Source organism: Kitasatospora cineracea, from assembly GCF_003751605.1.
In the GTDB taxonomy this organism is placed as follows: Bacteria; Actinomycetota; Actinomycetes; order Streptomycetales; family Streptomycetaceae; genus Kitasatospora; species Kitasatospora cineracea.
Genome location: NZ_RJVJ01000001.1, coordinates 2,835,226 through 3,292,959, shown reverse-complemented (window position 1 = coordinate 3,292,959; position 457,734 = coordinate 2,835,226). Strand labels below are relative to the sequence as shown.

Genomic DNA, 457,734 nt, shown 5'->3' with positions numbered 1-457,734 from the left:
CTGGATCGCGGTGACGTGCGGGTCCGGGGTGCGGAACTCCCCGGACGCGACGCCGTCGCGCAGCAGTGCCGTCAGTGCGTCCCGCCAGAGCGCCTCCTGCCGGCCGACCCGTTCCCGCAGGGCGGGTCGGAACCGGCTGAGGTGGCGGGCGTTCAGCCACAGCCGGCTCAGCTCGTCGTAGCGCGGCCCCCCGGTGCGCTCGAGGAAGCGGGCCAGGCGCCGGACCGCCGGGAGGGCGGCGTCGGCGTCGGGCAGCAGCTCGGCCAGTTCCCCGGACGCGGCGGCACCGAAGGCTTCGGCGACCAGTTCCTCGGCGACCGGGAAGTAGTGGCTGATCAGTCCGGGACGGACGTCCAGCTCCTCGGCGACCCGCCGCATCGTGATGCACTCCAGGCCCTCGGCGAGGGCGATCCGGGCCGCGGTGGCCACGATCTCCGCCCGCCTGGCCTCGGGGTTCTTGCGCACCCGTTTCGGTCGGCCGCTTGACGACATGCCCCGCACGCTATTGGATGTGCGACCAATAGACAAGCCGCCTTCCGCATCGGCCGCTCCCGCACCGCCGACCGCACCGGCACCCGCACTCGAAACCTCGGAGGACTCCATGGAATCCACGATTCCAGACCCCCACACGGAGCTCCCCACGCCCCCACCGGCGGCCGACCGGGCCGGACGGATCGAGGCGCACGGCATCGACCACATCCCCGACGCCGAGCGCCACGGCCGCCCCCGCGACCTGTTCGCCGTCTGGGCCGCCCCCAACGTCAGCTACCTCAACCTGGTGGTCGGCGGCACCCTGGTGCTGATCGGGCTCGACCTGTGGCAGTCGCTGGCCGTCATCGCGGCCGGCAACCTGCTCTGGGCCGGCGTCGGCCTGCTCGCCGTCAGCGGCCCGGCCGCGGGCGCCCCCAGCGAGGTCATCATGCGGGCCATGTTCGGCGTCCGCGGCAACCGGGTGAACATCGCCGTCACCGGCTGGCTGGTCTCGGTCTGCTACCTCGCCCTCAACTGGGCCGCCGCCTCGCTCGCCGCGTTCGGCCTCGCCGAACGGGCCGGGATCACCCCGGGCACCCCGCTCAAGGTCCTGGTCATCGTGCTGATCGCGGCCGCCACGCTGGCCATCTCGGTCTACGGCCACGCCACCATCGTCCGCCTGTACGGGCCGTTCACCCTGGTCCTGACCGCGGTCTTCCTGCTGCTCACCGGCTACCTGCTGACCGGCGGCCACACCGACTGGCACTACCGCCCCGCCGACCCCCTGCACGGCACCGCCCTGGTCGCCGCGCTGGCCGGCGGCACCGCGCTGATCGCCTCCGCCCCGCTGTCGTACTCCACCAGCGCCGACTTCTCCCGCTACCTGCCCCGCACCACCCCGCCCCGCGCGGTGGCCGGCTGGACGGCGCTGGGCGCCTTCGTCCCCAGCGTGCTGTTCACCGCCCTCGGCAGCCTCGCCGCCACCACCCTCGACATGACGGACCCGCAGTCCGCCCTCACCGCCGTCCTGCCCGGCTGGTTCCGGCCGTTCTTCCTGCTCGCCATCGTCCTCAGCGCGATCGCCAACAACGCCATGACCGCCTACTCCTCCGGCCTCGCCCTGCAGGCCGTCGGCCTGCGCATCCGCCGCTCCCGCAGCGTCGCCCTGGACGGCGCGCTGGGCGTCGCGCTCACCCTGTACGCGCTGCTGGTCTCCAACTTCCTCGACACCGTCAACAACATGCTGGAGCTGATGGTCGCCCTCACCGGCCCGGTGATGGCCGTCTACGCCACCGACATCCTCTGGCGCCGCAACCGCTACCGCGGCCCCGACCTCATCGACGAGACCCCCGCCTCCCCCTACTGGTACTCCCACGGCGTCAACTGGGCCGGCGCGGCCGCCCTCGTCCTCGGCACCGCCGCCGCCACCCTCTGCCTCTCCACCCGGCTCTTCACCGGCTGGGTTGCGGAAGCCCTCGGCGGCACCGACCTCTCCCTGCCCGCCGGCATGCTCACCGCCGCCGCGGCCTACTGGTTCCTGATGCCCCGCCACCGCACCGCCTGACCCCGTCGGCGAACGGCGAGGTCCGCCCGGCCGGAGCCCACGGCTCCCCGGGCGGACCTCGCCGCACGTCACCGGCCAGCGGCCCGCACCGCCCCCGTCGAAGCGGAGACCGAGGCCGAAGCCGAACCGCTCGCACCCGCGCTCGTGCTCGCGCCCGCCGACGGGCCGGGCGTCGCGTTCACCCCCGTCTCGGGCGCCGCCGTGCTGACCGGCTTGCCCAGCGCGCTGTGCTTCACGTACTCGTCGAAGCCCACGTTCCAGTCACCGAACCCGTTGCCGAACGGCTCCATGTCGTGGCCCTTGCTGTTGACCACCTGCACGATGTCGCCGACCCGGGTGTTGTCGAAGAACCACTTCGCCTCGTCGGTGCTCATGCCGGTGCAGCCGTGGCTGACGTTCTCCTTGCCCTGCGCCCACACCGACCACGGCGCCGCGTGCACGTACTCGCCGCTCCAGGTCACCCGGGTCGCCCACTTCACGTCCAGGTCGTAGGACTCGCTGCTGCCCGCCGCGATGCCGATCGTCTCGCTGCTCATCCGGACGTCGGACTCCTGGCCGAGCACCACCTTGACGCCGTTGCGGGTGTCGAAGCCGGGCTTGCCGGTGGTGACCGGGATGGTCTTCACCACCTCGCCGTTGCGCTTGTACGTCAGCTGGTCGGTGCCCGCGTCGACCACCGCCTCGATCCGGTCACCGGTGCGCAGCGCGAGGCTCTGCTCCTCGCCGCCGTAGACGCCGTCGGATATCCGGATGCCGGGCAGGTCGTAGGCGAGCTTGACGGTGGTGTTCGCGGGCCAGTACTCCTGCGGCCGGAAGTGCAGGTTCTCGTCGTCGACCCAGTACCAGGCGCCGGTGACGGCGGGCTGCGAGGTGACGGTCAGTCCGCGTTCGATCTGCTGCCGGGCCGCCGGGTCGGTGACCGCCTCGGAGAGCTTGACGGTGAGCGGCTGGCCGACGCCGTAGACGCCGCTGCCCGCGCTGTCGGGGCCGAGTTCGGCGGTGACGACGTGCTGCGCGTCGGCGGTGGTGAAGGCGGAGTCGGCCTCGCCGTGGCCGCCCTTGCCGTCCTCGGCCGCGACCTTGACGGTGTACGCGGCGCCGGCCCGGAGCGGGTCGGTGGTCTGCCAGTGCTGCTGGTCGGCGGCGAGCTGACCGGCCACCGGCTTCCCGTCGGGACCGGTGACGGTGACGGTGCCGAGCTTGGCGGTGCCGTCCGCGGTGACGCTGAACGCCTTCGCCGGGTCGGCCTTCTCCCCGGCGGCCGAGGTGTGGATCAGCGGGGCGACGTCGATCTGACGGGCCGAATCCTTCTCGGCGGACCCGCCGCCGGAGGAACAGGCCGCGGCCGGGGCCAGTACCAGCATGGCGGCCAGCGCGGTCCGGGAACTGCCAACTATCCGAGAGCCCTTCAACGGAACCTCCCAGGGGTATGAACCTGCCTCAGAGCGTAGGAAGGCGTCACCCGAGCGGCACTCCGGGTAACCCGGTCGGGGGACAACCCCCGGGGTTCCCGGGGAAACGACGGGGCCGGGCACCCCCCGAGGGGAGTACCCGGCCCGCCGTACGGCTTGCGCGATCCGGAACCTACTGGTTCTGGTTCTCGCCGCGGTAGAACTCGAACACCCAGCCGAACAGGCCGATGAGGATGATCGGGATCGACCAGAACAGCAGCCACCAGCCGAAGATGACGCCCAGGAAGGCCAGCGCGCCACCGATCGCCAGGGAGAGCGGCTGCCAGCTGTGCGGGGCGAAGAAGCCCACCTCGCCGGCGTCGTCCGAGACCTGGGCCTCGGGGTTGTCACCCGCGCCGGTGTCCACCCGCTTGGCGGTGAACGCCAGGTAGAAGCCGATGAAGGCGCACAGGCCGAAGGCCAGGAACAGCGCGGTGGTGCCGGCGGCCTCCAGGCCGTGGTCCGACTTCATGGTCCACACCATGTAGGTGATGGCGATCGCCAGCACGAACACGGCGAGACCCGCGAAGATCTTTCCCTGTTCCTTCATCGGGCGTCACCCTCATTCTTGCCCTTGCCCAGCGACGGACGGTCGTACTGCGCGGGGGTCACGCCCTCGAAGTGCTTGGCCGCCTCGCCGTGGTTCTCCAGGTAGTCCAGCGCGGCGATCTCCGGGTGGTGGAGGTCGAAGGCCGGGGACTCGGAGCGGATCCGGGGCAGGGTGGTGAAGTTGTGCCGCGGCGGCGGGCAGGAGGTCGCCCACTCCAGCGAGCGGCCGTAGCCCCACGGGTCGTCGACCACGACCTTCTCGCCGTACTTGGCGGTCTTCCAGACGTTGTAGAGGAACGGCAGGATCGACAGGCCGAGCAGGAACGAGCCGATGGTCGAGATGGTGTTCAGCGTGGTGAAGCCGTCGCTCGCCAGGTAGTCGGCGTACCGGCGCGGCATGCCCTCGGCGCCCAGCCAGTGCTGGACCAGGAAGGTGGTGTGGAAGCCGATGAACAGCGTCCAGAAGGTGATCTTGCCGAGGCGCTCGTCCAGCATCTTGCCGGTCATCTTCGGCCACCAGAAGTGGAAGCCGGCGAACATGGCGAAGACGACGGTGCCGAACACCACGTAGTGGAAGTGCGCGACGACGAAGTACGAGTCCGAGACGTGGAAGTCGATCGGCGGGGAGGCCAGCAGGACGCCGGTCAGGCCGCCGAACAGGAAGGTGACCAGGAAGCCGACCGTCCAGAGCATCGGGGTCTCGAAGCTCAGCGAGCCCTTCCACATGGTGCCGACCCAGTTGAAGAACTTCACACCGGTCGGGACCGCGATCAGGAAGGTCATGAACGAGAAGAAGGGCAGCAGGACCTGCCCGGTCACGTACATGTGGTGCGCCCACACCGTCACCGAGAGGCCGGCGATGGCGATGGTCGCGGCGATCAGGCCGGAGTAGCCGAACATCGGCTTGCGGCTGAAGACCGGGATGATCTCGGAGACGATGCCGAAGAACGGCAGCGCGATGATGTACACCTCGGGGTGGCCGAAGAACCAGAACAGGTGCTGCCAGAGCAGCGCTCCACCGTTCGACGGGTCGAAGACGTGCGCCCCGAACTTCCGGTCCGCCTCCAGGGCGAACAGCGCGGCCGCGAGGACCGGGAAGGCCAGCAGGACCAGCACGGCGGTCAGCAGGACGTTCCAGACGAAGATCGACATCCGGAACATCGTCATGCCGGGCGCGCGCATGCAGATGATCGTGGTGATGAAGTTGACCGCGCCGAGGATGGTGCCGAAGCCGGAGAAGGCCAGACCCATGATCCACATGTCGGCGCCGATGCCCGGCGAGCGGACCGCGTCGGACAGCGGCGAGTAGGCGAACCAGCCGAAGTCGGCCGCGCCCTGCGGGGTCAGGAAGCCCGCCACCGCGATGATCGAGCCGAACAGGTACAGCCAGTAGGCGAACATGTTCAGTCGCGGGAAGGCGACGTCGGGGGCGCCGATCTGGAGCGGCATGATCCAGTTGGCGAAGCCCGCGAACAGCGGGGTGGCGAACATCAGCAGCATGATCGTGCCATGCATGGTGAACGCCTGGTTGAACTGCTCGTTCGACAGGATCTGGGTGCCCGGGCGGGCCAGCTCGGCACGCATGACCAGGGCGAGCACGCCACCGATCAGGAAGAAGGCGAACGAGGTCGCCAGGTACATCGTGCCGATCGTCTTGTGGTCGGTGGTGGTGAGCCACTTGATGATCGCGTTGCCCGGCTTGCGCACCCGCGGAGTCCCCGAGGTGACGGCCCCGGCTCCCCCACCGGCCGCGGCGGGCTCGTTGAGGATGGTCACTTCTCTTCACTACTTCCCGTGGTGGGGAGGATGCCTGCGGGAACCGCGCCGGCCTGGCCCTTGTCGCGGAGGTCCTTGAGGTGCTGCTGGTACTCGTCGGCCGTGACGACCTTGACGTTGAACAGCATCCGGGAGTGGTCGACACCGCAGAGCTCGGCGCACTTGCCGCGGTAGGTGCCGAGCGCGGTCGGAGTGACCTGGAACTCGTTGACCACACCGGGCACGACGTCCATCTTCATCATGAAGTTGACGGGCCAGAAGTCGTGGATGACGTCGTTGGAGGTCAGCCGGAACTTCACGGTCTCGTTGATCGGCAGGTAGAGCGTCGGAGGCTCCTTGGTGCTGCCGACCTCGTACGCGGCGGTGGTGCTCGCCGGGTCCGGGATCTCGGAGTTCTCGTAGTTGAACGCCCAACTCCACTGGAAGCCCACCACGTTGATGGTGTGCTGGGGCTTCGCGTCAACCTTCGTCAGGGTGGCCTCGTCGCGGGCGACGAAGTAGAAGAGCACCGAGACGATGACGAGGGGGACCGCGGTGTACAGCGCCTCGATGGGCACGTTGTACCGGGTCTGAGCGGGGACCTCCACCTTGGTGCGGCTGCGCCGGTGGAAGATCACGCTCCAGATGATCAGACCCCACATCAATGCACCAACAACCAGAGCCGCGATCCACGAGCCCTGCCACATGTGAAGGACCAGCGGGCCTTCCTTCGTGACGGGACTGGGGAGGCCAAGCCTGGGCAGGTCGTTGGCCGAGCAGCCGGTGGCGGTCGCGATGACGAGGCCCAGTGCCAGCGCCTGAGGCAGCTTCCGCCGCATCGTGCGCCGCGGCGAGCGGTCGGAGCCGTTGGGACTCACGTAGCGCCTTCCCGAAGTCTCGCCCGGGAACGCACCACCGTCCGGAGTCCGTTGTCAGGTCTCCTCGGTGATCCGGCCACGGGCACGGTTTGAATGCTTATGCGGGCCAAACGCTACTCCATCCTTATGCGGCACTCACGGGCAGCCCCCGGTAACGCGCCGCCCGGCTACCCGATCAGCCCCCGGGGGGTGAAGCACCTCTGAACGACGGGTGGAGTCGCAGGTCATGGCGGACATCCGAGCCTCTCACGGCCGAACGGGCGACCTTGCTGCGACACGCGGGTGACGGGGCGTCGGACGGCTGACGGGACGGGAGGAATCACCCCGTATGGGGCGTCGTCTACGGTGGCCGGGTGCCCTACTTCGACGCCGCCTCCACCGCCCCTCCGCACCCCGTCGCCCGGCAGGCCCTGCTCGCCGCCCTCGACGAGGGCTGGGCCGACCCGGCCCGGCTGCACCGGTCCGCCCGGCAGGCCCGGATGCTGCTGGACGCCGCCCGGGAGACCGTCGCCGAGGTGCTCGGCACCCGGGCCGACGAGATCTCCTTCACCGCATCCGGCACCCAGGCCCTCCAGTTGGGCGTCCTCGGCACCCTGCGCGGCCACCGCCGGCGCGGCGCCCACCTGGTGCACTCCGCCGTCGAGCACTCCGCCGTGCTGCACACCGCCGAACGCTGGGAGGCCGACGGCGGCAGCGCCACCGCCGTCCCGGTCGACCGCCACGGCCGGGTGTCCGCCGAGGAGTTCGCCACCGCGGTGCGCCCCGACACCGCGCTCGCCGTGCTGCAGTCCGCCAACCACGAGGTCGGCACCCTGCAGCCGGTCACCGAGACCGCCGCTCTGCTCGGCGACGTCCCGCTGCTGGTCGACGCCGCGCAGAGCGCCGGGCGGCTGCCGGTCCCGGCCGGCTGGTCGGTGCTCGCCGCGAGCGCGCACAAGTGGGGCGGCCCGGCCGGCGTCGGCGTGCTCGCCGTCCGCAAGGGCGTCCGCTACTCCTCGCCGCTGCCGGCCGACGACCGGGAGGGCGGGCGGGTGCCCGGCTTCACCAACGTCCCGGCGATCGTGGCCGCGGCGGCCTCGCTGCGCGCCGTCCGGGCCGAGGCAGAGGCCGAGAACGCCCGGCTGCGGGCCCTCGTCGACCTGGTCCGCCGTCGGGTCCCGGAGCTGGTCCCCGCCGTCGAGGTGGTCGGCCACCCCGAGCTGCGGCTCCCCCACCTGGTGACCTTCTCCTGCCTCTACGTCGACGGCGAGGTGCTGCTCACCGAGCTCGACCGGGCCGGCTTCGCGGTCAGCTCCGGCTCCTCCTGCACCTCCAGCACCCTGACGCCCAGCCACGTGCTGGCCGCCATGGGCGTCCTCACCGAGGGCAACCTGCGGATCTCGCTGCCGGCCGGCACCACCCGCCCCGAAGTCGACGCCTTCCTCGAGGTCCTGCCCCGCGTCGTCGCCGAGGTCCGCGCTCCGCTCGGCCTCGACCTGCCCCCGACCGGCAGCGCCGACGCCCTGGTCCTCGACACCCTCGGCAAGCGCTGCCCGATCCCGGTCATCGAACTCGCCAAGCACGTCGGCGAGGTCGCCCCCGGCGGCCGGATCGCCGTCCTCTCCGACGACGAGGCGGCCCGGCACGACATCCCGGCCTGGTGCGAGATGTGCGGCCACGACTACGCGGGCGAGGCCCCCGCCGCGGAGTACGGCGGGGACCGCGGCACGGCCTACCTGGTCACGGTGCGGTCGGACCGGGGGCGGTGACCGGGCGGCCAGGTGACTAGAGGCTGAGCTTGCCGCGCAGCTCGGCCGCGGCCTCGGGGCCGTAGGCCGTCTCGAAGCGCTGCAGGAAGTGGCCGCCGCGCAGCTCGTACTCCTGGGTGCCGACGGTCTCGATCACCAGGGTGGCGAGCATGCAGCCGATCTGGGCGGCGCGCTCCAGGCCGAGGTCCCAGGAGACGCCGGCCAGGAAGCCGGCCCGGAAGGCGTCGCCGACGCCGGTCGGGTCGGCCTTGCGCTCCTCGGCGGCGCAGCCGACCAGGATGTCGGGCTCGCCGAGGCGCTGGATCCGGACGCCCTTGGGGCCGAGGGTGGTGACCCGGGTGCCGACCCGCCGGAGGATCTCGTCCGTGGACCAGCCGGTCTTGGACTCGATCAGCGCCGCCTCGTACTCGTTGGTGAAGAGGTAGGCCGCGCCGTCGACGATCTCCCGGATGTCCTCGCCCTCGAGGCGGGCCAGCTGCTGGGAGGGGTCGGCCGCGAAGGCGTAGCCGCGGGTGCGGCACTCCTGGGTGTGCCGGACCATCGCGGCCGGGTCGTCCGCCCCGATCAGCACCAGGTCGAGGCCGCCGACCCGGTCGGCGATCGGCTGGAGCTCGATGTTGCGGGCCTCGGCCATCGCGCCGGTGTAGAAGGACGCGATCTGGTTGTGCTCCTGGTCGGTGGTGCACATGAAGCGGGCGGTGTGCCGGGTCTCCGAGATGTGCACGGAGAGGGTGTCGACGCCGTGCCGGTCCAGCCAGCTGCGGTACTCGGCGAAGTCGCCGCCGGCCGCGCCGACCAGGACGGGGTTCAGGCCGAGGACGCCCATGCCGAAGGCGATGTTCGGGCCCACCCCGCCGCGGCGGATGTCCAGGGTGTCGACCAGGAAGGACAGTGACACCGTGTGCAGCTGCTCGGGCACCAGCTGGTCGGCGAAACGCCCGGGGAAGGTCGTCAGGTGGTCGGTGGCGATCGAGCCGGCGACGGCGATGCGCACGGGGTCTCCTCTGGCGGCCCGGCAGTGGCCGGAGCTGGGGGCAACAACCCACCCACGGTACCGGCCCGACCGGGTACTACCGAGCGGTAGGGCTGTCTTCCCGCCCGGGGGCGGCCTAGGGTCACGAGTACGGGGGCCGGACGCGGCCCCCGTCCAGTCCGCGGCACCGTGGCCGCGGCACGGCGATCGGAGCTGGTGTACCGCATGGTGATCGATCACTCCTCCGGGTGGCTGTCGGCCCGCCGCTCCGACGAATCCGAGGCCGAGACGCTGGCCGAACTGCTGGACTCCTCGCGCCGGTTGGGCCGTTTCTGGCCGGTCGCCGGGCCGGTCCCGGCGGTGTCCGCGCCGGCCGCGACGGGGGTGCGGGTGCCGGTGGAGGCGCGCCGACTGGTGGCGGCCATGCCGGAGTACGGCGGGTAGCGGAACCGGTTTCCTCCGGGGCACGTCGAACCGGCGCGGCGCCGCTCACCGCGGCGCCGCACGACCCTCGGGAGGAACGCAGATCATGGACGACAGCACCGCAGCCGTCTCCACCAAGGCCCCGTACGCGCGCCGGGCCGCCACCGCGCTGGCCGGCGCGGCCCTCGCGGCCGGCCTGCTGACCGCGTGCGGCAGTTCGGGTTCGCCCGCCACGGCCACCGCCAGCGCCTCGCCGTCCGCGAGCCCGTCCGCCAGCGCCAGCCCCGACCCGGGCACCGGCGCGCACCCCAGCCCCGGCACCGGCGGGACGGCCTCGGCCCCGGCCGAGGCGAGCCCGCAGCCCTCGGCCGGTCAGCCGACCACGCCCGGGATAGCCGTCGGCGAGCGCCCGCCGACCGCGGTGAAGATCCCCGCGACCGGCTACCGGCAGGACAGCCCGACCCAGCTGACGGTGTTCTTCACCGCCGGGATCTGCGACAAGTACGGGGTCCGGCTGGAGGAGGACGCCCCGCCGGTGGTGAAGCTGCGGCTGGTGGTCACCAAGACCGCCGAGCCGGGCAAGGCCTGCCCGCAGTTGATCAAGGAGCAGGAGGCGACCGTCACGCTGCCCACGCCGATGTCCGGCGGCGGCGTGGTGGACACCGCGACCGGCCAGCAGCTGCCCGTGCAGAGCGGCATCGCGGGCGGCGACCCGCGCTGACCCGCCGTCCCGGAACGCCGCGAGGGCGGCTCCCCCGTGCTGGGGGAGCCGCCCTCGGCGTGCCGGGCCTCGGAGCGGGGCCTAGCTGAACGAGTCGCCGCAGGCGCAGGAGCCCGTGGCGTTCGGGTTGTCGATGGTGAAGCCCTGCTTCTCGATGGTGTCCACGAAGTCGACCGTGGCACCGCCCAGGTAGGGGGCGCTCATCCGGTCGGTGACGACCTTGACGCCGTTGAAGTCCTTGACGACGTCGCCGTCCAGCGAACGCTCGTCGAAGAACAGCTGGTAGCGCAGGCCCGAGCAGCCGCCGGGCTGCACGGCGACGCGCAGCGAGAGGTCGTCGCGGCCTTCCTGCTCCAGCAGGCCCTTGACCTTGGCCGCAGCGGCCTCGGTGAGGAGGATGCCACTCTCGACGGTGGTCTCGTCCTGGACGGTCATGCTTACTCCCGGTCTGTGACGACTGTGATCCGCCAGTGCCAACCAGCGGCCCCCCGGATTCATTTCCGGGAGGTGGTGCGTTCGGGGGACATTTTTCGTCGCCCACTCCCCCACGTACCCCATGCTCGCACACCGGGCCCGACGGGTCACCGCCCGCTTCGGCAAACCGCTACCGCCCGCGCGGCGGGCGCAGCAGGATGTGACGGGTGATCATTCGTCAGCTCAAGGACACCGCCGAGGACGCCGAGGCGGTCCAGCGGGTCTCCCGCGCCGCGTTCCGCGACCTGGACGGCCGGCCCCGGGACGACCCCGACCGGCCCGGCGACGAGGTCCACCGGATCAGGGCGCTGGCCCGGGCCCGGCACCTCGCGGTGACGGACCCGGGCGGGTGCTGGATCGCGGAGCAGGACGGCGAGGCCGTCGGGGTGGCGCTGTCGCTGCGCCGCGAGGGCGTCTGGGTGCTGCCGCTGTTCGTCGTGCTGCCCGCCGCGCAGGGCCGGGGGGTGGGCCGGCTGCTGCTGGAGCGGGCCGCCGGGTACGGGCGGGGCTGCCTGCGCGGGATGCTGTGCGCCTCGCCGTCCCCGGCGGCGGCGCGGCGCTACCGGGCGGCCGGGTTCACGCTGCACCCCGCGATGCGGCTGGCCGGGCAGGTGGACCGGGAGCGGCTGCTGGACCCGGGCGACATCCCGGTGCACGCGGGCAACGCGACGCACCTGCACCTGCTGGACTCGGTCGACCGCCGGGTGCGGGGCGCGGCGCACGGGCCGGACCACCCGTTCATGCTGGCGCACTTCGAGGAGCTGCTGGTCGCGGACACCCTGGCGGGCACCGGCTACTGCTACCGGGACGGCGGCACCGTGCAGCTGCTGGCCGCGACCTCCAAGCGGATCGCCGCCCGCCTGCTGCGCGAGGCGCTCGCCCGGGTGCCGGTGGGCACCGAGGCGGGCGTCTCCTTCCTGACCGCCGAGCAGGAGTGGGCCGTGGACGTCGGCCTCGACCTGGGGCTGTCCCTGTCCACCCGCGGCTACCTGGCCCTGCGCGGGATGCGCCCGCCGGCGCCGTACGTCCCCAACGGCGGGTACCTGTAGGGCCTACGCCATGGTGTCGAGGATCTCCCGGACCATCTCCATGGTGGTGCCCGGGTGCAGGAAGGCGAAGCGGGCGACGGTCTCGCCGTCCCAGCCGGTGGGGGTGACGAAGCCGATCTGGTCGGCGAGCAGCTGCCGGGACCAGCGGTAGTAGTCGTCGTGGGTCCAGCCGGTGCGGCGGAAGCAGACGGCGGAGAGCTGCGGGTCGTGGAGCAGTTCGAGGTGCTCGGTGTCGCGGATCAGCTGCGCGGTGTCCCGGGCCAGGCGCAGGCCGGTCTCGATGGCGTCGGTGTAGGCCTGGACGCCGTGCACGGCGAGGGAGAACCAGAGCGGGAGGCCGCGGGCCCGGCGGGTGAGGTGGTAGGCGTAGTCGGTGGGGTTCCACTCGTCGCCCTCGGTGTGCAGGACGTCCAGGTAGGAGGCGTCCTGGGTGTGCACGGCGCGGGCCAGCCGCGGTTCGCGGTAGAGCAGGGCGGCGCAGTCGAACGGGGCGAACAGCCACTTGTGCGGGTCGACGACGAAGCTGTCGGCGTGCTCGATGCCGTCGTAGCGGTGGCGGACGGAGGGGGCGAACAGGCCCGCGCCGCCGTAGGCGCCGTCGACGTGGAACCAGAGGTCGTGCGCGCGGGCGACCTCGGCGATGCCGGCCAGGTCGTCGACGATGCCCTCGTTGGTGGTGCCGGCGGTGCCGACGACGGCGATGACCGTCTCGGGGTGCGGGTCGGCGGCGAGGGCGGCGCGCAGGGCGGCGCCGGTGAGGCGGCGGTCGACGGCGGGGACGAGGAAGGGCTCGACGCCGATGATGTTGAAGGTGTTCTTGACCGAGGAGTGCACCTGGTCGGCGACGGCGATCCGCAGCCGGGCCTCGGGGCCGACGCCCAGGCGGCGCCGGGCGGTGTCGCGGGCGACGACGAGCGCGGAGAGGTTGCCGGCCGAGCCGCCGGAGACGAAGGTGCCGCCGGCGCTCGCGGGGAGGCCGGCCCGGTCCGCTATCAGCCGGAGCACCTGGTTCTCGGCGGCGATCGCGCCGGCCGCCTCCAGCCAGGAGATGCCCTGCAGGGAGGCGCAGGAGACGACCATGTCGAAGAGCAGCGCGGCCTTGGTGGGGGCGCAGGGGATGAAGGAGAGGTAGCGCGGGCTGTCGGCGGAGATGACGGCGCGGGAGAGCTCGTGGTCGTAGAGCTTGAGCACGTCGGCGGGGTTGTTGCCGTGGTCGTTGAGCAGCCCGGCGAGGGCCTCGCGCAGGTGGGCGCCGTCGCCGGGGTGGTCGAGCGGGACGGGGTCGTACTGCAGCCGTTCGCGCATGTAGTCGAAGACGAGGTCGACCAGCTCGTTGTCCGGCTTGTGCATGCGGTCGGGGGCTGCGTACACGGGTGTCCTCTTCGCTGCGGGCGGGGCTGGGGGCGTGATCAGCGTAGGCAGCGGGGGTGGGCGGGCGCGCGTCGGAACGCGGCCGTCGGGGGCCGGTTTCCTGCGTGTTCGGGCGCGGTCGCGCAGGAAAGCTGCGTCGGGTGGGTCAGATGAGTTGGGAGAGGACCACGGAGGAGCGGCTGCGCTGGACGCCGGGCTCCTTGCGGATGCGTTCGATGACGGCTTCGAGGTGCCGGGTGTCGGCGGCCCGCAGGTGGACGAGGGCGTCGGGGTCGCCGGTGACCGTCCAGGCGGCGGCGACCTCGGGGAACTGGCGCAGCGAGGCGAGCAGTTCCTCGGGCGAGGTGCGGGCGCGGCAGTAGACCTCGACGAAGGCTTCGGTGCGCCAGCCGAGCAGGGCGGGGTCGAGGACGACGGTGAAGCCGCGGACCACGCCGCGCGCCCGCAGCCGGTCGATCCGGCGGCGGACGGCGGTGGCGGAGAGGTTGGTGAGCAGCCCGATCTCGGCGTAGGAGGCGCGGCCGTCGCGGCTGAGGTGTTCGAGCAGCAGGCGGTCGGTGTCGTCGAGCGCCGCCTGGCCGAGGTCGGGCGGCCTGGGGGTGCTCATGCGACCCGCCTCGCTTCGCTCGGCAGGCGCTTCGCACACGCGCGCTTCTCGATGATGCGCTCGCTGCGCTCGCTCATGGCGGGGCTCCACGGTGGTGCGGGTGAGGGTGGTGAGCCGTGGGAGGAACGACTCTGCGGGCCCCATTGTTGCGGACGGCCGCAGTCCGGTCAGTCCACCAGCAGGACGATCTTGCCGCGGGTGCGCCCCTCGGCGTTGAGGGCCTGGGCGGAGGCGGCCTGGCTGAGCGGGAAGGTGGAGGCGACGGGGACGGTGAGCAGGCCGTCCTCGGCGAGCCGGGCGACGGTGGCGAGGTCCTCGGGGTCGGGGCGGGTGAAGACGTAGCGGCCGCCGCGGGCGGTGACGGTGTAGTCGACCACCGAGGCGATCCGGGCGGGGTCCTTGAGCAGGCCGAGGGAGACCTCGACGGCCTCGCCGCCGACCAGGTCGAGCGCGGCGTCGATACCGTCGGGGGCCAGCGCGCGGACCCGGTCGGCCAGGCCGGGGCCGTACTGGACGGGTTCGACGCCCAGGCCGCGCAGGAAGGTGTGGTTGTGCTCGCCGGCGGTGCCGATGACCCGGGCGCCGAGGGCGGTGGCGACCTGGCAGGCGACCGAGCCGACGCCGCCGGCCGCGGCGTGGATCAGCACGGTCTCGCCGCGGCGCAGTCCGAGCGCCCCGACCAGGGCCTGCTGGGCGGTGAGTCCGGCGGTGGGCAGCCCGCCGGCCTCGGCCCAGTCGAGCGCGGCGGGCTTGCGGGCCAGGGTGCGGACGGGGGCGGCGACGAGTTCGGCGTAGGTGCCGCTCTCGATGACGTCCTTGCGGACGTAGCCGATCACCTCGTCGCCGGGGGCGTACTCGGTGACGGCGCCGCCGACGGCCTGGACGACGCCGGCCAGGTCGAAGCCCATGACCAGCGGGAAGTGGGAGTCGAGGACGCCGTCGAGGTGTCCTTCGCGGATCTTCCAGTCGACGGGGTTGACGCCGACCGCGCGGGTGCGGACGAGTACGGTGTCGGGGCCGACCTTCGGGTCGGGGAGTTCGGTGTACTCGACCACGTCGGGGCCGCCGTAGCGGTTGATCACGATTGCCTTCATGGGTCCAGCCAACCGGACGGGGCGGCGGGTCCTCGCGTCGGAAGCATCCATCCCGGTGAGCGGTTCTCGTCACATCGACAGAACGGCCATCGTCAGACTGACGACAACCGGTTATCATAGATAGCGTCAGATAGACGAGAAGGCTGGTGTCAATCCGGCCGCACCAGGAGGGCAGCCGCCCGTGACCACCACCACCGAGACCTACGGCACCGACCCCGCGCCCTCGCCGCTCGCCCTGCTGCTGCTCGGCCGGGAGGCCGACCCGAACAGCGAGCGCGGCGTGGAGTGCCCCGGCGACCTGCCCGCCGCCTCCGACCCCGACCTGGTGGCGCGCGCCCGCGCCGCGAAGGAGAAGCTCGGCGACCGGGTCTTCATCCTGGGCCACCACTACCAGCGCGACGAGGTCATCGAGTTCGCCGACGTCACCGGCGACTCCTTCAAGCTGGCCCGGGACGCGGCGGCCCGCCCGGAGGCCGAGTACATCGTGTTCTGCGGCGTGCACTTCATGGCCGAGTCCGCGGACATCCTCACCTCCGAGCGCCAGCAGGTCGTCCTGCCGGACCTGGCGGCCGGCTGCTCGATGGCCGACATGGCCACCGCCGAGCAGGTCGCCGAGTGCTGGGACGTGCTGACCGAGGCGGGCGTCGCGGACGCCACCGTGCCGGTGTCGTACATGAACTCCTCGGCCGACATCAAGGCGTTCACCGGCAAGCACGGCGGCACCATCTGCACCTCGTCCAACGCCAAGCGCGCCCTGGAGTGGGCCTTCGAGCAGGGGCAGAAGGTGCTGTTCCTCCCGGACCAGCACCTGGGGCGCAACACCGCGGTGCTGGAGATGGGCATCTCCCTGGGCGAGTGCGTGCTCTACAACCCGCACAAGCCCAACGGCGGGCTGACCGCCGAGCAGCTGCGGAACGCGAAGATGATCCTGTGGCGCGGGCACTGCTCGGTGCACGGCCGGTTCAGCGTGGAGTCGGTGAACGAGGTCCGCGAGCGGATCCCGGGCGTGACCGTGCTGGTGCACCCGGAGTGCAGGCACGAGGTGGTCACCGCCGCCGACCTGGTGGGCTCGACCGAGTACATCATCAAGGCGCTGGACGCCGCCGAGCCCGGCTCGAAGTGGGCGATCGGCACCGAGCTGAACCTGGTCCGCCGGCTGGCCAAGGCGCACCCGGACAAGGAGGTCGTCTTCCTCGACCGCACCGTGTGCTTCTGCTCGACCATGAACCGGATCGACCTGCCGCACCTGGTGTGGGCGCTGGAGTCGCTGGTCGAGGGCCGGGTGCCGAACGTGATCACGGTGGACGCCGAGACCGAGAAGCACGCCAAGGCGGCGCTGGACCGGATGCTGGCCCTGCCGTAACGATTCGCCCCGCGCCCGCGGGGTCGGGCGCCACACGTGACGAGAGGGCGGGCACCCCGGAAGGGGTGCCCGCCCTCTCGTCACGTGTGGCGCCCGAACTACTCCGGGAGGCCGGGGATCAGGCCGTCGCCCTCGTCCCGCAGCAGCTCGCGGACCTGCTCCAAGGACGCCTCGGCGTCCGGGAGGATCAGGTCCGACGGCTCCAGCGACTCTGGCGGAAGCGGCGTGCCGACCTCACGGACCGCCGCGAGCAGGCTGCCGAGCGCGGCCCGGAAGGCCGCCTCGTCCCCTGCCTCGACGGCCTGGAGCAGCTCGTCGTCCAGCTGGTTCAGCCGGTTCAGGTCGTCCTCGGCGACCTCGAACTGCCCCTCACCCAAGACCCGCATGATCATGCTGGTGCGTCTCCCCTGCTGCCGGGCTTACTTGTTGTAGTTGATGGTCGGCGGCGGGGTGTCGTTCTTCCCCTGCTCGATCGCCTGCGGCTGGGAGGCGGGGGTGCCGCCGGTCAGCTCGGCCTTCATCCGGGCCAGCTCCAGCTCGACGTCGCTGCCGCCGGCCACCCGCTCCAGCTCGGCCTCGATGTCGTCCTTGCGGCCGAGGCCGCTGGCGTCGTCGAGCGCGCCGGAGGCCAGCAGCTCGTCGATCGCGCCCGCGCGGGCCTGCATCTGCGCGGTCTTGTCCTCCGCGCGCTGGATCGCCAGGCCGACGTCGCCCATCTCCTCGGAGATGCCGGAGAAGGACTCCGCGATCCGGGTCTGCGCCTGGGCCGCGGTGTAGGTGGCCTTGATGGTCTCCTTCTTGGTGCGGAAGGCGTCCACCTTGGCCTGGAGGCGCTGGGAGGCGAGCGTGAGCTTCTCCTCCTCGCCCTGCAGGGCCTGGTACTGCGTCTCCAGGTCGGTGATCTGGGACTGCAGGTTGGCCTTGCGGCTGAGCGCCTCGCGGGCCAGGTCCTCGCGGCCGAGGGACAGCGCCTTGCGGCCCTGGTCCTCGTACTTGGAGGACTGCTGCTGGAGCTGGGTCAGCTGGAGCTCCAGGCGCTTGCGGGAGGTGGCCACGTCGGCGACGCCCCTGCGCACCTTCTGCAGCAGTTCCAGCTGCTTCTGGTAGGAGTAGTCGAGCGTTTCGCGCGGGTCCTCCGCCCGGTCCAAGGCCTTGTTCGCCTTGGAGCGGAAGATCAGCCCCATACGCTTCATGATTCCGTCGCTCATGGGCCTCGATAGCCCCCTTCTTCGGGCCTGGGTTTGCGTCTCGTGACAGGTCGAGTGTATGCGCGGCGGGGTCCCCGGCGCAGTGCACCAGCCTGCAACAATGCTGCTACGGCGGACGGCCGTTCGGCATCGTCCTCAGGATCGATATCGGTTCGCGTCCGGGGGCGCGCCGGAAAGCCGCCGGTCAACCCGTACGCTGGGAGTGTGTTTCGACGCCGCTCTGATGAATCCGCCGCCTCCTCCTCCACCGTCACGCTGACGAAGGAGGCCGAGAAGCAGGCCCGCGACCCGCAGGCTCCCAAGGGCCGGCCCACGCCCAAGCGCAGTGAGGCCGAGGCCCACCGGAAGACCCGGGTCTCCGTCCCGAAGGACCGCAAGGAGGCCGCCAAGCAGGCCCGCGAGCGGATGCGCGCGGAGCGCGAGAAGCAGCGCACCGCGCTGCTGGAGGGCGACGAGCGCGCCCTGCCGCCGCGCGACAAGGGCCCGGTGCGGCGCTACGTCCGCGACTTCATCGACTCCCGCTGGGCCGCGGCCGAGTTCTTCCTGCCGTACGCGGTGGTGGTGCTGGTGCTCAGCATCACCAAGGTCAACTACCTGCAGCTGCTCTCCACGCTGCTGTTCATGGTCTTCTTCGTGGTGGTCATCCTGGACTTCGTCCGGATCGGCCTCCAGCTGCGCAAGGGCCTGGCCACCCGCTTCCCGAACGAGAACACCCGCGGCGCGGTCATGTACGGCCTGATGCGCACCCTGCAGATGCGCCGGCTGCGGCTGCCCAAGCCGATGGTCAAGCGGGGCGAGCGGCCCTGACCGCGGAAGCCGTCCCGCCGTACTGGGCCCCGCCCGCGCAGCAGCCGGTCGGGGCCCTCGGCGCACCGGGCGTACCGGCCCAGCACGGGTACGGGGCGCCGCGGGGGCGGCACGGACGGCTGCCGGCCCGGGGCGGGCCGTACCACAGCGGGGCGGGCGAGTGGCTGGAGCGGCACGGCGGGCTGCACAACCTGGTCCGCCACGAGCTGGTGACCCGCCAGCTCGCCGAGCAGCTCACCCGCGGCATCGCGCTGCGGGTGCTGGACGTGGGCTGCGCCGAGGGCACCCAGGCGCTGCGGCTGGCCCGGGCCGGGCACTTCGTCACCGGCATCGACCCGGACCCGGCCACCCTGGGCCTGGCCCAGCAGGCGCTGTCCGCCGAGCCGCCGGAGGTGCGCGAGCGCGTCCAGCTGCTCACCGGCGACGGCCACCAGGTCGGGCGCTGGTTCGGGCCGCGCAGCTTCGACCTGGTGCTCTGCCACGGCACCCTGATGTACCTGCCGGACCCGGACCCGATGCTGGCCTCGGTGGCCAGGATCCTGGCCCCCGGCGGGCTGCTCTCGCTGCTGGTCCGCAACGGCGACGCGCTGGCCATGCGGACCGGGCTGATGGGCGACTGGCGGGCCTGCCAGGAGGCCTTCGACTCCACCCGCTACACCAACCGCCTGGGCCTGCCCGCCCGCGCCGACCGGCTCGCCGAGCTCTCCGGGACGCTGGCCGGCTTCGCCGTCCCGGTCCGGCACTGGTACGGGGTGCGGGTGTTCACCGACACGATGCCGGACGAGGCCGCCCCGGTCGACGGCCGGCAGCTCGCCCAGCTGCTGGACGCCGAGGAGCGGGCCGGCCGGCAGGACCCGTACCGGCAGGTCGCCGCGCTGCTGCACGTCGTCGCCGAGAAGTGACGCCGGGGGCGGAGCGCTGACGGGGCGTCAGCCCTCGTGCAGGCTCATCGGGTAGACGTCCCGCCCGTCCTCGACCAGGACCACCCGGTCGACCCCGTCCTCCAGCAGCGCCTTCCACTCCTCGCCGATCCAGGACTCGGCGTCCCCCTGGCTGGAGAACTCCTCGGCGCCGTTCGCCGGCTCCACCACGGTGCCGTCGCTCTTCTCGTACCGCCAGGTCCACACCATGCCGGGCTCCTCCGCGAATCGTGCCACTGGGATCGTGACGGTAGCGTGCCCACCCCGCGAGGGGGCGAAGCTCCGTCCGGCAGGATGATCGCATGGCACTCCCCCGCACCCTGCTCCTCGGCGGCGCCCGCTCCGGCAAGTCCACCCATGCCGAGCGGCTGCTCGCCGACCGTTCCGACGTGCTGTACGTGGCCACCTCCGGGCGGCGGGACGGCGACGCCGACTGGGCCCGGCGGGTCGACCTGCACCGGGCCCGGCGGCCGGAGACCTGGCGGACCGCCGAGACCTGCGAGCTGGAGGCGGTGCTGGCCGACGAGCGCGACCGGGCGCCGGTGCTGATCGACTGCCTGGCGCTGTGGCTGACCGCGGTCATGGACGAGCACCGGGCCTGGGAGGACGAGGTCTGGCTGGACGGCGGGCAGCGGGCGGTCGAGGAGCGCTGCGCGGCCCTGGCCGCGGCCTGGGCCGGGACCGCCCGGGAGGTGGTCGCGGTCTCCAACGAGGTCGGGATGGGCGTGGTGCCCGCCACCGCCGCCGGACGGCGCTTCCGGGACACCCTCGGGCGGCTGAACATGGCGGTGGCCGACGCCTCCGAGCAGGTGCTGCTGGTGGTCGCCGGACAGGTGCTGACCATCAAAGCGGTGTCCGTGTAGATTGCCGACCGATGGACACCACCGTGGATCTCGACACTTTCTCCTCGCTCGTCGAGCGGCCCGACGAGGGTGCGCGACGCGGCGCCGAGGAACGCTGGCAGCAACTGGCCATGCCGCGCGGCGGCCTGGGCCGGCTCCAGGAGCTGGGGGCCTGGCTGGCGTCCGCCCAGGGCGAGGCGCCGATCCGCCCGCTGACCGGCGCCCGGGTGCTGCTGTTCGCCGCCGACCACGGCGTCGCCTCGCTCGGCATCTCCACCCTGCAGCCCCGCGGCGGCACCGCCGACCGGGTCCGCGCCGTGCTCGACGGCACCGCGCCGGTGGCCGTGCTGGCCCGCCGCTACGGGGCGGACGTCCGGGTGGTCGACATCGCCGTGGACGCCGCCCCCGACGAGTTCCCCGAAGAGGTCGTCCGGCACCGGGTCCGCCGCGGCTCCGGACGGATCGACGTCGAGGACGCGCTGACCGCCGAGGAGGCCGCCCGCGCCTTCCGGGCCGGCATGGCCGTCGCCGACGAGGAGGCCGACGCCGGCACCGACCTGGTGCTGCTCGGCGACCTGGGCGTCGGCTCCACCACGGTGGCCGCCGTGCTGATCGGCGCGCTGTGCGGCACCGACGCCGCCGCCGTCACCGGCCGCGGCTCGGGCGTCGACGACCGGACCTGGATGGTCAAGTGCGCCACCATCCGCGACGCGCTGCGCCGGGCCCGCCCGGTGCTCGGCGACCAGCTCGCGCTGCTCGCCGCGTCCGGCGGCGCCGACTTCGCCGCGATCACCGGCTTCCTGCTGCAGGCCGCCGTCCGCAAGCTGCCCGTCGTGCTGGACGGGGTGGTCTCGGCGGCCTGCGCGCTGGTCGCCCAGCGGATCGCCTTCCGGGCCCCCGAGTGGTGGCGCGCCTCCGCGCTGACCGGCGAGCCCGCCCAGGCCAAGGCGTACGACCGGCTGACCCTGGCACCGCTGCACGAGGCGGGCGTCACCATGGGCGAGGGCGTCTCCGCGGTGCTGGCCCTGCCGCTGCTCCAGGCCGCGGGCGACACCCTCGCCGAGCCGGCCGCCGTCCCGAGCGCCAAGCCGCTCCCGCCGCGGGCCCCGGCCAAGCTGCCGACGGCGGCGGACCTGCTCGACCGCTACTGACCCCGGTGGGCGGCGAACACGCACCGCAGGGGACGGGGCGGGAGGCGGCGGGCGCTGCGTCTTCGCCTGCCGGTTCGGCTCAGTTCCCCGCGGCCCTGACGGGGCGTGAAGCGGGGCCCGGGGCAGGCGACGAGCACGCACAGCAGGGAATGGGACAGGAGTCGGGGGGTGCTGCGCCTTCGCCGGCCGGTTCGGCGCAGGTTGCCGCGTCCCTGACGGGGCGTCCGGTCGGGGACGGGCTCAGGTTCGCGTTCGGGACGTTGACGGTGTTCCGGGTGCGGGTGGAGCGGTGGGACCGGGGGGCCGGCGGGGTGGCGATGGTGCTCGCGCCGTTGGTCGGGCTGGTGGTGGGGGTGCTGGCGGGGGCGCGGGGGCGCTGGTCGCGTGGCGGGGCGGGGCGTTGCTCGGCGGGGTGGCGGTGGTCGCGGTGGGTGCGGTGCTGACCCGGGGGCTGCACCTGGACGGGGTGGCGGACGTCGCGGACGGGCTGGGCAGCGGGAAGCCGGCCGGGGACGCGTTGCGGATCATGAAGCAGTCGGACATCGGCCCGTTCGGCGTGCTGACGCTGCTGTTGCTGATGCTCGCCCAGGTCGCGGCGCTGGCCGGGCAGTTCGCGGTGTCGCCGGGGCGCGGTGCGCTGGCGGCGGTGGTGGCCGCGGTGGCGGGGCGGGCGGCGTTGGCGTGGGGGTGCCTGCGGTCGGTGCCGGCGGCCCGGCCGGGCGGGCTGGGGGCGATGGTGGCGGCCACCGTGCGGCCGGCGGTGGCGGTGGCGGTGACGGTGCTGGTGGCCGCGGTGGCGGCGGCGGTGCGCTGGCAGTCGGGGGTCGCGGTGCTGTGCGGGGTGCTCGCCGCGGGGGCCCTGCTGCGGCGGTGCGTGCGGCGGTTCGGCGGGGTGACCGGGGACGTGCTGGGTGCGCTGGTGGAGACCTCGGCGACCGCGGCGCTGGTGGCGGTCGCGCTGGTGTGAGCGGGCGTCCACCCTGCTCCCGCACACGAACTCACGCACCGTCACGGTTCGCGGCGGTTCGTGCACGGGGCAGGCGGGGCGGCGCGATCCCAATATGCGGACTACCATGCGGTGAGCACCCTGGCCCTGCGCCCCGTTTCGCCGCGGAGTCTGCCTGGGTTTTGCCGGTCGGCAACGGAGCCGCCACCGGCTGTGGACCGCGAAAAGAACAGGACGCATTTGTCGTGACTGCACTGTCTGTGAGCACCTCCTCCGCCGTGAGCCTGCGTGCGGATGCCCTGGTGATCGGTGTGGCGAAGGGGCCCAAGGGCCTGGTCGTCGCTCCGGGCGCCGAGGCGGTCGTCGAGGCGTTCGAGGGCAAGCTGGCCGAGGTCCTCACCACCCTGGGCGCCACCGGTGCCGAGGGTGAGGCGGTCAAGCTTCCCGCTCCGGCCGGCGCCAAGGCGCCGCTGGTGCTGGCCGTGGGCCTGGGCGCGGCCGCCGAGGGCGCGTACGGCGCCGAGGAGCTGCGCAAGGCCGCCGGCACCGCCGCCCGCACGCTGGCCGGTTCGAAGAAGGTCGCGCTGGCGCTGCCGGCGGTCTCGGCCGACGAGGTCGAGGCGGTCGCGCTGGGCGGCCTGCTCGGCACGTACTCCTTCGGCAGCTACAAGGCCGAGGTCGCCAAGGCCCCGGTCGCCGAGCTGGTGCTGCTGGTGGAGCGCAAGGGCTCGAAGGACGCCAAGGTCGCGGTGGAGCGCGCCGCGGCGATCGGCGAGGAGATGAACCGGGCCCGCGACCTGGTCAACACCGCCCCGAACGACCTGAACCCGAAGTCCTTCGCCGCGATCGCCCAGGCGGCCGGCAAGGAGCACGGCCTCAAGGTCGAGGTGCTGGACGAGAAGGCGCTGGCCAAGGGCGGCTTCGGCGGCATCCTGGGCGTGGGCGTCGGCTCGGCGAACCCGCCGCGGCTGGTGAAGGTGGCGTACACCCACCCGAAGGCGAAGGCCTCGCTGGCCTTCGTCGGCAAGGGCATCACCTACGACTCGGGCGGCATCTCGCTGAAGCCGGCCGGCCACAACGAGACCATGAAGTGCGACATGGCGGGCGCCGCCGCGGTGTTCGCCGCCGTGGTCGCCGCCAAGCGGCTGGGCCTGCAGGTCAACGTGACGGCGTGGCTGGCGCTGGCGGAGAACATGCCGTCCGGCTCGGCGACCCGTCCGGGCGACGTGCTGCGGATGTACGGCGGCAAGACCGTCGAGGTGCTGAACACCGACGCCGAGGGCCGGCTGGTGCTGGCCGACGCGATCGTCCGGGCCGGCGAGGAGCAGCCCGACGTGATCGTCGACGTGGCGACCCTGACCGGCGCGATGGTGCTGGCGCTGGGCACCCGCACCTTCGGCGTGATGGCCAACGACGAGGCGCTGCGCACCCGCCTGCACGAGACCGCGGGCGCGGTGGGCGAGGCGTCCTGGCCGATGCCGCTGCCGGCCGACCTGCGCAAGGGCATGGTCGAGTCGACCGTCGCGGACCTGGCGAACATGGGCGAGCGGATGGGCGGCGGCCTGGTGGCCGGCCTGTTCCTGCAGGAGTTCGTCGCCGAGGGCACCGCCTGGGCGCACCTGGACATCGCCGGCCCGGCGTTCAACGAGGGCGGCGCGTCCGGCTACACCCCGAAGGGCGGCACCGCGAGCGCGGTGCGCACCCTGGTCCGCTTCGCGGAGGACACCGCCGCGGGCAAGTGATCCGACGCGTGGGGCCCGGCACCGGTGGGTGCCGGGCCCCACGCGCATTACCAGCCGGTAGCACTCGATACCAATTCGAGCCGGTGTTCGCCTCCGGCGAAAATTGATTCCGCAGGGCGGAACCAGCCTGGCGAAGACCCCCGGACGGAGTACCTCCGCTTGCCGTTTTCCCGGCCGTGAGCTGCGACGATACCTCCGAGAACGGGTCATACCGCCGACGCGCGGGCCGCACCGGGGACGCCCCGGGGCACCCGCCGACGCCACCTGCCGCCAACAAGTGCAAAGATGTATTTCCGGCACGACTGGGCGCCTTACGAGGGCACTCACCCACCGGACCGCGACCGGCCCGGCGATCCGCACCTTTTGCATGGAGGACGTGACGTGGCGAACGACGCCAGCACCGTTTTCGACGTAGTCATTCTCGGAGGCGGAAGCGGCGGTTACGCCGCGGCGCTCCGTGGCGCCCAGCTCGGCCTGAGCGTCGCGCTGATCGAGAAGGGCGAGCTGGGCGGCACCTGCCTGCACCGCGGCTGCATCCCGACCAAGGCGCTGCTGCACGCCGCCGAGGTCGCGGACGAGACCAAGGAAGCCGCCGAGTTCGGTGTCCTCGCCACCTTCCAGGGCATCGACATCAACGGCGTCCACAAGTACAAGGACGACGTCGTCGCCGGCCTGTACAAGGGCCTGCAGGGCCTGGTCGCCTCGCGCAAGGTCACCTTCATCCAGGGCGAGGGCAAGCTCTCCTCGCAGACCTCGGTGGACGTCAACGGCCAGCGCATCGAGGGCCGCCACATCGTCCTGGCCACCGGCTCGGTGCCGCGCTCGATCCCGGGCCTGGACATCGACGGCAACCGGATCATCTCCTCCGACCACGCGCTGAAGCTCGACTACATCCCGAAGTCGGCGATCATCCTCGGCGGCGGCGTGATCGGCTGCGAGTTCGCCTCGGTCTGGAAGTCCTTCGGCGTCGACGTCACCATCGTCGAGGGCCTCCCCCACCTGGTGCCGCTGGAGGACGAGAACTCCTCCAAGCTGCTGGAGCGCGCCTTCCGCAAGCGCGGCATCAAGTTCGAGCTGAAGTCCCGCTTCTCCGGCGTGGAGTACACCGCCGACGGCGTCCGGGTCTCCACCGAGAACGGCAAGTCCATCGAGGCCGACGTGCTGCTGGTCGCGATCGGCCGCGGTCCGGTCTCGGCCGGCCTGGGCTACGAGGAGCAGGGCGTCGCGATGGACCGCGGCTACGTCCTGGTCGACGAGTACCTGCGCACCAACGTGCCGACCATCTCCGCCGTCGGCGACCTGGTCCCGACCCTGCAGCTGGCCCACGTCGGCTTCGCCGAGGGCATCCTGGTGGCCGAGCGGATCGCCGGCCTGAAGGTCGTCCCGATCGACTACGACGGCATCCCGCGGGTGACGTACTCCAACCCGGAGGTCGCCTCCGTCGGCCTGACCGAGGCCAAGGCCGTCGAGCAGTACGGCAAGGAGAAGGTCGTCACGCTCAAGTACAACCTCGCCGGCAACGGCAAGAGCAAGATCCTCAAGACTGCCGGCGAGATCAAGCTGGTCCAGGTCAAGGACGGCGCCGTCGTGGGTGTCCACATGGTCGGCGCCCGCATGGGCGAGCAGGTCGGCGAGGCCCAGTTGATCTACAACTGGGAGGCCCTGCCCGCCGAGGTCGCGCAGCTCATCCACGCGCACCCGAGCCAGTCCGAGGCCCTCGGCGAGGCCCACCTCGCGCTGGCCGGCAAGCCGCTGCACGCGCACGACTGATCGCGCCCCCGTCCCCGTTCATTCCTGTACGCAAGACTTGATAGGAGTCGCTGGAACCATGGCGGTCTCAGTAACACTGCCCGCGCTGGGCGAGAGCGTGACCGAAGGCACCGTCACCCGTTGGCTGAAGGCCGAGGGTGAGCGCGTGGAGATCGACGAGCCGCTGCTCGAAGTCTCCACCGACAAGGTCGACACCGAGATCCCGGCGCCGGCCTCCGGCATCCTGGCCTCGATCAAGGTCGGCGAGGACGAGACCGTCGAGGTGGGCGCCGAGCTGGCGATCATCGACGACGGCTCCGGCGCCCCCGCCGCCGCCCCGGCGCCCGCCGCCGAGGCTGCTCCGGCTCCGGCCGCCGCCCCGGTCGCGGAGGCCCCCGCGGCCCCGCCCCGGCCGCCGAGGCCCCGGCCGCCGAGGCCCCGGCCGCGGCTCCGGCCGCCGCCGCTCCGGCCGGCGACGCCACCCCGGTGCTGCTGCCCGCGCTGGGCGAGTCGGTCACCGAGGGCACCGTCACCCGCTGGCTGAAGGCCGAGGGCGACACCGTCGAGGTCGACGAGCCGCTGCTGGAGGTCTCCACCGACAAGGTCGACACCGAGATCCCCTCCCCCGTGGCGGGCACCCTGGTGAAGATCCTGGTCGGCGAGGACGAGACCGCCGAGGTCGGCGGCCAGCTCGCGCTGATCGGCGCCGCGGGCTCGGCTCCGGCCGCTCCGGCCCCGGCCGCCGCTCCGGCTGCTCCCGCCGCCCCGGCCCCGGCCCCGGCCCCGGCTCCCGCTGCCCCGGCCGCCCCGGCCCCGGCTCCGGCCGCCCCGGCTGCTCCGGCGCCCGCTGCCGCCGCTCCGGCCCCGGTGGCCGCTCCGGCCCCGGCCGCCCCCGCTGCGCCGGCCGCTCCGGCCCCGGTGGCCGCTCCGGCCCCGGCCGCCCCCGCTGCGCCGGCCGCTCCGGCCCCGGTGGCTGCTCCGGCCGCGCCGGTCGCCGCCGCTCCGGCCGCGGACGCCGGTGACGCCTACGTCACCCCGCTGGTGCGCAAGCTCGCCGCCGAGCACGGTGTCGCGCTCGCCTCCGTCGCCGGCACCGGCGTCGGCGGCCGCATCCGCAAGCAGGACGTGATCGCCGCCGCCGAGGCCGCCAAGGCCGCGCCGGCCCCGGTCGCCGCCCCCGCTGCCGCCGCCCCGGCGAAGGCCGCCGCCGCGCCGTCCGCGCTGCGCGGCCAGACCGTCAAGATGACCCGCATGCGCAAGGTCATCGGCGACAACATGCTGAAGGCCCTGCACGAGCAGGCCCAGCTGACCAGCGTGGTCGAGGTGGACGTCACCCGGATCATGTCGCTGCGCGCGAAGGCGAAGGACTCCTTCCTGGCCCGCGAGGGCGTGAAGCTGTCCCCGATGCCGTTCTTCGTGAAGGCCGCCGCCCAGGCGCTGAAGGCCCACGCGGTCATCAACGCCCGGATCAACGAGGCCGAGGGCACCGTCACCTACTTCGACTCCGAGAACATCGGTATCGCGGTGGACTCCGAGAAGGGTCTGATGACCCCGGTCATCAAGGGTGCGGGCGACCTCAACATCGCGGGCATCTCGAAGAAGACCGCGGAGCTGGCCTCGAAGGTCCGCGACAGCAAGATCACCCCGGACGAGCTGTCCGGCGCGACCTTCACCATCTCCAACACCGGTTCGCGCGGCGCGCTGTTCGACACCGTCATCGTCCCGCCGAACCAGGTCGCCATCCTGGGCATCGGCGCGACCGTGAAGCGCCCGGTGGTCATCGAGTCCGACGGCGGCACCGCCATCGGCATCCGCGACATGACCTACCTGTCGCTCTCCTACGACCACCGCCTGGTGGACGGCGCGGACGCCGCCCGCTACCTGGTCGCGGTCAAGGAGATCCTGGAGGCCGGCGAGTTCGAGGTCGAGCTCGGCCTGTAAGGCCCCGTGCTGCGAAGCACTCCGCGGGAGCCCCGCACCGTCCCCGGACGGTGCGGGGCTCCCGCGCGTTCCGGGCCGGTCGGCGGCCCGGTCGGCGGGACCGATCGGGTGCGGGCCGCGCGGCGATCGTGGAGGCTGGAGCGGTGATGGACGAGACGGCATTCTGGCAACTGGTCGACGACGCCCGGGACGCGGCCGAGGGCGACCCGGACGAGCAGGCCGAGGCGCTGGTCGAGCAACTGCTGCGGCTCACCCCGGACGACGTGCTGGACTTCGCCCGGCAGTTCGAGGCGCGCTTCCAGCGGGCGTACACGGTGGAGCTGTGGGGCGCCGCCCACCTGCTGCTCGGCGGGGCCTCCGAGGACGGCTTCGACTACTTCCGGTGCTGGCTGATCGGCCAGGGCCGGGAGGTCTTCGAGGGCGCGGTGCACGAGCCGGACGCGCTGGCCGAGCTGGTGCCGGACTTCGACGAGGCCGAGGACGGCGACGCGGAGGATCTCGGCTACGCCGCCGACGAGGCGTACGAGCGGCTGACCGGGCTGCCGCTGCCGGAGCTGGGGGTGCGTCAGCCGCCGGCCGCCGAGGGCGTCTTCTTCGACTTCGCGGACGGGGCGGTGATGGCCGCCCGCTACCCGCGGCTGTGGGAGCTGTACGGGGACTGAGGGGGCCGGGGCGGGGGCCGGGGCGGGGGCCGGGCCTTTCGGGTGGCGGCCGTCCGGGTGCTGTGCGGGGCGGCGCCCCGGACGGGGCGTCAGGTCCGGTGGCCGGCCCCGTCCGGGCGGGGCGGGCCGGGTCAGGTGAGGGTGCGGCCCATCCAGACGTCGTCGACGTAGCTGTCCTCCAGGAGGAAGTGCTCGGGGAGGACGCCGAGGACCTGGAAGCCGTTGCGCTCGTAGAGGCGGCGGGCCGGGGTGTTGTGGCCGAGCACGCGCAGGGTCATCCGGCGGGCCCCGGCGGCGCGGGCGGCTTCGCAGGCCGCGGTGAGCAGGGCGTCGCCGATGCGGCGGCCGCGGGCCTCGGGGAGGACGCCGAGGCCCTGGATCTGGCGGACGTGGGCGTTGGAGGGGAGCGGGATCTCCCGGATCTGGCGGACGTAGCCGACCACGCGGCCGCCGAGTTCGGCCAGCAGGTACTGGTCGGGGCGGTGGTCCCCGTCGAAGACCGGCGCGTCCTCGGGGCCGCGCGGGGCGACCTCGCTGAGCGGGGACCAGATGGCGTGGTCGACGGCGCGGATCGCGCGCTCGTCCTCGTCCCGCGCCGGCCTGATGATCACATCGTTGGAGGGCATGGCGGTCATGTTAGGCCCTCGTCCGAAGGCCCCGGCCGTCGAGGAGCGGTGGGTGGGCCGCCCCGGGACGGGGTTTCTGAACGGGTGGGCGGGGGCGGGCTGCGAGGATGGCCGGTATGCGAATCGCGGTGACAGGTTCCACGGGGTTGATCGGGTCCGCGCTGGTGGACTCCCTGCTGGCGGACGGGCACGAGGTGCTGCGGCTGGTGCGGCGGCGCTCGCGCACCGGGCCGCAGCCGGACGGGACGGTCGGGGTCGGCTGGAACCCGCAGCTGATGCAGATCGACGCGGCCGCGCTGGAGGGCGTGCGGGCCGTGGTGCACCTGGCCGGGGCGGGCGTCGGCGACCGGCGCTGGACGGACGCCTACCGGCGGGAGATCCGGGACAGCCGGGTGCTCGGCACCGAGACGCTGGCCGCCGCGCTGTCCCGGCTGGAGGAGCCGCCGCAGGTGCTGGTCAGCGCCTCCGCGGTCGGCTACTACGGGCAGACCGGCGACCGGGTGATCGACGAGGACGCGCCGGCCGGCGACGACTTCCTGGCCGGGGTCTGCGAGGAGTGGGAGCGCGCCGCGCGGCCCGCCGCGGACGCCGGGATCCGAGTGGTGCACCCGCGCACCGGGCTGGTGCTCGACCCGAAGGGCGGCGCCGGGGCGCGGCTGCTGCCGCTGTTCCGGCTCGCGCTGGGCGGGCGGCTGGGCAGCGGCGGGCAGTACTGGTCGGTGATCTCGCTGGCCGACGAGGTCGCCGCGCTGCGCTTCCTGATCGAGCGCCAGGACCTCTCCGGGCCGGTCAACCTGGTCGGGCCCGACCCCGTCACCAACCGCGAGCTGACCGCGGAGCTGTCCCGGCAGCTCGGGCGGCCGGCGGTGTTCGCGGTGCCGGAGTGGGCACTGCGCGCCGCGCTCGGGGAGATGGCGGTGGAGGTGGTGGGCAGTCACCGGGTGGTGCCGAAGGCGCTGCTGGACGCCGGGTTCGAGTTCCGCGACCCCGACGCGGGGGCGGTCGTGGCGGCGGCGCTCGGGCTGCGGTAGGGGCGCTGCGGCGGGAACGGTGCGGCGGGCGGGCGCGGTCGGCGGGCGCTGCGGCGCGAACGGTGCGGCGGCGGGCGGGCGCGGTCGGCGGGCGCTGCGGGCGGCTCCGGGGGTCAGCGCGGGTGGCTCGGCGGGTGAGCGCGGGGGCGGTGCGGCCTAAGGGAGTTGACGGGGCGTCGGCGGGGGGCGCACGGGTGCAAGCGGGCGGCGCGCGGGGTGTGGGCGGTGACGGTGCGCGCCCGCTCCCACCCCCCGCACCCCGTTTGGCGCACGGTGGGTAACCGTCCGGACCCGCTGCGTGCCCATGCCCGGTGTGATGACCCGATTGGGTGGAACCCGCCGGTCTGGACCCGCGGATGACGGGGCATCACCAGTGCGGACCACGTCCGCCCCCCACTGCCCGCCCCGGCACCCGCCCGCTCGCCCGCGGGCCCTGCCGCGCGCGGCGGCCGCCGGGGGGCTCCGCCAGGGAGGGAGCACCCACTCGTGCCCGCACAGGACTTCATCGGCCGCGCCCGGCACGGCCGGTCCGGCGACCCCGACGCGATCGTCGTCGGCGCCGGCATAGCCGGACTGACCGCCGCCGACGCGCTCGCCGCCCAGGGCCTGGACGTCCAGGTCCTGGAAGCCACCGAACGCATCGGCGGCCGGGCGGCCGCCCGCGAACTCGACGGTTTCCGGCTCGACCACGGCAGCCACCTGCTCAACACCGCCTACCCCGAACTCGCCCGCCGTCTCGACCTCGACCGGCTGCAGCTGCGTCCGCTCGCCCCCGGCGTCCTGGTGCACAGCGGCGGCCGCACCTACCGGACCGGCGACCCGCAGCTCACCCCCGCCCGGCAGGCCGCCGCCCGCGGACCGCTCGGCACCCCGCTCGAGAAGGCCCGGCTGGCCGCTGCCCTGGCCCGGCTCGCCGCGACGCCCCCGGCCCGGATCCACGCCCGCCCCGAGACCACCGCCGCCCGGGCCCTGGCCGAGCGCGGCCTGCCCGCCCGCACCGTCGACGGCTTCCTGCGCCCGCTGCTCGGCGCGCTGCTGTCCGACCCCGCGCTGGGCACCTCCAGCCGGGTCGCCGACCTGGTGCTGCGCGCGTACGCCCGGGGTCGGCTCTGCGTCCCGGCGGCGGGCATCGGGGCGGTCCCCGAGCAGCTCGCCGCCCGGCTCCCCGAGCACGGGCTGCGGCTCGGCGTCGAGGTCACCTCGGTCGGGACGGACGGCGTCGAGACCGCCCGGCACGGCCGGATCGGGGCCCGCGCCGTGGTCGTGGCCACCGACGCCGCGACGGCCGCCGCCCTGCTGCCGGGCCTGCGCCAGCCCGGTTTCCACCCCGTCACCACCTACTACCACGCGGCGGAGCGCTCGCCGCTGGGCGAGGCCGTGCTGCTGCTGGACGCCGAACGCTCCGGGATCTCGCACTCGCTGGTGCTCAGCGACGCCGACCCCTCGTACGCCGCCGACGGGCGGGCGCTGATCGCCACCACGGTGCTCGGCCGCCGCGCCTTCGACTCCGGCGGGCCGGCCGGCGACGAGGGCGCCGTGCGGCGGCGGCTGGCGGAGCTGTACGGGACCTCCACCGCGGGGTGGGAGTTCCTGACCGTCCGCCACGCCTCCGACGCGGTCGTCTCGATGCCGCCGCCGCACCACTTCCGCCGTTCCGTCCGGCTGCTCGCCGGGCTGTACGTCTGCGGCGACCACCGGGACACCGGGACGGTCCAGGGCGCGCTGGTCTCCGGCCGGCGGGCCGCGGAGGCGGTGCTGCGCGACCTCGGGGTGCGGGCCGGGGCGGAGGTCGCGGAGGCGGCGTAGGGCGGGAACCGGGGGACGGCGGGATTCGGTCCTGCGGGGGTGCCGGTCGAGGCCCTCGGCAGCCCGGGGCTTTCGACGGGCTCCGACCGGCAGCAGCATCGGCCCGCCGTTCCCGGGCCCCTGACCGGGCCCTGACCGGGCCCTGACCGGGCCTTGGCGGGGCCTTCGGCGAGGGTCAGATCACCCCCGCTTGGCGGGAGGCTTCTTCGAAGGCGCGGGCGGCGGGGGTGGTGCGGTAGGGGGTGAGGCGGCGGTGGAAGTCGCGGAGGTACTCGACGGTGCGGGCGGAGCGCATCTCCCCGGCGGCGCGGAGGGAGTCGGTGGCCATCGAGCAGGCTTCGTCGACGTCGCCCATGCCGAGGCGGGCGGAGGCGAGGACGAGTCGGCAGAGGATGCGGCTGCGGGCGTAGGCGGGCGCGCGCAGCCGGAGGGACTTCTCGGCGTGCTGGGCGGCGGGGCGCCACTGCTGGAGGTCGCGGTAGCAGTGGGCGAACTCGTCGGCGAGCTGGGCGTCGTCGAAGTAGCGGGCCCAGGACGGGACTTCGTCGGCGCTGCGGGCGGTGGCCAGGGCGCGTTCGCAGCGGACCAGGGCGGTGGTGCAGGCGCGGACGTCGCCGGCCAGGGCGTGGCCGCGGGCCTCGGCGGCGTGCATGAGGGCCTGGACGACGGGGGCGGCGGCGGTGCCGACGCCCTGCTGGGCGACCCGGGCGAGCTGGATGGCTTCGCGGGCGTGGCCGAGGTGGACGGCCTGCTGGCTCATGGTGGTGAGGATGAAGCCGCCGAGGACGCGGTCGCCGGCGGCCTGGGAGAGCCGCAGGGCCTGGACGAAGTAGCGCTGGGCGAGGCCGTGCGCGGCGATGTCGAAGGAGGTCCAGCCGGCCAGCCGGGTCAGGTCGGAGACGGCGCCGAACAGGGCGCGGCCGATCTGTTCGCCGTACCGGCCGCGGAGCATGGGTTCGGCTTCGCTCTCCAGGTAGCGGACCAGGGCCTGCCGGGCGTGGCCGCCGCCGTAGGCGTGGTCGAGGGCGCGGAACAGGTCGCCGACGGCACGGATCGCGGCGATGTCGCCGCGGCCGACCCGGACCGGGGGCCTGGTCTCCCGGTGTTCGGCGGCGGGTTCGGTCCCGGCGGGGCGGCGCGGGCCCTGCGGGGGGACGCGGGCGCCCTGCGGGGGCGTGCGGAGCTCCTCGGGGGTGAGGGTGGTGCCGTCGCGGGCGACGCGTTCGTCGGTGCGGCCGATCAGCCAGTCGCGGCTGGGGACGACGAGTCCGGCGGGGGTGAAGGCGATCTTGCGGAGTTCGGCGTAGGGGCCGTTGTCCTTGCGCCACATGGAGGCGACGATGTCGACGGCCTCCTGCGGGGTCTCGGCGAACTCGAGCCCGGCGTAGACCGGGGCGCAGGCGTCGAGGCCGACGTCCTGGGCGGTGAGGCGGCGGCCGAGGCGGCGGGTGAAGACCTCGGCGATCAGCGCGGGGGTCGCGCCGCGGGGTTGCTGGCCGCGCAACCAGCGGGTGACCGAGGTCTTGTCGTAGCGCAGGTCGAGGCCGTGTTCCAGGCCGAGTTGGTCGACCCGGCGGGCGAGGCCGGCGTGCGAGAAGCCGGACTCCTCGATGAGCGCGGCGAGTTGCGGGTTCTGGGCGCGCCCGGCCGCGGGGGCCGGTGGCTCGGGTTGCTCGGGCGCGCGCGGAGGAGTCTCGGCCGCTCCGGTCGGGCGCGGGTCGAGCGGGTCGAGCGGTCGGTACGCGGGGCTGTCGATCACTGGCCGTTGGGGCATAGCAGTCCACACCTCTCAGGCGCCGTTCCGGCCCCTCCTGCCCGGGACGGCGCCCCCTGATCGGGAATCGGCGCGAATGTAGCGAGCATTGGGACGCTATGGGTGGATTCGGGCCGCCCATCCTCCGAACGGGTGAACCAGCCCCGCCCGTTGTGAGGAAGCACGGGCGTCGCGTGTTTGAGTTCGGGAGCCGCTGCCCGCGTTCCGGGCTCATGGTGCCGGGAACCATGGGGGCGGGCCGTGCTGTGGTGTCCGCCCACATCGTTGCGGGGCGCGCGGATTCCTACCGTTCTCGGCCATGGACACCACTTCTGCCCCGCCCGCCGAACCCCCGCTGCTCGGCCGCACCGCCCTGGTCACCGGGGCCGCCTCCGGCATCGGCCGGGCCTGCGCGGAGGCGTTCGCCGCGGCGGGCGCGCACGTGTACGTCGTCGACCTGGCGGCCGGCCCCGCCGAGGAGCTGGCGGCCCGGATCGGCGGGACCGCGCACGTCGCGGACCTGTCGGACCCGGACGCGGTGGAGGCGCTGCCGGCGGACGCGGACATCGTGGTCAACAACGCGGGCCTGCAGCACGTCGCGCCGGTGCACGAGTTCCCGGTGGAGCGGTTCACGCTGATCCAGCGGGTCATGGTGGAGGCCCCGTTCCGGATCCTGCGCCGCACCCTGCCGCACATGTACGAGCGCGAGTGGGGCCGGGTGGTCAACATCTCCTCGGTGCACGGCCTGCGGGCGAGCGCCTTCAAGTCGGCGTACGTGACGGCCAAGCACGCCCTGGAGGGCCTGAGCAAGACGGTGGCCCTGGAGGGCGCCCCGTACGGGGTGACCAGCAACTGCGTGAACCCGGCGTACGTGCGGACCGCGCTGGTGGAGAAGCAGATCGCCGCGCAGGCGCTGGCGCACGGCATCCACGAGGACGAGGTGGTGGAGCAGATCATGCTCGACCGCACCGCCGTGAAGCGGCTGATCGAGCCGGACGAAGTGGCGCAGCTGGCCGTGTGGCTGTGCTCGCCGGGTGCCTCGTACATCACCGGGGCGAGCCTGCCGGTGGACGGCGGCTGGACCGCGCACTGAGTTCCTGACCTTCCCCCCGACCCCCCTCACCTGCAAGGGAACCCGCCATGGCTGCCCCCTCCGTCCCCGCCCCCGCCTCCTCCCCTGAAGATCCGAGACCCGCCTCCCTGCCCAGGGTGGTCGCCGCCTCGCTGATCGGTACGACCATCGAGTGGTACGACTACTTCCTGTACGGATCGGCGGCGGCGCTGGTCTTCGGGCACGTGTTCTTCCCGAAGGCCGACCCGCTGACCGGCACCCTGCTGTCCTTCCTGACCTACGCGATCGGGTTCGCCGCCCGGCCGCTGGGCGCGCTGGTGTTCGGGCACTTCGGCGACCGGATCGGCCGCAAGAAGCTGCTGGTGCTGAGCCTGCTGCTGATGGGCGGGGCGACCACGCTGATCGGCTGCCTGCCCACCTACGACCAGGTCGGCGTGGCGGCGCCGGTCCTGCTGACCGTCCTGCGGCTGGTGCAGGGCTTCGCGCTGGGCGGCGAGTGGGGCGGGGCGGTGCTGCTGGTCTCCGAGCACGGCGACCGCCGGCGGCGCGGCTTCTGGGCGTCCTGGCCGCAGGGCGGCGCGCCGGCCGGCAACCTGCTGGCGGCGGGCGTGCTCTCGCTGATGACGGCCGTCCAGTCCGACGCGGCGTTCCTGTCCTGGGGCTGGCGGGTGCCGTTCCTGCTCTCCGCGGTGCTGGTGATGGTCGGCCTGTGGATCCGGCTCGCGGTGGACGAGTCGCCGCTGTTCAAGGCCGCGCTGGCGGCCGCCGAGCAGCGCACCGAGCCGGAGCGGCCGCCGCTGGTGGCGGTGCTGCGCGACCACTGGCGGGACGTGCTGGTGGCGATGGGCGCCCGGATGGCGGAGAACATCTCGTACTACGTGCTGACCACCTTCGTGCTGGCGTACGCCGTCACCCAGACCCACCTGCCCAAGCAGACCGCGCTGAACGCCGTACTGATCGGCTCGGCGGTGCAGTTCGCGCTGATCCCGGCCTTCGGGGCGCTCTCCGACCGGGTCGGCCGCAAGCCGGTCTACCTGGTCGGCGCGGTCGGCGTCGGCGTCTGGGCGTTCGTGTTCTTCCGGATGGCCGACACCGGGAGCTTCGCCCAGCTGACCGTCGCCGTCACCGTCGGCCTGTTCTTCCACAGCATGATGTACGCCCCGCAGGCGGCGTTCTTCTCCGAGCTGTTCGCCACCCGCACCCGCTACTCGGGGGCCTCGATCGGCGCCCAGTTCTCCTCGGTGGCGGCCGGCGCGCCCGCCCCGCTGATCGCCACCGCGCTGCTGAAGGACTACGGCAGCGCCACCCCGATCGCGGTGTACGTGGCGATCGCCGCGGTGATCACCGTGGTGGCCGTGCTGTGCGGCCGGGAGACCCGCGGCACCGACCTGGAGGACACCGGGGCGGACGCTCGGGGGGACTCCGTGAAGGCGCCCGCTAGCCTCTGAGCACTTCGGCAGGATCAGGGCCGCGCCACCGGGCACCCGGCGGCGCGGCCCCGGCCCGTTCTCCAGCGGCGGGCCGGGGGCACGGGGGCCACGGGGGCACGAGCGACAAGGGAAGACCGCATGGACCGCCACACCACCGCCGCGCCGGCGCTGCGCAGACTCCTCGACCTGCTGGCCACCGGGGCCGCCACCGAGGACTTCGGCGAGGTGCTCGCCGACGCCCGCCGCCGGGGCGCGCCCGCCGAGGTGCTGAGCGAGATCGACGACGCCACCTGGCAGGCCCTGCGGGTGCACCGCACGATGCGCCAGCACCGCAGACGCGAGGCCGAGCTGACCGCGCTGTTCGACACCGCGGGCGACCTGGCCGCCTCCCGGGACCTGGACGCGGTGCTGCAGGCCATCGTCCGGCGGGCCCGGATGCTGCTGGGCACCGACACCGCGTACCTGACCCTCCCCGACGAGCGGGCCGGCGACACGTACATGCGGGTCACCGACGGCTCGGTCTCGCCGATCTTCCAGACCCTGCGGCTCAGCCTGGGCGACGGCCTGGGCGGCCTGGTCGCGCAGACCGCCCGCCCCTACGCCAGCCACGACTACCGGGTCGACGAGCGCTTCCGGCACACCGGGCAGATCGACGCGGGCGTGCTGGACGAGGGCCTGGTGGCGATCATCGGGGTGCCGCTGCTGCTCGGCGGCACCGTGATCGGCGTGCTGTTCGCCGCCGACCGCTCGCCGCGGGCCTTCTCCCCCGACGAGGTCGCGCTGCTGTGCACGCTGGCCGCGCACGCCGCGATCGCCCTGGACACCGCCAAGTCGCTGGCCGACACCCGGGCCGCGCTCGCCGACCTGGCCGCCGCCAACGCCGTCATCCGGGCCCACGCCGCGGCCGTCCAGCGCGCCGAGCAGGCCCACGACCGGCTCACCGACCTGGTGCTGCGCGGCGCGGAGGTGGCCGACGTGGCCGCCGAGGTGGCCGCGCTGCTGGACGGCGGGGCCTCCGTGCACGACGCCGAGGGCGCCCCGCTCACCGGCCCCGGCGGCGCCCCCGACGGCCTGGCCGACGCGGTGGCCGCCTCCCGCGCCGAGGGCCACGCGGTGCGGCACGGCGCCGAGTGGGTGTGCGCGGTGCTGGCCGGGCAGGAACTGCTGGGCGCGCTGGTGCTGCACGGGCGGCCCGAACTGGACGACGCCGACCGGCGGGTGTTCGAGCGCGCGAGCATCGTCACCGCGCTGCTGCTCCTGCTGCGCCGCTCGGTCGCCGAGACCGAGAACCGGGTCCGCGGCGAACTGCTGGCCGACCTGCTCACCGCGCCCGGCCGCGACCCGGCCGGCCTGACCGCGCGCGGCCGCCGCCTGGGCGTCGACCTGAACCGGCCGCACCTGGTCCTGGTCGCCGTCGCCGAGGACGCCGTCGCCCGGGACCGGCTGGCCGGGGCCGCGGCCCGCTACCTGTTCGGCTCCCGGGGCATCAGCGCCGAGTTCGGCGAGGGCGCGGTGCTGCTCGTCCCGCACGAGGGCGGCGGCGACGGCGCGGTGGCCGCGCTCGCCGCGGAACGGCTGGCCCGGCTGGCGGGCGGCCCGGTCACGGTCGGCACCGGGCGCGCCGCCAGCGGCCCGGTCGCGCTGGCCGCCACGTACGCGGAGGGGGTGCGCTGCGTGCGCGCCCTGCGGGTGCTGGGCCGGGACGGGGACGGGGCGTGCGCGGCCGACCTGGGCTTCCTGGGCGTGCTGCTGGGCGACGGGCACGACGTGGACGGCTTCGTCCGGGCCACCCTCGGCCCGCTGCTCGACTACGACGCCAAGCGCGGCACCGAGCTGGTGCGCACCCTGCGCGCCTACTTCGACTGCGGCGGCGGCCTGACCCGGGCCAAGGACCTGCTGCACGTCCACGTGAACACGGTGGTGCAGCGCCTGGACCGGGTGGAGGTGCTGCTGGGCCGCGACTGGAACCAGCCGGAGCGGGCGCTGGAGCTGCAACTCGCGCTGCGGCTGCAGCTGCTGGCGGGCGGCTGAGGAACTGCCGGAGCGGCTCCGCGGCTCGGGCCGGCGGACGGCTGAGGCGGCCCTGCGGCTCGTGCCCGCGGCGGGCGTACAGTGGCGAGGTTGGGCTGGTCGGCCGGCAGGGAGTGGCGTGGTGAGCGAGAACGTGCGGTTCGTGCGGATGGGGATCGGCGAGCGGACCGTCCCCTACCAGGAGGCGTGGGCGGAGCAGCAGCGGCTGCACGCGCTGCGGGTCGCGGACGAGATACCGGACACCGTGCTGCTGCTGGAGCACGACCCGGTGTACACGATGGGCAAGCGCACCAACCCCGAGGACCTGCCGCTGGACGGCACCCCGGTGGTCGAGGTCAACCGCGGCGGCGAGATCACCTGGCACGGCCCCGGCCAGCTGGTCGGCTACCCGATCGTGAAGCTGCCCGACCCGATCGACGTGGTCGCGTACGTGCGGCGGCTGGAGGAGGCGCTGATCCGGGCCTGCGTCGGGTTCGGGGTGGACACCACCCGGATCGAGGGCCGCAGCGGGGTGTGGAAGCTGGGCGCGGACATCCCCGGCGCGGTGGTCGACCCCTCCCAGGTGGTGGAGATCGGCAAGCTGACCCTGCGGATGGGCCTGCCGCTCGGCATCGACCCGCGGCTGGCCGGCCCCGAGTACGCGCCGTCCAACGCGGGCCAGCGCGGCGACGACCGCAAGCTCGCCGCGATCGGCGTGCGGGTGGCCCGCGGCGTGACCATGCACGGCTTCGCGCTGAACTGCGACCCCGACATGACGTACTTCGACAAGATCGTCCCGTGCGGCATCCGGGACGCCGGGGTGGCCTCGCTCAGCGGCGAGCTGGGCCGGCCGTTCGCGGTGCCGGACGCGGTGGACGCGGTGGAGCGGAAGCTGGCCGAGGTGTTCGCCGAACTGCCCGAGCCGGTCGCCGCCGTCCGGTAGCGGAATCGGCGCGGCACACCGAGCGTTGCCTTTCGAAGGCAAGCCCGGGGCCGGTCGAAGGCCATTGAAGTGCAGGCGTACCCTGAGGGGTACCCCGTCTAGTTCTAGGAGTCGCACGTGTCCGCTGTCGCACCCGACGGCAGGAAGCTCCTCCGGCTGGAGGTCCGCAACAGCGAGACCCCCATCGAGCGGAAGCCCGAGTGGATCAAGACCAGGGCGAAGATGGGGCCGGAGTACAACGCCCTGCAGTCCCTGGTGAAGAAGGAAGGGCTGCACACGGTCTGCCAGGAGGCCGGGTGTCCCAACATCTTCGAGTGCTGGGAGGACCGCGAGGCGACCTTCCTGATCGGCGGCGACCAGTGCACCCGCCGCTGCGACTTCTGCCAGATCGACACCGGCAAGCCCGCCGAGTTCGACCGGGACGAGCCGCGCCGGGTCGCCGAGTCCATCGTCACGATGGACCTCAACTACGCCACCATCACCGGCGTCGCCCGTGACGACCTGGAGGACGGCGGCTCCTGGCTGTACGCCGAGACCGTCCGCCAGGTGCACGCGATGACCGCGGCCCGCGAGGCCGGGCGGACGGGCGTCGAGCTGCTGATCCCGGACTTCAACGCCGTCCCGGAGCAGCTCGCCGAGGTCTTCTCCTCCCGCCCCGAGGTGCTGGCGCACAACGTCGAGACGGTGCCGCGGATCTTCAAGCGGATCCGTCCGGCCTTCCGCTACGAGCGCTCGCTCGACGTGATCACCCAGGCCCGGGCGGCCGGGCTGGTCACCAAGTCCAACCTGATCCTGGGCATGGGCGAGACCCGCGAGGAGGTCAGCGAGGCGCTGGCCGACCTGGTGGACGCCGGGTGCGAGCTGATCACCATCACCCAGTACCTGCGGCCCTCGCTGCGCCACCACCCGGTGGAGCGCTGGGTGAAGCCGCAGGAGTTCGTCGAGCTCCAGCAGGAGGCCGAGGAGCTGGGCTTCGCCGGGGTGATGTCCGGTCCGCTGGTGCGCTCCTCGTACCGGGCCGGGCGGCTGTACCGGCAGGCGCTGGAGCACCGGGAGCGGGCGGCGGCGGTCTGAGCCCGGGGCGGGACCGCTGCTGCGGTGGGGGCGGGTCCCGTACGGGCCCGCCCTTCCGCGTGCCGGGGGCGGGGCGGGGCGCGCGGGGCTGTCCGGGCTAGGCGTCGACGTTTCACGTGGCATTGACGGCCGGGTCACCGTACGGTAACGGACGTCCGGGACGCTGGAGCGGTACCCGGGTCGAGGAGTTGGTGGGGTCATGCGTACCGGAATCCGGACCGCGCTTCGGCGGGCCGAGCAGTTGTTGTTGATCCGCGGCGCGCGCCGCAACGCGTGGGCGGCGGTGTGCGAGAACCGGCGGCTGGCGGGCGAACGCGAGCAGGCCGTGCAGGTGTTCGGGCGCAGCGCCTGAGCCCCTGGTGGGGGCCGGGCCCGCGGCGGGGACCCCTCGGGGAAAGACCAGGGTCACGAACCGGCACCGCCTTGGATGATCGCGTGTGCCGCCACGTACCATGAGCGGTATGGCGAGGCAAAAATCCGATACCCCTGGGCGGCTCGCACAGATCCGCCAGGCATATGTCATGACCAAGCAGGTCGACACCAAGATCGGCCTGATCATCGCCGGCGTCGGCCTGCTGACCTTCGGCGTGTTCCTCGCCATCGGCTTCGCACTGGACCACCCGGTCTACCTGGGCATCCTCGGTTTCGTGGTGGCCGTGCTGGCGGTCGCGATCGTGTTCGGCCGCCGGGCCGAGCGGGCCGCGTTCGGGCAGATGGAGGGCCAGCCGGGCGCGGTCGCGGCGGTGCTGGGCAACATCCGGCGCGGCTGGAGCTCGAACCAGACCCCGGTCGCGGTCACCCGCAGCCAGGACGCGGTCTACCGGGCGGTCGGCCGGGCCGGCATCGCGCTGATCGGCGAGGGCAACCCGAACCGGGTGCGGCCGCTGCTGGCGTCCGAGAAGAAGAAGATGGCCCGGGTCGTCGGCGACATCCCGGTGCACGACATCATGGTCGGCAACGGCGAGGGCGAGATCCCGCTCAAGAAGCTGCAGATCCACCTGATGCGCCTGCCCCGGGCGATCAGCGCCGCCCAGGTCACCGAGACCAACGACCGGCTGCGCGCGCTCGGCGACCTGCTCTCCAAGGCGCCGATCCCCAAGGGCCCGATGCCGAAGGGCGCCCGGATGCCCAAGGGCGGCATGCGCTGAGGCGCGACTCCCCCACACCACACCACGGCCCCGCCCGCGAGGTTTCCCTCCGCGAGCGGGGCCGTTCGACGTCTCCGGGGTGCTGCCGGGCGCTTCTCCCGTCGGGCGCCCTCCCGGGCGGGTCTGATCCGGACGGGCGGGTCGGATCCGGACGGGCGGGTCGGATCCGGACGGGTGGGTCAGATCCGGACCTCGACGGTGCCGACGGCCTTGTCGTGCAAGCCGCGGGTGTCGCGGTCCCAGACGGCGGCCGGGATGACCAGGCAGAGCAGCAGGGTGCGCAGCAGCACCTGCGGGATGGTGGCGCGGGTGCCGTCCAGCCGGACCACCCGCAGGCCGAACAGGCGCTTGCCGACGGTGGTGCCGGTGGTGGCCAGGAACAGGACCGTCACCGCGTAGAACAGCGGGGTGGTCCACAGGTTCGCGGAGCTCTGCTCGCCGCGCGCCAGCAGGCCGTACGCGACCAGGCTGACCAGCCAGCCGTCGACGAACAGCGCGCCGATCCGGCGGCCGGGGCCGGCCATCGAGCCGGGACCGGTCTGCGGGAGGCCGAGGCGCTCGCCGCGGTAGCCGAATTCGGCGCCCATCTTCTCGGCGGCCGCCTTCGGGCCGTCGATCCACGATCCGAGTGCTTCTCTGGTGTCCACGAATCCACCCTAACCGGGCTTACGGCCGGGCCCGGGGGCGGCCCCGGCGGCGGCGCGCCGCCCGGGTTTCCCGTCGGGGTGAACCCCGTTCGGCCGGCTGCCGCAAGTGGTCTGGACCAGTGGCGGATCAGTGGCGCGGCGGGGCCGGGAATTTGCCCGGAAGCGTACCGCTTTGCCGTCCGTTCGAATGGCCCGGTTAACATGTGGGAAACAAGCGAGTCACGAGCCGGAAACGGGCCGTTCCTATCGTGAGCCCCCTGCACCGGGGCTCCAGTCGTCCCTGACGGAGACTCAGACCGTGCACGCCGAGGAGGAGTACGGATGTTCACCAACGCCGACGAGGTGAAGCAGTACATCGCGGACAACGACATCAAGTTCGTCGACGTCCGGTTCTGCGACCTGCCGGGCGTGCTGCAGCACTTCGCGGTTCCGGCCGACACCTTCGACCCGTCCGAGACCCTGATGTTCGACGGCTCCTCGATCCGCGGCTTCCAGGCCATCCACGAGTCCGACATGGCCCTGGTGCCCGACCTCGCCACCGCCCGGCTGGACCCGTTCCGGACCGAGAAGCACCTCAACATCAACTTCTTCATCCAGGACCCGATCACCGGCGAGGCCTACAGCCGCGACCCGCGCAACGTCGCCCGCAAGGCCGAGGCCTACCTGGCCTCCTCCGGCATCGCCGAGACCGCCTACTTCGGGCCCGAGGCCGAGTTCTACGTCTTCGACTCGGTGCGCTTCGAGACCTCCGCCAACGCCTCCTACTACCACATCGACTCGGTGGCCGGCGCCTGGAACAGCGGCTCCGCCGAGGGCGACGCGCGCGGCTACAAGGTCAAGTACAAGGGCGGCTACTTCCCCGTCCCGCCCGTCGACCACTTCGCCGACCTGCGCGCCGAGATGTCCCTCGAACTCGCCAAGGCCGGGCTGGAGGTGGAGCGCCAGCACCACGAGGTCGGCACCGCCGGACAGGCCGAGATCAACTACAAGTTCAACACCCTGCTGCACGCCGCCGACGACCTGATGCTGTTCAAGTACATCATCAAGAACGTCGCCTGGCGGGCCGGCAAGACCGCCACCTTCATGCCCAAGCCGATCTTCGGCGACAACGGCTCCGGCATGCACGTCCACCAGTCGCTGTGGACCGGCGGCTCCCCGCTCTTCTACGACGAGCAGGGCTACGCGGGCCTGTCCGACACCGCCCGCTACTACATCGGCGGCATCCTCAAGCACGCCCCCTCGCTGCTCGCCTTCACCAACCCCTCGGTCAACTCCTACCACCGCCTGGTGCCCGGCTTCGAGGCCCCGGTCAACCTGGTCTACTCGCAGCGCAACCGCTCCGCCGCGATCCGCATCCCGATCACCGGCTCCAACGCCAAGGCCAAGCGCATCGAGTTCCGCGCCCCCGACCCGGCCTCCAACCCCTACCTCGCCTTCGCCGCCATGCTGATGGCCGGCCTCGACGGCATCAAGAACAAGATCGAGCCGCTCGAGCCCGTCGACAAGGACCTCTACGAGCTCGCCCCCGACGAGCACGCCGCCGTCCCCCAGGTCCCCGCGTCCCTCGGCGCCGTCCTCGACGCCCTGGAGGCCGACCACGAGTACCTCCTCGCGGGCGGCGTCTTCACCACCGACCTGATCGAGACCTGGATCGACTACAAGCGCACGAACGAGATCGCCCCGATCGCGCTGCGGCCGCACCCGCACGAGTTCGAGCTGTACTACGACCTCTGAATCGGCCCTCATGGGCCACCTGGCCAGGAGGCCGTTTTAGGGGCTCTGACCTGCGAAAACGTCTCTCATGAGCTCTCGCCGTTACTCGGCCCTCCTCGCCCTCATGTGAAATGAGTGTGAAATGGCGGCGCCGAAAGTTGACGGCTAGTCAGCTAAGCCGGGGGCCGTTGCACCCGTAACCGAGTGTGACGGTCCCCGTTTCTGTGCCCCGGATGTCCCGGGTGGCCACTCGGGCATACCCGGTGCGCTCCCAGAGCCACCAGCCGCCAGCCGGGCACCTCTCCGCCGGGGATGGCGACCGACCTCCGCCTCCTACGGGCACCGCCCTGGCCGGGCCGCCACTACGCCGGATACTGGCGACCCTGCGCCCTTCCGACTCACTTCCCCTCATAGCTGCGCCCGGCCAGGAAATAGCCAAGGGGCAAGGCCGCTGCCCGCATTCCGTGGAATTGACATGCTGACTCGCAACCTGTCAGGGTGATCCTCTATTCGCAGCCTCGTAAAACCCGGCAGCACTAAATGCAGGCCCATAGGCCCCTCACGGGCATTGACCAGGGCTGGAACTCGCCGCATTGCCACCGATGCAGGCACCCCTGAATCAAAGAAATGCCATACAACGTGACCGAAGGAGCCGGCCTTGCGCCTCGACACCATCACCTCTCGGCGACTCTCCGAGCTGCTCGCTGACTCAAGTATTCCGCCCACACACCGAGCGCTCTGGGCACTGCTCGCGCAAGGCGAGTTCGGCCTCGTGGACTTCCTGTCCCTCGATGTCCGCGATGTCACCGGCAGGAAGCTCCGAGCCGCAGGTCCCTCGCGGTACGGGCTGACGGAGATGCTAGTTCCGGAAAGGGCCTCCGCGTTGCTTCGTGAAATAATCGGCGACCGCAGCGAAGGTGCCGTATTCACCGAGGGCGGGCGGGCAATGTCTCGGGAGAGCGCGAGCGCGGCGGCGCGCCAGCACGCCGGGTGCTCGATCCACGCATTCCGGAACTCAATCTTCCGGCACTCCGCCGTCGAATAGAATTCAACGCGGAGTTCCCGTCGTCGCGACGGGAACTCCGCCGCCGTGCTCTCAGGAACGCTTCAGTGCCATCGTCACCACCCGGTGCCCGATGCCGCCATTTCTCAGGAATCGTCCAACCACCCGTCCTGCGGGAAACTGGACAGGCAGGAGGTGCGCGATGGCTGACAAGGACACGGGCGAGTCTCGGATGGTTCAAGCCGAAGGTGAGGCGATCACCCCCAGCGAATCGGCTCTCGTGATCAAAATGACCGAGACCGGCGAAATCACTGGGCTGAGCACAGCGCGGGACGGCCGGGAGGCCGGAGTCGACGTGACACCAGACGGCAGGGTGATCGCCCGTACTGCCGGTGCGTGGCCCCTGAAGGCCGAGCGCGAGCAACGAACGGGGCAGAGTCTCACCAACCACCTCAACAGGCAGGGCGCCAGCTGGGGGCCAGCGGAGCTCACGGAAGGCGGCAAGCAGGAGGACGGTGTGGACTGCATCGCCGTCGATACCGAGGACGACACGGTGAAGCTGCTGATCCAGACGACGGTGGTCGACCGCACGGACACTTGGAAGCAACTCGCTCAGTCCCAGACCGCCGCTCACCCGGAGATGACGATCGAGCAGATCGTGGAGGCGATTAAGACCGCGATCGAGAGTAAGCAGACACGGCCGAAGAAGGGCATCCACCTCGCGCTCGATGCCACCGACAGCATCAACGCCACACTGCCGCCGGCCACCAATGCCTTCCGCGCCGCGTACGGCTCCTGGACTGCTGGCCTCGGCTACGAAGGCGTCTACCTGGTCGGGCCGGAGACGCTGGTTTCACGGCTCGATGCTCCGGACTAGCCCAGCTTCTGGAGCTGGAAGAACCGCAACTCCGCCTTCGTCACCATCGGCCGACCCGATTACCAGATCGCCGCCGAGCGCGCCTGGGTGCCACGGATCTGGTGGAAGCAGCTCAAGCAGCGCCCGATGGTCTCCGTGCACATCACCGCTGGCGTACCGGAGATCAAGAGCTACGCCGACGTCGCCCAGACCCTCCGCGACTCGACGGCGCACCGATCAACCTCCTGGCCGCGTGGTTCAGGCTTCCCTGTCACCCGTCTCAGGTTCGGGGCCATCTGGGCAGCCGTAGTTGCCCCACTGAATCCAGCCTTGGGCCCGGTTCACCTGCACGGTGCCGTGATTGAGCAAGTAGGGCGGCCGGCCGGTCGAGGCGGTCGCATCCACAACCTGCGCGAGACCGCCGAGCACCACGTTCATGTCGACCACCTCCTTCCGCGCCTTGGCGAGAAGACGTTGGTCCACGAAGGCACCGTAGATCCTCTCAGCACCCGGGAGGCGGTCGAGGGCGGCACGAGCCTCCACAATCACCTCCTCGGTGATCTCCCCAGCCTCCTGTCGGTCGTGACAGCCAGTTCGGTGGTCGTAGTCGCGGCACAGCCGCAACATGTTCCAGGGGTTGTGGAACATGTTGGTGGCGATCTGCGGGCGACCAGCCCGGTGCGGATGGCGTTCAACCCGCTGCCGGATCTCGGGCCAACCGATGATGTGGGCGATCTGCAACGTCCTGGCGGTAGTGCCACAGAGGGAGCACTCGGGGCTGAGCTGCTTGATCAAGTCTTCGACGTGCCGCGGGAGCGGAGGTCGGCCCATCGAGTCCCATGCCGTGTCGTACTCGGTAGTCCGGGCGCGGATGATTCCCCGCGGGGCCATGTGAATCCGGACGTCGACTCCTGGGTACGCCTGACGCAATTCCTTCGACAGGCGCAGGCCGGCTGTACGACGTCGCCCTCCAGGTCCGGGAGCACCCCGTCGAAGGGAATCAGGTCATCCCACCAGCCAGCCACCGAACGCCGTTCGCTGAGGTTGACCAGTCGGCGCCCGGTATCGGAGCCGTCCATCTCTGCCGCCTCCGCCGCAGTGACGGCGTAGAGGACCAGCAGATCGCCCCGGCGCCGCGGCCGGGGCAGGTCCGGAGTTCGTGCTACATCCATGAGGCCAGGATGGGGCACGGCTCGGACAGATCAGACGGCGAACACAACGTTTCATTCGACCCGGTGACGGCGGTGGCCGAGCGGAGTGCCCTGCTCTCTTGCGCCGACGGGCCTAACCAGATTCCGGTTCCCATCCACCGGTGAGCATGCCGCCTTGTCCTCGTGACATGAAAATGGTGTCATAGGGACATGCTGTTCAAGACGCCAGGCACCGATGCCACAGACGACCGGGTCCTCTCGGAGATCGTCGCCATGCGCGAGGATCTGCGCATCCACCTGCGGCCCACCTCTCGCTGGACCAAGCAGCTGCGCCGAAACCTCACCGCTCGCGCCATCGCCGGCTCGAACAGCATCGAGGGTTACGACGCGAAGGTGGACGACGTCGAGGCGATGATCCAGGGCGAACAGCCCCTCGACACCGAGGAGACCAGCCGCAAGGCTCTGGAGGGCTACCAGCGGGCCATGTCCTACATCCAGGACCTGTCCGACGCCGGTTCCTGGTTCCGGTACGACCATGGCCTCCTCAACGGTCTACACCGGATGATCAACGAGCACGATCCGTCGAAGCGCCCAGGTCGATACCGCGAGGGACCGGTGTACATCACCGACCCGGACGACCCGACGGTGCACGTCTACGAAGGCCCCGAGAAGGACGAGGCCCAGGCGCTGATGGGTGAGCTGATCGACTGGCTCAACGAGGGCGACCTGGACGCACCCACCCACATCCGTGCGTCGATGGCACACCTCAATCTCGTGAAGATCCACCCGTGGAAAGACGGGAACGGGCGCATGTCCCGTTCGCTGTCGACCCTCGTCTTCTCCCGCGAGGCCCTTGTCCCAGCCGAGTTCTCCTCGATCGAGGAGTGGCTGGGACGAGGAGTGAACACCTACGCCTACTACCAGATCCTAGAGCGAGTCGGCGGCCACCAGTGGAGCCCCCAACGCGACGCACACCCATGGATCAAGTTCTGCCTCGGTGCCCATCACATGCAGGCTCAGCAGGCGAAGCGCCGCATTGACGTCCAAGGTCGCGTGTGGATTCGCCTCGCGGAGGAGATGGAGGCAGCTGGGCTCGACGAACGCATGGTCGCCGCCCTCTCCCCGGTCTACTTCCACACCCGGCTGCGCCGCACGATGTACCAACAGGATGCCGAGCTGAACGAGCGCACGTCGAAGCGGGACATCCAGACCCTCGTTGACCTCGGGTGGCTGGAGTCTCAGGGGCAGGCGCGAGGCCGGTATTACACAGCTGGCCCTCGCATGGAGCCGGTTCGAAAGGACATCCGGATGTCGACGGAGCCGCTGAAGAACCCGTACAGCCGTCGCCGCGGCTGACTAGGGCTTGGCAGGTAGAACCGTCGGTGTGACGCGACACCAGCTGAGCGCCAGTGAGTGAGGGCTGATCGAGCCGCTTCTGCCGGTCGGACAGTACGGCCCGTACCCGCAGCCGGTGCACGAGCAGTTCGAGGACGTAGTGTGCCGGTTCCGGGCCGGTAGCCAGTGGCGGAAGACGCCGCGGGGGGAGTTCGGAGCCTGGCAGAGGGTCCACGAGCGCTTCGCCTACTCGGCCATAGTGTCGACTCTGGCAGAGCGCAGGGCACTATGCTCCTTCCATGTGGAGTGAGTCGAACAACTATGGGTTCGAGAACGAGCTGGACTACCTCCGGTCGATCAAGAAGGACGACGGCTATACGTTCACGTATCCGTTCGAGTACATCGCCAAGAACCACGGGAACGACACCTACGACATCGGTACAGCGGACATGGTGGTCCGGGTCCAGTGGTCAGACGCGGAGGCCGGGTACAAGGTGGCCTACGACGTCCCCGAGATGTACAAGATCGACCCCGCTGAGGGGAACGGCGATGCAGAGAGCTTCTACGAGAGCGACGTTTACTGGAGGCTCGGAAGCGACCTCGATGGGATGGGGATCGGCGTCGAGCTTCGTGCCTTCTAGGACCTGTGTGAGGTTGTGTCGGCGTCGTGGCTGATGAGCCGGCCGCCCCTGCTGCCCTTTTCTGCCTGGCGGCGGCCTGGTCCCGCTTCTCCGGGATGCCCTCCTTGCGTTGCCACGATTGCGCGCGTGCGCTGAGGAACATGTAGTCGCATCGGCTGCACAATGCCCATGTGACCGAAATGCAGCGCCAGTTGATCGACAAGTACAAGGCCCTCAGGGGCATGGAACAGGACCAGCGGGCGAAGGCAGCCCGTGGCCGTGCCTTCAACCAGTTCCTCGTGGACGTCCTGATGGCCGGAGGCACGGAGGCTCGTGCGGACAACCGCGGTGTGGACGGCCGTGACGATATTGACGTCGCCTTCGAGATCAGCGGCGTCCACTACATCGCCGAAGCGAAGTGGGAAGAAGACCCGGTCAACAGCGACCCCTTGGTGAAGCTCCGTGGCCGCCTAGAAACCCGTCCTCCCGGCGTCCGGGCCGTATTCGTCTCGATGTCCGGGTACCTGCCGATGATCATCCAGGATGCCAAGAAGGACGCCCGTGTGCTGTTGCTCGACCGGACACACATCGAGGCACTGGTGGCCGGCTTGCTCACGCCCTTCCAGTTGTTCAAACGCTTGAACGACATCACCACCCGCCGCGGTGGCTCGCACGTCACGATCACCGAGGTGCTCACCCCTGAGCAACCACGTCTCAGCCCTGCCTGGCTGCCAGCGAGCCACGACATCGTTTTGCCGGGGGCCACGCTCGCCGACGGCCTGACAGTGGAGCCGCTGCTGGCGACAACCGCCCTTCACGAGCCAACCGGCCTGACCCCGGCGGGCAAAGGTCAGCTGTTGGTGACAGACCACAATGGCGTCCACGGACTTCACGGTGAGACCGGTAAGAGGATGCCGAAGCACGATCTGAGCCTCAATGGACATCTGTGCGAGAGCAGGGTGCAGAGGCGCCCCGACGGTGAACTCCTGGTGCTGACCTCGGGTGTCGTCGTGTCCAAGCTGGAGGGCCGACTGGCACCTGTGGCCGGCGGGATTGACGGTGCTCGGCAGCTGCTCACGCACCCCGATGGCAGCGTGTGGGCGTTCTCCAGCACGGGCCCGACAGGCCCCGTGTACAACGGTTCCCACACCTTGCTCAGGCTCGGAAAGCAGCTGGGCGACGAAGAGCGGTATGCCATCACGTTCAGCGGCCAAGTCAATGAGGTCGTGTTCACTCAGGACGGTCGGCTCTTCGTCGTCGGTGGCAGTAAGTGCGGACATCTGGATCTCGGTGACGACATGGTGCTCGACGAACGCAACTGGCTTGCCGGTCCGCCCGTACGTGTGACCGCGTTGCTTGCTCTGGACTCTCGCACGGTGCTCAGTGCCGGCCCCGATTCTGGGGGTGCCGCGATCATGCTGTATCGGACGGATCTGGTCACATACGAGCACTCATTGGTCTGTCACTTGCCGGGTCTCAACAGAGCGACGAGCCTCATCTCCACTGACACCAACCGTGTCTTGCTGCTGGCCGACAACCGGGGCAACGAGCAGACCCCTCACCCGGTCTTGCTGGAGCTGAGCTTGTCGGCAGTGTAGGGCGTCACGGGTCGGGTCCGACCGCTAGGCCGCGGAGGGCGCCGCTGGCTCGGGAGGTTCAACTTCGCGTTGTCCTCCTCCCGAGCTGACCGTCGCAACCCCCGGAGGCAAGCCGTTCTGAGCTCGGATCACCTCCGCTTGCGCGCGGATCAACTCAGCCTGCGCAGTCATGACGTCCGCGCTGGCCTTGCCCTTGGCAGTAACCAGCTTGGCGAAGACCCCGACGATACTGGCGATCACGCAGCCCACAACACCGGTGATGCTGACTACGGCAGTTACGACGGGGCCTGCGTCGCCGGGGCCGAGCTGGCCGTGAGTGTTCCAGTGCTCGATCAACACCGCGATGCTGCACCAGGCGAGAGCTGTGCAGACCCCCACCAAGAAGATGATCAAACCGATCAGGGCAACCCGTGGGCCACGCCGAAGGTCTCGCTCATAACGCTGGCGGCCACCATCAGGCTCGGACCGGAGCCGGACTACCAGCCTTCCGCGCCAGCCGGTCGGGCGCCCACTCGACAGCTTGTTGAGTGCCCACCGGGCTGCCAGATAGTCACTCAGTCCGATCAGGGCAGCAATCGTCCCTCCGAGCACAGCTAAGACCGTGGCCAGCATCACCAAGGAGTTCATGCGCATGCCGTCGATCAAAGCAGTCCGACGCTCGGGTTGTCGGGCGAACTGCCCGACTCGGTGACGGTGGCCGTCGCTCAGCGCAGTCGCGGTCCCTGTTGGTCCTGCTGGATCTGCTGCGGGCGCGGTTGGAGCGGCTGCCGCTGCTCGGCCGGGCGCTGGGCCGGGGCCTGGCGCTGGTCGATGGGCTCGACTCGGCGGTTCGGCGCGGGTCGGGCAGTGCGGGTGCCGGGCTGTCCGCCGCGTTGCTGGAGCTGGTCGCGGTGGGCCTGGCGCTCGGCCTGGCGGCCGGCTCGGCGGCGCTCGGCGAGGGTCGGCTGGCGTCGGTCCTCGATCTCCTGCTGCACGGGCTGGGCGGCCTCCGCGGTGAGCTGGCGGCGTTCGGCGAGCACCATGCTGACGGACTCGGCGACGTGCTGCTGGGCCAGGGCGGCCTCGTCCAGGCGCGGGCGGCCGACAAGCCAGGACGCGCCAGTCCGGACGGCAACGGCACGCAGGACCTCGGCCTGCTCCGCCTCGGGCAGCGTGCGGTAGACGTCGGCGGCGAGTCGGCGGAGGGCCCGCTGGTCGCTGTCCGCGGTGGCCGCCGCCGGAGTGCTCGGGGCGGTGGCGATGCGGCGGGCGGCGATGGCTGCTTCGGCGGCCTGCCAGTAGGCGTGGTGGCCCGTGCGGCTCTCCTCGATGTACGGGCCAGCCGGCTGGGCGGCGTTGTCGTCGGTGACCCGGTACTGGTCGCGGTAGGCGGCGACGACGGCCAGCTGCTTCTCCCACTGAGTCCGCAGGGTGGGGTCGGTCGGGGCTTCGCCGAGGGTTCGGCTCCACTCCGGCCGGTTCTCCACGGTGCGGTCGCCGAGCACCGAGACGCGGTTGGCGATCAGTGTGGTGCTCTCGCTGAGGTAGTCGTGGTGGCGTGGGTTGGCGGCGATGGAGAGCGGCACCGGGCTGATCCAGGCCGGGAGGTCGGCGCGGCCGGAGGCGGCGCGGGTGTGGGCGAGGGCCTGCTGCTGGGCGTGCTGGAGAAGTTCGGGCAGCGAGGTGCGGCCGGTCGCCTCGGTCAGGGTGGTCTCCGCGGTGGTGCCGGTGCTCTCGATCGCCTTGAGGGTCCAGGCGAGGGTGCGCCACAGCTCCGTTTCGGCGCGGTCGTTCTGCTGGGCGGCGGTGGCCGGGGTGTTGGCGGCGAGGTGGCGGCCGATGCGCCAGGCGAGGACCTGGCTGAGGCTGTCGGCGCCGGTGAGCGGGCGCTGTTCGGCGACCTGGCGCAGCAGTACGGCGGGTTCGTGGCCTGCGGTCTCGGCGCGGCGCAGGGCGGCGGTGAGGGCGGGCCAGGTGTTCTCGCCAAGGGCGCGGGTGGCGTGCTCGTTGCCGAGGACGGTGGCGGCGAGGGCCTGGTGGCGGAGGGCTTCGGGGGCCTGCTGGTGGTGTTCGGGGATGCCGTCGGTGGCCAGGTGGGTGCGGGCGGCGCGGGTCAGGGCGGTGACCGGGTCGCTGCCGCTGGTGGTCTGGGTGGCGGCGGTGGTGAGCAGGGTGGTGGTGTCGCGGCCGGTGCGCTCGGCGGCGGCCAGGGCGCCGGCGAGGTGGGGCCACTGCGGGTGGGCGGTGATCTTGTCGGTGGTGGTGTTGAGCGTGCTGGCGGCGGTGGTGGCGTAGCGGTTGAGGGTGTCGGTGGAGACGTGCGGGTGCGCGTCGGCGGCCTGGGCGGCGGCGGGCGCGATGCGCAGGGCAGCCGGTTCAGTGGTCGCGGTCTCGGGGACGAGGCGGTGGGCGGGCAGGCCGGTGAGCTGCGCGACCAGGGCGGCGTAGCGGGTGGTGTCGGCGGTGGTGGGTGCGTTGAGGTGGGCGGGTGCGGGGCGGTCTTCGGTGATGGTGTTCAGGCGCCAGGCGAGAGCCTGGGCCGGGGAGTCGGCGGTGTTGAGGTCGCCGCGCCAGGTGGCGGCGGCGAGCAGGCGCTCGGGCTGCCAGCCGTCAGCTTCGGCAGTGCGCAGGGCGCGGGTGACGGCGGTCATGGCGTCGTCGGTGGTGATCTGCTCGGCGAGGGCGGGGCCGAGGAGTCGGTGGATGAGCTGGTGGTAGTAGGGGGCGGTGAGGGTCTCGACGGCGTGCTGGTGGCGGGGCGCGAGGGTGGCCAGGGAGACGGCGTCCTCCTGGGCGCCTCGGATGGTCTCGGTGGCGGAGAGCTGGGCGCCTTCGCGGCCCAGGACGCGCTCCAGCACCTCGCGGGCGGCGAAGGAGTTGGGGTCGTTCTTGGGCTGGTCGAGTTGCTCGTCGGTGTCGAACGGGAGGAGGTCGTGGGTGGCGGTGTAGAGGGTGGTGGTGTGGCGGGCGCGGCTGAGCTGGACGTACAGCTCCTCGCGGGTGGTGTCGTCGGTGACCAGGGGGTGGGCGGTGTCGACGGTGCCGCCCTGGGAGCGGGTGATGGTGGAGGCGTAGAGCAGCTGGACGTTGGCGGCGACGTACTCGGCGGGCAGGGTGAGGCGTCCGCGGTGCTCCAGGTGGCGGACCTTGAGCGAGCCGTCCTCGTACCGCTTGAGGACCTGCCAGGCGTCGCCGTTCTTGACGAAGTCCGCGCCCCGGTTGGTGGTGATCTTGCGGTTGTTCTCGCGGGTGACGATCCAGTCGCCGCGGCCTGCGCGGTTGCCGTCGCGCAGCAGGACGCCGTCGGTCTCGACCTGGCCGGCGGCCACGCGGTCCTCGCGGGCGCGGGCGGACAGGGCGGTGACGTCGGTGCCGGTGCGGGCGCTGATCAGGGTGGTGCGGCCGGCGAGCATATCGGCCTTCCAGCCGTCGTAGGCGGCTTCGACCATGGCGGTGCGCGAGCCGCTGACTACCCGCTGGTTGGCGAAGTAGAAGTCCAGCCCGGCGGCGTCGCCGGTGCGGATCTTGAGGGTGGCGGTGGCCTCGTCCTGGTTGCTGAACCGGTGGAGGGTGGTGAGTTCGACGGCGCCGGCTTCGGCGGCGATCAGCCGCAGCGCTCCGCCCGCTTCGACGCTGCCGAGCTGGCGGTAGTCGCCGAGCAGGCGCACGCTCGCGCCGTGCTCGGCGGCGATGCGGGTGAGGCGGTCCAGGTTGAGGGTGCCCGCCATCCCGGCCTCGTCCACCAGGACGACGTCGCCCGGGTTCAGCACGAAGCCCGCCCGGTTCGACGGCACGTTCTGGCCGCTGCTGAGCTGGGCGGCGTAGGTGCCGCCGGTGTGCTCCCAGAGGAACTTGTGGAGGTTCTCGGCGGGCTGGCCCAGGTCGCGGGCGAGGACGGCGGCGGAGGCCGCGGAGGTGGCGAGCGGGACGACGCGCTGACCGGCCTGGTTGGCGACGTGGACGTACGCCTGCATCGCGGTGGTCTTGCCGGAGCCGGCCGGGCCGAGGCCGAGGGAGACCAGCCGGGTGTCGGTGGCGAACGCGGTGACGAGGGCGCGCTGGCCCTCATCGAGCGCGCGGTTGCGGGCCTCGAAGCCGTCGATCGCGGCGCCGACGAAGGCCGGGTTCAGCCCCTCGTTGACGGGGGTGAGGGCGGCGTCCACCAGGCGGCGCTCGGCGTCCAGGATGGCGGTGCTGGTGTAGCGGGTGGAGGCGTGCCGGACGAACACGGAGTCGCCGTTGGCGCGGCGCAGTTCCTCGGGCTCGTCGAGCAGCGCGGGGGCGTCGACGCGGATGCTGTGGGCCGGGGAGACGGCCTCGGTGACGATCGCCTCGACCAGCTGCCGGTGCTCGGTGGTGCTGGTGGTGGGGTGCTCGGAGCGGGCCAGGCGCTCGGCGTGGGCGCGCAGGTTCCACACCGTCCACACCGCGCGCTCCTCGCCGACGGCGGTGATCACGGCGGCGGCCAGGGTGGGGATCTCGACCGGCTTCGGCTCCTCCTGCCGGGCAGTGGCCGGGGTGCTCTCGGGCGCGGGGACGGCCGCCATCACGCGCTGGACGATGTCCTGGCCGTGGGCGGTGGTGACGGTGTGGGTCCAGTCGGCGCGCATCTCCTCCAGGGAGCGGGCGGCCTTCTTGCCCTCGCGGGTGTCGAGGTTGGCCTGGCGGGCGAGCTGGTGGGTCATGCCGCGGGAGGGGTCGTGCCCGTGGTCGCGCCGGTACTCCCGAAGGAGCTGCTCGTAGCGGGCTTCGATCTCGGTGCGGCGTGAGGAGAAGTGGGTGAGCGCCTCGGTGGGGACGCCGGCGATCTCGCGCACCGGCTGGCGCTTGGTGGCGGAGTCCTCGCGGGCCTCGAAGGTGACGCCGAGCCGGGCGGTCAGCTCGGTCTCGAAGCGGGAGTTGTAGAACTCGCTGGTGGCGACGGTCATCGCCAGCAGGCCGCGGGCGTCCAGCGAGCGCCACTTCCCGTCGGCGCCCTGGATCTTGTTGGCGATGACGACGTGGGTGTGCAGGTTGGGGTCGCCGGCCCGGGAGTCGTAGTGGTCGAAGGCGACGGCGACCAGGCCCTTGGTGTCGATCTGGGCCTGTCCGGTGCTGCCGGTGCGGGTGTGCGCGGCGTGCTCCTCCAGCAGCTCCAGCGCGGCGTCGCGGGCGGCCTCGTGGGCCTCGCGGACGGCGGCGCGGACCTCCGGTCGCTCGTCCAGCGCCCACAACACTGCGGCGGACTTCACCGGGGCGAAGACCAGGTCGAAGCCCGCGACGGCGGCGCGCTGGCGGCGCGACTCCTCCTGCTGGACCTTCTTGACCTCGGCGCTGGTGGGGGTGCGCCGGGTCTCCTTCTCGATGACGGCCAGGCGCCGCTCGACGCGCTCGGCGAACGGATCGAGGGGCTCGTACTCGGGGTACTTGCGGCCGAGGGTCGCGGCCTTGATCGCGGCGGCCTGGACGGCCTTCAGCTGGTCCTCGTCCATGTCGGCACGCACGTTGGCGGCCAGGTGCTCGGCGATGATCCGTTCGGCGTCCGGGTGCTGGCCGAGGCCGAACAGGTGCTTCATCTGCTGCTCGGTGACGGTGGTCCCGTCGAGTCCGAGCAGGGGCGCGCCGCGGCCGAGCCAGACGCCAGCCGGGTTGCCCTTCTGGGTGTAGTACTCCTCGGCGGACTGCCCCCGCTGACGCTGCACGTCGCCGCCCGCGACCTGGCGCGTCAGGTAGGTGTAGCCGTTGCCGGCGGTGAGCTTGTGGATGGTCATCAACGCGACCACCCCCAGCTTTCCGATACCCGGATGAGGGTAGGCGCGGCAGCTATTCGAGCCGCCGTTTCACCTGCCTCACCAAATGCCATGTGAGCACTTTAGCCCCGCGCAGCGGACCATGCTCAGAATATCTGCAAGAGGTGTCTGGATGGCTTCGTGATGCTGGCAGATTGCCTGATCAGAGCGCTCACGGGAGCGGACGTGTGACGTGCGCCTCGATTTCCTTCTCGGATTCTCTCGATGTTTATCGACGCTTATCAAGAGGGATTCAAAGGGGTTTGCAGACTAGGCTTTTCCGGTTATGTTCGGTGCATGAGTGGACGAATTTCGGCGTCGCGGGCCAGTGCGGTCCGAGCGGCGCAGCAGGCGAAGGCAGCGCGGGACGCGGTGCGTCTCAAGCGCGAGCGGCAGGTGGAGTCGGCGCTGGCCGACTTCTACGAGCAGACGGGCAGGGCGGAGCATCTGCGGGCGACCGCACGGGCTCGGGCGGAGAAGATCCTGGCGGAGGCGGAGACGGCGGCGTTGGAGCCAGAGCGGCTGGCGCGCGAGGCGGTCGGGAAGCTCGCCGATCTGGGTGAGCCGCGCGATCAGATCGCGGAGCTGACGGGGCTGTCGCTGCCGGAGGTGCGGACGGTCCTGGCAGAGGTTGCGGAGGCCGGGAGGCCGGGCAGCGGCGACCGCCGGGACACCGATGCGATCGCGACCGCGGGGCCAGATCCGGGAGGTGCGACAACCGGCTGCGGCGACGCTGCGGGCGGCGAACCTGCGCAGGGATGATGGGTCGGTGCCGGTGATGCTCACACCGCCTCGACCGCCAACGGCGTGAGAAGATGCGACGGTATTCGAACTACTGCCTGGGGCGTGCCACTGATGATCCAGAACCTTGATCAGTGGGTCCAGTGGAGCGGCCTGCTGCTGGGCACTCTGATCGCACTGGGCTCAATGGTCCGGTCCGCCTTGAACAACTTGATGGCTCGGCACGGTCCATCCCCGGTCCTCGGTGTCGTCGCAGGGGTGGGTGTCGCCGCGTTCCCGTCGCTGTTGCTGAAGGTGGCACCGGCCATCTGGGGCTCGGTGGCCGGCTCGCCGACGGCCGAGCCGGTGGAGACAGACAGCGGCTTCGAAGTGCCCTGGGGCGTCCTCGGTTCTGTGGCGGTCGGCGTTGCGGCGGTGGCCGGGGTGGCCCTCGCCGCCGTGGCGGTGCGGAGGCGCCGGGCGGTCGGCCGGGCCGCGCGACTGCGGCGTCAGCAGATCGAGGATCGACACGATCTCGTGTTGGAGCAGTACGGCGCGTTCTGCTCCGACATCCTCGCGGTGCTGGAGCGTCCGCTGCTGACCGACGTCTCCGTGCGCGAGACCGCCGAGCTGGTGCACGCGCTCGCTGCGGCAGCCGACGCCCGAGCCGCCGGGGCGGAGAGCCCTGCAGAGTACGGGCGGGCGGTAACAGCGCTTGAGATCGCTTGGCAGGTCGCTGATCGCCATGCTCTCAAGGTCGGTACTGGTCAGCTGCCGGAGCGGGAGCGCGCGGCGGTCGCGCGGGCACAGCGCCTGCTGCGCACCGCGCTGGGTGAGGGGGCCTCCGACGCCGAGCGTCAGACCGCCTACCGCCGGGCCGTGGAGCTTCTAGAGGGGATCGTCGTCATCCCTCGGGAGGTCACTTCGGCGATCGAGGGACGGGCGCGGCACCGCATGCTCCTCAAGTCCTACCCGGAGCCGGCGGGTGCGGGCAGCAAAGACGCCGTGCGGCGCTAGTCGAGGTGATCCTGCGCGCTGGCGGGGCTGGGGAGAGACGAAGGCGCTGCCGACCGAGCTGGTCGGCAGCGCCTTCCTGTTGTTCTGCGGTCGCTACTCGGCGGCCGGGGGGTTCCAGAAGGCGTCGAAGACCTTCGGGTCGTAGCGCTTCCCGTCCTCGGTGTCGATCGGGCTCGGCACGGGCTGGCCGGCTTCCTGAGCGCGGGCGATGCGCTTGCTGATCGCGCTGAGGCTGACGCCGTAGTACTTGGCCAGCTCGGTCGCGGTGCGGTGGGGTCCTCGGAGCCAGGCACGGTGTTCGACGCTGCCCTGCTCGTCGTAGCCGAACTCCCGGAGCACGGCGCGCTGCTCAGCGGTCGGCTTCCCCGCGGTGGGCAGGTAGCCGAGCTCGACCAAGACGGCGCGCTGCTCGCTGCCGAGCGGCCCGGAGGCTGGCAGGTAGCCGAGCTGCCACAGCAGCGGCAGCAGGGTGTCAGCGGGCCACACCCGCAGTCGGCCGACCTTGGTGCTGAGCGCGGCGATCTCGGGCTTGCGCACCAGGGTCTTCACGGCCTGCGTCCCCTTGCCGGTCAGGCGCTCGATCATGGCGGTGGTGACCTTGTCGAGCACCGGCTGAGTGGTGGGCTCGGCGGCGGGAGCGGGGGGCTGGACCGTGCCGCGGGGGCCGGTGCGGCTGGACCGCCGGCCGAGCCAGGCTTTGACCTCGCCCCAGCTGTAAGTGCCGAGCGGGTCGGCGGCGGGGAACGGGTCCGCGCTGTTGCGGTAGGCGGAGGGCATGCGGCTGACGGTCTCGCGCAGTCGGCCGGTCCGGCTGGCGATCTCGGTGAGGGTGACGCGGTCGTCGTCGGTGCCGGGCAGTTCATCCGGGTTGACGCGGGTGGCCTGGTTGTCGCGCATCCAGCCGGCGACGGCCTCACGCGGGTACCGCTGCTCGCGGTGGTCGCCGGGTTCCTCGGTGGGCCACCCGGGCTCCTTGGCCAGGCGGCGGACGGTGGACTCGGACAGGCCGGTCGTGGTCGCGATGTCGGCGACGCTGAGGCTGTCCGAGGGGGCCGCGTCCAGGCGTTCGGCGAGCGTCGGGGCGGGGGCCATCGGCTGGTCTCCTTGGGGTGGTTGTTGGGGGGAGAAACCCTCCCCGGCTCGACATGGACTAATCTACCGGCGCGGAGTCGTGGTCTTTCGGGATCGGTCTTCGTGGGAGGGGGCCAGCGGCTTGCCCAGCCGGATCATCGAGTCCGGCACGGCTTCGGCCGTGCTGCTGGCCCCCGTCTTCCGTTCACGCCGCGAGCGCGACCGGGGGCACGAGATCGGCCTGGTGGTGCAGTCGGTCCCACCACGCCGCGAAGGCGGGGCGCTCCTTGTCTGCGACACCTGCCGGTGCCAGGGCCAGGGCCATCTCGATCGCGGGGAACCCGCTGGTGCGGGGGATGATCTCGGCCCTGCTGATCCCGTAGCGGTCGGTGGCGGCTCGGCCTGCGGCGATGGCCGCCAGCGTGGCGGTGGCATCGGTCCGGCTGCCGCTGAACACCGTGCGCACACTTCGCCAAGCGGCGCCCTTGGCGGTGGGGTTCTGCCGTCGGGGGTGGATGATCCGCCGGACCTCGTAGACGCTCCAGCGCTGCCGCCGAAGGTGCTCTTCGAACGCGGCGAGGACGTCGGCCAGGCCGTGAGTGCGGGCGAGGTCCTGGGCGGCCACGGTGCCGTAGAGCTTCGAGCGTGGGTTGAGGGCCATCGCGGTGTACTCCAGCGCGAGGGCCTGGGCGCCGATGGCCGGCTCCGCCCGCCAGCGCTCGACCAGCTCGGCTCTCCCGCGCCGCCCGGCGGAGAACGGGCAGTACCCGCAGGCGGACCGCGTCCACGGTTCTCCGAAGCGGTCGAGCAGGTACTGCTCGCACCGGTGGCGGTCCCACCCCCAGCCGTCGATCAGCGGGTACTCGGGGATGCGGCCGATGGCGGTGAAGCCCTCGTCCCTCTCTGCTCGACGGATTTCTTCGCTGGCGAAGCCGAGCACGTGCCGGAACGGGGCGCCGCGGAACTCGTCGCCCAGCCAGCCGTCGAGCACGTCTCCCTTCGCGTGCAAGCTGCACAGGCGCCGCTTGGCGGCGATCTGGGGAACGGTGCCGCTGGCGCGGAGTTCGTCCGACAGCCGCCACGGTCCGCGGGTGATCAGCCGGCGCGGGCTGCGGGAGTCGTCCAGCACGGTGTAGCCGCCGCGCTGGCTGGTCCTGCTGAGCTGGACGAATCGCACGCCGTTGTCGCGCATCAGCGGCAGAAGGTGCTGCTCGACCAGCTGCCGGGTGATGTCCGGCTCGTCGCCCGTCATCGCGGTCAGCACGGTCAGCCGGTCGAGCGGGAAGTCCCGGCTGGCCGGCTCGGTGAACCACCGGGCGGCGACAGCGGCACTGTCGACTCCCATGCCGAAACTGAGCACGACCGGCAGGGCCTCGGAGGCGGTACGGGTCATGCGGCGCACGCCCCCGTGCCGTGCGGGGGCGTGCGGAGTGCAGCCCCGTACGGGCGGGCGGCCCGTACGGGGCCGGGTTCCTCACGCCCGGCGGCGGTGATGATCTCGGCCATAGACAGGTCGCGGCGGAATGGCACACCGATCTCGTCTTCGACCAGGGCGTAGTCGAGTGCGGTGTCCGGGGCCATCCGTGCGGCGGTGATGAGGGAGCGGCGGCCGGCGAACGGACACAGCTTGCAGGACAGGCGGTCGAGCTGCTGGTAGACGGGGTGGGGCGGGATGCCGCTGGCCCGTACGGTCTTCCACACGGCGTCGGTGCCGAGCTGGTGGATAGGCAGCCAGGTGGTGACCTGGCGCCGGCCGGAGCTGGCTCCGCGGTCCAGGGCGACGGCGGGCCGGCGGGCGCGGACGGAGCTCTCGGCAGCGCGGAGCCCGAGTTCGGTGACGATGTGGGCGGGCCGGCCGGTGACGCCAAGCCGACCGGTCAGCTCGGTGTAGAACTTCCGGGCCACGTCGCGCTTGAGGTAGCTGCGGCAGAACGGGGTGCTGGGCCCAGGCCAGCGGCCTCGTTCGCGGACCAGGTCGAGCAGGTGGCCCCGCTCGCGGCGGCGGACCTCGTAGGGCAGTCCGTACGCGGCTGCCTGCTGGGCGGCGAGTGCGGGGACGCCGGGCCACTCCGCCGTACCGAGGTCGAGGTGGAGGACGACGGTGCGTTCCAGCATCTCGTCGGTGGCGTTGGTGGCCCAGAGGTGGAGCATCGCGGCGCTGTCTTTGCCTGCGCTGTTGTTCAGCACGTAGGCGTCGGCGTTACGCAGCTGCGGCGGTATGTGGAGGGTGGTGCTCATGTGCGGGTTCCTCGTACGGGTTCGGTGCGGGTCGGGAGGTGAGCGGGAGGGGCTGGTCGTCGGCCCCCTCAGCCGTGCGGAGCGGGGTGCGGGGCCGCGGGTCTCCCGTGTGGACGGGGGGCTCCTGCACGGAGCCGGGCTCCGTACGGCCGTTGAGCGTGCGGGCGTCGGCCACCCGCTTCTCGCACCACGACCGGCTGTAGCCGGTGCTGGTGGTCAACTCGTCGTAGTCGGGGCGCCAGTCGGGGTCGGCGCGCATCGCGGCGAGCAGGTCGGTGATGACGCGCAGCTTGCTCGGCCGCTCCGTCGGCCGGGCGGTGGCCAGCTGCTCGCCGGGGTCCTCGGCTTCTGCTTCGCCGGCCTCTTCGGGAAGGTCCTCGGTCTGGGGCCGGTCGTCCGGCTCCGCCAAGGGCAGAGCCGGCGGCGGTGGGTCTGCGGCGACGTCCTGGTGCTCGCTGGTGACCACGGTGGTGAGCGGTGGGGGCGCGTGGTCGGTCCGCTGGCCGGTGGGACGGGACTCTACGATCCCGGCGGCGGCGAGGAACGCCAGGCTGGGCCAGGCTGCCATCACGTATCCCCACGGGGTGGGCCGGGCGACGGCGAGGTTGGCGGCGAGGCTCATCGCCACGCCGAGCACGAGGACTCCGCGCGGCCAGCGGGCTGGCTGTCGGGCGCGCTTGCGGCGGCGGATCTCGGAGACGGCTCCGAGCGCCATCAGCTCGACTGAGACGGCGATGGCGTAGGCCACCCATCCGCTCTGGCCTGCCTCGGTGGCGGTCTGCACGACGTGCGTGAAGGAGACGGCGAACGCGCAGACGCCGAGTATGCCGACGGTGAGGTCCGCGGTGAGCGCGTCCCTGTCGGTGGGGGTCGGAGTCACGATCTTGTTCTCTCGGGTTTCGTGGGCAGGTGCGGTCCGGTTGCCCTCCGGACTGCACCCGTTGATCGGTTGGGGTTGAGCGAGTCGTCAGTGCGCGGTGCTGATGTGCTGTCGACGCGCGTCGTCCACGTAGCCCTTGCCGGTGTGCTTGATCGACCATTCGCCGCAGCTGCATTCGGCCCTGGAGTAGGCGCGTCCGGGACACCCCGAGGTGAGTGGCTTGCCGGAGGTGGTGTGCCTGTGCTCGGGCGGGCATGCGGTGCCGTCGGCGTGGTGGTCGGTGCGCGGTGCGCGGAACCGAGCGGCGGCGGTCTTCTTCGCCGGCCTGGCGGGGAACGGGATGGTCACCCGTCCGAGGTCTTCGCGGCTGGAGGCTTCCTGCTGGGCGTCCCACTCGGCCTCGGTGTGGGCGTCGCCGACGCACAGCGGCTCGGTGTGGTCGAACCAGGTCTTCCGGTCGCTGGCGACGATGCGTTCCGCCTCTGCCTTGGCGGCGTCGGCGGTCGGGGCCAGGACGGGCACCACGTGGACGGTGATGACGTCGATGGGGACGATGAACTTGGGCATGCTGGTGTCTCTTCTGTGGGTGATCAGGGCGGTGAGGTCTGGCTGGGTCTCGGCGCGGTCCAGGCGTCCGGGGCGCACCGGCGCGGGTCAGGTCGCGGGGGTGCTGGCCAGGTGCTCCCAGGAGGTGCCGTTCCAGAACTGGGTCACGGCACCGATGGTGAGCGGCAGCCGGAGGGCAGTGTGCGCGCGGCGGCGGTCGTCCGCGGTGGCGGGCATCGGGATGGTGCCGCTGATGGTGGCGGTGCCGTCAGGGCCGACCTCGCGGAGCAGGGTGCGGCCCTGGAGTGCCTGAGCGCGCAGTGAGCGGCCGACGTTGAACTCCTCGATCAGCAGATCGAGCAGCAGGGAGAGGTTGACGGGCTGGCCGTCGAGTCGGCAGGCGTCGGCGAAGCGGGCAAAGTCGGCCACGTCGAAGTCGCTGTGGGGCACGAACTCCGTGGCGTCCCCGTCGCCGTAGTTTTGAGCACTGCCGATCTTGCGGCTGCCGTGGCTGAGGACGGCCAGGAACGGAGTTGCCCGGAGCAGCGTCAGCTCCTGGCAGCTGGTGACCTCGTAGCGGGGCTGCTCTGGGGTCTGGAGCCCGGTGTGGGGCAGGGTCGGCACGTGGTTCTCCTGGTGGTGCGGGAAGCGGTGAAGGTGGGCAGCAGGCGGCGCCGCGCGGGGTTGGGCCGTGGTGCGGGGTCGATCCCCGCAGCTCGGCGCTCCCGGCCGGGGGCCGCCCGGGTGCGGGCGGCAGGGGCCGGCGGGCGGTGCGGCGGGCTGGTGCTCGGTGGGTGGGCTGCGGGAGGGGTTGGGCCGTGGTGCGGGGTCGATCCCCGCAGCTCGGCGCTCCCGGCCGGGGGCCGCCCAGCTTCGCGCTGGGCGGCCGGTGGTTCGGTCAGCCGGGCTGGTCCGCCTCGGCGACGGTGTCGGTCAGCTCGCGGGCGACGGCTTCGATGCCGATGGTCACCCGGTGGAGCTGGTCGCGGGCCTCGGCCGCGCGGTCGGCGCAGAGCGTGTAGTAGTCCTCCTCCTCGTCGGGGTCGACGGGGAAGTCTGCGCGGTTCGGGTCGTAGGACGGCAGCGCCGTACGGAGCTTGTCCTCCCACTCCTCTTCGAAGGTGGTGACGTCGGCTACGAGGTTGCGAAGGCGTTCAACGGCGGTGTTCAACGGGCGTCCCGGTTCTCGTGGTGCGCTGGTGGCGTTCTGTGGCGGGCCGCCCGGCCCTGGTGGGCCGGGCGGCGGGGCGGTCACAGGGAGGCGGCCAGCTCCATGGCGCGGATGCCGTGGGCTTCGAACTCGTGGGCGTCGTCGGCGTCGGGGAGGGTCTGGGCGACGGAGGTGACGGCGTGCATCACGCCACCGGCGGAGAGGTCTCCGCCCTGGATGAAGTGGGCGAAGATGTCGGCCCGGCGCTCCTCGGTGAACTTGAGCCGCTGGGCGACGGTGGTGATGGTGGCCTCCGGGTTCTTCACCCGGGTCGCGGCGGTCTCCTGGATGGACCGCAGCTGTCGGACGACGTAGTCGTGGTCAAGGAATGTGCTGACGGCGTCGGTGGTCTGGGAGGCGATGACTTCGAGCGTGCGGGCCTGGGTGGTGTCGCTCCACCGGATCACTCCGTCCTGCTGCTTGCCGCCGATGTGCACGGAGCGCATGACGTCCTTGGTGATCACCATTCCGTTGTCGCAGACCTGGACCACCAGTCGGGGCACGATGGTGAATGCCCCGCACCCGGTTTCGCTGTTGCTGATCTCGAACCCGGCGAAGACGGTCGGGTTGTCGGCCCCACGCGCGCCGCTGAACGGGCTCCGGTAGTCCTTCAGGAGCTCCGGCGCGTAGGCGCTGACCTGCGGGGCGGTGATCTTGACGTACATCTTCCGGTCGGTGAGGTCGCACTTGTCCAGCCGGACCTCGACACCGGCGTCCCGCACGCCCTGGAGCGCGGCGGTCAGGATGTCCAGATTGTCAATGATCCGGTAGCTGGGGCTGAGGAACGCGCGAGCGGTGCCGGTGTCCTCACCCTGGGCCGGGGTCAGCGTGCGGACCATGAACGACTTGTCGGCGCGGCTGTGGTGGCTGAGCCACCCGTTGACGTTCGCGTCCCACAGGTGCGGGGCCTCGGTCCGGGTCTTCCGCAGGTAGCCGACCGGAATGCCGAGCTTCTCCGCGACGCCGGATTCGCACACGTCGGTGAGCCGGTACTCCGCCTGCTTCCTGGTGACTCCGTCCGGGGTGAGGTCGTAGTCCGCACCCTCGATGATCAGTCGGCCGCCCGCCGCGTGGATGTTCTGGACGGGGGCGACGACGTCGGTCTTGCGGGGGTGCTGCTCGCGCAGAATGCCCACGATCTCGGAAAGGCTCGCGTTGCGGGTGGAGGTCCTGGCCAGGGTGATGGTCATGTATGAAGTCCTTCGCGCGTGTTCGTCTGTCGTGGGTGCCGACCGGGGTTGCCCTCCCCGCCCAACAAGTACAAGTATGCCTCACTGAGGGTTTCTTGTCAACTTCAGGGGCATGGGTTCACCATGTCATGGCGTTCACCTCGTCCGACATTGCACGGAAGTGCGGCACGGTGACGGCGACTGCCCAGCGGCGGGCGCGGGCAACGGTTGCGCCGCTGGCCGCACCCCAAGCGGCGGCGGCGGGCAGGCCCGGCCGGACGGGCAGTTCGGGGCTGATCACGTAGTGCGCGCCGGAAAGGTAGGCGTCATGCCAGGCATGGCCGATGGTGTGGAGCGCCAGCACGAACGACCAGCGCAGTTGCCGCCGGGGGGTGAATCCGCTTTCGGAGAGAGCAGCGGCCACGCGGGCGTGCGTGTCCGCCAGGAAGGCATCGAGCCCGACCAGCGCGCGGCAAGCCTGCTGCCAGTCTTCGACGGAGAGGGTCGGCATCGGCGGGAGCGTGGCCGACTCGGCAGGGGCGACCTCCCGGACGACGACGGCAGCGGCGTCGAACTTCTCGCCGATGTCGCGGAGGATCGCCAGCACCTCGCGGGAGCGGGCCGGACGGGCGACTTCGGAATCATGGTGGACGTCGATGATCTTCAAGGGGCACCTCCTGGGAGTACGGGCCCCGGCCCGGCGGATCGCCGGGCCGGGGGTGGGCAGTGGATCACCGGAGGCCGGCCGCCCACAGCAGACCCGCGAAGCTGCGGGCGAGGTCGGCGATGTCGTCCCGCCCCCTGGTCCACGTCGGAACCTGGTCGCTGCGGACCTGGGCGTCGGGGTCAGACCACATCGCCCCCTGGAACAGGACATACTCCTCACCCGGCGCGGGGATGCGCAGTTCCCACGTGCCGAGTTCCTCGCACATGACCTGGACTGCGTAGGTGCGGGCTTCGCGGACGATCACGACGGTGCGGGGCGCGCGGGGGATGCCGAGTTCGGTGAGCCGGTGATCGAGATCGACCGCGACGGCGAGGCGCTCGGCGTAGGGGAGTTCGGCGATGGCGTCGGGGGTGAGCCAGCACCAGGCGCAGCCCGACCCGCCGCTGTGGCCGCATTCGGCCTGCTTGGCCGCGTTGATCTCTTCGAGCCGAGCGCGGTCGAGGGTGATCGTCATGCGATGACGCCTTTCGTTCGATCCATCGTGGGTGTCGGTCGGGGTTGCCCTCCCCTCCCAACAAGGACAATATTACCTCATTGGGGGTTTCCGGTCAAGCTCGAAGGCGCAGTTCGGCACGCCGGTCCGACGGCTGACGGACCGTCAGATCAACGGGCGCACCTCCCCCGTCCCCCCGACAGCTGCCTGGGGTCCGGGGCAAAGAGGCCGTCCGGGTCAAGGGCCGGCCGCAGGCCGGTGGCGCAGCCACGCGACCAACGGGAGCGCCCTTGAAGCGGGCGGCCGGCTCCGGATACTGGGCCGCGGAGGGGGGCCGGGGGAACCGCGCAGCGGGGCGCCCGGACCAGAAGAACGCCGCGCCGAAGGCGCGACCGCATCCGCCGCCGCAGGCGGCCGGCGGCGACAGCCGCCCAACAACACCGCCGCGCCGAAGGCGCGACCACTCCCCCCGCCCCCGGCCCCGGCGATTGCCGGGGCCGGGGAGTCGGCCTCAGTAGGATTCGGCGAGCCGCTCGTACGCGGCCTCTTCGCGGTAGCGGCGGTACGCCTGGTGAACGAACTCTTCGCGGTCGCCCGTGACGCCGACGGCGTCGGCCAGGTGGAGCGCGGAGGTGATCAGGTCGGCGATGATCGTGGCCGTGCCTTCGGCGTCAACGGGCTCGTACCGGTACGCGGCGGGGTCGGCCGCGATGAAGGCGCGGAGGGCGACCAGCGCGGCGTCGGCGGAGTCGTCGGCGAGGCGCTCGATGGTGAGGGCGGTCATGTTCGGCTCCCTGTTGCTGCGGGTGGATGGGCGGCTCGGGGTGCCGTTCTACGAGGCCATGGCTGGAATGTCGGCCGCGCGGGTGGGGGTGAAGTCGAGGTCCCTCTCGACCAGGATCGGCAGGCTCAGGGCTCCCGGGCGCGGAGCGGGGGTCAGGTAGAGCTCCTCCAGCTCCACCAGGTGGATGTAACCCCACTCGCCCTCGGGGTAGTTGACCCTGGCCCAGCCGAAGGCCAGGCCGCTGGCCGGGTCCACCTCGGCGATGTACCAGTCCGAGCCGCCGGTGAAGTAATGGATGTGGAGGGTCTTCTCCTCGAAGGACTGCCCGTCGGTCGCGTAGAGCGCGGGGATCTTCTCCAGGTCGGCGAAGGGCGGGTAGAACTCGTGCCCGCGCACATGGCGGTTCTGCTCGGGCATCGCTCCCCAGGCCCAGCTCGCCGGTTCGACGTTCGCGCTGTGCAGTTCGGTCATGTTCGGCCTCTCGGTTCGCGCTTCGTGGGTGTCGGTCGGGGTTGCCCTCCCCTCCCAACAAGGACAATATTACCTCGTTGGGGGTTTCTGGTCAAGCTCGAAGGCGCAGTTCGGCACGCCGGTTCGACGGCTGACGGACCGTCAGATCAACGGGCGCACCTCCCCCGTCCCCCCGACAGCTGCCTGGGGTCCGGGGCAAAGAGGCCGTCCGGGTCAAGGGCCGGCCGCAGGCCGGTGGCGCAGCCACGCGACCAACGGGAGCGCCCTTGAAGCGGGCGGCCGGCTCCGGATACTGGGCCGCGGAGGGGGGCCGGGGGAACCGCGCAGCGGGGCGCCCGGACCAGAAGAACGCCGCGCCGAAGGCGCGACCGCATCCGCCACCGCAGGCGGCCGGCGGCGACAGCCGCCCAACAACACCGCCGCGCCGAAGGCGCGACCCAACCCGGTTGGGCACCGCGACCGGGGTGGCCGGTGGCGGTGCCCAACCGGGGCTAGCGGGGTGCTTCCTCGTCTTCCCGAGGGGGAGCCATCGGAGCGAGGGTGGGATGGACTTCGGCGATGCGGCGGAGGCGGCAACGGGCGTCGGCTCGGGCGGCCTTGCTCGGTGACTCCTGGCTGGCCTCGGTGAGGATGCGCGCGAAGCTGGCGAGGGCGGCGGCGGTGGGCAGCATCGTGCGGCGGGATTGGAAGATCGCCGCACGATCGCCAAGTCGGCGGGCGGCGGCCCAGGAGCGGTAGACCTCGTGGTCGGCGGAGGTGAGTGGCTGGCGGCCGGCCAACCGGGCGTCGATCCAGTCGGCCAGGTGGCCTCCGACTTCGACGGTCGTGGTGCTCGTCCCCGGGTGGCGGAGCCGGGTCCAGCGGTCGATCTGGGTCTCCAGCACGCCTAGCCTGTCGACGGCTGGGCGGAGTTCGTCCGCCTCGCGGGTGGCCCGTGCCAGCTGGCGGTCGGCTGCCGACCGGAGGTAGCGGGTGTGCTGTGCATGGCGGTGGCGGTCCAACCGGTACTCGTTGATGATCTTTTGTCCGACCTCCTTGGCGCGGGCGCGGGTCTTCTCGGTGGCCAGTTCGTAGGTGCTGCGGTGGAGTCGGTCCCACGGGTCACGGTCGATGGGTGTGCCGGGCTCGGGGAGCGTGATGCCGTCGTAGATCCAGGAGTTGTAGACGGCGAGTCGATCGGTGTAGGTGCTGGGGCCCTCGTCCGGGTCGTACCGGCCGGAGACGAACCGCAGCCGGGTGTAGGCGTCGGGGTTGTCGGCCGCGCCGGGGGTGGCCTCGGGGTGCAGCGTGATGGTGCCGGTGACGTGGGGCGCGCGGACGGTGTAGTAAGTGAGGCCGGTCTCTGCGTGCTCGACCTCGTAACGGAGCAGCAGGCGGGTGGAGGTGTAGGTGGTGATCAAGAGTTCTCCGGGTGGCAGGCCGGGCCCGGGTGGCCCGACCTGCCGGGTTGGGTCAGCTTCGGGCGGCGGTGCCGGGCAGCAAGGGCGGCCCGCCGTGCTGCTCGGCGGCCTGGTTGATGGCCTTGGGCAGGCGGAGCACCACGACGGACTGGAGCCAAAGCAGACCGGCCACGACCGCGAGCAGCGGGTAGGTGATGAGGAGTTGGTCCCGCAGAGCGGAGGCGGCGGTGGCGGCGATGACCACCAGGACGGCGGCGAACATGCCGCGTTGAATGGTGTTGATGGTGCGGGTCAGCTCGCTCGGGGGCGGGACCGTGGGCATGGTGGAACCTTTCGTCGCTGCTGTTCGGCTGGTGGAACAGGGTGTCGGGTGGGCCTTGGGCTGCGTGGACGGCTCACCCTCCCATGGGGACGGTGCCGTGGTAGAAGCGGGGAAGGATGGTCAGCAGCGGCAGGGGGCTGCCGGGGTGGACGTCCTCGGGTCGGTAGTCGTCGCGCGGCATGGCCACGCTGATGAGGAGACAGTCCTGGCCGAGGAAGTCGCGCCCGATCCACCGCGAGGCGTAGACGGTCTGGGGTAGCCACGAGTGCTCCGCACTGCGCCGGATCGGTGCCAGCATGGACTCCGTCAGCTCCTCGACCGTGGGCGGTAGCGCGTCCGGCTCGCGCCAGCGCCAGACCGGCGGTTCGTCGCCTGCCACTGCCGAGGGGATCGGGTTGTTCCGCATGGCCCACCGCACGAACGGCAGGGTGGGGCCGTGGCTGAACTTTCCAGGGCCTCGTCCTTCGGAGAAGTAGCGTTCGTACCGCAGGCCCCTGCCCTGGTAGCGCCAGACCAGCCGGAACTCGCCGCGCCCGCGCGCGGTGTCGGCCGACGTCTTCACCACCCATCCGTCACCGGTGTTGGTCTCGTCCGCCGGGGACCACGCGGCATGGGCGTTCCAGCCGTGGCGACGGGCGTAGGCAACGACGGCGGCGACGCTGGCCGGTGTCTTCCTGGGGGCCGGGCCACCCGGCACGGCGGCGGTGCTGACGGGTTCTGAGTAGAGGGTGGTGGTGCTCAAGCTGTCCTTTCGTGGGCGGGGCTGGCCAGGGCCGGGCGGAGGGCTCCGCCCGGCCTGCGGGAGGTCAGCCGACCATGGCCGGAGTCGGCCAGGAGCCGACAGTGGGCGGGACCGCCGGGGCGGGCGGGACCTGGACGGGCGGCCAAGTCGCCTCGAACGCGCCGGTCGCGGGCGGGGCGGTGGCGGCTCCCTGCTGGGCGGGTCGGCTCCCGGCCTTGGTGACCTCGACGGTGGCGAAGCGGAGGCACGCCCCAACCTCGTCAATCTGGAGCTCGGTGTAGACCTGGCGAGGTCCGTCGGCCGGCTGGTGGGTGCGCTGCTTGAGAACGCCGGTCACGACGACGCGCGACCCCTTGGCCAGGCTCGCCGCGATGTTCTCCGCGTACTGTCGCCAGGCGACGCACGGCATCGAGATGGAGTCGCCGTCGCGGTAGTTGCGGGTGGAGCTGTCCCACACTCGTTCGTTGGAGATGACGGTGAAGGTGGCCCGCGCGGCTCCGCTGTCGCTGTACTTGAGCGTCGGGTTGTCCGCGAGGTTTCCGACAATAGTGATCTTGGTTTCGCCTGCCATGGTTCCTGCTCCTCTTAGCGTTCGATGTGGGCGCCGCCGCGCGGGCCCAGGGTGATCCGGAGATCCGGACCGCCACCGAACGGCACTCCCACCCCGGCCATCTCCTCCGCTTCCGCGAGCATCTGCCCGTCGGTGATGAGGTAGAGGTCGGCGAACGACTGCTCGGTGCAGCCGGTTCGGGGGTCGCGGGCTCGGGTCCGCAGCCGGTCCGCCGCTTGGCGGATCGACTCGACGGGCTCGGGATTGCCGCTACCGGAGAACGGATTGGTGAAGTAGGCGATGTAGCGCGGGCTCACGTCCGGCCTCCGATCGTGCCGTGGTCTCTGTCTGTTGGTCGGGGGTGCCATCCCCTCCCAACAAGGACAATATTACCTCGTTGGGGGTTTCTGGTCAAGCTCGAAGGCGCAGTTCGGCACGCCGGTCCGACGGCTGACGGACCGTCAGATCAACGGGCGCACCTCCCCCGTCCCCCCGACAGCTGCCTGGGGTCCGGGGCAAAGAGGCCGTCCGGGTCAAGGGCCGGCCGCAGGCCGGTGGCGCAGCCACGCGACCAACGGGAGCGCCCTTGAAGCGGGCGGCCGGCTCCGGATACTGGGCCGCGGAGGGGGGCCGGGGGAACCGCGCAGCGGGGCGCCCGGACCAGAAGAACGCCGCGCCGAAGGCGCGACCGCATCCGCCACCGCAGGCGGCCGGCGGCGACAGCCGCCCAACAACACCGCCGCGCCGAAGGCGCGACCCAAGCCGAACGCAGCCCCAACCTCCATGTATTCTTCGGAGTTGGGCGTACATTGCGAACGGGGCTCAGTACAAGCGAGCAGCGGTCTGCTGCTCGCTTGTACTGAGCCCCGTTCGCAATGGCGGTCTTTGGTTGGATCACTTCACAGGTGGTCGGGCTGAGGCTGCTTGCCTGCGGTTCGATCGCTGGAAAGGCCATCGAACGACGTGGACTGGAACGCCCTGACCCTCTTCCTGCTGGCCGCCTTCGGCGTCCTCGGCCTGGTCGTCACGCAGTTGACCGCATTGGTCAAGCAGTTGCCCGAACTTGTCGATGCGCTCCGGAAGCTCCGCGAGTCGTTCAGGGGACGCGGAGGCGGCACTGCGTGATGTTGTCGCCTGAGCCCTCCGGTCCTCTACTCTAGAGTTCCGCTGCTCTCCGTTCGCGGGGTGCTGTGGTCTCTGGCCGGTGGATACGTGCCAACGCCCTTCGGGGTACCCGCTCGCGGGTGTGTCCACCGGCCTTCTGCATATTCAGCGGTCAGGGACGGATGGTCGGCGGGCTGGCCTGCTGGACCGGCGGCGGCTGGATCAGCTGCGCCGGGGCCGTGGTCCTGGTGGTCGGCGTGGTCCTGGTGGTGGCCGGCTGCTCGATGGTGAGGTCGGCGAGCATCGCGCGGACGGGCCCTGTGTTGCCGTTGAACGAGGCGATAGACGCCAATGTGTTGCGCTCTGGGTCGAGTCGGGTCCAGTCGATCGGGTGTCCTGCGTCGGCGGCGAGCTGGCCGAGAAAGGCTCTCTGCGCCCGTCCGTTGCCCTCGCGGAACGGGTGCAGCGCGTTGACGTCGCCGTACAGGTCGGCCAGGCCGGTGAGGAACTGGTCGCGGTCGAGGCCGCGGAGGTGGTCCCGGCGGCGGGCGAGGCGGCCGAACACGTCATCGGCGAAGCCAGGGATCATCCGGACGAGACAGAACTGGGTGTTGCCTTTGGCGATCTCGATGGAGCGGACTTCGCCGGCCCACGGGTAGATGCTGCCGAAGACCTCGCGGTGGAAGCTCTGGAGGTGGGCGAGGTCGTAGCGGCCGGGGACGGGCTTCTCCGCGATCCTGGTGAGGCGGGCGGCGGTGATGTCGGCTTCGGCGGCGGCGAGCTGCTGCTGGTCGGTGATGCCGAGCCGGTTGCGCAGGACGCCGCTGTCCGGATCAGCGTAGGGGTCGGCCATGCTCAGTGAGCCGTCTGCTCTACGCCCGGTGCGCGGTGGCGGGCCTCGGCACGCTGGACCAGTTCGTCGGCGGTGATCACCCCGGCCGCGTACTCCTCTGCGTCGGTGAGGTACTCCGCGCTGGGGGTGAGACCCTCGGCTCGAACCGAGCCGGTGGCGGAGGAGACCGCTCTGCGGCGGTCCTCCGGGGTGGGGGCGGGGCGGTGCATCGGGTTGACTCCTCGGGTTCGCGCCGGGTGGACGCGGATTCTCTCATCAGCGTACGTGGCCTCTGGGAGTGGCTGCTGGTGCTCGGACGGTCGGCGGGTCGGGCGCGGCAGGCGGCCGACTTCGGACGGCGGAGGCGGGCGCGGGGGTGGGGGCTCGATGCCCCCTCCCCCGCGGTGCCGGCCGCTCGGCCGCCCAACCCGCGCGGCGGATCGGGCGGCCGGTGTCAGGCAGCGAGCTGCTGGTGCTCCTCCGGCGGAGCAGGCAGGGCCTGCGGTTCCGCCCGGCTGGCCGCCCGCTCGATCACCGCAGCCTGGACGGCCGCCCAGGTTCTCTCCTGCGTGATCTTCTCGCGGAGCGTGGCTGCCTCCGTCTCCAGCTCGTCAATGACCTTCTGGTGGTGGCGGTGCCGGGCGGGGGCGTGCTGTTCGTCGTGGGCGCGGCGCAGCTCGGCCGCCCACGGGCGGGAGAGCATGTGCCGGGTGATCGCGTGGACGATGGCGGCGGTCCTGCGCTGGGTGCCCTCCGGTGCACTGGGGCAGTAGGTTCCCCCGATGTCGCGCCGGACCACCAGCCACCGGTGGCTGGTGGGGTCCATCTGCTCGGGGTGGAAGACAGCCCGCTCGGCGAGCCGGACACCGTAGACGGTCGGCGCGTCCGGGTAGTTGGTGGTGAAGGGGTTTCGGTCGGGCTTGCCGTAGGTGATCTGGATCGCGTTCCCGTCGCAGCACCGGGTGTAGTAGTGGCCGGACTCCCACCCGACGGTGATGGTTCCGCCCAGCTCCGGGATTCGGTAGAGGGCGGCCCCGATCTCCCAGTCCAGGGTGATCGTGGCATGTATCCGGTAGCCGCCTTCGGTGACCAGGGTGACGTACTGCGGGCCAGTGGGCCGGGTGCTACTCACGCAGCCGCCTTGGCGAGCACCGGAGCCGTGACGTCGCCGAAGCGGGGCAGCGCTCCGGCGGCAAGCTCCTCGGCGGAGGGGAGGTTGGCCCATCGGCGGGCGGCGTGGCGGTAGGCGGTGGTCCAGAGGTTGAGCTGGCTGGTGAACGCAGCCTTGTCGGTGACAACGGTCAGCAGGCCCCCCACACTGACACGCAGCTGCGGCGCGCGGGTCGGGCTCAGCTTCGCGGGCAGCGTCTCCACGACTGCCGGGGGTACCGGGCGGTCAAGGCGAAGGTGCCCGGACACCGCCCCCTCGGGCGCGGGTACCGTGCCGGACTCCGTCCCGGCGAACACGCGGTCGGCGTGGTCTGCCACACCGGTCCACGCCTTGTACGCCTCGTACGCGGGCTGCGGGTGGGCCAGGCGGACGCGGACAGACGGCATGGTCAGCAGGATCGTGCGAGCGATCAGCACCGCGTGGGCTTCGTGATTCCCCGCGAGATGGACAGCAAGATCGGCTCGGACAGTGGGCGGTCGGTGGTCGGTGGTGGCGAGGTGCAGGTGCACTGGGTCCTCCGGCGGAGTGGTGGTGTGTGGTCAGCAAGCCGGGGGTGCCCGGTGCCATCAGACACCCCCGGCTCGTTCAGGCTGGGACTCTCGCCCCCTCGGGCCTAGGCGGCAATCGGCTCGTTGATCTCGGGGTACATCGCCTCCCAGTCCTTCCCCGAGTCATCCGGGCCGGTCCCCGCGATGATCGCCAGATGCCGGCTCAGCTCGTCTTCGGCCTCCTCCGGCTCCTCCTCGGCGGTCAGCTCCGGCTCGCCCGACTCCTCCTCGGCCTCCTCGCTCTCCGAGTCCTCGTCGTACTCGTCCGCGTCGGCCTGTCGGGCAGCCTCCGCCGCTGCCTTCGCTGCGGCCCGTGCTTCGGACTCCGCGATCTTTGCCCGGAGTTCGGCCACCAACTCAATCTCAGGGTCCGTCAGCGGGTAGCCGTGGGCGGTCAGGAAGTCGAACCACTCCAGTGCGGCCCACTTGTCTCCGTAGCCAGAGAGTGCCTGTCGGACCGCGCGCTCAGCCCGCACCGCAACAGCGGCGAGCAGTACCAGCGGCAGCCGGGCCTCGGCCATCCGTCGGGTGAAGCGCTCGAACCGATCGGTACGGTCGTCGTCACCCGGCGCGTTGAGGTACACCAGCACCTCGGGGCTGGTCTCGTCCGCTCCCAACGTGTAGAGCAGCCGAAGAACCTTCTTCGTCATCCCCTTGGGCACCTTCTTGGAGCGGCAGAGTTCCTGGATGTACTCCACTCGCACCTCCTGGGAGATGGCCAGTGCCTCCCGGCGCTCGCGCGCGGCCTGCTCCGCCGCCGCCTTCGCGGCCTGCTCCTCGTCGCTGAGGAAGTTGTAGGAGCCGGAGACGTGGTGCCCGTACTGGTGGGGGTCACGGCAGAGGAACGTGGCCTTGAGGTCTCCCGCCTGGTGCTCGTTGAAGAACGCCGCATGCCCGGGGCAAGCTGCGTGCGTCTCGGGCGTCAGGACCACGCCGTCAGCATCGGCGAGACGGTCAACCTTCACCTCGCGCGATCCACCCCAGCTGAAAGCCTGCGGTTCGCCGACCATCCGGACGTTGATGGCAGCGAGCGCCTGGGCGGTCTCCGCTCGCAGCGCGGCCCGTTCCGCCTTCCGCCGCTCGTCCTTGATGGCCCAGCTCAGACCGTGCCCGTTCTCGATCTTGGCAAGGAGTCGCTTGTACGCCTTCGGGTCGCCCTCGAACTCGGCGAGAGCCTCGGCCTCCTCGAAAGTCAGCGCGCCCTTGTCGACGGCGGCGCGGGCAGTCTTCGGCATTCCGGCCAACGCGATCGACGCCCGGACCTTCTTCGGGTCCTGCGCGACCCGGGTAGCGATTTCCTCGGCGTCAAGGCCCAGCTCGATCGACAGCTGCGCGTAGGCGTCGCCGATCTCGCTCTGCTTCATGTCCTCCCGGTGCATGTTCTCGATCAGCTGCGCGATGATGCGCGCCTGTTCGGTGGTGAGGTCGTTGCGAACGACGACGTCAACGAGTCGGCCGGCCTCGATCGCGCCCTTGGCTCGACGGTTGCCGAGGATGATCGCGATTCCGTCCTCATGGGGCGTGGCGATGATGGGCTGCACCAAGCCGTTCTCCCTGATGGACGCGACGAACTCGGTGTCCAACTCGGCCTTTCGGACGTTGCGAGTGAACGTCAGCTCGTTCGGGTCGACGTCTTCGAGAAGCACCTTCCCCGCGTTATCGGGCTGACCAGTGGGGCCGTCGGGGCTTTCGCTCGACTCGGCATCGGGGGCGACGGTCAACTCGTCCAGCTCCAGCGAGGCCAGCTCATCGGTCAGCAGCTCGACGGGGGCGAATGCGGTGGTCACGAATCCTCCAACAGGTGCATGGTCTCTGTCTGTTGGTCGGGGGTGCCATCCCCTCCCAACAAGGACAATATTACCTCGTTGGGGGTTTCTGGTCAAGCTCGAAGGCGCAGTTCGGCACGCCGGTCCGACGGCTGACGGACCGTCAGATCAACGGGCGCACCTCCCCCGTCCCCCCGACAGCTGCCTGGGGTCCGGGGCAAAGAGGCCGTCCGGGTCAAGGGCCGGCCGCAGGCCGGTGGCGCAGCCACGCGACCAACGGGAGCGCCCTTGAAGCGGGCGGCCGGCTCCGGATACTGGGCCGCGGAGGGGGGCCGGGGGAACCGCGCAGCGGGGCGCCCGGACCAGAAGAACGCCGCGCCGAAGGCGCGACCGCTACTGCCCGCCACCACGACGAGTGCCGGGGGCGGGCAGCGAGGCCGCTCTGCGGAGGCCGGGGACCTTCTCAGAAGGGGCGAACTCTCTCGCCAGCTAGTGCGGCGACCTGCCCGGCGGCGGCACTCACCTCGCGCACGGGGCGGTGGAGGACGTGTTCAGCCGCTGCTGTGGAAGGGTGACCACGTCACGGCTACGCCTGGTGAGGGCGGCGTTGACCAGGGCCAGGTGAGACAGCCCAAGGGGGGTGTTGCCGAGGTGTTGCCGAGTGGCCGGGTCGACTTCCTCAGCGAGAACGCCGACGTCCGAGCGCAGGTCTAGCAGAACGTCCATACGCTCCGTGGCCTCGTCGCTGCGACCGATGAGGTCGAGGGCGGAGACGAGCCAGAACGAGCACGCGACGAACGCACCCTCGTGGCCGCGGAGGCCGTCCACGTTGGCACTGGCGTCCTGGTGAGTGCGGTAGCGCAGCACGAGCCCGTCGTAGGTGGCGAGGTCGCGCTGCACGGCTTCGATGGTGCCGATGACCCGCTTGTCGTCCGCCGGCAGAAAGCCGAGCAACGGCAGCAGCAGCAGGGAGGCGTCCAGCTCCTGGCCGCCGTAGTACTGGACGAAGGAGTTCTTCTCCCGGTCGTACCCGTTGGCGAGGACGTCCGCGTGGATGCGGGCGGCCAGCTCGCGCAGCCGGGCCAGAGCGGGCGAATCCGCGTCCGAACGCCGCTCCAGTAGCGCAACGGTGCGGTCGAGCGCCACCCACGCCAGCACCTTGGAGGAGGTGAAGTGCCGTTCCGGGCCACGGATTTCCCAGATGCCTCGGTCGGGGCGGTGCCAGTTGGCGGCGACAACCTCGGCGAGGCCGAGCAGCAGCGCGTCGGCGGCGGGATCGGGTTCGAGACCGGCTTCCTCGGCAGTGAGCAGGGCGTCCGCAACGTAGCCGAAGACATCGAGTTGGAGTTGATCGGCTGCTCCGTTCCCGATGCGAACGGGGAGGGAGCCTTGGTAGCCGGGCAGGTGGTCCAGCGTGGTCTCGGTCAGGTCGGTGGTGCCGTCGAGCCGGTACATGATCTTCACGGTGGCCGGGTCGCCGATCGTGTCGACCAGCCAGCGGCGCCAGGCCCGTACCTCGGGCAGGTAGTGGCCGGCGCGGAGCAGCTCCCGGACAATGAGCGCGGAGTCCCGGAGCCAGGTGTACCGGTAGCAGTAGTTCCGCTCCCCGCCGATCTCCTCGGGCAGGGAGGTGGTGGGGGCGGCGATGATCCCGCCGGTCGGGGAGTGGATGAGCGAGGCGAGGATGGCCAGGGAACTGAGGACGGCGTCGCGGTACGGGCCGGTGTAGGTGCAGCGCGAGGTCCAGCCGTCCCACTCGCGCAGCGTTTCGGCCAGGGCGGCCTTCCCGTCGGGGACGGCGACTGCCGGTTCGTCGGGCTGCTGCCAGGACAGGGCGTAGGTCACTTGCTGCCCGGCCACCAGGGCGGTGTCGGCAGCGGCGGTGCCGCCGCGGGCGATCCGGTGCGGGGTGCCGTCGCTGTCCAGCCACAGGGTGGCGTCCTGGTACTCGGCGGCGAGGCGGTGCACGCCGCCGGTGCCGATGGTCGCCCCGAGGCGTGCGACCGTGCGGCCGTAGTCGGGGGCGATCAGGATGCGGGAGGAGACGGTGACCTGACCGCGCAGGCACGTCGCGGTCCGGATCACCTGCGCGGGCCGGTCGTCGGTGGTGGCGGGCATGAAGTCGGTGATCTGCAAGGCCGAACCGTCCGGCATCTCCCAAACCTGGTCCAGGACCAGGGAGCCGGCGCGGTAGGCCCGGCGGGTGGCCGGGACCGGCTTTGGGGATGCGGGGCCGAGCGACCAGGAGCCGTGGCGGCGGCTGCCGACCAGGGAGGCGAAGACCGAGGGCGAGTCGGGCTCGGGCAGGCACAGCCACGGGATCGAGCCGGTGCGGTCGACGAGGGCGGTCGAGCGGCCGTTGCCAACGGGGGCGAGGTCGATGAGGGGCGGTTGGTGGAGCGGCGCGGGCATGGGGTCGTCCTGACGGGTCAGTGGTTGGAGTTAGAGGTCAGCGGCTTCGGCGGGTACGGGAGTTGACTCGGGTGATGGCTGCTTCGGCGGTGCTGGCGAGGGTGGAGTGCACGATCAGGGTCGGAACGTCCACGGCGAGGCAGTGCCGGGTGGCTACCTGCCACTCGACATTGGGAGGGCAGCCGACGACGACCGGCGGACGTAGGCGGTCGGCGAGGTAGGCGCGGTGGGCACGGGCGACCGCCCACGGGCCGAGTGGTCGCCAGGCCAACAGAACGTCGGCCACTCCTTCGGCTCGGTTCAACCAGCCAGTGCGCCAGGGAAGTTCGGTGTCGCCGGGTACGTACGGGTCGAGCACGGTTCCGGTGAACCCGCACTCGGCGAGCAGACGTACGGCCCGGTGTTGCCAGTTCGGCTGTCCCGTGACCGCCCCGGCGAGCAGGACGATCGGCCCGCTGCCCGGCGCGGGGAGGTGGGGTGCTTGGACGCGCTGCAGAACGCCGGCCGCGGTGGCGGGTCTCACCGGTTCGTGGGTGCGGGTGCGGACGCACTCCCGGCTCCCGGACGGGCGCGGGGATGCGGGCGGCCGGCCGGGAGCCGGTGCGGTGGGACGCTGGGGGGGGTGCGGCGCGGTGGGTCGGATGGCGGACTCCCGGTCGGTGGTGGTTGGAGGAAGCGGCGGAGTGACCGCGCCGGTGATCAGGGCGACCGCCACGGCATGGACGCGGCTGCGGCGCGAAGACAGCGCCTGGACGGCGCAGGCTTCGGCGGCGTGGGCCTCGCGCCAGGTGAGACCGGCCGCCCTCACCCGCTCCGGGGTGAGCGAGCCCGCGCACAGCAGGGCGAGCACGGCGCGCTCGGCCTGGTCGAGCTCGGTCGGGCGGTCAGGTAGTTCGGCGCGCAGGTGCCGGGTGTCGAGCAGCTCGGCGGACAGCATTCGGGCGATGAGCTGGGTGTCGTCCGCCGCCGCGAAGCGGTGTCGCAGCGCGGCTAGTTCGGCGCTGACCAGGTGTTCACCGGTGGCGAGCCGCTCCGCGATGTGCGCGGTGTCGTAGCCCCGGGCGGTCAGTTCGGCCACGTGCTGCTCGCGCGAGGTGAGCGCGGGCGGCGGTCGGCGGGGCACCGGCCGGGTACGCGCGAGGGTGCTCGCCGTGGTGAGTACCTGCCCGGGGCCGGCCTGCGCGGCAACCGGGGCCTGGTCTCCGGTGCAGACCACCACGCACTCTGCGGGGAGCGTGCCGAGTTGGTGGGCGGCTGCCGCGTACGCGGTGGACGGATTGGCGGCGCCCTGGCGGACGGCGCTCGACCACGCGCACGCCAGGCCCGCCGCGGACACGGCCGAGACCGGGTTCGTCGCGCCGGGCGGGATCACCAGAACGCACGGCACCCGCAGGGCGAGCGCCTGGTGGACCAGCCGCACCACGGCCGGAGTCCTGTCCAACGGCGGACGACCGAGCAGGATCTCCGGCAGCGCCGGGGTGGGCGGCAGCCCGGCCAAGGCTCCCAGGTGGACGATCAGCCCCGAGGCGGAGCGCAGGACCTCCTCGAAGCGACTCGCCGCGCTGAGGCCCGGTCGGACTACAGGGGGAACGGTGCGAGTGGTGGCATCGTTCGTCTCCTCATCATGGAGTTGGTGGGTGCGACCCTGGCCCGAGTCGGTCGCCGTGGGTGTGGTGCACAGGTCGGCGAGGCTCTCGCCGACCGGGTTGATCAGTCGGTGCTCAAGGGCACCGCGGACGGCGACCGCCCGGTGGCGAGTGCCGAGCGCGGCGAGGACGCCCCGCTCGCGGCGGCTCGCGGTGTTCTTGGAGACGTTCAGCACGGTGGCGACGTGGGACCGGCTGCCGCCGGCCGCCCAGATCCGCAGGATCAGGAGCTGCTCGTCGCTCAGCAGAGGAGCGTCCGTCACCGGTTGGGCGTGCGGGAGATCACCGGACTGCCAGGCCCGGGCGAAGGCCGCCACACGGTCCTCCACCCCCAGGCACTCAAACGCCTGCGCCAAGTACCGCTTGACGGTGTCAGGCGCGAGGGAGAGGGCCGCGGCGATCTCGCTGTTGCTCAGCCCCGTGCCGACACGGTCCAGGACGGCGGTCTGCTGCGCGGTCAGCTTCCCCCGCGCACCGTCGGCGCTCACCGGCCCGGTTCCGGAGCGCGACCACCGCCGAGCAAGCGGGCGGCCAGCAGCAAGACCACGCCGGTGGCGTAGGTGGCGGCGGCCAGCACCGCCGGTCCGCGGACGGAGTGTCCGTACCGAAGTGCCGCCGTGGTCGCCGCTCCGGTCGCCAGCGCCAGCAGCAGGCAGGCCGACCCGCCGAGCAGCAGCGCCCAGACCCGGGTGCTGGACATCAGCTCGCCCCGGCCGACTGCTCGGTGTCGACGTCGGCCGCGCCGAGGGTGGTGTCCGGCCAGCCGTCGCCCAGGGCGCTAAGGGGCGCGATGCCCGTGAGCAGAGCCCTGGCCGCCGCCTGCTGCCGGGAGCGAGCACCAAGGGCGGCGAGGATCTTCTGCACGTAGTTGCGCACGGTGCCCTCGGTCAGGCCGAGTCGCGTCGCCGTCTCCTTCGGCTCCTCCCCTGCGACCAGGCCGGTGAGGACCGCCTTCTGCTGGGCGGGCAGCGTGATGCCGGTGGGGTGGCTCACGGGCACGTCCTGCTCACGCACCCATCCCCAGCCGACGCCGAGGGCGGCGGCGCGGTGGCGGTGCGCCGTGCCGAGCTTGGCCGTCAGCGCGGTGATGGCAGCGGTGACCTCCTTCTCGGGGATGCCGGTGGCACGGCTGACCGCGGCGTTCAGGTGTCCGCCGGCCACCTGCCGCAGCAGGACGATTTCGGCAGCGGACAGGTCGGGCCGCTGGGGCAGGGTTTCGGGCATGGCGAAACTCCTCGTGGCGAGTACGAGCGGAAGGTGGGTGGTGCGGGCGTGGCTATTCGGCGGGCTGGGGCCGGTCGAGCGCGGCCAGCAGCCGAGGGCCGCTGCGGCGGGCGGCCTCGGGGCCGATGGTCAGGATCAGGTCGCCGGGGTGGACGAGGGAGACGGCCAGGTCTTCGGCACTCATCTGGCACGGTCCGGGCTCGGGGATCACGAGAGCGCCCCGAACGTCCGCTTGGGCCAGGGCCTCGGTGCCGTCGGTGCGGCGCTGGGACCGGCCCGGGGTGGAGAGGACGGGCAGCAGCACCGTGTGGTTGGTCTCCGCCAGGGCCTCGGCGATCCGTTCGGCGAGCGCGACGGTGCGCAGGTGGCCGACCGGCTCGAACACCGCGATCACGGAGCCTTCGGTGAGCATCCGTGCTCCTTGGAGGTCGGCCGCGATCTCCTCCGGGTGCTGCGCGATGGACTCCATCACGGTGATCTCACCGACCGTGCCCAGGCGGGTCAGCGACCGCTCGACCCCGGGGAACGCCCCGAGTCCGTCTGTGAGGTCGGCACCGGACACGCCGAGCGCGAAGCCAGCCGCGAACGCCGCCGCGACGCCGAGCGCGGCCGTGGTGCTGACGACGGGCACGGTGACGGTGAACCGCTCGCCGCCAGCCTCGACGGTGAGCCGGTGGTCCACACCGCTCCACAACAGCCCGAGGACCGCGACGTCCGGATCTTCACCTCGGCCGACCGTCACCACCCGCGGGCCCGGCTGCCGGTGAAGTCGCTCCAGCAGCTCCGTGCAGCCCGGCTGGCCGGACCACACCACCACGCTCCCGCTGCGGCGGGCCAGCGCCTCGATGTCGTCCAGCGCCTGCTTGCGGGTGGCAAACGCCGGGGGTGCCGCGTCCACGGCGGTGACCAGGGTGACCGCCGGGTTCACACCCGCTCCGAGGGGCCGGTGCTGCTGGTCCGGAGGGGCGGCCTCGTGCAGGGCCGGGTCGATGCCCAGGTCCATCACCAGGACCTCCCCGCCGCCGTCGTAGCCGGGCGTGTCGCCGGCCGGTGCGGTGTTGAGAATCCAGCCCGGGTCACGAACGGTTAGCGCGCACGTCAGCGCGGCGGCGGCCGTCGCGGTGGAATGGCTGCCGACGACCGCCACGACAGCGGACGCCGAGCCGGCCAGCAGCTCCACCGCACGGGAATGCCCCAGCGTTGGCAGGCCCTGGCCCGTCGCCAGCTCCAGGATCTCCGGCACCGCCGCGTCGTCCCCACCCCACACGAGCGAGGTCGTCGTGCCCGGCACCACGGGGTGCAACATGGCCCCCGCACGCTCCAGCCGCCCGAGCAACTCGGTGCGGCGGCCGTCCGGACCGGTCGAGACAGTGACCCTGGCCCCGCGCCGAGCGAGGTAGCAGACGAGCCCGGCCATCCCGGGGCTGCTCGGGTCGGGGAAGTGCGGGGCCAGCAGGACATCGGGCAGCAGGATCGGGCACGTCGTACGCCGTGCCGGTGTCGCGTTCACGCCGCCACCGGCGCCGGGAGGCCCTGGTCGGCGAGTTCGATCATCTGGCCTGCGATCTCGCCCAGGTCCGCGCCCTTGGACCCGACCACAGCGAGCATCGACTGATCGGGCACGCCCACCAGGGTGAGGGTCTGGCCGTGACGGTCTTCGATCACGCTGTGGCCCCACGGGTGCGTGCTGGAGGCGAGTTCGCCGGCGATGCTGATGCTGCGGGCGCTCACGGACCCCAGCGCCGACATCAGCGCGGCCCACCTGTCGGCCTGGTCGCGGTCAACCCCGGGCGAGGTACCCAGGACAAGACCTTCCGGGCTGACGTGGACGGCAGCGACAGCGCCGGAAGTCCCGGTCACCAGGCGATCGAGGAAGGGCGGCTGCGGGTGTGGCTGCACGGTTACTCCTTGGCCAGAAAGTGAGGGGGCGGTGGGGGCGGAGGGAGAATCGGCCGGGCGCGGTACGTGCGCGGGTCACGGACTGCCGAGGCCGGGCGCGGGCTTGGGGTAGGGACCACTCCCGCCCGGCGCACGGCGCGTTCCAGAGCGACGGCTGGCGGGCAGCTGGCCCGGTGCGCCCCGGCTGTAGAGGGACTGGCCGGGGGTATCGAGCGCCCCGGCCACCAGGAACCAGCCCAATTCGCCGACGAGCACAGCCTGGTGCTCCCACGCCTGGGCGTCGTTGGCCACCATCGAACGGGTCCACGTCACCACGCCCCGCGCGGTACCGGCCGCGAGGACGCCTTGCACCGAGCGCCAACCCGGCCGTGCGTCTAGAGCAGGCAGCTGGCCAGCGTCGGTGAACACATCGACCACCACCCACTCGCGGGATTCCGCGAACAGTCGGCAGTGGTTCTCCAGCACGCCGCCCGGGTCTCCGCCCGGGGAAGCGAGGTAGATCGCTACGGGGACACGGCCCGGCGATCGAGGTACGTCCGATGGCATGCCACTACTGTCACGCCATCGTCGCTCTCAGCGAACCTGCGCTCCGTACGACTTCCGAAGATCGCCGGAGGGTGAACTCGTACGGTACGTACGAGTTCACCCTGCACCAACCCTGCCGACCCCCGTCAGGAGCACGCCACCGGGCTCGGCTCGACCGGGTCCAGGTCCAGCAGCCTGGCTACCCGGGAGGCGGTGCCGAGTCCGTCGGCGAACACCGCAGTGATGCCCAGCGCCTCGGCGGGCAGCAGGTTCGGCCGGTGGTCGTCCACGAACACGCACTCGGAGCCGGCCAGCCCCATCCGCTCCAGCGTCCGTCGGTAGATGGCCGGGTCCGGCTTCGCCAGGCCCTCCACCCCGCTGATGACCCGTACGTCGAACAGATCCCAGACCCCCGTCTCCACATAGGGGTTGTACGGCGCGAAGCCGTACGAGTTCGACAGCAGGGCGACGACGATCCCGGCGGAGCGGGCGCGTCGCGTCAGCTCCACCATCTCCGCCACGGCCCGCACCCCGCTGTGGGCCCGGCCCATCAGGTTGTCGCCCGGGACGCCCATGAGCTGCGCCGTCCGCCGGTTCCACTCGGTCTGCTCCATGCGACCCAGCTCCAGCTCCACGTACAGAGCGCGGCCCGCGGGATCGTCCTCCAGCGTGCGCCGCCAGGCGTCCGCCGGCAGCCCCTCGCTGGCACACCACGCCCGCGAGGACTGGCCGATCGGAGTGGTCATCACTCCCGCGAAGTCGAGTATCAGGCCGCGGTAGGACAACGGGCTCTCCCAGGCTCAGGAATCGGACCAGCGCCTCACCGGACGGCCGGTGAGGTCCCCAGGATCTCAGACAGCTTGCGAATCCTGGAGTTCCCGGCGCGACCGGCCCGCTGGATGATCACGCCAGGGATGGCCTGGTGCTTGGCCCACTCCGGGTGTGCCGAGCAGACCTCCAGCAGAGTGTCCAGGGAGGTGTCCCACTGCCGCGAGTCGGCCTGCGCCAACGCGATGTCCAACTGCATCCGGTTCAGCGCAGCCTGGGTCAGGCCGGACGGATCGAACCTGCGGGACAGGTCAAGCGCCTTCCCCGCGTTCCCGAGTGTGACGTTGACGCCCACGGCCTGGGCGCCGGCGTAGGACGGCCCGAACTGCATCCCGTTGCCGAAGACATCGCGCCCCAGCCGCGCCGCCACCGCGTGGGCCTGCGAGAGCAGGTCCGCCGATCGGTCGGCGTCGCCGAGCCTGCTCGCCGCGACGGCCGCGAAGACGATGTTTTTCCCGTACGCGGCCAGCAACCCCGCGCCCTGCTCGGAGAACCGTGGCTCAGCACGGGCCGCCGCTCCCTCGGCCTCGCGCAGCGCCTGCTCCACCCGCCCGTCCCGCAAGAGCACCCGTGCTCGCGCGGACCCCAGCATCGAGATCCTCACCGGATCGGCCGCCAGCTCCGCGTGCCGGAGGGCGTGGCCGACCGAGGCGTACGCCAGGTCCCGCGCGCCAAGGAAGTTGCTGATGAGCCCCGCCGCCCGGTAGGCGTCGGACAGCAGACCATTCGCAGCCGCCTGCTGGTCGGCCGGTGCTGCCTGTGCGAACAGGGCGACCGACCGCAGGAAGGGCGCGACCAGCGAGCCGGCCTCGGCGTACGCCCCGCGCCAGTACACCCGCCACATCCGCTCGGCCGCCTCCGCGAGATCAGCCTGGCCCGGAGCCGCACCCTCGACAGGGTCCGCCACGATGCCCGCAGCGGTGTCGTGGACCGTCCGCGACAGCTCCCGCAGCATCGAGCGATCATCGCTTCCCATCCCGCGCCGGGGAGCCTGCTGCCCAAGAACCACCGACACGTCGGAGTGCAACGCCTCCGCAAGACGCAGGAGTGTCGGCAACGACAGCGGCCCCTTGTCCTGTTCCGCCTTCTGGACCGTCGGCAGCGACAGCCCGCTGCGCTCAGCCAGTCCCGCTTGGGTCAGGTCCTTCCCCCGGAGCATCTTGATCCGCTCACCGGTGGTGAAGTCCCCCCACTGACTCACAGCTTTCCCCCTTCATGAACTTCTGCCTTTGGACCGTACCCGTCAGGACTGCCCACCGCATGACGTTCTGACTGAAACTGTCCGGCTGGCCTTGAAGAAGCCGCCGTCGAGGCGTCAACTTCCGTGCCAGCAAACAACTCACGCGAGCGATAGGCATCGACCTACCCGCCCCCTACCGTGGTTGAACACCTTCGAGGAGTCGCATTGGACCACAGCTTCTCCCTCGGCCTTGATGATCACGAGGACCGGGGCGTGACACAGTCCTCACCGCTTCATGCTCTGATGTCCTCGCCTCCAGACGGGTGCGTTCCGGCGGTCGACGGGCTGCCCTTCTTGGAGTGCAGCCGAGAAGCGGACACCCTCCTTGAAGGCATCGCGAACGTCGTGGGCGAGGCGAGGGCACGCCACGGGATTCTCCTGAACGACTTGGGCGTAGAGAAGATCCAAGAGTGGTCTCGCGACGGCCTGAACGGGTTCGGGGCGGAGACGGTAGCTCAGCATCTACTCCTGGCGATCTACCGAGGCGGCCTCTTGGGGTACGCGCCGGAGGACCTCGTGCGGTTCATCCGGACGGCCACGGGCTCGCCCTCCCCAGCGGACTCCGGCGGTGGGGAACATCACCAGCCCAACGGCTGTCGCTCGTAGAAGAGTCCACCGGTGGGCCCGTCATCGGGGAGGGTGGCGAGCCAGACGGGTGTGTCGGCGGCGTCCTCCGGGGTACGGTCGGTCTCGCCGTAGGCCATGCGGGTCGCCATGCGTCCAGGAGACACGGCGTTGACCAGGATTCCAGTCCCGTGGAGTTCGGCGGCGAGGATCTGGGTGAGGGCGTTGAGGCCGGCCTTGGAGACCCGGTAACTCACGTTGCCCGTACCCATGTTGCTCTGTGAGCCGAGGTGGCTGGTGATGTTGACGATGCGGCCATAGCCGTTCTTTCGCATCTCCTGAGCAGCTGCGGCGGCAAGCCGCCAGGCACCGAGCAGGTTGGTGTCCAGGGTGGCCCGGACGCGCTCGAAGTCCGGCGCGGCAGCGGCCTGGCCGCGGTCGACGGCAACTGCGGCGTTGTTGACCAGCACGTCCAGGCGTCCGAGCGGAGCGGCAACGTCGGCGATGCAGCGGGCGACGCTGGCCGGGTCGGTGACGTCCAGTTCGTGCGAGTGGACGAACAGCCGCTTGCGGCCGAGGGCTTCTTCCGCCTCCCGGCCGGCGAGGCGGTCGCGCACGCCGAGGACGACCTGCATGCCCTGTTCGGCGAGGCGGGTGGCGACGGCGAGGCCCAAGCCGCGGTTTCCGCCGGAGACGAGCGCGACGCGGGAGACGGGTTGTGTGGTCATGCGACCAGTGTGGCGAGCAGTTGATCGAGGCGCTGGACTTTCGGGTCCTTGGCGGTGAGCGGAAGTTCGGCGCGGGCGGCGGCAGCGCGGGCGGCGTTTCGATGAGATGGTGCAGCGGTGATCATCGGGATGGCCGTCTCCAGGAGGTGGACAGCGTGGTCGGCATCGCCGAGCGCGGTGTGCGTCCGGGCGTTCTGGATGGTGTAGGTGGCCAGGTCGCGGCGCTTGGCGGCTGGCATGAGAGCCACCGCGGTGCCGTAGTGGCGCTGGGCGAGTCGCGGGCGGCGGAGGTCGGCGTGGCAGGTGGCGGTCTGGGCGTGGAACTCCGCAGCGTCGAAGTAGTTGGTCCAGTCAGGATCGTCGTCGCTGCTGTCGGCGCGGGCCATCTGTGTCTCGGCTGCGGACAGCAGGCGGTCGCACTCGGCATGGTCTCCGCAGGCCGCTGCCGCGCGGGCTTGCCGCAGCAGCAGCATGGCCAAGGTCCGGGGGGTGACCTCGCCGGCTCCCTCGACGGCAGCCTCCGCGAGCCAGAGCGAGTCAGCGTAGAGGCCGTGGTCGTAGCACTGGAGGCTGAGCGACTTGATGATATTGGCGCCCAGCGCGCGGTCGGCGGCAGTGTGGGCGGCGCGCAAGCCGGTGGCCCAGTACCGCTGTGCTGCGGCGTGGAGTCCGGCGTCGAAGGAGGACCACCCGGCGAGGCGGGCAAGCTCGGCGCCGAGGCGGAGCAGCCGCTGGCCGACCTTATCGGAGTAGGACGCTTCCTTGAGGATGCCGGTGACCGTGTCGAGTTCGGCGTCCAGGAGCTGGCGGGTGCGCGGTCCCCCGAGGCGGGCCTCCAAACGTCGGAGCCGGGGAAGGCCGTCCTCCAGGTCCGCGACGAGCTGGATGTCGATGCGGCCTCCGGCTAGCGCTGCGGCCACCGGCTCGGGGGCTCGGGTGAGCCATTGGCCGGCGAGCGCGGTCAGGGCCTCGCCGCCGAGCTTCATGAATCCGCGTCGGTCGAACATGGCGTGCTCCAAGGTGTCGTCCAACGACTGGAGCGTCCCCGCACGGGTCCAGGGGAAACCGGTGCGGACCGGGCCGCCGTCCGGCAGCCAGCCTGGCCAGCCGAGCCGGTGCACCTCCCTCATCGGAACGCCGAGTTCGGCGGCGAGGGCTGCTTGGCTCTCCGCGTCCGGCTCGACGCTCCAGTGCTCCCACTTCCACGCCTTGCGCCGGTCGGCCGACCGACGGGTGGCCTTGGCGACGATGTCGACAACGTCCTGGTAGGTCCAGCCCTTTTCCTCCCGCACCACGCTCAGCGGATGAACCAGCCGAACTGGTGCGCGTAAGCCGGTCGACCGGCCCATTCCCAACCCCCGATGTATTCACCGGACCGTAGTCGGCCCACCACTGTGCGCTGATGGTACCTCCGAGGCGGCTGGGGCCAGAAGACGACAGGAAGACGACAAACCCGCTCTGTTCAGCAGCAGTTGATCGGGGGTTAGCTAGTGCTCCCCCCGACGGGTGCCCGGCTGGCTGAACTGCGGCCGGGTGCCCTGGGGGCCGACCGGGGACCACCAGGGACCTGACGCTGACCCGGCCGCACGACGAGACGACGTCCACCGACGGACGGACCGCTCGCACTGATCACCGGGGCGCGACAAGCCGGCCGCGCCCGCACCCGTTCACCGCGTACGCCGCTCCAGTCCGCCGTGCCCTCGTGCCGCCGGGCGGGTCGGGCGTGCCCGAGCCTGGAGGAGTCCCATGCCCCGAAGGACCGCTGTTGTGACCGGTGGAGCCGGATTCATCGGCTCCCACCTGTGCGACGCGCTGATCCGCGACGGCCTCGCCGTGGTCTGCGTGGACAACTTCCTGACCGGCAGCCGCGACAACATCGCGCACCTGCTCGGCACCGAGCACTTCGAGCTGGTCGAGCAGGACGTCAACGACAAGCTCGCCGTCACGGGCGAGGTGGACGTGGTGTTCCACCTGGCCTCGCCGGCCTCCCCGGCGGACTACCTGCGCCACCCCCTTCCGACGTTGTCGGTCGGCTCCATCGGCACGCTGAACGTGCTGGAGTTGGCGAAGGAGCGCGGGGCCCGGTTCGTCCTGGCCTCGACCTCGGAGGTGTACGGCGACCCGCACCAGCACCCGCAGACCGAGGCGTACTGGGGCAACGTCAACCCGATCGGACCGCGCAGCGTCTACGACGAGGCCAAGCGCTTCTCGGAGGCGAGCACCGCCGCGTACCGCCGCGAGTTCGGCACCAACACCGCGATCGTGCGGATCTTCAACACCTTCGGCCCGCGGATGCGCACCGACGACGGCCGCGCGGTGCCGGCCTTCATCACCCGGGCGCTCGCCGGGCAACCCCTCCGAGTCGCAGGGGACGGTGGCCAGAGCCGCTCGCTGTGCTTCGTGGAGGACACGGTGGCCGGACTGCTGGCCGTCGCCGCGAGCGACCACCCGGGCCCGGTCAACCTGGGCACCGAGGACGAGCGGACGGTGCTGGCCCTCGCCCACCTGGTCCTCGACCTCACCGGCTCCGCCGCGGAGGTGGAGTTCACCGCCCTGCCCGAGGACGACCCGGTACGCCGCAGGCCCGACACCACCCTGGCCCGCGAGCAGTTCGAGTGGTCGCCGCGGACGGCGATCGAGGACGGCCTGGCCGCCACCATCGCCTGGTTCACCGAGCAGCTCGCCGCCGGGGCCACCCGGTGAGCGCGCCGACCGCCGAAGCCCTCGGCCGACTCTGGGCGGACGGATACACGGTCGTCCCGGCCGTGGTCACCGGCTCGCTGCTGGAGCGGCTGCGCACCGAGGCCGACGCCATGGTGACCGCGTTCGAGGACGGCCACCGCAGCGAGGACTTCTGGCACTTCACCCGCGAGGGCGAGAGCGCGCCGGTGCTCTTCCGCATCCACAACCTTGAGCAGCAGCCGGGCGCCCCGCTCGCGGCCGGGCTGTTCGCCACCGGCCCGCTGCACCACCTCGCCGAGACCATCCTGGGCGGTCCGGCGCGGGCCCGGGTCATCGCCATGATCGTCAAGATGCCGCAGGTGGCCGCCGCCGTCCCCTGGCACCGCGACCGCACCGACGCCGAACCCGGCCGCGCCATCAACCTGAGCCTGTTCCTGGACGACTCCGATGCCTCTAACGGGGCCCTGGAGTTCGTGCCCGGCAGCCACCTGCTGGCCGACGACGCGGAAGTGGAGAAGGTCCGCACCGCCGGGCCCGTGCTGACGATCGGCGCGGTGGCCGGCGACGTGGCCGTGCACGACGTGCGGACCGTCCACGCCTCGCGCCCCAACACCACCCCGCGCCCCCGCCGCAGCCTCGTCATCGAGTTCGTCCCCGACACCACGGAGGCACCGTGACCAGCACCGCACCCGCCCGCCGCCCGAAGGTCGCCACCGTCACGGTCGGCACCAACGAAGCGCGCTGGCTGCCCGCCTGCCTGTCCACCCTCCTCGCCAGCCACACCCCCGACCTCGACCTCACCGTCTACTACGTCGACAACGCCTCCACCGACGGCAGCACCGAGATGATCCGCGAGACCTTCCCCACGGTGCAGATCATCCAGAACGACACCAACCTCGGCTTCTCCCGCGCCAACAACGTCGGCATGCGCGCCGCCCTGACCGCCGGCGCCGACTACGTGTTCCTCGTCAACCCCGACACCCGCACCCCCGCCGACCTCGTCCACCAGCTGACCGACTTCATGGAGCAGTGGCCCACCTACGGCATCTGCGGCCCCATGCAGTACGTCTACACCGACGCCGACGGCGGCACCGTCGCGCTGGACGAGCACAACGACTGGTCGCGCCTCGCGCTGAAGCTCGGCGAGGCCGACGGCTTCGTGGGCGACCGCCCGAACCGGCCCTCCCCGGCCGGCCCCGAGCACGGTCGCGCCCCCGCCACCCTGGAGCACGCCTACGTCCAGGGCGCCGCCCTGTTCGTCCGGGCTGAGGTCCTGCGCACGCTCGGGCTGTTCGACCGGGTCTTCCACACCTACTACGAGGAGACCGACCTGTGCCGCCGAGCCCGCTGGGCGGGCTGGCGGGTCGCCCTCGTCCTGGACCTGGGCATCCAGCACTACGGCGGTGGTGGAACCGGCGCGAGCACCTACCGGCGGGTGCAGATGCGCCGCAACCGGTACTACTTCCTGCTCACCGACGTCACCTGGACGTGGCCCGCGATCCTCTCCCTGGCCGGGCGGTGGCTGGGCCAGGACCTGGCCGGCCGCTCGGTCGGCGGGAACACCACCGTGGTCCGCGGGTGGACGGAGACGGCCACCGCCGCCTGGTGGCTGCTGCGGCTCACCCCGACCATCGCCCGGCGCCGCCGAGCCCACCGCCGCCTGCGCACCGCCGGGGGTGCGCGGTGACCAGGGTGCTGTTCGCCGGGGACTTCCACTGGCAGGCCGGATCGGCGCACATGATCAGCGAGTACGTTCGCGCCGCCCCGGCACTGGACTGCGAAGTCGCCCTCGCCGGGCCGCTGTGCCGCCTGGACGACCAGGTCCCCGGCCTGCTGCCGGTCGTCGACGACCTCGCCTGGGGCACCCACCTGGTCCTGGTCTTCGAGGGCCGTCAGTTCCTGGACGAGCGGCGGCTGGAGCTGTGCGAGCGCTTCCCGCGGAGCCGCCGGATCGTCCTGGACCCGGACGCCCACTGGGGCGAGCACACCGTCCTCGGAGACGACGACTCCGCCGGACCCTACGGCCACCAGCAGTGGCAGCAGCTCTACCGGCTGCTGAGCGACGTCATCCTCCAGCCGCGTCTCGGCAAGCTCCCCGACGGCGCGCAGTTCTTCCCGTACTTCGGGATGCCCAAGCCGGTGCACCGGCCGGAGCGGACACCGGCCGCGACCTACGACCTCCAGTACGTCGGTGCGAACTGGTGGCGCTGGGACGCACTCGCAGACCTGGTCGAAGCCGCCCGGTCCGCCAAGCCGCCGCTGACCCGCCTGCGGGTGGCCGGCCGCTGGTGGTCCGGCGACCCCCATCCCGAGCACCTCACCGCCACCGCCAACCGGCCCGGCTGGCTTGCCGAGCACGGCGTCAAGGTCACCGGCCCCGTCCCGTTCGGCCAGGTCCTCACCCAGATGGCGAAGGCCGAGATCACCCCGATCCTGGCCCGCCCCCTGCTCGCCCACCAACAGCTGCTCACCCCACGCATGTTCGAGACCGTCGCGGCCGGCACCATGCCCGCCCTGCCGCCCGAACTCGCCTACACCACCGCCCTCTACGGCGAGGAGATCGCCCCGTTCCTGCTCGGCGGCGACCCGGCCGAAGACCTCGCACGGCTCCTGCGCGACAGCCCTGCCAACCGCCAGCAGCTCGGCCACGTCCAGGACAAACTCCGCCGCAGCTTCAACTACCGGCGCGTCCTGGGCGACCTCCTCGCCTTCACCCACTAGCCCAGGAGTCCCCCGTGCCCGCGAACATCCTGATCACCGGCATCACCAGCTGCGAGAGCCGAGGAGTCGAGGCCCTCGCCCGCTCCCTGGCCACCTCGCTGACCGCCGCTCCCGATACCACGGTCACCGTTCTCACCCAGACCCCCGACCTCGACAGCGAAGCGCTCGCCGGCAGCGGCGCCGACTGCACCGCGGACCCGTTCGTCGTCTCCCGCTCCTGGGCCACGATGCGGCCGGTCGAAACCGAGCAGCACCGCCGCGAACGCGCCTCCCGCCTCGTCAAGCAGGCGGACCTGGTCCTCGCCACTGGCGGTGACCTGCACACCTCCGATTACGGCGTCTCCACCTCATACCTCGCCGTGCTCGACCGGGCCCAAAAGCTCGGCATCCCCACCGCGATGGTCGGCCAGTCCGTCGGCTTCACCGACCCCGCCGAGCAGGCCGCGTTCACCGCCACCGCCCAGCGCCTCGACCTGTTGACCGTCCGCGAGAGCACCACCCTGGCCTACCTCACCGGCCCCCTCGCCTTACCCGAGGACCGGGTAGTGCTCGCCGCCGACCCTGCCTTCCTCCTCCAGCCGTCCAGCCCCGACCGCACCGCGCAGCTGCTCTCCGCAGCTGGCCTCGACGCCGCCCAGGAGTACGTGTGCCTGGCGCCGAGCCGGGGCGTCACCCGCTACAGCCCGATCAGCGACGCCCAGCACCTGGACGCGCTGACCCGACTCGCCGACACCCTGTGGCGCGTTCGCTGCCGCCCGCTGGTCCTCGTGCCGCACTGCCACGACTCCCGCGAGCACAACGACGACCGCCTCCTGGCCCGGCAGATCGCGACCCGCCTCCCGAACGTGCCGGTGCACGTCCTGGACGCCGACGGCACCGGGGCCGGCGACTACAAGGCCGTCCTCGGAGGGGCGGAGCTGGTGGTCTCAGAGCGCTTGCACGCCTCGATCGGCGCCCTCTCCAGCGGTACCCCCGCCGTCGCCCTCGGCCACAGCCCGAAGTTCCACGGCGTCCTCGCCGACACCTACGGCCCCGACGTCCCGCCCGGCGACGTCCACCGTGACATCGCCGCATTCACCGCCGACCCGGGCGCCGCCGAACACCTCGCCCACCTCGACACCGAGAAGCTCCGCGACCACCTCGCCACCCGGCTCCCCACTCAGGCCGCACTCGCCGCCGCGGACATCGCCCGGGTGCGGGCGCTCCTCAACTCCTGACTCTCCCAGCCCGATCGGAGCACAGCATGGCCCTTCACCTGGTGACCGGCGGAGCCGGATTCATCGGCTCCCACCTCGCCGACCGGCTCCTGGCCGCCGGACACGAGGTCGTCGTCCTCGACAACCTCGACGGCGGCAAGAAGGAGAACGTCCCCGACGGCGCGCGGCTCGTTGTCGGCTCGATCGCCGACCGGGGCACCGTGGACGACCTCTTCGCCGACCACACCTTCGACAGCGTCTTCCACCTGGGAGCCTTCGCCGCCGAGGGCATCAGCCACGCCGTCAAGGCCCACAACTACGAGGTCAACGTCCTCGGCAGCATCCACCTGATCAACGCCGCCCTGCGCACCCGCGTCCGGTACTTCTCCTACGCCTCCTCCGTCGCCGTCTACGGCACCGGCCGCGTCCCGATGTGCGAGGACGACCACCCCCAGCCCGTCGACAGCTACGGCAACGCCAAGCTCACCATCGAACGCGAACTCGCCATCACCGCGCACATGCAGGGCCTGCCGTTCACCGCGCTGCGGATGCACAACGTCTATGGCGAGCGCCAGAACATGGGCGACCCCCTGCGCAACGCCGTGGCGATCTTCCTCAACCAGATCCTGCGGGGCGAGCCGATCACCGTCTACGGCGACGGCAGCCAGCGCCGCTCCTTCACCTACGTCCACGACATCGTCGGCTGCTTCCTCGACGCCGCCGACAACTCCCAGCACTGGAACCGGGTAATCAACGTCGGCAGCCAGCAGCCCTGCACCGTCCTGGAGATGGCCCACGCGGTCCGCGAGGCGATGGGCGTGCCGGACCACCCGATCCGACACCTGGAGACCCGCGAAGAGGTCCACGCCGCCTACACCAGCAGCGAACTCGCCCGGATGCTGCTCGGCGACTGGAAGGACACCCCGCTGGCCGCCGGCCTCGCCGCCACCGCCGCCTGGGCCAAGGGCCACGGCCCCGTCACCCCGCGCAGCACGCTCACCCTCGAAACCGGCTCCGACACCCAGCCCGAGTGGTACACCACCGCCACCTCCCGGACGGACACCCCGTGACCAAGCCCGCCAAGCCCGCCGCCCCGGCCGTCGAGACCATCGCCACCGACGTCGGCGGCGTCCTCTACTACGACGAGCCCTTCGAACTCGCCTGGCTCCAAGGCGTCCTGGAGCTGGCCGGCGAGGCCGACCCGACTCTGACCATCGAGCGGTTCACCGCCGAGATGCGCCGCTTCTACCTCCAGCGGGCCAGCGCCACCGCCAGCCCCGGTCTCTACAGCCCGGCCGGCGCGCACGCCTGGACCAGCGTCCGCCGCCGCTGGTCCGACCTCGCGCAGCTGGTCCCCGACGCCGTCACCGCCCTCGCCACCCTCGCCGAGCACCGGCCGGTGTGCGTGGTCGCCAACCAGCCCCCCGAATGCGAGGAGGTCCTGCGCGCCAGCGGCGCCACAGAGCACCTGGCCCTCGTCGCCCTCGACACCACCGTTGGCATCGCCAAGCCCGACCCCGGCCTGCTCGGCTGGGCGATCGAGCAGCTCGGCTGGAACCCGGCCACCACCCTGATGGTCGGCGACCGGCCAGACCACGACGCCGCCCCCGCCCAGCGCCTCGGTGCCCACGCCGCGCTCGTCACCCCGCCCACCGGCTGGAGCGCCCCGCCCGGCACCGACCCGGCGCTGGTCGCCGCCTACCGGGAGGTGCGGGCCGAACGCATGGAGGTCCGCCGGCACCCCGCCGCCGACCACAGCCTGCACGCCCTCGACCTCGCCGACCTGACCACCCGGTTCGCCGACCGCGTTTCGGCCCGGCACCGCACGGTGGTGGTCCGATGACTGTCCCGCTCACGGTGGCGGTGTGCAGCAACCGGCCCGACCTGCTGCTGGCCGCCCTCGACCGGCTCCCCGGCGTACTCGGCACGGACGACCACCTCGTGGTCGTCGTGGACACCGCCGCGGACGCCGCCACCCAGCGGCGGCTCACCGTGCCCGCCGACCGGCGCACCGTCCTCTTCAACGGGGCCACCATCGGCCTGTCGTACAGCCGCAACCTAGCGCTGAAGGAGGCCCCCACCCGACACGTCGTGTTCGTGGACGACGACATCGTGCCCACCACCGACGCCGTAGAGGACTTGCGCGCCGCCCTGGCCGACGGGGCGCACGTGGCCGGCACCCGGATCACCGCCGATCTCCAGGGCCGCCGAACCCCGTGGTGGCTGACCACCGGGCAGCTGCACTACCTCGGTTCCCACCACCCGGACCTGCCCGCCAGCATCTGGGGCGGGTGCTTCGCCCTCGACCGCGACCACGCCCGGCTGCTCGGCCTCGACTTCGACAGTCGTCTGGGCCGCGTGGGCACCAACCTGGCCTCCGCCGAGGACACCACGCTCGTGCGCGAACTCACCGCCCTCGGCGCGACCACCGCTGTTCTCCACGACACGCAGGTGCGCCACCTGATCCCTGCCCACCGGCTCCGCCCCGGCTACCTCCTGCGCCGTGCCTACTGGCAGGGCCGCAGCGAGGTCCGCCGCGGCACCGCCCGCGCCGGCCTGCACAAGGAGTGGAGACGCAACCGCTCCAGCGGCCCCGGCGCTCGCCCCGCCGTGCTCGCCGTCCTCTACACGGCCGCCGTGCTGACCGGCATCGGCCGCGAACTCCTCGATCCCGCTCGGAGGCGCTCGTGAAGATCGCCATGCTCAACCCGCCCCACCGCTTCGGGCAGGACACCACCCGGTGGATCACCGTCCCGCCGCAGGGCTACGGCGGCATCCAGTGGGTGGTCGCCACCCTCATCGACGGACTCCTCGCCGCCGGACACGAGATCCTCCTGGTCGGCGCTCCCGGCAGCACCCCCCAGCCGGGCCTCACCGTCTCCGACGCCACTACCTACGACACCTCTCGGGACGCGCTGAGCGCGTTCGGCCCGGACGTGGTGCACGACCACACCAACGGCCAGCTGCTGCCCGCCGAACCCGGCTGGCCCGCCGTCCGCACTCACCACCTCAACGGCGTGCCCGAGCACACGGCGAACGGCATCTACCTCTCTCACGCCCAGCGCCGCGCCGCCGGGTCCGCGGAGGCACCGGTCATCCGGTTGCCGGTCAACCCCGACCGCTACACCTACCGGGAGGAGAAGGAGGACTTCCTGCTGTTCCTCGGCCGAGTCTCCGTCCACAAGGGCGCAAGGGACGCCGCCGCCTTCGCCCAGGCCGCCGGCCTCCCACTGAAGCTCGCCGGACCCGCCTGGGAGCCGGACTACCTGCACGGCATCCTCACCGACTACCCCGGCACCGCCGAGTACGTCGGCGAGGTCGGAGGCAGCCGGCGCACCGAGCTGCTCGCCGCCGCCCGCGCCCTGCTCGTCCTCTCCCAGCCGTTCGGCGGACCCTTCGGAGGCGAGTGGACCGAGCCCGGGGCCACCGTCGTCGCCGAGGCCGCCGTCAGCGGTACCCCGGTCATCGCCAGCAACAACGGCTGTCTCGCCGAGATTGCCCCGCACGTCGGCACTGTCCTGCCGGTCGAGCGGACGCCCACCCCGGAGGAGGCCGCCAAGATCCTGGCCGGCCTCCCCGTCCCGGAGCACCTGCGCGTCACCGCGATCGAGCATTGGGGCCACGACGTGATCGCCTCGAAGTACCTGGAGGTCTACCGCCGCGCCGCCGCGGGCGGCATCTGGGCCTGAGCTACGGTCAGCGCGAGCGCTGCCCGGCCGCGATCCGCTGCCGGGCAGCCTCATACAGAACTGCGGTCGTAGCGTTCGCCGCGTTCAACGAACTGGCCGCCCCGGTCATCGGGATGCTCACCGTGAAGTCGCACAGCTCCCGCCACGTGCTGGACAGCCCGGTCGTCTCGTTGCCCACCAGCAGCAGCACCGGCTGAGTCAGGTCGAAGTCGAAGACATCGGCGTCGCCCTTCTCGTCCGTGCCCACCAGGACCAGCGGACGACCGGCGGCCCGCTGTTGCTCCACCCAGGCCATCACCTCGTTCGGCCCCGGCACACGGACGGACGGCAGCGAGAAGAGGCTGCCCGTGGTCGCCCGCACAGCCTTCGAGTCGTAGACATCGGCGGCGTGGCCCGAAACGATCATCCCGTGTGCGCCGAAGGCATCCGCGGACCGGATGATGCTCCCGATGTTGCCCGGCGTGGTCGGCCGGTCGAAGAGGACGCCGAGGAAGTCCGGCCCTACCTCGATCCGGTTGAGGTCGTCCGCCGGCATGCCGACCACCGCGATGACCTCGGGCACGCCCTCGGTCTTCTCACCCAGCTCGGCCAGCAGCTCCGGCGCCATCACGATCCGCTCAGCCCGGGTCGTCCGCAGCAACTCCTGCGCCCACCCGGACAACTTCCGCCGGTCGTCGTAGAGCAGCGCGTGGATCGGCCAGCCGTACTCCACCGCCAGCGAGATCGGCCGAACCCCCTGCACCAGGAACTCACCGAGCTGGTTGCGCTTCTTCCGGTTGGTGAGCAGCGCCTCCCACTGCTGGAACCGGGCGTTGCGGGAGGTGATCCTCTGGATCGCTGGCACCTGTCCTCCAAGATGAGCCGACTACTTCGATGCGTTCCGACCACGGCGGAGTCCGCACCAGCGCAGCTAGAAACCCTACACCGGCGACCCTTCGCTGTAGGTCTCGAAGCACCCGAGCCGCCTCTTAGGGTCAGCAGCGAAGCGCCACCGACCCGGGCGACCGCATCGTCAGCATCGAGTTGCGCGGCACCCTGGCGCTACCCGATTTGCGAGGCCGACTAGCTGCTACTCCTCCGTACTGCCTGATCCGCCAGACGCATGTTCTGGGCCATGAGGTCCAGCCCTGCGGCCACATCCGCCCTGGTCACCTGCCACCAGCCAGCCCGGTCGTAGATCCACCAGCTGGACCGGAACCACGCGAAGTCAGCGATCGTCTCGCTCAGGTACTGGGCCGTTCCGTCCGCGAGGGCAGCGTCCATCGCGGCGTGGCTGAGGTCGGCCTTGACGCCCGCTTCGGAACTGATCATCTTGTCCACCCTCACGGCCGGACGTTCGGCTGGACGACGTGGGCCTGCTGTGCCGGAGGCGGTTGGAGAAGTGGGGCGGGCTCCACTTGGGGAGCAGGCCCGGTCACCCTGACGTCCGGGCTCGGCTTCGGCTCTGCGCCCGGGCCGCGAGCGGTCACGTCAATGCTGCCGAAATCGTTCGCCAGCGTTGCCCGAATGTCCTCCGCCATGATCTCCCCACCCAGTTCAACAGCAGCGCCGACAACAACGGCTGTGGTGGCGAGCCTCGCGAGGTAGTCGGGACGTTCCTCCACGATGACCTCGACCTTGACTTCGTAGCGCTCAGGGTCCTGCCGGTCCACCTCCCACTCGACGGTGAGCGTGTCGACGGGGTCGCCGCGCTCAGCGAGCACGACGATGGCCTCATAGACCTCCCGTCGTGGCCCCGCTTCGAAAGCCTCGGGGTAGAGCCAGGCACTCACCTCCCGGATGTGCTCCGGGTTCTGGAGGAGATCCGCGAGGACAGTGTCCTGGCGCTCAAGCCGGAGGTCGAGCCGAACCTCCTGGCTGTTGGCCGGCAGGGGTCTCGGCTGGTACGGCTCGGGAGCCGGCTCGCTGAACTTGGCCGTCAACGGGGCCTGTTCGAGCCGCTGGGTAAGCCGGTCGAGAGCTGGTTCCGGCCCGCGCTGACCAGCGCTGGGCGCGCGAAGTCGGTCGAGATGGAGTGCAAGGTCGCGTCGGACCGCGGCTTCCTGTACGAGCCGGGCGTAGCTCGCGATAGCCCGGGGCTGTGGTGCCGCGTCGGCAAGCCGCCGGAGGTAGTCCGCGCCGACTCCCCGGACGGCGGCCTTCTGGGCGACCAGTTCCGGCATTCGGGTAGCGGGAGCCGCGGGGTTGCTGGTCCGCGACTCGATCAGGGCGCCCAACAGGGCCCGGTTGGTCGGGTGGGCCATGCGGTCGGGCGTCAAGTAGGCGATTTGGTCGAGCTGTTGGGGATCGCGCAGGGCGGCACCGATGACGGCCTGCTCGGCGCGCAGCGCGAGGTCGGGGTTGGTCATCAGTTCGTCCTTGACTTAGATCCGGTGGTGGCTTCCCGGTAGCGGCGAGCCGCGTCGTCAGCGGCTGCCATCCGGGCAGCCGCCTGATCGAGCCGTTCCAGTAGCTCCTCGTTGGCGACCCGCAGCCACTCACCTCCGAGTTCGACCGCCCACCAGGCATCGGCGAATCGCAGGTACTCGGGGATGCCGGGGCTGATCGGCGTGGCGAGGCCGCGGGAGCGGGCGTCATCCATCTGGGCGGCGGTGAGACGGTCGGGGCTGCCGGCTTCGGCGGTGTCCGCGTGGGCGGCGAGCAGCTTGCCCGGAATCCCGGCCCAAGCATCGGCTTCGGTCCACCGTTTCTGGAGGTCCGGGGAATCGGCGGCTCGGAGCTCGGGAGCCCGGTGGCCAGTTCGGCAGGCCGTGGCGTAGACGCCGGTGGCGTTGGCCACCACCGCGCGGAGCTCAGCGTGCCAGTAGCGGGCTGCTTGTCCTACCTGCTGGTCTGCGCCCGCCCCGTAGATCTCCTCCCGCCAGACCTTGAGTGCCCAGAGCTCCTCAATCAGCCCAGGGTGCTCGGCCCAGCACTGCGGCAGCCGCGACTCCACGGCCAGCTCGTAGCGGTCGTGCAGCCAGGTCACCCAGTCGCAGAGACCGGCCCACGCCACGACCCGCTCGGGACCGGTCATGGTGTGCCACTCGACCAGGCGGGTACGCGGGCTCGCGCCTGCCGAGTCGGTCTTGCTGACGCTGGTGGCCGTGTTGTCGGTTCGGCGTCGGCGTATCCGGGCGTGCGGGCGGTGCTTGACCCGGCCGATCGGCGTGATCGCGGATTCGGTCATGTCTGGTCCTGGAGCTGAGCGGGCAGGGTGCGGGTGTTCCCGGAGGAGTTCGGCTGCGCGGTGGTGGCGACGGCCTTCCAGTCGGTCATGACCAGGTGCACGGCAGCGTCGAGCGCCTCGACCGACGTGCTGGGGGTGAGCAGCAGTCGGCGGAGGTAGGAGGCGGTGTCCATCGTGCTGGTGACCAGAGCGGCCAGGCGCGGGGACAGTGCCGTGATGCTCAGGCGGACGCGGGCCTCGATGGCTTCGGTGGTCACCGCAGCGGCCTCGGTGTGGAGTGCCAGCATCGCCTCGTAGATCCCGTACCGGACGTGTGTGGTGAAGACGTCCACCGGCACCCAGGTTCCGAGGTCGGCGAGTTCACGCGGGCGCTGGGCGAGGTATGCGAGGACAAGGTCCTCGTAGTCGGCTCGGGTAGGGCGCCAGGTGCTGAGCGGGTGGAATGGGCCGTCGGAGTCGGCTCGGTGGGTGGTCCAGTCGTCGGTCGGCCACAAAGCGGGGACGGTCTCCTGGTAGCCGGGGCTGAACACCGTCACGACGGGAGCGCCGGTGTGATCGGTGCCGGCGTGGTACAGCGCGCCGTCGATACCTCGCACCGGTCCGCTCCACCGGAGGGTGCAGTCGGTCGGGGCATCGGGGCGGCGGAGCAGTCCCTGGTGGTGCCGCCGGTCGAAGCGGGACTCCCAGCGGTGGTCGGCATCGGTGCTCGCCTCGCGATCACCTGTGCTCCAAGCGGGTCGGGGTGTCACGCGGCCACCACCTCGGTCGGGTCGAGTTCCCCGGCTCGGTATCGGCGTGCCCACTGAACGCTCTCCTCGTACGCCTTCCGGTCCGGGCCTTCGTAGTGGCGCAGCATCCGGACCTTGGCGAGGGGTGTGGTGGCGTGGATGACCAGCGCCTCGCGCTTCTCCTCGTCCAAGGTGCGGATCTCGTCCGGGGTGACGGTCTTACGGTCCTGGAGGGTGGTCTGCATCGTGGTGCCGTGGCTGCCGCTCTGGTAGGTGGTCAGGGACTCGCGGTAGATGCCGGCCAGCTTCGAGAATTCTTCGAGTTCGGCACCGCCCAGGCCGCCGAGGGCGATCTTGATGGTGGAGCTGCCCCAGAGCATCTCGGCGCCGTCGTGTCCCCAGATGGTGCGGGCCTGGGCCATGTTCTGAAGGACGGCCAGGACGTAGATGCCCGAGCCGCCCGCGAAGGACATCAGGTCGGGGAGGTTCGGCAGCGGGGTGACGTTGGCGACCTCGTCCAGCAGAGCACCCAGCGGGGGGTCGAGCCGGCCGCCCGGCGAGCGGTCCGCGATTCGCTTGGCCGTGCCGAAGACCTCGGAGACAAACGCCGAGATCAGCGGCGCGAGCGCCTTGGAGTCCTCCTTGTCGACCAGCAAGTAGATGGTCCCGTTGCTCCGCAACCACGCCTCGATGTCGATGCTGTTGCCGGTCTTTGGGACGAAGGTGCGGCGGGCCAGCGGCGAGAACAGCGGGGTCAGCGCGGTCTGGACCGTGCTGAAGAGGTTCGCACGGGTCTCTCCGGGCTGCCGGTACAGCGCGTCGAGCATCTCGGCGACGCCGGGTTCCGCCCGGCGGGACTCCGCGAGCAGCTTGATCGGCTCCTCCACATGGGGGTTGAACGCCCAGCGGAGAACGTCCTCCATGGAGTTGTCGGTGATCTCGGCGGCGTGCAGCCAGGCCGCCAGCAGGCTGGTCGCGGTGGCGCCGAAGAAACCCGCGCCGCTGGAGTCGGACGTCTCGCTCTTGCCGATCCTGACCATCAGGTCGGCCCGCTGCATCGCCTTGCCGAAGTCGGCGCATCCGCTGGCCGGCGACCACTGGACCTGGTCCGGCCACTCGACCATGCCGGTCGGCGTCATCGCCAGGGTGGGGCCGAGCTTCCGCCGGATCAGCGCGGTCGCGTCGAGCAGGTCGCCGCGGACACTGGTGACCAGCATCGGCCCCCGCCATGCCTTGATCCACGGGATGATCACCTGGGAGGTCTTGCCCTGGCGAGGAGCTGCGAGCATCAGCACCGACGACTCGATGCAGGCCCACAGCAGCATCCCCGCCATGGTTCGGCCGAGCTGCACGGCGACGTCGGCGGCCTTGATCCGGCTCCCCTTGAGGGAGGGCCGCACGATCGGTCCGCGTCGGACCACCGCCGCAGCGGACATCGTCTTCGCCAGCTGGGCCGGGGAGGCGTAGCCGCGCACGGACCGGTTGCGCCGCAGCCGGCGAAGGGCGAAGCCTCCTGCCGTGATCATCATGCAGACGACGATGGCGGTGGCGACGGCGAAGCCGACCGGACCGGGCAGGTCGGCCCTGGCCTGCTCAGGCCAGGCCAACTTCGGGTCGTCCAGGTGCTGGGGGATCTGCTTGGCGACGGCGAATGCTTCACCGAACGGGACGGCGGGCCACGCGGCGTGGGTGATCAGGCCCGCAATCTGGCCGGTGGCCCAGGTACCGACGGTGACGGTGACGACGACGATGATCAGCGCCACGATCAGGTAGTCCGCTGGACCGTCCAGCACTGGCCGCCGGGCGACGGTCGAGTTCGAGGCGGCGGCCATCACACGGCCATTCGCTCGTTGGTGTAGTAGAGCTGCCGCTCGATCGGGCTGAGGATGGTCTGGACCACATGGGAGCTGGTCCGGCCGATCTTCCAGATCGCGCGGCCGATCTGCTCACCCGACCAACTGGCGATGTGCGCGCACTCGGTGTCGGTGAGGCCGATGGCGTCCCTCGTCATGGCGAGCGGCGCGGTGTCCTGGCGCAGGCAGATCCGCACGTCACAGGACGCGATGAGGTTGCGGGCGATGCTGACCTCTTCGCTGCCCTGGGCGCCGACGGCCTCGAAGTCGGCAAGCCGGTGCGTGCTGAGGACCTGGATGGTGCCCTGCGCGCGGGAGAGCCGGAGGTCGGAGTCGAGCTTGCGGATCATCGCGGGAACGCGCATCGCGCGCCACAGCTCGTCGCGGACGACCAGGCGGACGGGGCCGCCGGGCTCGTCGATCGCGGCCTGGCCCCAACTGCTGACGCAGGCCAGGGTCATGGCAACGGTCTCGTCACCGCGGCCGTCGATCCGGGAGAGGTCGACGGTCTGGATCGGTGCGGCGAAGTCGGGACGGACGGTGGTCGGTCCGTCGAACAGACCGCTGAGGCTTCCGCGGACCATGTTGCCGAGGGCGTCGGCGGCCGGCCGGATCATCTCCCTCAGCTCGCTCACGTCGGCGTCACGGACGCGGAGGTCCTCCGCCATCTCGGGTAGCGGGTCGCGCAGCAGGGCCCACACCTGCGGGATCGTCGGGTCCTGGAGGTGGCTGGCGCCGGTGGCCTGGCCGGAGGCGTGCTTGATCGCCAGGGAGAGTGCGGCTTCCTCTGTGGGCGTGAGGTTGCGGCCGAGCCGCATGACCAGCAGAGAGGACAGCAGGGTGATTCGGCGCCGGTGGACTTCGTCCAGGCGCTCGCGCAGCTCCTCCGGGTCGGCCGGCAGGTTCGCGCCCAACGGCCCGGCGTCCAGCGGGTTCAACCTGTTACGCAAGCCGGGGCCAAGCTCGACGGGCTCGACACCGAACGCCCTGGCCAGCGGTGCGTACTCGTTCTTGATGTCGCCGAGCACGAAGGTGCGTACACCGTAGGCGGCGAGCCTGGTGGCGAGGACCTTGACCGTCGCCGACTTGCCGGTGCCGGGCACGCCGGTCACCAGCAGGTTCGGGTTGGTGATCAGTCCGCGGTGCAGCCACTCGATCGGATGGCAGGAGAAAGCGCCTCCGGCCAAGCAGTCGACGCCGATGTAGGCCCCGGCGGGGGGCATCGAGGCCCCGTACAGCCAGGGGTAGAGACCCTGGACCTGGCCGGTGCTGCCTCGGAAGACCGGGATTTCCGGCATCCGGGGGGACCGGCCGGCGAAGGGCCGGGCGTAGCCGCGCCGGGGCGCGACCGGCTCGCGGCGCTGCTTGGGCGCCTTCTGTTTGGCGGGCTTCGGGGCGACCGGGGTCGGCCGGCCGAGCACGTCGGTCAGGTCGAGGACGGGGAGGTCGGTCGAACGTTGGCGGAACATCAGGCCACCCGCTTCCGGGGCAGGCCCATGCCGACGGGCAGCGCGCCGAGGGCGAATCCGATGTCCTGGGCCATCCACATCCGCTGGACTTCGATCCGGCCCTGGTTGGCGTCGGCCTCCAGCGCGGCGCAGGCGTCTTCGAGGTCAGCCGGGTTGGTGACGGTGACGGTGCAGTAGGCGGTGTAGCGGACAAGGCCGTGGCCGGCTGCGCGCTCCTGGTCCTGGGCTTCGGCGTGCCGCAGTGCCTGCTTCTCGTGCTCCGGGATGATCTGGCCGGTCTTGTGCCGCATGCTGACGGCAACCTCGCGGGCAGTGCGTTCCTGCATGACCTCGCGCTCGGCGGCGCGCGGTCCGCGGGGTTCGATGTGAAGGTTGAACGCCCTGCGGTACTTGCCTTCGCCCAGCAGCGGGGAGAGCGCTGTGGAGTAGATCTTGTTCTTGGGCCAGTTCCGGACGGCGTAGGTGACGGAGAGCGCGCCGTCGTGCTCGTACCGGCCGCGCCAACTCTCGGCGGCGGAGGGGCCCGCCGCGACCGGGTCGACGCCCGGTTCGAAGGGCACGTCCTGGCCTCGGAAGGCGGCGGCCGCGGCGGCGGCCCGGCGTTCGGCGAGCATTCGGCTGGAGTGCGGGTCGAACGCGGTCCGCAGGACCTCGGCGAGTTCGCGCGGGTTCAGCCAGCTCTCCACCTGGAGGTCCGCGGAGGCGATACCGGAGGTGAGGGCCCGCAGGTGGCGGATCAGGACGGTGGCGGCTCCGGCGGTGCCGCCACCGGCCGCCTTGATGGGGCCGGCCGCCCGGGCGGCGTCCATGGTGATCGCCAGGTACGCCTCGCGCTGGCTGGTCGCCAGGGTGGCGGTGGAGAGCAGTGACTTGGTGATGTCCACCGCGACGCCGGGGGCCTCGTCGGAGACGTGGTCGGCGTGCCAGCGCTGGAGCGCGGCGCCGGACTCGGGGACCAGGCGCTGGAGCGCCTGGATGCGGATGATCGGATTTCCTTCCGTGCACTGCGAGTTGAGCAGCTCGCCCCAGCTGGCCACACGCTGGTCGCGCCGCTGGGAGTCGACCAGTCCGATGCCGGGGAAGCGCACCCGGGCGACGGCGGTGAAGGTCCGGTCGAGCTGGTGGTGGATCACCGCGATCGGGTCGCCGCTGCCGCCGTCCGCTTCGAGGATCGACAGCGGCGCGAGGATGCCCGGCAGGTCCATCTTCGGCTCGTCCGTGGTGGCCTTGCGCGGCGAGAAGGCACCGGCGAGGAAACGATTCTGCCCACGGAACTTGAGGATTTCGAAGGACACGAAGGACACCGCCCATTCGTCAACGGTGCGGCCGGCGATCCGGACGAACGCAAGTAGGAAGAGGACAAAGGCAACGGGCCACGTCACGAGGCCCGCCCGGACGTACGAGATTGCGAACGGCCAGATCGTCGCCAGGACCGCGCCGCCGAGCATGGCCGCCCGCTGGACGCTCAGGCCGAAGAGGAAGGCGACCTTCTCCTGCTGCCAGCCGAAGTAGGTGCGGTTGGGAGCGGTTTGAGTGCTCACGTCTGGTCGCCTCCTTCGGGCTGGTCAGCGGGGGTGGAAGTCGCAGGCGGCGCGGCCTGGGGCGGGTCGGCGGGACGCTCGGTGGGGGCGACCTCGGGACTCACCGAGCCGGGATTGGCGGCTGGCGGCCGGGCCGGCATGCGGTCCGCCTGCCCCGGGGTCGCCGTAGTCTGCACGGCGGGAGCTGGCCGACTGGTGTTCAAGGGAGCCGCCGCGGCGGCGGTCGGCGACCCTGCGGCGGCCGGCGCCTGCGCCTCGGCGGGGGGAGCCGCCGACGTGCCGGGAGCGCTGGCCGTCGGTCCCGGGCTGCCGGGATGCGATGCCCCGAGGGGGGAGGCCGAACCGCTGCCACCCTGCGGCACGGGGCCGGGCAGCGGCGCGGCACTGGCTGCCGCTGAGCCAGCAGGCGGCCCAGCGGGAACCGGGGGCATCTCGATCGTCGGGGGGTCGGAGCGCGGTGCGCTGGCGACCGGCAAGTCCGGGGTCGAGTCCTGGAGTGCCTGCTGGTGGTCGGCCTGCTGGGCGGCCGGCTCGGCGGGTTCGGGCTGTTGCTCCTGCTGCCCGGACCAGTCCGGCTTCGGCTGGTCCGGCAGGTATCCGCTGGTGGGAAGCTGAGCCCCCGCGTGACGGTTGACGTAGCCCGCTGGCTGAGCTGCGTAGGGGTTCGCTCCTTGCGCTCCCGCGTGGCCAGCCATCTTCTCCATCCCCTGGGCGAGGCTGTTGACGGCCTGCTGAGCGAGTCGCACACCGGCCGCGGCGGCCATGCCGATCGGGCCCGCAGCGGCACCGGCGCCACCCGCCGCAGCCCCCGCTCCCCCGGCACCACCGGTAGCAGCGCCTCCGGCAGCACCTCCGCCCTTGCTGGCGAAGTTCGTCATCGTCCGGGTAGCGCTGTCCTGCCCGAAGGTATCCGGGGAGGCGCCGGTCGGCGGGCCGCCGGCTGTGCTGAGACGGCCTCCAGCGAAGCCGAGCAGCGCGGCGAGTCCTGCGCCGCCCCCGACCTGGACTGAGGCGAAGGTGAAGAAGCGGGCGACGGCCGGCCAGGCGAGCGCAGCCAGCAGCAGGACGAGCATCCCGGACAGCGTGCTGTTCAAGTCCTGGCTGTCACCTGCGAGGTTGAACCCCAGGGCGAAGACGAGCGCGATGATCGGTTTCAAGATGATCAGCTGGATCGTCATCGAGACGAGCTTCGACCACCACGTCTTGGTGGAGTCCGAGACCTGGCCAGCCGCGCTGATCGGCGAGGTCGCGATGAGCGCCGCGATGGCCGCGCCCCGCAGCAGCATCTCGAACCAGAGCACCAAGGTCAGCAGGATGCCGATGATCGCCAGGATCAGCAGCAGGGAGACCGAGTTGCCGGGGTTCCACGCCACGAGCTTGGCGATCTTGTCGCTGAACGCCTGCTGACCGCCGAGCGTGCTGTCCACGATGTACTTGGTCAGCTCGTCGCTGGCCACCAACGTGGTGGACGCGACGATCAGGGTGAGCATGAAGGCGAGCACCGCCTTGCCGAGGCCCACCGCCGCGGTCGCAAGGGGCCGGCCGTCGTGGGTGACGGCGGTACGGACCACCTGTCCGATGACCAGCAGGCAGGCCACCAGAGCAGCCACGCCCAGGGATATGGCGTAGACGCTCCGCACTCCGTTGGACGCGAGGTCGGGGCCGGGCATCTTCACGAAGGCGCCGGAGAAGGTCTTCAACAACTCGACCATCGCGTCGGCGAAGGACTTGCAGATCGACTCCCACGCGGAGGTCGCCATCTTGCCGACGGCGTCGCCCGCCAGGCCGCCGAGGACGGTGTCGGTGACGCAGCCGACAGGGTCGGTCAGGCCGCAGGGCATGCCGGCCTCCTGGTGCTCGTGGTGCTGGCCATGATGGTTATCGCTTCAATTCGTTCCAGCCCTTGGCCGACGCCTGGGCGCTGCCCGGCTCGGCGACAAGGCTGGTGTAGTCGGTGGTGGACGTCCCGGAGGGTGCGGGAATGCGCCAGTCGCCGCCGGACCAGACGAGGTCGAGCGGGTAGACACCCATGCGGGTCTGCATTCCGGTGCCCGGCACGCTGGTCGTGTAGGTCGACAGGAGCAGCACCTGGATGCTGTCGGCGCCGACGGAGCGGACCTGGTACTCGACCGGGTTCAACGTGACGGACGTGCCGGGGTCGAGCTGACCGCTCGCCGGTAGCCGGAGCGCCTTCCGCGTGGCGGCCGGCCCCTTGGCAAGGGTGTCCGGCGCGTCGGACCAGTCGGCGTCGGCGACAACCCGGGCGACTGCTGCGGCCCGGTCCGGTTCCAGGGTGGAGCCGAGTTGACGCCAGTACTCGACCGCCGCCGACACCGCGCCTACGCTGGAGTGTGGGTAGCCCACCGCGACGCCGTTGACCAGGCGTGCTCCGCGAATGAGCTGGAGCGGCCCGGCAAGGGCGGGTGAAGTGGACTCGGCGTTGGGGTCGATGCCGGTGACCGAACCCGGAGCCGGGATCGCGGCTGGCGGCGAGTAGGTCTTGGGCCCACGCGGCCCGTTGTCCGACTCGATCGCGACTCCTACGCCGATGGCGGCCAGGAAGACGAAGATGCCGAGGAGCAGGAGCGGAAGAATCCGCCGACGCGGACGGCGGTCGAGGAACTGGTTCATGGCGTTCCTGGTCCTAGGCCGCGGCGCCGAAGACCGTGTTGACCACCGGGATGGCGCACGCGGTCACGATCACGCCGCCCAAGCTCCACACGAGGGAGCGCTTGCCCTTCTCCGCCGAGTCGGGCCGGTTGCTCAGGTGGCCGATTCCCATGAGGCCACCGGACACGACGGCCGCGACGGCACAGGCTATGAGCGCCCCCCACTTGGCGTACGACAGAAGCAAGTTCGCGCCTTTGGAGCCGTTGGTCGGATCGGCCGGCGCGGGGTTCTGGATGTCGGCGAGGAACTGGACGACATGCGCAGTAGTGGACATGGAGGCTCCCAGAATTACGGACGCGCCAGCCGCCTCAACGGCCTGCTGGCTACGAGGAGCCACCCCGACTCGATTGGCGGGGAGGCAGGAAGCCCTGGCTTCGGATTCAGCACGTCAAGTCGGTGCGATTCACTCTGGCTAATGGGCTGTGGCCAAACGATAGGCAGGAGTGAAGTAGTTCCGTCAACCAAAGTGAATGTGAGGAGGCTCACCCCAACACTCTCTGTTTTCTCTGGCTAATGGGCGTCACTGTGCGCAACGATGAGGCCCGGTCAGCCGAGAGGAGTGCTACGCGCGTCATGTCTGACGAGAACCCCGCCGAGGGCGGTGTGGTCGCCGAGCGACTCACCCACCTGTTCAGCACCGTCCACCCCGCCGGCCGGAAGCCCTACAGCACCACCGAGGTCGCAAAGGCGATCAACGAGAAGGCCGGGGAGCAGATCCTCAGCCCCACCTACTTGTGGCAGCTGAAGACCGGCAAGCGGACGGACCCAACCCACAGCCGCCTCACGGCACTTGCCGACTTCTTCGGCGTCCCGGTGGCCTACTTCTACGAGGACGACACGGCCCGGCGGACCGACGAGCAACTGGAACTCGCAGCCGCCCTGACGAACCCCCTCGTTCGACAGTTGGCGCTCACCGCAAACGGGCTCTCCGACAACAGCCTGCACGCCATGTTGACCATGATCCAATCCGCCCGTCGGATCGAGGGGCTGGACCCCGCCGACGGCGATGGCGAGTGACGCACGCCACCATCACCGGATCATCACAACTTCATACACCCGCCACACTCTCGGCAATCGTTCGCATACGCTTCTGCGAGTCGGGGGCGGGTGACCGGATGACTACGTCACCTCACAGCAAGTGCCTCCCGACCAGGGAGGCACTTCCATGAGCGCGATCCGCTGCGAGGCCCGACAGGGAGGGCCGCACCCGACGTCGGCACAGGTCGTTCTTCGCGTCGTCGCCAGTCGTCGCGAAGCCGCCTCGGTGCGGCCGGCTTCGATCGCCGACAGGTCGGCCACCCTCGACCCCCACCCCTCGGCCACCATGCCGACCGCGCTCGTCCCGGCCGCACTGGCCGCCGCCTTCCCCGACCTCGCCCCCGCAGCCCTCCAGCACATCCTCGGCCACTGATCGACGTCGGCAGACCGCGCCGCGCCATCGGCCTGCCGCCACCACGACGCCCGCATCTTTCACATCAGCTAAGAAGTGTCGATCATCACGTTTACTTTGGTTGACCAATGGCAGACGCATCAGCCTATGGTTTGACACCAATCCATTAGCTGATGTGAAAAGGCCGCGTGCGAAGCGCGCCGGCTCCGAGGTGGCTCGTGAAGAAGGCAGCTCAGATAGCCATCGTGTCGGTCCTCGCGCCATGCGGTGTGGTGCTCGGCGTGACACTGACCGGCGGGACCGCGTCGGCGACGACCCCTGCGATCGCTGCGGGGAGCGGCATCGGAGGAATCGGCTGCTTCAAGCCGGTGGCGCCCGGCGAAGCGGTCGCCGACGGCCAGCAGCTGACCACCGAGCAGATCAACAACGCCCAGATCATCTACCAGGTGTCGGTCCAGCTCCAGCTCCCTGCCCATGCCGCGGTGGTGGCCATCGCAACGGCGATGCAGGAGAGCACCTTGACCAATCTGGCCTGGGGTGACCGCGACAGTTTGGGCTTGTTCCAGCAGCGGCCGAGCCAGGGGTGGGGCACCCCTGCGCAGATCATGGACCCGGTCTACTCCTCCAAGGCGTTCTACGCCCAGTTGGTGAAGGTCTCCTTGTGGGAGGCACTGCCGGTCACCGTCGCTGCGCAGAAGGTTCAGCAGAGCGCCTATCCCGATGCCTACGCAAAGTGGGAGGGCCTGGCGCAGCAGCTGGTCGCAACGTTCGGAGGCTCGGCCACCAACTGCTCTCTCGGCAACGGCGCGGGCTCCGGGGAGGCGATCACCGAGGCGGTCAACCTGCCCGCGGGCTTCTCTCTCCCGGCCGGCACTCCGGTCCAGGTGGTCACCGCGATCACCTTCGGCATCTCGAAGCTCGGCATGCCGTACCAGTGGGGAGGGACGGGGAATCCGAGCTACGACTGCTCCGGCCTGCTGATGCGCGCCTACGAGGCCGCCGGGATCAACATCAGCAGGACCACCTTCGAGCAGGTCTACAACGGAACCCCGGTCTACAGCGCCAACCAGCTCAAACCGGGCGACTTGATCTTCCTCGCCGGGTCCGACGGAACCCCTTCGTCGCCCGGCCACGTCGGCATGTACCTGGGCTCGAACTTGGTCCTCGACGCGCCGCGCACCGGGAAGAACATCCAGATCACCACCTTCACCGGCGGGTACTGGGACGCGGAGGCCGTGGCGTTCCGCCGCATCGTCCCGTCATGACCACCTGCCGGCTGAGGACGGCAGACTTGCCCTTATCACGTGCGAACCGAGGAACGAAGGTCCATGCAGAACACTCCTATGTCCGAGAAGGCGCGTCTCGCTCTCGGGCTCGTCGCGGGTGCGGGAACATTGGCCTCGTTCGCCGCAATCACCGGCTCACATGCACTGGTGATCTTGGCAGTCGGCACCGTGCTAAGTGCAGTGGTGGCTGCCTTTCAGGCTGACCGCCGCAATGTGTGGGCCGCGTGGGCGGGCGGGGCCGCGGTGGCGGCCCTCCTCGCCTGGATCGTTCCGGACCTGAGGTCCATCCTGCTCCTCGTAAGCGCCGTTGAGGGTGCAGGGGCTCTGCTGCTTGCCCTGGCGAGGTACCGACGCTCCCGCTGAATCAGCGACGCTGGCGATTGGCGCGACCAGTTCGGCGATCCTTCCCGCCCAGCCGCCGTAACGACAGAAGGCGGAGGCCCACACCATTCGGTGTGGGCCTCCGCCTTCTGTCGTATCTACTCCCGGGCGAGGGTTCCTCGGTCTCTGGAGGTCCACTGCTCAGTGGCTGCCTCCCCTCCGGATGCCGGCCACTCAACGAGCACGGCGCCGGGGCGGACATCGAGGATCAGGCCGCGCAGGTAACCGCCGGAGCCGTCGCGGGTGGTAGAGAGCCAGTGGCGACCGACCCAACTGGAGGGCGGCTGCTCGGCGTAACGGTCGTGGGTGAAGTTCTGCATGGTGTCTCCAGCGAGAGCGGGGGTTGGTGTCGGCATCCGGGTCGAGCGGCCCGCGTTCGGGCCGCACCCGATCAGGGCGGCCTCGACGGTCGTGGGAAACACGAGGCCGCAGTGCTGTACGTCGACCGGGAGGTGGAGCCGCCTGCCGACTGTCCGCGAGTCATCGGGCCTCTCCGTTCCAGCCACGGTGGTCGCGGATCAGGCCGGTCGAAGCCCAGAGCCGGACGTCAGCCGGCCGGTAGCGGCGAGCGCCGCCGGTGTCCTGGCTGTACCTGGGGCCGACGCCGGCCGCACCGACCTCCCGCAGATCGAAGATCGTGATCCCGAGGAAGTTCGCCGCCTCGTCAACGGACCACCACGGTCGGCGCTGGCTTGCCTGCATCTGTCGCTTCATCGCGCGTCCTCCGCATCGGAGGAGCGAGCCTTGAGCCAAGTGCGCACGTCAACGGGGTCGTAGCGCCTGTGCCGGCCCACCTTGTAGCTGCGCGGCCCGGTGCCTCGCCAATTCATCTGATACACCGTCTGCTTCGGGACCTTCAGGAAGTCCGCGAGCTCCTGCAAGGTCCACATCGTGTCCGTGCCGTCGATGCCCATGAGCACTCACATCCATCTCGTTCGTCGTTTCGACAACTTGAGCTGTCGTTCGAACAACCGAGATGAGCATCCGCCAGGGCACACGAACTTGTCAATGCGACTTCTAAATTTGTCGTATCGACAAACCATGTAGACGGCTCGCGGAGTGGGGGCCAATCAGCGCGTCGCAAGTGTCGAAACGACAGCCGAAGAGGTCGATTGCGCGATCGAGAAGTGATGGGTAGAGTTGCCGATACGACGAGCAAGGAGGCCAGATGTCCAGCGGCTCACCACCGACCCTGTCGGTGAGCGACGCGGCAGCACTCCGGCTGAAGCAGGCCCGGAACAGGCGCGGGTGGACCGTCAAGGATCTGGCAACCCGGTGCGCCGAAGCAGGGGCGGAGAAGCTGACCGCCGCCGCATTGGCGAACATCGAGACCGGACGCCGAGACGACAACGGGGTTCGGCGGCGGGAGCTGTCGGTGGACGAGGTCGTACTTCTGGCCGCCGTGCTGGACGTGGCCCCCATCCACCTCCTGGGGTTGCCCGACAATGCCGAGCCGGGGACTCAACTACAGCTGACTCCCCAACTGGCGCTCAGCGACGGCAGCTTGATCCTGGCCTGGTTCTGCGGACAACAGGCGCTTCCCGGAAGCGACGCCCGCCAGTTCTACTCCGCGGCTCTCCAGCGGCTGCCGGCCGCTGACAGCCAGCAGTCCGTCGCCGACCTCACAAGGTCGGTGCTCGAAGAACGGGCGGCCGTGCTGACCGAGGCGTTCAACTCCAACATGGCAGCGACCATGGAGAAGCTGACCACCGCCGTCGAGGCCGGCGCCTCCCCCGAGGAACTCGCCGCCCTGCTCCGGCCGGGCGACTCCAGCTCCGCATAGCTCCACGCCCCACCCCCGCGTCCGGCAGCGCCGCGACGCGAGTTCAGCGAACCCGAATGCGGCCGACCGGCCCGCACCCGCACGGGCAGAGAAGAGGGAGACACATGTCATATACACATCAAATAAGGAAGCGAACCGATGATCCACGCACGAATCGAGGACCGCGCTAACCACGCGGACTACCAGCTGGCCGTCGCCCGTGCCCGCGCGGCCCGCCGCACCCCACCCTCCCGCTACCGCGTCCGCTGGCGTGACGAAGCAGGAGTCCTCCGCAGCGTGAGCCTGCCGAGCTGGCCGCTCGCGAGGGCTGCGCAGGCCAACATCGTGCATGAACGGCCGCCGCTGACCCTCGACCGCTTGGTGGACCAGTGGGCAGCGACCCCTCTAGACCGCGGCCGGCCCGGTCAACCGCAGCTCCCGAGTCGCCGAACGCTCGACTTGCACGTGCTCCCGAGCCTCGGAGCCCGGCGTGCCGCCACGATCACCCGGGCGGACATCGAGCAGCTGAGGTACAGGCTCTACGCCGAGGGGCGCCTGGGCGTCAGCACGATCAACCGAGTCCTCGCGACATTGAAGCGAGTCTTCGAGTTTGGTGTCCACGAAGGTCTCTTGCCCTACCACCCCGCGCTCGGCATCCGCCCGATTCCCGGGCAAGCGTCACGCCCCTCCCAATCGCTTTAACGTCTGCCGCGACACCTCAGCTTGACAAATTTTCCTCGGCGGCAGGCACCACGGAATATTAGGCAACCCGATCCAGGCTCACGGGCCAAGAACTCAACGGGCAGAAAGAAGGAGTTATGGGAATGAACCGAATCGCAATGAAGCACGGTGGATACAAGTGTCTGAACCTTACGACCGCTGGCACAAGTCGCGCCCGACCCCCGGGGAAAAGAAGTGCACCGCCCACAAGAAGGTGCCGTCGAGCAGCCACGGATTGGGGAAGCGCTGGCTCGCCCGATGGCGGGACCATGACGGGCAGCAGCTAAGCGAAAGCTTCGAAAAGTATGAGGACGCCAAGAGGCACTTGGCGAAGATTGAAACGAGCGTTACCGAGGGCACCTACATCGCCAAAGACAAGGGCGATACCCTCATAAAGAAGCTGGCGGAGCAATGGCTCGCCGACCTCATCTTCAAGAACCCTCGCACTGAGCCGCAGTACCACGCTCGCGTAAAGCGCTACATCATCGAGCCGCTGGGGCATATAAAGATCAAAGATTTGATCCCCTCGCGGATCGTCTCCTGGATCAAGGGCATGCTCCGCACCATCGGCGAGACCTACGCTGGCCTGATTTTCAGCCACTTCAACTCCATCGTCATGATGGCCGTTGATGATGGACTGATCCTCAAGAATCCGTGTGCCTCTCGCTCGGTTCAGCGAGTTAAGCCGCGCCGCCAGCGCAAGACATCCAAGGAACTCCCTGTTAGCTGGGAAGATTCCGAAGGAATCAAGCAGAACATGCCAGACCGATACAAGGCTACTGTCGACTGCGGTCGCGCCATCGGAATGCGACAGGGTGAGATATTCGCATTCAGCCCTGATGACATTAACTGGCTCCAGAAGGATAAGGTGGTGCACATCCGCCGCCAGATTGCGCACGACCGCGGCGTGATGGTGTTCGCTCCACCAAAGGGCGGAAGCAAGGATGATCCGAAGGATAGGTACGTCCCGATCGGCGAGGACCTGGCTTTCATTCTGGCCGAACATATCCGACAGTTTCCCTCGGTGGAAATCACACTTCCCTGGATTGAAAAGGACGGCCCTCCCGTCACGGTCAAGCTGTTCTTCACGTCGCGCGAACGGAAGCCGATCAACAAGAACTACTTTAACTGGCTCTGGAAGGCAGCCCTTGAAGAAATTGGGCTCATCCAGGCACTGAACGACAAGCCGGTGGGCCGTGGCCGGCTGTGGGAGAAGTGCCGAGACAAGATGATGCACTCCCTCCGGCACCTGTTCGCTTCTGAGGCGTTGAACGAAGGGGTCGACATCTATACGCTCGCCGATCTCCTCGGCCACGAAGACCCGGCCTTCACCCTCCGCCGGTACGTGCACCGCGTGGCCCAGTCGTTCGAGAAGGCCCGGAAGGCGCTCGGCCGGCGCTACCGACTGGCCGCCTGAGCGAGGACGGACACCCGCTCTCGTGCCGTCCCTGTCGGTTGCACCTCGTAGCAGCCGGCAGGGGCGGCGCGGACGACCTGCTCGGCACCGCTCAGCGCTTCTCGGTGCATCTCATCGTCAAGGGCCTCGCGTGTGCACTGGTTGTGAAATGATCTTGCCAGAAGGGGGTGTTTCCGCAGGTCAGAGGCATGTTCGATCAGTACTACGACTGCTAGGGGTACCTCTGACCTGCGGAAACGTGATTCGATCTCTCATCGTTTCCGCAGGTCGGCAACGCCCTGACCTGCGGAAACGTCGGACCGCCCACTTGCCCGGAGTGCTCTCGGGCTCGCGATGTGAAATGAGAGTGCACTGAGTTCGATCTCGCAGTGAGTACTGTGCAGCACCCCTCACGCCTGGCTCCACGCCCGCGGCGACACAGGGGAGTCCGTCACCATGATCGGATTGCCTGCGGAAGGTCGGTCCGGGACTGGGCAAAGGAGGTACGCCGCTGGCGTACCAGGAGGTAGGCTGTCGGCATACCTTTGTGACCTCAGCGCCACACTTCCTGGAGTCGACGATGCGGGACAGCGCGGGCCCGTTCGAATACGACGGGCCAGTCGCCGGCGACCAGTTGGTCGGCAGGTGCCGAGAAGTCGAGATGATCAAGGCGTGGGCCCGCGAGGGCCAGCTGATGGCACTGGTGGCACCGAGGCGTTTTGGCAAGACGAGCCTGATTCACAAGATCTCGGCCGAGGGGCAGCGGGATGGCCTGACTGTGGTCACTGCCGATCTGTTCGGCGTCGCCAGCCCCTCTGACCTGGTGCTTCGTCTTGAGCGGGCCTGGGCGTCATCTGCACCCGAGGTGGTGCGTCCGGCAGTGAGCAAGATCTTGGCCGCCTCGCAGACTGGAGTGTCGATCACGGGGTCCGGATTCGCTTCGGCCATGGACAGTCGGCCCGCAGCCGACCCGTCGGCGGCATTGAACGCTCTGCTGGAGCTTCCCTCCCTGTTGGCTCAGCGTGAGGGCGGGCGGACTCTGATCGTGCTCGATGAGTACCAATCTGTTGCTAGCGTGCCGGGAGCAGAGGCGTTGATCCGGCAGCATGCCTACCGGCAGCGGACGGCCGTCTCCTACCTGCTCTCCGGGAGCAGGCCAGACATGCTGTCCACAGGGTCTGCCGACGGGGAGCCAGTGGCCGCGCTCCGCCTTGGCCGGCTGCCCAAAGCGGAACTCCGCGCATCGATCCAAGAGCGGTTCACTACCGCAGGGGACCGCGACGTGACTGGCGTGCTGGACGAGCTACTGGCTGCGGGTGAGGGACATCCCCAGCGGACCATGCTGTTGGCTCACCTGCTGTGGCAAGAGGTCCCCGCAGGAAAGCCAGCCACCAGTGATCATCTCGATGCGGCGATTGCTACGGCTCTGCGGCAGATCGACCCTGAATCGCGAGCAACGATGAGCGGGCTCAGCGTAGGCCAGCGCAAGGTTCTTCGGGCGGTGGCTGAGTACGGCGCCCCGATGGCCGCGCGGGCCGCGCGGACGCTGGGCCTACCTAAGACGACAGCTCAAAAGGCTGCACCGCATTTGGTCGCTGCCGGGCTCATCGAAGACACGAGTCGAGGGTGGCGTGTGATCGATCCACTGCTAGCCCGCTGGATCCAGACGAACTATGGGACACGCGCATGAGCAATCAGCCGCAGGACGAGGTGTCGTTCGAGCGCGGGCAACGAGTGAGGGTCCGGGCCAGCGGAGTGCCTGAATTCGCCACTGTCCGGTTTGCCCTGCCCGGCGATGCCCCGGGTTCGTGGGACCTCATCCTTGTTGACGACCAGGACAGACGGCACGAGGTGAACCTGGCGGCCGGAGACACCCAGACCGTGCGCCCTCTGGTCAGCGACGGTAGGGCCGACTCGGCGCGGGTGCTGGCAGCCATGTGGACCCAGTGGATGTACGCCGCCGCCACCAACGCCGAATCCAGCGCCATGGCAGCCACCCCGTTGAAGCCGTACGCGCACCAGACCACGGCCGTCTACGGCGCGATGCTGCCGCAGCCGCTGCTGCGCTTCCTGCTCGCGGACGAGCCTGGTACGGGCAAGACGATCATGGCTGGCCTGTATCTCCGCGAGATGCAGCGACTGGGCCTGGTCAAGCGTGCGATCATCGTCTGCCCCGCGAATCTGGCCACGAAGTGGGTCGACGACTTTGAGCGTCTGCTCGGCGGAGGACTGCGCCAGCTCACCTCGGCGACGGTGCGTGAGAACGCGCTGAACTCCAACGACCTGTGGGTAGTCTCGCTTGAGCTGGCATCCGTCAACCCGGCCGTGCAGGACGCCATTCGGCCGGACAAGGCCGGCTGGGACCTGGTCGTCTTCGATGAGGCGCACCGGCTGACCCCTACCGCCGCCGGGTTCCACCAAGTCGGCCGCCTCCTGGCCAAGAATACCCCGCGGGCACTGTTGATGACCGCAACCCCACACCGAGGCAAGGAGTGGCTCTTCCGGCACCTGCTGCACCTCGTGGACCCGGCGATCTACCCGGATCCTGGCAGCGACCCGAATGTGGCGCTGCGTGCGCTTCGCCCGGGTCCGATCCATTTCCTGCGGCGGATGAAGGAAGACCTGGTCGACTACGACGGCAGGACACGTCTGTTCAAAGGCCGTGCCGCGCACAACCACAGTGTTCCGCTGTCGCAGGTCGAATACGGGTATTACCAGGCTGCCCTGGACATGGTCGACAGGTATTTCCCACCCGCCGCGCAGCCGCTTGCCCGCATGGTGTACGCGAAGCGGGCCGCTTCGAGTTTGTACGCACTTGCGGAGACACTCCGCCGGCGCCACGACCACATGGGGGTGATGAGTGAGGCCGAGGCCGCACTCATCGCTGAGGGCGACGGGCAAGGTGACGAGGCGGAGGTCGATGAGGCGAAGGTCGTCCACACGAGCTCGACAGCCAGCCGGGCTGAGCGGGCAGCGATCAAGAGCCTCGCGGATCAGATCAACGCCACGATCCGTGATCAGGCTTGGAAGCCGTCGAAGTGGAAACGGCTCACTGAAGACTGCCTTGCCCCGCACGGGATCCTCCCCGGCAACGGAGAGCAAGCTGTGGTGTTCACCGAGTACGCCGACTCGGCCCAGTGGGTCGCACAACGCCTCGAAGCCGAAGGGTTCACCGCCAAGCTTTACTCGGGTCGGCAGAACAAGGCTGAGCGCGACGAGGTGCGCCGAGCCTTCATGCGAGGCGAGTTCCAGGTCATCGTCACCACCGACGCCGGCAACGAAGGCATCGACCTTCAGGCCGCGCACGTGTTGGTCAACTACGACATCCCATGGTCCCTCGTACGCCTTGAGCAGCGAATGGGACGTATCCACCGCGTCGGTCAGTTGCGTGATGTCCACCTGTACAACTTGGTCGCCACTGACACGCGAGAGGGTGAGACCCTCCTCAGGCTGCTGGACCACTTCGTCACTGCGGCGAATGAGCTGCGTGGCCAGATGTTCGACAGCCTGTCAGCGGTCGCCGAGATCACCGGCGTTGACTACGACAAGTGGCTCTCCGATCTATACGGCAACGACGAAAGTAGGAAGCAACAGGCGATCGACGCCGCCAAGGCCGTCCAGTCCCAGGAGCTCACCCGGGCTGCCAGACAGGTGCGGGACAATGAACGACGTCTCGCCAGCCAGGTGGACGCCGTCGCCGCACTGACCCTGCTTCAGCGTGATCTGTTCGCGCGGATCAACCCCGCGATCGTCGAGGCGTACCTCGACCGGCTCACCGCTGCCCGAGTGCTGCGGTCTTCCCCGACGGCTGCCGGTGCCGGATTCCGCCGACTGTCGCTGGAGGGTGCGGCAAAGTTCCCCGTCACCCTCGGCGGCACTGGCGAGGTACACATCGCCACCAGCGGCGATGCGGTACGTGAGGCCGCGGAGAGCATCGACGTCGGCGACACCATCACGCTCGGTCCAGGCGAGCCTGGGTTCACCGATCTGATCGGCATGGCGGAACACTCTCTCGCCGAGGACCTGCACCAGTCCGGCGCCGCTGCCGACCCCACAAGTCTCACCCCGTACGACCTGTACGCGTACACGGCGACATTGACGGAAAGCGACGGGAAGCGCGCGAGCATCTGGGCGAGCCTGGTCAAGGTCGACGACAGCGGCAACGCCCGGCCGGTGCGGTGGGAGACGCTGGCCAACCTCGTGCCCACTGGTCAGTACGGCACCGCACCTCATCCCGCCCGAGAGGGGCTAGCGCTCTCGACTGCACAGGTGGTGGCTGATGAGACTGTCGCCGAACACCGACGCGTGCGCGCTGACTGGTTCGCCCAGGCCCGCAAGGATCTGACCAACCTGCCGCTGAGCCTGACCGAGAACATCGACGACCGCGCGGCCCGAGTCGAGCTGCGACGCCGGCTCCAGGCCCAGACCGCGCAACGCCTCGACGAGCTTGAGCGTCTCGCGGACGTGCAGTTGACCGCGCCAAAGCTGATCGGCCGTATCCGTGTCCTGGCAGCTGCCGACATCACGGTCCAAGCGGAGATAGACGCCGAGCTGGTCTCCATGCGCCACGTCCAGCAACTCCTCGCGGATGACGGGTGGGCTGTGGAGGACGTGCACACGGAGGGCCGTGGCTACGATCTGGAAGCGCGTCGAAACAGCCAGGTCCGGCATGTCGAGGTCAAGGGCCTGCTGGGCAACGCGGCCAGCGACGGCATCCGGATGACCGGCAACGAGGTCCTGATCGCCACCCAACACCGCAAGGAGTACTGGCTCTACGTCGTCGACCAGTGTGCTGACGGCCGCGGCCGTTTCTTCGGGGCCTACCAGGACCCCGCTACCCTCTTCGCCAATGTCATGACCGGGAACGCAATCTTCCGCGTCCCCGGTAGCAGTCTCAAGAACGCCCCGGGGAGCAACACATGAGCCGGATGATCGAACGATGGTTTCCCAGCGCCGAGGTGTCTGCCAACAGCGACAAGGGCTGGGGGTCAGGGAACAGTGAGATCTCCCTGTTCATGTGGTTCGCCAAGCGACCCACTGCCCAGGCCAAGGCCGCCACGATCTGCTCCCTGCTGCCATGGCCCGACGAGGTCGGCGAGCAGACCCGGTTGCAGAACCTCGTCCGGGAGGCCATGACGGGGCGCTACGGGGCGTGGAGCGAGCTGCAGGCCGAGATCGCCAAGGCCAACCCGCAGGGCGCAGCCACCCTTGATCCGTTCTCGGGACGCGGCATGATCCCACTGGAGTCGGCACGCCTGGGCGTCCAGGCGTCTGCCGTCGACTACAGCCCGGTCGCAGTGCTGGCCAGCCACCTGCTTACCTCGGCCCCGTTCGAGGACTGGAGCCGGGAGCCTGACCTTCCGTTCGGCGACCTCGGCCATTTGCTGACCTCCCGCACGGACCGGCTGCTCGGCGACCTTGAGACGCTGTTCGCCGAAATCCAGGCCAGGCACACCGCTGCGATGAGCGACTTCTACCCTCGCAGCAACGGCGCGTTTCCATGGGGGTACCTGTGGGCCGTCGAGATCCCCTGCCAGGAGTGCGGGCACGCGTTCCCACTCATCGGTTCCTACGAGTTGATGCCCGCTCGCGGCTCTCGCGAGGCGGTGGCGTTCTACATTGCGGCGGACCGGGCCTCCGGAACGTGGGAAGCGGTCGTGACGCCGGGCAAGCCCACCCGGGCGCCCACGCTGACCAATGCCGTGGAGAACGGCAAGAAGGTTCCGGGTAAGAGCGCGATCTGTGTGTTCTGCAGCCACGTCCACTCGCTGGCTGTCCACCGGCGGCTTTTGCAGGAACGTCAGGGCCGAGACGCTCTCGTCCTGGCAGCAGATATCGACGCGAAGAGCCAGAAGACCTTCCGCCAGCCCACCGACGAGGAGCGGAAGGCTGCCGCTGCGGCCACCACTGCGCTGGGCTTCGAGCCGGCTTTCAGCCCCTTCCTCCCGGCGGTCCCGGACGAGGGGATCGCGCCTGGCAACAACAACATCATCGGGCCGAGCATCTATGGAGCGAAAACCTACGGCGACTTCATGGTCGACCGCCAGACCCTCTCGTACGTGCGCCTGGCACGCATCATCAACGAGCTCGGCGACGAGCTCACCGCAGCCGGGCTGTCGCGCGATTACGTGAGGGCCCTGTGCGGCTACGCAACCGCGGTCGTGGTGAAGAAGCTGCGGCGTTCAACCCGCGGCGCCCGGTTCCAAAGCAAGGGCGGTGCTCAGGTCGGGGACCTGTTCGTCAATGAAGGGTCCATCACGTTCTCCCACGACTTCTTCGAGTCCGGCATCGGCGACGGCCCCGGAACGTGGAAATCGATCTCGGACAACGTGCTGGCCGCCTGCCGCAACCTGTTCTCCGACCTGCGCGGGGTTCCCGCCTCGGTGCAGCGCGGAAGTGCGACCGCGCTGTCCTACCCGCCCAAGACGTTCAGTGCGGTGGTCACAGACCCGCCGTACGACCAGATGATCGCCTACGCGGACGCTTCGGATCTCTTCTACACCTGGGTCAAGCGGTGCCTGCACAACACCTGGCCGGAGCTTGCTGTCACCGCCGACCCGCACGGCTGCCAGGACAAGAGCCAGGAGATCATCGTCAAGCGGGTACGCGGTGAGGCCCCGGACGAGCACCGCACCCGCGAGCACTACGACAACCTCATCGCGGACGCCTTCGCGCAGATGCGCCTGGCCGTCCGCGACGACGGCGTCGTCACAATCGTCTTCGGCCACGGTGAGCCCGAGGTGTGGCAGCGGCTGCTGCACTCCATCGAGAAGGCGGGGCTGGTGATGACCGGCTCGTGGCCGGCCAACACTGAATCCGGCGGGCAGCAGGGCAAGGCGAATATCGAGACCACGCTGACCATGGCCTGCCGTCCTGCCCCGGCCGGACGGCCAGCCGGCCGTAAGGGTGCCGTCGAGGCAGAGATCAAGGCGGAGATCAAGCGCCGCTACCCCGACTGGGAGCGGTGGGGCCTGGCACCCGCCGACATGCTGATGGCGGCGGCCGGCCCCGCGATGGAGGTTGTGGGCCGCTACAGCGAGGTCCTCGATGCCAAGGGCGGACCGGTCGACATCCACACGTTCCTGCCGCTGGCTCGCGCCGCGGTCCAGGAAGCCATGGCCGTCGAGGTCAACAACCAGCCGCTCTCGGCCTTCGACGCCCGCACCCGGTTCGCCCTCTGGTGGATTCGACTCTATGGCCGACAGGTCCAGGCAAAGTCCGAGCTGCGCTGGCAGGCCCTCGCTTCTTCCCTCGACCTCGCCGCCGTACGCGATCTTGTGAATGACGCCGACAAGGGGGTCCGCTTCATCACCTCGCGTGAGTACTACGGCAAGGTCGACAGCGACTCCGCCGCGGTCGACGTCGCACTCGCGCTCGCCGCGGCGTCCGATGAGGGCTTGCAGGCCATGGGTGAGGTTCTGGCGGCATCGGAGCGCGGTGTCGACGACACCTACCTCTGGTCGGCCATCCAGTTCCTCGCTGACCGGCTTCCCGACAACGACCCCGACTCCATCGCGTTCACCCGAGTCCTGCGCACCCGGGCCGGGATCGGCAGCGCCGCCGAGGCGGTCACCGCCAGCGCCTTCGAACGTGCGCGCCGCCAGGGCGCCCAGCTGAAGCTGATGTGATGACGAGCACACCACGAGCACCTATGCTCACCAGCCCAGGAGATAAGTAGTGACGACGAGCGTGACCCCGTGGTGGAAGGCGTTGAGGATCCGTGAGGAGATCCTCAACGCCTCCGGCCAGATCGACGATGTGCAAATGTCGCTGTTCCGCGCCGTCCACGGCACCGCCACGGACCGGCCGCCATATGCGGACGCGGCCTACTACGGTGACATCACCCACCCCACCGAGCGGCTGATCGACCTCCTCACCGAGATCGCGGTCCGCGTCGGAGGCGGTGACGACTACCTGAAGGCCCGGGCCGTCACCCGGCTCGACCAGGGTATGGGTGGCGGTAAGTCGCACGCCTGCATCGGAGCCTTCCACCTGGCTGCCAATCCCGCGGCGTTGCTGTCCACCGAACTGGGCGAGAAGGTCACCGAACGGGCGAAGGCTAAGATGGGCCGAGAGCTTGCCCGGGACCTCGGGGGGCCGCATGTGGTCGTCCTGCCGTGCGACAACATGACCGCTGGTGCTGGCGTACAGGAGCTCGACGGGCCGGCGGTCAGCCTCTACGAGCGGTTCCTGTGGCGGCTGTTCTCCAAGGACTACTCGCTCTACGAGCGCTACCTGCCCTTCTGGAGCGACAAGCACAAGATCGCCGAGGCCATCCGCGCCGTGAACAGGCCAGTGTTGATCATCATCGACGAGGTCCTGGACTACATCGGCAACGGTCTCGACGGCACCAACAAGCCCGATCTTGCAGCCCAGGACATGGCATTCCTGCGTGCCCTTCTCGACGTCGTCAACGACGTCCCTCACGTGGCGATGCTCGTCGTGATGATCGCTTCCGACGCAGACAAGACCGCGCTCTCGCCGGCTGGCAAGGAACGCCGCGACGACCTCAACACCCTGCTCGAACGCAACGGCCTGCCGGCCACGGTCACCGAGGTCAGCGATTTCGCCGACATCCTGCGGCGGCGACTCTTCGACACCGAGCCGGCCACCGAGGTCCTCGCCGCGACGGCCCGCCTCTACGAGCCGGTCCTAAGCGACAACGGCTGGACCAAGCACGTCTGGGAGCAGATCGGTGCTGACTGGCGGCGCAACTGGTCGGACGAGGTTGCTGCCTGCTACCCCTTCCACCCCATGCTTGTGAGTCTGGCGAAGGACGAGTGGAGTCGAGTCACCGGATTCCAGCGTGTCCGATCCACCATTCGGATCTTCGCTGCCACGGTGTTCGCCCTGCAACAGCGAGGCAAGGCGGGAGAGTGGGTGCCGGCACTCATCGGCCCCGGCGACCTTCCCCTGTCGGAGAGCACTGTCCGCGAGGCGCTCCTGGGCAGCGGCCTGGTGGAGGATGACCGCACGATCGCGAACTACCGAAGCCTCGCCGAAATCGAGGTCATCAACCACGAGGGCTCGTCAGGAACAGCGCGCCGCCAGGACCTTGAACGCCCCGAAGTGCCGTGGCATGGGGATAATCCGCGAGCCGCTGAGCGCGCTGCCACCTTCATCTTCCTCGTAAGCATCGTCGGCACCCTCCGCCCCGGTCGAGGGCGCGGTGCCAGCGCACCCGAGGTCAAGGCAGCCACCAGTGTCCCGGCCACCAGCTACACCATCACCGATGCCGACATCGTCGTCGAAGAGGTTGTCAACCAGGAACGGGGCATAAGCGCTCTCGACATCGCCAGAGGTCAGGGCAACAACAAACCCGCTCGCTACTTCATGTCCACCCGCCTCACTCACCAGATGCTCGTCAAGGACATCCGGCGCACAATCACCGAATCCGAGCGGGACCAGGTCATCGCCGACTTTGCTCAGAAGCTCGCCAACAGCGGCCCGTTCCGTGAACTCAAGTTCATTCCCGCCGATGCCCAACGCACCGCGGCCGATGTCATGGCCACCAGCGGCTTGGACATGGCTTACACAAACCGGCTTGTTGTGCTCGACCCTGCGCAGTTCAGCCTCCGCAACGGTATGGAGAAGCTGACCATGGAGGCGCTGACCGTGGCGATGGGCCTCGGGCAAGGTGTCCACCAGCTCCCCGTCCAATGGGCCAGCAGCGCGGTCTACGCGGTGGCGAACACTCAGCGGCGCAGCCTGGTGCGCGGCCTGGCAGTGGAGTACTTGGCGCGGCAACGAGCCCTTGCCGCTCCCGAGGTGCAGAACGACAGCGAACTCAAGGCGATCGGCACCAAGGAACTTGCCACGGCAAAAGAACAGCTGGAGAAGACCCTGAAGCGGGCCTATCAGCACGTCGTATTCCTCGCGCAGCCTGACCCGGACGGAGAACGCTACCTCGACGAACTGACCTACGACGATGACAACTTCACCGCTCTGAACGGCACTGCGGTCTGGAAGGCACTAGCCGCGCGGGACAAGGTCTTCGACGTCGGGGAGTTCACTCCCCGGGCCCTGCACCACAACCTCCGTGACCAGGACTACGGGAAGACGCTCTCCGATATCCGCGCCGCGTTCTACAGCGCGCCGAGACTCCCGCTGCTCTACGGCGGGGATCGCGATCTTCAGCAAGCGATTCACGACGCCGTGGACCAGGGCCTGGTGAGCATCGTCGACGGTAACGGAACCGAGGTCGCTGTCACCGGGCCCGCGCAAGTCAACCTGGCGAGCACGAGCCTGCGGCTCTCGAAGCCGCAGCCTCAGCTCTGCCCGACCTGCGGCGAACCTTCCCATGACGGCGCCTGCGCCGATTCCAGCGAGCCCGCAGTTCCGAATGACACCGCCCAGGGCGGGGCAGGGGCAGCCAGCGCTGCCCAGGCGAACGGGGCAGCCAGCCAAAACACCGGAGCAGACGGTTCAAGCAACGGGGCCCCTCAGGATTCCGTCGGCAAGGACCAGAAGGCAGTGTTCTCGTTCACCTGCAACCTCCTTGCCGACGATGACGCCGCTGATGGACTCGCCGCATTGTTCCGTTCGTTCTTCATGGCTCTGGATGAGAGGCAGATCAGCTACCTTCAAAGCACATTCCAGGTCGTACTGAGTGCCGAGGGAGCCGAGCAGATCCGACAGCGACTCGACGAGCTGGGGATCTCGGCGACGTTCAAGGAGATCTAGGCACTTGTCACACCGGTCGATATATCGACCAGGAGGCATTGGAGTTGGGCGCCCTGAAGACCCGGACGCATGCGGGCGCCCAACTCGCCGCCATTGGCCCAAGAGTGAAGTGTGCGGACGTTCTCTCCGCCGGGACGTGGTCCGCCTGTGTCACAGGAAACCAAGGAGCCGCAGGAAGGTGGAGCTTTCAGGTAAGGGAGGGAGATGGGTGCCCGGCTCACACGGCCGGTCCCTGTTCGGCGGTTGCCCGGAACCACGCTCTTACCGTTACCTGGGCACATGACCGAGACCGCGTTTTCTCCGTCCGCGCTGGCGAGGTACATCGAGCGGCGCGGCCTTGGCACGGCCGAGCTGGCGAGGGCCGTCGGCGTCTCCGAGCGGGCCGTGCAGTACTGGCTGGCGGGGCGGAGCGCTCCTGGGGATCGGTCGTTCGGGCGTTTGCTGGCCGTTCTGCGATGCGACGCGCAGGAGTTGTGCGGCCGGCTCCGCGGAACGGAGACGCTTTCGGATCTTCGCCGGGACGCGGGGCTGGAGGTAGGTCAGGCCGCCGCTGCAGTGGCCGAGAGGCCATGGGCTCGGGACTTGGGCTTCGACGTCGGGAAGCTCCGGGCGCTGGAGCTCGGACGGGCCGTAGCGGGGTGGGATGGAGAATCCCCGGAGATGGCCGGGAGAGTCGCACGTGCCCTCGCTCGGGTGTACGGCGTACCTGAGCGGGTGCTACTGGATGCCTGGCGTCGCAGTCGGCCGGTGGACGGGGCTGTGCCAATCCTTCCTAGGAGGGAGCCTGGCAGTGGAGAGGCATCCGGGCCGCTGGCAGTGTGGGAAGAGCTGAACGAGCGCCAGCGCATCTACCTGGCCTGTCTCTTCTGGCAGGACCAAGAGGAGGAACTACTGCAACAGCGGAGCCACGCGAGGGGCGGCGTCCGCAGTGCTGCGCGGGAGTGGCGAAGAATGCCCCTCGCGCTTGACGCGCCCAAGGAATTGGTCGGGCTAACTAGGCTTCAGGAGCGGCTACGGCACGAGGGTGTGCGCGATCCAGGAGTGGGCTCGTCGGTCGCCGCGTTGCGGCGACGCGGCCTGGTCACCACCTACCGGGACCGCGTGTACATCGACGGTGTCGGTGAGGTCGCTCGCACTCTGGTTGAGGTGACACGCCGCGGACGAAGCGTCGCGCGAGCGGCCCTGAAGGTACCCAACAGCAAAGGGACGCCGGCACCGCTGCTGTCCCGCTGGCTGTGGAGTGTCCTCGTGCGCGTCGCCCGCGCCGGCGGAGTCGGGCTGGACGGATCACTGGCGGGGCGAGCCCCGCACGCCCTGGCTGTCGGGCGAAGCCCGGACGGCCACAACCCCAGCCGAGGATTCATCGTTCTGCGTCATCCGGACGGCGTGGACAGCGGCCCGTACTTCTGGTTCCTGACCGACAGCGGCCGACAGCACGTGAAGGACTACCTTGGCTTATACCAGGAGCTGTACCCGGAGGTTGGGACTTCCGATCTAAACAGCGCGATCGAGTGAATGTCTCCAAGGGACGGGGCTGTTCGCTCGTCACGGCCACGTAGCGTTCTGACGTGGATAGCGAAGAGGCAAGCGGCACGGAGCAGTTCCGCCAGACGGAGGCGTTGCTCAGCGCGGCGATGGCCTTCGCGGTGTGCGGGGATGCTCTCACGCGAGAGGACTTGAGCGGCCCCGGCCGGCTGGAGCGCCTCATGGAAGCTCAAGGTGCGCTGATGGCCGCCGCCGGTCCGGGGCACCGTGTCAGGTTCACCGATCTGTTGGAAAGGCTGACCGGTTCAGAAGCGGGTTCCATGACGGGCCTGATGCCCGAGTGGGCGGACCCGGGCAGCCTGGACGGGCTTCGGTTCCTCGATGTGGACGGGGTCGCGCCGGGGGATGCTTTCGACTTTCGGCTGGAGGCCGAGCGGGTCATCCGGGCCGCAAAGAAGGTGGGCAGGTTCGCCGGGCGGGTGACGTTCACGGCGCTCGACGACGAGCACAGCCAGGAGTCGGTGTTCAGTGCCATTAAGGGCCCCTACTACGAGAGGCACCGCACGAACCTGATCGAGCACCCCGTGGTGCTGGAGAGGGAGACGGCCACCGCCGTCAGCGACCGACCTGTCCTTGCTGACCTGGAGTTCCCGACCCGGGCGATCGACTTCTACCGGCCGGTTCCTCAGCACGCGCGCTACCGCGGGTGGTGGTTTCCCTGCCCGGCGTGCAGGTGGCCGATGAAAGTCTCGGTAGCCCGAGTCGACGGGCGGGAGCAGGGCAAGGCCTGGTGCCTGTATCGCTGGCATGAGCAGACCGGCGCGAGCTACCTGTTCCAGCCGACCGAGGCAGAACCTCCCGTGCTGCATCCCGCATTCGAGTGCCACGTTCCGCGGGGACGACAGGGTGAGCTGTGGACAGGCTGTGTGCCCGAGGTCCCACAGGCTCAGCCGGTCGAGGGCCACAAGGCGCTGGTGAGGTCGGTGTGGCGGAGTACTTGTGTGCCCGGTCTGCCAGAACTGAGGCTTCACCGTGTCCTGAACCATCATCTCAAGGGCACAGGTTGGCGGGCTGAGCTGTGGGTCGACGGCGACCGCATCGACCTGCACGTCATCAATGACAACGGTCCGAGGCGAAAGATCGCGTTCCCGGCGGACTTCAAGGACTACACCTTCGTCAACCACCTGGTCGACAAACTGGACATGGATGCGGGCGACAAGGGCGACGCCAAGTGGCTGGTGGTGCCCGACCACCGGGACGCACAGGTGCCGACGCTCGATCCGGTGTGCCGCCGCTACGGAATGCGGGCGATCACCGCGAGCGGCTTCGTGGACGAGGTGCTGGCGGCAATCCGGGAAGGACGGGCGTGAACGGGGAACTGACCGGTGCGGAGGCGGGCCTGATCGGGGCCCTCGCCCTGGCCTCTCACTGCATGAGGCGCAAGGACGCCGATGGCAACGTCGTGGCCTCCTTCAGGGACGCGGCGTTCTTCGCCGCGCGCAAGCCGCAGGCGTGGGACCAGTGGCCGATGCTGACGCTCGCCGAGCGACGCGTGGTCCGCCAGGTGGGGCAGCTGATGCCGGCCGAGTGGTGCAACCCCAAGGCGTTCAAGTCAGCCGTGCTGGCATTCGTGGGCAAGCTCGCTCCGGAGGGCGACGGATATGACAAGTCAGGTGGCACCGTCGCCCTGGTCGAAGGCGATCCTTTCGCGGCAGAGGCCGCGCTACTGAAGATCGGGGGCGACTTCCTCGGCCACGCCGAACGCCTGACCGGGCGGTTCTTCACCCCGGGGAAGCGGCCCAAGGCCACTGAGTTCGCCGGACCGGGCGTGTGGAAGACCAGGACCACCTACCTGGGCAAGGAGCACGGGGTCACCAACCGGGAGATCGAGTTCCCTGCTACCCCACTGTTCGAGAAGGCGCCCGGGCATGAAGCACTTCCACGGCTGACGACCGCGCCGGCCTGCGAGCGGATCGCGGCGCCCGTACACGAACTGTTGGAAGTTGCGCAGTGGCTGTCCGAACGCAACGAGTCGGTGGCATACCTGCACCCGGTGCTGAAGAAGTTCCTCAGCGCCCTCAAGAGCAGCGCCGGTGGTGAACTGTCCGAGCTGGACCTGCTGTCCGGTTTACTGCAGGTGCTCAACGCGCCGACCGGCAGCGGCAAGACGGTCCTCGTACGCGTCTTGGCCTCCTGGGCGGTCCTCCAGGGGTACCGGTTGGCCATCGCGCTCACCGATGTGCGCGCCACCCTCAACATGGCCTGGGACATCAACAACGACCTCGGCTGGCTCTACGAACTCGGCAAGCTCGACAACTTGGCCACCTGCGTGCCGCTGATGTCGGCCACCAGCATGCACAAGCGGGCCATGGACTACGCCGCGCTGACCCCCTCAGCCAAGATCACCCAGTGGGACCTGCGAGGACAGCGTGACATCGCCCACCTTGCCTACGGGTGCGCACAGCGCGTCCTCATGGACCCACCAGACCTCTATCCGCCCGGGGAGGAGAACTGCCTGACGCTCATCGCACCAACGGCCGACAGCGCCAAGCGGCACGCCTGTCCCTACCTCCCGGTGTGCGACAAGTTCCGCCCCGTCTACGAGGCAGCAGAGGCGAACATCGTGGTCACCAACCACGCCAACCTCCTGGACGGAGCTCTGCGGGTCGGAGCCGTCATCGACGGGCAGGAGTGGCGAAGCCAGGCCCGCGGCACCGCCGGGGTGAGCGCACTGGAGCTGGCACTGCGCTCGTTCGACGCGCTGGTCGTCGACGAAGTCGACGCGTTCCAGAAGACCACGATCGGCCGCTGCACGTCCTCCGTCGTGCTGGCCTCCCGTAAGCGGGACAGCGCCCTGCGGGAGATCGACCAGGACGCCAAGCGGCTGCCGAGCGAGAACCAGGAACAGATCCTGTCCCCAGTCAGCCATGCCCGCTTGATGGCCGAGTTCCTGCTGCTGTGGCTCTGTTCCCGCGCGCTGAAGCTCAACCCAGGGAACGAGGCCGAGGGGTGGGGCGCCGCAGGGCGTGACAACGAGGGGTGGCGCCTGACGCATTCCCGCGACCGCGAGATCCTCCAGCTGCTCTTCCCTGACCTGGTGCCCAGCCCCGATGCCGTTCCCCCGCAGCTCTTCCACTTCCTCGAAGAGATCATGCCCGAGCGGTGGAACGCGCCCGAACCGTCCGACCACATCGACGACCCTGCCTCGGCGGACTGGGACGCTCTGCGACGAGCCTTGGCCGCCCTGACCTCACCCCGTAGTGAGAACTTCCTCTCCCTCGTCCAGCAGGAACTCCACGGTCTGCTGAGCGAAGCCGTCCCCGCCGCCAACAAGCGGGCCGCGGTGGTGAACCTCCTCGCCACCCGCACCATCCTGCGTGACCTCGACGTCAGCATGGCCAACCTCCGCCGCCAGGCAACTTCGCTGAGCCACCTCGACCTGGCCTCCGTGCGCAAGATCCTCGACGGCCTACACAAGAGCACGGTGACCGTCCTATATCCGCTCTCCGCGCTCGGCCGCTCCATCAGCGGCTACCAGATCCGCGGCCTTGAGGCCAAGGAGAGCGAAGCCGAACTGCTCTCCCGCTGTTTCGAAGGCGATCCCCACACCTTCGTCTCCGAACTCGGCGGGCTGACCGCCCTCATGGTCGCCGGCATCCAACGCCCGGTGCTCGGGCTGTCTGCCACCGCCTACTTCCCCCAGGCCGTCCAGGAGCACGTTCATGCCCCGGTGAAGTGGTGGCTGCCCGACACCCGGCCACGTTCGATCGTCACCCGCGCCACCCCCGTGATCGATCCGAACTCCGGCGATGAACGCGAGGCTCTGCGCGTAGGCGGCATCTGGGCGGAGAAGAAGCCCGCGGTTCTGCGTGACCTCGGCCGGCTGCTGTACGAGCAGCACCTGGACCGACGGCTGCGGCGCCTGGAAGAGCGGAACGCAAAGCGGGACGAGAACCGGGCGCGGGTCATCCTGACCGCCAACTCCTACGAACAGTGCGCTTATCTCGCTCACGGACTCGCGCAGGCCGTGGGCCTGCGCCACCGCATCTGCCTGCTGGTCAAGGACTTCCACCAACGGGACTACGAGCAGCACCTGCCCTCCCACGTCCGCCGTATGGTGCGCGAGGAACTTGAGGCCTTCCCCGACCACGGCGAGATCCTCATCGCCCCCCTGGCCGTGATCGCCCGGGGCCTGAACATCGTCGTCGGCACCCGCTCCGCCGTCAGCGAGATCTTCCTGTGTGTGCGACCGGTCCTGAGCATCGAGGACACCGAGTGGATCCACGGCTCGGTCAACGCGGCCGGCATCAATGCCCTTCTATCGGGCGGACACACCGATCCCCTTCTGGCGGTCGAAAAGGCCCGCGACGCCTCGTGGCGTCAGCTGCAGCGCATCCTGCACTCACCGTCGCGGTTCTCGCAGATGGCCCACGAGCTGCAGGAGGAACTGATTGCGGGCATGCTCGTCCAACTCGTGCAGCTCGCCGGCCGGGCGCGCCGAGGCGAGACGGACATGACCCTCCACATCGTCGACCACTCCCTGCACGACACGAAGTTCAGCTCCGACCTGGCCAGCATCATCTGGCGGATCCACGGCACCTGGACACGGGAGCAGAAGCGGATGATGAACGAGCTCTACGGCCAGGCCCTGCAAGCGTTCCTGGCCTACGCAGGCGTGCCCGACACCGACCTGTAGCACCACCACCCCAGTAGCCAACCCGTCCAGGACGATGAGAGAGAAGGGGACCGCGGAATGGGGCGACGTGCCGCCGAGCGGGATCTGACCGCGCACACCACGGCGATCCACTGCACCACCGACCTCCTGAAGGGCATGGAGGCGTTCGTCTGGGGGTTCGACGACGCCACGCGCAGCGAATGGCGCAGCCTGCAGAAGACAGCCCGCGCGAACGCCAAGGCGGTCCGTGATCAGCGCGAGGAGGACGTCTTCCTCGTCCCCTACTCCATCGTCGTGACCGTGCTGCAACAGCTCACCGACGGCTACATCCACGTCGACAAGTACCTGCGGTACATGGTGAGCCTCACCGAGATCACGCCCAAGACCCTGACGAAGGTCTTCAATTTCCTGGCAGGGATCGTTCGGAAGATCCCGCTCGACGAGGTCCCCTTCCAGGTCGAGTCGCGGCTCGCCGCGCTGATCGCCGCCACCACCGCGCGCCGCCTCCCACTTGCCGAGCACATCCTCGTCACCGGGGATGAGGGCGTGGTCAACCCTCCCAGCTGGGCCTACGACGCGGTGAAGTGGCACATCGCGAAGCGCCTTGCCGCCGTCCCTCTGATCGACCAGAGGATGGAGGGTGTCACGGAGGAGTACGTCGACAAGAAGGGCAACACCAAGGAGCGGATCGTCGACTGGCAGGCAGCCACGGGCGAGGGCACCCGGGCCGAGGTGTACTACCGGCCCGCCACCGACGGAAGCCTCGTCGCCTGGGACCACCCCATCGGCCTGACCTTCGCCGGCCGCGGCCATCCCATCAAGGCCGAAGACATCACCCGGGACTGGCCCACTGACGAAAGCTCCAGCAGGCTCCAGTACGCCATGTCCAGGATGACCGTGAAGATGGCCACCTACACCGCGGTCGACCACCCGATCATCAACACCGACGCCCACGTGCGGCGCGTCAACAACGCCCTGATCTTCTCCCGCACCGCCCTCGTCGACCAAGGAGCTGGCCGGCCGCTGCTGAAGGTGAGTCTGGACGGCCGGGGCCTGCGACAGGCCAACACCTACGCGATGGAAATCCTGGCGAAGCTGGACGCCGACCGGACCGCTCTCAACGCGGTGGAGAGCCGGGTCCAGCGGGAGCGGGAGCTGTGGAACACCCGCGAAGAGAACGGGAAACGCCCCACGCTCCTCACCCCAGCCCCGGGAGTCGTCCGCCCCGTCGTACCCACTCCCCCGAAGTGGTTCGCCGTCGGCACCGGCGCCGGCCTATACCACCTAGAGCTGCTCCGCGGCCAGATCGAACGCGCCTTCGGCGGCACCGCCCGCCTGCTGGAACTCAAGTCCAAGGGCAGCGTCTTCTCGCCGCGCCCCTTCGAGACCCTCTCGGCCGCGGAAAAGGCCGCCCGCAAGAAGGACAACCGGTACATCGACCTCGTCGGCCTGCCGAACCCCGCCGGCATCCAGCGCTCGATCGAAGCAGCCGGGTACAAAACCCTGCGGATCCTCTGCCTGTACTACGAGGCACCCACCCGGATGCGCATGCTCCACGGACTGGCGCACTCCTACGGCCTCGACCCGTCCGACATCGACCGCAGCATCGACGGCGACCGCATCGCGCTGGCACCCGGCGTGGAAGCGGTCTTCCACTACACCAAGGACCTTCTGGCCCACGGCCCGGCCACGACCCGGGCCGCCGACACCCGCGCCGTGATCGACGCCTACAGCGAACCCGGCATCATGCTGGCCGCCTGGTGCGAGACCGAAAAGCCCATCGCCGGCGAGGAACACAAGCAGCTGAAGTCCTCCGAAGTGGAGAGGGCTTTGGAGGACAGCGACGCGAAATTCCAGAGCAGGCGCGCCCTCGCAGCCACCCTCACTCCCAGCCAGTACCTCGTCGGCCGCCAACGTGACGGCGCCAACGGTGACCAGGTCCTCACCGTCCCCAAGAAGCCCTACGACGACCACCGCGTCTATATGGGACTCCTCGACCTCTACCGCTCCTGCGGCATCATCGACGCCCGCTTCGAGGAAGCGCTCTACAGCCCGGACGACTCCTACGCGATCCCCCGCATCGCCTGGTGCGGCGTCCACATCCGCAAGCAGGCCACCGACCGAAGGTTCCGCGGCGAGCCCAAGCGGATCGTCACCGCCAGCGTGCTCATCCCACCGGACACCCCTGACGGCACCTGGCGGATGCTCGGCTGGAGCAACCTCAACCCGGTTTGGGAGCACTACCCCACCGCCCAGGCCCGCTTCCACGCCGCCAACTACCCACTCCACCGAGCCGACGGCAACAACGAGATCCAGCGCTGGACCCAGGCCGGACACGACGTCAAACTCGCCCTCCAGGACCTCGCCGACGAACTCGACGACCTCCCCTACGCCCTCATCATCGACGGCAGCGCCTGCCGCAGAATGTGGCCGGGACTCAACAACAACAAGCAAGGCAAGCAACCCGACCCCACCGACTCGCGCCCGTGGCTCCCCAGCACCGGACTGCCGGCCCACGCCGCACCGGTGAGCGTCATCCGACTCAACTGCAACCAGGAGGAGATGCCCCGTCTCGCCTACATCACGGAGAAACTGAAGAACGGCACGGAGAAGACCCTCAAAACCTCCAGCGACCTCTACTTCCCGGCCGAACGCACCGAAGGCCACCCTTGGTTCCTCTACACCGAACCGCGCAACTACGGCAAGAAACGCCACGGCCAGTACAAGACCCGCTGGCGCGCCGAACCGGGCAACGCCTCCGAGAACGCCGACGAGCGCAAGGAAAACGAGCTAAACGCACCCTGGTACGCCATGAGCACCCGCGAAATCACGCCCATGTGCACCCACTCGGGCTACCAGCGCGAACACCTCGCCGTGGCCGCCGCCCGCCTCAGTCACCAAGCCTTGGCCTGGTCCGACCGCACCCGGTACGCGGCCCCGCTGCACGCAGCACTCCAGATGGACCTCGACCACCCGCAATACCGTCGCTCCGCACCGATGGACCCCGAGTCACAGAAGATCATCGCAGACGCGATGGATGGCAATGACACCGTCGGCTGATATTGCACGGGGCTGGGCCCTTCGATCTTTCGCTCCGTGAATTCCGGACCCGTGAACCAAGCTAGCTAGATTTCGCCCCGGGCAACGCCATCAACAATGACGTCATTGTCGTGAAGAGCGGCAATTTATACGTCCAGCATGACCGCCCCCTGCCAGCATCCGGCCTCACCTAGGGTGGTCTGATCGACTGGCGAACCCGTGACCTTCACCGAAAACACAGCAGACGAGACTGTCGGAAAATCTACTTACAGGAGGCTCTGGGCTTTGCTGCACCACCGACCCGAATCAACCTGAAGCGATCACCGCGAAAGGCTCCTCTTCCAGATCTATTGCCGACACTATCCGATCAACAAGACCGGAGCCGCCTATCCCTCCCCCAAGGTCCACCTACACCTCGGCCCTCGACCCCGCTCAGAGCGCGGGGACAAGGAGAGTGTCCTGGGCTGTGAGCGCATGGACTTCCTGCTCCTTCTCCCGGGGGCCGAGCGAATTGTCCTGGAGGTCGACAGCAAGCAGCACTACGCCGAGGGCAACGTTGCCTCTCCACGCCTTTACTCGAAGATGGTCGCGGAGGACCGCGCCCTACGGCTCAAGGGATACCAGGTGTACCGATTCGGCGGCCACGAACTCGGACAGACAACAGCTCCAACCCATGCTTCGAGGCTTCTTCGCCGCCATGCTCGCCCCACCAAGCCGCCGAGTGGAACGACGCCACACCGCCACGATCAGTAGCCCCGCACCGCGACCCATGGCTAGGAGCAAGCTCAACGTCGTGGTCTCCGCTCAGCGTCTCTCGCCGCCGCTCATCGTCATCACCGCCGCGTGTGCACTGGTTGTGAAATGATCTTCCCCGGGGCCCACGTTTCCGCAGGTCAGAGGCATGTTCGATCAGAACTACGACCTGTAGGACCCCTCCGAAGAGGAAACCCTCCGGCCTGTCGGGGCGCGCCGCCGGTGCGTCTCGGCGGGCCGGTTTCGTGGGGGGTCGGTTTCGTGGGGGGTCCGGTTTCGTGGGGGTCCGGTCTCCGTGGGTGCGGGACCGCCCCTGGCCGCCGGGGGAGGCCGGCGGGCAGGGGCGGGGGTTCCCCGTGGGGCTGCGGGGTTCGGTTCCGGGGGTCAGACGGTGCCGAGGATCTGGCCCAGGTCGGTCCAGCCGGGGGTGGCGAAGTCGTCGCCGCCGTTGCTGAGCCAGGCGTTGGTGGTGCCGTTGAGGAGCAGGTAGTCGCCGCGGCCGTCGCCGTCCAGGTCGGTGAAGTAGACCTGGCCCTGGGTGGTGGTGTGGCCGGCGGAGACGGTGGGCCGGAGGACCCAGCCGCTGCCGGTGTCGCCGCCGTGGTTGATGTAGGAGGTGATGCTGCCGTCGGCGTTGACGACGGTGTAGTCGGCCCGGCCGTCGCCGTCGAGGTCGGCCCAGCGGATGCGGGTGATGTCGCCGGTGGTGCCGGTGGCGACCTGGCCGAGGTCCTGCCAGCCGCCGTGGCCGTCGCCGCCCTTGTTGAGGAAGACGCCCACCGCGCCGCTGGGTTGGGTGAGGATGTAGTCGGCCTTGCCGTCGCCGTCGAAGTCCGCGAAGCGGACCTGGTCGGGGTTGCCGGTGGAACCGGTGGTGATCTGTCCGTAGTAGATCCAGCCGCCGCGGCCGTCGCCGCCGACGTTCAGCCACAGGTTGACCGCGCCGCCGTTGAAGACGAGGTAGTCGGCCTTGCCGTCGCCGTCGAAGTCCGCGAAGCGGACCTTGGTGCGGTCGGTGGTGACGCCGCCGGTGACCTGGCCGAGGTCGGCCCAGCCGCCGTGGCCGTCGCCGCCGGCGTTCAGCTTGACGCTGACGGCGCCGTTGTCGGCGATGGTGATCGCGTCGGCGCGGCCGTCGCCGTCGAAGTCGGCGTAACGGAGCTTGCCGGTGCCGCCGGACTCGTTGGTGGCGGCGGTGTCGCGCAGGCCGTGGCTGTAGGTGTTGGAGGACCAGATGGGGGTCCCGTCGGCCTTGTAGATGACGAGGTTGCCGTCGGGCTGGAAGAACATCACGTCGCCCGGCGAGTTGTTGGTGGAGGTCCCCCACAGTGCGGTGCCGGTGGTGTGGGCCGCCTGCGGGTAGGCGACGAGGTTGCCGTCCGCCTGCAGGGACATGACGGAGGTGGAGGCGCCGGCGGTGCCGTAGGTCCAGGTGCCGTAGCCGGGGTTGCTGATGGTCAGGACACCGCTGCGGAAGGACATGGTGGCGTGCCCGGCGGTCCAGGTGGTGCCGCTGGGGTAGTTGGTGTCGTCGCTGGGGAACATGACGTAGCCGGGGACGCCGGACAGCAGCGCGACCTGGGTGGGGGTGAGCGCGGTGCCGTTCCAGGTCTGGAGGTTGGCGACGGCGCCCCGGTAGAAGGACTGGTGGGTGCCGTTGGCGAGCACGTCGCCCACCCGCAGGCCCTTGGTGAAGCCGGCGACCGCGGTGTGGGCGGCGGTGTTGGCGACGATGCCGTTGGCGTACAGCGCGAGCTTGTTGGTGCTCTGGTTGTAGGTCGCGGTCAGGTGCGTCCAGGCGCCGAGCCGGACGGCCGCACCGGTGCCGGCGCAGTCCCACGACGGGTTGGCGCTGTCGGCCGTGGCCAGGCAGAACACCCAGTGCTTGGACGCGTCGATGTAGAGCTTGAAGCCCGCGCCGGTGTTGCCGTCCTGCGAGAGCAGCGTGCCGTCCATGGCGTCCGGCTTGGTCCACACCGAGACGGTGAAGCTGCCGGCCGTGTTGACCGCCGCCGTACTGGTGCTCAGGACGCCGGTGCCGTTGCTGGACGGGGTTCCGTCGACGCCGGTGTTCAGCAGCACGTCCGGGGAGAAGACGTCACCGGTGTGCCACTGCGCCCCGCTGGTGCCGGTGAGGCCGAGGGAGCCGACGGTGTCGGCGGTGGCGCTCAGGGGGCTGCCGGGCTGGTGGTCGGCGATGTCCTGGAACATCCACGCGTGGTTGGGCTGCGTCATGGACGTGGCCGTGGCCTTGAGCGCGGGGGTGTTGGCGAGGGCGGCCGGCACGTAGCTGGTGCTGGTCCCGCCGGCGGTGTCGGTGGCCCACAGGCCGGGGATGCCGCTGCCGGTGAGGTCGGCGGCGCGGAGGGTGAGGTTCTTGCCGGTGTTCCAGCCGGAGGCGGCGATGGTGTAGGTGCCGGTGGTGGTGAGGGTGGTGCCGTCGGTGGTGGCCTTGAGGCCGGTCCAGAGGTGGAGTGCGCCGGTGGCGGGGTTCCAGAGGTAGGCGGCGGTGCCGTCGGCGAGCTGGGTGGTGGCGATGCGCCAGTTGTTCCAGTCGTGCGTGCCGTCGGGGGAGTTGAGGCCGCTCAGGACGGTGCAGTTGCCGAGGCAGGTGCTGCCCCAGTCGGGGTCGGTGTTGCTGTAGCCGTTGGAGGTGGTGGACCAGTGCAGGACGAGGTCGCCGCCGGTGACGGCGAGCAGGTCGGGGTGGCCGGTGCTCCGGCTGCTGGTGTTGCCGGCGGTCACCACCTGGGTGGCCGGGCTCCGGTCGGTGCCGAACAGCGATCCGCCCGCGATGCGCAGGGGCGCGGTGCTGTTGCCGAGGGTGGCGTGCAGGGGGTCGGTGCTGCCGTCGCTGCACATGACGGTGCCGCCGCCGGCGTTGGCGCCGGTGGGGAAGTAGGCGAGGACGTCCTGGGCGCCGTTGCCGCAGAAGTTGCCGGTGACGGTCTGCGCGCCGTTCCAGTCGGTGGGGCCGGTCGAGGAGTCGAACTGCAGGCCGTTGACACCGATGTTGACGGCGTTCTGGGTGACGGCGCCGTTCGGGCGGCCGGTGGCGAGCCAGAGCCCGGGCGTGAACGCGCCGGTGCCGCTGCCGGGGACGATCAGGTCGGGGGTGCCGTCGAGGTTGAGGTCACCGTCCTTGGCCGGCGGGTCGATCTTCGAGCCGTCGTACCAGACGGTGGTCTGCGAACCGAGGTTGCCGCCCGCGGACAGCGCCCTGACGTTCAGGGTGTTGACGAGCGCGGCGACCGGGACGGTGATGGTGGCGCCGCCGGTCGCGCTGACCGTGACCGGCGGGTTCTGGTTGACCTGGTACTGGTACGCCGCAACGGCACCGTTCATGGGCGGGGCCAGCGTGAACGCGCAGCTGGTGCCGATCTGCGGCAGCGCCCCGCTCCCGCCCACCACGGGGCAGCTCGCGGAGCCGGCCGGCGGCTGGGCGGTGGGGGTGACGGTCGGTGCGCCGGGTCGGGTCGGGTCCCAGGTGAAGGTGCAGGGGCTCGACCAGTCGGAGGTGAGTGTGTTGTCGGTGGTGACGGCCTGCCAGGTGAAGGAGGTGGAGGCCCCGCCGGAGGCCGTCTTGAACAGGCTCTCCGGGACGGGCATGACCGCGGGCTGGCCGGACGCTCCGTTGTAGGAGGCGGAGTTGATGCCGTTGGCGGGGGTCAGCAGGTTGGTGTGGCTGCCGTCACCGGACTTGTAGAGGGTGAAGCCGGTGGTGAGGGAGCTGCCGGTGGGGGTGGAGACGGGGGCGTAGAGCGTCACCGAGGTGTCGCCCAGGACCGTCGAGGAGCAGTTGGTGGCGGGGGAGGTGTAGAGGCCGGACGGGGTGTCGGGCTTCTTGTCGTAGGTGATGGTGAGGTTGGCGGTGCTGGCCTGGAACTCCTTGAACGCGTAGTTGTCGGAGTGGTCGTCGGCGCGCAGGGCGACGGTCTGGGTCCACTTCCAGTCGTTGACGGCCTGGTTGATGGGACCGGTGATGTCGTAGGCGTTGATCGGGCCGGCCGGGCAGTTGGAGTTGTAGCCCTTGGCGAAGTTCTGGTCGCCGACGCGGCTGCCGAGGTTGCCGGACCAGTAGTTCCAGGTGGCGTTGGTGCTGTCCAGGGTCGCGCCGGGGACGTAGACGCCGACGGACTGGTTGTGGCCGGAGGTCAGGCAGGCCCAGGAGTGGGTCTCGGTGATGCCGAAGTAGGCGCCGTAGACGACCGCGCCGTGCAGCAGGTTCTGGTCGATGGGGAAGTTGAAGATGCTCAGCGCTTCGCCGCCGTAGCCGCCGTTGCCGATCTGGGTGATGCCCGAGGTCGGGTCGACGGTGCTGTTCCAGTACTTCGTGCCCGGGTAGGCGGCGGAGGGGCTGGAGTAGGCGCTCTTGCCCCAGTTGGGGGAGTACGTCGGGTCGAGGAAGACCGGGTAGGTCGTGTCCGCGGCGTCCAGCAGATCGGCGGGGGCGGCGAGTTCGATCGACCGGTCCTTGACCGTCGGCTTCAGCTTCGCCCGGTGGGCGGCCTGGCCCGCGCCGGCGGTGGCCTTCTTCGGCTGGACGGCCTGGAGGTTCTCCACCGCACCGCGCACCGGGGTGGAGTCCCAGGCGGTGGGGGCGGGGGCGGTCAGGACGGGGCGGCCGTGCCGGTCGGTGACGGCGAGGTTGCCGTCGGCGTCGGCCTCGGCCTTGAGGCCGGCGGTGGTGTCGGTCCTGGCGTTGAGCAGGTCCTTCAGGCGGGGGTCGTGCGCGGCCCGCTTGTCCTTGACGGTCAGCACGTCGCTGACGGAGCCGTCCTCGTGGACGGTGACGGTCAGGTCGACGCCCGGGACGACCTCGGGGTAGAGGGCGCTGTTGCCGTCGAGGACCGGCTTGGGCAGGGCGAGCGGCAGGGTCAGGGCCATGCCCTGGCCGCCGGTGTGCAGCGAGGCCAGCGGGCCGCTGCCGCCACCCGACAGCACCACGCTGTCGACGCTCACGGCGGGCGAGAGGGTGCCGTCCGGGTTGGCCTTCAGCGTCGCGTCCAGGCCCCTCCAGGCACCGTCGCGGAAAGCCCGCACGGGGACGGCGGACTGGGTGAGGGTCAGCGTCCCGTCGGGGTTGGCGGTGGTCTGCGCCGTCTCCGTGGTCAGCGCGTCCGCCACCACCGGCTTGCCGGTCCGCTTCGCCTGCGCCGAAGCCTCCCGCTCCGTCGCCCCTTTCCCGGGACCGGTGGGTGTCGGAGCGCTCTTGGGTGCGGCAGCGGGAGCCGCGAAAGCGGGGACACCGGACAGCGTGATCGCGGCCAGCGCGCCGGCCAACAGCACGGCTCCGCTCCTGCCTGCCAAGCCGGAGCTTCGTCTTATGCGCATTTTCTCGATTTCGTCCTCGTGAGGCGGTTCGCCGCAGAAACCAACGGCTCGGAAGGGTACTTATCACGAAGGACGAGCAGGGCGCGACGGTGAAACCCGAGCGGTTCTCGGGTGCCGCGGCCGCGCGCCAGGTAATAGAATGGCAAAATCATCGGCGAAACTGATACGAACCGCCTGAACCCGTGTCAAATCGATTGATACAGCAGGTCAACGGCCCACTCCGTGAGCGAGTACCCCACACCGGGTCAAGTCTCGGAAAACTGACACGGCCGACTCGTGGGGCAGGTGGAAATGATTCGCCAAAGGTCTGCGATTCCGGATCCGGCGGTTGATTCCGCACCTGCCCGACGGAAACGCCGCCGAATTCCACGCGCGGCGCATTCCCACCGGGCACGCCATCCCGCGGATCCGTTCGCCGACGCAACGGTTTTCACGCCCCGCGCCCGCCCCGTGCCCGCCCCGTGCCCGCCCCGCGCCCGCTCACCCGCACCCGCTCGCCCGCTCACCCGCCGCCCGGGGACCCGGCCGCGACCAGACCGGACTCGTAGGCGGCGATGACGGCCTGGGCCCGGTCCCGGACGTCGAGCTTCGCGAAGAGGGAGGTGATGTGGTTCTTGACGGTGGAACGGCTGAGGTCGAGGGCGGCGGCGATGGCGTCGTTGTCGAGACCGGTGGCGATCAGGCGCCACACCTCGGTCTCCCGGGGGGTCAGCTCGGCCGCGACCGGGCGCGGGGCGGCGGGAGCCTGCGGGGCGGTGGTGCGGACGTAGGCGGAGATCAGGCGGGTGAGCAGGCGCGGCGCGACCACCGCCTCGCCGGTGTGGACGGTGCGGATCGCGGCGGCGAGCTCCTCCGGCGAGACGTCCTTGGGGAGGAAGCCGCAGGCGCCGGCCCGGAGCGCGGCGACCACGTACTCGTCGAGGTCGAAGGTGCTGAGTGCGAGGACCCGGCAGTCGGGGACGGTCCGGGCGAGTTCGCGGGTCGCGTCGACGCCGTCGAGGACCGGCATCCGGATGTCCATCACCACCACGTCGGGGCGCAGCCGGCGGGCGAGTTCGACCGCGGCGGCGCCGTTCTCGGCCTCGCCGACCACCTCGAAGGCCGGGTCGGGCGAGAGGATGAGGCAGAGACCGCGGCGCACCAGCGGCTGGTCGTCGGCGACCAGGATCCGGATCGGGGTCATCGGCGGGCCTCCGTGGGGAGCGCGGCGGACTCGCGGGCGGCGGGGGCCGACTTGGCGAACTCGCGGGCGGGGCTGGCGGGTTGGGCGAACTCGGCGGGCTCGGCGGGCTCGGCGGGCCGAGTGGCGGACTCGCCGACAGGGGAGGGCGGTTCGGCGGAGGGGAAGGCGGGATCGCCGACGGGGGAAGGGAGTTCGGCGGCCTCGGTGGTCGGTTCCTCGGCGGGGAGCGGCAGTTCGGCGTGGACGGCGAAGCCGCCGTCGGGGTGGGGGGTGGCGGTGAGGGTGCCGCCGTGGAGGGCGGCGCGTTCGCGCATGCCGATCAGGCCGTGGCCGCTGGGTTCGGCCGATGAGCGGGCGAAACCGGAGCCGGGGCCGGAGCCGGGGCCGTGGTCGCGGACGTGGACGGTGAGCAGGTCCGGGCCGTAGGTCAGGCGGACGGTGGCGCGGGTCGGGCCGGCGTGCTTGCGGGTGTTGGTCAGGGCTTCCTGGACGATCCGGAACACGGCCAGGCCGAGGGCGGGCGGCAGCGGGCGGACCTCGCCGTGCACGGTGAGGTCCGCGGGCAGGCCGGCCCGGCGGGACTCCTCCAGCAGGCGGGGCAGGTCGTCGGTGCCGGGCTGCGGGGCGGGCGGGACGGCGTCCGGTTCGTCGCCGGCCCGCAGCACGTCGAGGAGTTGGCGCATCTCGCGCAGTGCGAGGCGGCCGGAGGACTCCAGGGTGACCAGGGCGTCCCGGACCACCTCGGGGTCGGCGAGGTTGGCACGGGCGCCGCCGGCCATCAGCTGCATGGTGGTGATGTGGTGGGCGACGACGTCGTGCAGCTCCCGGGCGATCCGGCGGCGTTCCTCGGCGACCGCGCGGTCGGCGAGCAGCTGCCGGTTGGCCGTCACCTCGCGCTGCCAGCGGGCGACCGCGAGGCCGGCCCCGGCGACCAGCAGCGCGGAGCACGGGGCGGACAGCACCGCGGCCAGGGTCGGCGTCCGGAAGTGGCTCTGGCCGAGGACGGTCGTCACCGAGGCGGCCAGGGCGGCCGCGGCGGTCGTGGCGAGGGTGCTCGCCCGGGCCACCGAGTACAGCGCGACCACCAGGACCGCCCCGAAGTGCGGGGCGCCCGACCTGGCCAGGTCGGCGGCGATGCCGAGCGCGAGTACCGCGGCGAGCGCCGGTACCGGGCGGTCGCGCCGGAATAGCAGCGGCAGGGCGGCCAGCAGCGCGAGCAGGAAGCCGGGCAGGCCCGGCCCCCGGTCGCCGTCCAGCGCGGCGAACAGCAGCGAGCCGAGCGCGTCGAACAGGCCCGCGGCCACGGCGACCAGGGCGTCGGTGTGGGTCCACGGCGCGCCGTCCGGCGCCGCCTCGGTGCCCGGGTGCTGCTGCGGTCGTCCCATGTCCGTCCCCCGTGTTCCGCCGGTGTCCCGCTCGTCTCGCGTTCCGGGCCGCGCTGCCGCTGACCAGCCCCGATGCCCCATTCTGGCACCGGCCCGGCGGGGCGGACGTCGTCTCCGGGGGCGAGCGGTCCTGGGAGCCAGGTCCCGGGTGCGGGGGCGGTGCGGGCCCGCGGGCCCCGGTGCGGATCGTCCGTCGCCCCGACGCCCAGGGGGCACCCGGACTGATGGGCTGTTCATCGGACGGCGACCGTCGTCCGACCAGCAGCAACACAGACGGAGGGCGACCGTGATCCGCGCACTGACCGGATTCTCCACCAGACACGCCTGGAAGGTGATCGCCGTGTGGGCGGTCCTCGGGGTCGCGCTGACCGGGGTGGCGCCGGTGCTGTTCGCCAAGGTCACCGGGAGCAACACCGCGGACTTCCTGCCCGCCCGCTACGACTCGGCGGCGGCGCTGCGGATCGCCGAGGACCACTTCGGGCTGCGGCCCGACGCCACCACCGTCACGGTGCTGGTGGCCCGCGCCGACGGCGCCCCGCTCACGGACGCCGACCGGCGGCGGATCGACGCCGAGGCGGACCGGCTCGGACGGCAGCGGGTGGTGATGCCGCGCAAGGCCGACGACCCGTCCTTCCTGGTGACCGACCGCTCGCAGACGCCGAAGGTGGCGCCCGCGATGGTCGCCCCGGACGGCGGCTTCGAACTGCTGGCCGTCGAACTGGCCGGCAACGTCGCCGACGAGGGCGTGCAGGACGTCTACCGGACGTTCCGGGACACCGCCCGGGAGCGGTTCGCCGAGGCCGGGATGCGCACCGGCTTCACCGGCGGCGTGGCCGAGGCCGCGGACAGCACCGACGCGAACCGGACGGCCGCGACCGTCGGCGGCATCCTGGTGGTGGGCCTGATCGTGCTGCTCAACGTGCTGGTGTTCCGCAGCGTGCTGGCCGCCGTGCTGCCGCTGCTCGCGGTGGCGCTGGTCGGCGGTGCGGCGGGCGGCGCGGTCGCGGGCCTGGCCGGGCTCACCGGCCTGCGGCTGGACGCCTCCACCCCCGGCCTGATCTCGGTGGTGCTGCTCGGCATCGGCGTCGACTACCTGCTGTTCCTGCTGTTCCGGTTCCGCGAGGTGCTGCGGACCCGCCCGGACGCGCCCGCCCGCCAGGTCGCCGCCGAGGTGTGCGGCCGGGTCGGCACGGCGATCACCTCGGCCGCGCTGACCATCGTCGCCGCGTTCGCCACCCTGGGCGTGGCAGGGTTCGGCCTGTTCCGCTCGCTCGGCCCGGCGATCGCCGTCGCCGTGCTGGTGATGCTGCTGGGCAGCCTGACCCTGATGCCGGCGCTGCTCGCCGCCTGCGGGCGGGGCATGTTCTGGCCCTCGCGCACGCTGCGCCGGGAGCCGCGCCCGGGCGTCGCCGCCCGCCTCGGCGAGCTGGTGGCCCGCCGCCCCGCGGCCGCGCTGCTGGCGTCCGTCGTGCTGCTCGGCGCGATGGCCGCGGGCCTGGTCGGGATGCGGATGGACTACGGCCTGGGCGGCCCCTCGGGGACGCCCTCGGCCGCCACCGCCGCCGAGATCTCCCGTTCGCTCCCGGCCGGGGCGGCCGACCCGGCCACCGTGTACGCCACCGCCGACGGGGGCGGCGCCGTCGACCCGGCCGCCTTCGCCGGGCTGGCCCGGGAGCTCGGCAGGGTCGCGGGCGTCGGGCAGGTCGCCGACCCGGTGGGCAGCCCGGACGGCCGGGCCGTCCGGATCGACGTCTACCCCGTCGCCGACCCGCAGAGCGAGCAGGCCCGGGCCCTGGTCTCCGGCCCGCTGCGGGCCGCCGTCGCCGCCCACTCCCCCACCGGGACGCACGCCCACGTCGGCGGCACCTCGGCGGTGTACGCCGACGTGGCGGACGTGGTCGACCACGACCTGCGGGTGGTGTTCCCGGTCGCGGCGGGGCTGATCGCGCTGATCCTGCTGCTGCTCCTGCGCAGCCTGCTCGCCCCGGTGGCGCTGCTGCTCTCGGTCGGGCTGGGGTTCGCCGCCACCCTGGGCAGCGCCGTCCTGGTGTTCCAGCACGGGCTGGACCGGCCCGGTGTGGCCTTCACCCTGCCGCTGGTGCTGTTCCTGTTCGTGGTGGCGCTCGGCACCGACTACAACATCCTGATCGCGGACCGGATCCGCGAGGAGATGCACCACCCGGGCCCGGCCCGGGCCGCCGTGGCCCGCGCCGTGCGGCACACCGCGCCCGCCGTGGCCACCGCCGGACTGGTGCTGGGCGGCTCGTTCGCCAGCCTGGCCACCACGCCGGGCAGCGAGCAGATCGCCTTCGCGCTGACGCTCGGGATCCTGCTCTCCGCGCTGCTGCTGTCGCTGGTGGTGGTCCCGGCGGTGGCTGCGCTGCTCGGCCGCGCGCTGTGGTGGCCGCTGCGGCTGACGGCGGGCCGGGAGGCCGGTCGGGCGGGCGACCGGGAGGCTTCGGCGGCGGCGCTGCCGGGGCGGGTTCCGACGTCCTGACCGTCCGACCGCCCGCCAGGGCCGGACCGCCGGTGGCTTCCACCCCCGGTCCGGCCCTGGCGGCGGCTCCGGGTGCTTCCGGGGTGGGCGGGGCGGGTGGGAAAACGGCTTGGTCCGGTCCGGTGCCTAGGTTATCTTGGCTTCAGCCTAGGGGTCCTAGGCGCGAGTGGAGGCGAGGACGGGAACCATGCAGGCACTGACCGAACCGGCGATCCGGGCATCGTTCGTCAACTGCACCAAGGGCGAGGCCGGACGGCTCGCGCTGCCCCGCGGGCTGGCCGAACTGCCGTGGGAGGAGCTGGACTTCCTCGGGTGGCGGGATCCGGGCGCCCCCGACCGGGGGTACCTGGTGGCCGAGCACGAGGGGCGGCCGGTGGGGGTCGCGCTGCGGCGGGCGCAGCGGGCGGGGGCGGGGGCGGGGCAGGGGGCGATGTGCTCGATCTGCCTGACGGTGCACGCGGCGTCCGGGGTGGCGCTGCTGACGGCGCGCAAGGCCGGGCGGGCGTCCGGGGGCGAGTACGCCTCGGCGGGCGAGTACTTCTGCGGCGACCTGGCCTGCTCGCTGTACGTGCGGGGGCTCCGGCGGGCCTCGGCGGGCGGGGTGCGGATGCGGGAGAGCCTGAGCACCGAGGAGAAGGTCGCCCGGACCAGGGGCAACCTGGCGGCGTTCCTGGAGCGGGTGCTGCGGCCGTGAGCGCGGGGGCGGAAACCGGGACCGGGACGGGGGCGGGGACGGGGACGGGCGGTCCGCCGGTGCGGGCGCCCGTCGACGGGCGGTGGTGCGGGTCGCGCTGGTGCGGGCGGCGCTGGTGTTCGGGCTGGGGGCGCTCCCCGCACTGAAAGGTGCCTCGGGAGCGGGGAGTTGACGCTCAGGGGGCCGGGGGCCAGTTCGCCAGCAGGTGGTGGAGGCCGGTGGTGATGCGCCGCCAGGAGTCGGCGGCGGCGCGGGGGTGGTTGAAGCCGCCGGCGCTCTCGATGCCGATGAAGCCGTGGAAGGTGCTGCGCAGCAGGCGGGCGGCGTCGGTCAGGTCGGGTTCGGCGAGGCGGTAGTGGCGCATCACCGCGTAGGTCAGTTCCACGCTCCGGGCGAACACCGCGGTGTCGGTGAACTCGGCCGGGTCGAGCGGCAGTTGGGTGGCGGCGTAGCGGCCGGGGTGGGCCAGCGCGTAGTCCCGGTAGGCGTCCGCGAAGGCGGTGAGGGCCTCGCCGCCGGAGCGGCCGGCGATGGCGGCGGCGAGGGCCTGGTTCAGCTCGTCGGAGGCCAGCAGGGCGACCCGGATCCGGATCTCCTGGAGGTTCTTGACGTGCGAGTAGAAGCTGGCGTCCTTCACCCCGAACTGCCGGGCCAGCGCGGAGACGGTGACCTTCTCGATGCCGACCCGGTCGGCGAGTTCGGCGGCGGCGCGGGTGATGCGTTCGACCGTCAGCCCAGCGTGCGCAGCCATGTTCCTCGTCCGGTGGGGAGCCCCGCGGGGGGCCGAGCGGGGAGCCCCGGGGGGCTCTTCGAGCGGGCGGTCAGTTTATCCGGGACGCGGGTGCGACCTTTTGCCGCTCCGGCGCGTCAGTAAGGGGTGGGCCGCCGGGGCGGGGTCCGGGGCGGGGCCGTCGGGGCGGGTGGTCGGAAGATCAACTGATACCCCCTCAAATGGTAATGTCCATGGCAAAACGGGGGCGTGGGTGACGCACGCACCCCGGCCGACCCGCACCCTGGAGCAGCCTTGCCCGGACGTCCGCCCCGCCACCGCCTCTACCGCCGCAGCGTGCCGCTGGCCGCCGCCGCGGTGCTGGCCGCCTCCCTGCTCGCCGGCTCCGCCCAGGCCGACGACCCGACCCCGGCCGACGCCGCGCTGACCGCCGACCTGAACGCACTGCTGGCCGACTCCCGGCTGGCCAACGCCCAGACCGGCGTCGAGGTGCTGGACGCCGCCAGCGGCCAGGTGCTGTACGCGCACCAGCCGCAGGCGCTGCTCACCCCGGCGTCCACCATGAAGACGGTGACCTCCACCGCCGCGCTCGACCTGCTCGGCGCGGACTACCGGTTCAGCACCGAGGTGCGCACCACCGGCACCCGGTACGGCTCCACCCTGGTCGGCGACCTGGTGCTGCGCGGCGGCGGCGACCCCAGCCTGCTGGTGAAGGACCTCGACGACCTGGCCACCAAGGTCGCGGCGTCCGGGGTCACCACCGTCACCGGCCGGGTGCTGGCCGACGGCAGCCGCTACGACTCCACCCCGCTCGGCCCCGGCTGGGCCTGGGACGACGAGCCGTACTCGTACAGCCCGCAGATCTCCGGGCTGACGGTCGCCAACGACTCCGAGTACATGATGGACACCGTGCAGGTCACGGTGGCCCCGGGGGCGGCCGGGGAGGCCGCGAAGGTCACCCTGAACCCGGCCGAGGCGCCGATGGCGTTCACCGGCTCGGTGGCCACCGGCGCGGCGGGCAGCGGCTCGTCCGTCGGCGTGGACCGCAAGCGCGGCAGCAACGAGCTGGCGCTGTCCGGCAGCATCGCGGCCGGGGCCGCGCCGGTGACCTCCTGGGTGACCGTCGAGAACCCGTCCACCTACGCGGGCCGGGTGTTCGCGGGCGCGCTGGCCCGGCACGGCGTGCAGGTGGTGCGCGGTGACGTGCAGGCGGCGACCGGCAAGGAGAGCTCGCAGCCGCTGGCGTCGCACCAGTCGCAGACCCTCGCCGAGCTGATCGTCCCGATGCTGAAGATCAGCAACAACGGCATCGCCGAGCACCTGACCAAGGAGATCGGCAAGGTCAAGGGCGGCCGCGGCGACTGGGCGACCGGCGTCAACCAGGTCCAGGCGTTCCTCAAGGCCAACGGGCTGAGCACCCCGGCCGGGCGGCAGGTCGACGGTTCCGGCCTGTCGCGCTACGACCTGATCACCCCGGCCAAGATGGCCGACCTGCTCCGGATCGTCCAGGGCAAGCCCTGGTTCGACGCCTGGTACAACGCGCTGCCGGTGGCCGGCAACCCGCAGCGGATGGTCGGCGGCACGCTGGCCGCCCGGATGCGCGGCACCAAGGCCGAGAACAACGTGCACGCCAAGAGCGGCTCGATGGGCGGCGTCGACAACCTGATCGGCTACGCCACCGCCCCCGACGGCCGCCGGCTGGTCTTCGCCGTGATGGTCAACGACTTCGCCGGCACCAGCCCCCGCCCGCTCCTGGACGCGATCGCCGTCCGCCTCGCCACCGGCCCCGCCGCGGCCCCCGCCGGCACCGCCCAGCAGCGGGTCAAGTCGCTGACCGCCCCGACCTCGGGCGACGGCCAGGACACCTACACCGGCACCCGCTGGGAGGACTGCGAGGCCGTCGCGCACTGCTGACCCCCCGCCTGATCCCCGCTCCACGTCCGGGCCCCGCCGCACTGCGCGGCGGGGCCCGTCGGCGTTCTCCGGGCGCAGGGGTCGAGCTGCGGGCGCAGGGTCCGGGTCGCTGCGGATGTCACGCAACTGTCATCAATCAAACAGTTGATTGATGACAAGCAGCGCGCGTACGCTCCCCGCCATGACCGAGCCATCGACGCCGGGTGCGGCGCAGAACCAGGCCGAGCTGAGCCGGGAGCGGATCGTCTCGGCGGCGACCGCGCTGTTCGCGGAGCGCGGGTACGACGGGACGACCACCCGGATGATCGCCGGGGCCGCGGGGTTGAACGTGGCCACGGTCGCGTACCACGTGGGCGGGAAGGCCGACCTGTACCGCGAGGTGATGCGGCGGGCGCACGAGGCGGAGCGGGCGGCGGTGGCCGGGGCGCTGCGGGAGTTCGGGGCGCGGGCGGGGGCGGACCCGGCGGGGGCGGCGGTCGGGTTCGCGGACCGGTACCTGGACTTCTGCCTGGAGCGGCCGGACGTCCCCGCGCTGTGGATGCGGCGCTGGCTGGCGGACGCCGCCGAGTTCGCCGGGCTGGAGGAGGAGTACACCCGCCCGCTGCTGGAGTCGGTGCGCGACGCGCTGGCCGCCGCGCTGCCCGGACTGCCGCCGGAGCGCGCCGAGTTGGCCGTGTGGTCGGTGCTGTGGACGGTGCACGGCTTCTGCCGCTCGATGATCCGCGCGCAGGTGCCGCGGTTCCGGGAGCACCTGCACGGCCTGGTGCTGCGCGAGCTGGGGATCGGGGGCGGGCGGTGAGCGGCGGGGCGGTGGGCAGCGGGGCGGTGAGCGGCGGGGCGGTGAGCGGCGGGGCGGTGAGCGGCGGGGCGGTGAGCGGCGGGGCGGTGAGCGGCGGGGCGGTGGGCAGACGGCAGTTGGCCGGGTACGCGATCGGCTCGGTCGGGACGGGCATCCACTCGACCGTCCCCGGCCTGCTGCTGCTGTACTTCATGACCGACGCGCTGGGCGTGCCCGCCGGGGTCGCGGGCCTGGTGGTGGCGCTGCCCAAGGCGTGGGACGCGCTGTTCAACCCGACGGTCGGCGCGGCCAGCGACCGGGAGGCGCTGCGCACCGGCCGCCGCACCCGGATCCTGCTGGCCGGGGCGCTGGCGCTGCCCGTCGCGTTCGCCGCGATGTTCCTCTCGCCGCTGACCGGTTCCGGCGCGGCCGCCTGGGTCGCGGTCACCTTCGTGCTCGCCTCCAGCGCGTTCGCGCTGTTCCAGGTCCCGTACGTGGCGCTGCCCGCCGAGATGTCGGACCGGCCCGAGGTGCGCACCCGGATCATGGTGTGGCGGATCGTCTGCCTGACCGTCGGCATCCTGGTCGCGGGCGGCCTGGCCCCGGCCGTGGTGTCGCTGGCCGGGGACGGGCGGCGCGGGTACGCGGTGATGGGCGCCGTGGTCGCCGTCCTGCTGCTGGCGACGCTGCTGGTGCCGGCGCTGGGCGCCCGCCGGGTGCCCGCCCGGCCCGGGCCGGAGCCGCTGGGGCTGCGGGCCGCGCTGCGCACCGCGCGCGGGAACCGGGCGTTCTTCGCGCTGCTGGGCGCGTTCGTGCTGCAGGCCGCCGCGGTGGCGATCATGCTGGCGGCCGCCCCCTACACCGCCGCGTACTGGCTGGGCGGCTACGGGCTGACCTCGGTGCTGTTCGTCTGCCTGGTCGCGCCGAGCGCGGTCGCCGTCCCGCTGTGGGGCCGGGCCGCCGCCCGGTGGGGGCGGCTGCGCTGCCTGACCGCGGCGACCGCACTGTTCGTGCCGGCCTCGGCCGCGCTGTGGCCGGCCGCCGGGACGGGCGCGGTGCACGTCGGCGCGGTGCTGGCGCTGTGCGCGGTGCTGGGCGTGGCGTACGCGGCGCTGCAGGTGCTGCCGCTGTCGCTGCTGCCGGACACCGTGCACGCGGACGCGGCGCGCACCGGGCGGCTGCAGTCCGGGGCGTTCACCGGGCTGTGGACGGCCGGGGAGACGGCGGGCCTGGCCGCCGGTCCGGGGCTGTTCTCGCTGGCGCTGGCCGCCGCCGGGTTCGCCTCCTCCACCACCGACCACCCGGTCGCGCAGACCCCGGCCGCCCGGGCGGGCGTCCTGCTCGGCTTCAGCCTCGTCCCGGCGCTGCTGATGCTGGCCTCGCTGCCCGCCCTGCGCGCGTACGGGCGTCGCCGCGCGGCCGCCCCCGCCGTTGTCGTCGACTCGCTTGCTGGAGAGGTTTCATGACGGACCGTCAGTTCGGGCTCCCGGATTCCGGGCGCCCCGCCGAGGAGTTGCTCGCCGAGCTGCGCGCGCTCACCGCCGCCGACCTGCCCACCCGGGGCGGGCGCACCACCGCGTACACCTACGACGCCGGGCGGCCCGGGGTGCGGGCCGCCGCCGAGGGCGCGTACCTGGCCATGCTGGAGGTCAACGGGCTGGACCCGACGGCCTTCCCGAGCATCGTCGCGCTGGAGCGGCAGGTGGTCGGCGCGGTCGCCGCCCGGCTCGGCGGGGACGAGCGCACCCCGGGCATCTTCACCAGCGGCGGCACCGAGTCGATCCTGCTCGCGGTCAAGGCCGCCCGGGACGCCCGGCCCGAGGTCGCCGAGCCGGAGATCGTGGTGCCCGCGACGGCGCACGCCGCGTTCTTCAAGGCCGGGGCGTACCTGAAGGTGAAGGTCGTCGCGGTGCCGGTCGACCCGGAGACCTTCCGGGCCGTCCCCGAGGCGATGGCCGCGGCCTGCACCGACCGGACGGTGCTGGTGGTGGCCTCCGCGCCCTCGTACGCGCACGGCGTGGTCGACCCGGTCGCGGCGATCGCCGCGGCGGCGGCCGGGCGCGGGCTGCCCTGCCACGTGGACGCCTGCGTGGGCGGCTGGCTGCTGCCCTGGCTGGCCGAGGCCGGGGCGCAGGTGCCGCCGTTCGACCTGTCGGTGCCCGGCGTCACCTCGCTCTCCTGCGACCTGCACAAGTTCGGGTACGCGCCCAAGGGGGCGTCGGTGCTGCTCTTCCGCGACCAGGCGCTGCGGCTGGCCGCGTACTTCGCCTGCGCGCAGTGGCCCGGCTACCCGGTGGTCAACTCCACCGTGCAGAGCAGCAAGGGCGCCGGCCCGCTGGCCGGCGCCTGGGCCACCCTGCAGGCCCTCGGGGCGGACGGCTACCGGGAGTTGGGGCGCGCGGCGCTGGACGCGACCCGGCGGCTGGTCGCGGGCGTCGGCGCGATCGACGGGCTGCGGGTGCTCGGCACGCCGGACGCCACGCTGGTGGCGATCGGCACCGACGGCGAGGACCCGCCGGACCTCTGGGAGTTGGCGGACGAGTCGCGCGGGCGCGGTTTCTTCCTGCAGCCGCAGCTGAGCGTCGCCGGGCTGCCCGCCAGCCTGCACGTCACGCTCACCGGCGTCAGCGGGGAGGGCGTCGACGGGCTGCTCGCGGTGCTGCGCGACAGCGTCGCCGCGGTCCGCGCCCGCGGTCCGGTCGCCCCGCCCGCCGAGCTCCTCGCCCTGCTCGGGAAGCTCGACTTCACCACCCTGGACGACGCGGCCTTCGCCGCCCTGCTCCCGGCAGCCGGCCTCGACCTCTCCCCCGGCGCCGGCACCCGGATGGCGGGCGTCAACCGCCTGCTCGACGGCCTGCCCCCGCAACTGCGCGACCGGCTCGCCACCCGGTTCCTGTCGGCGCTGTACAGCCCGTACCTGGGCGCGCCGGGCGCCTAGCCGGACGCCTAGTCGTGTTCCCGGCCGGGCGCCGGACAGGGCTCAGCGGGACTCCCGGCCGGACGCCGGACAGGGCTCAGCGGGGCTCCCGGCCGGGCGCCGGACGAGGTGTCGGGAGCAGGGCGGCGAGGCCGTCGGCGAGGCGGTGCAGGCCGAACTCGAAGCGGGCGTCCATGTCCGGGTCGGTGAGGTCGGCGGCGAGGGCGACCAGGTTGGGGTGGGTCTCGGCGGGCAGGGTGCGGAAGACCTCCCCGGCGGCGCGGGCGGCCTCGCCGCGGGTGGCGCCGGCCGCCTCGGCGGCGGAGAGCGGGGACTGCTCCTGCAGGACGAAGCCCTGCACGTAGGCGGAGAGCAGGTAGGAGGCCATCGCGGCGTCGGCGTCGGTGAAGCCGGCGCCGCGCAGCCGGTCGAGCTGGTCCTCCAGCACGGCCAGGATGTGCGGGCCGGTGGCGAGGCGGCCGGCCACGATCCGGGCGGCGTCGCGGGTGGCGAGCAGCAGGGCGCGGTAGCGGCGGCCGTACTCGAGGTACTGGGCGCGCCAGTCGCCGGTGCGGGGCGGGAGTTCGGCGCCCGCGACGAGCGCGTCGTTGAGCAGGTCGAGGAGTTCCTCCTTGTTGCGCACGTGCCAGTAGAGCGAGGCGGCCTTCACCCCGACCTCGGCGGCGACCTTGCGCATGGAGAGGCCGGCCAGGCCGTCGCGGGCGAGGACCCGCAGCGCGGCGGCGGCGATGCACTCGCGGGTGAGGGCGCGGGCCGGGGCGTCCGGCGTGGCGTCCGACGGCGCGGTGGGGGCGTCCGACGGCGCGGTGGGGGCGTCCGGCGGCGCAGCGGTGTCCGGTGCAACGGCGTCCGGTGCAGCGGTGTCCGACGTGGCGGTGTCCGACGTGGCGGGGTTCGGGGCCACGGGTGCTCCTCGGGGTGGCGGCGGGCACGGTTCGCGCTTGCAATCTAACACCGTTAGGGCGATGCTGAGTGCGCAATCGCGCCCCCTAACACCGTTAGGGGGTACTCGGCGTGCCCGGAGGGGATCGATGGAGACAGCGGGAAGCGGCATGACCGCCCGACGCAAGCGGCAGGCGCTCGCCACGCTCTGCGTCACGATGTTCATGGCGATGCTGGACAACGTCATCGTCAACATCGCCCTCCCCCGGATCGGCCGGGACCTGGACGCGGGCATCAGCGGCCTGCAGTGGGTCGCCGAGGGCTACAGCCTGGTGTACGCGGCACTGCTGCTGACCGGCGGCACGCTCGGCGACCGGTACGGCCGCACCCGGGTGTTCCGGCTCGGGCTGGCGCTGTTCACGCTCGGCTCGGCCGCGGCCGCGCTCGCGGGCGGCACCGGGGCACTGGTCGCCGCCCGGATGCTGCAGGGCGTCGGGGCGGCGCTGCTGACGCCGGGCAGCCTGGCGATCCTGCGGGAGGTGTTCACCGACGAGCGGGAACGGGCCCGGGCGATCGGCCTGTGGTCGGGCGTCTCGGCGCTCGGCCTGTCGGTCGGGCCGGTGGTCGGCGGCCCGATGGTGGACGCGTTCGGCTGGGCCAGCGTGTTCTGGATCAACGTCCCGGTCGGGGCGGTCGGCCTGCTGCTGGCCCACCGGGTGCTGCCGGAGATCGCCCCGCGCGAACGGCGGATCGACCTGCCCGGCCTGCTGCTCTCCGCAGGCGGACTGGGCGCGCTGGTGTACGCCCTGGTCGAGGGCCCGGGCCGGGGCTGGACGGACACCCGGGTGCTGGGCTGCGGGGCCGCCGCGGCCGTCCTGCTGGCGCTCTTCGCCGCGGTCGAACTGCGGTCCGCCGAACCGATGGTGGAGCTGCGGCTGTTCCGCGACCGGGTACTGGCGGGGGCGCTGCTGAGCGGACTGATGGTGAGCTTCGGGATGTTCGGCGCGATGTTCTTCCTGCCGCTGATGCTGCAGGGCGTGATGCGCTGGACGCCGACCGCCGCCGGGTACGCGGGGCTGCCGCTGAGCGGCGTGATCATGTTCGCCGCGCCGCTGTCCGGCCGCCTGACCACCCGTCACGGGGTCCGCCCGCCCCTGGTGCTGGGCATCGCCCTGTGCGCGGTCGGCCTCGGCGGACTGTCGCTGTACCCGGCGCAGGCGCACTACTGGTCGTACGCCTGGACGCTGGTGCTGCTCGGCTTCGGCATGGGCCTGACCTTCACCCCGGTGTCGATCGCGGTGCTCGGCCGGGTCGCCCCGGCACAGACCGGGATGGCCTCCGCGACCATCAACACGCTGCGCGAACTCGGCGGCGTGCTCGGCATCGCCGTCCTCGGCGCCGTCCTGACCGCCCGGCTGACCGGCAACCTCACCACCGCCCTGCACCGCCTGGGCCTGCCCGCCGACGGCGCCGCACACGCCGTCGCCGCCCTCACCGGCCGCGCCGGCGCCACCGGAACATCCCCCGCCCCCGCCCCCGTCCGGGCCGCCGTCGACGCCTCGTTCGTCGACGCCCTGCACCTCGCCCTGCGCTGCGGCTCCGCGACCCTCGCCGTCACCGCCGCCCTGGTCGCCGTCCTGCTGCGCCCCGCCACCACCCCGGCCCCGACCCCCGAACGGACCCCGGTTCCGGCCGAGGTAGCCTGAAGCACCTTGCCGACGGCCGAAGTTGACGAGCCGTCAATCCGCACGAGTGCCGGGCGGGCGCCCCGTCCGGTGGCGTTCGGAACGGCGCGCCGGCCAGGGGCGGGGAAACGGGGCGGGGCGGCGCGCCGGAAAAGGGCGGGGGTGCCCGGAATGGCAAATGCCGGGCAAAGGGCCCGCCAAGTGCGGAAATTGCGGGAAGCGCACCAACTGGTGGTGAACGGCTGGGTCTTCGGGCCTTCCGTTCGCTAGCATGGCGCGCTCAAGTGGTCGGACCGACACCGGTGGTGGGGGATGGCGTGTTGAGTGTGGGCCCGGGCGGCAGCGGCGGTAGCGGCGGCGGATTCCAGGTGGAGCCCGGCGAGTTGGACGGGGCGGGGCAGACCGCGGGGAACGTCGCCGAGCAGGTGCCGCCGAGCACTTCGCAGGTGCTCGGGGCCTCGGACGACGCCGAGGCCGGGCTGCGCGGCTGGACCACCGGCAGCGAGCTGGACTCCTGCACGGACGAGTGGAAACGGCTGCTGGACAGCCTCTCCGCCGAGATGGACCGGCAGGGCGGCAACCTGCGGCAGACCGCCGCGAACTACCGGCGCGCCGAGCAGGACGTGGCGACCGGACTGGCGGGGCGGTGACCATGGACATCCCCACGCTCCGCGACGCGGACCCGAACCGGCTGTTCACCGCCGCCGACGCGTACGCCTCGCTGGCCGCCGCGTTCTCCGGCCACGCCGACACCTGGCGGGACGGGGTGGACGGCCGGGTGCGCAACTCCGGCTGGCGCGGCACCGCCGCGGACAGCGCCCACCAGTCGCTGGCCCGGACCACCGGCAAACTGACCGCCGCGCACCTGGAGTTGGCGCGGATCGCGCCCGTCCTGCGGGAGGGCGCGGAGGCGTTCCTGCTGGCCCGCTCCAAGCTCCGGGCCGCGCTCGCCGACGCCGACGCCGGCGGCTTCACCGTCTCGGACGACGGCGGGATCTCCTGGCCGCCGCCGAGCGCCGCCGAACGCCACGACCCCGACGCCCCCGACCGCTCCCGGCAGGGCACCGAGCTGCGCGACCGGATCGCCGACGCGCTCTCCGAGGCCGCGCACGCCGACCAGGTCACCGCGCAGCGCCTGCGCCAGTACACCAACGACGCCCGGACCGGCGCCGGCCTGGACCCGGGCACCGCCGCGATGCGCCTGAACAGCGCCGTGCTGGACGCGCTCAACCCGTTCGGCGGCGACGAGGACCTGGTCCGCGCGGGCATGCCCGGCAAGGACGCCCCGCCGACCGAGGTCAACGCCTGGTGGAAGTCCCTCCCGCCGGACGAGCAGCAGCGCCTGATCCAGCAGTACCCGGCCGAGCTCGGCAACCGCGACGGCATGCCGACCCCGGCCCGGGACCAGGCCAACCGGATCAACCTGGACCGGATGGTCGCCGACCTGTCCTCCCGTCAGGACCTCTCCGACTGGGACAAGAAGAAGCTGGAGGGCTTCAAGGCCATCCAGGGCCGGCTCCGCGACGACCAGGGCAAGCAGCCGCCCGCCTACCTGATGGTGATCGGCGACCAGGGCCAGGGCCGGGCCGCCATCGCGTACGGCAACCCGGACACCGCGGACGACGTGGTGGCGTACGTGCCGGGCCTGAACACCGAGGTCAAGAACATGGCGGGCGGCGACGCCAACCGGGCCCGCGACCTGTGGCAGACCGCGCACGACACCGACCCGAGCCGCTCCACCGCCTCGATCGCCTGGCTCGGCTACGACACCCCGCAGGTCAAGGGCATCAGCCCGGACATGTTCGCGGTGGCCGGCGAGGACCGGGCCAAGCAGGGCGGCGAGGCGTACCAGGGCTTCCTGCAGGGCCTGCGCGCCTCGCACGAGGGCCAGCCCGCGCACCTGACCGCGCTGGGCCACTCGTACGGCTCGTTCACCGTCGGGCAGGCCGCGCAGCGTCCCGGCGGCATCCCCGCGGACGACATCGTGCTGGTCGGCTCGCCCGGCACCGGCGCGCAGCAGGCCTCGCAGCTGGGCGTCGGCGCGGGCCACGTGTGGGTGGGCGCGGCCGAGCACGACCCGGTCTCGCACCTGCCCAGCCACAGCGAGGCGAAGGGCATCGGCATCGGCGCGGGCATCGGCGGGGTGCTGGCCGGCCCGCTGGGCGCGGTGGCCGGCGGGTTCATCGGCGACAAGATCGCCGGGCACGACGACCCGCACGAGCTGTGGTTCGGCCAGGACCCGGCGAGCAGCGAGTTCGGGGCGCACCGCTTCGACGTCGCGGACGGCCCGCTGGGCTTCGAGTCGCACTCGGACTACTGGAACCAGGGCGACGGCCGGGACGGGCACTCGCTGCGCAACATGGGCTTGATCGTCTCCGGCCACGGCGACCGGGTGTCCGGACAGGAGTACCGATGAACGACGACCTGGCGCGCGAGCTGCTCGCCGCGCGGTCCGCGGTGGACGAGCTGCTGGACTCCGCTCCCCCCGCGCTCACCCCGCCGGCGGTCTGGGCGGACGGCCCGTACGTCGCGGTCGCCCACGAGCACGCGTTCACCCGCGAGCCGGACGGCACCGCGCACCTGGAGAAGCGGCGCTACCTGCTGACCCGGGTGGCCGAACACCGCTACCCCGAACTGCTCGCCCAGCTGGGCCGGGCCTGGCGGGAGCGCGGCTGGACGGTCGACGGCGAGGACGACCCGGTGCTGCCGCTGCTGCGGGCGAAGTCCGGGCACGGGACGGCCGAGTTCCGGATCGGCTTCGCGGGCAACGGCACGCTGCTGGCCCGGGTCGACGGGCTGGCCGCGCCGGACACCTCGTACCCGTTCGGCGGCGACAGCACGGTGCCGATCGGGCCGGACGGGGCGATGGACACCATGCCCCGGCGACAGGACCCGTTCTGGTCGGTCTAGGGTCGGGACAGGGCAGGACAGGGCAGGGCAGGCGGGACAGGGCGGGGCAGCGGCCGGAATCGGCGGGGAGCGGGAGGTCGGATGAGGCTGCGGGTGGCGGGTGCCGTCGCGGTGCTGGTGCTGGGCCTGGGCGCGGCGGGCTGCGGGTCGTCCGGCGGCGACGGCGGGGCGGTGGGCGGCTCGGGCCGCACGGTGGTGGCGCTGGACACCGCCAGGTCCCGGCTCCAGGAGCTGGTGGCCGGCACCACCGGGGCGCTCAGCCCCGCGGTGCGGTACGCCGACGACGCGTTCCGGGCGGTGCCGCACGAGAACGCGGCCCGCGGCAACGACGGCACCGCGCAGCTGACGCTCCGCCGGTACGTGCTGACCCGGATCTCGGACGCCAACCGGTCCCGGCTGCTGGACCAGGTCGAGGCGTACTGGAAGGGCCGCGGCTACACCCTGCACGAGGGCGGTTCGGCGGACGAGATCAGCGCCGCCGCCCCCGGCGGCACCGGGGTGACCGTCACCATCGGCGTGCCCGGCAACGTGACGGTGGTGGCGGACGCCTGGGTCCAGGACCCGCGCACCACCGCCCCGTTCGGGCCCGCCCCGAGCCCGCTGCCCACCGCGAAGGACGGCGGCCCCGACACCATGCCGTCCTTCGAGGACCCGGCCTGGTCCTGACCCCGTCGGCCGTGCGCCGGCTCGCCCGGCGGGACGAAACGGGGCCGATGGGTGCTGATCGGGCGTCAAACCGGGGTTGACGGAGAGTAGTTGGCGGGCGGCGTTGGGCTGTCGTGACCATGCTGGCTATAGTCGGAACGATCTAGCCGGAACGGCGGCCGGCCGAGGGGTCTTCCTCGGTATTGCCATGCCGCGTTCCGCGGCCATGCCGCCGTGCCGTCCGTCGTCCCTGGGCTTGTCGTGTTCCGCGTCGACCACGGGGAGAGACGACATGGCTCAGTGGAACCGGCGGGGGCGCGCCGCGCTCGCCGCCATGATGGGCGGGACGCTGCTGTTGAGCGGCTGCGGCATCGCCGGGATCGGCGACGACCCGCACAGACCCGCGGACCTGCGCGCGCTGCTGCCCGAACGGGTGCGCAAGGCCGGGGTGGTGACCGTCGGCGCCTCGTTCACGGCCGCGCCGGTGGTGTACCGCAACGACCGCAACGAACCGGACGGGCTGGACCCGCACCTGGCGCAGAAGCTGGGCGCGCTGCTCGGGGTCCGGATGGAGTTCCAGGACGTCGGGCCGTTCGCCAACGTGCTGCCCGGGCTGCTCGACCGCAAGTACGACATCGCCATGTCCGGGATCACCGACACCCGCGAGCGCGAGCAGGGCGTCGACAAGGACGGCAAGCAGGTCAACCCCGGCGTGGACTTCGTCGACTACTTCATGGCCGGCATCGGCATCGCCGTCGACAAGGGCAACCCGCAGAACATCCACGAGATCGACGACCTGTGCGGGCACACCGTCACGGTCAAGAAGGGCACCACCCACGCCGACCTGCTCAGCCGGCAGAAGACGGTCTGCGACCACAACGGGAAACCGATGACCATCATGGAGACGGACAGCGACGGCGCCGCCGTCGACAACCTGAAGGGCCGCGCGGACGCCTTCGTCACCGACTACCCGAAGGTCACGTACGCCGCGCAGACCGTCGACAACGGCAACGCCCTCCAGGTCGGCGGCCCGCAACTGCAGCCCCGCCCGTTCGGCATCGCGCTGCGCAAGGACGACCAGCAGCTGCGCGACGTCCTGATGCGGGCGATGAACCGGCTGATCACCGACGGCAGTTACGACCAGGTGCTGAACGACCACCAGCTGCAGGTCGGCGCGATCCAGAACGCGGTCACCAACGGGCCGTGAGCCCCCTGGCGGTTCCCGCGGGGTGCGGGTTCAGGCGGTGGTGAAGGCGAGGACCGCCACGTCGTCGGTCAGGGAACCGGCGTGGCGGCGGACGTCCCGGTCGAGGAAGGAGACCACGGCGTCCGGGTCGGTGGCGGGCAGGGTGCCCAGGCGGGCGGCGAGCGGGTAGAACGCGCCGGTGCGGTCGCGGGCCTCGGTGAGGCCGTCGGTGTGCAGCAGCAGGGTGCGGCCGGGCGGCAGCGGGACGGTGACGGGCGGCTCGACGGGGCCGGCCGCCAGGTGGCCCAGGCCCAGCGGGAGGTCCTCGGGGCAGCGGACGGTGCCGACGCTGCCCGGGGCCAGCAGCAGCGGGGCCAGGTGGCCCCGGTTGACCAGGCCGAGCTCGGTCCCGCCGGGGCGGTGTTCGAGCAGCACCGCGGTGACGAACAGCTCGCGGTCGCCGCGCTGTTCGGCGGCCCGGTGCACCTGGCGGTCCAACTTGGCCGCCAGCTCCCCCAGTTCGGCGGTCTCGTAGGCGGCGACCCGGAACGCGCCGATCACGTCGGCGACGGTCCGCACCGCGTCCAGCCCCTTGCCGCGGACGTCCCCGAGCAGGATCCGGGTGCCGTACTCGGTCTCGCACACCTCGTACAGGTCGCCGCCGATGCCGACGTCCGCCTGCGCGGGGTGGTAGAGCCCGGCGGCGCGCAGGCCCCCGGCCCGGGCCGGGACCGGGCGCAGCACGGTGTGCTGGAGGGTGTCGGCGACGGCCCGCACCCGGGCCAGGTCGCGGGCCTGGCGGCGGCGCTGCCGGGCCAGCCCCGCGCCCATCGCGCCGGCCAGCGCGGTGGCCAGGTACGTCCACAGGTGGTGCTGCTCGGTCAGGTGGCCGGCCCGCAGCGCGAGCAGCGCCTGGAGGGCGACGGTGACGGCGGTGGAGCAGACGACCAGCGCGGGGCCGCCGCTGAACGCGACCACCACCGGGATCACGGTGAGCAGGAAGCCGGCCGCGACCGAACTGGGGATGGACCACTCCATCACCAGGTCGGCCACCACCAGCAGCACCGGCAGCAGCCGCACCCAGGCCGGGGCGCGCAGCGCCTGCGCCATCGCGGCCTCCCAGCGCGCCCCGGCCGGGCGGACTGCGGTGGCGGGCCACGCTGCCATGCTGACCTCCTGGACGGCGGGTACGGGTGGGGTCCTCCCCTCCATCGTCGCGTGCGGCGGCTCCCGGCCACCGCACGCCAAAGTCCCGACGGTTCGGGACCTTCGGCCCGTTCCGGCCGGACGGGGCGACGTGCTGTGAGCCGGGTCACCGCCGGGGGTGCGCGGACGGGCACGGGTGCGCGGACGGGCACGGGTGCGCGGACGGGCGGGCACGGACGCACGGATGGCCGAATACGGACGGATGTTCACAAACGGGAGGGTTCACCGATCGACACTGCCCGTTTTTACACGGACACATCGGTTTGCACGCGATCGGCTTAGGTGGGACTTCCCGTTCCGGGACCGGAAGCTCCGAGGCGCCCGTCCCGCCGAACCACTCCGGCAGGAAACCGGCATCCGCTTCCCGGCGTCCCCACTATTGCTAGTTTTCGGGCGGGGGCTGCAGTTGGCGTGCGATCGGCCGGAACGGGAGTTCCCGTTCCGGAACCGGAAGCTCCGAGGCGCCCGCTCCACCGACCCGTCCCAGCGAGAAACCGGCATCCATGTTTCGACGTCTCCGCCTGTCGCCCGACGTTCCCACTGCGGCCGGCGCACCGTCCCTCCCCCGCGTCCGGCCGGCCGCACTGCTCTGGGCCCCGCCCGGACTCTGGTTCTGGCCGGCGCTGCTCGCGTGCGTCCTCGGCGGGTACCACGCCGGCCGGCCGGAACTCTGGCGGGACGAGATCGCCACCTGGAGCGCGGCCACCCGGAGCCCCGGCGAACTGCTGGACATGCTGCACAACGTCGACGCGGTCTCCGGCGCCTACTACTTCACCATGCACTACTGGATCGCCCTGTTCGGCGACTCCCCGGTCAGCCTCCGGGCCCCGAGCGTGCTGGCGGTGACCGGCGCGGCCGCCCTGGTGGCGCTGAGTACGAAGAAGCTCTTCGGCGGCCCGGCCGGGCTCTCGGCCGGCCTGCTGTTCGCCATGGTCCCCGCGGTCTCGCGGTACGCCCAGGAGGCCCGCTCCTACGCCCTCGTGGTGCTCGCGGTGACCGCGGCGACCTGGTTCCTGCTCCGAGCGCTGGAGGAGTCCGGGCGGGTCTGGCCGTGGTGGTGCGGGTACGCGGTCTGCGTCCTGCTGGCGGGGGCGTTCCACCTGGTGGCCGTCGCCATCCTGGCCGGGCACGCGGGCACGGTCGCGGTCCGCCTCCGGCGCCGGACGTGGAAGCGCGCACTGCCCGGCTACTGCCTGGCGGCCACGGCGGCGGCCGCGGGCCTGCTGCCGATCGTGCTGGCCGGGCAGCGGCAGGCGTCCCGGCAGATCTCCTGGATCCCGACCCCGAAGCCGATCGACCTGCTGCACTCCCTCCCGAGCGTCTTCGGGACCGAGGACATCGAGCGGGTCCTCCTGGCGGCGGCCGTGGTCGCCTGCCTCCACCGCGCGACCCGGGCGGCCTCCCTCCAGGTCGTGCTGCTGGCGGTGCTGCCCCTGCTGGCCGTGTGGTTCCTCTCCCAGGGCTCCTCCTCGTACTGGACCGAGCGCTACCTGCTGTTCACCGTCCCGGCCTGGACGATGCTGGCCGGGGCCGGAATCGCGGCCCTGGCCGGGAGCGCCGTCCGGATGCGGGCCGGGAAGCGGGTCCCGGACGGGAAGGGGGAACCGGACGGGAGCGGGGTCCGGGCGTCCGGCGGGGTCCGGCTGGCGGGGACGCTGCTGCGGCGCGCGCTGTGCCCGGCGCTGCTGATCGCGGTCGGCGTCATCGTCCTGCCGTCCCAGTCGAGCCTGCGCGCCGTCACCGCGCACGACCCCCGCGACCTGAAGGGCACCGCCGAGCTGCTGGCCGCCGACTACCGCCCCGGTGACGCGATCGTCCCGTCCCGCGGGGGCGCGTCGTACCTGATGCTCGACCTGGGGATGCGCTACTACCTGCCGCACTCCGACCGGCTGCGGGACGTGTTCGTCCAAACCGACGCCGTCCGGCTGAACGACTTCTTCGCGCTGGAGTGCCCCGTCCCCGTGGACTGCCTCGGGTCGGACCCGCGGGTGTGGGTGGTCGCCGTCGGCGAGTCGCCCGATCCCTACGCGGACCTCTCCCCCGCCCAGGCCGAGGCGCTCAAGTCCCGCTACACGCCGGTCCGGACCTCGCACGCGGGCGGCCTGACGCTCACCCTGCTCGCGCGCGGGCAGTGAGCGCCGCGCGCAGGCAGCGACCGCTGCGGGTGGGCAGCGACCGCCGCAGGGAGGCCGGGGTCGGTAGGCCCGGGTCGGTAGGCCGGGGTCGGTAGGCCGGGGTCGGTAGGCTGGACGGCCATGGAGATCTGGATCAACCCGCAGTGCAGCAAGTGCCGCACCGCCCAGGGCGAACTCGACGCGGCCGGCGTGGAGTACACCGTGCGCCGCTACCTGGAGGAGCCGCCGACGGCCGCCGAACTCACCGAGGTGCTGGGCCGGTTGGGCCTGGAGCCGTGGGACGTGGCCCGGCTGGACGAGGCCGTGGCCAAGGAGCTGGGCCTGCGCTCCTGGGGCCGCGAGGACGCCGACCGGGCCCGCTGGGTGGCCGCGATGGCCGCCAACCCGGTCCTCATCCAGCGTCCGATCATCACCGCGGACGACGGCTACACCGTGATCGGGCGGACCCCGGACGCGGTGCAGGACGTGCTCTCGCACTGAGCACCCCGGGCCCCTCGAACCCTCGGGCGGGTGACAGCGGGATGACAGCGGCCTGTGAGCGGGGCCCGGCAGGCTGGGGCGGTCCATCCCCCGAGCCTGCCGGGAGCGCGCCGTGTCCGACCTGCCGATCCGCCGCCTGACCGTCACCGCGGTGCACCGGCCCACGCCGCGGACCGCCCGGGTCACCTTCGCGCTGCCGCCCGGCGGGTTCGCCCTGGCCGGGCCCGACCAGCAGGTCGAACTGCACTTCCCGCGCCCCGGCCGGGACCGCCCCGAACTCCCCGCCCCGGCCCCCGGCCAGGACCTGGTGGGCCGGTACCACGCCGGCCCCGCGGCCCGCCGCCCCTGGACGCGGCCCTTCACCCTGCGCGCCCACGACGCCGAACTCCACACCGTGGACGTCGACTTCGTCCTGCACGGAGCCGACGAGGCCGGTGGCGGTGAGGGCGGTGGCGGGGAGGGCGGTGCGGGCGGCCCGGCCGCCGCGTGGGCCGCGCGGGCCCGGCCCGGGCAGGTGCTGGCGATGTCCGGGCCCTCCCCCGAGTCCGCCCGCCCGTTCCCGCTGGACGGCGGCCGGCCGCTGCTGCTCGCCTGCGACGAGTCCGCGCTGCCCGCCCTCGGCACCCTGGTCGAGGCCCTGCCGGCCGACGCCCGGGCCCACGCCTGGATCGAGGTCGCCGGCCCCGAGGAGCACCAACCCCTGCTCGGCTTCGGCGACTTGACCGCCCACTGGGTGCACCGCGGGGACGCCCCGCACGGCGCCCGCCTGCTCGCCGCCCTCCGCTCCGCCGCGCTCCCGCCCGACCCCGGCCCCGCCTGGCTGGCCGGCGAGGCCGCCACCGTCCGCGCCCTCCGCCGCCACCTGGTCGAGGACCGCGGCCTCCCCCGCTCCGCCGTCCACTCCACCGGCTACTGGCGCACCCGCCTCACCCAGGACGACGCCCCCACCCCCGAGGACCTCGCCGACGCCCGCGAACTCCTCCGCCAGTCCCAGCCCGGCTGACCGAACCCCCGGAGGCCCGGCTGCGGAAAGGGCCCCGGGCCGGATCCGACGGCTGCTACCTTCCCGCGGGTGACGAGTCTCCTGCAACCGCCGCTGCTCACCCGCCTGCTGGGCGCCGAACGGATCCTGATCGCCGGGGCGGGCGGCGGCTTCGACGTGTACGCGGGACTGCCGCTCGCCCTCGCGCTGCGGGCCGCCGGGCGCGAAGTGCACCTGGCGAACTTCTCGTTCAGCAGCCTGCACGGGCTGGACCCGGACGTCTGGGCGGCCCCCGAACTGGCCCGGATCACGCCGGACGTCCGCTCGGCCGACCGGTACTTCCCCGAACGCTCGCTGGCCCGCTGGCTGCGCGACCACCAACTGCCGGACACCGTCTGGGCGTTCCCGCCCACCGGGGTGCAACCGCTGCGGGCGGCGTACCGGGCGCTGGTCGACCTGCTCGGCATCGACGCGATCCTGCTGGTGGACGGCGGCACCGACATCCTGCTGCGCGGCGACGAGGTCGGACTCGGCACCCCGGAGGAGGACATGACCTCGCTCGCCGCCGTCGCCGGACTCGACGAGGTCCCGCAACGCCTGGTCGCCTGCCTGGGGTTCGGCATCGACGCGTACCACGGCGTCAGCCACAGCCTGGTGCTGGAGAACCTCGCCGCCCTGCACCGCGACGGCGGCTACCTCGGCGCGTTCTCCATCCCCGCCGACTCCCCCGAGGCCGCCCACTACCTGGACGCCGTCGCCCACGCCCGCGACGAGTGCCCCGAGCACCCCAGCATCGTGCACGGCTCGGTCGCGGCCGCGCTGCGCGGCGAGTTCGGCGACGTCCGCTTCACCGAACGCACCGGCAGCAGCGCCCTGTTCATCAACCCGCTGATGACGCTGTACTTCGGCGCCACCGTCGAAGCCCTCGCCGCCCGGCACCTCTACCTGGACCGCCTGGAATACACCGTCCTGCTCGGCCAGGTCGCCGCCGCCATCGGCCGCTTCCAGGACTCTCTCCCCCGACAGCGCCCGCCCCGGGCCTTCCCGCACTGAGACCCGCCCGGCCCGGGGCGGATGGCCCGGGGCGGATGGCCCGGGCGGATGCCCGCAGGAAAACCGCTCCCCTCCGGTGCCGGGCGGCTGCTAGCGTCCGCCCCCGATGACCACCACCGATGCGTTCCTCCAACCACCGCTGCTCACCCGCCTGTTGAGCGCCGAACGGATCATGATCGCCGGCGCGGGCGGCGGCCACGACGTGTACGCGGGGCTGCCGCTCGCCCTCGCGCTGCGGGCCGCCGGGCGCGAAGTCCACCTGGCGAACCTGTCCTTCACCCACCACTACGGCCTGGACGGCGGGGCCTGGGCCGGACCGCACCTGGCCCGGATCACGCCCGACACCCCGTCCGCCGAACCCAAGTTCCCCGAACGCTCGCTGGCCCGCTGGCTGCGCGACCACCAACTGCCGGATACCGTCTGGGCGTTCGCCTCGACCGGGGTCAAACCGCTGCGGGCCGCCTACCGGACGCTGGTGCGGCGGCTCGGCATCGACGCGATCCTGCTGGTGGACGGCGGCACCGACATCCTGCTGCGCGGCGACGAAGCGGGCCTGGGCACCCCGGAGGAGGACATGGCCTCGCTGGCGGCCGTCGCCGGGCTCCGGAACGTGCCGCAGCGCCTGGTCGCCTGCCTCGGCTTCGGCGTCGACGCCCACCACGGCGTCAGCCACGCCCTGGTGCTGGAGAACCTGGCAGCGCTGCACCGCGACGGCGGCTACCTCGGCGCCTTCTCGATCCCCGCCGACTCCCCCGAGGCCGCGCTCCACCTGGACGCCGTGGCCCGCGCCCGCGAGGAGTGCCCCGAGCGGGCCAGCATCGTGCAGGGCTCGGTCGCGGCCGCGCTGCGCGGCGAGTTCGGCGACGTCCGCTTCACCGAGCACACCGGCGACAGCACGCTGTTCGTCAACCCGCTGATGACGCTCTACTTCGGCGTCACGGTCGAAGCCCTCGCCGCCCGCAACCTCTACCTGGACCGACTGGAGGGCACCGCCACGACCCGGGAGATCGCCTCCGTGATCGCCGACTTCCGCGAGGACCTGCCCCGGCAGCGCCCGGCCCGCCCCTTCCCGCACTGAGGGCCGCCCGGCCCCGGGCGACTGGCCCCGGCACCGGACCTGCCGGACCTGCCGGACCGGCTAGACCTCGATGCTGTCGCCGGGCGGCACGATCTCCAGCGGGACGTCGGTGAGCATGCCCGGGCTGAGGATGCGGGCCATCGACTGCTGTCCGATCTCGCTGAGCATCGCCTCGTGGATCTGCACCAACCGCCCGGGGGCGACCGCCCGGACGTAGTCGGCGGCCTCGCCGGTCCTGGTCCACGGGCCGGCGGCGGGCAGCAGCAGCGTGCCGACCGGGGCCTCGGGCACGTGGTAGGCGTCGCCCGGGTGGTAGACCCGCCCGTCGACCAGGTAGCCGAGGTTGGCGACGCGCGGGATGTCGCGGTGGATGGCGGCGTGCAGGTCGCCGTGGACGGTGACGTCGAAGCCGGCCGCGGTGAACGCGTCCCCGGCGGCGACGGCCGTCACCTGGCCGCGCCGGGCCGCCGTCCACCGCGCCACGACCGCGGCGGGGCCGTAGACCCGCAGCTCGGGGCGAGCCTCCAGGGCCGCGCCGATCACCTCCTCGTCGAAGTGGTCGAAGTGCTCGTGGGTGATCAGCACCGCCGCCGCGCCGGCCACCGCCTGCGCGGCGTCGGGCGTGAAGGCGCCGGGGTCGACGACCATCCGGGCGTCGTCCTTGGTGAGCGTCACGCAGGCGTGGGCGTGCTTGGTCAGCCGCATCGGGAGTCCTCTCACGGAACCGCAGAGATGTACAGGTGAGACTGTGCAGTCTGGACTGTACAGCCCGTACTGTGCAACTGGTAGCGTGACCGCATGGCACACCCCTCCCCCTCCCCCGAGCCCCGGACCGGACGGCCCGCCGCCGAGCGGCTCGCGGCCGAACTGCGGACGGCGATCAGCGGCCTGGTCCGGGCCGGCCGGCCGCACGACCAGCTCGCCCCCATCCCGGCGACGGTGCTGGACCTGCTCGACCGGCAGGGCCCGATGACCACCGCAGAACTCGCGGCGAGCCGCGGCGTGCGGCACCAGACCATGGCCGCCACGGTCAAGGAGCTCACCGAGGCCGGCCACCTGACCGCCGGGCCGCACCCGGACGACGCCCGCAAGAAGGTGCTCACCCTGACCGCGCGGGGCCGGAACGCGATCGAGGCCGACCGGCGGCAGCGGGTGGGCCTGCTCGCCCGGGCGCTCACCGCGAGCCTGGACGAGTCCGAGCAGCTGCTGCTGGCCCGGGCCCTCCCCCTACTGGACCGGATCGCGGCCGAACTGGGCGCCACGGACGAGGCGGACGAGGCGGACGGCGCGGGCGGAGCGAGCACGGCGGGCAGCGCGGGACGGGCGGGCGACCGGGGGCCGATCAGCGGAGCCTGGTGAGCCGTGGGGGCAGCCGGCGAGTTCGGCGGCCAACCCTCCCATTTCGGTGACAACAGAATCTCCGTATCAACGATCCATGACTCTGTTATCGTTGACAACAGCACAACGAGATCATCGAAATGACGGAGGGCCGTGCCATGTCCAACACCGAAGCAGCACCCCGGGTCGCCCTGGTCACCGGAGGTTCCGGCGGCATCGGCCGGGCCGTGGTCCGACAGCTCGCCGCCGCCGGGTACCCCGTCGCCGTCCACTACTCCGGCAACCGGGCCAAGGCCGAAGCGCTGGTCGCCGAGGTCGTCGGGGCCGGGGGGCGGGCGGTGGCCGTCGGCGGGGACGTCGCGGACGAGCACGCCATGGCCGCCGCGTTCGACCTGGTGGAGGCCGAGTTCGGCGGGCTGGACGTGGTCGTGCACACCGCGGGGGTGATGCGGCTGGCGCCGGTCGCCGAACTGGACCTGGCCGACTTCGACGAGGTCCAGCGGGTCAACGTCCGCGGCACCTTCGTGGTCGCCCAGCAGGCCGCCCGCCGGCTGCGCCGGGGCGGAGCGCTGATCAACTTCTCCACCTCGGTGGTCGGGTTGCAGTTCCCCGCCTACGGGGCGTACGCAGCCAGCAAGGGCGCGGTCGAGGCACTGACCCTGGTGCTCGCCCGCGAGCTGCGCGGCCGGGACGTCACCGTGAACACCGTCGCCCCCGGCCCCACCGCCACCGCGATGTTCCTGGACGGCAAGGACGCCGCCACCATCGACCGGCTGGCCGCGCAGCCCCCGCTCGAACGGCTCGGCACCCCCGAGGACATCGCCGAACTGGCCGTCTTCCTGGCCGGCCCGGCCGGCCGCTGGATCAACGGCCAGAACATCCGCAGCAACGGCGGGATCGTCTGACCCGCCACCGGCCCCTCCCGCACCACCACCGTCACCGTCAACGTCACCAGTACCGCCCCTCACGAGGAGAGCACCGTGCCTTTCGCCAACTTCAAGGTCCCCGCCGGCACCCTGGCCGCGGAGCAGAAGCAGCTGATCGTCGACCGCGTCACCGACCTGTACGCCGAGATCTACGGTGAGCGAGCCCGCCAGAACACCATGGTGCTGGTCGAGGAGGTCACCGACGGCGGCTGGGGCATCGGCGGCCACGTCCTGACCGCCGCCATGCTCAACGGCGCCGCGTAGCACCGAGCAGCGGCACCACCACCGCGGCACCACCGCAGCACCACCCCCTCCCGGCCCGGCCCGCCCGCGCGCCCGGCCGGGAGGGCCCGGCGCCGCCCTCCACTACGCTGGCCCGGGCAGCGAGGAATCGAGGAACAGGCCATGCACGACGCCGGCACCACCGGTACCGCCCCCGCAGGTACCACCCCCACCGGCACCGCCCCCGCCGGCACCGCCCCCGCCGGCACCGCCCCCCGGGGGACCGGCGACCTCCGTTCCCGGATGCTCGAGGCCGCCGAGGACCTGCTGGAGGAGTCCGCGGACAACGACGTCTCGACCCGCGCCGTGTGCGAGGCGGTCGGCGTCAAGCAGCCGGTGCTGTACCGCCTGTTCGGCGACAAGAACGGCCTGCTGATGGCGCTGGTCGCGCACGGCTTCGAGCGCTACATCGACCGCAAGCGGGCCCTCGCCGTCACCGCCGACCCGGTCGCCGACCTGCGGGCGGGCTGGGACGACCACATGGTCTTCGCGCTGACCAACCGGGCGCTGTACCGGCTGATGTTCTCGCCCGTCCTGCCCGAGGTGCCCGAACCGGCCACCCGGATCTTCGACATGCTCAAGCAGACCCTGGACCGGTGCGCGGCGGCCGGCGCCCTGCGGATCCCCACCGAGCAGGCCGCGCAGGCGATCCTGGCGGCCAACGTCGGCGTCACCCTGAGCATGCTCTCCCAGCCCGACCGCTTCGCCGACCCGGCGCTGTCCACCCGGGTCCGGGACGCGGTCTTCGCCTCCTGCCTGAACGGGTCGGCCGCCGCGCCCGCCCCCGAGGAGGACCGACTCGCCTCCGCCGCCCGCCAGTTGGAGGCCCAGCTGAAGCAGCGCCCCGGCCCGCTGGGCGAGGCGGAGACGGCCCTGCTGCTGGTCTGGCTGAACACCCTCCAGCAGCCGCCCGCCTCCTGACGGACCGTCAGACTCCCTGCCGGGACCGGGCTTCCGGCGTCACCGGCGTGAAGAAGTTGACCAGGGTGCCGTCCGGGTCGCGGAGCAGCAGCGAGCGGTTGCCCCACGGCAGGGTGGTCGGCCCGCTGACGAACTCCGCGCCGCCGTCGGCCAGTCGGCGGTGCAGCAGGTCGACGTCCTCGACCAGGAACTCCACGATGGCGCTGCGGTTCGCGGCCGGCTCGGCCGAGCCCGGGGCGAACAGCGGCACGGTGCGGGTGCTGCCGATCGCCAACGTCCCGGCGGGCGTGCGGAGTTCGGCGAAGTCGAGGGTGGCCCGGGCGGCGGTCAGGCCGGTGGCGTGCTCGTAGAACGCGACCAGGCGGTCGACGTCGGCGGTGATCAGTCGGACGGAGACGAGGTTCATGGGGTGCTCCCGTGCGGTGTTCCGGTGCGGTGGTTCCGGATTCCGACGCTAGCGGTGATACCGGACGGAATCCGCCCGGTATCGGGAGGAGAATCGGCGGTATGACCCGACCCCTGGCCCGCGTCCTCGCCCTGCTGGAACTGCTACAGTCCGGCGGCGTCCGCACCGTCGCGGAGCTGGCCGAACGGCTGGAGGTGGACGAGCGCACCGTCCGCCGGTACGTCGCGCACCTGGTCGACCTCGACCTGCCGGTGGAGTCGGTCCGCGGCCGCTACGGCGGCTACCGGCTCGCACCCGGGCACCGGATGCCGCCGCTGATGCTCACCGAGGAGGAGGCGCTGGCGGCCCTGTTCGGCCTGGCCGCCGCGCAGCGGGCGGGGCTGTCCGCCGCCTCCGCCACCGCGGGCGAGACGGCCGCCGCGAAGATCCGCCGGGTCCTGCCGCCCCGGCTCGCCCACCGCCTGGACGCCCTGCTGTCGGCCCTGGCCTTCACCGCCGCGCCCGCCGCCGCGGCCTCCGCTGCCGCTCCGGACCCGGAGGCGCTGCTGACCGTCGCCGACGCGGTGCGCCACCGCCGCCCGCTGGCCTTCCGCTACACCGGCGCTGCCGGCCGCGCCGACGACCCCGCCGGCAGCCGCACCCGCGAGCGGACCGTCCGGCCGTACGGGCTGGTGCTGCACGCGGGCTGCTGGTACCTGACCGGGTGGGACACCGGGGCGGACGCGGAGCGGCTGTTCCGGCTCGACCGGCTGGCCGCGCCCCGCCCGCTGCCGGGCACCTTCGAGCCGCCCGCCGGGCCGGACCCGGCCGAGCGCGTCCTGCACGCCCTGGCCACCGCCCCGCACCGGCACCGCGTCCGGCTGCGGATCCGGGCGGACGCCGCCCGGATCCGGGCGCAGCTGCCGGCCGGGCTGGCCCTGGTCGGCGAACCGGACGCCGAAGGCTGGTCGGACGTCGAGCTGCGGGTGGCCGAACTCGACTGGCTCCCGGGCGTGTTGGCGGCCCTCGACCGCCCGTTCACGATCGTCGAACCGGACGAACTCCGCGGCCTGGTCGCGGCCTTGGCCGAGCGGCTGGCCGCCGCGGCCCGCCCGGACTGACGCGGCGCAGGACCCGCCCGGACCGACGCGGTCCGTGGCCCGTGGCCCGGGGCCCGGAGCCCGGGGCCCGTCAGCCCTTGCGGGCCGCGGCGGCGATCTTCGCGGTGGTGTGGAAGAACCGCGAAGTCGCCTGCCCCCGGTAGGACTTGGGGAAGGCGGTGGCCGGGTTCCCGTTCAGCCGGCCGTTGCGCACGTACATCACCACGAACGCCGCGTCCGCGGTGGCGCCGACCAGCTCCCAGTCGCCCTTCGACGAGGCGACCGGCAGCGCGGCGGCGACCTCGTCCGGCAGCGGCTCGGAGAGGAACAGCACGCACAGCCGCTTGTCCTCGGCGGGCTCGACCGCGGCGAACGGGTCGAGCGCGAGCAGCGCCTCGACCTCCTCGACCGTCCGCAGCATCACCGGCACGGGGTAGCCGAGCCCGTCCGCCAGGCCCGCCTCGATCCTGGCCGCCAGCGCCGCCCGGTCGGTCTCGGCGGTGCGGAAGAAGACGTTCCCGCTCTGGATGTACGTCCGCACGCCCTCCAGGCCCAGCCCGGCGAACAGCTCCCGCAGCCGGTCCATCTTCACGGTGCGGCCGCCGACGTTGATCGCCCGCAGGAAGGCGATGTAGGTCTCCATGCGGCCGAGTGTAGGCCGCGCCGCCGACATCTCCCGGGAACTGTCGGGCCCGGCGCCTACACTGCCCGCCATGACGACCTGGCAGGAGTTCGAGCAGCAGGCCCCCGGCCTCGCCCCGCGGATCCGGGCCCGCTTCGAGGCGTACAAGCACCACGTCCTGGCCACCCTCACCAAGGACGGCTCGCCCCGGGTGAGCGGCACCGAAGTCGACTTCCACGGGCCCGAGTTGTACCTCGGTTCGATGGCCGGCGCGGTCAAGGCCGCCGACCTGCGCCGGGACGGCCGCTGCGCGCTGCACGCCAACCCCGGGCCCGGCACCGACCTGGCCGGCGGGGACGCCGAACTCTCGCTGCGCGCCGTCGAGTTGACCGACCCGGCGGAGATCGCCGGGTACGAGGCGGGCCTGCCCGAACCCCCGCCCGGCCGCTACCACGCGTTCCGGCTGGAGCTCACCGGCGCGGTGCTGACCGAGGTCGCGGGCGACCACCTGGTGATCAGCAGCTGGCACCCGGGCGGCCCCGTCCGGGTGGTCGAACGCCGTTAGCACGTAGGCCGGTTGACGCGAACAGCCGGTGGCGGCCCCCGCGGAGGGCGCAGGGAGCCGCCACCAGCCGTGGACCGCCAGACCGCCAGGCCGTCAGCCGTCAGCCGTCAGCCGTCAGCCGTTGGGGAGGATCACCGCCCGGCCGTTGATCTTGCCCGCGTGCAGGCGCTCGTAGGCGAGCGGCGCCTCGTCGATGCCGTACGTCTCGACGTGCACGTCGACCGCGCCGGCCCGGGCCAGGTCGAGGACCTCGATCAGCTCGGAGCGGCTGCCCCAGTACGGGGCGGTGACGGAGACCTCGTACGGCGTCGCGCCGAAGCCGACCGCCAGGGTGCCGCCGCCGATGCCCACGATGGTGACGTCGCCCTCGACGGCGGCCAGCTGCCCGGCCAGGGCCGTGGTGGGCGGGGCGCCGACGAAGTCGAAGACGGCCTGCGCGCCCAGCCCGGCGGTGAGTTCGCGCACCTTGCCGGCCGCCGCACCGTCCGAGAGGACCGCCTCGTGCGCGCCGACCGTGCGGGCCAGGGCGAGCTTCTCCTCGGTGACGTCGAGCGCGATCACCCGGGCCGCGGTCATCGTCCGCAGCAGCTGGATCGCCACGTGCCCGAGGCCGCCGGTGCCGATCACCACTGCCGTCGAGCCGGGCAGCAGCTTCGGCAGCGAGCGCTTGATCGCGTGGTACGGCGTCAGCCCGGCGTCGGTGAGCGGGACGGTGCGGACCGGGTCGAGGTCGCCGAGCGGGACGAGGTGCCGCGGGTCGTCGACGACCAGGTACTCGGCCATCGCGCCGGGCGCGCCCAACCCGGGCGGCATGATGCCGAGTTCGGTGGCCCGCAGGCAGTAGTTCTCCTTGCCCTCCGCGCACTTGGCGCAGCTGCCGCAGCCCCACGGGCCGTACACGGCCACCGACTCGCCCTCGGTGAGGCCGGTGACGCCCGCGCCGAACCCGGCGACGGTGCCGACGCCCTCGTGGCCGAGGGTCAACGGCAGCGGGAACGGCAGCTGCTCGGCGGACCAGCTCATCACGGCGATGTCGGAGTGGCAGACGCCCGCGGCGGTGACCTTCAGCAGCACCTGCCCGGGGCCGGGCTCGGGATCGGGGACGGTGACCACCTCGGGGTGGCCGCCGACGGTGCGGTACTGGACTGCCTTCATGGTTTCGACGCTCCTTCGCGCGGGTCCCCCGGGAAACGGCCCCCCTGACGGTGGCTCAGCGGGCGGCGTAGCCGCCGTCGACCAGGTGGTAGCTGCCGGTGACGAAGGACGCCCGGTCGGACAGCAGGAACACGGTCAGCTCGGCGACCTCCTCGGCCCGGCCGAGCCGTCCGGCGGGGTGCAGCGAGATCAGCAGCTCGCGGCCCTCCGGGTCGGTGTCCTTCAGCAGCGGGGTGTCGATGAAGCCGGGGCCGACGGCGTTGACCCGCACGCCCTGCGGGGCGTACTCGATCGCGGCGGTCTTGGTCAGGCCGACCACGCCGTGCTTGGCGGCGACGTACGCGGGCGAGCCGGCGAAGCCGTTGGTGCCGAGGATCGAGGCCATGTTGACGATCGAGCCGCCGCCGGCCGCCAGCAGCTCCGGCAGTTCGTAGCGCATCGAGTAGAAGACGCCGTCCAGGTTGGTGGCCAGCACCCGGCGCCACGCCTCCGGCTCGTACTCGCCGGTGGGGGCGGACGGGCCGCCGATGCCCGCGTTGTTGACGGCGAGGCTGAGCGGGCCGAGGCCGTCCACGGTGGCCCGGACGGCGGCCTCGACCGAGGCCGGGTCGGTGACGTCGAGCTGCACGGCCAGCGCCTTCGCGCCGGTGGCCTCGATCGCGGCGGCGGCCGCGCGGGCGCCGTCCAGGTTGTAGTCGGCGACGGCGACCTGCGCGCCCCGCTCGGCGAGCAGGGTGGCGGTCGCCAGGCCGATGCCGGAGGCGCCTCCGGTGACGAGGGCGGTGCGGCCGGCGAACTCCTGGGTGGTCATGGGTGGTTCCTCTCGTGCGCCGCGCGAAGGGGTGGGCGCGGGTGGTGCCGGTCCCGGCCGGCGGGTGGTCGGCGCGGGGTGGTGCTGGTGGGGACCGCGGGCTGACGGTTCGTCAGTTCCCGGGGTCAGCTGGGGGGTTCGGCCGCGGCCAGGTCGAAGGCGCGGTCGAGCAGGGTGGGCAGGTCGCCTGCGGGGTCGCGCACCCAGGTGCGGGTGGCGGCGTGCAGGGCGGCGACGCCGAGGCCGACGGCGACGGCGGGGCGCAGGTCGGTCTCCGGGTGCAGGCCGAGCCGGGCGGCGACCAGCCGGATCGACCGCTCCTCCTCGGCGACCGAGATCCGGCGGAACGCTGCGGTCAGCGCGGGTTCCTCGTCGATCAGGACGAACAGGTCGCGCATGCCGGGGCGGCGGTGCCAGGCGGGGTGCTCGGGGTCGGGGTCGTGCAGCCAGGCGGCGACGGCGGCCCGGTAGGCGGCGACCGGCGACTCGGCGGCGGGCCGGGCGGCGAGCGCCTCGTTGATCCGGGCGAAGTCGGCGCGCAGGCAGTCCAGGACGGCGTCCTCGCGGGAGCCGAAGTGGCGGCTGAAGGTGCGGCGGGAGACGTCGGCGGCGTCCGTGACGTCCTCGACGGCGAGGGCGGCGAAGCCGTGCGCCAGGGTGAGGCGCAGCGCGGCGGCGGCCATCGCCTCGCGGGTGCGCCGGGCCTTGCGGTCGCGCCGCCCGGCCCCGCTTCCGCCCCGGGGCCCTGCCTCGTCCCGCCCTGCCGCGTCCGGCTCCGCACCCGCGTCCGACTCCGCCACGTCCGGCTCGGTGCCGCGCGGCCCGGGGACGCCCTGCGCGCCGGGCCCGGACACAGCCCCGGACGCGGACCCGGACGCGGGTGCGGGTGCGGTGTGCGGCGCGGGCCGGTCGGTGTTCATGGCCCCACCGTACTCCCGAAAATGTCCCGGCGGGACATCAGTCCCGCCGGGACATCACGACCGGCCCGTCGGGCGGCGGCGGGCCGGTGTTCCGTCACTGCCCGGCCGGACCCCACAGCCGGTCGGTGCAGCGGGCGTAGGTGTCGCGCCAGTGCGGCCAGTGGCGCACGGTCTCGTCGTCGCAGTCGGCGAGCAGCCGGTCGATCTGCTCCGGGGCGACGCCCTCCAGCAGCCACACCAGGGCGTCGGACGCGGACGGGCCGTCGGCGACCCGCAGCAGGTCGAGCAGTTCGGGCAGGGTGCCGATCCGGGAGCCGGGCTGGAAGACGCCCGCCATCCGGGGCAGCAGCTGGCGCTCCTCGATCCGCAGGTGGGTCTCCACCCGGGCGGCCAGTTCCTCGACCGCGTAGGAGACCGGCCAGGCGCTGGCCGGGTCGCGGGTCGCGATGCCGACCAGGGTGGTGGTGCGGGTGAAGCACTGGTCGAGGTTGTGGTGGTCGGACTCCAGCCAGTTGAGCAGCAGCCGCAGCTCGGGCGCGAAGCGGCGCAGCACCGGCCACAGCCGGGTGTCCTGCTGCTCGTGGTGGCAGGTGATCATGGCGTTGACGAAGTCCCAGTGCCGCTTGAGGGCTTCGGCCGCGTCGCGGTCCTCGGGCTGGAGCAGGCGCAGCGCCTGCGGGATCCGGGCCAGGTCGCGCCGGACGGCGGCGTGCACCAGGCGCAGCCCGGCGAACGGGATCGGCTCGGACACCGTGGCGGGGTCGGCGGTCGGGGCGGGGTCGGTCGTCGCGGCGGGCACCCGGTCCTGCCGGGCAGGGGCGGTCTCGGGACCAACGGACAGCAGGTGACGGGACATGGCGCTCTCTTCACGACGGTCTGGGGCTGGCCGGAGCGGGGGTCGCGGTGCGACACCCCGGTCCAGTTCTCCGGTCCACGGCTCCAGGGTGACCGCAGTCCATCAGGGGTGAATGAACGACCGATTGATGTGCAGGTCAGAGCGTTGCGGGCGGTTCCGGGCCCGGTTTTTGACGAATTTTTGCCTTCGCCTCCCCGGCCCGGGCGTGTCCACGGCCGCCGGGGGTGCGCCCGCCGGGAGCACGGACGCCGGGGATGCGGGCGCAGACACGGGTGCGGACGCAGACGCGGGTGCGGACGCAGACGCGGTCAGTCGGACTCCGGCCCGGCGGTGTTGGCGGTCAGCCACTCCAGCGTGGTGGGGATCATCTTCTTGAAGTCCGAGGTGAGGTGCTTGCCCCCGGGCTGCTCGTAGTACTCCACGGTGGTGGGGGCCTTGGCCTTGGCGACCCAGTTCTTCACCAGCTTGATCTCGTACGGGTTGGCGCCGCCCGCGGTGGCCAGCATCCGCACGTCGGCGGCGCCGGCACCGATCAGCTGGTCGGGGCTGTTGGCCAGGCGCTCCTGCTCGTGGCCCTTCCAGAGCGGCGAGTCGGGGTTCCAGTAGCCGTCGATCGGCACCGCGGCCTTGAACACGTCGGGGTGCTGGAGCGCGAGCTTCGCGCTGCAGAACGCGCCGGTGGAGGCGCCCATCACGGCCCAGCCGTCCCGGCCCTTGACGGTGCGGAAGTTGGCGCGGACGAAGTCCGGGATGTCCTCGGCCATCCAGGTGCCGATCTTCGGCTGGCCGGGGATGTCGGCGCACTCCAGGGCCTTGGACTCGTTGGAGTCCAGGTTCTGCACCGGCATGATCATGATGAACGGGTGGGCCTTGCCCTGGGCGACCAGCTGCTGGTCGATCTCCTGGATCGGCAGCTGGTTGTCGGTCCAGGTGTTGTACCCGGCGCTCTGCCCGCCCGCGTACAGGGTCAGCACCGGGAAGCCGGTCTTGGCGTACTTCGGGTCGTTGTACTCGGGCGGCAGCCAGATCCAGACCTTGCCGCTGACGCCGGACTTGGCGCCGGCCAGGGTGGTCATCATGATCGGGCCGGCCGGGGTGTCCCGGGCCTTGGTGAACTGGGTGGCCGGGCCGGTCGGCATCAGCACCCTGGTCGGCTTCGGCGGGGCGCTGCTGGGCGGCGCGGCGGCCGCGGACGCGGAGTTCTGGCCGGTGGAGATCGCGGCCCGGGCGGCGTCGGCACCGCTGCCGGAGCTGCCGCAGGCGGCGAGCGGGACGGTGAGGGCGAGCAGGGCGACGGCGGCCGCCAGTGGGCGGCGGGCGGCGGGGCGGGGCTGCGGCAGCACGGTGGTCTCTCCGGGCGGGGGCCGGCCCGGCAGCCGGGTGGGGGCCCTGGTCAGTGAGTGTCGGGGACGGCTGCCGCGGGCGGCGGCTTCGCCCAGGGTTGCGGCTCCGGCCGCGCGCGCTGCGGCGGTCCGGGCCTCCCGTGATCCTATGACGTGCCTCTCCCCGGGCCGGTTGCGGCGGGGCCCACGACCCGCCGGTCGGCGGGGGTGCTCCGGCCGGTCGGCGGGGGTCCGCGCCGGGCCGGGGGCCCGGTGGCGCGGCGCGGCTTGGACGGTCCTCCAACTGACGCGGCGCCCCGGCCCGGCGATCATGGTGGTTCGGTGTCCCGGATCCACCCGAGGAGTGTGCGCGTGTCCCAGCAGGTTGCCGTGATCACCGGTGCGGGCAGCGGCGTCGGCCGCGCCGTGGCCCGCGAGCTCGCCCGGGCCGGCTGGCGGCTGGTGCTGGCCGGGCGCCGGGCCGCCCCGCTGGCGGAGACCGCCGCCGGGCTCGGGCCGGACCGCGTCCTGGCGGTGCCCGCCGACGTCACCGACGAGGAGCAGGTGGAGGCGCTGTTCGACGCGGCCGTCGGGCACTTCGGCCGGATCGACCTGCTGTTCAACAACGCCGGGACGTTCGGCCGCTCCGCCCCGGTCGAGGAGGTGGCGGCGGCCGACTGGCGGGCCGTGGTCGACCTCAACCTGACCGGCGCGTTCCTGTGCGCGCGGGCCGCGTTCCGCCGGATGAAGGAGCAGGACCCGCGGGGCGGACGGATCGTCAACAACGGCTCGATCTCCGCCCACGTGCCCCGCCCGCACGCGATCGCCTACACCGCGACCAAGCACGCCGTCACCGGCCTGACCCGCGCCCTGTCGCTGAAGGGCCGCCCGTACCGGATCGCCTGCGGGCAGATCGACATCGGCAACGCGGCCACCGACATGACGGCGGCGATGGGAGCGGGGGTGCGGCAGGCGGACGGGCGGACCGCGCCCGAGCCGACCATGGACGTCGCGGACGTGGCCCGGACGGTGCGGCACATGGCGGAGCTGCCGCTGGAGGCGAACGTGCAGTTCGCCACCGTGATGGCCACCGCGATGCCGTACATCGGCCGGGGCTGAGGGCCCGCCGGCGGCGGCCTCACTCGTCGTGCGAGTGGCGGTACGTCGGCCGGGGCCCGTCCGGGTCGTAGCGGTAGACGCTGGTGGTGGGCCACTGCTCGCCGCGGGCCGGGTCGGGGAGTTCGGCGCGCAGCACCATCCGCAACGACGGCGGCGGCGCGCTGGGGCGGACCCGTTTGAGGTGTCCGTCCCAGCGGCCGCCGCGGAGTTCGACGTCCAGGATGGGGGTGTGGGGGTGGGTGGGGGTGGGGGTGGTGGTGCTCACCCGCCCGATGCTTCCAGCGGGCGGGCCTCCCGACTCCCCCCGGAGCCGGGATTCCATCCGTTCGGGCGGTTTGGCCGCCCGGGCCGTGACCTGCCGGTCGCCGCCGGGGCCGGGCTCAGCTGCGCCAGGTGTCGTTCAGCGCGACCTTGCCGCTGGCCGGGACGGTCGCGGTGCGGTTGGCGCCGCTCTCCCAGGTGACGTTCCCGGCGGCGTCCTTGCGGACGTACTTGTACTGGATCGCGGTCCCGGCGTTCAGCGCCACGTCGAGCTTCCACACCGGGTAGGCGGCGGAGGAGAGCGGCAGTGCCTTCGAGGTGTCCCAGCCGCCCAGTTCGGCCGCGTCGCCGACCACGTAGATGTTCTGGCCGACCGTGGTGGTGGCGTTGACCGCGAAGGACGCGCCGGTGCCGACCGACGGGGAGGAGGACGCGGAGGCCGGGGCGGACGGGGAGGCGGTGGCGGTGGCGCACGGGTCCCCGGAGCCGATCGCGCCGTCCTTGACGGTGACGTTGCCGGTGCCCAGGGCGTAGTTGCTGCCGCCGTTGTTGTCCCAGGTGCCGCTGCCGTTGTTGAAGGTGGCAGCCAGGCTGGTGGCGCTGCCGAGGCTGACGGTCTTCTTCACCCAGCCGGTGCAGGCCGCGTCCATGGCCACGCCGGGGGCGGTGGTCCAGCTGCCGCCGTTGGGGGCGTAGTGCAGGTCGTAGGCCGACCAGTTCTTGTCGGTCGAGTAGAAGACGGTGGCGCTGTTGCCGCTGCCGGACGGCGAGGCGGAGGCGGACGGCGTGGGCGTGGCGGTGGCGGTGCCGCCGGCACCGACGTACAGGGCGACCGCGTCGCCCGCGCCGACGGTGGCGGTGAACTTGCCGTCCGAGCCGACGGTGTAGGTCTGGCCGGTGCAGCCGCCGTTCACCGGGTCGCCGTGCTGGACGTCGCAGTAGGTGCCGGCCGGCAGCGAGGTCTGGAAGGTCTGGGTGATCGCGCCGGACTCCCGGTTGATCGCCACGTAGCCCTTGTTGCCGCGGCCGAAGCCGATCGCGTTGTTGCCGTTGGACCACCAGTTGGTCATGCCGGTGCCGGCGACCGCGTTGCGGAAGCCCACCATGTTGGCGACCTGGCGCCAGGCGTGGGTGCAGTTCCAGCCGTCCTGGTAGCAGGCGTTGACGGTGCCGCCGTTGGGCGGGCCGTCGTCGTTGCTGCTGAACGCGTAGCCGGAGTAGACGTTCGGCGAGCCGTACGGGTTCGCCAGCATGAAGACGTTGGCCAGTGTGTAGGCGGAGCCGTACTTGTAGTTCAGGGTCGAGCCGTTGCGCTCGGTGTCCCAGTTGTCGACGAAGGTGCGGGCCTGGGCGGAGCCGAGCAGGCCGCTGCCCCAGCTCTGCAGGTCGGAGATCTTCCCGCCGTTGAAGGCGCTCTTCAGCCAGGTCGCGGAGCGGAACTCGTCGACGTCGCCGTTGCCGGTGTACTCGGAGGGCTGGACGGCCTCGCCCGCGCCGTAGATGACCTCCTGCACCCAGAAGGCGTTCGGGTTGCTCGTCCTGGACTTGATGGCGGCCAGGTCGCTCGCGGCGATGTGCTTGGCGGCGTCGATCCGGAAGCCGTCGACGCCCAGGGTGAGCAGGTCGTTCAGGTAGTTGGCGATGGTCTGCTGGACGTAGCCGGAGCCGGTGTTCAGGTCGGAGAGGCCGACCAGCTCGCAGTTCTGCACGTTGGAGCGGTCGCCGTAGTTGCTGATCGACGTCCGGCAGGAGTGGAAGTCCTGGTCCTGGTAGTAGCCCGGGTAGTTGTACTTGGTGTAGTTGGTGCCGCCGGTGCCGGTGCCGCTGCCCGCGCTCATGTGGTTGACCACCGCGTCGGCGATCACCTTGACGCCCGCGGCGTGGCAGGTGTTGACCATGTTCTGGAACGAGGTGCGGTCGCCGAGCCGGCCGGCGATCTTGTAGCTGACGGGCTGGTAGGAGGTCCACCACTGGCCGCCCTGGATGTGCTCCTCGGCCGGGGAGACCTCGACGAAGCCGTAGCCCTCGGGGCCGAGGGTGTCGGTGCACGCCTTGGCGACCGAGTCGAACTTCCACTCGAACAGGGTGGCGGTGACGTCCTTGCCGCCGGGCGGGGTGGCGGTGGCGGTGGGGGCGAGCGAGAGCCCGGCGCCGACCGAGAGGCCGAGCGCGGCGAGCGCGGTGGTGGCGGCGGCGAGCCGCCTTCTGCGGGCGGGGGCGGAGGTGGGCAAGGGAGCGCTCCTGGGGGAGGCCCGCACCGCGGACGCAGGTCGCGGGACGGGAGGCGGCAGGGTGGGGGGCCGCGACGGCGGGGGTGTGCCGTCAGCGCGACGGGGGGAGGGTCGCTACTGCAAGGACGCTGCAAAGTCGTTGAAACTTGCTGGAAACTTGCAGTGGCATGACCATAGGGTCCGCCCGGACGCCCGTCAAGGGAGGCCGCAGGCCGCCGCGACCGGGAGAACGGGCCGGAAAAACGGACGCGCCGGCCCGCCGCTGACAGTTCGTCAACGGTGGACCGGCGTGGTGCGGCGCCCCCGGGGAGGTCAGCCCAGCTGCTGCTCGATCAGGTCGCAGGCGCGGGCGGTGCCGCCCTCGGACCGCGCCCGCGCGCTCAGCGCGCGCGAGCGGGCCGCCACCTCCGGGTCGCCGAGCAGCTCGGCCAGCGCCGCGCGCAGCGCCTGCGGCGTGGCGTCCGCGGTGTCGATCCGGCGGGCCACGCCGAGCTCGACCAGCCGGTCGGCGTTCATGAACTGCTCGGCGGCCTGCGGCACCGCGATCATCGGCACCCCGGCGAGCAGGCCCTCCCCGCAGCCGCCCATCCCGGCGTGCGTGACGAAGGCGTCGGCCTGCGCCAGCACCGCCCGCTGCGGCACCCAGGGGTGCACCTCGACGCCGGGCGGGACCTCCCCCAGCTCCGCCGGGTCGGTGTGCTTGCCGATCTGCAGCACCAGGTGCCAGCCGGGCAGGCCGCCGAAGGCGGCCAGGCAGTTGCGGTAGAACTCCGGCTGTCGGGTGAACGCCGAGCCGAGCGAGACCAGCAGCACCTTCTGCGCCCCGGCCGGGCGCCGCCAGCTCCCCTGCTCGGCCCGCAGGTCGAAGCACGGGCCGACGAAGTCGACCGCCGCCCGGTCGACCCGGTCGGCGTGCGGCTGCATCGCCTCGGTGATCATGGCGACGGCCCGGACCGGCCGCCCGGAGAAGTCGTCCACGTCGAGCGTGGTGGCGCCGCTGCCCGCCAGCCACCCGGCGAACCGGTCGAAGTAGGCGTCGGCGCCGGGCAGTTGCCGCAGCTGGGCGCCGATCTCCTGCTGGTAGCCGTCCCAGCCGACCAGCGTCGGCGAGAGCTGCACGACCGGCCGGCCCTGCGCCTCGGCGAGCGCCCGGGCCGCGTACGCCCCGATGTCGTACAGGTAGAGGTCGGCCGGATCGGCGTCGTAGTGCGCGTGCAGCCGGGGCAGCATGGCGATCGCGTCCTCCAGGAAGACCCGCATGGCGCCGATCGCGTCCTCGGGCCAGTCGTGGTCGGCGACCGGGAGGGTGGAGGGGTGGGGGACGAGTTCGGCGCCGGTGGGGACGATCAGCCCGGCGGCCGAGGGGTCGTTGAAGTACGTCACCCGGTGGCCGCGGGCGACGAGTTCGCGGATCACTTCCAGGCTGGGGCGGACGTGGCTGACGGCCGGGATGCCGATCATGGCGATGTGGGCGCGACGGGTCACGGGAGGAGCACCTGCTTCCGTTCTACGGGGGCGTGGACAACACACCGCACCGCCGGGGCGCCGTCACGAAGGCGCGCGGGGCGGGCGGGACGCGGGGGCTCGGGGCACTGCCCCGGCCGCGTCAGCCGTAGATCTGGTGGAAGGAGGACATGCCGGGAACGCTAGCCCGGATGCGGCCGGGCCGCATCCGAATTAACCGGCGGCCCGGGCTCCCGGGGGCGACAAGCCCCGGGAGCCCCGCGCCTATTGACTGCTCGTCAGACCGCGTCCGGCCCGCGCTCGCCGGTGCGGACCCGGACGATGCCCTCGACCGGCACCGTCCACACCTTGCCGTCGCCGATCTTCCCGGTCCGGGCCGCGGCCACGATGGCGTCGGTGACCCGCTCGGCGTCCTCGTCCTCCACCACCACCTCGATCCGGACCTTCGGCACCAGGTCGATCCGGTACTCCGCGCCCCGGTACACCTCGGTGTGCCCGTGCTGCCGCCCGTACCCGCTGGCCTCGGTGACGGTCAGCCCGTGCACGCCGAGCTCCTGCAGCGCGGTCTTGACCTCGTCCAGCTTGAACGGCTTGACGACGGCGGTGATCAGCTTCATGCGGAACGGGTCCTGTCGGAGGCGGGCGCACCGTGCTGGTGCAGGCTGGCGTGGGCGGTGGCGGAGCCGTGGCCCAGGACGCCGTGATCGTACGCGGTCTCGGCGTGCACGGCGAGGTCCAACCCGGTGAGTTCGTGCTCGGGCGCGGCCCGGAAGCCCATCAGCCGGTCGATCGCCCGGCCGATGCCGTACGTCATGGCGAACGCGTACCCGGCGACCACCAGGACGGCGACCAGCTGCTTGCCGAACTGGCCGATCCCGCCGCCGTGCAGCAGCCCGGTGGGGCCGCCGGTCATCGCGGCGGTGGCGAACAGGCCGATCAGCAGGGTGCCGATGACGCCGGCCACGAAGTGCACGCCGACCACGTCGAGCGAGTCGTCGTAGTTCAGCCGGAACTTCCAGCTGACGGCGTAGCAGCAGACCAGTCCGGCGGCCAGGCCGATCACCAGCGCGCCGAGCAGGTCGACGCTGCCGCAGGACGGGGTGATGGCGACCAGGCCGGCCACCGCGCCGGAGGCGGCGCCGAGGGTGGTGGCGTGGCCGTCGCGCTTCTTCTCCACCAGCAGCCAGCCGAGCAGGCCCGCGCAGCCGGCCGCCTGGGTGTTGAGGACCGCGGCGGCGGCCAGGCCGTTGGCGCCCAGCGCGGAGCCGCCGTTGAAGCCGAACCAGCCGAACCAGAGCAGGCCCGCGCCGAGCAGCACCAGCGGCAGGTTGTGCGGGCGCATCGCCTCCTTCTTGAAGCCCAGGCGCGGCCCGAGCAGCAGGGCCAGGGCCAGGCCGCTGGCGCCGCAGTTGACCTCGACGACGGTGCCGCCGGCGAAGTCGAGGGCGCCGAGGTCCTTCAGGATCCAGCCGTCGGGGGCGAACACCCAGTGCGCGACGGGCACGTACACCAGCAGCGTCCACACCGCGGTGAAGGCGACCCAGGAGCCGAACTTCGCGCGGTCGGCGATGGCGCCGGAGATCAGCGCGGCGGTGATGATCGCGAAGGTCAGCTGGAAGGTGGCGAACAGCAGGGTGGGGACGTGTCCGGTGAGGCTGTGCGGGGTGATGCCGGCCATCCCGAGGTGGTCGAGGGAGCCGATCAGGCCCCAGCCGGCGTCCTTGCCGAAGGCCAGCGAGTAGCCGGCCAGCAGCCAGACCACGGTGACCACGGCGATCGACACGAAGCTCATCATGATCATGTTGAGCACGCTCTTGGTGCGCACCATGCCGCCGTAGAACAGCGCCAGGGCCGGGGTCATCAGCAGCACGAGCGCGGTGCAGGCCAGCAGCCAGGCGGTGTCGCCGCTGTCCAGGGTGGGTGGGGAGTCAGCGAGGAGCATGCGGGGAGTGTTGCCGGGCCGGATTTCGCGTCGTCGTCGCGGGTGTTTCGGCGGTGTTTCGGGTTTCCCCGGAGTTTCCAAAATCTCACCGTCCGGACACCCCGGGCGCCGTCCCCGGCACCCCGGGCGCCGGTGCCGGTCCGGGACGCGCCGCTGCCCGGCGGCCGCTGGTGCGGCTGCCGGGCAGCGGCCGGGCTACCGGGTTCAGCCGGTCTGGACGGCGGTGTCGTCGATCACGAAGGAGGTCTGCAGCGAGGAGTCCTCGACCGCGTTGAACTTCACCGTGACCGTCTGGCCCGCGTAGGCCGACAGGTCGACGCTCTTCTGGGCGTAGCCGGTGTTCTTGTTGAGGTTGGAGTACGAGGCGACCGTGGTGCCGTTGACGGTGACGGTGAGCTTGTCGTACGCGGTGGAGGTGGTGGTCTCGGCGGTGTCGATGTGCAGCCAGTAGCTGAGGGTGGCCTTGCAGCCGGCCGGGACGGTGACGGTCTGGGTGAGGCTGTCGGTGTGGCTGGAGCCGTAGCCGTCCATCCAGGCCTTCCAGGAGCCGCTGTGGGCGGGCTGGGAGGAGGAGTTGTCGACGACGCCGGAGGTGCCGGTCCAGGGGCTGGCGGTGCCGGTCTCGAAGCCGGGGTTGCCGAGCAGCTGGGTCGGGGTGCAGCCGGTGCCGCCGCCGGAGGTGACGGTCCAGGTGAAGGAGGCGGTGCCGGTCTTGTTGGCGGCGTCCTTGGCGGTGACGGTCACGTTGTAGGTGCCGGCCGCGGTGGCGGTGCCGCTGATCACGCCGGTGGAGGCGTTGATCGACAGGCCGGTGGGCAGCCCGGTCGCCGAGTAGCTCAGCGGCGCGGTCCCACCGGTCGCCTTGACCTGCAGGTTGACCGAGCCGTTCAGCGCGGTGGACTGGTTGCCCGGGCTGGTGACGGTCGGGCCGCCGGTGCTGGGGGCGCTGCCGACGTTGACGGCGGCCCAGGCGGTGGCGGTGGCGTTGTACTCGGCCGAGTTGGCCCCGTACAGGTCGGTCGCGGCGGAGAGCATGCCGGCCCGGGCGCTGGCGTAGTTGGTGGTGGAGGTCCAGTAGGTGGTCAGCGCGCGGTACCAGATCGCGGCGGCCTTGTCCCGGCCGATGCCGGTGACGGTGATGTTGTTGGCGGTCGGCGAGTTGTAGCTGACACCGTTGACCACCTTGGCGCCGCTGCCCTCGGACAGCAGGTAGAAGAGGTGGTTGCCGACGCCCGAGGAGTAGTGGACGTCGAGGTTGCCGACGCCGCTGTACCAGGAGTCGGCCGAGGAGCCGTCCTTGGAGGGCTTGTCCATGTAGCGCAGCGGCGTGCCGTCGCCGTTGATGTTGATCAGCTCGCCGATCAGGTAGTCCGGGTTGTCCTTGGCCAGGTTCGCGTAGAACTCGACCATGGTGCCGAACACGTCCGAGGTGGACTCGTTCAGGCCGCCGGACTCGCCCGAGTAGTTCAGGCCCGCCGTGTTGGAGGTGACGCCGTGCGTCATCTCGTGGCCCGCGACGTCGAGTTCGGTCAGCGGGTGGGTGTTGGAGTCGCCGTCGCCGTAGGTCATGCAGAAGCAGCTGTCGTCCCAGAACGCGTTGACGTAGTTGCTGCCGTAGTGGACCCGGCTGTACGCGCCGACGCCGTCGTTGCGGATGCCGTTGCGGCCGAAGGTGTTCTTGTAGTAGTCCCAGGTCATCGAGACGCCGTAGTGGGCGTCGACGGCCGCGGACTCCTTGTTGGAGACGGTGCCGTCGCCCCAGCTGTCGGTCGACTTGGTGAACAGGGTGCCGTTGCCGCTGGTGCCGTTGTTCAGGTTGGTGGTGTACATCCCGCCGCGGGTGGCGTCCTTCATCTGGTACGTCGAACCCGACAGCGTGGTGCCGATGGTGACGTTGCCGACGAAGACGCCGTTGCCGGTGCCGGTCTGCACGCCCTCGACCTTCTGGATCACGGCGCCGGTGGTGGCGTCGGTGATCACGTGCAGCTTGCTCGGGGTGCCGTCCTTCTCGGTGCCGGAGACGACGGTCTCCCAGGCCAGCCGCGGGTTGTTGTCGGCGGCCCAGACCACCAGGCGGGGCGCGGTCTCCAGGGCGGAGCCGGCCTCGGCGGCGAGCGCGGTGGACTGGCCCTTGGCGGCGGCCAGCTTCGGGGTGGTGGACAGGCCGGTCAGCGAGGCGGTGGAGGCCCGGTCGACGCCCTTGGTGGTGCCGTTGGCCGCCTGGTGGACGATCAGGTCGCCACCGAGCACGGGGAGTCCGTTGTAGGTGCGCTCGTAGCGGAAGTGCTGGGTGCCGTCGGCGTCCTTGAACGCGTCCTTGGCCACCAGCTTCTCGGCCGAGCCCAGGCCCAGGCCCTGCGCGAAGCCGGCGGAGCGGGTGCCCGCGTCGGCGATCAGCTGGGCGTGCCCGGCGGCCGCCTGCTGGCCGGCGACCTGGGCGCCCGCGGTGGGGGCGGCCTGGGCCACGGCCACCGGGATCGCGGTCACCAGCAGGGCGGTGGTGGCGGCCAGGGCGGCCATGCTCACGCGGGCATGCGTGTAGCGAGACATGCGGGACTCCTTTACCGACCGTCGCGGGGTCACGAGCGGTGGAGAGAATCTGGCCGCGGTTGCGGCGCAGCGGGGGCCCCTGCCGCCGGTCGCGGCTCGGGGTGCGGTGCACGTACGCGGTACCGGGCACGTGGGGTACGCGTGCCGGGCTGCGGCCGCCGGAGTCCTGGGGAGGGTTCCACCGGCGGGAGTTGGGGCTACCTGTCGGTCCGCAGCCGGGGGAATCCTGGCAGCAAACACCTCGTGAATGACAGATGCATGCCACTGATTGACTGATTAATGACCGCCCCTCGCCCCCTCGAACACCCCCGTATGGTCCGGCATGTGGGACGGCGTCGGGAAGGTCCATGCCAAACCTCGCCGCGGAGCGTCGATTTTCGGCCAACACGGAGCGGGGCCCCACCCGGAGGTGAGGCCCCTGTTACCGCGGGGAAACCATCAGTTCTGGACGTACACCGCCACCGTCCGGCCCGGCACCGTGAAGGTGCCCGTGGCCGGGTCGAAGGCCGCCTGCTTCACCACCGGGTCAGCACCCTTCGCCTGCACCCGGTGCAGCTCCTGGCGGGTGCCGCGGAGCCCCGCCACGGTCTGCGTCTGCGCGGTCGGAGTGGCGTTGAAGACCACTGTGATGCCCTTCTCCGCGCCCTTCAGCCCGGTGCCGTCCAGGTGCATGGTGATCACGCCCGGGTTCTCGCCCGCGGTGCCTGACAGCGGGAAGGACAGCCGGCGCTGCACCTCCGCCGTGCTGGCCAGCGCGAACAGCGGCGAGGACTGACGGATCTTCAGGAACTGCTGGTAGATGGCCGTGGAGGCGCCCGTCTCGTTGCAGCCCATCCGCAGCTTCGGGTCGGCCAGCAGTTGCTTGTCGCGGGCCCACATCGACTGGTTGTCGGCCGCCATCGGCAGGCCCCGGCCCCAGCCGTTGCCCTGCCTGCAGTCCCAGCTGATCGAGTTGAACCAGTCGCCGGAGTCGAAGGAGTTGGCGTCCAGCGACTTGGAGCGCAGCAGGTCGCTGCCGGCCTGGGCGAAGCCCGGGCCCTGGCTCAGCGCGGTCAGCGACAGGCCCAGCGCCTGCATCCGGGCCCGGTCGGCGGGCGAGGTGGACTGCGGCAGCTTGAACGCCAGCGCGTCGTACAGGTCCGCGTTGTCGTGCGCGTCCAGGTACTCCACCGCCTCGCCGGGGGCGGCCGCGTAGCCGGTCGGCGAGCCGTTGTAGTCGACGCCGCTGCCGGTGACGGACTTCCCGCTGCTGTCGGTGAACTCGAATCCGGCCAGGTTCCCGGTCAGGCCGACCTTGACCTGGTCCATCTGGTGCAGCAGCCGGGCCTTCTGCTGCTCGGGGGTGCCGTTGTCGGCCGAGCCGTTCGGGTCGGTGAACAGGCCGGAGGCGAAGCCCTGCTGCGGGGCCGAGGACAGCTCGTAGTTGCCGCCGCGCCCGGCGTCCCGGATCCGGTCGTTGAAGGTGGCGATGCCGGTGCCGGCCATGTTGGTCTGGGTGGCCTGGACGAACCGGGCGTCGTTGGCGACCGTGCCGAAGTTCCAGCCCTCGCCGTACAGGAAGACGTTCCTGCCGTCGACGCCGTCCTTCTGCGGGGTCAGCTTCCGCAGCGCCGACTGCACGTCCAGCATGGTCGACTTCGGGTCCAGGCCCATCAGGTCGAACCGGAAGCCGTCCACCCGGTACTGCTTGGCCCAGGTCACCACCGAGTCCACGACCAGCTTGTTCATCATGGCGTGCTCGGGCGCGGTGTCGGCGCAGCAGGAGTCGGTGGTGACCTTGCCGCTGTCGCTGAGCCGCTGGTAGTAGCCGGGGACGACCTTGTCGAGCACCGACTTGTCGTCCTGCCCGGCCGCGGCGGTGTGGTTGTACACCACGTCCAGCACCACCCGCAGGCCCGCCTCGTGCATCGCCTGCACCATCTCGCGGAACTGCTCGGTGCGCGCGGTGCCGTTCGGGTCGGTGGCGTACGAGCCCTCCGGCACCGTGTAGTGCAGCGGGTCGTAGCCCCAGTTGTAGGCGTCGTCGGCCTGCACGGCCGCCACGCACTCCTGCTGCCCGTCCGAGTCGGCGGCCAGCGCGGTCAGGTCGCAGGCCGGGAGCTTCTGGTCGGCCCGGTTCTCCCGGATGGTGGCGATGTCGAAGGTCGGCAGCAGGTGGATGGTGGTCACGCCGGCCTTGGCGAGGTCCTTCAGGTGCTGCATGCCCGCCGACCTGGACTGCGTGAACGCCAGGTAGGTGCCCCGCTCGTCGGCCGGCACGGTGCTGTCGGCGGACGAGAAGTCCCGCACGTGCAGCTCCTGGATCTGCTGCTTCACCGCCGGGATCGCCTCCGGGCTGCGGTGCTGGTCCCAGCCCTTGGGCTTGGTCGCGGCCGAGGACAGGTCGGCGACCAGGCTGCGCTTGGAGTCCGCGGACAGCGCGGTCGAGTACGGGTCGGTGACCAGGTTGGTGACCACCTGCTGGACGCTGGGCGCCCACACCTTCACCTGGTACAGGTAGTACTTGCCGTCCAGGTCCTTGGCGTCCCCGGTCAGCGACCAGACGCCGGACGCGTCGTCCCGCTTCAGCGGCACGGTCTTCGGGCTGCCGCCGCTCGCCTTGTCGAACAGCTGCACCGCCACGTCGGTGGCGGTCGGCGCCCACAGCGACAGCGTCACCTTCCGCTTGTCGCCCTTGCCCTTCCCGTTGCCGTTGTTGCCGTTGCCGTTGTTGCCCTTGCCCTGGTCGCCCGAGTACACCGGGCCGAGCTGCGCGGAGGCCGCCCCGGCCGCGTACAGGTCGTCCAGCACGCCGGGGGTCTGCACGCCGGTGGCGGCGAGCGCGGCGCCGTTGGGCAGGTGCTCGGTGAACACCGTCTGGGCGCGCAGCGCGTCGGTGATCCGGCCCGCGTCGCGCGGGTCGACGGTGAACGCCCGGTACCCGGCCAGGTGCGGGAACTTCGCCTTCTGGGCGTCGGTGAGGCCGGCCGCCTGGTTGAGCCGGATCCAGTGGCCCGGCTTGGACAGCACGCCCTTGTCGACGCTCAGCCCGCCCTCGGGGTCGTAGATCAGCTGGGCGCTGGTGCCGCCCTTCAACTGGGCGTCCCCCGCGCCGTAGTTGGCGGGCACCACGACGGTCCTGGCGTCGATCCACTGGGCCTTGGCCGAGCCCAGGTCGAGCTGCGAGGAGGTGCCGCCGGCCTGCGGCAGCAGGTGGCCCTCCTGGCCGCCGATGATCCAGATCTCCCGGCCGGAGGTGGCGAAGTCCAGCGACTGGTCCTGCGGCAGGTCCTTGTCGCCGCCGTTGTGGATGATGTAGCTGAGGCTGGTCGCGCCCTGGGCCAGCGGCACCTCGAAGACCGCGCCGAACGCGTCCTGCCGGGCCGGCATCAGCGGGCTGCCCCAGTCGGTGGGCGTGGCCGCGCCGGTCCAGTCGTGCAGGCCCCAGCCGGTGTAGTTGCCGTCGGCCCGCCGGTAGTGGATGACCGCCTTGCCGTCGGGCACCGGCTGCGCCGCGTCCGGGTTCGCGGTGCGGACGGTGGCGTCGCCCTCCTTGATCCACACCTCGCCGGTGGCGGAGATGTCGACGTGCCGGTCCTGGTCGACGTCCTTGGTGCCGTCCTTCTCCACCACGAACCCGACGTCGGACGCCCCGCCCTTGAGCTTCACGTACGCGAACGCCCCGTACGCGTCCCGCCCGACGAAGCCGTGCCCGGCCGGCCAGGTGGTCGCCTCGCCATCGGCGATGTCGCCCCAGGTGTACAGGTTCCAGCCGTCGTAGTCGCCGTCCTTGCGCTGGTAGTGCACCACCGCGTACTCGCGCGACACCGCGCTCGGCACCGGAGCCGGCGGCTGCTGCCCGGTGGTGAACTCCCCGGTGGTGGAGGCCAGTCGGCCCGCCGAGTCCTCGACCACGGCCTTGAACCGCACCACGGTGCCGGGCGCGACCCCGTCCAGGTTCTGCGTCACCTTGAAAGTGACGTGGCCGGCGGAGTCGGACGCCCCGTTGTCGGCGGTGCCCAGCGTCTGCCAGGCCCCGTCCCCGACCTGCGCGGCGAAGGTGACCCGGTTGAACCCGCCGCCGGGCACGTTCGCGCCCAGCGTGACGGTGCCGTACGAGCCGTTGTCGGGCGCGCTGACGGTGACCGACGGGCCGGCCGCCGGCTTGGCCAGCCTGTGCCCGGCCTTCAGCACCAGCGAGGACATCGCGGGCACGGTGACCGTCACCTTGCCGTCCGCCCCGCTGGTGACCTTGCCCTTGAAGCCGTACAGGCCGTCGAAGTCCATGCCCGCGGAGAAGGTGTCCAGCGTGACGGTCTTCGCCTCGGTGGCGTTGTTGACCGCCGCCAGGTACTCGACCTGTTCCTTGGCGTCGATCCGGGAGAACGCGTACACGCCCGGCCCGTCCGCCGCGTACCGCTCGACCTGGGCGCCGTCGGCCAGCGCCGGGTTGTCCTTGCGCAGCTTCGCCAGGCCCGCGATGCCCTGGTACAGCGCGCCGTCCCGGCCGTAGCGGTCCTTCGAGCCCGACTCGCCGCCGATCACGGTGTCGGTGTTGTAGGAGGGGGTCCGGGAGGCGAACATGTCCTGCCGGGCGTCCTTGTCGCCGCCCGCGCCGGTGAAGCCCTGCTCGTCGCCGTAGTAGACCACCGGCTGGCCGCGGGTCAGGAACTGCAGCTCGTCGGCGAGCCGGTCCTTGGCCAGCAGCGCGTCGTTCGAGGCGCCCGGGTTGTCGCTCTGCAGGAAGGAGCCGAACCGGCCCATGTCGTGGTTGCCGAGGAAGGTCGGCAGCTCGTAGGCGTCGGTGTCGGCCGTGGTGTACCGGTAGTCCTGCGCGTACAGCGCGCTGAGCGCCTTGGCCGAGCCGTTCTGCGAGACGTACGAGCGGGCCGCCTCCTGGAACGCGAAGTCCAGGGTGGCCTGCAGCTTGCCCTGGGTGACGTACGGGGAGGTGATCGCCGGGTCGCCCGAGTACACCTCGCCGAACATGAAGAACTTCTTGTTGCCCTGCTGCGCGGCGAACTGCTTCAGCGCGGGCGCCCACTGCTCCCAGAACGCCAGGTTGACGTGCTTGACGGTGTCGATCCGGAAGCCGTCGACGCCGGTCTCGGCGACCCACTGCTGGTAGATCTTCTCCATCCCCGCGACGACCTTCGGGTTCTGGGTGTCCAGGTCGTCCAGGCCGGAGAAGTCGCCCTCGGTCGCGGACTCGCCGACGAAGGTCGAGTTGCCCCGGTTGTGGTAGAGCGACGGATCGTTCAGCCAGGACGGGGTCTTGGCGCTCGCGCCCGCCTGGTCGCGGAAGACCGGGGTGTAGGGGAAGGAGTCCTTGGTGGTGTTCGGCCACTGCGCCCGGGCGTCGGCGACCGCGGTCTCGTCGACCGGGTTGCCGTCCGCGTCGAGGGTCGGGTAGGCGCCCTCGGAGCGGTAGTCGTACGTCTTCTCCGCGTAGTCGATGACGTCGGCGGTGTGGTTGGTGATGACGTCGAAGAAGACCTTGATGCCGCGCTTGTGCGCCTTGTCGATCAGCTCCTTGAGCTGGGCGTTGGTGCCGAAGTGCGGGTCGACCTGGGTGAAGTCGGTGATCCAGTAGCCGTGGTAGCCGGCCGAGGCGTCCGCGCCGGCGCCCTGCACGGGCTGGTTCTTGAAGATCGGCGCCATCCAGATCGCGGTGGTGCCCAGGTCCTGGATGTAGTCGAGCTTGTCGATCAGGCCCTGCAGGTCACCGCCGTGGTAGAAGCCCTTGTCGGCCGGGTCGAGGCCGTTGTCCATCCGGCCGCCGGTGATGCCGCCGGTGTCGTTGCCGGTGCTGCCGTTGGCGAAGCGGTCCGGCAGCACGAAGTAGAACTGCTCGCGGGTCAGGTCGTGCCGGCTCGCGGTGGCCGCCAGGTCCTTGTCGGACGGCGGGGCCGCGGGCTTGGCGGGCGCGGCCGCGGCCAGCGGGGCGGCGCCCAGGGTGGCGGCGATCAGCGAGGCCGCGACCAGGACGGCGGCCCGTCCGGGACGGCGGTAGGGGGTGGTGCGGCGCTGGGGGCGGAACGGGGCGTCGGCCACGGCAGGGCTCTCCCTCGGGGGCGCTCGGGCATGGGGTGGGTGGCGTGGAACCTAGCGCCCTGCAAGATGTTTCAGCAAGATGCGAAAGCGGTTTCGCCCCGGAGTCATACCGAGTCGTGACCTGAGCCCCGCCCCGGCCCGCCCCGCGGCCGCTCCCCCGCCCCCGCCGGGGTGCGTGCCCGAACCGGACCCCGGTTCGACCCCTCGTAACCCGCGCGCCACAATGGACGGCATGCGCCTCGAGAACCGATCGACCCCTACCCCCGTAGGGGGACAGTCGGTGAAGAATCCCCAACCAGAGGATGAGCAAGCGGCCACACCCGGTCTGGCAGACTTCTCGTCCATGGGGGAACCGACCGAGATCCAGACAACCGGCGCCGAACGTGCCGACCGGACCACGCACACCGGTTCCGACCCGGGCACGGACCGCACCGCCCGTACGCCCGGCGGAGCCACCCGCGTCGCCCGGTCACCCGGCGCCACCGTCCGCAGCCGCCTGCGCGAGCAGCGCCGCACCCCGCGCCGGCCGCACCTGCTCTTCGAACTCGCCCTGATCGGCCTCAGCTACTGGCTGTACTCGCTGGTCCGCAACGCCGTCCCCGAGCAGGCCGAGATCGCCCAGAAGCACGCCACCTGGGTCTGGAACCTGGAGCACACCCTCGGCATCGCCGTCGAGCGCTCCATCAACCACGGCGTCAACTCGGTCAGCTGGCTGATCGTCGGGATGAACTACTACTACGCCACCCTGCACTTCATCATCACCATCGGCGTGCTGGTCTGGCTCTACCGCTCCCACCCCGGCCGCTACGCCGCCGCCCGGACGGTGCTGTTCGTCACCACCGGCATCGCCCTGGTCGGCTTCTACTGCTTCCCGCTGGCCCCGCCCCGCCTGATGACCGGCGGCGGCTTCCTGGACACCGTCACCATCCACCACACCTGGGGCTCGCTGGCCTCCGGCGCCGGGGCGACGGTCTCCAACCAGTACGCGGCGATGCCCTCCATGCACATCGGCTGGTCCATGTGGTGCGGCCTGACCATCTTCTTCCTGGCCCGCCGCACCTGGGTCCGGCTGCTCGGCCTGGCCTACCCCCTGGCCACCCTCAGCGTGATCGTCTCCACCGCCAACCACTTCTGGCTGGACGCGGTCGGCGGCGAGGTCTGCCTGGCCGTCGGCTTCCTCGCCGCCCGCCTGATCTACCGCACCTGGGTCTACCGCCTCCCCCGCCGGCCCGGCGAACCGGCCGACCGGGAACTCACCGTCCCCGCCCAGTGGGACACCAAGGTCACCGCGTAAGCGCACCACCAGGGGCGCGGGGAACCGCGCGAGCGGCCACGCACCTCCCGCAGGATCGCGGCACCGGACGGACCACCGTCCGGTGCCGCGATCCTGCTGTGCGTCCGGGGCCGCTCGCGCCCGCGCGCTACTCCGAGCCGTAGAACAGCCGTTCCACCACCCGGCGCGCGCGCCGCGTCGTCCGCCGGTACTCGTCCACCAGCTCCCCCGAGTGCCCGACCCCGTAGCCGAGGTAGCGCGCCACCCCCGCCAGTTCCCGCGCGTCGCCGGGGAAGCTGTCCCCCGCGCGCCCGCGCACCAGCATCACCGCGGCCCGCACCCGGGAGGCGAGCACCCAGGCGGCGTCCAGCACCTCCGCGTCCTCCCGGTCGACCAGGCCGGCCTCCGTCGCGGCGGCCAGCGCCGCCCGGGTGCGGGTGGTGCGCAGGGCCGGCAGCTCGTGGCCGTGCCGGAGCTGCAGCAGCTGCACCGTCCACTCGACGTCCGCCAGCCCGCCGCGGCCGATCTTGGTGTGGGTGGTGGGGTCGGCGCCGCGCGGCAGCCGTTCGGCCTCGATCCGGGCCTTGATCCGGCGGATCTCCATCAGGTCCCGGTCGGGGACGCCCGCGCCGGGGTAGCGCAGCGGGTCGATCAGCTCCCGGAAGCGCCCGCCGAGCTCGAGGTCGCCGGCCGTCGGCTCGGCCCGCAGCAGCGCCTGGCTCTCCCAGGCGTGCGACCAGCGCGCGTAGTACGCGGCGTACGAGCTGAGGGTGCGCACCAGCGGGCCGTTGCGGCCCTCGGGGCGCAGGTCGGCGTCGACCAGCAGCGGGGGTTCGACGGACGGGGCGGCCAGCAGGGTGCGCAGTTCGCCGACCACCTCGCGGGCGGCGCGGGCGGCGTCCTCGTCGGGGACGCCGGGCCGGGGCTCGTGGACGAAGAGCACGTCGGCGTCCGAGCCGTAGCCGAGTTCGTGGCCGCCGAACCGGCCCATGGCGATGATCGTGATCCGGGTGGGCAGTTCGCCGTTGCGGGCCTCCCAGCCGTCGCCCGCGGCGCGCAGCGCGCCCTGCAGGGTGGCGGCGGTGATCGAGGTGAGGGCCTCGCCGGTGAGGTCGAGGGCGCGGGCCGGGTCCTCGTCGAGCCGGCCGAGGACGTCGGCGGCGGCGGTGCGGAACAGTTCGCGGCGGCGGACGGCCCGGGCCGCGGAGACTCCGGCGGCGGGGCTGCCGGCCCGGCCGACGGCGGCCAGCACCTCCGCCTCCAGCGCGGCCCGGCCGCGCGGGACCAGTCCGCCGGCGTCGCCGAGCATGGCGACCGCCTCGGGGGCGCGCAGCAGCAGGTCGGGGGCCAGGCGTCCGGCGGACAGCACCCGGGCGAGCTGTTCGGCGGCGGCGCCCTCGTCGCGCAGCAGCCGCAGGTACCAGGGGGTGCGGCCGAGCGCGTCGGAGACCTGGCGGAAGTTGAGCAGCCCGGCGTCGGGGTCGGCGGAGTCGGCGAACCAGCCGAGCAGCACCGGCAGCAGGGTGCGCTGGATGGCGGCCTTGCGGCTGACGCCGGAGGCGAGCGCGGAGATGTGCCGCAGCGCGGCGGCCGGGTCGGCGTAGCCGAGGGCGGCCAGGCGCTGCTTGGCGGCCTCGGTGCTGAGGCCGGCGGCGCCGGAGCCGGTGACCCGCAGTTCGGCGACCGGCAGTTCGGCGACGGCGTCCAGCAGCGGCCGGTAGAACAGCCGCTCGTGCAGCCGCCGGACCTCCACCGCGTGCCGCTTCCACTCCCGTTGCAGGGCCGCCACCGGGTCGCCCTTGCTGTCCGGGCCGAGCTGGGGGGCCATCGTGCGGGCCAGCCGGCGCAGGTCGGCGGGGTCGGTGGGCATCAGGTGGGTGCGGCGCAGCCGCTGCAGCTGGATCCGGTGCTCCAGGGTGCGCAGGAAGCGGTACGCGGCGTCCAGCGAGGCGGCGTCGGCCCGCCCGACGTAGCCCCCGGCGCTGAGCGCGGCCAGCGCCTCCAGCGTGTTGCCGCTCCGGAGCGCCTCGTCGGTGCGCCCGTGCACGAGTTGCAGCAGCTGGACGGCGAACTCGACGTCGCGCAGGCCGCCGGGGCCGAGCTTCAGCTGCCGGTCGAGTTCGCCGGCCGGGATGGCGTCGACCACCCGGCGGCGCATCTGCTGGACGTCGGTGACGAAGTTCTCCCGGGCGGCGGCCTGCCACACCAGCGGGGCGACGGCCTCGGCGTAGGCGCGGCCGAGTTCGGGGTCGCCGGCGATCGGGCGGGCCTTGAGCAGGGCCTGGAACTCCCAGGTCTTGGCCCAGCGCTGGTAGTAGGCGAGGTGGCTGGCCAGGGTGCGCACCAGCGGGCCGTTGCGGCCCTCGGGGCGCAGGTTGGCGTCGACCGGCCAGATGGTGCCCTCGCCGGTGGTGTCGGAGCACAGCCGCATGGCGTGCGCGGCGAGCCGGGTGGCGGCCTGCACGGCCTTCTGCTCGTCGGCGCCCTCGCGGGCCTCGGCCACGAAGATCACGTCCACGTCGGAGACGTAGTTCAGCTCCCGGCCGCCGCACTTGCCCATGCCGATCACCGCCAGCCGGCAGGCCGCGGCGGCCTGCGGGTCCTGCTCGGCGGCGATGTCGAGGGCGGCCTGCAGGGTGGCGCCGGCCAGGTCGGCGAGTTCGGCGGCGGCCTGCGGCAGGTCGGTGGTGCCGGACAGGTCGCGGGCGGCGATGGCCAGCAGGCAGCGCCGGTAGGCGGCGCGCAGCGCGTCGGCCCGGTCGCCCTCCGGCTCGGCCCACACCCGGCGGGTGAGTTCGCCGAGGAAGTCGCCGCGCCCGGGGTGGATGTCGCGCAGCTCGAAGGAGACCAGGGCGTGCCAGTCCCGGGGGTGCCGGGCCAGGTGGTCGGCGAGCGCGGTCGAGGCGCCCAGGACGCCCAGCAGCCGGTCCCGCAGCGGCTTGGCGGCGGTCAGGGTGTCGCGCAGGGTGTGCCGCTCGTGCGGGTCCAGCGCCTCCAGCAGCCGGGCCAGCCCGAACAGCGCCTGGTCCGGGTCGGCCGCGGCACTCAGCGCGTCCAGCAGCACCGGGTCGGCGGCCAGCCCGTGCAGCGCCGGTTCGTCGAGCAGCCGCACCGCCTGGTCCGGATCGGAGAACCCGCGCCGCACCAGTCGGGTCTCCAACCGGCTGACCCGGCTCCCGGCCCGTTCCTCCACCGTGCTCCCGCCTCCCGTCGCCGATCCCTGCTCCGAAGGGTACGTTCCCGCCCGGCGGCTCCCGGCGCTAAGCCCGGCGCCACGGCTCGGCGAACACCCGGTAGAAGTAGGGCAGGTCGTCCTCGGGGCCGTTGTCCATCCGCTTGAACACCTTCCCGATCGGGTTGCACACCTGCCCGCTCGGCAGCTGCACCACCAGCGGGAAGCCGAACACCGGGACCTCCTCGCCGCCCACCTCCCGCCAGGAGGCGCCGCCCTGGCGGACCATCACCTCGCCGACGTAGCAGCCGAATCCGAACAGCGTCTCGCCGACCTGCCCGCTGTCGATCCCGCTGCCCCGGAAGTCCTCGATGATCTCGTCGACGGCGGCCAGGCTCCCCACCGAGTAGTCCAGCCGCACCCCGCTGACCTGCGCCGCCGACGTCACGATGTCCGCCGCGAACCGCCCGGCGTTCACCGCCCGGGGCGCGTACCTCAGCCGCAGTTCCATCTGCCCTCCCATCCTCCGGGTCACCGGTCCGGGGGTCTCCTTCCCCCTGCCCCACCCCGTACCCAACACGAAACCGGGCCCCGGTGGAAAACCGTCGGCCCCGGCCGAACTCCCGCTCCCCGGCCGGGGCCTGACACGTCGTCCGGAGGACCGGCTACAGCACCTGGAGGACCTTGCGCAGCTCGAACGGGGTGACCTCGGAGCGGTATTCCTCCCACTCCTGGCGCTTGTTGCGCAGGAAGAAGTCGAAGACGTGCTCGCCCAGCGTCTCGGCGACGAGTTCGCTGCGCTGCATGAGGTCGATGGCCTCGCCGAGGTTCTGCGGCATGGGCTGGATGCCGAGGGCGCGGCGCTCGGCGTCGGTGAGGGCCCAGACGTCGTCGTCGGCGCCGGGGGGGAGTTCGAGGTTGTCCTCGATGCCCTTGAGGCCGGCGGCGAGGGTGACGGCGTAGGCGAGGTAGGGGTTGCAGCCGGTGTCGAGGGAGCGGACCTCGATGCGGGTGGAGCCCTGCTTGCCGGGCTTGTACATGGGGACGCGGATGAGCGCGGAGCGGTTGTTGTGGCCCCAGCAGATGTAGGAGGGGGCTTCGCCGCCGGCGCCGGCGGTGCGCTGGGAGCCGCCCCAGATGCGCTTGTAGGAGTTGACCCACTGGTTGGTGACGGCGGCGGTCTCGGCGGCGTACTTGAGCAGGCCGGCGATGAAGGAGCGGCCGACCTTGGAGAGCTGGTACTCGGCGCCGGACTCGTGGAAGGCGTTGCGGTCGCCCTCGAAGAGGGAGACGTGGGTGTGCATGCCGGAGCCGGGGAAGTGCGAGAACGGCTTGGGCATGAAGCTGGCGTGGACGCCCTGTTCGAGGGCGACCTCCTTCATGACCAGGCGGAAGGTCATGATGTTGTCGGCGGTGGAGAGCGCGTCGGCGTAGCGCAGGTCGATCTCCTGCTGGCCGGGGGCGCCCTCGTGGTGGCTGAACTCGACCGAGATGCCCATGGATTCGAGCATCGTGATGGCCTGGCGGCGGAAGTCGTGGCCGATGCCGCGCGGGGTGTGGTCGAAGTAGCCGGACTGGTCGGCGGGGGTCGGCGGGGTGCCGTCGCCGGGGAGGTCCTTGAGGAGGAAGAACTCGATCTCGGGGTGGGTGTAGAAGGTGAAGCCGAGGTTGGAGGCCTTCTCCAGGGTGCGCTTGAGGACGTAGCGCGGGTCGGCGTAGGAGGGCGAGCCGTCGGGCATCAGGATGTCGCAGAACATCCGGGCGGTACCGGGGTTCTCGGAGCGCCACGGCAGTATCTGGAAGGTGGTCGGGTCCGGCTTGGCGATCATGTCGGACTCGTAGACCCGGGCGAAGCCCTCGATCGCCGAGCCGTCGAAGCCGATGCCTTCCTCGAAGGCCTGTTCCAGTTCGGCCGGGGCCACCGCCACGGACTTGAGGAACCCGAGCACGTCGGTGAACCACAGCCGGACGAACCGGATGTCACGCTCTTCGAGCGTGCGAAGCACGAACTCCTGCTGCTTGCCCATGGGGACAGTCTCACCTCTGCTCTTTACGCCCGTGTTACGCCGCCCGCACCGGCCGGCCCGGCCCGGCGAGGACCTCGCCCTGACCGCGTCGCCACCCATCATGGCGGATCCGGGCCCGCTTGCCGATCCCGGGCGGGCAGCGGGGCGAACCTGGGCGCCGGCTGAATGTCCGGCGTGCCGACGGGGGTACCCCCGCGACATAGCGTCAGTTAGACGATTACACTCGGGGGCATGCCGAATCTGCGTCTCGCCCTGTGCCAGATCGACCCCTGGGTCGGTGACCTCGCCCGCAACAGCGAGGAGGTGCTGCGCTGGTCGAAGCGGGCCGCCGAGTCCGGCGCCGACCTGATCGCCTTCCCCGAGATGGTGCTCACCGGGTACCCGGTGGAGGACCTGGCCTTCCGCGGCTCCTTCGTCGAGGGCTCCCGCGCCGCGCTGGTCGACCTGGCGGCGAAGCTGCAGGCCGAGGGCTTGGGCGACACCCCGGTGGTGGTCGGCTACCTGGGCCGCGGCGAGCCGGGCACCCGGTACGCCGGCAAGCCGCAGAACTGCGCGGCGGTGCTGCGCGGCGGCGCGGTGGTGACCAGGTTCGCCAAGCACTTCCTGCCGAACTACGGCGTGTTCGACGAGTACCGGTACTTCGTGCCGGGCGACCAGCTGACGGTGCTGCGGCTGCACGGCGTGGACGTCGCGCTGGCGATCTGCGAGGACATCTGGCAGGAGGGCGGCCGGGTCGCCGCCACCGGCCAGGCCGGCGCGGGCCTGCTGCTGTCGATCAACGGCTCGCCGTACGAGCGCGACAAGGACGACGTCCGGCTGGAGCTGGTCAAGCGCCGGGCCGCCGAGGCGGGCTGCCCGCTGGTGTACCTGAACATGGTCGGCGCGCAGGACGAGCTGGTCTTCGACGGCGAGTCGATGGTGGTCACCGAGCGCGGCGAACTGCTGGCCCGCGGACCGCAGTTCGAGGAGGCGCTGCTGGTCGTCGACCTCGACCTGCCGGCCGCGTCCGAGGACGGCCTGCCGGACGGCACGGTGCTCGCCGACGGCCTGAAGCTGACCAGGGTCGACCTGGGCGGCGCGCCCAAGGAGCGGCCCGCGCAGCCGCTGGAGCCGCAGGTCTCCGAGCGGCTGGACGACGAGGCCGAGGTGTACGCGGCGCTGGTCGAGGGCACCCGGGCGTACGTCCGCAAGAACGGGATGCGCTCGGTGCTGATCGGCCTGTCCGGCGGCATCGACTCGGCGCTGGTCGCGGCGATCGCGGTGGACGCGATCGGCGCGGAGCACGTGTACGGCGTCTCGATGCCCTCGCGCTACTCCTCGCAGCACTCCCGGGACGACGCGGCCGAGCTGGCCCGCCGCACCGGCCTGCACTTCCGCACGGTCTCGATCGCCCCGATGTTCGACGCGTACATGGGCGCCGCCGAGCTGACCGGCCTGGCCGAGGAGAACCTGCAGTCCCGGCTGCGCGGCACCCTGCTGATGGCGATCTCCAACCAGGAGGGGCAGCTGGTCCTGGCCCCGGGCAACAAGAGCGAGCTGGCGGTCGGCTACTCGACGCTGTACGGCGACTCGGTGGGCGCGTACGGGCCGATCAAGGACGTGTACAAGACGCTGGTCTTCCGGCTGGCCCGCTGGCGCAACGCGGCGGCCGAGGCCCGCGGCGAGGTGCCGCCGATCCCGGAGAACACCATCTCCAAGCCGCCGTCCGCCGAACTGCGCCCGGACCAGGTGGACACCGACTCGCTGCCCGACTACGACCTGCTGGACGCCGTGCTGGCCCGGTACGTGGAGGGCGACGAGGGCCGGGACGCGATCGTCGCCGCCGGGTACCCGGCCGAGGTGGTGGACCGGGTGGTGCGGCTGGTCGACACCGCCGAGTACAAGCGGCGGCAGTACCCGCCGGGCCCGAAGGTCTCGCCGAAGAACTTCGGCCGCGACCGCCGGCTGCCCGTCACCAACCGCTGGCGGCAGGGCTGACAGTGCGGGGCGGACGGGTTAGGGTGAGCGCCGCAGCACGCGTCCGGTCGAGGCGGGCGCGCCGGGCCGAGGAGGTGGGAGAGATCACCGTGCAGGTCGTCGAGGTGCTCCCCCGCCGCCGGGTCGCGGCCTGACCGGACGGGGAGCCCGCCAGGCTCTTCGAGAGGTCCCCGTGTCACTCCCCCCAGCCCTGCTCACCGACCGGCTGCGCGCCGCCGGGTGCGTCTTCGCCGAGGACGAGGCCCGGCTGCTGCTGGCCGCCGCCACCGACCCCGCGCAACTCGATCGGATGCTCGAACTCCGTTGCGCGGGGCACCCGTTGGAACAGGTGGTGGGCTTCGCCGAGTTCGCCGGACTGCGCATCGCGCTCGCCCCCGGGGTGTTCGTGCCGCGCCGGCGCAGCGAGTTCCTGGTCGAGCGGGCCGCCGCGCTGGGCCGCCCCGGCGCGGTGCTGCTCGACCTGTGCTGCGGCTCCGGCGCGATCGGCGCCGCGCTGGCCGCCCGGCTCGGCCCGGGCGTCGTCCTGCACGCCGCGGACGTCGACCCGGCCGCGGTGGCCTGCGCCCGCCGCAACCTGGCCCCGTACGGCGGCCTGGTCCACCTCGGCGACCTGGACGCCCCGCTGCCGCCCGCCCTGCGCGGCCGGGTCGACCTGCTGCTGGCCAACGCCCCGTACGTGCCGACCCGGGAGATCCCGCTGCTGCCGCCCGAGGCCCGCGACCACGAGCCCGCGACGGCCCTGGACGGCGGCGCCGACGGCCTGGCCGTCCAGCGCCGGGTCGCGGCCGCCGCCCCCCGCTGGCTGGCCCCCGGCGGCCGCCTGCTGATCGAGACCAGCGGACGCCAGGCCCCGGCGACCGCCGCCCTGCTGGCCGAACAGGGCCTCGAAGCGCACACGGAGCAGGACGAGGAGCGGGACGCCACCGTGGTGATCGGCGTCCGGTCCCGGTAGCGCCAGTAGCGCTAGTGGCGCTAGTAGCGGTAGTCGGCGGCCACCGCGAGGTGGTCGCTGGCGTCCGCCGGGAGGGTGCGGGAGTCGGTGGGGACCAGGCCGCCCTTGCTGAGGATCTGGTCGATCCGGGCGGTCGGGAAGGAGGCCGGCCAGGAGAAGCCGAAGCCGTCGCCGGCCGCGCCCTGGGCGGAGCGCAGCTGCGAGGTGATCGGGGCCAGGCTGCGGTCGTTCATGGTGCCGTTGAGGTCGCCGAGCAGCAGCACCTTGCGCAGCGGCTCGTGCTCGATCGCGTCGCCGAGGGCCTGCGCGCTGACGTCGCGCCGCCCGGCCGTGAAGCCGCTGTCGAACTTGACCCGGACCGAGGGCAGGTGGGCGACGTACACCGCCAGCGGGCCCTCGGGGGTGGTGACCCGGGCGCGGAAGGCCCTGGTCCAGCCCATCTTGATGTCGACCACGGAGACGCCGTCGATCGGGTAGCTGGACCACAGCCCGACGGTGCCCTCCACCACGTGGTACGGGAAGGCGGCGGCCAGCCCGTCGGCGTACACCGGGGCGGCGGACGCGGACAGCTCCTCCAGCGCGACGATCTCGGCGCCGGAGCCGGCGAGCATCCGGATGGTGCCCTGCGGGTCGTCGTTGGCGGCGGCCACGTTGTGGGTGAGCACGGTGAAGTCGCCGGGGCCGCTGCTCTTGTCGACCAGCAGCGCGCCGAACAGGTTCAGCCAGACCGCGCCGGGCAGCAGCGCGGCGACCACCGCCACCCCGGCCCGCCGCCACAGCGCGAGCCCGAGCAGCACCGGGACGGCCAGCCCCAGCCAGGGCAGGAAGGTCTCCAGCAGGCTGCCCAGGTTGCCGACCGCGTTGGGCACCTGGGCGTGGCACACCAGCAGGAGGGTGACCAGCAGGCCGAGCACGGTGAGCGGCCACCCGCGGCGCAGGCCGAACCAGCGGCGCAGCCCCTCCCGCCGGGCCGCGGCCCGCTCGTCCGACGCCGTCGCCACCGCCGGGCCGTCCGCCCGCACCATCGCCCGCTCCTCACCGCCGCACCCGGCCGGCCGTACCGCCGCCGGCGGCCCCGACCTGCCCCGATCCGATCCGATTCCCGGATCAGCCTATGACGGGATGGACGCGGCGAAGTGCCCGGAAAGTTCCGGTCCTGCGCCGGACGGGGCCGACGGCGGCGGTGACGGGGCGGTCAGTGCGCGGGGGACGGGGCCGGGCGGGCGCCGATGCCCTGGAGCGCGGCGTCGACCATCTGGCGGGGCAGGTCCGGGTCCTCCAGCGGGGAGTCGTCCCACAGCACGGTGCGCACCAGGATCGGGCCGATCAGCAGCTCGCAGAGCAGCTCGACGTCCAGGTCGGCGCGCAGCTCCCCGGCGTCGACGCCGCGCCGGACGATCTGGCGGACCATCTCGCGCCGGGGCTGCACCACCCGTTCCTGGTAGGTGTGCTTGAGCTCCGGCCAGGTGTTCATCTGCCCCAGCGCGGACTTGACGATCCAGCGGGAGCGCTTGATCAGGCCGCGCCGGCGCATGTAGTCGACGGCGTTGATCAGGTCGTCCCGGTAGGTCGGGCCGAGCAGCGGGGGCAGCGGCTCCTCCAGCCGGGCCACCACGTCCACCAGCAGGGCCTCCTTGTTGGGCCAGCGCCGGTAGATGGTGGCCTTGCCGACGCCGGCCTCGGCGGCGATCCGCTCGATGGACAGCTCGGACAGGCCGGTGCCGTCCTCCATCAGCTGCTCCACCGCGCGGTAGATCGCCTGCTCGGCGGCCTCGCTGCGCGGGCGGCCCCGCCGCGGAGCGTCCTGCTCCGCGGCGGGGCCGTGGCACGGCTGGAGCGGAGTTTCGGCGCTCGTCATGGCCCTATTCTCCACCCTCGCGATCAGACCTTGGCTGTACTCGCGCCGGAGCCGCTGCGGTCCTGCGGGCCGGGGGCCGGGGCGCCCGGGCCGCCGGGGGCGGCGACCTTGCCGGGCAGCAGGAGCAGCGCCAGCACCGCGCCGAGCACGGTGACGCCGGCCGAGACGCCGGAGACCACGTGCATGGCGTGGATGAAGGCGTCCTTGGCCGGGTCGACCAGGGCGGGCAGGTGGAGCTTCTCGGCGACGCCGAGGGTGGACTCGATGGACTCGCCGGCCCGGTCGCGGACCTGCTCGGGCACCGCGGCCAGGTGGTCGTCCATGCCGTTGCGGTAGACCGTGGACAGCAGCGCGCCGAGCACCGCGATGCCGAGCGAGCCGCCGACCTGGCGGAAGGTGTTGTTCAGCGCGGAGCCGGCGCCGGCCTTCTCGCGCGGCAGCGCGCCCATGATGGCGACCGTCACCGGCGGCATCACGTGCGCCATGCCGGTGCCCATCACGAAGCCGAGCACGATCAGCAGCCAGATCGGGCTGGTGGCGGTGAGGAAGGCGTAGCCGAGGAAGCCGGCGGTGACCAGCAGCATGCCGCCCGCGCAGGTGGCGCGGATGCCGAAGCGGTCGACCACCAGCCGGGCCCGCGGCGCGAAGACCAGCTGGGCGACGGCCAGCGGCAGCATCAGCTCGCCGGCCTCCAGGGCGCTGTAGCCGCGCACGCTCTGGATGTAGAAGACGCCGAAGAACGAGACGCCCATCAGCGCGAAGAACACGATGCCGACCACGCCGATCGAGGCGGAGAACACCTTGTTGCGGAACCAGGTGACGTCCAGCGCCGGGTGCCGGGTGTGCTTCTCGAACAGCACGAAGGCGACCAGCGCGAGCACGCCGACCAGGGTCGGGACCCAGGCCGACGGGTCGGTGAAGTCGGCCAGTTCGCCGCCCTTGATGATGCCGTAGATCAGCGCCACCAGGCCGACGATGGACAGCAGCACGCCGACCGGGTCGAGCTTGCCGGGGTTGGGGTCCTTGGAGTCGGGGACGAGCCAGCCCATCAGGCCGAGCGCCACGACGACGATCGGGACGTTGACCAGGAAGACCGAGCCCCACCAGAAGTGCTCGATCAGCAGGCCGCCGGTGATCGGGCCGATGGCGATGGCCAGGCCGACCGCGCCGGCCCAGATGCCGATCGCCTTGGGCTGCTCGTGCCGCTCGAAGACGTTCATGATGATGGCCAGCGTGGCGGGCATCACGAAGGCGCCGCCGAGGCCCATCACCGCGCGGTAGCCGATCAGTTCGCCCGGGCTGGCGGCCAGCGCGGACAGCAGCGAGCCGAGGCCGAAGACCAGCATGCCGGCCAGCAGCGTCCACTTGCGGCCGAACCGGTCGCCGAGCAGGCCCGCGGTGAACAGCAGGCCGGCGAAGACCAGCGTGTAGGAGTTGATCGCCCATTCCAGGTCGCTCTGGCTCGCGCCGAGGCCGACCGGGGCGGGGGTGGCGATGGTCTTCATCGCCACGTTGAGGATCGAGTTGTCGAGGACGACGACGAGCAGGGCGAGCACCAGGGTGCCCAGGATCCACCAGCGTCGGCGGTGTACGGCTTCCGGCACCCGGGATACCGGGGCAGCGGCGGTCGGCGAGGTCATACGGACAGCCTAGACCCCTTTCCAATACGAGACGGTCTCGTATCGGTACTCCGAGGCCAAGGAAAGGTAAAGACTTCCCCAAGCGCCCGCACCGCCCGCCGCCCCGCCCCGCGGACCCCGCCGGCCCGTCCGCCGCCGGGCGCGACCGGACACGACCGGGCTCCCGACTCTTTGCGCACGGCCCGCGGCGTGCAAGCATGGAGCCAGATCCGGGGACGCCGCACGGCGCCACGAGACGACACACACTTGGAGTCTGTTCGATGAACGCCTCTCCGCTTCAGCCTGCCCAGACGCAGGACGCCCCCGCCGGCACCACCCTCTACGGCGGCGTCACCAGCCGCCGGGTGACCGTCCGGGACCTCGCCAAGGCCAAGCGCAACGGCGAACGCTGGGCGATGCTCACCGCCTACGACGCCCTCACCGCCGGAGTCTTCGACGAGGCCGGCATCCCGGTCCTGCTGGTCGGCGACTCCGCGGGCAACTGCCACCTCGGCTACGAGACCACCGTGCCGGTGACCATGGACCAGATGGTGATGCTCTCCGCCGCCGTGGTCCGCGGCACCAAGCGCGCCCTCGTCGTCGCCGACCTGCCGTTCGGCTCCTACCAGGAGTCCCCCGCCCAGGCCCTGCACAACGCCGCCCGCCTGATGAAGGAGGCCGGCGTCCAGGCCGTCAAGCTGGAGGGCGGCGAGCGCAGCGCCCGCACCATCGAACTGCTCGTCGACGCCGGCATCCCGGTGATGGCCCACATCGGCCTCACCCCGCAGTCCGTGCACGCCTTCGGCGGCTACCCCGTCCAGGGCCGCGGCGACGAGGCCGCCCACCGGCTGCTGCGCGACGCCAAGGCCGTCCAGCAGGCCGGCGCCTTCGCCGTCGTCCTGGAGGCCGTCCCGGCCGAGCTGGCCGCGCAGGTCACCGAGCACTCCGCGATCCCCACCGTCGGCATCGGCGGCGGCCCCGGCACCGACGCGCAGGTCCTGGTCTGGACCGACTTCGCCGGCATGACGGCCGGCCGCGTCCCCAAGTTCGTCAAGCAGTACACGAACCTCCGCGCGACGCTCGCCCAGGCCGCGACCGAGTTCGCCGCCGACGTCCGCGAGGGCACCTTCCCCGGCCCGGAGCACAGCTTCAGCTAGGCCCGGTCCGGCCCGCGCACGCCCGTCCGCCCGCCCCTCCCCCGGGGCCGGGCGGACGGGCGTACTCGGCCGGGAGCAGGGGGAGTTGCTCCCGCCGGAGGACGCCCGGGCGGGGGAGGCCGGGGTCCGTCCGTGACCCGCGGGCCGAGCGAGGTGCGCATGCCCCCCGTCCGCCGAACCGGCGACGGCCCGGAAGGCCGGCGACCGCGGCGCCGGGCGGCCGGCCGGAACGGGCCGGCGGCTGTCCCCGCGGGCCCGGCACGGCACGCCGGTGGTGCACGTGGTCGCCTCGGTCGGCCGACCGGCCCTGATGCCGTGTCTGCTCGCCCTCGCGGTGCGGGCGCTGCCGGCGGACGACGCCGACACGGTGCGGACCGCCCACCGGGCGACGGCGATGCCGGGCGACGCGCCGGTCGTCCCGCTGAGCCCGACCGGCCCGGTGAGCGGGGTGGTGCCGGCGCTCGGCACCCGGTGGGGGCTGTTCCGGTTCCGCCGGGTCGCCGTCACGTTCCGGCTGACGCCGGCGGCGACGGCGGCCCCGATCTTCGCGCCCACCGCCCGGCTGCACGAGGCGGCGCGGGCGGCCGAGCGGCAGCCGACGGGTTCTGCCCCGGCCGTGGAGCCGGGGCTCCTGCGCCACAACCCGGTGATCGTCCCCAGCGTGGCCCTGCTGCTCCACCCGGCCGACGCGGTGCTGTCGGTGTTCGAGCCGCGGGGCGGCCGGCCGGAGCGGCGCCCCGCGCGCCGGCCGGTCTCAGCCCGCGGTGCCCGCGACGGGGCCGAGGGCGAGCAACTGGGCCTCGCCGTTGCCGACCGACCAGTCCTCGACGGTGTTCTCGGTCAGGGTGACGTGGACGTCCTCGGGCCGGACGCCGACGGCCGCGAGGTTCGCCGCGATCCGCCGGAACAGCTCCACCTTGAGCGGCCGGGGACGGCCCGCCACCAGGGTGATCTGCACGTACACCACGTCCAGCCGCCGGACGCCGAGGTAATCGGCGTCGAAGACCAGCTCGCCGGCGGGGTGGGCGGTGAGCAGTTGGAAGCGGTCGCCCGCCGGGATGCCGACGACGGCGACCAGGGCGTCGTGGACGCCGTCGGCGATGGCCCGGCGGAGGTCGGCGGGACGGGAATCGGCGAGGTCGATGCGCACCAAGGGCACGGCTGCTCCTGAAGGGGTGTGGTGGTACGGCGACTGGATGTTCGACGCGGATCGAACACCCGAACTGTACGATGGCCGTCGAACACCCGGCAAGGAGGAGCGCGATGCCCGCACGCGGCACGGAACCGGCACCCGCCGACCCGGACCTGGTCCCCCTGCAGGCGGCCCTGGACGCGCTCGCCGACCCGGTGCGCCGCCTCATCGTCCGCGCCCTGGCCGCGGCCCCCGACTGGACGCACGCCTGCGGCTCCATCGACCTGCCCGTGTCCAGGGCCACCCGGACCCACCACTTCACGGCGCTGCGCGCCGTCGGCCTGCTGGAGCAGCGCGACGAGGGCGCCCGGCGCCTGAACCGGCTGCGCCGCGAGGAGTTCGACCGGCGCTTCCCCGGCCTGCTCGCCCTGGTCCTGGCCGAGGAGCCCGCCGAGCGCTGACGGGGACTCCCGCCGGCCGCCCCCGGCAGCCCGCTGTCATCCCCCCTGACAGCGGGCTGACAGCGTCGTGACAGCCGCCCCCGGCACGGTGGTTGCCATGACACGAATCGAGCGGAACGCCGTGGAGGTCCACGGCATCGTGAAGCACTACGGGGAGACGAAGGCCCTGGACGGGGTCGACCTGACGGTGCGCGAGGGGACGGTGCTCGGGCTGCTCGGGCCGAACGGCGCCGGGAAGACCACCCTGGTGCGGGTGCTGTCGACGCTGATCAAGCCGGACGCGGGCACCGCGTTCGTCGGCGGGTACGACGTCCTGCGCCAGCCCAAGCAGCTGCGCCGCACCATCGGCCTGACCGGCCAGTACGCCTCGGTGGACGAACTGCTGTCGGGCTACGAGAACCTCTACCTGATCGGGCGCCTGCTCGACCTCTCCGGCAAGGAGGCCAAGGCCCGCGCCGCCGAACTGCTGGAGCGCTTCTCGCTCACCGAAGCGGCCAGGCGCCCCGCCAAGGGCTACTCGGGCGGCATGCGCCGCCGGCTCGACCTCGCCGCCTCGATGATCGGCCGCCCCAAGGTGCTCTACCTGGACGAGCCCACCACCGGCCTGGACCCGCGCACCCGCAACGAGGTGTGGGACGAGGTGCAGCGGATGGTCGGCGAGGGCTCGACCGTGCTGCTGACCACCCAGTACATGGAGGAGGCCGAGCAGCTCGCGCACGCCCTGACCGTGATCGACAAGGGCCGGGTGATCGCCAACGGCGGCATCGAGGAGCTGAAGAAGCGGGTCGGCGGGCAGAGCCTGCAGGTGCGGCCCGCCGACCCGGCCCAACTGCCGGAGATGGCGCGGGCGTTGCAGGAGTCCGGCATCCCGGCCACCTTCTCCGCCGAGTCCGCCCTGCTCTCGGTGCACCTGACCGACGAGCACCAGCTGACCACCGTGATCGGGGTGCTGGGCACCCGCGGCTTCGGGGTGGCCGGCATCGACACCAAGCTGCCCAGCCTGGACGAGGTGTTCCTGACCATCACCGGCAAGTCCGCCGCCCCCGCCCGGAACCGTGACAAGGAGCCCGTCGCATGAGCACCGCCACCCTGACCCCCGCGCCCGCCGCGGCCCCCGCCGGCGCCGACGACACCCGGATCGGCCTGCGCGGCAACCTGCGCCACCTGGGCGCGCTGACCCGCCGGAACCTGATGCGGATCAAGGCCGACCCGGAGTCGATGCTGGACGCGCTGCTGGTCCCGGTCATCATGATCGTGCTGTTCGTCTACGTGTTCGGCGGCGCGATGGCCGGCGACCAGCACACGTACATGCAGTACATGGTGCCCGGCCTGCTCGGCACCACCGGCCTGAACCTGGCGATGGCGCTCGGCACCGGCCTGAACACCGACTTCCAGACCGGCGTGATGGACCGCTTCCGCACCCTGCCGATCGGGCGCTCCGCGGTGCTGCTGTCCAAGATGATCGCCGAGACGCTGCGCGCGGTGGTCGCCTTCGCGGTGCTGATCGGCTTCTCGATGGTCCTCGGCCTGGACGTCGCGGGCGGGCCGCTGAAGCTGCTGGCCGCGGTCGGCCTGTCGCTGGTGTTCGGCTCCTCGCTGATGTGGGTGTCGATGCTGCTGGGCATGTCGCTGCGCAGCGCCCAGGCGGTGCAGGGCATGTCGATGCTGGTGATGATGCCGCTGCAGTTCGGCAGCTCGATCTTCGCCAAGCCGACCAGCATGCCGGGCTGGCTGGAGGCGTTCACCAAGCACAACCCGCTCTCCGCGCTGGCCGACGCCTGCCGGGCGCTGATCAACGACCAGCCGGTCGGCAACTCGGTGCTGACGGTGCTGATCTGGGCCGCGGCGATCACCGCGGTGACCGCGCCGCTCGCGGTGGCCCGCTTCCGCAAGCGCACCTGACGGTGGGTCAGGCGGCCCCGGCGCGGAACGGGCCGGGATCGTTCAGCAGGGCGGACGCCTCGCGCAGGGTGAGGCGTCCGCCCTCCTCGTACGCGGCCAGGTACGCGTCCGCCCCGAGCAGCTCGCGGGCCGCGGCGGCGCACCGGGCGTGCTCGCTGCGCTCCATGAACGAGCCGGGCATGCCGCTGATGCCCTCGTGGGCGCCGAGCAGGGCGGCGGCGCGGCGGGCCGCGGCGGGCTCGCCGTACGCCCGGGCGTACTCGACCAGGGCGCCGGCCAGCGGGGTCATCAGCATCATCGCCATGTGCTCGACGAAGATGGTGGGGCCGCCCTCGATCTCGGTCATCGTGCGGCGGCCGGCCCGCATCAGCTCCAGGCCGGCGGCCGGGTCGCCGGAGCGGGCCACCACCCAGCCGCGGATGCAGCGGACGATGCCGGCGAACACCGAGGGGACGGGTCCGCGCGCGCCGGGGTCGGCGGGCAGCTCGTCGAGCACGGCCAGCGCCTCGGCGTACTCGCCGCGGCGCACCGCCAGGTTGCACAGCACCAGCCGCCCGTACATCCGGGCGCCCTCGGCGTCGGTGTGCTCCCCGGAGGCGTCGGCGACCGCCTCGCGGACCATCCGCTCGCCGGCCTCCGGGTCCCGTTCGGCCAGCACCTCGCCGAGCCGGGCCCGCAGCATCGGGACCTCCTGGTGCGCGCCGAGCTGGGTGGAGAGCTCGATGGCCTGCCGGAAGGCCGCCTCGGCCTCGGCGGCGTCGCCGGACTTGGTGGCGTTCTCGGCCTTGCCGGAGAGCGCATCGGACATGCCCCAGCGGTCGCCCTGCGCGGTGTAGAGGGCGAGCGCCTCCTCGCTGTCGGCGATCGCCTGGTCCAGCGCGCCGGCCAGGTCGTTGAGCAGCCGGGCCCGCAGCTGCAGGGCGAACGCCAGGTCGAGCGGGTCGCCGTGGACCCGGGCGCCGGCCACCGCGTCGTCCATCACCTCGCGGGTGCGCTCCATCTCGCCGGTGAGGAAGACGGTGAAGATCCGGGCGAGCACCGGCTGCCGGTAGGACTGCGGCAGGTCGGGGGTGTAGGCGGCCAGGATGCGTTCGGCGGTGTCCAGCGCGCCCGAGCTGTGCAGCGTGCTCATGTCCCCGGAGAACAGGCTGATCAGCCGGAGCAGGCCGAGCTGGCGGCGGGCCTCGTCGAGCAGGTCGGGCGGCATCGGCAGCGGGGCGTCCAGCGGGTTGGCGGTGAGCGGGACGGGCGTCGGGGCGCCGTCGGCGTACGGGTCGGGGCCGAGCGCGGCGACCGCCTCGTACCAGGTGCGGGACTCGGTGCGGTAGTCGCGCAGCAGCCAGTAGCCGGCCATCGCCAGCACCAGGGCCAGGCCCTCCTGCTCCTGGCCGGTGTCGACGGCGCGGCGCAGCGCGGCCCGCAGGTTCTCCTGCTCGCGGTCGAGGCGGGCGAGCTCGTCGAGCTGCCCCGGGCCGTGCAGGTTCAGGTAGGCGGTGCGGGCGAGCTCCCGGTAGTGCCGGGTGTGCCGGTCGGCGGTGTCGGGTTCGGCGGCCTCGGCGAGGCGTTCGGCGGCGTACTCGTGGATGGTCTCCAGCATCCAGTAGCGGGGCTGCTCGCCCAGCCCGGCCACCAGCAGGGACTTGTCGACCAGCGAGAGCAGCAGGTCGGCGACCTCCTCGCGGCGCACCAGCGCGCCGTCGGCGACGACCTGTTCGGCGGCCTCCAGGGTGCAGCCGCCGGCGAACACCGACAGCCGGCGCAGCACGGCGCGCTCGCGCTTGCCGAGCAGGTCCCAGGACCAGTCGACGACGGCGCGCAGGGTCTGCTGGCGGGGCAGCAGGGTGCGGGAGCCCGCGGTGAGCAGGGCGAACCGGGAGTCGAGGCGGTCGGCGAGCTGGCGGGGCGTCAGGCCGCGCAGCCGGGCGGCGGCGAGTTCGATGGCCAGCGGCAGGCCGTCGAGGCGGCGGCACAGCTCGGCGCAGGCCGCCGGGTCCTGGTCGGTGCGGAAGCCGGGGCGGGCGGCGGCGCCGCGCTCGGCGAGCAGGCGCAGCGCGGACGGGTCGGGCAGCGGCTCGACCGGCAGCACCCGCTCGCCGGGGACGCCGAGCGGTTCGCGGCTGGTGGCGAGCACGGTGACGCCGGGGCAGTCGGCGAGCAGCCGGTCGGCGAGGTCGGCGGCGGCCTGGACGACGTGCTCGCAGTTGTCGAGCAGCAGCAGGACGCGGCGGCGGCCGAGGTGGTCGACCAGCCGGGAGACCGGGTCCTTGCGGCCGCCCTCGATCGCCTCGGCGACGGCGCCGCCGGTGTGCAGCACGGTCTCGCGCAGGCCGAGCGCGGAGGCGACCGCGTCGGGGACGGCGGCCGGGTCCTCCAGCGGGGCGAGCTCGATCTGCCAGACGCCGCCGGGCCAGCGGGCGGTGTCCTGCTCGATCCGGCCGGCCTCGACCGAGAGCCGGGTCTTGCCGGAGCCGCCGGGGCCGGTCAGGGTGGTGAGCCGGCCGGCTGTCAGGGCGTCGGCCACGGTGGCGAGTTCGCCGTCCCGGCCGACGAAGCTGGTCCGGCCGGGGCGCAGGTTGCCGGTGGCGGGGGCGGCGGCCGGGGGCGCGGGGACGGGTGCCGGGGCGGGTGCCGGGGTCGTGTCGGCGGTGAGCAGTTCCCGGTGCAGGGCGCGCAGTTCGGGGCCCGGGTCGGTGCCGAGCTGGTCGGCCAGGGTGCGCCGGACCTCCTCGTAGCGGCCGAGCGCCTCGGCGGTGCGGCCGGCCGCCCGCAGGGCGCGCAGCTGGAGGGCCTGGAGCTGTTCGTCGAAGGGGTGGTCGCGGCAGAGTTCGGCGAGTTCGGCGGTGACCTCGGCGGTGCGGCCGAGGGCGAGGTCGGCGGTCAGCCGGTGCCGGCGGGCCTCCGCGCGCTGGGACTCCAGCCGGGCGGCGGGGGCGGTGCGGTCGGGCAGGTCGGCGAGCGCGGGGCCGCGCCACAGGGCGAGCGCGCGGGTGAGCTGCTCGGCGGCGGCGGCCGGGTCGCCGCCCTGCAGGGCGCGGGCGCCGTCGGCGGAGCGCTGCTGGAACTCGGCGACGTCGGTGCGCGGGTCGGTCAGCCAGTACCCGGCGGGCCCGGAGCCGATCTCGGCCCGGCCGACGGTGCGGCGCAGCCGGCCGACCAGGGTCTGCAGCGCGGCGGCGGCGTCCTGCGGCGGCTCGTCGGCCCACACCTCGTCGGCGAGCAGTTCGGCGGGTACGGGGCGGCCCTGGCGCAGGGCGAGCGCGGCCAGCAGGGCGCGCAGCCGGGCGCCGCCGAGCGCGACCGGGGTGCCGTCGTCGTGGTGGGCGGTGGTGGTGCCGAGGATGCCGTAGTGCACCCGCCCATTCTGGGGGACGCGCCACCGCCCCGGGGCGCACACCCGTGCGAAGGCCCCCGCCGGGCGGGCCGGGGCGGCGGAACGTCCGGTCGCTCCCGTACGTTCACCCGGGGCCGCTTGTCCGGCGCCCCCGGTCGGCGGCATGATCGGACGCCCGTCCCGCCACCACCTCCGGAGCCCTTCCACCATGACGTACGCCAGTACCGGCCAGCGCAGCGCGGAGCACCGGGTCAGCCCGATCTTCCTGGCGCTGGCCGCCGCACTGATCGCCTCCGGCTGGGCGCTGGCCGCCGCGTGGGGGAACATGCGCGTCGGCGTGTTCCTCTTCGTGGTCTCCGGCTGGATGGTCTCGCTCTGCCTGCACGAGTACGCGCACGCCCGCACCGCGCTGGCGGGCGGCGACATCACGGTCGGCACCAAGGGCTACCTGACGCTGAACCCGCTGAAGTACGGGCACGTGGTGCTGAGCTTCGTCCTGCCGGTGATCTTCGTGATCATGGGCGGGATCGGCCTGCCCGGCGGCGCGGTGTACATCGAGCGGGACCGGATCTCGGGCCGCCTCAAGCACAGCCTGATCTCGGCGGCCGGTCCGCTGGTGAACGTGGCGTTCGGCGTGGTGACGCTGGTGCTCGTCAGCCAGGGCTGGTTCGACGACCCGGACGTCCCCGCTGTCATCGGCGACCAGGCGTACCTCGTCTCACCGCTGCCCGCGGCGCTGGCTTTCCTCGCCTACCTCCAGGTCACCGCGGCGATCCTGAACCTGCTGCCGGTCCCCGGCCTGGACGGCTACGGCATCGTCGAACCCTGGCTGTCGCACAAGGCCCGCCGGGCTGTCGCCCCGTACGCGCCCTACGGCATGCTGCTGCTGTTCGCGCTGGTGTGGCAGAGCCAGGTCGGCCAGTGGCTGTTCGACCTGACGGTGCGGGTCTTCGACCTGTTCGGCGCCGACCCCCGGTACATCAGCCTCGGCCACGATCTGTTCACGTTCTGGAAGTAGCGGTTCAGCCCCGGCCCGCGGCGGCGGCGCGGCGCTCGGCGCGGTCCTTGCGGAGGTAGTACCAGGCGATGTTGCTGGCCACGCCGGCCATCAGGATCCACACCACGCCGAGCCAGTTGCCCTTCATGAAGGAGACCACCGCGGCGGTCACCGCCAGGACGAGGACGGTCAGGGCGTACAGGGCGTTGCGGGGCATGGCGGGGGCTCCTCGGGGCGGGTGGTGTGCCCGGCCATTCTCGCCGACCGAACGGGGCCGCCGGGGCCGGGGGTGGGGCACCCGGGGCGCGCGCCGGGAGCGCGGGGCGGACCGCGGCGCGCGCCGGGCGCTCACACGTCGGTGATCCGCAGCCCCGCGTGGGCCTTGTAGCGGCGGTTGACCGAGATCAGGTTGGCGACCAGCGACTCCACCTGGTGGGCGTTGCGCAGCCGCCCGGCGAAGACGCCGCGCATGCCGGGGATCCGGGAGGCCAGCGCCTGCACCGTGTCGGTGGCGGCCCGGTCCTCGCCGAGCACCATCACGTCGGTGTCGATCCGCTCCACGGTCTCGTCCTGCAGCAGCACCGCCGACAGGTGGTGGAAGGCCGCGGTGACGGTGGAGTCCGGCAGCAGCGCGGCGGCCTGCTGGGCGGCCGAGCCCTCGGGGACCTGGAGCGGGTAGGCGCCCTGCTTGTCGAAGCCCAGCGGGTTGACGCAGTCGACCACGATCTTCCCGGCGAGTTCGGCGCGCAGCGAGGCCAGCGTCTCGGCGTGGCCGTCCCACGGCACCGCGACGATCACCACGTCGGCGGCCGCGGCGCAGGCCGCGTTGTCGGCGCCGCGCACGCCAAGGCCCAGTTCGGCGGCGCAGGACTCGGCGCGCTCGGCGCTGCGGGAACCGACCACGACCTGCTGTCCGGCCCGGGCGAGCCGGTAGGCGAGGCCGCGGCCCTGGTCGCCGGTACCGCCGAGGATCCCCACCACGAGGTGCGAGACGTCGGGCAGGTTCCGGCCCGGTCCGGCCGTCGCGTTCACTGAATCGGGTTGCGTCATGCCGAAGATCCTGCCAAACCGGCCGCCCGAGCAGCATGCTGTCGCGCATGGACGCGGTGAGAGTTTCCGCACTCCGGCAGTCGCTGGCCGGCACCGGCTGGCCCGAACGGGCGGGCGCCTTCGCCGCCGCGCTGCGCGGCTCGGTGACCAGGCGCAGCGCGAGCGGCCTGCTGCTGGTGGGCACCCCCCGCTACGAGCCGTGGCACCTGGCGGCGCACCTGAGCGACGAGGCCGCCTACGCCGGGCTGCCGGAGCTGGCCCCGACCCTGCTGCGGCACGCCGTCCCGACCGGCGCCCCGGAGCACCTGGCCTGCGGCCTGCCCCGGCTCGCGGAGGCGCGCGCGGGCGCGACGGTGCTCCTGGTGGCGCCCGGCCCGGCCGACGCGCCGCTGCTGGAACGGCTGGACGGCGCCCGCCGGGCCGGGGCGGTGCTGCTGGCCCTGGACGACGGCGACCCGGAGCTGACCGACCTGGCCCACGAGCGGCTCACCGTCCCCGGCGCCGCCGAGGAGCCGTTCGAACTGGTCCAGCACCTGGTCAGCTCGGCCGCCTCGGCGGCCCCGCCGCGCTCCCGGCTGTCCCGGCTGACCGAGCGCCTGACCTCCTCCCCCGTGCTGCGCTGGTAGCCCCCGCCCCACCGGAGGCCGCCCCGGCCGGGCGGAAAACCGCTTGCCCCGCCCCGTCCCGGGCGCGCAGCATCTGGCTATGTGACCCGTACCGCTCCGCTGCTGCGCAGAATCCTTCCGGACCTCACGCCCTGGCGTGCCTCCCGGGACTTCCGGCTGCTCTGGGCCTCGGGGTGCGTGACGGGCTTCGGCAGCTTCCTGTCGTTCGTGGCGCTGCCGATCCAGATCAAGGAGCTGACCGGCTCGACCTTCGCGGTGGGCCTGGTCGGCGCGTGCGAGCTGGTGCCGCTGGTGGTGTTCGGCCTGTGGGGCGGCGCCCTGGCGGACGCGCTGGACCGCCGCCGCCTGGTGCTGCTCAGCGAGGCCGGGCTGGCCCTGCTGTCGGCGCTGATGCTGGCCAACGCGCTGCTGCCGCACCCGATGCTGTGGCCGATCTACCTGGTCGCGGCCCTGGTCGCGGCGCTGGACGGCCTGCAGCGCCCGGCGCTGGACTCGATGGTGCCCCGGGTGGTGGCGCACGACCAGCTGCCCGCCGCGTTCGCCCTCAACTCGCTGTACCGCAACGTCGCCTCGGTGGCCGGCCCGCCGCTGGCGGGCGTGGTGGTCGCGGTGGCCGGGGCCCGCAGCGCCTACGCGCTGGACCTGCTGACGTTCCTGGTCTCGCTGGCGCTGATCTCCCGGATGCGCCCGGTGCCGCCCGCCGAGAGCGCCGGGGCCCCGTCGCTGCGCAGCATCGGGCAGGGCCTGGCGTACGCCTGGGGCCGCAAGGACCTGCTGGGCACCTACGCGATCGACGTGGTGGCGATGCTGTTCGCCTACCCGGTGGCGCTGTACCCGTTCCTGGCCTCGTCGCTGGACGCCGAGTGGGCGCTGGGCCTGCTGTACGGGGCGACGGCGGCCGGGGCGCTGCTGGTGGCCGCGACCGGCGGCTGGACGGCCCGGGTGCACCGGCACGGGCGGATGCTGCTGTTCGCGGCGCTCGGCTGGGGCGGCGCGATGACGCTGGCCGGGCTGGCCGGGAACATCTGGCTGGTGCTGCTGTTCCTGGCGGTGGCCGGCGGGGCGGACCAGATCAGCGGGGTGGCCCGGTCGACGATCTGGAACCAGTCCATCCCCGACGAACTGCGCGGGCGGCTCGCCGGGGTGGAGCTGCTCTCGTACTCGGTGGGCCCGCAGCTGGGCCAGGTCCGGGCCGGCGGGATGGCGGCGCTGGCCGGGGTGCGCGGCTCGATCTGGGCCGGCGGGCTGCTGTGCGTGGCGGGCGTGCTGGCGCTGACCGCGGCGATCCCCAAGCTGCTGGCCTGGGACTCGCGCACCGACCCGCACGCGCTGGCGGTGCGGGCCCAGCACGAGCGCCGGGCCGCGGGCGTCCCCGTGGGATCCTGAGCCGCCGTCAGCCCTCCGGGCGGGCCTCGTCGTCGTTCCAGCGCGGGTCGTCCCGCCACTCCTGGTTGCGCTCGGCGGCGGTCTCCAGGGCGTGCGCGGCCTCCTCCCGGCTGGCGTACGGGCCGAGCCGGTCCTTGGCCGGGCACTCCGGGCCCTCCTCGACCTTGCCGTGCTTGATGCAGTAGAACCACTCCCCCGGCTGCCCGGTGGGCTTGCTGCGGCCGAACGCCATCGTCTGCTTCTCCGTCCTGGTGGGTGCCGCGGCGGGCCGCGGCCGTCGGTGGTGATCCTTTCCCGTCGCCCGGGCCGCACACACGGCCCGGGGCCGGGCGGGCGGCGGCCGATACACTCGCCGTCATGGCTCTGGTACCCGGCACGCTGTCCCCCACCCGCAAGGTCCCCGCGCACATCGCGCGTCCGGAGTACGTCGGCAAGCCCGCGCCGACGCCGTACACCGGCCCCGAGGTGCAGGACGCCGAGACGATCGAGAAGATGCGGATCGCCGGGCGGATCGCCGCGCGGGCGATGGCCGAGGCGGCGAAGCTGATCGCCCCCGGCGTCACCACCGACGAGCTGGACGCCGTCGCCCACGCGTACATGTGCGACCACGGCGCGTACCCGTCGGACCTCGGCTACCGGGGCTTCCCGAAGTCGATCTGCACCTCGGTCAACGAGGTGATCTGCCACGGCATCCCGGACTCGACCGTGCTGCAGGACGGCGACATCGTCAACATCGACGCCACCGCGTTCATCCACGGCGTGCACGGCGACCTGAACGCCACCTACCTGTGCGGCGAGGTGGACGAGGAGTCCCGGCTGCTGGTCGAGCGCACCGAGGAGTCGCTGAACCGGGCGATCAAGGCGGTCAGGCCGGGCCGGCAGATCAACGTGATCGGCCGGGTGATCGAGTCGTACGCCAAGCGGTTCGGCTACGGGGTGGTGCGCGACTTCACCGGCCACGGCATCAACACCTCGTTCCACTCCGGCCTGATCGTCCCGCACTACGACAGCGAGCGGGCCACCGAGGTGATCAAGCCCGGGATGACCTTCACCATCGAGCCGATGCTCACCCTGGGCACCTACGACTACGAGGTCTGGCCGGACGGCTGGACGGTGGTCACCAAGGACCGCAAGCGCACCGCCCAGTTCGAGCACACCCTGCTGGTCACCGCGGACGGCGCGGAGATCCTCACCCTGCCCTGAGCGCGCACGACGACGGCGGCCCCCGCTCGGTGAGCGGGGGCCGCCGTATCGTTCCTGCGCGGGCTCAGCCGATCAGCCACTGCTCCTGGGCCACCGCACCGACCTCGGTGCAGGCGTCGGTCAGCACGTCCAGCACCCGCAGCGGGTCCGGCAGCGCGAGCTCGGGGCCGCGCAGCCAGCGCACCTCGGAGCCGTCCGGCAGCGCGGCCGGCGGGACGAGGGTGTACGAGCCGCGGCAGTGCCAGCGCAGGCCGGGGTGCTCGGAGACGGTGTCGGGGGTGGAGTCCAGCGCGCTGGTCCACCACTCGTCCTCGTCCTGCGGGGTGCCGCGGGTCGCGGTGAAGAACAGGTACCGGTCGGCGCCGACCGCCGCCACCGGGCCGACCGCGCCGAGCGCCTCCAGCCGCTGCAGGGCGAGCACGCCCGCCTCGGCCGGCACGTCCAGCACGTCGTGCGCGCGGCCGGTCGCGGTGACGAAGTTCGCCTCCGGGTCCCGGGACAGCCAGCGCGCCAACTGCTCGGCGTCGGTGGTGGCCTGGGACTGCCAGGCGAAGGAGAGCGGGTGCTGGGCCGGGGCCGGACAGCCGACCCGGTCGCACGAGCACCGGTACCCGGCCGGGTGCGCCGCGGGCGCCACCGGGAACCCCGCCCTGGCCGCCCCCAGCAGCAGGTCCAGCCTCGCGGCCGCGTCCCCGCCGGCGGGCCCCGGGCGTTCCCGCCGCTCCCGCCGCCACCAGGACGTCCACCTGCTGCTGGTTTCCATCTGGCCCCTTCCGCACGCACCTGCCTGAGCTGCCGTGCCAGGTACGGCACGGCCACCGACGCAACAACCGACGCCAACGCACGGAGCCGCTCGCTGCTTCCCGAGGGGGTGCACCGCGCGCGGGGGCGTCCTGCCGCCGACCGGGCCGGGGTCTCCGGGCGGCCGACGTCCGGGGTCGGGTACGGGGGACGAGAGTCGCGCCCGCCGGGCGGGCGCACCACGGCGCGCCCCACCCGGCCCGTACGGGCCCGCGGACCCGGGGTGGACCCCGGGGGCGTACGTAGCAGGATAAGGCTCCCGGAGCCCTCCGGATGACCGGGGGCGTGCCGCCCCCGTCACACCCGCTCCACACGCCCGTTCCGGAACGGACACACCCGCCCGCTCCGCCCCGCCCGCGCCGCGCCTACCCTGGTCGGGTGAAGAGCGCCGACACCGAGTTCTCCGGGGGCCCGCTGGACGGCCGGGTCCTGCCGGTCCTGCTGGGCATGATGCACAGCGTCCCCAAGGTCTACCGGGTGCCCGTCCCCGCGCACGGGGACACCCCGGCGACCGTCCTGGTCTACCGGCGCGCCAAGGAGTACGGGCCCAAGGGGCGCTACCGCTGGCGCTACGAGTACGACACCGACGCCTGACCGGTCGTCAGCCCCGGCCCCGAGGGGGTCAGTCCTCCTCGGCCAGGATCAGGTACAGCTTCTTCTTCGTCTCGGCCAGCACCGCGAGGCCCTTGGTCCGCTGCTCCTCGGTGCCGGTCGTCATGACCTGCCGCACCGCGTGGTCCACCGCCGCGAGCGCGGCGCCGACCTCCTGCACGGCCTCCCAGTCGTCCCGCCGGCCGGCCTCGTCCCACGGGGACGGGCTGTTCTGCTCGGCCTCGGCCCGGCCCTGCTCGGTCAGTTCGAACAGCTTCTTGCCGGACTCCTCGTTGGCCTTGACCAGCCCCTCCTCCTCCAGCAGCTGGAGCGTCGGGTAGACCGACCCGGGGCTGGGGCGCCAGACCCCGCCGGTCCGCTCGCCGATCTCGGTGATCATCTCGTAGCCGTGCATCGGACGCTCCCGCAGCAGCGCGAGCAGTGAGGCCCGCACGTCACCGCGCCTGGCCCGGCCGCCCCGCCGACCGCCCCCGTGCCCCCGCGGACCGTGCCCGCCGAACCCCCGGCCGCGCGGCCCGAACCCCGGCCCGAACGGCGGCATCGGCCGCCCCGGCGCGCCGAACGGCCCGAACGCCGCCCGCCCCTCGAACTCGTCGACGCCCTCGCCGGGCATCCCCGCGCGCCCCGGCCGCCCCGGGCCCTCGGCCCAGCGACGCCGGCCTTCTCCACCAAAACGCTTGTCGTACCGCATGACGGACACCTGTCTTCCCAGAGGAGTGGATGCTCCACTGAACGAAGCATCTCGATACTTCGACGATATATCGCTAACTATCGGATGGCAATGCCGTTCCGACAGTCGGCCGTCGACGGCCCGTGACCGGGGAGCCGGACCGGCAGGGGCTTGAGCCGGGCGCCCCGGAGTCGGGCTCGTCGGAGGACCGCTCCTCGCCGGCGGGTTCCCGAAGAGCGCTCGCGGGCGCGGGACGGCCCGGGGCGGGCCGCCGGGGACCCGCATGCCGCGCGTTCCCGCCGGTCACGGCCCGTGATGAACTCCCGCCCGGAGCAGTGGTCCGCGCACCGGGGGTCCGGCCCGAGGGGCCGGAAGGGGCAGCGGCAGGTCAGCCGGACGAACAGGCGCACCAGGTGATCCGCACCCCGACCGGGCTCACCTCGGGAGCGTCAGCACTTCTGCTTCCACGCCTGCTGGATCAGCGGCTCGGCCTCGTCCAGCGTGAAGGTGACCTGCCAGGTCACGGCCGCCCGGTGCAGGGTGTCGGCGAACTCCTGGTAGCCGTGGTCCTGTTGAGCCGCGTCGGCGGCGCGGTTGGCCGCCGTGTCCAGGTACTGCTCGGCGGTCCGGTAGTAGGGGTCGGCCGGGTCCGACGGCCGGGGGAGGGCGAGCTGGTCGGTCAGCTGCCGCAGGGAGGCGCAGGCGGACTTGGCGAACCCGCGCGCCGCCACCGTGGCCTTGGAGGGCGTCGAAGTGCAGGCCGCCAGGGAGAGCGATGACGCCAACAGCAGTGGCAGCGGCAGTAACAGACGGAGTATCAGCTGACGTCGGCTGGTCATGGGTCGATCCTAGTGAGCACGACGGCCCGACCGCCCGGGAATCCGGTGGCCCCCACTGCGCGCGCACCCGCCCCGGTCGGTCCGGCTTCCCCTTCGCCGAACGGCGTCGGTCCGGCTTCGGTGGCACAGATCGGCCGACGGGGGCGGCGGCGGGGGGTCACCGGTTGCCCGGGTAGTTCGACGGGCCGGCCTCGTCGATTGCGGCGTCGGCCGCGGCCTTCGTCCACTCCTCGAGGCTGCTGTCGCTGCCGAGGCTGAGGTAGATCGCCAGCGAGTGCAGCAGGTAGCGGTGGTGGTGGCCGCGGTAGCCGCTCTGGGTGGCGCCGGTGAGGTCCGTGCCGCTGTCGCAGAGTTCGGAGCCGGGGCCGGTCTTCGGGCACCAGAAGCCCCAGTCCGTGGTGGAGGCCCCGGCCAGGGCGTCGTCGGCGTCCTCGGCGGTCTTCCGGTCGGCGAGCGGGATCACCAGGACCACCACCATGATCCGGTCCTCGGAGTCGGTGTACGTCCCGACCACCTGCTGGTCGCAGCCAGCCCGGCTCAGCACCGTCCTGACGTTGTCCGCGATGGTGCTGTCCAGGCAGCCCTGGGCCGAGCCGCTGTTGCGGGTGTACTCCACGCCCTTGGCGTCGGTGAAGGACGTCGGGAGCAGCGCGTTCGCGGTCAGCGGGGTGCCGTCGGTCCGCGCGAGGTCCAGCGAGGCGGGGTCGAAGGCCGGGGTGCTCTCCTCCGACGGGGTGGGGGTCGGGGAGGGGCTCGGCGACGGGGTGGGGGTCGGGGTCGGGGACGGGGTGTAGCTGTAGGTGGGCGTCGCGCTGCGGCCGGTGTCCTTCCAGGGCTGGGCGACCAGGAGGAGGAAGCCCGCGAGCAGCGTGACCAGGACGAGGGCCGGGGCGGCGGCCCGCAGCCGCCCGGGCTTCGGGGCGGACCCCGGAACGGGCGCGGGTGCGGGGGCCGGCGCGGGCCCGGGGGCGGTGGCGGGGGCGGTGGCGGGGGTGGTCGAGGCGGTCTCGGCGGCGGCCCGGAGGTGCTCGGCCCACTCGCCCGGGGCCGGCCGCCGCTGCGGGTCGGGGTCGAGGCCGCGGCGGGCCAGGTCGCCGAGGGCCGGGCTCAGCGCGGCCAGCGCGGCGGGGTCGGTGCTGCCCTGGTCGCGGGCGATCAGCCGGACGGCGAGCAGCGCGAGCTTGTGGGCGTCCCCGGCCGGGGTGGCCTTCTCCTCACCGGGCGGCAGCGCCCAGTCCGGCGTCTCGGCCTGCGGGAGGACGCTGGCTCCGCGCAGCCGCATCGCGTCGCAGTCGATCAGGAAGCACTCGGGCCGGCCGTCGGCGGCGAACAGCAGGTTCTTCGGGGAGAGGTCGCCGACCGCGATGCCGAGCCGGTGCAGCCGTTCGAGCGTGCCGGCCAGGTCGGCCAGCAGCAGCAGGCGGTCGCGTTCGCTGACGGTAAGTCCGATGCCGGCCACGTACGCGTCGTCGTTGAGCAGGAACTCGAGGTTGGCCAGCCGCCGGGTGCCGCCGGACGGGCCGCGCAGGCTGCGGAAGTCGAACCGGAAGCGGTCGGGGGCGGAGCGCATCAGGAACCCGCTGACCGCGCCCGCCCGGCGGACCACCGCGGCCGGCCAGGCGGCCTTCTCGCACAGCCACCGGCCCTCGTCGCCGTCCAGTTCGCCGAGCAGGCCGACCATGGCGGTCAGTGCGGCGGTGTCGAGCGCGGCGAGCAGCTCCGGCGCGTACTCCTTGTAGACCACGTCCCAACCGCCGTCGGCGGCGGCCCGGTTGATCCTCCGGTTGGTCACCGCGTGGACGACGCCCTGGCCGCCCTGGCCCAGCCGCCGGTCCAGGACCAGGGCGGCGTGGTCGACGGAGCCGCCGGGGGCGGTGCTCACCGCGCCGCCGGGTCGCGCCGCCAGAGGGCGAGCAGGGTCCGGTCGTCGTCGAAGGTCTCCCGGGAGAAGTCCAGCACCTGGGCGAGCCACAACGGCGAGGGGGGCGTGGCGAGTTGACGGGCGAACAGGGCGCCGACCTGGCCGTCCCCGTCCCCCAGCGGGTCGCCGAAGCCGTCGGTGCCGACCAGCAGCACCTGGCCCGGCGCCAGCCGGACGGTGGCCTGTTCGAGCGGGTCGGGGACGCTGGGCAGCGGCCGGACCTCGTTGGAGACCAGCAGGGTGTCCGCGCCGGTCTTCGACGGGAACAGCGGCCGGTAGCCGCCCCGGTGCGGGTCGAGCAGCCAGGCGTCCGAGTCCCCGATCCGGAACAGTTCGACGACCGGTCCGGCCGGGTCCGGCCGGACCAGGCCCGCGACCAGCGTGGTCGCGTACAGGCCGGCGACCTCGGCCGGGGACGGGTCGGCGCGGCGCAGCCGGGCCCGGGCCAGCCGGTGCAGCCGCTCGGCGGCGTGCCCGGCCACGTCGCGGTGGTCGAGCGCGGCCGGGCTCCAGGCGAGTTGGAGCAGGATCCGCTCCAGGGCGGCCCGGCACGCCTCGGCGGCGCCGCGCTCGGCCCGGGTGGCGCTGGAGACGCCGTCGGCGACGGCGAACGCCACCGCGCCGCTGTCCCCGTGCGGGACGGCCCGGGCGGCGTCCTGCCGGGGGCGGCGGTAGTAGCGGTGCTGGGCGCCGCGGACCGAGGCCAGCCGCAGGGTGAACTCGGCGGTGGACCAGCCGTCGCACTCGGTGTCGGGCACGTCGTAGGCGTCCTCGCCGGGGGGCCGGGGCTCGAACTCGACCCCGGGCGTGCCGACCGCGATCCGCTGCCAGGGCGGCGGCCCGGCCGGTGGCGGCCCGGCCGGCGGGGACTGGGGCGGTGGTGGCGGGAGCGACGGCGGCGGGAGCGGCGCGGGGGTGCCGCCGCCCCCGTGCGGACCCACTAGCCGACCTCGTCGATGGCCATGGTGAACCGGTCCGGCCGGTTGACCACCAGCTGCGGCTCGGCGGAGTTCAGCGCGTGGCCGGAGGCGACCAGGCTGGCGGTGAGCGACTGGAAGAACTCGGCGATGGCCTGGCCGATGTCCGTCCCGGACCGGGCCACGAAGGCGAACTCCTGCCGGGTGGCGACCTCCAGCATGGTCCGGGCCTGGGCGTCGCCGATGCCGCAGGCGATGATGTTGGGGGCGGTGGGGGTGCGGGTCCGGTCGACGAGTTCGCCGTGCGCGCGCCGCCAGCCGCTGCCGTCGGTGGGCTGGCCGTCGCTGAGGAAGAACACCACCGGGCGGTGCACCTTGTAGCCCTGGCCGCGCAGCCACTGCACGTCGGTGGGGATGCGCTGCAGCAGGTCCTCGAAGACCGCCCCGTACCGGGTCGAGCCCCGGATGACCACCTCGGGCAGGGTGGTCTCGGTGCGCATGTCGGCGACCGCGAGCCGGACCTGCACGGTGTCGGAGAAGCCGAGCACGGCCAGCCGCAGCTTCGCGGCGATCATCGGTTCGGCCCGCAGTCCCTCGCAGAGCGAGACCAGGCCGTCGGACAGCTCCTTGCGGTAGGGGCCCATCGAGGCCGACTCGTCGGCCAGCACGTAGGCGGGCAACAGCACACCCCTGGTCTCGGCCACCGTCTCCCCCTTCACGTCGCCCGTGCGACACTCGGTTTCCCGTCCCGGGCCGTTGCCCGGCGGGCGCTACTGCAGCAGGGCCCGGACCGACTGCTCCAGCCCCTGGATCTCGGTGGCCACCGCCGCGGTGGCGGCCACCCCCTGGCCGGCCCGGGTCAGGTAGGCCAGTACCCGCTCCCAGCGCCGGGCGGGCGCGGCCACCTCCTGCCCGAGCTCCTCCGCGGCCCGCACCGTGGCGGGCTCGGCGCTCTGCCGCAGCTGCTCGACCAGCGCCAGCACCCGCCGGACCAGGGCCTCCTCGTCCACCGCGGAGTTGTGGACGGTGGCCGAGGAGTTCTGGCCCGCGGCGATCCCGGCGCCGGTGATGGTGACCTGGGCGTTGCCGCCGATGTGCAGCCCGCCGGTGACGTTGCGCTGCTCGGTCATCTGTCCTCCTTCTTCCCGCCGCCCGGGGCCCGGCCGGCCAGCCGCATGATCCGGCTGCCGGCACCGGCGGCCACCGGGGAGTTGACGAAGCTGACGTTGGCGTTGCCGGAGGTGAAGATCCCCCCGTTGTAGATCACGTTCTGGCGCTCCCGGAGCTCCGAGACGTCCACCTGGTGGTCCGTCAGGAAGTCGGTGAGCGCGTCCAGCACCCGGCGCTCGACGACCTTGGTGTACATCTGGCTGTCGACCTGCTGGAAGTACCGGTGGAAGCCGGGCTCGGCCGCCGCCTCCCGGATGCTCAGCTCGGCGCCGTAGTTGAAGGCCCCCAGCGCGATCCGGCGCAGCTGCTCGCGCTGCTTGCGGCGCGCGGCCAGCCCCTCGGCCAGCCGGCCCAGCACCTCCGCGGGGGCGGCCAGCAGCCGGCCCGGCACGGCGGCGGCCGAGGTGCCGAGCAGGGTGAGCAGCTGCCGCCAGGTCGGGCGGTCGAGCAGGTGGTCGACCTGGTGGTACCAGCGGTGCAGCGGCGGGAGCACGGTGGTGCCGCCCTCGACGAAGAGCAGGTCGCGGGCCGCACTCAGCGAGAACCGGGTGACGGTGCCGACCACCAGTTCGCCGCTCCAGCCGGAGACCGTGGTCAGCAGGTAGGGCCGGGCCCGTCCCGCGCCGTCCTCGCGCAGCCGGTCGAGGGTGTCGGGGGGCAGGTCGGTCCGCGGCCGGCCGTCGGGCCTGGGCAGCAGCAGCCGTTGCAGCGCCGGGTCGAGCCCCTGGGCGAGGTCGGCGCCGTTCACGAAGACCCGTTCGGCGACCGTCACCCCGGGCAGTCCGAGGGCCCGCAGCACGCCGGTCACCTCGGTGTTCAGTTCCGCGAGCGTGAACGGGAGGACCTGGTCGGAGTGTTCGTCGGGCCGGTCCACCGCGACGGTGAAGTTCCACGGGGAGACCAGCTTGCCGTAGCCGAGGAACGGGTCGAACCCGGCGAAGACCGAGACGTTCCCCTGCCGGTCCTGCGCGGCGACCTCGCCCAGCAGCTTCTCCTCGGCCGGCTGGGCGTGCGGCGCCCGGGCCGGGTCGAAGGCGTGCCGGCTCAGCCGGGGCCGCAGCACCCCGTAGAACGTGACGAGCCGTTCGGTCAGCACGGTCGCCCAGGCCGCGGCGAGCAGCAGCAGGACGAACACCGGCAGCGGCACCGGGGGCGGCGCCTGCAGCAGCAGCGGCAGCACCAGCACCAGCACGACGCAGGTCAGCACGCCCCGGGCGGTGGCCTGCCGGGCCTGCGCGGCCAGCGCGTACCGCAGGACGCAGACCAGGTCGACGCCCGGCGAGAACGCGACGGCCCGGTACGGCTCCTTGAGCACGGCGTCGACCACCCGGTTGCCCAGGGCCCCGTCCAACTGGACGGCGGCGCACAGGAACCGGGTCGCGTCCGTGGCCGCCCGCGCGGTCGGCTGCGGCGGCACCGCCGGCGGGGACGCCCAGGTGCTGCCGGCCGGCGCCGGAGCGGCGGGCACGGCGGGGGCGGCCGGAGCGGACGCGGGTACCGCGGGCGTGCCGGGCCGGGCGAAGGTGGGCGTCATCGGCGGCTTCCTGCCGAACGCCTCGGCGGGCGCGGGCTCCCCCGGATCGAACGTGCTCATTCGGTCACCGCCGAACGTCGAGCGTTCATGCTCCGAGCTTGCACCTGCCCGGGACGGTTCGGCAACAGGCTCCGGCGTTGTTACCAAACAAAGATGTTGGTCCGTCAATTACCTTCTCTCTTCCTGCAGTTGACGCACCAGTGCGACCTGTGGGACGGAAGCGGCGGGAGGGGCGGACGCCGCGACACGGGGCCGCGCCGTCCCCGCCGGGCCGGTCCGCGCCCGCTACCGTGACGCCATGGCAGGCGAACACGACCTCGACGAACTGCTCTCCGGCATGGACCCCGTCCACAACCCGGGCCGCTACGTGTACTGCACCCTCCCGGGCCGGGTGCCCGCCGGGCTGCGGCCGGTGGTCACGGTGGCCGAACCCGAGGGGGTGACCTTCGTCGTCGCCCAGGAGGAGGCCGACGCGCTCGGCCTGCCGTACACGTACGTCGCCGCCTGGCTGACCCTGCGGGTGCACTCCGCGCTGGAGGCGGTCGGGCTGACCGCCGCCGTCGCCACCGCCCTCGCCGACCGCGGGATCAGCTGCAACGTGGTGGCGGGCTTCTACCACGACCACCTGTTCGTCCCAGTCCACGAGGCCGACCGGGCCCTGGAGACACTCAACTCGCTGGCGGCGTCCCGCTCCTGAGCCGCGGCCCCGAGGCCCGCACCGAGGCCCGTACCGGCGCCGGGGCCCCGGCAGGCGCTCTGGCCCCGGCGGCCCGGGCGGGCGACAATCCGGAGGAAGGCCCCGCCGGTCCGGACGAGAGGGACGCCGTGTCAGCCGATCCGCAGCCGCCCGCCGACCGGCCCGCCCCGGAACCTGCCACCCCGGAACCTGCCGCCCCGGGACCGGCCGCCGCCGACTGGGTGGCCGGCACCGCCGCCGCGCTGGGCGCCGGGCTCGGGGCCGCGGTGGGCGCCGGCCGGTTCCCCGGCGGGGTGCTGGTGGTCGGCCAGGCCGGGGCGGGCCGGGCGGTGGTGGGCCGCGGGCTGGTCGCCCCCGAGTGCGGCGACGTCCGCCCCGACGAGCACACCCGCTACGACCTGGCCTCGCTGACCAAGGTGCTCGCCACCTGGCCGCTGGTCGGCGCCGCCGTCCGCGCCGGACTGCTCGACCCGGACGCCCCGCTGCGCGCCGCGCTGCCCCGGCTCCCCTCCCCCGGCGGCAACCTGACGGTGCGCCAGTTGATGACCCACACCTCGGGGCTGCTCCCGCAGACCGGCCTGGCCCGCTACCAGCACACCGGGCGCCCGCTGATCGAGCACCTGTGCGCCGAGCCGCTGGTCTCGCCGCCCGGCGCGCACCACCGGTACATCGACCGGGGCTTCATCCTGCTCGGCCTGCTGCTGCCCGAACTGCTGGGCCGCCCGCTGCCGGTGCTCGCCGACGAGCTGTGGCGCGGACTCGGCCTGACCGCCACCGCGTACGGCCCGCTGCCGCGCGACGTCCGGCTCGCCCCGACCGAGCAGCGGCTGCGCGGCGCGCCCCGGACCTGGGGCATCCCGCACGACCCGAGCGCGGCCCTGCTCGGCGGGGTGGCCGGGCACGCCGGGGTGTTCTCGTCCGCCGCCGACCTGGCCGCCTTCGCCGAGCACCTGCTCGGGCCCGCCGAGCAGGACGGGCCGCCCTCGACGTCCGAACCCTCCTGGCTGCCGGGGTGGTTCGCGTCGAGCCGCCGCCCGCTGGTCGCCGTCGAACCCGGCCTGTCCCGGGGCCTGGCCTGGCTGGTCGCCGAACGGGGCCCGGTCGCCTACCACCACGGCTTCACCGGCACCAGCCTCTACCTCGCCCCGGACACCCGCCGCTTCGTGGTGCTGTGCACCAACGCCGTCTACCACGGCTGGGACCGCACCCGGCTGGCCGACCTGCGGGCCGCCGCGCTGCACGCCCTGCTGCCCGACGGCCGGTAGCCGCCGCCTGTCCGCCGTGCCGCTCAGCGCGGCCCGGTGCGGCGGCCGCCGGTCAGCACGGTCAGCACCTCCCGGTGCCGGGAGCGCCCCGGGTACGGGTCGGCGGGGGCGGCGGCGAGCAGCGCGATGTCGTCCTCGGCGGGGTCGGGGGCCCCGGCCAGGACGGCGTCCAGCAGCCCGGCGGGGCCCGCGCCGGCCGGCAGCCGCCGGGCGGTGAGCCGGGCCAGCGAGCGGTCGATGTCCTCGTCGCGGCGCTCGACCAGGCCGTCGGTGTACAGCAGCAGGGCGTGGTCGGGCGGCAGGACGACGGTGGAGGGGGCGTAGCCGTTCAGGCCGGTGCCGAGCGGCGGGCCGGGCTCGACCGGGAGCAGCGCGAGCTCCCCGGTGGGGCGGACCACCGCGGGCGGCAGGTGGCCGGCGCTGGCCAGCGCGTAGCGGCCGCGGGCGGGTTCGGCGTAGACCACCAGGCAGGTGGAGGGCCGGTAGTCGTGGACCTCGCAGGCGAGGTGGTCGAGCCGGGTCAGCAGCCGGTCGGCGGTGGGTTCGAGCAGCGCCATGGCGCGCAGCATCGCCTGGTAGTGGCTCATGTGGGCGGCGGCCTCGATGCCGTGGCCCATCACGTCGCCGATGGCCAGCACGGTGCGGCCGTCGGGCAGCGCGACCGTCTCGTACCAGTCGCCGCCGATCAGCGCGCCGGTGCCGGCCGGGCGGTAGCGGAAGGCGACGTCGAGGTCGGGGTGCGGGCTGCCGGGTTCGGCGAGCATGGCGCGCTGCAGGCGGGCGGCGACGTCGTGCTCGCGGCTGTAGCGGCGGGCGTTGTCGAGGGTGATCGCGGCACGGCCGGCCAGGTCCTGGGCGGCGACGGCGTCGTCGGGGCCGAAGCCCGGGGAGGCGCCGATCCGCATCAGGGTGACGGTGCCGATCCGGTGGCCGCGGGCGGTGAGCGGCACCACCAGGCCGGAGTGGATGCCGATCTCCCGGTACAGGGCGACCCGGGCGGCGTTGGGGGCGGAGCGGGCGAGTTCCTCGTCGCTCAGCAGGTTCTCGATGATCGGGCGGCCGGCCTCCAGGCAGCGGCGGGTGGTGGAGCCGGGCTGGTAGTCGATGTGCTCGCCGGGGGCGCCGAGCCGGCGGACCTGGTCGAGCAGCTCGGGGGCGGCGGCCAGCGCGGCGCGGCGCAGCCGGCGGCTGCCGTCGGGGCGCGGCCGGGCGTGGCTGCTGTCGGGGTGCGGGAGGAGTTCGACGGTGGCGGCGTCGGCGAGGTGCTCGACCAGGAAGGCGGCGAGCTCGCCGCAGGTGGTGTCGACGTCGAGGGTGGTGCCGACCCGGGTGGCGGCGGTGTCCAGCAGGGCGAGCCGGGACCTGGCCTGTTCGAGCTCGTGCTGCTGGCGGCGGGAGGCGGTGACCTCCAGCACGATGCCGACCAGGCCGACGGGGCGGCCGTCCGCGCCGTCGATCCGGTGGTAGGCGCCGTGCCAGTAGCGGCGCGGCAGCGGGGAGGCGGCCCGGGTGCGGCCGCTGGAGGTGACCTCGCGGGCCCGGCCGTCGGCGAGCACGGCGCGCAGCACGTCCTCGCGGGCGTCGATGTCGGGGAGGAGTTCGGCGATGGTGCGGCCGAGGTGGCGTTCGGCGGGCAGGCCGTTCATCCCGGCGAGGGCGGGGTTGACGTAGCGGTAGCGCAGCCCGGTGTCGAGGACGGCGATGCCGGCGTCGGTGCCGTCCAGCACCTGTCGCAGCGGCCGGGGCAGGGCGCTCCAGAGGTCCTCGGCCATGGCGGGCGCACCTCCTCGCCGGGGCCCGGTCCGGCCGACCCGGCCCTGTGACCAGTAAACACAGCGCCGGGGGTTCGGGCGATCCGGTGCCGGGCGGCCGGGCGGGGCACCGGCGGGGGCCGCCGGATTCACTCGGACGGAGTCGCCCGAATGCCCGGGGGCGGCCGGTGCCGGAGGGTCGGTGGCAAGTGCTGCTCCGGTCTAGGAGGTTCCATGAGTTCGTCTGTCGGTCCGACCGCGACACCGCCCGCCGGCCCCCGTGCCGGCGGCACCCGGGCGCCCCGCAACAAGGGGTGGGTCTCCGGGATGGTGCTGTTCGCCGGTGTGGTGATGCTGGTGAACGGCATCCTCGAGGTGTTCCACGGGATCATGGCGATCGCCGAGGACGACGTGTTCGTCAGCACGCCGCGGTACGTCTTCCGGTTCGACCTGACCGGGTGGGGCTGGATCCACCTGGTGATCGGCGCGCTGGTCGCGCTGGTCGGCTTCTTCGTGATCCAGGGCGCGGCCTGGGCCAGGATCGCCGGTATCTTCCTGGCCTCGCTGAGCCTGATCGGCAGTTTCCTGGCGCTGCCGTACTACCCCCTGTGGGCCCTGGTGATCATCGCACTGGACGTGTTCGTGATCTGGGCGCTGTGCGTCTACCGGGAGGACTGAGCCCCCGCCCGCCCGTGCCGGTACGGGCACGCACCGAAGGGCCCCGCGGGTCCGCTCCAGGACGGAGCGGGCCCGCGGGGCTGTGCGCCGCCGGGCCGAGGGGGCGGCCGGCGGCGTCACGCGGGGACGGTCACTTGTTGAGCGCGTCCACACCGGCCTGGGCGAACTGCTCGTCCTGGTCGCCGCTCGGGGCGCCGGCCACGCCGACGGCCGCGATCGGGGCGCCCTTGACCTGGACCGGGGCGCCGCCGCCCAGGAACAGGGTGCCGGGGATGTCCTTCAGGTTCGGGGCCTGGGCCAGGCGCTTGGCCAGCTCGGAGGTCGGCGCGTTCCACGACACCGCGGTGTAGGCCTTGCGCTCGGCCGACTCGAAGGACTGCGGGCCGGAGCCGTCGCCGCGCAGCTCGACGATCACGTTGCCGTTGCGGTCGACGACGGCGACGGAGATCTTCTGGCCGGCCTTGGCGGCGGCGTCCAGGCTGGCCCGGGCGGCCTTGGTGGCGGCCTCGACCGTCAGGTGGGTGGACTGGAAGGTGTTCTTGTTCTGTACGTCGGAGTTGACCGCGGTGGCCGGGGCCGCGTTCGGGGTCTCGGCGTTGGCGGAGACGGCACCGACGACGCTGGCTCCGACCGCGGCGACCGCAACGGCACCGGTGACGACGCGGGTGCGGGTGCTCAGCTTCTTCATTTTCGGCTCCTGTATCGAGGGGGTTCGGTTCGGCGCCGGATCCCTGTGCGCTCCGGCCTCGCAACCCATACTTCGCCCCGGCACCCCCTCCCCGGATCGGCGAACCGGCTCGCTCCGCGGAGCATGATGGACGACAACCGTGTCAACCGATCGGTTGATGCGCGGGGCGCCGGCCCGGTCCACCATCGCTATGACGGGCGTGACGCAGCGTGAGAACCCGGGGCGGGGGAGTGACCCGCCGCAGGTCCGCCGGGCCGGGCACGAGACGGCCCACGACGCGGCACGCGCCCGGCACTCGGGCGTGCAGGCACCCGGACACTTGAGCACTTGGGCACGTTGAGCACTTGGGCATGTTGGGCACTTGGGCACTTGGGCACGAAGGAGGCAGCCATGATGCGTCACCCCCTGTCCCGGGCGGTCGACCCGGACGCGGGCTGGCTCACGGTCGTCATGCGGCTGGCCTTCCTGCTGCTGCTCGGCACCTCGCTGGCCAGGTACCTGACGCACCACCTCTCCAGCCCGCTGACGCCCTGGGTGGTCGGGCTGAGCCTGGCGCTGGCCGTGGGCCACCTGTCGGGGCTGTCCGAGCGGCGGCAGGGCTGGCTGGCGGCGGTGCTGGCGAGCTGGGCGGTGCTGGTGCTGATGGCGCCGAGCTTCGCCTGGTGCGCGGTCCCGCTGGTGTACACGGTGCTCCGGGCGCTGCCGCCGCGGGCCGCGATCCCGCTGGTGACGGTGCTGACGGTGCTGGTGGTGGTCTCCGAGCTGCGGCTGCCCGGCGGCTTCGACCCGACGATGCTGCTGCTGCCGCCCGCCGTCGCCGCGCTGGCCACCGCGGTGTTCCTGTACATGCAGCGGCAGGGCGCCCGGCAGCGGAAGCTGATCATCGACCTGATCCGCACCCGGCGGGAGCTGGCCGCGGTGGAGCGCCGGCAGGGCGCGCTGGCCGAGCGGGAGCGGCTGTCCGTCGAGATCCACGACACCCTCGCCCAGGGCCTGTCCAGCCAGCAGATGCTGCTCCAGGCCGCGGACCGGACGTGGGAGCAGGACCCGGCAGCAGCCCGCGGCCACGTCCGGACGGCCGCCTCGATCGCCGCGCGGAACCTCGCGGAGGCCCGCCGCTTCGTCCACGACCTGGCCCCGGCCGACCTCGCGGAGCAGGGCACCCTGGAGGCCGCGCTGGCCGCGCTGGCCGACCGGGAGGCCGCCGAGAGCGGCCTGGCCGTCCGCTTCCACCTGGACGGCGCGCCCGCGCCGATGCCGGCCGCCGCCCAGTCCGCGCTGCTGCGGATCGCCCAGGGCGCGCTGGCCAACACCAGGGAGCACGCGCAGGCCGAGCACGCCTCGATCACCCTCTCCTACCTGGGCGACCAGGCGGTGCTGGACGTCGCGGACGACGGGCGCGGCTTCGCCCCGGGCCGGGCCGGGCGGGGCGAGCGCGGCGAGCGCGGCGAGCGCGGCGAGCGCGGCGAGCGCGGCGAGCGCGGCGAGCGCGGCGAGCGCCCGGCCGGCGGGAGCCGGGGGCACGGGCTCCCGGCGATGCGGGCCCGGCTGCGCCAGCTCGGCGGCACGCTGACCATCGAGTCCGCCCCGGGCGAGGGCACGGTGGTCTCGGCGGCCATCCCGCTGGAGAGCCGTTGAACCGGGGCACCGGGCACGACAGCGGCAGCGGCACCGGCGGCGGCCCCGGCCGGTAGCGTCGGCCGCCGAGGAGCACACGGAAGGAGCGGTTCATGAACGACACCGTCCGCAACGACACCGTCCGGCTGGTCATCTGCGACGACCACGCCATGGTCCGGGCCGGGCTGCTGGCCCTGCTGTCCAGCGATCCGGCGATCGAGGTGGTCGGCGAGGCCAGCACCGGCGAGGAGGCGGTCTCGCTGACCGCCGCCCTCCGGCCGGACGTGGTCCTGATGGACCTTCAACTCGGCGACGGGATCGACGGCGTGGAGGCCACCCGGCGGGTCCTCGCCGGGCCCGGCGAGAGCCACGTCCTGGTGCTGACCACCTTCGACACCGACACCGACATCAGCCGGGCGATCAACGCGGGCGCCACCGGCTACCTGCTGAAGGCCGAGAAGCCGGAGGAGCTGTTCGCCGCGATCCGGGCCGCGGCGGCGGGCCGGCCCGCGCTGTCCCCGCCGATCGCCTCCCGGGTGATGGCCCAGATGCGCTCCCCGCTCCCCCAGTTGACCGACCGCGAGCAGGACATCCTGGACCAGCTCGGCCAGGGGCTGGGCAACAAGGAGATCGCCCGGGCGCTGTTCATCAGCGAGGCGACGGTCAAGACCCACCTCGGCCGGATCTACGCCAAGCTCGGCGTGGACACCCGCTCCGGCGCGGTGGCGATCGCCAAGGAGCGCCGCCTGCTGCGCTGAACTCCCGCCGAACCACCGCTCCTTGACAACCGAACAGCGACGGCCGGCCCGGCCCGCCCGTACCGCGCCTCCCCCGCGCCGCACGGATCCGGCCAACCGCGGAATCCGGCGAACCGGTGACATCCGGAAGGTGCAGAAGTGGCGGGAGGGGGGTAGCCACACGGGGCCCGCCCGGTGTGACGCGAACGCGTAAGAAACGCGACACACTCCGCTCACCCTCCCCTCGCCGGCCTGTCGTTCGGGCGCGACACGGTTTGGCCGGAACCGACGTACGAAAGGCGGACGCGCCCCATGCCGACCGCACCACCCGCGCAGGCGCCGCCGCGCCGCCTCGGGGAGCACGGGCTCGCCTGGGCGTTCCTGCTGCCCTCGGTCGCCGTCTTCGCCCTGTTCATCGGCTATCCGCTCGGGCGCACCCTCTACCTCAGCGCGCACGCCAACGACCTGTTCGGCGCGCCCTCCCGGTACGTCGGCCTGCGGCACTACACCGACCTGCTGGCCTCGGCCGAGTTCCGCGACACCCTGCTCACCACCGCCCTGTTCGTGCTGCTGACGGTGGTGCCCGGGGTGCTCGGGGCGCTGTTCCTGGTGCTGCTGCTGGAGAGCCGGATCCGCGGCGTGCGGCTGCTGCGCTCGGCCTTCGCGCTGCCGTTCGCGTTCTCGGTGGCCAGCGCCTCGGTGGTGTTCTCGGTCTTCTACAACCCGGCCAGCGGGGTGCTCAACGGGCTGCTGTCGCAGTTCCACCTGGGCCCGGTCGGCTGGCTCACCGACTCCCGGTACGCGCTGCTCTCGGTCGCCGCGTCCACGATCTGGATGAACCTCGGCTACAACGTGCTGGTGCTCTCGGCGGGCATCGGCTCGATCCCGGACGAGATCACCGAGGCCGCCCGGCTGGACGGCGCCTCCGGGCTGCGGCTGGCCCGCTCGGTGACGGTGCCGCTGCTCGGTCCCAGCCTGTTCTTCCTGGTCGTGGTCTCCACGGTGAACGCGCTGCAGAGCTTCGGCCAGATCCACATCCTCACCCGGGGCGGCCCGGACGGCTCGACCCGCACCCTGGTCTACTCCGTCTACCAGAAGGCGTTCGCCTACGGCTCCAGCGACTTCGGCACCGCCAGCGCCCAGGCCGTGGTGCTGCTGGTGGTCGTACTGGCCTGCACCGCCGTCCAGTTCGGCGCCCTGGAACGGAAGGTGCACTACGCATGACCGCCGCCCTCACCGAGCCCGGGGCGCCCGCCGCCCCCGCCCGGGCCGCCCGCCGCCGGGTCCACCCGCGCAGCGCGCTGGCCGGGGCCGCGGTGTACCTGCTGCTGCTGGCCGCCGCGCTGACGGTGCTGTTCCCGGTCTACTACGTGTTCGCGGGCGCCTTCATGCGCCCGGACGAGATCGCCGCCTACCCGCCCGCGCTGGTGCCGCACTCGGTCACCGGGCGGAACTTCTCCGGCGCCGTGCACGCGGTGCCGCTGGTCCGCCAGTACGCCAACTCGGTGCTGGTGGCGGGCGTGATCACCGCGGCGCAGCTGTTCACCTCGGTGCTGGCCGCGTACGCCTTCGTGTTCCTGCCGCTGCGGGCCCGCAAGCCGGTGTTCGGGCTGTTCCTGGCCACCCTGATGGTGCCGTGGGAGTCCGTGGTCATCCCCAACTACCTGACGCTGTCCGGCTGGGGCCTGGGGAACACCTACTTCGGACTGGTGCTGCCGTTCCTGGCCTCCGGCTTCGGGACGTTCCTGCTGCGGCAGTCGTTCCGGCAGTTCCCGGCCGAACTGCGGGACGCCGCCCGGATCGACGGGGCGGGCCACTGGCGGTTCCTGTGGCGGATCCTGGTGCCGCTGAACCGGCCGGTGCTGGCGGCGCTCGCCGTCTACGTGTTCCTGTCCGCCTGGAACCAGTACTTCTGGCCGCTGATCATCACCCGCACCGCCGAGATGCAGACCCTGCAGATCGGCCTGTCCACGCTGCGCGACTCGGAGATGGCCGATCCCGGCCTGATCCTGGCCGGCGTGGTGCTGTCGCTGCTGCCCACGCTGGCGCTGGTGGTGTTCGGCCAGCGCTTCATCGTCCGCGGCCTGACCACCGGCGCCGTCCGCTGACGGCCGGCCCTCCCGCTCCGCTCGACTCTCCCGGCACCCACCCTCGTAGAAGAGAGAAGAACCCGTGAAGAAGAGTGCCCGCGCGCTCGCCGCCCTGCTGGTGTCCGGCCTGGCCCTGACGGCCTGCAGCTCCGGCGGTTCCGGGGGCGGCGGCGCCTCCGGTGACGCCGCCGCGCCCGCCGCCTCCGCGCTCGACCAGGCGTCCGGGGTGACCACCGTCGAGTTCTGGCACTCGATGACGGGCAAGAACGCCGAGACGCTGACCGCGCTGGTCTCCCAGTTCAACGCCGCGCACCAGGGCAGGATCGAGGTGAAGCCGGTCTTCCAGGGCACCTACGACGACCTGATCGCCAAGTACAAGGCGTCGGTGCAGCAGAAGGCCACCCCGGCGCTGGTGCAGGTCTACGACATCGGCACCCGCTTCATGATCGACTCCAGGCAGACCGTCCCGGCCCAGGCGTTCGCCGACAAGGACGGCTACCCGCTGGACGACCTCCAGCCCAACATCCGCAACTACTACTCGGTGGACGGCAAGCTCGCCTCGATGCCGTTCAACTCCTCGGTGCCGCTGCTCTACCTGAACGACGACGCCTTCAAGGAAGCCGGCCTCGACCCGGCCAAGCCGCCCACCACGCTGGCCGAACTCGGCGACCTCGCCAAGCAGTTGACCAAGAAGGACGGCAGCGGGCAGACCGTCCGCTACGGCTTCGGCGCGGCCGTCTACGGCTGGTTCGTCGAGGAGCTGATGGCCGAGTCCGGCTCGCTGTACTGCGACAACGGCAACGGCCGCACCGGGAAGGCCGCCAAGGTCGGCTTCGACACCGCCAAGGGCGCCGAGATCGTCCAGTGGTGGGCCGACCTGATCAAGAACGGCTACGCCGCCAACACCGGCCGTCAGACCACCGACGCCCAGGCCGCGTTCAAGGCCGGCACGGTGGCCATGCACCTGGAGTCCACCGGCGTGCTGCGCGGCTACACCGAGGCCGCCAAGTTCACCGTCGGCACCGCGCCGTTCCCGAAGACCGCCGCCGGCGACCAGGGCGGCCCGATCATCGGCGGCGCCTCCCTCTGGATCTCCGGCCCCGGCCACTCCGACGCCCAGAAGCGGGCCTCCTGGGAGCTCGAGAAGTTCCTCACCGCCCCCGAACAGCAGGCCGCCTGGCACGTCGGCACCGGCTACTTCCCGGTCAACACCAAGTCGCTGGACGTCCCCACCGACAAGGAATGGGTCGCCAAGTACCCGCAGTTCCAGACCGCCGTCGACCAACTCGCCGCCACCAAGCCCACCCCCGCCACCGCCGGCTGCCTGCTCGGCGTCATGCCGCAGGCCCGCAAGGGCGTGGAGACCGCCATCGAACAGACCGTCTCCGGCTCCAAGACCGCCCAGCAGGCCCTGGCCGACGCCGCCAAGGAACTCCAGCCCGCCATCGACAGCTACAACTCCTCGGTCGGCTGACCCCGGCCACGACCGGCCGGGGGCGGCCCGCCGTCCCCGCCCACACCGAAGGGCCCGGCCGCGCGGGTGCGCGGCCGGGCCCTTCGAAGCGGAAGGCGGCGGACGAGTCGGCCTGTACGCCGGGTTCTGTCTCCCTGGTCGCTTGCGCGGCCGGGGGAGGCGGCCATCCATCTAGGGCTGCCGTTGCCGACAGCCTCGTGCGGTCTACCCGCGAGCTCGGGCGAGCAGCCCTCGAACACTCGCGCACGGCGCCCGGGGGCGCCGATCTTGACCTTGCTCCGAGTGGGGTTTACCGAGCCAGCCGAGTCACCTCGGTCGCTGGTGGTCTCTTACACCACCGTTTCACCCTTACCTGCTGCCGGAGCGGCAGGCGGTCTGTTCTCTGTGGCACTGTCCCGCGGGTCACCCCGGGTGGGCGTTACCCACCACCCTGCTCTGTGGAGCCCGGACGTTCCTCGGCGGGCCCCGAAGGGACCCGACGCGACCGCCCGGCCGGCTCGTCCGCCGTACTGGTCATCGTAGCCGCTCCGCGGGGCGCTCCCGTACGCCGGTCAGCGGGTGGGGCCCGCGGTGTCCTGGCGGGTGGGGGCGGGGAGGTGGTCGAAGCGGGCGGCGACCCGGGCGGCGGTGCCGGCCGCCCAGGGGGTGGTGGTGAACAGGCCGAGGAGCAGGACGGTCAGGCCGAGGCCGGTGATGATCCACCAGCCGGCGTGGGTGGCGGGGGTGAAGCCGCCGGCCGAGGCGACCGCGCTGGTGACCACGGTGCCGATCACCGCGACGCCCAGTGACTGGCCGACCTGCCGGCTGGTGGAGGCCACCGCGGCGGCCACCCCGGACTGGGAGAGCGGCATGCCGGAGACCGCCGAGTTGGTGATCGGTGCGTTCACCAGGCCGAAGCCGATGCCGAACAGGGCGTACGCGGGCAGCAGCAGGAGCGCCGGGGAGTCGGCGGTGAGCCTGGTCAGCAGCAGTCCGCTGGCGGCGATCGCGGTGCCGGCGCCGAGCAGCGGCAGGCGCGGGCCGCGCCCGGCCACGAGCCGGCCGGAGAGCGGGGCGGCGAACAGGGTGAGTCCGGCCATCGGCAGCGTCCACAGGCCGGCCACCACCGGGGTGTAGTGGCGGACCTCCTGCAGGTACAGGGTGTTGAGGAACAGGAAGCCGCCGAGCGCGGCGAACGCGCAGACCGCGGTGACGGTGGCGCCGGTGAACGGGGCGCTGCGGAAGAACCGGGGGTCGATCAGCGGTTCGGCGACCCGGCGCTCCCACAGCGGGAAGGCGATCAGCGCGGCGACGGCGACCGCGGCCAGCGCGAGGATGCCGGGCGAGGTCCAGCCGTGGCCCGGGCCCTCGATGATCGCGGCGGTGCCGCAGCCCAGCAGCAGCACCATCAGCAGTTGGCCGACCGGGTCCAGCCGGCGGGCCCGGGGCGCCCGGGACTCCGGGACGTGGCGGTAGGTCAGCAGGCAGGCGGCCAGCCCGACCGGGACGTTGATCAGGAAGATCGACGGCCAGCCCGCGGTGTCCACCAGGAAGCCGCCGATCAGCGGGCCGAGCGCCATGCTGATGCCGACCACGCCGCCCCAGACGCCGATCGCCCGGGCCCGCTCGCCCCGGTCGGTGAAGGTGTTGGTGATGATCGACATCGCCACCGGGTTCATCATCGACCCGCCGACCGCCTGCACCGCGCGGAAGCCGATCAGCCAGCCCAGTCCGGGCGCCAGGCTGCACAGCAGCGAGCCGAGCACGAACAGCACCAGCCCGGTCATGAACACCCGCTTGCGGCCGATCCGGTCGGCCACCGAGCCGGCCAGCATCAGCAGCGAGGCCAGCACCAGGGTGTAGGCGTCGATCACCCACTGCAGGCCGGAGGCGGGCGCGTGCAGGTCGGTGCGGATCGCGGGCAGCGCGATGTTCACGACGGTGTTGTCCAGGCCGACGATGAACAGGCTGAGGCAGCAGATGGCCAGGATCAGCTGCCTGTGACGGCGGTCCGGCGCGGCGGTCGATCGGCTCATCATCCGATCATCCCACCACTTCATGAACGCTTCCTGGGCCCCCTGGGGACGGGTCCCCGTCCGCGCCGCGGCTACCCGTCGGCCGCCAGCGCGAACCGGACGGTGCGGGTGGCCGGGTCGGCCAGCGTGAGCCGGACGGTGACCCGGTGGCCCAGCGGCAGCCGGTCGGGGGCGTCGCACTTGGCGACCACCGCCGGGTCGCGCAGCTGCACGGTGCCGACGGTGGGGCGGCGCCCGTCCACGTCGACCACCACCGCCTCGAACTCCTCGCCCTCCCGGCCGCGCAGCAGCTCCGTCTCCACCAGGTCCACGCAGGCCCGCTCCACCTCGTGCGCCCGCCGGTCGCCGCTCTCCATCAGCCCCGGCACCAGCGGCAGCGTGTCGCGGACCCAGCCCGGCACGTCGGTGCCGCCCGCCACCGCCAGGCAGATCTCCAGCGCGTACCGGTCGCCGAGTCGGCGCAGTGGGGCGGTGCAGTGCGCGTACGGGGCGGCCAGCGCGGCGTGGCCCGGGTCGGCGGGCGGGGCGGTGCCGCGGGCGGTGTCGAAGGCCCGGTAGCCGGCGCCGCGCAGCAGGCCGGTGCACTCGTTGAGGAAGGCGGCGTCGGCGGTGCGGGCCGGGTCGAGGGAGCGGATCAGCGCCGGGTAGGGCAGGCCCGCGGGCCAGTCGACGCCGAGCGCGTCGGCGGTGCGGCGCAGCCGGGCGTACGCGGAGTCGGGGGCGGCGGGCAGGGTGCGCAGCAGGCCGGTGCCGGCGTCCAGCATGAGTTCGGCGGCGGCCATGCCGGTGAGCAGCGAGATCTGGGCGTTCCAGCCGTCGGCGGGGCGGGGCGCGCGGTAACCGAGCCGGTAGCCGCCGTCCTCGGCCGCCACCTCCTGCTCCGGGACGGGCAGGCTGACGCCGCCGCGGGCCTGCTCCAGGGCCTCGCGCAGGGTGCCGACCTCGGCGAGCAGGACGAGCTGCTCGTCGGCGTCCCCGGCGTCGAGCCGGCCCTGGACGGTGGCGTAGTCGAGCCGGCGGCGGGAACGGACCCGGGCCCGGCGCAGGTCGGCGAGGACCAGCGCGCCGTCGGCGTCCAGGTCGAGCTGCCAGAGCAGGGCGGGGCGCAGCTCGCCGGGCAGCAGGCTGGCCGCGCCCTCGGAGAGCCGGACGGGGTGCAGCGGCACGTTGCCGTCCGGGAAGTACAGGGTCTGGACCCGGTGCGCGGCCTCGGTGTCGATCGCCCCGCCGGGGGCGACGTACGCGCCGACGTCGGCGATCGCGTAGTGGACGCGGTAGCCGCTGCCCCGGCGGGTCAGCCGCATCGCCTGGTCGAGGTCGCGGGAGTCCGGCGGGTCGAGGGTGAACAGGTCGAGGTCGGTGGCGTCGAACTCGGGGAGCCGGGGCAGCGCGGCCGCCCGGTCGGCCTCGGCGAGCACCTCCGGGGGCCAGTCGGTGCGGATCTCCAGGCGGGTCCTGAGGTCGGCGAGCTCGGTGTTGATCCTGGCGGTCTGGGCGGCCCGGACGCTGAGGTGTCGGCGCGGCATGGTCGCAGCGTAAGCGGCCGGGGCACCGGAGGCGTGCCGGGCGCACGGGGAGCCGCGGGATGCGGGGCCCGGCGGGCCGGGGCGGGAGGCGGGGCGGGGGGTCGGACAGGGGCGCGGCGGGATGCGGGGCGGGGGCGGGCGGGTCGTTAGGGTGGACGGGTCCGGGTGCTACAGGTTGTTGAAGGGGTGTCGCCGTGCTGGTTCTGCTGCCGCCGTCGGAGGGGAAGGCCGCGCCGCAGGCGGGTGCGCCGGTGGAGCTGGAGCGGCTGTCGCTGCCGGGGCTGACCGGGGCCCGGCACAAGGCGCTCACCGCGCTGGTCGAGCTGTGCGCGGGGGACGCCGAGCGGGCCGCCGAGGTGCTCGGGCTGAGCAAGGGCCTGCGCGGCGAGGTCGGCAAGAACGCGGCCCTGCTCACCGCGGGAGCCCGCCCGGCGGGCGAGGTCTACACCGGGGTGCTGTTCGACAACCTGGGCCTGGCCAAGCTGGACGACGCCGCGTACGCCCGGGCCGAACGCTCGCTGCTGGTCTTCTCCGGCCTGTGGGGCGCGGTCCGGATCGGCGACCGGATCCCGCCCTACCGCTGCTCGATGGGCGTCAAGCTCCCCCCGCTGGGCGCGCTCGGCCCGTACTGGCGGGGCGTGCTGGACGGAGCGTTGCCCGAGGTCGCGGACGGCCTGGTGCTGGACCTGCGCAGCTCGGCGTACGCGGCGGCGTGGAAGCCCGCGGGGGCGCTCGCGGGCCGGACGGTGACGGTGCGGGTGCTGCAGGAGCGCGAGGTGGACGGGGTGCTGAAGCGCTCGGTGGTCTCGCACTTCAACAAGGCCACCAAGGGCCGGCTGGTGCGCGACCTGCTGGCGGCCGGTCTGGAGCCCGCCGCGCCCGGCGAACTGGTGGACGCCCTCGAACAGTTGGGCCACCGGGTGGAGGTCTCCGCGCGCGGCACCGAGCGCAAGCCGTGGCAGTTGGACGTGGTGGTGACGGACGTCCACTGACTGACGTTCGTCAGTTGGCGTTCGTCGGTCGCCGGATGTTCGTCAACGCCTTGATCCAGGTCCGCGCACCGGACGTCCGTCAGTCGGTGAACGTTCGTCAACTGATGGACGGCCGCCGCCCGACGGTCGTCCGCCCCGCCCCACTCCAACCCGCCCCGCTCCATCCTGCCCCTCCCCGCCCCGCCCCCCGCGCGGGGCCGCTCAGCGCAGGTGCGAGGTGTCGTTGAGCAGTCGGAGCGAGGCGTTGCCGTCGCGGTAGTACTGGACGGCGCAGAGGGAGGCGGCGGAGAGTTCCATCCGGTGCACGGAGTCCGGCGGGGCGCCCAGGGCCAGGCGGACCAGGGTCTTGATCGGGCTGACGTGCGAGACGACCAGCACGGTCTGTCCGGCGTACTGCTGGACGATCCGGTCGCGGGCCCGGGCGACCCGGCGGGCCAGGGTGCTGAGCGATTCGGTGCTGCCGGTGGGCTTGGCGTCGGCGGAGCCCAGCCAGGTGGTGAGGTCGGCGGGGTGGCGTTCCATCACCTCGGCGAAGCCGAGGCCCTCCCAGGCGCCGAAGTCGAGTTCGCGCAGGTCCTCCTCGATCCGCACCTCCAGGCCGAGCCGGCGGGCGGTGGCCTCGGCGGTCTGCCGGGTGCGCAGCATCGGGGAGGCCACCACGGCCTGCACGGTGCCGCGGGCGGCCAGCGACTCGGCGGCCCGTTCGGCCTGCCAGCGGCCCTTCTCGGACAGGCCGGGGTCGCTGCCGGTGCTGCCGGAGAAGCGCTTGAGCGGGGTGAGCGGGGTCTCGCCGTGCCGCAGCAGCACCAGCGTGGTGGGGGTGCCGAGGTCGGCGGGCGCGGCCCGGCCCGCCGGGGGCGCGGCGGGCTCCGGGGCCGGGGCGGTCGCGGCGGGCTCCGGGGCGGCCTGGGCGGGTTCCCACTGGCGGCCCTGCCGGCCGGCGTCCATCGCCTCGTTGGCGAGCCGGTCGGCGGTCTTGTTCCGCTCGCGCGGGATCCACTCGTAGGTGACGTTCCCGGCCGGGAGGATGCCGCGGGCCTCGGCGGCCAGCGGCCGCATCGCGGGGTGCTTGACCTGCCAGCGGCCGGACATCTGCTCGACGACCAGCTTGGAGTCCATCCGGACCTCGACCCGGGCGTCCGGGTCGAGGTCGCGGGCGGCCTTGAGGCCGGCGATCAGGCCGCGGTACTCGGCGACGTTGTTGGTGGTGTGGCCGAGGTACTCGGCGGCCTCGGCCAGGACCTGCCCGGTGTCGGCGTCGCGGACCACCGCGCCGTAGCCGGCCGGTCCCGGGTTGCCCCGGGAGCCGCCGTCGGCCTCGACGACGTACCTGGCGCCCGTCATACCGGTCAGACGCCCGACTCGCCGGTGCGGACCAGGATCCGGCCGCAGTTCTCGCAGCGCAGCACCTTGTCGGCGGGCTCGGCCTTGATCGCGTTGAACTCGGTGATCGAGAACTCGGTGCGGCAGCCCTCGCAGCGGCGCTGGTAGAGGCGGGCCGCGCCGGTGCCGCCCTGCTGCTCGCGCAGGCGCAGGTAGACCTTCATCAGGTCGGCGGGGATGACGTTGGCGACGGCCTCGCGGTCGCGGCGGACCTTGTCGGCCTCGGCGTCGATCTCGGCGAACTTGGCGTCCCGGCGGCCCTCGGCCTCGGCGACGACCACGGAGGAGTGCTCCAGGCGGGCGGTCAGTTCGGTGACCCGGGTCTGGGCGGACTCCAGGCGCTCCATCACCTCGAGGACGATGTCCTCGAGGTCGCCCTGGCGCTTGGCCAGCGAGGCGTTCTCGTGCTGGAGGTTCTCCAGGTCCTTGGGGGAGGTGACCGCGCCGGAGTCCATCCGCTGCTGGTTGCGGGCGGCCCGGGAGCGGACCTGCTCGACGTCGGCCTCGGCCTTGGTCTGCTCGCGGGTGGTGTCGCCGAGCTGGGCCTGGGCGGCGACGACCAGGTCCTTGAGGGCGGTGTGGTCGGCGGCGGCCTTGTCGATCTCGGCGTGCTCGGGCAGGGTGCGGCGCCGGTGGGCCAGCTGGTCGAGGCGGGAGTCGATGGCCTGCAGGTCGAGCAGGCGGATCTGGTCGGCGGGCGCGGCGTTCACGCGGCAGGGCTCCTGTTGAGTTGGTTCGGCGGGGTGTCGGGGGCGTCAGGGGGCGTACGGCATCGGCGCGTGCGCCGTCCACGGGTCGGTGACCCGGGTGGAGACGCGGGTCTCCAGCGGCCAGCCGCGCCGGTCGGCGCGGTCGGTGAGCTCGCGGGCGGCCAGGCGCAGCCAGGGCCACTCGGTGGCCCAGTGCGCGGCGTCGACCAGGGCGACCGGGGCGGCTTCGACGGCTTCGGAGGCCGGGTGGTGCCGCAGGTCGGCGGTGACGTAGGCGTCCACGCCGGCCTTGCGGGCCTCGGCCAGGAAGGAGTCGCCGGAGCCGCCGCAGACCGCGACCGTGCGGACGGTCCGCTCGGGGTCGCCGGCGGCGCGGACGCCCGCGGCGGTGGCGGGCAGTCCGGCGGCGACCCGGGCGGTGAAGGCGGCCAGCGTCATGGGCTGCGGGAGTTCGCCGATCCGGCCGCTGCCCCGGCGGCCGGCCGGGTCGGTCGGGTCGGCGACCAGCGGGCCGGTGACCTTCAGTCCGACGGCTTCGGCGAGGGCGTCGGAGACGCCCGGGTCGGCGTGGTCGGCGTTGGTGTGGGCGACGTGCAGGGCGATGTCGTGCTTGATCAGGGTGTGCACGACCCGGCCCTTGAAGCCGGTCGCGGCGACCGTGGTGGTGCCGCGCAGGTAGAGGGGGTGGTGGGTGACCAGCAGGTCGGCGCCCCATTCGACGGCCTCGTCCACGACCGCCTGCACGGGGTCGACGGCGAACAGCACCCGGCGGACCTCCGCCCCGGGGTCGCCGCAGACCAGGCCCACCGCGTCCCAGGACTCCGCCCACTGCGGGGGGTAGACCTCTTCGAGCACGGCGATGACGTCGGACAGTTTCGGCACCTGTCGAGACTACCGCGTGCCACGGCCCGGCCCGGTCCCGCTCCCGGGTGCGGACCGGCCGCCGCCGTCGTACACCTGCGCGTCAACCCGGCGTCGGAGGCCCGGCCGAGGCCGCCACGGGCCGCCGGGGCGGGGCGGGCGACGGCGGGCCGGGCGCCGGGCGGCCGGACGTTCCGGGCCGCGCGCATTCGAAAAGCCCACCCGATCACCCTTAAGAGTGAAGTGACCCGGCCGGTGTTGAGTCACACCCGCCCCGAAAGTAACTTCTAGTCCTGCAAACGGGAGTTACTCGACCGAGTTACTCGACCGAGTAACTCGACCAGGGGGGTCGACAGGGGTCGGGGAAAAGCGGCCGACCGGAATTCCCACCGGGAATTCGGTGGGCGCCGCCGGGGCTCCCGTGACTTCCGCAGACCGTTCGGTCGAGTCCACCGCGAAGGGGTGTGGAGCACATGGGGGCGGACGCACCGCTGGGCAGGACAGGGGGGCCGGGTCCGGTCGACGGCGCGCCGGGTGCGGACGGTGCGCTGGTGGAGGTGGCACGGGCGGCCGTGGCCGGCAGCAGGGCCCGGGGAGGCGGCGGCGACTGGACGGTCGCGGTCGAGGGCTCCTGGTGCACGGTCCGGCCGCCCGGCCGCGAACCCCCCGCCCAGGGCTGGGAGCTGCACGTCGGGGCGGCCTCCTCGGTGGCCTTCGAGGTGCTGTCCGCGGTCGCCGCGGCCGTCGCCGACGACCCGTGCCCGTTCGCCTTCGCCGCCGACCGGGGAATTCTGCACGGCATCAACGCGCACGACTGCGCAATGGAATCGTCCGGGAAATTCATCACCGTCCGTCCCGGCGGCGACGAACAATTCCGGCGGCTCGCCGCGGAACTCCACCTGGCCACCGCCGGAATGCCCGGACCGGTGATTCCCACCGCCCGGCCGTACCGGCCCGGCAGCCTGGTGCACTACCGCTACGGCGCGTCCGCGGCCCGACCGGTGCTCGGCAACGACGGCGTCTACCGTCCGGTGCTGCGCACCCCCGGCGGCGACCTGGTCGAGGACCGGCCCGGCCGCCGACCGCCCTGGGTGGCCGACCCCGTCGAGGGGGCGGGATCGGCCACCGGCGGCAGACCGGCGCCGGCCGGCGTCCGGGTGCCCGCCCAGCCCGGGCCCGGCGCCCGGCGCGGGGGCGGCGGGGGCCTGCTCGGCGGCCGTTGGGCCCGGGCCGGCGCGCTGCGGCACGACGCCGGGGGCGGGGTGTTCCTCGGCACCGACCGGGCCACCGGCGGGGAAGTGGTGGTCACCCAGGCCCGGGCCCACATCGAGGTCGACCGGACCGGCACCGACGCCCGCACCGAACTGCGCCGCCGGGCCGCCCTGCTCGACCGGCTCACCGGCAGCGGCCTCGCACCCCGGGTGCACGCCCTGCTCGAACGGCCGGACGCGCTGTTCCTGGTCCAGGAACGGCTCCCGGGCCGGCCCCTGGACGACTGGGTGGCCGACCGGCTGCGACCCGACGGCACCCCGGGCGTCCCGTGGACCGAGGCCGGCCCGCTCGCCCTCGCCCTGCTCGACCTGGTCGAACGGGCCCACCGGCACGGAGTCGCCCTGCCCGGCCTCGCCCCCGGCCACGTCCTGGTCGCCCCGGACGGCCGCCCCTGCCTGACCAGCCTGCGCGGCGCCGCCCCCGCCGCCATCGGCGCCGACGCACCCGACCTGTCCGCCCTCGGCGGGCTGTACTTCCTGCTCGCCACCGGCCACCTGCCGCCGCGACCGCCCGCCGGGTCGGCAGCCGAGCGGCAAGGGAGCGGGCTGACGGCCGGAGGCCGGGAGCCCGCCCCGACGGTCTTCCCGTCGCAGCCGCCCGACCGTCTCCTGGAGTTGGCCGCCCGCGCCGGCGGGACTGCCCGTCGGCTCGCTCCGCTGGTCCGCGGGCTGCGGTCCCCGGACGGCGGCCGGTGCTGGGGCCCGGCGCGGGTCCGGGCCGCCCTGGCTGCCGAGCCTTCGCCCGTGCCTGCCGCGCCGGTCGTCCCGCCCTCGTTGGACCGGCTGCTGCACGACGGGCTGCGCCACCTCGCCCACTGCGCCGCCCCGCACCGTTCCGACCGGCTGTGGCCGACCGGCCCCGAGGGGCTGCGGACCGATCCGTGCAACGTCCAGCACGGTGCGGCCGGTGTGCTGGCCCTGCTCGCCCGGGCGGCGGGCACCGCGCCGTTGCCCGTTCCCGCCCGTGACCGGGCCCGGGCCACCGCTGCGGTGGCTGCCGCCTGGGTCGAGCGCCGGTGCGCCGCCGAACCGGTCGTCCTGCCCGGCCTGTACTACGGCCGTTCCGGTACCGCCTGGGCCCTGTTCGACGCGGCTGCCGCCCTCGGCGACCCCGGTCTGGCCGAGCGGGCGGCCGGGCTCGCGGCCCGGGTTCCGCTCGGCTGCCCCGCTCCCGGTCTCGCCCACGGGGCGGCCGGCGCGGGACTCGTCCAGTTGCGTGCGCACCGTGCCACCGGGGCCCGGCTGTTCCTCGACCGGACGGCCCGCTGCGTGCGCGAGCTGCTGGCCGCCGCCCAGGACGGGCCGGGCGGGACGCTCTGGCCGGTGCCGGCGGACTTCGACTCCGCGACGGCCGGTACGGCCCGGCTCGGCCATGCCGACGGGGTCGCCGGGATCGGCGCCTTCCTGCTCGCCGCCGCCACCGTCCTGGCCGCCGACGGGCGTACCGGGCACGCCGCCACCGCCCGGGCGGCCCGGGCCGGGGCGGACCGGGCCGCCCGCACCCTGGCCGCCACCGTCCGCCGGGACGGGGCGGCCGCCCGCTGGCCCCGCCACCCCGACGACCCCGGCCACGTCCGGCTGGCCCACGGCTGCGAGGGAGCGGCGGGCGTCGGCGCCTTCCTGCTCCGGTACTGGCGGGCCACCGGCGACGAATCGGCCCGCGACCTCGCGCTGGCCGCCGGACAAGCCGTCCTGGACGACCGCTGGCACTGCGGCACCGGCGCCTGCCACGGCCTGGCCGGGGACGGCGAGTACCTGCTCGACCTGGCCGGGGCCACCGGTCGCGGCCGCTTCCGGCAGGGCGCCCACCGGCTCGCCGCCCTGATCGCCGCCCGCGCCGCCCTCCGGCACGGCCTGCTGCTCCTCCCGGACGCCGGCGGCACCGGTTGGGCCACCGGCACGGCCGGCCCGCTCGCCTTCCTGCTGCGGCTGCGCCACGGCGGCCCCCGCCTGTGGTCGCTCCCGGAGGAGTGAGCCTCCCGAAAGCATCTGAAAAGCCCCCGAAGAGCACCCTCCCCTCCTTCGCCGAAAGGTTCCCGATGAGCACGCAGACCGTGCACCTCGCGTTGCGGCGGTTCGGCTTCACTTTCGCCGGTGACGGCTCGCACGCCGCGTGCCTCGCCGCCGGGGCCGACGGCGGGTGGTACCCGGAGAGTTGGCGGCTGCCCGGGGACGGTCCGGCCGTGCCGACCGGGCTGGCGTCGGCGGAGGGCCTGCGGTCGCAGGTGCTGGCGCTGCCGGACGGGCGGGTGCTGGTGTGCCGGCCGGACGGGCCGGACGGGGAGGGGCACGCGGTGGTGCTGCTGGCGGCCGGGGAGCCGGAGGTGCTGCTGGCGTCGGTGCGGCTGCCGGCGTTGCGGCTGCTCGCGCTGCCGGAAGCGACGGCGACGACGGCATCGGCATCGGCATCGGCGGAGCCGGTCGCGGTGCTGCTGGGGACGGACGGCCGGCCGGTGACCTCGGTGTGGCTGCTGGCCGCGGACGGGTCCGCGCCGCGGGCGGTCGCGGAGCTGCCGGGGCTGTGCGGCGGCGGGGTGTGGCTGGACGCGGCGGGGCGGCTGCTGGCGCTGGACCGGCTGGCCGGGGGGCGGCTGAAGACGGTCGTGCTGGATCTCGAACTGGGCGTCACCACACCGCTGTTGGAGTTGGGCGAGGAGAGCAACGACCGGCTGGTGCTGTTCGACCCGGCGTCGGGTTTCGGGATGCTGCGCAGCGACGCCCCGGGCGTGGACCGGCTCGGTTGGGCGCTGATCGGCGGTGCGGAGCCGGTGCGGTTCCCGGACTGCCTGCACCAGCCGGGGCGGCTGCTGCGGCCGGTCGCGGCGGCGCCGGGCCGGGGGCCGGGCGAGGAGCCGCAGGTGGTGCTGCAGGTGGACCACGGTGCGGCGTCCGCGCTGGTGCTGTGGCGGGCGGGCGAGCGGCGGCTGCGGCCGCTGCCGGTGCCGCCGGGGCGGTGGGGCGGGGTCGGGCACTGGTCGGCGGCGGGTCTGCGGATGCCGTACTCGGCGCCGGACCGCCCGGCCGCGCTGGCCACCCTGGACGTCGCGGCGCTGCTGGCCGCCGAGCCGCTCGCGGGGAGCGCCCCGATGGCGCTGCCGCTGGCCCTGGCTCCGCTCAACGGCGGTGCGCCGCAGGCGGGTTCGGGTACCGCGGCGGCGGGGGCGGAGCCGGTGGGCTGGCGGTTGGACGGGTCGGCCGGGCCCGGGGACGGCGGCCGGTGGCGGGCGGCCCAGTGCCTGGAGCTGGCGGGTCCGGCCGGTCCGGTCGAGGCGGTGGTGTACGGCGGCGAGTCGTGGCTGTCGGCGCCGCACCTGGTGCTGGCCCTGCACGGCGGTCCGGCGGACGCCTGGCGGTTGGAGTTCGATCCGGCGCTGCAGCGGATCGCCGCGGACGGCACGGCGGTGCTGGCCCCGAACCAGCGCGGCTCGACGGGGTACGGCCCGCAGTACGCGGCGGCGGTCAACGGCGCGTGGGGCGGCCCGGACCTGGAGGACGTGCTGGCGCTGCTGGAGGGCGTGGCGGGGCAGCGGGCGGCGCTGGGGTTGGAGCCGCCGGCGCTGTTCGGGGTGAGTTACGGGGCGTTCCTGGCGCTGCTGGCGGCGGCGCACGCCCCGGCGGGGTCGGTGGCCCGGTGCGCGGTGGTGGCGCCGTTCCTGTCCGGCCGCCGGCTGCTGGCGGAGGCGGGTGCGCCGGTCCGGGCGCTGACCGCCCGGCTGGGCGGCGACCTGGAGGTCGCCGACGCCAGGGGTCCGCGCGACGTCCTGCGGGTGGCTCCGCTGCTGTCGGCGCCGCTGCTGGTGGTGCACGGCGACCGGGACGAGGTGGTGCCGGTGGGCCAGTCCCGGGCGCTGCGGCACGAGTTGCTGCGGCTGGGGCGGTTGGAGGGTGTCGACTTCCGGTACGTGGAGGTGGCCGGGGCGGGGCACGAGCTGCTCGCCGAGGAGGGTTCGGCGGTGCTGCACGAGTTGTTGGCGGCCTTCCTGCGCACCGGCCGTCCGGCCTGAGCGTTCCTCTTCCTCTCCTCTTCTCTTCCTCCGGGGGTTCTCGTGCGCGGTTCGACGGTGGCGACAGTGGCGTCGGCGGCGCCGGTGCTGACGGGCGGTCCGGCCCGGTTCGGCGGGCCCGGTCCGGCGGTGGCGGTGGTGGCGCCGGGGTTGGGGGCGGCGGTGAAGCTGGCGCTGCCGGGCGTGGCGGGCGGGGTGCTGACGGACCGTCCGGAGTGGTGGGCGGTCGGCGGGGCGGCGGTGCTGGTCGCGCTGGGTGCGGGGGCCGCGGCGTTGGGGCGGCGGCACGGCAGGCGGCCGGGGGCGGGGACGGCGCTGGCCGCTTCGGGGGTGCGGTGCTGGGGCTGGGGGTGCTGTCGCCGTGGCTGGCGGGGGCGTTCTTCGTCGGGGTGCTGCCGGGGCTGGTGCTGGTGCGGCTGTTCGTGCGGGCGGCGGCACTGGCGGGGCCGTTCGACCTGCGGGTTCCGGTGCGGACGGCGGGGCAGGCGGTGCTGCTGCTGGCGGCCGTCGAGCTGACCGTGCTGGGGACGGCGGGGCAGTTGGCGGCGGCGGGGCGGCTCCCGGTCGGCGGGTTCGCGGCGGCCGCGGGGTGGGCGGCGCTGGCGGTGGACGCCCTGCGGGCCCCGGGCGGTTCCCGGGTTTCCTGATTTCCCGGCCGATCGGAGGTTCTCCGCGCGGTGGCGGGGGGTTTCGGTAGGCTCCGTATCCGATTCGGCCGTTGTCGTGGCCCCGTACGGGTCGCCGCGAGGGCGGCCGGTTGTCTGCTGCCCGGGTTCCGTCGGCAGCGTTGACCGCAGTCCGCAATCTTTCGCACGGAGAAGACTGACCTGATGTCCGAGTCCATCGACGACACCACCGAGCACGACCACCGCGCGCCCGGCGCCGACGAGACCGCCGACGGCGGGGCGCACGGTCGGCACCGGGGCGGCACCGCCAACGACGACGCGCCGGAGGCGGACCCGCACGGCCGCCACCGCCGCTGACGGCCTGCCGTCCGGAGGAGACCAGCACCGCACCGCCGACGCCCCCGGTTCCCGTCACCGTCCTGACGGGAACCGGGGGCGTCGCCCGTCCGGCCCGGGACGGTTTCAGTCCGTCAGCAGGACGGTGCGCAGCGCCTCGCCGGCCCGCATCTGGGCGACCGCCTCGTTGACGCGCTCCAGCGGCAGGCGGTGGGTGATCATGCCGGCCAGGTCGAGCCGTCCGGCGCGCCAGAGGGTGACGGCCAGGTCGGCGGTGCGGCGGACGTCGCCGCCGCCGTACATCGAGGGCAGCAGGCGCTTCTCGTTGAAGAAGAGTTCGCCCATGCTGAAGGAGACCTGGTCGTCCTTGGCGCCGGCGCCGATCACCACGACCGCGCCGCCGCGGCGGGCCGCGTCGTAGCCGGCCCGGACGGTGGCGGCGCGGCCGACGGCCTCGAAGACGTGGTCGTAGCCGCCGGCGGGCAGGGTGCGGGCGGCGGCCTTGAGCTCCTCGGGGGCGATGGCCTCGGTGGCGCCGAAGCCGAGGGCCCGCTCGCGCCGGGAGGCGACCGGGTCGACCACGGTGATCCGGGCGGCGCCGCTGATCCGGGCGCCCTGGACGGCGGCGATGCCGACGCCGCCCGCGCCGATCACCGCGACCGTCGAACCGGCTTCCACCTTCGCGGTGTTGACGACGGCGCCGAGCCCGGTGGTGACGCCGCAGCCGATCAGCGCGGCGAGTTCGTAGGGCAGGTCGGCGGGGACGGGGAGCAGGCTGTCGGCGGCGACGACGAGTTCCTCGGCGAAGGCGCCGGTGCTGTAGAAGCCGTACGCGTCGGTGCCGTCGGCGAGCCGGAAGGTCGGGGTGGCGAGCCGGCGGAGCGAGGCGACGCACAGGTGGCTGCGGCCGGCCCGGCAGGCGGGGCAGTGGCCGCACGGGGGCATCCAGCAGAGCACCACCCGGTCGCCGGGGGCCAGGCCGGACACGCCCTCGCCGACCTCGACGACCTCGCCGGCGCCCTCGTGGCCGGGTACGAACGGGGCGGGCTGCGGCAGCACCCCGGTCATCGCGGACAGGTCGGAGTGGCAGAGGCTGGCGGCCCGGATCCGGACCCGGACCCGGCCCGGTCCGAAGCCGACCGCTTCGACGTCGTCGCGGACGTCCAGGGTGTCCTGTCCGGTCTCTCGCAGGATCGCTGCGCGCACGGGCTGCTCCCGGGGTCGGTCGCCGCCGGGCGGCGGCGGTGCTTCGGGGGACGCGTCGGGGTGCGTCCGCCCGCTGGCCGCCCTCTGTATAGCGCACGGGCGCGCCACGGCGCACGGGCGCGGCGGCGGTCCGGCGGTGGGCGCGGCGGTGGGCGAAGCCGTGGCCCGGTGGTGGGCGAAGCCGTGGCCCGGCGGCGGGTCGGCAGCGGGTCGGGGACGGGCCCCGGGGCACCGGGCCGAAACCGCTTCCGCCCGGTGTCCCGGGTGTGGCATGATCCGCCGCCGTGTCGCTCACCGAACCCCCCGCCCCGGCCACCGGGGCGCAAGCCGCCGTCCCCGCCCAGGCCGCCGTCCCCGCGCAGGAAGCCGGCTCCCCCGCCACCGGGAGGTGCCCCGACTGCGGGGCACCGCTGCCCCCGCCGGGGCGGTTCCCGCTCTGGTGCGCGTCCTGCGAGTGGAACCTGCTGCCGCCGGAGCCGTCGACGGCGGGCCTGCCGGGCCGGGCCCGGCGGCGGGCCGAGCGGGCGGCGCGGCGCACCGCGCGGGAGCGGCAGGCGGTCCGGGAGCGCACCGAGCAGGTGTTCCGGCTGGTCGCGGCGGACGGTTCGGAGCTGCGGCACGGCTCGGCGGTGGCGGCGTTCCTGCTCGCGGGGGCGGTGCACCTGGTGTCGCTGGCGGTGCTGCTGGCGGGCGTGGCGCTGCTGGCGGGGTGGCCGGCGCCGAGCTGGCCGGCCCGGGCGCTGGGTGCGTTCGCGCTGGTGCTGGCGTTCCTGCTGCGCCCCCGGCTGGGGCGGCCGCAGCGCGAGGGGGCGCTGTCGCGCGAGGCCGCGCCGGAGCTGTACGGGCTGGTCGACGCGGTGGCGGCGGAGCTGGGCGCGCCGCCGGTGCACTCGATCGTGGTGACGGGGCAGTTCAACGCCTCGTTCGGTTCCTACGGGCTGCGCCGCCACCGGCAGTTGGAGATCGGGCTGCCGCTGTGGACGGTGCTCGGCCGGCAGCAGCGGGTCGCGCTGCTCGGGCACGAGCTCGGGCACGACGTGAACCAGGACAGCCGGCGCGGCCTGTGGACGGGGGCCGCGGTGAACGCGCTGGTCGAGTGGGAGCGGCTGACCCGGCCCTCGCGCGACAACGAGGACTACAACAACCCGCTGACGGCCGTGGCCTCGTCGGCCGCCAACCTGGTGCTGGGCGTGGTCAACCTGGGGGTGCGGGCGGTGGCCGGGCTGATGTACCGCCTGCACCTGCGGGACGGGCAGGCCGCCGAGTACCGGGCCGACCGGATGGCGGCCCGGCTGACCTCCGCCCGGGACGCCCAGGGCATGCTGCGGGCGCAGTTCCACGCACCGACCCTGGAGACGGTGCTGGTCCGGCAGCGGGCGCTGGCCCGGCCCCGGCCGGGGGTGCCGGCGCCCGGCCTGTGGGAGGCGCTGGCGGAGGCCGCCGGGTCGGTGCCGGCGAGCGAGGAGGAGCGCCGGGTCCGGGTGTCCGAGCGGGAGGTGTCGGCGAGCGACTCCTCGCACCCGCCGACCTACCTGCGGCTGCGGATGCTGGACGCCGCTACCCCGGCGGACCGGCCGCCGGTGGTGCTGGACGCCGGGCGGGCCGGGGTGATCGAGGCGGAGCTCGCGGGGAGCCGGGTGCGGATCGCCGCCGAGCTGCTCTGAGACCGGTTCCTACCATCCAGTAGGGTCCTGAGTCAGTCACCCCCCGGCCCGGCAGGAGCGCCCGATGACCGACCCCACCCCCGCCGCCCCGTCCGCCCAGGCGCCGGACACCCGGGCTTCGGACGCCCAGGCGCCGTCCGCCCAGGCGCCGGACGCACAGGTGCTGGCCGCGTTCCGGGCCGCCACCGGTTTCATGCCGGAGGACGAGGGCCTGGCGCTGTACGCGGCGGCGCTCGACGCGGCCGGGCGCACCGGGCTGCCGCTGCTGGAGATCGGCACCTACTGCGGGCGTTCGGCGATCCTGCTGGCGGACGCCGCCCGCCGGACCGGGACGGTCGCGCTGACCGTCGACCACCACCGCGGCTCGGAGGAGCAGCAGCCGGGCTGGGAGTACCACGACCCGTCGCTGGTCGACCCGGAGGTCGGCCTGATGGACACCCTGCCGCGCTTCCGCCGCACCTTGCACGCGGCCGGCCTGGAGCAGCACGTGATCGCGCTGGTCGGCCGGTCTCCGCAGGTCGCGGCGGTGTGGCGGGGCCCGCTGTCCCTGGTGTTCGTGGACGGCGGGCACACCGACGAGCACGCCACCGGCGACTACGAGGGCTGGGTGCCGCACCTGGCCGCGGACGGCCTGCTGGTGGTGCACGACGTGTTCCCCGACCCGGCGGACGGCGGCCAGGCCCCCTACCGGGTGTACCTGCGGGCGCTCGCGGAGGGCTTCGAGGAGCTGTCGGTGACGGGTTCGCTGCGGGTGCTGCGCCGTCCGGCCGGGGCGGCCGGCTGACCGTCCGCCAGGGCCGTCCCCCGCCGCGTCCCGACCTCGTCCCGGTTCCGTCCCGACCTCGTCCCGGCCCTGTCCGGACCTCGTCCCGGCTGCGGATTTCCGGCCCGGGACGGGAACGATCACCGCTGCTGGGGCGTCGTCCCCACCACGACGCGTTGCCGATCCGCCGTGACCGGCCCCACCGGCGGCCGGTACGGTGTCGGCGGCAGACGACGAACGATCCGTTCGGGGAGCGGCCCGTTCGGAGCACGGCACCGGCCACCGGTGCGGGACCGGTTCAGTGGGGGCGAGGACAGGGCATGACGGAACAGGGCGGCACCGCGAGGGCGGTCTGGGACCCGACCGCGAACAACGGCGCGGGCGGCTGGGTCCGCCGCCCGGTGGCGGACGACCCGGCCGCGGCGGGCCCGCCCACCACCGCGATCCCGCTGCCGCCGATCCCGGCCGCGCCCGTCCCCCCGCCCGCCGCCCAGCAGCCGCCGCAGGCCGAACCGCCGCCGCAGCAGCAAGCCCCGCAGGCCCAGCCGCAGGCGCCCGCGCCGCAGCAGCAGTTCCCGCCCGGTCCGCCGCCGCAGACCTTCGGCGGGCAGCCCCAACCCCCGTACCAGCAGCAGCAGTTCCCGCCCGGTCCGCCGCCGCAGCAACAGCAGCAGTTCCCGCCGCAGCAGCAGGGCTTCACCCCGCCCCCGGCCGGCGGTCCCTCCTTCGGTGGGAACCAGAGCTTCGGCGGGCAGCCCTTCGGCGGGCCCCCGCAGCAGTTCACCCCGCCGCCGCCCGCCGGCGGCCCCTCCTACGGCGGGCCCTCGTACGGCGGGAACCAGACGTTCGGCGGGCAGCCGCAGCCGCAGTTCGGCGGCTACCAGGAGCCGCAGTTCGACTACCAGGACGATCCGCGCCGCCGCCGCACCCCGCTGCTGATCGGTGCCGCCGCGGTGCTGGTGCTGGTGATCGGCGGGGCCGTGGTGTGGGCGGTGCAGAACAGCGGTTCGACCGACGGCCCGGCGGCGAAGGACGCCAACCCGACCGCCGTGCAGCCGGGTTCGAACAGCGTGGGGTCGGGCGGCGGCAGCCAGGACGGTTCGCCCGCGGCCTCCGCGGCCCCGTCCAGGTCCGCCTCCCCGTCGGCGTCGGCCTCCGGTTCGCCGTCGGCGGGCCCGCAGGCGCAGGCCCAGGCGCAGGCGCTGGACGCGCTGCTGAGCGAGGGCGAGAACGCGAAGGCCCCGATCGGCAACGCGGTGGCGAAGGTGCGCAGCTGCCCGGTGAAGGCGGAGGTGGACAGCGCCGCGAAGGTGTTCGACGCGGGCGCCGCGCAGCGCGACTCGCTGCTGGCCGAGCTGGCCGCGCTGAAGACCGACAGCCTGCCGGGCGGCGACGCCGCGGTGGCCGCGCTGAAGACCGCCTGGCAGACCTCGGCGGACATCGACCGGGCCTACGCGGCCTGGGCGCGCACCGTCTCCGACAAGGGCTGCGCCAACAACCAGGTCCCCAGCACCGCGGACCTGGTCCGCGCCAACGACCTCAACCCGAAGGCCACCCAGGCCAAGCAGGACTTCGCCGCGAAGTGGAAACCGATCGCCCAGGCGTACGGGCTGACGCCCCGTACGGGGGACAGGATCTGAGGAACACGTGACTGGCCGTACCGCCCCGCACCACGACGAACCCGACCACCGGGAGCCGTACGCCCCGGACGGCGGCCCGGCCGCGCGCTGGCGGCCGGCCGCGAAGGCGGCGGCGGTGGTGCTGCCGGTCTGCCTGATCGGCTGGCTGGGGTGGCAGGCGGTGGCCAACAGTTCCCGGGACGTCTCCGGGCACGCCTCCGCCACGCACTCGCCGCGCTACGCGGAGGGCGACCGGGTGGACGCCGACCAGGCGGCCGGGTCCCCGGCCGCGCCGGACGCCGGGGCGCCCGCGCAGTCCGCGGCGGCGGCCCCGCCCGCTTCCGCCGCCGGGGCCCCGGCGGCCCCGGCGGAGGGCGCGCCGCGGCCGCTGGACGGCCGGACGGTGCTGCTCGATCCGGGGCACAACCCGGGCAACGCGAAGCACGCCACCGAGATCAACCGCAAGGTGGACATCGGCAACAGCCGCAAGGAGTGCGACACCACCGGCACCGAGACCAACGCCGGCTACCCGGAGGCCGAGTTCACCCTGGACGTGGTGCACCGGGCCCGGCAGATCCTCCAGGACCGGGGCGCGAAGGTGGTGCTCACCCAGGACGGCGACCGCCCCTGGGGCCCGTGCATCGACGAGCGCGCCGGGATCGGCAACGACGCGAAGGCCGACGCGGCGGTGTCGGTGCACGGGGACGGCGCACCGTCCTCCGGCTCCGGCTTCCACGTGATCGTGCCGGGCCGGGTGGTCGACGGCGCGGCCGACACCGCCCCGATCGTCGACCCGTCGCACCGGCTGGGCGTGCTGCTGCGCGACGCCTTCAAGGCGGGCACCGGCGAGCCGTACGCGAGCTACATCGGCAAGGAGGGCCTGGACACCCGCACCGACCTCGGCGGACTCAACCTCTCGAAGGTACCGAAGGTCTTCATCGAGTGCGGCAACATGCGCAACTCGGGCGACGCCGGGCGGATGTCCGACCCGCAGTGGCGCCAGCTCGCCGCGCAGTCCCTCGCCGACGCCCTGACCAGCTATCTCACCGGGTGAGCCACCGCGCCCGCCCACCGTCCCACCCCTGCACCACCCTGCTTTCCGGCGCTCTCCTTCGGTACCGATTCGGTGCGGATCCCGAGGGCGCCGTGCACGCGGCGTCACGTTGGCTCTAGGCTTTTGCCCCGTCGTACCGACCCGGTACCACGGGGGCCCGGTCAACCGCCCGCCGACCACGACTACACCAATGAGGGGAACGTCAGTGAATCTGCGCGCTCTCACCAGGGGAGACGCCGCCGTCGCCGGTGCGGCCGTATTGCTCCTGATTTCGTCCTTCCTGCCCTACCGGAGCCTGGACTGCGGGTCGTTCTGCCGCGGCAGCAGCGCTTCGGCCAACGCCTGGGAGTCGGGCTTCTTCCCGGTGCTCCCGTCGGTCTTCCTGCTGGGCATCATCGGGGCCGTGCTGATCCTGCTGTTCCGCTTCCAGAAGGCGACGCTGGGCAACAAGGAGATCATCGGCCTGCGGCTGGACCAGTGGGGCACCGCCGCCGTCGTGATCGCCCTGTGGGGCGCGCTGTGGTCGCTGGGCGGCAACACCGACACGGGCGTGAGCACCATCAGCTTCGGCATCGGGGCGGGCGCCTGGCTGGGCCTGGTCTCGCTGCTGGCGATGGCCGCCGCCGTGATCGCCGGCCCGCTGGTGCCCGCCCTGCAGGCCCCGCTGGCCGGTCCGGCCGGCCCGGGCGCCGGTGCTCCGCAGCAGTTCCCGCCGTACGGCGCCCAGCAGCAGCCGGGCGCGCCCGGCGCGTACGGGTACCCGGGCGGCCAGCAGCAGCCGCCGTTCCCCGGCCAGCAGCAGCAGCCCGAGCAGCAGGGCGCGGCCGCCCCGTTCGGCCAGCAGGCCCCGCAGCAGGCGCAGGGCGGCTACGGCTACCCGCAGCCCGTCCAGCAGCAGCAGGCCGCCCCGGCTCCGGCCGCCGCGCAGGCCGCCCCGGCGCCGACCGCGGTGCAGCCCGCGATCCAGGACCAGGTCCCGGCGCAGGCCGCGGCCCCGTTCGCCCCGTTCTGGTTCGCCGTCCCGGCGGTCCGCCAGCTCGGCAACAAGGACAACCCGGCCGCCCCGCCGGTCGGCGAGCTCGTCCCCGGCACCTGGTACCTGGCCGTCGACCAGCGCGGCACCGCCCTGGTCGCCCAGCTCCCGGACGGCACCCACGGCGTCCTGAGCGACACCAACGGCATCCAGCGCGGCTGACACCCGCCCGCCCCGGAGGCACGCGCAGCGTGCATCCGGGGGCGCGGGGAACTGCGCGCAGCGGAAGGCATCCGCCCGAAAGGTCCGCCCGGCGAGGGAACTCCCCTCCCCGGGCGGACCTTTCCGCACGTACGGCCCCGGCCCGCCGCCGGAGCGCCCAGGCGCTGCCCGGCCGATCCTGCCGGGCAGGGCCTAGGTGTTCTGACCACGGAGGTTGGTGACAGGGGTCACGGCGTGGTGATCTTGAAATGAGTGAGGGCCTTCTGGCTCGGTGTGGATTGCGACATCTACCCGGCGACCAGAAAGGCCCTCATGCCGCACTCTAATGCACCGCTGACCGAGACCGGCCGCCTGCGTCTGGCCCGGTGCGTGGTCGAGGACGGCTGGCCGCTTCGCCGGGCCGCCGAGCGCTTCCAGGTCTCGCCGACCACGGCCAAGCGCTGGGCCGACCGCTACCGCGCCCTCGGAGAGGCCGGCATGAGCGACCTTTCCAGCCGCCCGCACCACAGCCCGCGCCGGACCCCGACCCGTACCGAGCGGCGCATCATCAAGGTCCGCGTCCTGCGAAGATGGGGACCAGCCCGCATCGCCTACCTGCTGCGGTTGAACCCGGCCACCGTGCACCGCGTGCTGACCCGCTACCGGCTTGCCCGCCTGAACCACCTCGACCGGGCAACCGGCCGAGTGATCCGACGCTACGAGCACCACGCGCCGGGCGAGTTGGTCCACGTCGACATCAAAAAGCTCGGCAACATCCCCGACGGCGGAGGCCACAAGACCCTCGGACGCGCGGCCGGGCGCAAGACCCGTGCCGGGGCCGGCTACAGCTACCTGCACAACGCCGTCGACGACCACTCCCGCCTGGCCTACAGCGAGATCCTGCCCGACGAGCGCAAGGACACCGCCGCCGCGTTCTGGACCCGAGCACACGAGTTCTTCGCCCAGGCCGGCATCACTGTCCGGCGCGTCCTGACCGACAACGGCTCCTGCTACAAGTCCCACCCCTGGCGCAACGCCCTGGCCCGGACCGGGACCACCCACAAGCGCACCCGGCCCTACCGGCCCCAGACCAACGGCAAGGTCGAACGCTTCAACCGCACCCTGCTCGACGAATGGGCCTACGCCAAGCCCTACCGCACCGAACAGGAACGCCGAGACGCCTACCCCGCCTGGCTCCACACCTACAATCACCACCGCGGACACACCGCACTCGCAGGCCAACCACCCGCCAGCCGCGTCCCCAACCTCACAGGACAGAACACCTAGGGCCCGTCTTCAAACCCCCGTCGCAACCCTGCGGCGTCTGGTGCGTGCTCTCGGCGTGCCGGGTGGAAGGCCTCGTACTGGATGTACTTGGCCTTTCGCCCGGTGCGGCGAGAGGGCGTGCCAGGCGTCGTGGGGCAGGCGGGGGTTTGAAGACGGGCCCTAGCAGCAGTCGTTGACCGTCAGCCCCGCCGGCAGGTGCTCGCCGCCGAAGACGCTGACGGTGGCGTGGTCGCCGCCGAGGGCGGCGACGGCGAGCAGCAGGGCGCCGGCGGTCCAGGTGGTGCGTTCCTCGGGCCAGATGGCGCGGTCCTCGTAGACGTAGCCGGTCCAGTAGGAGCCGTCCTCGTGCCGCAGGTGCTGGATCCAGCGGAGGATCTCGACGGCCCGGTCGGACTGTCCGGCGGCCCACAGGGCGAGGGCGAGTTCGGCGCTCTCGCCGCCGGTGACCCAGGGGCGGTCGCTGACGCAGCGGACGCCGAGGCCGGGGACGACGAAGCGGTCCCAGTCGGCGGCGAGCCGGCGGGTGGCGTCCTCGCCGCGCAGGGCGGTGCCGAGGACGGGGTAGTACCAGTCCATGGAGTAGCGGTCCTTGTCGAGGAACCGCTCGGGGTGGCGGGCGACGGCGTGCTGGAGGAGGCCGGCGGCGAGTTCCCAGTCGGGTTGCGGCCGGTCGAGGTGGTCGGCGACGGCGAGTCCGCAGCGCAGGGCGTGCAGGATCGAGCAGGAGCCGGTGAGCAGCGCCTCGGTGGCGGCGGTGCCGTCCTCGTCCTGGCGCCAGGCGATGGCGCCGCCGGGGAGGCTGAGCCGGACGGTGTGGTCGAGGGCGCGGCTGACGGTGGGCCAGATCCGTTCCAGGAAGCGGTCGTCGCCGGTGGACAGGTGGTGGTGCCAGGCGCCGACGGCGACGTACGCGCAGAAGTTGGTCTCGCGGGCGAGGTCGGTGGCGGTGCCGTCGGCGGTGCCGGGCTGTCCGTAGGCGTAGGCGGCGTACCAGGAGCCGTCGGGGTTCTGCCGGTCGGTGAGCCACTGGTAGGCGGCTTCGGCGGCGGCGTGCTCGCCGGCGGTGTCGAGGGCCATGGCGGCCTCGGTGTGGTCCCAGGGGTCGAGGTGGCCGCCGTGGAACCAGGGGATCGCGCCGTCGGGCTGCTGGTGCGCGAGGATCGAGCGCACGGTGTCGGCGGCCTGGGCGGCGTCCAGGACGCCGTCCAGCAGCAGGGCGGCGGGGACGGCGGCGGTCACGCGCCGGCCCCGGGCCCGTACGGCTCGCCGGCCTTGCGGGGCTCGTCGGCCTTGCGGGGCTCGTCGGCCTTGCGGGGCTTGCTGGCGTAGACCACGAAGGACTTGCCGAGCAGCGGGTTGAGGGCCTTCTCGGCGGCCTTGGTGAGGGTGGAGACGACGGGGGTGCCGACGATGTCCCAGACCAGCAGCTGGTGGTAGGCGCGCACCGGCAGCGCCTTGTCGTTGTCGACGCCGACCGCGCACTTGATCCACCAGTACGGGGAGTGCAGGGCGTGCGCGTGGTGGCTGCCGTACGGGGTGAGACCGGCCTCGCGGACCTTGCCGACGAGTTCGTCGCCCTTGTAGATCCGGATGTGGCCGCCCTCGACCTCGTGGTACTCGTCGGACAGCGCCCAGCAGATCTTCTCGGGCAGGTAGCGGGGCACGGTGACGGCGAGCAGGCCGCCGGGCTTGAGGACCCGGACCATCTCGGCGAGGACGCCCTTGTCGTCGGGGATGTGCTCCATCACCTCGGAGATGATGATCTTGTCGAAGGTGTCGTCGTCGAACGGCAGGTTCAGCGCGTCGCCCTCCATGGCGGTGGCGCTGGCCCCGGCGGGGGCCTCGCCGGCCTCCTCCATGGCGGCGAACCACTTGCGGACCTCGGCGATCTCCTCGGCGTTCCGGTCCAGGGCGACCACGTTGGCGCCGCGCCGGTAGCACTCGAACGCGTGCCGGCCGCCGCCGCAGCCCAGGTCGAGCACCCGGTCGCCGGGGGCGAGCGGGAAGCGGGAGAAGTCGACGGTCAGCACTGCGGGGCTCCCATTCACGAAGGGGGTGGTACCAGGGGGTTGACGGACCGTCAGCCGACGTAGCGCCAGCCGGGGCCGGAACGGGCGGGGGCGCCGGCGCCGGTGGCGATCGCGGCCCGGTAGCGCTCGACGGTGAGTTCGGCGGCCCGGGCCCAGGTGAACCGGGCCAGCACCCGCTCGCGCCCGGCGGCGCCGAGCCGTTCGCGCAGCGCGGGGTCGTCCAGCAGCCGGCCGAGCGCGGCGGCCAGCGCGCCCGGGTCGCCGGGCGGCACCGCCAGGCAGGTCTCGCCGTCCGGTCCGGCCACCTCGGGGATGGCGCCGCCGGTGGTGGCGACCAGCGGGGTGGCGGTGGCCATCGCCTCGGCGGCGGGCAGCGAGAAGCCCTCGTACAGCGAGGGGACGCAGGCGGCCTCGGCGGAGCGGTACAGGTCGACGAGCGCGGCGTCGCTCAGGCCGGTGCGGAACTCGATGTGCTCCTCCAGCCCGAAGCGGCGCACCGCCTCGGTGACCGGCCCGTCCTCCTTCTGCGGCTTGCCGACCACCACCAGGTGCGCGTCGCGTTCGGTGCGGACCTTGGCGAGCGCCTCGACCAGGTGCACCAGGCCCTTGAGCGGGACGTCGGCGCTGGAGGTGGTGACGATCCGGCCCGGGACGCGGGCGACCGCGTCGGACGGCGACCACAGCCGGGTGTCGGCGCCGATCGGGACGACCGAGACGGCGCCGGGCGCGGCGCCGAGCTGCTCGGCGATCTCGGCCTTCGAGCTCTCCGAGACGGTGATGACGTGCGGCAGCCGGGCGGCGACCCGGCGCTGCATCCGGGTGAAGGCGTACCAGCGGCGCTTGCCGAGCCGCTCCAGCCGGGTGCGGGCCGCGGCGAGCTCCAACTGCCGGTCCACGGTGACCGGGTGGTGCACGGTGGTGACCAGCGGGAAGCCGTGCCGGGCCAGGCCGAGCAGGCCGTAGCCGAGGGTCTGGTTGTCGTGCACGACGTCGTAGCGGCCCTTGTGCCGGGCCAGGAAGGCGCGGGCGCGCAGCGAGAAGGTCAGCGGCTCGGGGAAGCCGCCGGTGCGCATCACCGCGTACTCCAGCAGGTCCACCGGGCCGCGGAACTCGCCGGCCGCGGGGGTGCGGAACGGGTCGTCGGCGCGGTACAGGTCGAGGCTGGGCAGTTCGACCAGCCGGACGCTGCCGGGGCCCTCGACCCGGTCGAGCACCGGGTACGGCTGGGCGCCGATCACGTCGACGTGGTGGCCGAGCCGGGCCAGTTCGCGCGACAGGTGGCGCACGTACACGCCCTGGCCGCCGCAGAACGGGTCGCCGCGGTAGGACAGCAGGGCGATCCGCAGCGGCGGGTGCGACACAGCGGTCATCCCCAGTCCCCATTCCTCGCTACTCACCGGGACCGGCGACGGAGAAGGCCGCCGACCGGTAAAGTAGATCACGTTTCACAGCGGTGCGGGCTCGTCGTTGGAGAAAGTGAACAACGAGGGACCTCGAAGATTACCGGCCCGTAGCTTGTCGTCAGGAGCCCCGGCGGGTGATTCGCACCACGCCGCGATCCCGCCCCGCGACCCCGCCCCTGGAGTGCCCGTGACCGCCACCGCCGCCGACGGGCCGCTGACGCCGCGCCAGGTCGAGCGCCGCCGGGGCATCCTGCGGTCGGCCACCGCGCTGGCCGCCCGGGGCGGCTACGAGGCGGTGCAGATGCGCGAGGTCGCCGAGGGCGCGCAGGTCGCGCTCGGCACCCTGTACCGCTACTTCCCGTCCAAGGTGCACCTGTTGGTCGCGGTGATGCGCGAACAGCTGGAACGCCTGCGCGAGCAGGTCCGCCGCCGTCCGCCGACCGGGCCGGACCCGGCCTCCCGGGTCGCCGAGGCGCTGACCGCCGCCTTCCACGCGCTGCAGCGCGAACCCCGGCTGGCCGAGGCCATGGTGCGGGCGCTGTCCTTCGCGGACCGCTCGGTCGGCAGCGAGGTGGACGAGGTCGCCCAGGCCACCGGCGCGATCGTGCTGGCCGCCGCCCGGCTGCCCGGCCCGCCCACCGCCGACCAGCAGGCGGCGCTGCGGGTGGTCGGCCACACCTGGCACGCCACCCTGCTGGTGTGGCTGTCCGGCCGGGCCTCGCTGGCCGAGGTCCGGGCCGACCTGCACACCGCCGCCCGGCTGCTGACCCTGGCCGGGCCCGCCCCCGCGGCCCCTCCCGCCCCGGCAGAACTGCAACCCGTTCCACCACCTGCCGCCGGTGCGGCCCCGGCCGAGGGCTAGAGTCTTGGGGGCGCGGCCCGGCCCCACCGGCCGGCCGCCGACAACTTCATCCGCCTCCGAGGCCGGGGGAAGCCGGTGCGATTCCGGCACTGACCCGCAACCGTGAGCCGCCCCCGCCACCGGGGCGCGGCGCAGTCGGACTGCCCGGCCGGAGGCGAGCGGCCCTCCTCCGTCGTGGGTCTACGGGCGGAACCGGGACAGGTCCCGGCCCGCTGCGACCGCTCACCGAAAGGCTTCCCCCACATGCTGACCGCTGCCCGCCTGGGCGCCGCCGCGCTGACCGGCGCCCTGCTCGCCGGTACCGCCGCCCCCGCGCTCGCCGACACCGCCACGCCCGCGGCTCCGTCCACGGCCCCCGCCTCCGCTCCTTCCACCGGTCCTTCGGCCGCTGCGGCGTCCGGCTCGGCCACCCCCTCCGGCTCGCCGTCCACCTCCTCGGGCGTGCCCGCCGGGCTGTACGGCAAGGGCGACCCGCAGTACGACGGGGTGTGGCGGCAGTCGCTGGCGCTGATAGCCCTCCAGCAGGAGAAGGTCGAACCCGCCGACGCCGCCGTGCAGTGGCTGCTCGACCAGCAGTGCGAGGACGGCGGCTGGCCGTCCTACCGGGCCGCCGGCACCCCGTGCACCCCCGCCACCGAGGACACCAACGCCACCTCGCTGGCCGTCCAGGCCCTCACCGCGCTCGGCGGCCACCAGCAGCCCGTCACCCGCGCCACCGACTGGCTGCGCGCGCACCAGAACCCGGACGGCAGCTGGGCGTACAACCCGGGCTCGCCCGGCGACGCCAACTCCACCGCCGTGGTGCTGAACGGCCTGCTCGCGGTCGGCCTCGACCCGGCCGGCGTCGCCGTCGACGGCCACACCGGCTGGGACGGCCTGGCCACCTTCCAGCTCGGCTGCGCGACCCCCGCCGACCAGCGCGGCGCCTTCCTCTACCAGCCCGCCGCGGGCGTCCCGGCCGCCCCCGACACCATCGCCTCCGCGCAGTCCCTGCTCGCCGCCGCCGGCGGCCACCTCCCGGTCACCGCCACCGACCGCAAGGACGGCCCGCCCAAGGCCCCGGCCTGCGACGGCGCCCAGACCCCCGGACCGCTCGCGCACGCCGACTCCGCCGAGGCCGACGCCGCCTGGCTGACCGGCCGCCTCGCCGCCGACGGCCAGCGCCTGCTCGCCAAGACCCCCGGCGCGGACACCGCCACCCCCGACTACAACTCCACCGCCTGGACGGTCCTCGGCCTGGTCGCCGCCGGCCACCCCGCCGAGGCCGTCGAAGCCGCCGACTGGCTGGCCGGCAACGCCTACCCGTGGGCCGCCCAGGGCAAGAACGGCACCGACCCGGCCGCCACCGCCACCCTGGTGCTGACCGCCCGCGCCGCCAAGCTCGACCCGTACAACTTCGGCGGCGCCAACCTGGTCCAGCTGCTCGCCGACTCCGGCCCCAAGCCGAAGACCGGCCCCGCCGGCGGCGACCCGCAGGCCACTCGCGCCCCCGGCTCCGCGATCACCGAGCCCGACGAGAACAGCGGCTTCTCGGCCGGCTGGCTGATCGGCGTCGGCCTCCTGGTCGGCGTCGGCGCCGGCCTGCTGCTCAGCCTCAACCGCCGCCACAAGAACGCCGCGCCCGCCCCCGCCCCCGAGACCGGCGCCGAGACCGGCGCCGGCACCTCCGACACCGGCACCTCCGACACCGACGCGGACGGCCGCCCGGAGCAGGACCGATGACCGGCCGGACCTCCCTCCCCCGCACCCGCCCCGCCGCGCTCCTCCTCACCCTCCTCACCCTCCTCGCCGCGTGCGCAACGCTCCTCGGCCCCGCCGCCGGAGCCTCCGCCGCCGCCGACTACCGCTACTGGTCGTTCTGGAAGGGCGGCGCCGACGGCTGGGCCTACCAGCAGGTCGGGCCGGCCGGGAACGTGCCGGCGGACGGGGCGGTGGACGGCTGGCGGTTCGTGCTGAGCCCGGACGGCGGCCAGGACGCGCCCCGGCCCGGCCCGGCCGCCGACTTCGCGGCGATCTGCCGGGGCACCGCCCCCAGCGGCGGCCACAAGCGGGTCGCCGTGGTGCTGGACTTCGGCACCGCGCAGGACGCCCCCGGCGGCGAGCAGCCGCCCGCCGCCCGCACCTCGTGCGCCTCGGTGCCGACGGCGGCGAACTCCGCCGAGGTGCTGGCCGCGGTCGCCGCGCCGCTGCGCTACGACTCCGGCGCGCTGCTGTGCGCGATCGCGGGCTACCCGCACGCGGGCTGCGGCGACCAGGTCGCGGCGGGCTCGAACTCCGGTGCCAAGGGCGGCGGTTCGGACGGCGGCCCGTCCCTCGGCCTGCTCGCCGGGGCCGGTGCGGTGGTCCTGCTGGGTGCGGGCGCGGTCTGGCAGGCCCGTCGCCGCCGCACCCGCTGAGCATGTCCGTCCACCGTCTGCACCGGGCGGCCGCCGACCCCGTCGCGGGCGGCGGCCGCCCGGCCGCCGCGCACAGCCGGGCGCTGCCGCGGCAGTTGCACCCGGGCGCGTGGTGGCTGTGGTCGCTGGGCCTGGCCGCGGCGGCCAGCCGGACCACCAACCCGCTGCTCCTGCTGCTGATCCTGGCGGTGGCGGGCTACGTGGTCGCGGCCCGCCGCAGCGACGCGCCCTGGTCGCGCTCGTACGCGGCGTTCCTGCGGCTGGGCCTGCTGGTGCTGGCCGCCCGGATGGTGTTCGCGGTGCTGCTGGGCTCCCCGGTCGGCGGCACCCACGTCCTGTTCACGCTGCCCCAACTCCCGTTGCCCGCCTGGGCGCAGGGCGTCCGGCTGGGTGGCGCGGTGACGCTGGAGGGGGTGCTGTTCGCGCTGTACGAGGGGCTGCGGCTGGCGGTCCTGCTGGCCTGCGTCGGGGCGGCGAACGCGCTGGCCTCGCCGTCCCGGCTGCTGCGTTCGCTGCCGGGTGCGCTGTACGAGGCGGGCGTGGCGGCGGTGGTGGCGATGACCTTCGCGCCGAACCTGGTCGCGGACGTCCGGCGGCTGCGCGCGGCGCGCCGGCTGCGCGGGCGCTCCGACCGGGGGGTGCGGGCGGTGCTGTCGGTCGGACTGCCGGTGCTGGAGGGTGCGTTGGATCGTTCGGTGGCGCTGGCGGCGGCGATGGACACCCGCGGTTTCGGCCGGACCGCCGAGGTGCCGCGCCGGGTGGTGCGCGCCGCCGGGGCGGCGACCCTGGCGGGGCTGCTGGCGGTGTGCGCCGCGACGTACGGGCTGCTCGCCGCGGGCCGTCACCCGTGGGCGCTGCCGGTGCTGCTGGCGGGCGCGGCCGCGGCCGGCACCGGCCTCGCGCTGGGCGGGCGGCGCTCCGTCCGGACCCGCTACCGGCCCGACCCGTGGGCGCTCCCGGAGTGGCTGACGGCCGCCTCGGGGGCGCTGGTCGCGGCCGCCCTGGTCTGGTACGCAGGCCGCTGGCCGCTGGCCCTGGCGCCGAGCGTCGTCCCGCCGGCCGCGCCCGCCCTGCCACTGCTGCCCGCGCTGGCCGCGCTGGTCGGCCTGCTGCCCGCCTTCGTCACCCCCGAGCCGCCCCGGAGCACCCGGTGACCGCCCGCACCCGCACCCCCGTCCGTCCCGCCCGCACCCGCTTCTTCCGTTCCGTCGTCCCCGAGCCGTCCCGGAGCACCCGGTGATCACTTTCGAGCAGGTCGGCGTGCAGTACGCCGACGCGTCCGCACCGGCCCTGAGCGGTGTCGAACTGACCGTTCCGGAGGGCGAGTTGTGCCTGCTGGTCGGGCCGTCCGGGTCCGGCAAGTCGACCCTGCTGGGCACCGTCTCCGGGCTGGTGCCGCACTTCACCGGCGGCACCCTGACCGGCCGGGTCACGGTCGCCGGGCGGGACACCCGCACGCACCGCCCGCGCGACCTCGCCGACGTGGTCGGCACCGTCGGGCAGGACCCGGCGGCGCACTTCGTCACCGACACCGTCGAGGAGGAACTCGCCTACGGCATGGAGTCGATGGGCCTGGACCCGGCCGTGATGCGCCGCCGGGTCGAGGAGACGCTCGACCTGCTGGGCCTGGCCGAGCTGCGCGGCCGCGCGCTGTCCTCGCTCTCCGGCGGGCAGCGCCAGCGGGTGGCGATCGGCTCGGTGCTGACCGTCCACCCGCAGGTGCTGGTGCTGGACGAGCCGACCTCCGCGCTCGACCCGGGCGCCGCCGAGGAGGTGCTGGCCGTCCTGCAGCGCCTGGTGCACGACCTGGGCACCACCGTGCTGCTCTCCGAGCACCGGCTGGAACGCGTCGTCCAGTACGCCGACCAGGTGCTGCTGCTGCCCGGCCCCGGCGAGCCGCCGGTGCTCGGCGACCCGGCCGCGCTGATGGCCCGCTCCCCCGTCCGGCCCCCGGTGGTCGAACTCGGGCTGCTGGCGGGCTGGACGCCGCTGCCGCTCACCGTCCGTGACGCCCGCCGCCGCGCGGCCCCGCTGCGCGCCCAACTCCCGCTGCCCGAGCGGAAGTTGACACCTCCTCCGGTCGAGCCCGTCGCCACCGCGACCCGCCTGGTGGTCTCCCGCGGGCCCGCCCCGGCCCTGCGCGGCGTCGAACTCGCCCTCGCCCCCGGGCAGATCACCGCCCTGATGGGACGCAACGGCGCCGGCAAGTCCACCCTGCTCGGCACCCTGGTCGGCCTGCACGCCCCCGACTCCGGCACCGTCCGGGTCGACGGCCGCACCCCGCACCGGACCCGCCCCAAGGACCTGATCCGCTCCGTCGGGCTCGTCCCGCAGGACCCGCGCGACCTGCTGTACGCCGAGACCGTCGCCGCCGAGTGCACCGCCGCCGACCAGGACGCCGGCGCCGCCCCCGGCACCTGCCGCGCCCTGCTCGCCACCCTGCTCCCCGGCATCGCCGACGACCACCACCCCCGCGACCTCTCCGAGGGCCAGCGCCTCACCCTCGCCCTCGCCGTCGTCCTCACCGCCCGCCCCCCGCTCCTCCTGCTCGACGAACCCACCCGCGGCCTCGACTACGCCGCCAAGGCCCGCCTGGTCACCGTCCTGCGCGACCTCGCCGACCGGGGCCACGCCGTCCTGCTCGCCACCCACGACGTCGAACTCGCCGCCGAACTCGCCCACCGCACCGCCGTCCTCGCCGAGGGCGAGATCGTCGCCGACGGCCCCACCCCCGACGTCGTCCTCGCCTCCCCCACCTTCGCCCCGCAGACCGCCAAGATCCTCCCCCCGCACCTCACCGTCCCCGACGTCGCCGCCGCCCTCTCCCGGCTCTCCCCGACCCCGGCCCAGGCCCAGGCCCAGGCCACCGGCCCCGCCACCGGCCCCGCGGAGCCGCCGCGATGAAGCCCCCTCCCTCCGTCACCCTCTCCCGGCCCGTCCCGCTCGGGCCGCGCTCGGTGCTCTTCCTCTCCCTCGTCTCCGCGGTCGGCGTCGCCGCCTTCGGCTGGCCGCTGCTCGCCTCCCGCAAGTCCGACCTGGTCGGCCACTCCGCCGACGCGCCCTGGCTGTTCGCGCTGCTGCTGCCGCTGCTGCTGGCCGTCCTGGTCGCCCAGCTCTCCGAGAACCGCGACGCCACCGGCGCCCCCGGCCTGGACGCCAAGGCCGTCGCCATGCTGGGCGTCCTCGCCGCGGCCGGCGCCGCGCTGCGCCCGCTCGGCGCGGGGACCGCCGGGCTGGAACCGATGTTCTTCCTGATGGTGCTGGCCGGCCGGGCGCTCGGCCCGGGCTTCGGCTTCGTCCTGGGCGCGCTCACCATGTTCGCCTCCGCGCTGCTCACCGGCGGCGTCGGCCCCTGGCTGCCGTTCCAGATGCTCACCATGGGCTGGGTCTGCCTCGGCGCCGGACTCCTCCCGGGCGCCGACCGCCTGCACGGCCGCCCCGAACTCCTGCTGCTCGCCGCCTACGGCACCGTCTCCGCCGTCGGCTACGGCACCGTCATGAACCTCCAGGGCTGGCCCTACCTCGGCGGCCTGAGCACCTCGATCTCCTTCGTCCCCGGCGACCCCCTCCCCGCCAACCTCGCCCGCTTCGCCCTCTACTGCCTCACCACCTCGCTCGGCTGGGACCTCCCCCGCGCCGCCCTCACCGCCACCCTCTGCCTCACCGTCGGCGGCCCCCTGCTGCGCACCCTCCGCCGGGCCACCCGCCGCGCCGCCTTCCACTGAGAGGCCCCGGGGCCGGCCTCCCCCGGAGACCGGCCCCGCCCCTCCCCCCTGCTACGCCTTCGGCCCCGCCTGCTGCACGACCTCGAACGACCACACCTCCGACCCGCTCGCCGCCGGCCGCGGCCGCTCGCCCCCGCCCTGGTGCGCCGCCTTCATCGGCCCCTCCATCCACGCCCGGAACGACTCCTCGTCCCGCCACCGCGTGTACACCAGGTACTGGTCCGTCCCCTCCACCGGCCGCAACAGCTCGAACCACTCGAACCCGTCCGACCCCTCCACCGCCCCGGCCCGCGAGGCGAACCGCTGCTCCAGCACCTCCCGCTGCTCCGCGGGAACCGTCAGCACATTGATCTTCACGACGCTCATGCCACCCGTCCTCCCGCACCTCACACCCGGCGCCCCCGGCAGCCGAATATCGGCGAATCCGCCTCCCCGGCATGACGGTCCGCAGGCATCCTGTGACGGACCGGTCACCCACGACGAGGGGAGCAGGCGTGAGCCGTCGACTGCGGTACATCGGAAGCAACTCGGGACACAGCGGCTGCTCGACGCTGTACGAGGACGAGGACAGCGGGAACGTGCTGGTGCAGGGCGACCTGGTGACCGACCCGGACGAGATCGCCCGGATGCGCAACGTCAAACCCGGTGAGGGGTTCGTGACGGTGCCCCGCGTACTGCTCGCGGACTTCGCGCCGCGCGACGTGGGGCGCGAGCCCGTGATGATCGGCTACGACGAGTTCGAGTCGATGTTCACGACCTTCCAGCACACGGCTTTCCGGCTGGAGACCCGCCGCCAGTACGGTTCCGACGCGCAGACCGAGACCTACCGCCGGTTCGTCGCCGGAGAGGACCTCGGCTGGGACTCGGACGACGACTGGTCCCGCAACCGCCGCGAACAGTCCGCCCGGGGGAAGCGGTTCGAGCGGGTCCGGGTCATGGACAGTCCGCCGACCACGGGCCAGCGCTACCTGTTGGCGAACGCCGCGGAGATCGGCAAGGTCGGCGAGGACGTCCGCTACCTGTGGCGGGAGGACGCCGACCGGCTGGGCCTGCCGGCGGAGGACGCCTGGCTGTTCGACTCCCGGGTGATCACCCTGCTGCACTTCGACACCGACGACACCCTGACCGGCATCGAGCTGATCACCGACCCGGTCCGGGTGGCCCGCGCCTGCCAGGAACGCGATGCCGCCTGGCACTTCGCCGTGCCGCACCGGGAATTCGGCGCCGGGGTACCGTCCGACGGATGAGCACCGATTTTCAACAGGCCCGGATCGCCCTCGGCCTGCGGCTCCGCGAGCTGCGGACCGAGGGCGGTCTCACGGGCCGCCAACTGGCCGGGGCGCTCGGCTGGACGCAGTCGAAGGTCAGCAAGCTGGAGACCGGCCGGCAGACCGCCACCCACGACGACCTCCGGGCCTGGGCGGAAGCCGTCGAGCGGCCTGAGGTCGCATCTGAACTGTCGGCCAGGCTGCGCGCGTTCGAGACCCAGTCGCGTTCCTGGCGGCGGCAGTTGGCCGCCGGGCACCGGCCGGTCCAGGACCGGCTCACCGTCGAGTGCGAGCGGACGTCCGTCACCCGGGTCTGGGAGGGCGCGCTGGTCCCCGGCCTGCTCCAGACCGCCGACTACGCCCGGCACATCTTCGAGGCCTACGTCGGCCTGCACCGCTCGCCGCGCGACGTCGAGGACGCCGTGCGCGCCCGGATCCGCCGTCAGGAACTCCTGTACCGGCCCGGAAAGCGCTTCCATGTCCTCGTGTGGGAGGCGGCGCTACGGGCCCAGGTCTGCCCGCCCGAGGTCATGGCCGCCCAACTCGACCGCCTGACTGGGGTGATGGGCATCAGCACGCTCACCCTCGGCGTCGTCCCGTTCGAGTCCCCGCTCGCCCTCCCGCCCGCGAACGGTTTCTGGGTCCACGACGAACGCCTCGTCATCGCCGAGGACTGGCATGCCGAACTCTGGCTGGACGACGCCGACAGCATCGCCCTCTACCTGCGCGTGTGGGAGTCGCTGCACCGCGCCGCCGTCCACCGCCCGGCCGCGCAGCAGGTGATCGCGCGTTGCCGCCGCGCGCTCGACCGCCCCTGAGCGATCCCGCAAAAACCCGTTTCCGGCCCGGGAAACTCCAAGAATCACGTGCCCGCCGCACCACCCCGCGGCCCACCATGGCAGGCCGTCCCCCGGCACCTGTTCGTGCCGGACACGGTGTGGCCGGGGCGGGCGGACGGGGTGCGGCAGGGCGGCGCGGTGCGGCGGGCGGGGGATCCGGACGGCTGGTGGGACGCGGTGTACCGGGACGTGCCGCTGACCACGCAGTGGGACGACGGGGCGTACTCCGGCGATGCGCCCGGCCGGGTGCCGAGTTCGTCGAGCTCGATGCCGGGCATGGTGTTCTCGATGCTGGCGGTGCTCGAAGTCACCGGTGGCGAGCGGGTGTTGGAGATCGGCACCGGGACGGGTTGGAACGCGGCGCTGCTGGCGCACCGGCTGGATTCGGCGAACGTCACCACCGTCGAGGTGGACGCCGCCACCGCGGCCGCCGCACGGCACCGGCTGGCCCGGGCGGGGTACGCGCCGGTCACCGTGGTCGGGGACGGCGAGCGCGGCCATCCGCCCGGCGCGCCGTTCGACCGGGTGCTGGCCACCTGTTCGGTGCGGCGGGTGCCGTACGCGTGGGTGGAGCAGTGCCGGCCGGGCGGTCTCGTCGTCGCCCCGTGGGGCCCGGAGTACGGTGGCGAGGGGGTGGTGAAACTGACGGTCCGCCAGGACGGTACGGCGAGCGGCACGTTCGTCCGCTCCTCGGCGTTCATGCGCCTGCGCGGTCAGCGCTCCGTCCGTCCGGGCAGTCGCGGTTACCTCTCCGCGCCCTGGCCCGCCGACGGCGCGACCTCCACCACCTCGCTCTCCCCGGAGGAACTCGGCGGCTGGGTAGCCATGTTCGCGTTGGGGGTCCAACTGCCGGGCGTGTTCCCGCTGGTGGAGCGCTACCCGGACGGCTCCTACACGCTCTGGCTGCACGACACGGCCGTCACCTCGTGGGCGACGGCCGACTGGGAGCCGGGGCGGACGGAGTTCGCGGTGGTGCAGTCCGGCCCGCGCCGGCTCTGGGACGAGGCGGAGCGGGCCTGGCGCTGGTGGAACGCCAACGGCCGGCCGGGTTTCGAGCGGTTCGGGCTGACCGTCGGCCCGGAGCGCTGCACCGTCTGGCTGGACGCGCCCGACCGGCCCGTCCCGCAGGCGGGTTGAGGCCGGCGGCCGGGCTCAGGAGTTGCGTCCGGAGAGGGCCAGCGCCCAGGTGAGGCAGCCGAACGCGGCGGTGGCGGCGAGGGCGCGGACCAGGTTCCAGCGGACCCAGGTGTCCTCGAAGGCGGCGCGGACGGCGGCCGGGTCGGTGAGGCCGTCGGGGGAGCCGGCGGCGGCGAGCTTGTCGTTGAGCGGGACGTTGACGGCGCCGGTGACGGCCAGCATCACCACGTACAGGACCGCGGCCGCCACGATCCAGAGCAGGACGGTGCGGTTGCCGCCGCGCCACTGGAGCAGGCCCGCGGCCACGATCAGGACCAGGGCGCCGAGAAAGCTGAGCATGAACCAGCCGTTCAGGATGGCCGTGTTGATGCGCTGCATGGTGTCGACGAAGGCCCGGTCGCCGACCCGGGCCAGGCCCGGCATCACCGAGCAGGCGTAGGAGTAGAACAGCCCTGCGCCGAGCCCGGCCAGAAGGACCGCGCCGACCAGCGTCGCCGTGCGGAGAACTGCCATGCCGGGAACCCCCGTTCGTGTCGTCATGCCTGCCAGTCAACCGGCACGGCGGACCGGGATCCATGGCCCGGAAGCTCGTCGGCATGCGTGAGCGTCCAGGCCGCCGGTCTACCCTGTCGGGCATGGATCCGCTGACCGCGCTGCTGGCCGGGCCCCGGGCGAGCGGGGCGTTCCTGTTGCGGTCGGTGTTCGACCCGCCGTGGTCGCTGCGGATCGAGGACCGGGCGCCGCTGACGGTGCTGACCACGGTGCGCGGCGAGGGCTGGGTCGTCCCGGACGGCGCGGAGCCGGTGCCGCTGTGCCCCGGCGACCTGGTGATCGTCCGCGGCCCCGACCCGTACACCGTCGCGGACCGGCCGCAGACCCCGCCGCAGGTGGTGATCCACCCGGGGCAGGTGTCGACGACCGTCGACGGCGAGCGGATGTGCGAGGAGCTCGACCAGGGCGTCCGGACCTGGGGCAGCGGCCGGGACGCCGCGACGGTGCTGATCAGCGGCACGTACCAGCTGCACGGCGAGGTCAGCGGCCGGCTGCTGCGGGCGCTGCCGCCGGTGCTGCGGCTGGACGCCGCGGAGTGGGGCTCGCCGCTGGTCGCCCTGCTGGAGGCCGAGATCGGACGGGACGAGCCGGGCCAGGAGGCAGTGCTGGACCGGCTGTTGGACCTGCTGCTGATCTCCGCGCTGCGCTGCTGGTTCGCCCGCGACGGCCGGGCCCCGGCCTGGTACCGGGCCCACTCCGACCCGCTGGTGGGGCCCGCGCTGGGCCTGCTGCACGCCGACCCGGCCCGGGCCTGGACGGTGCACGACCTGGCGGCGGAGTGCGGGGCGTCCCGGGCGGCGCTGGCCAAGCGGTTCACCGACCTGGTCGGCGAGCCCCCGATGGCGTACCTGACGGGCTGGCGGCTGGCCCGGGCCGCCGACCTGCTGGCCGAGCCGGACGCCACCCTGGCCGCGGTGGCCCGCCGGGTCGGCTACGGCAGCGGGTTCGCGCTCAGCGCCGCGTTCAAGCGGGTGCGGGGGATCAGCCCGCAGCAGTTCCGCGACCGGGCCGGGGCCGGGGCCACGGCGTAAGGGGCCGGCCGGGGGCGTGGGACCGGGGCCGAGGGCGTCCGGCAACCGGTTGAAAACGGAGCAAAGCGGTCGGTGAACGCCTCGGGGCCCGGGCGTCCCTGTTGCCCCGGGGATTGCTCCTGCATAATCACCCCCGTTCGATTCCGACCCGAGGAGGACCGGCCCATGCCGGCAGAGCGCTGCCCCCGCTGCGGCACCGCACGCGCGGCCGGCGGCTGTGCGTGCCAGGCGGTCTCGCCGGTCGAGGAGACCGCCGTCCTCCCGCACCTGGAGGGCCCGCCGCTGGTCCGGCCGTACGTGGCCGGAGCGTCCGTGGTGGAGCCCGGCGACCCGGCCCGGGACCCGTTCGCCGCCCGGGGCGCCCAGCCCCCGGTGCAGCCGGCCGCCGTGCAGCCGATCGCCGCCGTTCCCCCGGTGGCGGCTCCGCCGAGGTCCGGCCCGCCGGTCGCGGTGCCGACCAGCGCCGCGCAGCCGCCCGCGGTGCAGCCGATCACCGGCCCGCCGCCGTCCGCCGGTCCGCCGCCCCCGGGCCGGCCCCCGCACGTCCCGCAGGCCGCCAGCCCGTTCGGCCCGCCGCAGCCCACCGCCGCACCCGCCCCGCCGCACCCGCAACCTCAGCCCCGACCGGACGCCGCCGCAACCCAGTTGCTGCCGCCCGTCCCCCCGCAGCAGTCGCAGCCCCAACCGGACGCCGCTGCAACCCAGTTGCTGCCGCCCGTCCCGCCGCAGCAACAGCAACAGGCACCGCACAGCGGCGCGCCCGGGCGCTTCGTCCCGATCCCGCCGCCGGGGCAGGGCGCGGCCCAGGTGCCGGTGGCCGAGCAGACCATGCCGCTGACCCTGGGCCCGGTCGCGGGCTCGCGGCAGCACCCCTCGCCGCTCGCGGCCGCCTACCCGCCGGTGGGCGCCGAGCAGGACGGGGTGACCCGGCCGATCCCGCTCGACCTCCAGGGCGACGGCGAGGCCGACGACGCCCGGGGCGGCCCCGACGGGCCCGGGGACGGGCCGTGGGCGGCCGGGGCCGGCGCCGACCTCGGCATGTTCACCTTCCGCGAGGACGGCTCGGAGGGCCCGGTCAGCCGGGCCGACCGCCGCGAGCAGCGCCGGCAGACCGCCGACCGCCGCCGGCTGGTGATCGCGGGCGGCGCGGTCGGGGTGACCGCGCTGGGTGCCACCCTGGCGATGCTGCTGTCCTCGTCGTCGACGACCGTCGACAAGGCGCTGCCCGCGCCGACCGGCCCGGCGGTGTCCTCCCCGGCCGAGGTGTCGCCGAGCCCCACCGACACCGCCCCGGCCGCCGAGTCCTCCGCGCCCGCCGCCGAGAGCCCGTCGCCGACCCGCACCACGGCCCGGCCGACCCAGGCGGTGACCACCAAGGCGGTGGCGCCACCGACCACCGAGGCCCCGAGCCCGCCCGGCAGCCCGTCCGCGAGCCGCACCACGACGCCGTCCGCCACGCCCGGGGCGGCGACCCTGCGGCTGAACGACACCGGTCCGGACGTGGCGCAGATGCAGCAGTTGCTGATGGCGGTCAACTGCGACCGGATCGGCCCGCTGGACTCCGACCGGACCAGCAGCAACCAGCCCGGCTTCGGCTACTGGACGCAGAGCGTGCTGGCGAGCTTCCAGCGCAGGAACCGCGCGCTCAAGGGCGTCGACCTGGGCGTCTACGACCCGCAGACCCGCTCGGCCCTGCAGGACGCGGCCCAGCACCCCGACTGCTGAGCCGCCCCGCCACGCCAGGCCCCGCCACAGGCAGGTCCCACCATGCCAGGCCCCGCCAGCCGACGCCCCGCCGGCCGGCGCCCCGCCGGCCGGCGCCCCGCCAGCCGGCGCCTCGTCAGCCGGCGATCGCCTTGAACAGGCTCCACCCGGCCAGCACGATCATCGCCAGCGCGGCGACCCGCACGATGACCTTCATCGGCACGTGCTGGAGCAGCTTCTGCCCGCCGACGATGGCCACGCCGCCGACCGCGCACAGCGCCAGCCACGCGCCGAGGCCGACGGCCAGCGGGTCGTCGTACTTGGCGGCGAGGTTGGCGGTCATGATCTGGGTGAGGTCGCCGAACTCGGCGATCGCGACGATGACGAAGCTGGTGCCGGCGACCTTCCAGAAGGAGTCGTTCGCGGGTTCCCTGCCCTCGGCGCCGTCGTCCTCGTCCTCCTTGTGCCAGAGCAGCATGGCGGCGCCGCCCAGGAAGAGCAGGCCGGTGATGCCTTCGACCCAGCGGTGCGGCAGCAGGGCGAGCAGGCTGCCGGCGGCCAGGGCGAGGGCGACCTGGAGGGCGAACGCGGCGGCGATGCCCGCGAAGACGTAGCCCGCCCGGTACTTGGTGCCCAGGACCAGGCTGGCCAGGGCGGTCTTGTCGGGGAGTTCGGCCAGGAAGATGATGCCGAACGTCAGCGCGGCGATGGTCAGACTGTTCATCGGTTGCGGGGGTTCTCCGTCTCGGGGCCGCCGGCCCCGGCGCAGCACCCTCGGCAGGGGACGCCTCGGCCCGGCAGCACTGGTTCATGGTCACAGCACTGCGGCCGAAGGTCTCGCCGACACCCCGCGGGTGCCCCGGGCGCCGGGCCGTCCGCGGGGGACTGGCCAGTATGTCGACGGTCCGGTGGAGGGCTACTCCCCTTCAACAACGGGCCGAGCCTACCGGATGCCGGAGGCCGTCCCGACCAGTCCCCGGCCGACCAGTTCGAGCACGGCCGTCACCGCGACCGCCTCCACGGCGAGCAGCGCGACCAGCACGAACAGCTGCACCGCCCCGGCCTGGACGGGCGTGGCCCCGCCGAGCAACATGCCGACGAACGCGCCGGGCAGGGTGACCAGGCCGACGGTGCGGGTCTGGTCGAGGGCGGGGACGAGGGAGGTCGCGGCGGCGGTGCGGCAGATCTCCAGCCGGGCGTCGCGCTCCTCGAAGCCCAGCGCGAGGGCGGCCTCCACCTCGCCGTGCCGCAGCCGCAGTTCGTCCAGGGCCCGCCGTCCGGCCAGCGAGGTCGCGGTGAGCGCTCCGCCGATCAGGATCCCGGCGACCGGGATGACGGTGATGCCCTTGGCGGGCAGCAGTCCGGTCGCGGCGAGCAGCAGCAGGACGGGCAGCACCCCGGCGGCGATCGGCACCGCCGCCCACACCCACTCCCACCGTCCGGCCGCCCCCTCCTCCCCCTCCCCCGCGCCGCCCCGCCGACGGCCAGCGCCGACCCGCAGGCGACCCGCGCCGCCCCGCCGACGCCCGGCCCCGGTCCCAGCCCCGGCCCCGGCCCCGGCCCGCCGTCGCCCCTCGCCGATCCGCCGCCCCGCGGTGCGCACCGCGACGGTGAACATCAGCAGCACGAACAGCGCGGACGTCCACAGCGAGCGCACCACCCAGGCGATCACCAGCGCGACCAGCGCGAGTTGCACGGCCGCCCGCAGCCCGGCCCGGAGCACCGCCCGGCCGTGCCCGAGGCCGCCCCGTCCGGCGACCAGCGCGGCCACCGCGAGCAGCACCGCGCAGGCCGCGCCGAGCGCGGGCGTGACCGGCAGGAGTTGGCCGCCGCCCGAGGCGACGAGCGGGTGCACCGGAGCGGTCACGTCGGCGTCAGACCCAGCTCTCGAACCACATCCGGGTGTGCCACTCGGACATCGGGATGACCTGCCCCGTGTACAGCGGGTAGAAGAAGGCGAAGCAGCCGACGATGGCGGCCACGATCAGTCCGGCCCCGGCCGCGCCCCAGCGGCGGCGGCTCGGCGGGCTGCCGGCCGGGCCGAGCATCGCGCCGAGCATCTGCGCGACGGCCAGGCAGAGGAAGGGCACCAGCACCACCATGTAGAAGGAGAAGACGGTGCGCTGCTGGTACTGGAACCAGGGCAGGTAGACGGCGGCGACGGCGGCGAGGAGCGCGCCGGAGCGCCAGTCCCGCCGGAAGAACCAGCGGTAGAGCGCGTACGCCAGCGCGAAGCAGGCCGTCCACCACAGGAAGGGGGTGCCGAGCGCGAGGATCTGGCTCGCGCAGCCGTCGGGGGCGGTGCAGCCGTCCTGGCCGGCGGCCAGCTGCACCCAGTACATGGAGACGGGGCGGCCCTGGACCAGCCAGCTCCACGGGTTGGACTGGTAGGTGTGCGGGGAGGTCAGGTGGGTGTTGAACTCCCAGATCTGCGCGTGGTAGTGCCACAGGCTGCGCAGCGGGCCGGGCACCCAGCTGCCGGGCTGCCCGTCCGCCCAGTGCCGGTCGTAGCCGCCGTCGGTGGCGAACCAGCCGGTCCAGGAGAGCAGGTAGACCGCGAGGCCGGCGACCGGCAGGGAGAGCGCGGCGGGCCACAGGTCGCGGCGGAGCATGGAGCGCCAGGCGCGGTGGGCGCCGGCGGCGCGGCGGCCGGCCTGGTCCCAGAGCAGGACGAGGAGGGTGAGGACGGCGAGGACGGGCGCGCCGGTCCACTTGACCGAGCAGGCGGCGCCGAGCAGCAGTCCGGCGGCGAGCCGCCAGGGGCGCAGGCCGAGGCGGACCTCGTCGGCGGCCCGGCCGCCCTCGGCGCGGGCGGCGCGCAGCAGGTCGCGGGTGCGGTCGCGGTCGATCAGCAGGGCGCCGAACGCGGCGAGCACGAAGAACGCGGAGACGCCGTCGAGCAGGCCGACCCGGCTGAGCACGAACTGCAGGCCGTCGACGGCCATCAGCAGTCCGGCGACGCAGCCGAGCAGGGTGGAGCGGAACAGCCGGCGGCCGATCCGGGCGACCATCAGGACGCTGAGGGTGCCGAGCAGGGCGACGGCGATCCGCCAGCCGAACGGGTCGAGGCCCCAGATCCACTCGCCCAGGCCGATGACCCACTTGCCGAGCGGCGGGTGGGCGATGAACGTGCCGGTCCCGCTGAGCGGGACGATCTGCGGGTTGCCGAGGATCAGCTGGTTGGCGTTGTCCGGCCACACCGACTCGTAGCCGTTGTGCCACAGCGCCCAGGCGTCCTTGGGGTAGTACGTCTCGTCGAAGACGAAGGCGTGCGGGGACTTCAGGTTCCACAGCCGCAGCACCCCGGCGAACACGGCCACCGCCAGCGGGCCCCACCACCGGTACCTGTCCTTCGCCGGTGCGGCGGGCACCGTCTCCTCCTGCTGCCGCCGCTCCATCACCGCCAGCGCCATACCCTCCCCGTTCGACCGCAGTTGACGACTTGTCCGCAATGTCCGCATCCTAGCCTGCGGCCGCGTACGTCCGCGGGCGCCGGCCGAGGGTGCTCGGAGCATTCTCCCCCCTGCCCCGCGCGCGGTTACGGTTGACCCTCGACCAGGTCGAGGGGCCAGGGTCAACCCCTGTGGAGAGCACCATGCGCAGCATCGGCGAGATGGCCCGGGCCAGCGGCCTGAACCCCGGCACCCTGCGGTTCTACGACAGCGCGGGCGTCTTCGTCCCGGCCGCCGTGGACCCGCACACCGGGTACCGCTGGTACGCGGAGGAGCAGCTGCCGGACGCCCGGCTGCTGGCTCGGCTGCGCCGGGTCGGGCTGCCGCTGGCCGGGATCACCCGGGTGCTGACCGGTTCGCCGGCCGAGGCCCGGGCCGAGCTGGACGCGCACCTGCGCCGCCTGGAGGACGGGTTGACCGATGCCCGCCGGGAGCTCTCCGCCGTCCGTTGCCTGCTCGATTCCCGGGAGTTCCCCGTGCCGCAGACCCGCCTGACCGTTCCCGCCCCCGCGCTCGCCGCCGCCCTGGACGCGGTGCGCTTCGCCGCCCCGGCCGACGCCGCGCTGCCCGCCGTCGCCGGGATCTTCCTGGACGCCGAGGACGGCGTGCTGCACCTGGTGGCCACCGACCGCTACCGCCTGGCGGTCGCCGACTGCCCGGCCGCCCTGTCCGGGCCGCCCGCCTCGGCCCTGCTGCCCACTGCCCTCGCGGACGCCGCCCGGGCCCTGCTCGCCGACGCCGAGGAGGCCGAACTGACGCTCGACGGCGGTCTGTTCACCATCCGCGCGGCCGGCCGCTCGCTCTCCGGCGAGCGCGCCGAGGCCGACTTCCCGGACTACCGCCGCCTGCTGCGTCTGGAGCCCACCCACCGGGTCACCCTGACCGCCGCCGACCTGCGCGCGCTGCCCGAGGACGACGGCTCCACCACCCTGACCGCCACCGTCGCCGACGCCCTCCCCGACGCCTCCTCCCCCGCCGACCTGCTGGTCCACGTCAACCGCGAGTTCCTGCTGCAGGCCGCGGGCGCCGCCGAACAGCTCGTCCTGGAACTCGGCGGCCCGATCGGCCCGCTGGCCATCCGCTTCCCGTCCCGGGCCGACACCTTCTCCCTGCTGATGCCGATCGCCCGCTGACCTCCCGGCGGGTGCGGGCGGGCGGGTACGGTCGGCGCCATGACCGCCGTCGACTGGCCCGCCGTCCGCGCCCGCCTGCTCGCCCTGCTCGAGCGCGACCCCGAACAGGGCGCCACCGCACCGCCGTTGACCGAGCAGCAGGTCGCCGAGGCGGAGGCCTGGCTCGGCGTCCCCTTCCCGTCCGACTACCGCTGCTACCTGCGGCAGGTCAGCGCGGGCGGCTGGTTCCTCGACGAACTGCGCCGCACCGGGCACGGCTGGGGCTGGGGCGGCGACCAGCGGGGAGACCTGGCCCGGCCGTTCCCCGGCCCCTCGAACGAACCCGACCCCGGCGCCGCGCCCCCGCCGGGCGGGTGGACGGCCCGGGAGCGGGACCGGGTCGCGGGCCTGGCGTTCATCGCCGACCGCGGCAGCGGGACGGCCGTGGGCCTGGCGTTCACCGGCCCGTGGCGCGGGACGGTGTGGAAGGACAGCCGCCCCGCCTGCGGCGAGGTCCACCCGCTGCTCACCGAGGACGGCCGGGAGGCGACCTTCGCCGAGTGGCTGCTCGACTGGCTGGCGCACACGGAGGAACTGGCCGGCGCCACCCGCGAGCAGCGCGGGCAGGTCGCCTACTGCTGGCACATGGGGGTGGAGACCCCGATCGACTGGTGCCCGCCCCCGGGCCTGCTCCGCCGCGGCTGACCGCTCAGGCCGCGGTCTGCAGCTCCCGCAGTCCGTGCTGCTGCACGGCCAGCACCCGGACGTTGTCCTGCGCGGGCGTGAGGTGCCCGCGCAGCCGGACGGCGAGGGCGACGATCAGCAGCGTGCACAGCGCCATCGCGGCGAGGTACAGCGGCCAGGTGCCGGAGCCGACCAGCAGCACGCCGACGGCGGGGCCGACCGCGACGGCGATCTGCTTCACCAGCGCGTACCCGGCGTTGTAGGTGCCGAGCAGCCGGGCGGGCGCCAGGTCCGCGACGATCGGGCCCATGGTGGGGGCGAGCAGTGACTCGCCGACGCCGAACAGCGCGTAGACGGCGACGATCGCCACCGTCGCGGCCATCGCCTCGGTGCGGATCAGCCCGGCGACCACGGCCATGCCCCAGGCGGCCAGCCAGACCGCGCCGGCGGCGGCCATCGCGGTGGTGCGGCGGCGGCGCTCGGTGATCCGGACGACGAACATCTGCAGCAGCACGATGGTCAGCGCGTTGGCGCCGATGGCCAGGCCGAGGGTGGAGGGCGGGGTGCCGACGGTGTCGGTGGCGAACGCCGCGACGCCGGACTCGAACTGCCCGTAGCAGGTGAAGAAGATCAGCCCGGCGAGCGCGCACAGCCGCAGCATCGCCTTGTCGGCGACCATCGCCCGCAGCCCGCCGCCGCGCTTCGCCGCCCCGGCCGGGGCGGCCTCGACCGCTTCCGCCGGCATCCTGGCGGTGCCGGTGACGGCGGCCAGGCCGAGGAAGGTCAGCGCCTCGATGGTGAACAGCCGGGTCAGGCTGGCCGGGTCCGAGGTGTCGACGATCTGCCCGCCGACCAGGGCGCCGATGCCCATGCCGAGGTTGACCAGGGTGAACTGGAGCGCGAAGGCCCGGGAGCGCTCGGTGCGGCCGGTGCAGCGGACGATCATCGTGGCCAGCGCGGGCTGGCAGGTGGTGACGCCGGCGCCGAACAGGAAGGAGGAGAGCAGCAGCCCGGTGGTGTTCGCGGCCTGCCCGAAGGCGAACGCGCCGACGGCGGCCGTCACGGTGCCGGCCAGCAGCACCGGGCGCGGCCCGTACCGGTCGATGCCGCGGCCGGTGAACGGCAGCACGGCCAGCGCGGCGAGCGCGAACACGGTGAACACCGCGCCCGCCGCCGCGGCCCCGAGGCCCCGCACCTGGTCCACGTACACGAACATGTACGGCAAGGTGAAGCCGCTGCCGAACGCACTGAGCGCGTTGCCGACCTGGACGCGGCGCAGTCGGCCGCCCCACTCCTTCACTGCACACCCCTCTTCACGCACGTCGGGCCGGGCTCCCGCCTCGGCCTTTACTCCGTAAGATTTCAGACCTAAAGTCTTACCATCCAAACCTTAAGGCGTCAAAGGCTTAACAGCTGCACCCTGCGTGGGACAATGACCCCCATGAGCGCACGCAGAGCGGAGCCCCAGACCGCCACCGAACTCGGCATCGCCGAGCAGGTGGCCCTCTACCAGCGGGAATTCCCCACCGTGGACCCGCAGGTGGAGACCATCGTCTCGACCCTCTCCCGGCTGGCCCGCCGGATGAACGTGGCCTACGGACGCCAGCTGGCCACCCTCGGCATCACCTCCGCCGAGTGGGAGGTGCTCAAGGCCCTGGTGTTCACCGGCGCCCCCTACCAGCTCGGCCCGGGCGAGCTGGCCAAGCGCCTCGGCCTGACCCCGGCCGCGATGACCCACCGGATCGACCGGATGGTCGCCGAGGGCCTGGTCACCCGGGAGCGCGACGAGGCCAACCGGGTCCGGGTGATCATCGAGCTGACCGACGGGGGCCGCGACAAGTGGCTCGAACTGATGCGGATGGCCGCCGTCTTCGAGGCCGACCTGCTCCAGGACGTCCCCGGCGCGGCCCGCCCCGAGCTGGCCGCCACCCTGACCCGGATGCTGCGCCGGATCGAGGAGACCCAGCCGGACGCGCTCGGCCGCACCGACGACCTGACCTGCTGACCCCGCGGCGGCGGGCGGGGAAAACGGACGAGGGGCGCGGGGAGATCCCTCTCCTCGCGCCCCTCGCGGGGTGCCGGCTCAGCCGGTCAGGTGCTCAGGTTCAGCAGGCGCCGTTGTCGGTCCAGGCGCCCCACTGGCCGCTCAGGCTCGGGTCCTCGTTCGTGGTCCACCACTTGTTGGTGTAGTAGTGGCCCTTCCAGGAGACCTTGGTCGGGGAGGCGTACACCGCGGAGGCGCTCCAGCTCGGCGCACCGGCGCAGGCACCGGTCGAGGCGGAGGACGACGCGGAGGCCGACGCGGACGGGCTGGCCGACTGCGAGGGCGAGGTGGAGGCGGAGGCCGACGCGGACGGGCTGGCCGACTGCGAGGCGGAGGCCGACGGGCTGGCCGACTGGGTCGGGGCGGCCGGGCAGTTCGCGGCGGAGCCGTTGGTGGCGGTCACCGTCTTGTCGAACAGCGCGGTCTGGGTGCCCAGGTCGTACATCGAGAACATGAACGAGCCGCCGAGGCCGTTGCAGTGCGCGTAGTCGAGCTTGGCCTGGATGGACTGCGCGTTCTCGCCGGACCAGAAGGTGGTGCCGTCGTAGAAGTAGGCGGCCTTCGCGGTGTCGTCCCAGTAGGTGTAGCTGGGGTTGTCGACGAAGCCGTTCAGCTCCTTGTACATCTTGATGCCGGCCACGCCGCCGGAGTAGGTGCCGCCGGGCGCCGGGGCGGACGCCTTCTGGAACAGGCCGTGGCTGTTGCCGGCCGAGACGCCGGTCCAGCCGCGGTAGTAGAACGGGACGCCGACGTTGATCTTCTTCGCCGGGAAGCCGCCCGCGATGCCGTACTGCGGGTCACCCACGGTGTAGGCCTTGACCGCCGCGTCCACCGAGTACTTGCCGTTGCCGCCCGGGACCGGGTTCATCGGGTCGTTCGGGTTGGTGTAGATCGGGGCCTGGTGGTTGGTCGGGCCCTGGGCCTCCCAACCGCCGTGCATGTCGTACGTCATGATGTCCAGGAAGGTCAGGTACTGGCCGATCTTGTCGGTCTCGACGTACTTGATCTTGTCCTGGCCGGCGCCGACCGCGGCCGCCAGGCCGTAGGTCTTGCCGTCGGTCTTGCCCTGGGCGTCCAGCTGGCTGCGGAACTCGGCGAGCAGCGCGGTGAAGTTCTGCTTGTCGTTGGGCGAGGAGTGGTTGCCGGTGTGGCCGTTGCCGCCCGGGTACTCCCAGTCCAGGTCGAAGCCGTCGAAGATGCCGGCGCCGGTGCCCGGGCCGCCGTAGCCGCCCTCGGAGGGCAGGTTGCCCTTGATGAACATGTCGATGCAGGAGGACACCAGCTTCTTGCGGGAAGCGTCGGTGGCCGCGGCGTCGGAGAAGTACTTCGAGTAGGTCCAGCCGCCGATCGACATCAGGACCTTGAGGTTCGGGTTCTTCGCCTTCAGCTTCTTGATCTGGTTGAAGTTGCCGACGATCGGCTGGTTCCAGGTGTCGCCCACGCCGTCGACCGAGATGTCGGCGCCGAAGCTCTTCTGGTAGTCGGCGAAGGAGTCGCCCGCACCGTCGCCCGCGTTGGGGTCGTCCTCGTTCTGCGACGCGGCCTTGTTGGCCTCGAAACAGGACAGGGTGGTGGGGTTGATGTTGGCGAAGTCGTAGATGATGTAGTCGAGCTTCCCGGCGGCGCCGGTGTCCTGCATCGTCTTGAGGTAGTACGCGTTCGAGTAGATCGACCACTGGTCGAAGTACGCGACCTTGATGCCGCCGCTGGTGGCCGGGGCGCCGGTCGAGTTGGTCGGCGCGGCCTGGGCGGTGCCGCCGGTCAGGGCCAGGGTGCCGCCGAGCAGCAGGGAGGCCGCGGTGCCGGCCGCGAGCGCGGCCCAGCTCTTCGGCCGCCGCCGCGCAGGCGACTGGGGGGAAACGGAACGAAGCATGGCTGCGTGACTCCTGGTTGTGGGGGTCCCGCCAGAACCGGGCACGAACCGTGTGAGGTGGGGTCACACGACCTGGTCATGACAGGGGAATCGAGCGGTGGCCTGCACAAACACCAGGTGCGGGTAAGCCGAACCGGCGCCGGTGGTCTGAACCACCGGCGCCGGCCCAGGGGCTCCCTGCACCTGCCAAGTAAAATGGACTAGACCAACTCGGCCGTCAAGAGCGGGATCTGACGCTTACGCCACGCTTAAGGTTCGGTGTCCGGTCAGTACCGCAGCGCGTTCGCCACCACGGGCGTCACGCTGCCCTCCAGCGAACGGTTGCTCTCCGCCGTGGCCTGCGCGGACGCCCCCGCCGCCACCTCCGGCACGTTCACCACCACCGCGTCGAGCAGGTTCCCCGACCCGTCGTCGAAGTTGACTTGAATCGTGTACTTGCCGGACTGCGAACCGTGGTTGGTGACCGTCAGCGGCACCGACAGCTTCCCGCCCGAGCCGGTGGTGGCCGTTCCCAGCGCCACGTCGCCCTTCGCGTCCAGTCCGCCCTTCACGCTCGCCAGCGCCGAGGACGCGGCGGCCTGCGCGGAGGCGCCCAGCGAGGCGGCGGCCGAGCCGATCGCCGCCGTCGCCGAGGAGGCCGCCGAGGCCACCGCCGACTTGGCGCCCTCCAGCGCCGAGGAGGCCGCCGGGGACGGCGAGCCGTCCGAGGAGCAGCCGGACAGCGCCGCGGCGCCCAGCAGGGCGGCGGCCGTCCAGCCGGCGGCGGCCCGCATCGATCGCTTCATCAGTGGATCCCTTCGGTAGTGGACGTCCGTCGGCCGCTCAGGAGAGCCCGCTGCCGTCCTCCCGGGCCGCCTCGTCCGCGGCCCGCGCCTCCCGCCGGCGCACCTCCTCCTGGCGGCGGGTCACCACCGCCGCCGCGCCCAGCGCGCTCGCCGCGAACGCCAGCGCGCCCATCCACGGGCGGGCCAGCCGGTGGCCCAGCGCGGCGTCCAGCGAGTAGCGGCCCGCGCCCGCGACGCCCAGCGCCAGCCCGCAGGCGCCCAGCAGCGCCGGGTACTCGAAGCCGCCGCCGTGCGCGAAGAAGCCCGCCGGGGCGTGCACCGAGATCGCGCCCGCCATCGTCCCGGCGACGACCGACCCGGCCGCGGGCGTGGCCAGGCCGACCGCGAGCAGCGCGCCGCCGCCCGCCTCGCCCAGCCCGGCCGCGTACGCGCTGCGCTCGCCCGGCAGGAAGCCCATGTGCTCCATCGCCTGCGCGGTGCCCTCCGGCCCGGCGCCGCCGAACCAGCCGAACAGCTTCTGCGTCCCGTGCGCGAACAGGACACCGCCGACGGCCGCGCGCAGCGCCAGCAGACCGAGATCCTTGCGGTGCAGACAAGCCATGATGTTGCCCCTGGTGTGGAAGAGAAGAGTTGGGGCCATCCCAACGCGCGCACCGGCCCCGCTCGACCCGGCGGAGCCATCCGGGCGACGCGCACCGACCGACAGGAGCCCCCCGTGCCCACCTCCCCCCAGCCGTCCGAGTACGTCCTGCACGGCGAGCGGATCACCGACGAGCCCGCGCTCTGGGCCGAACTGGGCCGCGCCGTGGCGGCCCCCGACGGCTACTACGGCCGCAACCTGGACGCCCTGGCCGACTGCCTGCGCGGCGGCTTCGCCCCCGAGCCGCCGTTCGTGCTGCTCTGGCGGCACGCGATGGTCTCCGCCCAGGCCCTGACCCGCCGGGTGACCGGCCCCGACGAGGAGGACCGCTCCTACTTCGACGCCGTCCTCGACGTCCTCCGCCAGGGCGGCGTCACCGTCCGCCTCCGCTGACCGCCCCCACCCCGCACCGGAGAGCCCGGCCCCCCTGACCCGACACCCGGCCGCACCACGAAACGCCCACCGACCCCCCGCCCACCCACGCGCGGCTCAGGGGCTGAGCGGCCTCCAGCCATCCCCCAACCCCCTCCCGGCCCCCGACACCCGCCCCGGCTCAAGAGGCTGAACGGCCGCCAACCATCCCCCCAACCCCCCGCCACGCGACTCCCCGACCCTCCCCTCCACCCGCCGCCAGACGGCCTCCCCAGCCACCAACGCCCGCCCCGGCTCAGGGGCTGGACGGCCGCCAATCCATCCCCCCAACCCCTCCCAGCCCGCCGCCAGGCGCCCCCAGCCCCCGACGCCCGCCCCGGCTCAGGGGCTGGACGGCCGCCAACCATCCCCCCAACCCCTCCCGCCCCGCCGCCAGGCGACCTCCCCAGCCACCAACGCCCGCCCCGGCTCAAGGGGCTGAGCAGCCGCCAATCCATCCCCCCAACCCCCTCCCGGCCCGCCGCCAGGCGTCCCCCATCCCCCGACGCCCGCCCCGGCTCAGGGGCTGAGCGGGCGCCACGGCACCGGGCTGGAGAGGATCATCGAGCTGGTCGGCTGTCCGTAGCCGCCGAGCCGGTCGGTCAGGCGCTCGAAGGACGGCATGTCCGGCACCCCGACCAGCAGCACACAGCACGCCCCGCCGGTGACCCGGTGCAGTTGGAAGACCTCCGGCCAGCGCGCCACCTCCGGGTCGCGGAGCAGGCAGCGCACCCCGTAGCACTCCACCGTGACCAGGGCCATCACCGCCGCCCCGGCCTTCGCCGGGGCCAGGTGCGCGTGGTAGCCGGTGATCACCCCGTCCGCCTCCAGCCGGCGCACCCGCTCCGCGACGGCCGGCGGGGAGAGGTTCACCCGGCGGGAGAGCTCGTTGTACGACAGTCGCGCGTCGGCCTGCAGTTCGGCCAGCAGCAGGCGGTCCACCGCGTCCACCGGCGGCTCCTTTTCGTTCGTCAGGCGATCGGGGGCGGACGCCTTGCGAACGGCAGGCCGATGCCCCCATCCGGGCTACGACGCCCATTCAAGAGCAGGCCGCCGCGCCGCACAATGGGTGACGCCCGCGGCACCCCGAGCGGGCGGAGCCAAGGAGGTACCGGCCATGACCGGCCAGACCCACCGTCCCCACCTGCGGTTCGGTTCCGACCAGGACCCCGACCAGGCCCCCGGCGCGTCCACCCCCTACGCCCGGTACGTGCGCCTGGCCGAACTGCACGCCCTCCAGCAGCCGCGCAGCGCGGAGCCCGCGGAGTACGCGTTCATCGTCACCACCCAGGTGATGGAGCTGCTGTTCGACCTGCTGGAGCGCGACTGGGCGGCCGCCCGCACCGCCCTGCGCGCCGACGACCTGGACGCCGCGCTGGCCGCGCTGCGCCGCGGGCAGCACACCCAGGACGTGCTGGTCGGCTCCTGGGACCTGCTGGCCGCCATGACGCCCGCCGAGTTCAACTCCTTCCGCCCGGTGCTCGGCGAGGCGTCCGGCTTCCAGTCCTCGGCCTTCCTGCGGCTGGAGTTCCTGCTCGGCAACCGCAGCGAGGGCCTGCTGGAGATGTACCGGGAATCCCCCGCCGAGTACGACGCGCTGTTCGCCGCGCTGCGCACCCCGAGCCTGTACGCCGAGGCGCTGGCCGTGCTGGCCCGGCGCGGCCTGGCGGTGCCCGCGGCGCCGGTCACCGCCCGGCACCGCCACGACGACGCGGTGGAGGCCGCCTGGCGGGCCGTCTACACCGACCCGGCGCTGGCCGACCTGGTCCGGCTCGGCGAGGCCCTGCTGGACACCGCCGAGCGCGTCACGCGCTGGCGCCAGCGCCACTACTCCGCCGTCAAGCGCACCATGGGCGGCAAGCCCGGCACCGGCGGCTCCAGCGGCCTGAGCTGGCTGAAGCAGTCCGCCGACCAGGACGTCTTCCCCGAGCTGTGGACCGTCCGCAACGACCTCTGAGCACCCCCGGGAGCAACGCCGTGACCCCCACCCGTGAGCAGTGCGCGGCCCGCGACGCCGCCGACCCGCTGCACGCCCTGCGCGCCGAGTTCGACCTACCCGCCGGGGTGCTCTACCTCGACGGCAACTCGCTGGGCGCGCTGCCCCGCCGCACCCCCGGCCACCTGGCGAAGGTGGTGGAGGGCGAGTGGGGCGCGGGACTGATCCGGTCCTGGAACGACGCCGGCTGGTTCCACCAGCCGGGGCGGCTCGGCGACCGGCTCGGCGCCCACCTGCTGGGCGCCGCGCCCGGGCAGGTGGTGGTCTGCGACTCCACCTCGGTCAACCTGTTCAAGGTGCTGGGCGCGGCCCTGCGGCTGCGTCCGGGCCGCCCGGCGCTGCTCGTCGAGCGGCACGCCTTCCCCACCGACCTGTACATCGCCGACGGCCTGAGCGGCCTGCACCCCGGCACCCGGCCGGTGCTGCTGGACTCCGCCGCGCAGCTGGACGCCGCCCTGGACTCCGAGGCCGCCGTGGTGCTGCTCTCGCACGTCGACTACCGGACCGGCGAGCTGCTGGACATGGCGGCCGTCACCGAGCGGATCCACGCCGCCGGGGCGCTCGCCGTCTGGGACCTGTGCCACACCGCGGGCGCGCTGCCGATCCACCTGGACGCGGCGGGCGTCGACTTCGCCGTCGGCTGCGGCTACAAGTACCTCAACGGCGGCCCGGGCGCGCCCGCCTTCCTGTACGCCGCGGCCCGCCACCAGGCCGACGCCCGGCAGCCGCTGACCGGCTGGTTCGGGCACGCCCGGCAGTTCGACTTCGAGCCCGGCTACCGGCCCGCCGAGGGCGTCACCCGCTTCCTCACCGGCACCCCGCCGGTCCTCGGCCTGGCCGCGCTGGAGGCCGCGCTGGAGGTCTGGGAGCTGGCCGACCCGGCCGCCGTCCGGCTCAAGAGCCTCGAACTGACCGACCTGTTCCTGGAGTTGACCGCCGACCTGGACGTCGAGCCGGTCACCCCGCGGGAGCCCGCCCGGCGCGGCAGCCAGGTCGCGCTGCGGCACCCCGACGGCCACGCGGTGGTGCAGGCGCTGATCGCCCGCGGGGTGATCGGCGACTTCCGCGCCCCCGACCTGATGCGCTTCGGCTTCACCCCGCTCTACCTCTCCCGCGCCGACGTGCACGACGCGGCCACCGCGCTGCGCGAGGTGCTGGCGAGCGGCGAGTGGCGCGCGGAGCGCTTCGCCCGCCGCGGCGACGTCACCTGACCACCCGTCGACGCCGGACGGCCGGGGCCCGTGCGGGCCCCGGCCGTCCTGCTGTCCGCCTCGGTCAGCTGTGCCGGCCCCGGGCGCGGCGGGCCAGCGCGATCACGGCGCCGCCCAGGCCCAGCAGCACCGCGGCGGCCCCGGCCGCCGGGGCGACCAGGCTGTCACCGCCGGTGTTCGGCAGCGGCGGCCCCGCCGGGGTGGAACCGGAGCCGGTCGGCTGCGGTGTGCTCCCGCTCGGCGACGGCGCGGGGCTGGTGCTCCCGCTCGACGACGGGCTCGGGCCGGGGCTCTCGCTCTCCGAGGGCGACGGCGAGGGGCTCTCGCTGGTCGACGGACTCGGGCTCGGCGACGGGCTGGTCGACTCGCTCGGCGAGGGCGAGGGCGAGGGGCTGGTCGAGTCGCTCGGCGAGGGGGACGGCGACGGGCTCTCGCTGCAGTCCGGCAGGTCGCCGTTGAACGGGTAGTTGTGGATCTCGGTGCCGGCGCTGCCCTGCTGGAGCAGGTTGCCCGCCAGGTAGACGCGGCCGTTGGTGCCGGGGTTGGAGAGCGTGGTGGTGCTCCCGGGGTTGCCCGCCATGATCGAGCCCTGCCACTGGGCGTCGCCCTCCACCACCACGTTGGTGGCGGTCGGGAAGTTCCACATCAGGTTCGGCCGCAGTTCCGTCAGCTGGTCGCCGGCCTGGCCGGTGCCGCTGCTGGTGTTGACGGTCACGTCGCTGCCGGTCATGTTGACGATCACGGTCGCGCCGGCCGGGACGCCCGCGAACACGATGGCCCGGCGGCCGCCGTCGGTGCCGATGTTCTGTCCGTAGTCGAACACCTGGCGGGCGCTGGTGCCGTCGCCGGTGAAGGTGACCGTGGTGCCGTCGTCCACCACGGTGCCGGTCGCGGTCTGCCGGGCCATGCAGGCGGAGTGGCCCTCGATGACCGGTGTCAGGCCGCGGAACTCGTCGATCGCCGCCGGGTCCTGGATGGCCCGGCCGTCCGGGGTGATGTCGTAGGAGCCGGTCAGCGTGGTGCCGTACTTGAGGTTCCCCCACCGCGCCTTCGGCGGCTGGGCGAAGAAGTCGGTGCCGCCGATGAACAGCTTGCTGGGGTTCGCCTGCGAGGCGTCCACGGCGACCGAGCCGCCCACCGTCACGTGGTCCGAGGCGTTCGGCGGGGTGACCATCGAGCCGACGCCCACCACGCCCATGTTGAAGGCGCCGCCCGACGCCTTGTTGATGTCGAGGTTGCCGACCACCGCGATCTTGCCCTCGGCCTCGGCCGCGTTCTGCCGCACCAGGTAGTTGCCGCCCACGTAGATGTTGAGGGAGGCGTCGGCCCCGTCGAACGGCCCGGTGTGCGGCGGGCCCCAGGTGCTCGGGCAGTCCGGGCCCGAGCAGGGGCCCAGTGGCGGCGCCATCTGGGCGGCCTCTCCGGCCACGACCAGTGTGAGCAGCGGAGCGGCGGCGAGCGCCGTCACCACGGCGAAGCGGAGCAGCGGGTTCTTGCCGCGGACACCGTGTCGCACGGGCACCCCTCTCGTTGACGGTGGGTCAGCAGACAGCGGACACCGGTCAGCAAAGAGGAAGCGGCGGACCGCCTCCGGACGGGGCGACCCGGACGCGCCGGACAATCATTCGAACGGACTACTTTGATATTCCGCCAGCGAAGGTGCCAGCCCGGAAAGGGAGAACCGTGCCGAACCCGCCGTTCGCCATGCTCGCCACCACTGCCGGGGTGCTCGCCCGGCCGGACGCCGACGAGCGGCTGCTCACCGCGTTCGAGCGCGAGCGCCTGGAGCGGTTCCGGCGCCCCGCGGACCGGGACGACTACCTGGCCGCGCACCTGCTGGTCCGGTACTGCGCGGCCGCGCACCTCGGCATCGAGCCCGCCGCGGTGGCCTTCGGCCAGCGGTGCCCCGGCTGCGGCAGCACCGCCCACGGCCGCCCGCACCTCACCGACCGGCCCGGGACGCACCTGAGCCTCTCGCACACCAACGGCGTCATCGCCGCCGCGGCGGCCCCCGTCCCGGTCGGCGTCGACGTCGAGCACCTCGACGCCCGCACCACCGACCCGGCCACCCTCCAGCACGTCCTGACCACGGCCGAGAGCGCCCTGGTCCGGCGGCATCCCGACCCCACCCGGGCGTTCCTGCGCCTGTGGGTGCGCAAGGAGGCCCTGATCAAGCTCGGCCGGGCCAGCCTGGACGCGCTGGGCGCCCTCGACCTGTCGCACCTGCCCCTCGACCCGCCCGTCCAGCACCGCGACGGGGACCTGCACTACCTCGAACTCACCACCCCCGGGGCGGTCTTCACCGCCGCCGCGACGCTGCCCGTCCGGCTGCTGGAGCAGTAAGCCCCGGGGGCGGGCGGCTCAGCGGTAGGCGGCCGGGTCGGGGGCGGCCGGGGCCTGTTCGGCGGCGGTGAGGTAGGCCCAGCAGTCCGGGCGGCTGCCGTCGAGGTCGGTGAAGCCGTAGGTGCGGGCGAGTTCGGCGCTGGAGGTGGAGCGGCCGTTCCAGCGGGCCCGGTCGGGGTCGGCGGCGAGGTGCGCCACCGCGCGGCCGACGTACGCGGTGGACTCGGAGATCCCGAACTGCGGCTCCCGGGCGAGCGCCTCGCGCCACGTCCGCTCGGTGACGCCGAAGTGCTCCAGCATGATCTCCGAGCGCATCCAGCCGGGGGTGAGCGCGACCGCGGTGGCGCCGCGCGGGCCGAGCTCGTGGCCGAGCGCGAAGGCCATCCGCAGCACGGACGCCTTGGCGAGGTCGTAGAAGAAGGACACCCGGTAGCGCGTCGCGTTGTACTCGGCGGTGCCGTCGGTCATCTCCACCACCAGCCCGCCGGGCCGGCGCAGCAGCAGCGGGACCAGGTGGTGGCTGGTGATGGCGTGGGTGTCGACGGCGCGGCGCAGCAGGGCCAGGCCGCGGTCGAGGTCGTCCTCCCAGAGCGGGGCGTCCCAGGCGAAGTTGCCCTCGCCGCCCCAGATGTCGTTGACCAGGACGTCGAGGCGGCCCTGCTCGCGCTCCAGGCGGGCGGCGAGCGCGGCGACCTGCGCCGGGTCGCTGTGGTCGGCCCGGACGGCGACGCCGCGGCCGCCGGCCGCGGTGACCAGCTCGGCGGTCTCCTCCAGCGTCTCGGGCCGGTCGTACTCGGAGCGGTGGCCCTGCGCGGAGCGGCCGGTGACGTACACGGTGGCCCCGGCGGCGCCGAGCTGGACGGCGATGCCGCGGCCGGCGCCCCGGGTGCCGCCCGCGACGAGGGCGACCTTTCCGTCGAGCGGGCAGGTCGGTGTCGTCATGGGCGGGCCTCCTGTGAGTCGCGGGACGGTCGTCCCCCATCCTGACCGCTGCCGCCGACAACGTCTCCTGACCGGTGCCGCCGGCAGCGCCCGTCACACCGCGCGCAGCACGTCCAGGAGTTCGGCGTGCACGCCGGGCGCGGCGGCGACGAAGGACGGGGCGGCGGGCGTCCACGGGGCGCCCTGCGCGTCGCTGACCACGGCGCCGGCCTCGGCGGCGAGCAGCGCGCCGGGCAGCAGGTTGGCCGGGTCGGCGCCGTACTGCCAGAACAGGGTGAGGTGGCCGGAGCCGACCTGGGCGGTCTGCAGGGCGGTCGGGCCGAGGTTGCGGACGGCCGGGACGTGCGGCAGCACGGCGCTCAGCGAGGCCCCGGCGGCGCGCAGGGCCGCCGGGTCGCGGGCGACCAGCGGGGGCTGGGAGGTGGCGGCGACGGCGGTGGCCAGGGTGCGCGGGCGGGGCGCGCAGCGGCGGCCGTTCAGCCGGGTGCCGCCGCCGGCCGTCGCGGTGTAGGTGGCGGCGGTGCGCGGCGCGTGCACCACCGCCAGGACGGGGGCGCCGTCGCGCAGCAGGGTCGCGGTGACCGCCCAGTGCGGCAGCGCGCCCAGGTACTGGACGGCGCCGTCGGTGGCGTCGGCCAGCCACCACTCGCCGGTTCCGGGCACCTCGCGGGCCCACTCGTCGTCCAGCCATCCGGCCTGCGGGCGCAGTGCGGTGAGCCGCTCGCGCAGCAGCCGGGCGGCGGGGCGGTCGACGGCGTCGAACGCGGCGCGGGCCTCGGCGGGGGTGGTGGCGGCGACGGGTTCGGCGGGCTGCCGGGCGGCGAGCAGGTCGCCGACCTCGCGCAGGGCCCGCTCGGTGGCGTCCAGGAGGTGCTGCACGGTGGTTCTCCTTCGTCGCGGTGGGCCTCCAGGAGTACCGTCGGGGTGGCTCATCGGGACGTCGGTGGCACTGGAACGGCGGGGATCGGACAGCATGGACACGGGTACGGCGGATCCCGCCGCGGTGCTGGACGCGCTGGACCGGCGGCTGGTGCACGCGCTGCAGGTGGACGGGCGGGCCGAGCCGGGGCGGATCGCCGAGGTGCTGGGGGTGTCGGCGCGGACGGTGACCCGGCGGCTGGGGCGGCTGCTGGGGACGGGCGCGGTCCGGGTGGTGCGGATGCCGGACGCCCGGGAGGCCGCGCTCGGCGCGCTGCTGCTGCGGGTGCGGGTGCTGCGCGGGCGGGTGGAGGCGATCGCGCTGGCGCTGGCCGCCCAGGACGGGGTGCCGTTCGTCGACGTGATGCTCGGCGGGCAGGAGGTGTCGGCGGTGGTGCTGGCCGAGGCGTCCGCCCGGGACCGGCTGCTGCACGGGCGGCTGCCGGCCACCGACGCGGTGTTGGAGTCCACCGCGCACGCCGTGCTGCACCTGTTCGCGGACGCCTCGGCCTGGCGCTGCGGGGCGCTGACGGCCGGTCAGGAGGCCGCGCTGGCCCCGCCGCCCGCCCCGGCCGGGCCGCCGCCCGCGCCGGACGCGCTGGACCACCGGCTGCTGGACGCGCTGGGCGTCGACGCCCGCCGTTCGCACGCGGCGCTGGCCGCCGCGCTGCAGGTGCCGGAGTCCACCGTCCGGCGCCGCCTGCACCGGCTCGGCGCGGGCGGGTTGCTGCGCACCCACGTCAGCGTGGACCCGCGGCTGGTGGGCGCCGCGGTGGACGCCAACCTGTGGCTGGACGTCGAGCCCGGGCGGCTGGCGGCGACCGGGGAGGCGCTGGCCCGGCACCCGCAGGTGCACGGCGTGCTGGCCACCAGCGGGCCGAGCAACCTGATGGCCGCCGTGTTCTGCCCCGACCACGCGGCGCTGTACCGGTTCCAGACCGGGGTGCTGGGGCCGCTCGGGGTGCGGCGGGTGGAGACCGCGATCGTGGCCCGGGCCGTCAAGCGGGCCGGGGTGCGGCTGCGGCAACTGCCCTGAACCGTCGGCGGGGTGTCGGTGCGGCGCGGCAGACTGGAGGCATGTGCCGAAGCATCAAGACGCTCCGCCCGCCGATGACGCCCGACGCCACCCCCGAGGACGTGCACGCGGCGGCGCTCCAGTACGTCCGGAAGATCTCCGGGTTCCGGGCGCCCGCCGCGCACAACCGGGAGGCGTTCGACGCGGCGGTGGCCGCCGTCGCGGCGGCCACCGCCCAGTTGCTCGCCTCGATCGAGGTCCGCGGGGTCACGCCCCGTTCGACGACCCCGGCCGGATGACCATCAGCACCAGGACGACCGCCCACAGCAGGTTGAACACGCCCGCCGTCATCGGCAGCAGCTTCAACTTGCCTGCGGCGCGGGCCGTTTCGGCGTCCTTGTCCTCGGTCGCGTCCAGCGCGTCCACGGTCGCCTGCTGACCGGGCAGCACGAACAGCAGCAGCACGCCCGCGGCGATCGCGGTCAGCACGATCGAGGTCACCAGCCAGGCGTTGCCCAGCACGTGCATCACCTGCGCGGTGCCGATGCCCAGCACCGGCACCGCGAGGCCGATCAGCGCGTACACGTTGCTGATCCGGTGCAGCAGCCGCACCGAGGTCTGCGCCCCCGCCTGCTCCGGGCCCCCGGCCAGCGCGGCCTTCGCCCTGCGCGGGAACATGCTCACCGCGACCGCCACCGGACCGATGCACAGCGCCACGGCCAGCAGGTGCAGACTCAGCAGGAACTTGGCCATCGCGGGCGCAACCCTTCACCACATCACGGGGACAGAACTGCGGCCACGCTAGCAGCGCTTATCCGGGCGCCCGCCGCCGGAAGGCCCGCGCTCCGGCGGCCCTCGACCGGTCCCCTCCCGCCCGGCGGCGGACCGTTACAGAGCCGGGCGGTGGCCGTTACGGAGCCGGCGGCCGGCCGAGGGGCGGGGTTCCTAGCGTGAGCGGCGTCGATCCGCGGCCGACCCGGCCGCGGGGGACGCCCAAGGGGAGGTTCCCGATGTCACGCACCACGTCCGTCCGCCGCGCGCTGCGGCTCGCCCTGGTCCCGGCCGTCGCCGCCGGGGTGCTCGCCCTGCCGGGCGCCGTCGCGTTCGCCGACGCCGGCAGCCCGGCCCCCGTCCCCACCCCCACCGTCGCCCCCGCCGCCTCGGCCACCCCCGCCCCGGCGCCCGCCACCGCCACGCCCACGCCCGCGGTCACCCCCGCGGTCACCCCCGCCCCGGCCGGGGCGCCCGGGGTCCGCTGGGGCGGAACGGGCGGCGGGAGCGCCGCCCTGCCCAAGGGCGGGGCGCAGACCGGCGAAGGGGCGGTCGACGGCGGTTCGGCGACCGGGCTCGTGCTCGGGGCCGGGCTGGCCGCGGCCGGTGCGGCGGGGATCGGCCTGCTCGTCGTCCGACGCCGTGCCGCCGCCCGCGGCTAGTGCGCACCGCCGGGTCCGGCGCCGCTGGTGGGCGCCGGCCCTGGCGGTCGGGCTGCTGCTGGCCGGCGGGGTGACGGTGGCGGCCTCCCGCGGCTCCGCGCCCGCGCCGGTGCGGATCGCCGTGAGCGGCCCGGCCCGGCCGGTCGCCGCGGCGGCGCCGGTCACCGCCCCGAGCACCACAGGCGCACCGGCGCCGGCCCCGGCGCCGTCCTCGCCGCCGGTGCGCCTGCTGGTGCCCCGGATCGGGGTGGACGCGCCGGTGCAGGGGGTCGGCCTCAACCCGGACGGCACCGTGGAGGTGCCGCCGCTCGACCGGCCCGGGCAGGTCGGCTGGTACCGCAACGGGCCGGTGCCCGGCGGGGACGGGCCGACCGTCCTGCTCGGGCACTACGACACCCGCAAGGGCCCGGCGGTGTTCCACGGCCTGCCGGGGCTGCGCCCGGGCGACCGGGTCGACGTCCGGCGGCAGGACGGCAGCACGTTCTCCTACCGGGTGCGCGAGCTGCACCAGTACGCCAAGGACGCGTTCCCCACCGAGCTGGTGTACGGCGCCACCGCGGGCCCGCAGCTGCGGCTGGTCACCTGCGGCGGCACCCTCGGCGGCAACGGCCACTACTCCGACAACATCGTGGTCTTCGCCGACCCGCTGCCGGCCGGGTCCTGACCCGCCGCCGGCCGCGGGCCGCCCGCCGTCCCACCGGGGCGGCGGGCGGCCGTTCCCGGTGGTGCAGACTGGCTGCGCCCCCGCCCGCCGACCGAAAGGCGCCCCGCGACGTGAGGACCCGGCCCCTCCGCCCCGCCCTGCTCAGGTGCGTCCTGCTCGGCCTGCCGGTGCTCCTCGCCGCCACCGGCTGCCGGTCGCCCGGCGCGCTGGAGGACGCCGGGGCGGCCCGGCCGGTCCGCTCGCACCCGAGCCCGCAGCCGCTGTGGCCGTCCCTGCCGTCCCCCGTGCCGATCGTCCAGCCCGGGCAGCGGGACGGACGGGAGGCGCCCGTCCCGCTGCCCGGACTGGCGGCCGACACCCTGGCCGGGACCGACGCCCGGACGGTGCTCGCCGCCGACCCGGCCCTCGGCCCGGAGGAGCGGGCCGCCCTGGAGCACGGGTGCACCGGCTGCGAGGTCCGCCCCGCCCAGTACCGCGACCTCGACGGGGACGGCAGCCCCGAGCTGCTGACCGCCGTGCTGTTCGACGCGGCCCCCGACGCGCCGCGGGCCGTGCTGCACGTCTACGCCCTGCGCGCCCGCCGGGTGCTGCCGGTGCTGGCCGTGGCGGTGCTGCCGAGCTTCGGCGCCGAGACGGTCGGCACCGACCTGATCGTCCGCGAGCCCACCGCCCCGTCCGTCGAGAGCAGCCTCACCTACCGCTGGAGCGAGGACCGGCTGGTCCTGGTCGACCAGCGGGTCAAGGTGCTCGGCCCGGGCGTGGACGTCTCCGGCTGCCCGCCGGTCGAGACCTGCGGGTCGGTGGTGCTGATCGCGCCGACGCCCGTCCCCAGTGCCACCCCGACCGCTCCCCCGGCCGCCGGGCCGACCGTCGCCCCGGCCCCGGCCGCCCCGGGCGGCGGTGCCGTCCGGCCCGTTCCGACGAGGACCCGATGACCACTCCCGTGCCCGGCGCCCCGCGCATCCTGCTGGTCGAGGACGACGAGGTGATCCGCGAGACCACCCAGCTCGCCCTGGAACGCTACGGCTTCCCCGTGGACACCGCGGGCGACGGCCTGGAGGGCCTGGAGCGCTTCCGCGCCGCCCCGCCGGACCTGCTGCTGCTCGACGTGATGCTGCCGCTGCTGGACGGGGTCGGGCTGTGCCGGCGGATCCGCGAGGAGAGCCGGCTGCCGATCCTGATGATGTCGGCCCGCACCGAGCCGATCGACGTGATCTCCGGCCTGGAGGCGGGCGCCGACGACTACGTGGTCAAGCCGTTCGAGACCGCGGTGCTGGTGGCCCGGATCCGCAGCGTGCTGCGGCGCACCTCCTTCGAGCCGGACCCGCCCTCCCCCGCCGCCGTCCCGGGCCCGGCGCACCCGGTGCGGGTGATCGACGACCTGGAGGTGGACACCGGCGCGATGGAGGTCAAGGTGGCCGGGCGCCCGGTGCCGCTCACCCCGACCGAGCTGCGGCTGCTGCTGGAGTTCACCGCCGCGCCGGGCGTGGTGATGGAGCGCCAGACCCTGCTGGAGCGGGTCTGGGACTACTCCTGGGGCGCCGACAGCCGGGTGGTCGACGTGCACGTCCAGCGGCTGCGGGCGAAGATCGGCGCCGCCCGGATCGAGACCGTCCGGGGCTTCGGCTACAAGCTGCGGCGGACGCCGTGACGCTCCGGCGGCAGATCGCCGCCGTGATCGCGCTGGTCTCCTGCCTGGTCGCGCTCGCGGTGGGCGTCCTGGTCCACCAGGCGTCGGTGCGCCAGCACACCGACCAGGCCCGCACGTCCGCGACGGCCGCCCTGGACTCGGTGCTCACCGGCTACGACGCCACCGGCGACCTGGTCGCGGGCTGGCACGCCGCCGCCGACGACCCGGCGCTGCCCGCCGACCTGCGCCGGCTCGCCGAGCGCGGCCGGCAGGGCTCGGTGCTCGCCCCCGGCCCGAACGGCCCCGCGATGTGGGCGGCCGCGGGCGCCGACGGGCGGGTGCTGTCGGTGCGGATGGACTACGCCGGGGACGCCCGGGCGATCGCCGACCTGGACCGCGCCGTGGCGGTCGGCGCCGCGCTGTCCGTCCTGGTCACCGTGCTGGCCGGGGTGCTGGCCGCCGACCGGATCAGCAGCCGGCTGCGCACCGCCGCCCGCACCGCCCGCACCATCGCCCGGGGCGACCCGGACGCCCGGATCGGGCCGCTGGGCCGGCCCCGCGACGAGGTGGCCGAGCTGGCCGCCGCGGTCGACTCGATGTCCGCGGCGCTGCGCAGCCGGCTGGCGGGCGAGCAGCGCTTCACCGCCGACGTGGCGCACGAGCTGCGCACCCCGCTGACCGGTCTGCTGACCGCGTCCGAGCTGCTGCCGCCGGGCCGGCCGACCGAGCTGGTCCGCAACCGGGTGCGCGCCCTGCGCGATCTGACCGAGGACCTGCTGGAGGTCTCCCGGCTGGACTCCGGGGCCGATCCGCCGGAGCCGGCCGACCTGCCGCTGGGGCCGCTGCTGTCCCGGGCGGTGGTCGCCGCCGGCACCGGGGCCGAGCTGCGGATCGCCACCGACGCGGTGGTCAGCACCGACCCGCGCCGCTTCGAGCGGGTGCTGGCCAACCTGCTCGCCAACGCCCACCGGCACGGCCGCCCGCCGGTCCTGGTCAGCGCCGAGGGCACCGCCGTCACCGTCCGCGACCACGGCCCCGGCTACCCGGAGGAGGTGCTCCGCGAGGGCCCCCGCCGCTTCCGCACCGGGGCCCGCGAGCGCGGCGGCGGCCACGGCCTGGGCCTCACCATCGCCCAGGGCCACGCCGAGGCGGTCGGCGCCCGGCTGGAGCTGGCCAACCACCCGGACGGCGGCGCCTCGGCCCGCCTGGTGCTGCCCGGCCCGGACCACTGACCGCCCGTCAGGGCAGTTCGGGGATCCGGCCGAGGATCGCGGCGGTGTCCAGGCCGGTCGGCAGGGTGCCGTAGGCGAGGCCGGAGCGGCCGCCGAGGCGGGTGGCGGTGAAGGCTTCGGCGACGGCGGGGTGGCCGTGGCGCAGCAGGAGGGACGCCTGGAGGGTGAGGGCGAGCCGTTCGACCAGGTGGCGGGTGCGGTACTCGAGGTGCTCGGGGTCGGCGAGGTCCTTGCGGAGGTCGGCGAGGGCGGTGTCGTAGTGGGCGTCGAGGCCGCTCGCGGTGTCGAGTTCGGCGAACAGGGCGGCCACGCTCTCCGGTTGGCGGGCCATCGCCCGCAGCGCGTCGAGCGCGGCGACGTTGCCGGAGCCCTCCCAGATGGAGACCAGCGGGGCCTCCCGGTAGAGCCGGGGCATGCCGGACTCCTCGACGTAGCCGTTGCCGCCGAGGCACTCGAGCGCTTCGGCGGCGTGGCCGGGGCCGCGCTTGCAGACCCAGTACTTGGCGACGGCCAGGCCGAGCCGGCGCAGCCGGGCCTCCTGCTCGTCCCCGGCCAGGGCCCGGTCGGTGGCCTCGGCCAGCCGCATGGCGACGGCGGTGGCGGCCTCGGACTCGACGACCAGGTCGGCGAGGACGTTGCGCATCAGCGGCTGGTCGACCAGGTCCTTGCCGAAGGCCCGCCGGTGGCCGGCGTGGTGCAGGGCGCGCAGCGCGCCGTGGCGCATCGCGGAGGCGGCGCCGGTGGTGCAGTCGAGCCGGGTCATGTTGACCATCTCGATGATGGTCCGCACGCCGCGGCCCTCCTCGCCGACCAGCCAGCCCGTCGCGTCCTCGTACTCGAGTTCCGCGGAGGCGTTGGACTTGTTGCCGAGCTTGTCCTTGAGGCGCTGCAGGCGCAGCGCGTTGCGGGTGCCGTCGGGCAGGACGCGGGGCAGCAGGAAGCAGGAGAGGCCGCCGGGGGCCTGGGCGAGGGTGAGGAAGACGTCCGACATGGGGGCGGAGGTGAACCACTTGTGGCCGGTGAGGCGGTAGGTGCCGTCGGCGGTGGGGACGGCGCGGGTGGTGTTGGCCCGGACGTCGGAGCCGCCCTGCTTCTCGGTCATCGACATGCCGGCGATCAGTCCGCGCTTGCCGTGCGGTTCGCGCAGGCCGAAGTCGTACTCCCGGGCGGCGAGCAGCGGTTCGTAGGCGGCGGCGAGGTCGGGGGTGGTGCGCAGGGCGGGGACGGCGGCGTAGGTCATCGAGACCGGGCAGGTGTGGCCGGCCTCGACCTGGCCCCAGACGTAGAACTTGGCGGCCCGGGCGGTGTGCGCGCCGGGGCGGTCGTCGCGCCAGGGGGCGGCGTGCAGGCCGTGTTCGACGGCGGTGCGCATCAGTTCGTGCCAGTACGGGTGGAACTCGACCTCGTCGATGCGGTGGCCGTAGCGGTCGTGGGTGCGCAGGACGGGCGGGTGGTCGTTGGCGAGCCGGGCCCAGTCGGCGGCCTGTTCGGTGCCGGCCAGCCGGCCGAGGGCGTGCAGTTCGTCGGCGGCCCAGTCGGCGCCGGCCCGGTGCAGGGCGGCCAGCAGGGTGGGGTCGGCGGCGACGTCGTGGCCGTAGGGGTCGGGCACCTGGTTGGTGACCTCGTGGGTGGTTGCCATCAGTGGCCTCCGAGGGCGCGCAGGGTGAAGGTGACGAGGTCGGGCAGGACGGTCTCGGGCGGGCGGCCGTCGGTGAGCGGTCCGACCAGGGCCTCGCCGATCGCGCCGACGATCGCGGCGGCGGTCAGTTCGGCGTTCTGGGCGGGGAGTTGACCGAGGGCGGCGGCCCGGTCGATCCGGCCGGCGATCAGGTCGCGGAAGGCGCGGCGGAAGACCAGGCGTTCGGCTTCGACGTCCTGGTCGGCGGGTTCGGCGAGCAGCGCGTAGGCGAGCCGGGGGGACTGCAGGGCGCGGGCGGCGAAGGTCGCGACCAGGGCGGCGATGCCGTCGAGCGGGTCGGCGGCGCGTTCGGCGGCCTCGGTGACGGCGGTGATCTCGCGTCCGCAGACGGTGCGGAACAGGGTGACGGCGAGGTCGGTCTTGCCGGTGAAGTGCTGGTAGACGCTGCCGGTGGCGATGCCGGCGCGCTCGGCGACGGCGGACACCGAGCAGCCGGCGTAGCCGCGTTCGGCGAGCAGGGCGGCGGCGGCCCGCAGGACGGTCTCGCGGCGGTCGTCCAGCCGGGCCTGGACGGCGGGGGTGCGTCGGTAGGCCATACCAAGGATTGAAGCACTGATTCACTGCTTCAGGAAGGGCCCGGGCGTACGTGCAGCCGTCCGCGGAGGGGATGCGCGGACGGCTGCACGGTCACGGGAGGAGTGCGGTCAGGGGCGGGGCAGCACGCAGCCGGCCCGGGTCAGGTCGAGCACGTTGCCGGGGGCGAAGCAGTTGGGGATGGTGTACGTCTCCTGGGCGTAGCCGATGCCCTGGTGGACCGTCACGGTGCCGTTCTGGTCGACCTCGCAGGGGTTGTCGAGGGTGCAGCTCTCGCCGCTCTCGTTGATCGTGTTGTTCACGGCGACGACCTGGCCGCTGTTCACGTCGACCACCGGGGAGCCGGAGGTGCCGCCGATGATGTCGCAGCCGGAGGTGTAGCGGACCGAGTCCTTGAAGGTCCAGCTGCTCTCCTTGAGCCGGTAGGCGAAGCCGTCGACGTTGCAGGAGTACGTCTTCTTCCAGTAGCCGGAGACCACCTTGATCGCGCTGCCGGCCACCGGGTGGGTGGTGGACATGGTCAGCGGGGATATCCCGTAGCGGCTCTTGATGGTGGCGTAGCTGGTGCTCAGCCGGTAGAGGGTGACGTCGGTGTCGGTCATCGTCGAGTACAGGACCCGGTTGGCGCGCACCGTGCCGAGGCTGCTGCCGGTGGAGCCGAGCAGGGTGAAGCTGCGGGTGGACGACCGGTTGGTGATCACCTGCCCGGCGGCGGGCATGCCGGTCTCCAGGCAGTGGCCGTTGGTGAGGATCAGCCCGGGGTCGGTGTCGACCGAGGTGGGCATCCGCACCAGGGAGCCGGAGCAGTTGCTGAGCGCGACGGTGCCGGCGAAGGTCACGGTGGCGGCGGACGCGGGGGCTGCGGTCGCCAGGGCGGTGGCCCCGGCGAGGGTCAGCGCGCAGAGCGCACCGGTGAGCGGCTTCTTCATGGGGGTGCCTCTCGAGGGTGTGGGGGTACCACTGGGGTTCCCCCAAATTGGCGCGCCCATGACACGGTGTCAAGAGTGCGGCCGCCCCTGACGCCCCGTCAGTCGGCCGTCCAGTGGCGGCTGCCCAGGTTGATCAGCCGCAACTGGGTCCGCACCGTCCGGGCGATCGCCGCCCGCTCCGCCGCGTCCGCCTCGACCAGCGCCAGCGCGGTGGACACCATCCGGTCCACGTACAGCTCGGCCAGCATCCGCCGGTCCCGCGCCGACCAGTCGGCGGTGTCCGGCTGGACGGCCAGCAGGGCCGCCAACTCCTCGGCGAAGCGGTCGAGTTCGGCCGCCACGGCATCCCGGACCGGCTTCACCCCGCCGTGCCGCTCGCGGGCCAGGAAGCGGATGTACGCGGGGTGCTCGGCCACGTGCGCGGCGATCACCTCGACCGAGCGGTCGATCAGCCGCTCGGCCTCGCCGCTGCCCGCGAACACCGCCCGGATCATCCCGTGCAGGTTGGCCAGCGACTCCTCCACCAGCACCACGCCGAGCTCCGCGAGGTCCGCGAAGTGCCGGTAGAACCCGGCCGGCGAGAGGCCCGCGGCCCGGGTCACCTCGCGCACCCCCAGGCCGCTCAGGTTCTGCTCGGCCAGCAGCCCGAGGGCGGCGTCCAGCAGGGCGCGGCGGCTGGCCCGCTTCTGCGCCTGCCGGGCGCCGGGGGCCGGGGCGGGAGCGGGGGCCGGGGCGGAGGCGGGGGTCGGGGCGGGGCTGGGGCGGCTCGTCACGGCGTTCAGTAAACAGTCGTTTGCCGAATTTGGCCAGCCCCGCTAGAGTACTGACCGACACTCAGCGAACACTCGTTCACCGAAACCGGAAGGTGTCGCCATGCTGCTCGTCGCCCTGATCGCCCTCGCCGTGACCGCCTGGGCCATCACCCACCTCGCCGCCCCGGCCCTGCTGGTGAGCGTCCTCGTGCTCGCGCTCTGGCTCACCGGCAGGGCCCTGCACCCGCGTTCTAGGCGTTGAGGGCGCGGATCGCGGTCGGGGCGTCGCCCGGGCCGGTGGCCAGCTCCTCCCACTCCATCACCTTGTCGATGTCCGCGGCGGCCATCGAGATGTTGGTGACCCGCTCCAGGATCGCCTCGACCACCACCGGGACGCGGAACTCCGCCGCCAGCTTCTTCGCCTCCTCGAACGCGGGCAGCAGCTCCTCGGGCCGGGTGACCCGGATCGCCTTGCAGCCCAGGCCCTCGACCACCCGGACGTGGTCCACGCCGTAGACGCCCAGCTCGGGGGCGTTGATGTTCTCGAACTCCAGCTTGACCTGGAAGTCGATGTCGAAGTTGCGCTGCGCCTGCCGGATCAGCCCCAGGTAGGCGTTGTTGACCAGCACGTGCACGTACGGGATCCGGTGCTGGGCGCCGACCGCCAGCTCCTCGATCATGAACTGGAAGTCGTAGTCGCCGGAGAGCGCGACCACCTGCCCCTCCGGGTCGGCGGCGGCGACGCCGAGCGCGGCCGGGATGGTCCAGCCGAGCGGGCCGGCCTGGCCGCAGTTGATCCAGTGCCGGGGCTTGTAGACGTGCAGCAGCTGCGCGCCGGCGATCTGCGAGAGGCCGATGGTGGTGACGTACCGGGTCTCCGGGCCGAAGGCGCGGTTCATCTCCTCGTAGACCCGCTGCGGCTTGAGCGGCACGTCGTCGAAGTGGGTCTTGCGCTGCAGTTCGGCCCGGCGCGCCTGGGTACCGGCGGCCCACTCCCGGCGGTCCTTCAGCCGCCCGGCGGCGGCCAGTTCGCGGGCCACCTCGATCAGCAGCACCAGCGCGGCCTTCGCGTCCGAGGCGATGCCCAGGTCCGGGGCGAAGATCTTGCCGATCTGGGTGGGCTCGACGTCGATGTGGACGAACTTCCGGCCCGCGGTGTAGACGTCCAGGCCGCCGGTGTGGCGGTTGGCCCAGCGGTTGCCGATGCCGAGCACGAAGTCGGAGGCGAGGAAGTTCTCGTTGCCGTAGCGGTGCGAGGTCTGCAGGCCGACCATGCCCGCGTTCAGCTCGTGGTCGTCCGGGACGATGCCCCAGCCCATCAGCGTCGGGACGACCGGGACGCCGGTCAACTCGGCGAACTCCAGCAGCAGTTCGGCGGCGTCGGCGTTGATGACGCCGCCGCCGGCCACGATCAGCGGCCGCTCGGACTCCTGGAGCAGGGCGATCGCCTTCTCGACCTGGATCCGGTTGGCGGCGGGCTTGTGCACCGGGAGCGGCTGGTACGCCTCGGGGTCGAACTCGATCTCGGTCAGCTGGACATCGATCGGCAGGTCGATCAGCACCGGGCCGGGCCGGCCGGAGCGCATCAGGTGGAACGCCTGCTGGAACACGCCGGGGACCTGCGCGGCCTCCAGCACGGTGGTGGCGGCCTTGGTGACCGGCTTGGCGATCGAGGCGATGTCGACGGCCTGGAAGTCCTCCTTGTGCAGCCGGGCGACCGGGGCCTGGCCGGTGATGCACAGGATCGGGATCGAGTCGGCGGTGGCCGAGTACAGGCCGGTGATCATGTCGGTGCCGGCCGGGCCCGAAGTCCCGATGCAGACACCGATGTTGCCCGCCTTCGCCCGGGTGTAGCCCTCGGCCATGTGGGAGGCGCCCTCGACGTGCCGGGCCAGGGTGTGCCGGATGCCTCCGGAGGCCTTGAGCGCGGCGTAGAAGGGGTTGATCGCGGCGCCGGGCACGCCGAACGCCACCTCGACGCCTTCGAGCTTGAGGATCTCCACGGCCGCGCGGGCGGCTGTCATGCGGGGCATCGGCTACTCCTGCCGTCGACGCTTCTTCCGCGATACGGAAGAATAGTTTTGGAATGCGAAAGCAAGCTAAGGCGGCCGCGCCAGGGCCGTCAAGGTAGGTTTCAACAAAACGTTGCACAACCGCGTGGCGCCCCCGAGCGGCCGCCCGACCCGGCTGTCCGTTTTTCACCAGTCCCTGTCGGACTGTCACCTGGCCCGCCTGCCCGCCCCGCCCGTACGGTCGTGGTGTCGACGGAAAACGCCAATCGGCGGACCCACCAGAGGAGACCACACGATGAGCACCATCACCCTGTACGGCGCCACCGGCACCATCGGCTCCCGCGTGCTGGACGAGGCACTGCGCCGCGGCCACACCGTGACCGCCGTGGTCCGCGACCCCGCGAAGCTCCCGGTCGAGCACCCGGCGCTGACCGTCGTGACCGGCGACGTGCTGGACCCGGCCTCGGTGGCCGACAGCGCCAAGGGCGCCGACGTGGTGGTCAGCGCGGTCGGCGGCGGCGACGGGCCGGGCCACCAGGCGCTGATCAAGCCGTCCTTCGAGTCGCTGGTGGCGGGGCTGCGCACGTTCGGCGCCGACGCGCCGCGGCTGGTCACGGTGGGCGGCGCGGGCTCGCTGCGCACCCCCGACGGCAAGCAGGTCTGGGACACCCCCGGCCTGCCGGAGTTCCTGCTGCAGATCATGCACGCGCACGGCGACGCGCTGGACTTCCTGCGCACCGTCACCGACCTGCGCTGGACCAACCTCTCCCCGGCCGGCACCATCGCCCCCGGCGAGCGCACCGGCGCCTACCGCACGGGCCTGGAGGACCTGCTGATCGGCGCGGACGGCGAGAGCCGGATCTCCACCGAGGACTACGCGGTGGCGCTGCTGGACGAGGTCGAGGAGCCGAAGCACCTCGGCGAGCGCTTCACCGTCGCGTACTGAGCCGTTTGCCCGGACACGTCGAAGGGCCCCGAACCGCGCGGTTCGGGGCCCTTCGCGCGCTCCCCGGCTCAGTCGGGGACGACCAGGGCGGGGGTGTCCCGGGTGAGCACCTCGCCGCGGAAGAACGCCGGGCTGCGGCGCATCATCACGGCCATCACCACCAGGCCCAGCGCCAGCAGCCCGGCCCCGACCACGAACACCGAGCCGACGCCGAACACCGAACTGCCGCTGCCGTAGGCGGGGTCGGCCATGTCGACCAGCGACTTGGCGAAGATCGCGGCCAGGGTGAGCCCGCCGATCAGCGGGAAGACGCACTTGAGCAGCGCGTCGCGGACGGAGTCGCGCAGGTCGCGGCGGAAGTACCAGGCGCAGGCGAACGCGGTCAGCGAGTAGTAGAAGCAGATCATCAGCGTCAGCGCGGCGATGGTGTCGGCCAGCACGTGCGAGCTGACCAGGGTCATCACAGTGTAGAACGCGCCGGTGCCGACGCCCGCGGTGACGATCGCCCGGCCGGGGGTCCGGTAGCGCTCGTTGACGGTGGTGAAGGAGGCGGGCAGCGCCTCGTACACGCTCATCGCCAGCACGGTGCGGCTGACCGGGATGAAGGTGGTCTGCAGGCTGGCGGAGGCGGAGGCCAGCACCGCGACGAACAGCAGCACGCCCAGGCCGGTGCCCATCACCGGGCCGGCCAGCACGGCCAGCACGTTGGAGGAGGTCTCCGGGTTGCCCAGGCCGGTGCCGGTGCTGCCGATGCCCGCGTACATCTGCACCGCGACGGCGGTGAACAGGTAGGAGCCGACCAGCACCGCCATCGCCAGCATCGCGGCCCGGCCGGGGGTCTTCTCGCTGCCGCCGGTCTCCTCGTTCGCGCTCAGGCAGGCGTCCCAGCCCCAGTACATGAACAGCGACAGCGACAGGCCCGTCACGAAGGAGCTGAAGGAGCTGGCCCGGAACGGGTCGAGCCAGCTCCAGGAGAAGTGCAGCGAACCGGCCGCGCCGTGGCCGGCGGCCTTGGCGACCGCCATCACGCCGAACAGGCCGAGGACCGCCAACTGCAGCCCGACCAGCGCGTACTGGACGCCCTTGGTGGCGGTCATGCCGCGGTAGCTGATCATGGTGGCGACGGCGATCAGCGCCAGGCAGGTGGCCACGTGGACCAGCCGGTTGCCGTTCAGCGCCGCGACCGATTCGCTGCGGGTGATCTCGCCGAGCAGCAGGTACAGGTACTCGGTGGCGACGCCCGCCAGGTTGGACAGCACGATGATGGTGGCGATCACCAGGCCCCAGCCGCACATCCAGCCGACCTTGGGGCCGAACGCCTTGACCGTCCAGGTGAACGAGGTGCCGCTGTCCGGGATCGCCTTGTTCAGCTCCCGGTAGGCGAAGGCCACCAGCATCATCGGCAGGAAGCCGGCCAGGAACAGGGCCGGCATCTGCAGGCCGACGGCGGCCACCGTGGTGCCCAGGGTGGTGGTCAGGCAGTACACCGGGGCGACGGTGGACACGCCGATCACCGCGTTGCCGAGCAGGCCCACCGAGTTGCTGTCGAGGCCCTTGGAGCGGACGCCGCCCGGGGCTTGGGCACCGGGGGCTTCGTCGACGCCCGGGCGGTTGTGGAGCTGAACCATGCCGGAACCGTAACCCCCACTGTTTCCGCAGCAGGCCGAGGCAGAAGCCGGTCGATCACCTTCGCTTCACCCGGATGGTAGGGTGAATTTCCATTGATTTCATGATCTTTTGGCGCTATCGGCCTTCGTTTCATCCTTCCGGACCGCCGCTCGGCCGGGGACGAAAACCGCAGCTCACCCCGTTTACGCCTTTTCGGGCATGAGTATGAGAAACACCACATACCGGTGCGGACCGGAACCGTTCGTTCGGACACCTCTGGTGTCCCCGCCCGCGGGCCCCTATCGTTCCCCCGTCATTTCAGGGATCAGGGGAGGGAACCGGGATGACCGGCACGCTGACGTCCGACACCGAGGTCCGCACCGTCCGGGCCGGCCGCCCCGGCCCCGGGCCCGTCCGGTGCTCCGTCGGCGACCTGCTGCTCGCCGACCTGCCGGTCTCGGTGGTGCTCTTCCACGACCGCCCGCTCGACCCCGACGTCCTCGCCGACGGCCTCGCCCGCGCCCTCGGCCACCTGCCCGAGTTCGCCGGCCGCCTGCGCACCGGCGCCGACGGCGGCCTCTGGATCGACACCGACGACTCCGGCGTCCCCTTCACCGTCGCCGACGCCCCCTACACCCTCACCGAGGCGCTCGACCGGATGGTGCTGCCCGCCGGCGGCCTGGTCGACCACGTCCGCGCCACCGAGGCCCGCCGGGAACCGCTGCCGCTGCTCACCGTCCGGCTCAACCGGCTCACCGACGGCACCTGCGCGCTCGGCGTCTCCTGGCACCACGCCGTCGGCGACATGCAGACCTTCGCCCTGCTGCTGCGCACCTGGTCCGCCTGCACCGAGGGCACCGCCCTCCCCGAGGCCCACCGCGCCCCCGACCGCGACCTCCAGCTCGACGCCCACCTGCCCGCCGAGGACTGCGGCACCCCCGGCCTGCGGCTGCCCGACGCCGCCGAGGCCGCCGAACTGCGCCGGGCCGTCGCCGGGGCCGCCCTCGCCAACCGCACCGTCCAGATCTGGTTCTCCCCCGCCGAGACCGAGCGGCTGCGCGCCGCCCACAGCGCCGAGGCCGGCCGCCGCCTGTCCGCGAACGACGCGCTCTGCGCCCACCTGCTGCACGTGCTGCGCGAGGTGGACGGCGCGGGCGACGAGGAGCAGACCCTCACCGTGCCGGTCAACCTCCGCCGCGTCCTCGGCCTGCCCGACGGCACCCTCGGCAACCTGCTCGGCGAGATCCGGCTGCCCTACCGCCCCGGCACCGCCCCCGCCCGGTACGCCGCCGAACTGCGCACCGCCGTCGAGGAGTTCACCGACAAGCACCTCGGCGTCCGGAGCAACCTGCGCTTCCTCGACGAGATCGGCCGCGACCGCGTCGCCGACTGCGTCCCGGCCGGGTTCGACCCCGCCCGCCGCACCCTCACCGTCTCCAGCTGGTGCCGCCTCGGCCTCCAGGACCTCCCGCTGGCCGGCCACCGCCCGGTCGCCTTCAGCCCCGCCGCCACCCTCCAACTCCCCTGGACCTCCTGGCTGGTGGAGGGCCCCCGCGGCGAGGGCCACCTCTACACCCTGGTCCTCCCCGCCCGCGCCGCCGCCAGGCTCCGCACCGCGGCCGCCCTGCTCCACCCCCACCGCCACCCCGGCGACCCCGCCCCGGCCGTCGCCCCGCGCAAGCTGCTCTGACCCGGCGTCACCCCGGCCCCGCCGACCGCCCCTCCGCCGACTGCCCCTCCGCCGACCGCGCGAAGCACACCGGGGCCTCCACCGGACCGGGCGTCGACAGCACGACCAGGTCCCCCGGCGGCGAGCCGACCCCACCCGTGGACCCGCCCCGGCCCCCGCTCCTCCGCCCCCGCCGGAACCCGCCCGCTCACGCCCCGTCCCCCACTCCTGCCGCCCCCAGCGCCCAGGCCACCGCGTCCAGGGCCGCGTCCCACGGGTACGGGGCGGCCGCACCGGGCTCGTCCGGGACGAAGCCGCCCTCCCCCAGCAGCACCCGCACGCCCGCCTCGCGCAGCGCCGCCACGCTGCGCGGGAACTGCGGGTGGGCGGCCAGCGCCGCGTTGACGCAGGGCATCAGCAGCACCGGGACGCCCTTGCCCGCCGCCTCCGCCGCGTAGCCGACCACCCAGGAGGAGGTCAGGCCCAGCGCCAGGCTGTTGACCGAGTGGAAGGTGGCCGGCGCGAACAGCACCGCGTCGGCGGGCGGCAGCACGTCCGGCTGCCCCGGCCGGCGGTACGCGGACTTCACCGGGTGCCCGGTCAGCCCCTCCAGCTCCGGCACCCGCCCCGCCAGCCACTCCCGCGCCGTCGGAGTCAACCCGAGCGCCACGTCCCACCCACGCTGCAGGCCCGCCCGCACCGCCCCCTCGATCCCGGTCACCACCCCCGCCGCCGACCCGAACAGGTACACCACCGGCCGCCCGGCCCCCGCGTCCTCCGCCATCCCGCCATGCAACCGGCCCGGCACCCGCCCCCGCAACGCCCCGGGCGACACCGCCCGGAAAAAGCGAACGGCCCGGGTCGGGTTCCTGCTCCGACCTGGGCCTTTGGCTGTCCTACTGCTGTGCGAGGTGGGCGCAGACGGTTTCGAACCGCCGACATCCGCCTTGTAGGTTCGGCCGGGCGCTCAGCCGACAGGGGCGGATGCGCACGTGGGGCAGACCTTCTATGCGTCCACAGACTCGGCTGGCTGCCGACGTCCGCTGCTGTTGATGTCAGCTTCTGATGTCAGCCGACCCGCCCCACGTGGCGGTGCAGCAACGAGCAGATTTACAGACCGCTTCACAAACATCGGACTCCATGCCGCTGACCTGCGATTAAGCATCCGCAGGACACTTCAGGACCGCCATTGGTCCGTCACTGGTCCGGATCATGGTCCGGGAACTGCTCGTGAGGCCTGTCTCCAAGCCTCATTCAGAGGGTGCGCAGGAGAGCCGAGACAGGCTGAACCACCACTGGACACTGTGATCGAAATAGCTACTTTGTGCAGTGCTGGTTCAGCCCAGACAGGTCACCCAGCTGAAGCCGTCACTGCACTGTCACTGACATTTTCCCAGCTCAACGCACTTGCAGTGACAGAGTGACAGCTGTGACACCTACCTGCACGGCACGTGTCACACCAGAGCGATGGATCAATCCAGTGCACTGGACCGTCGGCACACCGGGTCGCCCAGGCCGCCCTCGTCCAGATCAGCGAGCACGGCCGCATAACCGGCGAGACGGTGGCTGACGGGCTCCGCAGAAGGCCTGAGATCCAAGGTGCGCAGAGAAGGGCGGCGACTTCCACCTGTGGCTCAGCGCTGCACGCTCTGCTATTTGCTGGACCGCCGATGTGCGGTACGGCCATGATCGCCGCATGTCGATATGCCGAACACTGCGCTGGGGAGTTGCCCTGGCCCTGGCCACTGCGTTCGCGACCGGGTGCGGCCAACCCGATTCCTCGCGCCCGACTCCGACAGCCGCCGTTTCCTCCCCGGCCACCACGCCCGCGAAGATGAGTCCGTCGCCCCTGGCGTCCTCATCGACCCCCGCTGTTGCGGAAAGCCCGGTCGCGCCGGCGGACGCGGGAGAGAAGCTGCTGGCGATGGCCCTGCCGGTGCCGCCCGGGGCCACGGGGTGGAAGCAGCCCCCGGTACGCTTGACGACTCGCACCGGGGTGCTGAACCTCGACCAGTTCATCGCCGCGCTCTACACCTCCGAGTGGACGGAAACCGCCACCCGCCAGGCCAAGAATCGCGGGTTCGTGGTCGCCGCCTGCCACGGTTGGAAGAACCCGGACCGCAGCCAGGTCGAGGTGATGCTCGTCGAGTACGAGTCCGCGGAAGGGGCTCAGAGCATGTACCGGGGTCTTCGCAAGCTCTGGACTGAGGACACCTCCACGACCTTCTTCGACGACCCAGACGATCAGGCTGCCGGTCTTGTCCACGCCCAGCTCAACGAGGACGGCATGGCTTACGCCAGCCTGATCACCACCCGCCGCAACGTCGTCATCTACATCACCCGGTTCACCCCCGCCGTCCCCGACCAGGAGACTGCGCAAGAGCTCTTCCGCCAGCAGCTGCACGCCTTCGCCGACTGACCAGCGTGCCGCCCCTGGCACCCGCTGTCGCGCAGTGAGATCGGCGTCGGCAGCACCGGTCGCCAGCTCGATGAGGAGGTAGCGCGGCGCAAGGTGTCGTCGAGCTAGTGCTGTGACCGCATACGTTCACCGGGTTGGGGCTTGGGCTAAGCGCAAGTACTCAGGGAGTGTTCGCGGTCGCCCAGGAGCGGAACAGCGTGAGGGCCTCGGCGAGGTTGGCAGGGCCGCACCTGGCGTTAAAGATCTTGTCGGAGGTCCACGCCCACACCCAGTCGTGCGGGCTGCGGTTGATGTCGTGTCGGGGGTACTCGCAGTCCTCCAGGTCCGTCTCCTCCAAGTCGATCGAGACGGACCAACCGGGGTTGTCGAGCGTCTCGATCTTCACGCCCCACTCGTGTTCCCAGTCCTCGTTGCACTGATCGGCGTACCAGGCCTGCATCCAGTTGAGGACATGCTCCGAATCGCTCATGGCAGGAGATGCTAACGCCGTGAACACGTCGGCTCGCCTGGGTTCTCGATCAGGCGGCGAGGCCAGGTCTGCCGCCCCAGCGGAGCCCCTTCTCGCTGCGGATGCGTGCGCGTTCCATGCGCTGGGCCGCGAGAACATCGGGGTGGCGGGCGTTGGTGTTGCGCCAGCGGAGGTAGGCGTGCAGCGCGCGGGTCTGGACCGTGTGGTTCGGGTGGTTGGAGTTGGCGAGGGTGAACTGCCGCAAGGGTCCGAAGTGCGTCTCGATCGGGTTGGCCCAGGAGGCGTTGGTCGGCGTGAAGCAGAGGTGGACGTTGTTGTTCTTCGCCCAGCGGAGGATCTTCTTGCCGTTGTGGGCGGAAAGGTTGTCCAGGATCACGTAGACCGGGGCGCCGTCCGGGCGGGCGGCCCGGATCGACCTGAGCGCGGCCAGGGTGTTCGCGGTGCCCTTGCGGCGTCGGTTGATTCCCCAGAGTGTGTCGTCTCCGACCGAATAGCAGCTGTGGAAGTAGGTGACGCCGTGGGTGCGGTGGTAGGTCGCCGGCAGCCAGTCCGGTCGGCCCTGCTCGGCCCAGCACGCGCCCGCGGTGGGGCGGATGCCGAGTGGGCCGAACTCGTCGAACGCGAAGGTGCGGTCGGGGAAGTGGTCCAGGACGTGCTCGATCCGGTCGAGCTTGGCGTCGTAGTCGGGGTCGGTGGACTCCTTCCACGTCTTGGTGCGCTGGAAGGTGACGCCGCGTCGGGCGAGCAGGCAGCGCAGGGCCTCGCGCCCGATGCGGATCACCCGGCCGTGCACCTTGCGCAGGTAGGCGAGCAGTTTACGGATGGACCAGCGAGTGAAGGGCTGGCCGAGCTTGGCCGGGCGGGTGGTGGCCGTCTGGACGACGAAGTCCTCGTCGTCAGTGCTGAGCAGGCGGGGACGGCCTCCCGCCCACCGAGGGTCCAAGCAGGCCAGGCCGATCTCGTTGAACCGATGGATCACGTCCCGCACCGTGTCCTCGTCCGCCTGCACCAGCTGGGCGATCACCGGAACCCGGTTGCCGCCCGCCGAGGCCAGCAGCATCATCGCCCGCCGGTAGCGCACCGTGTTCGTGCTGCCCCGACGCACGATCCGCTGTAACTGCTGGCCCTCCTGATCGGTCAACCTCCGAACCCTGACCGGCTCCGCCACCCTGCCTCCCCACACCGATCGGTTGTCCGTCCGACATCCAACCGGCTCAGGTACTGCCACCACCAATCCGGCGAACGTTATCGGTCACAGCACTAGGTACTGAACTTGATTGAGTGATGTCGGTGCCGTTCGCCTGACAATGGAGGGCCAGCACCGGTAGCCCTGGGGTGTGAGGTACGCGCAGGGTGGCGGGCTGACCGACGCCGAGAGAGGCACGCGGGAGCGGTTACGGCTCCAGGCTGTGGAGCGTTTCGAGGCCGGGCAGAAGAACGCGGAGATAGCCGCTGGCCTGCGGATCAGTGTGCGGTCGGTGGAGCGGTGGCGACGTGCCTGGCGCGAGGGCGGCGAGGCGGGTGTCCGGTCGAAGGGGTCGCCGGGAAGGCCTCGGCTCAGTGAAGCCCAGATTGCCAGGTTAGAAAGGGAGTTGGAGCGTGGTCCGTTGGTCCACGGGTGGGCGGACCAGCGATGGACCCTGGCGCGGATCAAGACTCTGATCGGCTGGCTGTTCCATGTCTCGTACACGGTCGAGGGCACCTGGCGGCTGCTGAAGCGGCACGGCTGGTCCTGGCAGCAACCCGCCCGACGGGCGATCGAGCGAGACGACGATGCGGTCGAGGTCTGGAAGAAGGAGACCTGGCCACGGGTAAGAGCATCGCGGCGGAGCGCGGGGCCTGGCTGGTCTTCGAGGACGAAGCCGGACAGTCACTGACTCCGCCGCATGCCAGAACCTGGGGGCGCCGGGGCTGCACGCCGGTCGTGAGAGTTCGCGGTCGGGGCTCCGGTCGCGTGTCGATGGTCGGCATGACCTGCTACAAGCCCGGCCAGCGGTCCCGGCTGTTCTATGCGGTCCGGGAGTACCACGGGCGCAAGGACCAGCCGAAGGGCTTCGGCTGGCGCGACTTCCGGGACCTGATCGTCCGCGCCCGCATCCAACTCGGCGGACCGATCGTGTTGGTCTGGGACAACGTCCGCCTGCACCTGACAGCGGGAATGAGGGAGTTCATCGACGCGAACACCGAGTGGCTCACCGTGTTCCAGCTGCCCACCTACGCTCCGGACCTCAACCCGACCGAGGGGATCTGGTCGCTGGTCAAGCGCGACATCGGCAACCTCGCCGCAGCCGACCTCGGCCAGATCACCCAAGCCGTGAAGCGCCGGCTGAAGCAGATCCAGTACCGGCCGCGGGTGGTCGACGGCTGCCTTGCCGGCACGGGCCTGGCCCTCGGCATGGACGAACCGGAGGACCCCTACGAGCCGCCATCCAGCCCCCCCGACCATCGCGCCACTGGTAGTGATCAGGCTGCTGCGCTTGTATAGGCGCTGTGAGCCCAGAACCCACCTTCGAAGATGCAGCCAATCCGACGCCCGAGGAGATGACCGCCTGGGCCTACGCGCCTGGAGCGCAATCCCCCTTCTCCCAGGACTGGGACATCATCGCCACACGCCCAGCCTTCGGCTCGCTCTTCCTGACCCTCGCCGCGGACAGGAAGTGCCCCCACCGCCGCTTCTTCCTCGGCTGCCTCTACCTCTTGGCGGGCGACGCCGTGCGCACGCGCTTCCAGACCATGCCCGAAGCAAGCCTGAGCGGGCTGACCGACGAGGCGATGTCGACCGGAGAAGCCTGGGTCAGCACTTGGGCGGCACGCACCCGAGCCCTACTTCGTGCGCCCGAATCGTTCGACTACGAGGCCTGGTGCGACCCCCGCGGGCTGGCCAGCACGCCGACGTGATCAACTGCGCGCGACATCACCAGTTCAACCTCAGTAGTGGTCTGCTCGTCCGACCAGAGGTCCGGCAGGTCTCGTTGCAGCAGGTTGGCCAGGGCGTACTGGAAGCGTCGGTACGGCCGGCGCTGCTCCTTGGCCTCGCCCCACCGCTCGACCGTGCGTGCGCTGACTCCCAGCCGTTCTGCGATCTGCTCGGCCGCCAGACCGCTTGCCAGGATCGCTCCTCGATGCCGCTCCCCCGGAGCGCCCTCATGGCCCTGTGGCGGCACCGGCTCCGAGAGGCCGAGGCCCGCCAGGCGGGCGACGGCGGTTGGACGGAGACCAGGCGCATCTTCACCACCGGGACCGGTCGGACAGTGGAGCCTACGCACGTCTACTGGTCGTTCCACCGGATCGCGGCGGAGGCAAAGGTGCGGCCGTCCAGATGCACGCCGCACTCCACGACACGGACCCCTGCCGGTGGTCTGCGGATACTCGCCCCGTGTGGTGATGGAGATCCTCGGCCACAGCCAGGTGGATGTCGGTTTCTGATGTCAAAAGCCCCGGGCCGAGGTCGGTCCGGGGCTCTGCTCCAGCTCACACACTGTGGGCGCAGACGGTTTCGAACCGCCGACATCCGCCTTGTAAGGGCGGCGCTCTACCGCTGAGCTATGCGCCCTCGCCGAAGTGCACCGGCGCGGCCGGTCACACGACGAGTGGACAGACTACCTGGTCCCGGGGGTGGTTCGCCGCACCCCTTCGGAAGGGGGCGGGGACGGGGGGTGCCGGGCGGGGCGGGTGATCGGCAAGAATGGCGGGGAAGCGGCGGGACGGATACGGAGCAGGGAGCACGTGGTGAGGGTGGCCGGCGGCGGTGGCGGGGGTCGGGGCGGCTGGTGGGGCGGCGGCCGTCGGGACGGCGTGCGCGCGGACGCCAGGGCGGCCCGGGAGGCCGCCCAGGAGTCGTTCTACGAGCTGGACTCGGCCCAGCGGGACGCGCTGCTCGCGGTGGAGACCGTGAAGTCGGCGGGCGAGCCCGCCACCGCCCGCCGGGTGGAGCAGGAGTTCGCCGACCTGACCGCCCGGATCGACCAGGTCACCGTCGCCTACCTGGGCGCGCTGGACGCCGTCGACCTGGAGTCCGCGGAGGCGGACCCGGGCGCGGTCGCCCGGGCCAAGCAGCAGCTCGAGCAGGCCAAGCGCGAGCTGGACGCCAAGCGCACCGAGCTGGGCACCTTCCTCAGCCGCCTGCAGCCGATCGTCGACCACGCCGAGGCCCAGCTGATCCGGGTCACGCCCGCGGTCGAACGGGCCAAGCAGGCGCTGCTCGCCGCGACCACCGCCCTGGAGCAGGTCCGCGGCGCGGGCCTGCGCGCGGACGACCTGGCGGCCCGGCTGGCCGAGCTCGCGCCCGAGCTGACCAGGCTCAACCAGGGCGTCTCCCAGCACGGCGTCCCGGCGACCCTGCAGCGGGCCGAGGACGTCGCCCGGCGGGCCGAGGCCGTCCGCACCGAGGCGGCGCAACTCCCGGAGCGGGCCGCCGAGATCGACCGCCGGGTGGCCTCGCTGCGCACCCGCATCGACGCCCTGGAGAACCGGGCCCACACCGTCGACCCGGCGCTCAGCGAGCTGCGCCGCCGGTTCTCGACGGCTTGCTGGCAGGACCTCCAGCAGGTGCCCGCGCAGACCGCCGACGCCGTCCGCACCGCCCGCACCAGGCTGGCCGAGGCCGGCCGGGCCCGCGACGAGCAGCGCTGGGCGGAGGCGACGGCCGCGATCGGCACCGTGCGCGCGCTGCTCGACACCGCCGGGGGCTCGGTCGACGCGGTCAACGACCGGCTGCAGCAGCTGAACGAGGTCCAGCACGACCCGCAGCGCGAGATCGAGCGCACCCGGTTCGCCCTGCGCGACGCCCAGCGCCTCGCCATGGCCGGCCGGCAGGCTCCCGACCCGCGGCACGCCGGGCCGCTGGACGCCGCGGTGGGCCGCCTCGACCGGGCCGTCGCCGCCCTGGAGGAGGCCGGCCGGCACCCGGACTACTGGCGTTTCCTGACCGAGCTGGCCGCCGTCCGGGAGACCGCGGCCGAAGTGGTCTCGATGATCCGCGGCCACTGAACCGTTCCCGCGCCACCCCCTGGGTACCCTGCTCGGTATGCCTCGCTACGACTTCCGCTGCCGCTCCTGCGGCGCCACCTTCGAGCTCAACCGCCCGATGGCCCGGGCCAATGACCCGGCCACCTGCCCCGACGGCCACCCCGACACCGTCAAGCTGCTCTCCACCGTCGCCGTCACCGGCGCGGCCGCCTCGGCCCCGGCGCCCGGTGGCGGCGGTGGCGGTGGCGGCGGTTGCTGCGGTGGCGGCTGCTGCGGGTAGTCGCCGCCCCGGGAGCGGGGGCGGGCGGGAGCGGTCCGCTCCCGCCCTCCTTCTCCCTCAGCGGAGGTGCTTGAGCATCTGGCGGAGGATCTCCTCCCCCGCTCCCACCCCGGTCTCGGTGAGGGCGGTGACGTCCGGCGCCGTCCAGCCGGTCTCGGCGAGTTCGCCGTGCCCGGGCCGCCAGGCCAGGTCCGCGGCGAGGAGGAGTTCGGCGTCCAGCAGCGAGTCGCCGGCGGCCAGGACGGTCCGGGCGCCGGCGCGCCGCCGCACCTCCTCCAGGGCGGCGCTCTTGGAGAGCGGGGCGGGGACGGCGTAGACCTTGCGGCCCTGGAGGGAGACCGTCCAGCCGCGTTCGGCGCACCAGGCGGTGAGGTTCTCGACCCAGCCGGGCGGGAGTTCGGCCCGCTCGACGACCAGGTAGGCGAACAGCTCGTCGGCGACCCGCCGCTTGTGGGTCCACTCCGGGTCGGCGGCCAGGGCGAGGTGTTCGACGACCTCGGGCAGCGGGGCGCTGCGCTCGTCGAGGCGGGTGCGGATCTCGCGCTGCCAGTCCTGGTCGGGGACGCCGTCGACCAGCAGGTGGCCGCCGTTGGCGCAGACCGCGTACGGGGGGATCCAGTCGGCGGTGGGGCCGGGGAGGTGGATCCGCTCGTACTGGGCCCGGGTGCGGGTGGTGATGGGGACGACCGGGGCGAGGGCCGCGATCTCGGCGAGCAGGGCGGCGGCCTGTTCGGTCATGAAGGAGAGCGCCTTGCCGTCGTGCACCTCCACCGCGAGCAGCCGTGGGGCGAGCCGGTCGGGCACGTCCAGGGCGAGGGCGCGGTTGGAGTAGACGAGGGTGCGGTCGAGGTCGCTGGCGACCAGGAACTGCGGCACGGGCGGGGTCTCCTTCGTTCGGGGGCAGGGTCAGGTGTGGACGGCGGTGCCGTCCGCGCCGGTGGCGCCGCGGGTGTAGCGCGGGTGGATCAGGCCGACGCAGGTGTAGGGCAGGTCGTCGGTCTCCTCGACCGGGACGCCGCGCTGCTCGGCGAGCAGCCGGACGTGGTCGAGGTCGGCGCCGGCGCCGCGGCGGGCCAGGATCCGCCAGGGGACGCGGCGCAGCAGGACCCGGGTGGTCTCGCCGACGCCGGGCTTGACCAGGTTGACGCTGTCGATGCCGTACTCGGCGCTGATCCGCTCGACGGCGGCCCAGCCCTCCCAGGTGGGGGTGCGGTCGGTGGTGGCGAGCCGGGCGGTCTCGGCGGCGACGGCGTCGGCGACGGCCGGGAAGGCGGCGGCGACGGTGTCGACGAACTGGCGGGAGACGTCGGCCCCGGCCAGCTCGCGGTAGAACTTGGCGCCGTGGAACTCGTCCGGGCCGGTCAGGTCGGCGCGCAGCACGGTGCGGGAGACCAGGCCGGAGACGGTGGAGTTGAGGCAGGCGGAGGGGATCAGGAAGTCGTCGCGGGTGCCGTAGGTGCGCACGCAGCCGCCGGGGTCGGCGAGGACGGCGAGCTCGGGGTCGAAGCCGGTGCCGGCCAGTGCCTGTTCGAGCTCGCGGGTGATGGCGCCCTTGCCCGTCCAGCCGTCGACGAAGACCACGTCGGCGGGGCGGTGGTGGGCGGCGAGGTGGCGCAGGGCGACCCGGTCGATGCCGCGGCCGCGGACGATGGAGACGGTGTAGTGCGGCACGTCGAGGCCGTGGGCGTGGGCGAGCCAGCGGCGGATCAGGACGCCGACGGGGGTGCCGGCCCGGGCCAGCGAGGCGAGCACCAGGTGCGGGCCGCGTTCGCGCAGCAGCGTCTCGGCGACGGTGCCGACGGCGGTGGCCAGCCGGGTCGCGGAGGCGTCCAGCGCGGTGTGGAAGAGCTGCTGGTAGGCGGCGCTGGGCTGGTACTCGACGGGCAGTGACTCGGCGTAGTGGGCGCCGCCGGACTGGACGGCCTCCTCGCGCTCCTCGGTGGGCGCTTCGAGGTGGACGTCGGAGAGGTCCTTGAGCAGCCAGGTGACGTCGGCGGCCGGGTAGCTGGAGAAGGCCGGCCCGTGCAGCGGGCGGGTGGTGGGCGGGGCGGTGTGTGCGGTCATGCGGGGTGCCTTCGACGGGTACGGGGTCATGCTCGGGCAGCGGGGCGTCGGGCGGGTGGCGCGGGGCGGTACGACGGGAGAACGGCGAGCAGCACCCGGTCGGTGGCGGTGCGCAGGGCGGGCAGCAGGGCGGCGGGGCCGTGGTGCAGGGCGGGGGTGTCGGCGGGGTCGTCGACGACCAGGACGACGGTGTCGAAGCGGCGGGCGGGGTCGGTGCCGGGGGCGACGTTGTAGGCGTAGCGCTCGGTGGTGCGGTCGGCGGGGTCGTCGTGGGCGGCGAAGGCGAGGCGGGTGCGGATGGCGTAGCCGGGGTCGTCGAGGGCGAAGACCGGGGAGCGGGTGGTGGTGGAGAAGCGCACCTCGGCGTCGGGGAGGGCGTGCTGGAGGGCTTCGGCGAGCCGGAGCGGGGCGTACATCAGCTCTTCGCAGCCGAGCACCAGCACCCGGCCGGGGCGGGGGCCGACGGCGGTGGCGAGGGCGGTGCCGAGGTCGGGCAGGGCGGCGTCGAGGCGGCGGCGGTGGGCGGGGGTGAAGCCGTGCCGGCCGCCGTCGGGCAGGTCGGCGGGCCAGGGCAGGTCGAGCCGGGCGAGGGTGCCGGGCGGGCCGGCGGGGGGCTGCGGGGCGGGGGCGGCCGCGATCAGTTCGCGGGCCCGGTCCAGCACGCCGTCGGGCAGGTCGACGCCGCCGGCGGCGGTGGCGACCAGGTCGAGGCGGGCGCCGAGTTCGGCGGCGGCGGCGCGCAGCCGTTCGCGGTCGGCGGGGGTGCGCAGGTCGACCAGGGCGACGGCGACGTAGTGCGCGCGCGGGTGGGCCGCGTGCAGGGCGCGGATGGTGTTGAGGACGGTGGTGCCGGTGGAGAACTCGTCGTCGACCAGCACCAGCGGGCCGTCCCCGGCCAGCAGCAGCGGGTCCTCGGGGAGCAGCAGGTGGCTGGTGGCGTGCGAGTGCTCCTCCTCGAAGCCGCCGAGCGGGGCGACGCCGGGGACGGGGCGGCGGGTGGAGTGCAGGTAGGGGGCGTCGAGGCCGTCGGCGACGCTGTGGCCCAGGGCGGTGGCGGTCTCGGCGTAGCCGAGCACGACGGCGCGCGCGGCGTCGTCGGGGCCGAGCAGTTCGGCGACCCGGCGGCCGAGCGCGAGCCCGGCGCCGTGCACCTCCGCGGGCCGCTGCGGGACGTGCTTGCCCAGCACCCGGGAGACCAGCAGGTGGGCGCGCTTGGGGTTGACCCGCAGGGCGAGGCCGATCAGGTCGGTCAGCTCGGGCCCGCCGGTGAGGCGCAGGCCGAGCCGGTCGGTGACCCACTGGCCGGTCCAGGGTTCGGCCCCGACGGGCCCGGGGGCGGCGGTGCCGGCGGTGTCGGCGGTCATCGGGGGCTCCTCTCGACGAGCAAGGCGGTGCTGGCAGTGCTGAATGGCGCTGGCGCGGATGGTGCGGATAGTGCTGGTGGTGCTGGTGGTGCTGGTGGTGCTGGTGGGACGGACGCGGGCACGCGCCCGCTCGGTTCGCTGTTCGTCATCGAGCGTACGGGGCCCGCCGGGACCCGTGGATCGGCCGACCGGCCAGGGTGGCGGCGCCGTCCGGCCGATACTCCCGTCAGCCGATCGGTTGACCCGGCGTCAGGAACCGTCCGCGCAGCGGCCGTTCAGCCGATGCAGGCCGACAGCAGCTCGGCGAAGGTGACCTCGGCCCGGGCCACGCCGAACACCTCGGCCCGCAGCAGCACCCGCTCCGCCCAGGCCCGGTGCGGCTTGGCCTCGTTCATCTTGTTGGTGTACGCGGAGCGGCTGACCCCGCCGCCGCCGCGGTGCTGCTGCAGGATGTCCCGGGCGTCGCACAGCTCCTCGTGGGTGACCACGGACAGCGCGTGCACGGCGGCGACGTGGCTGGGGTGGATGCAGGTCTTGCCGAGCAGGCCGTTGGCCCGGTCGAGTTCGATCTCCCGGATCAGCCCGTCCAGGTCGTGCTCGATCAGCCGCTGCCGGACCCCGTCGGCGGGCGGGGTGACCTCGGCGAACGGGGTGCGGCGCAGTTGCGGCTTGAACATCCGCTCGTGCAGCGGGAAGTACTCCCAGACCGGCCCGGTGACGGTGTGCCCGGTGCCGTCGGCCCGGCCCAGCACGTTGACCACGTCGCCGATCACGCCCGCCACCAGGGCCACGTCGTAGGCGGTCAGGTCGGGCGAGCGGCGCAGCCCGTACGCGGAGCACAGGTCGGTGACGCCGAGCCGGACGGCGAGGACCCGGTCGCGGTGCTTGTCGAGCAGCCGGGCGATGCCGTGCAGCTGTTCGCGGCGGCTCTCCAGGTGGGCGAGTTCGGGCGATTCGAGCACCGGCATGACGAACAGCCGCTGCCCGGTGCGCTCCTCGGCGGCGGTGAGCGCCTCCAGGAAGGGCAGGCCGCTGTCCTCGGTGAACTTGGGCACCACGAAGCCGCTGAGCAGGCGCAGCGCGGGGCCGAGGCGCTCGGTCAGGTCGGTGATCTGCTCGGCGGCCCGGACCCGGACGAACAGCAGCGGCAGTTCGGCGTCGGCGTCCTGCGCGGCGAGTTCGGTGAGCTGGGCGACCAGGTTCTGCTCGGCGCCGTCGACCTCGTGGTCGGCGATCGCGTCCTCCAGGCAGAGCACCATCGAGACCACGCCGCGGGCGGCCTGCTTGCGGACGTCGCGGGCCAGGGTGGGCCGGGTGGCGGGGCTGTAGAGCGTGGCGCCGAGCGCGGTGGCGAGGACGGACGCCCCGCTGTCGCGGTCGAAGGCGGCGGGCTGCTCGTGAAAGAGCCGGGTGCGGACGTCGTCCGCGAGATGCCCGAAGTGGCGCAAGGTGCTCTCCCGCTGTGGTCTGGTGGGCCCCGCCGGCGGCGGGAACGGCTGACGCCCCTCCCTCCTTGGGACGGTCGGCGCGGCCGGAAAGTTCGCCGGAGCGCCGGTGCCGTCGCTGGGGTGCGGAGCGGTCCGGGCCGTTGGCCGTTCATCGTACGGCCGGACGACCTCGGCGAAAGAGTTCGAAACATCGAATTCTCGCAAGATTGTCGGGCCCGTCATCGACCTCGCGACCGGCCCCGCCGGGGGTTCCCGCCGGCGGGGCGCGCCGATGCCGCGCCCCGCGTTGTCCCGGGCCCCCGGCAGGCGGCAGGATGGTGCGCTATGACGCACGTGATGGCGAAGGGCGCCAACATCCCTCTGACGGCCGGCGCCGTCCGTGCCGTCCTGCGGTGGACGGACACCCCGGGCATTCCGGACGTGGACGCCTCGGCGCTGCTGCTGACCGGCCACGGCAAGGTCCGCGACGACGCCGACTTCGTGTTCTACAACCAGCCGCGGCACCCCTCGGGCCTGGTCCGGCACCTGCCGAAGCAGGCCGCGGGCGGGACGGTGCGGGACGCGCTGGAGATCGACCTGGCGCAACTGCCGCCCGAGGTCGACCGGGTGGTGCTGGCCGGCTCGGCGGAGGGCGGCGCCTTCCCCGCGGTGCCCGACCTGCGGGTGCTGCTGTTCGACGCGGCCGCGCCCGAAGCCGCGCCCGCGCTGGCCGAGTTCGCCATCGACGAGGACGAGCAGGTCACCGCGCTGGTCGCCGCCGAGCTGTACCGCCGCGACGGCGGCTGGAAGTTCCGCGCGGTCGGCCAGGGCTACGTGGACGGACTGCTCGCGCTGGCCACCGACTTCGGCATCGCCGTCGAGGACGGGAGCAGCGGCCCGAACGACTCCGCGGTCGACCTGACCGACCGCAGCGGGGACGTCCGCCTCCCCGGCCCGGCCGCCGAGCCGTCGCCCGCCGGACCGCCGGCCGCGCCGCTGCCGGTCGACGAGGACGACTGGACGATCGCCCCGGCCACCCCGCCGCCGGCGCCCGCCGCCGAGCAGCCCGCCGCCGACCCCCGGCCGGTCCGGGCCCCGGCCGCGCCGGTCGCCCCGCCGCCCCCGCCCGCGCTGCCGCCGACCGTCCACCACGCCCAGCAGCCCGCCGGTTACGGCTACCCGCCGCAACAGCCCCAGCAGCCGCCGCAGCCCGCCCCGTCCGCGCCGCAGCCCGGCGGTTACGGCTACCCCCAGCAGCAGCCGGGCTACGGCTACCCGCCGCCCCCGCAGCAGCCCCGGCCCGCGCCGCAGCCCGGTGGCTACGGCTACCCCCAGCCGGCCGCCGCCCAGGGGTACGGCTACCCGCCGCAACAGCCCCAGCCCTACGGCTACCCCCCGCAGCAGCAGCCCCAGCCGCAGCAGCCGCAACCCCCGCAGCAGCACCAGCAGTCGGGCGCCCCGTTCGCCCTGCCGCCGCAGGGCCCGCAGTTCCAGCCCCGCTGACCGCGCGCGCCGCGGCCGCACCACCCCGCGGCCGCGGCCCCGGCCGAGATCCGACAGGACGTCAGTTCCCTGACCCCGACGGGGTCTTGTACCCGCGCTCCCACTGCATGCCGAACCCGTACAGCCGGTCCAGGTCGGACTGGAACCCGTGCACGTACCGCACCTCGCGGCGGATCGTCAGCTTGCCCTCGCCGTCGTTCTCGATCAGCACCACCGCGCACGAACGGGCGGCCGGGGCGCGCTCGTCGAGCTTGATCTCGATCCGCGGGCCGCTCTGCGGGACGATGGTGAGCACCGCGTGGGTGCGGTCGAAGGCCGGGGTGTCGTCGTAGATGTAGACGAAGATCAGCAGCCGCTTGAACTGGTCCTTCTTCTCCAGGTTGATGTGCATGGTCTCGCCGGAGGGCGCGCCCGACACGTCGTCGCCGGAGAGCTTGATGTAGGGCGGCTTGTTGAGGTCGCCGAACAGCCGGCCGAGCGGCTGCACCACGCCCCGGGTGCCGTCGGCGAGTTCGTACATGCAGGCCAGGTCGAGGTCGACGCCGACCGGTGCGGACCCGGTGTCGGCCGTCGCCAGCGGGCGCAGGATCCGCGGGTCGAAGAAGCGGCGCAGCGCGCCGCCGACGGTGGGGCGGTCGGCGGTGAGGGTCGACCAGTGCAGGTTGATGTACAGGTAGCCGGTGGTGGCCGCGGAGCCGGTGATGGCGTGCTGCGGCTGGGACTTGGTGAGTGTGACCTTGAACTGCCCTCCGGTGTCGAAGCTGTCGCTGCGGTCCCCCTTCAGGAACTCCCACACCGAAACCATCGTGTCCTCCCCCAGCACCGATACCGTCCTCGCCCTCTCCATACCCACCCGGAGGGCCCTGAGTCAACGTCAACCCCCCGGCGCGCCCCGCTGGCAGAGGGTTCGTCACTCCCGTACGATGCCCGCCCCTCGGACGCGATATCGTCTCTCCGCACAGGTGTACCGTGCGTCACCTCTCTTCCCCCTGCCCTGCGGAAAGCCGAGGCCCTCCCCGCGATGAACCTCTCCTCCATACAGCTGGTCTGGGCCGTGGTAGGCGGTGCAGCCCTGCTGTTCACCGCCATCCTGGTGGCCTTCCTGCGCTTCAAGAACAACAAGCCCGCCGAGTCGGCGTCCGGCGACTCCTGGGAGCGCAGCGAGGAGCGCAGGCGCCGCAAGGAGGCCGTCTACGGCGGCGCCTCGTACGTGCTGCTGTTCTGCTGTGCCGGTGTGGCCGCGGCGCTGTCGTTCCACGGCCTGGTCGGTTTCGGCCAGCAGAACCTGAACCTGTCCGGCGGCTGGGAGTACCTCGTCCCGTTCGGCCTGGACGGCGCGGCGATGTTCTGCTCGGTGCTCGCCGTCCGCGAGGCCAGCCACGGTGACGCGGCGCTCGGTTCCCGGATGCTGGTGTGGCTGTTCGCCGTCGCCTCGGCCTGGTTCAACTGGGTGCACGCCCCGCGCGGCGGTGCCCACGACGGTGCCCCGCAGTTCTTCGCCGGCATGTCGATCTCGGCGGCCGTGCTGTTCGACCGCGCGCTGAAGCAGACCCGCCGGGCCGCGCTGCGCGAGCAGGGCCTGGTGCCCCGCCCGCTGCCGCAGATCCGGGTGGTGCGCTGGCTGCGCGCCCCGCGCGAGACGTACGCGGCCTGGTCGCTGATGCTGCTGGAGAACGTCCGCAGCCTGGACGAGGCGGTCGAGGAGGTCCGCGAGGAGCGGCAGGCCAAGATGGACGCCAAGCTGCGCGCCCGCAGCGCCGACCGCCGCGAGCGGGCCGAGCTGAAGGCGATCGCCCGCCAGGGCGGCGTGCTGGGCCGGGCCCGGCACGCCCGCGAGGTGCCCGCGCTGGCCGCGGCCGGCAGCGACGGCCCGTCCGCAGCGGAGCCTGCCCTAGCCCCCGAGGAGACCACTCTCGACCGGGTGAGCGCCTCCGCCCTGGAGCCCGCCGCCCTGAACGCCGGCCGCCGCCCCCGCGCCGCCGTCGAGTCGACCGGCAGCAGCACGTCGGGCAGCTCGTCCTCGTCGTCCTACGCGTCGGGCAGCTCCTCCTCTTCCTCGTACGGCTCCTCGTACTCCTCCTCCATCGACCTGACGATGGACGAGGACACCCTGTCGATGCCGAAGCTGGACTCGCTGGAGCGCAAGCTCCGGGCGATCGAGCAGCAGCTCGGCTGAGCCGCGCCGCAGCACCGAAAAGCCGCGCCCACCGGGGGAGTTCCCGGTGGGCGCGGCTTTTCGGTGCGCGGCGGGCGGGCGCTAGCCCTCCGCCCCGACTTCTTCGGGTTCCGCTCCGCTGCCCTCCAGCCCCTGCTGGCGCTTGTTGCGGATCATCGAGGAGGCCAGCGCCGCGCCGATGAAGGCGACGCCGATCAGGCCGGTGACGATCTCCGGGACGTGGTACTTGATCGAGGCGAGCAGGATCAGCGCCAGCGCGCCGATCGCGTAGTGCGCGCCGTGCTCCAGGTACACGTAGTCGTCCAGGGTGCCCTTGCGGACCAGGAAGACGGTCAGCGACCGGATGTACATGGCGCCGATGCCCAGGCCCAGGGTGATCTGGAAGATGTCCTGGGAGATGGCGAACGCGCCGACCACGCCGTCGAAGGAGAACGACGCGTCGAGGACCTCGAGGTAGATGAAGAGGAAGAACGCGGCCTTGCCGCCGACCTGGACGATCGACTTGCCGGTCCGCTCGGCCTCCTCCTCGGCCTCCTCCTGGGCCTCGAGCCCGGACTCGAACACCCCGGACAGGCCGTTGACGGCCAGGTAGGTGGCGAGGCCGCAGACGCCGGCCAGCAGCACCGTCTCGGCGCGGTCACCGGCGAAGAGCCGGGAGGACACCGCGAGCACGACCAGCGCGACGACCGAGGAGAGCGCGTCCAGCTTGCCGATCTTCTCCAGCGGCTTCTCCAGCCAGCGCAGCCAGTTGAAGTCCTTCTCCTCGAAGACGAAGTCGAGGAAGATCATCAGCAGGAAGATGCCGCCGAAGGCCGCGATGGCCGGGTTGGCCATGTCCAGGTACTCGGCGTAGGTGTGGCCGTCGTGGGTCTTGGACGAGTCGAGCGCCAGCTCGATGACGGTGCCCGGGCTGAGCTGCGCGGTGAGGCCGACGACCAGCAGCGGGAAGACCAGCCGCATGCCGAAGACCGCGATCAGCACGCCGACCGTCAGAAAGATCTTCTGCCAGAAGGCGTTCATCCGCTTGAGGACGGTGGCGTTGACGACGGCGTTGTCGAAGGACAGGGAGATCTCGAGGATCGAGAGGATCAGGACGACGCCGAATCCTTCGGCCCCCAGATCAGGCCGGCGGCGATCAGGCCGGCGATCGTGATGGCGAAGGACCATCCGAACGTACGGAGGAACACGGGGTCAGTTACCTTTCTGGCTGCCGGAATCGACCCATTCCGGACGTGACTGCTGCTCTGTTACTGGACGTTGACGCCGAAGTCGAGCGCGATGCCGCGCAGGCCGGAGGCGTAGCCCTGGCCGACGGCCCGGAACTTCCACTCGCCCTGGTAGCGGTACAGCTCGCCGAAGATCATCGCGGTCTCGTTGGACGCGTCCTCGGAGAGGTCGTAGCGGGCGATCTCGGCGCCGTCCGTCAGGTTGACCACCCGGATGTAGGCGTTGGAGACCTGGCCGAAGCTCTGCAGCCGGGCGTCGGCGTCGTAGATGGAGACGGCGAAGACGACCTTGTCGATCTGGGTGGGCACCAGGTCGAGGTGCACCTGCACCACCTCGTCGTCCCCGTCGCCGTCGCCGGTGAGGTTGTCGCCCTGGTGCTCGACCGAGCCCTCGGGGCTGCGCAGGTTGTTGTAGAACACGAAGTACTCGTCGCCGAGGACCCGGCCGCTGGAGCACAGCAGCGCGCTGGCGTCCAGGTCGAAGGGCGCGCCGGTGGTGGACCGGGCGTCCCAGCCCAGGCCGATCTGGACCTGCGTCAGGTTCGGCGCGGCCTTGGTCAGCGAGACGTTCCCGCCCTTGGCGAGGGTGACGGTCATCGGACTTCCTCCCAGCTCCCCGTCTCCGGGGCTCCCGGGGTGTGCATCGTTGCACTGCCGCCGACCCGCCCGGGAGGGCCGGATCCGGCGGGCGCGCCCGGCGGACGCACCCCAAGAGATCTACGCCCCCCGGCGGCCGCGCAGTGCTGCACACCCGACTGAACTTGCTGAACTCCGCCGCGCGACCGGCCCGGCCGCCCCGCCGGGCGGCCTCGGACCGCCCGCGCACGCACCCGGTCGGTGTGCGGATCGCCGCCGAATCTATCAAGCGCCCCCGCCCCGCCCGGCGGCCCCGCAACCGCGGCGGGGAGCGCCGGAATCCGGCCGCGGCCCGGCCGGTACGCTGCCGGGACCGCCGGGCGAAGCATCGAGCGGCCCGACGCACGGACGAACAGAGGGAGCACCGGAGCGATGCCGTTCGAACCGCTCGACCGCACCGACCCCGAGTCGGTCGGCCCCTACCTGCTGCTGGCCAGACTCGGCGTCGGCGGCATGGGCCGGGTGTACCTGGCCCGCTCCGCCGGCGGCCGCACCGTCGCGGTCAAGGTGGTCCGCGCCGACCTCGCCGGGGACGCCGACTTCCGCGAGCGGTTCCGCCGCGAGGTGTCCGCCGCGCAGTCCGTGGGCGGCACCTTCACCGCCCCGGTGGTGGACGCCGACCGGGACGGGCCGACGCCCTGGCTGGCCACCGCGTACGTGCTCGGCCCGGCGCTGGACGACGCGGTGCGCGGCCACGGGCCGCTGCCGGTGGAGGCGGTGCGCACCCTGGGCGTGGGCCTGGGCCAGGCGCTGGCGGCGATCCACGCCGCCGGGCTGGTGCACCGCGACCTCAAGCCGTCCAACGTGCTGCTGGCCGCCGACGGGCCGCGGGTGATCGACTTCGGCATCGCCCGGGCACTGGACGGCGACCGGATGACGTCCACCGGCGTGGTGGTCGGCTCGCCCGGGTTCATGAGCCCCGAGCAGGCCGCCGGGCGCCGGCTGGGCCCGGCCGGCGACGTGTTCTCGCTCGGCTCGGTGCTGGTCTTCGCCGCCACCGGCCACGGCCCGTTCGACCACGCCGAGGACGGCGGGGCGCCGTCCGCGGCCTCCCTGCTGTACCGGGTGGTGCACGACGAGCCCGACCTGTCGGGGGTGCCCGGGCCGCTGCTCCCGGCGGTCACCGCCTGCCTGGCCAAGGACCCGGCCGACCGCCCCTCCCCGGCCGGGCTCGGCGCGCTGCTGGGCGAGCCGGCGGCCCCGGCCCGCTCCGGCTGGCTGCCGGCCGCGCTGGCCTCGGACATCGCCACCCGCGCCGCCGAGGTGATGGACCTGGAGGCCCCGGTCCGCCCCGGCGACCCGCGCTCGGGCCCGGCCGCCGCGCCGGCCGTCCGCACCCCCACCGAGGTCTCCGGCCCGGGCACCGTTCGCCTGCGCGCGCCCGGCGCCCCGGCCCCGGACGCCGGGCGGGCCGGGCACCCCACCGAGCCGATCGGGTCCGCCCCGCCCGCCGGGCGCCCCGGCCCGTCCCGCCGGGCGCTGCTGCTGGGCGGCGGCGCCGCGGTGCTGGCCGGCGCGGGCGGCCTGACCGCCTGGGCGCTGAGCGGCGGCTCGAAGCCCGGCCCCGGTCCGGCCCCGGCCCCGCCGACCGGCAGCGCCTCCCCCGCCGCCGCGTCCAGCGCGGCCCCGTCCCGCGCCCCGGGCATGCCGCCGGCCCCGCTGTGGACGTACCGGACCGCCGAGAGCAACGTCGGCAGCCTCGGCATGGCCTTCTCCCCCGGCCTGCTGCACCTGGGCAGCTCCGACCTGGTCGCGGTGAACCTGGCGGACGGCAAGGAGAAGTGGATCACCAAGGACGCGATGGCCTACAACATGGCCTGCGCGGGCGGCACCATCAGCTACGGCACGGTCGCCGACCTGATCACGGTGGACGCCGCCACCGGCACCGTGCTGTGGAAGTACCAGTCCGAGCGCGGGAAGCCGAACGGCACCCAGATCGCCTCGGACATGGTGCTGAACGCCGACGACCGCGCCGTGTACGCGATGTGCGCCTACCTGCAGCTGGACGACAAGGGCCTGCCCGACATGGGCGCCAAGACCGGCAAGGGCATCATGGCGCTGTCCCGCAAGGACGGCTCGATGCTGTGGAACCAGCACCGCCAGCAGACCGCCGACTACACGGTCAGCTCCGACCTGACCGCGGACGCCCTGCTGTACACCGACAGCAAGGAGAACCTGGTCGCCCGGTCGCTGGCCGACGGCTCCCAGATCTGGTTCGCCACCACCAACTCGCACGCCGCCTACCAGCCGGTGCTCCAGGACGGCCTGGTGTTCTGCTCGGCCGACCCGAACGGCCTCCAGGCGGTGCGGGTCTCCGACGGCAAGCAGGTCTGGGCGAAGACCTCGGACCGCTCGACCCACATGTGGTACTCGCCGCCCGCGGCGGGCGGGCACGTCGTGTACTCGGTGCTCGGCGGCATGACCCTGACCTACCAGGGCACCACCTTCACCCCGACCGCCCCGACCCGGGTGGTGGCGTTCAACGCCGCCGACGGCACCGAGCTGTGGCACCTGGAGCTGCCCGTCGAGGTGTCGATGGACACCAACCCGGTGCTGGTCGGGGACACCCTGTTCGTGCCCAGCCCCGAGCACGGCATCTACGCGGTCGACGTGGTGGGCCACAAGGTCCGCTGGGTGTTCCAGACCAACGCGGGCGCCGAGCTGCCCTGGCACCTGGCGGGCGGCGGGGACCTGCTGATCGCCGTCCAGGGCAACCAGGTGATGGCCCTGCCGCCGGTGTAGGAACGCGACGGGCCGGGGCCGCGAACGGCCCCGGCCCGCAAGGCCGTTGACGCCCGGTCAGACGTTGACGCCGAAGTCCTGGGCGATGCCGCGCAGGCCGGAGGCGTAGCCCTGGCCGATGGCGCGGAACTTCCACTCGGCGCCGTTGCGGTACAGCTCGCCGAAGACCATCGCGGTCTCGGTCGAGGCGTCCTCGGAGAGGTCGTAGCGGGCGATCTCGGCGCCGCCGGCCTGGTTGACCACCCGGATGTAGGCGTTGCGGACCTGGCCGAAGCTCTGCTGCCGGTTCTCCGCGTCGTAGATCGACACCGGGAAGACGATCTTGGCGACGTCGGCCGGGACGCCGGCCAGGTTCACCTTGATCTGCTCGTCGTCGCCCTCGCCCTCGCCGGTGAGGTTGTCGCCGGTGTGCTCGACCGAGCCGTCGGCGCTCTTGAGGTTGTTGAAGAAGATGAAGTCGGCGTCCGAGCGGACCTTGCCCTGCTCGGTGCAGAGCAGCCCGCTGGCGTCCAGGTCGAAGTCGGCGCCGGTGGTGCTGCGCGCGTCCCACCCGAGGCCGACGACCACGGCGGTCAGGCCGGGCGCCTCCTTGGTGAGCGAGACATTGCCGCCCTTGCTCAGGCTGACACCCACGTGGTCCTCCAAGAAGTCGGGTTCCCGATCCGTCAACGGCCCGATCGTAGTGCCGGGTTCCCGGGCCGCGCCGGAGACTCGGCCCGGGAACCCGGCGGAAGTTCCGCCGGACCGGGCCGAGCGGGCCGTGCGCGGGAGCGTCAGAGCGCGCCGAGGGCGGCCAGGTACTCCTGGGTGTCCCGGGCGTCCGGCAGGCCGTTGACGATGCTCCAGCGGACCGCGCCCTCCTTGTCGATGACGAAGGTGCCGCGCACCGCGCAGCCCTTCTCCTCGTTGAAGACGCCGTAGGCCCGGGAGACCTCGCCGTGCGGCCAGAAGTCCGACAGCAGCGGGTACTCCAGGCCCTCCTGGTCGCCGAACACCCGCAGCGAGAACGGCGAGTCGTTGGAGACCGCGAGCACCTGCACCTCGTCGTTCTGCAGGCGCGGCAGCTCCTTCTGGATCTCGCAGACCTCGCCGGTGCAGACGCCGGTGAAGGCGAACGGGTAGAAGACCAGGACGACGTTCTTCTCGCCGCGGAAGTCGGACAGCTTCACCGACTCGCCGTGCTGGTTCTTCAGCTCGAAGTCCGGGGCCTGGGCGCCGATCTCGATGGTCATGGGAGGGCCTTCCTGCCTGAACGGTGGTGCGGGCAGGAAGATCCTCCCACCCGCCGGGCCCGGTTCGGCCGTCCGGGTGAGCCGGGTCGGCCGTCCGGGCGAGGCGTTCGCTGCTGGTGAACAGGCCGGGACGGGGCGCCCGGCGGCCGGACGCCGACGGGCCCCGCCGACCGGGTGGTCGGCGGGGCCCGTCGCGGGTCGCGGTCCGAAGTCAGCGCTTGCCGGTCTTCGAGGCCTTCGGGGTGGCCAGGCGGGTGCCCGCCCAGTCCTTGGCGATCGCCACCGAGCTGGTCTGCGAGAGGCCGGCGGTCTTCGCGGCGTCGGCGATCTCGTGCGCCTCGACGTGGCCGTCGCGGCCGGTCTTCGGGGTGAGCAGCCAGATCAGGCCGCCCTCCGCCAGGTACTCCAGGGCGTCGACCAGGGCGTCGGTGAGATCCCCGTCCTCGTCGCGGTGCCACAGCAGGACGCCGTCGGCGACGTCGTCGTAGTCCTCGTCGACGAGTTCGGAGCCAGTGATCTCCTCGATGCCCTCGCGGAGGTCCTGGTCACTGTCTTCGTCGTACCCGAGCTCCTGGATGATCTGGCCCTGTTCGAAGCCGAGGCGGAGAGCCGGGTTGGACTTGTCCGCGGGGTCCGCGGTCGCGCTCACGGGAATAACCTCCAGTATTCGGCCCGGCGTCCATGCCGGGGCTGTGGCCGTAGTCCACACGGGAGCGGCGGTTCGCGCAAGTACCCGACCCCCGATCCCACCCAAAGGTTGACGTGTCGCCGGGCGACACGCCGCCCACTGTGGTGGTGAACACACCCGTATGTCCCTGTCCGTACCGACAAGGCTGCTTCGTCTCGTACCCGTCCGCAGCCCGTTCACCCCCCGCACGCGTGCCCGAGATGCGAACGGCATTCGGGTCGGAGCAGGGTGCGGGCGTAAAGTCTCCTGTTGGCCCTCATCCCGACCGGCCGCCATCGTCCGGCCGGGGTCCCAGGTCGGACCACCTCCTGACCGTACCGCCCAACGGGCGGAACGGTTACCGATCGGTAGAGATGACGGATCTCCGAACGCGGTAGCACGATGGAGGCGGCGCGACAACTCAGCTTCGACCGACAGTGAAGGAACAGCGTGGCTTCCGGATCCGATCGCAACCCGATCATCATTGGCGGCCTCCCGAGCCAGGTCCCGGACTTCGATCCCGAGGAGACCGCGGAGTGGCTGGAGTCCCTTGACGCCGCCATCGACGAGCGCGGGCGCGAGCGCGCCCGCTACCTCATGCTGCGGCTGATCGAGCGCGCCCGCGAGAAGCGTGTCGCCGTGCCCGAGATGCGCAGCACGGACTACGTCAACACCATCGCCACCAAGGACGAGCCGTTCTTCCCCGGCAACGAGGAGATCGAGCGCAAGATCCTGAACGCGACGCGCTGGAACGCGGCCGTCATGGTCTCCCGCGCCCAGCGTCCCGGCATCGGCGTCGGCGGGCACATCGCCACCTTCGCCTCCTCCGCGTCCCTGTACGACGTGGGCTTCAACTACTTCTTCCGCGGCAAGGACGCCGACGGCGAGTCCGGCGACCAGGTCTTCTTCCAGGGCCACGCCTCGCCCGGCATCTACGCCCGCGCCTTCCTGCTGGACCGGCTGACCGAGCAGCAGCTCGACGCCTTCCGGCAGGAGAAGTCCAAGGCGCCGTACGGCCTCTCCAGCTACCCGCACCCGCGGCTGATGCCGGACTTCTGGGAGTTCCCGACCGTCTCGATGGGCCTCGGCCCGCTCGGCGCGATCTACCAGGCCCGGATGAACCGCTACCTGGAGCACCGCGGCATCAAGGACACCTCCGACTCGCAGGTGTACGCCTTCCTCGGGGACGGCGAGATGGACGAGCCGGAATCGCTCGGCCAGCTCTCGCTCGCCGCTCGAGAGGGCCTGGACAACCTGACCTTCGTGGTCAACTGCAACCTGCAGCGCCTGGACGGCCCGGTCCGCGGCAACGGCAAGATCATCCAGGAGCTGGAGTCGCAGTTCCGCGGCGCCGGCTGGAACGTCATCAAGCTCGTCTGGGACCGGTCCTGGGACCCGCTGCTGGCCCAGGACCGCGACGGCGTCCTGGTCAACAAGCTGAACACCACCCCGGACGGCCAGTTCCAGACCTACGCCACCGAGACCGGCTCGTACATCCGCGAGCACTTCTTCGGCGGCGACCTGCGGCTGCGCGCCATGGTCGAGAACATGACCGACCACCAGATCCAGCACCTGGGCCGCGGCGGCCACGACCACCGCAAGGTCTACGCCGCGTTCAAGGCCGCCCGCGAGCACAAGGGCCAGCCGACCGTCATCCTGGCGCAGACCGTCAAGGGCTGGACGCTGGGCCCCAACTTCGAGGGCCGCAACGCCACCCACCAGATGAAGAAGCTGACGGTCGAGGACCTGAAGCGCTTCCGCGACCGGCTGCACCTGCCGATCACCGACAAGCAGCTGGACGAGGGCTACCCGCCCTACTACCACCCGGGCCGCAACTCGGAGGAGATCCAGTACATGCACGACCGCCGGCAGGAGCTCGGCGGCTACGTGCCCACCCGCAAGGTGCGCCCGCGCAAGCTCGAACTGCCGGGCGACGACGCGTACAAGGCGGTCAAGAAGGGCTCCGGCAACCAGACCATCGCCACCACCATGGCGTTCGTCCGGGTGCTCAAGGACCTGATGCGCGACAAGGGCATCGGCAACCGCTTCGTGCCGATCGCGCCCGACGAGTACCGCACCTTCGGCATGGACTCGCTGTTCCCGTCCGCCAAGATCTACAACCCGCTCGGCCAGACCTACGAGTCGGTCGACCGCGAGCTGCTGCTGGCGTACAAGGAGTCCCCGTCCGGCCAGATGTTGCACGACGGCATCTCCGAGGCCGGCTGCACCGCCTCGCTGATCGCGGCCGGCTCCTCGTACGCGACGCACGGCGAGCCGCTGATCCCGGTGTACGTCTTCTACTCGATGTTCGGGTTCCAGCGCACCGGCGACCAGTTCTGGCAGATGGCCGACCAGCTGGCCCGCGGCTTCGTCATCGGCGCCACCGCCGGCCGCACCACCCTGACCGGTGAGGGCCTGCAGCACGCCGACGGCCACTCGCACCTGCTGGCCTCCACCAACCCCGGCGTGGTCGCCTACGACCCGGCCTACGGGTACGAGATCGCCCACATCGTCCAGGACGGCCTGCGCCGCATGTACGGCTCCTCCGCCGAGCACCCGCACGGCGAGGACGTCTTCTACTACATGACGGTCTACAACGAGCCGATCAAGATGCCGGCCGAGCCGGAGGGCGTGGACGTCGAGGGCATCCTCAAGGGCCTCTACCGGCTCAAGGCGGGCGAGGCCGGCCAGATCCCCGCGCAGGTCATCGCCTCCGGCGTGGCCGTGCCGTGGGCCCTGGAGGCCCAGCGCATCCTCGCCGAGGACTGGAACGTCAAGGCGGACGTCTGGTCGGCGACCTCCTGGAACGAGCTGCGCCGCGACGCCGTCGAGGCCGAGGAGTTCAACCTCCTGCACCCCGAGGAGCCGCAGCGCGTCCCGTACGTGACCACCAAGCTCTCCGGGGCCGAGGGTCCGTTCGTGGCCGTCTCCGACTGGATGCGCGCCGTCCCGGACCAGATCGCCCGCTGGGTCCCCGGCCAGTACCAGTCCCTGGGCGCCGACGGCTTCGGCTTCGCCGACACCCGCGGCGCGGCCCGGCGCTTCTTCCACATCGACGCGCAGTCGATCGTCCTCGGCACGCTCACCGAGCTGGCCAAGCAGGGCAAGATCGACCGCTCGCTGCTGAAGGCGGCCATCGACCGCTACCAGCTGCTCGACGTGGCCGCGGCCGACCCGGGCGCCGCGGGCGGCGACGCCTAAGCGCCGGCCGCTGACGGAAAGGTCCGCCCGAGGAGGGGAGTTCCCCTCCTCGGGCGGACCTTTCCGTTGCTGCCCGGCTGCTCGCGCAAGGATCCGCCCGGGAAGGGGTCTCCCCTCCCCGGGCGGATCCGTGGGCGGCGCGCGTCAGATGTGGACCGCGGGCCCCGCCTCGTTGGCGCCGCGGCGGGTGAGCAGGCCCAGGCCCGCCGCCGCCAGGGCGACGACCGCGGCGACCACGAAGGCCACGCCCATGCCGCTGACGAAGGAGGAGTGGACGGCGTCGGCGACGCCCTGCGGGACGTTCGGCGGGGCGATGCCGAGCTGGGCGCCCTGCTTGAGCAGTTCGCCGTCCGGGCCGCCGGGGAGCGGCTGGCCGGTCGCGGCCTCCCACTTGCCGGGCAGCGCGCCGGTGACCTTGGAGGCCATCACCGCGCCGAGGACGGCGGTGCCGAGGCTGCCGCCGACCTGCATCGCGGCCTGCTGGAGGCCGCCGGCCACGCCGGACAGCTCCATCGGGGCGTTGCCGACGATGACCTCGGTGGCGCCGACCATGACCGGGCTGAGGCCGAGGCCCATCAGCAGGAACCAGAGCGACATGACGCCGGTGCCGGAGTCGACGTCCAGGGTGGACATGCCGAGCATCGCGGCGGTGGTGAGCACCATGCCGCCGACGATCGGGACCCGCGGCCCGATCCTGCCGATCAGGAAGCCGGCCACCGGCGCGCCGACGATCATCATGCCGGTCATCGGGAGCAGGTGGACGCCGGCGTCGACCGGGGCCATCCCGTGCACGTTCTGCAGGTAGAAGGTGACGAAGAAGATGCCGCCGAAGAAGGCGAAGGCCATCAGCACCATCAACAGGGTGCCGGCCGAGAGCGGCACCGAGCGGAACAGCGAGAGCGGGATCAGCGGTTCCTTGGCGTACTTCTGCCAGACCGCGAAGACCGCCAGGGCGAGCACCGCGCCGCCGAGGAAGACCAGGGTGGCCGGGTCGGCCCAGCCCCAGGACGGGGCCTTGATGATGCCCCAGACCAGCATGAACATCGCGCCGGAGAGCAGCACGATGCCGGGGACGTCGAAGGACTTGGCGGCGTTCTCGGACCGGACGTCCTTGAGGATCAGCAGGCCCAGGACCAGGGCGACGATGCCGACCGGGATGTTGATGTAGAACACCGACTCCCAGTTGACGTGCTCGACCAGCAGGCCGCCGACGATCGGGCCGGCCGCGGTGGAGGCGCCGATGACGCCGCCCCAGATGCCGATCGCCATGTTGAGCTTGTCGGCGGGGAAGGCCCCGCGCAGCAGGCCGAGCGCGGCGGGCTGGAGCAGCGCGCCGAACAGGCCCTGCAGCACCCGGTAGAAGATCACCTGCTGGATCGAGCCGGCGAAGCCGATCGCGGCGGAGGTGGCGGCGAAGCCGACCGCGCCGACCAGGAAGGTGGTCTTGTGGCCGAACCGGTCGCCGATCTTGCCGGCGGTGATCAGGAAGACCGCGAGGGCCAGCAGGTAGCCGGAGGTGACCCACTGGATGTCGGAGGGGCTGGCGTTCAGGTCCTTGGCGATCGCCGGGTTGGCGATGGCGACGACGGTGCCGTCCAGGGCGACCATCATGACGCCGACGGCGACGGTGAGCAGCGTCAGCCAGGGGTGCCCCCGCAGCCGGCCGCCGGCGGACGGAGCCGCTTCCTTGTCGAGTACTACGGACTGGCTCATGGTTCGGGGCTTCCCCGTTCGTGTGGTGCGCGGGAACCGCGCTGGGCACAGGAAGGGCGGTGCCCGGCCCTCACGCCCGTCCCCACGAGCTCCAAGACAGACGGACACCGCCATCGGGAACATTATGTCAGCCGCTGACATTCGACAAACGGTGACTCCTGTCACTTGATGCCAGATCTCCACCGCGGCGCTATCGTTGGGACCATGGCCACGCCCACCACCGCCGCCGACCCGCAGCCCGTCGGCCTGCGCGAACGCAAGAAGCGGCGCACCCGGGACGCCCTGGTCGACGCCGCCCACCGGCTCTTCCTCTGCCACGGCTACGGGCGCACCACGGTGGACGAGATCGCCTCCGAGGTGGAGGTCTCCCAGCGCACCTTCTTCCGGTACTTCGCCAACAAGGAGGAGGTCGCGCTCGCCGTCCTGGCCGAGGCCGAGCAGGCGTTCCTGGAGTTCCTGCGGGCCCGCCCGGCCCGGGAGAACCCGCTGGAGGCGATGCGCGGCGCGGTCCGCGAGGTCTGGCAGGCCGTCGACCGGGGACAGGAGAGCGGGCCGGCCGCGCTGGAGCTGTTCGAACTGATCGAGTCCACCCCGACGCTGCTCGCCGCCCACCTGCGGCACGCCATCCAGCAGGAGGTCGAGGTGGCCCGGATCCTCGCCGAGCGCGAGGGCCTCGACCCGGCCGCCGACCTGCGCCCCCGCCTGCTGGCCGCCGTGTTCGGCACCGTGGTGCGGATCTCGCACCTCTCCTACGCCGCCGCCCCGGACGCCGCCGACCACTCGATGGACGGCATGCTGGAGCTGATCGAGCGTCACTTCGACCAGCTGGGGCCCGCCCTGGCGGGCTCCTGGCGCTGACGGGGGACGCCCCCGTACCGGGGTAGCACCCCGGACCCGCTACCGGGGTATGAGGACAGCGGCCGGACCCCGCTCTACCCTCGGCCCGGTGACCCTCTGGAAAGACTTCCTCCGCGCCCTCACCGAGCCCCTCGGCGACCACCGCCCCCCGCTGTCGACGGCCCGCCGGCCGTGGGTCCGGGCGGTCCCGTACGCGCTGGTGCTGCTCATGGTCGGCTCGCTGCTGCCCACCGGCATCGTGACGCTGATCCAGTTCTACGGGGTGGACCCGTCGCTGGCCACCGCGCTCGCCGTGGTGCAGGCCGGGGCGCTGCCGCTGGCGCTGACCCGGCCGCTGACGGCCTGGCAGCTGGTGGCGCCCTCGGTGCTGGTCGGCGCGGTGGCCACCCACGGCGCGGCCGCCGACCAGCCCTGGCCGTGGCCGACCACCACGCTGCTCGGCTACCTGTTCCTGATGGTCCTGCTGGCCGTCCGGGAGCGCGGGCGGACCCTGCTCGCGGTCTGGGTGGTCACCTTCCTCGGCTGCAGCCTGAGCTGGACGGTCTTCAACGAGGACTTCGACGGCTCCTCGGTGCTGGCCACCGCGCTGTCCGGCGTGGTCCTGCTGCTCGGCTGGAGCCTGCGCGGGCGCGGCGAGGCCAAGCGGCTGCTCGCCGCGCAGGAGCAGATCTCCGAGACCGAGCGGGCCCGGCGCACCCTGCTGGAGGAACGCGCCCGGATCGCCCGGGAGTTGCACGACGTGGTGGCCCACCACATGTCGGTGATCACCGTCCAGGCCGACAGCGCCCCGTACCGGCTGGAGGGCCTGCCCCCGGCCGCGGTCGAGGAGTTCGGGCAGATCGCCGCCGCCGCGCGCGGCTCGCTCGCCGAGATGCGCCGCCTGCTGGGGGTGCTGCGGGCCGCCGAGAGCACCGCCGACAAGGCCCCGCAGCCGGGCCTGGACGACCTGCCGAAGCTGCTGGCCACCGTCGGCCAGGCCGGGGTGCGGGCCGAACTGGCCGTCGGGGACGGCGTGTCCGCGCTCGGCCCGGTGCCCGAGGCGGTCGGCCTGTCCGCGTACCGGATCGTCCAGGAGGCGCTGGCCAACGTCGTCCGGCACGCCCCCGGCGCCACCGCCGAGGTCGGGATCACCGCCGCGGACGGCGCGCTCACCCTGACCGTCCGCAACGACCCGCCGCCCGGCCGGGCCCGCGCCGTGGAGACCTCCGGCGGCACCGGCCAGGGACTGGTCGGAATGCGCGAGCGCGTCCGGCTGCTGGCTGGCACCCTGGACACCGGCCCGACCGCCGACGGAGGCTACCGGGTGACCGCCGTCCTGCCGTTGGACGGCACCAGCCCCGGGGAGAAGACCGCATGACCATCCGCGTCCTCATCGTCGACGACCAGGCGATGGTCCGCGCCGGGTTCGCCGCCCTGCTCAACGCGCAGAGCGACATCGACGTGGTCGGCGACGCGCCCGACGGCCGGCAGGCGATCGAGGTCAGCGGCCGCACCCACCCCGACGTGGTGCTGATGGACGTCCGGATGCCCGAGATGGACGGCCTGGAGGCCGCCCGCCGGCTGCTCGACCCGCCGCCCGGCGTGGTGCACCGCCCGCGGGTCCTGATGCTCACCACCTTCGACGTCGACGACTACGTGTACGAGGCGCTGCGGGCCGGCGCCAGCGGCTTCCTGCTCAAGGACGCCCCGCCCGCCGACCTGATCGCCGCCGTCCGGGTCGTCGCGGCCGGCGACGCGCTGCTCGCGCCCTCCGTCACCCGCCGGCTGATCGCCGACTTCGCCAGGAACCGCCCCGCCCCGCGCCGCGACCCGCGGCTGCGGCTGAACGGGCTCACGCCGCGCGAGACCGAGGTCCTCGAACTGATCGCCCGCGGCCTCTCCAACCAGGAGATCGCCGCCCACCTCGTGCTCGCCGAACAGACCGTCAAGACCCACATCGGCCGGATCCTCGCCAAGCTCGACCTCCGCGACCGCGCCCAGGCCGTGGTGCTCGCCTACGAGAGCGGCCTGGTCCAGCCCGGCGCGCAGTGACCCTCCCTACCGCCCGGGTATGACCCGCCGGTTGGCTCCGCGGGGTGACGCCCGCTCAGCCGCCCCGTCCCTACCTTCCTCCTCGTTGCCGAACAGGAGGAGGAGCGGATGCTGTCGCGTCTGCGTCGGGGGACGGCCGTGGCCGGGTTGGTGCTCGCGGCGGTGCTGGGAGCGGGGTCGTGGGCGTCGGCCGACGCGCAGACCCCGTTGACGGGGCCGCCGCCGGGCGCGGCGGCCTGGGCGGCGGACACCTCGCTGGGGGTGCGGCTGCCCGATCCGGTGGCCTCCTCGCCGGCCGAGGTCGCCGCGTTCTTCGCCGGCCTGCCGCCGGAGCGGCGCGAGGCCCTCGCGGTGCGCCACCCGCAGCTGGTCGGGAACCTGGACGGCGCGCCGGTCGCGCTGCGGCTGCGGGCCAACGCGCTGGCCGTCGAGGCGGAGCGCGCCCGCCAGCGGGCCCGGGCCGAGGACGCGGCGCTGCCCCGCGCCGAGCGCGCGGCGGCCGCTGCGAGGGCCGACCACTACGCCGAGCTGGCCGGGCACCGGCTGCTCGCCTTCGACCCGCGCGGCCGGGGCCAGGTCGCCGAGGTGTTCGGGGACGTGGAGCACGACGAGCGGACGGCCGTCCTGGTGCCGGGCTCGGACGTCGACCTGTCCGACTACGACCGGGAGGCCGCCACCGGCCACCGGTCGCTCGCCGGGATGGCCCGGGCGCTGCGCGCCGCGAGCGGCGACCGGGTCGCGGTGGTGGCCTGGGTGGGCTACACCACACCGGTCGGCCTCGGGCTGGACGCGGCCCGGGAGGAACTGGCCCGGGCCGGCGCCGCCCGGCTGGACCGGCTGGTGGCGGGGCTGGCGCCGGTGACCGGGCCGGTGGAGCTGTTCTGCCACTCGTACGGGTCGGTGGTGTGCGGGCGGTCCGCGCCGGACCCGGCCCGGGTGGCCGGACTGGTGGCGGTGGCCTCGCCGGGGATGGGGCTGGAGCGCGCGGACGAGCTGCGGGTACCGGTGTGGGCGGTGCGCCGCAACGCCGAGGACTGGATCGGCGACGTGCCGAACGTCTCGCTGCTCGGCTTCGGCCACGGCGCCGACCCGACCTCGGGCGGCTTCGGCGCCCGGGTGCTGCCGTCCACCGGCTCGCACGGGCACAGCGACTACTTCGCGCCCGGCTCGGCCTCCCTCGCGGCCTTCGCCGCCCTCGCCCTCACCGCCACCACCACCGCCGCCTGACGTGACGCTGCCCGTCGGCCGTTCGAGGAGACTCCCGATGCTGCCCGTGACCGCCCTGCGCCGCTCCGCCGTGCGGACCGCCGCGAAGATCGACGCGAAGACCCCCGCCACCCGCGACCGCGCCCTGGACGGGCTGCGCGCGCTGGCCCTGCTGTCCGTCCCGCTCGGGCACTGGATGCTCGGCGGCTTCGACTCCCCCGACGGGGTGCTGCACAACGCCAGCCCGCTGGGGGCGCTGCCCTCGATGGCGCCGCTGAGCTGGGTGCTGCAACTGCTGGGCGTGTTCTTCCTGGTGGGCGGCCGCGCCTCGGCCCTGTCGCTGCGCCGGGCGGCCGGGCGCGGGGTGCGCACCGGGGCGTGGCTGCGCGGCCGGGTGCTGCGGCTGGCGCGCCCGGTGCTGGGGGTGGCGGCGGTGTGGGCGGCGCTGATCCCGGTGCTGCGCGCGCTGGGCGTGCCGGCCGGGACGGTGCGGACCGGGGCGGTGCTGATGGTGCAGCCGCTCTGGTACATCGCCGTGTACCTGGTGCTGACGGCGCTGACCCCGCTGTGCGTCCGGTTCGGCGCCCGCTTCCGGGGCTGGGGCGCGGCGGTGCTGATGGCGGCGGTCGCGCTGGTGGACCTGCTGCGGTACGGGCCGTGGGGCGCCGCGGTGCCGGGCTGGCTGGGCCTGCTGAACCTGCTGCCGGGCTGGCTGTTCGCCTACCAGCTGGGCGTGGACTGGGCGCACGGGCGGCTGACCCGGGCCGGGGCGAAGCTGCTGGCGGTCGGCGGGGCGGCGCTGTTCGCGGTGCTGCTGGTGGTGTTCCACTACCCGGCGAGCATGGTGGGCGTGCCGGGCGCGGCCCGCACCAACTCGCACCCGCCGTCCCTGCTGGTGCTGGCGCTGGCCTCGGTGCAGGGCGGCGCGGCGGTGCTGCTGAAGGACCGGCTGGGCCGGGCGCTGCGCCGGCCGCTGCTGTGGCTGCCGGTGGTGGTGGTCAACCTGGGCGCGATGACGATCTTCTGCTGGCACCAGACCGCGATGTTCCTGACCGCGCTGGCGGGCTCCCCGCTGGGCGCGCTGCCCGGCCTGACCACCGCCCCGGACTCGGCGGCCTGGGCGCTGGCCCGACTGGCCTGGCTGCCGGTGTTCGGCGCGGTGCTGGCGCTGATCGGCCGCTGGGCCCGGCGCTTCGACGCCCCGTGGCCGTCCCGGGCCTGGCGGGCGGTGGCGGGCGCGGGCGCGGCGCTGTTCGCGGTGTACGCGCTGGGCGCGGTCTGACCCCACGTCAACTGTCGGTGCCGGGACGTACCCTGCGGCCATGGCGACCTTCGACGAACTGACCGCGCTGGCCCTGGCGCTGCCGCAGACCCACCAGGAGGAGACCTGGGAGCAGGTGACGCTGCGGGTCGGGCGGAAGATCTTCGCCATGGGCCGCCCCGAGTCGGGGGAGGTCTCGGTGAAGGCCGCCCCGGCGGAGCAGGCCGAGCTGATCGCCGCCGCCCCCGGGGTGTACTCGGTGGCGCCGTACACCGGCCGGTTCGGCTGGGTGCGGGTGCGGCTGGCCGGGGTCGACCCGGAGGAACTGCGCGAACTGCTCACCGACGCCTGGCGATCGGTCGCACCGAAACGGGTGGTGAAGGAGTACGAGGGGTAGCGTACGGGCGAATGTGACGGGGAACACTGTTTGCTCCCTGCCTCCAGCGTCGGTCGACCTCTACTCTGGCTGACTAGTAGTCGGAAGTCACTGCACCGTCGGGCCCGTCCCGCCGCGAGGTACGGCCCGAGGGAGTGGACGCCATGCAGCGCAGGCGGGTGAAGCGGATCCTGATCGGCGTGTTCGCCGGCTGCGCGGCCCTGGTGGACGCCGGGGCCGCCGCCGCGCAGGCCGCCGCCTCCAACGAGCAGCTGGCCATCACCACCCCGCCCGCGGGCAGCTCCGCCTGGGTCGCCGACCACTCCTTCGGCCGCGACCTGCCGGACCCGGCCACCGCCGCCCCGGCCGCCGTCGCCGCGTTCTTCGCCGGCCTCACGCCCGCCGAACTCGACCGGCTGGTCGCCGAGTACCCGCTGGTGGTCGGCAACCTGGACGGGGCCCCGCCCGAGGTCCGCTACCGCGCCAACCGGGTGGCGCTCACCGCCGAACGGGACCGGGCCCGGCAGCGCGCCGCGGACACCACCCTGGACGCCACCACCCGCGCGCTGTCCCTCTCCCGCGCCAACGACTCGGAGCGGCTGCTCGGCGAGGGCCGGCAGATCCTCGCCTTCGACCCGCGCGGCCGCGGCCTGGTCACCGAGGTGTGGGGCGACCTGGCCACCGCCCAGCGGATCGCCGTCCTGGTGCCCGGCTCGGACGCCGACCTCGGCCACTTCGACCAGAGCGGCGACCCGCTGCGCTCCCCCGCCGGCATGGCCCGCGCGCTGTACACCGAGGAGCACGCCCAGTCGCCCGGCACCCGCACCGCGGTGGTCGCCTGGACCGGCTACGTCACCCCGCAGGGCCTCGGCCCGGACGCGGTCACCTCCCGGCTGGCGGACGCCGCCGCCCCCCGGCTGCACCGGCTGCTCGGCGGCCTCGAGCAGACCGCCCACCCCGAGGCGCCGCCCGCCCTGCTGTGCCACTCGTACGGCTCGGTGGTGTGCGGCACCACCGCGCCGACGCTGCACGCCGCGCAGCCCACCGACGTGGTGGCGTTCGGCAGCCCCGGGATGGGCGTCGACTCGGCGGCCGAGCTGGGCACCGGCGTCCAGGTCTGGGCGGCCCGCAACCCCGGCGACTGGATCGGCAACGTCCCCTACCTGGAGGTCGGCGGCCTGGGCCACGGCGCCGACCCGACCACCCACGCCTTCGGCGCGGTGTCGATCTCCTCGCTGGGCGCCAACGGCCACACCGGCTACCTGGCCGAGGGCACCGAGAGCCGGCACAACTTCGCCGCCATCGCGCTCGGCCACTACGGGGACGTCACCGGCCCGTCCGAGACCCAGGGCTGACGGGCCGGCACCCGACGCCCCGTCAGACCTCGCGGGCGTCCGCGGTGGAGCTCATGTCGGCGTAGCGCCGGCCGGCCACCCGCCCGGCGATCGGCTCCAGCTCGGCCAGCTCCTCCCCGGTCAGCACCAGCCTGGTCCCGCCCAGGTTCTCCTCCAGCCGGCTGCGCTTGCGGGTGCCGGGGATCGGCACCACCGCGGTCAGGCCGTGCACCTCGGCGCGCTGCTGCAGCCAGGCCAGCGCGACCTGGGCGGCCGTCGCCCCGCGCTGCTCGGCGATCCGCCGGATCGGGGCGACCAGTTCGGCGTTCCCGGCCGCGTTGTCGCCGCTGAACTGCGGCAGGTGGCGCCGGAAGTCGCCGTCGGCCAGCTGCCCGGCGTCGGCGAACGCCCCGGTCAGGAAGCCCCGGCCGAGCGGCGAGTACGGCACCAGCGCCACGCCCAGCTCGGCCGCGGCCGGCACCGCGCTGCGCTCCACGCCCCGGGCGAAGATCGACCACTCGGACTGCAGCGCCGCGATCGGGTGCACCGCGTGTGCCTCGCGCAGCTCCGGCCCGGTCACCTCGGACAGCCCCAGGTACCGGACCTTGCCGGCCGCGACCAGCTCGCCCATCGCGCCCACCGACTCGGCCAGCGGCACCTGCGGGTCGCGGCGGTGCATGTAGTAGAGGTCGATCACGTCCAGGCCGAGGCGGTGCAGCGAGGCGTCCACCGCCTTGCGGATGTACGCCGGGTCGTTGTTGACGCCCCGGTAGTGCTGGTCGTCGGCGCGCCGCTCGATGGCGAACTTGGTGGCCAGCACCACCCGGTCCCGGTGCGTCCGGACGAACGGGCCGACCAGTTCCTCGTTGGCGCCCAGGCCGTAGACGTCCGCGGTGTCGAACAGCGTCACGCCCAGCTCCAGCGCCCGCTCCAGGGTGGCCAGCGCCTCACCCGTGTCGGTCGGGCCGTAGAACTCGCTCATGCCCATGCAGCCCAGCCCCTGCACACCCACGATCGGGCCGTCGGTGCCGAGGCGGGTGGTCTCGATGCTGTTCATGCGCTCTTCCTGTCCTGTCCACAGTGGTTCGGTGTTTCCTCGTCGCCGCCGACCGGGAGCCCGGACCCGCCGTAGTGGTCGATCTTCATGTCGATCACGGCGAGCGTGGCCCGCAGGTCGGCCATCCGCCGGCGCACCTCCGCACGGTGCGCCACCAGCAGCTCCCGGCGCTCGTCCCGGGTGCCGTTCCCGGCCCGGACCAGCTCGACGTACCGCACCATGTCGGCCACCGGCATGCCGGTCAGCCGCAGCTTGGTCAGGAACGCCAGCCGGGCCAGGTCCGCGTCGGTGTACCGGCGCTGCCCGGCGTGCGAGCGGTCCACCGGCTCCAGCAGGCCGATCCGCTCGTACCAGCGCAGCGTGTGCGCGGTCAGCCCGCTGATGGCGGACACCTCGCTGATCCCGTGCCGCGGCGTCAGGTCCGGTGCGGAACTCGGCTGCCGGAACGCCTCCTCGCACCCCGTCGGTCCCACTGCCCGCTGCTCGGACCCTGCCATGCTCTCGACCCCCGTCTTCGGCGACGACAACGACGCTACTGAGTTGGAGCGCACTCCAAGCAAGCCTGACACACGTCCGCCCGGCACCGGGTGCCGTCGTTTAGAGTTCCGCCCATGCAGAGCTTGCGGATGATCGAGGACTGGCCGGTACCCCACGCCGCGGCGGCGGTGGTCCGCGGGAGCGACGGCGCGCTGCTCGGCGCGCACGGCCCGCAGGAACAGCTGTTCCCGCTCGCCTCGGTGACCAAGCTGCTCAGCGCGTACGCCGCCCTGGTCGCCGTCGAGGAGGGCGTCTTCGAACTCGACGACCCCGCCGGCCCCGACGGCTCCACCGTCCGCCACCTGCTCGCGCACACCTCCGGCCTGGCCTTCGACGAGCACCGGGTGATGGCCGAGCCCGGCAACCGGCGGCTCTACTCCAACGCCGGGTTCGACGTGCTGGCGGCCACCCTGGAGAGCGCCTCCGGCATCCCGTTCGCCCAGTACGCGGCCGAGGCCGTCTTCCAGCCGCTCGGCATGCACGCCACCCTGATCAACACCGCCCACCGCGCCCCCGCCGGCGCCGGCGGCCTGTCCACCGCCGCCGACCTCGTCCGCTTCGCCGCCGAACTGCAGTCCCCCAAGCTCCTCGCCCCGGCCACCGTGCACGCAGCCACCCGCGAGGTCGCCTTCCCCGGCACCAGCGGCGTCCTGCCCGGCTTCGGCCACCGCCGCCCCAACGACTGGGGCCTCGGCTTCGAGATCCGCGACCACAAGACCCCGCACTGGACCGGCACCGCCAACTCCCCCGCCACCTTCGGCCACTTCGGCCAGTCCGGCACCTTCCTCTGGGTCGACCCCACCGCCGACCTCGCCTGCCTCGCCCTCACCGACCGCGACTTCGGCCCCTGGGCCGCCGAGGTCTGGCCCCAGCTCAGCGACGCGGTCCTCACCGAAACGGCATAGCGCACAGCACGAAGCCAGGAGCGCGGGGAGAACCGCTGCGCCGGACGCTGCGAAACCAGGGGCGCGGGGAACTGCGCGGCCGGCCGGGCATCCACCGCAAGACCGTAAAGCGGCATCGACTCACCGCCCGCTCCGCGACCTTGCTGGCGTGCTCCTCCGCTGCGCGCAGTTCCCCGCGCCCCTGTCTGCCCGTCCTCTCAGCCGAACTGCACAGGCGTGTGCATCTCCCAGAGCAGCAGTTCGACCCCGTCCTCCCCCGCCGTCGGGTCGGCGAACGCGTCGCCGGTGACGCGGACGGAGTCGCCGGGCCCGGCCGAGCGGCCGCCGCCCTGCGGGCCGGGGACGGTGCGGTAGCCGACCGAGCCGGCCACCACGTGGACGTAGCGGTAGGGGGCGGCGGGGAGTTCGGGCAGCGGCAGCCAGGCCGGGGTCCGGACCAGCCAGAGCGCGGCGTCGCCGCGGCGCAGCCGCAGGGCGCGGTCCGCGTCGGCGTCCCGTCCGGAGGCGAGCAGGGTGAGGCCGTCGCCGTCGGGGACGGGGGCGAGTCCGAAGCCGGGGGCGGTGCCGTACCGGTCGGGCTGGAGCCACATCTGGACGAAGGTGACCGGTTCGGTGGCGCCGCCGGTGTTGCGTTCGGTGTGGCTGATGCCCGTCCCGGTGGACTGCACCTGGACGGTGCCGCGCCGGACCACGCTGGCGTGGCCGGCGTCGTCGCGGTGGGCGAGGGCGCCCGACACCACCCAGGTGACGATCTCGGTGTCGCTGTGCCGGTGCGCCTCGTACCCGGCGCCGGGGGCGAGCGTCTCCTCGTTGCAGGCGAGCAGCGCGCCGAAGGAGGTGTTCTTCGGGTCGTAGTGGCCGGCGAAGGAGAAGGCGTGCCGGGTGGTGATGCCTTCGGCGGGTTCCGACAGGTAGCGCTCGGCGGCGCGCCGCAGATCGGCCCGGCCGCGTTCTTTCCGGGCGGGTCCGGACGCCGGTTCGAGGGGTTCGAATGCCTGCCCGTCCTGGGGCGAAGAATCCACGCTCACAGGCACCACGGTAGCCGGTGTGACGGGTGCCACCGGACGACATCGGGCCCGGCGTGCACGAGCACCCGTCGGGGTGAGGCAGGCTAGTGCCGTGCCATCCGCTTCAGCGAAACCCGACAAGCCCGCCGACCGGTCGTCCGGTGAGCGCTCCTCCCCGGAGCGGTCCGCCGAGAAGGCCCCGGAGAAGAAGGCGGCCCGGCGCTCCGCCGCGTCCGCGCGCCCGGCCGGGGTGCCGGGGCGGGGGCGGATGACGGCCGAGGAGCGCCGACTGGCCGCCGAGCGGGCGGAGTTGCGGGCGGCCACGCTGAAGCGGCTGGAGAAGTCGGCGGGGAAGCTGGCGTCCGCGGCGATCGCCCGGATGGACGACCAGTTGGCGTGGTACCGCCGGATGCCGCCGGAGCATCGCTCGTGGATCGGTCTGGTCGCGCAGGCGGGCATCGCGGCGTTCACCGAGTGGTACCGGCACCCGGAGGCGCCGCAGGCGATCTCCACGGACGTGTTCGGCACCGCGCCGCGGGAGTTGACCCGGGCGATCACGCTGCGGCAGACCGTGGAGCTGATCCGCACCACCATCGAGGTGATGGAGGAGGCCATCGGCGAGGTGGCCGCGCCCGGCGACGAGGCGGGGATGCGCGAGTCGGTGCTGGTCTACGCCCGGGAGATCGCCTTCGCCACCGCCCAGGTGTACGCGCAGGCCGCCGAGGCGCGCGGCGCGTGGGACGCCCGGCTGGAGGCGCTGGTGGTGAACTCGCTGCTGTCCGGGGACGCCGACGAGGGCGTGCTGTCCCGGGCGGCGGCGCTGGGCTGGGGGCAGCCGAGCCAGGTGCGGGTGGTGATGGGCAGCGCCCCGGACGGGGACAGCGAGCTGGTGGTGGAGGCGATCCGGCGGGCCGCCCGGTACGCGAAACTGCACGTCCTGACGGGTGTGTTGGGCCGCCGCCTGGTGGTGGTGGTCGGCGGCGACAAGGAGCCGGTGCACGCGGCCCGGGCGCTGATCGGGCAGTTCGCGCCGGGCCCGGTGGTGGTCGGTCCGACGGTCGGCGACCTGCTGTCGGCGACCCGCTCGGCGCACGCCGCCGCGCAGGGCCTGAAGGCGTGCGCGGCCTGGCCGGACGCGCCCCGCCCGGTGCTGGCGGACGACCTGCTGCCGGAACGGGCGCTGGCCGGCGACGAGGTGGCGCGCCGTCAGCTGGTGGAGGAGATCTACACACCCCTGGAGGAGGCCGGCTCGGCACTCCTGGAGACGCTGAGTGTCTATCTGGAGCAGGCGTCCTCCCTGGAGGGCGCGGCCCGGATGCTCTTCGTTCACCCGAACACCGTGCGCTACCGGCTGCGTCGTGTGACAGATGTCACCGGCTATGCTCCATCAGACGTACGTTCGGCATTCACCCTGCGCATCGCCCTTGCTCTGGGGCGTCTCGGTTCCGGGTCCGACCAGGGCTGAGCGAACTGTAGGGAATCCACAAGCTGACGTGCTTTTCTTCGTCATCGTCGCCTACCCGCCCCCGGGCGTCCGGCGAGAGAGGGTTGAACCGTGCTTGTTATCGTCGCCCCTGGACAGGGTGCCCAGACTCCCGGCTTCCTCAACCCCTGGCTCGAACTGGACGGCGCCGCCGACCGGCTCCGCCAGTGGTCGGCGACGGCCGGCCTCGACCTGGTGCACGCCGGTACCGAGGCCTCCGAGGAGGAGATCAAGGACACTGCCGTCGCCCAGCCGCTGCTGGTGGCGGCCGGCCTGGTGACCGCCGCGGCGCTGTTCCCGCAGGGCTTCGCCGGGCAGGTCGGCGCGGTCGCCGGCCACAGCGTCGGCGAGATCACCGCCGCGGCGCTGGCCGGAGTGCTGTCCGAGCAGGACGCGCTGGGCTTCGTCCGCGAGCGCAGCCTGGGCATGGCGCAGGCCGCGGCGCAGACCGCGACCGGCATGACCGCGGTGCTCGGCGGCGACCCGGAGGCGGTCGCCGCGAAGCTCGCCGAACACGGCGTGACCCCGGCGAACAACAACGGCGGCGGCCAGATCGTCGCGGCCGGCACGCTGGAGCAGCTGGCCGCGCTGAAGGCGGACCCGCCGGCCGGCGCGCGGCTGATCCCGCTGAAGGTCGCGGGCGCGTTCCACACCGCGCACATGGCCCCGGGCGTGGAGCGGCTGGAGAAGCTGGCCCCGACCCTGACCGCCTCGGACCCGGCCGTCGCGTACCTGTCGAACAAGGACGGCGAGGTGGTCGGCTCCGGCGCCGAGGTGCTCGCCCGCCTGGTCTCGCAGGTCTCCAACCCGGTCCGCTGGGACCTGTGCATGGAGACCCTGCAGCAGCTCGGCGCGACCGCCGTGATCGAGCTGTCCCCCGCCGGAACCCTCACCAACCTGGTCAAGCGCAACGTCAAGGGTGTCGCCACGCTGGCCCTGAAGACCCCCGCCGATCTCGACAAGGCCCGCGAACTCGTGGCCGAGCACGGCAACCAGGAGAAGAGCGCATGAGCGCAACCATCAGGCCGGCCACCGGCGCCCAGTACTCCCGCATCCACGGCGTGGGCGGCTACCGGCCGACCCGGGTGATCCCCAACTCCGAGGTCCTGAACTGGATCGACTCCTCGGACGAGTGGATCCGCACCCGCTCCGGGATCGCCGAGCGCCGCTGGGCCGGGCCGGAGGAGAGCGTCGCCGAGATGTCGGTGCAGGCCGCCGGCAAGGCCGTCGCGATGTCCGGCATCCGCCCGGAGCAGATCGGCGGCGTGATCGTCGCCACCGTCTCGCACCTGAAGCAGACCCCGGCGATCGCCACCGAGATCGCCCAGCGGCTCGGCTGCGGCACCGCCCCGGCGTTCGACATCTCGGCCGCCTGCGCGGGCTTCGGCTACGGCCTGAGCCTGGCCGACGGCATGGTGCGCGGCGGCAGCGCCGAGTACGTGCTGGTGATCGGCGTGGAGCGGCTGTCCGACCTGACCGACGTCACCGACCGGTCGACCGCGTTCATCTTCGGCGACGGCGCGGGCGCCGCGATCGTCGGGCCCTCCGACACCCCCGGCATCGGCCGGGTGATCTGGGGCTCGGACGGCTCGCAGGCCGACGTGATCTCGCAGACCCAGGCCTGGGACACCGCGTTCGCCAAGCCGGACGCCGTCAACGGCGCGGGCGAGGAGATCAAGTGGCCGGCCCTGCGGATGGAGGGCCAGACGGTCTTCCGCTGGGCGGTGTACGACATGGCGAAGGTCGCCGAGCAGGCCCTGGAGGCCGCCGGGATCACCGCCGACCAGCTCGGCGCGTTCATCCCGCACCAGGCCAACATGCGGATCATCGACGCGATGGTCAAGAAGCTGGACCTGCCCCCCAACGTCCCGGTGGCCCGCGACATCGCGGAGACCGGCAACACCTCCGCCGCCTCCATTCCGCTCGCCATGGAGCGGATGCTGGAGCGCGGCGAGGCCAAGAGCGGCGACCTGGCGCTGATCATCGGCTTCGGTGCCGGTCTGGTCTACGCGGCCGCGGTCGTTACGCTCCCCTAGGCGTTCTTCCCCGCCCCACCCCTGGAAACCCGCGTCGGTCCGCCGGACCGCACGCTGTCAACACCGAGAAGGAGCAGCCGATATGGCTACCCGCGAAGAGGTTCTCGAAGGTCTCGCCGAGATCGTGAACGAGATCGCCGGCATCCCCACCGAGGACGTCGCGCTCGACAAGTCCTTCACCGATGACCTGGACGTCGACTCGCTGTCCATGGTCGAGGTCGTCGTCGCCGCCGAGGAGCGCTTCGGCGCGAAGATCCCGGACGACGAGGTCAAGAACCTCAAGACCGTGGGCGACGCGGTGGACTTCATCGTCGCCAACGTCTGACCTGCCGTCAGGCTCCCGGTCGGGGCGCGCGGGTCGCGCCCCGACCGGCCCCCTTTCCCGCCGGCCCCCCGGTCCTCCCCGCAGATGTGAGAGAAGAAGAAACCAGTGACTGCTGAAAACCGCACCGTGGTCGTCACGGGTATCGGCGCCTTCACGCCGCTGGGCGGCGACGCCGCCACTTTCTGGGAGGGCCTGCTGTCCGGCAAGTCCGGCGTGCGTGCCCTCACCGAGGACTGGGCGGCCGACCTGCCGGTCCGGATCGCCGCCCGGGTGGCCGTCGAGCCCGGCGAGATCCTGCCCCGCCCGCTGGCCCGCAAGCTGGACCGCTCGGCCCAGTTCGCGCTGATCGCCGCCCGCGAGGCCTGGAAGGACGCCGGCTACCGGGCGCCCGCCACCGACGACTCCAACGAGCTGGCCCCCGAGCGCCTGGGCGCGGTCATCGCCTCCGGCATCGGCGGCGTCACCACCCTGCTCGACCAGTACGATGTGCTCAAGGAGCAGGGCGTCCGCAAGGTCTCCCCGCACACCGTCCCGATGCTGATGCCCAACTCCCCGGCGGCCAACGTCGGCCTGGAGGTCGGCGCCCGCGCGGGCGTGCACACCCCCGTCTCCGCCTGCGCCTCCGGCGCCGAGGCGATCGGCTACGCGATCGAGATGATCCGCACCGGCCGCGCCGACGTGGTCGTGGCCGGCGGCACCGAGGCCGCGGTCCACCCGCTGCCGATCGTCGCCTTCTCCAACATGATGGCGATGTCCAAGAACAACGAGGACCCGCAGCACGCCTCCCGCCCGTACGACAAGGCCCGCGACGGCTTCGTGCTCGGCGAGGGCGCGGGCGTGATCGTGCTGGAGTCCGCCGAGCACGCGGCCGCCCGCGGCGCCCGGGTCTACTGCGAGGCCATCGGCCAGGGCCTGTCCTCGGACGCCCACCACATCGCCCAGCCCGAGCCGACCGGTGCCGGCGTGGCCCGCGCCATCGACGACCTGTTCGCCCGCAACGAGCTGGACAAGTCGGAGGTCGTGCACGTCAACGCGCACGCCACCTCGACCCCGCAGGGCGACACCGCCGAGATCAAGGCGCTGCGCCGCACCCTGGGCGAGCACCTCGACCACGTGGCGATCTCCGCCACCAAGTCGATGACCGGCCACCTGCTGGGCGGCGCCGGCGGCATCGAGACCGTCGCCACCGTGCTGGCCCTGTACAACCGGATCGCCCCGCCCACGGTCAACGTGGTCGACCTGGACGACGACATCGACGCCGACATCGTCCGCGACGAGGCCCGCAAGCTGCCGGTCGAGGGTCGGATCGCCGCCCTCAACAACTCCTTCGGCTTCGGCGGCCACAACGTGGTGCTGGCCTTCCGCACCGTCTGACGCGAGCGCCCGTGAGGGGGGTGCGGGGGCCCGGCCCCCGCACCCCCCTCACGCGTTCACACCACCTGGTGCAGCCAGCGCACCGGCGCGCCCTCGCCCGCGTACCGGAACGGCTCCAGCTCGTCGTCCCAGGGCTTGCCGAGCAGCTTGGCGATCTCCGACTCCAGGTCGCCGCCCTCGTTGCGGGCCCGCAGCAGCACGGCGCGCAGCCGGTCCTCCGGGATCAGGATGTCGCCGTGGATGCCGGTGACGGCGTGGAAGATGCCGAGCGCGGGCGTGGAGGAGTACCGCTCGCCCTCCGCCGTGGCGCAGGGCTCGCTGGTCACCTCGTACCGCAGCAGCTGCCAGCCGCGCAGCGCGGAGGCGAGCTTGGAGGCGGCGCCGGGCTCCCCCTGCCAGGAGAGTTCGGACCGCCAGTGCCCGGGCGCGGCGGGCTGCCTGATCCAGTCGAGGTTGATCCGCACCCCGAGCACCCCCGCGACCGCCCACTCGACGTGCGGGCACAGCGCGCGGGGCGCGGAGTGGATGTAGAGCACACCACGTGTCGTCACCGGGACCTCCTGGCTGTGGACGAGGGTCGCCTTCCCCAGCTGCCTCGCTCCGTCGCCGGTGGGTCCTGATCAGTGGCTACCCCGGGGAGCTCAACTTATTCGACATTAGGTCATCAAATCGAGCAAAACGGACAAGCTTTCACCCCATGCTAGTCGGTTCGCCCGAGAGGTCTACCCCCACGGCCCCCACCTCCCCCGAACGGCCGCACGCGTGCGCCCCCGCCGCGGATCGCGCTCCGGCGGGGGCGTGCTGACGGTCCGACAGGCGACGCGGCGTCAGACCGCGACCACCATCTTCCCGGTGTTGGCGCCGCGCAGCATGCCGATGAAGGCGTCGGCGGCGTTCTCCACGCCCTCGACCACGGTCTCGTCGGAGCGCAGCTCGCCGCTGCGCAGCCAGCCGCCGACCTCGGCGGCGAACTGCCCGCGCAGCGCGGCGTGGTCGCCGACGATCATGCCCTGCAGGCGCAGCCGCTTGCCGATGGCGAGCGCCAGGTTGCGCGGGCCGGCCGGGGCGGAGGTGTCGTTGTACTGGGCGATGGCGCCGCACAGGGTGACCCGGCCGTGCACGTTGAGCGCGCCGATCGCGGCCTCCAGGTGCTCGCCGCCGACGTTGTCGAAGTACACGTCGATGCCCTCGGGGGCGGCCGCGGCGAGCTGCTCGGCGACCGGGCCGGCCTTGTAGTCGAACGCGGCGTCGAAGCCGTACTCCTCGACCAGGGTGGCGACCTTCTCGGCGGAGCCGGCCGAGCCGATGACCCGCTTCGCGCCCTTGAGCCGGGCGATCTGCCCGACCAGCGAGCCGACCGCGCCGGCCGCGCCGGAGACGAAGACGGTGTCGCCCTCCTTGAACGAGGCGACCTCCAGCAGCCCGGCGTACGCGGTCAGCCCGGGCATCCCCAGCACGCCCAGGTAGGCGGAGAGCGGGGCGAGCTCCGGGTCGACCTTGACGGCGTGCGCGGCGTCCAGCGTCGCGTACTCGCGCCAGCCCAGCCCGTGCAGCACGGCGTCGCCGACCGCGAAGCCCTCGGCGGCGGAGGCCACCACGTACCCGACCGCCCCGCCGTCCATCGGCGCGCCCAGCGCGTACGGCGGGACGTAGGACTTCACGTCGTTCATCCGGCCGCGCATGTACGGGTCGACCGAGAGGTAGGCGTTGCGCACCGTGATCTCGCCGGGGCCGGGCTGCCGGACCGGTGCCTCGACCAGGGCGAAGTCCGCGGGGACGGGCCAGCCCTGCGGGCGCGCGGCCAGGTGCCACTCGCGGCCGGTGGCGGGGAGGGCGTGCTGCTCTGCCATCACATACTCCTGAGGGTGAAATATTCAGCAACTAAAGCAATCGTGGGGATGAAAGGTTCACGTTGTCAAATGTTCAGTTAGACTCGAACGCATGGAACAGCGGGAGGAGCAGGCCATGACGCAGGAGCGGGTGCCGACCGCCGACCCGATCACGCTGGAGGTCGTCGACCTGATGGCGCGCCTGGTCGGCCTCTTCCACCGCGAGTACGAGGAGGCCGCGGCCGCCCGCTCGCTCACCGGCGCCCAGGCCAAGGTGCTGGCCCTGCTCCGGCGCGGGCCGATGCCGATGCGGCACATCGCCCAGACCCTCTCCTGCGAGCCGTCCAACATCACCGGCATCGTCGACCGGCTGGAGGGGCGCGGCTTCGTCACCCGGGAGTCCGACCCGCAGGACCGCCGGGTCAAGCTGGTGGTCGCCACCGACTCCGGCCGCGCCGCCTCCGCCGAACTGCGCGAGTCGCTGAACTTCGCCCGCGAACCGCTGGCCGCCCTCGAAGGCGACGAACGCGCCCAACTGCGCGACCTGCTGCGGCGGATGCTCGACTCCACCGGCACTCCCCCGGCCCCCGAACAGGGCCGCTGAGCTGCCCGGTTCCACCGGCTCGAAAAAACTCTCGAAAAAGATGGTTCGCGTGTAACCATTCCGTCCGCCGAACCGTCCAAGTAGTGACGAGTGCCGATCCGCAGTGCGGCGGATCAGCCGAGTGCCTGCCCTCGGGCACCAGTTGCCGCTGCGCGCAGAGAGACCGCCGACCGATGACCGACGCCAAGCAGAAGGCCGCCCCGAACCGCTCCCGCGGCCGCCGAATAGCCCGGGGCCTGGGAGCCACCGCCGCCGCACTCGTCGTCGCCGCAGCCGGCACCGGAGCCTGGTACTACCAGCGGCTCGACCACAACATCACGACCTTCGCACCCGAGGGCATCGCCTCCAGCCGCCCCCCGGTCGCCACTCCCGCGCCCACCGGCGGACGCCCCGTCAACATCCTGCTGCTCGGCTCCGACACCCGCGACGACGGCAACAGCTCGCTGGGCGGCGGCGACGAGGGCGTGGGCCACTCCGACACCGCGATCCTGCTGCACGTCTACGCCGATCACAAGCACGCCGTCGGTGTGTCGATACCCCGCGACACCCTGGTCACCATCCCGCCCTGCCTGCTGCCCAGCGGCAAGTGGAGCCAGAGCCGGACCAACCAGATGTTCAACTCCGCCTTCACCATCGGCGAGTTCAAGGCCGGCAACCCGGCCTGCACGCAGAACACCGTCGAGGCGCTGACCGGCCTGCGGGTCGACCACACCCTGGTGGTCGACTTCAAGGGCTTCGCCGCCATCACCAGCGCCGTCGGCGGCGTCGACGTCTGCGTCCCCAACGACGTGGACTCGTACGGGATCCACCTCACCAAGGGCCGGCAGACCGTCTCCGGGCAGCAGGCCGTGGACTACGTCCGGGCGCGGCACGGCCTCGGCGACAGCTCCGACATCGGCCGGATGCTCCGCCAGCAGGCCTTCATGTCCTCGCTGATCAAGAAGGTGCAGGGCAGGGGCTTCGACCTGACCACCCTGCTGCCGCTGGCCGACGCCGCCACCAGGTCGCTCACCGTCGACCCCGAACTCGGCTCCCCCTACAAGCTCGCCGAGTTCGCCCAGTCCCTCCAGGACATCCAGCTCTCCGACATCCAGTTCGTCACCCTCCCCTGGCGCTTCCAGGGCGCCCGGGTCGCCGTGGTCGAACCCGACGCGAGCATCCTGTGGAACCTGCTGCGCCAGGACCGCACCCTCGACGGCCACCCCACCGGCGACGCGGGCGCGAGCGCGAACCCGGCGGCGAGCACGAGTCCGGGGGCGGGCGCGGGCCTCGAACCGGGCCCCGGAGCCTCGCCCTCCGCGACGGCCACCGCCACTGCGACCGCGAGCGCGAGCGCGACCGCGAGCGCGACGGCCGATCCGGGCGGCGCGGCGACGCTGGACGTGCCCGTCACCGTGCACAACGCCGCCAAGACGGCCGGGTTGGCCGGCCGCACCGCGCTCGCGCTGCGCGGCAACGGCTACACCGACATCACCATCGGCGCCAACACCCCGGCCCGCCGCACCACCCTGATCGAGTACGCCCCCGCCCAGCGCGCCGCCGCCGAGCACCTCGCCCAGCTCTACCCCGGCGCCGAACTCCGCAGCACCGCCACCGACAGCATCGTGCTCACCCTCGGCCAGGACCGCGCCGACACCCCCGGCCTGCCCGACGGCACCGCCCAGGACGACACCGCGGGCCTCGGCGGCGCCTCCCCCAGCGCCCTGCCCTCCGCCATCCCGTCCGGCATCACCGACAACACCCGCCCCGCCGACGCCGACCTCTGCAGCGACCTCAACTTCGGCTGACCGCCCGCCCCCGGTCCGCGACCGGGGGTCTCAGCCCACCGGGTCGGGCAGCCCCGTCACCACCACCGTCACCCGGCACCCCCGCAACTCGCCCGCCCGCAGCAGGCCGTACACCGCCCACAGCGCTTTCGCCACGTACCGGCGCTCCACCGGCACTCCGTACGCGGTCCCGAACCACGAGGCGAATCGTTCCAGCTCCGGTGGCACCCGGCCGTAGCCGCCGCCGTGCCAGCCGTGCACCAGCTGCCAGTTGGGGAACTCCCGGCCGTAGCCGGCCCGGTGCAGGGCCGTCACCTCGGCCTCCAGGTAGCCCTCGCCGCGGAGCACCGCCACTCCGAGCGCCCGCGGGCCGGCCGGCAGCCCCGCCGCGATCCCGGCCAGGGTGCCGCCGGTGCCGACCGGGCAGCACACCACGTCCCGGGGGCCGAAGTCCGGGAGGGCACCGGCGAGTTCCGCCGCGGTCACCGCGGCACCGCGCACCGCCAGGCCGTTGGAACCGCCCTCCGGCAGCACGTAGTACCCGGCCCGCCGCTCCTGCCCGCCGCCCGCCAGCGCCCGGTAGGCGGAGCGCTCGACGAACTCCAGCACCATTCCGTCCCGTTCGGCCCGGGCCAGCGACCAGTTGCGCGGCTGCCCGGCGAGTTCCGCCCCGCGGATCACGCCGGTGCTGGCCAGCCCGAGCCCCCGGGCGGCGGCCGCCACCGCCCGCACGTGCGTGGAGTACGCCCCTCCGTAGGTGAGCAGCCCCCGGGCGCCGTCCGCCACCGCCCGCTCCAGGTTCGGCGCGAGCTTGCGCCACTTGTTGCCGGGCACGCTCGGGTGCGCCAGGTCGTCCCGCTTCAGCCACAGTTCCGCGCCCGCAGCGGCGAACTCCGGGTCGTCGACCGGCGTCAACGGCGTGGGCAGCGCGGCGGCAGGAAGCATCCGCCCACCCTAGGGCCTGCCCGCCGCCCGCCGAGCCGGGCCTGGCCAGGCCCGGCCAGCTCCGGCCTGATCGTCAGAGCACCGCCACCCCCAGGGGGCGGTGGCCGGCCTCCAGGCGGTGGGTGGTGCCGGTGTCGAGGTCGACCAGGGTGATGCCGTCCCAGTAGCCGTCCCGGGTGAAGCCGCCGGTGACGTAGGCCGTCCGCCCGTCCGCGGAGAGGGCCACGTTCTCGTGCGGGGTGCCGAGCGGGTAGACCCGTTCGGTGCCGTCGGGGTTGCGGACCGTCAGGCTGGGGCCCCGGTCGTCGCCGGTGATCGGGCCGGAGCCGACCACCAGCAGCCGTCCGTCCGGGGCGATTGTGACGCCGTGCTGGTGGGTGTCGGCGGTCATCGGTTCGATCTCGACCCGGCCGGTGGCCGGGTCGACCACGGCGAGGCGCTCGCCCTCGAAGGGCAGCAGCAGCTTGCCGTCGCTCGGCCGGACCGCCGTGTAGTGCGGCTTCAGCCAGGAGCCGAGGCCGCCCTTCGTGCCGTAGGGGGCGACCTGGATCCGCCGGGTGGCCAGGCCGTCCGCCGCGACCACCGTCACGTCGAAGGAGTCGTGGCCGGTCGCGTAGACCTCCCGCCCGTCCCGCGAGACGTCGACGTCGAAGGGCCGCCGGCCGACCGGGGCCACCCCGGTGACCTCGCCCTTCGCGGTGTCGACGACCTCCAGCACGCCGTTGCCCCCCGGTACGTTCACGCCGACGTACAGCCGGGTGCCGTCGGGCGACAGGGCCAGGCCCATGCCGCCGCCCCGGTACTCGCCGGTGCCCGCCGGCCCGGTCTGCGTCCGGTACGGGATGCTCCGGACCAGGTTGCGCGCCCGGGTGTCGACCTCGGCGACGCCCTCCGCGGTGCTCACCCAGGCGTGCCCGTCCGGCCCGACCGCCACCGCGTACGGCGCCGTGCCGACCCGCACCGAGCCGATCGCACCGCGCGCCGGGTCGACGAACGTCGCGGTGTCGGCCCCGAAGTCGGCCACCAGCAGCGTCCCGGCCGGGGTGGGTTCCGCGGCGGCCTCCGGGGCCGGTGCCCCGGCCGGGGCGGCCGCCGTCGGGCGGGGTGCGGCCGGGGCTCCGGCCGCACCGTCGCCGTCCGGGGCGGCGCAGCCGGCCAGCAGCACGGCCAGCACCGGTGCGGCCGCCAGCAGCAGCGGGCCGGTGCACCTGCGGCGGGCGGTCACCGGGGGCCTCCGCTCTCGTGTCCCGTCCGGGCCTCGGCCTCGCGGAGCAGGGCGGCGAGGACGTCGAAGCCGCGCCGTTCGGCGTGCCGCAGCGGGGTCACGCCCTCGGCGTCGGCGAGCCGCGGGGAGGCGCCCGCGGCGAGCAGCAGCCGGACGACCTCGGCGTGCGCGCGGCCGCCGTCGCCGAGGATCACGGCCTCCAGCAGGGCCGTCCAACCCAGCCGGTTGACGTGGTCGACGTCGATGTCGGTCTCCGCGAGCACGGCCCGCACGTAGCCGGCGTGGCCGCGTTCGGCGGCGGGGATCAGGCTCACCCCGCCGAACCGGTTGGTCAGCCCGAAGTCCGGCCCGGCGGGGAGCAGGGCGCGCATCATCGGCACGCTGCCGGTGACGCCGGTGACCAGCCAGGGGCTGTCCTCCCGCGCGTCCTGCGCGTCCGGGTCCGCCCCGGCGGCGACCAGGAGTTCGGCGACGGGCACCCGGTCGGCGAGCGCGGCCAGCAGCAGCGCCGTCCGCCCGTCCGGATCGCGGGCCTCCACGTTGGCGCCCTCCGCCAGGGCGGCCCGGGCGGCGTCGAGGTCGCCGGTGTGCGCGGCGGTGAGCAGGCGTCGGTCGTTGGCGGTCATCACGGTCCTCCGTAAGGTGTTGGTCGGCCCGGGAGGGCCGGATGTGGCTAACGGTTCTCTGCCTTCAGTGGCTTGCGAGGAGTGGCCGTCCGGCTCTTCGGGGTGCCCTGGCTGCTGATTGAGATGTGCGCGCTGTGTGCGGTCGCTGTTTACGGAGACGACGGCGGGGTGTTCCTCGGGCCGATGGAATGCAGGCGGGATCGAGGAGGGGCGAGTGGGAGAGCGAAGTGCCCGTGCTTGGGCGGGTGTTGACGCCGGCAAGGGCCATCACTGGGCGGCCGTGGTCGACGAGGCCGGCACAACGCTGTGGTCGAAGAAGATCGTCAACGACGAGACGGCGATCCTGACCGCGCTCGGCGAAATCCTGGAGCTGGCCGAGCAGGTCCACTGGGCGGTGGACATCTCCGGCACCGCCTCGGCACTGCTGCTGGCCCTGCTCGCCGCCCACGGCCAGCAGGCCGTCTACGTGCCCGGACGCACCGTCAACCGCATGGCCGGCGCCTACCGGGGCGAGGCGAAGACCGACGCCCGCGACGCCTACGTCATCGCCGAAACCTCCCGTCAGCGATGGGACTTCGCCGCGATCGAGGTGCCCGCCCAGCTCGCGGCGGACCTCGCACTGCTGACTGCGCACCGATCGGACCTGGTCGCCGACCGCGTGCGGATGATCAACCGGCTCCGCGACGTGCTCACCGGCATCTTCCCCGCCCTGGAACGGGCCTTCGACTACTCCGCGCACAAGGGCGCCCTGGTCCTGCTGACCGGCTACCAGACCCCGGCCGCTCTGCGCCGCCGGGGCCGGGCCCGGCTGACGGCCTGGCTCGCCAACCGGAGCGTGCGCGGCGCCGACGCGGTCGCCGCGACCGCTTTGGAGGCCGCCGAGGCCCAGCGCACCGTGCTGCCCGGCGAGGACGTCGCCGCCGCGATCGTGGCCGACCTCGCCGCGCAGATCCTGGCGCTGGACGACCGGTTGAAGCGGATCGACAAGCAGATCCGCGACACCTTCCGTGCCCACCCGCAGGCCGAGATCATCGAGTCCCTGCCCGGCATCGGGCCGGTACTCGGCGCCGAGCTCGTCGTCGCCGCCGGGGACCTGGCCGCCTACGCGGACGCCGGCCACCTCGCCTCGGCGGCCGGGCTGGTGCCCGTCCCCCGCGATTCCGGTCGCCGCACCGGCAACATGCACCGGCCGAAACGCTACAGTCGCCGCCTGCGACGGGTGTTCTACATGTCCGCGCAGACCAGCATCATGCGGGACGGGCCGAACCGGGACTTCTACCTCAAGAAGCGCGCCGAGGGCTGCAAGCACGTCCAGGCGATCATCGCCCTCGCCCGCCGCCGGGTCAGCGTCCTGTGGGCGCTCCTGCGCGACAATCGGATCTTCACCCCCGTTCTGGACGCGCAGGCAGCTTGACTCGGTCATTGAGACTCCTCCTGAGGGACGGCAGGTACAGCACGGAATGCCTCAACGGTTGCGGGGGCGACGGGCGGGGGCGGCGGTGCGGCAGTGCGACGGGCGAGTTCGGTGTGCTGCCTCCATGGTGGCCCCGCCCCCGGCCGTGCTTCGTCGGCGAACCGGCCAGTCCTGACGAGCATTCCGGTGGACCCCGGCATCATCCGATCGGTCGATGCGCGACCGCCCCCGGCCGCGTTCCCGCAGCCCGGCCCGTTCCCCTGCCCACTGCCCACTGCCCACTGCCGGCCATGGACACCCAACGCCCCGAGGAACCCCGTCCCGAGCACCCCGAAGGCCCCCCGCGCGACTGCGCGGGGGGCCTTCGGGGTGCCGCCGGGTTCTCGTGCGGGGTGAGGTCCTCGGGTCAGGGGCAGCAGGGGAGGGGGCGGGCGCCGGTCACCGGCCCGCCACGCTGAGGTCGACGACCAGGCTCCGGCCGTTCGGGTCCGTCGGGCCGGCCGCGTAGGGGCCGTCGACCCGGTCCGCCCTGGTCCAGCGGCCGAGGGTGTAGTTGCCGTCGGCGTTCATGATCTGGTTGCCGGCGGTGAGGCCGAACACCCGCAGGGAGTTGCCGGTGCCGGCGGCGGCGACCCGGGTGAGGGCGGGCAGGCCGGTCCCCGCCGTGATGTTGCCCCAGTTGGTCCAGCGGCCGGCCGCGTAGTCGCCGCCCGCCTCGTAGACCTTGCCGTCCGCCAGCGCGACGACGTGGAACTTCGAGCCGGGGGTGGCGGCCGCCGCCACCTGGGTGGTGGTGCCGGGGAGCCGGCCGACCGCGGCCGTCAACTCGCCGCCGCTCCACCGGCCGCGGCCGTAGTCGCCGTCGCCGACCCGGATCCGGCCGTCCGAGCTGAGCATCGCCACGTGCATGACGTTGCCGATCGAGGCGGCGGCGGCACTGGTCACGTCGCCGGGGTAGCCGAGCGTCCCCGTGATGTCGCCCCAGGGGGACCACTTCCAGGACCCCCGGTCCACCGAGGTCTCGTAGACCCGGCCCTTGGCGACGGCGACCAGGTGGATGGTGTTGCCGATGGCGGTGGCCGAGAGCTGGGTGATGCCGGGCAGCGGGCCCGCCGAGTTCGCCGCCGTCACCTCGTACCACTGGTCCCAGGCGCCGCGCTTCAGGTAGCCGTCGTCCGGCCCCAGGTTCCGGTCGGCGTAGAGCACCCGGCCGTCCCGGGCCAGCGAGAACAGCCGCAGGTGCTGGTCCTCGGCGATCACCGCGGCGGAGACGGTGCCGCTCGGGGTGGGCAGGCCGGTGGTCCGGACCGGCGTGAACGGCGCCCAGCGGCCCAGGGTGTAGTTGGCGCCGCTGCCGACCGGCGGGTAGCCGTCCTTGTCGAAGGCGAACAGCTGCACCCGCTCGCCCTCGGCGATCGAGGCGTCGTACCCGGAGCTGGCGATCTTCACCGTCTTGCGGACCACAGTGGTCCGCTGGCCCTGGTCGCCGGCGGTTACGGTGATCTGGTAGGTGCCGGGGGCCTGGTACCGGTGGTAGACGGCCTGCTGGGTGGGCGCCGGGAAGTCGGACTCGTTGTCGCCGTAGTCCACCCGGTAGCCCACGCCCAGGAGGTACGGCGAGCTGATCTTCGTGACGACGCTGACGCCGAGCACGTCGTCCGGCGTCGCCGCCACGTCGACGGCCAGGTCGCCCGCGGGCTTGACCTCGACCTGCTGGGGCTGCGAGGTCGACGCCGCGCCCTGGGTGTCGGTCGCGGTGACCGACGCCGTGTAGGAGCCGGGCGTGGTGTAGGTGTGCTGGACGGTCGGCGTGGCCGAGTCCACCGAGGTGCCGTCGCCGAAGACGAAGTGGTAGTTGGCCTGCGCGAAACCCCACCGGTTCCACGCGTTGGCCTGCGCGGTGACCGTGAACGGGGCCGGGCCCTGCAGCATCGGCGGCTGGGCGGTCAGCAGGAGACCGGCGGGGGTCTGGCCGGACAGCTCGTAGGCGCCCCGGTCGCGGACGCCCCCGGTGTTGGGGACGTCCGGGTCGTCGGTCGGCTTCACGCCGAGCAGGTCGGTGCCCACGCCGGGCGCGTCCGGATCGGTCGAGTCGATCCAGGCGGTCGCGCCCGCGGTCACGGAGGCCGGCAGCCGCAGCTCGCCGGAGCCCGGGTCGGTGAACGAGAAGGCGGCGTGGACGTCGTGCCCGGCCTGCCCGGGCTGCGCGGCGGTGAACTCGGCGGCGGTCGGGTACTTCGTCCCGGCCCAGGCGTACGCGGAGCCGCCCGACCAGGGGTGGAGCAGGTTGTAGTCGACCTTGGAGCCGCTCACCGACCCGGCGGAGACGGCGATCTCGGCCTCCCCGCGGGCGTCCGGGCCGGTGCCGCAGGTCGGGGCCACCGCGCCTTCGCCGTCGGCCTTGACCAGGTTGTTCTCGATCACCGCGCCCGGCGAGGCGCCGTCGATCCGCACGGCCTCCCCGCAGGGGGACACGATGGTGTTGTTGGTGACCGCGGTCCGCGGCGCGTCCGCGGCGGTGACCGCCGCGGTGCCGGTCCGGTCGAACTGGTTGGCGCTGACCAGCACGTCGTGGGCGCCGGCCCCGATCTGCAGGCCGCCGGTGGTGGTGAAGCGGTTGCGGGCGACCGTCAGGTCGCCGCTGTCACCGGAGATCCGGACGCTCGGGCCGCCGGTCCCGGCGAAGAACCGGTTCTGGTCGAGCGTCACCCGGGAGGAGTCCCGGACGCTGACCACCGGCACCGCCCCGGCGTCCCGGTGCCGGACCGAGAAGCCGCGCACCACCACGTCGTGCACGCCCGCCAGCGTGATGCCCTCGGCACTCCCCCCCGGGTACACGATCGGCGGGATGCCCTGCTCGCCGGGCACCATGCCGAGGAAGGTGATCGGCTGCTCCGGCGTACCGGAGCGGTCGATCGTCACCGTCTCGGAGTAAGTGCCGGACCCGGCGGCGACCTTGACGGTCTGTCCGGGCCGGACGACCGCCGCCGCGGCCGAGATGGTGCAGTACGGGTTCGCCTCGGTACCGGTGCCGGCGTCCGTACAGGAGACGGAGGCCCTGTTGACGTACAGGGTGCTCCCGGCGGTCGCGGCCGAGGCCGGGACCGCCGGGAAGGCGAGGACGGAGGTCGCCGCGGCGACGGTGAGGGCGGCGGACTGGCGCAGGCGCACGAACGGGCTCCCGGGAAGGGTAAAGGATGTTCAAAAAGCGGCTCAGCTTCTCACTCGAACACCCTTGCGGTCGAGCCTGTTTGCCGGATTTCCCGGATCCCGGTCGTATCCGTCCGACCCGCCGTCAGCTGCGGCCGCCGATCAGAACCCGGTGGCCGTGAACAGGTCGGCCCCGCTGCCGCCGCCCACCACCATCGGCCGCGACCAGCGCCCGGCCGCGTAGTCGGCGTCCGTCTCCGTGACGCCGGTGCCGGAGCTGCTCCCGGTGAACACCCGCAGGGTGTTGCCGGTGGCGGCCACGCCGACCCGGTTGACGCCCATCAGGCCGGTGGCCCCGTACACGTCGGCCCAGTTGGTCCAGCGGCCGGCGGTGTAGTCGCCGCCCGCCTCCATCAGCCGGTCCCACACCACCACGAACAGGTGCAGCTTGCCGTCCGCGGTGGCGGCCACGCCGATCTGGGACGGCTTGGTGTACTGGCTCGGCCAGGCGTAGCCGAGCGCGTCGGTGAGGTCGCCGCCGCTCCACCGGCCGCGGTCGTAGTCGCCGTCGCCGACCCGGACGTGCCCGTCCGAACCGGTCATGCCGACGTGCAGCACGTTGCCGATGAACGCGCCGGAGATGCCGACGGTGTTGGCCGGGAAGCCGAGCGCGGCGGTGATGTCGCCCCACTTCGACCAGGTGCCGCTCGCCCGGTCGCCGGACGCCTCGTACACCCGGCCGCCGGCGAGGGCCAGCACGTGGACCCGGTTGCCGCTGGCGGCGGCCGAGATCTGCGTGATGCCGCTCAGGTTGCCCGCGCCGTTCGCGCCGGTCACCTCGCTCCAGGGCAGCCACTGGCCCTGTGCGACGCCGCCGGTCGCCGCGCCCAGCCGGCGGTCGGCGCTGTACACCTTGCCGTCCGCCAGCGCGAAGGCCCGCAGGTACTGGTCGGCGGTGGTCACCGAGGCCATCGAGGCGACGTTCTTGCTGGCGAACCCGGCACCGGGCACCGGCAGGAACGGGCCCCAGACGCCCTTGTCGTAGTTCGCGCCGGCGTCGTTCAGCCACGCCTTGCCGTCGCGGGTCAGCAGCTGGATCCGCTTGCCGGGCTGCAGCGTCGCGGTGTCCTGCGGGCTGACCGCGTGCACGGTGCGCTTGGTGACCAGCGTCTTGCCGCTGTCGTCGCGGTCGGTGACGGTCAGCTGGTAGTCGCCGGCCCGCATGTACTGGTGGTAGGCGGTGCTCCCGTACGCGGAGGTCTCCTTGGGGGAGCCGTCGCCGAAGTCGATCTCCTCGCCGGTCAGCCGCCAGGGGGTCGTGACGTTCGACTGGACGGTCGCGTACAGCGACCCGTCGACGCTCACCGTCGGGTCGGCGCTGAGCTGCCCGACGACGGTCCGGACCGACGGCCCGGTGTTCCTGGCCGTGCCGTGATGGGTGTCGGTGACGGTGAGGCTGGTGTCGAAGGTCCCGGCCTTGTCGTAGACGTGGGTGGCCGTGGGCGTGGTCGAGTGCACCTTGGTGCCGTCGCCGAAGTCGAACAGGTAGTCGGACTGCTGGATCGGCCAGTCGCTCCGCACGTCGGCGGTGGCGGTCACCGTCAGCGGGGTGGAGCCCTGCAGCGTGGGCTCCTGGGTGCTGGTGACCGCCAGGTTGACGCCGCGCTGGCCGGTGGCCTCGAACGCGCCGCGGTCGCGGACGCCGCCGAGGGTGTCGGCCGCGTTCGGGTTGTCGGTGTAGGTGCGGCCGGCCAGGTCGGTGCCGATGCCGGGTGCCGCCGGGTCGGCGGAGTCCGCCAGCGCCGGGTAGTTGACCGCCGAGCGGGCGAACAGCCACGGGTCGCAGTTCCCGTTGGCGCAGGTGACGTCGGTGTCGATGTCGTGCGCGCCCTGACCGGTGGCCCGGAACGCCGCGGGGGTCGGGTAGGACGTCCCGCCCCAGGTGTAGGCGTTGGCGTCGGACCACGGGTGGACCGAGTTGTAGTCCACCTTGGTGCCGTCGGTCGAGGCCGCCGACACAGCGATCTCGGTCTCGCCGCGCTCCGGCCCCGGCGTGGTGCAGGCCGGCCAGACCCCGGAGCCGGTGTACCCGGCGGTGATCACGTTGTTCTCGACGACGGCGCCCGGCGAGGTGCCGTCGATCCGCACGCTCTCCCCGCAGGAGGCGGCGACGGTGTTGTTGGTGACCGCGACGCCCGGCGCGTCGACGGCCTTGACGGCGGTGGACCGGGTGCCGTGGAACAGGTTGGCGGTGACCAGCGCGTGCTGGGTGCCCGCGCCGATCTCGAGGCCGCCGGAGCCCATGAAGCTGCTCCGGCCGACCGTCACCCCGTCGCCGCCGCCGACCGCGACCCCGCCGTCGGAGAACCTGATGTCGTCCAGGGTGACCCGGCTGCTGTTCTTCACCACGACGGCCGGGGTGCCGGTGTAGCCGGCCAGGCTGCCGACGTCGAAGCCGCGGATCACCACGTCGTGCACGCCGTCCAGGGTCAGGGCGCTCTCGGTGCCCGCCTCCGGGTAGACCTCGGCCGGTATGTAGCCGACCTCGCCGGGCGAGCCGTCGAAGACGATCGGGTGGTCCGGCGTGCCGGAGCGGGTGAGGTGCACGGCCTCCTGGTAGGTCGTCTGACCGCCCGACACCCTGACGGTCTGTCCGGGCTGGACGGCGGCCGCCGCGGCGCCGATGCTGCAGAACGGCTGGTCGAGGGTGCCGGCCCCGCTGTCGGTGCAGGTCCTGGCCCACCCGTCCACGTAGATCCGGTCCGGTGCCGCCGCTGCGGCCGGGACGACGGGAACGACGACGATGCCGGTCGCGGCCGCCGCCACGAGCACGGCCGACTGACGCAGGCGCATACGCACTGGTGATACTCCCCGGTGATGGGATCGGACATGGGCTCCGGGCGGGCACGCGCCCGCCCGGAGTGGTGGATCAGAGGCCCGCTGCGGTGAGGACGTTGATCCCCGAGGTGCTGCCGGCCGTGTCGTAGACGTTGGAGGCGGAGCTCCACCGCCCGGCGGTGTAGTCACCGGTGACGGTGTAGACGATGTAGCCGGGGGCTGCGGCGAAGAGTCGGATGGTGTTGCCGGTCGACGCCGCGGCCACCTGCCGGACGGGGTCCAGACCGCTGGCGCCGGAGATGTCGCCCCAGCCGGTCCAGTAGCCCGCCGCGTAGTCGCCGGTGATCTCGTGCACCCGGCCCTGGCCGGTCAGCGCCACCACGTGGAAGCGGGACCCCGGCGTCGACGCCGCGGCCACCTGCACGATGTTGCCGGGGCCGCCGTAGCCGGCGGTCACGTCGCCGGCGCTCCACCGGCCCCGGGTGTAGTCCCCGTCCGCGACCCGGAGGTGCCCGTCCGCACCCAGCACCGCCACGTGCAGGACGTTGTCGGTCGTCCCCGCCGCGATGCCCGCCACCCCGGTCGGCAGTCCGACCTCGGCCGTGATGTCGCCCCACTTCGACCAGACCCCGGCCGCCCGGTCGCCGGAGGCCTCGTACACCCGGCCGCCGGCCACGGCGACCAGGTGGGTGCTGTTGCCGATCGACGCCGCCGAGAGCTGGGTGACGCCTACCAGCGGCCCCGGTCCGGTGACCTCCTTCCACGGCGTCCACTGCCCCTGGCCCAGTCCGCCCGCGGCCGGGCCCAGGTTCCGGTCCGCCCCGTAGACCTTCCCGCCCACCAGCGCGAACACCCGCAGGTACTGGTCCGCGGTCGTCGCCGACGCCAACGACGACACCTGGTCCGCCGTGAAGCCCGCACCCGCCTGCGGCACCGGCAGCCACGGCTGCCAGCCGCCGTTGCCGTAGTTCACGCCCGTGCTGTACAGCGGGCCGCTCGTCGGCACGCCCACCACCTGCACCCGCGAACCCGGCTGCAGCGACTGCGTGTACCCGCCGCTGGCGACCGTGACGGTCTTCTTCACCACCGCCGTCCGCCCGCCCTCGTCGGTGACGGTCCCGGTGACGGTGTAGTTCCCGGGCGCGGCGTACTGGTGGTACGCGACGGCCCCCGGGGCGGTGGCGGTGCGGCTGCCGTCGCCGAAGTCCACGTCGACCTTGCTGATCGCGTACGGCGAGGCGGCCCGGGTGGTGACCTGGATCCGGAGCGCCCCGTCGATCGGGGTTTCCAGGGCCGCCGTCACGTCGCCGGGTTCCTTGACCAGCAGCGGGACGTTGGAGGTGCCCTGCACCTGGCCGCCCTGCACGTCGGTCGCGGTGACCTTCACCGCGTAGTAGTTGCCGGGCTTGGTAAAGGTGTGCGTCACGGTCGGCCGGGTCGAGCGCACCGGGTCGGTGCCGTCGCCGAAGTCGAACAGGTAGTCGGCCTGCGCCAGCCCGAAGGTGTTGACCGGCTTGGCGGTCACCTGCACGGTGAACGGCGCCGGCCCCTGCAGCGTCGGCACGTCGGCGCTCAGCTGGACGCCGACCGAGGTCTGTCCGGTCAGCTCGTACGCGCCGCGGTCGCGCACCCCGCCGTTCGGCGCGGTGCCGGCGACCGCCGGGTCGTCGGTGGGCCTGACCCCGAGCAGGTCGGTGTCCACGCCGGGTGCGTCCGGGTCGGCCGAGTCGATGGCGGCGGTCGCCGACTCCGGCAGCACCAGCGGCTTCGTGTAGTCCCGGTTGAACGGGACGTCGTAGTCGGTGTCGTGGGCGGCCTGGCCGGGCTGGGCCGCGGCGAACCCGGCCGCGGTGCGGTACGAGGTGCCGCCCCAGGTGTACGCCGAGGCGTCCGACCACGGGTGCACCGTGTTGTAGTCCACCTTCGACCCGGCCACCGACCCGGCCGAGACCGAGACCTCGGTCTCCCCGCGCTTGTCGGGCGTGCGGGCGCACGCGCTGTTCCAGCCGGTCTCGCCCTGGTACTGGGCGGTGATCACGTTGTTCTCGACCACCGCGCCCGGCGAGGCGCCGTCGATCCGCACGCTCTCCTCGCAGGAGAACGCGATGCTGTTGCCGGTGACCGCGGTGTTCGGCGCGTCCACCGCGGAGACCGCGGCCGAGGCCGTCTCGTTGAACTCGTTGGCGGTGATCAGCGAGTCGTGCACCCCGGCACCGACCCGCAGCCCGCCGCTGGCGGCGAACACGCTGCGGCTGACCGTGATGTGGTCGCCGGCGCCCGCGAGTCGGACGGCCCCCGACCCGGCGCCTCCGGCGTACCGGATCCGGTCCAGCACCACCCGCGAGGAGTCCACCGCCGACACCAGCGGGGCGGTGTTGCCGGCGGAGTCGTTGCTGTAGAGCGAGAAGCCCCGCACCACCACGTCGTGGACACCGGAGAGCACCACGGCGCTCTTCGCCCCGGTCACCGGGTGCACCGCGGTCCGGTCGGTTCCGGCGGTGCCGACGAAGGTGATCGGCTTGTCCGGCGTGCCGGATCCGGTGATCAGCACCGTCTCCGCGTACGACCCGGGGACGACCTGCACCGTCTGGCCGGGCTGCGCCGCGCGGGCCGCGGCGGAGATCGTGCAGAACGGCTGGCCGGCCGTACCGCTGCCGGCATCGGTGCAGGTGGTGGACCTGTTGTTGACGTGGAGCGTGCCCGCCGGGTCGTCCGCCGCGACGGCGGCGGGCGGTACGGCGATCAGGGCGGTGACGGCGGCCGCGGTGAGCGCGGCGGACTGGCGCAGACGCACGATGGCTGAACTCTCCGTGGATGAGAACCGGCACAGCTTGGCACTCGAACTGACGTTCCGTCGAGCCGATTCGGTGAAGTCTCCGGCGATGTCCGGACGACCGGGACCCGACGGCGACGGACTCGCCCGCGACGCCCGGACACCGGCCGCCCCCGACGCCCCGTTCGCACGATCCGCGCCGACCCCCGACCGGCCGCAGCCCCGCCCACCGCCCGCAGGAGCCGTTCCGGCAGCACTGCGGACGCCGCGACGCGCTGACGCGGTCACAGGTCTTCCCATCCCCCCGACATCGAATGTCGCCGCACAGATTGGCATACGGACGGGCGCCGCGTCGAGCGGGATGCCCCACCGCTCCCGCCGAGCCGCAGCGGCCTCCCGCGGCGGGGCACCGGCCGGCGCCCGCGGACCGTTCGGGGGACCCGGACGTGTCGCGGCGACCGCGGGCCGGGAAAGGGGCGTATCCTACGCTCGGAGCTCGAGCGACCGGGCGTCTCGCCGTCGCAGGAGGCGTGGCCGGCTGACTCTCCGTCAGCGGCCGAGGTAGGGCGGGTGGGACTCGAACCCACGACCAAGGGATTATGAGTCCCCTGCTCTAACCGGCTGAGCTACCGCCCCCCGACTCGACCCGCCGGAACCGACGAAGCGGTCCTGGCAGCAGCAGACGGCCACTCAGGGCCGCCCTCGGCAGCATAGCCGGTCGATCACCCGTGCTGCGCGCCAGGGGCGCATCCGGGGAGGCCCGGCCCCGCCGCCCGTCCGCACGGCGTGTCGGCCCGGTCGCGGGCGGTCGCGGGCGGTCGCGGCCCCGGTCGGCCGGCCCTCCGCTGGTGGTGGCGGCGCGTCAGTGGCGGCCCCTCCACGGGCGGGTGACGCTTGGTCGTCGGGTTGGCGCAAGCGGGAGCGGGTGACCGGGATGAAGCGGTCCGCGGGTGCGGCGGCGTGGGCGGCGGTCCTGGTCGCGGCGGTGGCCGGGTGCGGCTCCGCCGGCCGCCCGGCGGACGGCCCCTCGCCGTCGGCCCCGGCCACGCTCTCCTCCGGCGCCCCGGCCGCGCACGGCTGGAGCCGGCAGCGGCTGCGCACGGCGGTCGACAAGCACCGGGGGACGACCCGCACCGCCGCGCCGACACCGTTGAACAGCCGGGTCGGCGCGGTGTTCGCGCACGGCCCGGACGGCGACCACTTCTGCACCGCCAGCGTGGTGGACAGCCCCGGCCGGAACCTGGTCCTGACCGCCGCGCACTGCCTGGTCGAACCGCGCACCGGCCGGACCCGCACCGACCTGGTGTTCGTCCCCGGCTACCGGGACGGCGACACCCCGTCCGGCGTCTGGCCCCTCGCCGCGGTGACCGTCGACCCGTCCTGGCGCAGCAGCGGCAACCAGGACCTGGACGTGGCCTTCGCCACCGTGCAGCCGCAGAACGGGCAGCAGGTGCAGGAGGTGCTGGGCGCCAACCGGCTCGGCACCGACCCGGGCTACGCCCTGACCGTGAAGGTCACCGGGTACCCGAGCAGCGCCGACCAGCCGATCACCTGCAGCAACACCACCACCGAGCAGAGCCCCACCCAGCTGCGGATCGACTGCCCCGGCTACACCGGCGGCACCAGCGGCAGCCCCTGGGTCACCCGGCTCGACCCGACGACCCGCACCGGCACCGTGGTCGGCGTGATCGGCGGCTACCAGGAGGGCGGCGACACCGCCGACACCTCCTACAGCAGCTACTTCGGCAGCCAGGTGCGGGCGCTCTACCAGCAGGCGTCCGGCGGCTCGTGACACCGCGTCGGCCCCCTCGCCGGACGGCGCCCCCGGACTCCGGGTCCGGCCGCCGGCCGCCGGTTGCCCGGCCCGCGCGGGCCCTGGTAGACCTTGCTGCGACCGCCGCCCGGCACCCCGGGCGGGCCGCCGAGCAGAAGCGAGCGACGGTGCCCCGCACCTCCCCCCGATCCGGCCCGTTCCCGGCCGCCGCCGGCGCGCTGGCCCTGCTGCTGGCCGCGACCGGCTGCGGCACCGCCGCCCGGGCCGGCTCCGGGCCGCTGCCGACCGCCCGCCCCGCCACCCCCGGCCCGGCCGCCGACCGGATCGGCGCACTGTTCGTCGACGGCCCCGAAGGCGCCCGCGACTGCACCGCCGGCGTGGTGCACAGCCCCGGCCGGAACCTGATCGTGACGGCCGCGCACTGCGCGGCCCCCGGCGGCGTCCCGGTGGACGGCCTGGTGTTCGTCCCCGGCTACCGGGACGGCCGGACCCCGCACGGGACGTGGCCGGTCACCAGGACGACCCTCGACCCCGAGTGGGAGGACGAGCAGGACGAGGACCACGACGTCGCCTTCCTCTCCGTCGCCCCCGTCGACGGCCGGCAGATCGAGGACGCGGTGGGCGCCGACACGCTCGGCACCGGCCTCGGCTTCGGGCTGGACGTCACCGTCACCGGCTACCCCAACGAGCAGGACGCCCCGATCACCTGCCGGGCCCGCACCTCCTCGTACAGCGCCACCCAGCAGCGCTTCGACTGCGGCGGGTTCACCAACGGCACCAGCGGCAGTCCGTGGATCACCGACGCGGGCCGGCTGGTCGGGGTGATAGGGGGCCACCAGGAGGGCGGCGACAGCCCGGACACCTCGTACAGCGTGGCCTTCGACGCGCACGTCGCCGACCTGTACCGGCGGGCCACCGGCTGAGCCGGGCCGGTCGGCCGGGCCTGACCGGTCGGACCGGCGGGGAAAACACGAGGGCCCCTCGGTCTCGCCGAAGGGCCTTCGCTCTGTACCGATCACCGTGACTTCCGGTGAAGCTCCCCCAATTGGACTCGAACCAATAACCTGCCGATTAACAGTCGGCTGCTCTGCCAATTGAGCTATGGGGGACCGTGCTCCTCCAATTGGACTCGAACCAATAACCTGCCGATTAACAGTCGGCTGCTCTGCCAATTGAGCTATGGAGGATCGTGCTTCCGCCTCGCCCACCCCGGTCTCCGGATCGCTCCGGGGCCCACGGTGCTCGCTGCGGGACATACATTAGCGCACTCAGGGGGGTGTTCCGCCAATCGCTTTGCCCGGCCCGCTCCCCCACCTCGGGCCCGCCCCCGCGGCGGGCCGGACCGGCGTGCCCCGCGCGCGCGCCGCGGTGCGGGCGGGGATGCTGGTGCACGGCGGCTCCGGCTGGCCCGGACCCGCCACCGGCAGGGCGGTTCACGGCCCGGCCGGACGGGTAGACGCGGCACACAATCGCGCGGCAACGAAGGGTGGAACCCAGGCATGTGGAAGGTGTCGTTGATCGTGGGCCTCGGAATCGGGTACGTCCTCGGTACCCGGGCCGGGCGCGAACGCTACGAGCAGCTGGCCGGCGCGGCCCGGCAGGTGCGGGACAACCCCCGGGTGCAGGACGCGGCCGGGAAGGCCAAGCAGCAGGCGGGCGCGGTGGCCGGGAAGGCCGCCGGGGCGGTCGCCGACAAGGTCGGCGAGAAGCTGCCGAACGCGCTGACCGACCGCGTCCCGTACTTCGCCAAGCAGCACGGCGGGGACGACGACTGGGGCACCGTCCGCCCCTGAGCCGGCGGACGCGGTCGAGCGGGGGCGGGCGGTCGTCGGACGGGGTGGTTCCGGTACCGACTGGGCAACACTTGCGGCAGTCGGGCCCGCCCCGGCCGCCGACTGCGGCATGATCTCGGCATGGCCATCGTCGCGGGCATCGACAGCTCCACCACTCGCACCCGGATCGTCGCGTGCGACGCCGACACCGGCGCCGTCCTCCGGAAGGGGCGGGCCCCGCACCCGCTGCCCGAGGGCGAGGACGCCCGGAGCACCGAGGTCGACCCGCAGAGCTGGCTGCACTCGCTGGGCGACGCCGCCGCCGGGGGCCTGCTGGAGGGCGTCCGGGCGATCGGGGTCTCCGGCCAGCAGCACGGCCTGATCGGGCTGGACGCCGGCGGCGTGCTGGTGCGGCCCGCCCTGCTGTGGAACGACCCCCGCTCGGCGGGCGCGGCGGCCGCCCTGCTGGACGCGCTGGGCGGCCCGCAGCCCTGGGTGGAGGCGATCGGCGCGGTGCCGGGCCCCACGTACACCATCGCCAAGCTGCGCTGGCTGGCCGAGTTCGAACCGGTGTCGGCGCAGCGGATCGCCGAGGTGCTGCTGCCGCACGACTGGCTGGTCTCCCAGCTGCTGGGCGGCCCGAAGCGGCGCACCACGGACCGCGGCGACGCCTCAGGCACCGGCTACTGGTCGCCGGTCACCGGCGAGTACCGGCAGGACCTGGTCAAGCTGGCGCTCGGCCACGAACTGTCCGTCCCGGACGTGCTCGGCCCGGCCGAGCCCGCCGGGCACACCCCCGAGGGGCTGCTGATCTCGGCCGGCACCGGGGAGAACATGGCCGCCTCGCTCGGCCTCGGCCTGGGGCTCGGCGACGCGGTGGTCTCGCTGGGCGGCAACGGCACGATCTTCGCGGTGCACGACCGGGCGGTGGTCGACCCGTCCGGCCTGGTCTCCTCGTTCGCGGACGCCACCGGCCGGCACCTGCCGATGGTGGCCACCCTGAACGCCGCGCAGGTGCTGCGCTCCACCGCCGCGATGCTCGGCACCGACCTGGAGGGCCTGTCCGAGCTGGCCCTGCAGTCCTCGCCCGGCGCGTACGGGATGGTCTTCCTGCCGTACCTGGACGGCGAGCGGACCCCGAAGCTGCCGCACGCGGCGGGCACCCTGACCGGGCTGCGGGCCGAGTCGATGGCGCCGCAGCACGTGGCGCGGGCCGCCGTCGAGGGCATGCTGTGCAACCTGGCCGAGGCGCTGGACGTGCTGCGCGGGCACGGGGTGGCGGTGAACCGGGTGTTCCTGCTGGGAACGGCCGGACGGCTGCCCGCCGTGCAGCAGATCGCGCCGCAGCTGTTCGGGCTGCCCGTGGTGGTGCCCCCGCCGGGCGGCGACCACGCGGCGCGCGGCGCGGCCCGGCAGGCGGCCTGGGCGCTCGCCGGGACGCCCGAGCCCCCGCACTGGGAGCTGCCCGACCTGACCGTGCTCGCCCCCGACCAGGAGCACGACCTGGCGGTCGGCGGCGCGGTGCGCCAGCAGTTCGCGTCCCTGCGCGAGCAGCACCACCCGGAGACCGCCGCCTCCTGACCGCCGCCGCCCGGCCTCGTCCGGCCCTGTCCGGCCCCGGTCGCCGCAGGTGCGGGTGCGGGGGTGGTGGGCCGGTGCCACCGTGGAGGTTCCACGACTGGAGGGACGGTTCGCCATGGCGTTGCACAAGGGACAGGGCGAGGAGGAGCGCAGGCTGCCGTTCAGCCCGCTGCACGTGCTGACCGATCCGCTGGGCGCGATGCAGCTCGCCCCGGCGCTGCACCGGCTGCCCCAGGTGCCGGTCCCGCCGGACGTCGCCTACCAGCTGATCCACGACGAGCTGATGCTGGACGGCAACGCCAGGCTCAACCTGGCGACCTTCGTCACCACCCAGATGGACGAGCACGCGGACCGGCTGATGTCCGAGTGCCGCGACAAGAACATGATCGACAAGGACGAGTACCCGCAGACCGCCGAACTGGAGCGGCGCTGCGTGGCGATCCTCGCCGACCTGTGGCACGCGCCCGACCCGGCGGCCGCGGTGGGCTGCTCGACCACCGGCTCCAGCGAGGCGTGCATGCTCGCCGGGATGGCGCTCAAGCGCCGCTGGACGGCCCGCAACGCCGACCGGTACGCGGCCGGGGCCCGGCCGAACCTGGTGATGGGCGTCAACGTGCAGGTCTGCTGGGAGAAGTTCTGCAACTTCTGGGAGGTCGAGGCGCGGCTGGTCCCGATGGAGGGCGAGCGCTTCCACCTGAGCGCCGAGGAGGCGGTGGCGCACTGCGACGAGAACACCATCGGCGTGGTCGGCATCCTCGGCTCCACCTTCGACGGCTCGTACGAGCCGATCGCCGAGATCTGCGCCGCCCTGGACGCCTTCCAGGAGCGCACCGGGCTGGACGTGCCGGTGCACGTGGACGGGGCGTCCGGCGGCATGGTCGCGCCCTTCCTGGACCCGGAGCTGGTGTGGGACTTCCGGCTGCCCCGGGTGGCCTCGATCAACACCAGCGGCCACAAGTACGGCCTGGTGTACCCGGGCGTGGGCTGGGCGCTGTGGCGGGACGGGGCGGCGCTGCCCGAGGAGCTGGTGTTCAAGGTCAACTACCTGGGCGGCGAGATGCCGACCTTCGCGCTGAACTTCTCCCGGCCGGGGGCGGAGGTGGTCGCCCAGTACTACGCGTTCCTGCGGCTCGGGTTCACCGGGTACCGCGCGGTCCAGCAGGCCTGCCGGGACGTCGCCGGGTACCTGGTCAAGGAGATCTCCGGGCTCGGGCCGTTCCGGATGATCACCAAGGGCGACCAGCTGCCGGTGTTCGCGTTCACCACCACCGACGGCTGCCCGTTCGACGTGTTCGACGTCTCGCGGCGGCTGCGCGAGCGCGGCTGGCAGGTGCCCGCGTACAGCTTCCCGGAGGGGCGGACCGACCTGGCGGTGCTGCGGGTGGTCTGCCGCAACGGGTTCACCCGGGACCTGGCGGACCTGCTGCTGGCCGACCTGCGGCGGCTGCTGCCAGAGCTGGAGCGCCAGCCCGCGCCGCTCAGCGAGCTGGGGATGCCCCGGCGCAGCGGCTTCCACCACTGAGCCGCGCCGGCTGCCGACGGGCCGGCCGGGTCTGGTCGGTCCGGGTCGGGTCGGTCCGGGCTGTGGCAGGCGAGGCACGGCGGGTTGGTCCGGGCTGTGGCGGGCGGGGCGCGGCGGGTCAGTCGAGGTAGCCGCGGAGCTGGTCGGCGAAGGCGTGGTCGCGGAGCTTGCCGAGCGTCTTCGCCTCGATCTGGCGGATCCGCTCCCTGGTCACGCCGAACAGGTGGCCGATCTCCTCCAGGGTGCGGGGCCGCCCGTCGTCGAGGCCGTAGCGGAGCTGGACCACCTGGCGCTCGCGCTCGCCGAGGGTGGCCAGCACCGCCTCCAGGTGCTCGCGCAGCAGCAGGAAGGCGGCGCTCTCCGCCGGGGAGGCGGCGTCGGCGTCCTCGATCAGGTCGCCGAGGGCGACGTCGTCCTCCTCGCCGACCGGGGTGTGCAGCGAGACCGGTTCCTGGGCCAGCTTGAGGACCTCACGGACCCGCTCCGGGGAGAGCTGCAGCGCCTCGCCTACCTCGGCGGCGGTCGGCTCGACGCCGCGCTCCTGCAGCAGCGAGCGCTGCACCCGCAGCACCCGGTTGATCAGCTCCACCACGTGCACCGGCACCCGGATGGTGCGGGCCTGGTCGGCAAGGGCGCGGCTCATCGCCTGGCGTATCCACCAGGTGGCGTAGGTGGAGAACTTGTAGCCGCGCGCGTAGTCGAACTTCTCCACCGCCCGGATCAGGCCCAGGTTGCCCTCCTGCACCAGGTCGAGCAGGGTCAGGCCGCGGCCGACGTAGCGCTTGGCGACCGAGACCACCAGGCGCAGGTTGGCCTCGATCAGGCGGCGCTTGGCGATCCGGCCCAGCACGACCAGCCGGTCCAGGTCGCCGAGCAGGCGCTCGTCGGCGCCCGGGACGCGGTCCAGCGCCTCCTCCGCGAACAGGCCGGCCTCGATGGCGCGGGCCAGCTCCACCTCCTCGACGGCGGTGAGCAGCCGGATCCGGCCGATCTCGCGCAGGTACTGGCGCAGCAGGTCGGCGGCCGGACCGGTGCCCTCGTCCAGGGCGGGTTCCGGCGGCTCGTCGGCGAGCTCCTCGGCGGTGGGGTCTTCGGGGGCGGGGTCTGCTGCGGCGGGGCCCTGGGGGGTGGGGCCGGTGGTGTGCTCGGGGTCGGGCGGGCCGGGCTGGGGCGGGATGGCGGTGTCCCGGGCGGGGCCGGTCCGGGGCTGGCGGGCAACGGAAAGCTCCACGGGCATCCCTCCAGGGGCCGCGCGCGGCCTGGGGGTTGCCGCGCCACACCCGAGGGGATACCCAGCGCGGCGGGCCCGGGCACCTGCGAGCGGCGGCGAGGTGGCCGGGTGGCACCCGGCGGGCGGGCCGGTGCCGCGAGTCGACGCCGGGTCAGAGCGCGGCGGCGCCGCGGGAGCGGAGCTGCTGGCCGTACTGCTGCAGGGCCCACAGCTCGCTCTGCACCGGGTGCTGCTGCTCGGCGGTGGCCCGGTCGCCGAGTCGGCGCAGGTGGGCGCGGACCTCGTCGATCCGGCGGTCCACGGCCTGCAGCCGGAGCTTGACCAGGAACTCCCCCGCGTACAGCTGGTCGGCCTTGCGGCGGGAGCGGATCGGCTCGACGGTCAGTTCGGTGACCAGGCCGCGCACCTGGTCGTCCGGGCTGGCCTCGCGGACGGCGGCGGTGAAGTCGGGCAGGCCCGCGCCGTACGCGGCGCCACCGACCTGGCCGATGGCGCGGCGGACGGCCCGGTAGGGCGGAGTGGGGAACTCGTCCTCGCCGTACTGGTCGAAGGCCGGGCTGACCAGTTCGGGGTGCTGGAGGGCGAGTTTGAGCAGCTCGCGCTCGACGAACTGGGCCGGGTCGCGCGGGTTAAGCCGGAACACCGGCCGCTCGGGGCGGGCGGGCGGCTGGGCGGCGTCGGGGCGGCGCAGGGTGCGCTGCTGGCCGTTCTGCTGGTTCTCGCGCTGCCAGCGGGCCAGCTGGGCGATCCGGTTGACCACGAAGCGCTCGTCCAGGATGCCGACCATGCCCGCCAGTTGGACCGCGTACTCGTGCTGGATCGAGCGGTCCTTGATCTTGACGATGATCCCGGCGGCCTCTTCGAGGGCGGCGGCGCGGCCCTCCGCGGTGTCCACCCGGTGCCGGGCGACGGCCGAGCGGAGCGCGAACTCGAACAGCGGGACGGGGTTGTCCACCAGGGTGCGGACCGCCTCGTCGCCCTGGGCCAGGCGCAGTTCGCACGGGTCCATGCCGCCCGGGGTGATGGCGATGGAGGTGCGGGCGGCGAACTTCTGGTCGTCCTCGAAGGCGCGCAGGGCGGCCTTCTGGCCCGCGGCGTCGCCGTCGAAGGTGAAGACCGTCTCGCCGCGGTAGGTGGAGGTGTCCATCAGCAGCCGGCGGATGATCTTGATGTGGTCCTCGCCGAAGGCGGTGCCGCAGGTGGCGACCGCCGTGGTGACGCCCGCCAGGTGGCAGGCCATCACGTCGGTGTAGCCCTCGACCACCACCGCCCGGCCGGACTTGGCGATCTCCTTGCGGGCCAGGTCGATGCCGTAGAGGACGTTCGACTTCTTGTAGAGCGGCGTCTCGGGGGTGTTCAGGTACTTCGGGCCGTTGTCGTCCTCGCGCAGGCGGCGGGCGCCGAAGCCCACCACGTCGCCCGAGCTGTCCCGGATCGGCCAGACCAGGCGGCCCCGGAAGCGGTCGATCAGGCCGCCGCGCTGGCCCTGCGAGGCCAGGCCGCCGACCGAGATCTCCTTGTCCGTGAAGCCGCGGCCGCGCAGGAAGCGCACCAGGTGCTCCCAGCCGACCGGGGCGTAGCCCACCCCGAAGTGCTTGGCGGCGGCCTCGTCGAAGCCCCGCTCGGCCAGGAAGCGGCGGCCGATCTCCGCCTCCGGCGTGGCCAGTTGCTCCTGGAACCAGGTAGCGGCCACCTTGTGCGCCTCGACCAGCCTGGTCCGCTCGCCCTGCTGGTGGCGCGGACTGTAGCCGCCCTCCTCGTAGCGCAGGGTGATGCCCGCCTGGGCGGCCATCCGCTCGACCGCCTCCGCGAACGAGCAGTGCTCGATCTTCATCAGGAAGGTGATCGTGTCGCCGGACTCGCCGCAGCCGAAGCAGTGGAAGACGCCCTTGCCCGGGTGCACGTAGAAGGACGCCGACTTCTCGTCGTGGAACGGGCAGACGCCCTTCAGCTGCGCGCCGCCGCCGGCCGCCAGCTGCACGTAGTCGCCGACCACGGCGTCGATCGGCAGGGCGGCACGCACCGCCTGCACATCCTCGTCCCTGATCCGACCGGCCACCGGGAAAGTCTACGGGAGCGGGTGTGACAGTCCGGGCCCGCCGACCCGGGAGCGCCCCCGCACGGCACGGGGCCGCCCCGGACAGGGCCTAGCCGACCAGCTTCGCGTGCAGGGCGAGGGCGGAGGCGTCGGTGAGGGTGGCGATCTGGTCGATCACGGTGCGCAGCGCGGCCCGGTCGTCCTCGGCCTCCGCGTACTGGGCGGCGAACACCGGGTCCAGCTGGTGCGGGGCGTCGGCCATCAGGGCGTCGGCCAGCTCGGCGATCACCACCCGCTGGCGGGAGCGGAGTTGGGCCTGCTCGTCGCGCTGCATCACGTACCGGACGGCGACCGCCTTGAGCACCGCGCACTCCAGCCGGACGCTGCGCGGGACGACCAACTCGGCCGCGTACCGGGTGAGCGGGCCGGGGCCGTAGCGGGCCCGGGTGGCCTGCTCGGCGGCCAGGCAGAAGCGGCCGATCAGCTGGCTGGTGAGGTCCTTCAGGCCGGCCCGGGCGCGGGCGGTGCCGTCGTAGCCGGCCGGCCACCAGTCCTGGGCCTGCAGGCGGTCGAGGGCCGCGCCGAACTCCTCCGGCCCGGCTCCGGGGACGAACCGCTCGGCGGCCCGGAACAGTTCGGCGCGCTCCTGCGGGGAGCGCAGCGCGGCCGGGTCGACGTGGCCGGCCTGCAGGCCGTCCTCCACGTCGTGGGTGGAGTAGGCGACGTCGTCGGACCAGTCCATCACGGTGGCCTCGAAGCACTTGCGGCCGTCGGGCGCGCCGGTGCGCAGCCAGCGGAACACCGGCAGGTCGTCCCCGTACACGCCGTACTTGGTGGAGCCGGGGTCGGCGGGGTGCTGCCCGCGCGGCCACGGGTACTTGGTCGCGGCGTCCAGCGCGGCGCGGGTCAGGTTCAGGCCGACGCTGCGGCCGGGCCACGGGGCGAGCCGGACCTCGGGCTCGTCCAGCGGGGCGAAGCGCTTGGGCTCCAGCCTGGTCAGGATGCGCAGCGACTGCGCGTTGCCCTCGAAGCCGCCGCACGCCCGGGCCGCCTGGTCGAGCGCCTCCTCGCCGGTGTGGCCGAACGGCGGGTGGCCGATGTCGTGGGCCAGGCAGGCGGTCTCCACCAGGTCCGGATCGCAGCCGAGCGCCGCGCCCAGCTCGCGGCCGACCTGCGCGCACTCCAGCGAGTGCGTCAGCCGGGTGCGCGGGAAGTCGCTGCGCATCGGGGCGACCACCTGGGTCGTCCCGGCCAGCCGGCGCAGTGCGGCGGAGTGCAGCACCCGGGCGCGGTCGCGCTGGAAGGCGGTGCGGCCGGGCCGCTTGTCGGGCTCGGGCACCCAGCGCGCCTCGGACTGCGGATCGTACGGAGCGGTGTTCTTCATATGCCAGTCACCGTACGCCGGATGACGGACATTCGGTCCTGCGCCGCGCGAACGGGAGCGCGAACGGGAAGTGGCGGGTGGGCGGCGGTGGCGCGGGGGGTGGTGCGGGTGGTGGCGGGGGCGGCCGTTCGAATATTGCAGAGGATTCTCTGCAAAGAGGTCTATGCAGAGAGTTCTCTGCAACCTACGCTGGGCCCATGAACGAGCACCGCCCCGAAGACCCGTCCACCGAGGCACCCGCACCCGCCGAGGCACCCGCACCCGCCGGGGCGCCGCGCCGCAAGCTCGACGCGGGTTCGCTGCGCGGACTCGCCCACCCGCTGCGGATGCGGCTGCTGGACGAGCTGCGGCTGAACGGGCCCGCCACCTCCGCCCGGCTGTCCGAGCGCACCGGCGAGTCCACCGGCACCATCAGCTGGCACCTGCGGCACCTCGCCGAGCACGGCTTCATCGAGGAGGAGCCCGGCCGCGGCACCAAGCGGGAGCGCTGGTGGCGCGCCGCGCCCGGCGCCATCGTGCTGGCCGCCACCGACTTCGACCAGGACCCGGCCTCACGAACCGCGCTCTCGGTCTACCAGGCCGAGAACCTGCGCCGGCAGTTCCAGCGGGTCGCCGACTCGATGGCCGCCGAGTGGGAGGGCGAGTGGCGGGGCACCGGCAGCGTCTCCGACTGGAGCAACCTCCGTCTGACGCCCGCCCAACTCCAGGCCCTCATCGACGACCTGGCCGCCGTGGTCGCCCGCCACACCCCCGATCCGGACGCCGCCCCCGACCCGGCGGCGCGGCCGATGATCGTCCAGATCCAGGCGCTGCCCCGAAAGGAATCCGACCGGCCATGACCGCACCCGCCTCCGCCGACCGCCCTGACGACCGTCCTGCCGGTGGGCCCGCCGACCGCCCTGACGACCGTCCTGCCGGCGGGCCCGCCGACCGCCCTGGCGGCCGTCCCGACGACCGCCCCGTGACCGACGCCGGTGCCGCGCCCGCCGGGCTGCTGCGGCGGCACCGCGACTTCCGGATGCTGTGGGTCGGCGAGACCGGCAACAAGTACGGCTCCGCGGTCACCGGGCTGGCCCTGCCGCTGATCGCGGTCAGCACCCTGCACGCGAGCACCCTCCAGGTAGCCCTGCTCGGCGCCGCCGGCTGGCTGCCCTGGCTGCTGATCGGCCTGCCCGCCGGGGTGTGGGTGGACCGGCTGCGCTGCCGCCCGATCATGCTGGTCTCGACCGCCGCCTCGCTGCTGCTGTACGCCACCGTCCCGCTGGCCGCGCTCGCCGGGGCGCTGACGCTCTGGCACCTGCTGGCCGTCGCGCTGCTCGCCGGGGCCGCCGGAGTGTTCTTCCAGACCGCGTACACCGCGTACCTGCCGCAACTGCTCGACCCCGCCGACCAGTCCGAGGGCAACGCCAAGCTGCACGGCAGCGCCTCGGCCGCGGGCATCGCCGGGCTGGGCAGCGGCGGCCTGATCGCCCAACTGGCCGGACCGGTCAACGGGCTGCTGGCCAACACCGCGACGTTCCTGCTCTCGCTCTGGTGCACCGTCCGGATCGGCCACCGCGAGCCCGCCCGGAGCGAGCGGCCCCGCCGGGCGCTGCGGCAGGAGATCGGCGAGGGCCTGCGCCTGCTGGCCTCCGACGTCTGGTTCCGCACCTTCGCGCTGTTCGGCGCCGCCTCCAACCTGGTCCTGACGGGCTACCAGTCGCTGCTGGTGGTCTTCCTGATCCGCGAGGTCGGCGTGAGCGAGGGCACCGTCGGCCTGCTGGTCGCGGTGGCCTCCACCGGCGGCATCGTCGGCGCGGCCGCCGCCCGCCGGATCGCCGCCCGGCTCGGCACCTCGCGGGCCATGCTGGTGCTGGAGCTCGCCCTGCCCGCGCTGACCGTCCTGATCCCGCTGACCGGCCGCGGCGCCGGGCTGGCCTGGTACCTGGTCGGCGGGTTCGGCGCCTCCTGCGGGGTGGTCGCCGGGAACGTCATCAAGGCGACCTTCCAGCAGCGCTACTGCCCGCCGGAGCTGCTCGGCCGGCTCTCCGCCAGCAGCGCGGTGCTCAACTTCGGTTCCATCCCGCTCGGCGCGCTGCTGGCCGGCGTCCTCGGCACCCAGCTCGGGGTACGGCCCGCGTTGTGGCTGATGACCGTCGGCGTGCCGCTGGCCGCGCTGATCCTCTGGTGCTCGCCGATGCGCCGCGTCCGCGACCTGCCCACCGAGCGCCGGGCGCCGGTCGGCGGCAGCGCGGCGCTGCCGCCGGTGGCGATGCGGGCCGCGGTGGGCGGGGCGGCAGGGAAGGGCGGAGCGCCCGGGAAGGGCGGGGTAGCAGTCGGCAAGGGCCGGGTTGCCGGGAAGGGCGCCGCGGCCGGTGGCGGGGCGTGCGCGCTCGACGCGGGCTGAGGGGGCGGAACGGGCCGGAGGCGGCCCGGTGGTGGCCGGTCGGTGGCGGTGCCGGTGATGCCGGTAGTGCTGATGATGCTGGTGCCAGCGGTGCTGGTGGTGCCGGTGAGGGTGTGGTGGGTGGCGGCGGGGGTCAGCCTGCCAGTCGGGCGGGGCGGCTGACGCAGGACTGGTAGCGCTCCAGGACCAGCCGGGCCAGGGCGGGGTGGTCGCCGAGCGGGGCGGAGGTCAGGGCTCCGCCGGCTGCGGCGGCCAGACGGGCGAAGTCCCCCGGTGCGGTGAAGTAGGAGGCGACGGCGACCCGCGGGTGGCCCTCGGCGGTGAGTTCGGCGACCCGGGCGGCCACGCTGGGGCCGCCCGCCGCCACGTATCCCGGCCGGACGGTGACGCCCAGGCGGGCCGCGAGCAGTTCGGCCTGCGTACCGGTGTCCCGGGCGGCGTCCTGGTCCCGGGAGCCGGAGGCGGCCAGGACCACGGGCTCCCCCCGCCAGCCGGCCGCTTCGAGGCGGTCGGCCAGGGCTTCGGTGAGCAACGGGTCCGGTCCGAGCGGCGGGGCGCACTCCCCCGCCAGGTGCGGTGCGGCGGACAGCGTCCGGGGGATGTCCGTCTTGCTGTGGTAGCCGCGGCTGAGCAGCAGCGGCACCAGGACCACCCGGCCGCTCAGCTCGTCCAGCACTCCGGGCAGCAGCGGGTCGTTCAGGCCGAGGTGTCCGAGCCGGATGTCCAGCTCCGGGCGGGCCCGGCGCAGCCGGGCGTGCAGCCGACCGAGTTCGGCGGACGCGGCCGGGTCGTGCGAACCGTGCGCCACCAGCACCAGGGCCGGGCGGCGGGCCGCGTGCAGCACCCGCAGCGGGGCGAGACGGCCGGGAAGCTGTGTGGTGGTCATACCTCCACCTTGCCGGACCGCTGTTTCGGCCCGGTTGCCCGCCGGTCACGGTCGGTTTCCCCGCCCTCATCCGGAGGGCCCGCGGGGGTGAGCGCGGCCCGCCACCCGGCCCTGGTGCTGGTGGCGCGCCCGTACGGCTCACGGCCTGCGGGGTGCGATCCGCGGCTGACGGGCGGTGGTTCACGGCCGGTGGTTCACGGGCAGCGTTCTGCCCGGGCCGGTGCTTCCGGCGTCCTGGCCGCTCCGGGCTGCCGGGGGACGCGCGCGGGGAGCGGCGGTGCGGTGCCGGGTCGATCGGCCCCGGCGGGTACGGTGGAGGTGGCGGGTGCGGTGGAGGTGGCGGGTGCGGTGGACGTGGCGGGGAGGGGGAGGGCGGTGGGGACGGCGGCCGACCACGGTGCGGCGGGGACGGCGTCCGGTTCCCAGCCGTTGCCGCGCAGCGTGGCCGCCGTGGTGGGCGTACCCGTCCCGGTGACGGAGCGGGTCGGCTGCTCCCCTTGCTCGTCGAGCAGCATCAGCGCCTCCCGGTGGGCCAGCGGGTCGCCCGCCTCGGCGGCCCGGCGGTACCACTCCACGGCGTGCTGCGGCCGGCGGCGCTCGGCGAGCATCCGGGCCGCCGCGAGCAGGGCGTCCCGGTCGCCCTCGTCCGCCGCCCTCCCGTACCAGGTGAGCGCCTCGTCGATCCGGCCCCGGCTCTCCAGCATCTCGGCGGCCTCCCGGACGGCCGGTCGGTCGCCGCTGTCGGCGAACCGCTGCACCCAGGCGACGGCCCGGTCCTCGCAGGTCGCGCCGGACAGCATCCGGGACGCCTCGCGCAGCCGCTCCGGCTCCGGGCGGTCGGTGGAGCGCAGCAGCAGGGTCGCCTCGAAGAACCGGCCGGCCTCCTTGAGCAGTTCCACCGCCTCGTCCAGCCGCACCGGCCCGGGCCGGTCGGCGGGGGCGGGCACCGGTGCGCCCGGGCCGGCGCCGGGTCGGCCGGGGTCGGCCTGACCGCGGGTGGCCGGTACCGGGTGCGGCGCCGGGCCGGTGGGTGCGGGCGGCTGCGGTGCGAACCGGCCGAGGCCCGGGGCGAGCGGAGCGGTGGCGGCCGGAGCGGGTACCGCGGGACGGCCGCCGGCCGCGAGGGCGCGCCGGTACCAGCCGGCGGACTCCCGGGCGCGGCCCAGTTCGCCCAGCAGACGGCCGAGTTCGCGCATCGCGTAGACGTCGCCGCGGGCGGCGGCGCGTTCGTACCAGCGGACGGCGCGGGTGCGGTCGCCGCGCCGCTCGAGCAGGTCGGCGGCCTGGAAGAGGGCGGCCTCGCAGCCGGCTTCGGCCGCCTTCCGGTACCACTCCAGCGCGCCGTCCGGGTCGCCGTCCCGCTCGCACTGCTCGGCGCGTTCGCGCAGGGCCTGCGGGTCGCCGATGTGCGCGTACCAGGGCAGGTTGCCGTACTGGCCGTGCCGGGCGAGCAGGGCCGCGGCCTCGTGCCAGGCGCTCTCGTCGCCGGACCCCGCCGCGCGCTCGTACCAGGCGGCGGCCTCGTCTATCCGGCCGGCGGCCTCCAGCGTGCGGGCCGCCTCGTGGACGCCGGCCGCCGTTCCCATCGCCCAGGCCCGCTCCCACCAGGCGACCGCCCGGTCGATCCGGCCGGCAGCGGCGCAGAGCCGGGCGCAGTCGGCGGCGGCCTCGGGGTGCCCGTCGACGGCGGCCCGTTCGAACCACTCCAACGCCTGTTCGGTGCGGCCGAGTTCGACGAGCAGGCGGCCGGCCCGGTGGCGGGCGGTGGGGTGGCCGGACCGGGCGGCCTCCTCGAACCGGTGCAGCGCCGGTGCGATCTCGCCGTGCCGGCCGAGCAGTTCGGCGCCGCGGCAGTGGGCGTCGGCGTCCCCGTTCTGGGCGGCCCGGTCGTACCAGTCGACGGCCTGGGCGAACCGGCCGTCCCGTTCCAGCAGTTCCGCCGCCCGGACGGCCGCCTCCGGCACGCCCCGGTCGGCTGCCGCGCCGTACCAGTCGGCGGCCTCGGCGGTGCGGCCCGCTTCGGCGAGCAGGTCGGCGCCGGCCGACAGCGCGGTGGGGTCGCCCGCTTCGGCGGCCGAGGCGCAGAGGCCGACCGCGATCCGGGTGAGCCCCCGGGTGGCCGCCGACCGCGCGAGGGCGGACCGGTCGGCGGGGTGGGCGTACCGGGCCAGGCACTCCCACAGCCCGGCCGGGACGGTGCGTCCCTCCCGCTCCGGCCGCAGTTGCCGCACCAGGGCTTCGGCGATCCGCACCTCGGGCCCGCCCGCCGTCGCGGTCCGGGCCGTCTCCGCCCCGCGGGTCGCCGCCACGCCGTACGGTGCCCGGTCGGCGGCGGGCCGGCCGTCGGTGGTCCGGTTGCCGGTGGTGTCGCCGGTCGTCAGGAGCGCGCCCGTCCCGGGGACCGCCTTGCGCAGGTAGGCCAGCCCGTCGGCCACCCAGCCGGGGCGGAGGGTGTCGCGCTCGCGGGACGTCAGGTAGTGCGGGGCGGACGCGGCCAGCAGCGCCGCCGACAGGACCGGGTGGTGGCCGAGGCGGACCGCGTCCAGCGCCGCGTCGACGACTGCGCGGGCGGCCGGTGGCGCCGAGCGGTAGCGGTTCACCAGCCGTGTCCCGGCCGGGCCCGGGCCGCTCGCGGTGCCTGCACCCGCGCTCCGGCGAACACTGCCGCCGGTGCCGACGGCCACCGTCGACCGGACCCGGTGGCCCGCACCGTCGGCGCCCCGGACGGTCACCGAGCGCCGTACGGGCTGGCAGGGCGTGCCGCCGGTCGGCTCGTGCGACGGGCGGTCGGTCTGCGACTGGGTGAGCTGGGCCCGGAGGCGGTCGGCCTCCAGCAGGGCGGCCCAGTAACGGGCGGGCCGCACCGGTCGGCCCACGGCGCGGGCCAACTCCCCGGCGACCAGGGCGAGTCGGTCCGCCTCGCGGGGCACCGAGCGTCCGGACAGCCAGCCGTGCAGGGTGGACGGGCCGATGCCGCCGATCCGGGCCAACCGTTTCTGGGTGATCGTCCGGCCGCCGGCCCGGCGGGCCTCGTCCCAGAGCAGCAGGAGTTCGCGCAGCACCGCGGAGTGGGCCGCCCGGCCCCTCGTCTGCACGTCTGTTGTCATGCCAGCTCCCGGCCGGACTCGGACCGGATCTTCGAATCCGCTCCCCTGCGTGCAGGGTACGCACTCCCGTACTCCGTCGTACCGAGTTCTCCGCGAATCGCGTCCCGGATCGGCGGTCCCGCCCCGCGCGGGCCCGCCACCTGGTAAGGGGGCCCCGCCGGGAGGCCCGGGCCGGGCCGGGGACCGGCCGCTCTCACAGCCGGTGCCCGGTGTCGCTGAGGCCGAAGTTCCGGCGGTGAAACAGCGCGGCACCGGTCGGGAAACACCCCCCGCGCATGCTCGGTGCCACGACAGCGACCGGGTCGCGGGCCATCGACGGCCCGCCCGGTCGGGCCTCCGGCGGGACCGGAGGTGCGCCGCGCCGCGGGCCGACCGCGGTTCGCCGGCGCCAGGTCGGCCCGCCAGCTCCGACTGCCACCGTTCGGAGCGCGATCTCGGAGGGACTTCCCGATGACCACCACCAAGCCCACACTGCTCCTGGTCGGCTACGGCATGGTCGGCCACCGCTTCCTGGAAGCCCTGGCCGACACCGGGGCGGCCGCCCGCTACCGGGTCGTCGTCCTCGCCGAGGAGCCCCGGCCCGCCTACGACCGGGTCGGCCTGACCTCCTACTTCTCCGGCCGGAGCGCGGACGACCTGCTGCTCGCCGAGGAGGGCTTCACCGATCGGCACGGGTTCGAGGTGCACCTCTCCTCCCCCGCCGTCTCGCTCGACCCGGCGGCCCGGACCGTCACCACGGCCGCCGGGCGCACCCTCTCCTACGACACCCTGGTGCTGGCCACCGGCTCCTACCCCTTCGTTCCCCCGGTGGACGGCCGGGACGCCGAGGGGTGCTTCGTCTACCGCACCATCGAGGACCTGCAGGCGATCGAGTCCTACGCGGCCGGGGCCCGGGTCGGTGCGGTGGTCGGCGGCGGGCTGCTCGGGCTGGAGGCCGCGGGTGCGCTGAAGGGCCTCGGCCTGGAGACCCACGTGGTGGAGTTCGCGCCGCGCCTGATGCCCGTCCAGGTCGACGACGCGGGCGGCACCGCGCTGCGGCGGACCATCGAGTCGATGGGCGTGGTGGTGCACACCGGCGTCGGCACCAAGGCGATCACCGTCGCCGAGGGGCGCGCGGTCGGCATGTCCTTCACCGACGACTCCGAGCTGGCGACCGACCTGGTGGTGTTCTCCGCCGGGGTCCGCCCCCGCGACCAGCTGGCCCGCGAGGCCGGTCTGACGGTCGGTGAGCGCGGCGGCATCGCGGTCGACGAGCACTGCCGGACCTCCGACCCGCACGTCTTCGCCATCGGCGAGTGCGCCCTCGCGGTGGACGGCCGGGTGTACGGCCTGGTCGCCCCCGGCTACGAGATGGCCGTCTCGGTGGCGCAGCAGCTCGCCGAGCAGGCCGCGCAGCCGTTCACCGGCGCGGACCTCTCCACCAAGCTCAAGCTGCTCGGCGTCGACGTGGCCAGCTTCGGCGACGCCTTCGGCCGGACGCCCGGCTCGCTCGACGTGGTCTACTCCGACTCCCGTTCCGGCGTCTACAAGAAGCTGGTGGTGACCGGCGAGGGGGCGCTGCTCGGCGGCATCCTGGTCGGCGACGCCTCGGCCTACGCCACGCTCCGCCCGCTGGCGGGCACCGGGCGGCCGCTGCCCGTCCCCGCCGAGTCGCTGGTGCTGCCGGCCGGTGCGGACACCGCCGTCTCGCTCGGCAGTTCCGCGCTGCCCGACGACGCGGTGATCTGCAGCTGCAACAACGTCACCAAGGGCGCGATCCGGGCGGCGGTCACCGATCACGAGTGCACCACCGTCCCCGAGGTGAAGAAGTGCACCCGGGCGGGCACCAACTGCGGCTCCTGCGTGAAACTGCTCGGCACGATCGTCACGGACGAGCTGGAGGCCGGCGGCGTCGAGGTCGACCGCGGGCTGTGCCCGTGCTTCGCCCACACCCGCGCCGAGCTCTACGAGATCGTCCGGGTCAAGCGGGTCGCCACCCACCGCCAGCTGCTCGCCGAGCACGGCCGGGTGCCGGAGGGTGCCGAGGGCTGCGAGGTCTGCAAGCCGACGGTCGCCTCGATCATCGCCTCGCTGGCGCCCGAGCTGGAGGCCTCCGGGCACATCCTGGACGGCGAGCAGGGCGGCCTCCAGGACACCAACGACCACTTCCTGGCGAACCTGCAGAAGAACGGCTCCTACTCGGTGGTGCCGCGCATCCCCGGCGGCGAGATCACCCCCGACAAGCTGATCGTGATCGGCGAGGTGGCCCGGGAGTTCGGCCTCTACACCAAGATCACCGGCGGTCAGCGGATCGACCTGTTCGGCGCCAGCGTGGACCAGCTGCCGATGATCTGGAGCCGACTGGTCGCGGCCGGCTTCGAGTCCGGCCACGCGTACGGGAAGTCCCTGCGCACCGTGAAGTCCTGCGTCGGCTCCACCTGGTGCCGCTACGGCGTGCAGGACTCGGTCGCCATGGCGATCCAGCTGGAGCTGCGCTACCGGGGCCTGCGCTCGCCGCACAAGCTCAAGTCGGCGGTCTCCGGCTGCGCCCGCGAGTGCGCCGAGGCCCGCGGCAAGGACTTCGGCGTCATCGCCACCTCCAACGGCTGGAACCTGTACGTCGGCGGCAACGGCGGTGCCACGCCCCGGCACGCCGACCTGCTCGCCCAGGACCTGGACGACGAGCAACTGGTCCGCCTGATCGACCGGTTCCTGATGTTCTACATCCGCACCGCCGACCGGCTGGAGCGCACCTCCGCCTGGCTGGAGCGGATCGAGGGCGGCCTGGCGCACGTCCGCGAGGTGGTGGTCGAGGACTCGCTGGGCATCGCCGACGAGCTGGAGTCGCTGATGGCCCGCCACATCGGCGACTACCAGGACGAGTGGGCGGCGACCCTGGCCGACCCCGACCGGATGCGCCGGTTCGTCTCCTTCGTCAACGCCCCCGGAGTGCCCGACCCGAGCATCCGGTTCGTCCCCGAGCGCGACCAGGTCAAGCCCGACCTGGTGCTGCTGGCCAGCGCGGAGCAGTTGCTCGCCGCCCTCGACTCCGACCGCTCCCCGTTCCCGGCCGCCCGCATCCTGGAGGAAGCCCGATGACCGCCACCGCCTCTGCCACCCGGATCGAACTGCTCTCCGCCTCCGGCTGGTCCCCGGTCTGCGACTGGGACCTGCTGGTGCCCGGCCGCGGCATCGCCGTCCTGCTGCCGGACGGCCGCCAGGTGGCCGTGTTCCGCGACGGCAACGACCGCCTCTACGCCTCCGACAACCGCGACCCGTTCACCGGCGCGTACGTCCTCTCCCGGGGCCTGCTGGGCTCCACCGCGGACGGCCGGATCTACGTGGCCTCGCCGCTGCTCAAGCAGCGCTTCGACCTGGTGACCGGGGAGTGCCTGGACGACGAGGACGTCCGGATCGCCGTCCACACGGTCCGCGCCGCCTGATCCGGCGGACTGCCCGGTCCGGCGTGCCGCCCGGCTGACCCCGCCCCAGGTCTCGTCCCCCGACCTCGCCCCCGTCGTCCCGCCGACGGGGGCGAGGTCAGTGCTGCTGCCCGAGCGCGGCCAGGACGGCGGCGGCCATGCCCTGCTGCCCCTGGGCGTTCGGGTGGATCGGGGCCAGCCCCTGCCCGGCGGCGAGGGGCTCTATCCAGCGGGTGCCGGCGGCCTCGCACATGTCGTGCCCGGTGGACGGGGCGTAGGTGTCGACGAAGGCCGCCCCGGCGGCCTCGGCCCGCTGCCGGAGCATGGCGTTCAGCTGCCGCTCCTGTTCGACGACGAAGCCGATGTCGGCGCCCGCGATCCCGTCGCCCAGGGTCTCGGCGCAGAGAGTCGGGTCCTGCGGCAGCAGGGCCGGGTATCCGACGAGCAGCACCCTGGCCTGCGGGGCCCGCCGTCTGACCTCGTCGAGCGCCGCGGTGAGCCGCTCGCCGGTGTCCGTCATCCGCCGCTGGACCTCGCCCTGCCCGGCGCCGGTCGTGTAGTACGCCCGGCAGGGCGCGGCGTCGCCGTGGCCGGTCAGGCTGTGCCGGACGTTCTCGACCGCGCAGCGGCCCAGGACGTCGAGGAAGCCTGCGTCGTTGCCGCCGATCCCGAGCGTCACCAGCCGGGTGGCCGCGCCGAGCGCGGCCAGCTGCGGCGGGTTGGTGCCGTCGTCGGTGCGCTGGGCGGCCGTCAGGTCTCCGGTGCGCGCGCCGCTGCAGCTGACGTCGGTGAAGTCCTTGAGGTCGAGCTGCCGGGCCACCAGGGACGGGTAGTTGACGCCCGAGCGGCCGCAGCCCTGCGGGGCTCCGCCCTGGGGCGGGATCCGCAGGCCGGCGGTGTAGGAGTCGCCCAGTGCGACGTACGGGCCGGTGACCGGGGTGGTGGAGGGCGTCGGCGAGGCCCGGTCGGGCTGCGGGGCCGGGGATGCCTTCCCCGCGCCGCACCCGGCGGTGCCGATCAGGGCGGCCCCGATCAGGGCCGCCGCGGCGGCCCTCCTCCGGTGGCGCACCTACTCGGCGCCGCGCTCGTGCTCGGCCAGGAACTCCTCGAACCTCCGGCCGAGTTCGTCCGCCGAGGGGAGGTCGCTGGACTCGGCGAGCAGGCTCTCCCGGTCGACGGCGCCGGAGACCGCGTCGTACTGGCCCTCCATGCCCTGGATCGCCGAGCGCAACTCGCCGTCGCCCTGGGAGAGCTGGTCCTCGATCTCGGCGTAGACCTCGTTGACCCGGGCGCGCAGTTCGCTGCCGGGCAGGACCAGGCCGGTCGCGGACTGGACGGCCTCCAGGATCGTCACCGCGGCGGCCGGGTAGGCCGAGCGGGCGATGTAGTGCGGCACGTGGGCGGCGAGGCCCAGCACGTCCTGTCCGGCCTCGGTGAGCCGGTACTCGACCAGGGCCTGGGCGCTGCCGGGCACCTGGGCCTGGTCGAACCACTTGGGGTGGCCGGCCGCCAGGTCGACCCGGTTTCCGTGCGGGGTGAGGCCGACCGGGCGGGTGTGCGGGACGCCCATCGGGATGCCGTGGAAGGAGAGCGCGAGCCGGACCTCGAACCGCTCCACCAGGTCGCCGACGGCGGCCGCGAAGAGCTCCCACTCGGTGTCCGGCTCGGGGCCGGAGAGCACCAGGAAGGGCGCCCCCACCGAGTCGCGCACCAGCTGGAGCAGGATCTCCGGCGGGTCGTAGTCCGTCCAGCTCTCGCGGTCGAAGGTCATCGCGGGACGGCGGGCCCGGTAGTCGACCAGCCGGTCGTGGTCGAACCTGGCCACCACCTGCGGGGACCCCTGCTCGAGCAGGTGTGCCACGACCTGGCCGCCCGCCTCGCCGGCGTCCATGAAGCCCTCGAGGTGGTACAGCAGCACCAGGCCGGTACCGGCCTCGGCGGCGGCCCGCGCCGCCGCCAGGGCGGTCACGCCCTGGGGCTCCAGCTCGTACAGCTCCTTGGGATCACGCACGGCGCACCCATCCCCGTTCCGTCTCGTCGTCTCGGAATGCTTTCGGATCTGATCTGTCCAGCGTGCGGGGGCCCGTCGACATTCCCGCCCTCGCACGAGTCTTCACGCCGTCTCTGGAATCCTCTCACCTCCGGGCAAAGCCCCTGGTCGCGGGCGTGGCGCCCGGCTCGGCCGACCGGGCGGCGGAGCGCCCCGGCGTGCCGGGGGGAGCCGTACGCCCCCGCTGGCGCGCCGCGAAGTGACGCACCGCCTCCGGGCGGGTATCGTCCTCTCGCTGCCTCGCATCGTCGCGTCGTCGCGCCACGCCGTCTGTCACGTCGTGGGCCACGCCCCGGTCCGTTGCGATGCCAGCCATCCAACGCGCACCTTGCCTTCACCTGGCCGCCTGCTTCGCTTCGTGATCTCGTTTCTCTCTCGGCCATCTCGCGGACGCACACTGTCCCGTCGCTCATCCCGCCGGATCGGTCCGTCGACCCGTGTCCGTACCGGCACCGCGCTGCCCGCCTCCGGGCTGCCGTCCCGCCGCACGCCCGAGCCTCTGGCGTAGCGCCCCCGGGCGGCCGTTCCCCCGGGGCCGGGGCGATACGACCACTGCCCGTTCACCGCGAACCCGGTGCGCGGGCCCCGACGACCGCCGAAGGACCGAAGGATCCGTGCCCGTACCCGTCACCCTCTACGGCCGCACCGTGCGGCTGGAGCCCCTCGCCGAGCACCACGCCGCGGCCCTGGCCGTGGCCGGCTCCGAGGACCGTACGACCTACGCCTTCACCCCCGTTCCGCACGGCCTGGAAGCCGCCCGGGAGTACATCGCGCGTGCCCTCGCCGATCGGGCGGCGGGCCGGTCGATGCCGTTCGCCACGGTGAGCACCGCCGACAACCGGGTGGTGGGCTCGACCCGGTTCCTGGAACTCGACTACTGGCAGGGCCCGCTGGTCTGGCCGCCCGCGCCGGGCGTCCCGCACGGCGACCCGCTGGAGGCGGTGCCGGACGCCGCGGAGATCGGGAACACCTGGCTGTCCCCGCGGGCGCAGGGCACCGGCATCAACACGGAGGCGAAGCTGCTGATGCTGCGGCACGCCTTCGAGGTGTGGCGGGTGCAGCGGATCTCGCTGCGGGCCGATGCCCGCAACACCCGTTCCCGGGTCGCCATCGAGCGGCTGGGCGCCACCTCCGAGGGCGTCCGCCGGGCGCACTCGCGCGGTCTGGACGGGGTGGTCCGGTCCACCGCGTTCTACTCGATCCTGGACGAGGAGTGGCCCGCCGTCCGGGACATCATCGAGCTGCGGATCGCCGCCGCGACCTCGCCCAGCGCGCCGGACCCGGCGCCGCTCAACCAGGAGTGCCTTAGACACGGCAGCCCCCTGGTCGCCGATCCGATGACCGGTGACTCCCTGATGCCGGCCGCCTGAGCCGGCCGACCGGTCCGTTCCGGTCAGGCTCGTCCCGGCCGGGGCGGGTGCGCGACGTCGGCGATGTCGTGCGGCCGCCCCGGCCGGTTCTCCTCCGGGGTTTCTCGGCACTCTGTCGAGTTGTCAAGGAGCGCGGACAGCACGGGGTTCGGCCCACCTCCGCTCCTGGGTGTGATCCTGCTGACACTGCGTCGGCCCGCTCCGCCCTCCGCCCCGGCTCAGCCTCCGGCCCCGTCCGCGCTCCCGTCCGGTGAGGACGCGGAACCGGCCGCCTCCGCGGCGGCGGCCATCTGCTGGAGCGCCCCGAGGTGCGCGGCCAGCACGGCACGGCCCTGCGCCGTCGCGGAGAGCCAGGTACGGGGCCGCTTGCCGACGTAGCCCTTGCGGGCCCGCAGGTAGCCGGCCGTCTCCAGGCCCGCCGCCGTCTTGCTGAGCACCGAGTCCGAGACCTGGCAGTAGTCGCGGACGACGGAGAACTCGGCTTCCTGGCACCCGCTGAGGAAGGCCAGGACGGTGAGCCTGGTGGGCTGGTGGAGTATCGGGTCGAGCCCGTTCACCGCTCGCTGCTCATGCTCTGCTCCTTGACCTCTCGATTGGCCATCGTGATGACACCCCAGACGGCCAGGCCCGCGACCACGCCGGCAGCGGCCATGGCCCACCCCTGGTCGTCGGTGGCCAGCCAGGTGACGAGCCAGGCCAGCACCGCGGCCAGGATCGTCAGGCCGAGCGCCCGCAGGACGTTCGGCGGGACCTTGACCTTCTCCAGCCGTGCGGCGACGCCGCTGGAACGCATGGCCACCCGCACTATCGCCGCCAGCACCGCCATCAGGCCGGCCGCGCACAGCGGTATCAGCCACTGCGCCTGTCGCTGGAAGCTCTGCCCGATCGCCGCGCAGTAGACCGCGAGGGCCGCGCCCACTCCGGGGCCGTACCACCAGGGCATCGGCGCCGGGCGGCGGGCGGCGGCCTGCGCGCGCTCGGCGAGCGCCAGTGCCTCCGCGGGCGTGAGCTCCTCGGACTGCTCGTGCGCGTGCTGCTTGTCGTCAACCATCGGATCCCCCGAGCGGACATGCCGTCGGATCCGGCCCGCTGCCGGATCAAGTGCTACCACTCTGGCACATACTTTCCGGAGGGGAAAGTAATTTTCCGACGGACCGTCGACGGACCGTCAGCGGGCTGCTCAGCACCGCGGATCGATCTCCTGGAAGGTCGCGTAGTGGTCGGCCGTCCAGTACTGCTCGCCGACGCCGCCGGTGACGATCCGCCTGGTCCCGCGGTCGTCCGACCCGGGCGTGACCACGGTGAACTCGTGGTAGTAGCCGCTGCTCTGACGGGGCAGCCGGCTCTCCCTGTTCTCGAAGACGATGCCGTCGGAACGGTACGGGTAGGGGCCGCCGTGGGCGATCAGGCCGAGCGTGTCGAGGGCCTGCGCGGGCAGCTTGCTGCGGCAGACGTCGGCCAGCGCCGAGCTGGTGGGCACCCAGTTTCCCTGGGGCGCGGGCGACTTGGCAGGGGCCGAGGGCTTGGGCGCGCTCGCGGCGCCGCGGCCGGTGGTGGCGGACGCGCCGGACGGGGACGGCGCGCTGCTCGCGCCGCCCGGGTGGTTCCCGCCGTTCAGCAGGACGGCGACGCCGGCGGCGATACCGAGGAGGACCACGGCGACGAGGCTGATCAGGCGGTTTCGGCTGTTCATGCCCTCAGCCTGCCGCACCGGCTCACCCGGACGGCGGTACGGCACGCGCCCGGCGGGCGGACGGTGGCGGGAGACGGACGGCGGACGGCGGACGGCCGGCGGTCGGCGGTCGGCGGTCGCACCGGGAAACGCCGCCGGGGCGGGGACGGACGCCGTTGTCCGTTCCCGCCCCGGCTGCTCCGTACGGCGGCTCTCCTGCGCCGAGCTCCGCCGTACGCCCCTCCCCTTCGGAGGGGTGCGGTCAGTGAACCGCGCTGCTTCGTGTCAGCGCGAGTCGCTTCCCGCCGTCTCGATGGCGGCGCGGCCTGCCTCCAGGCGCGCCACCGGAATCCGGAAGGGAGAGCAGGATACGTAGTCCAGCCCCACCTCGTGGAAGAAGTGCACCGACTCCGGGTCGCCGCCGTGCTCGCCGCAGACGCCGAGCTTGAGGTCGGGGCGGGTGGCCCGGCCGGCCTGGGCGGCGTTCTTGACCAGGGCGCCGACGCCGTCGCGGTCGATGGTCTCGAACGGGCTGACCCCGAAGATGCCCTTCTCCAGGTAGGAGGTGAAGAAGGACGCCTCGACGTCGTCGCGGGAGAAGCCCCACACGGTCTGGGTCAGGTCGTTGGTGCCGAAGGAGAAGAAGTCGGCGGCCTCGGCGATCTGACCGGCCGTCACGGCGGCGCGCGGCAGCTCGATCATGGTGCCGAGCTTGATGTCCAGGCTGACGCCGGTGGAGGCGGCGACCTCGGCGAGCACCCGCTCGCACTCGTCGCGGACCAGCTCCAGCTCCTGGACGGTGCCGACCAGCGGGATCATCACCTCGGGGCGCGGGTCGCCGCCGGCCAGCTTGCGCTCGGCCGCGGCCTCGGCGATCGCCCGGACCTGCATGCCGAACAGGCCGGGGATGACCAGACCGAGGCGCACGCCGCGCAGGCCGAGCATCGGGTTGGCCTCGTGCAGCCGGTGGACGGCCTGGAGCAGCCGCAGGTCGTTCTCGTTCGGGTCCTTGCGGGCCTCGGCGAGGGCGACGCGCACCGACAGTTCGGTGATGTCGGGCAGGAACTCGTGCAGCGGCGGGTCGAGCAGCCGGACCGTCACCGGGAGCCCGTCCATCGACTGGAACAGCTCCAGGAAGTCGCCCTTCTGCAGCGGCAGCAGGCTGGAGAGCGCGGCCTCGCGGTCCTTGTCGTTGTCCGCCAGGATCAGGTGCTCGACCTCCTTGCGGCGCTCCTCGCCGAGGAACATGTGCTCGGTGCGGCACAGGCCGATGCCCTGGGCGCCGTACCGGCGGGCGCGGTTCGCGTCCTCGGCGTTGTCGGCGTTGGCGCGCACCGCGAGGCGGCGGCGGCCGTCGGCGTGCGCCATCAGCCGGTGCACGGCCTGGACCAGCCCGCCCTGGACGTCGGCGCCGGCGTGGATGGTGCCCTCGAAGTACTCGACCACCGGGGACGGCAGCACCGGGACCTCGCCCAGGTACACCTTGCCGTTGGCGCCGTCGATGGAGACCACGTCGCCCTCGTGGACGACCTGGCCGTCGGCGGTGGTGAACTTGCGGTTCTTGGTGTCGACCTCGAGCTCCTCGGCGCCGCAGACGCAGGTCTTGCCCATGCCGCGGGCGACCACGGCCGCGTGCGAGGTCTTGCCGCCGCGCGAGGTGAGGATGCCCTCGGCGGCGATCATGCCTTCGAGGTCGTCCGGGTTGGTCTCGCGGCGGACCAGGATGACCTGCTCGCCGGAGCGGGACCACTTCACCGCGGTGTACGAGTCGAAGACCACCTTGCCGACCGCCGCGCCGGGCGAGGCCGCGATGCCGTACGCGACCGGCCTGGTCTCGGAGGTGGGCGCGAAGCGCGGGAACATCAGCTGGGCGAGCTGGCCGCCGGTGACCCGCTGCAGCGCCTCGTCCAGGTCGATCAGGCCCTGGTCGACCAGCTGGACGGCGATCCGGAACGCGGCGGCGGCGGTGCGCTTGCCGACCCGGGTCTGCAGCATCCAGAGCTTGCCGCGCTCGATGGTGAACTCGATGTCGCACAGGTCCCGGTAGTGGTTCTCCAGGGTCTGCATGATGGACATCAGCTCGTCGTACGACTTCTTGTCGAGCTGCTCCAGGTCGGCCAGCTGGAGGGTGTTGCGGATGCCCGCCACCACGTCCTCGCCCTGGGCGTTCTGCAGGTAGTCGCCGTAGACGCCCTGGGTACCGGTGGAGGGGTCGCGGGTGAAGGCGACACCGGTGCCCGAGTCCTCGCCGAGGTTGCCGAACACCATGGTGCAGACGTTGACCGCGGTGCCCAGGTCGTTCGGGATGCGCTCCTGCCGGCGGTAGAGGCGGGCCCGGTCGCCGTTCCAGGAGTGGAAGACCGCGTGGATCGCCAGGTCCAGCTGCTCGCGCGGGTCCTGCGGGAACTCCCGGCCGGTCTCCCGCAGCACGATCGCCTTGAAGGTGGCGACCAGCGTCCGCAGGTCCTCGGCGGTGAGGTCGAGGTCGTTGGCGGTGCCCTTGGCGTGCTTGGTCTCGTCCAGCGCCTCCTCGAAGAGTTCGCCGTCGACGCCCAGCACGGTCTTGCCGAACATCTGCACCAGGCGGCGGTACGAGTCCCAGGCGAAGCGCTCGTTGCCGGACTGGGCGGCGAGCCCGGTCACCGAGGCGTCGGAGAGGCCGATGTTCAGGACGGTGTCCATCATTCCGGGCATCGAGAACTTGGCGCCGGAACGCACCGAGACCAGCAAGGGGTCGTCGGCCTGGCCGAGCTGCTTGCCCATCTGCTGCTCGAGGGCGGCCAGGTGGCCGGTGATCTCCTCGTTCAGCGAGCCCGGTTCGGTGCCGGTCTCCAGGAAGACCTTGCAGGCGTCGGTGGTGATGGTGAACCCCGGAGGGACGGGGAGACCCAGGTTGGTCATCTCGGCGAGGTTCGCACCCTTTCCGCCGAGAAGATCCTTGAGGTCCTTGTTTCCTTCGGTGAAGGAGTAAACAAACTTCTGCTGCGCCGTCACGGGTCGCTCTCCTCGCACACGGTTGCCCTGACGCCGGAGAACATACCCATTTCGAAGGCCGTCTAGGGGCGTGAAGAGCCCGTACGAGCCGCGGAGCGGGCGATTGGCCAGCAGATCTAATGCCCGGGTGGGCGTTTGCCTGCGTTGCTGAAATCGTCCGGATGACGCTAGCCATCGTTCAAGAATTGAACACATGGCCACGTCCAGCTCACACGAACCGGACACACGGTGACGGCATTCGGTCCGCCACGTTTCCCCGGCTTGATTTCCTGCAGCCAGCGGCGGCGATCCACGGAGGGCCCGTTCGGGAAGCGATCCGGACTTGTACACCTTGGCGAAGTCGACTGACTGACTGTCACTCGCCACGATATGTGGCCAGCATCACGAGCGCATCTCAGCTGGCAGACCTAGGGAACCTACGCCGATCGTCGCTTTCCGTCGACGGAATTGTCACTCCATGTTGCTCTATTTCGCCTTCAAGGAGCCCTGTTGTCCAGCTTGGACAACATGGCTGGGACGCCCCGGCCAGACTCAGGCCGGGACCATCCCCGCCAGTTAGTACAGATCATCCGCCAGAGGTGTCCGATTCGGCGTCTTCGCTCAGCCGGGCACACTCGTACGGATCGTCCAACCAGCCTTCGGGCAGGACCACCCGGTTGTTGCCGCTGGTCCGGCCGCGCGGGCCGTCGGCGCCGATCGGCCAGCTCTGCTCCTGGTCGACCAGGGCGAGCGTCTCGGTCAGCTCGGCCAGCGAGCTGGAGCCGGCGAGCTTCACCCGCAGCTCGGAGCCGACCGAGAAGCCCTTGGTGTACCAGGCGACGTGCTTGCGGAAGTCGATGACACCGCGGGCCTCGTCACCGAGCCACTCCCCCAGCAGTTGGGCGTGCCGCACCATCGCGCGGGCCACGTACCCGAAGGTGGGGCGGGCGTAGTCGACGTCGCCCTCGAAGATCGACACCAGGTCCTTGAACAGCCAGGGCCGGCCCAGGCAACCGCGGCCGACGACCACGCCGTCGCAACCGGTCTCGCGCATCATCCGCACCGCGTCGTCCGCGGACCAGATGTCTCCGTTGCCGAGCACCGGGATGCCGGCCGGGACGGACTCGCGGAGCCGGGCGATGGCCGACCAGTCCGCCGTGCCGCCGTAGTGCTGGGCCGCGGTGCGGCCGTGCAGGGCGATCGCGGAGACGCCCTCCTCCGCCCCGATCCGTCCGGCGTCCAGGTAGGTCAGGTGACCGTCGTCGATGCCTTTGCGCATCTTCATGGTGACGGGCAGGTCGCCCGCGTTGGAGACCGCCTGGCGCAGGATCTCGCGCAGCAGGTTGCGCTTGTACGGCAGCGCGGAGCCGCCGCCCTTGCGGGTCACCTTGGGGACGGGGCAGCCGAAGTTGAGGTCGATGTGGTCGGCGAGGCCCTCCGCGGAGATCATCCGGGCCGCCTTGCCGACGGTCTCCGGGTCCACCCCGTACAGCTGGATCGAGCGCGGCTTCTCGCTCGGGTCGAACCTGATCAGCTGCATGGTCTTGGCGTTGCGCTCGACCAGGGCACGGGTGGTGATCATCTCGGAGACGTACAGGCCGCGGCCGCCGCTCTGCTCCCGGCACAGGGTGCGGAAGGGGGCGTTGGTGATGCCGGCCATCGGCGCCAGCACCACCGGGGGCCAGACCTGCATCGGCCCGATGTTCAACGGGGCGAACTCCGGGGTGCCGGATGCTGCCGGGGCGGCCTGGACGGTGTCGGGCGTGGTGGTCATGCGCGGCGGATCCTCATACGGGTAGGGCCCCAACGGCGGGCTTCCGGACTCTCCATTCTCTCCCACCCGCGGAACCCGCCGGGCCGGGGCCCGAGCCGGGGCGGTCGGGCAGCGGGTGCCACGGCTGTGACGGCCGCCGGGCAGGGGCGGCCGGGGCGGTCAGGACCGCGGCGGCCCGGCCCGGGGTGGCCGGGGCGGTCAGGGCTTTCCGGACCGGTTGATGGTGACGGTGCCGGAGGCGGAGATGACGTCGAGCAGTCGTGGCGAGTCGAGGTCCTGGAGGGACCGGTCGATCGTCTGGCTGCCGCCGTCGCTGCTGAGGTCGATCCGGTACCGGCTGCGGTCGTCCGGCAGTTGCAGGAGCAGGTTTCCCGAGGCGAGGCGGGTGGCGACCAAGTCCGGTGGGCGGTCGTACTGCAGGGTGACCTGTCCGGAGGCGGCGGACAGCTGGGCCTCGGGCGCGCTCAGCCCCGTGCCGATGATCTGCCCGGAGCCGCTCTTCGCCCAGATCGGCCCGCTGATCCCGGTCAGCTGGACCTGGCCGCTGCCGGTCTCCGCCGAGACGCTGCCCGCCACGCCTTCGATCTCCGTCCGCCCGGAGCCGTTGCGGGCGTGGACCATGGTCGACGGCGGGACCTGGACGGCCAGGGAGACCGGGCAGCCGCCCGTGAACCGGGCCTCCGGGCAGTCGACGGAGATCGACATCCGGCCCGCGGCGATCCGTACGTTGACCGTGGGCCTGCGCAGGGCCCAGCCGAGCTGTTCGACCAGCACCACCCGATCGGTGCCGCCGGCCCGGACGGTGACGTGGGCCGGGCCGGAGTCGATGTCGAGCTGGCCGATCGCCTCGAAGTACGTCCGCTCCCGGGCGGTGTCCCGCTGGATGAGGGCCGCCCCCGTGACGGCGACGCCCGCCAGGAGGACGCAGACCAGGGCGAGCGCGCCGATGAGCCGCCAGGCCCGGCGCTCGCCGGGGCTCGGTTCGGCGGGCGGGCCCGGCGGCCACGGGGCCGGCAGCCGACGGGCGAGTCGGCCCGGCGCGGGAACCGTCGGCGGCTCCGGCGGGGCGGGTCGCGTCATTGGCTGACCTCCAGGAAGCGCAGCACCGCGAGCACCCGCCGGTGGGTGTCCTCGGCGGGTGGCAGGTCGAGCTTGGTGAGGATGGAGTTGATGTGCTTGGAGACGGCGCTGTCGCTGACCACCAGGGATTCGGCGATCGCGGTGTTCGAGCGGCCCTCGGCCATCAGCGCCAACACGTCCCGCTCGCGGGGCGTCAGCCGGTGCAGCGGATCGCGGTCGCGGCGCAGCAGCAGTTGGGCGACCACCTCGGGGTCGAGGGCGGTGCCGCCCCCGGCCACCCGCTGCAGCGCCTCCACGAACTCGTCCACGTTCGCCACCCGCTGTTTGAGCAGGTAGCCGACGCCGCTGGTGTTCTTGGCCAGCAAGTCCGCCGCGTAGCGCTCCTCGACGAACTGGGAGAGCAGGACGACCGCGGTGTCGGGCCACTGCTGGCGGATCATCAGCGCGGCCCGGACGCCCTCGTCCGTGAACCCCGGGGGCATCCGGACGTCCGCGACGACGATCTGCGGGCGGTGCTCCTCGACGGCGGCGAGCAGCGCCTCGGCGTCCCCCACCGCGGCGGCGACCTCGTAGCCCTCGCTCTCCAGCACCTTGACGATGCCGATCCTCAGGAGGACCGAGTCCTCGGCGATCACAGCTCGCATGGCAGCTCCATGGTGATGGTGGTCGGGCCCCCGCGGGGGCTGGTGATGGCGAACGATCCGTCGACCGAGGCGGCGCGTTTGCGCAGGCCGGCGAGGCCGCTGCCACGGCCGGCGTCCGCCCCGCCGATGCCGTCGTCGGTGATGGTGATGCGCAGCCGGTCGGCCGCCCGGTGCAGGGCGAGGTCGACCCGGGAGGCCCGGGAGTGCTTGGCGGCGTTGGCCAGCGCCTCGGAGACCGTGAAGTAGGCGACCGCCTCCACGGTGGGCGCTATGCGGCCCGGCAGGTCGACCGTGAGGTGCACGGGGACGGGGCTGCGGGCGGCGATGCCGGAGAGCGCCGCGTCGAGCCCGCGGTCCTCCAGCACCGCCGGGTGCAGGCCGCGGACCAGGTCGTGCAGTTCCTTGATGGCGGCCTGGGCCTCCTCGTGCGCGGCGACGATCACCTCCATGGCCTCGGGCGGGAGGTGCTTGAGGGTGCGCCGGGCCAGGCCCAGGTTCATCGCCAGGGAGACCAGGCGCTGCTGGGCGCCGTCGTGCAAGTCCCTTTCGATGCGGCGCCGTTCGGCGTCGGCCGCGTCCACCACGTCGACCCGGCTCCGGGCCAGGTGCTCAACGCGGAGCTCCAGCACCTCCGCCCGGTTGGGGCCGAGCAGGATCCGGACCGCCCACAGGTCGACAGCGGCGAGCAGGGCGACCAGCCAGGGCGTGGCGACGAGCAGGAGCAGGCCGCCGACGGTCGCGGCGGTGCCCGTGACGGCCCAGCCCGGCCCGGCCTGCAGCGGGTTGTCGGGCGGCAGCAACCACACCCAGCCGAAGAAGCCGAGCAGCACGGCCGACGTTCCCCAGAGGCCGAGCACCAGGGCGGCGCACATGGTCTGCAACGGGGCCACCAGCAGGTGGTGGGCGGCCTGGCGCCACGTCAGCCCCGCGAGGAGTCGGACCAGCCACGGCGCGCCCGGCGGGACCCGGCCCGGGATCTCCAGCCCGCGCAGGGCGCGGACCCGGCTGCGCTGGGCGACCGTCAGCAGGTCGAAGAGGACCACGAGCAGGGCCAGCCCCGGCAGCAGGGCGCCGCCCGGAAGGTTGAGGACGATCATGCAGGGCAGGCCGAACGGAAGGCCGGCAGCCAGGAAGAGCGAATCCCGCCGCGTGCCCGCGGACCACGGCGTGCGCGCGGACACGGCGGCGCGAACCGTGGCGGCCCGGGCCTCGACGGCCCGGGCCGTGGTGGCTCCGGCCGCCCGGCGCGGGGGCGTGTCGATCTTCGACTGGAACATGCGGATCAGCGTAGAGGCCGTCCGATCTCGGCTTCCATGGCATGGGCCTCCGTCTTTGGGGTGTAGCTGGCTACACCCCAAAGACGGGACCGCGCGCTACCGACAAGATCCTTCCGCCGAAGGATTCTTGACGGCATGACGAATACGAACCTGATGCGCTGTGTCCGCGGTCCGCTCGCCCCCGCTCGGGCGGCAGCCTCCCAGTTCTCCGACGTCGATCACGAACTGCCCTGCACCGAAGACGAGTTGGGGAAGGTCGCCGAGGTCGGCCCGTGGTCGGTGCGGCTGCGGGCGGGCCGCCGACCGGCCATGGAGGTCTACGAGCACGGCGAACTGCTCGATGTCGTGGTCGAGTCCTCGCTCGGTGGCGCCGGGTTGCGCGGAGCCCGGCTCGGCAGGGCCGGAGCACGGGGGGAAGGACGGGTCGCGTGCGCCTGGGGCCGGCTGCCACCCTGCGGGGCTCCCCCACCGGTGCGTTTTCTCACCGGCGGGCTGCGGCGGCGGGCCACCGGTGCCGCGACCGTGCGGGTGGTGGGCCGGTTCTGGTTCGCCTCCGCGACCGGGGGGTTCCGCTGGGCGCAGTTGTCGGAGGCGTGCTGCGGCGTGGAGCACCAGGAGTCGGGGAGGGTCGCATGAGCGCGCGCTCGATCCCGGGCTCTCCCCGGCTGGCGGTGGCGTCGTCGTCGCGGGGCGGTCTGCCCGTACGGTCCGACGGGCCGGGTGGCTGCGGCCGCAGGTGCTGTTCCTGGGCTGCGGGCTGGTCCTGCTGCCCTGGTCGGCGCTGCTGGCCGTGCTGCCCGGCGGCCGCCCTTGGGCGGTGCTCGACCTGGTCGAGTCAGCGGCCCTGTCGGCTTCCGCCGCGTGCCTGCGGCAGGGCCGGAGCCCGTTCTGGCCGGCCGGGTTGGCGGGCACCCTGCTGGTCACCGACGCCGGGTGCGACCTGGCGACGGCTGCCGGCGGCTCCGAGTTGCTGGCCGCCCTGTTGATGGCGGGGTGCGCGGAGCTGCCGCTGGCCGCCGCGTGCTGGTCGGCGGCGGTCCGACCACGGCCACGGGCCGTTCGCGCGGGGTCCGCCAGCGACGGGCCAGTCGGCGCGGGCGGCGGCCCGGTGCAGGTGGCCGGGCGGTGGCGCAGGTTCCGGGCGTTCCGGATGTTCGGGGCCTTCCGGCCGTGTGCCGTGGCCCCGGCCCCGGTGGGCAGCCCGCCCACCGGGTTCCTCAGGAAAGGAGTGTCAGTGCAGACCATCCAGCTGACGGCGCGATCCACCGGGATCGTTTCCGCGTCCCCGGCGGACCGGATGTACACCGGAATGTCGAGCCGGTTGCGGGTCACCGCGACCGGAAGCGGGCCGGACGGTGGCCCGACCGCCACGGCGACAGGGCGTTCCGTCAGTACGCTCCCGGCCGCGACGGCCGCCGGGATCCGCCGACCTGACCACCCGGCACGGTCGACCGATCGGGCACCGAACGCCGGATCTCGGCCCCGGGCCTGCCCCGGCCGGGCGCACCGGGCAGCATCCGCCGCCCCGCGAGCGGCGGCCGCTTCCTCACGGCGTAATCCCGGGCTGCGACGGCCAGCCGCAGCGCGCCCGACCTGCTTCCGGGAGTTGCGCTCCCGGAAGCTCCGCCAGAACACGGCCGGCTCGCCCCGCCGCTCTGCGCCGGGAGGTTGAGCACCGTACTGGCAGAGCCCGCAGCAGCACGTCCCGGCACCAGGAGGACCCGGCAGCCCTCCGGACGTCGGGTACGTCTGGACGACTACCCGGCCTCGGGTTGAAAGGAGCCGCCCCACCCTGTCGATGACCTCGCAGCCCGAGCTGCCGTCGATGTGAACACGCCCTTCCCACCCGCACCTTCCGTTCCTTGACACCTCCACAGTGCGATTCGCCCTGCCGCCCACCGACCGCGCCCCGGCCATCGACCCCCGACCCGGGTGCCGCGCTGGCCGGTGCGGGGTGTGGTCGGCAGGCGCTCCGCCCCTGTCTGGGAACGCAGGCACAGCATGGGCAGGCGAAGGCGGGCCGGACCGGTGGCCGCGCTTTGGGGGCGGGCGGGTGTCGCCGCAGGTGTCCACAGGAAAAATGGCAGGTCCGGCAGGCTGGGCCGGTGCGAGGATGAGGACATGACGACGAACCCGACCAGCTCTCCGAGCGAGGTGCGCACCCTCGATCAGTTGACGGCCGCGGTCGCGTCCGGGGCGCACCCGAAGTACCTGTACTTCTGGGGCCACCAGCCACAGCGGGACGGGCAGATCGGGTCCGGCGCGCTCAGCCAGTGGTGGCCCTCCCCGTTCAGCGTCGACGGGGTCCAGTACCGCACCGCCGAACACTGGATGATGGCCGGGAAGGCCCGGCTGTTCGAGGACGAGGAGATCGTCCCGAAGATCCTCCGGGCACGGACGCCCGCGGAGGCGAAGAATCTGGGGCGCCTGGTCAAGGGGTTCGACGAGGACCGGTGGGTGGCGCACCGTTTCGAACTGGTGGTGACTGGCAGCACCGCGAAGTTCGAACAGGACGAACGGCTCCGCACGTACCTGCTCCGCACCGGCGGGCGTGTCCTCGTGGAGGCCAGCCCGCTCGACCGGATCTGGGGCATCGGGCTCGCGGCGGACGACGAACGGGCCGGGTCCCCCGCCCGGTGGCGGGGGTTGAACCTGCTCGGTTTCGCACTGATGGAAGCGCGAGCACGCCTGGCAAGCTGACGGACCATCAACTACGGAAACTAGTAGGTGAGTTGCGCATTCTCCTGGCAAGTGGGGTGAGCCGCACAGAAGTTGGCCGAAATTCACGAGTCGCACCGGCCTCCCGCGCCACACCGGCCACTCGCATCTCCAGCCCGAAAAGGTTAAGACTTGCTCCCGTAACGTGGCCGCCGTACGGCAGCGCCAGGATGGCCACCAGTCGTTGTGTTCGGAGGCCAGTCGGGTGGCCTCCATGGAGAGGTCGGGCGGGGCGCGATGACCGTACGCAATTCGGGGCCGGATTCGGTCGATGTCCAGATGCTCAGAGCAGAGCTGGACGAACTCCTGAGAGCGCGGCAGTTCGCCGCACAGCGCGAGCGCAGACTCGCCGAAGCCGTCCGGGCCGGCCATGAACCCGACCACGCGCCCGCGTACGGCCGACCGCCCCAGCAGCCCGATCCCGAACTGGTGCGACAACTAGCCCAGGCACAGACCCTCCGCGAAGGACTCGGCGCACGCTGCCTCGAACTGAGCGACCGCCTCCTGGCAGCCGAGGAACGACAGTTGGCCGGACGACTGGCCGGCCGCTCCGCCCCCTCCCCCGCACCGGGCCGCAGCCCGGAACCCTCCGCCCAGGACTTCTGGGCACCGGGCCCTGCCGGACCAGCCTCTCCCCTGGTGCCCCCGCAGCGCTCGTTCCCGACCGGGGCCCGCTTCGGCGGAGGCCCCGGATCGGGCTCCGTCCATGAACCGACCGATCCGACCGACCCGACCGGCGCCACCGCCCCACCCGCCGTTCCGGCTACCGGCGCCCCGCCGCTGCGCGGCGCCCGCTTCCGGGTCGGCCGTCCCCTCCGCGCGGCCCGGAGGAACGAGGAGCACGCCAACGCTGCCCAGCCCCGCCCTGGCACCGGCGAGCACGACACCGCCACCCGCAATGGCGGGCCTGCTATCCGAGCGGAAGAACCCACCGGCACCTCATGGGCCAGAGCAAGCGCGCCGAACGAGGGACTTGGCGATGCCCGGGCCGACAGCACCGTCCGCCCGAACGCAGGGCGCAACGCGACCGGGAACAGCGGAGCGGGCACCGCGCCCGGCAGCAACAGCACCGCATTCCGGGACTCAGCGGCCGGCCCGAGGGCGACCGCGCCGGAGGACGGGCCCCGCGCCCGGACGGGCGCCGAGCTGGTTGCCCTCGCCCAGCGGATCACCGACCTGCACCGACAGGGAGCGGTGCACGAGTCCGCCGCCATCGTGGCGCAGGTGGCACTGATGATCACGCCGTCCGACCTGGCCGGGCTGGCCACGCTGCTGCGAGCCCAAGGACCGGCCGGTTCCTCCACCTACCTGGCCCGGTCGGTGGCCTCCGGCTCCCCGGAACACGCGGCGGCCGCCCTGGCGGAACTACGCCAGGAAGGGCTGGTGGACGAGGCCGCGGACCTGTTCCACGCCCTGTGGTCGGTGAGCGCCCAGGCCCTTCCGGCGCTGCTCGCGGCCCTGGAGCAGTCAGATCAGTCGGCCGACGGGCAGACCCTGCTGTGGGAGCGGGCCTCCGCACCCGCCGGTGAACTCGCCGAACTGACCGGACACTTGCGGGCATCCGGGCGCTCCGACGATGCCCGCCACCTCCTGCGCCAGGCGGCGGGACGACCGCTCAAGGAGGTCGCGGCGATCGCCACCGCGCTGGACGAGGAGTCGGCGACCGCGCTGATCGGCGAGTTGGTGCGACTGCGTTCGGCCAGTGACGTCGGACAGTTCGCGGCCGCGATCCGGGGCTCGGCGGAGCTGTACGACGCGCTGCTGTTCGCCGCCGACGACCTGGAGGAGAGCCGGGCCCGCAGCGCGTTCGCCGCCCTGCGCACCGCGGGTCTGCCGACCGAGCCGGCGCCCCGGTCGCGGTCGAAGTCCCGTCCGCGCCGCTGAGCGGGCCTTCGCGAAACCCTGCGACCCCACCCCCCGACTCGCGAACAGGCATGCCTCGCAAGGTAGTTACCCGTACAGGCACAGAACGCCGAACGGCCGGCGGGACGCCCCCGGAAAGGGACGGCCCACCGGCCGGACGAAGAACTGCGTTCCTGCTTGCGGCGCTCGGTGTCAGCAGCCGATCAGGCGGGCGCCCAGGTAGGACTTCACCTGGTCGAGCGACACACGCTCCTGCGCCATGGTGTCACGCTCGCGGACGGTCACCGCGTTGTCCTCGAGGGTGTCGAAGTCGACGGTGACACAGAACGGGGTGCCGATCTCGTCCTGGCGGCGGTAGCGCTTGCCGATCGCCCCGGCGTCGTCGAACTCGACGTTCCAGGCGGAGCGCAGGTCGGCGGCGAGACCGCGGGCCTTCGGCGAGAGGTCGGCGTTGCGGGACAGCGGGAGCACCGCGACCTTGACCGGGGCCAGCCGCGGGTCCAGCCGCATGCCGACGCGCTTCTCCATGACGCCCTTGGCGTTCGGCGCCTCGTCCTCGAAGTAGGCGTCGAGCAGGAAGGCCAGCATGGCGCGGTTGAGGCCGGCCGCGGGCTCGATGACGTACGGGAAGTACCGCTCGTTCGCGTCCTGGTCGAAGTACTTGAGGTCCTGGCCTGAGTGCTCGCTGTGCACCGTCAGGTCGTAGTCGGTGCGGTTGGCCACGCCCTCCAGCTCGGAGAACTCGCTGCCGCCAAAGTTGAAGCGGTACTCGATGTCCACCGTGCGCTTGGCGTAGTGGGACAGCTTCTCCTTGGGGTGCTCGAAGAAGCGCATGTTCTCGGTCCGCAGGCCGAGGTCGACGTACCAGTTCCAGCGCTGCTCGAGCCAGTACTCGTGCCAGGTCTCGTCCTCGCCCGGCTTGACGAAGAACTCCATCTCCATCTGCTCGAACTCGCGGGTGCGGAAGATGAAGTTGCCGGGGGTGATCTCGTTGCGGAAGCTCTTGCCGACCTGGGCGATGCCGAACGGCGGCTTCTTGCGCGCGGTGGTCTGGACGGCGCGGAAGTTGGTGAAGATGCCCTGCGCGGTCTCCGGGCGGAGGTAGGCCAGGCCGGCCGCGTCCTCGGTGACGCCGAGGTGCGTCTTCAGCATGCCCGAGAACTCCTTGGGCTCCGTGAAGGCGCCCTTGTTGCCGCAGTTCGGGCAGTTGAGGTCGGCCAGGCCGTTGGCCGGGAGCTTGCCGTGCTTGGCCTCGTAGGCCTCTTCCAGGTGGTCGGCGCGGAAGCGCTTGTGACAGGAGAGGCACTCGGTCAGCGGGTCGTTGAAGGTCGCAACGTGGCCGGAGGCCTCCCAGACCTCGCGGGCGAGGATCACCGAGGAGTCGATACCGACGACGTCCTCCCGAGCGGTGACCATCGCGCGCCACCACTGGCGCTTGATGTTCTCCTTGAGCTCGACTCCCAGCGGACCGTAGTCCCAGGCGGCACGCGTACCGCCGTAGATCTCGCTGCAGGGGTAGACGAAGCCACGGCGCTTGCTCAGGCTGACGATCGTGTCGATCTTGTCGGCGGCCACAGTGCTCTCTTCAGTACGACGGCACGGTCAGGACGCGGCTGGTTGCGCGCGCCCGAATAACTCAGGGTACCGGGGATGCGGGGGCGGGGTTCAACTCGATAGTGGCACGGGCGGGCCGCCGGGTGGCTGTACCGGGAGTGAACAGCCGTGCGTTCTCCGGCGTGTTGGAGGTCGCGGGGTGAAGGCGCGGCGCCCTGCCGGTACGGACGGCGGCGAGGGCGCCCGCGGCGCGCGTTAGGGGACGGGTCCACCCAATGCAAGTTGACAATCATTTCCAGATAAGATGAGAATGGTTGTCATGAAGATTCGTCGCCCGTCCCCCTCGATAGCCCTTGCCACCACCGCCCTCGCCGGATCACTGCTGCTCTCCGGCTGCGGCGGCGTCAGCAGCGCGGCGGGCAAGGACGGTGGAAAGCTGGACGTGGTGGCCTCCTTCTACCCGATGGAGTTCCTGGCCCGGCAGATAGGCGGGGAGCACGTCAAGATCACCGACCTGACGGCCCCGGGCGTGGAACCGCACGACCTGGAACTGACGGCCAAGCAGGTCGCGGCCGTTCAGCGGGCCGACGCGGTGGTGTACCTGAAGGGCCTGCAGCCGACCGTGGACAAGGCCGTCGCGCAGTCCCACCTCAAGCACGCGGTGGACGCGACCGCCGCCTCCCCCCTGGTGGACCACCACCTCGACGAGGGCGGGGAGGGCGAAACCGAGACGCACGACGGCGAGAGCGGGCACGAGCACAGCGGCGCGACCGGCGACCCGCACATCTGGCTGGACCCGGCCCGGTACGCGGCGGTGGCCCGCAGCGTGGGCGCGGAGTTCGCGGAGATCGACCCCGCCAACGCCGACGACTACCGGCGCAACACCGACGACCTGGTGACCCGGCTGAACTCCCTGGACCAGGAGTTCAAGGACGGCCTGGCGAACACCACCACCCACACCTTCGTCACCAGCCACGCCGCCTTCGGCTACCTCGCCGACCACTACGGACTGGAGCAGGTCGCCATCAACGGGGTCGACCCGGAGGCCGAGCCCACCCCGTCCCGGATGGCAGCGATCCAGCGCGCCGCCAAGGACAACGGCGCGACCACCGTCTTCTTCGAAGCCCTGGTCAGCCCCAAGCTGGCCGAGACCGTGGCCGCCGACCTGGGCCTCAAGACCGCCGTGCTCGACCCCCTGGAGGGGATCAAGGAGCCGGACCGCAACGACTACTTCTCCGTCATGCGGCAGAACCTGACCAACCTGCGGGCCGCGCTCGGCGCCAGCTGAGCGGACCTGGGCGAGCGGCGAGAGCAGAGCGAGGAACCACGATGAGCGCTGTCATTCCCACGACAGACTCCGACCGGCCGCACCCGGCCGCCGGCGGGGGCGCCGACCGGAACACCGGCCGGAACACCGACAAGAGCACCGACCAGAGCACCGGCGACCACACCGACGAGAAGACCCGCGGGACCTCCGGCGGACGCACCGGGAGCGAGACCGGGGCGGCGGTCGTCGGGCTGCGGGGAGCGGTCGCCAGCATCGGGGGACGACCGGTGCTGCGTGGCGTCGACCTCACCGTTCGACCGGGCGAGGTGGTAGCCCTGCTGGGCGCCAACGGGTCCGGCAAGTCCACCACTGTGAAGAGCGTGATCGGTTCGGTGCCACTGGACGGGGGCAGCCTGGAGCTGTTCGGCCGGCCGTACCGCAAGTTCCGCGACTGGCACCGGATCGGGTACGTGCCGCAGCGCACCACCGCGGCGGGCGGGGTGCCCGCCACGGTCCGCGAGGTGGTCTCCACCGGGCGGCTGCCGCAGCACGGGCTGCTGCCGTTCCGCCGCAAGGACCGGGCCGCGGTGGACCGGGCGCTGACCGCCGTCGGCATGCTGGACCGGGCCGGTGACGGGGTGGCCCACCTGTCCGGCGGCCAGCACCAGCGGGTGCTGATCGCCCGCGCCCTGGTCGGCGTGCCCGACCTGCTGATCATGGACGAGCCGATGGCCGGCGTCGACGTGGACAGCCAGCAGGTGCTCGCCGACATCCTCCGCAACGAGGTGGAGCGCGGCTGCGCGGTACTGCTGGTGCTGCACGAACTCGGGCCGCTGGAGCCGCTGATCGACCGCGCCGTGGTGCTCCGCGACGGCTGCGTGGCGCACGACGGACCGCCGCCCCGGAGCGTCGGCCAGCACGCGCTGCCCGGCCACGACCACGTCCATCCGCACGCCGACGACCACCACCGCACCACCCAGGGGCTACTGGCATGATCGAGATGTTCCAACCCGACTTCATGCAGCGGGCGTTCCTCGCCGCCGTGCTGGTCGGCGTCACCGCGCCCTCGATCGGCATCTACCTGGTGCAGCGCCGACAGGCGCTGATGGGCGACGGCATCGGGCACGTCGCGCTGACCGGCGTCGGCCTGGGCTTCCTGTTCCAGGCCAACCCGATGTGGACGGCGGTGCTGGTCTGCGTGCTCGGCGCCGTCGTGATGGAGCTGGTCCGGGCCCGCGGCAACCAGCGCGGCGACATCGCCCTGGCGATGCTCTTCTACGGCGGCATGGCCGGCGGCAAACTGCTGGTCTCGATGAGCAGCCAGTCCGGCGCGGGCAGCCTGGAGAGCTACCTGTGGGGCTCCATCCTGTTCGTCTCCCCCGGCGACCTGGTGGTGATCGGCCTGCTCGCGGCCGTGGTCATCGCGGTCACCGTGGGCCTGCGCCGCCAACTGTTCGCGGTGTGCCAGGACGAGGAGTTCGCCCGGGTGACGGGCCTGCCGGTACGGGTGCTGAACCTGCTGCTCGCGGTGATGGCCGCGGTCACCGTGACCGTCGCCATGCGGGTGGTCGGCCTGCTGCTGGTGAGCGCGCTGATGGTGGTCCCGGTGGCGGCCGCCCAGCAGCTGACCCGTTCCTTCGCGGCCACCCAGGCCACCGCGATCGGCGTCGGCGTGGTGACGGCGCTGCTCGGCGTCGGCACCTCCTACCAGGTCGACCTGCCGTCCGGCCCGACCATCGTGTTCCTGGCCATCCTCACCTTCGCGCTGTTCAGCGCGATCGCCGCACCACTGGCCCGGCGACGGCACCGGGCCTCCACCGAGCACGGCCCGGCGGTCTGCGACGTGGCCCTGCCCGGCCCCGCCAACGCCGACCCCGCCACCGCCACCGCCACCGCCACCGCCACCGCCACCGAGGATTCCTCCGGCGGCCCGGGAACCGCGGGAGGCCCGGCCGCAGTCCTGGAGGGGACGGAGCCGGTCCGGGCACCGGCAGGGGCGGCGATCGATGCACCGCTGTCGGGGGAGTCGCTGTCAAGTCGGGGGCTGGCACAATGATGTGCGAAACCACCCGATCAGCAGGAGGACCCACGGTGACCACCGCAGGCCCGTCGCCGCGCGCGCGATCGACTCGGCAGCGCACCGCCGTCTCGGCGGTCCTGGACGAGATTGAGGATTTCCGCAGCGCGCAGGAACTGCACGACATGCTCAAGCACCGGGGCGACTCGGTGGGTCTGACCACCGTCTACCGCACGCTGCAGTCCCTCGCCGAGGCCGGCGAGGTGGACGTGCTGCGCACCGCCGAGGGCGAGGCGGTCTACCGGCGGTGCAGCAGCGGGCACCACCACCACCTGGTGTGCCGGCACTGCGGGGCGACCGTCGAGGTCGAGGGCCCGGCGGTGGAACGCTGGGCCAACGCGGTCGCCGCCGAACACGGGTTCAGCGACATCGCGCACACCCTGGAGATCTTCGGCACCTGCGGAGAGTGCGCCGCCAAGCAGCAGCAGGAGTAGGCACCGCCCGGCCGGACGGCGAACACCACCACCCGGCCCGGACGGCAGCGAGGGCCCGGATCGGAGCAGTCCGATCCGGGCCCTCGGCCGTACTCTCCGCAGCCAAGCCAGCCAGCCCGCGCGCCCAGCCAGCGTGCCCGGCCCGCACGCCCACCCGTCCGCACGCCCACCCGTCCGCGCGCCCGGCCACCCACGCACCCGCGCCCGACCGGCGCGGCCGACCCGCCCGGCCGGTCAGCGCTGCGGCGGGACCTCGGCGCCGACCTCGTTGGGGAGCGCACCGCCGAAGCGGCGGTCGCGGCGGGCGTACTGCTCGCAGGCGCGCCACAGATCGCGGCGGTCGAAGTCCGGCCAGAGCACGTCCTGGAAGACGAGTTCGGCGTAGGCGGACTGCCAGGCGAGGAAGTTGGAGGTGCGCTGCTCGCCGCTGGGGCGCAGGAACAGGTCGACGTCCGGCATGTCGGGGTAGTACAGGTACTTGGCGAACAGCTTCTCGTTGACCTTCTCCGGGTTGAGCTTCCCGGCGGCGACGTCGCGGGCGATGGCCAGCGCGGCGTCGGCGATCTCGGCCCGGCCGCCGTAGTTGACGCAGAAGTACAGCGTCATGGCGTCGTTGTTCTTGGTCTGCTCCTGGGCGACCTGGAGCTCCTGGACCACGCTCTTCCACATCCGCGGCATCCGGCCGACCCAGCGGATCCGGATGCCCAGGGCGTCCATCTCGTCGCGGCGGCGGCGGATCACGTCCCGGTTGAAGTTCATCAGGAACTTCACCTCTTCCGGGGAGCGCTTCCAGTTCTCGGTGGAGAACGCGTACAGCGAGAGGTTCTTGACGCCGATCTCCAGGCAGCCGCGCAGCACGTCGAGGACGACGGCCTCGCCGACCTTGTGGCCCTCGGTGCGGGGCAGGCCGCGCTCCTTGGCCCAGCGGCCGTTGCCGTCCATGACGCAGGCGACGTGGTTGGGGACCAGTTCGGACGGGATCTTCGGCGGCTTGGCACCGCTCGGGTGCGGGGCCGGGGACTCGTACGTCCGCTTGCTACCGAACAGCCGTCGCGCGACCATGCTCACTTCTCCACGTATCTCATCGAGCGGATACCCCGCTCCAGGTGCCACTGCAGGTAGGCGGCCACCAGCCCGCTGCCCTCGCGCCAGTACCGCGGCTCGCAGCCGTCGGCGGTCTGCCAGTCTCCGGAGAGCAGCGCGCCGAGCAGTACCAGTGTCTCAGGGGAGGGTACGGCACTTCCCGGCACCCGGCAGTCGCCGCACAGCACGCCGCCGGCCTGGAGCGAGAAGAACCGGTTGGGGCCGGGCAGTCCGCAGCGGGCGCAGTCGGTGAAGCTCGCGCCGTAGCCGTTGACGGCGAGCGAACGCAGCAGGAAGGCGTCCAGCACCAGGTGCGCCTGGTGGGTGCCGGCGGCCAGCGTGCGCAGGGCGCCGACCAGCAGCAGGTACTGCTGGACGGCGGGCTGGCCCTCGTTCTCGGCGAAGCGCTCGGCGGTCTCCAGCATCGCGGTGCCGGCGGTGTAGCGGGTGTAGTCGTCGACGATCCGGGCGCCGTAGGGGGCGATCGTCTCCACCTGGGTGCACAGCGGCAGGGTGCGGCCGACCAGTTCGCTGCCGCGGCTGAAGAACTGGATGTCGACGTGCGAGAACGGTTCGAGGCGGGCGCCGAACTTCGACTTGGTCCGGCGCACCCCCCGGGCCACCGCCCGGACCTGGCCGTGCTGGCGGGTGAGGAAGGTGATGATCCGGTCGGCCTCGCCGAGCTTCTGGGTGCGCAGCACGATGCCGTCGTCGCGGAAGAGACTCATGGTGGGACCCATTGTCCCGCACCCCGCCGACAGCCCCGCCGGTCGAGGGCCCCGGCAGTGCGGCGCGCAGCCGTGAACCCGCACCGGGGTTGTGGGGCTTTCACCCGTGCGGTGCGGGACACGGCGGGCCCGGGAGGGGGGAGTTCGGGCCCGGCTCGTGGGTGGTGCGGAGGACGAGTCTTGGGTGGTGCGGAGGACGAGCGGTCAGTGCGGGCGGTCAGTGCGGGCGGTCAGTGCGGGTGGTCGGTGCCCGGCGGGGCGGTCAGTGCGGGGCGCGGGTGGCCGCTTCCAGCAGCCGGTCCACCTGCGGGGCGGTGAGGCGCAGGCAGCGGCCGATCACGGCGAGCGCGGCCCGCTCCTGCGGGAGGTAGCGGCCGTCGGCGAGGGCGACCATGGCGCCGAGGGTGAGCAGGCGTTCGCGGCCCTGGACGGCGAGGTGCGGGGCGAGCGGTTCGAGCGCGGCGTGCAGTTCGACGGTGAGTCCGCCGCCCTCGACGTCCACGTCGAGCGGTTCGCCGCCGCCGTGTCCGGAGAGCGCGGCCAGCGCGGCCAGCACCTGGGCCTCGCCGCAGTCGTCGAACCCGGCCTCCTTGATCACCGCACAGGCGGCCTCCCGCCCGCCGCGCCCGGTGGTGCCGCCGGCGGCGAGCGCGGCCAGGGCGATGGTGTACTGGGCGTCGCGGAGCATCCCGCCGAGCCGGACCGAGGTCAACTGGTCCAGGGCGTCGACCCCGTAGCGGCCGCGGCAGGAGGTGCACTGGACGCTGCGGGCCACGCCGCCGAGCGGCAGCACCGGCGTCCCGAGCAACCGCAGCCACCGCCGGCCGTGCTGCCGGCGGTAGTTGCGGTCTCCACCACAGCCCGGGCAGAAGAATTCACCGAGGACATCCGTCCGCCACCGAGGGCGAACACCCCACAACCCTGTCACGGCGCCACTCCCCAGACATGGCAGGCGGCCTGCACATCAATGGGCAGGTCACGCGACCGGACGCCGGAGTCGTCCCACCGACCCCGGTTCCGGTTCGTCGATGTTGCCACGGTTACCGGCTCGTGTCAGCACCCTGAACGGGTGCCGAGGGGAAAATTTGTGACCGGGGCCACACGTGATCGGCGGCACCGCCCGGGCGTTCGCCCGCCGGGCCGAACCCCTCCTGAGGGCCCGTCAATTCGCTCCGGTGGGAAGGGAGATCCGCCGGGAGGACGCGGAGGGGACCCGCCGGTGGCGGGTCCCCTCGGAGCGGTGCGGGTGCCGGGGCGGGGTCAGTCCCGCTGGGCCGACCGGTTGACGGCGCTGACCATGGCCTTCAGCGAGGCCAGCACGGTGTTGGAGTCGATGCCGACGCCCCACAGCACCTTGTCGCCGACGGCGCACTCGACGTACGCGGCGGCCTGCGCGTCGCCGCCCTCGCTCAGCGCGTGCTCGGCGTAGTCCAGCACGCGGACGTCCACGCCGATCGAGGCCAGCGCGTTGACGAACGCGGAGACCGGGCCGTTGCCGGTGCCGGTCAGGGTGACGGGGGTGCCGTCGACGACCGCCTCGGTGCTCAACGCGTCGCGGCCGTCCTCGGTGGTCAGGCTGCGGGAGCCGCTCAGCGAGATCCGGCCCCACGGGTTGGCCGGGGTCGGCAGGTACTCGTCCTGGAAGACCGCCCAGATGTCGGCGGGGGTGACCTCGCCGCCCTCGGCGTCGGTCTTGGCCTGGATGATCCTGGAGAACTCGATCTGCATCCGGCGCGGCAGGTCCAGCTTGTGGTCGTTCTTCAGCACGTAGGCGATGCCGCCCTTGCCGGACTGCGAGTTGACCCGGATGACCGCCTCGTAGCTGCGGCCGACGTCCTTCGGGTCGATCGGCAGGTAGGGCACGCCCCAGGTGTACTCGGAGACCGGGACGCCGGCGGCGGCCGCGTCGGCCTCCAGGGCGTCGAAGCCCTTCTTGATCGCGTCCTGGTGCGAGCCGGAGAAGGAGGTGAAGACCAGGTCGCCCGCGTAGGGGTGGCGCTCGGCGACCGGCATCTGGTTGCAGTACTCGGCGGTGCGGCGGATCTCGTCGATGTCGGAGAAGTCGATCATCGGGTCGACGCCCTGCGAGAACAGGTTCATCCCGACGTTGACCAGGTCCAGGTTGCCGGTGCGCTCGCCCTGCCCGAACAGGCAGCCCTCGACCCGGTCGGCGCCGGCCATCACGGCCAGTTCGGCGGAGGCCACGCCGGTGCCGCGGTCGTTGTGCGGGTGGGTGGACAGGCAGACGAACTCGCGGCGCGACAGGTTCCGCGACATCCACTCGATCTTGTCGGCGTAGACGTTCGGGGTGGAGCGCTCGACGGTGGTCGGCAGGTTCAGGATGATCTCGCGGCCCTCGCCCGGCTGCCAGACGTCCATCACCGCCTCGCAGACCTCCAGCGCGTAGTCCAGCTCGGTGTCGATGAAGATCTCCGGCGAGTACTCGTAGCCGAAGACCGTCCCGTCGCCCAGGATCTTCTCGGCGTACTCCATCACCAGCCGGGTGCCGTCCACCGCGATGGCCTTGATCTCCTCCTTGCTCGCCCGGAACACCACCCGGCGGAACAGCGGCGAAGTCGCGTTGTACAGGTGCACGGTGGCCCGCGGCGCGCCCTTCAGCGACTCCACGGTGCGCTCGATCAGGTCCTCGCGGGCCTGGGTCAGCACCGAGATGGTGACGTCCTCCGGGATCGCGCCCTCGTCGATCAGCGAGCGGACGAAGTTGAAGTCGGTGGCACCGGAGGAGGGGAAGCCGACCTCGATCTCCTTGTAGCCCATCCCCACCAGCAGGTCGAACATCTTGCGCTTGCGGGCCGGAGACATCGGGTCGATCAGCGCCTGGTTGCCGTCGCGCAGGTCGGTGGACAGCCAGCGGGGGGCCTGCGTGATCACCTTGCTCGGCCAGGTGCGGTCCGGCAGGTCGACGGTGCCGAAGGGTACGTACCGCTGGAACGGCATCCCCGAGGGCTTCTGCTGCACGGTGCCGGCGGTGATCGGAGTCGGACGGTCGACGAACGCGCGGGCGACGGAGGACTGTTCGGTCATGGGTGAGGCTCTCGGCTTCCCTTGTCGAAGGCGGTCTGCGGTCGGGGGTGAGGACACCCGACTGGGCCGACTGAATGCGCCGCGAGAGATCACGCTGGGCGCAACACGACTCCCCGCGGCGAGGGGGCCGGCCTTGACTGGACTACAGGCCCTCGCCGCGGCAGCTAAGAAGAAGCAGCCGGATACGCATGATGTCGCCACTGTAACAAGACCGGACGGGCCGGCGCAGTGAGCCGGGCCACGATCCCACCCAGTGAGACGGCCCGGGCCCGCCCCGCGGCGCCGCCGAAAGCCCGGGAGCGCTGCGAGGAGTTGGTGAAAATCCTCGGCAAACCCCTTCGTTGCGTAGCACACTGACAACCATGCGTATCCAGGTCACCCGCACCGGCGGGTTCGCCGGCCTGCTCCGGTATGCCGAGATGGACACCACGGAGCGGCCGGACGCCCCGCACGTGCACGCCCTGGCCCGGGAGGCGGTGGCCGGCGGGCTGCGCGCGCCCGCGTACGGCGTGCCCGACGGCTTCCACTACGAGATCACCGTCGACGGCCGCACCGTGCACTGCGCCGACCCGAAGCTCACCGACTCCCAGCGCGAGCTGGTGAGCCTGGTACTGCGCGAAGGGGCCTGACCCCGCACCCGGCGACACCCCCGGCCCGGCCCGCCCTCACCCGGCCGGCCCGCCTGCCCTGCAGGCCCGCACGCGCGGGGGTCGCTCAGATCCACCCGTCCAGCGAGGCCAGGAAGCCCGCCGGGTCGTCGCGGTGGATGCTGTGTCCGGCGCCCGGCACGGTGCGCACCTCGAAGCCGCGGCGGCGCAGCTCGGCGGCGTCCCCGTCCGGCACCAGGCCGCTGGGGTCGGCGAGCTGGACCAGCGAGGGGACGACCGGGGCGCCCGGCAGGACGGACAGTTCGGGGTGCGCCCACAGGCCGAGCGCGGTGTCGGTGTCCCAGAGCGCGAGCGCGGCGAGTTCGGCGTCGACGTCCTCGTCCGGCCAGTTCGGGTGCATGCTGGTGATGAACTGCCTGGTCCCGAAGCGCTTGAAGCCGATGAACGGCTCCGGCCCGAGCCCGGGGCGGTCGTACACGAAGGCGGGGTCGCTGTAGACCACCCGGGCGGGCTTCAGCTGCTCGACGGCCCGCCAGAGCGCCGGCGCGCCCATCGAGTGGCCGATCGCCAGGTCGGCCCCGGCGGGCAGGGTGTCGACCAGGTCCTCGGCGAACTGCTCGGGCCCGTACCGCTCGCGGGGCGTCGCGCCGGTGCCGCGCGGGGAGGCGCCGTGGCCGCGCAGGTCGACGGCGATCACCCGGTAGCCGCGGGCGGCGAGTTCGGGGCCGATCAGCCGCCAGGTCCGGTGGTCGGCCTGGATGCCGTGGACCAGTAGGGCGGTGCGCTCTCCCCCGCCCCACTCGTGGGTGTGCAGTTCCATCCCGACCGGCCCCTCCCCGCTCGACGCCCCGTCAGAAGCCGAGCTTACGCAGCTGCTTGGGGTCGCGCTGCCAGTCCTTGGCCACCTTGACGTGCAGGTCCAGGTAGACCGGGGTGCCCAGGAGCGCCTCGATCTGCTTGCGGGCGGTGGTGCCGACGTGCTTCAGCCGGGAGCCCTTGGCGCCGATCACGATGGCCTTCTGGCTCTGCCGCTCGATGTACACGTTGGCGTGGATGTCCAGCAGCGGGCGGTCGGCGGGACGGCCCTCGCGCGGGATCATCTCCTCGACCACCACGGCCAGCGAGTGCGGCAGCTCGTCGCGCACGCCCTCCAGCGCGGCCTCCCGGATCAGCTCGGCGACCATGGTCTGCTCGGGCTCGTCGGTGAGGTCGCCGTCCGGGTACAGCGGCACGCCCTCGGGCATCAGCTTGGCCAGCAGCTCGCCCACCAGCTCGACCTGCTGGTCGCCGACGGCGGAGACCGGGATGATCTCGGCCCACTCGATGCCGAGCTCGGCGCCCAGCTGGTGGACGGCGATCAGCTGCTCGGCGAGCCGCTTGGAGTCGACCAGGTCGGTCTTGGTGACGATCGCCACCTTGGGCGTCTTGCGGATCTCGGCGAGCTCCTTGGCGATGAACTTGTCGCCGGGGCCGAGCTTCTGGTCGGCGGGCACGCAGAAACCGATCACGTCGACCTCCGCCCAGGTGGTGCGGACCAGGTCGTTGAGCCGCTCGCCGAGCAGGGTGCGGGGCTTGTGCAGCCCGGGGGTGTCCACCAGCACGAGCTGCGAGTCGGGCCGGTGCACGATGCCGCGGACGGTGTGCCGGGTGGTCTGCGGGCGGTCGGAGGTGATCGCAACCTTCGTCCCGACCAGGGCGTTGGTCAGGGTCGACTTGCCCGCGTTGGGGCGGCCGACGAAGCACGCGAATCCGGAGCGGTACGGGGAGGAAGGGGCATTCATGGCACCCATTGTCCCCGATCCCCGGGGGCGCCCCGGTCAACGGGCGCGGGACGGCGTCAGCCGGTCTTCTTCCCGCCCCCGGTGATCGCGCCGACCAGGACGAGCGCCAGCAGGGTCAGGGTGCCGGCCAGCCACCACGGGGAGCCGGTCTCGTGCCAGCGCCCGAAGCCCATGACGCAGAGCAGCAGTCCGCAGAAGAACGCCGCGACGCCCATGTCCCCTCCCCGGGCTCCCGGGCTTCCCGGCTCCCCCACCGGGACCGGACCCTCGCCGGTGCGATTATCCCACCCGCAGGGTCCGCCACAAGGCCGGACGGGGCCCGTTCCCGCCCCGCTCCGGCCCCCTCCCCGCCACCGGGCTCACTCCGCCGCCGCGGCCACCTTCAGCACCCCGTCCGGCCCGGCCAGCAGCACCGGCGTGCCGGCCCCGCCCAGGTCCCGCACCGCGGCCAGGTCGGCCGCCGCCGGCGCGTCCGCCCCGGACACCACCGCGGCCGCCTCCAGGCCCTTCGCCCCGCTGGCCACCGCCATCGCCACCGCGGTCCGCAGCGCGCTCAGCTCCAGCGACGGCAGCGCCACCGTCCCGGCCACGTACGTCCGCCCGGTCTCGTCCCGGACCGCCGCCCCCTCGGCCACGCCGTTGCGGGCGCGGGCCGAGCGGGCCAGCGTGATGATCTTCTTGTCCTCGGGGTCCAGCTCGGAAATCTCGGTCATGGCCCTGAGCATAGTTAGCTAACCAAGCCAACAAAGTCGGGTACCCGAGTAGGGCCGCCACTCGGCCCTCGGGCTCAGTCCCTGAGCAGCGCCCCCTCGCCCGCCGGCGCGAACGCGGCGAGCGCCGCGTCGATCCGGCCCAGCACCGCCGCGTCCAGCGCCAGTTCCGCAGCGGCCTGGTTCTCCGCGATGTGCGCCGGGGTCCGGCTGCCGGGGATCGGCACCACGTGCTCGTCCCGGTGCAGCAGCCAGGCCAGCGCCAGTTGGCCGGGGGTGACGCCGAGTTCCGCGGCGATCGCCCGCAGCGGGGCGTACCGGTCGTTGTTGGCGGCCAGGTTCTCGGCCGAGAACCTGGCCTGGTGCTGCCGGAAGTCGCCCTCGGCGACCTGCTGCACGGTGCCGGTCAGGAAGCCGCCGCCGAGCGGGCCCCAGGCCACCACGCCGACGCCCAGTTCGCGGGCGGCGGCCAGTAGTTCCGGGTCGATCGGCTGCCACATCGACCACTGGGTCTGCACCGCCGCCACCGGGTGCACCGCGTGCGCGGCGCGCAGCTGCGCGGCCGTCACGTTGGAGACGCCCAGGTGCCGGACCAGCCCGTCGGCGACCAGCTCGGCGACCGCGCCGACGGTGTCCTCGAACGGCACCTGCGGGTCCGGGAAGTGCGGGTAGTACAGGTCGATCACGTCGGTGCCGAGGTTGCGCAGCGACTGCTCCGCGTAGCCCCGGACGTGCTTCGGCTCGCAGTTGACCGCGAGCTCGCCGAACGCGAAGTTCACCGGGAAGCGGTGCGCCTCGGCGCCGTCCGGCACCCGGAAGCCGAACTTCGTGGCGAGCACCACCTCGTCCCGGCGCCCCGCGACGGCCCGGCCGATCAGCTGTTCGTTGTGCCCGTCCGCGCCGTAGCCGTCGGCGGTGTCGATCAGCCGGGCCCCGGCGTCGATCGCGGCCCGCAGCGCGTCCTGTCCGCGCCGTTCGTCGATCTCGCCGTACATGCCGGGCGAGAGCACCATCGCCCCGAACCCGATCGGCGAGCTGGCCAGCGCTCCGAGCGTGCGCTCCGTCATCGTCGTTCCCCCTCCAAGCAGACTGCGGCCCAACGGATCTGACGGTCCGTCGGGCCTGGTGGTCCCACTCTACGACGAAGTGATCGGTGCCTTCCGGGTCGGTGCCCTCCGGGTCAGCGCCTCCCGGGTCGGTGCCTCCCGGCTCAGTGTCCGGTCGGGTTGGGCGGGCCGGGGCGGAGCACCTTCACCAGGGCGGGCGGGCCGTCCGGTTGGGCGGTGTCGCCGGGGTGGCGCCGCTTCCAGTAGGGGTTGTCCTGCGGTAGGTGGCCGCTGACCCGGCCGTACATGCCGAAGGTCAGGATCACGAAGCCGAACACGAAGCTGAAGATGACGTTGGAGATGTGGAAGGCGAGCCGGTTGGCGCTGGAGTCCAGCACCATCAGGCCGACGAAGCCGGCCAGCACGAACAGCACGCCCATGACCATGTTGATGTTGGAGGCGGTGTTGCCGCCGATCACCGCGCCCAGGATCAGGATCCCGCCGGCCACCAGCGACAGCACGCTCAGCGCCCCGTTGCTGGACAGGCCGATCACCTCCTTGCCCGAGGTGTCCAGGAAGCCCGGACTGGCGCCGGTCAGCCCGAGGATGCCGAACACCACCAGGAACAGGCCGCCGAGGCCCGCGCCGTAGCGGTAGACGGTGCCGAGCCGGTGGTCGACCGGGAGTTCGTCGTGCAGTCTCATCAGGTCCTCCCCGCGTGGTCGGACCGGAGGAACGGCACCTCGTGGAGGTACAGCGACCCGCACTGCTGGCAGCAGTGCAGCCCGGTGCCCCAGGCCTCCTCCGGCCTGCTCTCGGCGTCCGAGGCGAGCTCGGCGCCGCACATGCCGTGCGAAGGGTCGGTGTCACGGACCACGTGCCACCTGGCCACCCCGCCGGCCGGCCCGCTCGGGCCGTACTCCGCGCGCAGTAGATGTGCCATGTCTTCCACGGTGCGCACGCCCGGGCGACAAGGCAAACGGGCCCCGGGACGCACCGTCCCAATCGGCGGCGCCGATCAGGACGGCCCGTCCAAGGGCCCGTCCAAGGGGTCGTCCAAGGGGCCGTCCAAGGGGCCGTAGGAGCAACGCGGTGCGCTGCGCGGGAGCGGAGGGCTAGGAAGCCGCCTGCTCGGCCTGCTCCTCGTCCGCCTCGGCGGCGATCCGCACCGGGGTGGCCACCACGGTGCCGATCCGGTTGCGCCGGCCCGCCGAGCTCTCGGCGGTCAGGCCGATCGCGGCCAGCCCGCTGCCCTCCGGCACCGGCACCTCGCACGAGGAGCCCGGGATCGGCACCCGGCCCAGGCACTTGGCCAGCAGCCCGCCGACGGTCTCCACGTCCTCGTCGTCCAGTTCGATCCCGAACAGCTCGCCGAGGTCCTCCACGGTGAGCCGGGCGGTGATCCGGTAGGAGCCGTCGCCGAGGTCCTCGACCGGGGCGATCTCCCGGTCGTACTCGTCGGTGATCTCGCCGACGATCTCCTCCAGGATGTCCTCGATGGTGACCAGTCCGGCGGTGCCGCCGTACTCGTCGATCACGATGGCGACGTGCGAGCGCATCTGCTGCATCTCGCGCAGCAGGTCGGCGGCGGGCTTGGAGTCGGGGACGAACACCGCGGGGCGCATCACCGAGTCGACCTGCTCGGACTCGGCGTCCCGGTTGATGTGGGTGCGGCGCACCAGGTCCTTGAGGTAGACGATGCCGACCACGTCGTCCTCGTTGTCGCCGACCACCGGGATCCGGGAGAAGCCGGAGCGCAGCGCCAGGGTCAGGGTCTGCCGGACGGTCTTGTGCCGCTCGATCATCACCAGGTCGGTGCGCGGCACCATCACCTCGCGCACGATGGTGTCGCCGAGTTCGAAGACCGAGTGCACCATCCGGCGCTCCTCGTCCTCGATCAGGTCGTCCTTCTCGGCGAGGTCGACCAGGGCCCGCAGTTCGGCCTCGGAGGCGAACGGGCCCTCCTTGTAGCCCTTGCCGGGCGTCAGCGCGTTGCCCAGCAGGATCAGCAGCCGCGGGATCGGCCCGAGGATCCGGGCCAGCGGCAGCAGCACCCAGGACGCCGCGGTGACGGTGCTCAGCGGGTGCTGGCGGCCGATCGTGCGCGGGGAGACCCCGACCGCCACGAAGGACACCAGCACCATCACGCCGAACGCCACCAGCACGGCCTGCCAGGTCTGCTGGAAGCCGCGCACGCACACCACGGTGACCAGCACCGCGGCGGCCATCTCGCAGGCGACCCGGATCAGCGTCGCCAGGTTCAGGTACCGGATGCTGTCCGAGGCCAGGGTCAGCAGCCGGTCGGAGCCGCGCCGCCCGGAGCGGACCGCCTCCTCGGCGCGGAACCGGGAGATCCGGGAGATCCCCGCCTCGGCGCACGCGGCCAGCCAGCCGAGCACCACCAGCAGCAGGGCCCCGATCAGGAAGCTCGTACTCTCACCACTCACAGGAGGCCGGCCCTCAGTGGACGGTCGGCGCGGGCGACAGGCCGGACAGGCCGCGGCCCGCCCGCCAGTCGTCCAGGATCCGCTTCTGCAGCGCGAACATCTCGCGCTCCTCGTCGGGTTCCTCGTGGTCGTAGCCGAGCACGTGCAGCACCCCGTGGACGGTGAGCAGCTGCAGCTCCTCGTCCATCGAGTGCTTGGTGGGGGCGGCGAGGCCCTGCTCCTTCGCCACCTCGGGGCAGAGCACGATGTCGCCGAGCAGGCCCTCGGGCAGGTCCTCGCCCTCCTTGCCCGGACGCAGCTCGTCCATCGGGAAGGACATCACGTCGGTCGGACCGGGCAGGTCCATCCACTGGACGTGCAGCTCCGCCATCGACTCGCTGTCGTAGAGGATCACGGAGAGCTCGGACTGCGGATGGATCCGCATCTTGTCGAGGGCGTAGCGGGCGACGTCGAGGATGGACTCCTCGTCGACGTCCCACCCGGACTCGTTGGCGATGTCGATCGACATGGAGGGCTCAGTACTCAGCTTTCGGTGCGATGGGACTGCCGGGGCGCCCGGGCGCCCCGCCGTTGGACGGGTTTGCGGTCGCCGGACTCCTCGGCCTCCTGCCGGGCGTCCCAGCGTTCGTACGCATCCACGATGCGGCCGACCAGCTTGTGCCGCACCACGTCGGTGCTGGTGAGCACCGAGAAGTGGATGTCGGGCACGTCGACGAGGATCTCCTGGACCACCTTGAGGCCGGAGCGGGTGCCGCCCGGCAGGTCGATCTGGCTGGTGTCGCCGGTCACGACCACCCGGGAGTTGAAGCCCAGGCGGGTCAGGAACATCTTCATCTGCTCGGGCGAGGTGTTCTGCGCCTCGTCGAGGATGATGAAGGCGTCGTTCAGGGTGCGGCCGCGCATGTACGCGAGCGGGGCCACCTCGATCGTCCCGGCCGCCATCAGCCGCGGGATCGAGTCGGGGTCCATCATGTCGTGCAGCGCGTCGTACAGCGGGCGCAGGTACGGGTCGATCTTCTCGTAGAGGGTGCCGGGCAGGAAGCCCAGCCGCTCCCCCGCCTCGACGGCCGGCCGGGTCAGGATGATCCGGTTGACCTCCTTGGCCTGTAGGGCCTGCACGGCCTTGGCCATCGCCAGGTAGGTCTTGCCGGTGCCGGCCGGGCCGAGGCCGAAGACGATGGTGTGCTTGTCGATCGCGTCGACGTAGCGCTGCTGGTTGAGCGTCTTGGGGCGGATGGTGCGGCCCCGGTTGGACAGGATGTTCGCCGTGAACACCTCGGACGGGGCCGGGTGGGCCGGGTCCTCGGCGGCGCTCCTGAGCATGCTGATGGAGCGCTCCACGGCGTCCTCCGTCAGGGGTTGGCCGGTGCGCAGCACCAGCATCATCTCGGTGAAGAGCTGCTTGACGAGCGCGACCTCGGCGGGCGAGCCGGTGGCCGTCACCTCGTTTCCGCGGACGTGGATGTCGGCGCCCGGGAAGCCTTCCTCGATCACTCGCAGGAGCGAGTCGGCCGCACCCAGCAGGGTGACCATCGGGTGCTTCTCCGGAATGGCGATCCGGGTGCTGGTGGACGCCCCGTCGGGGCGCTCCTGTCCGTCGGTTCGGGTCTGCGGTGTGTCAGTCATGGGTCGGCGCTGCGGCCTGCCTCATCCCAATCCGTCGTGTCGTGTGGCTCGGGCTCTCCGGGTCACCAGGGTACGCCGCGCAGGTGTTCGCCGGAGCGGCGCGGCGGCTTCGATGGTGGGGGCTGGCGGCCCGATGCGCGAGCGGTTTTCCCGCACGTCGGGGCCGGGCGGCGGCCGGTCGCGGCCCGGCGGCGGTCAACGGCGCGGCGGGACGGGGATCCGCGCCAGGTCCTCGGCGACCACGATCTCGCCGTCGAAGTGCCGTGCGGCCTCCGCGAGGTGGCCGGAGAGGTCCGGGTAGCGCTGCGAGAAGTGGGTCAGCACCAGCCGCCGCACCCCGGCCGCCGCGGCCACCCGGGCGGCCTGGGCGGCGGTCAGGTGCCCGTGCTCCTCGGCGAGCGCGGCGTCCTGGTCGAGGAAGGTCGATTCGATCACCAACAGGTCGGCGCCCTCGGCGAGTTCGCCGACGCCGTCGCAGAGCCGGGTGTCCATCACGAAGGCGAACCGCTGCCCGGGGCGGACCTCCCCGACCTGTTCGGCGGTCACCGTCCGCCCGTCCACCTCGACCCGGCCCTCGCGCTGCAGCACGCCCACCGCGGGGCCCCGCAGGCCGAGTTCGCGCAGCTTCTCGGGCCGCAGCCGGAAGCCGTCGGGCTCGGTCAGCCGGTAGCCGAACGACTCCACCGGGTGCGAGAGCCGCACCGCCTCCAGCGCGAACGGCGCGCCGGGGGCCGGGAGCGGGCCGGTGGCCTCGACGGGGTGCTCGCGGATCTCGGCCGTCGGGTGGTAGGCGCTGGCGTTCCGCAGCCGTTCGAAGAACACCTGCCCGGACGCCGGGTAGTAGGCGTCCACCGGGTGCGGGACCTTGTCCAGGTTGATCCGCTGCACCACGCCGGGCAGCCCGAGGCAGTGGTCGCCGTGGAAGTGCGAGACCGCGATCCGGGTGATCCCGGTGGCGCTCACCCCGGCGAACAGCATCTGCCGCTGGGTGCCCTCCCCCGGGTCGAACAGCAGCCCCTCGCCGTCCCAGCGCAGCAGGTACCCGTTGTGGTTGCGGTGCCGGGTCGGCACCTGGCTGGCGGTGCCCAGGACGACGAGCTCACGCTGCGACAACGGTCAGACCAGTCCCTCGGTGAGCGGCTTGCCGCCCAGCACGTGCACGTGCGCGTGGAAGACCGTCTGTCCGGCCCCCGCACCGGTGTTGAAGATCAGCCGGTAGGACTCCAGGCCCTCGCCCGCCGCCGCCCCGCCCGCCTCGACGAGCAGTTCGGCCGCGATCTGCGGCTCGGCGGCGGCCAGTTCGGCCGCGTCCGCGTAGTGCACCCGCGGGATCACCAGCAGGTGGGTGGGCGCCTGCGGGTTGATGTCACGGAACGTCAGCGTCCGCTCGGTCTTGCGCACCACGGTCGCCGGGATGTCCCCCGACACGATCTTGCAGAACACACAGTCCGCCTGCGGCTCGCCGGCCATCTCCCGCGTCCCTTCCTGGGTTTCCGTCACTGGTGCCACGACCTTACCGCCGTCAGCGCACCACGATCCGGTAGGTCCGGCGTTCGCGGAAGCCGTCGGCGGATCCGCCGCAGGGTTCCCGGCAGTTGTCGACCGTCAGCTCGGTGGTGCCGCGGCCCTCCGCCCGGAACACCAGGTACAGCTCCCCGCCGTCGCCCAGCCGGTCGGGGTCGCCGGGGACCTCGTCGACCCCGGTGAGGACGGCGACCCCCGGGTCGGGCCGGGGGGCCACCGGCCGGTGGTACCGCCCCGGGTCCACGGCCAGTTCCCAGTGCAGCGAGAACACCTGGCCGCGCCGGACCGCGACCTCCCGGGCGTCCGAGGCGAACACCTCCCCGTGGTTGACCTGCCACCGCGGCCCCCAGACCGGCACCACCAGCACCGCCAGCACCGACGCCCGGACGGCCCGGGCCCCCGTCACCTTCCACGTCCTCACGCGCGGCGGCTCACGCGGCGCAGTTCGAGCAGCGCGGCGACCGCGGCGAGCCAGTCGGCCACCAGCGCCCCGGCGGCCACGCCGTCCGGGTCCAGCACCGTGCCGGCCGCGTGCAGCCAGTCGTCGGCGAGGTCGGCCGCGCCGGGGCCGACCAGCGGCTCCGGCAGTTCGGCGGCGGCCCTGAGCCCGGCGGCCCGGACGAGCTCGGCCAGGTAGGCGACGGCGTGCGGGGGCACCTCGCACCGCTCGGCCGCGAGCGCGGCGGCCACCGCGCCGTCGGCGAACAGCGCCCGCCGGTGCGGGCCGTCCTGGGCCAGGCCGAAGCGCAGCAGCGCGGGCACGTCCAAGGCGGCGAGCTCGGCGTCGGTCCGGCCGGGCGGGGGGCTGGTCATGGGTGCTCTCTGTTCACTACGGGAGGTTCACTTCGGGAGGTTCGACACCGGAGGGTCGACGCCGGGGGGCTCACTTCGGGAGGCGGACGCTGGTCGCGGTGTCCATCCGGGGCGGCTGGTCGAGCGCGTGGTCCATGTGGTTGTTGACGAAGTCGTCCTCCGTGATCCAGGTGGTGTAGCCCCACGGGTTGTAGACCTGGAGCTTGTCGCCGTCGTGCCCGATGATCATCAGCTGGTGGCCCTGGTCGCCGCCGCGGATGCTCACCGGGACGGGCTTGCCCTCGTCCACGGCCTTCTCCACGTCGACCAGCACGTCCCGCCGCCCGTCCGGGCCGTCGAGCGGGACGTTGCGGTAGTCGGTGCCGGTGCGGGTGCCGAGCTCCCGGTTCGCCACGTCCCGGGACTGGTCGTCGCTCAGCCCCTCCTGCCCGATCAGCGGCAGGTCCTGGTACCACTCCCGGCTGCCGTCGTAGACCCGGTGCTGCTCGGCCCGCAGCCGCTCGGTGAAGGCGGCCGCGCTCTCGGACCCCGGGTCGCCGGGGCGGCCGCCGGTGGTGAGCTGGAACGCGTACACCGGGTCGACCACGGCCCGCGCCGTCACGGTGGACGCGGCCACGCAGGTGCTGCCGTCCTGCACCCAGGCGGCGCCCAGGAAGCCCGGCACCTCCAGGTGGTCGATGCCGGTGCGGGGCTGCGGGTCGTGCCGGGTCGGGCTGAGCCGGGCGTCCAGCCAGGCCCGATTGGCGCCGTGCTCGTGGATCTGCGCGTCGAACGCGGCGACCTCGTCCACGCTGTGGCCGGCGGCGAGCGCCTTCAGCAGGTAGGCGCGCTCCTCGGCCGACTTGGCGCCGGCCAGCAGGGCGTTCAGCCGCTGCCGGTCCGCGGGGGCGAGCCGGTCCAGGAACTGTCCGGCCCGGGTGGCGTCGGTGGCGCTGAGGATGCGGTTCAGGTCGGCGAAGCCCCCGGCGCCGGCCAGCACCAGGCGGTCGGTGGCGCTCAGGCCGCCGCCCGCCAGCCGGGCCGCCTCGGCCTGCGCGGCGAGCCGGTTGAGCTCGGCCGCGGCGCGGTGGCCGGCCTCCTCGGCGCGCACGGCGGCATCCAGCATCAGGCCGATCGCGTACCCGGCCTCCGCCTTGGCCTCGTGCATCTTGTCGTCGTCCCAGTGCACCGGGTCGGGCAGGCCGCCCACGGTGGTGATGTCGGCCAGCAGGACGGCGGCCCGGGCCAGCGAGCCGGCCGACCGGGCGTGGGTGGCCTGGGCCTGCGCCAGGGCGTCGCAGAGTTCGACCAGGACCCGGCCGGCCCGGGTGAAGTCCTCGGTCATCCGGTCCAGGTCCTGCGCGGCGGCGGTGACGGCCTCGGCGGCCTTCTCGCCGACCTGCCCGGTCCAGACGTCCGGGAGCCTGCTCCGGGCGACGTCGGCGACCTCGGCCCGGACGCTGTCGACCTGCCCGGACATCGCGGCGAAGTCCCGGCCGAGCCGGTCGATCGCCCCGGGCACGCCCGCGGGCCCCGGCAGCCGGACGGCGTCGTGGACGGCGTCCCGGAGGTCCCCGGCGCCCCACATCCCGTGGGCGCTCCCGATGGTGCGGCTGAGCTCCTCGACCTGCTCGCGTTGCGTCGGCATCCCGTGCTGGCTCCCCTTCGGCCGTGCCGGTCGGTCGGTCCCCCTCCCCGTGTTCCCCGTGCCCCCTCAGCCGTGCGGCCGGCCGGCCGCCCCGGCCACCTCGGCGTCGGTGCTGCGGTAGTTCTCCGCGCTCCGTCGCACCTTCTCGGCGAGTTCGCGCAGCGCCCGGACGTCCAGCCGCCACTCGTCCTGCCAGGAGGTGAAGAAGTTGCCGGCCGCCTCGGGGACGCCGTAGTCGCCGAAGTGGTCCCGGTCGAAGTCCGGCGGGCCCCGGAACCGACCACCGGCCGCCTCCAGGTCGTCGCCCGCCCGGTCCAGCTTCCGGCCGCACTCGCCCAGCGCCTCGTGGTCCACGCTGAAATCCGGTGTCCCCAACGCTCCCCCTCGGCCGTCACTGCGTGCACCCTAGCGATAACAGGGCGGCGCCGGAAGGACACGTCGGGAAACCGGCCGCCCGCCGGGCGGCCGGTCGTTCGTAGACGAATGGCTAGTCCGGGCCGGGCGAGGTCCGGGCGGGGGTGCGCTCCAGCGCCTCCAGGGCGAGCCGGACGGCGGTCTCCAGCTGGGGGTCGCGGCCGGCCGCCCAGTCGTGCGGGGCGATCGGCACCTCGACGTCGGGGGTGACGCCGCGGTTCTCCAGCTGCCAGCCGTAGCCCTCCATCCAGAACGCGTACTTGGGCTGGGTGACCAGCGTCCCGTCGACCAGCGCGTACCGGCTGTCGATGCCGATCACGCCGCCCCAGGTGCGGGTGCCGACCACCGGGCCGATGCCGAGCGCCTGGATCGCCGCGTTGACGATGTCGCCGTCCGAGCCGGAGAACTCGTTGGCGAGCGCCACCACCGGGCCGCGCGGGGCGTCGCCGGGGTACGGGTCGGGGCGGGCCAGGTCGCGGCCGTGGTTCCAGCCGACGATCCGGCGGGCCAGCTTCTCCACGATCAGCTGGGAGGTGTGGCCGCCGCGGTTCTCCCGCAGGTCCAGCACCAGGCCGTCCAGCGACATCTCGAACCGCAGGTCGCGGTGGAGCTGCGCCCAGCCGGCGCTCTGCATGTCGGGGACGTGCAGGTAGCCGAGCCGGCCGCCGGACAGTTCGCGGACGGCGGCCCGCCGGCCGGCCACCCAGTCGTGGTAGCGCAGCGCCTCCTCGTCGTCGGTCGGCACCACCACGGGGTGCCGCTCGCCGTCCGGGCCGGTGACGGTGAGTTCGACCGGCTGGTCGGCGGTGCCGGCCAGCAGCGGGGCCGGGCCGGTCACCGGGTCGACCGGGCGCCCGTTGACGGCCAGCACCGCGTCCCCGGGGCGGATCGCCGCGCCGGGCGCGGCCAGCGGGGAGCGGGCCCGCGGGTCGGAGGACTCGCCGGGCAGCACCCGGGCGACCCGCCACACCTCGCCGTCCCGCACCAGGTCCGCGCCGAGCAGGCCCTGCAGCCGGGCCGCCTCGGTGCCGCGGCCGGGCGGCAGCACGTAGGCGTGCGAGGTGCCGAGCTCGCCGACCGTCTCCCAAAGCAGGTCGACCAGGTCGGCGTGGCTGCCGATCCGCTCGACCAGCGGCCGGTACCGCGCCAGCACGCCCGTCCAGTCGACGCCGTTCAGGTCGGCGCGCCAGAAGTTGTCGCGCATCAGGCGGCCGTTCTCGTCGAACATCTGCCGCCACTCGGCGGCCGGGTCGACGGTGACCCGGACCCGGTCGAGGTCGACGTCCACCTCCTCGTCCTCGCCGGCCTTCTGGTCGGCGGGCACGATCCGCAGCGCGCCGCCGTCCAGCACGGCCAGCCGGGCGCCGTCACCGCTGACCGCGAACGCGTCGACGCCGCTGAGCAGTTCCTCCGCCCGGCGCTTCCTCAGGTCGAACCGCTCCAGCGCGGTGCGGGCCGGCTCGTCGTCCAACGAGGCCGCGCTGTCGCCGAGTTCGCCGCTGAACGGGTACCTGGTCCACAGCACCCCGTCCTTCGCCGCCCGCAGCACCCCGAACCGGCCGGCCTCCACCGGGAACGGCACGATCCGGTCGGCCAGCCCCTCCAGGTCGACCCGGGTGCCGGGCACCGCGTCCTTCTCGCCCTCCTTGGCGTCCTCCTCCTCGCCGCCGGCCGGCCGCCCGCCGCGCTGCGGGCCGAACGGCGACGGCGTGTCGGCGGCCAGCGTCAGCAGGTACGGGCGGGTGCCGCCAGGGAAGGACAGGTCGAAGGCGTGCTGGTCGTACACCGGGTCGAAGGTGCGCACCGACAGGAACGCCAGGTGCCGGCCGTCCGCGGTGAAGGCCGGCGAGTAGTCGTGGAAGCGCTGCGGGGTCGCCTCGCTGACGGTGCGCGAGGTCAGGTCGGCGAGCATGATCTGGCGCAGCGACCACGGGCCCAGCACCGGCTGCGACCAGGCCAGCCACGCCGAGTCCGGGCTGAACACCAGCCCGCTGACCTCGCCGTCGCCGCTGCGCGCCAGCTCGTTGACCGCGCCGTCGCTGAGCGCCACCAGCAGCACCCGGCCGTCGTGCGAGGCCACCGCGAGCTGCTTGCCGTCCGGCGAGACCGCCAGGCCGCGCACCCGGCCGAGCCGCCCGGCCGCCAGCCGCCGCCGCTCCGCGCCCAGCACCGCCGGGGCGTACTCCAGCGCGTCGTCGCCCTCCGCGTCGGTGACCCACACCGCGCCCTGCGCACCGTCCTCGCCCGGGACCACCCGGGCCAGCCTGCCCCGCACCCCGGGCGCCTCGTCCAGCACCCGGGCCGGGCCCTCCCGGTGGGTGACCCAGTGCACGGTGCCGCGCACCACCACGGCCGCGGCCCGGCCGGTGCGGTCCGGGGCGGCGGTCTCCACCTGCCCGGCGGCGGGCGTCGGGTGCGGCTGCCGCCGGGTGCGCGGCCCGGCCGGACGGACGTCCAGGCGGCGCGCCCCGGCACCGTCCAGGTCGTCCAGCAGCCACAGCTCGCCGGCGCTCTGCCAGATCACCCGGGTGCCGTCGGTGGACGCCTGCCGGGCGTAGAAGCCGTGCTCGGCCGGGCCGTGCGCGCGCAGGTCGGAACCGTCCGGGAGGCTGGAGTACAGCCGCCCGACCCCCTCGTGGTCGGACAGGAACGCGACCCGGTCACCGACCCACATCGGGCACTCCAACTGCCCGTCCAGGTCGGCGTGCAGGCGCTCGAACCGGCCGCCGCCGATCCACAGCTTCCCGGCCCGGCCGCCCCGGTAGCGCTTCCAGTGCGCGGCCTCCCGGTTGTGCGTCCCGAGCAGCACCCGCCCCCCGCCGGCCCCCGCCGGCACCGGCTCGAACGCCAGCGCGCCGATCGGCCCGTACGGCAGCCGCTCCGGCTCCCCGCCGTCCAACGGCAACGCGAACGCCCAGGTCCGCCGGATGGTCTCCTGCCCGGCGGCGGTGACGGCGATCGGCCGCCCGTCCGCGGTCCACCCCACCAGCGCGGTGAACGGATTCCCCCAGTACGTCAACCGCCTGGCCGGACCACCCTCCACCGGCCCGACGTGCACCTCCGGCGCCCCGTCCCGGGCCGACGTCCAAGCCAGCGACCCCCCGTCCGGCGAGAACCGCACCGCCCCCGAAGGCGCCTGGTCCGCCGTCACCCGCCAGGCCCGCCCGCCGTCCACGGGCGCCAGCCAGACGTCGTCCTCAGCCACGAAAGCCACGGCGTCACCGTGCAAGTGAGGGTGGCGCAGATACCCGCGCGTCGATTCCGTCATCCTGCCACCCTAGGCGGCGAACCTCACGGAACGTCAGAGAACTGCTGCGCCGGACCCTGCGGAACCGGGGGCGCGAGGAACTGCGCGGCCAGGCGAGCACGCACAGCCGGATCGCCCCGCAGGACAGCATGGTGCACCGTCCCGCGACCGCACCGACGTGCGACTCCCGCTGCGCGCAGTTCCCCGCGCCCCCGGTTTCGCACCGTCCCGCCCCGCCTACCCCCAGCGCCCCGTGCGGCCCAGCAGCAGCGCGCCGGCCGCGACGCCCGCCGTGGAGGTGCGCAGGACGGACGGGCCGAGCCGGTACGGCGCGGCGCCGGCCTCCGCGAAGGCGGCGATCTCGTCCGGGGAGACGCCCCCCTCGGGTCCGACCACCAGGACGATCTCGCCGTCGGCCGGCAGCGCGGCGGCGGCGAGCGGCAGCGAGCCCTCCTCGTGCAGGACGGCCGCGAAGCTCGCGGCCGCGAGCAGCGGCAGCAGCTGCCGGGTGGTCACCGCGTCCCGGACCTCCGGGAAGCGCAGTCGCCGCGACTGCTTGCCGGCCTCGCGCGCGGTGGCGCGCCACTTGGCCAGCGCCTTGGCGCCGCGTTCGCCCTTCCACTGGGTGATGCAGCGGGCGGCGGCCCAGGGCACGATCGCGTCGATGCCGGCTTCGGTCATGGTCTCGACGGCGAGTTCGCCGCGGTCGCCCTTGGGCAGGGCCTGGACGACGGTGATCCGGGGCGCGGGGGCGGGTTCCTCGCGGACGGCGGTGACCAGCACGTCGAGGGCGTCCTTGCCGTGCAGCGCGGCGACGGTGCCGTCCGCGCCGCGGCCGCGGCCGTCGGCGAGGGTGAGCGCCTCGCCGGGTTCCAGGCGCTTGACGGCGACGGCGTGCCGGCCTTCGGGGCCGTCGAGGCGGACGGTGGCGCCGGGGGCGGCCCCGGTCAGGTCGTCGACGACGAACACGGGTGCGGTCATCGGTGCAGCGGTCCTCTCAGCAGGAGCCCGGTCGGAGCCGGAGCCCGTCGAAAAGCCGGCCGGGAACGGCGGGGGCGCGCAGCCCCTGCACCGTTCCCGGCCCGGGTCGTTCGGGTCTCACCGGCCGTTGAAGGCGTCCTTCAGCCGGGAGAACAGGCCCTGCTGGCCGGGCGCGAACTGCCCGGAGGGACGCTCCTCGCCGCGCAGCACGGCGAGCCGGCGCAGCAGCTCCTCCTGCTCCGGGTCGAGCTTGGTGGGCGTCTGCACCTCGACGTGCACTATCAGGTCGCCCCGGCCGCCGCCGCGCAGGTGGGTGATGCCGCGGCCGTGCAGCGGGATCGACTGGCCGGACTGGGTGCCGGGCCGGATGTCGACCTCCTCGAGGCCGTCGAGGGTCTGCAGCGGCACCTGGGTGCCGAGCGAGGCGGCGGTCATCGGGATGGTGACGGTGCAGTGCAGGTCGTCGCCGCGCCGCTGGAAGGTCGGGTGGCTGGTCTCGGCGATCTCGACGTACAGGTCGCCGGCGGGGCCGCCGCCGGGGCCGACCTCGCCCTCGCCGGCCAGCTGGATCCGGGTGCCGTTGTCGACGCCGGCCGGGATCTTGACGGTGAGGGTGCGGCGGGCGCGGACCCGGCCGTCGCCGGCGCACTCCGGGCACGGGGTGGGGACGACGGTGCCGAAGCCCTGGCACTGCGGGCAGGGGCGGGAGGTCATGACCTGGCCCAGGAAGGACCGGGTGACCTGGGAGACCTCGCCCTTGCCGCGGCACATGTCGCAGGTCTGCGCGGAGGTGCCGGGCGCGGCGCCCTCGCCGTTGCAGGTGGTGCAGGTGACGGCGGTGTCGACCTGGAGTTCCTTGGTGGTGCCGAACGCGGCCTCCTCCAGGGTGATCTCCAGCCGGATCATGGCGTCCTGGCCGCGGCGGGTGCGCGAGCGCGGGCCGCGCTGGCCGGTCGCGGCGCCGAAGAAGGCGTCCATGATGTCGGAGAAGCCGAACCCGGCCGCGCCCGCGCCGAAGCCGCCCGCGCCGCCGCCGTTGGGCGACAGCGGGTCGCCGCCGAGGTCGTAGACCTGCCGCTTCTGCGGGTCGGAGAGGACCTCGTAGGCGGCGTTGATCTCCTTGAACCGCTCCTGCGTCTTCGGGTCCGGGTTCACGTCCGGGTGCAGCTCACGGGCGAGGCGCCGGAACGCCTTCTTGATCTCGTCCTGCCCCGCGTCGCGTCGGACGCCGAGTACCGCGTAGTAGTCCGTGGCCACCAAATGCTCCGGTTTGTTCCGCCTCTAGAAGTGCCTGCGACAGCACGCTGCTTGTTGCGCCGTTCCGCTGCGGCCGCCCCGCTACGACTCCGCCAGGATCTGGCCGACGTACCGTGCCACCGCGCGCACCGCCCCCATTGTGCCCGGGTAATCCATCCGGGTCGGACCGATCACTCCCAGCTTTGCCACGCTCTGGTCGCCCGAACCGTAACCGACCGAGACCACCGACGTGGAATTGAGCCCCTCGTAGGCGATCTCGTGGCCGATCCGGACCGTCATCGCCGAGTCCGCCGTCTCACCCAGCAGGCGCAACAGCACCACCTGCTCCTCCAGGGCCTCCAGGACCGGCCGGATGGTGAGCGGGAAATCATGGCCGAAACGCGTCAGGTTGGCGGTGCCCGCCAGCATGATGCGTTCCTCGTTCTGTTCGGCCAGCGCCTCGAACAGGACCGCCAGCACGGTGCTGACCGCGGGCCGGTCGGCGGGCTCGAAGCCGGCCGGCAGGTCCTCCAGGACGGTCGGCACCTCGGGCAGCCGGCAGCCGCCCGCCATCCCGTTGAGCTTGGCCCGCAGCTCCCCGAGCAGCGCCTCGCCGACCGGGGCCGGGCAGTCGACCATCCGCTGCTCGACCCGGCCGGTGTTGGTGATCAGCACCAGCATCAGCTTGGTCGGGGTGAGCGACACCAGTTCGATGTGCCGCACCGTGGAGCGGGTCAGCGACGGGTACTGGACCACCGCGACCTGCCGGGTCAGCTGGGCGAGCAGCCGCACCGTCCGGGCCACCACGTCGTCCAGGTCGACGGCGCCCTCCAGGAAGTGCCGGATCGCCCGGCGCTCGGGGGCGGTCATCGGCTTGACCTCGGCGAGCCGGTCGACGAACAGCCGGTAGCCCTTGTCGGTGGGGATCCGGCCCGCACTGGTGTGCGGCTGGTGGATGTACCCCTCCTCCTCCAGCGCGGACATGTCGTTGCGGACCGTGGCCGGGGAGACGCCGAGGTTGTGCCGCTCCACCAGGGCCTTGGACCCGACCGGCTCCTCGGTGCCCACGTAGTCCTGGACGATCGCCCGGAGCACCGCGAGGCGCCGCTCGTCGAGCGGTCGGACCGGCGGGCGCGTGTCGATCAGTCGGCCGTCGGGCTTGCCGTCCTCGGGCATGGGGCACGCACCTCCGTCGTCGTCCGTTGACCCGGTGTCTGACCCGGCCTGGCACTCAACTGGGCAGAGTGCCAGAACCGTACGTGCCAGTGTACGGCCCGGGCCTGACGGCAGGAACGGTCCACCCACGTGATCCTCGACCGAAGCGCCCGCGGCCCGCCCCGCGCGTGTCGCTTTCCCACCGAATTCCCATCGTTTCGGATGGTGCCCGCGGGGCCACCCGGTGGCAGCATCGAAGGCGAGCGGGACGGACGGCCGCGGCGGCGCGGTCCGGACCGCGCGACGCACGAGGAGGAGCAGCGATGTCGGCGCCACAGCACTCCCGGTTCACCCCCGACCGCGGCCTGACCGGCCGGATGGTCACCACCATGTTCCTGATCGGGCTGGTCTACGTCGGCTTCACCGGCCTGCTGATCGTGCTGCTGCGCGGCGCCTGGCCGCTGGTGGTGCTGATCTCCGGCGGCCTGTTCGTCGCCCAGTTCTGGTTCTCCGACAAGATCACCGAGCGGGCGATGGGCGCCCACCGGGTCACCCCCGAGCAGTACCCGCAGCTGCACGGCGCGGTCGACCGGCTCTGCGCGCTGGCCGACATGCCCAAACCCCGGGTCGCGGTCGCCGACAACGACATGCCCAACGCCTTCGCCACCGGCCGCAACCCGCAGAACGCGGTGGTCTGCGTGACCACCGGCCTGCTGCGCCGGCTCGAACCGGAGGAACTGGAGGGCGTGCTGGCCCACGAGCTGTCGCACGTCGCGCACCGGGACGTCGCGGTGATGACGGTGGCCGGGTTCCTCGGCGTGCTGGCCGGCGCGATGACCAGGATCGCCTTCTACAGCGGGATGATGGGCGGCGGCAACCGCAACAGCAACGACCAGAACGCGGCGATCGCCATGGTGCTGATCCCGCTGGCCTCGATGGTGGTGTACGCGATCAGCTTCCTGCTGACCAGGCTGCTCTCCCGCTACCGCGAACTGGCCGCCGACCGCGCCGCCGCCCAGCTGACCGGCCGGCCCGCCGCGCTGGCCTCGGCGCTGACCAAGGTGACCGGGCAGATCGGCGCCATCCCCACCAAGGACCTGCGGCAGGCCCAGCCGTACAACGCCTTCTACTTCGCCCCGGCGCTGAGCGCCAAGGAGACCGCGTCCCGGCTGCTGTCCACCCACCCGTCGCTGGAGCAGCGGCTGGCCCAGCTGCGGAAGGTCTCCGACGAACTCGGGCACTGACCCCGCCACCACCGACCACCAGTGAGGAGCCTTCCGCGTGGGATTCCTGGACGCCCTGTTCGGCCGGACCAAGCCCGTGAAGCCCGACCTCGACCAGCTGTTCGGCATCCCGTCGGCGGCGCTCACCCTGCAGGCCGCCAAGGGGTTCACCCCGACCGGCCTCGGCTCGGTGTGCTTCGCCGCGGTCGAGGGCGCCGCCTTCACCGAGGTCCAGCAGCAGGTGAAGGCGCTGCTGGACGCGGACACCGGGCGCGGCGGCGTCCCCGTCGAGGCCTCCCGGGACGCCTACGGGTACTCCTGGCTGCTGGCCCGGCACACCCCGGACGAACTGCCCGACCTGGTCAACGACCTGCACGCGGTCAACAGCGAGCTGGAGGCCAACGGCTTCGGCCCGCAGCTGCTCTGCTCGCTGGTCGCCTTCCGGGACGCCGAGGGCCGCTCGCTGGCCCTGGTGTACCTGTACAAGCGCGGCACCTTCTACCCGATGTGCAAGGTCGCCGGGCAGGAGAAGCGGGACAACCCGCTGGAGATCGAGGTCTCCAACCTGCTCCGCAACGACCTGCGGGTCGAGTCGGACCTGTCCCGCTGGTTCCCGGTCTGGGGCGCCCCGGGCATCGAGGACTGAGCACCCGGCTTCATTCCCCGGCCGCGTCCCGGTAGGCGGCGACCGCCGCCCCGAGCACCACCGGCAGCTCCGCCGACTCCTGCTCGCCGCCGCTCTCCCGCACCACCAGCAGCACGTCGCCGCTGCGCACCACCGCGGTCCGGTCGATCCAGGTCGGACCGCCGCCGCCGGTCGCCCGCCGGGTGACCCTCAGCAGCAGCCCGTCCCCCAGCGGTTCGACGGCCACCGTCCGCTCGCTCCCGGTCCCGGCGACCACCGCGGTACCGGCCGCGGCGCAGCGCAGCGCGGCGGCCCGGAGGTCGGCCAGCACCCGGCCGGCCCGCCCCGGCGGGTAGCGCTCCAGCGACTCCCGGCCCGACCAGCCCCGGTCCCGGCCGCCCGCCGGGACGCGCTCCAGCCCCACCCCGACGTCCTCCAGCGGCGGGGCGTGCCGGGTCAGGAAGGAACCGGTGTCGAACTCCCCGCAGTCCACCGCCACCAGCGGCCCCGGACCCGCCCCGCCCCCCGGCGCCCCGGTCGTGGTCAGGCCCGCCGCCCCCGCCCGCAGCACGTACCCCGGCGGCAGCCGCTCCGCACTCAGCAGCAGGTCCCGCAGCCGCCCCGGCCGCTGCTCCCCGCCCCGCCCCGCGCACCCGCCCCCGCCCAGCACCACCACGACGGCCACCGCCCCCGCCGCCCACCCCCGCCCGCGCACCGATCCCCCGTTCGCCGTGCCCACCCCGCAATATCCCACGCACCGGCCGGGGACGGCGGCACCGGTTGACGGGCCGTCGGCTTCCGTAGACTGCCGCCCATGCGGAGCAGGGAGTACGGGCCGGATCTGACCCCGCCGTGGAAGCGGCAGCAGGCGGCGCCGGAGGTGGCGGCGGAGCGGGACCTGGTGGTGGAGGAGGCGGCGACCGGGTTCTGCGGGGCGGTGGTGCGCTGCGAGCGGACCGCGGAGGGGTTCACCGTCACGTTGGAGGACCGGTTCGGCAAGCACCGGGTGTTCCCGCTGGTGCCGCGCGGGTTCCTGCTGGAGGGACGGGTGGTGACGCTGGTGCGGCCCGTCGCCGCGGCTCCGGCGCCGCCGCGCGGGCCGGGGCGCACCGCGTCGGGGTCGGTCGCGGTGCCGGGGGCCCGGGCCCGGGTGGCGCGGGAGTCGCGGATCTACGTCGAGGGCCGGCACGACGCCGAGCTGGTCGAGCGGGTCTGGGGCGACGACCTGCGGGTCGAGGGCGTGGTGGTGGAGTACCTGGAGGGCGTGGACGACCTGCCCGCCATCGTCGACTCCTTCGCCCCCGGCCCCGGCCGCCGACTGGGCGTGCTGGTCGACCACCTGCTGCCCGGCACCAAGGAGCACCGGATCGCCGAGCGGGTGACCGGCGACCACGTGCTGGTCGTCGGCCACCCGTACGTGGACGTCTGGCAGGCCGTCAAGCCGTCCGCCCTGGGCATCCCCGCCTGGCCCGCGGTGCCGCGCGGCGAGGTCTGGAAGGAGGGGGTGTGCCGCCGGCTGGGCTGGCCGGTGGACACCCCCGCGGCCTGGCGGCGGATCCTCGCCGCGGTCGACGGCTGGAAGGACCTGGAGCCGGAACTGCTCGGCCGGGTCGAGGAGTTGATCGACTTCGTCACGCTGCCCGGCGCGGACGGATCCTGAGCCGCCGGGGCGGGCTCGGGCCGGCCGGGATCCTGCTGGGGCCGATCCGCTCCGCGGCGTGGTCGCCCGGTTCGCTCCGGACCGCGGCCGGGGCCCGCGACGGCTGGTCGGGGGCGTCCGGGCAGCGGTCGTCGGCGGTGCCCTGCACGTGCTTGAGCCCGGCCGCCTTCACGCCGTGCCCCTGCAGCTCGGCGACCGTGCCGAACAGCCCGGCCGGGTCGCGCAGTTCGAGCAGGAAGGTGCCGTCGGACTCCTCGGTGACCGCGTAGGCCGCGTTGCCGCCGTGCCCGCCGCCGAGCACGGCGGGCAGCACCACGGCGGTGGCCGTCGGCGGCCTCCCGGGCGGCGACGAAGATGTCGGCGGCCAGGTGCGAGTCGCTGACCCGGCGGGTGACGAAGCCGAGCACCGCGTCGACGTGCTGGTGGTGGAACGCGCCGGAGCCGTCCGGTGCGGTCGGTTCCGACGGGCGGTCCTCGGGACTCGCGGCGCGCGCTGCCGGACCGTTTCACCCCGGCCCCGCGTCCTGCCCGCCGCTGCCGTCAGTCGACCAGGTCGCGGACCACCCCGTCCGCCAGCAGCCGTCCGCGCAGGGTCAGCGCGGCCCGGCCGGCCGCGTACGGGGCGGGCTCCAGCAGGCCGTCGGCGAGGGCCCGGTCGGCGGCGGCGCGGCCGTCGGCGGTGAGCAGGTCGAGCGGGCAGCCCCCGGCGAGGCGCAGTTCGAGCAGGATGCGTTCGACCCGGCGGTCCTCGTCGGCGAGCACTTCGCGGCCGAGCGCGGGGGTGCGGCCCTCGGCGAGGGCCTGGGCGTACGCGGCGGGGTGCTTGGCGTTCCACCAGCGGACGCCGCCGACGTGGCTGTGCGCGCCGGGGCCGGCGCCCCACCAGTCGGCGCCGGTCCAGTACAGCTCGTTGTGGCGGCAGCGGCCCTCGGGGGTGGTGGCCCAGTTGGAGACCTCGTACCAGTGGTAGCCGGCGGCGGCGAGCGCCGTCTCGGCCATCAGGTAGCGGTCGGCGTGCACGTCGTCGTCGATCATCGGGAGTTCGCCGCGCTTGACCCGGGCGGCCAGCCGGGTGCCGTCCTCGACGATCAGCGAGTACGCGGAGACGTGGTCGGGCCCGGCGCCGATCGCGGCGTCCAGCGAGGCCTGCCAGTCCTGGTCGGACTCGCCGGGGGTGCCGTAGATCAGGTCGAGGTTGACGTGCTCGAAGCCGGCCGCGCGGGCCTCGGCGACGCAGGCTTCGGGGCGGCCGGGGGTGTGGTGGCGGTCGAGCAGGGCGAGCACGTGCGGGCGGGCGCTCTGCATGCCGAAGGAGATCCGGTTGTAGCCGCCGGCGCGCAGTTCGGCCAGGTACGCCGGGTCGACGGACTCCGGGTTGGCCTCGGTGGTGACCTCGGCGCCGGGGGCGAGCCCGAACTCCTCGCGCAGCGCGGCCAGCATCCGCACCAGGTCGCGGGCGGGCAGCAGGGTGGGGGTGCCGCCGCCGAGGAAGACCGTCTCGACCGGCAGGTCGGTGTCGCCGAGGACGCGGCGGGCCAGCCGGATCTCGGCGATCACGTTGTCCGCGTACGTCTCCTGCGAGGCGACCGCGCCGGAGGAGCGCAGCTCGGTGGCGGTGTAGGTGTTGAAGTCGCAGTAGCCGCAGCGGCTGGCGCAGTACGGCACGTGCAGGTAGAAGCCGAACGGCCGCGCGCCGAGTCCGTGCAGGGCGGGGGCGGGCAGCGAGCCGTCGGACGGCACGGGTTCGCCGTCGGGGAGTGCGGAGGGCATGCGCCCATTGTCCGGTAGCGGCCGGCGAAACCCGAAAGGGGTCCGCCGGCCGCTACCGGCCGGGTGGGGCGACGGGGGCCGCTCAGGCCTCGTTGGCGCCCGCGTACATCGCGCTGACCTCGTCGGCGTACGTCCGCTCGACCACCGGGCGCTTGATCTTCAGGCTCGGGGTGAGTTCGCCGTGCTCGATGTCCAGGTCGCGCGGGAGCAGCGCGAACTTCTTGATCGTCTGCCAGCGCTGCAGCTCGCCGTTGAGGCGCTTGACGAAGCCGTCGATCAGTTCGACGGTGGCCGGATCGGCGACCACCTCGGCGTACGGCTTGCCGGCCAGGCCGTGCTCGGCGGCCCACGGCATGATCACCGACTCGTCCAGGCCGATCAGCGCGGTGCAGTAGTTGCGGCCGTTGCCGATCACCAGGATGTTGCTGACGAACGGGCAGATCGCCTTGAACTTGCCCTCGACCTCGCTGGGCGCGACGTACTTGCCGCCGGAGGTCTTGAACATGTCCTTCTTGCGGTCGGTGATCCGCAGGTAGCCGCCCTCGCCGAGCTCGCCGATGTCGCCGGTGTGGAACCAGCCGTCCGGCTCCAGCACCTCGGCGGTCTGCTCGGGCATCTCGTGGTAGCCGCGCATGACGCCCGGGCCGCGCAGCAGGATCTCGCCGTCCTCGGCGATCCGCACCTCGGTGCCGGGCAGCGGCAGGCCGACGGTGCCGACCCGGAAGTCCTCGGCCCGGTTGACGGTGGAGCCGGCCGAGGTCTCGGTCAGGCCGTAGCCCTCCAGCACCGGGACGCCCGCGCCCTTGAAGAAGTAGCCGATCTCCGGCGCCAGCGCCGCGCTGCCGGACACCGCGCCGCGCAGCCGGCCGCCGAACGCCGCCCGGATCTTGGTGTACACCAGCTTGTCGGCCAGCCCGTGCTGCAGCCGCAGGCCCAGCGGGGCGCTCTCCCGCCCGGTGGCGACCTTGCTCGCCTGGACGGTCTGCGCGTACCGGCGGGCCACCCCGGCCGCCCACAGGAAGATCTTGTACTTGGCGCCGCCCTCGGCCCGGGCCTTGCCCGCGATGCCGTTGTAGACCTTCTCGAAGATCCGCGGCGCGGAGGCCATCAGGGTCGGGCGGATCACCGGCAGGTTGTGGATGATCCGGTCCACCCGGCCGTCCACCGCCATCACGTGGCCGGTGGCGATCTGGCCGGAGATCAGCGTCTTGCCGAACACGTGCGACAGCGGCAGCCACATGAACTGCACGTCGTCCGCGCGCAGCAGCCCGCTCTCCTCCTGCGCCACGCCCTCGTACGCCCAGCAGTCGTGCACCAGGCGCACGCCCTTGGGGCGGCCGGTGGTGCCGGAGGTGTAGATCAGGGTGGCGAGCTGCTCCTTGTCGAGCGAGTCGACGGCCTTCTGCACCGCGTCGGGGTGCTCGGCCAGGTGCGCGGCGCCGCGCTCCTCCAGCTCGGCGAGGGTGAGGACGGTCAGGCCGTCGGCCTGCGGGGCGCCGCCGGCCGGGGCGTCGAACAGGACCACCCACTCCAGCTCGGGCAGCGCGGCCTTCTGCTCGGCGGCCTTGCGCAGCTGGCCCTCGTTCTCGGCGAACAGCGCGCGGCTGCCGGAGTTGGCCAGGATGAACGCGGTCTCGTCGGCGTTGGTGCTCGGGTAGACGGTGGTGGTGGCGGCGCCGGCGCACATGTTGCCGAGGTCGGCGAGGATCCACTCGATCCGGGTGGCGGAGGCGATCGCCACCCGGTCCTCGGCCCGGATGCCCAGCGCCATCAGGCCGGCCGCCACCGCGGTGATCCGCCGGTGGGCCTGCGCCCAGGTCAGCGAGCGCCACTGCTCGGCGCCGGGGGTGCTGTCCGCGGCCTGCTCGTCCACCGGAACCGGGTACCGGTAGGCCTCACCGTTCGGGGTGGCCTTTACCCTGCTGAGCAACAGGTGCGCCACGGAGGGCGGACGCCGCTCGATCATGGACTGCGCGGAACTCAACGAGGACCTCCGGGGGCGGGTGGACCGAGAGTGGGCGGACACCGGCCGTGGGGGCGGCCGACCACCGACTTAAACCGGTGAGTAACAAGAGGGCACCAGCAGCCTAGGGGGTGGAAAGCCGATCCGTAAGGGGGTGGCGTGGGCTGGCACACTCCCCGGTCGGCAGTGCAGGACCCGTCCGGACGTGAAGCTTTCCCACAGGTACCCGAAATCGGGATGCGCTCATCCCCTTCGCAGACGAGAGTGTCACGGTGCTTTTCAGACTCCTACGTGCCCATCTGGGCCCCTATTCCAGGGACATCACCCTGCTGGTGCTGCTCCAGCTGGTGTCCACCATCGGCATGCTCTACCTGCCGACGCTGAACGCGGACATCATCGACAGCGGCGTGCTCAAGGGCGACACCGGCTACATCCTCCGGGTCGGCGCGGTCATGGTCGGCGTGTCGCTGGCCCAGGCCGTCTGTTCGATCGGCGCGGTCCACTACGGCGCGCGCACCGCCATGTCCATCGGCCGGGACATCCGCTCCGCGGTGTTCTCCCGGGTGCAGGACTTCTCCGCCCGCGAGCTCAACCAGTTCGGCGCGCCCTCGCTGATCACCCGCACCACCAACGACGTCCAGCAGGTCCAGATGCTGGCCCTGATGACCTTCACCCTGATGGTCGCCGCGCCGATCATGTGCGTCGGCGGCGTGGTCATGGCGCTGAACCAGGACGTGCCGCTGTCCGGCCTGCTGCTCGCCGTGGTCCCCGCGCTGGGCCTGGTGGTCACCGTGCTGGTCTCCAGGATGCGCCCGCAGTTCCGCGGCATGCAGACCCGGATCGACGCGGTCAACCGGATCATGCGCGAGCAGATCACCGGCATCCGGGTCATCCGGGCCTTCGTCAAGGACGACCACGAGAAGCAGCGCTTCACCGGCGCCAACGGCGAGCTCGCCGACTACTCGCTGCGGGTCGGCCGGCTGATGTCGCTGATGTTCCCGATCGTGATGGGCGTCGTGAACGTCTCCAGCGTCGCGGTCTTCTGGTTCGGCGCGCACCGCATCAACAGCGGCGGGATGCAGATCGGCGCGCTCACCGCGTTCCTCACCTACCTGATGCAGATCCTGATGAGCGTCATGATGGCCACCTTCATGTTCATGATGGTGCCGCGCGCCGAGGTCTGCGCCGAACGCATCCAGGAGGTGCTGGACACCGAGTCCAGCGTCGTGCCGCCGCTGCACCCGGTCACCGAGCTGCGCGCCCACGGCACCCTGGAGCTGCGCGGCGTCGACTTCCGCTACCCCGGCGCCGAGGCGCCCGTGCTGCGCGGCGTCGACCTGACCGCCCGGCCCGGCGAGACCACCGCCGTCATCGGCTCCACCGGCTCCGGCAAGACCACCCTGCTCGGGCTGGTCCCCCGGCTGTTCGACGCCACCGGCGGCGAGGTCCTGATCGACGGCGTGGACGTCCGCGAGCTCGACCCGCAGAAGCTGTCCGAGATCATCGGGCTGGTCCCGCAGAAGCCGTACCTGTTCTCCGGCACCGTCGCCTCCAACCTGCGCTACGGCAAGCCCGAGGCCACCGACGAGGAGCTCTGGCAGGCGCTGGAGACCGCCCAGGCCAAGGACTTCGTGCAGAAGTTCCCCGAGGGCCTGGACGCCCCGATCGCCCAGGGCGGCACCAACGTCTCCGGCGGCCAGCGCCAGCGCCTGGCGATCGCCCGCGCGCTGGTCCGCCGGCCCGAGATCTACCTGTTCGACGACTCCTTCTCCGCCCTCGACTACGCCACCGACGCCCGGCTGCGCGCCGCCCTCTCCCAGGAGACCGGGGACGCCACCGTGGTGATCGTCGCCCAGCGGGTCTCCACCATCCGCGACGCCGACCGCATCATCGTCCTCGACGAGGGCGCCGTCGTCGGCTCCGGCACCCACCAGGAGCTGATGGCCGGCAACCCGACGTACCGGGAGATCGTGCTCTCCCAGCTCACCGAGCAGGAGGCGGCGTGACCACCCCCGACAAGCCCGACCTGTCCAAGCCCGCCGCCGCGGCCGACGGAGCCGCCGAGGCGCCCGAAGCGCCCGAAGCGCCCGAGCAGTCCGGTTCGCAGGAGGCGGCGGCCCGGCGCGGCGGCGGCGGACCGGGCCGGTTCATGGGCGCGCAGGGCACCGAGAAGTCCAAGGACTTCGGCGGCTCCGCCAAGCGCCTGCTCGGCCTGCTCGGCCCCGAGCGCAAGCTGCTGCTCACCGTGCTCGGCCTGGGCGCGCTCTCCGTCGGCTGCGCGGTGGCCGGCCCCCGGGTGCTCGGCAAGGCGACCGACCTGATCGTCGCCGGAGCCACCGGTCCGCGCTTCGCGGGCGCCCCCAGCAAGCAGGCCGTCCTGGACGGGCTGCGCGCCAAGGGCGAGGGCAACATCGCCGACCTGCTCTCCTCGATCGACTTCACGCCCGGCCGGGGCATGGACTTCGGCGCCATCGGCGGCATCCTGCTCTGGGTGCTGGGCATCTACCTGGTGGCCGTCCTGTTCGGCATCCTCCAGGGCCGGCTGGCCGCGCTGGCGATCAACCGCACGGTGTTCCGGCTGCGCGAGGAGGTCGAGGCGAAGCTGTCCCGGCTGCCGCTCAGCTACTTCGACCGCCAGCCGCGCGGCGAGGTGCTCAGCCGGGTCACCAACGACATCGACAACATCAACCAGTCCATGCAGCAGACCATGGGCCAGGTGGTGAACTCGCTGCTCACCATCGTCGGCGTGCTGGCGATGATGTTCTGGATCTCGCCGCTGCTGGCGGTGATCGCGCTGATCTCGGTGCCGGTCTCGGTGGTGGTCGCCACCAAGGTCGGCAAGCGCGCCCAGCCGCAGTTCATCAAGCAGTGGGGCTCCACCGGCAAGCTCAACGCGCACATCGAGGAGATGTTCACCGGGCACAGCCTGGTGAAGGTCTTCGGCCGCCAGCAGGAGGCCGCGGAGCTCTTCGACAAGGAGAACCAGGCGCTCTACGAGGCGTCCTTCCGGGCGCAGTTCATCTCGGGCATCATCCAGCCCGCGATGATGCTGGTCGGCAACATCAACTACGTGCTGGTCGCGGTGGTCGGCGGCCTGCGGGTGGCCTCCGGCGCGCTGTCCATCGGCGACGTGCAGGCGTTCATCCAGTACTCCCGGCAGTTCAGCCAGCCGCTCAGCCAGGTCGCCTCGATGGCCAACCTGGTGCAGTCCGGCGTCGCCTCCGCCGAGCGGGTCTTCGAGCTGCTGGACGCCGAGGAGCAGTCCCCCGAGCCCCAGCACCCCGAGCACCCCGCCGAGGTCCGCGGCCGGGTCGCGTTCGAGGACGTCTCCTTCCGCTACGACCCCGACAAGCCGCTCATCGACGGGCTGTCCCTGAAGGTCGAGCCCGGCCACACGGTGGCCATCGTCGGCCCGACCGGCGCCGGCAAGACCACCATGGTCAACCTGCTGATGCGGTTCTACGAGGTCAGCGGCGGCCGGATCACCCTGGACGGGGTGGACATCGCCGCGATGTCCCGCGAGGAACTGCGCTCCGGCATCGGCATGGTGCTCCAGGACACCTGGCTGTTCGGCGGCACCATCGCCGAGAACATCGCCTACGGCGCCGAGAGCGCCACCCGCGAACAGGTGGTCGAGGCCGCGAGGGCCGCCCACGTCGACCGCTTCGTGCGGACCCTGCCCGAGGGCTACGACACCGTCCTGGACGACGAGGGCACCGGCGTCAGCGCGGGCGAGAAGCAGCTGATCACCATCGCCCGGGCCTTCCTCGCCCAGCCCTCGATCCTGGTCCTCGACGAGGCCACCAGCTCCGTCGACACCCGCACCGAGGTGCTGATCCAGCGCGCCATGGCCGAACTGCGCACCGGCCGCACCAGCTTCGTGATCGCCCACCGGCTCTCCACCATCCGGGACGCCGACGTGATCCTGGTGATGGAGAACGGCTCGATCGTCGAGCAGGGCACCCACGACGGGCTGATCGCCGCGGACGGCGCCTACGCGCGCCTCTACCAGGCCCAGTTCGCCCAGGCGGTGGCCGAGGTCGACTGACCCCGCACCGCCCGCCGCGCCGGGGGAGGTCCGCCACGGGGCGGGCCTCCCCCGGCGTTTCCCGTCCGCTGACGCCGGGTCAAGTACCGGGCGCGGCGGCCGCCGTGCGGCGCGCTACCGTGGGCGGGTGGCCGATCCGACTCCCGCCCTCACCCGCCGTCCCGGCCCCGGACCCGCCGGGCCGGTGGACGCCTTCCAGACCGAGCGCCGCTACCTGGGCGCGGTGGCCTACCGGCTGCTGGGCTCGGTCACGGACGCCGAGGACGTGCTCCAGGACGCCTGGCTGCGCTGGCAGTCCGCCGACCGCTCGGCAGTCGCCGACCCGCGCGCGTACCTGACCACGGTGGTCACCCGGCTCTGCTACGACCAACTGGGCTCGGCCCGGGCCCGCCGGGAGGCCTACGTCGGCGAGTGGCTGCCGGAACCGGTGCTCACCGCCGCGGACTCCCCCGCCGAACAGGCCGAACTGGGCGAGGCGGTGTCGGTGGCGATGCTGGCGGTGATGGAGCAGCTGACCCCGGCCGAGCGGGCGGCGTTCGTGCTGCACGACGTGTTCGCGGTCGGCTTCGACGAGATCGCCCCGGTCCTGGACCGCTCCCCCGAGGCCGCCCGCAAGCTCGCCTCCCGGGCCCGCCGCCGGGTCCGCGACGGCGGTCGGCGCGGACCGGTCGACCCGGCCGAGCACCACCGGGTGGTGACGGCGTTCATCGCCGCGGCCACCGGCGGCGACCTGGCCGCGCTGATGGAACTGCTCGACCCCGAGGTGGCCTGGCACGCCGACGGCGGCGGCATCGTCAACGCGGTGCGCCGCCCGGTGTTCGGCGCGCTCCGGGTGGCCCGGCTGCTGCGCAAGCTCACCACCCGCGCGGTCGACCCGGAGCACCCGCTGCTGCCGGCCACGGTCAACGGCGAGCTCGGCGCGCTCTGGTACGCGGCGCCCGGCACGGTCGGCTGCGTGATGGCGTTCACCGTCGCGGAGGGCCGGATCACCGCCGCGTACGTGATGGTCAACCCGGAGAAGCTCGGGCACCTCGCGACGGAGTGACCCGGCCGGCGGCGGTGCGACCCGGCTCGCAGCGGTGCGGCCCGGTCGGCGGCGGTGCGGCCCGGCTCACGGTGGTGTGACCCGGCTCACGGTCACACCCGTCCGGGCTGCCCCGTCCCCCTTCCAGAACCGCCACCGGCGGGGTCACGGAGGAGGACGAGATGACCGGCAAGCACATCGTGGTGATCGGCGCGGGCTACGCGGGGCTGTCCGCCGCCGCCGGGATCGGCCGCGGGCCGGACCGGGTCACCCTGGTCGCCCCCGAACAGCGCTTCGCCCACCGCGTCCGGCAGCACGAGATCGCCGCGGGCCGGACGGTGGCCCGCCCCGAGATCGCCCGCGTGCTGCGCGGCCGCCGGGTCGCCCACCGGGCCACCCGGGCCGTCGGGATCGACCTGGACGCCCGCGAGGTGCGCACCGAGGACGGCGGGCGGCTGGCCTACGACACCCTGGTGTACGCGCTCGGCAGCCGCACCGCCTGGGGCGGCGTCCCGGGGGCCGCCGAGCACGCGTACTCGGCGGAGCGCGCCGAGGAGTTGCGCCGCCGCCTCGCCGGAGCCCCCGCGCCCGGCACCGTCGCGGTGGTCGGCGGCGGCCCGACCGGCATCGAGCTGGCCACCGAGCTGGCCGAGGCGTACCCGGCCTGGCAGGTCCGGCTGGTCGCCGCCGGCCGGGTCGGCGGCTGGCTGTCGGCACGCGGCCGGGCGCACGTCCTGGCGGTGCTCGGCCGCCTCGGGGTGCGGGTCGACGAGGAGCACCGGGTCACCGCCGTCACCGCGGACGGGCTGACCTGCCCGGACGGGGACGTCCCGGCGCAGGTGGTGGTGTGGGCCGCCTCGCTGGAGCCGCACCCGCTGGCCGCCGAGTCCGGCCTGGCCGTCAACGCCCGCGGCCGTGCCCTGGTGGACGACCACCTGCGCTCGCTCTCGCACCCCGACGTGTACGTGATCGGCGACGCCGCCGCCGTCGACCTGCCCGGCACCGGCGAACTCCGGATGGCCTGCGCCACCGCCATGCCGCAGGGCCGCTACCTGGCGAAGCTGCTCACCGGCCGCACCGGCAAGCCGTTCTCGTTCCGCTACGTCACCCAGTGCCTGAGCCTGGGGCGCGGCGAGGCACTGGTGCAGCTGATCCACGGCGACGACTCGATGCGGCCCCGGGTGCTGACCGGCCCGGCCGGCCGCCTGGTCAAGGCGGGCATCGTCAAGGGCCTGCCGCTGTCGCTGCGCTGAAACGCCGGTGGGCCGGTTCCCCCTCCCGGGAGGGGGAACCGGCCCACCGCCGTCGTACTGCCCCGGAGCTACTTCTTCTCCTTCGGGGCCTCCGCGTCCGTCGACAGCGCGGCGATGAAGGCCTCCTGCGGGACCTCCACCCGGCCGACCATCTTCATCCGCTTCTTGCCTTCCTTCTGCTTCTCCAGCAGCTTGCGCTTGCGCGAGATGTCACCGCCGTAGCACTTGGCGAGGACGTCCTTGCGGATCGCCCGGACCGTCTCGCGGGCGATCACCCGGGAGCCGATCGCGGCCTGGATCGGCACCTCGAACTGCTGGCGCGGGATGAGCTTCTGCAGCTTCCCGGCCATCATCACGCCGTAGTTGTACGCCTTGTCCTTGTGCACGATCGCGGAGAACGCGTCCACCGCGTCGCCGTGCAGCAGGATGTCGACCTTGACCAGGTCGGCGGTCTGCTCGCCGATCGGCTCGTAGTCGAAGGAGCCGTAGCCGCGGGTCTTGGACTTCAACTGGTCGAAGAAGTCGAAGACGATCTCGGCCAGCGGCAGCGTGTAGCGCAGCTCGACCCGGTCCTCCGAGAGGTAGTCCATGCCCTGCAGGTTGCCGCGGCGGGCCTGGCACAGCTCCATGATCGCGCCGACGAACTCGTTGGGGGCGAGGATGGTGCCGCGCACCACCGGCTCGTACACCTCGGCGATCTTGCCGGTGGGGAACTCGCTCGGGTTGGTGACGGTGTGCTCGCTGCCGTCCTCCATGACCACCCGGTAGATCACGTTCGGGGCGGTGGAGATCAGGTCGAGGTTGAACTCGCGCTCCAGGCGCTCCCGGATGATCTCCAGGTGCAGCAGGCCGAGGTAGCCGCAGCGGTAGCCGAAGCCGAGCGCGACCGAGGTCTCCGGCTCGTAGACCAGTGCCGCGTCGTTCAGCCGCAGCTTGTCCAGCGCGTCGCGCAGCAGCGGGTAGTCCGAGCCGTCCAGCGGGTAGAGACCGGAGAACACCATCGGGCGCGGGTCCTTGTAGCCGCCCAGGGGCTCGGTCGCACCCTTGTGCATCGAGGTGATGGTGTCACCGACCTTGGACTGCC

The 457,734-nt window shown here is 73.1% G+C and carries 390 protein-coding genes, 5 tRNA genes, 1 other RNA gene and 6 pseudogenes (2 of these 402 cut by a window edge); 190 read left to right on the top strand and 212 right to left on the bottom strand.

Annotated elements, in window-relative coordinates:
* Positions 1-492, bottom strand: partial view of a TetR/AcrR family transcriptional regulator gene (locus EDD39_RS15005; RefSeq protein WP_123556357.1) — the 5' portion only. 141 nt of this gene lie to the left of the window's left edge; 492 of the gene's 633 nt are visible here — the first part of the coding sequence; the start codon lies at positions 490-492; its stop codon lies off the left edge, out of view.
* Positions 493-601: 109 nt separating this feature from the next.
* Here EDD39_RS15005 and EDD39_RS15000 point away from each other — a divergent pair, with 109 nt between their 5' ends.
* Positions 602-2,035, top strand: a complete 1,434-nt coding sequence (locus tag EDD39_RS15000; RefSeq protein ID WP_123556355.1) for a purine-cytosine permease family protein — start codon at positions 602-604, stop codon at positions 2,033-2,035.
* 68 nt (positions 2,036-2,103) lie between these two features.
* Here EDD39_RS15000 and EDD39_RS14995 read toward each other — a convergent pair whose 3' ends face one another.
* The 4 genes from EDD39_RS14995 to ctaC form a co-directional block, all read right to left on the bottom strand.
* Entirely contained in the window at positions 2,104-3,399 is a 1,296-nt protein-coding gene (locus EDD39_RS14995) for a L,D-transpeptidase (RefSeq protein WP_123556353.1), read from the bottom strand.
* A 220-nt stretch (positions 3,400-3,619) separates the two neighbouring features.
* On the bottom strand, positions 3,620-4,036 hold the full coding sequence (locus tag EDD39_RS14990; RefSeq protein WP_123556351.1) for a cytochrome c oxidase subunit 4: 417 nt from the start codon (positions 4,034-4,036) through the stop codon (positions 3,620-3,622).
* Positions 4,033-5,811, bottom strand: a complete 1,779-nt coding sequence (gene ctaD / locus EDD39_RS14985) for an aa3-type cytochrome oxidase subunit I (protein WP_123556349.1) — start codon at positions 5,809-5,811, stop codon at positions 4,033-4,035. The genes EDD39_RS14990 and ctaD overlap by 4 nt, the downstream gene beginning before the upstream one ends.
* Positions 5,808-6,668 (bottom strand): aa3-type cytochrome oxidase subunit II, encoded by an 861-nt coding sequence (gene ctaC / locus EDD39_RS14980; protein ID WP_030460968.1) that lies wholly within the window; start codon positions 6,666-6,668, stop codon positions 5,808-5,810. The genes ctaD and ctaC overlap by 4 nt, the downstream gene beginning before the upstream one ends.
* A 353-nt stretch (positions 6,669-7,021) precedes the next feature.
* Between ctaC and EDD39_RS14975 the strand changes: the two genes are divergently transcribed.
* Positions 7,022-8,416, top strand: a complete 1,395-nt coding sequence (locus tag EDD39_RS14975; RefSeq protein ID WP_123556347.1) for a cysteine desulfurase/sulfurtransferase TusA family protein — start codon at positions 7,022-7,024, stop codon at positions 8,414-8,416.
* Positions 8,417-8,432: 16 nt separating this feature from the next.
* Here the strand turns inward: EDD39_RS14975 and EDD39_RS14970 are convergent, their stop codons facing one another.
* On the bottom strand, positions 8,433-9,410 hold the full coding sequence (locus EDD39_RS14970) for a carbohydrate kinase family protein (RefSeq protein WP_123556345.1): 978 nt from the start codon (positions 9,408-9,410) through the stop codon (positions 8,433-8,435).
* A 204-nt stretch (positions 9,411-9,614) separates the two neighbouring features.
* On the opposite strand from EDD39_RS14970, the gene EDD39_RS14965 reads away from it, so the two are divergent.
* A complete protein-coding gene (locus EDD39_RS14965) occupies positions 9,615-9,833 on the top strand; it encodes a hypothetical protein (RefSeq protein ID WP_123818738.1) in 219 nt (72 codons plus the stop codon).
* 85 nt (positions 9,834-9,918) lie between these two features.
* Positions 9,919-10,533, top strand: a complete 615-nt coding sequence (locus tag EDD39_RS14960; protein WP_123556341.1) for a hypothetical protein — start codon at positions 9,919-9,921, stop codon at positions 10,531-10,533.
* An 81-nt stretch (positions 10,534-10,614) separates the two neighbouring features.
* Here the strand turns inward: EDD39_RS14960 and erpA are convergent, their stop codons facing one another.
* Positions 10,615-10,968 carry an iron-sulfur cluster insertion protein ErpA gene (gene erpA / locus EDD39_RS14955; protein ID WP_030460963.1) on the bottom strand — a complete coding sequence of 118 codons (354 nt, stop codon included), beginning with the start codon at positions 10,966-10,968 and terminating at the stop codon, positions 10,615-10,617.
* 206 nt (positions 10,969-11,174) lie between these two features.
* Here erpA and EDD39_RS14950 point away from each other — a divergent pair, with 206 nt between their 5' ends.
* Positions 11,175-12,056 (top strand): GNAT family N-acetyltransferase, encoded by an 882-nt coding sequence (locus EDD39_RS14950; protein WP_123556339.1) that lies wholly within the window; start codon positions 11,175-11,177, stop codon positions 12,054-12,056.
* Positions 12,057-12,059: 3 nt separating this feature from the next.
* On the opposite strand, the gene EDD39_RS14945 is transcribed toward EDD39_RS14950, so the two are convergent.
* From EDD39_RS14945 to EDD39_RS14935, 3 genes are all read right to left on the bottom strand, one after another.
* Complete coding sequence (locus tag EDD39_RS14945; protein ID WP_123556337.1) at positions 12,060-13,427, bottom strand: pyridoxal phosphate-dependent decarboxylase family protein; 1,368 nt, start codon at positions 13,425-13,427, stop codon at positions 12,060-12,062.
* A 145-nt stretch (positions 13,428-13,572) separates the two neighbouring features.
* Positions 13,573-14,034, bottom strand: a complete 462-nt coding sequence (locus EDD39_RS14940) for an Lrp/AsnC family transcriptional regulator (RefSeq protein WP_051817085.1) — start codon at positions 14,032-14,034, stop codon at positions 13,573-13,575.
* A 167-nt stretch (positions 14,035-14,201) separates the two neighbouring features.
* Positions 14,202-15,128 (bottom strand): NADP-dependent oxidoreductase, encoded by a 927-nt coding sequence (locus EDD39_RS14935; protein ID WP_123556335.1) that lies wholly within the window; start codon positions 15,126-15,128, stop codon positions 14,202-14,204.
* 181 nt (positions 15,129-15,309) lie between these two features.
* Here EDD39_RS14935 and nadA point away from each other — a divergent pair, with 181 nt between their 5' ends.
* On the top strand, positions 15,310-16,491 hold the full coding sequence (gene nadA / locus EDD39_RS14930; protein ID WP_123556333.1) for a quinolinate synthase NadA: 1,182 nt from the start codon (positions 15,310-15,312) through the stop codon (positions 16,489-16,491).
* Between the two features lie 98 nt (positions 16,492-16,589).
* Here nadA and pspAA read toward each other — a convergent pair whose 3' ends face one another.
* Both pspAA and EDD39_RS14920 read right to left on the bottom strand, forming a co-directional pair.
* The gene (gene pspAA, locus EDD39_RS14925; protein WP_123556331.1) at positions 16,590-16,883 is read right to left on the bottom strand and encodes a PspA-associated protein PspAA; all 294 of its coding nucleotides are present in this window, start codon (positions 16,881-16,883) and stop codon (positions 16,590-16,592) included.
* Between the two features lie 27 nt (positions 16,884-16,910).
* Positions 16,911-17,684: a PspA/IM30 family protein gene (locus EDD39_RS14920; RefSeq protein WP_030460956.1), complete on the bottom strand. Its 774-nt coding sequence runs from the start codon at positions 17,682-17,684 to the stop codon at positions 16,911-16,913.
* A gap of 219 nt (positions 17,685-17,903) precedes the next feature.
* Here EDD39_RS14920 and EDD39_RS14915 point away from each other — a divergent pair, with 219 nt between their 5' ends.
* Positions 17,904-18,506 carry a DUF3043 domain-containing protein gene (locus EDD39_RS14915; RefSeq protein ID WP_030460955.1) on the top strand — a complete coding sequence of 201 codons (603 nt, stop codon included), beginning with the start codon at positions 17,904-17,906 and terminating at the stop codon, positions 18,504-18,506.
* A 209-nt stretch (positions 18,507-18,715) separates the two neighbouring features.
* Positions 18,716-19,408 (top strand): class I SAM-dependent methyltransferase, encoded by a 693-nt coding sequence (locus EDD39_RS14910; RefSeq protein WP_208765504.1) that lies wholly within the window; start codon positions 18,716-18,718, stop codon positions 19,406-19,408.
* 27 nt (positions 19,409-19,435) lie between these two features.
* Here the strand turns inward: EDD39_RS14910 and EDD39_RS14905 are convergent, their stop codons facing one another.
* Positions 19,436-19,636 carry a hypothetical protein gene (locus tag EDD39_RS14905; protein ID WP_123556327.1) on the bottom strand — a complete coding sequence of 67 codons (201 nt, stop codon included), beginning with the start codon at positions 19,634-19,636 and terminating at the stop codon, positions 19,436-19,438.
* Positions 19,637-19,740: 104 nt separating this feature from the next.
* Between EDD39_RS14905 and cobU the strand changes: the two are divergent.
* From cobU to EDD39_RS14870, 7 genes and pseudogenes are all read left to right on the top strand, one after another.
* A pseudogene (cobU, locus tag EDD39_RS14900) lies at positions 19,741-20,289 on the top strand (bifunctional adenosylcobinamide kinase/adenosylcobinamide-phosphate guanylyltransferase); the annotation flags it as partial.
* An 11-nt stretch (positions 20,290-20,300) separates the two neighbouring features.
* A complete protein-coding gene (locus EDD39_RS14895) occupies positions 20,301-21,419 on the top strand; it encodes a nicotinate-nucleotide--dimethylbenzimidazole phosphoribosyltransferase (RefSeq protein WP_123556323.1) in 1,119 nt (372 codons plus the stop codon).
* 149 nt (positions 21,420-21,568) lie between these two features.
* Positions 21,569-22,386 (top strand): annotated as a pseudogene (locus tag EDD39_RS14890) (adenosylcobinamide-GDP ribazoletransferase).
* Between the two features lie 224 nt (positions 22,387-22,610).
* Positions 22,611-24,107, top strand: a complete 1,497-nt coding sequence (locus EDD39_RS14885; RefSeq protein WP_123556321.1) for a leucyl aminopeptidase — start codon at positions 22,611-22,613, stop codon at positions 24,105-24,107.
* A gap of 363 nt (positions 24,108-24,470) precedes the next feature.
* Entirely contained in the window at positions 24,471-25,877 is a 1,407-nt protein-coding gene (gene lpdA / locus EDD39_RS14880) for a dihydrolipoyl dehydrogenase (protein WP_123556319.1), read from the top strand.
* Between the two features lie 58 nt (positions 25,878-25,935).
* A pseudogene (gene sucB / locus EDD39_RS14875) lies at positions 25,936-27,797 on the top strand (2-oxoglutarate dehydrogenase, E2 component, dihydrolipoamide succinyltransferase).
* Between the two features lie 146 nt (positions 27,798-27,943).
* Positions 27,944-28,459 (top strand): DUF4240 domain-containing protein, encoded by a 516-nt coding sequence (locus tag EDD39_RS14870; RefSeq protein WP_123556317.1) that lies wholly within the window; start codon positions 27,944-27,946, stop codon positions 28,457-28,459.
* Positions 28,460-28,590: 131 nt separating this feature from the next.
* Here EDD39_RS14870 and EDD39_RS14865 read toward each other — a convergent pair whose 3' ends face one another.
* Positions 28,591-29,094 (bottom strand): GNAT family N-acetyltransferase, encoded by a 504-nt coding sequence (locus EDD39_RS14865; protein ID WP_123556315.1) that lies wholly within the window; start codon positions 29,092-29,094, stop codon positions 28,591-28,593.
* 98 nt (positions 29,095-29,192) lie between these two features.
* On the opposite strand from EDD39_RS14865, the gene EDD39_RS14860 reads away from it, so the two are divergent.
* On the top strand, positions 29,193-30,116 hold the full coding sequence (locus tag EDD39_RS14860; protein ID WP_208765503.1) for a TIGR01777 family oxidoreductase: 924 nt from the start codon (positions 29,193-29,195) through the stop codon (positions 30,114-30,116).
* A 486-nt stretch (positions 30,117-30,602) separates the two neighbouring features.
* Positions 30,603-31,922 carry an NAD(P)/FAD-dependent oxidoreductase gene (locus EDD39_RS14855; protein ID WP_123556311.1) on the top strand — a complete coding sequence of 440 codons (1,320 nt, stop codon included), beginning with the start codon at positions 30,603-30,605 and terminating at the stop codon, positions 31,920-31,922.
* A gap of 175 nt (positions 31,923-32,097) precedes the next feature.
* Here the strand turns inward: EDD39_RS14855 and EDD39_RS14850 are convergent, their stop codons facing one another.
* A complete protein-coding gene (locus tag EDD39_RS14850) occupies positions 32,098-33,696 on the bottom strand; it encodes an NsdA family TPR-like regulatory protein (protein WP_244256728.1) in 1,599 nt (532 codons plus the stop codon).
* Positions 33,697-33,994: 298 nt separating this feature from the next.
* Between EDD39_RS14850 and EDD39_RS14845 the strand changes: the two genes are divergently transcribed.
* From EDD39_RS14845 to EDD39_RS14820, 7 genes are all read left to right on the top strand, one after another.
* Positions 33,995-34,768: a 3-hydroxybutyrate dehydrogenase gene (locus tag EDD39_RS14845; protein WP_123556309.1), complete on the top strand. Its 774-nt coding sequence runs from the start codon at positions 33,995-33,997 to the stop codon at positions 34,766-34,768.
* Between the two features lie 47 nt (positions 34,769-34,815).
* The gene (locus EDD39_RS14840) at positions 34,816-36,195 is read left to right on the top strand and encodes an MFS transporter (RefSeq protein ID WP_123556307.1); all 1,380 of its coding nucleotides are present in this window, start codon (positions 34,816-34,818) and stop codon (positions 36,193-36,195) included.
* Positions 36,196-36,315: 120 nt separating this feature from the next.
* The gene (locus tag EDD39_RS14835) at positions 36,316-38,208 is read left to right on the top strand and encodes a helix-turn-helix domain-containing protein (protein ID WP_123556305.1); all 1,893 of its coding nucleotides are present in this window, start codon (positions 36,316-36,318) and stop codon (positions 38,206-38,208) included.
* Positions 38,209-38,326: 118 nt separating this feature from the next.
* Entirely contained in the window at positions 38,327-39,130 is an 804-nt protein-coding gene (gene lipB, locus EDD39_RS14830; RefSeq protein ID WP_208765502.1) for a lipoyl(octanoyl) transferase LipB, read from the top strand.
* Positions 39,131-39,247: 117 nt separating this feature from the next.
* Positions 39,248-40,204: a lipoyl synthase gene (gene lipA, locus EDD39_RS14825; protein ID WP_030460767.1), complete on the top strand. Its 957-nt coding sequence runs from the start codon at positions 39,248-39,250 to the stop codon at positions 40,202-40,204.
* A 199-nt stretch (positions 40,205-40,403) separates the two neighbouring features.
* Positions 40,404-40,556 (top strand): hypothetical protein, encoded by a 153-nt coding sequence (locus EDD39_RS39575; protein WP_162870027.1) that lies wholly within the window; start codon positions 40,404-40,406, stop codon positions 40,554-40,556.
* A gap of 109 nt (positions 40,557-40,665) precedes the next feature.
* Positions 40,666-41,352 (top strand): DUF4191 domain-containing protein, encoded by a 687-nt coding sequence (locus EDD39_RS14820; protein ID WP_123556303.1) that lies wholly within the window; start codon positions 40,666-40,668, stop codon positions 41,350-41,352.
* Positions 41,353-41,531: 179 nt separating this feature from the next.
* On the opposite strand, the gene EDD39_RS14815 is transcribed toward EDD39_RS14820, so the two are convergent.
* The gene (locus tag EDD39_RS14815; RefSeq protein WP_123556301.1) at positions 41,532-41,999 is read right to left on the bottom strand and encodes an RDD family protein; all 468 of its coding nucleotides are present in this window, start codon (positions 41,997-41,999) and stop codon (positions 41,532-41,534) included.
* Positions 42,000-42,320: 321 nt separating this feature from the next.
* Between EDD39_RS14815 and glnA (EDD39_RS14810) the strand changes: the two genes are divergently transcribed.
* From glnA (EDD39_RS14810) to EDD39_RS14800, 3 genes are all read left to right on the top strand, one after another.
* Positions 42,321-43,733 (top strand): type I glutamate--ammonia ligase, encoded by a 1,413-nt coding sequence (glnA, locus tag EDD39_RS14810; protein WP_123556299.1) that lies wholly within the window; start codon positions 42,321-42,323, stop codon positions 43,731-43,733.
* 637 nt (positions 43,734-44,370) lie between these two features.
* Positions 44,371-44,757 carry a hypothetical protein gene (locus EDD39_RS14805; protein WP_123556297.1) on the top strand — a complete coding sequence of 129 codons (387 nt, stop codon included), beginning with the start codon at positions 44,371-44,373 and terminating at the stop codon, positions 44,755-44,757.
* 160 nt (positions 44,758-44,917) lie between these two features.
* A complete protein-coding gene (locus EDD39_RS14800; protein ID WP_123556295.1) occupies positions 44,918-45,592 on the top strand; it encodes a hypothetical protein in 675 nt (224 codons plus the stop codon).
* A 237-nt stretch (positions 45,593-45,829) separates the two neighbouring features.
* On the opposite strand, the gene EDD39_RS40335 is transcribed toward EDD39_RS14800, so the two are convergent.
* Positions 45,830-46,312 carry a hypothetical protein gene (locus EDD39_RS40335; protein WP_208765501.1) on the bottom strand — a complete coding sequence of 161 codons (483 nt, stop codon included), beginning with the start codon at positions 46,310-46,312 and terminating at the stop codon, positions 45,830-45,832.
* Between the two features lie 620 nt (positions 46,313-46,932).
* Here EDD39_RS40335 and EDD39_RS14790 point away from each other — a divergent pair.
* The 4 genes from EDD39_RS14790 (at position 46,933) to EDD39_RS14775 (ending at position 50,275) form a co-directional block, all read left to right on the top strand.
* Positions 46,933-48,078 carry a Fic family protein gene (locus EDD39_RS14790; RefSeq protein ID WP_123556293.1) on the top strand — a complete coding sequence of 382 codons (1,146 nt, stop codon included), beginning with the start codon at positions 46,933-46,935 and terminating at the stop codon, positions 48,076-48,078.
* A gap of 64 nt (positions 48,079-48,142) precedes the next feature.
* Positions 48,143-48,367 carry a transposase gene (locus EDD39_RS42685; protein WP_123556291.1) on the top strand — a complete coding sequence of 75 codons (225 nt, stop codon included), beginning with the start codon at positions 48,143-48,145 and terminating at the stop codon, positions 48,365-48,367.
* Positions 48,357-48,698 (top strand): hypothetical protein, encoded by a 342-nt coding sequence (locus tag EDD39_RS14780; protein WP_123556289.1) that lies wholly within the window; start codon positions 48,357-48,359, stop codon positions 48,696-48,698. The genes EDD39_RS42685 and EDD39_RS14780 overlap by 11 nt, the downstream gene beginning before the upstream one ends.
* 179 nt (positions 48,699-48,877) lie before the next feature.
* Positions 48,878-50,275, top strand: coding sequence for a restriction endonuclease (locus tag EDD39_RS14775; RefSeq protein ID WP_244257203.1), 1,398 nt, complete (start codon positions 48,878-48,880; stop codon positions 50,273-50,275).
* A gap of 24 nt (positions 50,276-50,299) precedes the next feature.
* Here EDD39_RS14775 and EDD39_RS14770 read toward each other — a convergent pair whose 3' ends face one another.
* Both EDD39_RS14770 and mobF read right to left on the bottom strand, forming a co-directional pair.
* Positions 50,300-50,908, bottom strand: coding sequence for a hypothetical protein (locus EDD39_RS14770; protein ID WP_148089448.1), 609 nt, complete (start codon positions 50,906-50,908; stop codon positions 50,300-50,302).
* Positions 50,909-50,979: 71 nt separating this feature from the next.
* Positions 50,980-56,004 (bottom strand): MobF family relaxase, encoded by a 5,025-nt coding sequence (gene mobF, locus EDD39_RS42065; protein ID WP_148089447.1) that lies wholly within the window; start codon positions 56,002-56,004, stop codon positions 50,980-50,982.
* 315 nt (positions 56,005-56,319) lie between these two features.
* Here mobF and EDD39_RS14760 point away from each other — a divergent pair, with 315 nt between their 5' ends.
* A complete protein-coding gene (locus EDD39_RS14760) occupies positions 56,320-56,784 on the top strand; it encodes a hypothetical protein (RefSeq protein ID WP_148089446.1) in 465 nt (154 codons plus the stop codon).
* Positions 56,785-56,868: 84 nt separating this feature from the next.
* The gene (locus EDD39_RS14755) at positions 56,869-57,759 is read left to right on the top strand and encodes a hypothetical protein (protein ID WP_148089445.1); all 891 of its coding nucleotides are present in this window, start codon (positions 56,869-56,871) and stop codon (positions 57,757-57,759) included.
* 93 nt (positions 57,760-57,852) lie between these two features.
* Here EDD39_RS14755 and EDD39_RS14750 read toward each other — a convergent pair whose 3' ends face one another.
* The 17 genes from EDD39_RS14750 to EDD39_RS14670 all read right to left on the bottom strand — a co-directional run bounded on the left by EDD39_RS14750 (position 57,853) and on the right by EDD39_RS14670 (position 70,619).
* Entirely contained in the window at positions 57,853-58,851 is a 999-nt protein-coding gene (locus tag EDD39_RS14750; RefSeq protein WP_123556277.1) for an HTH domain-containing protein, read from the bottom strand.
* Between the two features lie 184 nt (positions 58,852-59,035).
* Positions 59,036-60,175: a hypothetical protein gene (locus EDD39_RS14745; RefSeq protein ID WP_148089444.1), complete on the bottom strand. Its 1,140-nt coding sequence runs from the start codon at positions 60,173-60,175 to the stop codon at positions 59,036-59,038.
* Between the two features lie 44 nt (positions 60,176-60,219).
* On the bottom strand, positions 60,220-61,068 hold the full coding sequence (locus tag EDD39_RS14740) for a phosphoadenosine phosphosulfate reductase domain-containing protein (protein WP_123556273.1): 849 nt from the start codon (positions 61,066-61,068) through the stop codon (positions 60,220-60,222).
* The gene (locus EDD39_RS14735) at positions 61,031-61,948 is read right to left on the bottom strand and encodes a DUF2637 domain-containing protein (RefSeq protein WP_162870026.1); all 918 of its coding nucleotides are present in this window, start codon (positions 61,946-61,948) and stop codon (positions 61,031-61,033) included. Before EDD39_RS14735 ends, EDD39_RS14740 begins: the two co-directional genes overlap by 38 nt.
* Positions 61,949-62,035: 87 nt before the next feature.
* The gene (locus EDD39_RS40915; protein WP_244256726.1) at positions 62,036-62,515 is read right to left on the bottom strand and encodes a hypothetical protein; all 480 of its coding nucleotides are present in this window, start codon (positions 62,513-62,515) and stop codon (positions 62,036-62,038) included.
* A gap of 87 nt (positions 62,516-62,602) precedes the next feature.
* On the bottom strand, positions 62,603-63,118 hold the full coding sequence (locus EDD39_RS14725) for a hypothetical protein (protein ID WP_123556268.1): 516 nt from the start codon (positions 63,116-63,118) through the stop codon (positions 62,603-62,605).
* Between the two features lie 274 nt (positions 63,119-63,392).
* Positions 63,393-63,665 (bottom strand): hypothetical protein, encoded by a 273-nt coding sequence (locus EDD39_RS14720; RefSeq protein WP_123556266.1) that lies wholly within the window; start codon positions 63,663-63,665, stop codon positions 63,393-63,395.
* An 80-nt stretch (positions 63,666-63,745) separates the two neighbouring features.
* Positions 63,746-64,894: a DUF932 domain-containing protein gene (locus EDD39_RS40910; RefSeq protein WP_123556264.1), complete on the bottom strand. Its 1,149-nt coding sequence runs from the start codon at positions 64,892-64,894 to the stop codon at positions 63,746-63,748.
* A gap of 118 nt (positions 64,895-65,012) precedes the next feature.
* Complete coding sequence (locus EDD39_RS14710) at positions 65,013-65,540, bottom strand: hypothetical protein (protein WP_123556262.1); 528 nt, start codon at positions 65,538-65,540, stop codon at positions 65,013-65,015.
* 64 nt (positions 65,541-65,604) lie between these two features.
* Positions 65,605-66,054, bottom strand: a complete 450-nt coding sequence (locus tag EDD39_RS14705) for a hypothetical protein (RefSeq protein WP_123556260.1) — start codon at positions 66,052-66,054, stop codon at positions 65,605-65,607.
* A gap of 490 nt (positions 66,055-66,544) precedes the next feature.
* Complete coding sequence (locus EDD39_RS14700) at positions 66,545-66,817, bottom strand: hypothetical protein (protein WP_123556258.1); 273 nt, start codon at positions 66,815-66,817, stop codon at positions 66,545-66,547.
* Between the two features lie 48 nt (positions 66,818-66,865).
* Positions 66,866-67,288, bottom strand: a complete 423-nt coding sequence (locus EDD39_RS14695) for a DUF2958 domain-containing protein (protein ID WP_123556256.1) — start codon at positions 67,286-67,288, stop codon at positions 66,866-66,868.
* 491 nt (positions 67,289-67,779) lie between these two features.
* Positions 67,780-68,688, bottom strand: a complete 909-nt coding sequence (locus EDD39_RS14690; protein WP_123556254.1) for a hypothetical protein — start codon at positions 68,686-68,688, stop codon at positions 67,780-67,782.
* 52 nt (positions 68,689-68,740) lie between these two features.
* Positions 68,741-69,010, bottom strand: a complete 270-nt coding sequence (locus EDD39_RS14685) for a hypothetical protein (RefSeq protein WP_123556252.1) — start codon at positions 69,008-69,010, stop codon at positions 68,741-68,743.
* 73 nt (positions 69,011-69,083) lie between these two features.
* Entirely contained in the window at positions 69,084-69,752 is a 669-nt protein-coding gene (locus EDD39_RS14680) for a hypothetical protein (protein ID WP_123556250.1), read from the bottom strand.
* 64 nt (positions 69,753-69,816) lie between these two features.
* Positions 69,817-70,323: a single-stranded DNA-binding protein gene (ssb, locus tag EDD39_RS14675; RefSeq protein WP_123556248.1), complete on the bottom strand. Its 507-nt coding sequence runs from the start codon at positions 70,321-70,323 to the stop codon at positions 69,817-69,819.
* A gap of 14 nt (positions 70,324-70,337) precedes the next feature.
* Positions 70,338-70,619, bottom strand: coding sequence for a hypothetical protein (locus EDD39_RS14670; protein WP_123556246.1), 282 nt, complete (start codon positions 70,617-70,619; stop codon positions 70,338-70,340).
* A gap of 646 nt (positions 70,620-71,265) precedes the next feature.
* Between EDD39_RS14670 and EDD39_RS39570 the strand changes: the two genes are divergently transcribed.
* On the top strand, positions 71,266-71,427 hold the full coding sequence (locus EDD39_RS39570; RefSeq protein ID WP_162870025.1) for a hypothetical protein: 162 nt from the start codon (positions 71,266-71,268) through the stop codon (positions 71,425-71,427).
* A 151-nt stretch (positions 71,428-71,578) separates the two neighbouring features.
* On the opposite strand, the gene EDD39_RS14665 is transcribed toward EDD39_RS39570, so the two are convergent.
* The 14 genes from EDD39_RS14665 to EDD39_RS14600 all read right to left on the bottom strand — a co-directional run bounded on the left by EDD39_RS14665 (position 71,579) and on the right by EDD39_RS14600 (position 85,458).
* Positions 71,579-72,259, bottom strand: coding sequence for a Fic/DOC family protein (locus EDD39_RS14665; RefSeq protein WP_123556244.1), 681 nt, complete (start codon positions 72,257-72,259; stop codon positions 71,579-71,581).
* Between the two features lie 2 nt (positions 72,260-72,261).
* On the bottom strand, positions 72,262-72,468 hold the full coding sequence (locus EDD39_RS14660) for an antitoxin VbhA family protein (protein WP_123556242.1): 207 nt from the start codon (positions 72,466-72,468) through the stop codon (positions 72,262-72,264).
* 224 nt (positions 72,469-72,692) lie between these two features.
* Positions 72,693-73,370, bottom strand: a complete 678-nt coding sequence (locus EDD39_RS14655) for a hypothetical protein (protein WP_123556240.1) — start codon at positions 73,368-73,370, stop codon at positions 72,693-72,695.
* A complete protein-coding gene (locus tag EDD39_RS39565) occupies positions 73,367-73,918 on the bottom strand; it encodes a hypothetical protein (RefSeq protein WP_162870024.1) in 552 nt (183 codons plus the stop codon). The genes EDD39_RS14655 and EDD39_RS39565 overlap by 4 nt, the downstream gene beginning before the upstream one ends.
* A gap of 104 nt (positions 73,919-74,022) precedes the next feature.
* On the bottom strand, positions 74,023-75,744 hold the full coding sequence (locus tag EDD39_RS14640) for a ParB/RepB/Spo0J family partition protein (RefSeq protein ID WP_162870023.1): 1,722 nt from the start codon (positions 75,742-75,744) through the stop codon (positions 74,023-74,025).
* Between the two features lie 498 nt (positions 75,745-76,242).
* Entirely contained in the window at positions 76,243-78,135 is a 1,893-nt protein-coding gene (locus EDD39_RS14635; protein ID WP_123556232.1) for a glycoside hydrolase family 15 protein, read from the bottom strand.
* Positions 78,136-78,172: 37 nt separating this feature from the next.
* Positions 78,173-80,269: a LuxR C-terminal-related transcriptional regulator gene (locus EDD39_RS14630; RefSeq protein WP_162870022.1), complete on the bottom strand. Its 2,097-nt coding sequence runs from the start codon at positions 80,267-80,269 to the stop codon at positions 78,173-78,175.
* Entirely contained in the window at positions 80,266-80,481 is a 216-nt protein-coding gene (locus tag EDD39_RS39560) for a hypothetical protein (RefSeq protein WP_162870021.1), read from the bottom strand. Before EDD39_RS39560 ends, EDD39_RS14630 begins: the two co-directional genes overlap by 4 nt.
* Entirely contained in the window at positions 80,481-81,005 is a 525-nt protein-coding gene (locus EDD39_RS14625) for a helix-turn-helix transcriptional regulator (protein ID WP_123556228.1), read from the bottom strand. Before EDD39_RS14625 ends, EDD39_RS39560 begins: the two co-directional genes overlap by 1 nt.
* Positions 81,006-81,057: 52 nt before the next feature.
* Entirely contained in the window at positions 81,058-82,311 is a 1,254-nt protein-coding gene (locus EDD39_RS14620) for a glutamate ligase domain-containing protein (protein ID WP_123556226.1), read from the bottom strand.
* A gap of 200 nt (positions 82,312-82,511) precedes the next feature.
* Complete coding sequence (locus tag EDD39_RS14615) at positions 82,512-82,904, bottom strand: roadblock/LC7 domain-containing protein (RefSeq protein WP_123556224.1); 393 nt, start codon at positions 82,902-82,904, stop codon at positions 82,512-82,514.
* 75 nt (positions 82,905-82,979) lie between these two features.
* Positions 82,980-83,369 carry a hypothetical protein gene (locus EDD39_RS14610; RefSeq protein ID WP_123556222.1) on the bottom strand — a complete coding sequence of 130 codons (390 nt, stop codon included), beginning with the start codon at positions 83,367-83,369 and terminating at the stop codon, positions 82,980-82,982.
* Positions 83,370-83,575: 206 nt separating this feature from the next.
* A complete protein-coding gene (locus EDD39_RS14605) occupies positions 83,576-84,214 on the bottom strand; it encodes an HAD-IA family hydrolase (RefSeq protein WP_341869301.1) in 639 nt (212 codons plus the stop codon).
* Between the two features lie 35 nt (positions 84,215-84,249).
* The gene (locus EDD39_RS14600; protein WP_123556219.1) at positions 84,250-85,458 is read right to left on the bottom strand and encodes a helix-turn-helix domain-containing protein; all 1,209 of its coding nucleotides are present in this window, start codon (positions 85,456-85,458) and stop codon (positions 84,250-84,252) included.
* Positions 85,459-85,662: 204 nt separating this feature from the next.
* On the opposite strand from EDD39_RS14600, the gene EDD39_RS14595 reads away from it, so the two are divergent.
* Positions 85,663-86,103: an amidase gene (locus EDD39_RS14595; protein WP_123556217.1), complete on the top strand. Its 441-nt coding sequence runs from the start codon at positions 85,663-85,665 to the stop codon at positions 86,101-86,103.
* Here the strand turns inward: EDD39_RS14595 and EDD39_RS14590 are convergent.
* Both EDD39_RS14590 and EDD39_RS14585 read right to left on the bottom strand, forming a co-directional pair.
* Positions 86,076-86,789, bottom strand: coding sequence for an SDR family NAD(P)-dependent oxidoreductase (locus EDD39_RS14590; protein WP_123556215.1), 714 nt, complete (start codon positions 86,787-86,789; stop codon positions 86,076-86,078). The genes EDD39_RS14595 and EDD39_RS14590 overlap by 28 nt on opposite strands.
* The gene (locus EDD39_RS14585) at positions 86,786-88,138 is read right to left on the bottom strand and encodes an NsdA family TPR-like regulatory protein (RefSeq protein ID WP_123556204.1); all 1,353 of its coding nucleotides are present in this window, start codon (positions 88,136-88,138) and stop codon (positions 86,786-86,788) included. Before EDD39_RS14585 ends, EDD39_RS14590 begins: the two co-directional genes overlap by 4 nt.
* A gap of 397 nt (positions 88,139-88,535) precedes the next feature.
* Here EDD39_RS14585 and EDD39_RS14580 point away from each other — a divergent pair, with 397 nt between their 5' ends.
* Genes EDD39_RS14580 through EDD39_RS14540 form a run of 9 tightly spaced genes read left to right on the top strand, consistent with a single transcriptional unit; the run spans position 88,536 to position 97,077 of the window.
* A complete protein-coding gene (locus tag EDD39_RS14580; protein ID WP_123556202.1) occupies positions 88,536-89,492 on the top strand; it encodes an NAD-dependent epimerase/dehydratase family protein in 957 nt (318 codons plus the stop codon).
* Positions 89,489-90,148 (top strand): phytanoyl-CoA dioxygenase family protein, encoded by a 660-nt coding sequence (locus EDD39_RS14575; RefSeq protein WP_162870020.1) that lies wholly within the window; start codon positions 89,489-89,491, stop codon positions 90,146-90,148. Before EDD39_RS14580 ends, EDD39_RS14575 begins: the two co-directional genes overlap by 4 nt.
* A complete protein-coding gene (locus EDD39_RS14570) occupies positions 90,145-91,158 on the top strand; it encodes a glycosyltransferase family 2 protein (RefSeq protein WP_123556198.1) in 1,014 nt (337 codons plus the stop codon). Before EDD39_RS14575 ends, EDD39_RS14570 begins: the two co-directional genes overlap by 4 nt.
* Positions 91,155-92,192: a glycosyltransferase family protein gene (locus EDD39_RS14565; RefSeq protein ID WP_208765499.1), complete on the top strand. Its 1,038-nt coding sequence runs from the start codon at positions 91,155-91,157 to the stop codon at positions 92,190-92,192. The genes EDD39_RS14570 and EDD39_RS14565 overlap by 4 nt, the downstream gene beginning before the upstream one ends.
* A 14-nt stretch (positions 92,193-92,206) precedes the next feature.
* The gene (locus EDD39_RS14560) at positions 92,207-93,409 is read left to right on the top strand and encodes a polysaccharide pyruvyl transferase family protein (protein ID WP_123556196.1); all 1,203 of its coding nucleotides are present in this window, start codon (positions 92,207-92,209) and stop codon (positions 93,407-93,409) included.
* A gap of 26 nt (positions 93,410-93,435) precedes the next feature.
* Positions 93,436-94,458, top strand: coding sequence for an NAD-dependent epimerase/dehydratase family protein (locus tag EDD39_RS14555; protein ID WP_123556194.1), 1,023 nt, complete (start codon positions 93,436-93,438; stop codon positions 94,456-94,458).
* Positions 94,455-95,231 (top strand): HAD family hydrolase, encoded by a 777-nt coding sequence (locus EDD39_RS14550; RefSeq protein ID WP_123556192.1) that lies wholly within the window; start codon positions 94,455-94,457, stop codon positions 95,229-95,231. The genes EDD39_RS14555 and EDD39_RS14550 overlap by 4 nt, the downstream gene beginning before the upstream one ends.
* Positions 95,228-96,079: a glycosyltransferase family 2 protein gene (locus EDD39_RS14545; RefSeq protein WP_123556190.1), complete on the top strand. Its 852-nt coding sequence runs from the start codon at positions 95,228-95,230 to the stop codon at positions 96,077-96,079. The genes EDD39_RS14550 and EDD39_RS14545 overlap by 4 nt, the downstream gene beginning before the upstream one ends.
* Positions 96,076-97,077 (top strand): glycosyltransferase, encoded by a 1,002-nt coding sequence (locus EDD39_RS14540; protein ID WP_123556188.1) that lies wholly within the window; start codon positions 96,076-96,078, stop codon positions 97,075-97,077. Before EDD39_RS14545 ends, EDD39_RS14540 begins: the two co-directional genes overlap by 4 nt.
* Before the next feature lie 7 nt (positions 97,078-97,084).
* On the opposite strand, the gene EDD39_RS14535 is transcribed toward EDD39_RS14540, so the two are convergent.
* From EDD39_RS14535 to EDD39_RS14475, 11 genes are all read right to left on the bottom strand, one after another.
* Positions 97,085-97,921 carry a TrmH family RNA methyltransferase gene (locus EDD39_RS14535; protein WP_123556186.1) on the bottom strand — a complete coding sequence of 279 codons (837 nt, stop codon included), beginning with the start codon at positions 97,919-97,921 and terminating at the stop codon, positions 97,085-97,087.
* A 218-nt stretch (positions 97,922-98,139) separates the two neighbouring features.
* Entirely contained in the window at positions 98,140-98,397 is a 258-nt protein-coding gene (locus tag EDD39_RS14530; protein WP_148089443.1) for a hypothetical protein, read from the bottom strand.
* Between the two features lie 2 nt (positions 98,398-98,399).
* Entirely contained in the window at positions 98,400-99,425 is a 1,026-nt protein-coding gene (locus EDD39_RS14525; protein ID WP_123556182.1) for a DnaB-like helicase N-terminal domain-containing protein, read from the bottom strand.
* The gene (locus EDD39_RS14520; RefSeq protein WP_123556181.1) at positions 99,425-100,246 is read right to left on the bottom strand and encodes a hypothetical protein; all 822 of its coding nucleotides are present in this window, start codon (positions 100,244-100,246) and stop codon (positions 99,425-99,427) included. The genes EDD39_RS14525 and EDD39_RS14520 overlap by 1 nt, the downstream gene beginning before the upstream one ends.
* Positions 100,243-100,842: a hypothetical protein gene (locus EDD39_RS14515; RefSeq protein ID WP_123556179.1), complete on the bottom strand. Its 600-nt coding sequence runs from the start codon at positions 100,840-100,842 to the stop codon at positions 100,243-100,245. The genes EDD39_RS14520 and EDD39_RS14515 overlap by 4 nt, the downstream gene beginning before the upstream one ends.
* A 149-nt stretch (positions 100,843-100,991) precedes the next feature.
* On the bottom strand, positions 100,992-102,806 hold the full coding sequence (locus EDD39_RS14510) for a type IV secretory system conjugative DNA transfer family protein (protein ID WP_123556177.1): 1,815 nt from the start codon (positions 102,804-102,806) through the stop codon (positions 100,992-100,994).
* The gene (locus EDD39_RS14505; protein ID WP_123556176.1) at positions 102,806-104,296 is read right to left on the bottom strand and encodes a VirB4 family type IV secretion system protein; all 1,491 of its coding nucleotides are present in this window, start codon (positions 104,294-104,296) and stop codon (positions 102,806-102,808) included. The genes EDD39_RS14510 and EDD39_RS14505 overlap by 1 nt, the downstream gene beginning before the upstream one ends.
* Positions 104,296-105,837 (bottom strand): SCO6880 family protein, encoded by a 1,542-nt coding sequence (locus EDD39_RS14500; protein WP_123556175.1) that lies wholly within the window; start codon positions 105,835-105,837, stop codon positions 104,296-104,298. The genes EDD39_RS14505 and EDD39_RS14500 overlap by 1 nt, the downstream gene beginning before the upstream one ends.
* A complete protein-coding gene (locus EDD39_RS39555) occupies positions 105,834-107,678 on the bottom strand; it encodes a TrbL/VirB6 family protein (RefSeq protein WP_162870019.1) in 1,845 nt (614 codons plus the stop codon). Before EDD39_RS39555 ends, EDD39_RS14500 begins: the two co-directional genes overlap by 4 nt.
* Before the next feature lie 37 nt (positions 107,679-107,715).
* Entirely contained in the window at positions 107,716-108,468 is a 753-nt protein-coding gene (locus EDD39_RS14480) for a DUF8175 domain-containg protein (RefSeq protein ID WP_123556169.1), read from the bottom strand.
* Positions 108,469-108,481: 13 nt separating this feature from the next.
* The gene (locus tag EDD39_RS14475) at positions 108,482-108,781 is read right to left on the bottom strand and encodes a hypothetical protein (protein ID WP_123556167.1); all 300 of its coding nucleotides are present in this window, start codon (positions 108,779-108,781) and stop codon (positions 108,482-108,484) included.
* A gap of 299 nt (positions 108,782-109,080) precedes the next feature.
* On the opposite strand from EDD39_RS14475, the gene EDD39_RS14470 reads away from it, so the two are divergent.
* From EDD39_RS14470 to EDD39_RS14460, 3 genes are all read left to right on the top strand, one after another.
* Positions 109,081-109,524 carry a helix-turn-helix domain-containing protein gene (locus tag EDD39_RS14470; protein ID WP_123560443.1) on the top strand — a complete coding sequence of 148 codons (444 nt, stop codon included), beginning with the start codon at positions 109,081-109,083 and terminating at the stop codon, positions 109,522-109,524.
* A gap of 148 nt (positions 109,525-109,672) precedes the next feature.
* A complete protein-coding gene (locus EDD39_RS14465; protein WP_123556166.1) occupies positions 109,673-109,918 on the top strand; it encodes a hypothetical protein in 246 nt (81 codons plus the stop codon).
* Positions 109,919-110,115: 197 nt separating this feature from the next.
* Entirely contained in the window at positions 110,116-111,162 is a 1,047-nt protein-coding gene (locus EDD39_RS14460) for a C40 family peptidase (protein WP_123556165.1), read from the top strand.
* A gap of 500 nt (positions 111,163-111,662) precedes the next feature.
* Here the strand turns inward: EDD39_RS14460 and EDD39_RS14450 are convergent, their stop codons facing one another.
* From EDD39_RS14450 to EDD39_RS14440, 3 genes are all read right to left on the bottom strand, one after another.
* Positions 111,663-111,884 (bottom strand): hypothetical protein, encoded by a 222-nt coding sequence (locus EDD39_RS14450; RefSeq protein ID WP_123556160.1) that lies wholly within the window; start codon positions 111,882-111,884, stop codon positions 111,663-111,665.
* Between the two features lie 160 nt (positions 111,885-112,044).
* Positions 112,045-112,278, bottom strand: coding sequence for an excisionase (locus EDD39_RS14445; protein WP_123556158.1), 234 nt, complete (start codon positions 112,276-112,278; stop codon positions 112,045-112,047).
* Entirely contained in the window at positions 112,275-112,478 is a 204-nt protein-coding gene (locus EDD39_RS14440) for a helix-turn-helix domain-containing protein (protein ID WP_123560441.1), read from the bottom strand. Before EDD39_RS14440 ends, EDD39_RS14445 begins: the two co-directional genes overlap by 4 nt.
* 254 nt (positions 112,479-112,732) lie before the next feature.
* Here EDD39_RS14440 and EDD39_RS14435 point away from each other — a divergent pair, with 254 nt between their 5' ends.
* The 10 genes from EDD39_RS14435 (at position 112,733) to EDD39_RS14385 (ending at position 135,345) form a co-directional block, all read left to right on the top strand.
* Complete coding sequence (locus EDD39_RS14435) at positions 112,733-113,347, top strand: helix-turn-helix domain-containing protein (protein WP_123556156.1); 615 nt, start codon at positions 112,733-112,735, stop codon at positions 113,345-113,347.
* Positions 113,348-114,185: 838 nt separating this feature from the next.
* Entirely contained in the window at positions 114,186-115,463 is a 1,278-nt protein-coding gene (locus tag EDD39_RS14425; RefSeq protein WP_123556152.1) for a tyrosine-type recombinase/integrase, read from the top strand.
* A 559-nt stretch (positions 115,464-116,022) separates the two neighbouring features.
* The gene (locus EDD39_RS14420; protein WP_148089442.1) at positions 116,023-117,132 is read left to right on the top strand and encodes an ATP-binding protein; all 1,110 of its coding nucleotides are present in this window, start codon (positions 116,023-116,025) and stop codon (positions 117,130-117,132) included.
* Positions 117,129-120,365: a helicase-related protein gene (locus EDD39_RS14415; RefSeq protein WP_244256724.1), complete on the top strand. Its 3,237-nt coding sequence runs from the start codon at positions 117,129-117,131 to the stop codon at positions 120,363-120,365. Before EDD39_RS14420 ends, EDD39_RS14415 begins: the two co-directional genes overlap by 4 nt.
* Entirely contained in the window at positions 120,362-123,070 is a 2,709-nt protein-coding gene (locus EDD39_RS14410) for a DUF1156 domain-containing protein (protein WP_123556147.1), read from the top strand. Before EDD39_RS14415 ends, EDD39_RS14410 begins: the two co-directional genes overlap by 4 nt.
* 49 nt (positions 123,071-123,119) lie before the next feature.
* Positions 123,120-126,125 carry a DUF499 domain-containing protein gene (locus EDD39_RS14405; RefSeq protein WP_123556145.1) on the top strand — a complete coding sequence of 1,002 codons (3,006 nt, stop codon included), beginning with the start codon at positions 123,120-123,122 and terminating at the stop codon, positions 126,123-126,125.
* Positions 126,126-126,404: 279 nt separating this feature from the next.
* Positions 126,405-127,640, top strand: a complete 1,236-nt coding sequence (locus tag EDD39_RS14400; RefSeq protein WP_123556143.1) for a helix-turn-helix domain-containing protein — start codon at positions 126,405-126,407, stop codon at positions 127,638-127,640.
* Between the two features lie 53 nt (positions 127,641-127,693).
* The gene (locus EDD39_RS14395) at positions 127,694-128,980 is read left to right on the top strand and encodes a restriction endonuclease-related protein (protein WP_123556141.1); all 1,287 of its coding nucleotides are present in this window, start codon (positions 127,694-127,696) and stop codon (positions 128,978-128,980) included.
* Complete coding sequence (locus EDD39_RS14390) at positions 128,977-132,306, top strand: hypothetical protein (RefSeq protein ID WP_123556139.1); 3,330 nt, start codon at positions 128,977-128,979, stop codon at positions 132,304-132,306. Before EDD39_RS14395 ends, EDD39_RS14390 begins: the two co-directional genes overlap by 4 nt.
* Before the next feature lie 57 nt (positions 132,307-132,363).
* Entirely contained in the window at positions 132,364-135,345 is a 2,982-nt protein-coding gene (locus tag EDD39_RS14385; protein WP_123556137.1) for an RNaseH domain-containing protein, read from the top strand.
* A gap of 1,116 nt (positions 135,346-136,461) precedes the next feature.
* Here the strand turns inward: EDD39_RS14385 and EDD39_RS42060 are convergent.
* From EDD39_RS42060 to EDD39_RS14370, 3 genes are all read right to left on the bottom strand, one after another.
* Positions 136,462-141,366 carry an FG-GAP-like repeat-containing protein gene (locus EDD39_RS42060; RefSeq protein WP_148089441.1) on the bottom strand — a complete coding sequence of 1,635 codons (4,905 nt, stop codon included), beginning with the start codon at positions 141,364-141,366 and terminating at the stop codon, positions 136,462-136,464.
* A gap of 547 nt (positions 141,367-141,913) precedes the next feature.
* Positions 141,914-142,594: a response regulator gene (locus tag EDD39_RS14375; RefSeq protein WP_123556133.1), complete on the bottom strand. Its 681-nt coding sequence runs from the start codon at positions 142,592-142,594 to the stop codon at positions 141,914-141,916.
* Positions 142,591-143,979, bottom strand: coding sequence for a sensor histidine kinase (locus tag EDD39_RS14370; RefSeq protein WP_244256723.1), 1,389 nt, complete (start codon positions 143,977-143,979; stop codon positions 142,591-142,593). The genes EDD39_RS14375 and EDD39_RS14370 overlap by 4 nt, the downstream gene beginning before the upstream one ends.
* A 286-nt stretch (positions 143,980-144,265) precedes the next feature.
* Between EDD39_RS14370 and EDD39_RS14365 the strand changes: the two genes are divergently transcribed.
* Both EDD39_RS14365 and EDD39_RS14360 read left to right on the top strand, forming a co-directional pair.
* A complete protein-coding gene (locus EDD39_RS14365) occupies positions 144,266-146,476 on the top strand; it encodes an MMPL family transporter (protein WP_123556131.1) in 2,211 nt (736 codons plus the stop codon).
* Positions 146,477-146,663: 187 nt separating this feature from the next.
* Positions 146,664-147,170, top strand: coding sequence for an FBP domain-containing protein (locus tag EDD39_RS14360; protein ID WP_123556129.1), 507 nt, complete (start codon positions 146,664-146,666; stop codon positions 147,168-147,170).
* 175 nt (positions 147,171-147,345) lie between these two features.
* Here EDD39_RS14360 and EDD39_RS14355 read toward each other — a convergent pair whose 3' ends face one another.
* Positions 147,346-147,921, bottom strand: a complete 576-nt coding sequence (locus tag EDD39_RS14355) for a TetR/AcrR family transcriptional regulator (protein WP_123556127.1) — start codon at positions 147,919-147,921, stop codon at positions 147,346-147,348.
* Positions 147,922-148,194: 273 nt separating this feature from the next.
* Between EDD39_RS14355 and dacB the strand changes: the two genes are divergently transcribed.
* The 4 genes from dacB to EDD39_RS14335 all read left to right on the top strand — a co-directional run bounded on the left by dacB (position 148,195) and on the right by EDD39_RS14335 (position 153,530).
* Positions 148,195-149,814: a D-alanyl-D-alanine carboxypeptidase/D-alanyl-D-alanine endopeptidase gene (gene dacB, locus EDD39_RS14350; RefSeq protein WP_162870018.1), complete on the top strand. Its 1,620-nt coding sequence runs from the start codon at positions 148,195-148,197 to the stop codon at positions 149,812-149,814.
* 181 nt (positions 149,815-149,995) lie between these two features.
* Positions 149,996-150,613: a TetR/AcrR family transcriptional regulator gene (locus EDD39_RS14345; protein ID WP_123556122.1), complete on the top strand. Its 618-nt coding sequence runs from the start codon at positions 149,996-149,998 to the stop codon at positions 150,611-150,613.
* A complete protein-coding gene (locus EDD39_RS14340) occupies positions 150,610-152,058 on the top strand; it encodes an MFS transporter (protein WP_244256721.1) in 1,449 nt (482 codons plus the stop codon). The genes EDD39_RS14345 and EDD39_RS14340 overlap by 4 nt, the downstream gene beginning before the upstream one ends.
* Positions 152,055-153,530: a pyridoxal phosphate-dependent decarboxylase family protein gene (locus tag EDD39_RS14335; protein WP_123556120.1), complete on the top strand. Its 1,476-nt coding sequence runs from the start codon at positions 152,055-152,057 to the stop codon at positions 153,528-153,530. Before EDD39_RS14340 ends, EDD39_RS14335 begins: the two co-directional genes overlap by 4 nt.
* Positions 153,531-153,606: 76 nt before the next feature.
* Here the strand turns inward: EDD39_RS14335 and EDD39_RS38965 are convergent, their stop codons facing one another.
* Positions 153,607-154,434, bottom strand: coding sequence for a TetR/AcrR family transcriptional regulator (locus EDD39_RS38965; protein ID WP_162870017.1), 828 nt, complete (start codon positions 154,432-154,434; stop codon positions 153,607-153,609).
* Positions 154,435-154,582: 148 nt separating this feature from the next.
* On the opposite strand from EDD39_RS38965, the gene EDD39_RS14325 reads away from it, so the two are divergent.
* The 6 genes from EDD39_RS14325 (at position 154,583) to EDD39_RS14300 (ending at position 160,859) form a co-directional block, all read left to right on the top strand.
* Positions 154,583-156,118, top strand: coding sequence for an MFS transporter (locus EDD39_RS14325; protein WP_244256719.1), 1,536 nt, complete (start codon positions 154,583-154,585; stop codon positions 156,116-156,118).
* Positions 156,119-156,417: 299 nt separating this feature from the next.
* Positions 156,418-156,747, top strand: a complete 330-nt coding sequence (locus EDD39_RS14320) for a type VII secretion target (RefSeq protein ID WP_148089439.1) — start codon at positions 156,418-156,420, stop codon at positions 156,745-156,747.
* A gap of 2 nt (positions 156,748-156,749) precedes the next feature.
* On the top strand, positions 156,750-158,513 hold the full coding sequence (locus EDD39_RS14315; RefSeq protein ID WP_123556114.1) for an alpha/beta hydrolase: 1,764 nt from the start codon (positions 156,750-156,752) through the stop codon (positions 158,511-158,513).
* Positions 158,510-159,007, top strand: coding sequence for a hypothetical protein (locus tag EDD39_RS14310; protein WP_123556112.1), 498 nt, complete (start codon positions 158,510-158,512; stop codon positions 159,005-159,007). Before EDD39_RS14315 ends, EDD39_RS14310 begins: the two co-directional genes overlap by 4 nt.
* An 81-nt stretch (positions 159,008-159,088) precedes the next feature.
* Positions 159,089-159,673 carry a hypothetical protein gene (locus EDD39_RS14305; RefSeq protein WP_123556110.1) on the top strand — a complete coding sequence of 195 codons (585 nt, stop codon included), beginning with the start codon at positions 159,089-159,091 and terminating at the stop codon, positions 159,671-159,673.
* A gap of 271 nt (positions 159,674-159,944) precedes the next feature.
* Positions 159,945-160,859: an ABC transporter substrate-binding protein gene (locus EDD39_RS14300; protein WP_162870016.1), complete on the top strand. Its 915-nt coding sequence runs from the start codon at positions 159,945-159,947 to the stop codon at positions 160,857-160,859.
* A gap of 30 nt (positions 160,860-160,889) precedes the next feature.
* On the opposite strand, the gene EDD39_RS14295 is transcribed toward EDD39_RS14300, so the two are convergent.
* Positions 160,890-162,005 carry a PP2C family protein-serine/threonine phosphatase gene (locus EDD39_RS14295; RefSeq protein ID WP_162870015.1) on the bottom strand — a complete coding sequence of 372 codons (1,116 nt, stop codon included), beginning with the start codon at positions 162,003-162,005 and terminating at the stop codon, positions 160,890-160,892.
* Positions 162,006-162,547: 542 nt separating this feature from the next.
* On the opposite strand from EDD39_RS14295, the gene EDD39_RS14290 reads away from it, so the two are divergent.
* The 5 genes from EDD39_RS14290 (at position 162,548) to EDD39_RS14270 (ending at position 167,772) form a co-directional block, all read left to right on the top strand.
* A complete protein-coding gene (locus EDD39_RS14290; RefSeq protein ID WP_123556104.1) occupies positions 162,548-164,179 on the top strand; it encodes a glycosyltransferase family 39 protein in 1,632 nt (543 codons plus the stop codon).
* 120 nt (positions 164,180-164,299) lie between these two features.
* Entirely contained in the window at positions 164,300-164,659 is a 360-nt protein-coding gene (locus EDD39_RS14285; RefSeq protein ID WP_123556102.1) for an arsenate reductase family protein, read from the top strand.
* 112 nt (positions 164,660-164,771) lie between these two features.
* Positions 164,772-165,662: a siderophore-interacting protein gene (locus tag EDD39_RS14280; RefSeq protein ID WP_123556101.1), complete on the top strand. Its 891-nt coding sequence runs from the start codon at positions 164,772-164,774 to the stop codon at positions 165,660-165,662.
* Between the two features lie 69 nt (positions 165,663-165,731).
* Positions 165,732-166,694: a DUF1152 domain-containing protein gene (locus EDD39_RS14275; protein ID WP_123556099.1), complete on the top strand. Its 963-nt coding sequence runs from the start codon at positions 165,732-165,734 to the stop codon at positions 166,692-166,694.
* Between the two features lie 106 nt (positions 166,695-166,800).
* On the top strand, positions 166,801-167,772 hold the full coding sequence (locus EDD39_RS14270; protein ID WP_123556097.1) for a DUF1152 domain-containing protein: 972 nt from the start codon (positions 166,801-166,803) through the stop codon (positions 167,770-167,772).
* A 60-nt stretch (positions 167,773-167,832) separates the two neighbouring features.
* On the opposite strand, the gene EDD39_RS14265 is transcribed toward EDD39_RS14270, so the two are convergent.
* Positions 167,833-168,477, bottom strand: a complete 645-nt coding sequence (locus EDD39_RS14265) for an MBL fold metallo-hydrolase (RefSeq protein WP_123556094.1) — start codon at positions 168,475-168,477, stop codon at positions 167,833-167,835.
* A 93-nt stretch (positions 168,478-168,570) separates the two neighbouring features.
* Here EDD39_RS14265 and EDD39_RS14260 point away from each other — a divergent pair, with 93 nt between their 5' ends.
* From EDD39_RS14260 to EDD39_RS14245, 4 genes are all read left to right on the top strand, one after another.
* Complete coding sequence (locus tag EDD39_RS14260; RefSeq protein ID WP_123556092.1) at positions 168,571-169,131, top strand: MarR family winged helix-turn-helix transcriptional regulator; 561 nt, start codon at positions 168,571-168,573, stop codon at positions 169,129-169,131.
* Between the two features lie 137 nt (positions 169,132-169,268).
* Entirely contained in the window at positions 169,269-170,015 is a 747-nt protein-coding gene (locus EDD39_RS14255; RefSeq protein ID WP_123556090.1) for an SDR family oxidoreductase, read from the top strand.
* Positions 170,016-170,090: 75 nt separating this feature from the next.
* Positions 170,091-170,300 carry a 4-oxalocrotonate tautomerase family protein gene (locus EDD39_RS14250; protein ID WP_123556088.1) on the top strand — a complete coding sequence of 70 codons (210 nt, stop codon included), beginning with the start codon at positions 170,091-170,093 and terminating at the stop codon, positions 170,298-170,300.
* A 141-nt stretch (positions 170,301-170,441) separates the two neighbouring features.
* The gene (locus EDD39_RS14245) at positions 170,442-171,239 is read left to right on the top strand and encodes a TetR/AcrR family transcriptional regulator (RefSeq protein WP_123556086.1); all 798 of its coding nucleotides are present in this window, start codon (positions 170,442-170,444) and stop codon (positions 171,237-171,239) included.
* 7 nt (positions 171,240-171,246) lie between these two features.
* Here the strand turns inward: EDD39_RS14245 and EDD39_RS14240 are convergent, their stop codons facing one another.
* The gene (locus EDD39_RS14240; protein ID WP_123556084.1) at positions 171,247-171,645 is read right to left on the bottom strand and encodes a VOC family protein; all 399 of its coding nucleotides are present in this window, start codon (positions 171,643-171,645) and stop codon (positions 171,247-171,249) included.
* 101 nt (positions 171,646-171,746) lie between these two features.
* Here EDD39_RS14240 and EDD39_RS14235 point away from each other — a divergent pair, with 101 nt between their 5' ends.
* Positions 171,747-172,745: a helix-turn-helix transcriptional regulator gene (locus EDD39_RS14235; protein WP_123556083.1), complete on the top strand. Its 999-nt coding sequence runs from the start codon at positions 171,747-171,749 to the stop codon at positions 172,743-172,745.
* A gap of 70 nt (positions 172,746-172,815) precedes the next feature.
* Here the strand turns inward: EDD39_RS14235 and EDD39_RS14230 are convergent, their stop codons facing one another.
* Positions 172,816-173,367, bottom strand: a complete 552-nt coding sequence (locus EDD39_RS14230) for a DUF1697 domain-containing protein (RefSeq protein ID WP_123556081.1) — start codon at positions 173,365-173,367, stop codon at positions 172,816-172,818.
* A gap of 70 nt (positions 173,368-173,437) precedes the next feature.
* On the opposite strand from EDD39_RS14230, the gene EDD39_RS14225 reads away from it, so the two are divergent.
* On the top strand, positions 173,438-173,911 hold the full coding sequence (locus EDD39_RS14225; protein ID WP_123556080.1) for a pyridoxamine 5'-phosphate oxidase family protein: 474 nt from the start codon (positions 173,438-173,440) through the stop codon (positions 173,909-173,911).
* A 114-nt stretch (positions 173,912-174,025) separates the two neighbouring features.
* Here EDD39_RS14225 and EDD39_RS14220 read toward each other — a convergent pair whose 3' ends face one another.
* From EDD39_RS14220 to EDD39_RS14200, 5 genes are all read right to left on the bottom strand, one after another.
* Entirely contained in the window at positions 174,026-175,066 is a 1,041-nt protein-coding gene (locus EDD39_RS14220) for an NAD(P)-dependent alcohol dehydrogenase (RefSeq protein WP_123556078.1), read from the bottom strand.
* Between the two features lie 55 nt (positions 175,067-175,121).
* Positions 175,122-175,877: an SDR family NAD(P)-dependent oxidoreductase gene (locus EDD39_RS14215; RefSeq protein WP_123556076.1), complete on the bottom strand. Its 756-nt coding sequence runs from the start codon at positions 175,875-175,877 to the stop codon at positions 175,122-175,124.
* Positions 175,878-176,002: 125 nt separating this feature from the next.
* Positions 176,003-176,797, bottom strand: a complete 795-nt coding sequence (locus EDD39_RS14210; protein ID WP_244256717.1) for a TetR/AcrR family transcriptional regulator — start codon at positions 176,795-176,797, stop codon at positions 176,003-176,005.
* Between the two features lie 94 nt (positions 176,798-176,891).
* Positions 176,892-177,653 (bottom strand): hemerythrin domain-containing protein, encoded by a 762-nt coding sequence (locus EDD39_RS14205; RefSeq protein WP_123556074.1) that lies wholly within the window; start codon positions 177,651-177,653, stop codon positions 176,892-176,894.
* A 308-nt stretch (positions 177,654-177,961) separates the two neighbouring features.
* The gene (locus EDD39_RS14200; RefSeq protein WP_123556072.1) at positions 177,962-178,996 is read right to left on the bottom strand and encodes an alpha/beta hydrolase; all 1,035 of its coding nucleotides are present in this window, start codon (positions 178,994-178,996) and stop codon (positions 177,962-177,964) included.
* 351 nt (positions 178,997-179,347) lie between these two features.
* Here EDD39_RS14200 and EDD39_RS14195 point away from each other — a divergent pair, with 351 nt between their 5' ends.
* Entirely contained in the window at positions 179,348-180,094 is a 747-nt protein-coding gene (locus EDD39_RS14195; protein ID WP_425269685.1) for an SDR family oxidoreductase, read from the top strand.
* Positions 180,095-180,113: 19 nt separating this feature from the next.
* On the opposite strand, the gene EDD39_RS14190 is transcribed toward EDD39_RS14195, so the two are convergent.
* From EDD39_RS14190 to pulA, 7 genes are all read right to left on the bottom strand, one after another.
* The gene (locus EDD39_RS14190; protein ID WP_123556068.1) at positions 180,114-180,359 is read right to left on the bottom strand and encodes a hypothetical protein; all 246 of its coding nucleotides are present in this window, start codon (positions 180,357-180,359) and stop codon (positions 180,114-180,116) included.
* Between the two features lie 115 nt (positions 180,360-180,474).
* A complete protein-coding gene (locus EDD39_RS14185) occupies positions 180,475-182,586 on the bottom strand; it encodes a carbohydrate-binding module family 20 domain-containing protein (RefSeq protein ID WP_123556066.1) in 2,112 nt (703 codons plus the stop codon).
* Between the two features lie 312 nt (positions 182,587-182,898).
* Positions 182,899-184,047 (bottom strand): macrolide family glycosyltransferase, encoded by a 1,149-nt coding sequence (locus tag EDD39_RS14180; RefSeq protein ID WP_123560433.1) that lies wholly within the window; start codon positions 184,045-184,047, stop codon positions 182,899-182,901.
* 281 nt (positions 184,048-184,328) lie between these two features.
* Positions 184,329-184,667, bottom strand: coding sequence for a P-II family nitrogen regulator (locus tag EDD39_RS14175; RefSeq protein ID WP_030464556.1), 339 nt, complete (start codon positions 184,665-184,667; stop codon positions 184,329-184,331).
* The gene (locus tag EDD39_RS14170; RefSeq protein ID WP_123556064.1) at positions 184,664-185,992 is read right to left on the bottom strand and encodes an ammonium transporter; all 1,329 of its coding nucleotides are present in this window, start codon (positions 185,990-185,992) and stop codon (positions 184,664-184,666) included. The genes EDD39_RS14175 and EDD39_RS14170 overlap by 4 nt, the downstream gene beginning before the upstream one ends.
* Before the next feature lie 204 nt (positions 185,993-186,196).
* Positions 186,197-188,542, bottom strand: a complete 2,346-nt coding sequence (locus EDD39_RS14165; protein WP_123556062.1) for a M4 family metallopeptidase — start codon at positions 188,540-188,542, stop codon at positions 186,197-186,199.
* 438 nt (positions 188,543-188,980) lie between these two features.
* The gene (gene pulA / locus EDD39_RS14160; RefSeq protein WP_123556060.1) at positions 188,981-194,575 is read right to left on the bottom strand and encodes a pullulanase-type alpha-1,6-glucosidase; all 5,595 of its coding nucleotides are present in this window, start codon (positions 194,573-194,575) and stop codon (positions 188,981-188,983) included.
* Between the two features lie 343 nt (positions 194,576-194,918).
* Here pulA and EDD39_RS14155 point away from each other — a divergent pair, with 343 nt between their 5' ends.
* Positions 194,919-195,869 carry a phosphatase PAP2 family protein gene (locus tag EDD39_RS14155; protein ID WP_123556059.1) on the top strand — a complete coding sequence of 317 codons (951 nt, stop codon included), beginning with the start codon at positions 194,919-194,921 and terminating at the stop codon, positions 195,867-195,869.
* 127 nt (positions 195,870-195,996) lie between these two features.
* On the opposite strand, the gene EDD39_RS14150 is transcribed toward EDD39_RS14155, so the two are convergent.
* From EDD39_RS14150 to glnA (EDD39_RS14140), 3 genes are all read right to left on the bottom strand, one after another.
* Positions 195,997-199,041 carry a bifunctional [glutamine synthetase] adenylyltransferase/[glutamine synthetase]-adenylyl-L-tyrosine phosphorylase gene (locus EDD39_RS14150; RefSeq protein ID WP_123556056.1) on the bottom strand — a complete coding sequence of 1,015 codons (3,045 nt, stop codon included), beginning with the start codon at positions 199,039-199,041 and terminating at the stop codon, positions 195,997-195,999.
* Positions 199,042-199,108: 67 nt separating this feature from the next.
* Positions 199,109-199,531 carry a hypothetical protein gene (locus EDD39_RS14145; protein WP_123556054.1) on the bottom strand — a complete coding sequence of 141 codons (423 nt, stop codon included), beginning with the start codon at positions 199,529-199,531 and terminating at the stop codon, positions 199,109-199,111.
* Positions 199,532-199,685: 154 nt separating this feature from the next.
* On the bottom strand, positions 199,686-201,047 hold the full coding sequence (gene glnA, locus EDD39_RS14140; protein WP_014135480.1) for a type I glutamate--ammonia ligase: 1,362 nt from the start codon (positions 201,045-201,047) through the stop codon (positions 199,686-199,688).
* 231 nt (positions 201,048-201,278) lie between these two features.
* Here glnA (EDD39_RS14140) and EDD39_RS14135 point away from each other — a divergent pair, with 231 nt between their 5' ends.
* A complete protein-coding gene (locus EDD39_RS14135) occupies positions 201,279-203,024 on the top strand; it encodes an NAD+ synthase (RefSeq protein ID WP_123556052.1) in 1,746 nt (581 codons plus the stop codon).
* A gap of 172 nt (positions 203,025-203,196) precedes the next feature.
* Positions 203,197-203,976: a putative protein N(5)-glutamine methyltransferase gene (locus EDD39_RS14130; protein WP_208765498.1), complete on the top strand. Its 780-nt coding sequence runs from the start codon at positions 203,197-203,199 to the stop codon at positions 203,974-203,976.
* Between the two features lie 20 nt (positions 203,977-203,996).
* Here EDD39_RS14130 and EDD39_RS14125 read toward each other — a convergent pair whose 3' ends face one another.
* The 3 genes from EDD39_RS14125 to EDD39_RS14115 all read right to left on the bottom strand — a co-directional run bounded on the left by EDD39_RS14125 (position 203,997) and on the right by EDD39_RS14115 (position 207,474).
* Positions 203,997-205,001, bottom strand: a complete 1,005-nt coding sequence (locus tag EDD39_RS14125) for an endonuclease/exonuclease/phosphatase family protein (protein ID WP_123556050.1) — start codon at positions 204,999-205,001, stop codon at positions 203,997-203,999.
* A 170-nt stretch (positions 205,002-205,171) separates the two neighbouring features.
* Positions 205,172-205,834, bottom strand: a complete 663-nt coding sequence (locus tag EDD39_RS14120; protein ID WP_030460728.1) for a TetR/AcrR family transcriptional regulator — start codon at positions 205,832-205,834, stop codon at positions 205,172-205,174.
* Positions 205,835-205,857: 23 nt separating this feature from the next.
* Entirely contained in the window at positions 205,858-207,474 is a 1,617-nt protein-coding gene (locus EDD39_RS14115) for an MFS transporter (protein ID WP_123556048.1), read from the bottom strand.
* A 260-nt stretch (positions 207,475-207,734) separates the two neighbouring features.
* Here EDD39_RS14115 and panB point away from each other — a divergent pair, with 260 nt between their 5' ends.
* On the top strand, positions 207,735-208,610 hold the full coding sequence (panB, locus tag EDD39_RS14110; protein ID WP_123556047.1) for a 3-methyl-2-oxobutanoate hydroxymethyltransferase: 876 nt from the start codon (positions 207,735-207,737) through the stop codon (positions 208,608-208,610).
* 754 nt (positions 208,611-209,364) lie between these two features.
* Here panB and EDD39_RS14105 read toward each other — a convergent pair.
* A complete protein-coding gene (locus EDD39_RS14105; protein WP_123556045.1) occupies positions 209,365-209,769 on the bottom strand; it encodes a tautomerase family protein in 405 nt (134 codons plus the stop codon).
* Positions 209,770-209,873: 104 nt separating this feature from the next.
* Here EDD39_RS14105 and EDD39_RS14100 point away from each other — a divergent pair, with 104 nt between their 5' ends.
* From EDD39_RS14100 to EDD39_RS14090, 3 genes are all read left to right on the top strand, one after another.
* Entirely contained in the window at positions 209,874-210,203 is a 330-nt protein-coding gene (locus tag EDD39_RS14100) for an ArsR/SmtB family transcription factor (RefSeq protein WP_123556043.1), read from the top strand.
* Between the two features lie 97 nt (positions 210,204-210,300).
* Positions 210,301-211,281 (top strand): ATP-binding cassette domain-containing protein, encoded by a 981-nt coding sequence (locus tag EDD39_RS14095; protein ID WP_123556041.1) that lies wholly within the window; start codon positions 210,301-210,303, stop codon positions 211,279-211,281.
* Entirely contained in the window at positions 211,278-212,105 is an 828-nt protein-coding gene (locus EDD39_RS14090) for an ABC transporter permease (protein ID WP_123556039.1), read from the top strand. Before EDD39_RS14095 ends, EDD39_RS14090 begins: the two co-directional genes overlap by 4 nt.
* A 7-nt stretch (positions 212,106-212,112) precedes the next feature.
* Here EDD39_RS14090 and EDD39_RS14085 read toward each other — a convergent pair whose 3' ends face one another.
* The gene (locus EDD39_RS14085; RefSeq protein ID WP_123556037.1) at positions 212,113-215,457 is read right to left on the bottom strand and encodes an ATP-binding protein; all 3,345 of its coding nucleotides are present in this window, start codon (positions 215,455-215,457) and stop codon (positions 212,113-212,115) included.
* A gap of 187 nt (positions 215,458-215,644) precedes the next feature.
* On the opposite strand from EDD39_RS14085, the gene EDD39_RS14080 reads away from it, so the two are divergent.
* A complete protein-coding gene (locus EDD39_RS14080) occupies positions 215,645-216,454 on the top strand; it encodes a site-2 protease family protein (RefSeq protein ID WP_123556036.1) in 810 nt (269 codons plus the stop codon).
* A 4-nt stretch (positions 216,455-216,458) separates the two neighbouring features.
* Here the strand turns inward: EDD39_RS14080 and EDD39_RS14075 are convergent, their stop codons facing one another.
* Both EDD39_RS14075 and npdG read right to left on the bottom strand, forming a co-directional pair.
* Complete coding sequence (locus EDD39_RS14075; protein WP_123556034.1) at positions 216,459-216,650, bottom strand: hypothetical protein; 192 nt, start codon at positions 216,648-216,650, stop codon at positions 216,459-216,461.
* A 131-nt stretch (positions 216,651-216,781) separates the two neighbouring features.
* Positions 216,782-217,483 (bottom strand): NADPH-dependent F420 reductase, encoded by a 702-nt coding sequence (npdG, locus tag EDD39_RS14070; RefSeq protein WP_123556033.1) that lies wholly within the window; start codon positions 217,481-217,483, stop codon positions 216,782-216,784.
* A gap of 47 nt (positions 217,484-217,530) precedes the next feature.
* On the opposite strand from npdG, the gene EDD39_RS14065 reads away from it, so the two are divergent.
* Together EDD39_RS14065 and EDD39_RS14060 are read left to right on the top strand one after the other, a co-directional pair.
* Positions 217,531-218,109: a hypothetical protein gene (locus EDD39_RS14065; RefSeq protein WP_123560428.1), complete on the top strand. Its 579-nt coding sequence runs from the start codon at positions 217,531-217,533 to the stop codon at positions 218,107-218,109.
* A gap of 81 nt (positions 218,110-218,190) precedes the next feature.
* Complete coding sequence (locus EDD39_RS14060; protein WP_123556031.1) at positions 218,191-219,495, top strand: MFS transporter; 1,305 nt, start codon at positions 218,191-218,193, stop codon at positions 219,493-219,495.
* Positions 219,496-219,502: 7 nt separating this feature from the next.
* Here the strand turns inward: EDD39_RS14060 and EDD39_RS14055 are convergent, their stop codons facing one another.
* Positions 219,503-219,727 carry a hypothetical protein gene (locus tag EDD39_RS14055; protein WP_123556030.1) on the bottom strand — a complete coding sequence of 75 codons (225 nt, stop codon included), beginning with the start codon at positions 219,725-219,727 and terminating at the stop codon, positions 219,503-219,505.
* A gap of 125 nt (positions 219,728-219,852) precedes the next feature.
* Between EDD39_RS14055 and map the strand changes: the two genes are divergently transcribed.
* A complete protein-coding gene (gene map / locus EDD39_RS14050) occupies positions 219,853-220,698 on the top strand; it encodes a type I methionyl aminopeptidase (RefSeq protein ID WP_123556028.1) in 846 nt (281 codons plus the stop codon).
* 64 nt (positions 220,699-220,762) lie between these two features.
* Here map and EDD39_RS14045 read toward each other — a convergent pair whose 3' ends face one another.
* Positions 220,763-221,461 carry a bifunctional DNA primase/polymerase gene (locus tag EDD39_RS14045; RefSeq protein ID WP_030460713.1) on the bottom strand — a complete coding sequence of 233 codons (699 nt, stop codon included), beginning with the start codon at positions 221,459-221,461 and terminating at the stop codon, positions 220,763-220,765.
* Positions 221,462-221,877: 416 nt separating this feature from the next.
* On the opposite strand from EDD39_RS14045, the gene EDD39_RS14040 reads away from it, so the two are divergent.
* A complete protein-coding gene (locus EDD39_RS14040) occupies positions 221,878-222,093 on the top strand; it encodes a hypothetical protein (RefSeq protein ID WP_123556026.1) in 216 nt (71 codons plus the stop codon).
* 28 nt (positions 222,094-222,121) lie between these two features.
* Here EDD39_RS14040 and EDD39_RS14035 read toward each other — a convergent pair whose 3' ends face one another.
* The 7 genes from EDD39_RS14035 to EDD39_RS14005 form a co-directional block, all read right to left on the bottom strand.
* Positions 222,122-222,544 carry a PadR family transcriptional regulator gene (locus tag EDD39_RS14035; RefSeq protein ID WP_425269684.1) on the bottom strand — a complete coding sequence of 141 codons (423 nt, stop codon included), beginning with the start codon at positions 222,542-222,544 and terminating at the stop codon, positions 222,122-222,124.
* A 686-nt stretch (positions 222,545-223,230) separates the two neighbouring features.
* The gene (locus tag EDD39_RS14030; RefSeq protein ID WP_123818679.1) at positions 223,231-223,620 is read right to left on the bottom strand and encodes a hypothetical protein; all 390 of its coding nucleotides are present in this window, start codon (positions 223,618-223,620) and stop codon (positions 223,231-223,233) included.
* Positions 223,621-223,777: 157 nt separating this feature from the next.
* Complete coding sequence (locus EDD39_RS39550) at positions 223,778-225,502, bottom strand: hypothetical protein (RefSeq protein ID WP_162870013.1); 1,725 nt, start codon at positions 225,500-225,502, stop codon at positions 223,778-223,780.
* On the bottom strand, positions 225,499-226,482 hold the full coding sequence (locus EDD39_RS14020; RefSeq protein ID WP_123556020.1) for a protein phosphatase 2C domain-containing protein: 984 nt from the start codon (positions 226,480-226,482) through the stop codon (positions 225,499-225,501). Before EDD39_RS14020 ends, EDD39_RS39550 begins: the two co-directional genes overlap by 4 nt.
* Positions 226,482-227,162, bottom strand: coding sequence for a vWA domain-containing protein (locus tag EDD39_RS14015; protein WP_123560426.1), 681 nt, complete (start codon positions 227,160-227,162; stop codon positions 226,482-226,484). Before EDD39_RS14015 ends, EDD39_RS14020 begins: the two co-directional genes overlap by 1 nt.
* 66 nt (positions 227,163-227,228) lie before the next feature.
* Positions 227,229-227,588 (bottom strand): hypothetical protein, encoded by a 360-nt coding sequence (locus EDD39_RS14010; protein ID WP_123556018.1) that lies wholly within the window; start codon positions 227,586-227,588, stop codon positions 227,229-227,231.
* The gene (locus EDD39_RS14005) at positions 227,585-229,222 is read right to left on the bottom strand and encodes a hypothetical protein (protein WP_148089438.1); all 1,638 of its coding nucleotides are present in this window, start codon (positions 229,220-229,222) and stop codon (positions 227,585-227,587) included. Before EDD39_RS14005 ends, EDD39_RS14010 begins: the two co-directional genes overlap by 4 nt.
* Positions 229,223-229,460: 238 nt before the next feature.
* On the opposite strand from EDD39_RS14005, the gene EDD39_RS14000 reads away from it, so the two are divergent.
* Both EDD39_RS14000 and EDD39_RS13995 read left to right on the top strand, forming a co-directional pair.
* Positions 229,461-229,859: an ACT domain-containing protein gene (locus EDD39_RS14000; protein WP_123556014.1), complete on the top strand. Its 399-nt coding sequence runs from the start codon at positions 229,461-229,463 to the stop codon at positions 229,857-229,859.
* A 128-nt stretch (positions 229,860-229,987) separates the two neighbouring features.
* Entirely contained in the window at positions 229,988-231,124 is a 1,137-nt protein-coding gene (locus EDD39_RS13995) for a serine hydrolase domain-containing protein (RefSeq protein WP_244256713.1), read from the top strand.
* A 23-nt stretch (positions 231,125-231,147) separates the two neighbouring features.
* On the opposite strand, the gene EDD39_RS13990 is transcribed toward EDD39_RS13995, so the two are convergent.
* Entirely contained in the window at positions 231,148-232,896 is a 1,749-nt protein-coding gene (locus tag EDD39_RS13990) for a SpoIIE family protein phosphatase (protein WP_123556012.1), read from the bottom strand.
* Positions 232,897-233,109: 213 nt separating this feature from the next.
* Between EDD39_RS13990 and EDD39_RS13985 the strand changes: the two genes are divergently transcribed.
* Entirely contained in the window at positions 233,110-233,553 is a 444-nt protein-coding gene (locus tag EDD39_RS13985; RefSeq protein WP_244256712.1) for a DUF4407 domain-containing protein, read from the top strand.
* Positions 233,554-233,683: 130 nt separating this feature from the next.
* On the opposite strand, the gene EDD39_RS13980 is transcribed toward EDD39_RS13985, so the two are convergent.
* Complete coding sequence (locus EDD39_RS13980; RefSeq protein ID WP_123556010.1) at positions 233,684-234,241, bottom strand: GlcG/HbpS family heme-binding protein; 558 nt, start codon at positions 234,239-234,241, stop codon at positions 233,684-233,686.
* 390 nt (positions 234,242-234,631) lie between these two features.
* Here EDD39_RS13980 and EDD39_RS13975 point away from each other — a divergent pair, with 390 nt between their 5' ends.
* From EDD39_RS13975 to EDD39_RS13955, 5 genes are all read left to right on the top strand, one after another.
* Complete coding sequence (locus EDD39_RS13975; protein WP_123556008.1) at positions 234,632-235,879, top strand: sensor histidine kinase; 1,248 nt, start codon at positions 234,632-234,634, stop codon at positions 235,877-235,879.
* Positions 235,880-235,971: 92 nt separating this feature from the next.
* Positions 235,972-236,616: a response regulator gene (locus tag EDD39_RS13970; protein ID WP_123556006.1), complete on the top strand. Its 645-nt coding sequence runs from the start codon at positions 235,972-235,974 to the stop codon at positions 236,614-236,616.
* A gap of 291 nt (positions 236,617-236,907) precedes the next feature.
* A complete protein-coding gene (locus tag EDD39_RS13965) occupies positions 236,908-237,819 on the top strand; it encodes a carbohydrate ABC transporter permease (protein WP_123556004.1) in 912 nt (303 codons plus the stop codon).
* Positions 237,816-238,703 (top strand): carbohydrate ABC transporter permease, encoded by an 888-nt coding sequence (locus EDD39_RS13960; protein WP_123556002.1) that lies wholly within the window; start codon positions 237,816-237,818, stop codon positions 238,701-238,703. The genes EDD39_RS13965 and EDD39_RS13960 overlap by 4 nt, the downstream gene beginning before the upstream one ends.
* Before the next feature lie 64 nt (positions 238,704-238,767).
* A complete protein-coding gene (locus tag EDD39_RS13955; protein WP_208765497.1) occupies positions 238,768-240,159 on the top strand; it encodes an ABC transporter substrate-binding protein in 1,392 nt (463 codons plus the stop codon).
* Between the two features lie 99 nt (positions 240,160-240,258).
* Here the strand turns inward: EDD39_RS13955 and rnpB are convergent.
* The 3 genes from rnpB to EDD39_RS13940 form a co-directional block, all read right to left on the bottom strand.
* Positions 240,259-240,659, bottom strand: an RNA gene (gene rnpB / locus EDD39_RS13950) — RNase P RNA component class A.
* 51 nt (positions 240,660-240,710) lie between these two features.
* Entirely contained in the window at positions 240,711-242,174 is a 1,464-nt protein-coding gene (locus EDD39_RS13945; RefSeq protein WP_123560420.1) for an MFS transporter, read from the bottom strand.
* Between the two features lie 71 nt (positions 242,175-242,245).
* Positions 242,246-243,700 carry an RNB domain-containing ribonuclease gene (locus tag EDD39_RS13940; protein WP_123555999.1) on the bottom strand — a complete coding sequence of 485 codons (1,455 nt, stop codon included), beginning with the start codon at positions 243,698-243,700 and terminating at the stop codon, positions 242,246-242,248.
* A 194-nt stretch (positions 243,701-243,894) separates the two neighbouring features.
* On the opposite strand from EDD39_RS13940, the gene yaaA reads away from it, so the two are divergent.
* Positions 243,895-244,692 (top strand): peroxide stress protein YaaA, encoded by a 798-nt coding sequence (gene yaaA / locus EDD39_RS13935; protein ID WP_123555997.1) that lies wholly within the window; start codon positions 243,895-243,897, stop codon positions 244,690-244,692.
* Positions 244,693-244,893: 201 nt separating this feature from the next.
* Here yaaA and EDD39_RS13925 read toward each other — a convergent pair whose 3' ends face one another.
* Genes EDD39_RS13925 through EDD39_RS13915 form a run of 3 tightly spaced genes read right to left on the bottom strand, consistent with a single transcriptional unit; the run spans position 244,894 to position 247,667 of the window.
* Positions 244,894-246,036 (bottom strand): bifunctional RNase H/acid phosphatase, encoded by a 1,143-nt coding sequence (locus EDD39_RS13925; protein WP_123555995.1) that lies wholly within the window; start codon positions 246,034-246,036, stop codon positions 244,894-244,896.
* A gap of 5 nt (positions 246,037-246,041) precedes the next feature.
* Complete coding sequence (locus EDD39_RS13920) at positions 246,042-246,785, bottom strand: zinc ribbon domain-containing protein (protein WP_123555993.1); 744 nt, start codon at positions 246,783-246,785, stop codon at positions 246,042-246,044.
* Positions 246,786-246,830: 45 nt separating this feature from the next.
* A complete protein-coding gene (locus EDD39_RS13915) occupies positions 246,831-247,667 on the bottom strand; it encodes a Nif3-like dinuclear metal center hexameric protein (RefSeq protein ID WP_123555991.1) in 837 nt (278 codons plus the stop codon).
* A 551-nt stretch (positions 247,668-248,218) separates the two neighbouring features.
* Between EDD39_RS13915 and lanL the strand changes: the two genes are divergently transcribed.
* The 4 genes from lanL (at position 248,219) to EDD39_RS39545 (ending at position 253,904) form a co-directional block, all read left to right on the top strand.
* Complete coding sequence (lanL, locus tag EDD39_RS13910; RefSeq protein WP_148089437.1) at positions 248,219-250,891, top strand: class IV lanthionine synthetase LanL; 2,673 nt, start codon at positions 248,219-248,221, stop codon at positions 250,889-250,891.
* A gap of 65 nt (positions 250,892-250,956) precedes the next feature.
* Complete coding sequence (locus EDD39_RS13905; protein ID WP_123555987.1) at positions 250,957-252,921, top strand: alpha/beta hydrolase family protein; 1,965 nt, start codon at positions 250,957-250,959, stop codon at positions 252,919-252,921.
* 335 nt (positions 252,922-253,256) lie between these two features.
* On the top strand, positions 253,257-253,568 hold the full coding sequence (locus tag EDD39_RS13900; RefSeq protein WP_123555985.1) for a hypothetical protein: 312 nt from the start codon (positions 253,257-253,259) through the stop codon (positions 253,566-253,568).
* A gap of 183 nt (positions 253,569-253,751) precedes the next feature.
* The gene (locus EDD39_RS39545; RefSeq protein WP_157852415.1) at positions 253,752-253,904 is read left to right on the top strand and encodes a hypothetical protein; all 153 of its coding nucleotides are present in this window, start codon (positions 253,752-253,754) and stop codon (positions 253,902-253,904) included.
* Between the two features lie 105 nt (positions 253,905-254,009).
* Here EDD39_RS39545 and EDD39_RS13895 read toward each other — a convergent pair whose 3' ends face one another.
* Positions 254,010-255,089, bottom strand: coding sequence for an alcohol dehydrogenase catalytic domain-containing protein (locus tag EDD39_RS13895; protein ID WP_123555984.1), 1,080 nt, complete (start codon positions 255,087-255,089; stop codon positions 254,010-254,012).
* Between the two features lie 284 nt (positions 255,090-255,373).
* Between EDD39_RS13895 and EDD39_RS13890 the strand changes: the two genes are divergently transcribed.
* From EDD39_RS13890 to EDD39_RS13865, 6 genes are all read left to right on the top strand, one after another.
* Positions 255,374-256,753, top strand: coding sequence for a M48 family metalloprotease (locus tag EDD39_RS13890; RefSeq protein WP_123555982.1), 1,380 nt, complete (start codon positions 255,374-255,376; stop codon positions 256,751-256,753).
* 193 nt (positions 256,754-256,946) lie between these two features.
* Positions 256,947-257,537: a class I SAM-dependent methyltransferase gene (locus EDD39_RS13885; protein ID WP_244257194.1), complete on the top strand. Its 591-nt coding sequence runs from the start codon at positions 256,947-256,949 to the stop codon at positions 257,535-257,537.
* A gap of 299 nt (positions 257,538-257,836) precedes the next feature.
* Positions 257,837-259,156: a hypothetical protein gene (locus EDD39_RS13880; protein WP_123555981.1), complete on the top strand. Its 1,320-nt coding sequence runs from the start codon at positions 257,837-257,839 to the stop codon at positions 259,154-259,156.
* Between the two features lie 7 nt (positions 259,157-259,163).
* Complete coding sequence (locus EDD39_RS13875) at positions 259,164-260,189, top strand: N-acetylmuramoyl-L-alanine amidase (RefSeq protein WP_123555979.1); 1,026 nt, start codon at positions 259,164-259,166, stop codon at positions 260,187-260,189.
* Between the two features lie 205 nt (positions 260,190-260,394).
* Positions 260,395-261,384 carry a hypothetical protein gene (locus EDD39_RS13870; RefSeq protein ID WP_208765496.1) on the top strand — a complete coding sequence of 330 codons (990 nt, stop codon included), beginning with the start codon at positions 260,395-260,397 and terminating at the stop codon, positions 261,382-261,384.
* A gap of 312 nt (positions 261,385-261,696) precedes the next feature.
* Entirely contained in the window at positions 261,697-262,650 is a 954-nt protein-coding gene (locus tag EDD39_RS13865) for an IS481 family transposase (protein ID WP_123555975.1), read from the top strand.
* Between the two features lie 159 nt (positions 262,651-262,809).
* Here EDD39_RS13865 and EDD39_RS13860 read toward each other — a convergent pair whose 3' ends face one another.
* From EDD39_RS13860 to EDD39_RS13850, 3 genes are read right to left on the bottom strand one after another with little or no spacing between them, the layout of a single operon-like run.
* Entirely contained in the window at positions 262,810-263,889 is a 1,080-nt protein-coding gene (locus tag EDD39_RS13860) for a prenyltransferase/squalene oxidase repeat-containing protein (protein WP_123555973.1), read from the bottom strand.
* Complete coding sequence (locus EDD39_RS13855; protein ID WP_341869326.1) at positions 263,886-264,680, bottom strand: class I SAM-dependent methyltransferase; 795 nt, start codon at positions 264,678-264,680, stop codon at positions 263,886-263,888. The genes EDD39_RS13860 and EDD39_RS13855 overlap by 4 nt, the downstream gene beginning before the upstream one ends.
* Positions 264,681-264,730: 50 nt before the next feature.
* A complete protein-coding gene (locus EDD39_RS13850) occupies positions 264,731-266,050 on the bottom strand; it encodes a glycosyltransferase family 4 protein (RefSeq protein WP_123555971.1) in 1,320 nt (439 codons plus the stop codon).
* Positions 266,051-266,270: 220 nt separating this feature from the next.
* Between EDD39_RS13850 and EDD39_RS13845 the strand changes: the two genes are divergently transcribed.
* The 6 genes from EDD39_RS13845 to EDD39_RS13820 all read left to right on the top strand — a co-directional run bounded on the left by EDD39_RS13845 (position 266,271) and on the right by EDD39_RS13820 (position 273,066).
* Positions 266,271-266,945 (top strand): TetR family transcriptional regulator, encoded by a 675-nt coding sequence (locus EDD39_RS13845; protein ID WP_244256711.1) that lies wholly within the window; start codon positions 266,271-266,273, stop codon positions 266,943-266,945.
* 243 nt (positions 266,946-267,188) lie between these two features.
* Positions 267,189-268,667 (top strand): SCO2321 family membrane protein, encoded by a 1,479-nt coding sequence (locus EDD39_RS42050; RefSeq protein WP_123555967.1) that lies wholly within the window; start codon positions 267,189-267,191, stop codon positions 268,665-268,667.
* The gene (locus tag EDD39_RS13835; RefSeq protein ID WP_123555965.1) at positions 268,664-269,341 is read left to right on the top strand and encodes an SCO2322 family protein; all 678 of its coding nucleotides are present in this window, start codon (positions 268,664-268,666) and stop codon (positions 269,339-269,341) included. The genes EDD39_RS42050 and EDD39_RS13835 overlap by 4 nt, the downstream gene beginning before the upstream one ends.
* 2 nt (positions 269,342-269,343) lie before the next feature.
* Positions 269,344-270,495 (top strand): energy-coupling factor transporter transmembrane component T, encoded by a 1,152-nt coding sequence (locus EDD39_RS13830; RefSeq protein WP_244256710.1) that lies wholly within the window; start codon positions 269,344-269,346, stop codon positions 270,493-270,495.
* Between the two features lie 82 nt (positions 270,496-270,577).
* Positions 270,578-272,245, top strand: a complete 1,668-nt coding sequence (locus EDD39_RS13825) for an ABC transporter ATP-binding protein (RefSeq protein ID WP_123555963.1) — start codon at positions 270,578-270,580, stop codon at positions 272,243-272,245.
* A complete protein-coding gene (locus EDD39_RS13820; RefSeq protein ID WP_123555961.1) occupies positions 272,242-273,066 on the top strand; it encodes an ECF transporter S component in 825 nt (274 codons plus the stop codon). The genes EDD39_RS13825 and EDD39_RS13820 overlap by 4 nt, the downstream gene beginning before the upstream one ends.
* Before the next feature lie 51 nt (positions 273,067-273,117).
* Here the strand turns inward: EDD39_RS13820 and EDD39_RS13815 are convergent, their stop codons facing one another.
* Entirely contained in the window at positions 273,118-273,432 is a 315-nt protein-coding gene (locus EDD39_RS13815; RefSeq protein WP_030461333.1) for an antibiotic biosynthesis monooxygenase family protein, read from the bottom strand.
* A gap of 128 nt (positions 273,433-273,560) precedes the next feature.
* Between EDD39_RS13815 and EDD39_RS13810 the strand changes: the two genes are divergently transcribed.
* The 3 genes from EDD39_RS13810 (at position 273,561) to EDD39_RS13800 (ending at position 276,310) form a co-directional block, all read left to right on the top strand.
* Entirely contained in the window at positions 273,561-274,313 is a 753-nt protein-coding gene (locus EDD39_RS13810) for a DUF6879 family protein (RefSeq protein ID WP_123555960.1), read from the top strand.
* Positions 274,310-275,152 carry a helix-turn-helix domain-containing protein gene (locus EDD39_RS13805; RefSeq protein WP_123555958.1) on the top strand — a complete coding sequence of 281 codons (843 nt, stop codon included), beginning with the start codon at positions 274,310-274,312 and terminating at the stop codon, positions 275,150-275,152. Before EDD39_RS13810 ends, EDD39_RS13805 begins: the two co-directional genes overlap by 4 nt.
* A gap of 105 nt (positions 275,153-275,257) precedes the next feature.
* The gene (locus EDD39_RS13800; protein WP_244256709.1) at positions 275,258-276,310 is read left to right on the top strand and encodes a methyltransferase domain-containing protein; all 1,053 of its coding nucleotides are present in this window, start codon (positions 275,258-275,260) and stop codon (positions 276,308-276,310) included.
* Positions 276,311-276,325: 15 nt separating this feature from the next.
* Here the strand turns inward: EDD39_RS13800 and EDD39_RS13795 are convergent, their stop codons facing one another.
* Positions 276,326-276,823 carry an anthrone oxygenase family protein gene (locus tag EDD39_RS13795; protein WP_123555954.1) on the bottom strand — a complete coding sequence of 166 codons (498 nt, stop codon included), beginning with the start codon at positions 276,821-276,823 and terminating at the stop codon, positions 276,326-276,328.
* A gap of 122 nt (positions 276,824-276,945) precedes the next feature.
* Between EDD39_RS13795 and EDD39_RS13790 the strand changes: the two genes are divergently transcribed.
* Together EDD39_RS13790 and EDD39_RS13785 are read left to right on the top strand one after the other, a co-directional pair.
* Positions 276,946-277,893, top strand: a complete 948-nt coding sequence (locus EDD39_RS13790; protein ID WP_123555952.1) for an AraC family transcriptional regulator — start codon at positions 276,946-276,948, stop codon at positions 277,891-277,893.
* A 165-nt stretch (positions 277,894-278,058) separates the two neighbouring features.
* Positions 278,059-279,618, top strand: a complete 1,560-nt coding sequence (locus EDD39_RS13785; protein WP_123555950.1) for a peptidoglycan-binding domain-containing protein — start codon at positions 278,059-278,061, stop codon at positions 279,616-279,618.
* Positions 279,619-279,733: 115 nt separating this feature from the next.
* On the opposite strand, the gene EDD39_RS13780 is transcribed toward EDD39_RS13785, so the two are convergent.
* The 3 genes from EDD39_RS13780 to EDD39_RS13765 all read right to left on the bottom strand — a co-directional run bounded on the left by EDD39_RS13780 (position 279,734) and on the right by EDD39_RS13765 (position 283,010).
* Positions 279,734-280,321, bottom strand: coding sequence for a TMEM165/GDT1 family protein (locus EDD39_RS13780; RefSeq protein WP_123555948.1), 588 nt, complete (start codon positions 280,319-280,321; stop codon positions 279,734-279,736).
* Between the two features lie 219 nt (positions 280,322-280,540).
* On the bottom strand, positions 280,541-281,464 hold the full coding sequence (locus EDD39_RS40885) for an ABC transporter permease (RefSeq protein ID WP_244256708.1): 924 nt from the start codon (positions 281,462-281,464) through the stop codon (positions 280,541-280,543).
* Between the two features lie 7 nt (positions 281,465-281,471).
* Positions 281,472-283,010, bottom strand: a complete 1,539-nt coding sequence (locus EDD39_RS13765) for a dolichyl-phosphate-mannose--protein mannosyltransferase (protein ID WP_123555946.1) — start codon at positions 283,008-283,010, stop codon at positions 281,472-281,474.
* Positions 283,011-283,192: 182 nt separating this feature from the next.
* Here EDD39_RS13765 and EDD39_RS13760 point away from each other — a divergent pair, with 182 nt between their 5' ends.
* Positions 283,193-284,182 (top strand): DNA polymerase III subunit beta family protein, encoded by a 990-nt coding sequence (locus EDD39_RS13760; RefSeq protein WP_244256707.1) that lies wholly within the window; start codon positions 283,193-283,195, stop codon positions 284,180-284,182.
* Between the two features lie 39 nt (positions 284,183-284,221).
* Complete coding sequence (locus EDD39_RS13755; protein ID WP_123555944.1) at positions 284,222-284,866, top strand: SMI1/KNR4 family protein; 645 nt, start codon at positions 284,222-284,224, stop codon at positions 284,864-284,866.
* A 4-nt stretch (positions 284,867-284,870) separates the two neighbouring features.
* On the opposite strand, the gene EDD39_RS13750 is transcribed toward EDD39_RS13755, so the two are convergent.
* Entirely contained in the window at positions 284,871-286,145 is a 1,275-nt protein-coding gene (locus tag EDD39_RS13750) for an MFS transporter (RefSeq protein WP_123555943.1), read from the bottom strand.
* A gap of 141 nt (positions 286,146-286,286) precedes the next feature.
* On the opposite strand from EDD39_RS13750, the gene EDD39_RS13745 reads away from it, so the two are divergent.
* Positions 286,287-286,850 (top strand): MarR family winged helix-turn-helix transcriptional regulator, encoded by a 564-nt coding sequence (locus EDD39_RS13745; RefSeq protein ID WP_123555941.1) that lies wholly within the window; start codon positions 286,287-286,289, stop codon positions 286,848-286,850.
* Positions 286,851-286,950: 100 nt separating this feature from the next.
* Here the strand turns inward: EDD39_RS13745 and EDD39_RS13740 are convergent, their stop codons facing one another.
* From EDD39_RS13740 to EDD39_RS13730, 3 genes are all read right to left on the bottom strand, one after another.
* The gene (locus EDD39_RS13740) at positions 286,951-288,762 is read right to left on the bottom strand and encodes a glycosyl hydrolase family 18 protein (RefSeq protein ID WP_123555939.1); all 1,812 of its coding nucleotides are present in this window, start codon (positions 288,760-288,762) and stop codon (positions 286,951-286,953) included.
* A gap of 266 nt (positions 288,763-289,028) precedes the next feature.
* Positions 289,029-289,547, bottom strand: a complete 519-nt coding sequence (locus tag EDD39_RS13735) for a hypothetical protein (protein ID WP_123555937.1) — start codon at positions 289,545-289,547, stop codon at positions 289,029-289,031.
* Between the two features lie 37 nt (positions 289,548-289,584).
* Positions 289,585-290,148, bottom strand: a complete 564-nt coding sequence (locus EDD39_RS13730) for a DoxX family protein (RefSeq protein ID WP_123555935.1) — start codon at positions 290,146-290,148, stop codon at positions 289,585-289,587.
* A gap of 114 nt (positions 290,149-290,262) precedes the next feature.
* Between EDD39_RS13730 and EDD39_RS39540 the strand changes: the two genes are divergently transcribed.
* On the top strand, positions 290,263-290,580 hold the full coding sequence (locus tag EDD39_RS39540) for a barstar family protein (RefSeq protein WP_162870012.1): 318 nt from the start codon (positions 290,263-290,265) through the stop codon (positions 290,578-290,580).
* Between the two features lie 537 nt (positions 290,581-291,117).
* On the opposite strand, the gene EDD39_RS13720 is transcribed toward EDD39_RS39540, so the two are convergent.
* Positions 291,118-291,549, bottom strand: a complete 432-nt coding sequence (locus EDD39_RS13720) for an Lrp/AsnC family transcriptional regulator (protein ID WP_030464305.1) — start codon at positions 291,547-291,549, stop codon at positions 291,118-291,120.
* Positions 291,550-291,715: 166 nt separating this feature from the next.
* On the opposite strand from EDD39_RS13720, the gene EDD39_RS13715 reads away from it, so the two are divergent.
* Together EDD39_RS13715 and kynU are read left to right on the top strand one after the other, a co-directional pair.
* On the top strand, positions 291,716-292,555 hold the full coding sequence (locus EDD39_RS13715) for a tryptophan 2,3-dioxygenase (RefSeq protein ID WP_123555933.1): 840 nt from the start codon (positions 291,716-291,718) through the stop codon (positions 292,553-292,555).
* 20 nt (positions 292,556-292,575) lie between these two features.
* A complete protein-coding gene (gene kynU / locus EDD39_RS13710) occupies positions 292,576-293,805 on the top strand; it encodes a kynureninase (protein ID WP_123555931.1) in 1,230 nt (409 codons plus the stop codon).
* 64 nt (positions 293,806-293,869) lie between these two features.
* Here the strand turns inward: kynU and EDD39_RS13705 are convergent, their stop codons facing one another.
* Positions 293,870-295,321, bottom strand: a complete 1,452-nt coding sequence (locus EDD39_RS13705) for a choice-of-anchor A family protein (RefSeq protein ID WP_123555929.1) — start codon at positions 295,319-295,321, stop codon at positions 293,870-293,872.
* Positions 295,322-295,488: 167 nt separating this feature from the next.
* Between EDD39_RS13705 and EDD39_RS13700 the strand changes: the two genes are divergently transcribed.
* Positions 295,489-296,148: a 4'-phosphopantetheinyl transferase family protein gene (locus EDD39_RS13700; RefSeq protein WP_208765495.1), complete on the top strand. Its 660-nt coding sequence runs from the start codon at positions 295,489-295,491 to the stop codon at positions 296,146-296,148.
* Between the two features lie 18 nt (positions 296,149-296,166).
* Here EDD39_RS13700 and EDD39_RS13695 read toward each other — a convergent pair whose 3' ends face one another.
* Positions 296,167-297,090, bottom strand: coding sequence for an SDR family oxidoreductase (locus tag EDD39_RS13695; RefSeq protein ID WP_123555927.1), 924 nt, complete (start codon positions 297,088-297,090; stop codon positions 296,167-296,169).
* Positions 297,091-297,183: 93 nt separating this feature from the next.
* On the bottom strand, positions 297,184-297,969 hold the full coding sequence (locus tag EDD39_RS13690) for an inositol monophosphatase family protein (RefSeq protein WP_123555925.1): 786 nt from the start codon (positions 297,967-297,969) through the stop codon (positions 297,184-297,186).
* Between the two features lie 94 nt (positions 297,970-298,063).
* Here EDD39_RS13690 and EDD39_RS13685 point away from each other — a divergent pair, with 94 nt between their 5' ends.
* Complete coding sequence (locus tag EDD39_RS13685; protein ID WP_123555923.1) at positions 298,064-299,044, top strand: Lrp/AsnC family transcriptional regulator; 981 nt, start codon at positions 298,064-298,066, stop codon at positions 299,042-299,044.
* Positions 299,045-299,085: 41 nt separating this feature from the next.
* A complete protein-coding gene (locus EDD39_RS13680; RefSeq protein ID WP_030464297.1) occupies positions 299,086-299,322 on the top strand; it encodes a DUF2277 domain-containing protein in 237 nt (78 codons plus the stop codon).
* Here EDD39_RS13680 and EDD39_RS13675 read toward each other — a convergent pair.
* The gene (locus tag EDD39_RS13675; protein ID WP_123555921.1) at positions 299,291-299,776 is read right to left on the bottom strand and encodes a hypothetical protein; all 486 of its coding nucleotides are present in this window, start codon (positions 299,774-299,776) and stop codon (positions 299,291-299,293) included. The two genes, EDD39_RS13680 and EDD39_RS13675, sit on opposite strands and share 32 nt — an antisense overlap.
* A gap of 257 nt (positions 299,777-300,033) precedes the next feature.
* Here EDD39_RS13675 and EDD39_RS13670 point away from each other — a divergent pair, with 257 nt between their 5' ends.
* From EDD39_RS13670 to EDD39_RS13650, 5 genes are all read left to right on the top strand, one after another.
* The gene (locus tag EDD39_RS13670; protein ID WP_123555919.1) at positions 300,034-300,456 is read left to right on the top strand and encodes a hypothetical protein; all 423 of its coding nucleotides are present in this window, start codon (positions 300,034-300,036) and stop codon (positions 300,454-300,456) included.
* Positions 300,437-301,120, top strand: coding sequence for a class F sortase (locus EDD39_RS13665; RefSeq protein ID WP_244256706.1), 684 nt, complete (start codon positions 300,437-300,439; stop codon positions 301,118-301,120). Before EDD39_RS13670 ends, EDD39_RS13665 begins: the two co-directional genes overlap by 20 nt.
* A 110-nt stretch (positions 301,121-301,230) precedes the next feature.
* Positions 301,231-302,055, top strand: coding sequence for a hypothetical protein (locus tag EDD39_RS13660; RefSeq protein ID WP_123555917.1), 825 nt, complete (start codon positions 301,231-301,233; stop codon positions 302,053-302,055).
* A complete protein-coding gene (gene cseB / locus EDD39_RS13655; protein WP_123555915.1) occupies positions 302,052-302,771 on the top strand; it encodes a two-component system response regulator CseB in 720 nt (239 codons plus the stop codon). The genes EDD39_RS13660 and cseB overlap by 4 nt, the downstream gene beginning before the upstream one ends.
* A complete protein-coding gene (locus EDD39_RS13650; protein WP_244256705.1) occupies positions 302,768-303,982 on the top strand; it encodes a HAMP domain-containing sensor histidine kinase in 1,215 nt (404 codons plus the stop codon). Before cseB ends, EDD39_RS13650 begins: the two co-directional genes overlap by 4 nt.
* A 7-nt stretch (positions 303,983-303,989) precedes the next feature.
* Here the strand turns inward: EDD39_RS13650 and EDD39_RS13645 are convergent, their stop codons facing one another.
* The 4 genes from EDD39_RS13645 to EDD39_RS13630 form a co-directional block, all read right to left on the bottom strand.
* Positions 303,990-305,621 carry an isovaleryl-CoA dehydrogenase gene (locus tag EDD39_RS13645; protein ID WP_123555913.1) on the bottom strand — a complete coding sequence of 544 codons (1,632 nt, stop codon included), beginning with the start codon at positions 305,619-305,621 and terminating at the stop codon, positions 303,990-303,992.
* On the bottom strand, positions 305,621-306,217 hold the full coding sequence (locus EDD39_RS13640; protein ID WP_123555911.1) for a TetR/AcrR family transcriptional regulator: 597 nt from the start codon (positions 306,215-306,217) through the stop codon (positions 305,621-305,623). The genes EDD39_RS13645 and EDD39_RS13640 overlap by 1 nt, the downstream gene beginning before the upstream one ends.
* A 108-nt stretch (positions 306,218-306,325) precedes the next feature.
* A complete protein-coding gene (locus tag EDD39_RS13635) occupies positions 306,326-307,144 on the bottom strand; it encodes a S1 family peptidase (protein WP_123555909.1) in 819 nt (272 codons plus the stop codon).
* Between the two features lie 98 nt (positions 307,145-307,242).
* Positions 307,243-307,809 carry a TetR family transcriptional regulator gene (locus tag EDD39_RS13630; RefSeq protein WP_244257191.1) on the bottom strand — a complete coding sequence of 189 codons (567 nt, stop codon included), beginning with the start codon at positions 307,807-307,809 and terminating at the stop codon, positions 307,243-307,245.
* Positions 307,810-308,017: 208 nt separating this feature from the next.
* Here EDD39_RS13630 and EDD39_RS39535 point away from each other — a divergent pair, with 208 nt between their 5' ends.
* Positions 308,018-308,158, top strand: a complete 141-nt coding sequence (locus EDD39_RS39535) for a hypothetical protein (protein WP_162870011.1) — start codon at positions 308,018-308,020, stop codon at positions 308,156-308,158.
* Here EDD39_RS39535 and gcl read toward each other — a convergent pair.
* Positions 308,148-309,929, bottom strand: a complete 1,782-nt coding sequence (gene gcl / locus EDD39_RS13625) for a glyoxylate carboligase (RefSeq protein WP_030458534.1) — start codon at positions 309,927-309,929, stop codon at positions 308,148-308,150. The two genes, EDD39_RS39535 and gcl, sit on opposite strands and share 11 nt — an antisense overlap.
* Before the next feature lie 274 nt (positions 309,930-310,203).
* On the opposite strand from gcl, the gene EDD39_RS13620 reads away from it, so the two are divergent.
* On the top strand, positions 310,204-310,854 hold the full coding sequence (locus tag EDD39_RS13620; RefSeq protein WP_123555905.1) for an NAD(P)-dependent oxidoreductase: 651 nt from the start codon (positions 310,204-310,206) through the stop codon (positions 310,852-310,854).
* A 68-nt stretch (positions 310,855-310,922) separates the two neighbouring features.
* Here the strand turns inward: EDD39_RS13620 and EDD39_RS13615 are convergent, their stop codons facing one another.
* Positions 310,923-312,482, bottom strand: coding sequence for an APC family permease (locus EDD39_RS13615; protein WP_123555903.1), 1,560 nt, complete (start codon positions 312,480-312,482; stop codon positions 310,923-310,925).
* A gap of 323 nt (positions 312,483-312,805) precedes the next feature.
* Between EDD39_RS13615 and EDD39_RS13610 the strand changes: the two genes are divergently transcribed.
* Positions 312,806-314,152 carry an acyltransferase gene (locus EDD39_RS13610; RefSeq protein WP_123555901.1) on the top strand — a complete coding sequence of 449 codons (1,347 nt, stop codon included), beginning with the start codon at positions 312,806-312,808 and terminating at the stop codon, positions 314,150-314,152.
* A 187-nt stretch (positions 314,153-314,339) separates the two neighbouring features.
* On the opposite strand, the gene EDD39_RS13605 is transcribed toward EDD39_RS13610, so the two are convergent.
* Positions 314,340-314,915 (bottom strand): flavoprotein, encoded by a 576-nt coding sequence (locus EDD39_RS13605; RefSeq protein WP_123555899.1) that lies wholly within the window; start codon positions 314,913-314,915, stop codon positions 314,340-314,342.
* 128 nt (positions 314,916-315,043) lie between these two features.
* Positions 315,044-315,123 (bottom strand) — tRNA-Cys (locus EDD39_RS39530).
* A gap of 842 nt (positions 315,124-315,965) precedes the next feature.
* Between EDD39_RS39530 and EDD39_RS13600 the strand changes: the two genes are divergently transcribed.
* Complete coding sequence (locus EDD39_RS13600; protein ID WP_148089435.1) at positions 315,966-316,550, top strand: hypothetical protein; 585 nt, start codon at positions 315,966-315,968, stop codon at positions 316,548-316,550.
* 160 nt (positions 316,551-316,710) lie between these two features.
* On the opposite strand, the gene EDD39_RS13595 is transcribed toward EDD39_RS13600, so the two are convergent.
* Positions 316,711-317,019, bottom strand: coding sequence for an immunity 53 family protein (locus EDD39_RS13595; RefSeq protein ID WP_123555895.1), 309 nt, complete (start codon positions 317,017-317,019; stop codon positions 316,711-316,713).
* Positions 317,020-317,068: 49 nt separating this feature from the next.
* Positions 317,069-318,187, bottom strand: coding sequence for an IS630 family transposase (locus tag EDD39_RS13590; protein ID WP_123555894.1), 1,119 nt, complete (start codon positions 318,185-318,187; stop codon positions 317,069-317,071).
* A 169-nt stretch (positions 318,188-318,356) separates the two neighbouring features.
* Here EDD39_RS13590 and EDD39_RS42680 point away from each other — a divergent pair.
* Both EDD39_RS42680 and EDD39_RS13575 read left to right on the top strand, forming a co-directional pair.
* Positions 318,357-319,504, top strand: a protein-coding gene (locus EDD39_RS42680) for an IS630 family transposase (RefSeq protein WP_425269683.1) whose coding sequence is annotated in 2 segments (ribosomal slippage) — positions 318,357-318,852 and positions 318,852-319,504 — 1,149 coding nt in all. Because the reading frame shifts where the segments join, the coding sequence is not laid out codon by codon here.
* A gap of 5 nt (positions 319,505-319,509) precedes the next feature.
* The gene (locus EDD39_RS13575) at positions 319,510-319,917 is read left to right on the top strand and encodes a hypothetical protein (RefSeq protein ID WP_148089434.1); all 408 of its coding nucleotides are present in this window, start codon (positions 319,510-319,512) and stop codon (positions 319,915-319,917) included.
* A 583-nt stretch (positions 319,918-320,500) separates the two neighbouring features.
* Here EDD39_RS13575 and EDD39_RS13570 read toward each other — a convergent pair.
* A tRNA-Val gene (locus EDD39_RS13570) sits at positions 320,501-320,572 on the bottom strand.
* Between the two features lie 182 nt (positions 320,573-320,754).
* Here EDD39_RS13570 and EDD39_RS13565 point away from each other — a divergent pair.
* Both EDD39_RS13565 and EDD39_RS13560 read left to right on the top strand, forming a co-directional pair.
* Positions 320,755-322,008 carry a hypothetical protein gene (locus EDD39_RS13565; protein ID WP_123555888.1) on the top strand — a complete coding sequence of 418 codons (1,254 nt, stop codon included), beginning with the start codon at positions 320,755-320,757 and terminating at the stop codon, positions 322,006-322,008.
* 37 nt (positions 322,009-322,045) lie between these two features.
* Positions 322,046-322,267, top strand: a complete 222-nt coding sequence (locus EDD39_RS13560) for an FmdB family zinc ribbon protein (protein ID WP_123555886.1) — start codon at positions 322,046-322,048, stop codon at positions 322,265-322,267.
* Between the two features lie 57 nt (positions 322,268-322,324).
* Here the strand turns inward: EDD39_RS13560 and EDD39_RS13555 are convergent, their stop codons facing one another.
* The 3 genes and pseudogenes from EDD39_RS13555 to EDD39_RS13535 form a co-directional block, all read right to left on the bottom strand.
* On the bottom strand, positions 322,325-323,143 hold the full coding sequence (locus EDD39_RS13555; RefSeq protein WP_123555884.1) for an HAD family hydrolase: 819 nt from the start codon (positions 323,141-323,143) through the stop codon (positions 322,325-322,327).
* 30 nt (positions 323,144-323,173) lie between these two features.
* A pseudogene (locus EDD39_RS40880) lies at positions 323,174-325,695 on the bottom strand (phosphoribosyltransferase).
* A gap of 275 nt (positions 325,696-325,970) precedes the next feature.
* Positions 325,971-327,143 carry an HpcH/HpaI aldolase/citrate lyase family protein gene (locus tag EDD39_RS13535; RefSeq protein WP_030458546.1) on the bottom strand — a complete coding sequence of 391 codons (1,173 nt, stop codon included), beginning with the start codon at positions 327,141-327,143 and terminating at the stop codon, positions 325,971-325,973.
* 324 nt (positions 327,144-327,467) lie between these two features.
* On the opposite strand from EDD39_RS13535, the gene EDD39_RS13530 reads away from it, so the two are divergent.
* A complete protein-coding gene (locus tag EDD39_RS13530) occupies positions 327,468-328,625 on the top strand; it encodes a TerD family protein (RefSeq protein ID WP_123555880.1) in 1,158 nt (385 codons plus the stop codon).
* A gap of 61 nt (positions 328,626-328,686) precedes the next feature.
* On the opposite strand, the gene EDD39_RS13525 is transcribed toward EDD39_RS13530, so the two are convergent.
* Positions 328,687-329,430, bottom strand: coding sequence for a TerD family protein (locus tag EDD39_RS13525; protein WP_030912753.1), 744 nt, complete (start codon positions 329,428-329,430; stop codon positions 328,687-328,689).
* Positions 329,431-329,646: 216 nt separating this feature from the next.
* Here EDD39_RS13525 and EDD39_RS13520 point away from each other — a divergent pair, with 216 nt between their 5' ends.
* Positions 329,647-330,801: a DUF2637 domain-containing protein gene (locus EDD39_RS13520; protein WP_123555878.1), complete on the top strand. Its 1,155-nt coding sequence runs from the start codon at positions 329,647-329,649 to the stop codon at positions 330,799-330,801.
* An 81-nt stretch (positions 330,802-330,882) separates the two neighbouring features.
* On the opposite strand, the pseudogene EDD39_RS13515 reads toward EDD39_RS13520, so the two are convergent.
* Positions 330,883-331,988: pseudogene (locus EDD39_RS13515) on the bottom strand (DUF475 domain-containing protein).
* Positions 331,989-332,048: 60 nt separating this feature from the next.
* The gene (locus EDD39_RS13510) at positions 332,049-332,624 is read right to left on the bottom strand and encodes a TerD family protein (RefSeq protein WP_123555877.1); all 576 of its coding nucleotides are present in this window, start codon (positions 332,622-332,624) and stop codon (positions 332,049-332,051) included.
* A gap of 411 nt (positions 332,625-333,035) precedes the next feature.
* On the opposite strand from EDD39_RS13510, the gene EDD39_RS13505 reads away from it, so the two are divergent.
* Positions 333,036-335,405, top strand: a complete 2,370-nt coding sequence (locus tag EDD39_RS13505; RefSeq protein WP_123555876.1) for a protein kinase domain-containing protein — start codon at positions 333,036-333,038, stop codon at positions 335,403-335,405.
* A 57-nt stretch (positions 335,406-335,462) separates the two neighbouring features.
* Here EDD39_RS13505 and EDD39_RS13500 read toward each other — a convergent pair whose 3' ends face one another.
* From EDD39_RS13500 to EDD39_RS13490, 3 genes are all read right to left on the bottom strand, one after another.
* On the bottom strand, positions 335,463-336,038 hold the full coding sequence (locus EDD39_RS13500) for a TerD family protein (protein WP_030458553.1): 576 nt from the start codon (positions 336,036-336,038) through the stop codon (positions 335,463-335,465).
* Positions 336,039-336,178: 140 nt separating this feature from the next.
* Positions 336,179-336,637: a peroxiredoxin gene (locus tag EDD39_RS13495; protein ID WP_123555874.1), complete on the bottom strand. Its 459-nt coding sequence runs from the start codon at positions 336,635-336,637 to the stop codon at positions 336,179-336,181.
* Between the two features lie 211 nt (positions 336,638-336,848).
* On the bottom strand, positions 336,849-337,286 hold the full coding sequence (locus EDD39_RS13490) for a DUF3052 domain-containing protein (RefSeq protein ID WP_030458555.1): 438 nt from the start codon (positions 337,284-337,286) through the stop codon (positions 336,849-336,851).
* Positions 337,287-337,754: 468 nt separating this feature from the next.
* Between EDD39_RS13490 and aceE the strand changes: the two genes are divergently transcribed.
* Positions 337,755-340,505, top strand: coding sequence for a pyruvate dehydrogenase (acetyl-transferring), homodimeric type (gene aceE, locus EDD39_RS13485; protein WP_123555872.1), 2,751 nt, complete (start codon positions 337,755-337,757; stop codon positions 340,503-340,505).
* A 110-nt stretch (positions 340,506-340,615) separates the two neighbouring features.
* Here aceE and EDD39_RS13480 read toward each other — a convergent pair.
* Positions 340,616-342,218, bottom strand: a pseudogene (locus EDD39_RS13480) (MFS transporter); the annotation flags it as partial.
* A 204-nt stretch (positions 342,219-342,422) separates the two neighbouring features.
* Between EDD39_RS13480 and EDD39_RS13475 the strand changes: the two are divergent.
* The 7 genes from EDD39_RS13475 to EDD39_RS13445 all read left to right on the top strand — a co-directional run bounded on the left by EDD39_RS13475 (position 342,423) and on the right by EDD39_RS13445 (position 349,305).
* Positions 342,423-343,076 (top strand): TetR/AcrR family transcriptional regulator, encoded by a 654-nt coding sequence (locus EDD39_RS13475; protein WP_123555868.1) that lies wholly within the window; start codon positions 342,423-342,425, stop codon positions 343,074-343,076.
* Positions 343,077-343,164: 88 nt separating this feature from the next.
* Entirely contained in the window at positions 343,165-344,433 is a 1,269-nt protein-coding gene (locus EDD39_RS13470; protein ID WP_162870010.1) for a sensor histidine kinase, read from the top strand.
* On the top strand, positions 344,430-345,107 hold the full coding sequence (locus EDD39_RS13465; protein ID WP_030458560.1) for a response regulator: 678 nt from the start codon (positions 344,430-344,432) through the stop codon (positions 345,105-345,107). The genes EDD39_RS13470 and EDD39_RS13465 overlap by 4 nt, the downstream gene beginning before the upstream one ends.
* Before the next feature lie 108 nt (positions 345,108-345,215).
* On the top strand, positions 345,216-346,334 hold the full coding sequence (locus EDD39_RS13460) for an alpha/beta hydrolase (protein WP_123555864.1): 1,119 nt from the start codon (positions 345,216-345,218) through the stop codon (positions 346,332-346,334).
* A 37-nt stretch (positions 346,335-346,371) separates the two neighbouring features.
* On the top strand, positions 346,372-347,595 hold the full coding sequence (locus EDD39_RS13455; RefSeq protein WP_123555862.1) for an acyltransferase family protein: 1,224 nt from the start codon (positions 346,372-346,374) through the stop codon (positions 347,593-347,595).
* Positions 347,596-347,635: 40 nt separating this feature from the next.
* A complete protein-coding gene (locus EDD39_RS13450) occupies positions 347,636-347,971 on the top strand; it encodes an MmcQ/YjbR family DNA-binding protein (RefSeq protein WP_123555859.1) in 336 nt (111 codons plus the stop codon).
* 143 nt (positions 347,972-348,114) lie between these two features.
* Positions 348,115-349,305 carry an alpha/beta hydrolase gene (locus EDD39_RS13445; RefSeq protein WP_123555857.1) on the top strand — a complete coding sequence of 397 codons (1,191 nt, stop codon included), beginning with the start codon at positions 348,115-348,117 and terminating at the stop codon, positions 349,303-349,305.
* A gap of 22 nt (positions 349,306-349,327) precedes the next feature.
* Here EDD39_RS13445 and EDD39_RS13440 read toward each other — a convergent pair whose 3' ends face one another.
* Together EDD39_RS13440 and EDD39_RS13435 are read right to left on the bottom strand one after the other, a co-directional pair.
* Positions 349,328-350,341 carry an aldo/keto reductase gene (locus EDD39_RS13440; protein ID WP_123555856.1) on the bottom strand — a complete coding sequence of 338 codons (1,014 nt, stop codon included), beginning with the start codon at positions 350,339-350,341 and terminating at the stop codon, positions 349,328-349,330.
* On the bottom strand, positions 350,338-350,838 hold the full coding sequence (locus tag EDD39_RS13435) for a MerR family transcriptional regulator (RefSeq protein ID WP_123555853.1): 501 nt from the start codon (positions 350,836-350,838) through the stop codon (positions 350,338-350,340). The genes EDD39_RS13440 and EDD39_RS13435 overlap by 4 nt, the downstream gene beginning before the upstream one ends.
* Positions 350,839-350,952: 114 nt before the next feature.
* Here EDD39_RS13435 and EDD39_RS13430 point away from each other — a divergent pair, with 114 nt between their 5' ends.
* Entirely contained in the window at positions 350,953-351,783 is an 831-nt protein-coding gene (locus tag EDD39_RS13430; protein WP_123555850.1) for a serine hydrolase domain-containing protein, read from the top strand.
* Positions 351,784-351,980: 197 nt separating this feature from the next.
* Here the strand turns inward: EDD39_RS13430 and EDD39_RS13425 are convergent, their stop codons facing one another.
* The gene (locus EDD39_RS13425) at positions 351,981-352,811 is read right to left on the bottom strand and encodes a pirin family protein (protein WP_244256702.1); all 831 of its coding nucleotides are present in this window, start codon (positions 352,809-352,811) and stop codon (positions 351,981-351,983) included.
* A gap of 247 nt (positions 352,812-353,058) precedes the next feature.
* Between EDD39_RS13425 and EDD39_RS13420 the strand changes: the two genes are divergently transcribed.
* The 5 genes from EDD39_RS13420 (at position 353,059) to fabF (ending at position 358,008) form a co-directional block, all read left to right on the top strand.
* Positions 353,059-354,255 carry a PucR family transcriptional regulator gene (locus EDD39_RS13420; protein ID WP_051816642.1) on the top strand — a complete coding sequence of 399 codons (1,197 nt, stop codon included), beginning with the start codon at positions 353,059-353,061 and terminating at the stop codon, positions 354,253-354,255.
* Between the two features lie 90 nt (positions 354,256-354,345).
* A complete protein-coding gene (locus EDD39_RS13415) occupies positions 354,346-355,284 on the top strand; it encodes an ACP S-malonyltransferase (RefSeq protein ID WP_123555846.1) in 939 nt (312 codons plus the stop codon).
* A complete protein-coding gene (locus EDD39_RS13410; RefSeq protein WP_123555844.1) occupies positions 355,281-356,309 on the top strand; it encodes a beta-ketoacyl-ACP synthase III in 1,029 nt (342 codons plus the stop codon). Before EDD39_RS13415 ends, EDD39_RS13410 begins: the two co-directional genes overlap by 4 nt.
* An 82-nt stretch (positions 356,310-356,391) precedes the next feature.
* A complete protein-coding gene (locus EDD39_RS13405; protein ID WP_014135627.1) occupies positions 356,392-356,634 on the top strand; it encodes an acyl carrier protein in 243 nt (80 codons plus the stop codon).
* Positions 356,635-356,739: 105 nt separating this feature from the next.
* A complete protein-coding gene (gene fabF / locus EDD39_RS13400; protein WP_123555842.1) occupies positions 356,740-358,008 on the top strand; it encodes a beta-ketoacyl-ACP synthase II in 1,269 nt (422 codons plus the stop codon).
* A 56-nt stretch (positions 358,009-358,064) separates the two neighbouring features.
* Here the strand turns inward: fabF and EDD39_RS13395 are convergent, their stop codons facing one another.
* Positions 358,065-358,559 carry a DUF3145 domain-containing protein gene (locus EDD39_RS13395; protein WP_030458573.1) on the bottom strand — a complete coding sequence of 165 codons (495 nt, stop codon included), beginning with the start codon at positions 358,557-358,559 and terminating at the stop codon, positions 358,065-358,067.
* Positions 358,560-358,835: 276 nt separating this feature from the next.
* Complete coding sequence (locus tag EDD39_RS13390) at positions 358,836-359,858, bottom strand: NADP-dependent oxidoreductase (RefSeq protein WP_123555841.1); 1,023 nt, start codon at positions 359,856-359,858, stop codon at positions 358,836-358,838.
* A gap of 91 nt (positions 359,859-359,949) precedes the next feature.
* Between EDD39_RS13390 and EDD39_RS13385 the strand changes: the two genes are divergently transcribed.
* Together EDD39_RS13385 and EDD39_RS13380 are read left to right on the top strand one after the other, a co-directional pair.
* A complete protein-coding gene (locus EDD39_RS13385; RefSeq protein WP_123555839.1) occupies positions 359,950-360,441 on the top strand; it encodes a MarR family winged helix-turn-helix transcriptional regulator in 492 nt (163 codons plus the stop codon).
* 173 nt (positions 360,442-360,614) lie between these two features.
* Positions 360,615-362,228, top strand: coding sequence for an LCP family protein (locus EDD39_RS13380; RefSeq protein WP_123555837.1), 1,614 nt, complete (start codon positions 360,615-360,617; stop codon positions 362,226-362,228).
* 30 nt (positions 362,229-362,258) lie between these two features.
* Here the strand turns inward: EDD39_RS13380 and EDD39_RS13375 are convergent, their stop codons facing one another.
* From EDD39_RS13375 to EDD39_RS13365, 3 genes are all read right to left on the bottom strand, one after another.
* Complete coding sequence (locus EDD39_RS13375; protein ID WP_123555835.1) at positions 362,259-363,152, bottom strand: 1-aminocyclopropane-1-carboxylate deaminase/D-cysteine desulfhydrase; 894 nt, start codon at positions 363,150-363,152, stop codon at positions 362,259-362,261.
* A 73-nt stretch (positions 363,153-363,225) separates the two neighbouring features.
* Positions 363,226-364,377: a YncE family protein gene (locus EDD39_RS13370; RefSeq protein ID WP_123555833.1), complete on the bottom strand. Its 1,152-nt coding sequence runs from the start codon at positions 364,375-364,377 to the stop codon at positions 363,226-363,228.
* On the bottom strand, positions 364,374-365,003 hold the full coding sequence (locus EDD39_RS13365) for an ankyrin repeat domain-containing protein (RefSeq protein WP_123555830.1): 630 nt from the start codon (positions 365,001-365,003) through the stop codon (positions 364,374-364,376). Before EDD39_RS13365 ends, EDD39_RS13370 begins: the two co-directional genes overlap by 4 nt.
* Positions 365,004-365,217: 214 nt before the next feature.
* Between EDD39_RS13365 and EDD39_RS13355 the strand changes: the two genes are divergently transcribed.
* Complete coding sequence (locus tag EDD39_RS13355; RefSeq protein WP_123555828.1) at positions 365,218-366,417, top strand: IS110 family RNA-guided transposase; 1,200 nt, start codon at positions 365,218-365,220, stop codon at positions 366,415-366,417.
* A 438-nt stretch (positions 366,418-366,855) separates the two neighbouring features.
* Here the strand turns inward: EDD39_RS13355 and EDD39_RS13350 are convergent, their stop codons facing one another.
* The 4 genes from EDD39_RS13350 to EDD39_RS13335 form a co-directional block, all read right to left on the bottom strand.
* Positions 366,856-369,588 (bottom strand): PKD domain-containing protein, encoded by a 2,733-nt coding sequence (locus EDD39_RS13350; protein ID WP_123555826.1) that lies wholly within the window; start codon positions 369,586-369,588, stop codon positions 366,856-366,858.
* 141 nt (positions 369,589-369,729) lie between these two features.
* On the bottom strand, positions 369,730-372,420 hold the full coding sequence (locus EDD39_RS13345; protein ID WP_123555824.1) for a right-handed parallel beta-helix repeat-containing protein: 2,691 nt from the start codon (positions 372,418-372,420) through the stop codon (positions 369,730-369,732).
* A 76-nt stretch (positions 372,421-372,496) separates the two neighbouring features.
* Entirely contained in the window at positions 372,497-375,199 is a 2,703-nt protein-coding gene (locus EDD39_RS42045; protein WP_162870009.1) for a PKD domain-containing protein, read from the bottom strand.
* A gap of 541 nt (positions 375,200-375,740) precedes the next feature.
* A tRNA-Ile gene (locus tag EDD39_RS13335) sits at positions 375,741-375,814 on the bottom strand.
* A 298-nt stretch (positions 375,815-376,112) separates the two neighbouring features.
* Here EDD39_RS13335 and EDD39_RS13330 point away from each other — a divergent pair.
* Complete coding sequence (locus tag EDD39_RS13330; RefSeq protein WP_123555820.1) at positions 376,113-376,970, top strand: trypsin-like serine peptidase; 858 nt, start codon at positions 376,113-376,115, stop codon at positions 376,968-376,970.
* Between the two features lie 149 nt (positions 376,971-377,119).
* Positions 377,120-377,875: a trypsin-like serine peptidase gene (locus EDD39_RS13325; RefSeq protein ID WP_123555818.1), complete on the top strand. Its 756-nt coding sequence runs from the start codon at positions 377,120-377,122 to the stop codon at positions 377,873-377,875.
* Between the two features lie 113 nt (positions 377,876-377,988).
* Here the strand turns inward: EDD39_RS13325 and EDD39_RS13320 are convergent.
* Positions 377,989-378,061, bottom strand: a tRNA-Asn gene (locus tag EDD39_RS13320).
* A gap of 5 nt (positions 378,062-378,066) precedes the next feature.
* Positions 378,067-378,139, bottom strand: a tRNA-Asn gene (locus tag EDD39_RS13315).
* A 333-nt stretch (positions 378,140-378,472) separates the two neighbouring features.
* Here EDD39_RS13315 and EDD39_RS13310 point away from each other — a divergent pair.
* The 3 genes from EDD39_RS13310 to gad all read left to right on the top strand — a co-directional run bounded on the left by EDD39_RS13310 (position 378,473) and on the right by gad (position 381,827).
* Positions 378,473-378,745: a hypothetical protein gene (locus EDD39_RS13310; protein ID WP_123818482.1), complete on the top strand. Its 273-nt coding sequence runs from the start codon at positions 378,473-378,475 to the stop codon at positions 378,743-378,745.
* A gap of 120 nt (positions 378,746-378,865) precedes the next feature.
* Positions 378,866-380,305, top strand: coding sequence for an FGGY family carbohydrate kinase (locus EDD39_RS13305; protein ID WP_123555816.1), 1,440 nt, complete (start codon positions 378,866-378,868; stop codon positions 380,303-380,305).
* A gap of 115 nt (positions 380,306-380,420) precedes the next feature.
* The gene (gene gad / locus EDD39_RS13300; RefSeq protein WP_123555814.1) at positions 380,421-381,827 is read left to right on the top strand and encodes a glutamate decarboxylase; all 1,407 of its coding nucleotides are present in this window, start codon (positions 380,421-380,423) and stop codon (positions 381,825-381,827) included.
* 118 nt (positions 381,828-381,945) lie between these two features.
* On the opposite strand, the gene EDD39_RS13295 is transcribed toward gad, so the two are convergent.
* The 3 genes from EDD39_RS13295 to EDD39_RS13285 form a co-directional block, all read right to left on the bottom strand.
* On the bottom strand, positions 381,946-383,064 hold the full coding sequence (locus tag EDD39_RS13295; RefSeq protein WP_123555812.1) for an RNA polymerase sigma factor: 1,119 nt from the start codon (positions 383,062-383,064) through the stop codon (positions 381,946-381,948).
* A gap of 145 nt (positions 383,065-383,209) precedes the next feature.
* Positions 383,210-385,117: a DNA primase gene (dnaG, locus tag EDD39_RS13290; protein WP_123555810.1), complete on the bottom strand. Its 1,908-nt coding sequence runs from the start codon at positions 385,115-385,117 to the stop codon at positions 383,210-383,212.
* Positions 385,118-385,205: 88 nt separating this feature from the next.
* Positions 385,206-386,480 (bottom strand): deoxyguanosinetriphosphate triphosphohydrolase, encoded by a 1,275-nt coding sequence (locus EDD39_RS13285; protein ID WP_123555808.1) that lies wholly within the window; start codon positions 386,478-386,480, stop codon positions 385,206-385,208.
* A gap of 197 nt (positions 386,481-386,677) precedes the next feature.
* Here EDD39_RS13285 and EDD39_RS13280 point away from each other — a divergent pair, with 197 nt between their 5' ends.
* Together EDD39_RS13280 and EDD39_RS13275 are read left to right on the top strand one after the other, a co-directional pair.
* Positions 386,678-387,319, top strand: a complete 642-nt coding sequence (locus EDD39_RS13280; RefSeq protein ID WP_123555806.1) for an ArsR/SmtB family transcription factor — start codon at positions 386,678-386,680, stop codon at positions 387,317-387,319.
* Positions 387,320-387,498: 179 nt separating this feature from the next.
* Positions 387,499-388,866, top strand: coding sequence for an MFS transporter (locus tag EDD39_RS13275; RefSeq protein ID WP_244257183.1), 1,368 nt, complete (start codon positions 387,499-387,501; stop codon positions 388,864-388,866).
* A gap of 133 nt (positions 388,867-388,999) precedes the next feature.
* On the opposite strand, the gene EDD39_RS13270 is transcribed toward EDD39_RS13275, so the two are convergent.
* Together EDD39_RS13270 and EDD39_RS42040 are read right to left on the bottom strand one after the other, a co-directional pair.
* Entirely contained in the window at positions 389,000-389,752 is a 753-nt protein-coding gene (locus tag EDD39_RS13270; RefSeq protein ID WP_123555804.1) for a sirohydrochlorin chelatase, read from the bottom strand.
* Between the two features lie 194 nt (positions 389,753-389,946).
* Positions 389,947-392,859 (bottom strand): tetratricopeptide repeat protein, encoded by a 2,913-nt coding sequence (locus EDD39_RS42040; RefSeq protein WP_148089433.1) that lies wholly within the window; start codon positions 392,857-392,859, stop codon positions 389,947-389,949.
* 450 nt (positions 392,860-393,309) lie between these two features.
* Between EDD39_RS42040 and nirB the strand changes: the two genes are divergently transcribed.
* Entirely contained in the window at positions 393,310-395,937 is a 2,628-nt protein-coding gene (gene nirB / locus EDD39_RS13260; protein ID WP_123555800.1) for a nitrite reductase large subunit NirB, read from the top strand.
* Positions 395,934-396,281: a nitrite reductase small subunit NirD gene (gene nirD, locus EDD39_RS13255; RefSeq protein ID WP_030906260.1), complete on the top strand. Its 348-nt coding sequence runs from the start codon at positions 395,934-395,936 to the stop codon at positions 396,279-396,281. Before nirB ends, nirD begins: the two co-directional genes overlap by 4 nt.
* A 97-nt stretch (positions 396,282-396,378) precedes the next feature.
* On the opposite strand, the gene EDD39_RS13250 is transcribed toward nirD, so the two are convergent.
* Both EDD39_RS13250 and EDD39_RS13245 read right to left on the bottom strand, forming a co-directional pair.
* On the bottom strand, positions 396,379-397,329 hold the full coding sequence (locus tag EDD39_RS13250) for an SGNH/GDSL hydrolase family protein (protein ID WP_123555798.1): 951 nt from the start codon (positions 397,327-397,329) through the stop codon (positions 396,379-396,381).
* Positions 397,330-398,271, bottom strand: a complete 942-nt coding sequence (locus tag EDD39_RS13245) for a PAC2 family protein (RefSeq protein WP_123555796.1) — start codon at positions 398,269-398,271, stop codon at positions 397,330-397,332. It lies immediately after the preceding gene.
* A gap of 653 nt (positions 398,272-398,924) precedes the next feature.
* On the opposite strand from EDD39_RS13245, the gene EDD39_RS13240 reads away from it, so the two are divergent.
* A complete protein-coding gene (locus EDD39_RS13240; RefSeq protein ID WP_030458600.1) occupies positions 398,925-399,680 on the top strand; it encodes a GNAT family N-acetyltransferase in 756 nt (251 codons plus the stop codon).
* Between the two features lie 218 nt (positions 399,681-399,898).
* Here EDD39_RS13240 and EDD39_RS13235 read toward each other — a convergent pair whose 3' ends face one another.
* From EDD39_RS13235 to EDD39_RS13195, 8 genes are all read right to left on the bottom strand, one after another.
* Positions 399,899-400,237, bottom strand: coding sequence for a transcriptional regulator (locus EDD39_RS13235; protein WP_123555795.1), 339 nt, complete (start codon positions 400,235-400,237; stop codon positions 399,899-399,901).
* Positions 400,234-400,731, bottom strand: a complete 498-nt coding sequence (locus EDD39_RS13230; RefSeq protein WP_123555793.1) for a hypothetical protein — start codon at positions 400,729-400,731, stop codon at positions 400,234-400,236. The genes EDD39_RS13235 and EDD39_RS13230 overlap by 4 nt, the downstream gene beginning before the upstream one ends.
* A gap of 129 nt (positions 400,732-400,860) precedes the next feature.
* Positions 400,861-401,373, bottom strand: coding sequence for a ribonuclease (locus EDD39_RS13225; RefSeq protein ID WP_123555792.1), 513 nt, complete (start codon positions 401,371-401,373; stop codon positions 400,861-400,863).
* 264 nt (positions 401,374-401,637) lie between these two features.
* Entirely contained in the window at positions 401,638-404,346 is a 2,709-nt protein-coding gene (gene ppdK, locus EDD39_RS13220) for a pyruvate, phosphate dikinase (protein WP_123555790.1), read from the bottom strand.
* Between the two features lie 565 nt (positions 404,347-404,911).
* Positions 404,912-406,018 (bottom strand): tRNA dihydrouridine synthase DusB, encoded by a 1,107-nt coding sequence (dusB, locus tag EDD39_RS13215; protein WP_123560403.1) that lies wholly within the window; start codon positions 406,016-406,018, stop codon positions 404,912-404,914.
* A 279-nt stretch (positions 406,019-406,297) separates the two neighbouring features.
* Positions 406,298-407,179, bottom strand: coding sequence for a DUF4097 family beta strand repeat-containing protein (locus EDD39_RS13210; RefSeq protein WP_162870008.1), 882 nt, complete (start codon positions 407,177-407,179; stop codon positions 406,298-406,300).
* Complete coding sequence (locus EDD39_RS13200; RefSeq protein ID WP_030906291.1) at positions 407,176-407,823, bottom strand: response regulator; 648 nt, start codon at positions 407,821-407,823, stop codon at positions 407,176-407,178. Before EDD39_RS13200 ends, EDD39_RS13210 begins: the two co-directional genes overlap by 4 nt.
* A complete protein-coding gene (locus EDD39_RS13195; protein ID WP_123555786.1) occupies positions 407,811-409,100 on the bottom strand; it encodes a sensor histidine kinase in 1,290 nt (429 codons plus the stop codon). The genes EDD39_RS13200 and EDD39_RS13195 overlap by 13 nt, the downstream gene beginning before the upstream one ends.
* Before the next feature lie 135 nt (positions 409,101-409,235).
* Between EDD39_RS13195 and EDD39_RS13190 the strand changes: the two genes are divergently transcribed.
* The 3 genes from EDD39_RS13190 to EDD39_RS13175 all read left to right on the top strand — a co-directional run bounded on the left by EDD39_RS13190 (position 409,236) and on the right by EDD39_RS13175 (position 413,702).
* Complete coding sequence (locus EDD39_RS13190; protein ID WP_123555784.1) at positions 409,236-409,736, top strand: hypothetical protein; 501 nt, start codon at positions 409,236-409,238, stop codon at positions 409,734-409,736.
* A 1,485-nt stretch (positions 409,737-411,221) separates the two neighbouring features.
* On the top strand, positions 411,222-411,800 hold the full coding sequence (locus EDD39_RS13180) for an NADAR family protein (RefSeq protein ID WP_123555780.1): 579 nt from the start codon (positions 411,222-411,224) through the stop codon (positions 411,798-411,800).
* Positions 411,801-413,012: 1,212 nt separating this feature from the next.
* Positions 413,013-413,702 carry a hypothetical protein gene (locus EDD39_RS13175; RefSeq protein WP_123555778.1) on the top strand — a complete coding sequence of 230 codons (690 nt, stop codon included), beginning with the start codon at positions 413,013-413,015 and terminating at the stop codon, positions 413,700-413,702.
* A gap of 171 nt (positions 413,703-413,873) precedes the next feature.
* Here EDD39_RS13175 and EDD39_RS13170 read toward each other — a convergent pair whose 3' ends face one another.
* Positions 413,874-415,256: a glycine--tRNA ligase gene (locus EDD39_RS13170; protein ID WP_030458613.1), complete on the bottom strand. Its 1,383-nt coding sequence runs from the start codon at positions 415,254-415,256 to the stop codon at positions 413,874-413,876.
* Between the two features lie 298 nt (positions 415,257-415,554).
* On the opposite strand from EDD39_RS13170, the gene EDD39_RS13165 reads away from it, so the two are divergent.
* Genes EDD39_RS13165 through EDD39_RS13150 form a run of 4 tightly spaced genes read left to right on the top strand, consistent with a single transcriptional unit; the run spans position 415,555 to position 419,013 of the window.
* On the top strand, positions 415,555-416,523 hold the full coding sequence (locus EDD39_RS13165) for a metal ABC transporter substrate-binding protein (RefSeq protein ID WP_123555776.1): 969 nt from the start codon (positions 415,555-415,557) through the stop codon (positions 416,521-416,523).
* Positions 416,524-416,564: 41 nt separating this feature from the next.
* A complete protein-coding gene (locus EDD39_RS13160) occupies positions 416,565-417,497 on the top strand; it encodes a metal ABC transporter ATP-binding protein (RefSeq protein ID WP_244256701.1) in 933 nt (310 codons plus the stop codon).
* On the top strand, positions 417,497-418,558 hold the full coding sequence (locus EDD39_RS13155) for a metal ABC transporter permease (protein WP_425269751.1): 1,062 nt from the start codon (positions 417,497-417,499) through the stop codon (positions 418,556-418,558). The genes EDD39_RS13160 and EDD39_RS13155 overlap by 1 nt, the downstream gene beginning before the upstream one ends.
* A gap of 35 nt (positions 418,559-418,593) precedes the next feature.
* Positions 418,594-419,013, top strand: a complete 420-nt coding sequence (locus EDD39_RS13150; protein ID WP_030458617.1) for a Fur family transcriptional regulator — start codon at positions 418,594-418,596, stop codon at positions 419,011-419,013.
* A 234-nt stretch (positions 419,014-419,247) separates the two neighbouring features.
* Here EDD39_RS13150 and EDD39_RS13145 read toward each other — a convergent pair whose 3' ends face one another.
* From EDD39_RS13145 to leuA, 4 genes are all read right to left on the bottom strand, one after another.
* Positions 419,248-420,075 carry an isoprenyl transferase gene (locus EDD39_RS13145; RefSeq protein WP_123555772.1) on the bottom strand — a complete coding sequence of 276 codons (828 nt, stop codon included), beginning with the start codon at positions 420,073-420,075 and terminating at the stop codon, positions 419,248-419,250.
* Between the two features lie 2 nt (positions 420,076-420,077).
* Positions 420,078-420,824: a DNA repair protein RecO gene (gene recO, locus EDD39_RS13140; protein WP_030458619.1), complete on the bottom strand. Its 747-nt coding sequence runs from the start codon at positions 420,822-420,824 to the stop codon at positions 420,078-420,080.
* 262 nt (positions 420,825-421,086) lie between these two features.
* A complete protein-coding gene (locus EDD39_RS13135) occupies positions 421,087-421,632 on the bottom strand; it encodes a tellurite resistance TerB family protein (RefSeq protein ID WP_341869299.1) in 546 nt (181 codons plus the stop codon).
* Between the two features lie 452 nt (positions 421,633-422,084).
* Positions 422,085-423,869 carry a 2-isopropylmalate synthase gene (leuA, locus tag EDD39_RS13130; protein WP_123555768.1) on the bottom strand — a complete coding sequence of 595 codons (1,785 nt, stop codon included), beginning with the start codon at positions 423,867-423,869 and terminating at the stop codon, positions 422,085-422,087.
* A 362-nt stretch (positions 423,870-424,231) separates the two neighbouring features.
* On the opposite strand from leuA, the gene EDD39_RS13125 reads away from it, so the two are divergent.
* A complete protein-coding gene (locus tag EDD39_RS13125; protein WP_030458622.1) occupies positions 424,232-424,498 on the top strand; it encodes a protealysin inhibitor emfourin in 267 nt (88 codons plus the stop codon).
* A gap of 85 nt (positions 424,499-424,583) precedes the next feature.
* On the opposite strand, the gene EDD39_RS13120 is transcribed toward EDD39_RS13125, so the two are convergent.
* The 20 genes from EDD39_RS13120 to hrcA all read right to left on the bottom strand — a co-directional run bounded on the left by EDD39_RS13120 (position 424,584) and on the right by hrcA (position 443,105).
* Positions 424,584-425,297: an alpha/beta fold hydrolase gene (locus EDD39_RS13120; RefSeq protein WP_123555766.1), complete on the bottom strand. Its 714-nt coding sequence runs from the start codon at positions 425,295-425,297 to the stop codon at positions 424,584-424,586.
* Positions 425,298-425,328: 31 nt separating this feature from the next.
* Positions 425,329-426,258 carry a GTPase Era gene (gene era, locus EDD39_RS13115; RefSeq protein ID WP_035954266.1) on the bottom strand — a complete coding sequence of 310 codons (930 nt, stop codon included), beginning with the start codon at positions 426,256-426,258 and terminating at the stop codon, positions 425,329-425,331.
* 56 nt (positions 426,259-426,314) lie between these two features.
* Positions 426,315-426,473, bottom strand: a complete 159-nt coding sequence (locus EDD39_RS39525; RefSeq protein ID WP_157852182.1) for a hypothetical protein — start codon at positions 426,471-426,473, stop codon at positions 426,315-426,317.
* Positions 426,474-426,617: 144 nt separating this feature from the next.
* Positions 426,618-426,971: a cytidine deaminase gene (locus tag EDD39_RS13110; protein WP_030458625.1), complete on the bottom strand. Its 354-nt coding sequence runs from the start codon at positions 426,969-426,971 to the stop codon at positions 426,618-426,620.
* A gap of 74 nt (positions 426,972-427,045) precedes the next feature.
* Entirely contained in the window at positions 427,046-428,035 is a 990-nt protein-coding gene (locus EDD39_RS13105) for an aldo/keto reductase (RefSeq protein ID WP_123555764.1), read from the bottom strand.
* 143 nt (positions 428,036-428,178) lie between these two features.
* The gene (locus tag EDD39_RS13100) at positions 428,179-428,718 is read right to left on the bottom strand and encodes a DUF4383 domain-containing protein (protein ID WP_123555762.1); all 540 of its coding nucleotides are present in this window, start codon (positions 428,716-428,718) and stop codon (positions 428,179-428,181) included.
* Positions 428,718-428,957, bottom strand: coding sequence for a hypothetical protein (locus tag EDD39_RS13095; protein WP_030458628.1), 240 nt, complete (start codon positions 428,955-428,957; stop codon positions 428,718-428,720). Before EDD39_RS13095 ends, EDD39_RS13100 begins: the two co-directional genes overlap by 1 nt.
* Before the next feature lie 172 nt (positions 428,958-429,129).
* Positions 429,130-430,461, bottom strand: a complete 1,332-nt coding sequence (locus EDD39_RS13090; protein WP_208765493.1) for a hemolysin family protein — start codon at positions 430,459-430,461, stop codon at positions 429,130-429,132.
* 13 nt (positions 430,462-430,474) lie between these two features.
* Positions 430,475-430,969, bottom strand: coding sequence for an rRNA maturation RNase YbeY (gene ybeY, locus EDD39_RS13085; RefSeq protein ID WP_014135684.1), 495 nt, complete (start codon positions 430,967-430,969; stop codon positions 430,475-430,477).
* A 14-nt stretch (positions 430,970-430,983) separates the two neighbouring features.
* Positions 430,984-432,087, bottom strand: a complete 1,104-nt coding sequence (locus EDD39_RS13080; RefSeq protein ID WP_123555760.1) for a PhoH family protein — start codon at positions 432,085-432,087, stop codon at positions 430,984-430,986.
* A gap of 195 nt (positions 432,088-432,282) precedes the next feature.
* Positions 432,283-433,200: a ribonuclease Z gene (locus tag EDD39_RS13075; protein ID WP_123555758.1), complete on the bottom strand. Its 918-nt coding sequence runs from the start codon at positions 433,198-433,200 to the stop codon at positions 432,283-432,285.
* 3 nt (positions 433,201-433,203) lie between these two features.
* Complete coding sequence (locus tag EDD39_RS13070) at positions 433,204-433,557, bottom strand: HIT domain-containing protein (protein ID WP_123555756.1); 354 nt, start codon at positions 433,555-433,557, stop codon at positions 433,204-433,206.
* Between the two features lie 52 nt (positions 433,558-433,609).
* Positions 433,610-434,017 (bottom strand): hypothetical protein, encoded by a 408-nt coding sequence (locus EDD39_RS13065; protein ID WP_123555754.1) that lies wholly within the window; start codon positions 434,015-434,017, stop codon positions 433,610-433,612.
* An 11-nt stretch (positions 434,018-434,028) separates the two neighbouring features.
* Complete coding sequence (locus EDD39_RS13060; RefSeq protein ID WP_030458634.1) at positions 434,029-434,424, bottom strand: hypothetical protein; 396 nt, start codon at positions 434,422-434,424, stop codon at positions 434,029-434,031.
* A gap of 70 nt (positions 434,425-434,494) precedes the next feature.
* Positions 434,495-436,051, bottom strand: a complete 1,557-nt coding sequence (locus EDD39_RS39520) for a peptidoglycan-binding protein (protein WP_162870007.1) — start codon at positions 436,049-436,051, stop codon at positions 434,495-434,497.
* A gap of 66 nt (positions 436,052-436,117) precedes the next feature.
* On the bottom strand, positions 436,118-436,405 hold the full coding sequence (locus EDD39_RS13050) for a WXG100 family type VII secretion target (RefSeq protein WP_162870006.1): 288 nt from the start codon (positions 436,403-436,405) through the stop codon (positions 436,118-436,120).
* A 133-nt stretch (positions 436,406-436,538) separates the two neighbouring features.
* Positions 436,539-439,733: a S41 family peptidase gene (locus EDD39_RS13045; RefSeq protein ID WP_123555752.1), complete on the bottom strand. Its 3,195-nt coding sequence runs from the start codon at positions 439,731-439,733 to the stop codon at positions 436,539-436,541.
* A 216-nt stretch (positions 439,734-439,949) separates the two neighbouring features.
* On the bottom strand, positions 439,950-440,693 hold the full coding sequence (locus EDD39_RS13040) for a 16S rRNA (uracil(1498)-N(3))-methyltransferase (RefSeq protein WP_123555751.1): 744 nt from the start codon (positions 440,691-440,693) through the stop codon (positions 439,950-439,952).
* A 117-nt stretch (positions 440,694-440,810) separates the two neighbouring features.
* Positions 440,811-441,950, bottom strand: coding sequence for a molecular chaperone DnaJ (dnaJ, locus tag EDD39_RS13035; RefSeq protein WP_030906373.1), 1,140 nt, complete (start codon positions 441,948-441,950; stop codon positions 440,811-440,813).
* A gap of 81 nt (positions 441,951-442,031) precedes the next feature.
* Positions 442,032-443,105, bottom strand: a complete 1,074-nt coding sequence (gene hrcA, locus EDD39_RS13030) for a heat-inducible transcriptional repressor HrcA (protein ID WP_051816650.1) — start codon at positions 443,103-443,105, stop codon at positions 442,032-442,034.
* Between the two features lie 302 nt (positions 443,106-443,407).
* Here hrcA and htpX point away from each other — a divergent pair, with 302 nt between their 5' ends.
* Both htpX and pspAB read left to right on the top strand, forming a co-directional pair.
* Positions 443,408-444,328, top strand: coding sequence for a zinc metalloprotease HtpX (gene htpX / locus EDD39_RS13025; RefSeq protein WP_123555749.1), 921 nt, complete (start codon positions 443,408-443,410; stop codon positions 444,326-444,328).
* 37 nt (positions 444,329-444,365) lie between these two features.
* The gene (gene pspAB / locus EDD39_RS13020; protein ID WP_030458642.1) at positions 444,366-444,953 is read left to right on the top strand and encodes a PspA-associated protein PspAB; all 588 of its coding nucleotides are present in this window, start codon (positions 444,366-444,368) and stop codon (positions 444,951-444,953) included.
* Between the two features lie 10 nt (positions 444,954-444,963).
* Here pspAB and EDD39_RS39515 read toward each other — a convergent pair whose 3' ends face one another.
* Positions 444,964-445,671 carry a hypothetical protein gene (locus EDD39_RS39515; RefSeq protein ID WP_162870005.1) on the bottom strand — a complete coding sequence of 236 codons (708 nt, stop codon included), beginning with the start codon at positions 445,669-445,671 and terminating at the stop codon, positions 444,964-444,966.
* 75 nt (positions 445,672-445,746) lie between these two features.
* Here EDD39_RS39515 and EDD39_RS13010 point away from each other — a divergent pair, with 75 nt between their 5' ends.
* Positions 445,747-446,592: a DUF3097 domain-containing protein gene (locus EDD39_RS13010; protein WP_030458201.1), complete on the top strand. Its 846-nt coding sequence runs from the start codon at positions 445,747-445,749 to the stop codon at positions 446,590-446,592.
* On the opposite strand, the gene EDD39_RS13005 is transcribed toward EDD39_RS13010, so the two are convergent.
* The 3 genes from EDD39_RS13005 to EDD39_RS12990 form a co-directional block, all read right to left on the bottom strand.
* Entirely contained in the window at positions 446,564-446,908 is a 345-nt protein-coding gene (locus EDD39_RS13005) for a hypothetical protein (protein WP_123555747.1), read from the bottom strand. The two genes, EDD39_RS13010 and EDD39_RS13005, sit on opposite strands and share 29 nt — an antisense overlap.
* A gap of 224 nt (positions 446,909-447,132) precedes the next feature.
* A complete protein-coding gene (gene hemW, locus EDD39_RS12995; protein WP_123555745.1) occupies positions 447,133-448,362 on the bottom strand; it encodes a radical SAM family heme chaperone HemW in 1,230 nt (409 codons plus the stop codon).
* An 82-nt stretch (positions 448,363-448,444) separates the two neighbouring features.
* Entirely contained in the window at positions 448,445-450,346 is a 1,902-nt protein-coding gene (locus EDD39_RS12990; protein ID WP_123555743.1) for an AMP-dependent synthetase/ligase, read from the bottom strand.
* 251 nt (positions 450,347-450,597) lie between these two features.
* Between EDD39_RS12990 and EDD39_RS12985 the strand changes: the two genes are divergently transcribed.
* From EDD39_RS12985 to EDD39_RS12970, 4 genes are all read left to right on the top strand, one after another.
* Positions 450,598-452,331: an ABC transporter ATP-binding protein gene (locus EDD39_RS12985; RefSeq protein WP_123555741.1), complete on the top strand. Its 1,734-nt coding sequence runs from the start codon at positions 450,598-450,600 to the stop codon at positions 452,329-452,331.
* A gap of 143 nt (positions 452,332-452,474) precedes the next feature.
* Positions 452,475-454,373, top strand: a complete 1,899-nt coding sequence (locus tag EDD39_RS12980; protein WP_208765614.1) for an ABC transporter ATP-binding protein — start codon at positions 452,475-452,477, stop codon at positions 454,371-454,373.
* A 127-nt stretch (positions 454,374-454,500) separates the two neighbouring features.
* Positions 454,501-455,418, top strand: a complete 918-nt coding sequence (gene sigJ / locus EDD39_RS12975; protein WP_244256700.1) for an RNA polymerase sigma factor SigJ — start codon at positions 454,501-454,503, stop codon at positions 455,416-455,418.
* Between the two features lie 161 nt (positions 455,419-455,579).
* The gene (locus tag EDD39_RS12970) at positions 455,580-456,650 is read left to right on the top strand and encodes an NAD(P)/FAD-dependent oxidoreductase (protein WP_123555736.1); all 1,071 of its coding nucleotides are present in this window, start codon (positions 455,580-455,582) and stop codon (positions 456,648-456,650) included.
* Positions 456,651-456,718: 68 nt separating this feature from the next.
* Here the strand turns inward: EDD39_RS12970 and lepA are convergent, their stop codons facing one another.
* On the bottom strand, positions 456,719-457,734 hold the 3' portion of the coding sequence (gene lepA / locus EDD39_RS12965) for a translation elongation factor 4 (protein WP_123555734.1). Its footprint extends 853 nt past the window's final position; only the last 1,016 of its 1,869 coding nucleotides appear in the window; its start codon lies beyond the right edge, outside the window; its stop codon occupies positions 456,719-456,721.

Coding starts and splice junctions, on each gene's coding strand:
- EDD39_RS39520 (WP_162870007.1), bottom strand. CDS start 436,051: ATGCCGACGCAACGCGAGCAGGTCGAGGAGCTCAGCCGCACCATCGGG.
- EDD39_RS39560 (WP_162870021.1), bottom strand. CDS start 80,481: ATGTCCAGCACCCGGGTCTGGGCGCTGCTGCTCGGCGGGTCGGCCTGC.
- EDD39_RS13430 (WP_123555850.1), top strand. CDS start 350,953: ATGCAGAGCTTGCGGATGATCGAGGACTGGCCGGTACCCCACGCCGCG.
- EDD39_RS14265 (WP_123556094.1), bottom strand. CDS start 168,477: ATGCGGCTGACCAAGCACGCCCACGCCTGCGTGACGCTCACCAAGGAC.
- EDD39_RS14545 (WP_123556190.1), top strand. CDS start 95,228: ATGACTGTCCCGCTCACGGTGGCGGTGTGCAGCAACCGGCCCGACCTG.
- EDD39_RS13435 (WP_123555853.1), bottom strand. CDS start 350,838: ATGGCAGGGTCCGAGCAGCGGGCAGTGGGACCGACGGGGTGCGAGGAG.
- EDD39_RS14385 (WP_123556137.1), top strand. CDS start 132,364: ATGGGGCGACGTGCCGCCGAGCGGGATCTGACCGCGCACACCACGGCG.
- EDD39_RS13560 (WP_123555886.1), top strand. CDS start 322,046: ATGCCTCGCTACGACTTCCGCTGCCGCTCCTGCGGCGCCACCTTCGAG.
- EDD39_RS14505 (WP_123556176.1), bottom strand. CDS start 104,296: ATGTTCCGCCAACGTTCGACCGACCTCCCCGTCCTCGACCTGACCGAC.
- EDD39_RS14940 (WP_051817085.1), bottom strand. CDS start 14,034: ATGAGCACCCCCAGGCCGCCCGACCTCGGCCAGGCGGCGCTCGACGAC.
- EDD39_RS14355 (WP_123556127.1), bottom strand. CDS start 147,921: ATGGCTGCGCACGCTGGGCTGACGGTCGAACGCATCACCCGCGCCGCC.
- EDD39_RS14100 (WP_123556043.1), top strand. CDS start 209,874: ATGCCCGCACGCGGCACGGAACCGGCACCCGCCGACCCGGACCTGGTC.
- EDD39_RS13195 (WP_123555786.1), bottom strand. CDS start 409,100: ATGTTCCAGTCGAAGATCGACACGCCCCCGCGCCGGGCGGCCGGAGCC.
- EDD39_RS14820 (WP_123556303.1), top strand. CDS start 40,666: ATGGCGAGGCAAAAATCCGATACCCCTGGGCGGCTCGCACAGATCCGC.
- EDD39_RS14170 (WP_123556064.1), bottom strand. CDS start 185,992: ATGCTCCTCGCTGACTCCCCACCCACCCTGGACAGCGGCGACACCGCC.
- EDD39_RS13635 (WP_123555909.1), bottom strand. CDS start 307,144: ATGAAGAAGCCGCTCACCGGTGCGCTCTGCGCGCTGACCCTCGCCGGG.
- EDD39_RS14990 (WP_123556351.1), bottom strand. CDS start 4,036: ATGAAGGAACAGGGAAAGATCTTCGCGGGTCTCGCCGTGTTCGTGCTG.
- EDD39_RS14270 (WP_123556097.1), top strand. CDS start 166,801: ATGACCACCACCGATGCGTTCCTCCAACCACCGCTGCTCACCCGCCTG.
- EDD39_RS14590 (WP_123556215.1), bottom strand. CDS start 86,789: ATGACCACACAACCCGTCTCCCGCGTCGCGCTCGTCTCCGGCGGAAAC.
- EDD39_RS13615 (WP_123555903.1), bottom strand. CDS start 312,482: ATGGTTCAGCTCCACAACCGCCCGGGCGTCGACGAAGCCCCCGGTGCC.
- EDD39_RS14010 (WP_123556018.1), bottom strand. CDS start 227,588: ATGACCGAGCAGCGCAACGTCACCGGCGGGCTGCACATCGGCGGCAAC.
- EDD39_RS14245 (WP_123556086.1), top strand. CDS start 170,442: ATGCACGACGCCGGCACCACCGGTACCGCCCCCGCAGGTACCACCCCC.
- EDD39_RS13740 (WP_123555939.1), bottom strand. CDS start 288,762: ATGCTTCGTTCCGTTTCCCCCCAGTCGCCTGCGCGGCGGCGGCCGAAG.
- EDD39_RS14770 (WP_148089448.1), bottom strand. CDS start 50,908: ATGCGCATGAACTCCTTGGTGATGCTGGCCACGGTCTTAGCTGTGCTC.
- EDD39_RS14935 (WP_123556335.1), bottom strand. CDS start 15,128: ATGAAGGCAATCGTGATCAACCGCTACGGCGGCCCCGACGTGGTCGAG.
- EDD39_RS14175 (WP_030464556.1), bottom strand. CDS start 184,667: ATGAAGCTGATCACCGCCGTCGTCAAGCCGTTCAAGCTGGACGAGGTC.
- EDD39_RS13905 (WP_123555987.1), top strand. CDS start 250,957: ATGAGCACGCAGACCGTGCACCTCGCGTTGCGGCGGTTCGGCTTCACT.
- EDD39_RS40915 (WP_244256726.1), bottom strand. CDS start 62,515: ATGCCCAAGTTCATCGTCCCCATCGACGTCATCACCGTCCACGTGGTG.
- EDD39_RS14450 (WP_123556160.1), bottom strand. CDS start 111,884: ATGCAGAACTTCACCCACGACCGTTACGCCGAGCAGCCGCCCTCCAGT.
- EDD39_RS13080 (WP_123555760.1), bottom strand. CDS start 432,087: ATGACTGACACACCGCAGACCCGAACCGACGGACAGGAGCGCCCCGAC.
- EDD39_RS13520 (WP_123555878.1), top strand. CDS start 329,647: ATGAACCTCTCCTCCATACAGCTGGTCTGGGCCGTGGTAGGCGGTGCA.
- npdG (WP_123556033.1), bottom strand. CDS start 217,483: ATGACGCAACCCGATTCAGTGAACGCGACGGCCGGACCGGGCCGGAAC.
- EDD39_RS14345 (WP_123556122.1), top strand. CDS start 149,996: ATGACCGAGCCATCGACGCCGGGTGCGGCGCAGAACCAGGCCGAGCTG.
- EDD39_RS14135 (WP_123556052.1), top strand. CDS start 201,279: ATGCCGAATCTGCGTCTCGCCCTGTGCCAGATCGACCCCTGGGTCGGT.
- EDD39_RS14315 (WP_123556114.1), top strand. CDS start 156,750: ATGGACATCCCCACGCTCCGCGACGCGGACCCGAACCGGCTGTTCACC.
- EDD39_RS13865 (WP_123555975.1), top strand. CDS start 261,697: ATGCCGCACTCTAATGCACCGCTGACCGAGACCGGCCGCCTGCGTCTG.
- EDD39_RS14440 (WP_123560441.1), bottom strand. CDS start 112,478: ATGGGCATCGACGGCACGGACACGATGTGGACCTTGCAGGAGCTCGCG.
- EDD39_RS14305 (WP_123556110.1), top strand. CDS start 159,089: ATGAGGCTGCGGGTGGCGGGTGCCGTCGCGGTGCTGGTGCTGGGCCTG.
- EDD39_RS13165 (WP_123555776.1), top strand. CDS start 415,555: ATGAAGATTCGTCGCCCGTCCCCCTCGATAGCCCTTGCCACCACCGCC.
- EDD39_RS14705 (WP_123556260.1), bottom strand. CDS start 66,054: ATGACGATCACCCTCGACCGCGCTCGGCTCGAAGAGATCAACGCGGCC.
- EDD39_RS14580 (WP_123556202.1), top strand. CDS start 88,536: ATGCCCCGAAGGACCGCTGTTGTGACCGGTGGAGCCGGATTCATCGGC.
- EDD39_RS13095 (WP_030458628.1), bottom strand. CDS start 428,957: ATGGCACATCTACTGCGCGCGGAGTACGGCCCGAGCGGGCCGGCCGGC.
- EDD39_RS13200 (WP_030906291.1), bottom strand. CDS start 407,823: ATGCGAGCTGTGATCGCCGAGGACTCGGTCCTCCTGAGGATCGGCATC.
- EDD39_RS14750 (WP_123556277.1), bottom strand. CDS start 58,851: ATGGCCCCCGCCCCGACGCTCGCCGAACGCCTGGACGCGGCCCCCTCG.
- EDD39_RS13270 (WP_123555804.1), bottom strand. CDS start 389,752: ATGACCACCACACAGCTTCCCGGCCGTCTCGCCCCGCTGCGGGTGCTG.
- EDD39_RS40910 (WP_123556264.1), bottom strand. CDS start 64,894: ATGACCATCACCCTGGCCAGGACCTCCACCCGCAACGCGAGCCTTTCC.
- EDD39_RS13495 (WP_123555874.1), bottom strand. CDS start 336,637: ATGACCATCGAGATCGGCGCCCAGGCCCCGGACTTCGAGCTGAAGAAC.
- EDD39_RS13105 (WP_123555764.1), bottom strand. CDS start 428,035: ATGACGGAGCGCACGCTCGGAGCGCTGGCCAGCTCGCCGATCGGGTTC.
- EDD39_RS14845 (WP_123556309.1), top strand. CDS start 33,995: ATGGACACCACTTCTGCCCCGCCCGCCGAACCCCCGCTGCTCGGCCGC.
- EDD39_RS13830 (WP_244256710.1), top strand. CDS start 269,344: ATGTCCGTCCACCGTCTGCACCGGGCGGCCGCCGACCCCGTCGCGGGC.
- EDD39_RS13695 (WP_123555927.1), bottom strand. CDS start 297,090: ATGACGACACCGACCTGCCCGCTCGACGGAAAGGTCGCCCTCGTCGCG.
- EDD39_RS13940 (WP_123555999.1), bottom strand. CDS start 243,700: ATGCCGCGCCGACACCTCAGCGTCCGGGCCGCCCAGACCGCCAGGATC.
- EDD39_RS14775 (WP_244257203.1), top strand. CDS start 48,878: ATGCAGCGCCAGTTGATCGACAAGTACAAGGCCCTCAGGGGCATGGAA.
- EDD39_RS13010 (WP_030458201.1), top strand. CDS start 445,747: ATGCGGAGCAGGGAGTACGGGCCGGATCTGACCCCGCCGTGGAAGCGG.
- EDD39_RS13755 (WP_123555944.1), top strand. CDS start 284,222: ATGACCGCCGTCGACTGGCCCGCCGTCCGCGCCCGCCTGCTCGCCCTG.
- EDD39_RS14045 (WP_030460713.1), bottom strand. CDS start 221,461: ATGGAAACCAGCAGCAGGTGGACGTCCTGGTGGCGGCGGGAGCGGCGG.
- EDD39_RS13640 (WP_123555911.1), bottom strand. CDS start 306,217: ATGGCCTACCGACGCACCCCCGCCGTCCAGGCCCGGCTGGACGACCGC.
- EDD39_RS13885 (WP_244257194.1), top strand. CDS start 256,947: ATGCCGGAGGACGAGGGCCTGGCGCTGTACGCGGCGGCGCTCGACGCG.
- EDD39_RS14960 (WP_123556341.1), top strand. CDS start 9,919: ATGGACGACAGCACCGCAGCCGTCTCCACCAAGGCCCCGTACGCGCGC.
- EDD39_RS13420 (WP_051816642.1), top strand. CDS start 353,059: ATGACGGCCGAGGAGCGCCGACTGGCCGCCGAGCGGGCGGAGTTGCGG.
- hrcA (WP_051816650.1), bottom strand. CDS start 443,105: ATGCCCGAGGACGGCAAGCCCGACGGCCGACTGATCGACACGCGCCCG.
- EDD39_RS13460 (WP_123555864.1), top strand. CDS start 345,216: ATGCTGTCGCGTCTGCGTCGGGGGACGGCCGTGGCCGGGTTGGTGCTC.
- EDD39_RS13815 (WP_030461333.1), bottom strand. CDS start 273,432: ATGAGCGTCGTGAAGATCAATGTGCTGACGGTTCCCGCGGAGCAGCGG.
- gcl (WP_030458534.1), bottom strand. CDS start 309,929: ATGCCCCGCATGACAGCCGCCCGCGCGGCCGTGGAGATCCTCAAGCTC.
- EDD39_RS13735 (WP_123555937.1), bottom strand. CDS start 289,547: ATGAAGCGATCGATGCGGGCCGCCGCCGGCTGGACGGCCGCCGCCCTG.
- EDD39_RS14850 (WP_244256728.1), bottom strand. CDS start 33,696: ATGCCCCAACGGCCAGTGATCGACAGCCCCGCGTACCGACCGCTCGAC.
- EDD39_RS13375 (WP_123555835.1), bottom strand. CDS start 363,152: ATGCTTCCTGCCGCCGCGCTGCCCACGCCGTTGACGCCGGTCGACGAC.
- panB (WP_123556047.1), top strand. CDS start 207,735: ATGAACGCCTCTCCGCTTCAGCCTGCCCAGACGCAGGACGCCCCCGCC.
- EDD39_RS13225 (WP_123555792.1), bottom strand. CDS start 401,373: ATGAACAGCCGAAACCGCCTGATCAGCCTCGTCGCCGTGGTCCTCCTC.
- EDD39_RS13190 (WP_123555784.1), top strand. CDS start 409,236: ATGACGAATACGAACCTGATGCGCTGTGTCCGCGGTCCGCTCGCCCCC.
- leuA (WP_123555768.1), bottom strand. CDS start 423,869: ATGACCGAACAGTCCTCCGTCGCCCGCGCGTTCGTCGACCGTCCGACT.
- EDD39_RS13820 (WP_123555961.1), top strand. CDS start 272,242: ATGAAGCCCCCTCCCTCCGTCACCCTCTCCCGGCCCGTCCCGCTCGGG.
- EDD39_RS13980 (WP_123556010.1), bottom strand. CDS start 234,241: ATGAAGAAGCTGAGCACCCGCACCCGCGTCGTCACCGGTGCCGTTGCG.
- EDD39_RS13230 (WP_123555793.1), bottom strand. CDS start 400,731: ATGGTTGACGACAAGCAGCACGCGCACGAGCAGTCCGAGGAGCTCACG.
- EDD39_RS13790 (WP_123555952.1), top strand. CDS start 276,946: ATGGATCCGCTGACCGCGCTGCTGGCCGGGCCCCGGGCGAGCGGGGCG.
- glnA (WP_123556299.1), top strand. CDS start 42,321: ATGTTCACCAACGCCGACGAGGTGAAGCAGTACATCGCGGACAACGAC.
- EDD39_RS13040 (WP_123555751.1), bottom strand. CDS start 440,693: ATGACCGCACCCGTGTTCGTCGTCGACGACCTGACCGGGGCCGCCCCC.
- EDD39_RS42040 (WP_148089433.1), bottom strand. CDS start 392,859: ATGACAACAGACGTGCAGACGAGGGGCCGGGCGGCCCACTCCGCGGTG.
- EDD39_RS13605 (WP_123555899.1), bottom strand. CDS start 314,915: ATGGCGGAGGACGCGGGGGCCGGGCGGCCGGTGGTGTACCTGTTCGGG.
- EDD39_RS14920 (WP_030460956.1), bottom strand. CDS start 17,684: ATGAAGCGTATGGGGCTGATCTTCCGCTCCAAGGCGAACAAGGCCTTG.
- EDD39_RS14840 (WP_123556307.1), top strand. CDS start 34,816: ATGGCTGCCCCCTCCGTCCCCGCCCCCGCCTCCTCCCCTGAAGATCCG.
- EDD39_RS13280 (WP_123555806.1), top strand. CDS start 386,678: ATGAACGAGCACCGCCCCGAAGACCCGTCCACCGAGGCACCCGCACCC.
- EDD39_RS14465 (WP_123556166.1), top strand. CDS start 109,673: ATGAGCGCGATCCGCTGCGAGGCCCGACAGGGAGGGCCGCACCCGACG.
- EDD39_RS14215 (WP_123556076.1), bottom strand. CDS start 175,877: ATGACCACCCAGGAGTTCGCCGGCCGCACCGCCCTCGTCACCGGAGGC.
- EDD39_RS13960 (WP_123556002.1), top strand. CDS start 237,816: ATGACCGCCGCCCTCACCGAGCCCGGGGCGCCCGCCGCCCCCGCCCGG.
- EDD39_RS14235 (WP_123556083.1), top strand. CDS start 171,747: ATGACCCGACCCCTGGCCCGCGTCCTCGCCCTGCTGGAACTGCTACAG.
- EDD39_RS14075 (WP_123556034.1), bottom strand. CDS start 216,650: ATGCCCCGCAACGCCCTGTACGCCCTGACCGTCCTCGTCCTGGCGGTG.
- EDD39_RS13285 (WP_123555808.1), bottom strand. CDS start 386,480: ATGAAGAACACCGCTCCGTACGATCCGCAGTCCGAGGCGCGCTGGGTG.
- EDD39_RS13835 (WP_123555965.1), top strand. CDS start 268,664: ATGACCGGCCGGACCTCCCTCCCCCGCACCCGCCCCGCCGCGCTCCTC.
- EDD39_RS13465 (WP_030458560.1), top strand. CDS start 344,430: ATGACCATCCGCGTCCTCATCGTCGACGACCAGGCGATGGTCCGCGCC.
- EDD39_RS13970 (WP_123556006.1), top strand. CDS start 235,972: ATGAACGACACCGTCCGCAACGACACCGTCCGGCTGGTCATCTGCGAC.
- EDD39_RS14695 (WP_123556256.1), bottom strand. CDS start 67,288: ATGACCGAACTGCACAGCGCGAACGTCGAACCGGCGAGCTGGGCCTGG.
- EDD39_RS13945 (WP_123560420.1), bottom strand. CDS start 242,174: ATGAGCCGATCGACCGCCGCGCCGGACCGCCGTCACAGGCAGCTGATC.
- EDD39_RS14800 (WP_123556295.1), top strand. CDS start 44,918: ATGGCTGACAAGGACACGGGCGAGTCTCGGATGGTTCAAGCCGAAGGT.
- EDD39_RS14525 (WP_123556182.1), bottom strand. CDS start 99,425: ATGACCAACCCCGACCTCGCGCTGCGCGCCGAGCAGGCCGTCATCGGT.
- EDD39_RS14665 (WP_123556244.1), bottom strand. CDS start 72,259: ATGGCCGACCCCTACGCTGATCCGGACAGCGGCGTCCTGCGCAACCGG.
- EDD39_RS15000 (WP_123556355.1), top strand. CDS start 602: ATGGAATCCACGATTCCAGACCCCCACACGGAGCTCCCCACGCCCCCA.
- EDD39_RS13785 (WP_123555950.1), top strand. CDS start 278,059: ATGCCGGCAGAGCGCTGCCCCCGCTGCGGCACCGCACGCGCGGCCGGC.
- EDD39_RS14740 (WP_123556273.1), bottom strand. CDS start 61,068: ATGAGCACCACCCTCCACATACCGCCGCAGCTGCGTAACGCCGACGCC.
- EDD39_RS14080 (WP_123556036.1), top strand. CDS start 215,645: ATGACGTACGCCAGTACCGGCCAGCGCAGCGCGGAGCACCGGGTCAGC.
- EDD39_RS14335 (WP_123556120.1), top strand. CDS start 152,055: ATGACGGACCGTCAGTTCGGGCTCCCGGATTCCGGGCGCCCCGCCGAG.
- EDD39_RS14660 (WP_123556242.1), bottom strand. CDS start 72,468: ATGCACCGCCCCGCCCCCACCCCGGAGGACCGCCGCAGAGCGGTCTCC.
- EDD39_RS13760 (WP_244256707.1), top strand. CDS start 283,193: ATGCGCAGCATCGGCGAGATGGCCCGGGCCAGCGGCCTGAACCCCGGC.
- EDD39_RS13780 (WP_123555948.1), bottom strand. CDS start 280,321: ATGAACAGTCTGACCATCGCCGCGCTGACGTTCGGCATCATCTTCCTG.
- EDD39_RS14745 (WP_148089444.1), bottom strand. CDS start 60,175: ATGGGAGTCGACAGTGCCGCTGTCGCCGCCCGGTGGTTCACCGAGCCG.
- EDD39_RS13120 (WP_123555766.1), bottom strand. CDS start 425,297: ATGGAACTGCACACCCACGAGTGGGGCGGGGGAGAGCGCACCGCCCTA.
- EDD39_RS13925 (WP_123555995.1), bottom strand. CDS start 246,036: ATGACGGGCGCCAGGTACGTCGTCGAGGCCGACGGCGGCTCCCGGGGC.
- EDD39_RS14870 (WP_123556317.1), top strand. CDS start 27,944: ATGGACGAGACGGCATTCTGGCAACTGGTCGACGACGCCCGGGACGCG.
- EDD39_RS14760 (WP_148089446.1), top strand. CDS start 56,320: ATGAGTGGACGAATTTCGGCGTCGCGGGCCAGTGCGGTCCGAGCGGCG.
- EDD39_RS13410 (WP_123555844.1), top strand. CDS start 355,281: ATGAGCGCAACCATCAGGCCGGCCACCGGCGCCCAGTACTCCCGCATC.
- EDD39_RS13645 (WP_123555913.1), bottom strand. CDS start 305,621: ATGGCAACCACCCACGAGGTCACCAACCAGGTGCCCGACCCCTACGGC.
- EDD39_RS13620 (WP_123555905.1), top strand. CDS start 310,204: ATGAGCACCATCACCCTGTACGGCGCCACCGGCACCATCGGCTCCCGC.
- EDD39_RS13390 (WP_123555841.1), bottom strand. CDS start 359,858: ATGGCAGAGCAGCACGCCCTCCCCGCCACCGGCCGCGAGTGGCACCTG.
- EDD39_RS13765 (WP_123555946.1), bottom strand. CDS start 283,010: ATGGCGCTGGCGGTGATGGAGCGGCGGCAGCAGGAGGAGACGGTGCCC.
- EDD39_RS14400 (WP_123556143.1), top strand. CDS start 126,405: ATGACCGAGACCGCGTTTTCTCCGTCCGCGCTGGCGAGGTACATCGAG.
- EDD39_RS13210 (WP_162870008.1), bottom strand. CDS start 407,179: ATGACGCGACCCGCCCCGCCGGAGCCGCCGACGGTTCCCGCGCCGGGC.
- EDD39_RS14005 (WP_148089438.1), bottom strand. CDS start 229,222: ATGAGCACGTTCGATCCGGGGGAGCCCGCGCCCGCCGAGGCGTTCGGC.
- gad (WP_123555814.1), top strand. CDS start 380,421: ATGGCGTTGCACAAGGGACAGGGCGAGGAGGAGCGCAGGCTGCCGTTC.
- EDD39_RS13990 (WP_123556012.1), bottom strand. CDS start 232,896: ATGGCCGAGGACCTCTGGAGCGCCCTGCCCCGGCCGCTGCGACAGGTG.
- EDD39_RS14415 (WP_244256724.1), top strand. CDS start 117,129: ATGAGCAATCAGCCGCAGGACGAGGTGTCGTTCGAGCGCGGGCAACGA.
- EDD39_RS13525 (WP_030912753.1), bottom strand. CDS start 329,430: ATGGTTTCGGTGTGGGAGTTCCTGAAGGGGGACCGCAGCGACAGCTTC.
- EDD39_RS14445 (WP_123556158.1), bottom strand. CDS start 112,278: ATGAAGCGACAGATGCAGGCAAGCCAGCGCCGACCGTGGTGGTCCGTT.
- EDD39_RS13530 (WP_123555880.1), top strand. CDS start 327,468: ATGACGCACGTGATGGCGAAGGGCGCCAACATCCCTCTGACGGCCGGC.
- EDD39_RS13730 (WP_123555935.1), bottom strand. CDS start 290,148: ATGGCTTGTCTGCACCGCAAGGATCTCGGTCTGCTGGCGCTGCGCGCG.
- EDD39_RS14120 (WP_030460728.1), bottom strand. CDS start 205,834: ATGACGAGCGCCGAAACTCCGCTCCAGCCGTGCCACGGCCCCGCCGCG.
- EDD39_RS13365 (WP_123555830.1), bottom strand. CDS start 365,003: ATGACCGCCAACGACCGACGCCTGCTCACCGCCGCGCACACCGGCGAC.
- EDD39_RS14055 (WP_123556030.1), bottom strand. CDS start 219,727: ATGGCGTTCGGCCGCAGCAAGCCCACCGGGCAGCCGGGGGAGTGGTTC.
- EDD39_RS14310 (WP_123556112.1), top strand. CDS start 158,510: ATGAACGACGACCTGGCGCGCGAGCTGCTCGCCGCGCGGTCCGCGGTG.
- EDD39_RS14225 (WP_123556080.1), top strand. CDS start 173,438: ATGACGACCTGGCAGGAGTTCGAGCAGCAGGCCCCCGGCCTCGCCCCG.
- EDD39_RS14155 (WP_123556059.1), top strand. CDS start 194,919: ATGGGGGAACCGACCGAGATCCAGACAACCGGCGCCGAACGTGCCGAC.
- EDD39_RS13965 (WP_123556004.1), top strand. CDS start 236,908: ATGCCGACCGCACCACCCGCGCAGGCGCCGCCGCGCCGCCTCGGGGAG.
- EDD39_RS14510 (WP_123556177.1), bottom strand. CDS start 102,806: ATGGCCGCCGCCTCGAACTCGACCGTCGCCCGGCGGCCAGTGCTGGAC.
- EDD39_RS13880 (WP_123555981.1), top strand. CDS start 257,837: ATGACGGAACAGGGCGGCACCGCGAGGGCGGTCTGGGACCCGACCGCG.
- cseB (WP_123555915.1), top strand. CDS start 302,052: ATGACCACTCCCGTGCCCGGCGCCCCGCGCATCCTGCTGGTCGAGGAC.
- EDD39_RS14375 (WP_123556133.1), bottom strand. CDS start 142,594: ATGACCCCGATCCGGATCCTGGTCGCCGACGACCAGCCGCTGGTGCGC.
- EDD39_RS13330 (WP_123555820.1), top strand. CDS start 376,113: ATGAAGCGGTCCGCGGGTGCGGCGGCGTGGGCGGCGGTCCTGGTCGCG.
- EDD39_RS13510 (WP_123555877.1), bottom strand. CDS start 332,624: ATGACCGTCACCCTCGCCAAGGGCGGGAACGTCTCGCTGACCAAGGCC.
- nirD (WP_030906260.1), top strand. CDS start 395,934: ATGACCGCCACCGCCTCTGCCACCCGGATCGAACTGCTCTCCGCCTCC.
- EDD39_RS39575 (WP_162870027.1), top strand. CDS start 40,404: ATGCGTACCGGAATCCGGACCGCGCTTCGGCGGGCCGAGCAGTTGTTG.
- EDD39_RS14125 (WP_123556050.1), bottom strand. CDS start 205,001: ATGGTGCGGGCGGACGGCCCGGCGGTGGCGACGGCGTCGGACGAGCGG.
- EDD39_RS13295 (WP_123555812.1), bottom strand. CDS start 383,064: ATGCCCGTGGAGCTTTCCGTTGCCCGCCAGCCCCGGACCGGCCCCGCC.
- EDD39_RS14410 (WP_123556147.1), top strand. CDS start 120,362: ATGAGCCGGATGATCGAACGATGGTTTCCCAGCGCCGAGGTGTCTGCC.
- EDD39_RS13110 (WP_030458625.1), bottom strand. CDS start 426,971: ATGACCGAGATTTCCGAGCTGGACCCCGAGGACAAGAAGATCATCACG.
- EDD39_RS14790 (WP_123556293.1), top strand. CDS start 46,933: ATGCTGTTCAAGACGCCAGGCACCGATGCCACAGACGACCGGGTCCTC.
- EDD39_RS13180 (WP_123555780.1), top strand. CDS start 411,222: ATGACGACGAACCCGACCAGCTCTCCGAGCGAGGTGCGCACCCTCGAT.
- EDD39_RS14480 (WP_123556169.1), bottom strand. CDS start 108,468: ATGAACCAGTTCCTCGACCGCCGTCCGCGTCGGCGGATTCTTCCGCTC.
- EDD39_RS13715 (WP_123555933.1), top strand. CDS start 291,716: ATGACCGGCCAGACCCACCGTCCCCACCTGCGGTTCGGTTCCGACCAG.
- EDD39_RS14065 (WP_123560428.1), top strand. CDS start 217,531: ATGGACGCGGTGAGAGTTTCCGCACTCCGGCAGTCGCTGGCCGGCACC.
- EDD39_RS13985 (WP_244256712.1), top strand. CDS start 233,110: ATGAGTTCGTCTGTCGGTCCGACCGCGACACCGCCCGCCGGCCCCCGT.
- erpA (WP_030460963.1), bottom strand. CDS start 10,968: ATGACCGTCCAGGACGAGACCACCGTCGAGAGTGGCATCCTCCTCACC.
- EDD39_RS13675 (WP_123555921.1), bottom strand. CDS start 299,776: ATGGCCAAGTTCCTGCTGAGTCTGCACCTGCTGGCCGTGGCGCTGTGC.
- EDD39_RS14165 (WP_123556062.1), bottom strand. CDS start 188,542: ATGTCTCGCTACACGCATGCCCGCGTGAGCATGGCCGCCCTGGCCGCC.
- EDD39_RS13125 (WP_030458622.1), top strand. CDS start 424,232: ATGCGTATCCAGGTCACCCGCACCGGCGGGTTCGCCGGCCTGCTCCGG.
- EDD39_RS13595 (WP_123555895.1), bottom strand. CDS start 317,019: ATGAGCGATTCGGAGCATGTCCTCAACTGGATGCAGGCCTGGTACGCC.
- EDD39_RS13440 (WP_123555856.1), bottom strand. CDS start 350,341: ATGAACAGCATCGAGACCACCCGCCTCGGCACCGACGGCCCGATCGTG.
- EDD39_RS13160 (WP_244256701.1), top strand. CDS start 416,565: ATGAGCGCTGTCATTCCCACGACAGACTCCGACCGGCCGCACCCGGCC.
- EDD39_RS14205 (WP_123556074.1), bottom strand. CDS start 177,653: ATGTCCCGTCACCTGCTGTCCGTTGGTCCCGAGACCGCCCCTGCCCGG.
- EDD39_RS13610 (WP_123555901.1), top strand. CDS start 312,806: ATGACCGGCACGCTGACGTCCGACACCGAGGTCCGCACCGTCCGGGCC.
- EDD39_RS14475 (WP_123556167.1), bottom strand. CDS start 108,781: ATGTCCACTACTGCGCATGTCGTCCAGTTCCTCGCCGACATCCAGAAC.
- EDD39_RS14895 (WP_123556323.1), top strand. CDS start 20,301: ATGGACACCACCGTGGATCTCGACACTTTCTCCTCGCTCGTCGAGCGG.
- EDD39_RS13305 (WP_123555816.1), top strand. CDS start 378,866: ATGGCCATCGTCGCGGGCATCGACAGCTCCACCACTCGCACCCGGATC.
- EDD39_RS13745 (WP_123555941.1), top strand. CDS start 286,287: ATGAGCGCACGCAGAGCGGAGCCCCAGACCGCCACCGAACTCGGCATC.
- EDD39_RS14090 (WP_123556039.1), top strand. CDS start 211,278: ATGAGCACCGCCACCCTGACCCCCGCGCCCGCCGCGGCCCCCGCCGGC.
- EDD39_RS14095 (WP_123556041.1), top strand. CDS start 210,301: ATGACACGAATCGAGCGGAACGCCGTGGAGGTCCACGGCATCGTGAAG.
- EDD39_RS14115 (WP_123556048.1), bottom strand. CDS start 207,474: ATGACCTCGCCGACCGCCGCTGCCCCGGTATCCCGGGTGCCGGAAGCC.
- EDD39_RS39535 (WP_162870011.1), top strand. CDS start 308,018: ATGCTGCTCGTCGCCCTGATCGCCCTCGCCGTGACCGCCTGGGCCATC.
- EDD39_RS14030 (WP_123818679.1), bottom strand. CDS start 223,620: ATGACCAGCCGACGTCAGCTGATACTCCGTCTGTTACTGCCGCTGCCA.
- EDD39_RS13045 (WP_123555752.1), bottom strand. CDS start 439,733: ATGACGGAATCGACGCGCGGGTATCTGCGCCACCCTCACTTGCACGGT.
- pspAA (WP_123556331.1), bottom strand. CDS start 16,883: ATGATCATGCGGGTCTTGGGTGAGGGGCAGTTCGAGGTCGCCGAGGAC.
- EDD39_RS14625 (WP_123556228.1), bottom strand. CDS start 81,005: ATGCCCGAAACCCTGCCCCAGCGGCCCGACCTGTCCGCTGCCGAAATC.
- EDD39_RS42050 (WP_123555967.1), top strand. CDS start 267,189: ATGCTGACCGCTGCCCGCCTGGGCGCCGCCGCGCTGACCGGCGCCCTG.
- EDD39_RS13475 (WP_123555868.1), top strand. CDS start 342,423: ATGGCCACGCCCACCACCGCCGCCGACCCGCAGCCCGTCGGCCTGCGC.
- EDD39_RS14835 (WP_123556305.1), top strand. CDS start 36,316: ATGGACCGCCACACCACCGCCGCGCCGGCGCTGCGCAGACTCCTCGAC.
- EDD39_RS13975 (WP_123556008.1), top strand. CDS start 234,632: ATGATGCGTCACCCCCTGTCCCGGGCGGTCGACCCGGACGCGGGCTGG.
- EDD39_RS14995 (WP_123556353.1), bottom strand. CDS start 3,399: ATGCTGGTACTGGCCCCGGCCGCGGCCTGTTCCTCCGGCGGCGGGTCC.
- EDD39_RS14555 (WP_123556194.1), top strand. CDS start 93,436: ATGGCCCTTCACCTGGTGACCGGCGGAGCCGGATTCATCGGCTCCCAC.
- EDD39_RS13670 (WP_123555919.1), top strand. CDS start 300,034: ATGTCACGCACCACGTCCGTCCGCCGCGCGCTGCGGCTCGCCCTGGTC.
- EDD39_RS13380 (WP_123555837.1), top strand. CDS start 360,615: ATGACCGACGCCAAGCAGAAGGCCGCCCCGAACCGCTCCCGCGGCCGC.
- EDD39_RS14000 (WP_123556014.1), top strand. CDS start 229,461: ATGGCAGGCGAACACGACCTCGACGAACTGCTCTCCGGCATGGACCCC.
- EDD39_RS13060 (WP_030458634.1), bottom strand. CDS start 434,424: ATGACCAGCCCCCCGCCCGGCCGGACCGACGCCGAGCTCGCCGCCTTG.
- EDD39_RS13685 (WP_123555923.1), top strand. CDS start 298,064: ATGGACACGGGTACGGCGGATCCCGCCGCGGTGCTGGACGCGCTGGAC.
- EDD39_RS14255 (WP_123556090.1), top strand. CDS start 169,269: ATGTCCAACACCGAAGCAGCACCCCGGGTCGCCCTGGTCACCGGAGGT.
- glnA (WP_014135480.1), bottom strand. CDS start 201,047: ATGGGCAAGCAGCAGGAGTTCGTGCTTCGCACGCTCGAAGAGCGTGAC.
- nirB (WP_123555800.1), top strand. CDS start 393,310: ATGACCACCACCAAGCCCACACTGCTCCTGGTCGGCTACGGCATGGTC.
- EDD39_RS12970 (WP_123555736.1), top strand. CDS start 455,580: ATGACCGGCAAGCACATCGTGGTGATCGGCGCGGGCTACGCGGGGCTG.
- EDD39_RS14240 (WP_123556084.1), bottom strand. CDS start 171,645: ATGAACCTCGTCTCCGTCCGACTGATCACCGCCGACGTCGACCGCCTG.
- era (WP_035954266.1), bottom strand. CDS start 426,258: ATGAATGCCCCTTCCTCCCCGTACCGCTCCGGATTCGCGTGCTTCGTC.
- EDD39_RS39555 (WP_162870019.1), bottom strand. CDS start 107,678: ATGCCCTGCGGCCTGACCGACCCTGTCGGCTGCGTCACCGACACCGTC.
- EDD39_RS14860 (WP_208765503.1), top strand. CDS start 29,193: ATGGCCGGTATGCGAATCGCGGTGACAGGTTCCACGGGGTTGATCGGG.
- EDD39_RS14780 (WP_123556289.1), top strand. CDS start 48,357: ATGTGGAGTGAGTCGAACAACTATGGGTTCGAGAACGAGCTGGACTAC.
- EDD39_RS14360 (WP_123556129.1), top strand. CDS start 146,664: ATGCAGGCACTGACCGAACCGGCGATCCGGGCATCGTTCGTCAACTGC.
- EDD39_RS13600 (WP_148089435.1), top strand. CDS start 315,966: ATGAGTCCGTCGCCCCTGGCGTCCTCATCGACCCCCGCTGTTGCGGAA.
- EDD39_RS14620 (WP_123556226.1), bottom strand. CDS start 82,311: ATGTTGCACCCCGTGGTGCCGGGCACGACGACCTCGCTCGTGTGGGGT.
- EDD39_RS13445 (WP_123555857.1), top strand. CDS start 348,115: ATGCAGCGCAGGCGGGTGAAGCGGATCCTGATCGGCGTGTTCGCCGGC.
- EDD39_RS14210 (WP_244256717.1), bottom strand. CDS start 176,797: ATGAACACCGACCGGCCCGCGCCGCACACCGCACCCGCACCCGCGTCC.
- EDD39_RS14965 (WP_123818738.1), top strand. CDS start 9,615: ATGGTGATCGATCACTCCTCCGGGTGGCTGTCGGCCCGCCGCTCCGAC.
- mobF (WP_148089447.1), bottom strand. CDS start 56,004: ATGACCATCCACAAGCTCACCGCCGGCAACGGCTACACCTACCTGACG.
- EDD39_RS13805 (WP_123555958.1), top strand. CDS start 274,310: ATGAGCACCGATTTTCAACAGGCCCGGATCGCCCTCGGCCTGCGGCTC.
- EDD39_RS13385 (WP_123555839.1), top strand. CDS start 359,950: ATGGAACAGCGGGAGGAGCAGGCCATGACGCAGGAGCGGGTGCCGACC.
- EDD39_RS13505 (WP_123555876.1), top strand. CDS start 333,036: ATGCCGTTCGAACCGCTCGACCGCACCGACCCCGAGTCGGTCGGCCCC.
- EDD39_RS13145 (WP_123555772.1), bottom strand. CDS start 420,075: ATGGTCGCGCGACGGCTGTTCGGTAGCAAGCGGACGTACGAGTCCCCG.
- EDD39_RS14635 (WP_123556232.1), bottom strand. CDS start 78,135: ATGCCCGCGCCGCTCCACCAACCGCCCCTCATCGACCTCGCCCCCGTT.
- EDD39_RS39545 (WP_157852415.1), top strand. CDS start 253,752: ATGTCCGAGTCCATCGACGACACCACCGAGCACGACCACCGCGCGCCC.
- EDD39_RS12980 (WP_208765614.1), top strand. CDS start 452,475: ATGGGCGCGCAGGGCACCGAGAAGTCCAAGGACTTCGGCGGCTCCGCC.
- EDD39_RS13455 (WP_123555862.1), top strand. CDS start 346,372: ATGCTGCCCGTGACCGCCCTGCGCCGCTCCGCCGTGCGGACCGCCGCG.
- EDD39_RS14905 (WP_123556327.1), bottom strand. CDS start 19,636: ATGGTGTGGACCTGGCGGTACGAGAAGAGCGACGGCACCGTGGTGGAG.
- EDD39_RS14220 (WP_123556078.1), bottom strand. CDS start 175,066: ATGAAGGCAGTCCAGTACCGCACCGTCGGCGGCCACCCCGAGGTGGTC.
- EDD39_RS14285 (WP_123556102.1), top strand. CDS start 164,300: ATGGAGATCTGGATCAACCCGCAGTGCAGCAAGTGCCGCACCGCCCAG.
- EDD39_RS13450 (WP_123555859.1), top strand. CDS start 347,636: ATGGCGACCTTCGACGAACTGACCGCGCTGGCCCTGGCGCTGCCGCAG.
- EDD39_RS13850 (WP_123555971.1), bottom strand. CDS start 266,050: ATGACCGCTGTGTCGCACCCGCCGCTGCGGATCGCCCTGCTGTCCTAC.
- EDD39_RS14260 (WP_123556092.1), top strand. CDS start 168,571: ATGGCACACCCCTCCCCCTCCCCCGAGCCCCGGACCGGACGGCCCGCC.
- EDD39_RS13345 (WP_123555824.1), bottom strand. CDS start 372,420: ATGCGCCTGCGTCAGTCGGCCGTGCTCGTGGCGGCGGCCGCGACCGGC.
- EDD39_RS14865 (WP_123556315.1), bottom strand. CDS start 29,094: ATGACCGCCATGCCCTCCAACGATGTGATCATCAGGCCGGCGCGGGAC.
- dusB (WP_123560403.1), bottom strand. CDS start 406,018: ATGCAGGTCTGGCCCCCGGTGGTGCTGGCGCCGATGGCCGGCATCACC.
- EDD39_RS13405 (WP_014135627.1), top strand. CDS start 356,392: ATGGCTACCCGCGAAGAGGTTCTCGAAGGTCTCGCCGAGATCGTGAAC.
- EDD39_RS14435 (WP_123556156.1), top strand. CDS start 112,733: ATGTCCAGCGGCTCACCACCGACCCTGTCGGTGAGCGACGCGGCAGCA.
- EDD39_RS14290 (WP_123556104.1), top strand. CDS start 162,548: ATGTTTCGACGTCTCCGCCTGTCGCCCGACGTTCCCACTGCGGCCGGC.
- EDD39_RS14145 (WP_123556054.1), bottom strand. CDS start 199,531: ATGGAACTGCGGCTGAGGTACGCGCCCCGGGCGGTGAACGCCGGGCGG.
- EDD39_RS14470 (WP_123560443.1), top strand. CDS start 109,081: ATGTCTGACGAGAACCCCGCCGAGGGCGGTGTGGTCGCCGAGCGACTC.
- hemW (WP_123555745.1), bottom strand. CDS start 448,362: ATGCCCTCCGCACTCCCCGACGGCGAACCCGTGCCGTCCGACGGCTCG.
- EDD39_RS14300 (WP_162870016.1), top strand. CDS start 159,945: ATGGCTCAGTGGAACCGGCGGGGGCGCGCCGCGCTCGCCGCCATGATG.
- recO (WP_030458619.1), bottom strand. CDS start 420,824: ATGAGTCTCTTCCGCGACGACGGCATCGTGCTGCGCACCCAGAAGCTC.
- EDD39_RS14585 (WP_123556204.1), bottom strand. CDS start 88,138: ATGGGCCGGTCGACCGGCTTACGCGCACCAGTTCGGCTGGTTCATCCG.
- map (WP_123556028.1), top strand. CDS start 219,853: ATGGCTCTGGTACCCGGCACGCTGTCCCCCACCCGCAAGGTCCCCGCG.
- EDD39_RS14420 (WP_148089442.1), top strand. CDS start 116,023: ATGCGGGACAGCGCGGGCCCGTTCGAATACGACGGGCCAGTCGCCGGC.
- EDD39_RS39525 (WP_157852182.1), bottom strand. CDS start 426,473: ATGGGCGTCGCGGCGTTCTTCTGCGGACTGCTGCTCTGCGTCATGGGC.
- ssb (WP_123556248.1), bottom strand. CDS start 70,323: ATGGCAGGCGAAACCAAGATCACTATTGTCGGAAACCTCGCGGACAAC.
- EDD39_RS14520 (WP_123556181.1), bottom strand. CDS start 100,246: ATGACCGAATCCGCGATCACGCCGATCGGCCGGGTCAAGCACCGCCCG.
- EDD39_RS14370 (WP_244256723.1), bottom strand. CDS start 143,979: ATGGGACGACCGCAGCAGCACCCGGGCACCGAGGCGGCGCCGGACGGC.
- EDD39_RS13680 (WP_030464297.1), top strand. CDS start 299,086: ATGTGCCGAAGCATCAAGACGCTCCGCCCGCCGATGACGCCCGACGCC.
- EDD39_RS14685 (WP_123556252.1), bottom strand. CDS start 69,010: ATGCCCACGGTCCCGCCCCCGAGCGAGCTGACCCGCACCATCAACACC.
- htpX (WP_123555749.1), top strand. CDS start 443,408: ATGTCGGCGCCACAGCACTCCCGGTTCACCCCCGACCGCGGCCTGACC.
- EDD39_RS13275 (WP_244257183.1), top strand. CDS start 387,499: ATGCTGTGGGTCGGCGAGACCGGCAACAAGTACGGCTCCGCGGTCACC.
- EDD39_RS13070 (WP_123555756.1), bottom strand. CDS start 433,557: ATGGCCGGCGAGCCGCAGGCGGACTGTGTGTTCTGCAAGATCGTGTCG.
- EDD39_RS14180 (WP_123560433.1), bottom strand. CDS start 184,047: ATGATCGGCATCCCGGCCGTCAGCCACGTCCGCCCCAGCCTGGAAGTG.
- EDD39_RS14230 (WP_123556081.1), bottom strand. CDS start 173,367: ATGGAGACCTACATCGCCTTCCTGCGGGCGATCAACGTCGGCGGCCGC.
- EDD39_RS14295 (WP_162870015.1), bottom strand. CDS start 162,005: ATGGCAGCGTGGCCCGCCACCGCAGTCCGCCCGGCCGGGGCGCGCTGG.
- EDD39_RS13100 (WP_123555762.1), bottom strand. CDS start 428,718: ATGAGACTGCACGACGAACTCCCGGTCGACCACCGGCTCGGCACCGTC.
- EDD39_RS14700 (WP_123556258.1), bottom strand. CDS start 66,817: ATGACCGCCCTCACCATCGAGCGCCTCGCCGACGACTCCGCCGACGCC.
- EDD39_RS14325 (WP_244256719.1), top strand. CDS start 154,583: ATGACCGCCCGACGCAAGCGGCAGGCGCTCGCCACGCTCTGCGTCACG.
- ybeY (WP_014135684.1), bottom strand. CDS start 430,969: ATGTCGATCGACATCGCCAACGAGTCCGGGTGGGACGTCGACGAGGAG.
- EDD39_RS13795 (WP_123555954.1), bottom strand. CDS start 276,823: ATGGCAGTTCTCCGCACGGCGACGCTGGTCGGCGCGGTCCTTCTGGCC.